Source organism: Flagellimonas aquimarina (assembly GCF_003149745.1).
Lineage (GTDB): Bacteria > Bacteroidota > Bacteroidia > Flavobacteriales > Flavobacteriaceae > Flagellimonas > Flagellimonas aquimarina.
On the sequence record NZ_QGEG01000001.1, the window covers coordinates 922,746 to 1,384,118 of the forward strand.

The 461,373-nt window shown below is 37.5% G+C and carries 419 protein-coding genes and 2 tRNA genes (1 of these 421 cut by a window edge); 194 read left to right on the forward strand and 227 right to left on the reverse strand.

Annotated features, from left to right (window positions below):
- From DKG77_RS04220 to DKG77_RS04245, 6 genes are all read right to left on the reverse strand, one after another.
- Positions 1-753, reverse strand: partial view of a tetratricopeptide repeat protein gene (locus DKG77_RS04220; protein WP_109661429.1) — the 5' portion only. The gene continues 132 nt to the left of window position 1, outside the view; only the first 753 of its 885 coding nucleotides appear in the window; its start codon is at positions 751-753; its stop codon lies off the left edge, out of view.
- Positions 746-1,792, reverse strand: a complete 1,047-nt coding sequence (locus DKG77_RS04225; protein ID WP_109660490.1) for a VWA domain-containing protein — start codon at positions 1,790-1,792, stop codon at positions 746-748. Before DKG77_RS04225 ends, DKG77_RS04220 begins: the two co-directional genes overlap by 8 nt.
- A gap of 9 nt (positions 1,793-1,801) precedes the next feature.
- On the reverse strand, positions 1,802-2,800 hold the full coding sequence (locus tag DKG77_RS04230) for a vWA domain-containing protein (protein WP_109660492.1): 999 nt from the start codon (positions 2,798-2,800) through the stop codon (positions 1,802-1,804).
- The gene (locus DKG77_RS04235; RefSeq protein WP_243414831.1) at positions 2,800-4,458 is read right to left on the reverse strand and encodes a BatD family protein; all 1,659 of its coding nucleotides are present in this window, start codon (positions 4,456-4,458) and stop codon (positions 2,800-2,802) included. The genes DKG77_RS04230 and DKG77_RS04235 overlap by 1 nt, the downstream gene beginning before the upstream one ends.
- Positions 4,458-5,324: a DUF58 domain-containing protein gene (locus DKG77_RS04240; protein WP_109660494.1), complete on the reverse strand. Its 867-nt coding sequence runs from the start codon at positions 5,322-5,324 to the stop codon at positions 4,458-4,460. Before DKG77_RS04240 ends, DKG77_RS04235 begins: the two co-directional genes overlap by 1 nt.
- Before the next feature lie 94 nt (positions 5,325-5,418).
- A complete protein-coding gene (locus DKG77_RS04245) occupies positions 5,419-6,420 on the reverse strand; it encodes an AAA family ATPase (RefSeq protein WP_109660496.1) in 1,002 nt (333 codons plus the stop codon).
- A 158-nt stretch (positions 6,421-6,578) separates the two neighbouring features.
- Between DKG77_RS04245 and DKG77_RS04250 the strand changes: the two genes are divergently transcribed.
- The 3 genes from DKG77_RS04250 to DKG77_RS04260 are packed head-to-tail and all read left to right on the forward strand — an operon-like array spanning position 6,579 to position 9,363.
- Positions 6,579-7,451, forward strand: coding sequence for an aldo/keto reductase (locus tag DKG77_RS04250; RefSeq protein WP_109660498.1), 873 nt, complete (start codon positions 6,579-6,581; stop codon positions 7,449-7,451).
- A gap of 17 nt (positions 7,452-7,468) precedes the next feature.
- The gene (locus DKG77_RS04255; protein WP_109660500.1) at positions 7,469-8,230 is read left to right on the forward strand and encodes an SDR family NAD(P)-dependent oxidoreductase; all 762 of its coding nucleotides are present in this window, start codon (positions 7,469-7,471) and stop codon (positions 8,228-8,230) included.
- Complete coding sequence (locus tag DKG77_RS04260) at positions 8,227-9,363, forward strand: ATP-binding protein (RefSeq protein WP_109660502.1); 1,137 nt, start codon at positions 8,227-8,229, stop codon at positions 9,361-9,363. Before DKG77_RS04255 ends, DKG77_RS04260 begins: the two co-directional genes overlap by 4 nt.
- On the opposite strand, the gene DKG77_RS04265 is transcribed toward DKG77_RS04260, so the two are convergent.
- The 4 genes from DKG77_RS04265 to DKG77_RS04280 form a co-directional block, all read right to left on the reverse strand.
- Positions 9,360-11,288: an amylosucrase gene (locus tag DKG77_RS04265; protein WP_109660504.1), complete on the reverse strand. Its 1,929-nt coding sequence runs from the start codon at positions 11,286-11,288 to the stop codon at positions 9,360-9,362. The two genes, DKG77_RS04260 and DKG77_RS04265, sit on opposite strands and share 4 nt — an antisense overlap.
- Positions 11,289-12,233, reverse strand: coding sequence for a carbohydrate kinase family protein (locus tag DKG77_RS04270; protein WP_109660506.1), 945 nt, complete (start codon positions 12,231-12,233; stop codon positions 11,289-11,291).
- A 47-nt stretch (positions 12,234-12,280) separates the two neighbouring features.
- Positions 12,281-12,694, reverse strand: a complete 414-nt coding sequence (locus tag DKG77_RS04275; protein ID WP_109660508.1) for a hypothetical protein — start codon at positions 12,692-12,694, stop codon at positions 12,281-12,283.
- 100 nt (positions 12,695-12,794) lie between these two features.
- Complete coding sequence (locus DKG77_RS04280) at positions 12,795-16,472, reverse strand: T9SS type A sorting domain-containing protein (RefSeq protein ID WP_109660510.1); 3,678 nt, start codon at positions 16,470-16,472, stop codon at positions 12,795-12,797.
- Positions 16,473-16,667: 195 nt separating this feature from the next.
- Here DKG77_RS04280 and DKG77_RS04285 point away from each other — a divergent pair, with 195 nt between their 5' ends.
- Together DKG77_RS04285 and DKG77_RS04290 are read left to right on the forward strand one after the other, a co-directional pair.
- A complete protein-coding gene (locus DKG77_RS04285; protein WP_109660512.1) occupies positions 16,668-17,393 on the forward strand; it encodes a metallophosphoesterase in 726 nt (241 codons plus the stop codon).
- A 54-nt stretch (positions 17,394-17,447) separates the two neighbouring features.
- Positions 17,448-18,443 carry an acyl-ACP desaturase gene (locus tag DKG77_RS04290; protein WP_109660514.1) on the forward strand — a complete coding sequence of 332 codons (996 nt, stop codon included), beginning with the start codon at positions 17,448-17,450 and terminating at the stop codon, positions 18,441-18,443.
- A 40-nt stretch (positions 18,444-18,483) separates the two neighbouring features.
- Here DKG77_RS04290 and DKG77_RS04295 read toward each other — a convergent pair whose 3' ends face one another.
- From DKG77_RS04295 to DKG77_RS04325, 7 genes are all read right to left on the reverse strand, one after another.
- Positions 18,484-19,047: a hypothetical protein gene (locus tag DKG77_RS04295; protein WP_109660516.1), complete on the reverse strand. Its 564-nt coding sequence runs from the start codon at positions 19,045-19,047 to the stop codon at positions 18,484-18,486.
- A gap of 25 nt (positions 19,048-19,072) precedes the next feature.
- Positions 19,073-19,615, reverse strand: coding sequence for an OmpA family protein (locus DKG77_RS04300; protein ID WP_109660518.1), 543 nt, complete (start codon positions 19,613-19,615; stop codon positions 19,073-19,075).
- Positions 19,616-19,968: 353 nt separating this feature from the next.
- Complete coding sequence (gene amaB, locus DKG77_RS04305) at positions 19,969-21,522, reverse strand: L-piperidine-6-carboxylate dehydrogenase (protein WP_109660520.1); 1,554 nt, start codon at positions 21,520-21,522, stop codon at positions 19,969-19,971.
- 75 nt (positions 21,523-21,597) lie between these two features.
- Positions 21,598-21,969: a DUF1304 domain-containing protein gene (locus DKG77_RS04310; RefSeq protein ID WP_109660523.1), complete on the reverse strand. Its 372-nt coding sequence runs from the start codon at positions 21,967-21,969 to the stop codon at positions 21,598-21,600.
- A gap of 2 nt (positions 21,970-21,971) precedes the next feature.
- Positions 21,972-22,511: a 3-hydroxyanthranilate 3,4-dioxygenase gene (locus DKG77_RS04315; RefSeq protein WP_109660525.1), complete on the reverse strand. Its 540-nt coding sequence runs from the start codon at positions 22,509-22,511 to the stop codon at positions 21,972-21,974.
- A 119-nt stretch (positions 22,512-22,630) separates the two neighbouring features.
- Positions 22,631-23,140, reverse strand: coding sequence for a CAP domain-containing protein (locus DKG77_RS04320; RefSeq protein ID WP_109660527.1), 510 nt, complete (start codon positions 23,138-23,140; stop codon positions 22,631-22,633).
- Between the two features lie 255 nt (positions 23,141-23,395).
- A complete protein-coding gene (locus DKG77_RS04325) occupies positions 23,396-23,902 on the reverse strand; it encodes a CvpA family protein (RefSeq protein WP_109661432.1) in 507 nt (168 codons plus the stop codon).
- A 61-nt stretch (positions 23,903-23,963) separates the two neighbouring features.
- Here DKG77_RS04325 and DKG77_RS04330 point away from each other — a divergent pair, with 61 nt between their 5' ends.
- The 3 genes from DKG77_RS04330 to DKG77_RS04340 all read left to right on the forward strand — a co-directional run bounded on the left by DKG77_RS04330 (position 23,964) and on the right by DKG77_RS04340 (position 26,512).
- Positions 23,964-24,320: a hypothetical protein gene (locus DKG77_RS04330; RefSeq protein ID WP_109660529.1), complete on the forward strand. Its 357-nt coding sequence runs from the start codon at positions 23,964-23,966 to the stop codon at positions 24,318-24,320.
- A gap of 1 nt (position 24,321) precedes the next feature.
- Positions 24,322-24,639, forward strand: coding sequence for an antibiotic biosynthesis monooxygenase family protein (locus tag DKG77_RS04335; RefSeq protein ID WP_109660532.1), 318 nt, complete (start codon positions 24,322-24,324; stop codon positions 24,637-24,639).
- Positions 24,640-24,844: 205 nt separating this feature from the next.
- A complete protein-coding gene (locus DKG77_RS04340) occupies positions 24,845-26,512 on the forward strand; it encodes a glycerol-3-phosphate dehydrogenase/oxidase (protein ID WP_109660534.1) in 1,668 nt (555 codons plus the stop codon).
- Between the two features lie 2 nt (positions 26,513-26,514).
- On the opposite strand, the gene DKG77_RS04345 is transcribed toward DKG77_RS04340, so the two are convergent.
- On the reverse strand, positions 26,515-27,834 hold the full coding sequence (locus tag DKG77_RS04345; protein WP_109660536.1) for a serine aminopeptidase domain-containing protein: 1,320 nt from the start codon (positions 27,832-27,834) through the stop codon (positions 26,515-26,517).
- Between the two features lie 218 nt (positions 27,835-28,052).
- On the opposite strand from DKG77_RS04345, the gene DKG77_RS04350 reads away from it, so the two are divergent.
- Positions 28,053-28,709: a LytR/AlgR family response regulator transcription factor gene (locus tag DKG77_RS04350; protein WP_109660538.1), complete on the forward strand. Its 657-nt coding sequence runs from the start codon at positions 28,053-28,055 to the stop codon at positions 28,707-28,709.
- A 2-nt stretch (positions 28,710-28,711) separates the two neighbouring features.
- On the opposite strand, the gene DKG77_RS04355 is transcribed toward DKG77_RS04350, so the two are convergent.
- Positions 28,712-29,713, reverse strand: a complete 1,002-nt coding sequence (locus tag DKG77_RS04355; protein WP_109660540.1) for an NAD(P)H-dependent glycerol-3-phosphate dehydrogenase — start codon at positions 29,711-29,713, stop codon at positions 28,712-28,714.
- A 123-nt stretch (positions 29,714-29,836) separates the two neighbouring features.
- Between DKG77_RS04355 and DKG77_RS04360 the strand changes: the two genes are divergently transcribed.
- From DKG77_RS04360 to DKG77_RS04370, 3 genes are all read left to right on the forward strand, one after another.
- Entirely contained in the window at positions 29,837-30,760 is a 924-nt protein-coding gene (locus DKG77_RS04360; protein ID WP_109660542.1) for a nicotinic acid mononucleotide adenyltransferase, read from the forward strand.
- Positions 30,761-30,900: 140 nt separating this feature from the next.
- Entirely contained in the window at positions 30,901-31,875 is a 975-nt protein-coding gene (locus DKG77_RS04365) for a phytanoyl-CoA dioxygenase family protein (protein WP_207785434.1), read from the forward strand.
- A 79-nt stretch (positions 31,876-31,954) separates the two neighbouring features.
- Positions 31,955-33,535: a SulP family inorganic anion transporter gene (locus tag DKG77_RS04370; RefSeq protein WP_109660544.1), complete on the forward strand. Its 1,581-nt coding sequence runs from the start codon at positions 31,955-31,957 to the stop codon at positions 33,533-33,535.
- 5 nt (positions 33,536-33,540) lie between these two features.
- Here the strand turns inward: DKG77_RS04370 and DKG77_RS04375 are convergent, their stop codons facing one another.
- The 8 genes from DKG77_RS04375 to DKG77_RS04410 all read right to left on the reverse strand — a co-directional run bounded on the left by DKG77_RS04375 (position 33,541) and on the right by DKG77_RS04410 (position 38,812).
- Positions 33,541-33,819 (reverse strand): hypothetical protein, encoded by a 279-nt coding sequence (locus DKG77_RS04375; protein WP_109660546.1) that lies wholly within the window; start codon positions 33,817-33,819, stop codon positions 33,541-33,543.
- Between the two features lie 59 nt (positions 33,820-33,878).
- On the reverse strand, positions 33,879-34,469 hold the full coding sequence (locus DKG77_RS04380; RefSeq protein ID WP_109660547.1) for a DinB family protein: 591 nt from the start codon (positions 34,467-34,469) through the stop codon (positions 33,879-33,881).
- 9 nt (positions 34,470-34,478) lie between these two features.
- Complete coding sequence (locus DKG77_RS04385) at positions 34,479-34,841, reverse strand: YciI family protein (RefSeq protein WP_109660550.1); 363 nt, start codon at positions 34,839-34,841, stop codon at positions 34,479-34,481.
- A gap of 35 nt (positions 34,842-34,876) precedes the next feature.
- Positions 34,877-35,587: a lipocalin family protein gene (locus DKG77_RS04390; RefSeq protein WP_109660552.1), complete on the reverse strand. Its 711-nt coding sequence runs from the start codon at positions 35,585-35,587 to the stop codon at positions 34,877-34,879.
- Between the two features lie 94 nt (positions 35,588-35,681).
- Positions 35,682-36,173 carry a hypothetical protein gene (locus DKG77_RS04395; RefSeq protein WP_109660554.1) on the reverse strand — a complete coding sequence of 164 codons (492 nt, stop codon included), beginning with the start codon at positions 36,171-36,173 and terminating at the stop codon, positions 35,682-35,684.
- Positions 36,174-36,256: 83 nt separating this feature from the next.
- The gene (locus DKG77_RS04400) at positions 36,257-36,736 is read right to left on the reverse strand and encodes a c-type cytochrome (protein ID WP_109660555.1); all 480 of its coding nucleotides are present in this window, start codon (positions 36,734-36,736) and stop codon (positions 36,257-36,259) included.
- A 115-nt stretch (positions 36,737-36,851) separates the two neighbouring features.
- Positions 36,852-37,811 carry a YheT family hydrolase gene (locus DKG77_RS04405; protein WP_109660557.1) on the reverse strand — a complete coding sequence of 320 codons (960 nt, stop codon included), beginning with the start codon at positions 37,809-37,811 and terminating at the stop codon, positions 36,852-36,854.
- Positions 37,811-38,812: a bestrophin family protein gene (locus tag DKG77_RS04410; protein WP_109660559.1), complete on the reverse strand. Its 1,002-nt coding sequence runs from the start codon at positions 38,810-38,812 to the stop codon at positions 37,811-37,813. The genes DKG77_RS04405 and DKG77_RS04410 overlap by 1 nt, the downstream gene beginning before the upstream one ends.
- Positions 38,813-38,902: 90 nt before the next feature.
- Here DKG77_RS04410 and DKG77_RS04415 point away from each other — a divergent pair, with 90 nt between their 5' ends.
- The gene (locus DKG77_RS04415) at positions 38,903-39,178 is read left to right on the forward strand and encodes a UBP-type zinc finger domain-containing protein (protein WP_109660561.1); all 276 of its coding nucleotides are present in this window, start codon (positions 38,903-38,905) and stop codon (positions 39,176-39,178) included.
- A 3-nt stretch (positions 39,179-39,181) separates the two neighbouring features.
- A complete protein-coding gene (locus tag DKG77_RS04420) occupies positions 39,182-40,837 on the forward strand; it encodes an FAD-dependent oxidoreductase (protein WP_109660563.1) in 1,656 nt (551 codons plus the stop codon).
- A gap of 11 nt (positions 40,838-40,848) precedes the next feature.
- On the opposite strand, the gene DKG77_RS04425 is transcribed toward DKG77_RS04420, so the two are convergent.
- Complete coding sequence (locus DKG77_RS04425) at positions 40,849-41,826, reverse strand: NAD(P)H-dependent flavin oxidoreductase (RefSeq protein WP_109660565.1); 978 nt, start codon at positions 41,824-41,826, stop codon at positions 40,849-40,851.
- Between the two features lie 116 nt (positions 41,827-41,942).
- Between DKG77_RS04425 and DKG77_RS04430 the strand changes: the two genes are divergently transcribed.
- A complete protein-coding gene (locus DKG77_RS04430) occupies positions 41,943-42,416 on the forward strand; it encodes an acyl-CoA thioesterase (protein WP_109660567.1) in 474 nt (157 codons plus the stop codon).
- 7 nt (positions 42,417-42,423) lie between these two features.
- On the opposite strand, the gene DKG77_RS04435 is transcribed toward DKG77_RS04430, so the two are convergent.
- The 5 genes from DKG77_RS04435 to DKG77_RS04455 form a co-directional block, all read right to left on the reverse strand.
- On the reverse strand, positions 42,424-43,089 hold the full coding sequence (locus tag DKG77_RS04435; protein WP_109660569.1) for an SMI1/KNR4 family protein: 666 nt from the start codon (positions 43,087-43,089) through the stop codon (positions 42,424-42,426).
- 113 nt (positions 43,090-43,202) lie between these two features.
- Positions 43,203-44,096, reverse strand: a complete 894-nt coding sequence (locus DKG77_RS04440; RefSeq protein WP_109660571.1) for a DMT family transporter — start codon at positions 44,094-44,096, stop codon at positions 43,203-43,205.
- A complete protein-coding gene (locus DKG77_RS04445) occupies positions 44,093-44,446 on the reverse strand; it encodes an arsenate reductase family protein (protein ID WP_109660573.1) in 354 nt (117 codons plus the stop codon). Before DKG77_RS04445 ends, DKG77_RS04440 begins: the two co-directional genes overlap by 4 nt.
- A gap of 48 nt (positions 44,447-44,494) precedes the next feature.
- Positions 44,495-45,187 carry an aspartate/glutamate racemase family protein gene (locus DKG77_RS04450; protein ID WP_109660575.1) on the reverse strand — a complete coding sequence of 231 codons (693 nt, stop codon included), beginning with the start codon at positions 45,185-45,187 and terminating at the stop codon, positions 44,495-44,497.
- A gap of 210 nt (positions 45,188-45,397) precedes the next feature.
- A complete protein-coding gene (locus DKG77_RS04455) occupies positions 45,398-45,700 on the reverse strand; it encodes an ArsR/SmtB family transcription factor (protein ID WP_109660578.1) in 303 nt (100 codons plus the stop codon).
- A gap of 82 nt (positions 45,701-45,782) precedes the next feature.
- Here DKG77_RS04455 and DKG77_RS04460 point away from each other — a divergent pair, with 82 nt between their 5' ends.
- Positions 45,783-46,250 carry a DinB family protein gene (locus DKG77_RS04460; RefSeq protein ID WP_109660580.1) on the forward strand — a complete coding sequence of 156 codons (468 nt, stop codon included), beginning with the start codon at positions 45,783-45,785 and terminating at the stop codon, positions 46,248-46,250.
- Here DKG77_RS04460 and DKG77_RS04465 read toward each other — a convergent pair.
- A complete protein-coding gene (locus tag DKG77_RS04465; RefSeq protein ID WP_109660582.1) occupies positions 46,247-46,990 on the reverse strand; it encodes a DUF3298 and DUF4163 domain-containing protein in 744 nt (247 codons plus the stop codon). The two genes, DKG77_RS04460 and DKG77_RS04465, sit on opposite strands and share 4 nt — an antisense overlap.
- A gap of 87 nt (positions 46,991-47,077) precedes the next feature.
- Here DKG77_RS04465 and DKG77_RS04470 point away from each other — a divergent pair, with 87 nt between their 5' ends.
- From DKG77_RS04470 to DKG77_RS04485, 4 genes are all read left to right on the forward strand, one after another.
- A complete protein-coding gene (locus DKG77_RS04470; protein WP_109660583.1) occupies positions 47,078-48,232 on the forward strand; it encodes a cystathionine gamma-synthase in 1,155 nt (384 codons plus the stop codon).
- A gap of 106 nt (positions 48,233-48,338) precedes the next feature.
- Positions 48,339-49,682, forward strand: coding sequence for an NADP-specific glutamate dehydrogenase (gene gdhA / locus DKG77_RS04475; RefSeq protein ID WP_109660585.1), 1,344 nt, complete (start codon positions 48,339-48,341; stop codon positions 49,680-49,682).
- A gap of 114 nt (positions 49,683-49,796) precedes the next feature.
- Positions 49,797-50,516 (forward strand): DNA repair protein RecO, encoded by a 720-nt coding sequence (gene recO / locus DKG77_RS04480; protein WP_109660587.1) that lies wholly within the window; start codon positions 49,797-49,799, stop codon positions 50,514-50,516.
- Positions 50,500-52,932: a TonB-dependent receptor gene (locus tag DKG77_RS04485; RefSeq protein WP_109660588.1), complete on the forward strand. Its 2,433-nt coding sequence runs from the start codon at positions 50,500-50,502 to the stop codon at positions 52,930-52,932. Before recO ends, DKG77_RS04485 begins: the two co-directional genes overlap by 17 nt.
- 52 nt (positions 52,933-52,984) lie before the next feature.
- Here DKG77_RS04485 and DKG77_RS04490 read toward each other — a convergent pair whose 3' ends face one another.
- Entirely contained in the window at positions 52,985-53,326 is a 342-nt protein-coding gene (locus DKG77_RS04490) for a hypothetical protein (protein ID WP_133248417.1), read from the reverse strand.
- Positions 53,327-53,508: 182 nt separating this feature from the next.
- Between DKG77_RS04490 and ileS the strand changes: the two genes are divergently transcribed.
- From ileS to DKG77_RS04510, 4 genes are all read left to right on the forward strand, one after another.
- Positions 53,509-56,907: an isoleucine--tRNA ligase gene (gene ileS, locus DKG77_RS04495; protein ID WP_109660592.1), complete on the forward strand. Its 3,399-nt coding sequence runs from the start codon at positions 53,509-53,511 to the stop codon at positions 56,905-56,907.
- Between the two features lie 3 nt (positions 56,908-56,910).
- Positions 56,911-57,294, forward strand: coding sequence for a TraR/DksA family transcriptional regulator (locus tag DKG77_RS04500; protein WP_109660595.1), 384 nt, complete (start codon positions 56,911-56,913; stop codon positions 57,292-57,294).
- A gap of 88 nt (positions 57,295-57,382) precedes the next feature.
- Entirely contained in the window at positions 57,383-57,943 is a 561-nt protein-coding gene (locus tag DKG77_RS04505) for a hypothetical protein (protein WP_243414833.1), read from the forward strand.
- Between the two features lie 33 nt (positions 57,944-57,976).
- The gene (locus DKG77_RS04510; RefSeq protein ID WP_109660599.1) at positions 57,977-58,609 is read left to right on the forward strand and encodes a lipoprotein signal peptidase; all 633 of its coding nucleotides are present in this window, start codon (positions 57,977-57,979) and stop codon (positions 58,607-58,609) included.
- Here the strand turns inward: DKG77_RS04510 and DKG77_RS04515 are convergent.
- Positions 58,606-59,166: a 5-formyltetrahydrofolate cyclo-ligase gene (locus tag DKG77_RS04515; RefSeq protein ID WP_109660601.1), complete on the reverse strand. Its 561-nt coding sequence runs from the start codon at positions 59,164-59,166 to the stop codon at positions 58,606-58,608. The two genes, DKG77_RS04510 and DKG77_RS04515, sit on opposite strands and share 4 nt — an antisense overlap.
- A gap of 564 nt (positions 59,167-59,730) precedes the next feature.
- Between DKG77_RS04515 and uvrC the strand changes: the two genes are divergently transcribed.
- From uvrC to DKG77_RS04560, 8 genes are all read left to right on the forward strand, one after another.
- Positions 59,731-61,521 (forward strand): excinuclease ABC subunit UvrC, encoded by a 1,791-nt coding sequence (uvrC, locus tag DKG77_RS04525; protein WP_109660605.1) that lies wholly within the window; start codon positions 59,731-59,733, stop codon positions 61,519-61,521.
- A 10-nt stretch (positions 61,522-61,531) separates the two neighbouring features.
- Complete coding sequence (locus tag DKG77_RS04530) at positions 61,532-63,796, forward strand: patatin-like phospholipase family protein (RefSeq protein WP_109661436.1); 2,265 nt, start codon at positions 61,532-61,534, stop codon at positions 63,794-63,796.
- Positions 63,797-64,188: 392 nt separating this feature from the next.
- The gene (locus DKG77_RS04535; RefSeq protein ID WP_109660607.1) at positions 64,189-64,968 is read left to right on the forward strand and encodes a DUF3108 domain-containing protein; all 780 of its coding nucleotides are present in this window, start codon (positions 64,189-64,191) and stop codon (positions 64,966-64,968) included.
- A gap of 6 nt (positions 64,969-64,974) precedes the next feature.
- Positions 64,975-65,943, forward strand: a complete 969-nt coding sequence (locus DKG77_RS04540) for a tryptophan 2,3-dioxygenase family protein (protein WP_109660609.1) — start codon at positions 64,975-64,977, stop codon at positions 65,941-65,943.
- A 2-nt stretch (positions 65,944-65,945) separates the two neighbouring features.
- On the forward strand, positions 65,946-67,232 hold the full coding sequence (locus tag DKG77_RS04545; RefSeq protein ID WP_109660611.1) for a M23 family metallopeptidase: 1,287 nt from the start codon (positions 65,946-65,948) through the stop codon (positions 67,230-67,232).
- 1 nt (position 67,233) lies between these two features.
- On the forward strand, positions 67,234-68,871 hold the full coding sequence (pgi, locus tag DKG77_RS04550) for a glucose-6-phosphate isomerase (RefSeq protein ID WP_109660612.1): 1,638 nt from the start codon (positions 67,234-67,236) through the stop codon (positions 68,869-68,871).
- 163 nt (positions 68,872-69,034) lie between these two features.
- Positions 69,035-71,749, forward strand: a complete 2,715-nt coding sequence (locus DKG77_RS04555; RefSeq protein ID WP_109660614.1) for a TonB-dependent receptor — start codon at positions 69,035-69,037, stop codon at positions 71,747-71,749.
- A 92-nt stretch (positions 71,750-71,841) separates the two neighbouring features.
- Positions 71,842-72,279, forward strand: coding sequence for a hypothetical protein (locus tag DKG77_RS04560; protein ID WP_109661438.1), 438 nt, complete (start codon positions 71,842-71,844; stop codon positions 72,277-72,279).
- On the opposite strand, the gene DKG77_RS04565 is transcribed toward DKG77_RS04560, so the two are convergent.
- The gene (locus DKG77_RS04565; RefSeq protein ID WP_109660616.1) at positions 72,276-73,316 is read right to left on the reverse strand and encodes an endonuclease/exonuclease/phosphatase family protein; all 1,041 of its coding nucleotides are present in this window, start codon (positions 73,314-73,316) and stop codon (positions 72,276-72,278) included. The genes DKG77_RS04560 and DKG77_RS04565 overlap by 4 nt on opposite strands.
- 106 nt (positions 73,317-73,422) lie before the next feature.
- Here DKG77_RS04565 and DKG77_RS04570 point away from each other — a divergent pair, with 106 nt between their 5' ends.
- Both DKG77_RS04570 and DKG77_RS04575 read left to right on the forward strand, forming a co-directional pair.
- Complete coding sequence (locus DKG77_RS04570; RefSeq protein ID WP_109660618.1) at positions 73,423-76,161, forward strand: carboxypeptidase-like regulatory domain-containing protein; 2,739 nt, start codon at positions 73,423-73,425, stop codon at positions 76,159-76,161.
- A gap of 9 nt (positions 76,162-76,170) precedes the next feature.
- Positions 76,171-77,532 (forward strand): DUF5689 domain-containing protein, encoded by a 1,362-nt coding sequence (locus DKG77_RS04575; protein ID WP_109660621.1) that lies wholly within the window; start codon positions 76,171-76,173, stop codon positions 77,530-77,532.
- Between the two features lie 12 nt (positions 77,533-77,544).
- On the opposite strand, the gene DKG77_RS04580 is transcribed toward DKG77_RS04575, so the two are convergent.
- Complete coding sequence (locus DKG77_RS04580) at positions 77,545-78,075, reverse strand: lipid-binding SYLF domain-containing protein (RefSeq protein ID WP_109660623.1); 531 nt, start codon at positions 78,073-78,075, stop codon at positions 77,545-77,547.
- A 95-nt stretch (positions 78,076-78,170) separates the two neighbouring features.
- Positions 78,171-78,782, reverse strand: a complete 612-nt coding sequence (locus DKG77_RS04585; RefSeq protein WP_109660625.1) for a DinB family protein — start codon at positions 78,780-78,782, stop codon at positions 78,171-78,173.
- A 331-nt stretch (positions 78,783-79,113) separates the two neighbouring features.
- On the opposite strand from DKG77_RS04585, the gene katG reads away from it, so the two are divergent.
- The 4 genes from katG to DKG77_RS04605 all read left to right on the forward strand — a co-directional run bounded on the left by katG (position 79,114) and on the right by DKG77_RS04605 (position 83,334).
- On the forward strand, positions 79,114-81,333 hold the full coding sequence (gene katG / locus DKG77_RS04590) for a catalase/peroxidase HPI (RefSeq protein WP_109660627.1): 2,220 nt from the start codon (positions 79,114-79,116) through the stop codon (positions 81,331-81,333).
- A 103-nt stretch (positions 81,334-81,436) separates the two neighbouring features.
- A complete protein-coding gene (locus DKG77_RS04595; RefSeq protein ID WP_109660629.1) occupies positions 81,437-81,919 on the forward strand; it encodes an ankyrin repeat domain-containing protein in 483 nt (160 codons plus the stop codon).
- Between the two features lie 9 nt (positions 81,920-81,928).
- Positions 81,929-82,552 (forward strand): NUDIX hydrolase, encoded by a 624-nt coding sequence (locus tag DKG77_RS04600; RefSeq protein ID WP_109660631.1) that lies wholly within the window; start codon positions 81,929-81,931, stop codon positions 82,550-82,552.
- Between the two features lie 5 nt (positions 82,553-82,557).
- Positions 82,558-83,334 carry an amidohydrolase gene (locus DKG77_RS04605; protein WP_109660633.1) on the forward strand — a complete coding sequence of 259 codons (777 nt, stop codon included), beginning with the start codon at positions 82,558-82,560 and terminating at the stop codon, positions 83,332-83,334.
- Here DKG77_RS04605 and DKG77_RS04610 read toward each other — a convergent pair.
- Positions 83,318-84,937 (reverse strand): Ig-like domain-containing domain, encoded by a 1,620-nt coding sequence (locus tag DKG77_RS04610; protein WP_109660635.1) that lies wholly within the window; start codon positions 84,935-84,937, stop codon positions 83,318-83,320. The genes DKG77_RS04605 and DKG77_RS04610 overlap by 17 nt on opposite strands.
- A 71-nt stretch (positions 84,938-85,008) precedes the next feature.
- Positions 85,009-85,698 (reverse strand): ComF family protein, encoded by a 690-nt coding sequence (locus DKG77_RS04615; RefSeq protein WP_243414835.1) that lies wholly within the window; start codon positions 85,696-85,698, stop codon positions 85,009-85,011.
- A gap of 47 nt (positions 85,699-85,745) precedes the next feature.
- Between DKG77_RS04615 and DKG77_RS04620 the strand changes: the two genes are divergently transcribed.
- A complete protein-coding gene (locus tag DKG77_RS04620) occupies positions 85,746-86,642 on the forward strand; it encodes a hypothetical protein (RefSeq protein ID WP_109660640.1) in 897 nt (298 codons plus the stop codon).
- A 36-nt stretch (positions 86,643-86,678) separates the two neighbouring features.
- Positions 86,679-88,220, forward strand: a complete 1,542-nt coding sequence (locus DKG77_RS04625) for a glycine--tRNA ligase (RefSeq protein WP_109660641.1) — start codon at positions 86,679-86,681, stop codon at positions 88,218-88,220.
- Positions 88,221-88,243: 23 nt separating this feature from the next.
- Here DKG77_RS04625 and DKG77_RS04630 read toward each other — a convergent pair whose 3' ends face one another.
- From DKG77_RS04630 to DKG77_RS04670, 9 genes are all read right to left on the reverse strand, one after another.
- On the reverse strand, positions 88,244-89,911 hold the full coding sequence (locus DKG77_RS04630; protein ID WP_109660643.1) for a formate--tetrahydrofolate ligase: 1,668 nt from the start codon (positions 89,909-89,911) through the stop codon (positions 88,244-88,246).
- Between the two features lie 82 nt (positions 89,912-89,993).
- On the reverse strand, positions 89,994-90,518 hold the full coding sequence (locus DKG77_RS04635; RefSeq protein ID WP_109660645.1) for a DUF4442 domain-containing protein: 525 nt from the start codon (positions 90,516-90,518) through the stop codon (positions 89,994-89,996).
- A 9-nt stretch (positions 90,519-90,527) separates the two neighbouring features.
- Positions 90,528-91,124, reverse strand: coding sequence for a DUF1287 domain-containing protein (locus tag DKG77_RS04640; protein WP_109660647.1), 597 nt, complete (start codon positions 91,122-91,124; stop codon positions 90,528-90,530).
- A gap of 20 nt (positions 91,125-91,144) precedes the next feature.
- Entirely contained in the window at positions 91,145-91,573 is a 429-nt protein-coding gene (locus tag DKG77_RS04645) for a DUF1801 domain-containing protein (RefSeq protein WP_109660649.1), read from the reverse strand.
- A gap of 30 nt (positions 91,574-91,603) precedes the next feature.
- The gene (locus tag DKG77_RS04650; protein WP_109660651.1) at positions 91,604-91,996 is read right to left on the reverse strand and encodes a VOC family protein; all 393 of its coding nucleotides are present in this window, start codon (positions 91,994-91,996) and stop codon (positions 91,604-91,606) included.
- Between the two features lie 57 nt (positions 91,997-92,053).
- A complete protein-coding gene (locus DKG77_RS04655) occupies positions 92,054-94,075 on the reverse strand; it encodes a TonB-dependent receptor family protein (RefSeq protein WP_243414837.1) in 2,022 nt (673 codons plus the stop codon).
- Between the two features lie 71 nt (positions 94,076-94,146).
- Positions 94,147-95,253 (reverse strand): Gfo/Idh/MocA family protein, encoded by a 1,107-nt coding sequence (locus DKG77_RS04660; protein WP_109660655.1) that lies wholly within the window; start codon positions 95,251-95,253, stop codon positions 94,147-94,149.
- Positions 95,254-95,296: 43 nt separating this feature from the next.
- Positions 95,297-95,851: a cysteine hydrolase family protein gene (locus DKG77_RS04665; RefSeq protein ID WP_109660657.1), complete on the reverse strand. Its 555-nt coding sequence runs from the start codon at positions 95,849-95,851 to the stop codon at positions 95,297-95,299.
- Between the two features lie 30 nt (positions 95,852-95,881).
- A complete protein-coding gene (locus DKG77_RS04670) occupies positions 95,882-96,400 on the reverse strand; it encodes a hypothetical protein (protein WP_109661440.1) in 519 nt (172 codons plus the stop codon).
- Positions 96,401-96,527: 127 nt separating this feature from the next.
- On the opposite strand from DKG77_RS04670, the gene DKG77_RS04675 reads away from it, so the two are divergent.
- On the forward strand, positions 96,528-97,292 hold the full coding sequence (locus tag DKG77_RS04675) for an exodeoxyribonuclease III (protein ID WP_109661441.1): 765 nt from the start codon (positions 96,528-96,530) through the stop codon (positions 97,290-97,292).
- A 60-nt stretch (positions 97,293-97,352) separates the two neighbouring features.
- Positions 97,353-98,393, forward strand: coding sequence for an aldo/keto reductase (locus tag DKG77_RS04680; protein WP_109660659.1), 1,041 nt, complete (start codon positions 97,353-97,355; stop codon positions 98,391-98,393).
- Here DKG77_RS04680 and DKG77_RS04685 read toward each other — a convergent pair.
- From DKG77_RS04685 to panC, 6 genes are all read right to left on the reverse strand, one after another.
- Positions 98,390-100,564: an outer membrane protein assembly factor BamB family protein gene (locus tag DKG77_RS04685; protein ID WP_243414840.1), complete on the reverse strand. Its 2,175-nt coding sequence runs from the start codon at positions 100,562-100,564 to the stop codon at positions 98,390-98,392. The genes DKG77_RS04680 and DKG77_RS04685 overlap by 4 nt on opposite strands.
- Before the next feature lie 51 nt (positions 100,565-100,615).
- On the reverse strand, positions 100,616-101,974 hold the full coding sequence (radA, locus tag DKG77_RS04690; RefSeq protein ID WP_109660661.1) for a DNA repair protein RadA: 1,359 nt from the start codon (positions 101,972-101,974) through the stop codon (positions 100,616-100,618).
- A gap of 78 nt (positions 101,975-102,052) precedes the next feature.
- Positions 102,053-103,195, reverse strand: a complete 1,143-nt coding sequence (locus DKG77_RS04695) for an alpha/beta hydrolase (protein ID WP_109660663.1) — start codon at positions 103,193-103,195, stop codon at positions 102,053-102,055.
- A gap of 27 nt (positions 103,196-103,222) precedes the next feature.
- A complete protein-coding gene (locus tag DKG77_RS04700; protein ID WP_109660665.1) occupies positions 103,223-104,188 on the reverse strand; it encodes a lysylphosphatidylglycerol synthase transmembrane domain-containing protein in 966 nt (321 codons plus the stop codon).
- Between the two features lie 2 nt (positions 104,189-104,190).
- Positions 104,191-104,541, reverse strand: a complete 351-nt coding sequence (gene panD, locus DKG77_RS04705; protein WP_109660667.1) for an aspartate 1-decarboxylase — start codon at positions 104,539-104,541, stop codon at positions 104,191-104,193.
- Positions 104,542-104,554: 13 nt separating this feature from the next.
- Positions 104,555-105,403: a pantoate--beta-alanine ligase gene (gene panC / locus DKG77_RS04710; RefSeq protein ID WP_109660669.1), complete on the reverse strand. Its 849-nt coding sequence runs from the start codon at positions 105,401-105,403 to the stop codon at positions 104,555-104,557.
- Between the two features lie 102 nt (positions 105,404-105,505).
- Between panC and DKG77_RS04715 the strand changes: the two genes are divergently transcribed.
- The 6 genes from DKG77_RS04715 to DKG77_RS04740 all read left to right on the forward strand — a co-directional run bounded on the left by DKG77_RS04715 (position 105,506) and on the right by DKG77_RS04740 (position 115,092).
- On the forward strand, positions 105,506-106,315 hold the full coding sequence (locus DKG77_RS04715; protein WP_109660671.1) for a glycogen/starch synthase: 810 nt from the start codon (positions 105,506-105,508) through the stop codon (positions 106,313-106,315).
- A 5-nt stretch (positions 106,316-106,320) separates the two neighbouring features.
- Complete coding sequence (locus DKG77_RS04720; RefSeq protein WP_109660673.1) at positions 106,321-108,210, forward strand: DUF4270 family protein; 1,890 nt, start codon at positions 106,321-106,323, stop codon at positions 108,208-108,210.
- Between the two features lie 107 nt (positions 108,211-108,317).
- Entirely contained in the window at positions 108,318-110,165 is a 1,848-nt protein-coding gene (glmS, locus tag DKG77_RS04725; RefSeq protein ID WP_109660674.1) for a glutamine--fructose-6-phosphate transaminase (isomerizing), read from the forward strand.
- Positions 110,166-110,375: 210 nt separating this feature from the next.
- Positions 110,376-113,138 (forward strand): TonB-dependent receptor, encoded by a 2,763-nt coding sequence (locus DKG77_RS04730; RefSeq protein WP_109660677.1) that lies wholly within the window; start codon positions 110,376-110,378, stop codon positions 113,136-113,138.
- Between the two features lie 163 nt (positions 113,139-113,301).
- Positions 113,302-114,810: a F0F1 ATP synthase subunit beta gene (atpD, locus tag DKG77_RS04735; RefSeq protein ID WP_109660679.1), complete on the forward strand. Its 1,509-nt coding sequence runs from the start codon at positions 113,302-113,304 to the stop codon at positions 114,808-114,810.
- Positions 114,811-114,813: 3 nt separating this feature from the next.
- On the forward strand, positions 114,814-115,092 hold the full coding sequence (locus DKG77_RS04740) for a F0F1 ATP synthase subunit delta/epsilon (RefSeq protein WP_109660681.1): 279 nt from the start codon (positions 114,814-114,816) through the stop codon (positions 115,090-115,092).
- 52 nt (positions 115,093-115,144) lie between these two features.
- On the opposite strand, the gene DKG77_RS04745 is transcribed toward DKG77_RS04740, so the two are convergent.
- Entirely contained in the window at positions 115,145-115,675 is a 531-nt protein-coding gene (locus tag DKG77_RS04745; RefSeq protein ID WP_109660683.1) for a GNAT family N-acetyltransferase, read from the reverse strand.
- Positions 115,676-117,472, reverse strand: coding sequence for a M61 family metallopeptidase (locus DKG77_RS04750; RefSeq protein ID WP_109660685.1), 1,797 nt, complete (start codon positions 117,470-117,472; stop codon positions 115,676-115,678).
- A gap of 64 nt (positions 117,473-117,536) precedes the next feature.
- Between DKG77_RS04750 and DKG77_RS04755 the strand changes: the two genes are divergently transcribed.
- The 3 genes from DKG77_RS04755 to bioD are packed head-to-tail and all read left to right on the forward strand — an operon-like array spanning position 117,537 to position 119,694.
- Entirely contained in the window at positions 117,537-118,694 is a 1,158-nt protein-coding gene (locus tag DKG77_RS04755) for an aminotransferase class I/II-fold pyridoxal phosphate-dependent enzyme (RefSeq protein ID WP_109660686.1), read from the forward strand.
- Positions 118,695-118,696: 2 nt separating this feature from the next.
- Positions 118,697-119,080 carry a putative signal transducing protein gene (locus DKG77_RS04760; RefSeq protein ID WP_109660688.1) on the forward strand — a complete coding sequence of 128 codons (384 nt, stop codon included), beginning with the start codon at positions 118,697-118,699 and terminating at the stop codon, positions 119,078-119,080.
- Positions 119,080-119,694, forward strand: coding sequence for a dethiobiotin synthase (bioD, locus tag DKG77_RS04765; protein WP_109660690.1), 615 nt, complete (start codon positions 119,080-119,082; stop codon positions 119,692-119,694). The genes DKG77_RS04760 and bioD overlap by 1 nt, the downstream gene beginning before the upstream one ends.
- Here bioD and DKG77_RS04770 read toward each other — a convergent pair.
- On the reverse strand, positions 119,686-121,170 hold the full coding sequence (locus tag DKG77_RS04770; protein WP_165819346.1) for an ArnT family glycosyltransferase: 1,485 nt from the start codon (positions 121,168-121,170) through the stop codon (positions 119,686-119,688). The genes bioD and DKG77_RS04770 overlap by 9 nt on opposite strands.
- Before the next feature lie 53 nt (positions 121,171-121,223).
- Between DKG77_RS04770 and bioA the strand changes: the two genes are divergently transcribed.
- The 4 genes from bioA to DKG77_RS04790 all read left to right on the forward strand — a co-directional run bounded on the left by bioA (position 121,224) and on the right by DKG77_RS04790 (position 125,820).
- The gene (gene bioA, locus DKG77_RS04775) at positions 121,224-122,519 is read left to right on the forward strand and encodes an adenosylmethionine--8-amino-7-oxononanoate transaminase (protein WP_243414842.1); all 1,296 of its coding nucleotides are present in this window, start codon (positions 121,224-121,226) and stop codon (positions 122,517-122,519) included.
- A gap of 10 nt (positions 122,520-122,529) precedes the next feature.
- Positions 122,530-123,696 (forward strand): beta-ketoacyl synthase N-terminal-like domain-containing protein, encoded by a 1,167-nt coding sequence (locus DKG77_RS04780; RefSeq protein WP_165819347.1) that lies wholly within the window; start codon positions 122,530-122,532, stop codon positions 123,694-123,696.
- An 84-nt stretch (positions 123,697-123,780) separates the two neighbouring features.
- Complete coding sequence (gene bioB / locus DKG77_RS04785; RefSeq protein WP_109660694.1) at positions 123,781-124,881, forward strand: biotin synthase BioB; 1,101 nt, start codon at positions 123,781-123,783, stop codon at positions 124,879-124,881.
- A gap of 60 nt (positions 124,882-124,941) precedes the next feature.
- Entirely contained in the window at positions 124,942-125,820 is an 879-nt protein-coding gene (locus DKG77_RS04790; RefSeq protein ID WP_109660696.1) for a cupin-like domain-containing protein, read from the forward strand.
- A 1-nt stretch (position 125,821) separates the two neighbouring features.
- Here the strand turns inward: DKG77_RS04790 and DKG77_RS04795 are convergent, their stop codons facing one another.
- From DKG77_RS04795 to DKG77_RS04810, 4 genes are all read right to left on the reverse strand, one after another.
- Positions 125,822-126,292, reverse strand: a complete 471-nt coding sequence (locus tag DKG77_RS04795) for a regulatory protein RecX (protein ID WP_109660698.1) — start codon at positions 126,290-126,292, stop codon at positions 125,822-125,824.
- Positions 126,293-126,304: 12 nt separating this feature from the next.
- Positions 126,305-126,562, reverse strand: coding sequence for a hypothetical protein (locus DKG77_RS04800; RefSeq protein ID WP_109660700.1), 258 nt, complete (start codon positions 126,560-126,562; stop codon positions 126,305-126,307).
- Between the two features lie 84 nt (positions 126,563-126,646).
- Complete coding sequence (locus DKG77_RS04805; protein ID WP_109660702.1) at positions 126,647-128,194, reverse strand: Rne/Rng family ribonuclease; 1,548 nt, start codon at positions 128,192-128,194, stop codon at positions 126,647-126,649.
- A 266-nt stretch (positions 128,195-128,460) separates the two neighbouring features.
- Positions 128,461-128,751 carry an HU family DNA-binding protein gene (locus DKG77_RS04810; protein WP_036380395.1) on the reverse strand — a complete coding sequence of 97 codons (291 nt, stop codon included), beginning with the start codon at positions 128,749-128,751 and terminating at the stop codon, positions 128,461-128,463.
- A gap of 123 nt (positions 128,752-128,874) precedes the next feature.
- Here DKG77_RS04810 and mutY point away from each other — a divergent pair, with 123 nt between their 5' ends.
- The 4 genes from mutY to gldD are packed head-to-tail and all read left to right on the forward strand — an operon-like array spanning position 128,875 to position 132,299.
- Complete coding sequence (gene mutY / locus DKG77_RS04815) at positions 128,875-129,912, forward strand: A/G-specific adenine glycosylase (RefSeq protein WP_109660704.1); 1,038 nt, start codon at positions 128,875-128,877, stop codon at positions 129,910-129,912.
- Positions 129,913-129,935: 23 nt separating this feature from the next.
- Positions 129,936-130,397: a single-stranded DNA-binding protein gene (locus DKG77_RS04820; RefSeq protein ID WP_109660706.1), complete on the forward strand. Its 462-nt coding sequence runs from the start codon at positions 129,936-129,938 to the stop codon at positions 130,395-130,397.
- A 26-nt stretch (positions 130,398-130,423) separates the two neighbouring features.
- Positions 130,424-131,752, forward strand: coding sequence for a gliding motility-associated protein GldE (locus tag DKG77_RS04825; protein ID WP_109660708.1), 1,329 nt, complete (start codon positions 130,424-130,426; stop codon positions 131,750-131,752).
- Positions 131,742-132,299: a gliding motility lipoprotein GldD gene (gldD, locus tag DKG77_RS04830; RefSeq protein ID WP_109660710.1), complete on the forward strand. Its 558-nt coding sequence runs from the start codon at positions 131,742-131,744 to the stop codon at positions 132,297-132,299. The genes DKG77_RS04825 and gldD overlap by 11 nt, the downstream gene beginning before the upstream one ends.
- A gap of 2 nt (positions 132,300-132,301) precedes the next feature.
- On the opposite strand, the gene DKG77_RS04835 is transcribed toward gldD, so the two are convergent.
- From DKG77_RS04835 to DKG77_RS04850, 4 genes are all read right to left on the reverse strand, one after another.
- Positions 132,302-132,724, reverse strand: a complete 423-nt coding sequence (locus DKG77_RS04835) for a hypothetical protein (protein ID WP_109660712.1) — start codon at positions 132,722-132,724, stop codon at positions 132,302-132,304.
- A complete protein-coding gene (locus tag DKG77_RS04840; protein ID WP_109660714.1) occupies positions 132,721-133,455 on the reverse strand; it encodes a PepSY domain-containing protein in 735 nt (244 codons plus the stop codon). The genes DKG77_RS04835 and DKG77_RS04840 overlap by 4 nt, the downstream gene beginning before the upstream one ends.
- Before the next feature lie 45 nt (positions 133,456-133,500).
- Complete coding sequence (locus tag DKG77_RS04845; RefSeq protein ID WP_109660716.1) at positions 133,501-134,520, reverse strand: transporter family protein; 1,020 nt, start codon at positions 134,518-134,520, stop codon at positions 133,501-133,503.
- A gap of 84 nt (positions 134,521-134,604) precedes the next feature.
- Positions 134,605-134,979, reverse strand: coding sequence for a hypothetical protein (locus DKG77_RS04850; RefSeq protein WP_243414844.1), 375 nt, complete (start codon positions 134,977-134,979; stop codon positions 134,605-134,607).
- 86 nt (positions 134,980-135,065) lie between these two features.
- On the opposite strand from DKG77_RS04850, the gene DKG77_RS04855 reads away from it, so the two are divergent.
- On the forward strand, positions 135,066-135,971 hold the full coding sequence (locus DKG77_RS04855; protein ID WP_109660719.1) for a DMT family transporter: 906 nt from the start codon (positions 135,066-135,068) through the stop codon (positions 135,969-135,971).
- 7 nt (positions 135,972-135,978) lie between these two features.
- Here DKG77_RS04855 and DKG77_RS04860 read toward each other — a convergent pair whose 3' ends face one another.
- Both DKG77_RS04860 and DKG77_RS04865 read right to left on the reverse strand, forming a co-directional pair.
- Entirely contained in the window at positions 135,979-138,051 is a 2,073-nt protein-coding gene (locus DKG77_RS04860; RefSeq protein WP_109660721.1) for a M16 family metallopeptidase, read from the reverse strand.
- Position 138,052: 1 nt separating this feature from the next.
- Positions 138,053-139,375 carry a M16 family metallopeptidase gene (locus tag DKG77_RS04865; protein ID WP_109660723.1) on the reverse strand — a complete coding sequence of 441 codons (1,323 nt, stop codon included), beginning with the start codon at positions 139,373-139,375 and terminating at the stop codon, positions 138,053-138,055.
- Between the two features lie 180 nt (positions 139,376-139,555).
- Here DKG77_RS04865 and DKG77_RS04870 point away from each other — a divergent pair, with 180 nt between their 5' ends.
- From DKG77_RS04870 to DKG77_RS04890, 5 genes are all read left to right on the forward strand, one after another.
- Positions 139,556-140,002 carry a DUF4199 domain-containing protein gene (locus DKG77_RS04870; protein WP_109660725.1) on the forward strand — a complete coding sequence of 149 codons (447 nt, stop codon included), beginning with the start codon at positions 139,556-139,558 and terminating at the stop codon, positions 140,000-140,002.
- Between the two features lie 103 nt (positions 140,003-140,105).
- A complete protein-coding gene (rplU, locus tag DKG77_RS04875) occupies positions 140,106-140,663 on the forward strand; it encodes a 50S ribosomal protein L21 (protein ID WP_109660727.1) in 558 nt (185 codons plus the stop codon).
- Between the two features lie 24 nt (positions 140,664-140,687).
- Complete coding sequence (rpmA, locus tag DKG77_RS04880; RefSeq protein ID WP_109660729.1) at positions 140,688-140,948, forward strand: 50S ribosomal protein L27; 261 nt, start codon at positions 140,688-140,690, stop codon at positions 140,946-140,948.
- A gap of 183 nt (positions 140,949-141,131) precedes the next feature.
- On the forward strand, positions 141,132-143,945 hold the full coding sequence (locus DKG77_RS04885; RefSeq protein ID WP_109660731.1) for a TonB-dependent receptor: 2,814 nt from the start codon (positions 141,132-141,134) through the stop codon (positions 143,943-143,945).
- Between the two features lie 68 nt (positions 143,946-144,013).
- Positions 144,014-145,024, forward strand: coding sequence for a phytase (locus DKG77_RS04890; protein WP_109660733.1), 1,011 nt, complete (start codon positions 144,014-144,016; stop codon positions 145,022-145,024).
- A gap of 15 nt (positions 145,025-145,039) precedes the next feature.
- Here the strand turns inward: DKG77_RS04890 and DKG77_RS04895 are convergent, their stop codons facing one another.
- From DKG77_RS04895 to DKG77_RS04905, 3 genes are read right to left on the reverse strand one after another with little or no spacing between them, the layout of a single operon-like run.
- Positions 145,040-146,152 (reverse strand): alanine racemase, encoded by a 1,113-nt coding sequence (locus DKG77_RS04895; protein ID WP_109660735.1) that lies wholly within the window; start codon positions 146,150-146,152, stop codon positions 145,040-145,042.
- Positions 146,153-146,185: 33 nt separating this feature from the next.
- The gene (locus DKG77_RS04900) at positions 146,186-146,728 is read right to left on the reverse strand and encodes a DUF1569 domain-containing protein (RefSeq protein WP_109660736.1); all 543 of its coding nucleotides are present in this window, start codon (positions 146,726-146,728) and stop codon (positions 146,186-146,188) included.
- A 12-nt stretch (positions 146,729-146,740) separates the two neighbouring features.
- A complete protein-coding gene (locus DKG77_RS04905) occupies positions 146,741-149,125 on the reverse strand; it encodes a TonB-dependent receptor (protein WP_109660738.1) in 2,385 nt (794 codons plus the stop codon).
- A gap of 233 nt (positions 149,126-149,358) precedes the next feature.
- Here DKG77_RS04905 and DKG77_RS04910 point away from each other — a divergent pair, with 233 nt between their 5' ends.
- Both DKG77_RS04910 and DKG77_RS04915 read left to right on the forward strand, forming a co-directional pair.
- Positions 149,359-150,447 carry a sensor histidine kinase gene (locus tag DKG77_RS04910; RefSeq protein WP_109660740.1) on the forward strand — a complete coding sequence of 363 codons (1,089 nt, stop codon included), beginning with the start codon at positions 149,359-149,361 and terminating at the stop codon, positions 150,445-150,447.
- A gap of 1 nt (position 150,448) precedes the next feature.
- Complete coding sequence (locus DKG77_RS04915) at positions 150,449-151,204, forward strand: LytR/AlgR family response regulator transcription factor (RefSeq protein ID WP_109660742.1); 756 nt, start codon at positions 150,449-150,451, stop codon at positions 151,202-151,204.
- Between the two features lie 66 nt (positions 151,205-151,270).
- Here the strand turns inward: DKG77_RS04915 and DKG77_RS04920 are convergent, their stop codons facing one another.
- The gene (locus tag DKG77_RS04920; RefSeq protein WP_109660744.1) at positions 151,271-152,374 is read right to left on the reverse strand and encodes an SDR family oxidoreductase; all 1,104 of its coding nucleotides are present in this window, start codon (positions 152,372-152,374) and stop codon (positions 151,271-151,273) included.
- Positions 152,375-152,461: 87 nt separating this feature from the next.
- Positions 152,462-153,778, reverse strand: coding sequence for an adenosylhomocysteinase (gene ahcY, locus DKG77_RS04925; protein ID WP_109660745.1), 1,317 nt, complete (start codon positions 153,776-153,778; stop codon positions 152,462-152,464).
- A 73-nt stretch (positions 153,779-153,851) separates the two neighbouring features.
- Here ahcY and DKG77_RS04930 point away from each other — a divergent pair, with 73 nt between their 5' ends.
- From DKG77_RS04930 to DKG77_RS04960, 7 genes are all read left to right on the forward strand, one after another.
- A complete protein-coding gene (locus tag DKG77_RS04930; protein WP_109660746.1) occupies positions 153,852-154,493 on the forward strand; it encodes a 4'-phosphopantetheinyl transferase family protein in 642 nt (213 codons plus the stop codon).
- A 44-nt stretch (positions 154,494-154,537) separates the two neighbouring features.
- Positions 154,538-154,798, forward strand: coding sequence for a YkoF family thiamine/hydroxymethylpyrimidine-binding protein (locus DKG77_RS04935; protein ID WP_109660748.1), 261 nt, complete (start codon positions 154,538-154,540; stop codon positions 154,796-154,798).
- The gene (pnuC, locus tag DKG77_RS04940) at positions 154,782-155,420 is read left to right on the forward strand and encodes a nicotinamide riboside transporter PnuC (protein ID WP_109661450.1); all 639 of its coding nucleotides are present in this window, start codon (positions 154,782-154,784) and stop codon (positions 155,418-155,420) included. The genes DKG77_RS04935 and pnuC overlap by 17 nt, the downstream gene beginning before the upstream one ends.
- Positions 155,375-155,932, forward strand: coding sequence for an AAA family ATPase (locus DKG77_RS04945; RefSeq protein WP_109660750.1), 558 nt, complete (start codon positions 155,375-155,377; stop codon positions 155,930-155,932). The genes pnuC and DKG77_RS04945 overlap by 46 nt, the downstream gene beginning before the upstream one ends.
- Positions 155,933-155,935: 3 nt before the next feature.
- Entirely contained in the window at positions 155,936-157,474 is a 1,539-nt protein-coding gene (locus DKG77_RS04950; RefSeq protein ID WP_109660753.1) for a DUF4301 family protein, read from the forward strand.
- Positions 157,475-158,166: 692 nt separating this feature from the next.
- Positions 158,167-158,472, forward strand: coding sequence for a hypothetical protein (locus DKG77_RS04955; RefSeq protein ID WP_109660755.1), 306 nt, complete (start codon positions 158,167-158,169; stop codon positions 158,470-158,472).
- 136 nt (positions 158,473-158,608) lie between these two features.
- Entirely contained in the window at positions 158,609-159,952 is a 1,344-nt protein-coding gene (locus DKG77_RS04960) for a sigma-54-dependent transcriptional regulator (protein ID WP_109660757.1), read from the forward strand.
- On the opposite strand, the gene DKG77_RS04965 is transcribed toward DKG77_RS04960, so the two are convergent.
- The gene (locus DKG77_RS04965) at positions 159,927-162,395 is read right to left on the reverse strand and encodes a hybrid sensor histidine kinase/response regulator (protein ID WP_109660759.1); all 2,469 of its coding nucleotides are present in this window, start codon (positions 162,393-162,395) and stop codon (positions 159,927-159,929) included. The genes DKG77_RS04960 and DKG77_RS04965 overlap by 26 nt on opposite strands.
- A gap of 284 nt (positions 162,396-162,679) precedes the next feature.
- Here DKG77_RS04965 and DKG77_RS04970 point away from each other — a divergent pair, with 284 nt between their 5' ends.
- Both DKG77_RS04970 and DKG77_RS04975 read left to right on the forward strand, forming a co-directional pair.
- Positions 162,680-164,851 carry a TonB-dependent receptor gene (locus DKG77_RS04970; protein WP_109660761.1) on the forward strand — a complete coding sequence of 724 codons (2,172 nt, stop codon included), beginning with the start codon at positions 162,680-162,682 and terminating at the stop codon, positions 164,849-164,851.
- A 43-nt stretch (positions 164,852-164,894) separates the two neighbouring features.
- Complete coding sequence (locus DKG77_RS04975) at positions 164,895-165,893, forward strand: Gfo/Idh/MocA family protein (protein WP_109660763.1); 999 nt, start codon at positions 164,895-164,897, stop codon at positions 165,891-165,893.
- Between the two features lie 6 nt (positions 165,894-165,899).
- Here the strand turns inward: DKG77_RS04975 and DKG77_RS04980 are convergent, their stop codons facing one another.
- The gene (locus DKG77_RS04980) at positions 165,900-166,337 is read right to left on the reverse strand and encodes a Rieske (2Fe-2S) protein (RefSeq protein WP_109660765.1); all 438 of its coding nucleotides are present in this window, start codon (positions 166,335-166,337) and stop codon (positions 165,900-165,902) included.
- A 187-nt stretch (positions 166,338-166,524) separates the two neighbouring features.
- Between DKG77_RS04980 and greA the strand changes: the two genes are divergently transcribed.
- Both greA and DKG77_RS04990 read left to right on the forward strand, forming a co-directional pair.
- Entirely contained in the window at positions 166,525-167,001 is a 477-nt protein-coding gene (greA, locus tag DKG77_RS04985) for a transcription elongation factor GreA (RefSeq protein ID WP_109660767.1), read from the forward strand.
- Positions 167,002-167,072: 71 nt separating this feature from the next.
- Complete coding sequence (locus DKG77_RS04990) at positions 167,073-167,465, forward strand: HIT family protein (protein WP_109660770.1); 393 nt, start codon at positions 167,073-167,075, stop codon at positions 167,463-167,465.
- Here the strand turns inward: DKG77_RS04990 and DKG77_RS04995 are convergent.
- Positions 167,458-167,808, reverse strand: a complete 351-nt coding sequence (locus DKG77_RS04995; protein WP_109660772.1) for a hypothetical protein — start codon at positions 167,806-167,808, stop codon at positions 167,458-167,460. The genes DKG77_RS04990 and DKG77_RS04995 overlap by 8 nt on opposite strands.
- 6 nt (positions 167,809-167,814) lie before the next feature.
- Positions 167,815-168,963, reverse strand: coding sequence for a sensor histidine kinase (locus DKG77_RS05000; RefSeq protein ID WP_109660774.1), 1,149 nt, complete (start codon positions 168,961-168,963; stop codon positions 167,815-167,817).
- A gap of 125 nt (positions 168,964-169,088) precedes the next feature.
- On the opposite strand from DKG77_RS05000, the gene DKG77_RS05005 reads away from it, so the two are divergent.
- Genes DKG77_RS05005 through aat form a run of 3 tightly spaced genes read left to right on the forward strand, consistent with a single transcriptional unit; the run spans position 169,089 to position 171,563 of the window.
- Complete coding sequence (locus DKG77_RS05005) at positions 169,089-169,466, forward strand: DUF3127 domain-containing protein (RefSeq protein WP_109660776.1); 378 nt, start codon at positions 169,089-169,091, stop codon at positions 169,464-169,466.
- Between the two features lie 6 nt (positions 169,467-169,472).
- Positions 169,473-170,849: a short-chain fatty acid transporter gene (locus DKG77_RS05010; RefSeq protein WP_109660778.1), complete on the forward strand. Its 1,377-nt coding sequence runs from the start codon at positions 169,473-169,475 to the stop codon at positions 170,847-170,849.
- Positions 170,850-170,882: 33 nt separating this feature from the next.
- Positions 170,883-171,563: a leucyl/phenylalanyl-tRNA--protein transferase gene (gene aat, locus DKG77_RS05015; RefSeq protein WP_243414846.1), complete on the forward strand. Its 681-nt coding sequence runs from the start codon at positions 170,883-170,885 to the stop codon at positions 171,561-171,563.
- On the opposite strand, the gene DKG77_RS05020 is transcribed toward aat, so the two are convergent.
- From DKG77_RS05020 to DKG77_RS05050, 7 genes are read right to left on the reverse strand one after another with little or no spacing between them, the layout of a single operon-like run.
- On the reverse strand, positions 171,534-172,217 hold the full coding sequence (locus DKG77_RS05020) for a DUF2490 domain-containing protein (RefSeq protein WP_243414847.1): 684 nt from the start codon (positions 172,215-172,217) through the stop codon (positions 171,534-171,536). The two genes, aat and DKG77_RS05020, sit on opposite strands and share 30 nt — an antisense overlap.
- Complete coding sequence (locus tag DKG77_RS05025; protein ID WP_109660782.1) at positions 172,204-172,791, reverse strand: hypothetical protein; 588 nt, start codon at positions 172,789-172,791, stop codon at positions 172,204-172,206. Before DKG77_RS05025 ends, DKG77_RS05020 begins: the two co-directional genes overlap by 14 nt.
- The gene (locus DKG77_RS05030; RefSeq protein WP_109660784.1) at positions 172,778-173,341 is read right to left on the reverse strand and encodes a DNA-3-methyladenine glycosylase I; all 564 of its coding nucleotides are present in this window, start codon (positions 173,339-173,341) and stop codon (positions 172,778-172,780) included. The genes DKG77_RS05025 and DKG77_RS05030 overlap by 14 nt, the downstream gene beginning before the upstream one ends.
- Positions 173,342-173,395: 54 nt before the next feature.
- The gene (locus DKG77_RS05035; protein WP_133248418.1) at positions 173,396-173,761 is read right to left on the reverse strand and encodes a hypothetical protein; all 366 of its coding nucleotides are present in this window, start codon (positions 173,759-173,761) and stop codon (positions 173,396-173,398) included.
- A gap of 11 nt (positions 173,762-173,772) precedes the next feature.
- Positions 173,773-174,741 (reverse strand): sodium-dependent bicarbonate transport family permease, encoded by a 969-nt coding sequence (locus tag DKG77_RS05040; RefSeq protein ID WP_109660787.1) that lies wholly within the window; start codon positions 174,739-174,741, stop codon positions 173,773-173,775.
- A 6-nt stretch (positions 174,742-174,747) separates the two neighbouring features.
- Complete coding sequence (locus tag DKG77_RS05045) at positions 174,748-175,041, reverse strand: hypothetical protein (protein ID WP_109660789.1); 294 nt, start codon at positions 175,039-175,041, stop codon at positions 174,748-174,750.
- Between the two features lie 11 nt (positions 175,042-175,052).
- Complete coding sequence (locus tag DKG77_RS05050; RefSeq protein ID WP_109660791.1) at positions 175,053-175,298, reverse strand: hypothetical protein; 246 nt, start codon at positions 175,296-175,298, stop codon at positions 175,053-175,055.
- An 82-nt stretch (positions 175,299-175,380) separates the two neighbouring features.
- Between DKG77_RS05050 and DKG77_RS05055 the strand changes: the two genes are divergently transcribed.
- Positions 175,381-176,304, forward strand: coding sequence for a LysR family transcriptional regulator (locus tag DKG77_RS05055; protein WP_109660793.1), 924 nt, complete (start codon positions 175,381-175,383; stop codon positions 176,302-176,304).
- 6 nt (positions 176,305-176,310) lie between these two features.
- On the opposite strand, the gene DKG77_RS05060 is transcribed toward DKG77_RS05055, so the two are convergent.
- From DKG77_RS05060 to DKG77_RS05075, 4 genes are all read right to left on the reverse strand, one after another.
- Positions 176,311-176,655, reverse strand: coding sequence for a hypothetical protein (locus tag DKG77_RS05060; RefSeq protein WP_109660795.1), 345 nt, complete (start codon positions 176,653-176,655; stop codon positions 176,311-176,313).
- 4 nt (positions 176,656-176,659) lie between these two features.
- Positions 176,660-176,974 (reverse strand): hypothetical protein, encoded by a 315-nt coding sequence (locus DKG77_RS05065; protein WP_109660797.1) that lies wholly within the window; start codon positions 176,972-176,974, stop codon positions 176,660-176,662.
- A 77-nt stretch (positions 176,975-177,051) separates the two neighbouring features.
- Positions 177,052-177,411: a dihydroorotase gene (locus tag DKG77_RS05070; RefSeq protein WP_133248419.1), complete on the reverse strand. Its 360-nt coding sequence runs from the start codon at positions 177,409-177,411 to the stop codon at positions 177,052-177,054.
- A 2-nt stretch (positions 177,412-177,413) separates the two neighbouring features.
- Positions 177,414-177,788: a hypothetical protein gene (locus DKG77_RS05075; RefSeq protein ID WP_109660801.1), complete on the reverse strand. Its 375-nt coding sequence runs from the start codon at positions 177,786-177,788 to the stop codon at positions 177,414-177,416.
- Between the two features lie 147 nt (positions 177,789-177,935).
- Between DKG77_RS05075 and DKG77_RS05080 the strand changes: the two genes are divergently transcribed.
- The 6 genes from DKG77_RS05080 (at position 177,936) to DKG77_RS05105 (ending at position 184,699) form a co-directional block, all read left to right on the forward strand.
- On the forward strand, positions 177,936-178,622 hold the full coding sequence (locus DKG77_RS05080; protein ID WP_109660803.1) for a TetR/AcrR family transcriptional regulator: 687 nt from the start codon (positions 177,936-177,938) through the stop codon (positions 178,620-178,622).
- Entirely contained in the window at positions 178,615-180,282 is a 1,668-nt protein-coding gene (locus tag DKG77_RS05085; RefSeq protein WP_109660805.1) for a peptidase domain-containing ABC transporter, read from the forward strand. The genes DKG77_RS05080 and DKG77_RS05085 overlap by 8 nt, the downstream gene beginning before the upstream one ends.
- Positions 180,283-180,289: 7 nt before the next feature.
- On the forward strand, positions 180,290-181,642 hold the full coding sequence (locus DKG77_RS05090; protein WP_109660807.1) for an HlyD family secretion protein: 1,353 nt from the start codon (positions 180,290-180,292) through the stop codon (positions 181,640-181,642).
- Positions 181,626-183,041: a TolC family protein gene (locus DKG77_RS05095; protein WP_109660809.1), complete on the forward strand. Its 1,416-nt coding sequence runs from the start codon at positions 181,626-181,628 to the stop codon at positions 183,039-183,041. Before DKG77_RS05090 ends, DKG77_RS05095 begins: the two co-directional genes overlap by 17 nt.
- Before the next feature lie 49 nt (positions 183,042-183,090).
- Positions 183,091-183,948, forward strand: coding sequence for a YitT family protein (locus DKG77_RS05100; protein WP_109660811.1), 858 nt, complete (start codon positions 183,091-183,093; stop codon positions 183,946-183,948).
- A gap of 118 nt (positions 183,949-184,066) precedes the next feature.
- Positions 184,067-184,699, forward strand: a complete 633-nt coding sequence (locus tag DKG77_RS05105; protein WP_109660813.1) for a thioredoxin family protein — start codon at positions 184,067-184,069, stop codon at positions 184,697-184,699.
- Here the strand turns inward: DKG77_RS05105 and DKG77_RS05110 are convergent.
- The 6 genes from DKG77_RS05110 to DKG77_RS05135 all read right to left on the reverse strand — a co-directional run bounded on the left by DKG77_RS05110 (position 184,682) and on the right by DKG77_RS05135 (position 190,137).
- Positions 184,682-185,401 carry a hypothetical protein gene (locus DKG77_RS05110; RefSeq protein WP_109660815.1) on the reverse strand — a complete coding sequence of 240 codons (720 nt, stop codon included), beginning with the start codon at positions 185,399-185,401 and terminating at the stop codon, positions 184,682-184,684. The genes DKG77_RS05105 and DKG77_RS05110 overlap by 18 nt on opposite strands.
- Before the next feature lie 87 nt (positions 185,402-185,488).
- Positions 185,489-186,175: a tRNA pseudouridine(55) synthase TruB gene (gene truB, locus DKG77_RS05115; protein ID WP_109660817.1), complete on the reverse strand. Its 687-nt coding sequence runs from the start codon at positions 186,173-186,175 to the stop codon at positions 185,489-185,491.
- A 43-nt stretch (positions 186,176-186,218) separates the two neighbouring features.
- Positions 186,219-187,013, reverse strand: a complete 795-nt coding sequence (locus DKG77_RS05120; RefSeq protein ID WP_109660819.1) for an undecaprenyl-diphosphate phosphatase — start codon at positions 187,011-187,013, stop codon at positions 186,219-186,221.
- A 1-nt stretch (position 187,014) separates the two neighbouring features.
- The gene (locus DKG77_RS05125; protein ID WP_109660821.1) at positions 187,015-187,278 is read right to left on the reverse strand and encodes a DUF3098 domain-containing protein; all 264 of its coding nucleotides are present in this window, start codon (positions 187,276-187,278) and stop codon (positions 187,015-187,017) included.
- 9 nt (positions 187,279-187,287) lie between these two features.
- A complete protein-coding gene (locus tag DKG77_RS05130; protein ID WP_109660823.1) occupies positions 187,288-188,166 on the reverse strand; it encodes a cell division protein FtsX in 879 nt (292 codons plus the stop codon).
- 96 nt (positions 188,167-188,262) lie between these two features.
- Positions 188,263-190,137, reverse strand: coding sequence for a T9SS type B sorting domain-containing protein (locus tag DKG77_RS05135; protein WP_133248420.1), 1,875 nt, complete (start codon positions 190,135-190,137; stop codon positions 188,263-188,265).
- 98 nt (positions 190,138-190,235) lie between these two features.
- Here DKG77_RS05135 and leuS point away from each other — a divergent pair, with 98 nt between their 5' ends.
- The 6 genes from leuS (at position 190,236) to DKG77_RS05165 (ending at position 196,458) form a co-directional block, all read left to right on the forward strand.
- Entirely contained in the window at positions 190,236-193,037 is a 2,802-nt protein-coding gene (gene leuS, locus DKG77_RS05140) for a leucine--tRNA ligase (protein WP_109660826.1), read from the forward strand.
- A gap of 79 nt (positions 193,038-193,116) precedes the next feature.
- Positions 193,117-193,371 (forward strand): SemiSWEET family sugar transporter, encoded by a 255-nt coding sequence (locus DKG77_RS05145; RefSeq protein WP_109660828.1) that lies wholly within the window; start codon positions 193,117-193,119, stop codon positions 193,369-193,371.
- A gap of 184 nt (positions 193,372-193,555) precedes the next feature.
- On the forward strand, positions 193,556-194,656 hold the full coding sequence (gene ald, locus DKG77_RS05150; RefSeq protein ID WP_109660830.1) for an alanine dehydrogenase: 1,101 nt from the start codon (positions 193,556-193,558) through the stop codon (positions 194,654-194,656).
- Positions 194,657-194,749: 93 nt separating this feature from the next.
- Entirely contained in the window at positions 194,750-195,445 is a 696-nt protein-coding gene (locus tag DKG77_RS05155; RefSeq protein WP_109660832.1) for a zinc metallopeptidase, read from the forward strand.
- Positions 195,446-195,560: 115 nt separating this feature from the next.
- Positions 195,561-195,929 (forward strand): winged helix-turn-helix transcriptional regulator, encoded by a 369-nt coding sequence (locus DKG77_RS05160; protein WP_109660834.1) that lies wholly within the window; start codon positions 195,561-195,563, stop codon positions 195,927-195,929.
- Positions 195,916-196,458, forward strand: coding sequence for a DinB family protein (locus DKG77_RS05165; RefSeq protein WP_109660836.1), 543 nt, complete (start codon positions 195,916-195,918; stop codon positions 196,456-196,458). Before DKG77_RS05160 ends, DKG77_RS05165 begins: the two co-directional genes overlap by 14 nt.
- Here DKG77_RS05165 and DKG77_RS05170 read toward each other — a convergent pair.
- Together DKG77_RS05170 and DKG77_RS05175 are read right to left on the reverse strand one after the other, a co-directional pair.
- On the reverse strand, positions 196,455-196,925 hold the full coding sequence (locus DKG77_RS05170; protein WP_109660838.1) for an Lrp/AsnC ligand binding domain-containing protein: 471 nt from the start codon (positions 196,923-196,925) through the stop codon (positions 196,455-196,457). The genes DKG77_RS05165 and DKG77_RS05170 overlap by 4 nt on opposite strands.
- Positions 196,926-196,973: 48 nt before the next feature.
- Positions 196,974-198,347, reverse strand: coding sequence for a saccharopine dehydrogenase family protein (locus DKG77_RS05175; protein ID WP_109660840.1), 1,374 nt, complete (start codon positions 198,345-198,347; stop codon positions 196,974-196,976).
- A gap of 79 nt (positions 198,348-198,426) precedes the next feature.
- On the opposite strand from DKG77_RS05175, the gene DKG77_RS05180 reads away from it, so the two are divergent.
- Positions 198,427-198,819, forward strand: coding sequence for a DUF423 domain-containing protein (locus DKG77_RS05180; RefSeq protein WP_109660842.1), 393 nt, complete (start codon positions 198,427-198,429; stop codon positions 198,817-198,819).
- 62 nt (positions 198,820-198,881) lie between these two features.
- The gene (gene pckA, locus DKG77_RS05185; RefSeq protein ID WP_109660844.1) at positions 198,882-200,498 is read left to right on the forward strand and encodes a phosphoenolpyruvate carboxykinase (ATP); all 1,617 of its coding nucleotides are present in this window, start codon (positions 198,882-198,884) and stop codon (positions 200,496-200,498) included.
- A 66-nt stretch (positions 200,499-200,564) separates the two neighbouring features.
- Here pckA and DKG77_RS05190 read toward each other — a convergent pair whose 3' ends face one another.
- From DKG77_RS05190 to DKG77_RS05200, 3 genes are read right to left on the reverse strand one after another with little or no spacing between them, the layout of a single operon-like run.
- Positions 200,565-201,308, reverse strand: a complete 744-nt coding sequence (locus tag DKG77_RS05190) for a uroporphyrinogen-III synthase (RefSeq protein WP_109660846.1) — start codon at positions 201,306-201,308, stop codon at positions 200,565-200,567.
- A gap of 6 nt (positions 201,309-201,314) precedes the next feature.
- Positions 201,315-201,971, reverse strand: coding sequence for a DUF4271 domain-containing protein (locus DKG77_RS05195; RefSeq protein WP_109660847.1), 657 nt, complete (start codon positions 201,969-201,971; stop codon positions 201,315-201,317).
- The gene (locus tag DKG77_RS05200; RefSeq protein WP_109660849.1) at positions 201,968-203,626 is read right to left on the reverse strand and encodes an ArnT family glycosyltransferase; all 1,659 of its coding nucleotides are present in this window, start codon (positions 203,624-203,626) and stop codon (positions 201,968-201,970) included. The genes DKG77_RS05195 and DKG77_RS05200 overlap by 4 nt, the downstream gene beginning before the upstream one ends.
- A 120-nt stretch (positions 203,627-203,746) precedes the next feature.
- Here DKG77_RS05200 and DKG77_RS05205 point away from each other — a divergent pair, with 120 nt between their 5' ends.
- The 3 genes from DKG77_RS05205 to DKG77_RS05215 are packed head-to-tail and all read left to right on the forward strand — an operon-like array spanning position 203,747 to position 206,226.
- The gene (locus tag DKG77_RS05205) at positions 203,747-204,475 is read left to right on the forward strand and encodes a polyprenol monophosphomannose synthase (RefSeq protein ID WP_109660851.1); all 729 of its coding nucleotides are present in this window, start codon (positions 203,747-203,749) and stop codon (positions 204,473-204,475) included.
- A gap of 2 nt (positions 204,476-204,477) precedes the next feature.
- Positions 204,478-205,812 (forward strand): dihydroorotase, encoded by a 1,335-nt coding sequence (locus tag DKG77_RS05210; protein ID WP_109660853.1) that lies wholly within the window; start codon positions 204,478-204,480, stop codon positions 205,810-205,812.
- Positions 205,813-205,815: 3 nt separating this feature from the next.
- Positions 205,816-206,226, forward strand: a complete 411-nt coding sequence (locus tag DKG77_RS05215; RefSeq protein WP_109660854.1) for a DUF4296 domain-containing protein — start codon at positions 205,816-205,818, stop codon at positions 206,224-206,226.
- Between the two features lie 7 nt (positions 206,227-206,233).
- Here DKG77_RS05215 and DKG77_RS05220 read toward each other — a convergent pair whose 3' ends face one another.
- Positions 206,234-207,238, reverse strand: coding sequence for an NAD-dependent epimerase/dehydratase family protein (locus tag DKG77_RS05220; protein WP_109660856.1), 1,005 nt, complete (start codon positions 207,236-207,238; stop codon positions 206,234-206,236).
- A gap of 84 nt (positions 207,239-207,322) precedes the next feature.
- Between DKG77_RS05220 and tyrS the strand changes: the two genes are divergently transcribed.
- Together tyrS and DKG77_RS05230 are read left to right on the forward strand one after the other, a co-directional pair.
- Entirely contained in the window at positions 207,323-208,618 is a 1,296-nt protein-coding gene (gene tyrS, locus DKG77_RS05225) for a tyrosine--tRNA ligase (RefSeq protein WP_109661453.1), read from the forward strand.
- A 57-nt stretch (positions 208,619-208,675) separates the two neighbouring features.
- Entirely contained in the window at positions 208,676-209,062 is a 387-nt protein-coding gene (locus DKG77_RS05230; RefSeq protein WP_109660858.1) for a hypothetical protein, read from the forward strand.
- On the opposite strand, the gene DKG77_RS05235 is transcribed toward DKG77_RS05230, so the two are convergent.
- The 5 genes from DKG77_RS05235 to DKG77_RS05255 all read right to left on the reverse strand — a co-directional run bounded on the left by DKG77_RS05235 (position 209,059) and on the right by DKG77_RS05255 (position 215,086).
- Positions 209,059-210,045 (reverse strand): acyl transferase, encoded by a 987-nt coding sequence (locus DKG77_RS05235; RefSeq protein WP_109660860.1) that lies wholly within the window; start codon positions 210,043-210,045, stop codon positions 209,059-209,061. The two genes, DKG77_RS05230 and DKG77_RS05235, sit on opposite strands and share 4 nt — an antisense overlap.
- Before the next feature lie 69 nt (positions 210,046-210,114).
- On the reverse strand, positions 210,115-210,438 hold the full coding sequence (locus DKG77_RS05240; protein WP_109660862.1) for a T9SS type A sorting domain-containing protein: 324 nt from the start codon (positions 210,436-210,438) through the stop codon (positions 210,115-210,117).
- Positions 210,439-210,578: 140 nt separating this feature from the next.
- Complete coding sequence (locus tag DKG77_RS05245; RefSeq protein WP_109660864.1) at positions 210,579-210,887, reverse strand: T9SS type A sorting domain-containing protein; 309 nt, start codon at positions 210,885-210,887, stop codon at positions 210,579-210,581.
- A gap of 149 nt (positions 210,888-211,036) precedes the next feature.
- A complete protein-coding gene (locus DKG77_RS05250) occupies positions 211,037-212,239 on the reverse strand; it encodes a multidrug transporter (RefSeq protein WP_109660865.1) in 1,203 nt (400 codons plus the stop codon).
- A gap of 21 nt (positions 212,240-212,260) precedes the next feature.
- Positions 212,261-215,086 (reverse strand): TonB-dependent receptor, encoded by a 2,826-nt coding sequence (locus DKG77_RS05255; RefSeq protein WP_109660867.1) that lies wholly within the window; start codon positions 215,084-215,086, stop codon positions 212,261-212,263.
- A 189-nt stretch (positions 215,087-215,275) separates the two neighbouring features.
- Between DKG77_RS05255 and DKG77_RS05260 the strand changes: the two genes are divergently transcribed.
- Both DKG77_RS05260 and DKG77_RS05265 read left to right on the forward strand, forming a co-directional pair.
- Positions 215,276-215,962, forward strand: coding sequence for a response regulator transcription factor (locus DKG77_RS05260; RefSeq protein ID WP_109661455.1), 687 nt, complete (start codon positions 215,276-215,278; stop codon positions 215,960-215,962).
- Positions 215,962-217,017, forward strand: coding sequence for a sensor histidine kinase (locus tag DKG77_RS05265; RefSeq protein WP_109660869.1), 1,056 nt, complete (start codon positions 215,962-215,964; stop codon positions 217,015-217,017). The genes DKG77_RS05260 and DKG77_RS05265 overlap by 1 nt, the downstream gene beginning before the upstream one ends.
- Here DKG77_RS05265 and DKG77_RS05270 read toward each other — a convergent pair.
- Positions 216,942-218,054 carry a glycosyltransferase gene (locus DKG77_RS05270; protein WP_109660871.1) on the reverse strand — a complete coding sequence of 371 codons (1,113 nt, stop codon included), beginning with the start codon at positions 218,052-218,054 and terminating at the stop codon, positions 216,942-216,944. The two genes, DKG77_RS05265 and DKG77_RS05270, sit on opposite strands and share 76 nt — an antisense overlap.
- A gap of 86 nt (positions 218,055-218,140) precedes the next feature.
- Here DKG77_RS05270 and trmB point away from each other — a divergent pair, with 86 nt between their 5' ends.
- The 7 genes from trmB to DKG77_RS05305 all read left to right on the forward strand — a co-directional run bounded on the left by trmB (position 218,141) and on the right by DKG77_RS05305 (position 222,795).
- A complete protein-coding gene (trmB, locus tag DKG77_RS05275) occupies positions 218,141-218,812 on the forward strand; it encodes a tRNA (guanosine(46)-N7)-methyltransferase TrmB (protein ID WP_109660873.1) in 672 nt (223 codons plus the stop codon).
- Complete coding sequence (locus DKG77_RS05280; RefSeq protein ID WP_109660875.1) at positions 218,813-219,442, forward strand: LysE family transporter; 630 nt, start codon at positions 218,813-218,815, stop codon at positions 219,440-219,442. It begins immediately after the preceding gene.
- Positions 219,443-219,781, forward strand: coding sequence for an MGMT family protein (locus DKG77_RS05285; RefSeq protein ID WP_109660877.1), 339 nt, complete (start codon positions 219,443-219,445; stop codon positions 219,779-219,781). It abuts the gene before it with no gap.
- Between the two features lie 119 nt (positions 219,782-219,900).
- The gene (locus DKG77_RS05290) at positions 219,901-221,040 is read left to right on the forward strand and encodes an Mrp/NBP35 family ATP-binding protein (RefSeq protein ID WP_109660879.1); all 1,140 of its coding nucleotides are present in this window, start codon (positions 219,901-219,903) and stop codon (positions 221,038-221,040) included.
- Between the two features lie 2 nt (positions 221,041-221,042).
- Positions 221,043-221,282 carry a NifU family protein gene (locus tag DKG77_RS05295; protein WP_055397955.1) on the forward strand — a complete coding sequence of 80 codons (240 nt, stop codon included), beginning with the start codon at positions 221,043-221,045 and terminating at the stop codon, positions 221,280-221,282.
- A 69-nt stretch (positions 221,283-221,351) separates the two neighbouring features.
- Positions 221,352-222,410 (forward strand): NAD(P)/FAD-dependent oxidoreductase, encoded by a 1,059-nt coding sequence (locus DKG77_RS05300; protein ID WP_109660881.1) that lies wholly within the window; start codon positions 221,352-221,354, stop codon positions 222,408-222,410.
- Between the two features lie 52 nt (positions 222,411-222,462).
- Positions 222,463-222,795, forward strand: a complete 333-nt coding sequence (locus DKG77_RS05305; RefSeq protein WP_109660883.1) for a 2Fe-2S iron-sulfur cluster-binding protein — start codon at positions 222,463-222,465, stop codon at positions 222,793-222,795.
- A 10-nt stretch (positions 222,796-222,805) separates the two neighbouring features.
- Here the strand turns inward: DKG77_RS05305 and DKG77_RS05310 are convergent, their stop codons facing one another.
- The 4 genes from DKG77_RS05310 to DKG77_RS05325 all read right to left on the reverse strand — a co-directional run bounded on the left by DKG77_RS05310 (position 222,806) and on the right by DKG77_RS05325 (position 228,397).
- Complete coding sequence (locus tag DKG77_RS05310; RefSeq protein ID WP_109660885.1) at positions 222,806-224,107, reverse strand: HlyD family secretion protein; 1,302 nt, start codon at positions 224,105-224,107, stop codon at positions 222,806-222,808.
- Positions 224,100-226,316 (reverse strand): peptidase domain-containing ABC transporter, encoded by a 2,217-nt coding sequence (locus DKG77_RS05315; RefSeq protein ID WP_109660887.1) that lies wholly within the window; start codon positions 226,314-226,316, stop codon positions 224,100-224,102. Before DKG77_RS05315 ends, DKG77_RS05310 begins: the two co-directional genes overlap by 8 nt.
- Before the next feature lie 118 nt (positions 226,317-226,434).
- Positions 226,435-226,614, reverse strand: a complete 180-nt coding sequence (locus DKG77_RS05320; protein WP_109660889.1) for a hypothetical protein — start codon at positions 226,612-226,614, stop codon at positions 226,435-226,437.
- A gap of 181 nt (positions 226,615-226,795) precedes the next feature.
- On the reverse strand, positions 226,796-228,397 hold the full coding sequence (locus DKG77_RS05325; protein WP_109660891.1) for a DUF6734 family protein: 1,602 nt from the start codon (positions 228,395-228,397) through the stop codon (positions 226,796-226,798).
- A 92-nt stretch (positions 228,398-228,489) separates the two neighbouring features.
- Here DKG77_RS05325 and DKG77_RS05330 point away from each other — a divergent pair, with 92 nt between their 5' ends.
- Positions 228,490-230,148 (forward strand): thioredoxin domain-containing protein, encoded by a 1,659-nt coding sequence (locus tag DKG77_RS05330; RefSeq protein WP_109660893.1) that lies wholly within the window; start codon positions 228,490-228,492, stop codon positions 230,146-230,148.
- On the opposite strand, the gene DKG77_RS05335 is transcribed toward DKG77_RS05330, so the two are convergent.
- The gene (locus DKG77_RS05335; RefSeq protein ID WP_109660895.1) at positions 230,126-231,865 is read right to left on the reverse strand and encodes an ABC transporter ATP-binding protein; all 1,740 of its coding nucleotides are present in this window, start codon (positions 231,863-231,865) and stop codon (positions 230,126-230,128) included. The two genes, DKG77_RS05330 and DKG77_RS05335, sit on opposite strands and share 23 nt — an antisense overlap.
- Before the next feature lie 41 nt (positions 231,866-231,906).
- Between DKG77_RS05335 and DKG77_RS05340 the strand changes: the two genes are divergently transcribed.
- The 3 genes from DKG77_RS05340 to DKG77_RS05350 are packed head-to-tail and all read left to right on the forward strand — an operon-like array spanning position 231,907 to position 235,492.
- Complete coding sequence (locus DKG77_RS05340; protein ID WP_243414849.1) at positions 231,907-233,046, forward strand: TPM domain-containing protein; 1,140 nt, start codon at positions 231,907-231,909, stop codon at positions 233,044-233,046.
- A gap of 54 nt (positions 233,047-233,100) precedes the next feature.
- Entirely contained in the window at positions 233,101-233,310 is a 210-nt protein-coding gene (locus DKG77_RS05345; RefSeq protein WP_109660897.1) for an alkylphosphonate utilization protein, read from the forward strand.
- A 10-nt stretch (positions 233,311-233,320) separates the two neighbouring features.
- Entirely contained in the window at positions 233,321-235,492 is a 2,172-nt protein-coding gene (locus tag DKG77_RS05350; RefSeq protein WP_109660900.1) for an acylase, read from the forward strand.
- Here DKG77_RS05350 and DKG77_RS05355 read toward each other — a convergent pair whose 3' ends face one another.
- Positions 235,493-236,134, reverse strand: coding sequence for a hypothetical protein (locus DKG77_RS05355; protein ID WP_109661459.1), 642 nt, complete (start codon positions 236,132-236,134; stop codon positions 235,493-235,495).
- 214 nt (positions 236,135-236,348) lie between these two features.
- Positions 236,349-237,245, reverse strand: coding sequence for a metallophosphoesterase (locus DKG77_RS05360; protein WP_109660902.1), 897 nt, complete (start codon positions 237,243-237,245; stop codon positions 236,349-236,351).
- Between the two features lie 115 nt (positions 237,246-237,360).
- Here DKG77_RS05360 and DKG77_RS05365 point away from each other — a divergent pair, with 115 nt between their 5' ends.
- Positions 237,361-239,736: a GAF domain-containing protein gene (locus DKG77_RS05365; protein ID WP_109660904.1), complete on the forward strand. Its 2,376-nt coding sequence runs from the start codon at positions 237,361-237,363 to the stop codon at positions 239,734-239,736.
- Here DKG77_RS05365 and DKG77_RS05370 read toward each other — a convergent pair.
- A complete protein-coding gene (locus DKG77_RS05370) occupies positions 239,733-240,935 on the reverse strand; it encodes a Pycsar system effector family protein (protein WP_109660906.1) in 1,203 nt (400 codons plus the stop codon). The two genes, DKG77_RS05365 and DKG77_RS05370, sit on opposite strands and share 4 nt — an antisense overlap.
- A 54-nt stretch (positions 240,936-240,989) precedes the next feature.
- On the opposite strand from DKG77_RS05370, the gene DKG77_RS05375 reads away from it, so the two are divergent.
- A complete protein-coding gene (locus tag DKG77_RS05375) occupies positions 240,990-244,706 on the forward strand; it encodes a metallophosphoesterase (RefSeq protein WP_109660908.1) in 3,717 nt (1,238 codons plus the stop codon).
- Here the strand turns inward: DKG77_RS05375 and DKG77_RS05380 are convergent.
- Genes DKG77_RS05380 through DKG77_RS05400 form a run of 5 tightly spaced genes read right to left on the reverse strand, consistent with a single transcriptional unit; the run spans position 244,703 to position 254,373 of the window.
- Positions 244,703-245,563, reverse strand: coding sequence for a hypothetical protein (locus DKG77_RS05380; RefSeq protein ID WP_109660910.1), 861 nt, complete (start codon positions 245,561-245,563; stop codon positions 244,703-244,705). The two genes, DKG77_RS05375 and DKG77_RS05380, sit on opposite strands and share 4 nt — an antisense overlap.
- A gap of 5 nt (positions 245,564-245,568) precedes the next feature.
- Entirely contained in the window at positions 245,569-246,459 is an 891-nt protein-coding gene (locus DKG77_RS05385; protein WP_109660912.1) for a GyrI-like domain-containing protein, read from the reverse strand.
- Positions 246,460-246,491: 32 nt separating this feature from the next.
- Positions 246,492-247,820 (reverse strand): vanadium-dependent haloperoxidase, encoded by a 1,329-nt coding sequence (locus DKG77_RS05390; protein WP_109660914.1) that lies wholly within the window; start codon positions 247,818-247,820, stop codon positions 246,492-246,494.
- Positions 247,821-247,832: 12 nt separating this feature from the next.
- Positions 247,833-251,075 (reverse strand): VCBS repeat-containing protein, encoded by a 3,243-nt coding sequence (locus tag DKG77_RS05395; protein ID WP_109660916.1) that lies wholly within the window; start codon positions 251,073-251,075, stop codon positions 247,833-247,835.
- Entirely contained in the window at positions 251,068-254,373 is a 3,306-nt protein-coding gene (locus DKG77_RS05400) for a VCBS repeat-containing protein (protein WP_109660918.1), read from the reverse strand. Before DKG77_RS05400 ends, DKG77_RS05395 begins: the two co-directional genes overlap by 8 nt.
- A gap of 183 nt (positions 254,374-254,556) precedes the next feature.
- Here DKG77_RS05400 and DKG77_RS05405 point away from each other — a divergent pair, with 183 nt between their 5' ends.
- Positions 254,557-256,143: a solute:sodium symporter family transporter gene (locus DKG77_RS05405; RefSeq protein WP_109660920.1), complete on the forward strand. Its 1,587-nt coding sequence runs from the start codon at positions 254,557-254,559 to the stop codon at positions 256,141-256,143.
- Between the two features lie 28 nt (positions 256,144-256,171).
- On the opposite strand, the gene DKG77_RS05410 is transcribed toward DKG77_RS05405, so the two are convergent.
- From DKG77_RS05410 to DKG77_RS05430, 5 genes are all read right to left on the reverse strand, one after another.
- The gene (locus DKG77_RS05410) at positions 256,172-256,639 is read right to left on the reverse strand and encodes a monoheme cytochrome C (RefSeq protein WP_109660922.1); all 468 of its coding nucleotides are present in this window, start codon (positions 256,637-256,639) and stop codon (positions 256,172-256,174) included.
- Between the two features lie 2 nt (positions 256,640-256,641).
- A complete protein-coding gene (locus DKG77_RS05415; protein ID WP_109660924.1) occupies positions 256,642-257,865 on the reverse strand; it encodes a sulfite oxidase in 1,224 nt (407 codons plus the stop codon).
- Between the two features lie 8 nt (positions 257,866-257,873).
- Positions 257,874-259,418 carry an SLC5 family protein gene (locus DKG77_RS05420; RefSeq protein WP_109660927.1) on the reverse strand — a complete coding sequence of 515 codons (1,545 nt, stop codon included), beginning with the start codon at positions 259,416-259,418 and terminating at the stop codon, positions 257,874-257,876.
- Between the two features lie 148 nt (positions 259,419-259,566).
- Positions 259,567-260,724, reverse strand: a complete 1,158-nt coding sequence (locus tag DKG77_RS05425) for an LLM class flavin-dependent oxidoreductase (RefSeq protein WP_109660928.1) — start codon at positions 260,722-260,724, stop codon at positions 259,567-259,569.
- Between the two features lie 21 nt (positions 260,725-260,745).
- Positions 260,746-261,636 (reverse strand): aldo/keto reductase, encoded by an 891-nt coding sequence (locus tag DKG77_RS05430; protein WP_109660930.1) that lies wholly within the window; start codon positions 261,634-261,636, stop codon positions 260,746-260,748.
- A 125-nt stretch (positions 261,637-261,761) separates the two neighbouring features.
- Between DKG77_RS05430 and DKG77_RS05435 the strand changes: the two genes are divergently transcribed.
- Entirely contained in the window at positions 261,762-262,304 is a 543-nt protein-coding gene (locus tag DKG77_RS05435; RefSeq protein WP_109660932.1) for an NADPH-dependent FMN reductase, read from the forward strand.
- Here the strand turns inward: DKG77_RS05435 and DKG77_RS05440 are convergent, their stop codons facing one another.
- From DKG77_RS05440 to DKG77_RS05460, 5 genes are all read right to left on the reverse strand, one after another.
- Complete coding sequence (locus DKG77_RS05440) at positions 262,305-263,303, reverse strand: LacI family DNA-binding transcriptional regulator (protein ID WP_109660933.1); 999 nt, start codon at positions 263,301-263,303, stop codon at positions 262,305-262,307. It abuts the gene before it with no gap.
- 54 nt (positions 263,304-263,357) lie between these two features.
- On the reverse strand, positions 263,358-264,290 hold the full coding sequence (locus DKG77_RS05445) for a YeiH family protein (RefSeq protein WP_109660935.1): 933 nt from the start codon (positions 264,288-264,290) through the stop codon (positions 263,358-263,360).
- Between the two features lie 64 nt (positions 264,291-264,354).
- Positions 264,355-267,690 (reverse strand): VCBS repeat-containing protein, encoded by a 3,336-nt coding sequence (locus DKG77_RS05450; RefSeq protein WP_109660937.1) that lies wholly within the window; start codon positions 267,688-267,690, stop codon positions 264,355-264,357.
- A gap of 223 nt (positions 267,691-267,913) precedes the next feature.
- A complete protein-coding gene (locus DKG77_RS05455) occupies positions 267,914-269,449 on the reverse strand; it encodes a RagB/SusD family nutrient uptake outer membrane protein (RefSeq protein ID WP_109660939.1) in 1,536 nt (511 codons plus the stop codon).
- A 17-nt stretch (positions 269,450-269,466) separates the two neighbouring features.
- A complete protein-coding gene (locus tag DKG77_RS05460; protein ID WP_109660941.1) occupies positions 269,467-272,469 on the reverse strand; it encodes a SusC/RagA family TonB-linked outer membrane protein in 3,003 nt (1,000 codons plus the stop codon).
- Between the two features lie 373 nt (positions 272,470-272,842).
- Here DKG77_RS05460 and DKG77_RS05465 point away from each other — a divergent pair, with 373 nt between their 5' ends.
- From DKG77_RS05465 to DKG77_RS05475, 3 genes are all read left to right on the forward strand, one after another.
- Positions 272,843-273,862, forward strand: a complete 1,020-nt coding sequence (locus DKG77_RS05465; protein ID WP_109660943.1) for a LacI family DNA-binding transcriptional regulator — start codon at positions 272,843-272,845, stop codon at positions 273,860-273,862.
- 62 nt (positions 273,863-273,924) lie between these two features.
- Complete coding sequence (locus DKG77_RS05470; protein ID WP_109660945.1) at positions 273,925-276,228, forward strand: glycoside hydrolase family 65 protein; 2,304 nt, start codon at positions 273,925-273,927, stop codon at positions 276,226-276,228.
- Positions 276,225-278,096: an alpha-amylase family protein gene (locus DKG77_RS05475; protein ID WP_109660947.1), complete on the forward strand. Its 1,872-nt coding sequence runs from the start codon at positions 276,225-276,227 to the stop codon at positions 278,094-278,096. Before DKG77_RS05470 ends, DKG77_RS05475 begins: the two co-directional genes overlap by 4 nt.
- 53 nt (positions 278,097-278,149) lie before the next feature.
- Here the strand turns inward: DKG77_RS05475 and DKG77_RS05480 are convergent, their stop codons facing one another.
- Complete coding sequence (locus DKG77_RS05480) at positions 278,150-278,569, reverse strand: hypothetical protein (protein ID WP_109660949.1); 420 nt, start codon at positions 278,567-278,569, stop codon at positions 278,150-278,152.
- A gap of 186 nt (positions 278,570-278,755) precedes the next feature.
- Between DKG77_RS05480 and DKG77_RS05485 the strand changes: the two genes are divergently transcribed.
- Together DKG77_RS05485 and DKG77_RS05490 are read left to right on the forward strand one after the other, a co-directional pair.
- A complete protein-coding gene (locus tag DKG77_RS05485) occupies positions 278,756-279,508 on the forward strand; it encodes a glycerophosphodiester phosphodiesterase (protein ID WP_243414851.1) in 753 nt (250 codons plus the stop codon).
- Positions 279,508-280,779: a BaiN/RdsA family NAD(P)/FAD-dependent oxidoreductase gene (locus DKG77_RS05490; protein ID WP_109660951.1), complete on the forward strand. Its 1,272-nt coding sequence runs from the start codon at positions 279,508-279,510 to the stop codon at positions 280,777-280,779. Before DKG77_RS05485 ends, DKG77_RS05490 begins: the two co-directional genes overlap by 1 nt.
- Before the next feature lies 1 nt (position 280,780).
- Here DKG77_RS05490 and DKG77_RS05495 read toward each other — a convergent pair whose 3' ends face one another.
- Both DKG77_RS05495 and glpK read right to left on the reverse strand, forming a co-directional pair.
- Entirely contained in the window at positions 280,781-281,509 is a 729-nt protein-coding gene (locus DKG77_RS05495; protein ID WP_109660953.1) for an MIP/aquaporin family protein, read from the reverse strand.
- A 36-nt stretch (positions 281,510-281,545) separates the two neighbouring features.
- Positions 281,546-283,042, reverse strand: a complete 1,497-nt coding sequence (glpK, locus tag DKG77_RS05500) for a glycerol kinase GlpK (protein WP_109660955.1) — start codon at positions 283,040-283,042, stop codon at positions 281,546-281,548.
- A 71-nt stretch (positions 283,043-283,113) separates the two neighbouring features.
- On the opposite strand from glpK, the gene DKG77_RS05505 reads away from it, so the two are divergent.
- The gene (locus DKG77_RS05505) at positions 283,114-283,653 is read left to right on the forward strand and encodes a DUF1697 domain-containing protein (RefSeq protein WP_109660957.1); all 540 of its coding nucleotides are present in this window, start codon (positions 283,114-283,116) and stop codon (positions 283,651-283,653) included.
- Between the two features lie 17 nt (positions 283,654-283,670).
- Here DKG77_RS05505 and DKG77_RS05510 read toward each other — a convergent pair whose 3' ends face one another.
- Complete coding sequence (locus DKG77_RS05510; protein WP_109660959.1) at positions 283,671-284,144, reverse strand: TspO/MBR family protein; 474 nt, start codon at positions 284,142-284,144, stop codon at positions 283,671-283,673.
- A 93-nt stretch (positions 284,145-284,237) separates the two neighbouring features.
- Here DKG77_RS05510 and DKG77_RS05515 point away from each other — a divergent pair, with 93 nt between their 5' ends.
- The 4 genes from DKG77_RS05515 (at position 284,238) to DKG77_RS05530 (ending at position 288,270) form a co-directional block, all read left to right on the forward strand.
- On the forward strand, positions 284,238-285,332 hold the full coding sequence (locus tag DKG77_RS05515; RefSeq protein ID WP_109660961.1) for a diphosphomevalonate decarboxylase: 1,095 nt from the start codon (positions 284,238-284,240) through the stop codon (positions 285,330-285,332).
- Positions 285,333-285,466: 134 nt separating this feature from the next.
- Positions 285,467-286,405, forward strand: coding sequence for a mevalonate kinase family protein (locus DKG77_RS05520; protein ID WP_109660963.1), 939 nt, complete (start codon positions 285,467-285,469; stop codon positions 286,403-286,405).
- 9 nt (positions 286,406-286,414) lie between these two features.
- Positions 286,415-287,320, forward strand: a complete 906-nt coding sequence (locus DKG77_RS05525) for a geranylgeranylglycerol-phosphate geranylgeranyltransferase (RefSeq protein ID WP_109660965.1) — start codon at positions 286,415-286,417, stop codon at positions 287,318-287,320.
- Positions 287,320-288,270, forward strand: a complete 951-nt coding sequence (locus DKG77_RS05530; protein ID WP_109660967.1) for a carbon-nitrogen hydrolase family protein — start codon at positions 287,320-287,322, stop codon at positions 288,268-288,270. The genes DKG77_RS05525 and DKG77_RS05530 overlap by 1 nt, the downstream gene beginning before the upstream one ends.
- Positions 288,271-288,362: 92 nt before the next feature.
- Here the strand turns inward: DKG77_RS05530 and DKG77_RS05535 are convergent, their stop codons facing one another.
- Genes DKG77_RS05535 through DKG77_RS05545 form a run of 3 tightly spaced genes read right to left on the reverse strand, consistent with a single transcriptional unit; the run spans position 288,363 to position 290,382 of the window.
- The gene (locus tag DKG77_RS05535; protein WP_109660969.1) at positions 288,363-288,878 is read right to left on the reverse strand and encodes a cupin domain-containing protein; all 516 of its coding nucleotides are present in this window, start codon (positions 288,876-288,878) and stop codon (positions 288,363-288,365) included.
- A complete protein-coding gene (locus DKG77_RS05540; RefSeq protein WP_109660971.1) occupies positions 288,865-289,494 on the reverse strand; it encodes an FMN-dependent NADH-azoreductase in 630 nt (209 codons plus the stop codon). Before DKG77_RS05540 ends, DKG77_RS05535 begins: the two co-directional genes overlap by 14 nt.
- A 57-nt stretch (positions 289,495-289,551) precedes the next feature.
- Positions 289,552-290,382 carry a sigma-70 family RNA polymerase sigma factor gene (locus tag DKG77_RS05545; protein WP_109660973.1) on the reverse strand — a complete coding sequence of 277 codons (831 nt, stop codon included), beginning with the start codon at positions 290,380-290,382 and terminating at the stop codon, positions 289,552-289,554.
- A gap of 201 nt (positions 290,383-290,583) precedes the next feature.
- Here DKG77_RS05545 and DKG77_RS05550 point away from each other — a divergent pair, with 201 nt between their 5' ends.
- Positions 290,584-291,423 (forward strand): pseudouridine synthase, encoded by an 840-nt coding sequence (locus DKG77_RS05550; protein WP_109660975.1) that lies wholly within the window; start codon positions 290,584-290,586, stop codon positions 291,421-291,423.
- Positions 291,424-291,521: 98 nt separating this feature from the next.
- Here DKG77_RS05550 and DKG77_RS05555 read toward each other — a convergent pair whose 3' ends face one another.
- The 13 genes from DKG77_RS05555 to DKG77_RS05615 form a co-directional block, all read right to left on the reverse strand.
- Positions 291,522-293,618, reverse strand: a complete 2,097-nt coding sequence (locus tag DKG77_RS05555; RefSeq protein WP_109660977.1) for an ATP-binding protein — start codon at positions 293,616-293,618, stop codon at positions 291,522-291,524.
- A 181-nt stretch (positions 293,619-293,799) separates the two neighbouring features.
- Positions 293,800-295,092: an argininosuccinate lyase gene (gene argH / locus DKG77_RS05560; protein WP_109660979.1), complete on the reverse strand. Its 1,293-nt coding sequence runs from the start codon at positions 295,090-295,092 to the stop codon at positions 293,800-293,802.
- Positions 295,089-295,499, reverse strand: coding sequence for an ACT domain-containing protein (locus tag DKG77_RS05565; protein ID WP_109660981.1), 411 nt, complete (start codon positions 295,497-295,499; stop codon positions 295,089-295,091). The genes argH and DKG77_RS05565 overlap by 4 nt, the downstream gene beginning before the upstream one ends.
- A 4-nt stretch (positions 295,500-295,503) precedes the next feature.
- Positions 295,504-296,580 (reverse strand): M20 family metallo-hydrolase, encoded by a 1,077-nt coding sequence (locus DKG77_RS05570; protein ID WP_207785435.1) that lies wholly within the window; start codon positions 296,578-296,580, stop codon positions 295,504-295,506.
- Positions 296,577-297,356, reverse strand: a complete 780-nt coding sequence (argB, locus tag DKG77_RS05575) for an acetylglutamate kinase (RefSeq protein WP_109660983.1) — start codon at positions 297,354-297,356, stop codon at positions 296,577-296,579. The genes DKG77_RS05570 and argB overlap by 4 nt, the downstream gene beginning before the upstream one ends.
- Positions 297,346-298,290 (reverse strand): Rossmann-fold NAD(P)-binding domain-containing protein, encoded by a 945-nt coding sequence (locus DKG77_RS05580; RefSeq protein WP_109660985.1) that lies wholly within the window; start codon positions 298,288-298,290, stop codon positions 297,346-297,348. The genes argB and DKG77_RS05580 overlap by 11 nt, the downstream gene beginning before the upstream one ends.
- Complete coding sequence (locus tag DKG77_RS05585; RefSeq protein WP_109660987.1) at positions 298,290-299,414, reverse strand: aspartate aminotransferase family protein; 1,125 nt, start codon at positions 299,412-299,414, stop codon at positions 298,290-298,292. Before DKG77_RS05585 ends, DKG77_RS05580 begins: the two co-directional genes overlap by 1 nt.
- A 6-nt stretch (positions 299,415-299,420) precedes the next feature.
- On the reverse strand, positions 299,421-300,215 hold the full coding sequence (proC, locus tag DKG77_RS05590; RefSeq protein WP_109660989.1) for a pyrroline-5-carboxylate reductase: 795 nt from the start codon (positions 300,213-300,215) through the stop codon (positions 299,421-299,423).
- A gap of 13 nt (positions 300,216-300,228) precedes the next feature.
- Positions 300,229-301,203 carry an N-acetyl-gamma-glutamyl-phosphate reductase gene (gene argC, locus DKG77_RS05595; protein ID WP_109660991.1) on the reverse strand — a complete coding sequence of 325 codons (975 nt, stop codon included), beginning with the start codon at positions 301,201-301,203 and terminating at the stop codon, positions 300,229-300,231.
- Complete coding sequence (locus DKG77_RS05600; RefSeq protein WP_109660993.1) at positions 301,196-302,386, reverse strand: argininosuccinate synthase; 1,191 nt, start codon at positions 302,384-302,386, stop codon at positions 301,196-301,198. The genes argC and DKG77_RS05600 overlap by 8 nt, the downstream gene beginning before the upstream one ends.
- Positions 302,383-303,009 carry a GNAT family N-acetyltransferase gene (locus DKG77_RS05605; RefSeq protein ID WP_109660994.1) on the reverse strand — a complete coding sequence of 209 codons (627 nt, stop codon included), beginning with the start codon at positions 303,007-303,009 and terminating at the stop codon, positions 302,383-302,385. Before DKG77_RS05605 ends, DKG77_RS05600 begins: the two co-directional genes overlap by 4 nt.
- Positions 303,010-303,226: 217 nt before the next feature.
- Positions 303,227-304,591 (reverse strand): MptA/MptB family glycosyltransferase, encoded by a 1,365-nt coding sequence (locus DKG77_RS05610; protein ID WP_109660996.1) that lies wholly within the window; start codon positions 304,589-304,591, stop codon positions 303,227-303,229.
- Positions 304,592-304,715: 124 nt separating this feature from the next.
- Positions 304,716-305,177: a GyrI-like domain-containing protein gene (locus DKG77_RS05615; RefSeq protein WP_243414853.1), complete on the reverse strand. Its 462-nt coding sequence runs from the start codon at positions 305,175-305,177 to the stop codon at positions 304,716-304,718.
- 204 nt (positions 305,178-305,381) lie between these two features.
- Between DKG77_RS05615 and DKG77_RS05620 the strand changes: the two genes are divergently transcribed.
- Positions 305,382-305,957, forward strand: a complete 576-nt coding sequence (locus DKG77_RS05620) for an outer membrane beta-barrel protein (protein WP_109660998.1) — start codon at positions 305,382-305,384, stop codon at positions 305,955-305,957.
- A gap of 162 nt (positions 305,958-306,119) precedes the next feature.
- On the opposite strand, the gene DKG77_RS05630 is transcribed toward DKG77_RS05620, so the two are convergent.
- From DKG77_RS05630 to DKG77_RS05655, 6 genes are all read right to left on the reverse strand, one after another.
- A complete protein-coding gene (locus DKG77_RS05630) occupies positions 306,120-306,839 on the reverse strand; it encodes a helix-turn-helix transcriptional regulator (protein ID WP_109661002.1) in 720 nt (239 codons plus the stop codon).
- 69 nt (positions 306,840-306,908) lie between these two features.
- Positions 306,909-308,393, reverse strand: a complete 1,485-nt coding sequence (locus DKG77_RS05635) for a cellulose synthase family protein (RefSeq protein WP_109661004.1) — start codon at positions 308,391-308,393, stop codon at positions 306,909-306,911.
- A 1-nt stretch (position 308,394) separates the two neighbouring features.
- A complete protein-coding gene (locus DKG77_RS05640) occupies positions 308,395-309,084 on the reverse strand; it encodes a glycosyltransferase family 2 protein (protein WP_109661006.1) in 690 nt (229 codons plus the stop codon).
- A complete protein-coding gene (locus tag DKG77_RS05645; RefSeq protein WP_109661008.1) occupies positions 309,084-309,566 on the reverse strand; it encodes a toxin-antitoxin system YwqK family antitoxin in 483 nt (160 codons plus the stop codon). Before DKG77_RS05645 ends, DKG77_RS05640 begins: the two co-directional genes overlap by 1 nt.
- A 1-nt stretch (position 309,567) precedes the next feature.
- Positions 309,568-311,172, reverse strand: coding sequence for a 4Fe-4S binding protein (locus tag DKG77_RS05650; protein ID WP_109661010.1), 1,605 nt, complete (start codon positions 311,170-311,172; stop codon positions 309,568-309,570).
- Positions 311,173-311,177: 5 nt separating this feature from the next.
- Positions 311,178-312,527 carry an NAD(P)/FAD-dependent oxidoreductase gene (locus DKG77_RS05655; protein WP_109661012.1) on the reverse strand — a complete coding sequence of 450 codons (1,350 nt, stop codon included), beginning with the start codon at positions 312,525-312,527 and terminating at the stop codon, positions 311,178-311,180.
- Positions 312,528-312,762: 235 nt separating this feature from the next.
- On the opposite strand from DKG77_RS05655, the gene DKG77_RS05660 reads away from it, so the two are divergent.
- From DKG77_RS05660 to DKG77_RS05680, 5 genes are all read left to right on the forward strand, one after another.
- Complete coding sequence (locus DKG77_RS05660; protein ID WP_109661014.1) at positions 312,763-313,485, forward strand: DUF547 domain-containing protein; 723 nt, start codon at positions 312,763-312,765, stop codon at positions 313,483-313,485.
- Between the two features lie 21 nt (positions 313,486-313,506).
- The gene (locus tag DKG77_RS05665) at positions 313,507-314,412 is read left to right on the forward strand and encodes a hypothetical protein (protein WP_109661015.1); all 906 of its coding nucleotides are present in this window, start codon (positions 313,507-313,509) and stop codon (positions 314,410-314,412) included.
- 46 nt (positions 314,413-314,458) lie between these two features.
- Positions 314,459-315,475, forward strand: a complete 1,017-nt coding sequence (locus DKG77_RS05670; protein ID WP_109661017.1) for a glycoside hydrolase family 113 — start codon at positions 314,459-314,461, stop codon at positions 315,473-315,475.
- An 18-nt stretch (positions 315,476-315,493) separates the two neighbouring features.
- Positions 315,494-316,756, forward strand: coding sequence for a POTRA domain-containing protein (locus DKG77_RS05675; protein ID WP_109661019.1), 1,263 nt, complete (start codon positions 315,494-315,496; stop codon positions 316,754-316,756).
- 86 nt (positions 316,757-316,842) lie between these two features.
- Positions 316,843-317,775 carry an N-acetylmuramoyl-L-alanine amidase gene (locus tag DKG77_RS05680; protein ID WP_109661021.1) on the forward strand — a complete coding sequence of 311 codons (933 nt, stop codon included), beginning with the start codon at positions 316,843-316,845 and terminating at the stop codon, positions 317,773-317,775.
- A 3-nt stretch (positions 317,776-317,778) separates the two neighbouring features.
- Here the strand turns inward: DKG77_RS05680 and DKG77_RS05685 are convergent, their stop codons facing one another.
- The 5 genes from DKG77_RS05685 to DKG77_RS05705 all read right to left on the reverse strand — a co-directional run bounded on the left by DKG77_RS05685 (position 317,779) and on the right by DKG77_RS05705 (position 321,428).
- Positions 317,779-318,489 (reverse strand): TIGR04283 family arsenosugar biosynthesis glycosyltransferase, encoded by a 711-nt coding sequence (locus DKG77_RS05685; RefSeq protein ID WP_109661023.1) that lies wholly within the window; start codon positions 318,487-318,489, stop codon positions 317,779-317,781.
- Entirely contained in the window at positions 318,476-319,363 is an 888-nt protein-coding gene (locus DKG77_RS05690) for a DUF547 domain-containing protein (RefSeq protein ID WP_243414855.1), read from the reverse strand. Before DKG77_RS05690 ends, DKG77_RS05685 begins: the two co-directional genes overlap by 14 nt.
- 122 nt (positions 319,364-319,485) lie before the next feature.
- Positions 319,486-320,301: a purine-nucleoside phosphorylase gene (locus tag DKG77_RS05695; RefSeq protein WP_109661025.1), complete on the reverse strand. Its 816-nt coding sequence runs from the start codon at positions 320,299-320,301 to the stop codon at positions 319,486-319,488.
- On the reverse strand, positions 320,294-320,920 hold the full coding sequence (locus DKG77_RS05700) for a TIGR04282 family arsenosugar biosynthesis glycosyltransferase (protein ID WP_109661027.1): 627 nt from the start codon (positions 320,918-320,920) through the stop codon (positions 320,294-320,296). The genes DKG77_RS05695 and DKG77_RS05700 overlap by 8 nt, the downstream gene beginning before the upstream one ends.
- Positions 320,901-321,428, reverse strand: a complete 528-nt coding sequence (locus DKG77_RS05705) for a rhodanese-like domain-containing protein (RefSeq protein WP_109661029.1) — start codon at positions 321,426-321,428, stop codon at positions 320,901-320,903. The genes DKG77_RS05700 and DKG77_RS05705 overlap by 20 nt, the downstream gene beginning before the upstream one ends.
- Positions 321,429-321,516: 88 nt before the next feature.
- Between DKG77_RS05705 and DKG77_RS05710 the strand changes: the two genes are divergently transcribed.
- The 4 genes from DKG77_RS05710 (at position 321,517) to DKG77_RS05730 (ending at position 327,007) form a co-directional block, all read left to right on the forward strand.
- Complete coding sequence (locus tag DKG77_RS05710; RefSeq protein ID WP_109661031.1) at positions 321,517-323,067, forward strand: glycoside hydrolase family 32 protein; 1,551 nt, start codon at positions 321,517-321,519, stop codon at positions 323,065-323,067.
- A gap of 101 nt (positions 323,068-323,168) precedes the next feature.
- A complete protein-coding gene (locus tag DKG77_RS05715; protein ID WP_109661033.1) occupies positions 323,169-324,986 on the forward strand; it encodes a pyruvate kinase in 1,818 nt (605 codons plus the stop codon).
- Between the two features lie 157 nt (positions 324,987-325,143).
- On the forward strand, positions 325,144-326,136 hold the full coding sequence (gene gap, locus DKG77_RS05720; protein WP_109661035.1) for a type I glyceraldehyde-3-phosphate dehydrogenase: 993 nt from the start codon (positions 325,144-325,146) through the stop codon (positions 326,134-326,136).
- Between the two features lie 421 nt (positions 326,137-326,557).
- Positions 326,558-327,007: a hypothetical protein gene (locus DKG77_RS05730; protein ID WP_109661039.1), complete on the forward strand. Its 450-nt coding sequence runs from the start codon at positions 326,558-326,560 to the stop codon at positions 327,005-327,007.
- Between the two features lie 34 nt (positions 327,008-327,041).
- On the opposite strand, the gene DKG77_RS05735 is transcribed toward DKG77_RS05730, so the two are convergent.
- Positions 327,042-327,269 (reverse strand): hypothetical protein, encoded by a 228-nt coding sequence (locus tag DKG77_RS05735; protein WP_109661041.1) that lies wholly within the window; start codon positions 327,267-327,269, stop codon positions 327,042-327,044.
- A 153-nt stretch (positions 327,270-327,422) separates the two neighbouring features.
- Positions 327,423-327,495: transfer RNA gene (locus DKG77_RS05740), tRNA-Phe, on the reverse strand.
- 110 nt (positions 327,496-327,605) lie between these two features.
- On the opposite strand from DKG77_RS05740, the gene DKG77_RS05745 reads away from it, so the two are divergent.
- From DKG77_RS05745 to DKG77_RS05775, 6 genes are all read left to right on the forward strand, one after another.
- Positions 327,606-328,334 carry a type III pantothenate kinase gene (locus DKG77_RS05745; protein ID WP_109661043.1) on the forward strand — a complete coding sequence of 243 codons (729 nt, stop codon included), beginning with the start codon at positions 327,606-327,608 and terminating at the stop codon, positions 328,332-328,334.
- Positions 328,335-329,600 (forward strand): BamG family beta-barrel-assembly machinery protein, encoded by a 1,266-nt coding sequence (locus DKG77_RS05750; RefSeq protein WP_109661044.1) that lies wholly within the window; start codon positions 328,335-328,337, stop codon positions 329,598-329,600.
- Positions 329,601-329,702: 102 nt separating this feature from the next.
- A complete protein-coding gene (locus tag DKG77_RS05755; protein ID WP_109661046.1) occupies positions 329,703-331,073 on the forward strand; it encodes a hypothetical protein in 1,371 nt (456 codons plus the stop codon).
- A gap of 1 nt (position 331,074) precedes the next feature.
- Complete coding sequence (lptC, locus tag DKG77_RS05760) at positions 331,075-331,677, forward strand: LPS export ABC transporter periplasmic protein LptC (protein WP_109661048.1); 603 nt, start codon at positions 331,075-331,077, stop codon at positions 331,675-331,677.
- A 210-nt stretch (positions 331,678-331,887) separates the two neighbouring features.
- Positions 331,888-333,177, forward strand: coding sequence for a hemolysin family protein (locus DKG77_RS05770; protein WP_109661465.1), 1,290 nt, complete (start codon positions 331,888-331,890; stop codon positions 333,175-333,177).
- 84 nt (positions 333,178-333,261) lie between these two features.
- Positions 333,262-335,382, forward strand: coding sequence for a peptidylprolyl isomerase (locus tag DKG77_RS05775; RefSeq protein WP_109661052.1), 2,121 nt, complete (start codon positions 333,262-333,264; stop codon positions 335,380-335,382).
- Between the two features lie 58 nt (positions 335,383-335,440).
- Here the strand turns inward: DKG77_RS05775 and DKG77_RS05780 are convergent, their stop codons facing one another.
- The 6 genes from DKG77_RS05780 to DKG77_RS05805 form a co-directional block, all read right to left on the reverse strand.
- A complete protein-coding gene (locus DKG77_RS05780) occupies positions 335,441-336,016 on the reverse strand; it encodes a GDYXXLXY domain-containing protein (RefSeq protein WP_109661054.1) in 576 nt (191 codons plus the stop codon).
- A complete protein-coding gene (locus DKG77_RS05785) occupies positions 336,006-337,292 on the reverse strand; it encodes a DUF2157 domain-containing protein (RefSeq protein WP_109661056.1) in 1,287 nt (428 codons plus the stop codon). Before DKG77_RS05785 ends, DKG77_RS05780 begins: the two co-directional genes overlap by 11 nt.
- Before the next feature lie 175 nt (positions 337,293-337,467).
- Entirely contained in the window at positions 337,468-338,145 is a 678-nt protein-coding gene (locus tag DKG77_RS05790) for a CPBP family intramembrane glutamic endopeptidase (protein ID WP_109661058.1), read from the reverse strand.
- Between the two features lie 65 nt (positions 338,146-338,210).
- Positions 338,211-339,317, reverse strand: coding sequence for a helix-turn-helix domain-containing protein (locus DKG77_RS05795; protein ID WP_109661060.1), 1,107 nt, complete (start codon positions 339,315-339,317; stop codon positions 338,211-338,213).
- Between the two features lie 75 nt (positions 339,318-339,392).
- Positions 339,393-340,304 (reverse strand): GYDIA family GHMP kinase, encoded by a 912-nt coding sequence (locus DKG77_RS05800; protein ID WP_109661062.1) that lies wholly within the window; start codon positions 340,302-340,304, stop codon positions 339,393-339,395.
- Positions 340,304-341,620 carry a hydroxymethylglutaryl-CoA reductase, degradative gene (locus DKG77_RS05805; protein ID WP_109661064.1) on the reverse strand — a complete coding sequence of 439 codons (1,317 nt, stop codon included), beginning with the start codon at positions 341,618-341,620 and terminating at the stop codon, positions 340,304-340,306. The genes DKG77_RS05800 and DKG77_RS05805 overlap by 1 nt, the downstream gene beginning before the upstream one ends.
- Positions 341,621-341,778: 158 nt before the next feature.
- Between DKG77_RS05805 and DKG77_RS05810 the strand changes: the two genes are divergently transcribed.
- Both DKG77_RS05810 and DKG77_RS05815 read left to right on the forward strand, forming a co-directional pair.
- Positions 341,779-343,938 (forward strand): S9 family peptidase, encoded by a 2,160-nt coding sequence (locus DKG77_RS05810; RefSeq protein ID WP_109661066.1) that lies wholly within the window; start codon positions 341,779-341,781, stop codon positions 343,936-343,938.
- Positions 343,939-343,954: 16 nt separating this feature from the next.
- Positions 343,955-345,487, forward strand: coding sequence for a peptide MFS transporter (locus DKG77_RS05815; protein ID WP_109661068.1), 1,533 nt, complete (start codon positions 343,955-343,957; stop codon positions 345,485-345,487).
- Here DKG77_RS05815 and DKG77_RS05820 read toward each other — a convergent pair.
- From DKG77_RS05820 to surE, 5 genes are read right to left on the reverse strand one after another with little or no spacing between them, the layout of a single operon-like run.
- Positions 345,484-347,508 carry a ComEC/Rec2 family competence protein gene (locus DKG77_RS05820; protein WP_165819348.1) on the reverse strand — a complete coding sequence of 675 codons (2,025 nt, stop codon included), beginning with the start codon at positions 347,506-347,508 and terminating at the stop codon, positions 345,484-345,486. The genes DKG77_RS05815 and DKG77_RS05820 overlap by 4 nt on opposite strands.
- A complete protein-coding gene (locus DKG77_RS05825) occupies positions 347,508-348,053 on the reverse strand; it encodes a C40 family peptidase (RefSeq protein WP_109661070.1) in 546 nt (181 codons plus the stop codon). Before DKG77_RS05825 ends, DKG77_RS05820 begins: the two co-directional genes overlap by 1 nt.
- Before the next feature lie 32 nt (positions 348,054-348,085).
- The gene (gene lpxB / locus DKG77_RS05830) at positions 348,086-349,198 is read right to left on the reverse strand and encodes a lipid-A-disaccharide synthase (RefSeq protein ID WP_109661072.1); all 1,113 of its coding nucleotides are present in this window, start codon (positions 349,196-349,198) and stop codon (positions 348,086-348,088) included.
- 21 nt (positions 349,199-349,219) lie between these two features.
- Entirely contained in the window at positions 349,220-349,504 is a 285-nt protein-coding gene (locus DKG77_RS05835) for a hypothetical protein (RefSeq protein WP_109661074.1), read from the reverse strand.
- Positions 349,494-350,273 carry a 5'/3'-nucleotidase SurE gene (gene surE / locus DKG77_RS05840; RefSeq protein WP_109661075.1) on the reverse strand — a complete coding sequence of 260 codons (780 nt, stop codon included), beginning with the start codon at positions 350,271-350,273 and terminating at the stop codon, positions 349,494-349,496. Before surE ends, DKG77_RS05835 begins: the two co-directional genes overlap by 11 nt.
- Positions 350,274-350,474: 201 nt before the next feature.
- On the opposite strand from surE, the gene DKG77_RS05845 reads away from it, so the two are divergent.
- Entirely contained in the window at positions 350,475-352,670 is a 2,196-nt protein-coding gene (locus tag DKG77_RS05845) for a carboxy terminal-processing peptidase (RefSeq protein WP_109661467.1), read from the forward strand.
- Positions 352,671-352,770: 100 nt separating this feature from the next.
- On the opposite strand, the gene DKG77_RS05850 is transcribed toward DKG77_RS05845, so the two are convergent.
- Positions 352,771-354,039, reverse strand: coding sequence for a DEAD/DEAH box helicase (locus DKG77_RS05850; protein ID WP_109661077.1), 1,269 nt, complete (start codon positions 354,037-354,039; stop codon positions 352,771-352,773).
- Positions 354,040-354,173: 134 nt separating this feature from the next.
- Positions 354,174-354,512, reverse strand: coding sequence for a hypothetical protein (locus tag DKG77_RS16950; protein ID WP_165819349.1), 339 nt, complete (start codon positions 354,510-354,512; stop codon positions 354,174-354,176).
- A 119-nt stretch (positions 354,513-354,631) separates the two neighbouring features.
- On the opposite strand from DKG77_RS16950, the gene DKG77_RS05860 reads away from it, so the two are divergent.
- Positions 354,632-355,432: a DNA/RNA non-specific endonuclease gene (locus tag DKG77_RS05860; RefSeq protein ID WP_109661081.1), complete on the forward strand. Its 801-nt coding sequence runs from the start codon at positions 354,632-354,634 to the stop codon at positions 355,430-355,432.
- Here the strand turns inward: DKG77_RS05860 and rodA are convergent.
- From rodA to DKG77_RS05895, 7 genes are all read right to left on the reverse strand, one after another.
- Positions 355,429-356,712 carry a rod shape-determining protein RodA gene (gene rodA, locus DKG77_RS05865; protein ID WP_109661083.1) on the reverse strand — a complete coding sequence of 428 codons (1,284 nt, stop codon included), beginning with the start codon at positions 356,710-356,712 and terminating at the stop codon, positions 355,429-355,431. The two genes, DKG77_RS05860 and rodA, sit on opposite strands and share 4 nt — an antisense overlap.
- Entirely contained in the window at positions 356,702-358,570 is a 1,869-nt protein-coding gene (locus tag DKG77_RS05870; RefSeq protein ID WP_109661085.1) for a peptidoglycan D,D-transpeptidase FtsI family protein, read from the reverse strand. Before DKG77_RS05870 ends, rodA begins: the two co-directional genes overlap by 11 nt.
- A gap of 56 nt (positions 358,571-358,626) precedes the next feature.
- On the reverse strand, positions 358,627-359,133 hold the full coding sequence (locus DKG77_RS05875) for a rod shape-determining protein MreD (RefSeq protein ID WP_109661087.1): 507 nt from the start codon (positions 359,131-359,133) through the stop codon (positions 358,627-358,629).
- On the reverse strand, positions 359,126-359,941 hold the full coding sequence (mreC, locus tag DKG77_RS05880; RefSeq protein WP_109661089.1) for a rod shape-determining protein MreC: 816 nt from the start codon (positions 359,939-359,941) through the stop codon (positions 359,126-359,128). Before mreC ends, DKG77_RS05875 begins: the two co-directional genes overlap by 8 nt.
- Positions 359,942-360,005: 64 nt before the next feature.
- Positions 360,006-361,034, reverse strand: coding sequence for a rod shape-determining protein (locus tag DKG77_RS05885; protein WP_036380166.1), 1,029 nt, complete (start codon positions 361,032-361,034; stop codon positions 360,006-360,008).
- 55 nt (positions 361,035-361,089) lie between these two features.
- A complete protein-coding gene (gene purH / locus DKG77_RS05890; protein WP_109661091.1) occupies positions 361,090-362,622 on the reverse strand; it encodes a bifunctional phosphoribosylaminoimidazolecarboxamide formyltransferase/IMP cyclohydrolase in 1,533 nt (510 codons plus the stop codon).
- A gap of 92 nt (positions 362,623-362,714) precedes the next feature.
- A complete protein-coding gene (locus DKG77_RS05895; protein WP_109661092.1) occupies positions 362,715-363,167 on the reverse strand; it encodes a GAF domain-containing protein in 453 nt (150 codons plus the stop codon).
- Positions 363,168-363,312: 145 nt separating this feature from the next.
- Here DKG77_RS05895 and DKG77_RS05900 point away from each other — a divergent pair, with 145 nt between their 5' ends.
- The 4 genes from DKG77_RS05900 (at position 363,313) to DKG77_RS05915 (ending at position 367,136) form a co-directional block, all read left to right on the forward strand.
- Positions 363,313-363,723, forward strand: a complete 411-nt coding sequence (locus DKG77_RS05900) for an HYC_CC_PP family protein (protein ID WP_243414857.1) — start codon at positions 363,313-363,315, stop codon at positions 363,721-363,723.
- An 84-nt stretch (positions 363,724-363,807) separates the two neighbouring features.
- Positions 363,808-366,042: a TonB-dependent receptor gene (locus tag DKG77_RS05905; RefSeq protein ID WP_109661469.1), complete on the forward strand. Its 2,235-nt coding sequence runs from the start codon at positions 363,808-363,810 to the stop codon at positions 366,040-366,042.
- Between the two features lie 17 nt (positions 366,043-366,059).
- Complete coding sequence (locus DKG77_RS05910; protein ID WP_109661096.1) at positions 366,060-366,416, forward strand: heavy-metal-associated domain-containing protein; 357 nt, start codon at positions 366,060-366,062, stop codon at positions 366,414-366,416.
- Entirely contained in the window at positions 366,417-367,136 is a 720-nt protein-coding gene (locus tag DKG77_RS05915) for a heavy metal translocating P-type ATPase (protein WP_109661098.1), read from the forward strand.
- Here the strand turns inward: DKG77_RS05915 and DKG77_RS05920 are convergent.
- From DKG77_RS05920 to miaB, 11 genes are all read right to left on the reverse strand, one after another.
- The gene (locus tag DKG77_RS05920) at positions 367,128-369,503 is read right to left on the reverse strand and encodes a TonB-dependent receptor (RefSeq protein ID WP_109661100.1); all 2,376 of its coding nucleotides are present in this window, start codon (positions 369,501-369,503) and stop codon (positions 367,128-367,130) included. The genes DKG77_RS05915 and DKG77_RS05920 overlap by 9 nt on opposite strands.
- Positions 369,504-369,627: 124 nt before the next feature.
- On the reverse strand, positions 369,628-371,118 hold the full coding sequence (locus DKG77_RS05925; RefSeq protein WP_109661102.1) for an alpha-L-fucosidase: 1,491 nt from the start codon (positions 371,116-371,118) through the stop codon (positions 369,628-369,630).
- A 10-nt stretch (positions 371,119-371,128) separates the two neighbouring features.
- On the reverse strand, positions 371,129-373,360 hold the full coding sequence (locus DKG77_RS05930) for a DUF4838 domain-containing protein (protein WP_109661103.1): 2,232 nt from the start codon (positions 373,358-373,360) through the stop codon (positions 371,129-371,131).
- 28 nt (positions 373,361-373,388) lie between these two features.
- Positions 373,389-374,591: a glycoside hydrolase family 18 protein gene (locus DKG77_RS05935; protein WP_109661105.1), complete on the reverse strand. Its 1,203-nt coding sequence runs from the start codon at positions 374,589-374,591 to the stop codon at positions 373,389-373,391.
- Positions 374,592-374,792: 201 nt separating this feature from the next.
- Positions 374,793-376,427, reverse strand: coding sequence for a chaperonin GroEL (groL, locus tag DKG77_RS05940; RefSeq protein WP_109661107.1), 1,635 nt, complete (start codon positions 376,425-376,427; stop codon positions 374,793-374,795).
- Positions 376,428-376,447: 20 nt separating this feature from the next.
- Positions 376,448-376,726 carry a co-chaperone GroES gene (locus tag DKG77_RS05945; protein ID WP_055396737.1) on the reverse strand — a complete coding sequence of 93 codons (279 nt, stop codon included), beginning with the start codon at positions 376,724-376,726 and terminating at the stop codon, positions 376,448-376,450.
- A 147-nt stretch (positions 376,727-376,873) separates the two neighbouring features.
- Positions 376,874-377,242, reverse strand: coding sequence for a preprotein translocase subunit SecG (secG, locus tag DKG77_RS05950; RefSeq protein ID WP_109661108.1), 369 nt, complete (start codon positions 377,240-377,242; stop codon positions 376,874-376,876).
- Between the two features lie 11 nt (positions 377,243-377,253).
- A complete protein-coding gene (locus DKG77_RS05955) occupies positions 377,254-378,144 on the reverse strand; it encodes a hypothetical protein (RefSeq protein ID WP_109661110.1) in 891 nt (296 codons plus the stop codon).
- A 5-nt stretch (positions 378,145-378,149) separates the two neighbouring features.
- On the reverse strand, positions 378,150-378,695 hold the full coding sequence (locus tag DKG77_RS05960; RefSeq protein WP_417935465.1) for an LptE family protein: 546 nt from the start codon (positions 378,693-378,695) through the stop codon (positions 378,150-378,152).
- Positions 378,696-378,698: 3 nt separating this feature from the next.
- Complete coding sequence (locus DKG77_RS05965; RefSeq protein ID WP_109661112.1) at positions 378,699-379,970, reverse strand: sigma-54 interaction domain-containing protein; 1,272 nt, start codon at positions 379,968-379,970, stop codon at positions 378,699-378,701.
- Positions 379,971-379,973: 3 nt separating this feature from the next.
- Positions 379,974-381,437 (reverse strand): tRNA (N6-isopentenyl adenosine(37)-C2)-methylthiotransferase MiaB, encoded by a 1,464-nt coding sequence (miaB, locus tag DKG77_RS05970; protein ID WP_243414860.1) that lies wholly within the window; start codon positions 381,435-381,437, stop codon positions 379,974-379,976.
- A 141-nt stretch (positions 381,438-381,578) separates the two neighbouring features.
- On the opposite strand from miaB, the gene DKG77_RS05975 reads away from it, so the two are divergent.
- The 9 genes from DKG77_RS05975 (at position 381,579) to DKG77_RS06015 (ending at position 392,849) form a co-directional block, all read left to right on the forward strand.
- Positions 381,579-382,832: an LVIVD repeat-containing protein gene (locus DKG77_RS05975; protein ID WP_109661475.1), complete on the forward strand. Its 1,254-nt coding sequence runs from the start codon at positions 381,579-381,581 to the stop codon at positions 382,830-382,832.
- Between the two features lies 1 nt (position 382,833).
- On the forward strand, positions 382,834-383,088 hold the full coding sequence (locus DKG77_RS05980) for a BPTI/Kunitz domain-containing protein (RefSeq protein ID WP_109661114.1): 255 nt from the start codon (positions 382,834-382,836) through the stop codon (positions 383,086-383,088).
- A gap of 145 nt (positions 383,089-383,233) precedes the next feature.
- The gene (gene topA, locus DKG77_RS05985; RefSeq protein WP_109661116.1) at positions 383,234-385,717 is read left to right on the forward strand and encodes a type I DNA topoisomerase; all 2,484 of its coding nucleotides are present in this window, start codon (positions 383,234-383,236) and stop codon (positions 385,715-385,717) included.
- 1 nt (position 385,718) lies between these two features.
- Entirely contained in the window at positions 385,719-386,876 is a 1,158-nt protein-coding gene (locus tag DKG77_RS05990; RefSeq protein ID WP_109661118.1) for a formimidoylglutamase, read from the forward strand.
- Positions 386,877-386,996: 120 nt separating this feature from the next.
- Positions 386,997-388,376 carry a T9SS ring complex lipoprotein PorK/GldK gene (porK, locus tag DKG77_RS05995; RefSeq protein WP_109661120.1) on the forward strand — a complete coding sequence of 460 codons (1,380 nt, stop codon included), beginning with the start codon at positions 386,997-386,999 and terminating at the stop codon, positions 388,374-388,376.
- 80 nt (positions 388,377-388,456) lie between these two features.
- Positions 388,457-389,107: a type IX secretion system motor protein PorL/GldL gene (porL, locus tag DKG77_RS06000; RefSeq protein WP_109661121.1), complete on the forward strand. Its 651-nt coding sequence runs from the start codon at positions 388,457-388,459 to the stop codon at positions 389,105-389,107.
- A gap of 63 nt (positions 389,108-389,170) precedes the next feature.
- Positions 389,171-390,739 carry a type IX secretion system motor protein PorM/GldM gene (gene porM / locus DKG77_RS06005; protein ID WP_109661124.1) on the forward strand — a complete coding sequence of 523 codons (1,569 nt, stop codon included), beginning with the start codon at positions 389,171-389,173 and terminating at the stop codon, positions 390,737-390,739.
- Positions 390,740-390,760: 21 nt separating this feature from the next.
- Positions 390,761-391,663, forward strand: a complete 903-nt coding sequence (porN, locus tag DKG77_RS06010; RefSeq protein ID WP_109661126.1) for a type IX secretion system ring subunit PorN/GldN — start codon at positions 390,761-390,763, stop codon at positions 391,661-391,663.
- Positions 391,664-391,793: 130 nt separating this feature from the next.
- Positions 391,794-392,849 carry an NAD(P)/FAD-dependent oxidoreductase gene (locus DKG77_RS06015; protein WP_109661128.1) on the forward strand — a complete coding sequence of 352 codons (1,056 nt, stop codon included), beginning with the start codon at positions 391,794-391,796 and terminating at the stop codon, positions 392,847-392,849.
- Here the strand turns inward: DKG77_RS06015 and DKG77_RS06020 are convergent.
- Positions 392,837-393,229, reverse strand: coding sequence for a DUF983 domain-containing protein (locus DKG77_RS06020; protein WP_109661477.1), 393 nt, complete (start codon positions 393,227-393,229; stop codon positions 392,837-392,839). The genes DKG77_RS06015 and DKG77_RS06020 overlap by 13 nt on opposite strands.
- Before the next feature lie 65 nt (positions 393,230-393,294).
- Here DKG77_RS06020 and DKG77_RS06025 point away from each other — a divergent pair, with 65 nt between their 5' ends.
- From DKG77_RS06025 to DKG77_RS06055, 7 genes are all read left to right on the forward strand, one after another.
- Positions 393,295-395,205 (forward strand): ABC-F family ATP-binding cassette domain-containing protein, encoded by a 1,911-nt coding sequence (locus tag DKG77_RS06025; RefSeq protein ID WP_109661130.1) that lies wholly within the window; start codon positions 393,295-393,297, stop codon positions 395,203-395,205.
- A 135-nt stretch (positions 395,206-395,340) separates the two neighbouring features.
- Positions 395,341-396,228 carry a leucine-rich repeat domain-containing protein gene (locus DKG77_RS06030; RefSeq protein ID WP_109661132.1) on the forward strand — a complete coding sequence of 296 codons (888 nt, stop codon included), beginning with the start codon at positions 395,341-395,343 and terminating at the stop codon, positions 396,226-396,228.
- Positions 396,229-396,384: 156 nt separating this feature from the next.
- Positions 396,385-397,521 (forward strand): efflux RND transporter periplasmic adaptor subunit, encoded by a 1,137-nt coding sequence (locus DKG77_RS06035; RefSeq protein WP_109661134.1) that lies wholly within the window; start codon positions 396,385-396,387, stop codon positions 397,519-397,521.
- A complete protein-coding gene (locus tag DKG77_RS06040) occupies positions 397,518-400,805 on the forward strand; it encodes an efflux RND transporter permease subunit (RefSeq protein ID WP_109661135.1) in 3,288 nt (1,095 codons plus the stop codon). The genes DKG77_RS06035 and DKG77_RS06040 overlap by 4 nt, the downstream gene beginning before the upstream one ends.
- Complete coding sequence (locus tag DKG77_RS06045) at positions 400,805-402,130, forward strand: TolC family protein (RefSeq protein WP_417935466.1); 1,326 nt, start codon at positions 400,805-400,807, stop codon at positions 402,128-402,130. The genes DKG77_RS06040 and DKG77_RS06045 overlap by 1 nt, the downstream gene beginning before the upstream one ends.
- Before the next feature lie 7 nt (positions 402,131-402,137).
- Positions 402,138-402,320, forward strand: a complete 183-nt coding sequence (locus tag DKG77_RS06050) for a CPXCG motif-containing cysteine-rich protein (protein ID WP_109661140.1) — start codon at positions 402,138-402,140, stop codon at positions 402,318-402,320.
- Positions 402,321-402,359: 39 nt separating this feature from the next.
- Complete coding sequence (locus DKG77_RS06055; protein ID WP_109661142.1) at positions 402,360-403,691, forward strand: MFS transporter; 1,332 nt, start codon at positions 402,360-402,362, stop codon at positions 403,689-403,691.
- A 62-nt stretch (positions 403,692-403,753) separates the two neighbouring features.
- On the opposite strand, the gene DKG77_RS06060 is transcribed toward DKG77_RS06055, so the two are convergent.
- The 4 genes from DKG77_RS06060 to DKG77_RS06075 all read right to left on the reverse strand — a co-directional run bounded on the left by DKG77_RS06060 (position 403,754) and on the right by DKG77_RS06075 (position 407,140).
- Positions 403,754-404,833: an adenylate/guanylate cyclase domain-containing protein gene (locus DKG77_RS06060; protein WP_109661144.1), complete on the reverse strand. Its 1,080-nt coding sequence runs from the start codon at positions 404,831-404,833 to the stop codon at positions 403,754-403,756.
- 113 nt (positions 404,834-404,946) lie between these two features.
- Positions 404,947-405,720, reverse strand: a complete 774-nt coding sequence (locus tag DKG77_RS06065) for a patatin-like phospholipase family protein (RefSeq protein ID WP_109661147.1) — start codon at positions 405,718-405,720, stop codon at positions 404,947-404,949.
- Positions 405,721-405,788: 68 nt separating this feature from the next.
- The gene (locus DKG77_RS06070; protein ID WP_109661148.1) at positions 405,789-406,703 is read right to left on the reverse strand and encodes a L,D-transpeptidase; all 915 of its coding nucleotides are present in this window, start codon (positions 406,701-406,703) and stop codon (positions 405,789-405,791) included.
- Positions 406,704-406,753: 50 nt separating this feature from the next.
- A complete protein-coding gene (locus tag DKG77_RS06075; RefSeq protein ID WP_109661150.1) occupies positions 406,754-407,140 on the reverse strand; it encodes a hypothetical protein in 387 nt (128 codons plus the stop codon).
- 150 nt (positions 407,141-407,290) lie between these two features.
- On the opposite strand from DKG77_RS06075, the gene DKG77_RS06080 reads away from it, so the two are divergent.
- The 3 genes from DKG77_RS06080 to DKG77_RS06090 are packed head-to-tail and all read left to right on the forward strand — an operon-like array spanning position 407,291 to position 409,840.
- Positions 407,291-408,073, forward strand: a complete 783-nt coding sequence (locus tag DKG77_RS06080) for an MlaE family ABC transporter permease (protein ID WP_109661152.1) — start codon at positions 407,291-407,293, stop codon at positions 408,071-408,073.
- Positions 408,073-408,855, forward strand: a complete 783-nt coding sequence (locus DKG77_RS06085; protein WP_109661154.1) for an ABC transporter ATP-binding protein — start codon at positions 408,073-408,075, stop codon at positions 408,853-408,855. The genes DKG77_RS06080 and DKG77_RS06085 overlap by 1 nt, the downstream gene beginning before the upstream one ends.
- 4 nt (positions 408,856-408,859) lie before the next feature.
- Positions 408,860-409,840, forward strand: a complete 981-nt coding sequence (locus DKG77_RS06090) for an MlaD family protein (RefSeq protein ID WP_109661156.1) — start codon at positions 408,860-408,862, stop codon at positions 409,838-409,840.
- Positions 409,841-409,878: 38 nt separating this feature from the next.
- Here the strand turns inward: DKG77_RS06090 and DKG77_RS06095 are convergent, their stop codons facing one another.
- Positions 409,879-410,400: a hypothetical protein gene (locus DKG77_RS06095; protein WP_109661158.1), complete on the reverse strand. Its 522-nt coding sequence runs from the start codon at positions 410,398-410,400 to the stop codon at positions 409,879-409,881.
- Between the two features lie 30 nt (positions 410,401-410,430).
- The gene (locus DKG77_RS06100; protein ID WP_109661479.1) at positions 410,431-410,667 is read right to left on the reverse strand and encodes a hypothetical protein; all 237 of its coding nucleotides are present in this window, start codon (positions 410,665-410,667) and stop codon (positions 410,431-410,433) included.
- Between the two features lie 238 nt (positions 410,668-410,905).
- Here DKG77_RS06100 and DKG77_RS06105 point away from each other — a divergent pair, with 238 nt between their 5' ends.
- From DKG77_RS06105 to DKG77_RS06125, 5 genes are read left to right on the forward strand one after another with little or no spacing between them, the layout of a single operon-like run.
- Positions 410,906-412,090: a bactofilin family protein gene (locus tag DKG77_RS06105; RefSeq protein ID WP_109661159.1), complete on the forward strand. Its 1,185-nt coding sequence runs from the start codon at positions 410,906-410,908 to the stop codon at positions 412,088-412,090.
- Positions 412,087-412,731 carry a dienelactone hydrolase family protein gene (locus DKG77_RS06110; RefSeq protein ID WP_243414861.1) on the forward strand — a complete coding sequence of 215 codons (645 nt, stop codon included), beginning with the start codon at positions 412,087-412,089 and terminating at the stop codon, positions 412,729-412,731. Before DKG77_RS06105 ends, DKG77_RS06110 begins: the two co-directional genes overlap by 4 nt.
- A gap of 19 nt (positions 412,732-412,750) precedes the next feature.
- Positions 412,751-413,383 (forward strand): phosphoribosyltransferase, encoded by a 633-nt coding sequence (locus DKG77_RS06115; protein ID WP_109661161.1) that lies wholly within the window; start codon positions 412,751-412,753, stop codon positions 413,381-413,383.
- A gap of 34 nt (positions 413,384-413,417) precedes the next feature.
- The gene (locus DKG77_RS06120; RefSeq protein WP_109661163.1) at positions 413,418-413,912 is read left to right on the forward strand and encodes an AraC family transcriptional regulator; all 495 of its coding nucleotides are present in this window, start codon (positions 413,418-413,420) and stop codon (positions 413,910-413,912) included.
- 36 nt (positions 413,913-413,948) lie between these two features.
- The gene (locus DKG77_RS06125) at positions 413,949-414,212 is read left to right on the forward strand and encodes a zinc ribbon domain-containing protein (RefSeq protein ID WP_109661165.1); all 264 of its coding nucleotides are present in this window, start codon (positions 413,949-413,951) and stop codon (positions 414,210-414,212) included.
- A gap of 23 nt (positions 414,213-414,235) precedes the next feature.
- Here DKG77_RS06125 and DKG77_RS06130 read toward each other — a convergent pair whose 3' ends face one another.
- The 5 genes from DKG77_RS06130 to DKG77_RS06150 form a co-directional block, all read right to left on the reverse strand.
- A complete protein-coding gene (locus DKG77_RS06130; protein ID WP_109661167.1) occupies positions 414,236-415,687 on the reverse strand; it encodes an RtcB family protein in 1,452 nt (483 codons plus the stop codon).
- 2 nt (positions 415,688-415,689) lie between these two features.
- Positions 415,690-416,103 (reverse strand): archease, encoded by a 414-nt coding sequence (locus DKG77_RS06135; RefSeq protein ID WP_109661169.1) that lies wholly within the window; start codon positions 416,101-416,103, stop codon positions 415,690-415,692.
- A complete protein-coding gene (locus tag DKG77_RS06140) occupies positions 416,100-416,741 on the reverse strand; it encodes a class I SAM-dependent methyltransferase (protein WP_109661171.1) in 642 nt (213 codons plus the stop codon). Before DKG77_RS06140 ends, DKG77_RS06135 begins: the two co-directional genes overlap by 4 nt.
- Positions 416,742-416,915: 174 nt before the next feature.
- A complete protein-coding gene (locus DKG77_RS06145) occupies positions 416,916-417,134 on the reverse strand; it encodes a dodecin family protein (protein ID WP_109661173.1) in 219 nt (72 codons plus the stop codon).
- A 29-nt stretch (positions 417,135-417,163) separates the two neighbouring features.
- The gene (locus DKG77_RS06150) at positions 417,164-417,673 is read right to left on the reverse strand and encodes a nicotinate-nucleotide adenylyltransferase (protein ID WP_109661175.1); all 510 of its coding nucleotides are present in this window, start codon (positions 417,671-417,673) and stop codon (positions 417,164-417,166) included.
- Between the two features lie 256 nt (positions 417,674-417,929).
- Between DKG77_RS06150 and ppsA the strand changes: the two genes are divergently transcribed.
- From ppsA to DKG77_RS06185, 7 genes are all read left to right on the forward strand, one after another.
- On the forward strand, positions 417,930-420,335 hold the full coding sequence (ppsA, locus tag DKG77_RS06155) for a phosphoenolpyruvate synthase (RefSeq protein WP_109661177.1): 2,406 nt from the start codon (positions 417,930-417,932) through the stop codon (positions 420,333-420,335).
- Positions 420,336-420,832: 497 nt separating this feature from the next.
- On the forward strand, positions 420,833-421,432 hold the full coding sequence (locus DKG77_RS06160) for a flavin reductase (RefSeq protein WP_243414863.1): 600 nt from the start codon (positions 420,833-420,835) through the stop codon (positions 421,430-421,432).
- Positions 421,429-422,604 carry a M20 family metallopeptidase gene (locus DKG77_RS06165; protein WP_109661181.1) on the forward strand — a complete coding sequence of 392 codons (1,176 nt, stop codon included), beginning with the start codon at positions 421,429-421,431 and terminating at the stop codon, positions 422,602-422,604. The genes DKG77_RS06160 and DKG77_RS06165 overlap by 4 nt, the downstream gene beginning before the upstream one ends.
- 11 nt (positions 422,605-422,615) lie before the next feature.
- Positions 422,616-423,644 (forward strand): hypothetical protein, encoded by a 1,029-nt coding sequence (locus DKG77_RS06170; RefSeq protein ID WP_109661183.1) that lies wholly within the window; start codon positions 422,616-422,618, stop codon positions 423,642-423,644.
- Positions 423,641-425,356: an adenosylcobalamin-dependent ribonucleoside-diphosphate reductase gene (locus DKG77_RS06175; RefSeq protein ID WP_109661185.1), complete on the forward strand. Its 1,716-nt coding sequence runs from the start codon at positions 423,641-423,643 to the stop codon at positions 425,354-425,356. Before DKG77_RS06170 ends, DKG77_RS06175 begins: the two co-directional genes overlap by 4 nt.
- Before the next feature lie 33 nt (positions 425,357-425,389).
- Positions 425,390-426,064, forward strand: a complete 675-nt coding sequence (locus DKG77_RS06180; RefSeq protein ID WP_109661187.1) for a hypothetical protein — start codon at positions 425,390-425,392, stop codon at positions 426,062-426,064.
- A gap of 133 nt (positions 426,065-426,197) precedes the next feature.
- The gene (locus tag DKG77_RS06185; protein ID WP_109661189.1) at positions 426,198-426,947 is read left to right on the forward strand and encodes a slipin family protein; all 750 of its coding nucleotides are present in this window, start codon (positions 426,198-426,200) and stop codon (positions 426,945-426,947) included.
- A gap of 10 nt (positions 426,948-426,957) precedes the next feature.
- Here the strand turns inward: DKG77_RS06185 and DKG77_RS06190 are convergent, their stop codons facing one another.
- From DKG77_RS06190 to DKG77_RS06215, 6 genes are all read right to left on the reverse strand, one after another.
- A complete protein-coding gene (locus tag DKG77_RS06190) occupies positions 426,958-427,419 on the reverse strand; it encodes a hypothetical protein (protein ID WP_109661191.1) in 462 nt (153 codons plus the stop codon).
- Positions 427,420-427,434: 15 nt separating this feature from the next.
- On the reverse strand, positions 427,435-428,646 hold the full coding sequence (locus DKG77_RS06195; RefSeq protein WP_109661193.1) for a metallophosphoesterase: 1,212 nt from the start codon (positions 428,644-428,646) through the stop codon (positions 427,435-427,437).
- A complete protein-coding gene (locus tag DKG77_RS06200; RefSeq protein ID WP_243414864.1) occupies positions 428,639-429,313 on the reverse strand; it encodes a CDP-alcohol phosphatidyltransferase family protein in 675 nt (224 codons plus the stop codon). Before DKG77_RS06200 ends, DKG77_RS06195 begins: the two co-directional genes overlap by 8 nt.
- 68 nt (positions 429,314-429,381) lie before the next feature.
- Positions 429,382-430,143 (reverse strand): GNAT family N-acetyltransferase, encoded by a 762-nt coding sequence (locus tag DKG77_RS06205; RefSeq protein WP_109661194.1) that lies wholly within the window; start codon positions 430,141-430,143, stop codon positions 429,382-429,384.
- Between the two features lie 10 nt (positions 430,144-430,153).
- On the reverse strand, positions 430,154-430,819 hold the full coding sequence (locus DKG77_RS06210; protein ID WP_109661196.1) for an FMN-binding protein: 666 nt from the start codon (positions 430,817-430,819) through the stop codon (positions 430,154-430,156).
- Positions 430,816-431,781, reverse strand: a complete 966-nt coding sequence (locus DKG77_RS06215; RefSeq protein WP_109661198.1) for a prenyltransferase/squalene oxidase repeat-containing protein — start codon at positions 431,779-431,781, stop codon at positions 430,816-430,818. Before DKG77_RS06215 ends, DKG77_RS06210 begins: the two co-directional genes overlap by 4 nt.
- A gap of 191 nt (positions 431,782-431,972) precedes the next feature.
- Between DKG77_RS06215 and DKG77_RS06220 the strand changes: the two genes are divergently transcribed.
- Positions 431,973-432,605, forward strand: coding sequence for a hypothetical protein (locus tag DKG77_RS06220; RefSeq protein ID WP_109661199.1), 633 nt, complete (start codon positions 431,973-431,975; stop codon positions 432,603-432,605).
- A gap of 17 nt (positions 432,606-432,622) precedes the next feature.
- Here DKG77_RS06220 and deoD read toward each other — a convergent pair whose 3' ends face one another.
- The 4 genes from deoD to DKG77_RS06240 form a co-directional block, all read right to left on the reverse strand.
- Positions 432,623-433,321, reverse strand: coding sequence for a purine-nucleoside phosphorylase (gene deoD / locus DKG77_RS06225; RefSeq protein ID WP_109661201.1), 699 nt, complete (start codon positions 433,319-433,321; stop codon positions 432,623-432,625).
- Positions 433,322-433,336: 15 nt separating this feature from the next.
- The gene (deoC, locus tag DKG77_RS06230; protein WP_109661485.1) at positions 433,337-433,975 is read right to left on the reverse strand and encodes a deoxyribose-phosphate aldolase; all 639 of its coding nucleotides are present in this window, start codon (positions 433,973-433,975) and stop codon (positions 433,337-433,339) included.
- A 19-nt stretch (positions 433,976-433,994) separates the two neighbouring features.
- Positions 433,995-434,399 carry a hypothetical protein gene (locus tag DKG77_RS06235; protein ID WP_109661203.1) on the reverse strand — a complete coding sequence of 135 codons (405 nt, stop codon included), beginning with the start codon at positions 434,397-434,399 and terminating at the stop codon, positions 433,995-433,997.
- Positions 434,400-434,622: 223 nt separating this feature from the next.
- Entirely contained in the window at positions 434,623-435,006 is a 384-nt protein-coding gene (locus DKG77_RS06240; protein WP_109661206.1) for a hypothetical protein, read from the reverse strand.
- 130 nt (positions 435,007-435,136) lie between these two features.
- Here DKG77_RS06240 and DKG77_RS06245 point away from each other — a divergent pair, with 130 nt between their 5' ends.
- Positions 435,137-435,490 carry a carboxymuconolactone decarboxylase family protein gene (locus DKG77_RS06245; RefSeq protein WP_109661208.1) on the forward strand — a complete coding sequence of 118 codons (354 nt, stop codon included), beginning with the start codon at positions 435,137-435,139 and terminating at the stop codon, positions 435,488-435,490.
- Positions 435,483-437,402: an ATP-dependent zinc metalloprotease FtsH gene (gene ftsH / locus DKG77_RS06250; protein ID WP_109661210.1), complete on the forward strand. Its 1,920-nt coding sequence runs from the start codon at positions 435,483-435,485 to the stop codon at positions 437,400-437,402. Before DKG77_RS06245 ends, ftsH begins: the two co-directional genes overlap by 8 nt.
- Positions 437,403-437,524: 122 nt before the next feature.
- On the opposite strand, the gene DKG77_RS06255 is transcribed toward ftsH, so the two are convergent.
- Both DKG77_RS06255 and DKG77_RS06260 read right to left on the reverse strand, forming a co-directional pair.
- Positions 437,525-438,595, reverse strand: a complete 1,071-nt coding sequence (locus DKG77_RS06255) for a response regulator (RefSeq protein ID WP_109661211.1) — start codon at positions 438,593-438,595, stop codon at positions 437,525-437,527.
- Between the two features lie 64 nt (positions 438,596-438,659).
- Positions 438,660-441,242 carry a PAS domain S-box protein gene (locus tag DKG77_RS06260; RefSeq protein ID WP_109661213.1) on the reverse strand — a complete coding sequence of 861 codons (2,583 nt, stop codon included), beginning with the start codon at positions 441,240-441,242 and terminating at the stop codon, positions 438,660-438,662.
- A 435-nt stretch (positions 441,243-441,677) separates the two neighbouring features.
- On the opposite strand from DKG77_RS06260, the gene DKG77_RS06265 reads away from it, so the two are divergent.
- Positions 441,678-442,325 (forward strand): YceI family protein, encoded by a 648-nt coding sequence (locus tag DKG77_RS06265; protein ID WP_109661215.1) that lies wholly within the window; start codon positions 441,678-441,680, stop codon positions 442,323-442,325.
- 260 nt (positions 442,326-442,585) lie between these two features.
- On the opposite strand, the gene DKG77_RS06270 is transcribed toward DKG77_RS06265, so the two are convergent.
- The 3 genes from DKG77_RS06270 to DKG77_RS06280 all read right to left on the reverse strand — a co-directional run bounded on the left by DKG77_RS06270 (position 442,586) and on the right by DKG77_RS06280 (position 444,896).
- Positions 442,586-443,053: an Hsp20/alpha crystallin family protein gene (locus DKG77_RS06270; RefSeq protein WP_109661217.1), complete on the reverse strand. Its 468-nt coding sequence runs from the start codon at positions 443,051-443,053 to the stop codon at positions 442,586-442,588.
- A 218-nt stretch (positions 443,054-443,271) separates the two neighbouring features.
- The gene (locus tag DKG77_RS06275) at positions 443,272-444,144 is read right to left on the reverse strand and encodes a hypothetical protein (protein ID WP_109661219.1); all 873 of its coding nucleotides are present in this window, start codon (positions 444,142-444,144) and stop codon (positions 443,272-443,274) included.
- 23 nt (positions 444,145-444,167) lie between these two features.
- Positions 444,168-444,896, reverse strand: a complete 729-nt coding sequence (locus tag DKG77_RS06280; protein ID WP_165819350.1) for an alpha/beta hydrolase — start codon at positions 444,894-444,896, stop codon at positions 444,168-444,170.
- A 186-nt stretch (positions 444,897-445,082) separates the two neighbouring features.
- Here DKG77_RS06280 and DKG77_RS16885 point away from each other — a divergent pair, with 186 nt between their 5' ends.
- Together DKG77_RS16885 and DKG77_RS06290 are read left to right on the forward strand one after the other, a co-directional pair.
- Positions 445,083-445,409, forward strand: a complete 327-nt coding sequence (locus DKG77_RS16885) for a hypothetical protein (RefSeq protein ID WP_165819351.1) — start codon at positions 445,083-445,085, stop codon at positions 445,407-445,409.
- A gap of 136 nt (positions 445,410-445,545) precedes the next feature.
- Complete coding sequence (locus DKG77_RS06290; RefSeq protein WP_109661224.1) at positions 445,546-446,697, forward strand: helix-turn-helix domain-containing protein; 1,152 nt, start codon at positions 445,546-445,548, stop codon at positions 446,695-446,697.
- A gap of 173 nt (positions 446,698-446,870) precedes the next feature.
- Here the strand turns inward: DKG77_RS06290 and DKG77_RS06295 are convergent, their stop codons facing one another.
- Positions 446,871-447,338 (reverse strand): c-type cytochrome, encoded by a 468-nt coding sequence (locus tag DKG77_RS06295; protein WP_165819352.1) that lies wholly within the window; start codon positions 447,336-447,338, stop codon positions 446,871-446,873.
- A gap of 221 nt (positions 447,339-447,559) precedes the next feature.
- Entirely contained in the window at positions 447,560-448,399 is an 840-nt protein-coding gene (locus tag DKG77_RS06300; RefSeq protein WP_109661487.1) for a universal stress protein, read from the reverse strand.
- Positions 448,400-448,640: 241 nt separating this feature from the next.
- Here DKG77_RS06300 and DKG77_RS06305 point away from each other — a divergent pair, with 241 nt between their 5' ends.
- The gene (locus DKG77_RS06305; RefSeq protein ID WP_207785436.1) at positions 448,641-448,793 is read left to right on the forward strand and encodes a hypothetical protein; all 153 of its coding nucleotides are present in this window, start codon (positions 448,641-448,643) and stop codon (positions 448,791-448,793) included.
- Between the two features lie 268 nt (positions 448,794-449,061).
- On the opposite strand, the gene DKG77_RS06310 is transcribed toward DKG77_RS06305, so the two are convergent.
- A tRNA-Met gene (locus DKG77_RS06310) sits at positions 449,062-449,134 on the reverse strand.
- A gap of 114 nt (positions 449,135-449,248) precedes the next feature.
- Here DKG77_RS06310 and DKG77_RS06315 point away from each other — a divergent pair.
- Entirely contained in the window at positions 449,249-450,616 is a 1,368-nt protein-coding gene (locus DKG77_RS06315; RefSeq protein WP_109661228.1) for an alanine/glycine:cation symporter family protein, read from the forward strand.
- On the forward strand, positions 450,603-451,487 hold the full coding sequence (gene era / locus DKG77_RS06320; RefSeq protein WP_109661230.1) for a GTPase Era: 885 nt from the start codon (positions 450,603-450,605) through the stop codon (positions 451,485-451,487). The genes DKG77_RS06315 and era overlap by 14 nt, the downstream gene beginning before the upstream one ends.
- Positions 451,488-451,511: 24 nt before the next feature.
- Here the strand turns inward: era and DKG77_RS06325 are convergent, their stop codons facing one another.
- A complete protein-coding gene (locus tag DKG77_RS06325; protein WP_109661232.1) occupies positions 451,512-452,006 on the reverse strand; it encodes a GTP-binding protein in 495 nt (164 codons plus the stop codon).
- Between the two features lie 76 nt (positions 452,007-452,082).
- Between DKG77_RS06325 and der the strand changes: the two genes are divergently transcribed.
- The gene (der, locus tag DKG77_RS06330; protein ID WP_109661234.1) at positions 452,083-453,384 is read left to right on the forward strand and encodes a ribosome biogenesis GTPase Der; all 1,302 of its coding nucleotides are present in this window, start codon (positions 452,083-452,085) and stop codon (positions 453,382-453,384) included.
- 4 nt (positions 453,385-453,388) lie between these two features.
- On the opposite strand, the gene pbpC is transcribed toward der, so the two are convergent.
- Together pbpC and DKG77_RS06340 are read right to left on the reverse strand one after the other, a co-directional pair.
- Positions 453,389-455,761 carry a penicillin-binding protein 1C gene (gene pbpC / locus DKG77_RS06335; RefSeq protein WP_109661236.1) on the reverse strand — a complete coding sequence of 791 codons (2,373 nt, stop codon included), beginning with the start codon at positions 455,759-455,761 and terminating at the stop codon, positions 453,389-453,391.
- An 8-nt stretch (positions 455,762-455,769) separates the two neighbouring features.
- Positions 455,770-461,343 carry an alpha-2-macroglobulin family protein gene (locus DKG77_RS06340; protein WP_109661238.1) on the reverse strand — a complete coding sequence of 1,858 codons (5,574 nt, stop codon included), beginning with the start codon at positions 461,341-461,343 and terminating at the stop codon, positions 455,770-455,772.
- Positions 461,344-461,373: the final 30 nt, after the last annotated feature.

Below are 461,373 nucleotides of genomic sequence, written 5' to 3' on the forward strand. Positions count from 1 at the left end.
TCTTGGTTGTTGTTTTTGTTCTTCAGGTTGATCACCTTCATTTGGTTTTTTCTCTTGTTCTTTCTTTTTATCGCCCTCTCCTTCTTTGTTCTCCTCAGGCTTGTTTTCTCCATTATCTCCATCATCGCCTTTATCCTTGTTCTCATCTTCATTCTGTTCTCCTTCATTGTCTTTTTTGTTATCCCCCTCGTCGTTCTGGTCTTTATTCTTGTCCTTTTCGTCCTCTTGGTCCTGCTTATCCTTATTGTCTTGGTTTTGGTCGTTTTTCTGTTCGTCTTGTTGCTTTTTTAGCATTTCTTTAGCCAATGCCAAGTTGTAACGGGTCTCCTCGTCTGAAGGATTATTTCTTAATGCTTCTTTGTAGGCTTCAACCGCTTTTTGGTATTCCTTGTTTTTCATAAAAACATTGCCCATATTATGAAAAGACTTGTGTTTGTCCGGTTTTTCGGAAGCAGTCTCGCCTGCTTGTTTAAAGCGTCCAAAAGCTTCTCCATAACTTTCCCTGTTGTAATAGGCCGTACCTAGATTAAACCGGGCAACGGCATTTTTATCACTCTTGGAAATTGCTCTTCTATAATCAGATTCTGCATTGGTAAAGTCATTTGCAGTTAATTGTTTATTTGCCTCCCAGGTAAGGTTTGTGGATGCTTTAAGGGATTTTTCTGCTTCTTTTACAGCCTGTATCTCATCTTGTGCCTGTGTGCTCAACCCCACTAGTACAAACATGCTAAAAAGTAATCCTGTCTCATTCATTTTCATGCTCATTAAAAAGATTAAGTTTTTTCAACCACTTTGTTTTCCTGTCCAAAAGGAAAATATCCAAAAATAAAAATAAAAGCCCTATGCCTAAGAACCATTGAAATTGGTCCTTATACTCTGCAAATTGCTTGGCCTCAAATTCTTTTTTATCCATTTGGTTCAATTGTTCCTTAATATATTCTACGGCATTTTCCGTATTGGAACCATCTATATATTCTCCATTGCCTTCACTTGCTATTTCTGACAATACGGCTTCGTTAAGTTTTGTAATAACCACTTCACCTTGATTATCTTTTTTTAGGCTTTCAACGACACCATTCCTTTTGATCGGAATTGGCGAGCCTTTTGGTTTTCCAACACCAATGGTAAAAATGCGAATACCATTTTTTGAAGCGTTTTCAACAGCATCAATTGTGGTGCGCTCCGAATGATCTTCTCCATCTGACACAATAAAAAGCACTCTGTTCGTTTGTTCGCTATCATCGTAATAAGTACTTGCCAAGTCTATTGCCGCGTTGATAGCAGTTCCTTGAGAGGAAAGCATGTCGGTATTCATGCTTTGCAAGAACATTTTGGCTGCGCCATAATCTGTGGTGATCGGTAATTGAGGGTAGGCTTGCCCAGCATATGCAATGATACCTATTCGATCACTGGCCAGTTGATTTATGATTTCGGAAATGAGCCTTTTTGCTTTTTCCAATCTATTTGGGGCAATATCCTCTGCCAACATACTTTTGGAAACATCTAAAGCAAAAACAATATCTACGCCTTCACGCTTTACCGTTTCTAGTTTTGTTCCAATTTTAGGGTTTACAAGTCCAATTATCAGGAAAGTTAATCCTAACAAAAGAAGTATCAATTTTAAAGCGGATTTAAAGCTGGACTTATTTGGAGCCAATCTTCTCAATAATTTATAATCCGCAAAATGACGTTGGGTTCTTTTTTTCCAAACTTGAAGAAAGAAAAAAGCCAAAACCATTACCGGGATAATGGCCAGCAAATAAAAATATATTTTTTCGTCAAGTTGAATCATTCTTCCTTTTTAAATAAAGCTTTTAAAAATGGAGTTGCGAAGTCCCCATTCCAACAACAGCAAAGCTCCTGCCAAAAATATCAGTGGCCTAAACTTTTCCTCGTATTTATAATATTTAAATTCTTCGATCTCAGTTTTTTCGAGCTTGTTGATTTCATCATAGATTTCTTCCAACTTTTCATTATCGGTAGCTCTAAAATACTTTCCGCCAGTAGCCTGGGCAATTTCTTTTAGCAATGTTTCATCAATTTCTACTTGGCGCATTCCAAACCTGAAGGTACCATCTCTGTTATATGCCACCGGAGATAATGCATTGCCATTGGTTCCCAAACCTATTGTATATGTTTTTATACCAAATTCCACGGCTAGATCGGCAGCTGTATTTGGTTCAATAAAACCTGAGTTGTTTACACCATCGGTCAAAAGAATAATGACCTTGCTTATGGCTTTGCTTTCTTTTAATCTGTTTACGGATGTCGCCAAGCCCATACCAATTGCTGTTCCATCTTCTAGCTCGCCATAGGTGATTTCCTTTAAAGCTCTTAAAACTATAGATTTGTCGCTTGTTATGGGAGTTTTTGTATAGCTTTCTCCAGCGTAACCTACCAGTCCAATACGATCATTGGGGCGCTGCCCGATAAAATCTCCTGCAACTTCTTTGAGCGCAGAAAGCCTGTCTGGCTTTAAGTCTCTGGCGAGCATACTTGAAGACACATCTATTGCCATAACAATATCAATGCCCTTTGTAGTTTTGGTTCTGGTGGAAATATCTTCTGTTTGAGGTCTTGCCAAAGCTGTAATGATTGCGGCTAGAGCCAATAACCTTATTACAAAGAGCACAGGTTTTAACTTGGAAGCCAAACTACTTACAGAGAACCCTTTTACGCTAGAAATTTTTAGTGATGCAAGTTCATCTTTACGTTTGAAAAAATACCATAGCAAAGCCATTGGAAGCAGGAGGAGCAACCAAAAGAACTGAGGATTTGCAAATTCTATATTTTCAAACATTAGGTCTGGGTTTTTACGTCTAGGTTGCTCAATATTCTACTTACTATTTGTTCGGCATAGTCATCACCGTCTTCCCAAGTTATTATTACCTGTTGCATGAACCCTTTTCCTCCAAAAGAAAGAATGGTATACTTTGCCTTTTTTGATTTGTTGTTAATAGGATTTTTCAAATTTCCAGTGCCAAATGTCTTTAGACCTTGCACACCAGATTTGGTAGTAAACTCTTCTTGTTTGGTAATAATATTTTTCACCCCTAAACTTTCAAATGTGCCAAGGGTTGAACCAATTGCTGCATCAAAGTTGGGCTCTGTCTGTTCTTTATAGGTTACAGAACTGGTAGCTACAGAAAAGATTCCTACATAGCTTCCATAAGCAAAAGTCTGTAATTCCTGAATCAGCTCTTGGGCCTCTGGAGGTAATTCGACATCTTGACGTATTAACACATCTGGTGTTTCAATTTCAATCGGAGGGTACCCATAGGAGCTTGACACCCATTCCCCTTCCAATAATTCTTTTGTAGGATAACCAAAAACAGTGTCTTTAACTTCTTTAAAACCATAATAAGCCACAGAAAGGGCGCCACCAAAAAATAAGATTCCTGCAAAAATAGCTGCAGCCCAATAGATTTTTTTTCGCTGTTTTTTCTTGGCGAGCTCTTCCAAATATTCTTCAGTTTGAAGCAATTCTTCTTCGGTTGGTTCTGGCAGCGCATCATGTGTTTTGACCACTATTTGTTCTACTAGTTTCCTGTCATGCTCAGCAACGGAAGTTGACGGTTTGGATTTAGCAAATTTTACCAAATCTGCCGTCTGCAATATATTCTGAAATTGGCTCAAAGTTTCATCATCAAGCTTTAAATCCCCTGCATCTTTGAGCATTTCTAGCTTGGCAATCAATTGAGCTGTTGTACTTTCAAGAGCTGAAACATTAACATCTTCTTCCAAATAGGAACGTACAATATCCGTTAGCTCCGAATAATATTTTTTGTATTCATCTTGAATTAGATATTTGGAGTTCTCCAGTTTTTTAAGTTCTAACAATGCTCGATCGTAGGGAGGGAGCAATGCTTCCTTTTCTTCTTCTGTCAATGGTTTTTTTCTAATGAAAAACCAGTAGACCAAACCACCAATAATCAATAGGACAAAAAGTGTCAAAAGCACCATCTTCCAGATTTTTGCATAGCTTTTTTCAACTTCGATCAGAGGTTTTATGTCAAACATTTTTTGTTTGGTAGTGTCAACAACAACATCAGCCACCTTTATTTGAAAAGAATCGGTAAAAAAAGGCTGTTCATTTATTGCCACTCTTTGAGGGGGTATAGTGTATGCACCACTGTCAAATTGGGTAAGGGCATAGATGCGTTGGAGGATAACCTTGTTTCTGTTTTTAACGGTATCCATCATTATTGCCTCAACTGTTTCCAAAGGAGAGAATGTCTGCCCCTCAGGAAAATGGACAATATCCGTAGAATCCGTTTCAACGGTAATTTTGTATTTGATCTGTTCTCCTATTTTAATGGAAGTGGTATCTATTTCCGAAGAAACTTTTGATTGGGCAAATGAGGTTTGTGAACATATTAGGGCAATTAGAAAAAAAGTATTCCTAATTCCCGAGTGGCCCCAAATCTTTATGTTTAACTTACTATTTCCCCTTTTCATTACCCCCTTCGTTTAAAATAGCCCAATAATTTTTTTACGTAGCTTTCATCTACTCGGCAGTTGATTACACCACAACCAGATTTGGTAAAGGAATCTTGAAAATAATTTACCTTGTCCTTATGGAATTGACCATACGCGGCTCTCACTTTTTTAGACCTTGTGTTGACCAATTGAAGCGTTCCCGTTTCTGCATCTTGCATCTGCACCATTCCTAAATTTGGAATGGATTCTTCGCGCTCATCAAAAACTCTTATACCTGTTACGTCATGTTTATTGCCAACAATACGTAAAGTATTGTCATACTCGTCGGATATAAAATCGGACAAAACAAAAACGATGGCTTTCTTCTTCATCACGTTGGTGAGGAATTTCAGCGCTTCTGCAATATTTGTCTTACTGCTTTTAGGTTTAAACTCCAATAGCTCTCTTATTATTCGCAAGACATGACTTTTTCCTTTTTTTGGTGGAATGTATAGTTCAACTTCATCTGAAAATAAGATCAACCCTACCTTGTCATTGTTTTGTAAAGCAGAAAAAGCGAGCGTGGCAGAGATTTCTGTGATGACCTCTTTTTTAAATTGATTGGTAGTTCCAAAAAGTTCGGAACCACTTACATCAACCATCAACATCATCGTCAGCTCTCTTTCTTCCTCAAAAACTTTTACATAAGGTTCGTTGTAGCGTGCGGTAACGTTCCAGTCAATGCTTCTAACATCATCTCCAAATTGGTATTGGCGAACTTCGCTAAAGGTCATACCTCTTCCTTTAAAGGTAGAGTGGTATTCCCCACCAAAAATATGGTCGGAAAGACGTCTCGTCTTTATCTCAATTTTTCGTACTTTCTTAAGTAGTTCTTTTGTATCCATCTGTAAGCAAACAGTGTTTAGCTGTCAGTATTTAGTGATGGTAGGTTATTTTTTTGAGGGCGCCACCAATCGAAACTGCCAACTGCTAACTTTTCTAGGGTACTTCTACCTCGTTGACAATCTTGTTTATGATTTCCTCGGAAGTGATATTCTCAGCTTCAGCTTCATAGGTAATTCCAATACGATGCCTTAGCACGTCATGAACGACAGCTCTTACATCTTCCGGAACAACATATCCTCTTCTTTTAATAAATGCATAACATTTGGAGGCATTTGCCAAATTGATGCTTCCCCTTGGGGAGGCACCAAAACTGATAAGGGGTTTTAGATTTTCAAGGTTGTATTTTTCTGGATATCTGGTGGCAAACACCAAATCTAAAATGTATTTTTCTATTTTTTCATCCATGTAAACCTCGCGAACCGCTTTTTGAGCGCTTAAAATTTGTTTTAAGGTCACCACCGGTTTTATGGGTTCATTGGCGCCACTTAGATTTTGACGCATAATAAGTTGTTCTTCGTTAAGCTTTGGATAATCGATTACCGTTTTCAACATAAAACGGTCTACCTGTGCCTCAGGCAAAGGATAGGTTCCTTCTTGTTCAACCGGGTTTTGGGTGGCCATAACCAAAAAAGGCGCATCCAATTTAAAAGTCTCATCCCCAATGGTCACCTGTCTCTCCTGCATAGCTTCTAAAAGTGCCGATTGTACTTTTGCAGGAGCTCTGTTAATCTCATCCGCCAAAACGAAATTGGCAAAAATAGGCCCCTTTTTAATGGAAAAATCATTTTCCTTCATGTTGTAGATCAATGTTCCCACAACATCTGCCGGCAAGAGATCTGGCGTAAACTGGATTCTGCTAAAATCTCCCTTTACTGCTTTCGCCAAGGTATTAATGGCCAATGTTTTTGCTAATCCAGGAACCCCTTCCAAAAGAATATGTCCTTGACCCAAAAGACCAATTAGCAGTCTTTCCACCATATGCCTTTGACCAACAATAGCCTTATTCATCTCAAGCGTAAGCAAGTCAATAAAAGCACTTTCCTTGGCAATTTTTTCATTCACAGCACTAATATCTATAGTAGTGTTTTCTTCCATATTAACTTTTATCGTAATGTGTTAATGTTAGTGTTTTTTCTAAGAAGTGCAAAATGAAAATTAATTTAAAATCCGTCTGTTAATTAATGGTTAAAAAAAACGCGGAAGCCCCAGTTTTGTGAAGTATTTAAGGGTTTAATTTTATACTTTCACTTTATATGCAATATACAGATTATTATTCCAGAATTATAGCAGGGGCTATGACCTGGGGAAGTTGGGGGAAAAAACTTTCAAAAAAAGAGATGATTGATTTAATGCTTCATTGTGTGGATAATGGGCTAACAACTTTTGACCATGCTGATATTTATGGAGATTATGGGACCGAATCTGATTTTGGAAAAGCTTATGCAGAAAGTGGAATAGACAGATCATCCATTCAACTAATTTCTAAATGCGGAATTCAAATGACTTCTGGAAGAGATAATCGGGTGGGGCATTATGAATACAACAAAGATTATATTATTTGGTCTGTAGAAGAGTCCCTGAAAAAGTTAAATACCGAATATTTGGACTTGCTGTTGTTGCATAGGCCAAGTCCTCTTATGGAACCTTTTGAAATTGCGGAGGCAATCAATCATTTATTGGAAAGTGGCAAGATAAAACAGTTTGGGGTGTCTAATTTTACTTCTTCTCAAATAGCAATGCTTGAAAAGGCAATTCCAGTTTTGGGTAACCAAGTGGAGTTTTCATTGTCTCATAATGCTCCAATGTATGATGGCACTTTTGACGATTGTATAGCAAATAGAAGAATGGCCATGGCTTGGAGTCCCTTGGGAAATTTATTCAGAGAGCATAATGAACAAACCAAGAGAATAAAAGGGACAATTACTGTTCTTGCAGAAAAATATAATGTGGACGAGAGTCAGCTTTTATTGGCATGGATTTTAAAGCACCCGGCAAAGGTTCACCCTGTTATAGGCACAAGTAATAAAGATAGGATTGTCCTATCCGCAAAAGCCGCAAAAATAGATTTGGATTTACAAGATTGGTTTATACTTTTAGCTTCAAGTCAAGGGCATCCTGTTCCTTAAAACATGAAATACAGAATATGGAAAATGCACAAACAGTTTTAATTACTGGAGCAACTAGTGGAATAGGTAAGGCAACCGCAGAGTTATTGGCAGAGCATAGATTCAATTTAATTCTTTGCGGTCGTAGACAAGAAAGACTGAATATGCTTCAAGACCATTTAGGAAAGAAAACCAACGTTCACACGCTTAATTTTGATGTAAGAGAGAAAGAAGCCGTGTTCAAGTCCATTCAAAACTTACCAACTTCATTTTCTCAAATAGATATTTTAATTAACAATGCAGGGAATGCACATGGCCTGGATACCATTGATGAAGGAAGTTTGGATGATTGGGATGCCATGTTGGACATAAATGTAAAAGGACTGCTATATGTTTCAAAAGCTGTAGTGCCTAAAATGGTGGAGCGTAGATCTGGCCATATTATTAATATAGGCTCTACCGCAGGAAAGGAAGTGTACCCTAAGGGAAATGTGTATTGCGCAAGCAAACATGCCGTGGATGCCATTAACCAGGGAATGCGGTTAGATCTAAATGCCTATGGGATAAGAGTTGGAGCTATAAATCCAGGACTGGTGGAGACAGAATTTAGCGATGTACGTTTTAAAGGAGATGTGGATAGAGCTGAAAAAGTATACCAAGGGTTTCAAGCCTTAAAACCTCAGGATATTGCAGATATCATACATTTTACCATTACCCGTCCTTACCACGTTAACATTGCAGATTTAGTGGTTATGCCTACTGCACAGGCTAGTAGTACCATAGTGAAGAAGGAGTTATGATTAACAAACGCCTACTGGTTAAGAATCTTTTAGCGCATAATGATGAGAACAGTTTTTATGACAAAAAGAGGTTTATATCAATAGGTGAAAAGGAAGGAAAAGCAAAGTTTTTAAAACATGTTTGTGCGCTAGCGAACAGCAATCCAATAAATAATTCATTCATTGTTATAGGAGTAGAAGATGAGGACAATAAGATAGTTGGGGTGGATTTTTTTGATGACAGCAAGATTCAAAATTTGGTAAATGCCTACTTAGATAATCCCCCTATTATTTCATATGAGAATATACCTTTTCCGCATTTGCCAGAAGGCAAGGTTGTTGGCTTGGTCACTATCAAGTCCAACGGAAAAATCTGTGCGCTTAGAAAAAACATATGGAAGTATTATGGTGGGGCGGTATTCTTCCGAGAGGGTAGTATTAGCCTGCCCAAGGCTTTTGATATTGAGCTAAAGGATATTAATTCTGAGGCAGTTGCAACCATAGAGCAACATGCCAGAAACAATATTGAATTGACCTTGGATGCGGTCATCAATTTTATCAATAGCAGGCATGCAGATCTAACCAGCGATTATAAGGTTTTCAAAGAACAGTTTGTAGTTTGTTGGGCGGGGAACAAGAAAAAAGTCAATAATAAAACCTATTACTCAAGAGTAGATATTGAATTGATCAACGAACAGGTTAAGTTATTTTATTCTGCTTTGGATGAAATTACCATTACTTATGATGATCATTCATTTAGCACGTTGGAATTTGTACAGTTGGGGTTGGGTTCACAACAAAAGTATTACCCTTTGGAACAGATGATCATTACATTTTCTGACAACGGCAAATACACGATTAACAGCGAACTGATTTTTGAACCTCCGCAGTACGATAAAAAGACATTGCACCATGTTTTTAACACCAACAGCTCCTTATTGCAAAAGCTGGAAAAGAAAATTAAATTGAGCAAGACCGAGGAAATAGACCTAACACATTTGCCGGCGACATCCCTTATTTGTTATTTAAATGGATTTGAGGAAGCAAAAGAACAAATGGAACAGGCGCGGCCATTATTGAAAGTTGCAAATGAAAGGGTTTATGGGTCGTTAAAAGAATCACTACGAATTTTAAGAAAGGTAAGGTACAACTAGGATTTTTTTAGCCAGAGAATTTGGTATGGCATTATCTCTAAAAGGCCACTTTTAATCGATATTTTTTTATTGGACACTAAATCTTTTGGTTCTCCCTTGGTAAAATAGCCAAGCTTGAGAATCCAACTTGCTTCTATTACCTGCGGGTTTTCATCAAAATTGCAAATTACCAGCACGCCTTCGATTGAATTGCCCGTACGTTCAAAAACCAAGATATGGTCATTACCGGTATTGTGCAGGGTTAAATTGTTGCTGTCTGCAAAAACAGGGTTTTCTTTCCTGATGGCAATCAATTTTTGCAGTGTTTTGAATATTTTGGACTGAGGAAGTTTTTTGCCATTGAGTTTTGCAATAATATTCCAATCCTGTTTTGGTCTATTTACCCAGCGGCTATCTTCTTTTTTTGCAGTTTCCTCTAAAAAAGAGTAATCGTTTAAAGTGCCTACCTCATCCCCTGCATAGATCATGGGGATTCCACCATAAGCTAGAATAACACCATGGAACATTATAATTTTTGCAATGGCTCCATTAATTGTGGTATTATCTTTTTCATTCAAACCCTTTTCCAACCCTAATAATGATGCCGCACTACCGGTAATTCTGCCATCTCCGGTTTTGGGATTGTACATGAACATTAAACCTACAGCATCCGACCAATCCAACCGTTGGCAATAATAATCTAACAAAAATTTTCGGTGCTGTTGCGGATTCCAACCAATTTCTTCAATAAACTTATTTTCGTACCCTAATCCAATATCATCATGACAGCGAATGTAATTGATCCAAGTACAGTCCTTTGGTTTTGTGGGAACACTGGTAAGACTTTTATAAAGTAAGACTGTTTTTTTTGTAGCAACGGAATTCCATAACAATGCCATTAAAGAAGCATTGTAGGCAACCTCGCATTCGTTCCCTTTCTTTTGATCTTCACCAAAGTATTTAATGATCTGGGTTGGTGCAACAATTGCCTCGGCCAAGAATATAGTTCCTGGGGCAATTACTTGTAAACACATTCGGAACAAAGCAATTAAATTATGTGCTTCTGGCAGGTTTTGGGATATGGTGCCCATTTTTTTCCAAAGAAATGCCAACGCATCAAAACGCACCAAATCCACACCCATATTGGACAATTTCACCAAATGGGTCAACATTTCCATAAAAACCTCTGGATTTGTATAATTTAAATCCCATTGATAGTTGTTGAAAACCGTCATGACCCAATGATCCATTTCAGGAATATAGGTGAAGTTCCCGGGAGAGGTTTCAGGGAAAACTTCTGGCAATGACTTTTCAAACTCTTTTGGTATGGTTTCGTTTTCAAAAGTGTAGTAGTACCCTTGGTATTTTTTATCACCTTTTGCAGCCTTCTTTGCCCAAGTAAACTCATTGGAAGTATGGTTGACCACAAAATCCAGCATTAAGAACATATCTTGCTTTCTAAGCTCCTGTGTTAAGTCAAGAAGGTCTTTTTTAGTACCATATTTTTTGTCCACTTGCAGATAATCGTTAACGGCGTAGCCGCCATCATTTTCTCCCTTGGGGCGAGTGGTAATAGGCATGAGGTGCAAGAAATTCACCCCTAGTTCTTTTAGATAGGGCAGCTTTTTTTTAAGCCCGTTTAAATCTTTGTTGAAATGCTCCACATATAATTGCATACCCACCATTTTTTCCGATTGGTACCAATTGCCCATCTCAAGTCTTCTTAGGTCTTGATTTACTAATTCTGGTGGTCGCAAAGCAAATAGTTTAGGTAAAAGATCCAGCAATCTTGAAAAGTCCTTACCATGTTTCTCCTCTGGATAAACGGAAAAGAATAATTGTTGAATAAGACTTAGGTTAGTGGCCAGTCTAAGTTCAAAAAGAGCTTTTGGGTTCTTTTCTTCAAATTTTGATGAAATCAGTTTATGTAAAGTAGCTTGGTTCATTTAATTTTCAAGCTGTGATTTTGTGGGAAGAGCGACTATGGCTCCATAATTGGTAGTGGTAATGGCGCCCGCTTTATTAGCTTTTTGGACCATTTTAGCAAGTAGTTCATAATCTTCGAAAACGCGATTAAAATTACCTAGGTCCGCTATTTGATATAACAAACAACCTATAAAGGCATCTCCTGCCCCTGTAGTATCTATAGGCTTTACCGCAATACTTGGAATTATCTTTTTTGTATTGTTTGAACTTAACAACGTACCCTCTTTGCCAAGGGTGACCGTTATGATTTTAGTGCCTACCTCATGAAAAAAATCACATGCTTCATTAACATCCTTTTTTCCCGAAAGGAGTAAAGCCTCTTCTAAGCTGAACTTACATAGATGAGATTTTTCAATAAAGGGCATACACTTTTTAATAAACTGCTTTTCGTTTTCTTTCCAAAGGTCACCTCTAAAATTTGGATCAAAGCTGATAAACATTTCTTTGGTGAAAGCATCAAACAAATATTTTCCATATGCTTTTTCCAAGGAGCCCCCAAGAAGTGCTGTTGCAGCCCCTAAGTGTAAAAGATTCCCATGAAAGTCCTTTCTTAAAGATGGGTCATAAGCTAATTCTTTATCTGCACCCCTACTAAATACAAAGTCTCGTTCTCCATCTTCTGCTAAGGAAACAAAGGCAAGTGTAGTAAAGGTCTTGGACCGTTGTGCCAATGAAATATCGACACCCTCTTTTTTGACAGTGCTTAGTAGAAAGCTTCCAAAAGGATCATCTCCTACACAACCTACAAAGACTCCTTTTCCGCCAAGTTTGGCTATTGCACAGGCTACATTTGCGGGTGCGCCACCTGCTTTTTTGGTAAATTGAGTTGCTTTGGAAAGATCATTTCCTTGCTTTTCAGCAACAAAATCTATTAACAGTTCTCCAATGCAGAATACTTTTCTCATTCCTAGTATTGAAAATTAGGTATTCCAATGTAAGGAGAAAAAAAGTTCTATTCCAAAATTTTATGTGCTATTACGGTAAAATATGTAATCGTGGCATCTGGACATAAGCTTTCTTTGGCTTTTGCTTCTAAGGTAATGCCACTTTCCAATTGTCCTGGATCAAAAAGAAAAACAACATCAAGTTTTTGCTCTTTGGAAAGCTTGTTTGTTATGCTGCTACCTGATTCTAGAATGTCCACTACTTCTGCAGCGAAAACATGCTCTTTATTTGAGCCACACACCTCCTTGTTTGTCTCGGTGCTCTCAAGGATTTTAATTCTGAGCATTATCTCATTTGGTCCTAATAGCTGCTGTTCTATAATGGTTTCTTCATTTTGAGTGTTCTCTAAAAGGGATACATCATCTTTTTGATTACATGAATTGCTCAAAAAGAAAAGTATCAACAAAATAAAAGGTTTCATAAGGATTTAACTTTTAAGTATATACGTATGAAATCATTTAGTGGATGTTATAAAAAAAGGCGTGATTAATCACGCCTTTTTAAGTGAATTTTATTGAGTTTTATTTTTTAATTATTTTAAAATTTTCGTTTGTTCTTGATCCTGTGATTTTTACAAAATAAATTCCTGCAGGACTATTAGAAGCATTCCAAATTATAGGTTTGGAGCTACTTGACCCTTCCATTTCAAAAACTTTTTGTCCTACCATATTGAAGATTTGAGCACTTACTTTTTCATCTTCGGTATTTTTAAGGGCAAAATAGAATTCATCAGTTGAAGGATTAGGCCAAACCGCGGTAATCACCTCTGTCTCAACGGTTGCTAAACTTTGAGGGTCCGTTTGGTCAGAAATTCCAGAGGGAGCTATTTCTACAGCGGTATCCCCAGTGGAACCACTATCGACAGTTCCAAAAATCTGAAATATTTGATCCTCAGGAGCACCTCCAAAAACAAGGTTGGTAGGAACCCAATCTACAGCGCCAGTACCAAACAAGTCTGCGGTATCCCTAAATAAATTGCTATTTCCAATTAGCCCTGCCTGTGTAAACCAGAACCACTGTGTTTCGTTTGGAAAGAAATTTAGATTGGCATATACAGAAAGCCAATAGGTTCCAGATTCCAACACCACTTGTTCTGGAAGATCCAAGCCAAGATTTGTATTAGTAGGTGCGGTAACAGGCGCTATTGCACCACTGTCATATACCACAGCTCCTGGGAAACCTCCGTTATCTTCATAAATAACCACAGTTGCACTGGTCAAAGAGGGACTGTTATTTGCCCCGCCAAAAGCTAAAATGCTATTTACGGTCCATTGACTTCCTTCTGGAACAATGAAATCATCTGCTGACTGCAATAACGCTCCACCAAAATCAGGAATCAACTGTGATGGTGTGCTGCTGGTTGAGACATTATTTTGCTCATAAATTGGAAACTCTGTCAGCGTTACTGTAAACCCTTCCGCAACTTGTTCTCTACCAGATGTTGCAATTAAGCCAATGGCTGCGGAACCTTCTGAATCTGGTGCGAAAGACAATGAAATGATATCGCCATCAAGAACTGCTGTCACCAAATCTGGGTTGGAATTGGTAAGCTCAATGGAAATTGGTCTTCCCCTAGAATTAACAAATAGATCTTTTACATTCACTTCTTTGTCTGGACTGTTTAAGGGTAAAACCAAATCAGGAAGCAAATAAGCCGTACTCAATTTTGCTTCTGGCGAGCGTGATGCATAGAACTGGGCGTTATATACACCATTTCCATGCGCGGCCACAGCAACAAACCCGTCTTCTCTTGTTCTAACTTGGGGGACAACAACATTACCAACAATGGCAGGTTCGCGGTACCAGCGTGTGCGATCACCATTTAGGTAAAAAGAGGCATACAGTCCAGTACTTGTTCCGGCAAAATAAATATTGTTGTTTCCACTAATGGCAAACCATCGAACAGATGGGCCGTTCCCTGTACCATCTTTATTTTGCTCTAGGTTACCACTGATGCTTTCCCAAGTATCTCCTCCGTTTTTACTCATAAAAATACTCTTAATGTTGTAGTTGGAGAAAACCGCAAAAACGCGATTGGAATTTGTTGGGTCTACATAAATCTGATTAATGTTACCGGTAGGAAGTCCTTTTCCCGAAGAGATATCCACGGGTACCTGGTCATCTATGTTTGCATTTTCCACCTTAAAGATCATACCACTGGATGTGCCGTAATACAATCTGTTGGCAACTGGGAATTTAGAAATGTCCAAACCTGTGATTAAGGAACCATCAGGGGTGGCCGTTTGTGTTTGTTCTGCCCAGTTTACAGAAGTTGGTGCGTTTGAGAACAAAGGAATTTCATCTAAATTATTATTACGCCACATACGATCGCCCGCGGGCATATACATTATATTGTCATTGATAGGATCAAGAACAAAAGGAGCTACAAAGTCAAATCCACTTGCGCCGGCAGGCTGCACCCTGGTGAAGGACACAAACTCACCAGCTTCATCAAAATTAAAACGAAAGACAACACCAAACTGCGCCGAAACGTATCGGGTAAGGCCGCCATCTGCTATGGCATTGTAAGAACCGTCACCACCAAAATCTTCGACCCATGGATCACTTTTGTTTGTAGAATTAGTGAACCATGTTCCGTTGTCCTGAAAACCAGCAACGATATCCCTGCTATTCCCTTCAGGATCTATAGCAATGGCATATGGCTGGGTAGTAATATAGCTGTTGTTCAATGAAGTCCAGCTAACGGGTTCAGTGGTTATGGATATATCTTCTGTGACTTGCACCCCACCATCATTAGCTGAAATAGCCTTATTTGGATTGGAAGGTAAAAAAACCAAGTTGTGCTGATCTGGATGATGATTTGGGTAGAGTCCAAAACTATCACTGAAAATTGTATAGCCGCCGATCCAGCCTTCAAACCCGGTAGGAGTTGTAAAGCCAGTGGTAGACCTATAAAGATTAGTGCCTCCTAAGAATACCAAGTCGGGATTTGTTGGGTGTACCTTAATTATCATATTATACGCCCCTTGAAGATTTAAGTCTCCAGCAAGTCCTCCAATATTAGTAGGAAGGTTTGCTGTTAAATCCACCCATTGTTCTTCTGGTGTGGCAGCATCTGCTTGATATCTCCAAAGAAATGCCTCACCAGCATTACTTAGGTCATAAGAAAAGAAAAAGACACGATTTTCATCTGAGGGATCATAGGCCATGACCGTTCTTCCAAAAGAAGGGAATAAGCCCGCTGGAGTAATATTGGTCCAAGTGTCTCCATCTTGTGAGGTGTAAAAACCGGCATTTTCGCCTCCAAAAATATCTACAGTACCATATATGGTCCCGTTAGGAGTGATAATAACTTCAGTTTGACTGTCAAATCCACTGGGCAGAACTTCCTCAAAAGATCGCGCTCCATTTTCTGATCGAAACAAGCCATCAAAAGTAGCTGCATAGACATCGCCATTTTTAGGATCTACGGCAATGCTGTTGATCAAATCAAAAGAGGTAATGGAAGTGACATCATTATCAGAAGTATTTCGCATTCTGAACCAACTTCTTCCATTATTATAAGACTTATATATTCCAGAACCTTGATAGAATGCTCCGGGCGCTCCGGCTGAGTTTCCATAACGTTCCCCTGAAGCATAGTACCAAACATTTTGGCGATTCTTTCTTGGGTCCTGAACAATGCCCGTAATACTTGGGTTCTGCCATTTTCTGGTAACCCTTCTCCAGGATTCCCCAGCGTTTGTAGAACGCCAAAGCCCTCCAGAAACGCCACCGGCCAAAATGGTGTTTTCGTTTCTTCTATCAATGGCCAAGGCTCTTGTTCTTCCACCTACATTGGCAGGGCCTCTACCTCTAAAATAGAAAAATCTCTTCTTTGAAGCTTCTCCACCATAGGTTTTTGACATTTGTTGTTGAATGTCCGTTGAGTCAATTTTCCCAGAGAACTCTGCGGCCCTCTCAAGAATGTTTTCCGGAATTGTTTTGGTAAAAGGATCTTGTACCTGTCTAAACTCATATTCCAATCTATCCATGGCACGGTCGCCGACTGCTTTTGGCTTTGCGCCAACAGGGCCTGTTTTACTGTCGTAAAGTTTGGACTTTTTGTAAAGATCGTGCCCTTTTTTGGGGGCATCATCATGAGTTTTTTTCAAGTTTTGTGCTTGAACTCCTGTAAAAATGAAGAGGAAAATGGTAAAAAAAGAAAATAGGGGTTTAGTGCGTAGTCGTTTTTTCATATAGTTGAGATTAAATGAATTAGCCTTTCAATATAACAAAAAATTAAAGTATTGTTAAAATATTCCTACAAGAATCGATGAAATACGCTGTTAACCAAATGCAAATAAGAGTATTAAAGACTTTTGAATCATTCTTAGAGTTGGTTTTTTGATCAAAACCTTTGTTGTTGTGGATAATTGCGTAAAATTTGTGGCATGAGAACTTTGGTAATAGGTGATGTTCATTCAGGCGTAAAAGCGCTGGAGCAACTAATGGATTTGGCTGCGGTTGATCAAGATGACCACCTAATTTTTTTAGGAGACTATGTTGATGGATGGAGCACGGCAGTGGAGACGATAGATTTCTTGATAGCATTAAAAGCCAGCCATAACTGCACCTTTATAAGGGGAAACCATGATGAGCTTTGTAAGGACTGGTTGCTGACCCAGGAAGATAATCCACAATGGTTGGCCCACGGAGGCATAGCAACTAGAAATTCATACATGAGGGCGAAAAGAGATACTTGGGATGCACATCTTAGGTTTTATGATGAGCTACAGAATTATTATCTAGGTTCTGGTAATAGACTATACCTACATGCCGGATATACCAACCTAAAGGGAGTTGAATTTGAATATTTTGACCAATTGTTTTATTGGGATAGAACGCTATGGGAATTGGCGAGAGCACTAAATCCAAAGTTAAAACCTGATGATGACAACTTTCCAAAAAGGTTGACCCACTATAAAGAGATTTTTATTGGGCATACGCCACTGTCAAAAACAGAAACGACTGTACCAAAAAGAGGAGCCAATGTATGGAATGTAGATACGGGCGCAGCATTTATGGGCGCCTTGACCATGATGGATGTAGAAACCAAGCAGTTTTGGCAAAGTGATCCGGTGCATACTTTTTATCCTAGAGAAAAGGGCAGAAACTAACACAATAGCACAGTTTATTGGATTTTAATAAAGACCTTTACCAAAAACTATAGTATGTCATTAAAAAATATTCGGTTAGAGGTTATGCAAGCCATAGAACCAAAAGTACAGGGCTTTATGGATTCGTTTCTTATACCCATAGAAGAGATATGGCAACCGAGTGATTTTTTACCAGATTCTCAGAACGACAATTTCTTTGCGGAGACCGAACAGATTAGAGAGGAAGCAAAAGAATTGGGATATGACTTTTGGGTAACTTTAGTTGCCGATACCATTACAGAAGAAGCCTTGCCCACATATGAATCTTGGTTGATGGATGTTGAAGGGATAGACCAACATAGCGGTAAGGAAAATGGTTGGAGCAAATGGGTGAGGGCTTGGACAGCAGAGGAAAACAGACATGGAGATGTACTGAACAAGTATCTGTACCTATCTGGACGGGTTAATATGAGAGAGGTTGAAATTACCACCCAACATTTAATATCTGACGGTTTTGATATAGGCACAGATAGGGATCCATACAAGAACTTTGTTTATACCACATTTCAAGAGTTGGCCACCAATATTTCCCATAAAAGAGTCGGTAAGATGGCACGTCAAAAAGGAAATGGTTTACTGAGCAAAATGTGCAATATAATTGCAGGGGATGAGATGCGGCACCATTTGGCCTATCGGGAATTTGTGAAGACAATTATGGGACAGGACCCTAATGGAATAATAGAAGCTTTCGCCGATATGATGAAGAAGAAGATTGTAATGCCAGCACACTTTTTAAGGGAATCTGGAGAAAGCATAGGAACTGCCTTTGAGCAATTTTCGGATTGTGCCCAGCGTCTTGGCGTATATACAGCTCAGGATTACATTGAAATTTTAAAGAAATTAAACGATTACTGGGAAGTAGGAAATATAAGAGGACTTTCTGAACAAGCCGAAAAGGCCCGTGAGTATTTAATGAAACTTCCGGAAAGACTTCAAAGAATCTCTGAGCGAATGCAGTTTAGCCAGGACCAATATAAGTTCAAATGGGTCCAAGCAAATGGGATGTTATAAAAAAAGGCCAATTGGCCTTTTTTTTGTCTAGAAGACTAAATCAGAATTTCCCTGCCTTATGCTTTATCTGCCATTTGGATAAATCCTTCCATTGACCTTCATATGCCATTTTTGCTTGCATGGGCCATGATGCAGGATCATGGATTCTATATCTGCTCCCTCCAGAATTAAGTACTTCTTGGCATTTAATAGTGGAAGCTTCAGATAGTGCTTTCCAAGTTTTAATTCCGAAGTTATGAAACAACCCTTCAATTTTAGGGCCAATACCTTCAACTATTTTTAGGTCATCTTGTTTTATTCTTTTGCCCATGGCCGCTTTTGCAGCTGTCATATCAAATATCATGGCCACAGGTGCATTTGTATCCAAAGAAGCTGCAGGTATAGCTGCTTCTTTTTGGCCGCCCGCATTCGAAAGCTTTTTGTTACATGCGGCAAGATCAGCCTTTAGTTTTGCATTTTCCGTTTCTAGTTTATTGGTATCTGAAGAGGTGTCAATAACGGAGACATCCTTGCTTTTTCCAATAAGATAACCTAGAACTCCCGAAATGATTCCGACCAATGCTGGAATAATCCAGCACCATATATTTAGATTTTCAAAATTCATTTTCTATTATTTTATAGTTAAGTATTTAGTTTACGATTGAAGGCTCCTCCACTGTTGTTGAAATATTGTAGGCAATAGGTCCCCAGAAAACTCCTTTGTTGGGAATCATATCTTCTTTTAGCTTTCCCATCGTATTGATTTGTTCAGATGGAATGCCATTAAGCACTAAATGGTTTTTAACAGAATGGGCCCTTGCCAATCCCAAAGTGGAAAAAGAAGAATGGTTTTCTTCTTTATCTGAATAAAAACCAGTAAGATCAATTGTTTTCTGATTGTTGGAGCTTAAATAATCTTTAAGGCTGAAAATGCCATTTTTTAGTTCACCTGAAATTGGCATTAAAAAGGATGGACTAGATTCGTTGAAGTTAAAATTTTCATTTGCTTCAAATGAATAATCGCCATCGTTAACCAAAAAAGGATAAGTTGGAAGTGTTGTTATTGATTGTGGGGTTATAGCTGCTTCTTGATTGCTGGCAATCCTACATTCACTGCAAAGATCCACGTAGAGAAATGTTCCAATAATGACGACAGCAAGTATCCCCAGTAAATAGGCGGTCTTTCTTGTCATTAGTAAATGATTTTAGTGATTAGAACAGCAAAGTATTAAAAAAATGCTAAAATAAATGGTTTAACTTAAAGAATCTGAGAGGATTAGAACGTAGGGCGTATAAAATGGCAAGGATTTTAAAAACAGAAGATGTACCAAAAAATGCCAATCATACACTTTTTAAGACCAATGATAATATAGCGGTTAATATGTAAAAGAAATATTCTGAACTTAGATAAATATTAGGTAAGAAACCCTATTTCTCCCGACAAAGTTCCGGCACTGAAATGGGGTTTAATTTAAGTTTGAGTTAGTTAAGTTGGTTTTAAAGACCGCCAATTCTAAGTTCATCGGGAATGGCGGCCTTTTCTTTTTTACAAGTCAAATTTTATACCTTGAGCCAGAGGTAATTCTGTAGTATAGTTAATTGTATTGGTCTGTCTACGCATATAGATTTTCCATGCATCTGAGCCACTTTCGCGACCACCGCCCGTCTCTTTTTCTCCTCCAAAGGCCCCACCTATTTCAGCACCTGATGTTCCAATATTTACATTAGCAATACCACAATCACTACCCCAAGCAGATAGAAAACGCTCAGCCTCACGAAGATTGTTTGTCATTATAGCTGAGGAAAGACCTTGGACCACACCATTTTGAATGGCAATGGCATTTTCAACATCTCCAGAATATTTTAATAAATATAATACAGGGGCAAAAGTCTCATGTTGTACAATTTCGAAATTATTCTGAGCTTCAGCGATGGCAGGTTTTACATAACAACCACTTTCGTAGCCTTCACCTTCTAGAACCCCTCCTTCTACAATAATTTTCCCTCCTTCAGCGACTACTTTCTCCAATGCTTTCTTATACATGGAGACAGCATCAGTATCGATTAAAGGACCAACATGATTGTTTTCATCTAAAGGATTTCCAATTCGCAACTGTTTGTAGGCAGCTACAACAGCATCTTTAACTTTATCATAGATTGAATCATGAATAATTAACCTTCTTGTTGAGGTACATCGCTGTCCTGCTGTTCCCACAGCACCAAAAACAGCACCAATAACGGTCATTTTAATATCAGCATCTGGAGTAACAATAATGGCGTTGTTGCCTCCAAGCTCCAACAAGGATTTTCCTAACCTTGCCGCCACTGCTTGAGCAACTATTTTTCCCATACGAATAGACCCAGTGGCAGATACCAAAGGAATTCTATTGTCTTGGGTCATCATTTCACCAACTTTGTAATCCCCATTTATTAGACATGAAATGCCTTCTGGCAAATTATTTGCCTTAAAGACTTCAGCAGCTATATTTTGGCAGGCAATACCGCACATAGGAGTTTTTTCAGATGGCTTCCAAACACATACGTCACCACAAATCCAAGCTAGGGCCGTGTTCCAAGCCCAAACGGCAACAGGGAAATTGAAAGCGGAAATAATGCCTACCACTCCTAAAGAATGATACTGTTCGTACATTCTATGTCCTGGGCGTTCCGAATGCATGGTCAATCCATGTAATTGTCTTGATAGACCTACTGCAAAATCACAGATATCTATCATTTCTTGAACTTCGCCCAATCCTTCCTGATAAGACTTTCCCATTTCATAGGATACCAGTTTGCCCAACGGTTCCTTAAGCTCTCGTAATTTTTCGCCAAACTGTCTTACGATTTCTCCTCTTTGAGGAGCGGGCATCATGCGCCATTCTTTGAATGACGAAGTAGCGGTTTCCATCACTTTTTCATAATCTGATGGAGACGTGGTTTTTACCTTCCCAATAAGGGCTCCGTCCACGGGAGAAAAAGAAGATATTACCTCACCCGAGCCAAAGTTTTTTGACCCAGTGGACGTACCTTCATTTATTTCCGTTAACCCAAGTTGTTTTAGGGCTTCATTTATTCCAAAAGCAGTTGCAATTTTTGACATTTATAACTTTTTATACGTGTATTGTTATATTTTTCAAAACTACGAATAATCCTGATGTGGTCAAGCGAAGATTTCCTAAAGGAAATAATGTAATAAGAGGAATGTAATTCCAAGTAGTGCAGGAAGTGCTTGGACTGTGAATATTTTTTTTGATGCTGTTGCTGCACCATAGATTCCGGCAATTGCCACACAGCCAAGAAAAAAAAGCGAGACATAAACCTGCCATGATGAATCCTGTATGAGCAGGGACCAAACAAGCCCCGCTGCTAAAAACCCATTATAAAGACCTTGGTTTGCTGCTAAGGTCTTAGTGGGTTCAAACAAATCTTCTGGAAAACTGCGGAATACTTTCTTGGCTTTGGTGGTCCAGGCAAACATCTCTAACCATAAAAAGTAAAAATGTAGGATGGCTACCACTACTATAATAAATTTTGCTGCTAGTAACATAATTAATCTTTTGCTATAAATCGTTCATCAACTGGCATAATTGTTCCACAATTATTGCAAGTGCGCAATTCTTCGGAACTATAAAAGTGCTTAAAATGACTTAAAAAATCTTTCTCAATATCATGTAGTGTAAAATAAGCTTCATACAGCTTGTGGTTGCAGTTGTCACAAAACCACAATAAGCCATCATCCACGTTCATATCCGCTCTTTTTCGCTCCACCACTAAACCAATAGATCCTTCATGCCGCACTGGTGAATGTGGTACTTTAGCTGGGTGCAGGTACATATCGCCCGGACCCAGTTTCATGGTCTTTTTTTGTCTATCCTCTTGAATATGAATTTCAATGTTTCCTTCAAGTTGGTAAAAAAGCTCTTCGGTCTCGTTATAATGATAATCTTTACGGGCATTGGGGCCTGCAACAATCATCACTATATAGTCTCCCGCATCTTTATATAAATTTCTGTTGCCTACCGGGGGTTTTAGAGAGTCCCGGTTTTCTTCTATCCATTTGTTAAGATTAAAAGGTGCCTGAATAGCCATTGCAAAGATTTTAGGAAAGGTATAAAAAACCTTTATTGGAACATAGGGTTTAACAAAAAAGACCTGCGCAGCGCGCAGGTCTTTACCAAATACAATATCTAAAATCTAATAAAACAGTCTTATTCCACTTTCATGAAAATCTGTGTAAAGTAAGGTCTGCCATCTTTATCCAATGTAATACTTAATGTGGTGTGGGTGTATCCTCCTTCAATGGCTTCTTTATGGGAGGCACTCTCTATCCAACCATCAAATACTAACTGTGCGGTTGTATAGTACCTTGCAACATTCTCTCCTACATCTACGGCTCCTGTTTCCAGGGCTATTTTTGAGGCTCTGGATTGAAAATTGTCATGACTAAGTTTTTTCTGTGCGATCATATAATTGTTATGCTCTTCTGCGTATTGATAAGATGTACTGTTAGATTGTAATTTACTTGCTCCTATTGATACTCTGTAATCATTAATCAAGCCAAGTACCTCTGTTTCCATTTCTGATGGATTAATAACGGCCTTTTCGTTTTCCAGAAGGGCCTCTTCAAATTTTTCTTCTTCAACAGAAGATGTTTTACTGCACATGCTTAATATCACCACAGATATTGCAACTAAAAAAGTGTAATATATTTTTTTCATTTCCGGGGGCAATAGTAGAGATGTGTTCTATGCATCTCAAGTGTTCTAGAGGCTAAACTAGAGGGCAGGAGCTCTGATGCCATAAAATCTCCATGTGATTGCTAATTAATCCGATGACTTGTAGAATTTGGCAAAATATACTGCTTTTTGACACCTTGGTAATTCCCATTTATCGGAAAAAAGGCACCTTTTGTATGAAGAAGTGATATGATCTAAATGAACAGAAATACCATTTTATGAATGGAGGAACCAAACTTAAATTTCATCAGATTGATTTTCTTTTTCCTGCAGTACTAGAGCAAAAACAAAAGCGCCAATTTCCTTTACAGGTTCGTAAAAAATGGATTCTTTTTTTGTGTCCTCGTTGATAAAGTTTAAGGAAGAAGTAAGTCGGTCAAAGAATACAAGCAGTGCGCCAATGATTATGGCAACTTTTAAGGCCCCAAAAACGCCTCCGGCAATTTTGTTCAAAAGCCCGAGCATGGCAAAGTCAGCTATTTTGGTCAAGAATTTCCCTGCAAAATGTACCAACAGGACAATCCCAAAAAAAGTAACCAGAAAAGCAGTGATTTTCAAATATCGTTCACTCCAATTCATGTTCTCCGCCAGATAATCTGAGGTGATGTAAGAAAAATGTATGGCTCCGTAAATACCAGCTATTAAAGCCACAAGAGATGCTATTTCTACAAAAAGCCCATTTTTAAGGCCTTTATATAGGCCCCAAACCAAAAGTATCCCTATAACAATATCCAAGAAGCTCATAAATGGATTTTTAACAAATATAGGATATTGATTTGTACCTTTGAGCTTCCTAAAAAAGCACATGTCTAGAGACGAAAAACTTAAGGAACGTTGGGAACTGCTGGTAGAAAAACTATCGAGTCAATTTGCAGATGGAGACCCTTTAGAAATAGATGGTATTATCTATTTGGTCGGGGTACAGGAATTAGGAAATTTTCATAGAAGCTTTAAAAAAGATGAAAAGGTCAATTTAATGCATATTGCCATTTGTAGATTGTTGGAACCATATGGCTATTATGATTTTGATTTTTTTGATGATGATGGTTGGCCACATTATAAAATTAAGGAGCAATTACCTCCTTTAAAAGCGGGAGAGCAATCAGTTTTAATGAAAGAAGCTTTGGTAAACTACTTTATAGAAAAACAATATATATACTAAAATGGAACTTCAAAAACCATATTACGCGGTAATTTTTACAAGTACCAGAACAGAGGGAGATAATGGTTATGGACAGATGGCTGATGAAATGGAAAGCCTGGCAAGGCAACAACCGGGTTTTTTAGATGTTGAAAGTGCAAGGGACGGACTTGGAATTACCATTAGTTACTGGGAAAGCCTGGAAGCTATAGCCAATTGGAAAGCAAATATGGACCATAGGGTTGCACAGAGAAATGGAATTAAGGAATGGTATTCTTGGTACAAGGTTAGAGTATGTTTGGTAGAACGTGAGTATGATTTTGATCGGAACAAAAAGTAGTGCCGTGGGGTTACTTTGATTTCCGCCTAAAGTAAATTTTGAAAGCAACTTATAAAAGGTTTTTGGCTTTAGTTTAAAGTTGAGTTTTTAGAAAAAGAATATGGGTCTGTCAACCAGATTTAATGTAAACTTAATCATACCAATGATGTAAACGTTTACATTTTTATGTAATTTTGATGTTTGCCCTTAATTAATTGCGAAACGTATGAAAGAGAACATTAAATTTTCAAACTTAGACAGGAAACACACGATTCAAGAGGTTACCAAGGAAACGTTTGATTTAGTTGTTATTGGGGGTGGAATTACTGGAGGTGGAATTGCATTGGATGCGGCTTCTAGAGGAATGAAGGTAGCCCTATTGGAAAAAGGAGATTTTGCTTCAGGCACAAGTAGTAAATCAACCAAATTGATTCATGGTGGTCTTAGATATCTAAAGCAGTTTGATTTTTGGTTGGTGAAGGAAGTAGGTTCAGAAAGGGCAATAGTGCACAAACTAGCACCTCATTTAGTACTTCCTGAAAAAATGTTGTTACCATTAATTGAAGGAGGGTCTTATGGTAAATGGCTAACTTCCATTGGGCTAAAAGTATATGATATTCTTGCCCAAGTTACAGGAGATGACAAAAGACAGATGCTGGAAAAAAAAGAGGCGATGAAACTGGAGCCTCTTTTGCCTAAAAAGATATTGAACGGTGCCGGATATTACGCAGAGTATAGAACGGACGATGCCAGACTGACCATGGAAAATATAAAGACCAGTTTACAGTATGGCGCCAAAGCCTTGAACTATGCCAAGGTCATCGATTTTATTTATAAAGATGAAAAGGTAGCAGGGGTAAAAGCAAAGGATGAGGTTTCTGGTGATGAGTTCACAATAAAATCAAAGTATGTAATTAGTGCCGCAGGTCCTTGGGTAGATGAATTGCGCAGTGTGAACAATTCTAAAAAAGGAAAGCGTCTTCATTTGACCAAAGGAGTTCATTTAGTTTTTCCAAGAGAAAAACTCCCGGTAAAGCAATCTGTGTATTTTGATGTTCCTGATGGCCGAATGATGTTTGCCATACCAAGAGGAAAAATAACTTATGTTGGTACTACAGATACCAATTTCAACTTAGATAAGGATAATATCAAAACCGATTTGGCAGATGCGATCTATTTAATTTCCGCGGTCAATAATATGTTTCCAAATATTAATTTGGAGATGGAAGATATTATTTCTTCATGGGCCGGGCTGCGCCCGTTGATACACGAAGAAGGAAAATCTGCATCGGAACTATCCAGAAAGGATGAAATCTTTACTTCAGATACGGGGCTCTTCAGCATTGCTGGCGGTAAGTTGACAGGATATCGTAAAATGGCGGAACGTGTTGTCAACAGGATTGCCAAGAAAATGGAGGAAGATGATGGCACTAAAATACCAGAATGTACCACGGATAAGATTCCACTTTGCGGAAGCGATTTTAAAAAATACAAGCACGTTAAAAAGTACATTGATGAAATCTTTGAACGCATTAAAAAAGATGGTTTCACTGAGTATGACGCTTGGTATTTGGTAACCAACTATGGAAAACAAACTGAGACTGTTTTAGAGAACTATTCCGCACTTCGAAACAAAGACGTTTATCTTAGAATGATTCGTGCCGAAGTACAGTTTGCCATAGCCCATGAAATGGTCTTGAACCCAATGGATTTCTTTATTAGAAGAACGGGGAGACTGTATTTTGATATTGACAGTATCAGAAAGTATATGGAACCTATCCAGGAAGAATTCAAAAAAGCATTTGGATATAGTGAGGAACAACTTCAATCTTTTAAAGAAAAGATGGACGAAGAACTAGAATCGCACTCCAATTTTTCATTGGAGCGCGTTTAATGTTATAGCCCGGTCATTTCTTGCGCCCAACCAATAATTAGGTTGATGGTGCCCTCGTCCCACTTACCTTCTTCTCCTTCAAAAGAGTTTTTTGGACTTTCATGTATTGTGTTCCAGTGATCCAAACCAGGATACTCGTGCAATACATGATCTTGATGTCCATTTCTTTCCAAGACCTCAATTATCATTTTATTGTCAAAAGAAGACATAATCCAATCGTAGGTCCCCCTTAAAATTCTTACCGGGACATTTAATTTTTCCCATTGCCCAGCTAAATTAATGTCTTGTAACTGTTGGTAGTATTGAACAGGTCTTCCATACATATGGGCCGCAGAATGGTAATTGTATTCCGCAAGCGCGGGATATTCGTTGACCACTTCTTGGTAGGTTTTCTTTTGAATCAACATACCGTAATAAAGAGGAATATAGTATTTGTTCATTTTTTCAACGATTTGGGATTCGTTATTTCCCTGAAACTGGAGGATACGCCGTTCAATTTCTAGCATATGCTCGTACCATGTTTTAAAAAATGTACCATCTGAGATTACTCCTGCAAGGTTAAATTCGTTCGCCAAGAGAGGTGCTAAAGCACTTCCCATACTGGAACCATAAACAACGATTTTGGATGTATCCACATAGGGTTTCGTTTTCAAGTTTTTAATGGCCGCTCTATACCCTTCAAGGTCAGTTAAAAAATCAGATTGGCCACAATCACCTTCGCTATCCCCAACACCGGGTTTTTCTATTCTCATAACTACCATCCCAGATTTTCCCACCAAATCTTTTATGGTCTGTACCCAATTTCCTTTTCTGCCAGGATATGTCTCAATACTGGAGCAGCTCAATCCCCCGATTAAGACTATCGCTGGTTGTTTGCCTTTCTTTGTAGGCTTGGTAATAATTGTTCTTTGTGTAATCCCATACGTACTTGTTACCTCCTCATAAAAAGTGTCGAGTCCGTTATGCCTTTCTTTTTCCAACGGATTAAACCGAACCATTGCCTCAACGGTTCTCGCATTCCTAAGTGCTTTTATTTTTGTGGAACTATTTCCCCGAAGCCCATAGGAGACTTCGGTCCAAATCTCGTCATTCGCGACTAAAATATCGTTTACTTCAATGATAATGTCATTGGGTAAAAAACCGGCTTTTTTAAGGGGGCTGTTCTGGTTTATTTCTGTAATTGTTGCTCCCGGCCGTATTCCATCCGGAGCTTTTATCTTGGCCTCCCAAGAACTCCTTCGTCCTAAGATTTGGCCTTCTAAACTGAAAACCGTTAAAAGTGTAAGAATAATGATAAGAAATAACTTGTTTTTTGATTTCATGAAGATGATTTAAGTTTTCTTTAAAATTAGATTGCCTATTTTTAGGTAAAGGAGAATTTATACGTAGCTAGTGGTATTTTATGCCAATTGGAGCTTAGTCATGATTTTGAAGTTTTGAATTTGTGAAATCAACAACTAATTTTTATCTGCTTAACTCGAGGATTGCCACCCATGTTGTTTTTTGGGTACTGTATTATCTGTTGTTTAGCTTGATATGGGTGAGTGAAGAAGGATATTTGGCCTCTTTTTATTTGGAGTTCATTCTACTGCCCATTAGAATTTTGGCTGTGTACCTTACCATTTACTTCCTTCTACCGCGGTATTTGTTAAAACGGAAATTCACCGAATTTTTTGTGGGATATGGCATTACTGTAATATTGGGAGGAATCTTTCAGCGGGTCTTTATCCATCTATTTTATGAAGAACTGTTATTGAATGATTCCAGTTCAGGGTTGTTCAGTATAATGATGTTGGTACGTGCCATAATTTTGATCAACACTACTGTGCTATTGATATTGGGGGTGAAACTATTTCAACTTTGGGCAATTGAACATGAAAAAAATCAAAACCTAGAAAGTGACATTTTAGAGATTCGTTCCAATCGAAAAACACATCGGGTACCTTTAAGGAACATACTTTTTGTGGAAGGTTTGGGGAACTATGTGACCTATCACCTAGAGGATAAATCAAAAATTACCAGTTATGGGAGTATAAAGGGGACACTACAACAACTTCCAGATAATTTTCGACGTGTGCACAAATCGTACATCGTTAATAAGCTACATATAAAATCGTACGACGCCATGTCTATTGATATTCAGGACAATAACATTCCTAGAGGAAAAAGCATTGCGGATGAGGTATTGCTCAACTAGATCTAATCTAGTTTTTCCGTCAATTTTTTAAAGATTTTTTTTGGGTTTTTTTCTTGATATAGAATTTGGTAAACGGCATTGATGATGGGCATTTTGGACTTCTTTTCACGCTTTTCATTCAGTAAATAAGCGCTTTTGGTCGCGTAATACCCTTCGGCCACCATATTCATTTCCATCATGGCACTTTTTACGGTATACCCCTTGCCAACCATGTTCCCAAACATACGATTGCGGCTAAAAGTAGAATAGCCAGTTACCAGTAGATCACCCAAATATGCAGAGTTGTTAATATTACGTTTCATTTTGTACACTCCATCTATAAAACGTTTCATTTCACGAATGGCGTTGCTCATCAATACACTTTGAAAATTATCCCCATATCCCAAACCATGAGCAATACCTGCAGCAATGGCGTAAATATTTTTCAACATAGCAGCATACTCGGTGCCAATAATATCATCCGAAATTTTTGTTCTTATGTAATGGCTTTTTAGTTCATCGGCTACCAATTCAGCCTTGGATTCATCTGCGCATGCAATAGTAAGGTAGGACAAACGTTCCAAGGCAACTTCCTCCGCATGACAAGGACCTGTAACAACTCCTATATTTTTAAATGGAATTTGATACTGCTCGTGAAAATGTTCTCCAACAATCAATCCGCTTTCAGGAACAATTCCCTTAATGGCTGAGAAAAGTATTTTGTCGGATAGGGAAATTGTAAGATTCCTAAGCTCACTTTCTAAAAAGGCAGAAGGAATGGCGAAAATGAGAATATCTGAAGATGCAACTATGGTATCTATTGAATTGCTTAAATGAAGCTTTGAAACATTAAACTCTACAGAACTGAGATAGTTTGGATTGTTGCCTTCATTTTTTAAATGTTCAATGGCAGATTCACTTCGCATGTACCAAGAAACAGTATCTAAATTTTCAGAAAGCATCTTTACGATCGCTGTTCCCCAACTACCACCTCCCAATACACCAAATCTGAGTTTTTTGCCCATTTATTAAAATTAGATTGCAAAGCTAAACAATCTTATAATTAGAACATAATATTCTGATTATGAGTAAATTATAATTTATGGCATGATGCTTGGTTTACAATGGTAGAATCAAAAACCTGAATTATGAAGATTGGAAAACTACTATTTGGAATTTTATTTATAGGCCTTTTGGCCAGTTCTTGTTACACAGAAGTCGTATTTGAAGATGACTTTATTGAAGAATCGCCTTTTAATACCGCTTTGGTGTTAGAATCGTTCGATTTGTGGTACGTAGATGTTAATGCAACAAGGGGTAACGGAGAGGTGCCTTTTTTACAACGCGCATTTACAATTTCTTTTGAGAGAGGAATTATCTACGCCAATAACAATATTGTAGGAATAGGTAAAACAGGAAATGGATTGGGCATTGATGTTGGATCCTATGGAACATTAAATGGAGTTGTAGAAATTGATCATGATGTGGACGGACTTTGGTTGCTAGATGTTTATGCTGTGAACAACAATACGCTGGAACTCTATGATTCCCGTTCCGATACTTCCTATATCCTTAAAGGATATCAGCGATCCAATTTTGACTACGATTTGGTTTTCTATGACAACATCAATTATTTTTTGCAAGAGTACGAAGCATGGGAAAAGACTTTTACTAGTGAAGTAGGAGCATTAAATGAATTTGATGATGAAAACTTTCTTCAGTTTCTATCAGGAAATAATGATACATTTTTTAGGTCTTCGGTAGATGGTATAGGAACCCCCATTGTTAATTTGGTATGGGATTATGAAGGGGATTATGAAGTGTTTGATGTTGCCAATGATGCCACACTAAAAACTTTAACACTGGATTATGACTTCTTGGGCAATGATTATTTTGAGCTCTACGTTATTAATGATAGTACTATTGAGTTGTATCATGTGTCCAGTGGAACGGTATACGAATTTACGGGAAGAGGGTACAAACAATATTTAAAGTCGAACGGCAATGTTGGCAAAAAACGTTCAAAAGTTAAAAATTCCATAATGAACGTTACTCGACAAAGAAAAATGTAAGGAACAATAGTAGTGTTCGACTACGTATACAAGTTTTTTGGTTGGTTATTTAGTTAAGAATCGCCTCAAGCATCTCAGCTTGGGGCGGTTCTTTTTTTGTTAGGATAGTACGTACCCAGATATTTTGTAATTTACTGGTTATGAACACTGAGGAACAAAATTTGGAAATGGCCAACAAGGCCCACGAAAAGATTCCTGGCAATCCGTCCACAGCAACCAGCAGCAGTCAAAAATTAAATGATAGATCTAATGGAAAGAAACTTAGGGTGCTTTCAGAAGAGGATTGGGAATTTTGGATACATAATGGATACATTGTGGTAAAAAATGCTGTGCCAATTGAACAAGTAAAAGCAACAGCAGACTTTTTATGGGAATTTGATGAAAAGGACCCTGATAATCCTGAAACGTGGTACGCACCCCCTCGTGCCGAAATGAAAATGAAAGAACTAACGGGAACCGGAATGGTGGAGGTCTATAACCACCAACATTTATGGAACAATAGACAAATACAAAAAGTATATGATGCTTTTGTGGACGTTTGGGGGACCGAAAAACTTTGGGTTACTATTGACAGGGCAAACTTGAATTTCCCGTTGCAACCTGGGGTAGATAAAAAAGGGTTTATCCATTGGGATTATGACCCAGAAACCAAACCCCAAAATGTTCAGGGCGTACTTGCACTGGCAGATCAAACAGATGAGAATATGGGAGGTTTTCAATGCATACCATGGTTGTATCGTAATTATGACACATGGAAATTGACCCAACCTGAAGACAGGGACCATTTTCAACCCGATTTAAAAGGCTTGGAAGACAAAATTGTAAAAGTGAAAATGGAGGCTGGGGATTTGTTGATATTTAACAGTACCGAACCTCATGGAATTAGACCTAACAAATCTGGCAACAAGGTAAGAATCGCCCAATACATCTCTATGATGCCAGCTGAAGAAAACAATGAAGAATTACGTCAATGGCGAATTAACTCATGGAAAAATAGAATTGCTCCAGAAGGGTATGCGTTTCCAGGAGATCCAAGAAACTGGGAAAGGAACAAGTATGAAACTGCAAAATTAACCACACTGGGAGAGAAGTTATTGGGCCTAAAAAACTGGTAAGATCATCAAATCCCTAAAAATGAACCTACATATGGTGGGTTAAGGTATTAGTGGTATTTTTGCCCGCTTAAATCATTAGATGAAAAAGTATCTTAACCTTTTTGATTTTTCCCAGAAAGTTAACTACAGAACAGAAGTACTATCAGGACTGACCGTGGCCTTGGCCTTGGTTCCTGAGGCCATTGCCTTTGCATTGATTCCTGGTTTTTCACCATTGACGGGATTGTACGCGGCCTTTGTTTTGGCTTTGGTAACTTCAATTCTTGGAGGTCGCCCTGGAATGATATCAGGAGCTACGGGCGCCGTAGCGGTGATTTTTGTTGGATTGATTTTAGAACTAAAACGAACTTTTCCAGGTATAGAGCCCACAACCATATTAAATTATGTATTTGCCACCGTTATTATAGCCGGCGTCATTCAAATTTTGGCGGGATTGCTTCGGTTGGGAAAATTCATTCGCCTTGTTCCCCATCCAGTAATGTTCGGATTTGTAAACGGTTTGGCCATCATCATTTTTATGGCTCAGTTCCCTAACTTTTATCAGAAAGGAACGGATGAGTTGCTTACAGGCGTTTCATTATATACCATGTTAGGCTTAACACTGTTGACCATGCTCATTATTTGGGGCTTTCCAAAATTGACAAAAGCCGTTCCTTCATCTCTTTTAGCAATTGTAGTGGTTTCTGCACTAGTTATTGGTTTTGGAATTGATACGCTTACTGTTGCGGACACTATGCAAGAAGGAGAAAGTATCAAGGGAGGATTTCCTCCCATATCCATTCCAAACATTCCCATGACCTGGGATACTTTCTTAATCATAATTCCATACGCAGGGATTGTAGCTGGAGTAGGACTTATTGAAAGTTTATTGACGCTAAATATTATTGATGAAATTACAGAAACACGTGGTAGCGGAAATAAGGAGTGTGTTGCTCAGGGTACTGCCAACATTCTATCTGGGTTCTTATCTGGAATGGGAGGTTGTGCCATGATAGGCCAGAGTTTGATCAACACCTCTTCGGGAGCAAGAGCAAGACTTTCAGGAATTACTGCGGCAGTTATGCTCCTGGTGTTTATCATGTTTGGCAGCAGCCTAATTGAGCAGTTGCCAATGGCAGCTTTGGTAGGGTTAATGTTCATGGTGGCCATTGGAACTTTTGAATGGGCCAGTTTCAAAACTTTTAGAAAAATGCCAAATTCGGACGTTATCGTAATGGTTTTGGTAACCTTGATTACTGCCATTACGCATAACCTTGCAGTTGCTGTTTTATTGGGAGTAATTATATCTGCATTGGCATATTCATGGGAAAACGCAAAACGAATACGTGCAAGAAAATATATTGATGAAGATGGAGTAAAACACTATGAAATCTATGGACCGTTGTTTTTTGGATCTACGACGTTGTTTGCTGAAAAATTTGATATACAGACCGACCCAAATGAGGTAATTATAGATTTTCAGGAAAGTCGTGTTGCGGATATGTCAGGAATTGAAGCACTTAATAAAATTACAGAACGCTATGCAAAAGCAGGTAAAAAGGTTCATCTAAGACACCTGAGTAAAGACTGTATACGTTTATTAAAAAATGCACGGGACATTATTGAAGTCAATGTTCTTGAAGATCCAACGTACAAGGTGGTGGTAGATAAGATTGATTAGCAAGCTTAGCTTGAAAAAAACAAATACCCTGCAAAAATTAAAAGACATAAGATAAAAAAGGCAGCCAAGTAATTCCTTATTTCCTGTAATCTATCTTTTTTGGCTTGCCCAATGATTTTATCTCTGATTTTTTGTTGTTCAAAAGGGGTACGTTCTTTAAAATGAAGTTTGGTTTCACCCGCGTAGCCTATATATGCTTCTCTGATTTCTTTAAAAGTTCGTTTTTTTTTGAGTAAAGCCCTGTTTGCTTTTACCACCTTCATAGGTTGTCCCGAATATCCCATATAACCCTTTTAGTTATGGGTAGCGGAAAATAGAGTTTTGTTACAGAACCCTTAGCTCTTTAATTGGTTCTAAGTCTACCGTTAAAAACACTCACGTTTGGATTGATGGGGTTCCCCGAAGCCCTTCGCAACAATGTTATTTGTCCTGCATGATAGATACAATCCGATAACATTCCATTGATCATATTCCAATAGGGGAAAGGAGTTTGTTTCTCACCACGCTGAAAAATGACCTTAAAATTTTCAAAATCAGCGGCGCTTTTACCGGCCATAGCTTGGCTCGCCGCATGGAGGTTTTTTAGCGTCCCGCTGCGTAAATCTTCATAGGTGAGCGCAGAAATATCCATGGGTCTAACATTGGGTTTGGACTCAGGGGCATTCATGATCATTTCAGACATGCCATAAATATGTTGAAGGGTTTCAAAAATTGTTCTACCCTCTTCAGAAGCTTTATAATCCAGATCTTTTTGTCCTAGTCCCTCTGTTGCCCAATAATAACGAAAGCCAAGCCCATCAATCATTCTGGCAACTACATTTCCAGGGCCATAATCGTCGGGATATTCTGGAATTTCATGATAGGGAAGTTCTTCTTGTTGTGCTTGCATCTGTAACGTCAAAATAAGAATAGGAAGTAAAATATATATTTTCATAAATTAAAATTATTCAATACACCCTTTATAAAAAGCATTAAAAGGATAAACAGTCACATTAAATAGTTTTTTTTGAAGTGCGATGTCCTGATAAAGAATCGTTTGGGCAGCTTCTAAATTATCCGCCTTCAAAATTAACATTCCGGTATCGCTATAACGAGCGCCTAAAACAATATGTTTTTCCTTTCGCAATTTTGATAAAAACCCTGAATGTTCTTCAAAGTATAGCTGTTCGCTAGGCTGTTTTTCCATGTCCCAGCTTTCGCCCAAAGTATAAAGGGCAATGAAATTAGGTTTTACAGATTCATCTTCTTGTGAAAATATGAGGAAAGGGACGCATAGGATCAAAGAGAATATCAGTGCTGCTTTCATTTTTACATTTTCTTAAAGAGAAGTAAAGATAACCATTATTGATTTCGGATGCTCCAAACTTCATAAAGTGGATCACCCTTGCTACTAAACCCGGAATGGTGCCAATCATCATCCTTTACTTCAAAACCAAATTGAAGGCTTGCTCCCACCCGAGAATTGTCCCGCGAGAAAAACTCTATATTTTCTGTGTATTTACCATCAATGGTAGTATAGGTGCCGCCGCCTGTTGCCATAAATTGTTTGGTTTCTGTATTGTAAGCAATCCACTGAAACCTTGTGCCAGAAAGTATTTTCATGGTTTTACGTGGTTGGTCCGTATTTCTGGTTCTGAATTCCCCATTGCGTTTACGACCAGACATTAGCCAGGCACCGGACAATGCGCCAGGGCCATTGTTGTCAATTCTGGTCCAAACTTTGTCCATTCCTTCTATTTTCAAGGTATTTTCAGAAAGTTCAATATCAAAAGACACTTGAGAGCCAACACGATCAGGGGTTTTGGAATCAAATTCCACAGTTTCGGTAATAGTAGTGCCGTTCAAAGACCAACTGCCGCCATTAGTGCTTATGAAAGCTCCCGTGTTCATATTATACCATGTAGATACTTGGTGTTTTTCAGAAAAGACAACTACGTTTTTTAGTTGGCCGCCTGAAGTGGACTCCGTGTTCTCCCAGGCACCCAATAACGTTTGTGCTTGTAAAGAAAAACAAAGAAGACAAATCAATAGTGCTAGTGCATACTTTTTCATGAGTTTAGTTTTAGTACCAATATCCACTAAGGTATTTCTTTTTTAAATTATTAGGAATGAAGTAGAGGGTCATAGTAATGCTGATAAAAGAATACTAAACAAGGTTAAAAAAGAGACTCATGGTTTCTTCTTCCGCCAATGCATACCATTTTAGTATCAATTCCTCGAAACTGTCATTAATTTTCTTTAAACGTTCTTGGGTTAGCATTTCTGGAAAGGCCAAGTCATTTTGCTTTAACATCCCCTTTAATTGATTAATGAAATCAGAACCTATGTTTTTTTGAAAATGATCAATCAACAATAAATTTGCTATATGCTCTGTTTGCAATGACTCCGCAGGGAGGTTTTTAGAAATCAATGCTTGGGGGCGTTGTTCCAACGGCAGTGCAAAATCTTGGATATTATATCCCTTGGCAAGTAATCCGTAAAATGCATTTGTAAAGCCCAACTCAGTTTCTATTGCAAAATGGGCAAGGTCATGTAACTCAAAATCCATTTGCAATTTGTCCCATGTTCTAGTTCCATCTGACCTAATACAGGTAAGTGTACTTTGCTTATCCCTATATTTTTTAAACTGAATGATCATGACTTGATAAAGTTATCGACATAAAAAAATGCTGTTATACCTATTAAAAGGAACAACAGCATTTTTCTATGCTATATCTTTATTTAGAGTGTGCGCAGATACTCCACCAAATCCCGAGCTTCTGCCTCAGTTAGATTTTGGTTAAGCATAATAGCATTGTTGTATTCCTTTAATAAAGCTTTTGCAATTGGGTCTTCCCGCAACATCTCATCAGGGTTCATGATCATGTTCATTACCCATTCTGGACTTCGGCGCTCAAAAACACCTTCCATGGCAGGACCGATCATACGCTGATCTACCATATGGCAAGCAACACAAATAGCATTGAACTTAGCCTCGCCACGAGCGGCCATTTCTGTATCTATATCATCGGGGAAATCAATATTTTTAATGGGGCCAATGCCTTTGTTATTCAAATCCACAGGCACTCCTTCACTTTCCTGTGTTTTTTTGTCTTGAGATTTGGTACGGCTTACTTCAAAACCATCCTTCTTTTCTTCTTTTTTTCCGCCGCAGCTTGCTATAAAAGCACCCAATGCCAATAACAGGAGTATTTTTCTCATCTTATTAATTTCAGTTGTAGTTTGTTGAATTTTGAACCACTAAGATAGTTAATTAGGGCATAACATTTTTCTCATTTTTGTTATTCCCTGCTTAGGATTATGTATGGATTCAATTTTAGTTCGAGGTAAAAAACTCAAAGGCCCTTCTTTCCGTATAGGTAATATTGTTTTTGCCCCAAAACCCAACATGACCTCCATATTTAGGAACTTCTAGATATAGATTGGGATTGTTTTCAGCTTCAAGGTAAGGATAGCATTCAGCGCCTAAAAAAGAATCGTCTTTTGCATTAATGATTAAACTTGGAACCGTAATATTTGATAAAACTTGAAGCGAACTACATTTTCTATAATAATCCAGGGCGTCTTTAAAACCATGAGCTCTGCTGGTGTAGATATCATCAAAATCCTTAAGTGTTTCAATGGCCTTTATATCAACATCAGGAATAAGTTCAGGGAACAAATGTTGCTTTTGTCTAAGCTTGGCTAAAAGATGTTTTTTAAATCGCTTAGCGTACAATATGTTCCTCGAAGTCAACAATTGCTCACAGGAACTATGCAAATTACAAGGAACCGAAACTGCAACAGCAGCTTTAATTTCTGTTGGAACTTGGTTTGTTTCCCCTAAATATTTGAGCAGCAAGTTTCCGCCCAAACTAAAACCCTTTAAATAGATTTCTGAATAATCTTTGGTTCTTATGATGTGGTTTAAAACTTCACTAAGATCCTCCGTTGCACCAGAATGATAAGATTTGTACAGAATATTGGGTTCTCCACTGCATCCACGATAGTTAATTGCACAAGTATCAAAACCATGCTTATTAAAGAGCTTGGCACTCCCTGTTATATAGGGTCGTTGTGCATCTCCCTCAAGGCCGTGGAGAAGAATGGCCAGTTTTTGCGTTGGGGTTTTGGTTAAACTCCAATCTAGATCTAAAAAATCCCCATCTGAAAGCTCAAGTCTTTTTCTTTTTTGAACAACCCCGGTCACCTTTCTAATAAGACCTGCATAGATGGTGGAGATATGTCCATTCCTAAAAAAAAAAGGGGGTTTGTACGAGCTAGAAACTAAGGGCATTAATACAAAATGTTGTGTTGTGGCTTCACCTTTTCTGGCAGGTTTTTCTCATCAAGCATATCTCTTAGATCAATCTCTATGGTCTTGCACAAAGCAGTCATCGGGACATCGTTAATGCGGCCTTCAAATGGGTCTTCGCTATTGCTTCCAACCTTATCCATAGTAATAAACATCCATGAGATTAAAACTGAAAAGAAAATCATCAATACAATATACCACCAGTTATGACCTACCTCTATTTCTTTTAATTGGGTTTCAAAAACATTAAGAAGCCCAAAAGGTAGCAGAAGAATAAAAATCCAGGTAAACAAGGTGCTAAAATGCGCATATTGCCTTGGGAAAGGGGTGTTTTTTATACGTTCACATTTTCCTTGAAGATTGTACATCTCCTCTAAACTACTATGAAAAACTTGCTTGTCAAATTCTGTTATTTTTCCTTCTTGCAATAATTTTTTCAAGTGTAGTCCTTGTTTCTTTATAAGGTGTGTGGCAACATTTTTTCTGTTTTCCAAACCGTCTACTTCTTCGGGGGACAAAAACATATCCATCCCACTACAAACAGGGTTTCTTTCACCATGTCTATCAAATAAACGTTCAACCGCTCTATTTTCTTTGATTGAAAAGCTTGTAGGCTGTCTTAGTTGAATTCGAAGCGCATTGATCCATGCAAGGTGCCTATAGATTAGTGTAATTTGGGCGTTTCGGTCATTTTCCACAAAGCTCAATACATTGTTGGCCCATGTTCTCGAATAGTTGACAATACCGCCCCAAATTTTTCTTCCTTCCCAAAAACGATCATAACTCTGGCTGTTTTTAAAGCCAATATAAAAAGCAACCGCTATACCGATAACGGAGAGAGGTTGAAAGGGGATGTCAATATGTTTCCAGTTTAAAAAATGGTATAGATAAAAAATGATTCCTGCATAAACAGTGAAGAAGATGAGGTTTTTCCAGGCATACCTTATAATAATACCCCAGCTAATATTTCTTTTAATGTACATGGCAATTGATTAAGTACTAAAAATACTTAAATCTTTGATATTTGTCTTTTGCTTAAAATTTGAAAGGGAAGTTTGTCGTATTTTTAAGTTATGGGGTTACGCCAAAAAAAATGTGAACATCTTGAGGCTATTTCAGAAGTGAAAAAAGCAAATGGATATGAATGTGAAGAATGTATAAAAACTGGTGATACATGGGTGCATTTACGCACCTGTCAAGAATGTGGAACAACCTTGTGTTGTGATAGCTCGCCTAACAAACACGCTAGTGAACATTTCAGTTCGCACGGCCATCCCGTCGTTAGCTCCGCAGAACCTAACGAAAATTGGATGTGGTGCTATGTCCATAAAACAATTGCTAAATACTAAAAGATGAAAGATCCCCGTTTTCCAGAGCTTACCCAAAGACAAATATCAATTTTAAAAACATATGGAGAAGTAGAAAATCACCTATCAGAGACAAAAATATTTACTCTTGGAGATTTACAGTATGATTTTTTTGTGGTACTTGAAGGGGAGGTTTCTATTGAAGATCCATACAATGATAACGCAATTATCGTAGCACATAAAAAGAATGAATTTACGGGAGACAGTGGTATGCTTTCTAACCGTGGCGCGCAGTTTCATGCCGTTACCAAAGGAGACACCAGTGTGCTGCGGATTGCTCCAAAAGAATTAAAGGAAGCCATAGCTAGACATAGTGATATTAGTGATGTGTTATTAAATGCATTTTTGCTTCGCCAAGAAACCGTATTGACCGAGTTCACAGGTGGAATAAAACTAGTAGGTTCCGGCAATTCAAAAGAAACATATGCAATCAGGGATTTCATGGATAAAAACCATATCTGGTATAACTTTTTAGATGTTGATGTATCGGAATCTGCCCTTGAACTTTTAGAGAACTTTAATCTTTCTAAAGAAGACTTACCTTTTTTGATCAATAGTGAGGCCAAAGTGTGTCCAAATCCTTCTTTGGAGCAATTGGCACGTTACTCAGGGGTCTTGATGGATTTTGAGGATAAAGTGTTCGATCTTTTGGTAATAGGCGCAGGGCCTGCAGGGTTGGCAGGAAGTGTTTATGCCGCTTCAGAAGGGTTAAGTGTGGTCACTATTGATAGCAAGGCTCCTGGCGGACAAGCAGGCAAGAGTTCAAAAATTGAAAATTATTTAGGTTTCCCCACAGGGATTTCCGGTAATGATTTGGCCAATAGGGCCTATGTGCAAGCTCAAAAATTTGGATGCAACATTTCTATTCCGCATAAAGCGGAAAAGATTGAGCATACAGGGAATCATTTTATTCTTTATGCGACCAATGATAAAACCATAAAGACGAAGGCCATTATGGCTGCAACGGGGGCAAATTACCGTAGCTTGCCAATTGGTAATATTGAAAAGTATGAAGGAAGTGGAGTGTATTATTCTGCTACAGGAATGAACGCATCAGCCTGTAAAAATGAGTTGGTAGGGGTAGTTGGTGGAGGAAACTCAGCAGGACAGGCGGCATTGTTTCTTGCAATCCATGCCAAAGAAGTACATGTAGTATTAAGAGGGGGTGATTTGGGAGCAAAGATGAGCGACTATTTGGTACAGCGCATTGAAGCAGCGGAAAATATATTTGTGCATTTACACACACAAGTCACGGAACTATATGGGCAATATCACCTAGAATCATTGGTCTTAGAAAATAAAGCGGGGGTAAAAACATCAAAAAACATTACAAATCTGTTCACTTTTATTGGCGCCAGACCGTGCACGGAATGGCTACAAGGATTGGTTGCTACAGATGCAAAAGGTTTCATATGTACGGGTCCAGGGATAAAACAAGAAGAACTATACAAATGTTCTATTTATACCAATAGAGAGCCTCAATCATTGGAAACCAGTATTCCTGGCTTTTTTGCCGTTGGCGATGTAAGAAAAGGCTCTGTAAAACGTGTTGCATCTGCAGTAGGAGAAGGATCAATGTGCGTGAGTCAGGTTCATCAATTTCTGGCAGATTTGAAGAATACGGAAACGGTTGAAACCTAACTTTGCTGTTCTTATTCCTTCGGATAAGTTTCCAAGAGTTTCGCTTGTTCCTCGATAGCCGTTTTAAATTCAGACTTTAAAGTGTTAACCAGTTCAGAAACAGGCATTACATTTTCAATTGTGGTTACCCCTTGGCCAGCAGACCAAATTGTTTTCCATGCCTTGGCTTCGGTGTCCAATTCCTTTCCAAAATCAATTTTATGGTCCTTTTTAAGATCCTCCTGGGTAATACCGGCGGCTTGAAGGCTTGGTGCCAAAAAGTTGGCATGCACTCCAGAAATGGCTGCAGTATAAACCACATCACTTGCTCCGGCATCAATTATCATTTTTCGATATTCTTCTGGTGCTTTACTTTCTTCAGAGTTTATAAAACGTGTTCCCATATAGGCCAGGTCCGCACCCATTTGCATAGCAGAAGCTATGTCTCTTCCAGTACTAATGCAACCTGAAAGAAGTATGGTTTTTTTGAAGATTTTTTTCACTTCGGCAATCAAACTTATCGGGTTGATGTTGCCTGCATGACCTCCTGCTCCCGCCGCTACAAGAATGAGCCCATCAACACCGGCTTCGGAAGCTTTTTCGGCATGTCTTTTTTTGATGATATCATGAAAGACCAAACCACCATAGCTATGAATGGCATCTACAACTTGGCTTACAGCCCCCAGTGAGGTAATGACCAACGGAACTTTGTGTTTTACACAAAGCATAACATCTGCCTGCAGCCTAGGGTTTGTGGGATGAACTATGAGATTAACCCCAAATGGGGCTGGCTTTTTACCAGTTTCTTCTTCAAACTGTTTTAACTCAGATTTTATTTGAATGAGCCATTCTTCAAAACCTTCACTTGTACGTTGGTTAAGTGCAGGAAAAGTCCCTACAATTCCGTTTTTACAACACTCGATAACCAATTTTGGTCCTGAGATAAGGAACATAGGAGCCGCAACGGCTGGTAGAGAAAGGTCTTTGATGAATTCGGCTTTTTGGCTCATGGGTTTTGTGTTAAAGTATCTTTAAAAATAAGATTATTTATAGCGTCTTATTGGAATCAGTTTTTAAAACTATGGTAATTTTACAATTATTATGCATGCATAACAAAATACTGACTATGTTTTTTAAAGAATTTGAGATACGATGGAGCGATCTGGATGCAAATAGACATTTGGCCAATTCAGCATACATCAATTTTATGAGTCATACCAGAATGGCATATCTTGGTCAACTTGGGTTTAACCAAAAATCTATGGCACAGTACAATATTGGCCCAGTAGTCTTTTACGAACACATGTACTATTTTAAAGAGGTCTTTCCAGGAAAACCGATAAAAGTGTCCCTTGGTTTTAAAGGAATGAGTGAGGATGGAATGTTCTTTGAATTTCAACACGACTTTTATGATGCCAATGGTAAGAATTTTGCCCGTTGTGAAATGATGGGAGCTTGGATGAATTTAAAAGAACGTAGTTTGACCGCCTTGCCACAAGTGTTTTTAGATGCTTTTGATAAAATGGAAAAAGCAGAAGATTTTAAAACTTTAACAAAAGCTGATACTCGAAAGTTTTTCAAGATTCCGGAGGATTTGTAAATTTTTTTCAGTTTTTCTTTGCATAGCCAAACCAGCTTGGGGAAACGGTGATTAGCTTTCCAGAGATAACTTCATCGAGCCATCTTTCATACCAGTCCAGGAAATTCTTTTCATGGGCAAATTTTGGTGCTTGTTCCGCAGACATTTCAAGGTTTACCACTTTACCCTTGTACATCCCGTTCAAAACAAGAGCGTGCAAATAGGAACACCCTTGAAATCCAATTGGAAGGATTCCACTATAGATTTTTCCAATTGCGCTGTAATAATCGTTATCGGAAATATTTTCGTCGAAAAAAATATTGGTCATGTTTTCCCAGTATTTATTGGTAACAGTGGGTTTTAGGACGCAAGGTTCCTTGAGATATTTCTCAGGATTGCCATAAATTAGATCGTCTACATTTTCTCCAAAAGGATAGATCCCATAAAAGGGGCCCGCCCCAGAGTTTTTATAGGATGTTCCACCATTTCCAACTTGCAATACAAAGGCCCTGTAACAACTTGGGAGCTGAATGGAATATTCTTTTTCAAAAAACTCAACTTGAGCTAAACTTACCGGGGAGTAGATTTCATATCTATGGCCGCCGGCACCAAATACTTTTAAATCAGCATCGACTTGTTTGGCTTGAGTCAGCTTTTTTTTGATGCTGTCTATTTGTTTGGAGAAATTGGTCATTGTACTTTAAAGAAGAATGAAAATACAATCAAGCAGGCTATTTTTATGACCTCAATTGATGAATGGCTTCAACAAAACCATTAAACCTCATGTGGGGTACATAAAAATAGAACTCAAGGATTTGGCTTAGGCTTTTTACTGGCTAGATAAACACCCAATAATACCATTGCAGTAGCCATTATTTTGACCAAGGTAAGATGGTCTTTTCCGGAAAATAAAGCAAACAGTATTCCAAATAGTGGTTGTACATATACAAAGGCGCCCACGGTTGAGGCCTTTAATTCTGTAAGTGCAAATACGTTAAAAAGGTAGGTCATAAAAGTGGTGCCAATAACAACAAAGGCAATAGACCCATAGGCCCACATTGGAATAGTAGACCATTCTATCTCCATAAATTCGGGCAAGGTTATAGGAAAATTAATGATTACCGCAATGGTAAACAACCACTTCATCAATGTAAATGGATGGTATTTTTCAATCAACTTTTTTACAACAATAAGGTAAGCGCCATAAGATGTTGCATTTACTATAAAAAGAAAATTCCCTAGGGGAATATTGGGAGCATCTTGTCGTATTTCTGCTCCAAAAAGTATTAAGGCTATTGCCCCAATAAACCCCAAGAATATACCAAGTCCCTTGTTCAAGGTGATTTTTTCATTTAGAAAAAATGCAGAAAGAATTACAACGATAATTGGGGTGATGGTTACTAAAACTGCACTATTTATGGGCGTTGACAGTTGTAGGCCTTTAAAAAACGCCAGCATATTGATGACCATTCCCAAAATGGCGCAAACCAATATTCTGCCCCAGTCTTTTTTTTGAATTTTTTCTTTTGGTCCTAAAAATGAAATGCCCCAAAATAGGATGGCAGCACCTACCACGCGCAGCATTATAAATCCAAAAGGCCCCACATAATGGGGCATAACACCCTTAGCAATAGTATGGTTGATCCCATAAATGGTAGTGGCACCTATGGCCGCCAAAATTGCTAGCGTTCTTTTGCTCATGAATGAAGTGCCTCTTTAGCAGCCTGTACTACCTTTTTGGAATTCCCAATGAAGATTTCACCGTCAATAAGAACCACTGGTCTTTTTAAGAAAGTATAATGTTCCAGAATGAGATTTTTATAATCCTCTTCAATGAGCTGTTGTTCGTGCAGTCCTTTTTGACGATACAGCATGGCTCTTTTGCTAAATAAAGATTCATAGCTCCCAGACATGTTTTTCATTTCTTCTAGGTGTTCCGCAGTCATTGGTTCCGTTTTTATCTCTTGTAACCAGACTCCATCCAGGGGCTCCAATTCTTTTAAAATACGTTGGCAGGTAGAGCAACTGCCCAAATGATAAATCTTTTTCATTCTAAAAATTCTTAGGTCATTAAGAATTCAAAATTCGTTTATTTAACATTAAGAAAGCGCAAAATCAACAGCTTTTTGAGCATGTATTTTTGTGGTGTCAAATGTTGGAGTGGCCACCTCATTATCAGCTATTAGCAGTGGCAGTTCTGTGCAGCCTAAAATTACACCTTCGGCGCCTTCAGCTTCTAGTTTTTTTATGATTCCCAAGCAAACTTCTTTGGATTCTGGCTTAAAAATTCCTTTGACAAGCTCATCATAAATGATCGAGTGAAGAATATCCATATCCTCATTATTTGGAACCAAAATTTCTAGCCCATATTCTTCTTTAAGTATTTTGGTGTAGAAATCTTTTTCCATTGTGAACTTTGTTCCCAATAAAGCCACTTTCTTTATCCCAGTTTTGGCGATTGCCTCTCCGGTTGCGTTGGCAATATGTAGAAACGGGACATTGGTAGCGTCAGTAATGGCATCACTTACCAGATGTATGGTATTGGTACAAAGAATTACCAAATCTGAGCCGGCTTTTTCCAATGTTTTTGCATGAAGAGCCATAATGTTTCCAATTTGGTCCCAGTTGCTTGAGAAAGAGTAACGCTCAATCTCATCAAAATCCACAGAGGAGAGCAAGCTCTTGGCGGAATGGGACCCTCCTAACTTTTCCCTTACCATTTCATTTATATGTTGGTAATATACTTTTGAGGACTCCCAACTCATTCCTCCTATTAAGCCAATGGTTTTCATTATTTTGTTTTTTGACGATTTTACTTTGTTCTTGATAAATACTCAGCTCCTTCAATTTTAAAGGAGCGTAAAAATTTTACAATTCTTTTTGAAAGGGCGTCGCGCAGATTCTCATGCGTTATGTGCTCATTAATTGTATTGCAATCTAGACAGTTTTCCATATTGGTCAAATTTAGATTTCGCTAAATATCGATTTGTTTATCAAAAAAATTATAAACTTGTTTTTAAAGCTTCAATGTATGTTTTGATTACCGATTCATTTCTTCTATAATAGGTCCATTTTCCATGTCTGGTAGGAATTACCAAACCAGCATTTTGCATGGAGTTTAAGTATGTGGATATTGTGGATTGCGATAAACCAGTTTTATCCTGAATAAACCCTACGCATACACCATCGTCAAAATGGTCAATGTCTTGATGCGGCGGAAAATTTAATTCTGGGTTTTTTAACCATTTCAGAATATTAACCCTAGTTTTATTTGATAATACCTTGCTTATTTCAACAATGTCCATGCAACAAATGTAATATAAATATTTACATATCTAAATAAATAGATATGTTTTAACAAAACTTTGATTTCTTCTTATTTACAAAATGGAAAAACTACTAGATATTGCACTTAAAAACAGAAAGATTCTTCAATATTATTTGCTAAAAACACAGAAAGAAGACTTATTTAAGGTTCCTAAAGGGTTCAACAACAATATTTGGTGGAATATTGCACATGTTGTGGTTACTCCACAATTATTGGTTTATAACCTAAGCGGGTTGGATTTTACTATTGAGGAGGAATTGATCAACAAATACCGGAAAGGCACTTTTCCAGAAGGAAAACCCTCTGCAGAAGAAGTGGAAAAGATTACTGAGTATCTTTTTAGTACACTAGAAACAATTAAGGAAGATTATAAACAAGGAAAGTTTAACAATTACAAGGAATACATGACCTCACCTAAAGTTGTATTGCAAAGTGTGCAAGATGCCCTCTCTTTTAACGTATTTCATGAAGGCTTGCATTTAGGGGCGATTCTTGCGTTAAAAAAGGCATTGGCCACAGAAAACTAAGGCTTTACAATGCGTTTTAAATATTTGTTCACCTCTTTATAGGGCAAAGCCAGGATTTTTGGGCCATCTGCATAAGAAGCCACCTCATACTGGTTATAGATCAGTTGAATACCATCTTTGGTATACCCAATATTTTCCGCTAAATGAAAGGTATCACCGTCAAACATAAATCCAGTGGAGTTGATGTTCTCATCTTGTGGAACGTCCTCTTGGATCCTGAATTTGGTCTCGGCAAACTTTTGAAAACCTTCAATATCTTCAAAAAGTTCCCAATTTTCCAGCTCGATGCCTTTTCTTTTATCAAAATTCAATAAAGCTGTGGAACCATACCCGTGTGCTCCGCCTGTAAATGTGTATGCATTAAAGACCAACGTAAGTATATTGTCATCTTCATAAACAACCTCGCTGTTTACTTCCGCTTCCCAACCTACCGTCTCATCAGGGAATTTGGTTTTTAGTTCTTTAAAACTATTGGTAAAAGAGATAATGGCATCATCTACCTTGTCAATTTCCTGTTCTTCATCAAAAGAGAGCAAAGCAATAAGTTCTTCTTCCAAAGCATTGTTGATAGCTCTGGCTACTGCAGTTTCATCCAGTGCTTTTGGGATGTTGATTTCAATTTTTGGACATTCTTTACAATCAGTACCAGTTAGTTGAATAGGTTCAAAAGTAAGTTTAGCTTCATTTTCGCAACCAATGGTGAGCAGTAAAACAAGGAGTAGGTAAAATGGCTTTTTCATCAAAGTGAGGTTTTAGGGTCATCAAAAATAACACATCATTGATTACTCCAAAAGATAACAATACATTTGTATGCAGATTAAGACAAAATGAGCAAAAAAGACTTAAAATTCAACAGTAAAACCATTCATGGTGGTCAGCATCCAGACAAAGCGTATGGAGCGGTAATGCCACCAATTTATCAAACTTCTACCTATGCCCAGACAACACCTGGAGGGCATCAAGGATTTGAATATTCAAGAAGTGCCAATCCGACCAGGACTGCATTGGAGAATGCGTTAGCCAGTATTGAAAATGGGGTTTATGGGCTTGCGTTCGCCAGTGGACTCTCTGCTATGGATGCCGTAATAAAGTTATTGAATCCAGGGGATGAGGTGGTTTCTACCAACGATTTATATGGTGGGAGTTATCGCTTGTTCAAACAGATTTTTGAAAAATATGGAATCACCTTCCATTTTGTTGGAATGCAAAGCATTGACGCTATTGAGGAACATATCAACAGCAATACAAAGCTCATTTGGGTTGAGACACCAACCAACCCAATGATGAACGTGATTGATGTTAAAGCAGTATCTAAGCTTGCCAAGAAACATAATTTGCTGTTGGCAGTGGACAATACATTTGCCACGCCGTATTTACAAAGGCCATTGGATTTAGGGGTGGATATTGTAATGCATTCAGCCACCAAATATTTAGGAGGACACAGTGATGTTGTAGTTGGCGCATTGGTTGTAAAGGACAAGGAGTTGGCAGATAAGCTCTACTTTATTCAAAATGCCAGCGGGGCTGTCTGCGGACCAATGGACAGTTTTTTAACGCTTAGAGGCATAAAGACACTTCACGTTCGAATGCAAAGGCATTGTGAAAACGGTAAAGCGATTGCTGAATATTTGGCAAAGCACCCAAGAATAGAAAAGGTATACTGGCCAGGGTTTCAAACACATCCAAACCATGAAGTAGCCAAAAGTCAAATGGATGACTTTGGAGGAATGATTTCTTTTGTTCCTTCGGGAAGCAATTATGAAGAAGCAATTAAAATAGTTGAGAAATTACAAATTTTCACCCTTGCCGAATCTTTAGGAGGGGTGGAGAGTTTGGCAGGGCATCCTGCCAGCATGACCCATGCGAGTATTCCAAAGGAAGAGCGCGAAAAAAGTGGCGTTGTAGATTCTTTAATTAGGCTAAGCGTTGGGATTGAGGACGCAGATGATTTAATAGCAGACTTGGAACAAGCTATAGGATAGCTATTTTTGCAAAATTTTTAAAAAAAGCCTATTTGAATTATGTAAATAGTATAATTTTGCCGTCAAATTCCTAATTCATTAAAAACAACGTATAGTAATCCGTTTTATGGAAGCAAAAATTAAAGCATTTATGGATGAGGTGAAGGCCAGAAATGGTCATGAACCAGAATTCATCCAAGCGGTACAGGAGGTAGCAGAGACCGTTATCCCGTACATTGTAAAGCATGATATCTATCATGGAAAAAATATCCTTTTAAGAATGGTAGAGCCAGAACGATTGATTTCTTTTCGTGTGGCTTGGGTTGATGATGAGGGAGAAATCCATGTAAACAGAGGGTATCGAGTTCAGATGAATTCTGCAATAGGACCTTATAAAGGTGGGCTTAGATTTCACCGAACGGTAAATGCCAGTGTTCTAAAATTCTTGGCGTTTGAACAGGTTTTTAAAAATAGCTTGACTACTCTGCCAATGGGTGGAGGTAAAGGAGGTTCAGATTTTGATCCCAAAGGTAAATCCGATGATGAAGTCATGCGTTTTTGCCATGCTTTTATGTTGGAACTTAACAGACATATTGGCCCTAACACAGATGTTCCAGCAGGAGATATCGGTGTTGGTGCTCGTGAGATAGGGTTCCTTTTTGGCATGTACAAAAAAATACGCAACGAGTTTACCGGCGTATTGACAGGAAAGGGTCGTTCTTGGGGAGGATCACTGATTCGACCTGAAGCAACAGGATATGGCACCGTTTATTTTGCTGACAGCATGTTAAAAATAAAAGGAGAGTCTTTTAAAAGCAAAAAAGTTGTGATTTCCGGTTCTGGTAATGTAGCACAATACGCTGCGGAAAAAGTTCTTCAGCTAGGCGGAAAGGTATTGACACTATCGGATTCTGGAGGTTACATATATGATAAGGATGGCATAGATGCTGACAAACTAGCCTTTGTAATGGACTTAAAAAATAACCAAAGAGGAAGAATTTCGGAATATGCCGATAAGTATTCTTCTGCTGAATTCCATAAAGGAAAAACACCTTGGGAGGTTACTTGTGATGTAGCATTACCTTGTGCAACGCAGAACGAGTTAAATGGAGATGACGCTGCGGTTTTAATAAAAAACGATTGTATTGCAGTTGCAGAAGGAGCTAATATGCCTTCTACACCGGAAGCCATTCATGCTTTCCATGAAGCTAAAATACTATTTGCCCCAGGTAAAGCTTCAAATGCAGGTGGTGTTGCCACTTCTGGTCTGGAGATGTCACAAAATTCCCTCCGTATTAGTTGGACACGTGAAGAAGTAGATGACAGGCTAAAAGGAATTATGGAAGATATTCATGATTCTTGTATTGAATACGGAAAAGAAGCCGATGGATACTGTAACTATGTTAAAGGAGCCAATATTGCTGGTTTCGTAAAAGTAGCGGATGCAATGTTAGCTCAGGGAGTTATTTAAAAACTAACTCAGAATTAAAATATAAGTGGGCGGTTGAATGACAATCGCCCACTTTTTTTATTTTCACCCAAAACAAATAATCAAACTCATAGAGTTCTACATTAACCAATAAAGATGCAAGTAAACACTAAGGCAATAATCCTTTCTTCTTTAAAATATGGAGATACTAGCCTTATCGTTAAAGCATTTACAGAATCTGATGGATTAAAATCATACTTGTTAAAAGGCGTTTTAACTTCAAAAAAAGGAAAACTAAAAGCAGCTTACTTTCTTCCGTTAATGCAATTGGAGCTTGTGGCCACTCACAGAAACAAAGGGAGCTTAGAGCGTATTAGAGAAGTTAGGGTAAATGTTCCCTACAAGAGCTTGCACACAGATATTGTAAAAAACAGTATGGTGCTTTTTTTGGCCGAAATGTTGAGCAATAGCATTCAGGAACAAGAACAGAACAAGGGGCTCTTCAATTATTTGGAATATGCTTTATACTGGTTGGATGCACATAGTTCTATTTCCAATTTTCACCTCCTTTTTTTACTCAATCTCACAAAATATTTAGGGTTTTACCCTGATACCTCTTTTCAAAATGCACCGTATTTTGATCTTTTAGAAGGAAGTTTTTGCTCAGCCCCCAGTCTTAATCCACTTATACAGGGTGAAAATTTAGCAGGCTTCAAACGCGTCTTGGGCATAAATTTTGATGCACTTCAGACAATACAAATGAACAAACACCAAAGGCAAGAACTTTTAAAAATGGTTATTCTGTATTTTGAATTACATTTGCAGGGATTCAGAAAGCCCAAGTCCTTAGCGGTTTTAAATGCAGTTTTTGAGTAATATGCGCAGCACAGGTTTCGCCCTCCTTTTTTTATTTACTTCCTTCACTGTTTTCAGCCAAGAGATTACAGTTTTGGATGCTGATTCAGGAAATCCTGTGGCCAACATTGCAATCTACAATAGAGATAAATCTAGAACAGCGATCTCGGATTTTAATGGAAAAAGTGATTTAGGAGTTTTTTCTAAAAACGAGCGGATTACCTTTCGACATATTAGTTATGAGGTTTACAATACGACCAAAGCTCAGATAAATAAAAAAGGGAACCGGGTATACTTAACATTAAAACTTGAAGAATTACAAGAGGTTGTAATGTCTGTTTCCAAATGGGAGCAGCAAAAAAAAGATATTCCTCAAAAAATAGAGTCGATTGATGCTCGGACGATTTCATTTATTAATCCGCAAACCTCTGCAGATGTATTGCAGAATAGCGGAAAGGTATTTGTTCAAAAAAGTCAATTGGGTGGAGGCAGTCCTATGATAAGGGGTTTTGCAACAAACAGGGTATTACTGTCTGTAGATGGAGTACGCATGAACAATGCTATTTTTAGAGGGGGTAACATACAAAATGTTATTTCTGTAGACCCTTTCACAATTAAAAACACAGAGGTTATCTTTGGTCCAGGTTCCGTTATATATGGAAGCGATGCCATAGGAGGTGTAATGAACTTTTTTACCCAGAAACCTAGGTTTTCTTTTACGGACAGTCTTACGTTTTCTGGTAACGTAAATTACAGGTATGCTTCTGCAAACAACGAAAATACCGCCCATGTAGATTTCAACTTAGGTCAACAGAAATGGGCTTCTTATACCAGTTTTACATATAATGATTTCGATGATTTGGTGATGGGAGAGCATGGACCAGATGAATATTTGAGAAATAGTTTTGTTGCCAGGGAAAATGGAACGGACGTCTTGGTGAACAACGATAATCCTAGAAAGCAGATTACTTCAGGATATGACCAAATCAATTTTCTTCAGAAGTTTACTTACAAACCCAACAATACCTGGAACTATGATTTAGGTCTATATTATTCGGAAACTTCAGATTTTTCAAGATACGATAGATTGGTAAGGCCCAACAGTGAAGGAGATGGGCTTCGTTCTGCTGAATGGTTTTATGGACCACAAAAATGGTTCATGGCAAATTTTCAATTAACCAAAAAGGGAAAGAACAAGTTTTATGATGGGGTTAAATTAACAACGGCCTATCAACGTTTTGTAGAAAGTAGAAACGATAGGGATTTTCAAGAAGTTGATCGGTTTACGACTAAAGAAAAGGTTGATGCATTATCAATCAATCTTGATTTTGAGAATAAAAAAATTGGGGATTTAAGATTGTACTATGGTGCGGAATATATTTTCAACAAGGTAAATTCAGAAGGAAGTCAAGAAAATATTGAAACCAATATAGTCTCTAGAGCGGCATCCAGGTACCCCAATGGCGCCACCTGGCAAACATTTGCTGGTTATATTAATGGGGAGTACAAATTAAAACCTAATTTCACATTACTGTCCGGCGCCCGTTACAGCCAAGTTTGGGTAGATGCACAATTTGATACAACATTTTTCCCTTTTCCTTTTGATGAAGCTGACCTAATTACTGGTGCTTTTACGGGGAGCGCAGGATTTAGTTGGTTCCCAAAAGCAGATTTGCAGATTACCTTAAATGGTTCAACGGGTTTTAGAGCTCCTAACATTGATGATATTGGAAAAGTATTTGATTCTGAACCCGGTTCTGTGGTGGTACCTAACCCAGACTTAGAGCCAGAATATGCCTATAATGCCGAAATGGGCATAAGAAAGAATTTTAAGGATAAATTGGTTTTAAAAGGAGCGGCATTTTACAGTTATTTGGTAGATGCTTTGGTAAGAAGGGATTTTGAGTTTAATGGACAAACGGAAATTCTATACAATGGAGAATTAAGCAATGTGCAGGCTATTCAAAATGCGGCAAAAGCTTATGTCTATGGTTTTGAATTGGGGTTGGAAGCTTTTCTAACTGAAAACTGGTCGCTTACATCAAACCTAACCCTTACAGAAGGTACTGAAGAAGATGATAATGGGACAGACTCGCCTGCCAGACACGTGGCACCAACTTTTGGTGATTTCCATGTGGTTTGGCAAAATCAAAAATTGAAAGCGGACGTATTTCTTAATTATAATGGTGAAATCAGCTATGATGATTTAGCTCTATCAGAAAGAAGCAAAGAATTTATATATGCTATTGATGAAAACGGAAACCCTTTTTCACCTTCTTGGTATACATTGAATTTTAGATCTCAATATCAAATATCAAATGCTTTGAAAACAACCATGAGTTTGGAAAATATAACCAACCAGCGTTATAGAACCTATTCTTCTGGTATTGTAGCCCCGGGCATCAACCTTATTTTGGGATTGGGGTATACGTTTTAAAACAAAAAGGCTTGGAATTCACCAAGCCCTTTTTTGATAAAACACAAGGAGATTAATGATCTAATTTTTCCTTGGTATCTTCTGCTACTTTCTTAAGGTCTTCCGCAGTCTCATTTGCAGCATCTTTCATGTCTTCACCCATTTCTTTGGCTTTGTCCATGGCGTCTTCACCTACTTTTTTAATACTGTCCAAAGCTTGTTCTCCAGACTCTTTCATGTCTTCACCAGCTTCTTTCAGAGAATCAGCGGCATCTTTTAAATCATCGCCAGCTTCCTCAAGAGATTCTTTGGCCTCTTCCGTAGCCTCTTTGGCTTTGTCCGCAGCTTCCTTACATGATACCATTGTAGACATCGACAAAGACAGCGCTACGATTGCAATCAGTACTTTTTTCATTATAAATATGGTTTAGTGTTAATTGTGGAAAGATATGGATTTTGAAGGAAAAGGAGAATTATGAGATATCATATTTAGGTTAAGCACATTAAGGAAATTTAAATACCCAATTTGGAGGCTAATAATTCCATCTAAATTTATAATTTTGCAAACTTGGAATTCTTGAAGAAGTAGCAGAAAATATGAAGTTTGCGGAATATAAAGGATTGGATTTGCCTAGAGTGTCAGAAGAGGTTTTGCATTTTTGGAAAAACAACCAAATTTTTGAAAAAAGCGTTTCCACTAGAGAAGGGAAAGAAAGCTACGTGTTTTACGAAGGGCCTCCTTCTGCTAACGGGATGCCCGGAATCCACCATGTAATGGCGCGTACCATTAAGGATATTTTTCCTAGGTACAAGACCATGAAAGGATTTCAAGTGAAAAGAAAGGCCGGATGGGATACCCACGGATTGCCCATTGAGATTGGCGTTGAGAAAGAACTGGGAATTACCAAGGAAGATATTGGTAAAAAGATTTCAGTTGAAGAGTATAATGCGGCCTGTAAAAAGGCGGTCATGCGTTACACGGATGTCTGGAATGAAATGACCGAAAAAATAGGGTATTGGGTAGATATGGACGACCCATACATTACCTACAAACCCAAATACATGGAATCTGTTTGGTGGTTGCTTAAACAGATTTATGATAAAGGCCTTATCTATAAAGGTTATACCATACAGCCCTACTCCCCAAAAGCGGGAACAGGGTTAAGTTCTCATGAGCTCAATCAACCTGGAACGTATCAAGACGTAACAGATACTACGGTTACGGCACAGTTTAAGGCCGTTGAAAATACATTGCCTGAGTTTTTAAAAAGGTTTGACCATTTACATTTATTGGCCTGGACAACTACTCCTTGGACACTTCCAAGTAATACGGCACTAACGGTTGGTGCTAAAATTGATTATGTGGTAGTGGCTACGTACAATCAATATACTTTTGAACCCACCCACGTAATCCTTGCTAAAAATTTGGTAGGGAAACAGTTTGGAGGAAAATTTGAGGAAACGGATGATATTTCAGTGCTTTCCAGTTTTTCTAAAGAAAATAAGAAGATACCATTCTTAGTCGCAGCAGAATGCAAAGGGAAAGAATTACTAGGAATCCAATACGAGCAATTGCTTCCATATGCCCAGCCCTATCAAAATCCAGAAAATGCTTTTAGGGTCATTACAGGGGATTTTGTAACCACAGAAGACGGTACAGGGATTGTCCATACGGCGCCTACCTTTGGTGCGGATGATGCCATGGTAGCAAAACAAGCTAAACCGGAGGTACCGCCAATGCTGGTATTGGATGAAAACAACAATCCTGTCCCTTTAGTGGATTTGCAAGGAAGATTTAGACCCGAGCTTGGTGAGTTTGCCGGCAAGTATGTAAAGAATGAATATTATGCAGATGATAAGGTTCCGGAAAAGTCCGTGGATGTTGAAATTGCCATCAAACTAAAAGAAGAGAACAAAGCCTTTAAGGTAGAGAAGTATGTTCACAGTTACCCAAATTGCTGGCGTACGGACAAGCCGATATTATATTACCCCCTAGATTCGTGGTTCATCAAGGTTACGGATGTTAAAGACCGTATGTTCGAGTTGAACCAAAGCATCAACTGGAAACCAAAAGCCACAGGAGAAGGTCGTTTTGGAAATTGGTTGGCCAATGCCAACGATTGGAACCTTTCCCGTTCTCGTTATTGGGGGATACCGTTACCTATTTGGCGTACCGAAGATGGTAAGGAAGAGCTGATGATAGGATCAGTGGCCGAGCTAAAAGCGGAAATGGCTAAAGCTTTGAAAGCAGGTGTACTTGAAAAAGACGTTTTTGAGGATTTTGCGGTAGGGGACATGAGCGAATCCAACTACGACAAAATAGATTTGCATAAGAATATTGTAGACCAGATAACATTGGTATCTCCATCAGGAAAACCCATGAAAAGAGAATCAGATTTAATCGATGTTTGGTTTGACAGTGGGTCTATGCCATATGCGCAATGGCACTATCCTTTTGAAAATGGGAGCTTAATCGATGATGGAGTAGCATTCCCAGCTAACTTTATTGCCGAAGGAGTAGACCAAACAAGAGGTTGGTTCTATACCCTACATGCCATAGCAACAATGGTTTTTGATACTGTTTCTTATAAAAATGTAGTTTCAAATGGCTTGGTATTGGATAAGGATGGCAAGAAAATGTCCAAGCGTTTAGGGAATGCTGTTGATCCATTTAAAGTGCTTCCAGAACATGGAGCGGACGCCACACGTTGGTATATGATCTCCAATGCTAACCCATGGGACAATTTAAAGTTTGATATAGAAGGTATTGTTGAGGTGAAACGAAAGTTCTTTGGAACACTCTACAACACCTATTCTTTCTTTGGTTTATATGCCAACATTGATGAATTTGATTATGCAGAGGCGGATATTGCATTAAAAGATAGACCAGAAATAGACCAATGGATTTTATCAGAATTGCATTCACTGATTCAAAAAGTGGATGAAGCCTATGGAGATTATGAGGCTACGAAAGCAGCACGAATGATTTCTGACTTTGTGCAGGAAAATTTGAGCAACTGGTATGTAAGATTATGCAGAAGGCGGTTCTGGAAGGGAGACTATCAGCAGGATAAAATCTCTGCCTATCAAACCTTATACACGTGCTTGTCCACCGTTGCAAAATTATCAGCACCAATAGCACCTTTCTTCATGGACCGGTTGTACAAAGATTTGGATGCAACTACCAAAAAAGACGGTTTTGAAAGTGTTCATTTGTCAGATTTCCCAGTGTCTGATGAAAATATGATCAATAAGAAATTGGAGCGTAAAATGCAATTGGCGCAAAAAGTTTCATCTTTGGTTTTATCCATTCGTCAAAAGGAAAAAATCAAAGTTCGTCAGCCGCTTCAAAAAATAATGATCCCTATTTCAGATAATGAACAGAAAGCGGATATTGAAGCAGTTTCTGAGTTGATAAGATCAGAGGTAAACGTAAAAGAGATTGAACTGCTGGATGATGCTTCTGGAATTTTGGTGAAACAAATCAAACCAAATTTTAAGGTTTTAGGGCCAAGATTTGGGAAAGATATGAAAGCTATTGCTGCTGCTGTAAACATGTTAGAGCAAGATGATATCCAAAAAATTGAGCGGGAAGGCGAATTAATGCTTGTTTTAGAAAATAAAAGTATTATTTTACAGTTAACTGATGTGGACATCAGCTCGCAAGATATTGAAGGTTGGTTGGTAGCAAGTTCTGGTTCTTTAACGGTTGCTTTGGATGTGACCATAGATGAGAACTTAAGAAAAGAGGGTATTGCAAGGGAGTTGGTCAATCGAATTCAAAATCTTAGAAAAGAATCTGGATTTGAGGTTACAGATAGAATAGATATTAAAATATTGAAAGATGGTTTTGTGGAAAATGCCGTTTCCAGTAATGAAGAATACATTAAAACGGAAACTTTGACCGCAGAACTGAATTTTGAGGAAAAATTAGATGAAGGTATAGCTATTGCCTTTGATGAAGTAAATACAAAATTGTTTATCCAAAAACATTAGAACATGGCACAAGATTTAAAAGTAAGATACTCGGATAAAGATCTAAAAGAATTTAGAACATTAATAGAAGAAAAAATAGATAAGGCCAATAAGCACTTGGAATTGCTTAAAAGCTCGTATATGAATGACGGGAACAACGGTACGGACGATACTTCGCCAACATTCAAAGCTTTTGAGGAAGGTTCTGCTACCATGAGCAAAGAGGCCAATACTCAATTGGCAATCCGTCAGGAAAAGTTCATTAGAGATTTAAAGAACGCTTTGCTAAGAATTGAGAACAAGACGTATGGAATTTGTCGCGTAACAGGAAAGCTGATTAACAAGGAGCGACTAAAGCTGGTTCCCCACGCTACCCTAAGCATTGAGGCAAAAAATATGCAGAAATAATAAAAACGCCGTAAGGCGTTTTTTGTTTATGCGAACCTTGTTCTTTATTTTATGCTTCTTTTTCCTATTGAATCTACATGGCCAAAAATTGGTAAAGAAGGCTTTTGTAAATTCAAGAACGGAGTCCATTCAAATAGATTCTCAATATTGTTATCTAGTTAACCTCGGTACAGCCAAGACCAATGAAGTAAGGGTTGAGGCAGATATCGAGGGGGAGTATTCCAAAGATTTGTTGATTACAATAGAAGATAAGGGAACAACCGTTTTAATAAGTGCAGGGTTTCAACCAAACTTTATAAACCCAAACGATAAACTTAGTGCTCACAAAGTTATCTCCATTAGACTTAACATAATTCTTCCAGAGGACAGAAATGTTTTTGTTTATGGAACAAATAGCAACATCTTAGTGGAAGGAAGATACAAGAGTTTAAAAGTGAAGCTGTCCGATGGAAGATGCACTCTGGACAATGTTCTTGGAAAGGTTGGGGTAACCACTCAAAAAGGAGATATTTTGCTAACTGCAGAAAAAGGAAATATAATTACCGAAAGTGCTTATGGCAAAGTGGAAAAAGAGACTATTCCGCAAGGCCAGAACCAATATGTTCTAAAGAGCATTGAAGGGAACATCCATCTTAAGAAAACAAAATAATATCCATACTTTTGCGCAATCTGTTTTAAAGAAATGAATATAAAGAAGTCCCTCATAATCATCATATTAGTACTGGTTGTTGACCAGATAAGCAAAATCTATATTAAGACAAATTTCGTTTATGAGCAATCAGAGGAAATATTCTCATGGTTCAAGATTTACTTCATAGAAAATTCAGGAGCAGCCTGGGGCACAAAACTTAGTGATTTTCTACCCATTTCAGAATCCACAGGGAAGCTGATATTGACGATTTTCAGGCTTTTTGCCATCTTTGGCATAGGTTACTGGCTTTGGGATATTATTAAAAAGCAATCTCCTAAAACTTTAATTTTGGCCGTTTCGCTCATTTTTGCCGGAGCTTTAGGAAATATTATAGACTCTGTTTTTTATGGGGTTATTTTTGATGATAGTTTTAATCATGTGGCTACATTGTTTTCTGATGAACCTTACGGGAAGATTTTTCACGGAAGAGTGGTCGACATGCTTTATTTTCCTTTAATAGATACTACTTGGCCAGAATGGGTTCCTTCCGTTGGCGGGAAAAGTTTTCGTTTTTTTGAGCCTGTTTTCAATATAGCTGATACTGCAATCAGCACAGGAGTGGGCATATTGATAGTATTTAATAAAAAAGCTTTTCCAAAACAGGAGAAACAAGCTAAGGATTAAAATTTGTAAACCTTTTTTGGGGTAACGCAATAGTCCAACCCAACGTCATTTTCATGTATATCACTTATGCTATTCTCTGCTTCAAAAAGGGACAATCCAATTTTTATTGTTCCAGTTTTGCACTTGTTTAAGAAGGTATCATAATAGCCTTTGCCATAACCAACACGGTTCCCTTTTTCATCAAAAGCTAAAAGAGGTAAAAAGACAACATCTATTTGATTTTCTGGGATTTTGATTCCTTCAACAGGTTCTGGAATATGCCATTTATTTTTCTTAAAAACCGTATTATCTGTCAGCAGATAGTTTTCCATTGAATTTTCTCCATTGACCTTAGGAACAACAACATTTTTGTCCTTTCCTTGAAGAAGCGTAATAATTGGGAGCGTATCAATTTCTTTATTCTCTTCTATACTTAGAAAAATATGGAAACAAAAAAAATCCCAAATAGGGATTTGAAGTACATGATTTGCTAGAATAATACTATAATCAGAGATTTTGGAGTTTGTTATCTCCGCTCTCAGGTTTTTATATTTTTTTCTTAGTTCATGTTTCAACATCTAGTGTTGAAAATTTTGGGGTGGCGTTTTGGGGAAACCTATTTTTTATTCTCTGGTCGAAACAGAAAAAAAGATTTTGAAAAAAAGCATCAAAATCAAATACATTCCCAAAACAATAACATAGTTCTCCATAGAATTGTATTTATATGGTTAAATGTAAGTAAAAGAATTGGAAATTCACCATGAAATACATCTTTTGCCGATGAAATGCATCTTTTTTAGTAACGTTTTAACATATGATAATTGTTTTTATGATTCTATTTTAATTTTAACTTGTTGAAGTTAAGGCAAGTAAGTATCATTTTCACTAAAAAATCATTAAATGTTAAATCGACATAAAACTCATTTATTAATCTTTTATACGAATTTGAAAGGTTAATTCTTTACGAAGCATGTACTTTTCTTACAAATTCTAGAGGTAAAGATGAATTTTACCAGTCTTGCCTTTTTTGGCCAAGACCCACTAAAAAAAGATTAAGGGAAAAAAGGGATAGGTCAATTTTAACAAAAAAGGACTATTATTAAAACTTACTTTTGTTAAGGAGTCAATTTTTCGGAAATTTTATGCCCAACCCATCTTCTATAAGTGTTCAAATAAGCGTTCTGCCAAACGACCCGGGTGTATATCAGTTCTATGATGTGGAGGATAAGATTCTTTATGTTGGAAAGGCTAAAAACCTCAAGAAACGGGTAGCTTCATATTTCAATAAAAAACAAGAATACGGTAAGACCAGGGTTTTGGTAAAAAAAATTCATTCCGTTAAGCATATTGTTGTTGCAACGGAATCGGATGCACTCCTTTTGGAGAACAACCTAATTAAAAAACTTCGGCCCAGATACAATGTTTTACTAAAAGATGATAAGTCCTACCCTTGGATATGCATCAAAAATGAACGTTTTCCAAGAGTTTTTCCCACACGTAAGTTAATAAAAGACGGGTCTGAATATTATGGGCCATATACCAGCATGAAGACCGTGAGGACATTGCTGGATTTGGTCAAGAGCTTGTATCCATTGCGAACTTGTAACTATGACCTTTCCGAAGAAAAGATTCTGGCCGGTAAATACAAGGTATGTCTAGAATATCATTTGGGAAATTGCCTGGGTCCGTGCGAAGGCTTACAAGAAGAGGAAGAATACAAAAGGCAGATAGAAGACATTAGGGAAATCATAAAAGGCAATTTTAAAAGTTCACTGCAATTTTTCAAATTGCAAATGAAAGAATTGGCCGGGGATATGGAGTTTGAAAAAGCTCAAAGAATAAAGGATAAGATAGAAATCCTAGAGAACTACCAGGCAAAATCCACAGTGGTCAATCCAAAAATCAACAATGTGGATGTGTTTACCATTATTTCTGATGAGACCCATGCCTATGTTAACTTTTTGCAGCTGTCCCATGGTTCCATTATAAGATCACATACGCTAGAAATAAAAAAGAAATTGGAAGAGACCGATGAAGAATTGCTGCAATTGGCCATTACAGAAATTCGACAACGGTTCAGCTCCCAGTCAAAAGAGATTTATTTGCAGTTTCCGGTGGTGGTAGAAGAAAACATCAAGGTTACATTGCCAAAATTGGGAGATAAACGACGCATTCTGGAGCTTTCTGAACGCAATGCACGTTTTTTTAGACAGGACAGATTCAAACAAATTAAAATTACAGACCCAGATAGGCATACCAAAAGAATCATGGCCCAGATGAAAGGGGATTTACGACTTTCTGAAGAACCTACACACATAGAATGTTTTGATAACTCCAACATTCAAGGTAGTAACCCTGTTGCGGCTTGTGTGGTCTTTAAAAAGGGTAAGCCCTCCAAAAAAGACTATCGGCATTTTAATATTAAGACGGTTGAGGGGCCAGATGATTTTGCAAGCATGGAGGAGGTCGTTTTTAGAAGATATAAGAGACTTCTGGCAGAGGCTGAACCGTTGCCACAGCTTATTGTTATTGATGGAGGAAAGGGCCAGCTTTCATCCTCCCTTAAAAGTTTGGATATATTAGGGTTAAGGGGAAAAATTGCTATTATAGGGATTGCCAAAAGATTGGAAGAAATTTATTTTCCAGAAGACCCCATTCCTCTTTATTTAGATAAAAAGTCTGAAACTTTAAAAATAATTCAGCAACTTAGGAACGAGGCCCACAGATTTGGTATAATGCACCATAGAAATAAAAGAAGCAAGGGAGCAATTGATTCCGAGTTGGAAAATATTGAGGGAATAGGTAAAAAAACGGCGGAAGAATTATTGAAAAATTTTAAATCGGTGAAAAGAATTAAAGAAGCAAGCATAGATAGTCTTGCTGAAACCATTGGTATGGCAAAAGCAAAAAAAATCTATAAATCCTTTCATTAGCAAAGAGAATATGAAAAACCTTATAGCTGCAATATGGCTTGTTTTTTTTGGTGTTTTTGGAATGGCCCAAACTACAACCACTACAGACTCACCAAAGGTTGGGCTCGTGCTCAGTGGTGGTGGCGCAAAAGGATTGGCCCATATTGGCGCGCTTAAGGTAATTGATGAAGCTGGCGTTAAAATAGATTACATAGGGGGCACAAGCATGGGAGCTATTGTTGGCGCGCTATATGCATCTGGGTATTCTGCCAATGAATTGGATTCTATTTTTAAGGCAACGGATTTTTCCAAGTTGATTCAGGACAATGTGCCAAGAGGAGCTAAAACTTTTTATGAGAAAGACGATTCTGAACGGTATGCCTTAGGACTTCCATTTACAAATTTTAATGTATCCTTTCCAGAAGCAATTTCAGGTGGTCAGAACATCTATAATGAACTGGTAAGGCTTCTTTTTCACGTAAAGGACATTCAGGATTTTAAAAGATTGCCTATTCCATTTTTGTGTATTGCCACCAATGTGGAAACCGGGGAAGAAGTATTATTGGATGATGGTTACCTTCCAGAGGCAATTATGGCCAGCGGAACATTCCCCTCTTTGTTTGAACCATCAGAAATTGATGGTGAAATTTTAATAGACGGCGGAGTAGTTAATAACTATCCCATTGAGCATGTAAGAGCGATGGGGACCGATTTAATAATAGGGGTAGATGTTCAACATGGTTTGGCAACAAGAGAGGCCCTGTCATCAGCAACAGAGATACTTCTTCAGATCAATAATTACAGGACGGTTAAAGATATGAAGGAGAAAGTTGAGAAAACGGACATCTATATAAGGCCAGATATAGATGATTTTTCTGTTATCGATTTTGACCGTTCAACAGAGATTGTGGAAAATGGCGAAATAGCTGCATATGCCAAAATCAACAACTTAAAAGAAATTTCCCAAAAACAAAATCTTGTTCCTAGCAATAAAAATAGAATCAGTGTAAAAGACAGTTTAACGGTAAATCGTTTGATTATCAAAGGGAACGATCGCTACACTAGGGGTTATATAAAAGGTAAGCTAAGATTTAACCTGGCAGAAAGGATTTCATTTGAGAAACTAAAACAAGGGATCAACAACTTATCCGCTTCTGGGAATTTTAAGACCATCAGATATGAACTCATATCTAATGGATTGGGAACAGATTTAATTTTAAAACTAAAAGAGGACCCAACAAAGATGTTCATTAAAATGTCCGCTCATTATGATGACTTATATAAAAGTGCTGCACTGATCAACCTCACCAAAAAGAACTTTTTACTTAAAGATGACGTTGCCTCATTTGATTTCATTCTTGGAGATCATATTAGATATAACATGGAGTACTATCTAGATAAAGGCCTTTATTGGAGTTTTGGCGTTAATTCCAAGTTCACGGATTTTGACCATGAAATAGACTTTGGATTGATTCGCTCAAATTTCGATGTGATTGACGATCCAAATATTAGACAAGTAAGTTTGGATATAACAGATTTAACAAACCAAGCCTATCTGCAAACAGTTTTGCAAGAAGAATTTGCAATCACCTTAGGTGTTGAACATAAGCTTTTGCGTTACAGTACACGTACCTTAAATCAACTCTCAGATATAAATGATACTGCTTTTGTTCCGACGGCAGATGAGAGAACATACTTTGAAAACTCAAATTATTTTAGCGCGTATGGCAAGATTACTTTAGACACGTACGATGATAAATATTTTCCCACAAAAGGAGTTCTTTTTGACAGCGACTTTCATTTGTATTTGTTTTCCTCGGATTTTAATGAAAACTTTAAAGAATTCTCAATTGCAAAAGCAAGGCTTGGTACGGCACTTCCCTTGTTCCATAACGTAACCCTTAATTTGGAGACAGAAGGAGGTTTTAAACTGGGAACCTCTGGGGTCACTTCCTTTGATTTTGTTCTTGGTGGCTTTGGGAATGATTTTGTAAACAATTTCACTCCTTTTTTCGGATACGACTTTTTAAGCCTGCCAGGGAACAGTTATGTAAAGGCATATGGTAGACTGGATTATGAGTTTGCTCCTAAGAACCATGTGCTGTTTTCCGCCAATTTTGCTAATGTGGATGATGATTTGTTTCGAACAGGAGAATGGTTTACCGAACCCAGTTTTTCCGGTTATGGAATAGGTTATGGCTATGAGTCTTTTTTGGGGCCAATCCAGATTTATTATTCTTGGACACCAGAAATAGATAACAGTAATTTCTTTTTCAGTGTAGGATATTGGTTTTAAAAAATCTGAAAATCTTTTTGTAGGACAAATTTGGAACTTGAGCATATGCCAACAAATGGCTAAAATGTTTTGAAAGTCTTCTTTTTTCTTAACAATATGCCAAATATTTACTGCGTTCCCAGAATTTTGGAAAAAGATAGTTAAAGTCCGTTAAAAACTTATTTTCCTACAAAACCTTGATGTATCTTTACCAGACATAAGGGGTGGTTCCCTTATAACTTTAAGTATTGGTTTTTCATAATTTAAAGTTTGGTTGGTTATTTAGGAAAAGCCCAGTTTAAAGACTGGGCTTTTTTTATTTATAATATTTTGGAACAAGTTTTGTTTATGTAATTGTAAACTGATCCACTTGAAAAGGGATTTTAGTAATTTTATACTAACTATAAAGGACCATGAAAAAGATTTTAATCATTTTTTCATTCTTACTTGTAATGCCGCTAACAGCGCAAAAAAAGCATAGTGCTTTTAAATCTGGAGAGTGGTTAAAGTTTCGTATCCATTATGGTTTCCTTAATGCCAGCTATGCAACTTTGAACCTTAGCACAGATAAAATCGATAGTATTCCGGTATACCATGTTGTAGGTAGGGGTAAGACGACTGGATTTGCAAGCATCTTTTTTAAGGTAGATGACACCTATGAAAGTTATTTTGGAAGAAATGATGGCAAGCCCTACAGGTTTATTCGAAAAATAAATGAAGGAGGTTATACCAAGGATATAGAAATTGACTTTTATTATGATCAGGAGAAGGCAATTTTAAAAGACAACAAAAACGGAAAGGAGTTTGACATTCCTGTGCATGATGAGGTACAAGATTTGCTGTCCGCCTCTTACTATTTTAGAAATCGTTATGGACTTGAAGAGTTTGAAATTGGCCAATCACTTGATATGGACATGTTGTTTGATGACGATGGCGTTTACAAGTTTAAACTAAAGTTTTTGGGAAAAGAAGTGATACGGACCAAGTTTGGGAAAGTAGAATGTCTTAAATTTAGACCCGTGGTTCAATCAGGGCGTGTTTTCAAAGAAAAAGAGAGTCTTACACTTTGGGTTTCCAATGATTTGAACAAAATTCCCGTAAGGATAAAAGCCGATCTTGCCGTTGGGTCATTAAAGGCAGATTTGGATGGCTACAATGGCCTAAGAAACCAATTTAAAATAATAATGAGATAGTATTGAATGAAGAATGATGAGCGAATTGAGTCCCAAATCAATAAGCTTGAAGAAAAGTTTAAAAACTCTGGCCAAGACTTAAGTTCTTATCTTGACGGACTCCTCTACCAAAGGTACCTTACATATTGGGACTATATCCATTTAGATACCTTACTTAGTATTCAAGTACCGCGTACACATTTCCCAGATGAGGAAATTTTTATCATGTACCATCAGATTACCGAGCTCTACTTTAAACTGATCTTACATGAGCAAAAGCAAATAGTTGAAGATAAATCTCAAGATGTTAGATTTTTTATAGAAAAGGTCAGCAGGGTCAACAGTTATTTTAAGGCACTCATTTCATCTTTTAGTATTATGATCAAAGGGATGGAACGAGAACAGTTTTTGCGTTACCGTATGGCACTCCTTCCGGCAAGTGGATTTCAATCTGCTCAATATAGGATGATTGAGATATATGCAACCCCATTGGAGAATTTGGTTCACCACACCGAACGCGAATCCTTTTCTGCAAAAGATAGCATTGAAGAACTTTTTGACCATATTTATTGGAAAAAAGGCGCGACCGATTCCATCACCGGAGAAAAAACGCTTACCCTTAAACAATTTGAATTCCGCTATACACCAAGATTGTTAAGAATCTCAAATCAAGTTAAAACGAGTAGTATCTATCATAAATACCTTCAACTTCCCACAGAACTCAAAAAGAATGAGGAATTGATCAAGTCATTAAGGGATTTAGATGTAAATGCAAATGTCAACTGGCCTTTAGTGCATATGGGTTCCGCATACAGATATTTAGCCAAAGAAAACAAAGAAGTTGATGCCACTGGAGGAACAAATTGGAAGAACTATTTACCGCCAAGTTTTCAAAAAATAATATTTTTCCCAACTTTGCATTCAGAAGATGAGAAAGATACATGGGGGAAACAATGGGTGGACCATATATTTAATCCATCAAATAACGAAGTTTAAGAATGCAGAAATTTATTGGGGCAATATTGACACTGCTGATTTTAGTGTCTTGTAAAGAAGAGAAGGTCTTGGTTCAAGAACTAGAACAAGAAGACCCTGTAGAGAAGCCAATTGTAAAACAATTTGGTTTTAATTTAGAAGAATTTAAGGTGGTTCAAGATACCATCAGGTATGGGGATAGTTTTGGAGAACTCATGCTGAAAAATAAAGTGGATTATCCCAAAATTGCAACAGTTTCCCAAAATTTTAAAGATACGTTTGACGTAAGAAAAATTATGGTTGGCAAGCCATATTTAATTTTAAAATCTAGAGATACTTCAGAAATAGCAGAAGTGTTTATTTATCAAAACGATAGGATCAATTACACAGTAGTGGATTTACGGGACAGTGTACAGGCATATAAAAGCAGAAAGAAAGTAAAATATGTTCAGCGAGAAGCTTCAGGAATAATAGAAACATCTTTGTCCGAAGCAATTTTAGATCAAGGGATAGATTACAATGTAACACTCAATCTTTCAGAAATTTATGCATGGACAATAGATTTCTTTAGGCTTGAAAAAGGCGATAAGTTTAAGGTCATATATAAAGAAAGATACATTAATGATTCTATCTATGCCGGAGCGGAGCCAATTGAAGCGGCTCTTTTTGAACATAAAGGCAAACCCGTATACGCTTTTCCCTATGTTGCAGATTCCCTAAAACAGATTACTGATTATTTTGATGATGAAGCCAATAATCTAAGAAGTACTTTCTTAAGGGCTCCAATAAAATTTGGTTACAGACTGTCATCCAGATATAATCTAAAACGCAGGATCGCTTACTACGGAAACAGAGTAAGACCCCATAAAGGAACAGATTATGCCTCGCCAGTAGGAACACCTATTATTGCAACGGCAGATGGCACGGTTACAGAATCCACCAGAAGGGGTGGGAATGGAAAATACGTTAAGATTAGACACAATGGCACCTATAGTACCCAGTATTTGCATATGAAAAAGCAAAAGGTGAAAAGAGGTGAATTTGTTAGACAAGGAGATGTTATTGGATGGGTCGGAATGACGGGCAACACAGGTGGCCCCCATGTTTGTTATCGATTTTGGAAAAATGGAAGACAGGTTGACCCGCTACGTGAAAAATTACCGGCAGCCGAGCCTATAGCGGATTCTTTAAGAACAGCCTATACAGATTATATAACGCCGATAAAATGGCAATTGGATTGTATAGAGTATGCCCTGCCCACCCCAGAACCAGAACCAGAAGAAGAAAAGCTAGTAACACTTAACCCATAAGATGGCATTACCCAAAACCAACCCCACCACCACAAAAGCTTGGAAAAAACTTACAGACCATTTTGAAAAAATAAAGACCGAACATTTAAGGGAAATGTTCGCTGCCGATGAAGCACGTGGAAAAAAATTCACTTTGCTCTGGAATGATTTTCTGGTTGATTATTCAAAAAATAGGATTACTGAAGAAACACTACAATTACTGTTGGAGCTAGCGGATGAAGTAGGATTAAAAGATGCCATTACATCCTATTTTGAAGGTGAATTGATTAACCAAACAGAAGGACGAGCAGTATTGCATACCGCTTTAAGAGCAAAAAAGCAAGACAAGATTTATGTTGACGGGAAGAATATTGTCGCCGAAGTTTATGAAGTAAAAGAAAAGATAAAAGCTTTTTCCAATTCCGTAATTTCAGGGGATAAAAGGGGATATACCAATAAGGCCTTTACAGATATTGTGAACATTGGAATCGGCGGTTCAGACCTAGGGCCGGTAATGATCACAGAATCTCTTAAATTCTATAAAAACCATTTAAAAACACACTTTGTAAGCAATATAGATGGTGATCATGTTCATGAAATATTAAAAGAATTGGACCCAGAAACAACTTTGTTTGTTGTTGTTTCCAAAACCTTTACCACGCAAGAAACACTGAGCAATGCCCTCACCATTAAAAAATGGTTTTTAAACCATGGCTCAGAAAAGGATATAGCAACACACTTTGCAGCGGTTTCTACAAATACCCAAAAAATTAAGGAGTTTGGAATTGCTGACGACAATGTATTCCCTATGTGGGATTGGGTTGGAGGACGTTTTTCATTGTGGAGTGCAGTGGGGCTTTCTATTTCACTATCCGTAGGATTTAAGAATTTTGATTCACTGTTATCCGGAGCAAACGAAATGGACTCTCATTTTAAAGAAACCCCATTTTCAGAAAACATTCCTGTTATTCTGGCTTTGCTAAGTGTCTGGTACAATAACTTTTTTAATGCAGAAACTGAAGCTATAATTCCTTATACCCAATATCTAAATCGTTTTTCAGCCTATTTGCAGCAAGGCATTATGGAGAGTAACGGTAAGAGCATGGATAGAGTCGGGAATAGAACTAACTATGAAACAGGAACCATTATATGGGGAGAACCTGGCACAAATTCGCAACACGCTTTTTTTCAATTAATACATCAAGGCACTAAACTTATCCCAACAGATTTTATAGGATTTAAAGAGTCCCTTCACGGAGAGGTTGATCACCACAATAAGCTTATGGCCAATTTCTTTGCACAAACAGAAGCCTTAATGAACGGTAAGAGAGCGGCTGAAGTAAAAAGTGAACTAGAAGCACAAGACATATCCCAAGAAGAATTACAAAGACTTTTACCATTCAAAATATTTGAAGGGAATAAGCCTACCAATACTATTTTAATCCAAAAGCTAGACCCAAAAAGTCTAGGGTCTTTGGTCGCATTATATGAACATAAGATTTTTGTTCAAGGAATAATTTGGAATATTTTCAGCTATGATCAATGGGGTGTTGAACTGGGTAAGCAACTTGCCAAAAATATACTCCATGATATTGAAAGTTCAGAAATTGGCAAACATGATAGCTCAACTTTGAGCCTTTTGCATTTTTTTAAGAAATGATTTAAGTTTTCATAAAACTACATCTTAGGTCAACTTACTGTTAACCAATTGTTTATGTTCAATTAAGAATAATTCACCATATATTTTTTAACATTAAATTAACATAACAAACGTTAAAAAAAAAGACTTTTGCAGTGCTATTCAAATAATAAACACTGTTAAAATGAAAAAAATCTATTTATTGATTGCGGCCCTTTTCGTGTCCACAATTATGTTTTCTCAAGGAACGATTACTGGTAAAGTTGTAGATGGAGAATTAGGCGGTCCACTTCCAGGAGCTAGCGTAATGCTTCAAGGCACTGAAAATGGAGCATCAACAGACTTTGATGGAAATTTCACTCTAGAAGTTTCCGAAAACTCAGGTACTTTGGTTATTTCCTATATAGGATTTATTTCCAAAAATGTATCGTTTACCTCTGCTGGGAGTGTAGGTACAATTTCTTTGGAACCAGATGCTGAAGAACTTGAGGGTGTTATCGTAACCGGAATCTTGGATATTGCCAAGGATAGGGAAACACCGGTAGCGGTCTCGACCATTAGAGCTGCTGAGATTCAAGAGAAATTAGGGTCTCAAGAATTACCAGAAGTATTAAAATCTACACCATCTATTTATGCCACTAAGACTGGTGGCGGATTTGGAGATGGTAGAATTAATGTAAGAGGGTTCGACTCTCAGAATACAGCTATTATGATTAACGGTATTCCCGTTAATGATATGGAAAATGGTAGAGTATTCTGGAGTAACTGGGCAGGACTTGGTGATGTTACTACTGCTATGCAAGTACAAAGGGGACTTGGTTCTTCAAAATTGGCGATTAGCTCGGTAGGTGGAACCATAAATATTATTACTAAATCAACTGAACAAGTAGAAGGTGGTTCAGTTCGTTTTGGAGGTGGTAACGATGGTTACATGAAAATGACTGCATCATATAACACTGGCAAAAGCGAGAATGGGTTTGCAGCTTCTATATTATTGGGAAGAACAGACGGAGACGGATACATTCAAGGAACTAAATTCGAAGGCTATAACTACTTCATAGGATTGGGATATGAGCCCAATGATAAAAATAGCTTTCAATTTGTATTGACAGGAGCTCCTCAAGTGCATAACCAAAGAACCTCTAGTTTCTTTAATGTAGCAACTATAGAAGATCACCTACAATATGGAGCAAGGTATAACTTTAACGGAGGTACCTTAAACGGAGAAGAGTTTGGATGGAGAAGAAATTTCTACCACAAACCAATAGCATCTCTTAACTGGGATCATAAGTTCAATGATAAAACTACATTGTCCACATCTGCATACGCTTCTTTTGGTAGAGGTGGTGGAACAGGAGATATAGGAGTTGGTCCAAATTTTGGTTTTGCCAGCTCAAGCAGGTATAGAATACCAGAAACAGGACAAGTTGATTATGATTTGATTTCAAGGTTTAACAGTGGAGAAGCTGTTACATTTTATAACGGTGATAATGGAGGAAACCCTAGACAATTAGCACCAACAAATGGTGAGCAAATTGTTACCAGCTTTGGAGATGGAATCATAAGAAGAGCTTCTATGAACTCCCATAACTGGTTTGGTCTTATTGCCAACCTTCATACTAATATTAATGACCAATGGAGCTGGGATGCAGGGATAGATGCTAGGTCATATAAAGGAATCCACTACAGAAGAGTGGACAACCTTTTGGGAGCTGATGGTTATTTTGATGATGATGATATCAACAATCCTGATCATACCGTAAGACAAGATGGTGTAATTGAATCGGATTTTGGTTCTATAGTCAACATCTTTAAAGATATTGATGCAGAGGAAAAAATTGATTACTATAATGATGGTATAGTAAGATGGTTAGGTGCTTTTGGACAATTGGAATATACAGATGGTGTGGTTTCGGCATTCTTACAAGGAGGAGTTTCGCAACAAGGCTTTAAAAGAATCGACTACTTTAATTACTTGGATTCTGACCCATTACAGGAAACAGACTTTGAAAATCTGTTGGGAGGAAATATTAAAGGTGGTGCTAATTTCAACTTAAATGAAGCCCATAATGTTTTCTTTAACGCAGGGTACTATTCTAAACAACCATTGTTTGATGCGGTTTACCTTAATTTTGATAATGTACTAAATCCAGATTTGACCAATGAAAAAATACTAGGTCTTGAAGCTGGTTATGGTATTAATCTTGGCGACTTTAGAGCCAAAATAAACATATACAGAACTTCTTGGAAGGATAGGTTTGAATCACTGAATATTGAAACACCTCTTGGAGATGAGGGTAGAGCAAACATTAATGGTGTTGAGCAAATCCATTCTGGATTTGAATTGGAAGCAGATTACAGAGCGTCTGATATAGTTCAGTTTAGAGGAATGTTATCCATAGGAAACTGGGAATATGGTGGTAACGCTACTGGTGTTGCCTTGGATGACGATAGAAATGTAATTGACCCAGAGGTTACTTTGTATTTGGATGATGTAAAGGTTGGAGATGCTGCTCAGTTTACTACCAATTTGGAAATGATAGTTAGACCGATTAACAACCTAAAACTAAGTACAACTTTATATTCTGCTTCACGATTGTTCGCACAGATCAATGCTGAAGATTTTGACTCTCCTGATAATCAAGGTTCGTTGAGATTGCCAAGCTACAGCCTATTGGATTTTGGAGCTTACTACAAGTTTAGCTTTGGTCAGAAAAAAGATTTCATAAGCATTGCTGCGAATGTAAATAACCTTTTTGATACAGAGTACATTGCGGAATCTTTGACGAATAATTTTGCAGATGGTAATACTAATACTTTTAGGGGATTAGATACTAGTAACAAAGTATTCTTTGGATTTGGAAGAACTTGGAATGTAAGCATGATATACAATTTCTAAATTCATGTTTTCAGTATAACATAAAAAAACCCTGCCAAACGGCGGGGTTTTTTATGTTCAAAATCCTTACATTTAAGCTTCAAACTATTCTTATGGAAATTCTACAAAACGTTCACTCATATCTTGCCTATGTGGTTTTGGCAATGTTAATTCTTGCAGTTTTTAATGCCCTTGCGGGGTGGTTGGGAAAGAAAGAGTTTACTATGGAAAAAGATTTAAGAGTGAGTCTTTTTACCTTGATATTGAGTCATATCCAACTTATACTTGGTCTCATTGTGTACTTTGTTTCGGACAATGGGTTAAAAGCCATTCAAACGTTGGGCATGGGTGGTTTAAATGCAGCTGCACGCCTATTGGCCTTGGAGCATCCTCTGATCAATATTATCGCAATCGCTTTGATTACCATAGGCTGGTCTAGGCATAAGAAAAAGACAGATGATATTGCTAAGTTTAAAAGTATCGCCATCTTTTACGGCTTGGGACTATTGCTGATTTTAAGTCGTATTCCTTGGGGACAGTGGTTTAATTAAAAATTTCTTTCTTTCAGTAAAAATAGATACACGGGAAAATGGTCGCTGTACCCACCAATATAATTGGTTCCTGAATATGTTCTAAGGGGATATCCTTTAAATCTTCCTTTGCTTGTTTTCATGTATGAGGGAGAATAGATACCGGCTTTCCAGAAAGAATATTCTTGTGTACTCTTGTTCACCAAGTTGGGGGTCATAAAAAATTGGTCAAAAAGATTCCACTTATCTCTATAGGCCAATGATCCGTATCCTTTTTTAAATAGCTTTTCCATTGGGTTAAAGAGTCTTAAACTGTCCTCTTGATTTTCTTTGCCTCTAGTGTTCAGTATTCTTTTTAAACTATCATCTCTTGGGTCGTCATTAAGGTCTCCCATACTAATGATTTTAGCGTTCCAATTTAATCTTTGTATGGAGTCAATAATACGTTTGTTCAAAAGAGCAGCTCTAATTCTGTTGGGTTTGCTTTTGGTAGCCCCACCTCTTCTGGAAGGCCAATGGTTTACAATAAAATAAAAGGCCTCATTATCCATTATCCCTCCTACTACAAGTTGGTCCCTAGTATAAATTCTTTGGGACATATCATCGAACAAAAGCAATCTATGGCTTTTAAAAGAAGTTGGTAAATAGACTGTTTTTTTAAAGAGGAAGGCCACATCAATACCCCGCTTGTCAGGAGAATCAAAATGGACAATCCCATAATCATGGTCTATTAAGTTGGGATGATGAATAAGATCTTGAAGAACACTTTTGTTTTCGACCTCACACAATCCAATTATGTCAGGAGAGGTCCTAGAGGTCTCCTCGCCTATTTTTGAAAGAACAAGTGAGATATTTTCAATTTTCTTTTTGTATTTATCTTGAGTCCAATGATAACTGCCATTTGGAGTGTGATCATCGTCAAAAATTAAAGAATCGTTTGTGGTGTCAAAAAGGTTTTCAACATTGTAAAATGAGACAGTTCTTACCGTATAGGTTTTTTGGGAATGAATGGTGAACGAAACACAAGTAAGGGCGATCAGGGAAAATAAAAGTTGCATGTAGGTTTTGATTTTAATTCGAAAATAATTAAGATTGTTTGTTTTTCGCACAAAAAAGAAAGACAATAACCCCGCCCCTTATTAATTAACCTACTATAGCTAGCCTATGAGAACAGTTGTGTTCTTGCTAGTGCTCTGCTGTGCAGCACAACTGTATGGTCAAAGCACTATTGTTTCTGGAAGTGTAAAAGAAAAGGGAACAAAAAGCCCAATTCAAAAAGCCATTGTTTCTGTAGATGGTTTTTCTACAGAATCTTTTACTGATCCCAAGGGCCATTTTGCAATTGATATTCCGCAAGTTGGAGAATACATTCTAAAAGTTACTGCCCTAGATTTTATTCCTAAAAGTTTTGCTATCTCTTTGAATGGCGAGAACATAGATTTAGGAGATGTATTTTTGGAGAAAGACATCGTCCGGGAAAATACTGATAATCTCATTGTATTAACAGATGGCGAACTTGCTGACGATAAGGAGACTGTAACTGGATCATCTGGAATCTTACAATCCAGTAGGGACATATTCCTTAATAGAGCGGCGTTTGATTTTGGACAGGCGTTCTTTAAAGTAAGAGGATATGACTCAAGTAATGGTTCAGTTTTACTCAATGGTATTCCTACAAATAAATTTTATGATGGAAGACCCCAATGGAATAATTGGGGAGGCTTAAATGATGTGATTCGCAATCAAGAGTTCACCAATAGCTTATCCATTAATACGTATACTTTTGGTGGAATTCTAGGGAATACGAATATTGATGCCAGACCTTCCGGATTAAGACCGGGCATTAGGCTTTCAGGCTCAATGTCAAATCGTTCATATAGAAGCCGCCTAATGGCAACGTATAGTTCGGGATTACAAAAAAACGGATTGGCCTATACATTCTCATCTTCAAGAAGGTGGTCCAATACCGGTTATGTGGATGGGACTTTATACGACGCCTATTCTTTCTTTGGCTCATTGGAGTATAAGTTGAATAAAAAAAATAGCTTGGTGTTGACTTCAATTTTGGCCAGAAATAGAAGGGGGCGTTCTGCAGCCATAACTGAAGAGGTCTTTGATTTGGTTGGAAATCAATACAATCCTTATTGGGGCAATCAAGACGGAGAGATAAGAAATTCAAGGGAACGCGAGATTTTTGAACCCTTGTTTATATTGAATCATTTTTTGCAGTCTAAAAAAATGATCTGGACATCGGGAATCTGTTACCAGCTTGGAACCAACACTCGCAGTCGGTTAGGGTATTATAATGCCCCCAACCCTGACCCAACCTATTATAGGTATCTCCCAAGCTATTATATTAATAGTGGAACAGGGGCAAATTTTAATAACGCCTCTTTGGCAAAAGAAGGCTTTTTAAACAACCCGCAAATTCAATGGGGCGAATTATATAACGCCAACACTAACTCGTTTAACCAAGAGAAAGCAGCTTATCTGCTTTATGATGATGTGGTTGATAACAAAGAAATTACATTTTCAAGCTCCATGAATTACAACATAAATGAAAATATTCAACTGGGCTTTGGAGGTTATTTAAAAATGCTGTCTTCGAAAAGTTTTGCTGAGATTCAAGATTTACTGGGAGCCAGTTTTCATGAAGACGTTGATTCTTTCTCGGATACGCTGAATGATGTCAATGGAAGTCCTACCAAAACTAAAGGAGAAAAGTTCAATTATCATTATGGAATAGAGGCTTCCAAGATGGTTGGTTTTGGCCAATTGGAAGTAAACCTTAAAAGCTGGAGTGGTTTTCTTTCTGGCTCTTTTTCAAGTTTTGGCGCTCAACGGAATGGATTATTTCTGAATGAACGTTTTTTAGAAAATTCCTTTGGTAATAGCGAACGTGTATCGTTGTCCAGTTTAGGACTTAAGTCCGGGGCGACCTATTTCTTTTCAGGAAGACATTGGTTAAGCGTGGGCGGAGCTCTTCTAAACAAGCCTCCAACGCTTCAAAATACATTTATCAACCCTAGGGAAAACAATGATATAGTTCCAGAAATTCAAACCGAAAAAATTACAACGATAGATTTAAGCTATTTTGTTCGCTTGCCTGATTTAACAGGAAGAGTAAGTGCTTTCTATACTCGATTTATGAATAGTACTGATGTCAATTTCTTTTTTGTCAACTCAGGAGTGGGATCCGATTTTGTCCAAGAAATCATCACGGCGCTGGATAAATTGCATAAGGGGATAGAATTCGGACTGGAATATCAAGCTTCAGCAGCTGTAAAAATATCATTGGTTGGAAACCTTGGGGAATATAGATACGCTAGTGATCCTTCTGTGCAGATAAACTTTGACACAGCAGGTGACGAAGAGGATTTAATCGACCCTGCCGGCAATATAGATTTAGGCGTTGCCAAGCTAAAAGATTTAAAAATGGCTCAGGGGCCTCAAACAGCTTTTGCGTTGGGAGTAGAATACAGAAGCCCAAAATATTGGTGGATTGGGGCAACAACAAATTATCTTACCAATAATTATATAAATATTTCCACCATTACCCGCACAGAAAGCTTCTTACTGGACCCTGATACAGGGGAGCGCTTTTCAGAGGCTACTGATGAAAACATTGCCCACATTTTAAAACAGCGAAAACTGGAAGACATTTACCTGCTCAACCTTGTAGGAGGAAAATCATGGATTGTCAATAAAAAATACATAAGCGCATTTGTGAGTATAAATAATGCTTTTGATCAAATCTTTAGGACTGGAGGATATGAACAAAGTAGAAATGGAAATTATGGACAGCTAAAGCAAGATAATCTAAGTGGGACACCCTCTTTTGCCCCTAAATATTGGTATGGTTACGGAAGAACCTATTTTTTGAATTTGGCAATAAGTTTTTAATAAGGGACAATGGTTATAAAAATAATGTATAGAGTGGTTTTCTTGAGTTTCTTGTTTCTCTCCTGTGTAAAGGATGGGAATTTTAATGATATACCAAGAGCATGCATCAATGATCTGGAAGTCAATGCCACTTTCGTGGAGGTGCAAGCTTTGTTTGAAGAAGAGACGATTCAAATTAAGGAGGATTGGGTAATTGAAGGATATGTGATTTCATCGGACAGAGCGGGAAATTTTTTTGGAGTACTTCATTTGCAGGACCATCCCACAAATCCAACACATGGTTTTCAAGTAGAGATAGATTTAAGGGATTCTTATTTGTTTTTTGAACCGGGAAGCAAGGTTTTAATAAAACTAAAAGGACTGTACTTGGGCAGAAGTGGTGAAACGTACAAGTTGGGCGGAACATTCACGGCATTTGGAAATACCTCTGTAGGAAGGTTACCTGTTTTAAAAATTTCAGAGCATATCTTTTTGTCTTGTGATAGCAGCGATCAGTTGAAGCCGGTTTTAGGACAATTTGATGATTTGGAAAAATTAAGAACAAATACTTTGGTGAAATTTGAAGAAATGGAGGTGATTGAAGAAGAGTTGGGGAGTGTTTTTGCAGTTGCTACGGAGGAAACAACACGAACAATTCAAGATTGTAGTGAATTCACTATTGCTTTGGTGAACAGTGGCTTTTCAGATTTTCAAGAGCAAACCTTGCCAGATGGAAATGGAACTATTACTGGAGTCTTACTAAAAAATGGGGACGAGTTGAAATTGATTATTCGAGATTTGGAAGATATAGAATTCACCAATGACCGTTGCCCAGAGGTAATAACAGAATTCACGTCAACAGAGATTTTTATTTCGGAATTGGCAGATCCAGATAACAATACAGGTGCACGTTTTGTGGAGTTGTACAATTCAAGTACTGAGCCTTTGGATTTGAATGGATGGACGTTACGTCGCTATACTAATGATAAAACAGAAATTAGCTCCACAATAGATCTATCTGGCTTTATTGTTGATGCCGAAAGTACATTGGTAATATCACCCAATTCAACTGAATTTGAGACGGTGTATGGTTTTGCTCCAAATTTAGGAGTGTCTACCAACAGTCCTGCAGATTCCAACGGAGATGACAACCTAGAATTGGTAGATCCATTTGGAACTGTGATTGATGTTTTTGGAATTATTGGTGAAGATGGCTCTAACACCAATCATGAGTTTGAAGATGGTAGAGCCTTACGTAATGCAAATGTTACAGAAGGAAATCCCAACTATACTTTTGAAGAATGGAGTGTTTTTAATGATACCGGCGATGCCGGAACAACGAACCAACCACAAAATGCACCAGAAGATTTTTCGCCTGGGGTAAGGAATTGAGCTATATGAAATTTAAAAAGGCTTATAGCTAAATTTCTGTCCACCAACAGAAGCATCAGCCATTAAACCTGCCTTTGGCAAAGCAAAGACAGCAACTCCATCCTTATATTTTGCGTTAAAGGCAATCCCAGATTTTAAAGCTACAGCAGAAGTTTCTGCAGCAAAGGCAAACTTGCCTTCCTTAAAACGTTCAAGATCTACTTGAGTCTCAAAAAAGATAATCTCAATAATGGCCTGTCCACCTGCTTGCAATCCAATATTCAGTTTTTTTAGCCCAGCCATTCCTACACTTTGGCCACCTTCATACACAACGCCATTGCCAGAGGCCCCACCTATAATAAAGCCACCTTTGCCCACATTTGGGAAAAGTACATAGCCTGCAGAGTTCTCAAAAAAGCGTTCAAGCCCTGCATCCGCTTTCAAAAGTGTTTTTTTGGCTTTTTTGGCATCGGTCATTATTTTTCTATCCTTCTTGTTCTGGGCATTTGCACCTACCGTAATCAATAGTACAGCAATTACTGCAAGAGACTTAAGTACTTTCATTTTAAACTTTTAAAGTATATAGAATGTAAAATTAAAAAAATAGGCCGCTTCTAATGCAGAAGCGGCCTATTTTTGGGTTTATCTTAAGAACTATGCTATTTTCCTTTAGGAAAAAGTTTATGTGCCATTATCTCTTCCATTTGCTTGACATGACGCTCTGTATGGCCGGCCATAAAGATTACAACCTGTAATCCATCTACGGTTCCAAAAGGAAGGTCATTGCAATAACGATTTCTAAGGTCATCTTCTGTAGTTTTTATGTAATTGATATGCTCTTCTCTTTTATCCATAAACACCTTAACAGTAGCTTCATGCGAACCAAATTTGCCACTTGGTTCAAAGGACTCAGCTGTTTTCACTTTATTACTGCGATCTACAATTACTCCCATAAGCTGATCATCTTTAAATTTCAAAGAATCCTTCAACGCAGGATTTGGTCCAGCGGCAACTGTTTTTTGGATTAACCCACCAAAAGCGTTTTCAGAAATGGCAAGATGCTCTACGCACCCTGATATTGACCAAGCTTCTTCTTCTGGTGTAAAATTTAGTTGTTCTTCCGTAAGCCCTTTAAGAACTTTGGCCATATGATCACGTGTTTCCATCAAATGTTTAGTAGCCAATTTGCGATCATCATCAGTAAGCTTTAAAGTGTCTGTGCTAAAGCTAAAAAGCAATAGGGCAACCATTGGTAAAATCAGTTTTTTCATGTGTGATAGGATTTAAATTTAATTATGGGTTTATAGTGTTGTAATTTATAGACGGTTAAAGTTAAGCGAATTGGACATGTTTGAAAAGTATTTTACCAAAAGACAAACAGGTACAAAAGACCAAATATACAGCATATTTATACCATCGTAAGGGGCATATGCGCCAAATGGAAGCGTAGTTTGTGCTAAAACAGTATGTATAGAGCAATTTTAAGACATAGATAATACCTATATTTTAATAGTATTTTAATATGAATTGCTTATAATGCGAGCAGCTGTTTTCTTAATTTTATAAGGGCTAAAAAAATCATATTTAAACAACGATACTATCATGAGTAAAAATGAAACAAAATCATCAAATGGAGCAAGTGGGTGCCCATTTATGGGAGGAGCTTTAAACCAAAGTGCAGGAGGAGGCACAACAAACCGTGATTGGTGGCCAAACCAGTTGAAGTTGAACATTCTTCGTCAAAATTCTTCATTGTCCAACCCTATGGAAGAGGACTTTAACTATGCTGAAGAGTTTAAGAAGGTTGACTTAAAAGCGGTAAAACAAGATTTATACGATTTAATGACCACTTCACAAGATTGGTGGCCCGCAGATTATGGACATTATGGACCCTTCTTTATCCGTATGGCTTGGCATAGTGCAGGTACATATCGTATTCAGGATGGTCGTGGAGGTGCGGGCTCAGGTTCACAACGTTTTGCACCATTAAACAGCTGGCCAGATAATGGAAACTTGGACAAGGCACGTTTGCTACTATGGCCTATTAAACAGAAGTACGGAAAAAAACTTTCTTGGGCAGATCTAATGATTCTTGCTGGTAACTGTGCGTTAGAATCTATGGGCTTTAAGACCTTTGGTTTTGGCGGTGGTCGTGAAGATATATGGGAACCAGAACAAGATATATATTGGGGTTCTGAAACAGAATGGCTGGGAGATGATAAACGCTATTCTGGAGATAGAGAACTGGAAAATCCTCTAGGAGCTTCCCACATGGGTCTTATTTATGTAAATCCTGAAGGTCCCGGAGGACAACCTGACCCAATAGGTTCTGGGTATGATATTAGAGAAACCTTTGGCCGAATGGCAATGAATGATGAAGAAACAGTAGCCTTGACAGCTGGGGGTCATACCTTTGGAAAAGCCCATGGCGCTGCAGACCCAAATAAATATGTAGGAGCGGAACCTGCAGGTGCTCCTATTGAAGAAATGAGTATGGGTTGGAAGAATTCCTATGGTACGGGTGTTTTGGATGATACCATTACAAGTGGATTGGAAGGTGCATGGACACCAAATCCAATTAAATGGGACCACGACTATTTTGAGGTGTTATTGAACTATGACTGGGAATTGACAAAAAGCCCTGCGGGCGCCCACCAATGGACCCCAACAGCAGAATCAAAGGCAAGAATGGCACCTAGAGCAGGTGATGCTTCCAAGGAACAGCCACTTATGATGACTACTGCAGATATGGCAATGAAGATGGACCCTGCTTATCTGGAAATCTCTAAGCGTTTTCATAAGAACCCAAAAGAATTTGAAGATGCATTTGCACGCGCATGGTTTAAATTGACACACCGTGATATGGGCCCTATAGAACGTTACTTGGGGTCAGAAGTACCCTCGGAAGAATTAATTTGGCAAGACCCTGTTCCTGCAGTTACCCATGAATTGGTTAATGATGCCGATATCACCTCATTGAAGGCTAATATATTGGCTTCTGGACTTTCTGTGTCTGAATTGGTGTCCACTGCTTGGGCATCAGCTTCAACATTTCGTGGATCAGATAAGAGAGGTGGAGCCAATGGTGGACGAATTCGTCTTTCACCACAGAAGGATTGGGAAGTAAACAATCCAAAGCAATTGGCTAAAGTTTTAGATACTCTTGAAAGAATTCAAAAAGAGTTTAATGATACTTCAGGTAAAGAGGTCTCCATTGCAGACTTGATTGTTCTAGGTGGATCTGCAGGTATTGAACAAGCGGCTAAAAATGCGGGTGAAGACATAACTGTACCTTTTACTCCTGGTAGGGGAGACTCTTCACAAGAACAAACAGATGTTGATTCTTTTGAAGCATTGAGGCCATTAGCTGACGGATTTAGAAACTATATTACACCCAACCATGCCACATCTGCAGAAGAATTATTGGTAGATAGGGCACAATTACTAACGCTAACAGCACCAGAAATGACTGTTCTTGTTGGAGGGCTGAGAGTGCTGGATGTAAATCATAATCAATCTCAACATGGTGTTTTCACAAAACGCGCTGGATCATTAACAAATGACTTTTTTGTCAACGTACTTGATTTAAGTACAAAGTGGGAATCAACATCAGATGCGGAAAATGTATTTGCTGGTCGTAATCGTGCTACAGGAGAGGTGAAATGGGCCGGTACCCGTGCGGACCTTATATTTGGTTCTAACACCGAACTTAGAGCTATTGCCGAAGTTTATGCGTCGGATGATTCTAAGGAAAGATTCCTAAAGGATTTTGTTGCTGCGTGGACTAAGGTGATGAACTTAGATCGCTTTGATTTGGCTTAGCTTCAAATAGTATTGCAAGAAGAATAGAAAAAGAAAATTAATACATAAGACTGCCATAACCACTTACGGTTATGGCAGTTTTTTTTATACCTTTCCGTTACAAATGAATAATAAAGAAGACTTTTTCAATCAAATAAGAAATGGCAATGTTGCCGCGGTTGAAAAACTGTTGGAATCTAATATGGAATTGCTGGAATCTACAGATGAAAGAGGTTCTACTCCATTGATTCTGTGCACATATTATGAGCATGAAAAAATTGCTGAACTATTGCTGGAAAAAGGCGCAAAGATTGATTCAAAAGACAGCTCTGGTAATACAGCATTGATGGGCGTATGCTTTAAAGGGTTTACTAGTATAGCAAAATTATTGATAGGGGCAGGAGCCAATGTTAATCAAACCAATGCCATGGGTGCAACGTGTTTGATCTACGCCGCTACATTTAATAGAATTGAGATTGCCCAATTGCTCATAGAAAATGGCGTGGATACTTCAACAAAAGATGCTAGGGGAAATACCGCTTTAGATCATGCCAAAATGCAAGGCATAAAGCCACTAATAGAGCTGCTAGAAGCTAAAGGCTTATAAATATATTTAATGGATTCAAAAGAACAGCTCAACCTTGTTAAACGAATAAAGGCCATCTCCGAAACAGGTTTAGTATATGCCACAGACCTGTACGCTCGTGAACGGTATGAGGAACTAAAAGAAATTAGCCTAAAGCTTATGGCCTATATGGCAGATTCCCCTATGGATGTTATAAAGGACTTTTTTATGCCAGAAGAAGATTATCCCACCCCTAAAGTTGATGTTAGGGGTTTTGTTTTGAACGATAGGGATGAAATTTTAATGGCCAAAGAAAGCGTTGATAGTAAATGGACCATTCCTGGAGGTTGGGCAGATATTGGCAGCACGCCTTCCGAAATTGCAGTGAAGGAAATTGAGGAAGAGACAGGAGTAAAGACAGACGTGGTAAGGTTGTTGGCTGTTTACGACAAGCAGGTGCACCCGCATCCTCCAGAACCCTATTATATTTATAAGCTTATATTTCTATGCCGAATGAAAGGTGGAGAGTTAAAAGCTGGTTTTGATATGCTAGGAGCTGATTTTTTTCCCATTGAAGACCTTCCTGAGCTTTCAGAGGAAAGAATTTTAGAGAGCCAAGTGAAGCATTTGTTCCAATTGACCAAATCTTCCAAACCTGATGTATATTTTGATTAAAACAAATGGTACAACAACTCAACATAGCACTTGTACAATCCCACTTGCTTTGGGAAAACCCACAGGCGAATAGAGAGGTTTTTTCAAAAAAAATTAGCTCCATCCAAAAAAATGTAGATCTAATTGTTCTGCCAGAAATGTTCTCTACGGGGTTTACCATGAGTCCGGAAAACATTAAAGTATCAGAAGGAGAGAACACGGTAAAATGGATGCTACAACAGGCAAAAATGAATGATGTAGCTATAATTGGAAGCATAGCTTTCAAAGAAAATAACAGATACTTTAACAGGCTATTTTTTGTTTACCCAAATGGCGAATACAAAAGCTATGACAAAAAACATACGTTTACTTTGGCAGGTGAGGATAAGGTTTACAGAGCAGGTAACAACAAATTAATTGTTGATTACAATGGCTATAAAATCTGCCCTTTGATTTGTTACGACCTTCGGTTTCCAGTATGGGCCAGAAATGTAGAGGACTATGACATACTCGTTTATGTTGCCAATTGGCCAAAACCTCGCGTTACTGCTTGGGACACCTTGTTAAAGGCTAGAGCCATTGAAAATATGTGTTATTGCATAGGTGTAAACAGAATTGGATTAGACGGATTAGGTTATGAGTACTCTGGGCATTCCGCGGTTTATGATGTTTTAGGAAATCAAATGGTATACTCGGACAAAGAAGAAATTCTGTATGCGGTCTTGGATAAAGATCATATTGATTCAACTAGAAACAAATTAAAGTTCTTACAAGACCGTGATCAATTTAATCTGTCACAATAAAGGTTTGTTCCAACTCCCAGTTAGCCCTTACATCGATAACATCTGGATAATAACTCACCTTTTCAGGTTGTATTTTTTCTAGATAGTCTCCGGTATCCCAAATACCATTTCCATTATCGTCAAAAACAACACGAATCATATACTTTCCGGGATCTAAATTATTAAATTCAAAAGTTTTGGGGACGGTTGCTAGAAGTTCGCGCTGCGTTTCTCCTTGTTCGTTGGTCAATTGCACAATCAAGGGATAGCTTACATCACCGCTAACGCTTAACCGAAGGTTACCGTAGTCAGCATAACTGCCAGTTGAGAAATTATAATCCAAAGTGTCACTTACCATACCAAAAAAGTCTGTTACAGCTCCAGGTAAAAAAGCAAGACGATATCGCTGATTGGGCTCAATATCAAAATCAAAATCAAACTTGTTATTTATGGAGTCCAGGGTATATGTATAAGGCGCCAATAAAGAGTCGTTGACCACTAATCCAACAAGTGTGGTATCCAAACTAATTACTGGAGTGTTACCGAGAACACTAAAAGCATCTTCAAAATTAAATTTGCCTCTAACACTAGAATTAAGTGTTATAGAATCTAGGGGTAGTTTACGGGTTTTAACGGTAAAAGTGTCAATTCTTTCCAGCTTTTCATTGCTAACTTGGAAAATAATTGAATCCAAATCTGTTGGAGTAAGCCAATAATGGAGCGTATCCTTTTCCCTGTCCTTAAGTAATACTGTTTTAACAGAATCTGGCAAATTGGTCAAAGTCTCAATCTTAATATCCCTATAGTCTCCTTGGAACCCAAACAAGATATGGTTTTTGGCTACATAACTAGGAACGGATATGTTGTAGCCCGGTTTCTCAAGAAATAGATTCAACAGATAAATGGAATCTGTTGGTATAGTGATTGTATCTTGTAAAAAACCAATTTTATCTTGCCTTTGATCAAAGATGTTATTTTTATTTAGGTCTTTTATTCCAACCATGACATATTGACCTGCCTTTAGGTTTTTAAGCTCAAAAAATGGAAGGCTATCCAGTGTATTTGTAATATAGTTAGGTGGGCTTTTGTAAATGGTAGAATCTGTATAGGCAGTATCCAGCTCATACAACATTACACTAATAAATTGATCTGCCTTACGGTTAAACGCATCTTTTACCGCTCCAGAAACGGATAAGGAATCAATGTAAGCGCCTGTTGAAAAAACATAGGTTAAAAAACTATTGGGGTTTCCTTCGTTGTTATCAACAATGCTTTGACCAAAATTAAGGGTATATGTAGTGTTTTCTTTTAGGGTGTCTTTAAGAATAACCTCTATGTACTTGCTTGCGCCACCCAAAGGTCTAATCTCAGGAATGTTCTTCAATGGGGGTGATACAATAAGCTGATTCTGAACGTCTTCCAATTTTATGAATTCATCAAAATACAGACGTATTTTTTTGGCCTTAAAGTTGGTGGTAAAATTATCTGGCTCGGTACGCAAGAGCTCTGGTGGGGTCTTATCTTCTGGTCCTCCCGTTGGATTTCCCCTTTTAGCACACTGCCAAAGTGCCAAACCTATTAGGGCAAGAAAGATAAAGCTTAGTAGTTTTTTTAGGTATTGCATGTTAAAAACTAGTCTGGAACAAAGAAACAACTAATTTAAAAATTGAAAACAAGCATTAATAAAATTTAACCTCATGGAACTACAGCAATGCTGAGAACGGAAATATCAATATTTCCAATTTGATGAAGTTTTTTTGCACAAGCCTCAATAGTGGCCCCTGTTGTGATAACATCATCAACCAATAAAATATGTTTACACTTTAATTTACAAGAAGGGGTGAGTAGGAAAACCTCTTTTGTATTATCCCAACGTAATTGCCTGTCTTTTTTTGTTTGTGTTTTTGTATTAATGATTTTGGTGAGTACATCACCTCTATATTCTGCATTGATGGATGCTGCAATAGTTTTGGCAAATAAAGCAACTTGATTGTATCCTCGTTTTTTTATTTTTTTAGGATGTGAAGGAACCGGAACTACGATATCAATGTTTTGAAGTGCTTTCTCATTTTGCAATATTGCTCCATACCAATCTCCAAAAAATGCCCCTATTTGTTCCTGATTGTTATATTTTAAATGATGCAACAGGTTTTTTACGATGCCATTTTTGGCAAAAAACACGAAAGAAGCCGCTTTTTTTATAGGAATTCTCCCATAAAATATAAGGTCTACCTTGTTCTCATGTGTAAAATTGTAATCGGTAAGAGGTAATTCATGTCGACAAACGGCACACAAAATGCTTTCTCCTCTGGATAATTGTGCATTACAACCAAAACAGACCAATGGCAATAGGATGTTGTTAATATCGTTTAGTATCTTAGCCAACCTTTTTATATTCAAATCTTATACGTGTTATAGTAGTTTATTAACCCATGGATGCCCAGGATAACAATTTCAACTACAAGATTATTTTTGCAGCACTCGTTGCTGTAATTGTGGGTATTTTAATAGCCTTCTACTACAGTTATGCGCAGTCCAAAAATCAAATGTCTTTTTTAGAGCAGGAAAAATCTCTTTTAGTGAAGGATTTAACACTCATGAAGGCAGAGGTAGATCGATTGTCCGGACTCAATGAGGTCAATGATATTGAGTTGCAAACTTCAAGATTCAAGGTACAACAATTATTAGATTCCGTTGGACGTTTGAATTTCAGCATTACTAAATTAAAAGAGACTCGTAAAGAGCTTCGTATGCTAGAAATTAAGTTTGATAGTCTGAAACTAAAAAATAATTTCCTTAGGTACAACAATAGCCTTTTAGCCAGCAGGTTTGAAGAAACTCGAAAGCAGTTGGAAGATGCAAGGGGAAGGGCAAGCAATATGGAACAAGCAGAGTCTTTATTGAGAGAAACCAATAAAGAACTTAGCAGAGAGTTAAGAATTAAAAGTTACCTAAAATTGCGAGATGCAGAGGGTAGCGGCTTTAGATTAAGAGCAGGAAGACCATTAAAAACAAACAAAGCATCAACTATTGAAAAACTGAGAGGTTGTGTTACTATTTTGAGCGATGCAAATGAGGATGGAGATGTAAAAGTACTATACCTTCAATTTTTGGACCCCAATATGGCCGTTGTAGAAGACAATGCAAGTACGATTTCAGTTAGTGGGAATACCTACAGCAAAAAAGTAGAAGTCATTTATACAGGGAAAGAGATTAGCGTTTGTGATGCGATTACTGTTCCAGAAGCATCTCTTCAAGAAGGAATTTATACCCTTAATGTTTTTGAGGATGAAAGACTTCTTGCTTCTACAGAATTTCAGTTGAAATAAATCACTTCTTTTAGGGTAAAATTCTATTTTTGCCCAATGGCAAATCAGGAAGACATTTTTAAGAAAGTTATCTCTCATGCAAAGGAATATGGATATGTGTTCCAATCCAGTGAGATTTATGATGGACTCAGTGCAGTATATGACTATGCGCAAAATGGAGCTGAGCTAAAGAAGAATATTAGAGAATATTGGTGGCAAGCCATGGTTCAGCTCAATGACAACATTGTTGGGATCGATGCCGCCATTTTTATGCACCCTACCACATGGAAGGCATCTGGGCACGTAGACGCTTTCAATGATCCACTAATAGATAACAAAGATTCTAAAAAAAGATATCGCGCGGATGTTTTGGTTGAAGATTATGTAGCCAAGATAGAAGCTAAAATAGATAAGGAAGTTGCCAAAGCGGCCAAGCGCTTTGGAGACAGTTTTGACAAAAAGCAGTTTTTAGAAACCAACCAACGCGTTGTTGATTACAAAAATAAAGGAGATGGAATTCTAAAACGTTTGGGCAAATCTTTGGAAAATGAGGATTTGGCTGATGTAAAGGCTTTAATTGAGGAACTGGAAATTGCATGTCCGCTTTCAGGTTCTAAAAACTGGACAGATGTAAAGCAATTTAATTTAATGTTCGGTACTAAGTTGGGCGCTTCAGCAGATAGTGCAATGGACTTGTACTTGAGGCCCGAAACAGCTCAAGGCATTTTCGTAAACTTTCTGAATGTGCAGAAAACAGGCCGAATGAAGATTCCATTTGGAATAGCCCAAACAGGTAAGGCGTTCCGTAATGAGATTGTTGCACGGCAGTTCATTTTCCGCATGCGGGAGTTTGAACAGATGGAAATGCAATACTTCATTAAACCGGGCACGCAACAGGAATGGTATGAAAAATGGAAGGAAAAGCGAATGAACTGGCACCTGTCATTGGGTATGGGAGAAGATAATTATCGTTTTCATGACCATGAAAAGTTAGCGCATTATGCAGATGCTGCTGCTGATATTGAATTTAAATTTCCTTTTGGATTCAAAGAGTTGGAAGGGATTCATTCCCGAACAGACTTTGATCTAAGTCAGCATGAAAAATTTTCAGGAAAAAAACTTCAATATTTTGACCCCGAAGAAAACAAAAGTTATGTCCCCTATGTATTGGAAACTTCAATAGGGTTGGATCGAATGTTTTTGGCGGTATTTTCCAATTCATTGCAAGAAGAAGAACTGGAAAACGGAACAACAAGAACAGTGCTAAAACTCCCAGCAGTATTGGCGCCGACCAAAGCTGCGATTCTTCCTCTTTTAAAACGAGACGGACTACCAGAAGTTGCTCACAAACTTGTGGATGAACTCAAGTGGGATTTTAATGTGGTCTATGATGAAAAAGATGCGGTGGGGCGTCGTTACCGTCGTCAAGATGCTGCGGGAACTCCATTCTGTATTACTGTAGATCATCAAACTTTAGAGGATGATACCGTCACTATTCGCCATAGAGATACTATGGAGCAACAGCGTGTTGCGCTCTCTAAGGTAAAAGAAATCATCACAAAAGAGGTTGATATGCGTTATTGGTTACAGCGGATTTGATTCGGGTATTTTGATTACTGAGATTAAAACAATCCAGTAATTTCTCCATCATCGTTAACATCAATACCTTCTGATGAGGGTTGTGCCGGTAAGCCAGGCATTCGCATAATATCTCCTGTAATTGGAACCAAAAAACCGGCCCCTACGGCAATTTCAATTTCTCTTACCGTGATAATGAAATCTTTTGGTCGTCCTAATAATTTGGGGTTATCTGACAACGATTTCTGGGTCTTTGCAATACAGACAGGTAAATGATTTAGACCTAAATTGGAAATTTTCCTCAAATGTGCCTTCGCTTTAGAAGTATAATCCACATGTTCTGCGCCATAGATTTCGGTGGCAATTGTGGCAATTTTGTCCATAACACTGGAGTTCCAATCATACAAAGGTTTAAAGTCTGAAGCCTTGGATTCAACCACATCAATAACATGTTGTGCCAATTCTTCGGCACCTTCGCCACCTTTGGCCCAAACTTCGGCCAAAGCCACCCGAATACCTTTGGATGCTGCCAATTCTTTAATTACCTCTATTTCAGCGTCCGTGTCGGTGATAAACTTGTTAATGGCTATTACCGGCACAATATTAAATTTGGCAATATTCTCTAGATGTTTTTCCAGATTGGGAAGCCCCTTTTTAAGTGCTTCGACATTAGGTTCTGTCAACGATTTGATATCAGCTCCACCATGATATTTAAGAGCACGTATGGTGGCTGTAAGTACCACAACTTTAGGTTTTAACCCGGCACTTTGACATTTAATATCAAAGAATTTTTCAGCCCCAAGATCAAAACCAAAACCAGCTTCGGTAACCGTATATTCGGAATGGGACATCCCCATTCTTGTGGCGATCACAGAGTTGGTTCCCTGGGCAATATTGGCAAATGGACCGCCATGGATAATTGCTGGGTTCCCTTCTATGGTCTGCACCAAATTGGGCTTAATAGCATCTTTGAGCAATGCGGTCATTGCGCCTTCGGCCTTTAGGTCTTTGGCATAAATGGGAGTTTTATCAAATGTATAGCCAATGAAAATGTTACCTAAACGCTCTTTTAAATCCCTTAGGTTTTCAGCTAAACAAAGAATTGCCATAATTTCAGATGCGGCGGTAATATCAAAACCTGTTTCTCTGGGAACTCCTGAAGTTGTGCCTCCCAATCCCACAATAATATGCCGTAAAGAACGATCATTCATATCCATAACGCGCTTCCAGCCAATAGTTCTTGGGTCTAGGCGCAATGACCTTGTCTTACTCTGAATGTTATTGTCAATTACAGCGGACAAGAGGTTATGGGCCTTTTCAATGGCAGCAAAATCTCCTGTAAAGTGGAGATTAATATCTTCCATGGGGAGTACCTGTGAATATCCGCCTCCTGTGGCACCGCCTTTTATACCAAAGACAGGACCTAAAGAAGGTTCCCGTAAAACCACAGTGGTCTTTTTGTTTAATCTATTTAGACCTTCAGTCAGTCCAATGGACATGGTGGTTTTTCCTTCTCCTGCAGGAGTTGGAGAAATGGCGGAAACTAGAATAAGGTGACTTTTGTCCGCACTCTTTCTGTCGATTGCCTGTAAGGGTAACTTAGCTTTGTACTTTCCATACATTTCAATACCGTCAGGATCTACTCCAAATTTTTTTGCAATTGTTGAAATGGGTTGAAGTTTGATGCCTTTGGCAATTTGCAGATCGTTCATTGAAAGGTGTTTTGAATTAATTCCGTAGGCCTAAAAAGCGCTACGTTTTATAACATACAATATACTATAATCAAGCGATTATTTAATCTTGTTTTTTTCTCCTTTTCTTTTTAAAATAGGTTTTGTCCGCTATGTATATGGTTTTCTTTACCTGACAGTACACTATGGTTTGATCCTTATTGGTGAGCGAAGTAGTTTTAAGGATTTCCATTTCATTGTTACTGGCAATGCAAGTTTTGATTTCGTCCAATTCTTCAAGAGTGTAAGTGAAGCAGGCATAGAGATTTTCCTTTGCAGGACGTTTAAAGAATACTTCGGCGGATTTATCCCAAACCACAAAGTCTGTACCTAACAAATTGATTAATTGTACCATGGGAATTGGATCAACCGCAGAAAACATGCTGCCACCAAAAATGGAATTGACATAGTTTCTATTCTTATAAGTTATAGGGAGTTTTATAGTGATATTCAATAAATCTTCAGAAACATGGATTATTCTTCCTGTACTTCTGCGATACATTGGGGACAGGTTAAAACCATATTTAAAGAGTTTATGTTTCTTTATGAACTTGGTTCCTAATTCTGCTAAATTTTGATAGAGTGACATCTTGATGGTCTAATTAGTAGGTTGAACACTTGCAAAGCGATAATGACCGATAATCTTAAAATCAAAAAGGATATCTTCCAAGACTTGGCCATGTCCAATATTATTAACGACCAAGTTCCTTTTATTATCGCTCGATTTTTTATCCACAACAATGCCAATATGGGTAATAGCTCCCCGTAGATTCCAACACACCACATCTCCAGGCAGATAATCCTTTGCATCAATAGAAATTGATTTTTCCGAACCTTGACGTTTAAAATAAGTCATTAGATTTGGAACACGACGATGATCTATGTTTTTATCTGTACCAGTTAGCCCCCAAATCTTGGGATAAACACCAAAATTTGCCTTCATGTCCTCATGGACCAGTTGTTGTAGGTCGATTCCAATTTTTCTATAAGCTCTAATTACAACATCAGTACAGACACCTTTTCCACTTGGTACATCTCCGTTAGGGTAATCAATGGAAAAGTAGCTAGGGTCATAAGTTACATCTTGTTTTATGAGCTCTAAAGCGGCATTGGATAGATCTAGTTTACCGACTACCGTTTGGGACCAGATAAAATTGAAGATCAAGAAAACTAGTATAAAAAGTGTCTTTCTCATTTGTGTTTTGTGATGATCAACTATAATCCGAGGAGTGGTAAATGCTTTATACTATGGTAGGTCAATGCAGCTTTGATGCATTGTTTTAGCTCTACTTTTGGCAGCTCATCATGCAGTTGAAAAACAATGGCACGGTTTTTTTCAAAAGTAAAAAGGTCTTTAAATACGGTTTTAAAAGAGGGCACCAATTTACTAGTACATTTAAAATAGAGCGCATATTGGTTTGGCGCTTTGGATTTCCAGTCCATGCGCAGAGTACTCCCTTTTTTGGTAAGGTAACTTGGCTCGCCCCATTTTAAGGTTTCCTCTAAAGCTTCGATTTCACTTGTTTCTGTTGCTACTTCCAAAACCAATTGCCTAAGGGCTGCCATTTTCTCCCTGACCAAATCGGGATAATGACTAAAAACCCCTTCAACTTCTGGGTTTGTTTGTACTTGTATGGCGTTCATTTGTTTTGTGGGTACAGTTTTTTACATGTTTTAACCTTGGGTTTTACTTTCAATCCGCCAAGGGGGATTTAGTCTATTTTCTCCAGCATGGTATAAGATGATTTGATTTCCATCAACATCCTTTAATCTTGCTTCTCGCCAAAGCCAGGGTCTGTCGCTGGGCGGCTCGTTAAAAGCTATACCTTTTTTAGTGAGTTCGGCTACATATTCATCTAAATTGTCGCACTCAAAATAGACAGAAATACCATCACCTTTGGGTAATTCTTCCACCAAATGTACAGAAAAAGTGGCTTGCCCAACTGGACACTGAAACCGTGCATAATGTGGTAGGGCTTTTACAATTGATATTAAACCCAATTTTTCATAAAAGGAGATTGATTTTGACAAATCCAATGAGGGAACTGTTACTTGATTAAGATTCATTGTATTCTTTTTAAATGAAAAGTAGCGCTATTAAGTATAGTGAAAATGTGGCCGAATTTAGAAAAGATACCCAACTCTAACCCCTCCATAAAAATTTCTGTCATTACCTGGGTAAAAATAACGTGGAAGAGCACCCCCAAAACCAACAGCATTGATCAATACACTCTGGGCATAATTGGCATCAAACAAATTGTTTGCCCCAACATTTAATCCAAGAGAAAAATGAGGAGATAGTGCAGCTTGGTATGCGAGTTTAGCATTAAAGATGTTAAAAGAGTCACTATCCAAGGTGTTGGCATCTGTAAGCGGAATCTTGTCCACAAACTGGTGGGTCAAATTCAGTTGTAAGCCATTGGTATGGAGCAAGTCTACCCCAGAACTGATTCTATTTTTAGGTACTCCCGTTAAGGGGTTTCCGGAAAAATCGTTTTCACCATCTACAAAATCAACAAAACTATGGTCACTTAGGGTATAACTCAAATAGGGGGAGAGTACCATCTTTGGTGAAAGCCTATGTGCATATTTGATGTCCATCTCTATGCCTTGATGTCGAGTCTCACCAGCATTTCTGCCAATAAACTGATCTTCGCCCGTCCTTTGAGCCACTAACAAATTATTAATGTTCATCCTAAACGCCGTAATATTAATTGAGAACTTCTTTTTTAAAAGAGCTACATAGGCACCCAACTCATAATTAGTTCCAGTTTCTTGAGCAATATCTGGATTGATTACACCATCTGGGGTCAAGGTTTCTTCTAAACTTGGATTGGAAAAACCTCGGCTTATATTGGCATACAGTTTTCCATTTGCAAATAAGTATTGCAGTCCCAAACTGGGCAAAAGAATAGTATTGAAGTCACGTTCGGCAGAAGTATTTTCTGCTCCTTGATTGAACAGGTCTTGGAAATTATAGTTTGTATTGTTAAGGTTTAATCCTATTTGAGCTGAAAGCATGGGGGAAAGGGTATAGGTAAGCGTACCAAAAAGATTGAGTTGTCTTCTAAACTCACGATTTCTACTTAATCGCTCACCCTGTAAACTTCCGTTTCCATTATTATCACGAAACAGGTTTTGAAAAGTGCCCCAATGGTATTCATCTTTATAAAGTTCCCCACCAAAGGTGTATTGGGCATTGCCCAAATTTCCTTCAAATTGGCTACGCAGTCCAAAACCGTTGGTGAACTCATCCAGAATATTAAATGGTCTAGGTTCATAATGGTCTAAATAGGAATAAAATATGCTGGTAGTATTCTTTAGGTTCTGACCAAATTCATAGGAGTAGGATATTCCTGCCAAAGTATACTTATTTGCTTCAAAACCTTGTGCTGCCAACCAATTGCCAGCAGCTCGGGTTGGATCTTCATCAAAATCAGTTTGGTTAAGGGAACTGGGTATCTGTGCGGTGTAATCTATATAGTTGATCAACAGCCCCAAACTGCTTTTGGAGTTCATTTTTAAGTTGGTATTCAATAAAAGTCCATCACGATCAAAACTGTTGTTTTGTCTATACCCATTGGTCTCAAAATGATTGTAACTAAAGGTTAAATCAAGATTTTGATTAGAATGTTGAAAGGAAAGATTCTCTTTTAACATGCCATAAGAGCCTATAGTAAAATTATTGGCCAGTTTGGTTTCATCACCTTGAGGATTTTTGGTGTCCAGTAAAATGGTTCCACCCAAATTGGCTCCAAAGGATGTGGCTTTGGGTCCTTTAATGACTTCAATAGCTCCAAGGTTTTCAAAATCGAAAGCTTCGATTGTGGATGACCCCGTACCATTGGTTACAGGAATACCATTGAAGTATAACCTAAGCTTATCTGTTCCGAAGGGAGTACGAGCACCCACACCTCTGATAGTAATGCGATTCGTATTCAATGCTCCAGAGAGAATATAAACTCCAGCCACCTGATTCATGGCAGAAGCAATATCTATTGGATTGAATTTTTCAAAAGTAGTAGGGCCAATAGCAGAAGAAGCGGTAATTCCCGTTGCTTTTTTAGCAATTACATCTTCAATGAGAACAATTTCATCCAATTGTGTAATAGAATCTTTTTTGTTCTCCTGAGCAACAAGTTGCATGGTAAACAGTAATATTAAAATTGAAAAAGGCCCTTTCATATAACTTATGGGATAATGTTTAAAAGAAGAAGTTATTTTTTTAATCTAATTGTTTTTCCTTTTTTGGCGCTTTCTCTTGCGGCATCCAAAATTTCCATCACCACCATATTGTTTTCCAAAGAAGAGAGATTGTTGGGCGGAAGTGTAATTTTATTTTTTACCACTGCGGCTAAAACGGAAAAAGGATCGTTCATTGGAGCTTGTCTTTCTTCAAGGGTGAATTGCTCTTCGTTGTAACCATCATATCCTTCGGCCATGCGAATACGCAGTGCATTGCGGTTATCAGCATAAATAGCTCCGGTTAATCCATAAATTTCCATGTCTTTTCTTCCCATGGGCCAGTTCCAAGAAGGCTCTAAAATTGCTTGAGAATCGTCATATGTTAGAATAATGGTCGCATCATCATCTACTTTAGGGTTATTTTGGACCTGTAGTTGTTGGGTTACGGCTGTGACCGTGTTTGGTTTTTCCCCTTTTTTGAGCCAGGTCATTAAGTTAGCGCCATAGCACCCAAAATCCATGATAGCTCCTCCTCCGTTATCTTTTGGGTCCAGCAACCAATCCAAGAATTCACTATTGATTCCTAATTTGGCAGGTCCACGATGGCCATCTCTCACAATGACCTTTCTTAAATCCCCAACTTTTCCTTGGTCCAATAATTCTTTTGCTCTATGATTAGTGGGATACCAAGTGGTTTCATAGTTGGTAAGTAAATGAATGTTATGTTTTTCGGCAAGAGCCTTCATTTGCTTGGCATGTTGTAAACTTACCGCCAATGGCTTTTCCACCATTACATGAATACCTTTTGGAGCACAGGTTTTTACCACTTCTAGATGATCATAGATGGTTCCAAAAGCAGTAACCGCCTCTGGTTTTGTAGCGGCTACCATTTCTTCTAAAGTGTTATAGACCAAATCCATGGAATAGCCATATTGTTTTGAGTAACGTTCTGCCAAATCTCGGTTAGGCTCAACCATTCCCACAATTTCGATATCACCAATATCTTCCCTACCCAAAATCCAATGCACATGGGTATGAGTAAGACCAGCAACGCCAATTTTAAGGGGCTTTTCTTGAGCTAGATTATTGGAGACATTCATAATGAAACAAAAAGTGAAAACAATCGCATAACGAAGCATAAAATGATGTTTGGATAACAGAAATAAATTATAAAAATAGCGACTAATTATCTAGTTCCTTCAAAAAGGATGCGGTATCCTTTATTGTTGCAAATTCATCTTTAAGATTGGTCAATGCAATATTGTGAATTACGTCTGCACTATATTGTTCTCCTGCAACGCCAATTTTATTGAAAGAAGCAGTGGCATCAGAAATCAAAGTAGTATTAAAGCCCAGATTGGATGCCATTCGGGTTGAGGTAGAAACACAGTGTTCCGTTGTTAGGCCCACAATGACCACATCTGTAATTTTTCTCTCTTTTAGTTGGGATTCCAAATCTGTACCGATAAAAGCACTGTTTACATTTTTCTTTATGACGGGTTCACCTTCCTTAGGCTTCACAAGGGGGTTGAAAGTATTTCCTTTTTTAGTTGGATGTAAAGGGGATTCCGAATTTGTGGAACAATGTTGAATATGAAATCTAGGCCAATTTTTTGCTCGGAAAGCTTTCAAAATTTTTTTACAATTGGTTTCTGCTTGTGGATTGCTGCGTTCTTCTCCGTAATAATCCACTTCTTGTAAACCTAGTTGAATATCAATTAATAATAAGGCTGTCATCAATTAAAAGTTAGGCTTTAAAATTAAGGATTAAAACCTGAAGCCCACTGATAATCCAGCCCGGTACATAAATGTATCCTGAAAATCTTCGGGGTTGACATTTCTACCAAACCCACCATGAATTTCTAAGGTGAATTTTTCACTTCGGGTTGCCCACTTGTTCCCCAAGCCCAGACCCAATGCTACTGTACTATACTCGTTATCCCTGAATGCCAAAGGATCTCTTGCTTCATTGTCTTCACCAGTGTAATATAGGCCAAAGGCTTCAGCAAAAAAACCACTACGGGGTTGGTAGCCAAAATAAGCTCTAAAGTTTGCTCCAATTCCAAAATCCCCATTATAGTCCGTGGCATCATTATCAAAATAAACCGTTCCTCCAAAACTAGTGTCTTCACTTAGATAGTATTCGTAAGAACCTTCTACGGTGCTGGTGGCTATAAAAAGCCCGGCATTAAACTTTATCTCATTGTTGTTGCTAAATGTTGGGTAAGCCTGAGCAGCTATAAAGCAACTGGAAAGTAAAAGGCCCAAAAACAATAATTTTTTCATGACAACAGTATTAAATCCAACAAGAATAATCAATTAGCGTTCCAAAAATCAAATTTAAAACATGTCGGTCAGATAGTTCAATTTTAAAGAGCGGAACACAATGGTTATTTTTAGAAAAATTTTAGTGATGAAGATTGTATCATATAATGTAAATGGAATTAGAGCAGCTTTGAACAAAGGGTTTATAGACTGGTTACAAGCTGTGGGTCCAGATGTGGTTTGCTTACAGGAAACCAAAGCCATGAAAGAACAGGTAGATGTGTCTTTGTTTGAGGCTGCGGGCTACAAACATCATTATTGGTTCAGTGCACAGAAAAAAGGATACAGTGGGGTAGCATTACTTTGCAAGGAGGAACCTGATCATGTGGAATACGGTACGGGAATAGATTATATGGATTTTGAAGGGCGAAATGTGAGAGCGGATTTTGGGGATTTATCGGTTATGAGCATGTATCTTCCATCCGGCACCAACATGGACCGTTTGGAGTTTAAGCTCACCTATATGGCAGATTTTCAAAAGTATGCGGATACGATTCGCAAAAAAAATCCTAACTTAATTGTCTGCGGAGATTACAACATTTGCCATGAAGCGATTGATATTCATGATCCTGTTCGCAACAAAAATGTATCGGGGTTTTTACCTGTGGAACGAGAATGGATAGGCAATTTTATGGATAGTGGTTTTATTGACAGTTTTAGGCATTTCAACAAAGACCCACATAATTATACTTGGTGGAGTTATAGGGCAAATTCTAGGGCCAATAACAAGGGCTGGCGTTTGGATTATGGAATGGTAAGTTCTTCCCTAGAAGATAGACTCAAGCGCTCGGTAATACTTTCTGATGCAAAGCATAGCGATCATTGCCCAATCCTTTTAGAAGTAGAAAAATAACATTTGTTTAAACTGAAAAAGTATGGATTGAGTACTTTTGCCAGTCTTAAAAATTGCTAAATGAAATACACTAGACTTCCACATACCGATATTAAGGTGAGTAAAATCTGTTTGGGAACCATGACATGGGGAAGACAGAATACCGAGGTTGAAGGTCATGAGCAAATGGATTATGCTCTTGAACAAGGAATTAACTTCTTCGATACTGCTGAACTTTATCCCGTGCCCGCTAAAAAAGAGCTCTATGCGGTAACCGAAGAGTTTATTGGAAATTGGTTTAAAAAGACAGGAAACAGGGAAAAGGTGGTCTTGGCATCAAAAATTGCCGGAAGAGGTGATTACACCAAATTTATCAGAACAACTGGATTTAGCAAAGAATCTATCATTAAGGCCGTTGAAGGAAGCCTAGAAAGATTACAAACAGATTATATAGATCTTTATCAGCTGCATTGGCCAGAGCGGAACACCAACTATTTTGGTCAAAGAGGGTATAATGCCCACGCCTTGGATGGATGGGAAGATAATATCCACCAAATTTTGGAAACCTTACGAGATTTGATTTCTGAAGGGAAAATTAGGCATGTTGGCATTTCCAATGAAACCCCATGGGGAGCGATGCGATTTTTAGAAGAAAGCAAGGTGCATAGAAGTTTGCCAAGAATGTTGACCATACAAAACCCATATAATCTGCTAAACCGACTTTTTGAAGTTGGGCTTTCTGAGGTTTCAATGCGTGAAAATATTGGGTTGTTGCCATATTCACCCCTTGGCTTTGGAGTTTTGAGCGGAAAATATTTGGGAGGCAACAAACCTAGAAAAGGAAGAGTAACGCTTTTCCCCAATTATAACAGATATAGTGGCGACACTTCAAATTTAGCAACCGAAAAGTACAACCAATTGGCCATAGACAATGGGCTGAGCCTTGCGCAAATGGCTTTGGCTTTTGTAAATTCGAGACCTTTTGTGACCAGTAATATAATTGGTGCAACAACAATGGAGCAGTTGAAGGAAAACATTGGGAGTATAGATGTGGAACTTTCAGATGAGATCTTAAAAGGAATTGAGGATATCCATAATGAAATTCCAAATCCAGCGCCTTAATTCATCTGCTCTAAGGCATACGCTCTGTATTCGTCTCCAGAGTGGGTTCCCATTTTACCGCCTCCACATGCGATGACCAAATATTGTCTGCCATCAACCTCATATGTGGCTGGAGTGGCATAACCCCCTGCAGGTAAATTATCTTGCCATAACAAGGTTCCTGTTTTCATGTTAAAAGCACGAATTTTTTCATCTTTTGTGGCTGCAATAAACAAAACCCCTCCTTCGGTTATTACGGGGCCACCATAATTTTCGATTCCAGAAACAGGAACGTTAGGGTCATTTAGTTTTTTTTCATGGCCCAAAGGAACTTTCCAAAGGTATTCCCCAGTGTTTAGGTCTATGGCATTTAATGTTCCCCAAGGCGGTTTAACCACTGGAAACCCTCTATCATCCTTAAAGCGCCCGAACCCAGAGAGGGCGTAAGGAACATCTAAGATTATTTTATCTGCTCTGTGGTCTGTTTCTTTTTCGAGCTTGGTTAAAAAATGGGTTATTTCATTTATTTCTTCTTCCGCAAGGTTCGGCATTGCCGGCATGGCACCTTTCCCGGTTAATATGATCGTTTTAATGGAATCAATGCTTAATCTCAGTTTTACATTTTTAAGTTCTGGAATTCCGGTCAATCCTTGAAGTTCTCCCCCGTGGCAGCGCGCGCAATGTATTTGTGTTAGCGATTCGCCTAAACTCTGTTGGTTTTTGCCATTGGGACCAAGAGCTTTCATCTTTATAATCCACGCCATTTCATTTGAATTCACATACATAACACCGGTAGTAGGGTCCAAAGCGGCACCTCCCCATTCAGCACCTCCATCTGCGCCGGGATACAGGACTACTCCAGTTGTATCAATGGGAATAAATTGGCCTTGTGACGTGATTGAGTTGAATTTTTCCAGTACAGTGGGAGCATCGTATTTTTCGGTCTTGTCCACCAAATCGTCCACAAAAGCTTTTCTGTTAGGATCATATAAATTATCTGCAGTAAGAATTTGCCTTGCAAAAGGTTTTGGTTTAAGTGGCAAAGGTTGTGTCGCAAAAGCTTGTTCTCTAATCAATTTTGAACTAGGATATTTTTTTTCTTCAATGGGGAATAGTGGCTTTCCTGTTAATCGATTAAATACAAATACATGCCCACTTTTTGTTACTTGAGCTGCGGCAGGAATATCTTTTCCATCTCTTTTTATGGTGAATAAATTGGGAGGTGCAGGTAAATCTCTATCCCACATATCATGATGTACCATTTGAAAGTGCCAAATTCGCTCACCCGTTTTTGCATTTAGTGCCAACAAGGAATTGGCAAACAGGTTTGATCCAGTGCGATCGCCCCCATACCAATCAAATGCCGCAGATCCGGTGGGAATATAGACAATCCCTCTTTCCGTATCCATTGCCATTCCAGCCCAGCTATTGGCTCCCCCAACAGTTTTATAAGCATCTTTGGGCCATGTTTCGTAACCAAATTCATCAGGTTGGGGTATGGTATGAAATGTCCATTCAATTTCTCCGGTTAGGACATTGTATGCTCTTATGTGCCCTGGGGAAGAACCAGGACCTTCACCAACTCTAGTTCCCTGAATCAATAGATTTTTATAGATAGCCCCTGGTGTGTTTGAAACTACAGATAATTGTTCAGGATTCCTTCCAAGACCCTCCCTTAAATCAATACTACCCTTATTTCCGAAGGAGGAAATAGGCCTGCCATTTTCAATATCTATTGCAAACAACTTGAAACCAGAAGTAAAAAAAATGCGGCTTTTTTCGTCTTTTTCAGATTTCCAAAAAACCAGACCTCTATTAACCCCTAAACCAGAATTGTCTTTTGATGAAGCATTGAACCTCCAAATTTCCTTACCTGTTCCCGCATTAATGGCAAACAATTCAATAGCTGCGTTTACCCCATAAAGAACTTCATCGACAATTAGTGGATTGGTTTGAATTTGAGTGGTCCTGCCTTCTTGTATGCCTCCACTTTTATATTTCCAAACCAACTGAAGGTCATTTACATTGAGAGTATCAATTTCATTTAAGGTTGAGTAGTGCGATCTTTCAGGATCACCAAGATAATGTTGCCAAGTATTGTGGTATTCCTTGTTACTTGGATGATCGGAAGTTTTGGCACAATTGATAAAAATTATACCGATTAAAATGAAGCAATAGGGCGAAACTTTCACAAAGATGGTTTTCTAAATATAAAAAGATAAGATTTAGAAAACTAGTTGGTATTAGAATAGTGAACTGACCACGTCTTCAATTTTGGATACAAGTTGCACCTGAATGGAAGTGTTTTTAAGGCCAATTTTATTGCTTTTGGAAACGTAGATTTTGGTAAAGCCCAGTTTTTCAGCTTCTAGAATGCGTTGGTCTACTCGCTGTACAGGTCTTATTTCTCCCGCCAAGCCTACTTCTGCAGCAAAGCATGTCCCTTTTTCAATAGGGATATCAGCATTGCTTGATAAAATTGCAGCTAAAACGGCGAGATCAATAGCTGGGTCGTCAACAGAAATTCCTCCGGTAATATTTAGAAAAACATCCTTTGCAGCTAATTTGAAGCCTGCTCTTTTTTCAAGAACTGCCAAAAGCATGTTCAATCGTTTGGCGTTGAACCCTGTTGCAGAACGTTGTGGAGTGCCGTAAACGGCGGTACTTACCAAGGCTTGGATTTCTATTAGCAAAGGCCTCATTCCTTCGACTGTGGCAGCAATTGCAGTTCCGCTTAAGTCCTCTTCATTTTTTGAAATGAGTACTTCGGATGGATTATTTACCTCTCGCAGCCCGCTTCCTTGCATTTCGTAAATACCCAGTTCTGCCGTGGAACCAAACCTGTTTTTAAGCGAACGAAGAATCCGGTATACGTAATTGCGATCACCTTCAAACTGAAGTACCGTATCTACCATATGCTCCAATATTTTAGGCCCTGCTATTGTGCCGTCTTTAGTAATATGACCTACCAAAATCACTGGAGTACTGCTTTCCTTGGCAAATTTGATAAGCTCTGCCGTGCTTTCCCTTATTTGTGAAATACTTCCGGCCGCTGACTCAATGTAATCAGTATGCAGCGTTTGGATAGAGTCAATAACAACTATATCTGGTTCTAAGGCAGCTATTTGTTGAAATATGTTCTGTGTTTTGGTTTCAGTAAGGATAAAACAATTTTCGCTATTGGGATGAATGCGGTCTGCGCGCATTTTTATTTGCTTCTGACTTTCCTCGCCAGACACATATAGGGTTTTGTATGCTAACTTAAGTGCTATTTGAAGGAGTAAGGTGCTTTTTCCAATGCCAGGCTCACCTCCAAGTAAGGTTAAAGAACCGGGTACAAGTCCTCCGCCCAAAACCCGATTGAATTCCTGGTCTTGGGTATCTAGCCTAGTTTCCTTTTCATTGGTTATTTCGGAGATCCGCAAAGGTGTTGCGGCCTTCTTTGCTGAACTAGAACTGCTTTTCCAGCCTTTTTTCTCATCTTTTTGCACTACTTCTTCCACAATGGTGTTCCATTGTTTGCAAGATGAACATTGGCCAATCCATTTAGGATATTGAGAACCACAATTTTGACAAAAGAAAGCTGTTTTGGTTTTAGCCATTAACCTTTTTGGTTTTGGCTAAAGATATTGATTTTGATGGATTGTTTGTAGAATACCTATTGCTAAAAACTGATGAATTTAGTAACCAAAGTCCGCCTTAAGGGCGTCTATTTTTTCAAGTGCCATATCCTTGGTCAAGAAATCAATTTCTTCCATTTGAAATGCTTTTTCAAATGTCTTGAATGCTTTTTTGGGTTCACCCAATTCCTCGTAGTATTCTCCTTCAAAATAGAATCCGAGCATGGTGTCCGGGAATTGTTTTTTGCAAAGCTCTGCCAATGGTTTTAAGGATTCCACATCTTCTTTTTTCAAACATGCAGCATAAATTGCCATGATGTCATTAAGTTCTACTGGTTTTTTAAAGCCCAGGAGATTTTCAATCATATTGTACCTGTCTTCCAGATACTTGAAAACTGGCTCATTGGAAGTAAGAATTTCAGTTTTATATTCCTTGGGGCTTATGGGTCTAAATATTTTGAAAACGTTATCAAAAGCCTTACTTATACCATATGCAGCAATAGAGACATGGTCGGCGTTGTTATATTCATCAAAAAAGTAATGCAGTGTTTCCTTATCTATTGATTTGATTGCGTTGTTCATTTGAAGTATTCGCTGCCTATCCTCTGTTTTTTCTTTTTCTAAAATGATATTGTAAAAAATCTCTTGGTTCAGATCGGATAGACGTGAGGGAACTCTGCTTTCCATTTCTGTTGCCAAGACAGGTGAAATAGATAGGTAAGAGTTAAAAAGTGATTTGTCCTTAAAAAGGAAGTAGTTGCCAAAGTTTGCGGTTATGTCATAACCGGCAAACATTTTAAACGGGGCAATGTTATAATTTGTTTCTAGATAGGGGATTAGTTCTGTTCCAAGAAATTCATAAAATTTCGCACCTTTTTCGGTAGGCAGGCCAGTGGTCTGTTCAAAATCACAATCCTCCCAACGGATATCATTCTCGGCCTGGTCAACACCAACAATAATGGCTTCTGGCATTCTATGGTGTCTGCTGTAAAATTTAGCGTTGGCCACGACAATATCAAAAAGATACTCAGCATCCAAGACAACGATCAATGGATATTTTTTCTCTTCGGAATAGTCTTCTGGAAAATAATAGGACACCCCTCTTCTTTCTTGAAGCTTGAAGGATTCAAAAATCTCTTTTTTTACCTGTGCGCCAAGATTAAAACATAGTAGGCCTATTAATAGAAATAGACATCTTTTCATTTGGTCAAGTTTTAAAGTGGTAGGGGTTTACCGATTTCTATTCAATAACGGTAACACAATAAAGGATATTGTGCCAAAAACAACCACCATAAGTGTTTGGGCCGTCCACATAATCCAGCCATAGGCATCTCCAGAAGTTTTACTTACCCCATATACGGATAGTGCTGCGGTGACAACTATTGGAAAAAGCCCTAATCCGCCATTTGTTGCCGCCATGGCAAACGCGCCTGCAACAAATGCTACAAGAAACGCCCCCAGTGGAAGATTGGTGGTTTCTGGGACGGTAAATTTAATGACCCAAAACATGCTGATATAACATGCCCAAATAAAGAAGGTGTGAAAGATAAAAGCGCCCTTATTCTTCATTTTAAAAATACTAAGAACACCATCTAAAAGACCGTTAAGAAACGTTTTGACCTTAATGGCAAATTTTGAAGTTGATTTTTTAATAAGACGTATAGCGATGTAAAGTCCAATTACTCCAACTAGTAATAGCAACAAAGAACCTACAAGTCCTATCCCATTTTCTTGAAGAATTCCCAATATGACATCTGTTTGAAAAAGAAGGGCTGCCGCAATAACCAACAAGAGCATTATTACATCAATGATTCTTTCGGTGACAATGGTGCCAAAGCCTTTTTCAAAGGGTACATTTTCATAAGTGTTTAAAGCAGTAGCCCTTAAAAACTCACCAGATCTAAGAACTAAGGTATTAGCAAAATAGCTTATTAAGATAATAAGGACGTTATTAATAAGTTTTGGTTTATGTCCTAGGGGAGCTAAAAGATAGTTCCAACGAATTGCCCTGGAAATATGGCTAAGAATGCCGATAAATATTGATAAAAAAACCCAAACCAGGTTTGCGTTTTGGATAGATTCAAGAATCTTCCCCCGGTCCTCTGGTGAGGTGGAGGAAAAGGAGTAAAAAACAAGCCCCGCTCCAATAAGGATTGGAATCGCTATTTTAAGAATTTTTTTTAGAGAACTGCTCAAAATTAGTTCAAAAGGTTGGTCTCTTCGTTCGGGAAAACCAATGCTGGATTAAACGCTTTTGCTTCTTCAATACCCATCCACGCATAGGTTATAAGTATTAACACATCACCTACGGCAACTTTGCGAGCAGCAGCACCATTCAGGGTAAGTTCACCTGACCCTCTAGGTCCGGGAATGGCATAAGTCTCTAATCGTTCACCGTTATTATTGTTCACAATTTGCACTTTTTCGCCCCTAACAATGTTGGCTGCATCCATTACATCTTCGTCAATGGTTATACTGCCAATATAATTAAGGTCTGCTCCGGTAACTTTTACCCTGTGAATTTTGGATTTTACAACTTGTACTTGCATAGCGCAAAATTAATTAATTCAATCTTAGATTGTCTATTAAGCGAACACCATTTGCGTAAACGGCTATGAACGCCCTATATTTTGTGTTTGCCTGTTTTTTAAGTATTGGAGTAAGTGTGTCTTCATCAGCAATTTCAAAATACTCCAACTTTAAAAAAGCATTTTTCTCAAACTGGGCCTTAACCCATTCCAAAATGTTATATGCACTTTCCGTGCCAAATTTGGTCTTGGCAGTTAGTAGTACATTGTATATAAAACTTGCTTCTTGCCTTACCTTTTTTGATAAGCGCTCGTTACGAGAACTCATTGCCAATCCGTTGGGTTCACGCTCTATTGGGCAACCAATAATTTGATATGGTAGTTTTTTGGATTCCACCATTTTTTTTATGATCTGTAACTGTTGAAAATCTTTCTCTCCAAAATAGGCCCTATTTGGAGAAACAGTCTTAAGAAATAATTCTACTATGGTTCCAACACCATCAAAGTGCCCCTCTCTAAACTCACCTTCCATGACCTTATCTAATCCATCAAATTGATAGGCCTGCGATTTTATGTTATTTCCGTAAATTTCATCAGCGGAAGGAGAGAAAACAACAATCTGTTGTGAAACACTACTTAGTAAATCAAGATCTTGCTCTATTTTTTTTGGATATTTCTCCAGATCATCCTTTTTGTCAAACTGTGTTGGATTCACGAAAATGCTTACCACAACCAAATCATTCTCCGCAAGAGCTGTTTTTACAAGCGAAATATGACCTTGATGTAAAGCGCCCATTGTAGGGACTAAACCAATGGTACGTTTTTCGGCAATTTCTTTTTGTAAGAAAGAGGTTAGTTCCTTTTTTTGGTCAAATACACGCATAGAGTAGTTCAAAAGCGTGCAAAAATACTATAAATACTGCTAATCAGCATAATTTTTGTATTTTTGCAGCTACGTTTTTCAGATAAGAAAAAGAAAGTGTTTATGAATGGTAAAAAGATATTGTTTGTATCTTCCGAATTAGTGCCTTACCTCCCAGAGAATCCAGTTTCCTTAATGTCTTACGAAGCACCAAGAATGGTCAACAGTAACGGGGGTCAGATACGTATTTTTATGCCTAGATATGGCAACATTAATGAAAGAAGACATCAATTACATGAGGTGATTCGTTTGTCAGGAATGAATTTGGTTATCAATGATATGGATATGCCCCTTATTATAAAAGTGGCATCAATTCCAAAGGAACGGATACAAGTTTATTTTATTGACAACGAAGAATACTTTAAAAGAAAAGCAACTTTTGAGGATGCTGATGGAAACCTGTTTCCAGACAATGACGAGCGAGCAATTTTCTTTGCAAAAGGAGTGGTTGAAACTGTTAAAAAGTTAAATTGGTCCCCAGACATTATACATGTTCATGGATGGATGGCATCATTACTTCCATTATATCTTAGAAAGTATTATGCTGATGAACCCTTGTTTGCAGACAGTAAAATTGTGACATCTGTTTATGATAAAGGTTATGATGGAGAGTTGGATAATGAAATGATGAATAAGATAGCTTTTGATGGTATTCCAAAGGAAAATATTTCTTCACTTTCCGCACCCGACTATAATAATTTGTTAAAAGTTGCAGTAGATTATTCTGATGCGGTTATTTTAGCCTCGGAGGAGATTTCCGATGACCTGAAGAATCATATTGCAAATCTTTCCAAACCGGTACTGCCCTACGTTTCTCTTCAAGAGGCGGAGGATGCATACACAAATTTCTATAAAACAGAAGTTTTAAAATAAGTTGCATGAAATTTTTTAGGATTGTTAAAGTTTCAGCTTTGGTTGGGGCCTTGTTTGTAGTAGCGACTTCTTGTGAAGAAGAACAATTGGGTACTATTGGAGAAGGAGTGGTAGCGGGAGAACCATTTACAACAGGTAAAGAGGTATTTGATGTTTTTGCCTTTAATAAAGGAGTAACAGCGGTACAGACCAATCGCTTGCCCTTATATCAATTAGGAACATATAACGACCCTGTTTATGGAAGTAGGACAGGTAGTATTATATCGCAAATAACCTTTGCGGCAGGACAACCAAACCCAACATTTGGAGATTCCTCCCAGGCTACTGAAGATGGTGCTGACACAGACGATGTTGATTCCACTATCCCAGAAAACGAAACGGTTACAGAGGTCTATTTGTTTTTGCCTTTTCAACGTGCAAGCGCTACGTTTAGGGACGCTGATGGTGATGGGGTTGATGATCAATTTGATGCTGATCCCGCTGACCCTAGTTCAGATACTGATGGAGATGGAGTAACGGACAATGATGAGCGTATCATAGGATCTAATCCTTTAGATGACTCTGAAGATGGTACTGAGGATGATTTTGTTCCCAATACCTTTCCAAAAAGGTTTGATTTGGACAGTATTTATGGTTTACCAACACCTGCAAATTCCATGGACCCCATAATAGAAGGGTCTGTTAAATTAAAGGTTTTCCGCTCTACATTTTTTCTTAGAGATTTAGATCCTAACGCAAATTTTGAAGAGGCTCAACAGTATTTTTCTAATCAGGACTTTTCAAGTTTTGTATCTGACGTGTTTTTTGATTCAGATGTAAATGAAGAGGGAGCGATTGAATTTAGCAATGAAGAAATGTTGGTTTTTTCAGAGGATGATCCAGAAACGGAAGATGTTGATGAATCTCTGCAGGTTGAAACTAGACTCAATCCAGGTCTGCGTATTCCATTGAACACCGCATTTTTCCAAGAGATTTTGGATAAAGAAGGACAGTCGGAATTACTTAGCCAAGCAAATTTTAATGACTATTTCAGGGGAATCCACATTTCTGGAACAGATATGGAAGAGCTAATGTTTTTGTTGGATCTATCACAGGCGAACATTACAATTACGTACAATTTTCAAGATTATAACGCAACAGAGGAAGAGGTGGAAACCGTGGAAAGGGATTATGTTCTAAACCTTCTTTTAAACAATAATGGAGCGCTTATCGGCAATGCTGTAAATACATTAACAGATAATCCTTTTCCTGCAGAAATAACCAATGCTTTGGGCAATGGCGAAAATGCTTCAAGAATATATGTGAAAGGAGGCCCTGGCGCAATAGCCGAGATAAGGCTTTTTGGAGAGGATGAGGACAGTCAAGTTCGAGGGCAAAACTTTATCGATGAGATAAAAGCTAATAATTGGATCATTAATGAGGCCAACTTGGTTTTTTATGTAGATAATGAAGCTTTTTCTGGAATGGATGGTGAAGAGCCTATAAGACTGTACCTATATAATGAGGAAACAAGCCAACCTATTTATAATGCTCTGACAGAAAATCGTACCACTGACGATTTTACCAATGAGTCTTTACGTACCTTTTTAAACTATGATGGAATCCTTGAAAAGGAAAGTGGGAAAGGTGTAAAATATACGATAAGAATAACTGATCATATCAACAATATTATCATAAGGGACTCTACAAATGCCAAATTGGCCTTAACGGTAACTTCCAATATTTTTATAGCCAACGTAACCGAAGCAATGGGTATGGATATAGGAGAGGAGTTGAACATGCCAATTATGTCGACGGTAAATCCATTGGGAACCGTTCTTTTTGGAAGTGAAGTAGAAGATTCGAACATGGATAAAAAATTAAAACTCGAAATTCTATATACCGAAGCCAATTAGATAAATACCTTTTAAAGAGTTTTTTGGTTATACAGCATATAGAATTGCTAACTTTCCCCCATAGATTTTAACTTTGCGTTTTTAAATTAATTTTTTAAGATTTTTTTATGTGTGGAATAGTTGGATATATTGGTCATAGGGATGCTTATCCCATAATAATGAAAGGCTTGCAACGACTGGAATATCGTGGTTACGATAGCGCGGGGATTGTTTTATATGACGGCGAGAACACACACCTCTCCAAGACAAAAGGAAAAGTTGATGACCTTAGAAAGAAATCTGAAGCTACAATTTCCATAAACGGAAAGTTAGGCCTTGGACATACCAGGTGGGCAACACATGGTGTTCCAAACGATATAAATTCCCACCCCCATTATTCAAGTTCTGGTGATTTGGTTATTATTCACAATGGAATTATAGAGAATTACGAGTCCATAAAAAAAGCACTTATAGCCCGCGGATATTCTTTTGAGTCCGATACAGATACGGAGGTTCTGGTGAACCTTATTGAAGAAATCAAGAAGAAAGAAGGGGTTAAACTTGGTAAAGCGGTGCAGATAGCACTTAACCAAGTAGTTGGTGCCTATGCAATTGCGGTGTTCGATAAGAATAAACCAGATGAAATAGTGGTTGCCAAATTGGGTAGCCCTTTAGCTATAGGAATTGGTGAAAATGAATACTTTATTGCTTCGGATGCTTCTCCATTTATAGAGTTCACAAACAATGCGGTGTATTTAGAGGATGAAGAAATGGCCATAATCCGTATTGGGAAGGAAATTAAATTGCGAAAAATCAAGGATGATGCAATTGCTTATCCTAACATTCTGGAACTTCAAATGAATCTTGAAGAGATAGAAAAAGGAGGCTACGATCATTTTATGCTTAAGGAGATCTATGAACAGCCAAGGGCGATTTTGGACACGTATAGAGGAAGACTTTTGGCAGACCAAGGTATCGTTAAGATGGCGGGGATTGACCAAAATCTTGAAAAATTCTTAAATGCTAATAGAATAATAATTGTTGCTTGCGGTACTTCATGGCATGCTGGATTGGTTGCAGAGTACATTTTTGAAGACTTGGCAAGAATTCCTGTTGAGGTGGAATACGCTTCGGAGTTCCGTTATAGAAATCCCGTCATAACAGAAAACGACATTTTAATAGCAATATCACAATCAGGAGAAACCGCTGATACTTTGGCGGCCATTAAACTGGCAAAAGAAAAAGGAGCCTTTGTTTTTGGGGTTTGTAATGTAGTAGGGTCCTCTATAGCAAGAGAAACACACGCTGGAGCTTATACACATGCTGGGCCGGAAATTGGAGTAGCTTCTACAAAAGCTTTTACAACACAAATTACAGTGCTTACTCTAATTGCCTTGAAACTAGCTAATGAAAAAGGAATCTTTTCAGAATCTAAATACCATGAATTTCTAACCGAATTGGAAAGTATTCCAGCGAAGGTGGAAAGAACATTGCAATCTAACGAAATCGTAGAACAGATTTCAGAAATATATAAAGACTCTACTAATTGTCTGTATCTAGGTAGAGGGTACAATTTCCCAGTAGCATTAGAAGGAGCTTTAAAACTTAAAGAAATTAGTTACATCCATGCAGAAGGATATCCTGCGGCAGAAATGAAGCACGGTCCAATTGCTTTGATCGATGAACAAATGCCGGTAATTGTTATTGCTACCAAAAAAGGACATTACGAAAAAGTGGTTAGCAATATTCAGGAAATAAAATCAAGGAGCGGTAAAATCATAGCGATAGTTACAGAAGGAGATAAAACTGTTAAGGAATTGGCGGACCATGTGGTTGAAGTCCCTGAGACCTCAGAAAGTCTTACGCCCTTGCTTACAACAATACCATTGCAATTGCTATCCTATCATATAGCCGTAATGAGAGGTTGTAACGTGGATCAGCCCAGAAATTTAGCAAAATCGGTTACTGTAGAGTAACTTTATAAAATCATAAAAATGTAATAAAGGCACTGGTTACAGCGCCTTTTTTTGTTAAAAACGTAGTCAAAACATGTTTTTTTTAGCAAAAAAGTATTATGCATGCATAATTTTTTTCAATTTTGTAGAAATCAAATGAAAAAAAATGTATCTTCCCCCTCCAATACTTAACAGATACTTAATAACTAATTTAACTCTAATTCAAAGCTAATGAGAAGACTAATAATCATTTCCCTCATGCTGTTTGGTGTTATCTCTTATGCGCAGACAACAGTACAGGGAACGGTAGTTGATGAAAACAATGAACCTATTCCGGGAGCCAATGTAGTGTTGGTTGGAAAGGCTGAAGGAACTACTACAGATTTCGATGGAAACTTCACTTTTAATACCTCGGAACAACCCCCTTTTTCACTCCGTTTTACGAGTATAGGATTTTCAGACTTAATACTGCAGGTCACCTCTAATAATCAGACGCTTTCTGTAACGTTAAGTGAGGCATCAACGCTTTTGGATGAAATTGTAATCTCAGCCTCAAGAACTCCAGAACGTATTTTTGAATCCCCTGTTTCGGTTGAAAGATTTGGGTTAAAGGAAATCAAGAATACAACGGCTGAATCCTTCTATGGTGGTTTACAAAACTTAAAAGGAGTTGATATCAATACCAACAGTTTAACGTTCCAATCCATAAACACTAGAGGGTTTGCCACATTTGCCAACAACAGATTTTTGCAACTTGTAGATGGTATGGACAACTCTGCACCAGGACTAAACTTTGTTTTAGGGAACTTGGTTGGTATGTCTGAACTGGAAGTACAAAGTGTAGAGATTCTTCCAGGAGCTTCATCTGCATTATATGGTGCAGGTGCGTTCAATGGTATCTTGTTCATGCAAAGTAAAAGTCCTTTTGATTTTCAAGGGATTAGCGCTTATGGAAAAACAGGTCTAACATCACAGGATGCTGCAGGAGATAACAACTACTATGATTTTGGGATTAGAGTGGCCCATGCGTTTAGCGACAAACTGGCTGTAAAAGCAAATTTATCTTTTTTAAAAGGTGAGGATTGGCATGCAGTAAACACTACAGATTTAGGAAATCTTGGAGCAGATAGAACTGATCCAAATTATAATGGTCTTAATATTTATGGGGATGAGGTAACTACATTATTGAACTTTGATGCAGCAGCTGGATTGCCAACTGGAACTGTTGGTGCGGCCAATGTTTCCAGAACAGGTTACGCAGAAAGCGATTTGGTGGATTATGACGCACAAAGTGTGAAAACAGATTTCTCTATTTTTTACAGACCTTTTGCTAACGATTTTGAGATTATCTATAATGGTCGTGTGGGTCGTGGTAACACGATTTATCAAGGAGCAAATAGGTATTCTGTAAAAAACTTTATTCTTCAGCAACATAAAATTGAATTCAGAAATAAGAATTTCTTCCTTAGAGGATATATCACAACAGAAAACTCTGGTGATTCCTATGACACGCGTTTTACAGCTATTAATGTAAACAGAAGATGGAAAGGAGATACACAGTGGTTCACAGAATATGCCCAAACCTACATACCCACTTTCTTAGGAGGTATACAACAAGGAGGTCTTTCAAGGGAACAGGCTTCGACCGCAGCACATGCGGCGGCAAGACAAGCAGCAGATACAGGTAGGTTGGTGCCAGGTACTCCAGGGTTTCAAAGTGCTTTTAATTCTGTTACTACAGATGGGGATTTAACTACTGGATCTAAATTTATAGATAATACTAAATTCCGCCATGCAAACGGAAACTACAATTTAGCACACCTCATAGATGATTGGGCGGATGTTCAAATAGGTGGCTCTTTTAGAGAATACGAGCTAAATTCAGGAGGCACTATATTTACGGATTCTGATGGGCCAATTAAGTACAATGAATATGGTGCATATGCGCAACTTCAAAAGAAGTTTTTCGATGATAGATTTAAGTTTACCGGTTCTGCTCGTTACGATAAAAACGAGTTTTTCGATGGCTTTTTGTCACCAAGACTTTCTTTAGCCTATACAGCTGGTGAACGAAGAAATCACAACTTTAGAGTTTCTGCGCAGCAAGGATTTAGGAATCCTACAACCCAAGATTTGTTTATTGGGTTAAATGCTGGGTCGGCAATTTTGGTAGGATCTGCACCATCCAATTTAGATAAAGACGTAAGAACATTTGATGTTAGCCAAAGTGGTCAAGACTTAATTGGACAAGAAACGGTTGATATTGTTGGCAGGGCTGCTTACGAAAATGCATACTCGCTAAGTTCAGTTTTAGCAGGAGCACCTGAAGCAGTTAATACGTCTATAATTGAGCCTGAAGAGATTACTGCTTTTGAGGCGGGATATAGGGGGCAAATTGGAAAATTCACAATAGATTTAAGCGGTTATTATAATAGGTATAAAAACTTTATTGCCAATGTAACGGTATTTGTTCCATTTTATGGTACAGCCGGTGATGGTGGATTATCATTGTTAGCTTTACAAAACGGCGATAGACAAGCTTATCAAACGTATACAAACTCTGAAAGCGATATCAATTCTTATGGTGGAACTATTGGGGTGGATACCAAGGTCTTGGGGAATTTTGACCTAGGGGTTAATTATACCTATGCTGAATTGGATTTTGATGAAGCCAGATTTCCTGATTTCAGAACCAACTTTAATACGCCAAAGCATAAAGTGAAGGCTTCTTTTGGAAACACAGCACTTTTTGAAAACTTTGGGTTTAATGTAAATTATAGATGGAGCGATAGTTTCTTTTGGGAAGCATCTTTCGCAGATGGAGATGTTCCGGCATATACCGTGTTGGATGCTCAAATCAACTATTCCGTTCCAAGCATAAAATCAGTTTTCAAAGCAGGAGGGTCCAACCTTCTTGGGGATGAATATTTTCAAGCAGTTGGAACAGGTAACATAGGATCTATCTACTATGTTTCTTGGACAATCAACCCTTAGTAAACAACTTTAAAATACATTAAAAGGCACTGAGAAAATCAGTGCCTTTTTTGTTGCTAAAAAAAGGGATTATAAGTTTCACATTAAAAATGGAAAAGTATATCTTTGCAGCCGGAAAAAAAGCAGTTTTTTCCTTCGTATTCAATTAAAAATAAACACAGTAATGTCTAAAGTTACAGGTAAGGTTGCACAAATTATAGGCCCGGTCATTGACGTTGAGTTTGAGTCGGGAACAGAAATCCCAAAGATTTATGATTCTCTAGAGATCAATAAAGCTGATGGTTCCAAGTTGGTACTGGAGGTTCAATCTCATGTTGGTGAAAATACGGTTCGTACCATTTCTATGGATTCAACGGATGGTTTAAGTAGAGGAGTTGAGGCCCATGCCACTGGTAATGCAATTCAAATGCCAATAGGAGAGGATGTTTACGGACGTCTTTTCAACGTAATTGGAGATGCTATTGATGGTTTGGAAAATTTACCAAAAACAGGGGACAATGGACTTCCAATTCACAGAGAAGCTCCAAAATTTGAAGAATTATCCACTTCTACTGAAGTACTCTTCACAGGGATCAAAGTAATCGATTTGATAGAACCTTATGCAAAAGGCGGTAAAATTGGATTGTTTGGTGGTGCCGGTGTTGGTAAAACGGTATTGATTCAGGAATTGATCAACAATATTGCAAAAGGACACGGTGGATTGTCTGTATTTGCTGGTGTAGGGGAAAGAACAAGAGAAGGAAACGATTTACTTCGTGAGATGTTGGAATCAGGGATTATAAAATATGGCGATGATTTCTTACACTCTATGGAAGAAGGTGGATGGGACTTATCCAAAGTAGATAAAAAGGCAATGAAAGAGTCTAAAGCGACTTTCGTTTTTGGACAGATGAATGAGCCTCCTGGAGCACGTGCCCGTGTTGCATTATCCGGACTTACAATTGCTGAATACTTCCGTGATGGTGCTGGAGATGGTCAAGGAAAAGATGTACTTTTCTTCGTAGATAACATTTTCCGTTTTACACAAGCAGGTTCAGAGGTATCTGCACTTCTTGGAAGGATGCCTTCTGCGGTAGGATACCAACCAACTTTGGCAACTGAGATGGGTGCGATGCAAGAAAGAATTACATCAACGAAAAGAGGTTCCATTACATCTGTACAGGCGGTATACGTTCCTGCGGATGATTTAACGGATCCAGCTCCTGCTACAACCTTTGCTCACTTAGATGCGACTACGGTACTTTCTCGTAAAATTGCTGAGCTAGGTATTTATCCTGCGGTTGATCCTTTGGATTCCACTTCAAGGATTTTGACACCAGAAATTTTAGGAAAAGAGCATTACGAATGTGCGCAACGCGTAAAAGAGTTATTGCAACGATATAAAGAGCTTCAGGATATTATTGCCATTCTTGGTATGGAAGAACTTTCAGAAGAGGATAAATTGGCTGTAGGTAGAGCAAGGCGTGTACAACGTTTCTTATCTCAACCTTTCCATGTTGCAGAGCAATTTACCGGTATCCCTGGGGTATTGGTAGATATTAAGGATACCATTAAAGGATTTAATATGATTATGGATGGTGAATTGGACCACTTGCCAGAATCTGCCTTTAACCTAAAAGGAAGTATCCAAGATGCTATAGAAGCAGGAGAAAAAATGTTAGCTGAAGCTTAAGATATGTATTTAGAAATAGTATCACCAGAAGCTACGTTATTTGCAGGTGAGGTAACCTCGGTTACCGTACCCGGGATAAATGGCGAATTTCAAATGTTGGAGAATCACGCACCTATTGTTTCCTTGCTTCAAGAAGGAGATGTTAAGGTTCAGGGAGATATTACCATTGATGAAGATTTTCAAAATAAATTTTCCAAAGGTTCAAATGGTGAGACTGTTCTCTCTATCACTAGCGGAACTATTGAAATGAAAGACAATAAGGCAATCGTCTTGGCGGATTAAGCTATACAGAAAAATAAGGATAAAAAAGGCCGCTCATTTGAGCGGCCTTTTTTTATGTTAATAGAATAAGATGCCAATCCTTTCCTTCAGAAGAGTACTTTTTTAATTCGGTGAACCCAACTGCTTTATGAGCATTTAAAGAACGCTGGTTCTTAGCATCAACCTCGGTAATTATGCCGTCAAAACCTTCCGGAAGGTTTTCTTTCATGGTTTTGTATAAACCCCTAAAGATACCTTGCCCTCGATACTCTTTTGCCACACAAATTTGACCCATGACCATATGGTTTTGGTTGTTTTGCACCATCTTGTCGATTTCATGGAACATGGGTTTTAAAACTTCAATGGAATGAGCAAACTGAGGATGCATACATAGTGCATATCCAACTACGTTTCCTTCGTCTACAGCAATTATGTGAGGACATTTAGCATGCATTTCTTTTAGAACATCCAGCGAATGTTCTACAGTTAAAAAACCTTCTTGTTCTTTTTCCTCCATGCTCAATTTATTGGGAAGGTTGAGTTGCTGTAGCGAAAGAATTTCTTCAAGCTGAGCAAGCGTTGACGTTTGTTCGTAGACAATCATCTATTCAGTTTTAAGCCACTCTTTTCGTTTTTTCAACATGTCTGCGGTAGGTACTTGGTCTACATCTTCCATTAAACGGATTGAATAACCAGGATGCGGCTCAGGAATCAAAGTAGTGGTTTTTGCATTTCCAAACCGAGAAAAGCTAACCTTCAGAGAATCACCTATATTGAACTGTTCAAGATAATCAGCAATTTTCTGCCCTTCTGAAAAAGGAATGTTGTTGATGTTCAAAATCACATCTCCTTTATCTAATTGGGCTTTGTAAGCCGGACTTCCGATTTTTGGATTTCTTCTAATGCGTGCCCCGTTACCATCTTCATTTATGGAGAGCGAAAAACCAAAATAAGGATTGTCGTTACTTTGTTGAAGCGTTACACCCACAGATTGAAAAAGTGCATTATAATTTGGCATGTTGCTTTTATAGATGTAGTTGTTAAAAAAGGCATCCCCTAAAGCTTTACCCGCATATTGGTTCAAAACCGCATGAAGATTGTCTATGGTGTATGGAATTTCCTTTTTCCCATATTGTTGCCAGACCATTTTCATATAATCATCAAGGTTCAGATTGTTTTGTCTTAATGACAAATCTAATGCCAGGCCCAAAACACTTCCATAGGAGTAATACGAAATAAAGGTATTCTCTCTATTTACAGGATCCACGGAAGTAGCTGCATCTACAAAAGGGGCTTGAAAACTCATTTCTATTGGATTAAAAAATTGCCTCGCTGGCGAATTCCACACGTAGTTGAACCTTCCCGCTAGACCTTCTACATACTCTTTTGTAGATATAAGTCCGGCTCTGCATAAGATTAGATTGGTATAATAACTTGTAAAACCTTCTGCAAACCAGAGTTCACCACTCATGTTCGCCGCTTCAAAATCAAAAGGCTCCAAAGTTTTAGGTCGTATTCTTTCAACATTCCATGCATGAAAAAACTCATGAGACACCGTTCCAATATTCCGGGCCATTCCACCGTTTGCCAAACTGCGGGTGCTCGTTAAAATGGTGGAATTCCTATGCTCCATACCATCCCCGGAAGCATTGGGAATATAACAGGCCAAAAAAGTATAGGTATCATAGTCAAAGTCTGGAAGTTCGCCATAGACCTCTTTTTCAGCTAGAACCACTTTCTTTACTTTTTCAAAATAGGTATCGGCTTCTGCTTCAGTTCCATTATGGTGTAGAACGAGCTGAATTTTTTTTGAATCCAACTGAAAAGACTTCATGGTAAAATCACTTATCTCAGTTGGGCTATCCATAAAATAATACAGGTTTGGAGCCCAATAAGTTGTTCCCGAAACCATTGGCAACTGGGTTGCAACTTTCCAGTTAAGGTCTTCTCTTACTTTAAAAGTGACTTCAATTTTACGCTCGTGCAGTTTTGGGGCATATATGAACGTTGCGGGAATATTTAGATGAGCATGGGTCTCATCAACTTGCGAATAGGTGCCGTCGCCTCTGTTTGCAAAGAGTGTATACTCAATTTTTACAGAACCATCGTGTCCACTTATATCCCATTCATATGGGTTGGGCCTATTAACCTTTAAGAGATTGCCTTTACTGTCCATGGCTTTAAACCCATATACATTTTTTGCAAATTCATGTAGCGCGTATCTACCGGGAGAGGTTCTGCTCATAAGCACTGAAAGGGTGTCCATGTCCAAATTGGAAAATATAGCTTGGACAGACGCTTCATGATGAACGGCATTCTCAAATGAAATTTCGTAAGTGTTGATTTGAGCTACTGTTATCATAGTAGAAAGCAACACAAAAAAAGTAAAATAGGTCCTCATTGAATAAAAGGTTTGTAAGAGACTAAAAGTACTATTTAAAAATAGTAAATGCTAAATTTGTACCATGGAGAAACTGCCAGAAAAGCTGCAATCAAAACTATCAGAAAGGTTGAAAAATGGCTCAATGCGCAGCCTAAAACAGGATGGTGGCTTGATTGATTTTTCTTCAAATGATTATTTAGGGCTTGCTAGGAAAAAGACAATACTTGAAGCGGTCGAAACAATTCTCAAGGAAAACGATCTTAAGAAAAATGGAGCCACGGGGTCTAGATTGCTCACAGGAAATCATATTTTATATAAAGATCTTGAGCATTTTTTAGCAGTGTGCCATAATTCAAAATCGGCCCTGGTCTTCAACTCCGGGTATGATGCCAATGTTGGATTCTTTTCTTCTGTTCCGCAACGTGTAGATGTGATTTTTTACGACGAATTGGTACATGCGAGTATTAGGGATGGCATTAAAATGAGCAATGCAAAGAACCATAAGTTCAAGCATAACGACTTGGACAATTTAAAAGATAAAATAGAAGCCTTACTTCCGGTGGAGTCGAGAAATACCGAATCGGAAATTTATGTTGTTACCGAATCTGTTTTTTCCATGGATGGTGATACACCAGATTTATTGGCACTATCAGATTTTTGTGCTAAAAACGGGTGTCACTTGATTGTTGATGAAGCGCATGCAACAGGAATTTTTGGTGATGGAAATGATTTGGTTTGTCAGCTGGGACTAGAGGAAAACATTTTTGCAAGAGTCATCACTTTTGGCAAAGCATTGGGTAGCCATGGGGCGGCCATTTTGGGTAGCGCAGGTTTAAAAACCTATTTGGTAAATTTTGCTCGAAGCCTAATCTATACCACTGCACTTTCACCACATACGGTGGCTTCAGTTTTAGCTTCATATCAATATTTAAAAACGTCTGGCAAAGAAGATAGATTACGGTTAAAAGAAAACATTAAGTACTTCAAGGAGCAACTTCAGCACTTAAAACTAGATACTTATTTTATTGAAAGTGAGTCAGCGATTCATTCATTGTTAATTCCCGGAAATGAAAAGATAATGCAGTTGTCCCAAAATTTACAAGATGGGGGGTTTGACGTAAAACCAATTCTTTCTCCCACTGTAAAAATAGGGCGGGAACGATTGCGTTTTTGCTTACATTCATACAATACAAAAGAAGAAATATCGCGAGCTTTGTCAATAATAAGAAATCTTTTATAATAATGGCACAAGAATTTCATACACTTGGCTCTTTTGAGTTTCCCGCAGATGTGCAAATCATTAAAGGAAGGCTGGAGGCCGAGGGTATTCCTGTTTTTTTAAGAGATGAGAACACCATTAACTCGGATCCGCTGATTAGTGGTGCAATTGGTGGTGTAAAATTACAAGTTTACAATACGGATAAGGAAAGGGCAAAGAAAATATATGATGAGGTTCGTAGCTACGCCACAGATAATGATGGCAATCTAATTGTTTGTCCAAATTGTAAAGCAACTAAGTCTGAGACCTACTATTCTAGAAACAGTATCTTTTATAAACTGTTTCCCTTTTTTGAGCCTAAAAAGTATAAATGTGCTCAATGTAATTTTATTACCAAACCGCAATAATGAAACTTTTTATAACAGGGATATCCACTGATGTTGGAAAAACCATCGCATCTGCCATAATAGTAGAAGCACTTCAAGCAGATTATTGGAAACCGGTGCAAGCCGGTGATTTGGAGTATTCTGATAGTGATAGAGTTGAAGGGTTGATTTCCAACGGCAAGACAAGAATCCATAAAAACAGCTATGCATTGAATACCCCAATGAGTCCACATGCTGCTGCGGAAATAGATGGAATCACTATTGGAATTGATAAAATCAAGGAGCCTAAGACCAAAAATCTGCTTGTTATTGAAGGTGCAGGCGGGTTACTGGTGCCACTAAATGATTCTGATACCGTGTTTGATTTGATTAAGCCAGATTATAAGGTAATTGTAGTATCCAGACATTATTTGGGGAGTATCAACCATTCGCTTTTAACAATAGAGAAACTTCAAGAGAGAAATCTAAAGATTGGGATTATTTTCAGCGGAGATGAACATCCAACCACTGAAAGCATTATTCTAAAGAAAACCAGTGTTACTTTTCTTGGACGTATTAATGAGGAAGAGGTTTTTAATAAGAAGGTCGTTAAAAAATATGCGTCACAATTTAAATCTGCTCTAGATTCATTCTAATCTTTGGTATATTAGTCCTCCTTCTATTGTTTTAACCAAGGCATAATTGTTTTCTAGATAAACATCTATGTAAGAGTTAAAATCCTCTAATTTTTTATCAAAGATTTTCTTGCCTTTTCGAGCCACTATTGTTTTAGGTTGAACCACTTCTAAAATATAGCGCAATTCTTCCATTCCTGTTTTTCGTGGATTCTTCATAAACGGAAAAAGTTCATCTCTGGTTATGCTACTAGGGTGGGTAGATGCTTTTGTAGGGGGTGTTTCGTTTAGAACCCAATATCCAATATGGTATTCGGTAAAAAATATATTTTTGGTCTCTATTTCATTTTCAACAATATATCTTGGAACATCAATCCCTTCACCGTTAAAAAAAGTGCCTTTTTCCATTTTGTTCGAAACAACATTTACATATTCCAGATAAGCCTCCATTGGAAGCAACACTAAAAGAACAACAACAATCCCATTGTACTTTTTATTAATTATTGGAAACCTGCTTACGGCCATACCGACCGGAACAATAATAAAGGGATATAATTGAATTAGATAATGTCCATTTACTTTGCCCGCTTGCATGAACGAGAGCAAAATACCAATAGTAATCACAGTTAAGAGTTGTAATTGTTTAGATCTAGAGTCAATTAGTTTTAAAGCAAACCCTGTGTATAAAAGGCCTAGAATAATAAAAACAAAGGGAAGCGTTTTAAGAAAAGAATGTTGTTTTGACCCTGAATAGGCCAATGGAGCTTCAAAAATTGATTGCCACCAGATTGTAATATCACCTTGTAAATAGTAGGGAATTGCAGTAGAGACAACGAGCAGTACAAATGCCACACCCATGACAAAAAGCCTTTGAAAACCATGCCATAACTGTTTTTCATGAAATGCTTTCCAAATAAAATAAACTCCTATCGCAAGTAGCGCATAAGCCATGTTAAGTTTAGACATCACGGATAATCCAAAAAGAATTCCAGTAAAAAAATACCAAGCAAGATGTTGTTTGGAAAGTAAAATATAAACGCCTAAAACAAAGAACATAGTGCAAATATGCTCAGACATTACTCCTTGCAAACTTCCAAACAAGCTTTGTAAAAACACACAAAATACCGCAGACCAAAAACTAACTTTCTTAGAAGTGATCTTGGTTCCGATCTTGTATGTAAACAGAGCGGTTATAACAACTAGAACAACTCCTGCCAGGCGAATGGCTATAAAGCTTTTTCCGAAAACCGAAATGACCACTGCAAAGAACAAAAATGTAATTGGAGGTTTTAGGTCCCAAAGTTTAGTATATGGCAAAAAGCCATCCACCCATGATTGGGCCATTATAATGAACGTACTTTCATCCCGATCAATATAATCCCTAAAAAAGAATGGAAACCGAATAACCAACGCAACTAAAAAAAGAATTAAAAAAACCGTTTTCCAATTAAGGTTTTTGTAGTTGGAAGCATGAAATAAGGAGGCGGTTATAAGCACTTTAAGGATTAAGTTTTTTGTGTTTTAATTACCATCTTTGCAAGATAGATAAATTGAAGCGTTTGACTAATCCCGTGGTATTGGAAAAATTATCAGATAGAGACAAAAAACACCTCTGGCACCCATTGACCCAGCATAAGGTCCATTCCAATATGTTGGCAATTTCCAAAGCCAAGGGTGCAGTTTTGTTCGATGAAGATGGAAAGGAATATATAGATGGCATTTCCTCATGGTACACGGCCATGTATGGGCACTGTCACCCTTATATTTTGGAAAAAGTTGGGGCACAAATGCAGCAATTGGATCAGGTTGTATTTAGCGGTTTCACCCATGAGCCTGCTGTGAAACTTTCAGAAGAATTGATTAAGATCCTTCCGGAAAACCAAGAAAAACTCTTCTTTTCTGATAATGGTTCCACAGCAACAGAAATAGGAATAAAAATGGCCCTACAATACCATTTTAACAAGGGTGAAAAACGAAATGTACTGTTAGCATTTGAGGAAGGATTTCATGGCGACACTTTTGGTGCAATGTCCGTTTCTGGGTTATCGGTTTATAATGGTCCTTTCAAAGATTTTTTTATTGAGGTGGAACGAATTCCAGTACCTACAATGGAAAATATTGAAGGTATAGTAAGGCAATTGCAAGTCCGCTTAGAAAAAAACAATGTGGCCGGATTTATTTATGAACCCTTGGTTCAAGGAGCGGCAGCGATGAAAATGCACTGCGCAGAGGGACTTGGTCAGATATTGGCATTATTGAAAGAGCACAATGTGCTGACCATAGCAGATGAGGTCATGACGGGATTTGGTAAAACGGGCAAATACTTTGCTTCTGATTACATACAGACCAAGCCAGATATTATTTGTCTTTCTAAGGCACTGACCGCAGGATTGGTACCTATGGGACTTACTACTTGCACCGAAAATGTGTATAATGCATTTTATAGTGATGACATTGCAAAAGGACTGTTCCATGGTCATACATACACTGCAAATCCCTTGGCTTGTGCGGCAGCACTGGCAGCATTGGAATTGCTCAAGACAGATGAGATTCAGGGTAATATTCAAAACATTATCCAATGGCACAACAAGTTTGATGATGAGATTAAAAGCCATCCAAAAGTGGCCTCTACCAGACAATTAGGTGTTATTTATGCTTTGGATTTAAATGTAAAAATGGAACGTTACGGCAATTTAAGAGACAAGCTCTTCAAACATTTTATGGATAACGGAGTTTTTCTTCGCCCGTTGGGAAACACCATTTATATTCTGGCTCCCTTTATTACAACAAAATCGCAAATGAATCGTATTTACGGCACTATCAAGTCCGCAATAGAAATGGTGTAACCGGGTTAAAATGTTGAAAGAACCAATTTCCATAACGGCTATATCCTCCATTTCTTCGCTTGGGAATTCCCTAGAGGAAATTTGGAATTCTTATTTGAATGATAATCACTACCTATCACAAGTAAACATTGGGAAACAAAGTGTTTGGGGGTCAATACTGCCAAACAAAGTAAAATCGGAAATTGAAAACCTTAGGCAGTCAGATACCAAGTATAAGGATTTGGATGACTCTGCCCTTTTTGCTATTTATACCGCAAGGAATGCAGTTGATGCTGCCGGTTGGAGTGGCAATACTGATTTTGGAATCAACATTGGTTCATCTCGAGGAGCTACCTCCCTTTTTGAAAAGTATCATGAAGAGTTTCTAAGAGAAGGCAAGTCATCCACTTTGTCTTCACCAACCACAACTTTGGGTAATATTTCATCTTGGGTAGCGCATGATTTAAAATCTAAAGGCCCAGATATTTCTCATTCCATTACATGCTCTACGGCATTACACGCCCTTTTAAATGGTGTTGCTTGGATTCAGAGTGGTATGACGGACAAGTTTTTGATTGGAGGAAGCGAGGCTCCCTTAACGCCTTTTACCATTGCGCAAATGCAGGCGCTAAAAATCTATTCAAAATCTGTAGACAAGTATCCATGTAAGGCCTTGGATTTGAAGAAAAAACAAAACACTATGGTTTTGGGAGAAGGTTCGGCCATGGCTTGTTTAGAAAAGGGAGAAAAGCAAAATGCAGTTGCCTTGATTGAGGGAATTGGGTATGCAACTGAGCCTTTGGAGCATAACGTTTCTATTTCAACAGATGCGCGATGCTTTCAACAGTCTATGAAGATGGCTTTGGGAGATTTAAATCCAGATGAGGTAGATGCTATAGTGATGCATGCACCAGGAACGGTTAAGGGTGATTTATCTGAGTTTAAGGCGATAGAAAAAGTTTTTTGTAACAAAACACCTTTTTTAACTACCAATAAGTGGAAAGTAGGTCATACTTTTGGAGCCTCTGGGATGTTAAGTGTCGAAATGGCAATTTTAATGTTACACCACCAACAAGTAATAAAAGTCCCAAGTATAGCCTATAATACCATACCCAAAACTATACAAAGAGTACTAATAAATGCCGTGGGTTTTGGTGGAAATGCGGTAAGCGTTCTCTTAAGGAAACCTAATCTATAATAATCTTACCAGTTACTTAAAACCAAACTTCCTTGTTCTTTATTCTTGAATATGCTGTATTTTTGAATTAGAAATTTATGCAGTATGAGCACAATCAAACATAACTGGACAAAAGAGGAAATTCTTCAAATTTATAATAAGCCATTAATGGAGTTGCTTTATGAAGCGGCAACAACACATAGGCAATATCATGACCCAAACACGGTGCAGGTTTCTACATTGCTTTCCATAAAAACTGGAGGTTGTCCTGAAGACTGCGGCTATTGTCCGCAGGCAGCTCGTTACCACACAGATATCAAAGGAAATGATTTAATGACTGTAACGCAGGTAAAGGCACAGGCTTTACGTGCAAAAGAATCTGGCAGTTCCAGAGTTTGTATGGGTGCCGCATGGAGAAATGTAAAGGATGGTCCAGAATTTGACCAGGTCTTAGAAATGGTGCGTACCATTAACAAATTGGATATGGAGGTCTGCTGTACCCTAGGAATGATTACAGAGAATCAGGCGAAAAGATTGGCAGAGGCTGGGTTATATGCCTATAATCATAACTTGGACACCTCTGAGGATTATTATAAAGACGTAATTTCTACTCGAGCTTTTGAAGACCGTCTGGAAACCATAGATAATGTAAGAAAGAGCAATGTTACTGTCTGCAGCGGAGGAATCATAGGAATGGGAGAACAATTGGAAGACCGAGCTGGAATGTTGGTGGCCCTTGCCTCTTTAAACCCACAGCCAGAATCCGTACCAATAAATGCGTTGGTTGCTGTTGAAGGTACGCCTATGGAAGATATGGAACCTATATCTATCTGGGAAATGGTAAGAATGGTGGCAACTACAAGAATTGTAATTCCGGAGACTCAAGTTAGGTTATCTGCAGGACGAACAGAAATGAGCAGAGAAGGACAAGCGATGTGCTTTTTTGCAGGAGCTAATTCCATATTTGCTGGGGATAAATTGCTTACTACGCCAAACCCTGATGTGAATGAGGACATGGAAATGTTCAAGCTTCTAGGATTGAATCCACAAAAACCCTTTACTAAGATTTCACAACCTAAAACAGTTGAAGCTTCAGATTCTGAGTATGAAACATTAGACGAAAAACCCAAATGGACTCGCCCTGGACATACAATCGAACGTAATGAAAAGGCTAAACAAAAGTCAAACTTAGTTTCCAAGGAATAAGGTTTCAAACATCATTTGAAAACCTTTTATTAATTTAGTTGTTTCAAAATATGTGAAATTTTGGAGCTTAACCTTGAACAAATTCCCAGAGAACAAACACTTTCAAAGAAAGAGTTCATCAGAAAGTACTTTAGACCGCAAAAACCTGTGGTAATAGAGAACTTTGTTGACGATTGGCCAGCATATTCCAAATGGAACTTGGATTATATCAAGGAAGTTGCAGGGGAAAAAATTGTTCCGCTCTATGACGACAGGCCTGTAAAACATGATGAGGGTTTTAACGAACCTCATGCTAGAATGAGGATGGGGGACTACATTGAACTTCTAAAAAACGAGTCTACCAAATACCGTATTTTTCTTTGGAATGTTTTAAAGGAAGTTCCCCAATTGCAAAAGGACTTTACATATCCTAACTTCGGACTAAGATTAATGAAAGGATTGCCAATGCTGTTTTTTGGCGGCAGTGATTCCCATACGTTTATGCACTATGATATTGATTTGGCCAACATCTTCCATTTTCATTTTGAAGGAAAGAAACAATGTATTCTTTTTCCACAATCAGAAACCAAATTCCTTTATAAGATTCCGCACTCCTTAATTACCAGAGAGGACATAGATTTTGCGAAACCAGATTTAAAAAAATGGCCAGCATTAAAAAATGCCAAAGGCCATGTAACACAATTGGAGCATGGTAATGTGCTCTATATACCAGAAGGTTATTGGCATCATATGAAGTATATTACGCCAGGATTTTCATTGAGCTTAAGGGCAATTGCCAGAAGGCCCAAAAATTTTGGGAAAGCAGTATACAATCTTCTTTTTATGCGTCATTTTGATAATCTAATGAGACGACTAAAAGGACAAGAATGGATTGATTGGAAGAATGAAAAGGCAATAGAGCGAACACATAGCTTGTTATTTCAAGAATTGGGTCCTTAGGTTAGACAAGTTCCTTCAGCTTTGCATAGACCAAATTACTTTCCCAACCTCTGTAGAGTAGATAATCAGCCAGTTTTTTCTTTTTCTTCTGAACGTTGGATTCGTGGATTTGAGCTAACCTTTTTGTGGCAAGCTCATCTAGGGTCTTGTGATAATCCTCTTCTTCTATTTCTGCCAGGGCACTTTTAATATTGAATTTTGATACTTGACGCAGCTTTAGTTCATTTACAATACGATTTTTGCCCCATTTTTTAATGGTGAACTTCCCTCTGGCAAAACTCTTTGCAAAACGCTCTTCGTTTAAGTAATTCTCTTGAATAAGGTGTGTGGTAATTTGATCTATAGCTTCAGGAATCATGCGCATGCCCTTTAGTTTTGCAATGACTTCTTTATGGCAACGCTCTTGGTAGGCACAATAACTCTCAAGTTTTCTGGTAGCTTCAGCAAGGCTATATGCTTTATGGCTGATCATAGGGACAAAGAGTTATAAATTTTTACGGTAATCCAGTTCGGCCTGCATCAACTTGGCTTGTTTCAAATTAATGATAACAATGATAGCAGAACCTGCAGTAACCATTAAAAGAGGAAGTGCAGAACTATCCTTTTTGAAAAGAAAGAGATATAGCACTGTTAGCAATACCAAAATAGAGGTCCCGATCAGCATTCCTGCAATTACTTTGATGGTTTTTATATTTTGTCTTAACTGTTCGGACGATTGTGACTTTATTTTTTCATTCTTCATTTTAGGATATGCTATCTCTTCAAATTTTTGTTTTCAATATACTAAAAACAAAAAAAGCGACCCTATTGCTAGAGTCGCTTTGTATTATCTAATTGTTTTGCCGTCCTTGTCTTTAAAACGGTATTCAAGGTATGTGTAGGCATCTCTAGGTTGAATTTTAACCCATTTCTTATATTCTAAGAACCACTTATAACGTGGAGATGGAAATCCTTTGGTCAGGTAAGCGGCAATAAAAGGATGTATATTCAAAATAATACCATTATCCTTTTGCTTACCCTTCATGATTCGCTCTAAATCAACATTGATTTTGTCTATTAAGACAATTGGAGCTTCAACTTCGGTTCCTGTACCATTTGGATTTTCCTCACTTGTCTTGATATTCATTTCTGGACGAACCCTTTGTCTGGTAATTTGCACCAAACCAAATTTACTTGGGGGCAAGATTTTGTGCTTTGCCCTATCATCCTTCATTTCATCTCTTAGGTGATCAAATAATTTTCTTCTGTGGTCACCTTTGACCATATCAATGAAATCAACTACGATAATACCGCCCATATCGCGAAGGCGAAGCTGTCTTGCAATTTCTGACGCTGCAGAAAGATTTACTTCCAGTGCGGTATCCTCTTGGTTTTTAGCCTTATTGGAACGGTTACCACTGTTAACATCAATCACATGAAGTGCTTCTGTATGTTCAATTACAAGGTAAGCTCCTCGGCTCATAGAAGCCGTTCGGCCAAATGAAGTCTTTATTTGACGGTCAATTCCAAATTTTTCAAAAATTGGAGATGCGCCAGAATAATGTTTTACAATTGACTCCTTTTGGGGTGCGATTTCATGTAAATAATCTTTGATTTGATTATAAAGTGTCTCATCATCAACATGAATTCCGGTAAAGGAATCGTTGAAAACATCTCTTAGTATGGAAGAAGCTCTGTTTAGCTCTATCAATACTTTGGATGGATGAGGTGCTTTTTGCAGTCTCCTGCACATTTTCATCCATTTGGATGATAAATTCTGAAGATCCTTGTCCAGTTCTGCAACTTTTTTGCCTTCTGCAACGGTACGTATAATAACGCCAAATCCTTTTGGCTTAATACTCTTTACAAGTCGTATTAACCTATCTTTTTCTTCTTTGCTCCCTATTTTTTGTGATACGGAAACACGATCAGAAAATGGAACCATAACCAAATAACGCCCTGCTAAGGAAAGTTCTGAGCTTATTCGTGGTCCCTTGGTGGAAATGGGTTCTTTTACAATTTGTACCAATAATGACTGATTGGCCTTAATAACATCGTTAATACTGCCATTCTTGTCTATATCTTTTTCAAATGGAAAGTCTTTAAGGGAATAGTCTTTTAGTTTTCCCGTTCTAACTTTTTTTATGAATTGCAACATAGATGATAATTGCGGACCTAGGTCATGATAGTGCAGGAACGCATCCTTTTCATAACCTACATTTACGAATGCCGCATTTAGACCGGTAACGGGCTTTCTTATCTTAGCTAAGAAAATATCCCCTACGGAAAAATTGTTGTCATCCTCATCTTTGTGTAATTCTATAAGCCTTCCATCTTTTAGTAAGGCAAAATCGACTGCTTCTGGGCTAGATCTAACAATTAATTCTCTATTCACCTGAATCGATTTTTATTTATCCTGCAATGTTTACGGGATAAATGATTAAACAATATGTAGAATCGGTTTTTTCAAACCGATTGAAATTCTTTTTTGAATCTCTATGTCAAAGAACGTATGTGCGTAAAATGAAAAAGTAGTTGTAACAACTACTTTTTCTTGTGTCGGTTAGCTCTCCTGCGCTTTTTGCGCTTATGGGTAGCTACCTTATGTCTTTTTCTTTTTTTACCACTCGGCATATGGCTCTTCCTTTAATGTTAGTTATATTATTTTACTTGAACGTTGCTTTTTACGCCTTCAACAAAAACTTTTGCTGGTTTAAAGGCAGGGATATTATGTGCAGGAATTTTAATAGTAGTGTTCTTAGAAATGTTTCTACCTGTTTTTTCCGCTCTAGTCTTAATGATAAAGCTTCCGAAACCTCTTAAATAAACATTATCACCATTCTCCAAGGACGATTTAACCTCCTCCATAAAAGATTCTACCGTTGCTTGTACGTCTCCTTTTTCAATACCTAGTTTTTCTGAGATTCTAGTTACAATATCTGCTTTCGTCATTTCGTATTATTATTTTCTTATTTTTTTAGGCTTGCAAATATAAAAATTAAAATTAATCTTTTGTTTAAACCCTTTAATTTTAAGTATATAAACTGCTACATTTAACCATTAGTATTTACCTACATGTCTTTTTCCCAAAAAATCTTGAAATGGTACGGCCAGAATAAGCGTGAACTTCCGTGGAGGGCAACCAAGGATCCATACAAGATTTGGCTTTCGGAAATCATGCTGCAACAAACACGTGTTGCCCAAGGAATGCCATATTACCACAAGTTTCTAGAAGCATTCCCCACTGTCTATGACCTTGCAAATGCCAAAGAAGAGAAAGTTTTGAAACTTTGGCAAGGGTTGGGATATTATTCTAGGGCCAGAAACCTTCATGCCACGGCAAAAATTGTGATTGATAAATATGAGGGTAAGTTTCCCAGCACATATAAAGAGCTAAAAGGACTTAAAGGGGTTGGGGATTATACCGCCAGTGCTATCGCCTCTATATGTTTTAATGTGCCAGAACCTGTTGTGGATGGTAATGTATATCGTGTGCTGTCTAGGTATTTTGGAGTGGATTTACCTATAAATAGTCCAAAAGGAGTTCAGTATTTCAAGCAATTGGCAAGAGATGTAATGAATACAGAGAATATTAGGGATTACAATCAAGGCATTATGGAGTTTGGAGCTATACAATGCGCCCCAAAAAAGCCGTACTGTTTGTTATGTCCTTTAAATGATGGTTGTGTGGCCCTAAAAGAAAATAAAATTGGCGGTCTACCGGTAAAACTTAAAAAGACAAAGGTAAAAGACCGATATTTTAACTATTTGGTTATTTTGGACAAGGATAAATGCACTTTGTTAGAGCAAAGGCACGGAAAGGGGATATGGCAAAACCTCTATCAATTTCCTTTATTGGAATCGGAGTATGTTTTGGAAATAGATGAATTGCAAGAGCAAATAGCTCAACAATCCGCGTTACCCAGTTTGCAAACCATTAAATTGTTTAATGAAAAAGAGATAGTTCACAAACTATCTCACCAAAATTTACATACAAGGTTTTGGATTTTGGAAGCAAGGGACGCAATTAAGGATGGAATTTCATGGGAGCAAGTTCACACTTTTCCTGTTCCCGTTTTGATTGCAGAGTTCATCAAAATATTTAAAATTTAGTACTTTTGATTAATTAAAAAGTTATGAGCGGAACATTAAATAAAGTGATGCTAATTGGGCATTTGGGAGACGAAGTGAAAATTCATTATTTTGAAGGGGGCAATTGTATTGCAAGATTTCCTTTGGCCACTAATGAGACCTACACCAATAGACAAACCGGAGAGAAAGTAACCAATACAGATTGGCATAATATTGTCGTAAGAAATAAAGCTGCTGAAATATGCGAAAAGTACCTGAGCAAAGGAGATAAGGTGTATTTGGAAGGCAGGTTGAAGAATAGACAATGGCAAGGTGAAGATGGTAATACCAGATATACCACTGAAGTACACGTTCAGGATTTTACGTTTTTATCCACCAAAAAGGAGAGTATGGCTAGTACACAGCAGCCTCAGTCCTCAGGAGCGGTGGCGCAAAACGAGCCCATAAAGCCTACGGAGCCTGAACCGGTTAATGAAACCGAACAGGATGATGACCTACCATTCTAGAGAAATAAGTTTAAAACAGTATACATTTGGATCCTGAGCCCTATTGTTTGGCGTTTTTCTTAACCACCTTTAGCGGTATCTTCACAATAAAAGTGATTGTACTTTTACTTCTTTTAGGATGTTCCGCGCTAATATCTGGTGCTGAAGTGGCACTGTTTGGTCTCTCCCAGACAGATTTAAACGAACTGGAAGAAACAGACACCTCACGAGGGAAACTTATAGTCCAGTTGTTGAACAAGCCAAAAAAACTCTTGGCAACTATTTTGATTACCAATAATGCCATCAATATTGGAATAGTTTTATTGTTCAGTTCAATCGGGAACACCATTTTTTCAGAAATAAATCAAACCCTTTTTGGAGTGGTTTCCGTACGTTTCCTTTTAGAAGTCATCGTAGCTACATTTCTAATTTTAATGTTTGGAGAGATTTTGCCAAAAATCTATGCAAACAGAAATAAAATTCAGTTTTCGCATTTTATGTCGATTCCCTTAAAAATCCTAAATACGCTATGTGCGCCGTTAGGTTCGCCTATGAGTTCCGCTACCGTCTTTTTGCAGGAGAAACTTGGAAAGCAGAAATCCAATTTAAGTGTAGATCATTTATCCCAAGCGCTGGAGCTCGCATCGGAAGGAGATACTACAAAAGAGGAACAGAAGATTTTAGAAGGAATCGTAACTTTCGGAAACACGGATACCAAACAGGTCATGCGTCCTCGGATTGATATTTTTGCATTGAACGAGGAAATGAAGTTTCTAGAAGTACTTCAAGAAATTAAAAAGAATGGTTATTCCAGGATTCCGGTTTTTGCAGAGAATATGGATAATGTCTTGGGGGTTCTTTATGTGAAGGATTTGCTGCCATACATAGACAGGAAGAATTTTAATTGGATGTCCTTGATTCGCGAGCCCTACTTTGTTCCAGAAAATAAGAAGTTGGATGATCTTTTGTTAGAATTCCAAGAGAAAAAGAATCATTTGGCTGTTGTTGTTGATGAATATGGGGGAACATCTGGTATAGTAACGTTGGAAGATATCATTGAAGAGATCGTTGGGGATATTAGCGATGAGTTTGATGATGAGGACTTGGTTTACTCCAAGTTAGATGATCATAATTATGTCTTTGATGGAAAAACTACGCTAAAAGATTTTTATCGGGTGGTCAAGATTGAAGATGAAGAAGATTTTGAAGGAAAAAAGGGAGAATCAGAAACTATTGCAGGATTTGTCTTAGAGATTTCTGGGAGCTTTCCAAAACGGGGGGAAAAAGTATTGTTTAAAGAATATCAATTCATTGTAGAAAGTTTAGATAAGAAAAGGTTGAAACGCTTAAAAGTTACATTGCCGCATGAAGCATAATTGGATTTTAATCATAGTTGTTCTTGCTCTTTTTGTAAGTTGTAAAGACGAAGTTTTGCCTAAGCCCAAAGCTATGTTGCGCTTGGATTATCCAAATGCGGAGTACAAAGATTTGCCTGCTGACTGTTCATACACTTTTGATCTAAATACTCTATCAGAGGTAAAAGAAAATAAAGACTGCTCCTTGGTTTTGGATTACCCTATGATGAAGGGGTCGATCTATATTACCTATAAACCGGTAAAAGACAATCTTAACACCTTGCTAACAGATGCTCAAAAACTCTCTTACGAGCATGTGGTAAAAGCTGATAATATTGTAGAACAACCTTTTGTAAATTCCAGCGACGGAGTTTACGGAATGTTCTATGAAGTTAGTGGTAATGCGGCATCCCAGTCACAGTTTTATGTCACGGACAGTATAAACCATTTTGTAACTGGGTCGCTTTATTTTTATGCAAAACCTAATTATGATTCTATTCTTCCTGCTGCGTTTTACATGCAAAAGGATGTAAGAAGGATAATGGAAACCTTACGTTGGAAAAAATAGCATTATTCCTCTTTTAATAGGGTTTCTGCTTTTTCAATACTGGAATTAATCTGCTCTCTAAGTGCCTTTACCTTGGCCTCTTCTTCATTTAACCATACTTGTTTTTCCTCTGAAAGTTCTTTTCCATCCAAGATTTCCTCAGAATCAAAACGGTTTCCAAATGCCATCATCCAGTCCATCATATTGGTGTTGGCCGCTTGAAGGTCTTTCATGGCCGATTCATATTGACGTCCAGTTTCTGTGGTATCAACTTTGCTCTTGAGCTCACCGACCAGTTTACCCAACTTCCCCATTTTGGGCATAACCTCATCATGAATGGCCATTACTTGCTGCATTTGGGTTGGCCCTTCAGTAATGTTCTTTTTCTCTTTACATGCCGAAAAGAGAAACATAGCAATAAATATAGGTAGCAGAGATTTTTTCATTTTGTTCTTTTTTTATTGTTAATTCTAGATGTAAAAATATATAAACTAAATCCAGATAGGATAGTGAAAAGGCCAAACAAAGCAAAAGCTCTCAACAAAACATTGTTAAAATTGTCACGACCTTCATAATCCATGGTATGTAGCATCCAAAAGAAATCAAAAATGCGCCATTTATTGCTTCTAAAGGTCTGTACATTGCCGTATTCTGGTGAAACATATACGGTTGTATTGGCAGGCTCATCAAAAGTAATGGCATAGGCAGGTAAAGGCCTTCCCCGGTATTCGTGATGCTTTCCGCTATCATTAAGGTATTCAACTGTTTCTACGGGCGCAGAAACTATCAGTTTATCCTTGGCAACGGCAATACTTTCTTCTTTAGTCAATGGTTCTTGCCACGCTCCATTTTGGGCATCAAAAAGCAGTACTGATTTAAGTTGGTCTTTAAGGAACACTACTCTATAGGTGGGTCTCTGTAAAATAGAGACCACTTCTATGGAAATAATACTGTCTTGCCCATCAAAATGCTTCATGAACATGGATGGTGACACTAATGTATTGGAAGTGGAAAACGATTGTTCTTCACTTTTAAGATGTTCACCCCTAATTTCTTCAATATTGGTCCAACTAAAATACAGCCCTCCCAAAGTCCACAATAAAAATTGAATTCCCAATACAACGCCGAGATAGCGATGCCATTTTCTGTTGAGGCGTATAAATTCTCGTTTGGTCATAGTTTTAAATTACCTGGGACACATTGCGCCCCAGGAGTTTTTTTATTAGAAAGAATATTGCGTTCCAAAAGTCACGGTCTCCTTGGCCTTCAACTGAATGCCATTTAAATCCTGATAAAGGGGATACCCAAATTCAAATCCCAACCTTAGGGTTTTAAGTGCCCCTTTTGAAATATAGGTATTTATGCCAACACCGGAGTTTATATAGGTGCCGCCAGAGTTATTAGTATCTGCTGTAATGACCATCATAGGGTTTAGATTTGGGTCCGCACCTTCAATTTCCCCAACAATTAGCCCTTCAAGCCTAGCTGAAACACTAAACCAGTTATTTGCTTTGATCGCAAACCAATTGTTTAGACTATATCTATTGCCATAGCGGTACTCTCTATCATTTTCCCCAAATCGGAATATCCCTCTTATTTGGCTACCCCAAGAAATAGATTCATTTTGACCTAAATAAGTTAATACCAAATTAGGGTCGAACGTACCACTACCTACTTGCATGGGGTAGGGCAATTCAGTTTCATTAGGAGAAGAGGCTGGGGTAACATCGCTCTCCGTCACACTGCCAGTAGGGATTGAAAGTCCAACTTGACCATGAAGCGTTTGCTGATTTTTATTGAAAAATTTGTACAACAAGGCAAGCTGAACATCTCCAAGACCACTGGATTCTGTATTGAAAGTGCCACCCATACGCGTAATATGGTCCATTTCCATTGATAGGTAATTGAACATGGCCATTAAGGTGATTTTGTCACTTGGGGCAAACATGGCTCCTAACATATGCATGTTCATGGGCATGCTTGTAGGGGTAACCATGTAATCGGACAAGGCGTCATCAAAAGAGGCATCCTCGCCACCTTGCTTGAGTTCATCCATGTTCATATACATATAGCGGTAGGAAAACATCCATTCCCCTTTTCCGTGCATATGATCTCCCATAACAGAAATGGGGGCATGGCCATCTGGTCTTCCTGCTGACCATTGTTGAGATTCATCATTGGTTTGTTGTGCATAAAATGCGGTTGAGGCCATCAATAAAATGGCCGATATATATTTTTTCATCGGTTTTTGGTATTGAAATTATAGGGGGTTCGCTTATAACGAATGTTATAATACCTCCTTAAAATAAATTTGTGCTAGTGTATTTTAAGAAAGAATGCTTGGCGGATGAAAACTATAAGCACAATACAGAAAAGCATAACCGTTGGAATAATCAAAGTGATTTTGATCTGGGACTGTAGCTGGTTTTTTGGAATTGTAAAACATTAAATCAACAAAGCCAATGGGATATTCTTCCAACATGATTTTTGGAAGGCCTTGTTTTTTTTCTTCATTCTGTTCAGAAAGTTGCTGCATAAGGTAACATTTACCATTACATTGCAACTCTACTTTGTCTTTATTGATGCACAGAAACTCCGCTATATAATCTTCATAGATAACGTACTCCAACATTGGTGCAATAGGGCGTACCATGGCCATTAGATAGAGCAATACAAAACAATATGCGATTGAGTGTTTCAACTATGTTTCTTGCGTACTGCAAAATTAGATCATAAAGTGTAAAAAGTCTTAAAATTAGGCGGACTTTTGCATCTTAAAATTGAAATGTGAACGAACACAAAAAGAAGTGGATTTATTTGATCGTACTGTCCATAATCTGGGGGACATCCTATATTTTGATTAAAAAAGGGCTTGAAGGTTTTAATCCTATTCAACTTGGTTCTGTTCGTATTGTTTTGGCGGCACTCTTTTTATTCATGGTCGGATTTAAATCCCTAAGGACTATTTCAAAAAAAGAATGGTTTTGGGTTGGTGTTTCTGGAGTTGTTGGAAGCTTTATCCCTATGTTTTTGTTCGCCTTTGCCGAAACCGAAATTGATAGCAGCATAGCATCAATATTAAATTCGTTGGTGCCACTTTTCACTCTATTTATTGGACTGTTCGTTTTTGGAGTGGGGTTTACCAGAAATCAATTGTTAGGGGTTGTAATTGGATTATTGGGAGCTGCGTTTTTAATCTTTTTTGGAACAGAAGTAAATCCTGACCAAAACTATTGGTATTCCGGGTTTGTTATAATTGCAACTATTTGTTATGCGAGCAATGCAAATATTATAAAGAACAAGTTACAAGATGTATCTCCTATGGGAATTGCAGCTGGGAATTTTGCCGTGATTTTAGTGCCAGGTATTGTCATTCTTTTGTTCTCTGGATTTTTGGACGAAGATGTGATTGCAGGACCATATTTTTTTAGCTCATTGGGCTACATAGTAATATTATGTATAATGGGGACATGTGTTGCCAAAGTGATGTTTAATAGACTAGTTCAGATTTCTACGGCAGTGTTTTCTGTTTCCGTTACATATTTAATCCCCATAGTAGGCATTTTTTGGGGTGTTTTGGATGAAGAAAAGTTCACGCTATCACAATTATTTGCAGCCCTGGTAATTTTGTTGGGCGTCTACTTGGTAAATAAAAAGAAGGCGCCGCAAAGGACGCCTTCTTTTAAAAGATGATTTGATTTTATTCGAAATCAGATGCAGTTACACCTGCATTGACCTTGATTTCTTTTACCACAAACTCAAAGTTTTGAGGTCCCATGGTCTGAGACAGTTTGAAGGGGAACTTGATACCAGAAACCTCCTTATAGTCATCAAACTCTACAGTATTTGACATTTGCTGCCCCTGTACTTCTTCAATACTGATTTCTTGCAGCTTAAGACCGGTTTCTACATCGTAGAATGAAGATTTTTTATCTGTTATCTTAAGCTTATATGCTTTTTTATCACCTATTGGTTCAATACCTTCTAAAGTAATATTACCAGCTGCTAAGTAGTTCAATTCTGGGAAGGCTGCGGATTCTTCTTTTATCCTTTCAATTTCTTCATCAGAGAGATCTTTGCGCTGCCCTTGAGCAACCATGTAGCCACTATCACCATCCAAAACCTGCTTTTGCATAGAGTTCCCCATGACTTTTATGTCTTGCATAAATTGGTCTTTGGATGTTTTCTTCATTTCCAACTCCAATTTCATCCCTTGCATTTCTGCTTCGGCTAACATTGCATATGAGTCTACCCCCTCCAATTTTTCTTTTCCACCTATTGCTTCCATATACTTTTCCAAAATAGCTTCTGCCGTTATCCCTTCAGGAATTGCAGAACTGTAATCTGGTTTTTCAGTTTTGGTCGCATACTTGTCATAAAACAGAACAGGTACTTTTTTGTTATTGAAGGTCACTTTTTCAAGATTTTCCAATACTTCACTTCCTTTTCCTGTTACTACGATTCGAGCATTTGTAGTTGAAAAATATTTTTGAGCAGCCTTCTGTACATCAGCCACGGTTACGGCATCAATTCTTTCTAAGTAGGTTTTGTAAAAGTCCTTGGGCAAATCTTCTGTTTCAATGTTCAACGCATAATTGGCGATGGTTTCTGGCTTTTCCAAAGCCATGACAAAGCTCCCGGAATATTTAGCTTTTGCATTAATGAGTTCTTCTTCTGTTACAGGTTCTTTTACGATTCTATCTAGCTCACTTAGAATTTGAACCACGGAGCTGTCGGTTACCATATTTCTCACCTGCGCATAGGCATTAAATCGCATAGGGCTATACTTATTGTCCCTAATACCAGAGTAAGAGCCATAGGTATATCCCTTATCCTCTCTTAGGTTTTTAAATAACCTAGCTTGAGAACCTCCTCCCAATATTCTATTGGCCAAAAGGGCATTTAAATAATCCTCGTCCTTCATTTTCAATTCTGTGATGTTTTGCACGGCAACTTCAGACTGTACAGAATTAGGGACATCAACAAAATTGATTTGATTGTATTGTGCATCCATGGGCTTAGAATAGCTAAAAGAAGGTGGAACCGCCTTTGACCAAGGAGTGAAATTTGTAGTAACTAATTCCTTTACATTTTCAAAATCTACATCTCCAATAATCACCAAATAGGCATTTGCAGGCACAAAATATGATCTATAATATTGTTCCACATCCAACAATGTTACATTGTTTACCGTTTCTTCGGATGTGATTTCTCCAAATGGATGGTTTTTTCCATAGGCCAATGCCAGTTGTACTCTTGTTGCGATGGCAGAAACATCTTTTTCTTCTGATTTTAAGCCCGTAATGATCCTGTCCTTTTCTTTATTGAACTCCTCTTGGGTAAAATTGGGATTTAGTGCGGCATCCGTCATAAGTTCTAGAATTCTAGGAAAATATTTGGAAAGACAACTTGCGGATGCGCTTTGGTCTCCAATGGTTATTGAAGCTCCTAAAAAATCAACTTCTTCATAAAAATCATCTTTGGGAATGGACTTAGATCCCTTGCCCAACAGACTTGATGTTAAATCTGAAACACCTGCCTTGTCTCCTTGTAAAATAGGAGGGTTATCTATGGTCAGCTGAATGGAAACCCTTGGGAGCTTATGGTTTTCAACAACCATCACTTTGAGTCCGTTATTTAGTTCAAAGCGGGCGGGTTCCTGTAAATTTATTTCTGGAGCGGGCCCTGGTTTAGGTTGTGTGCTCCTATCAATTTGGGCATACGATGCTGTAATAAAAAGGGACAGCAAGGAAAAAACTATATACTTTTTCATCTTAATTTGCTTCTTTTTGTTCTGGTAAATACTCTAGTTCTACTCTCTGGTTTACCTTCAAATATTTTTTGGCAACTTCCATTATCTCTTCACGGGTGATGGAACGATATATATCAATCTCTGTATTGATAAGGTTGGTGTTATCACGTAACATATAATTTTCTGCAAGAGAGTTTGCCACTCCCGCAATGCTGCTGTTGGCATTTACAAAGTTGTTTTCAAATTTGTTCTGAAGCTTCTGATAATCTTTTTCTGAAATCAGTTCTGATTGTACTTTTAGAATCTCCTCATCTATTTCTTTCTTGATATCTTGAATTGAATTTTCTCCCACGGGTAAACCGCCAACAACATATGAGCTATAATCTTCAGCGTCAATGGGCACCGAAAATATTTGAAGCGCTATTTTTTTCTCGTCCACTAATTTTTTATACAATTTGGAACTTTCACCATCACTTAAATAAGTGGAAATCATATTGATTACATAGGAATCCCTTTCTGCTTGCCCAGGAGTCCTATAAGCAAGTAAAATTGCCGGAATCTGAATATTGGGATCATGGTATTTTGCTTTTATGGTAGTGGTAATTGGATCTTCAACAACAGTGTTTCTTTTTATATCTGCACCTCTTGGGATTGGTCCAAAATAGTCGGAGACCATTTTTTTTGTTTTTTCTGTATCTATATCTCCTGCTATGACCAAAACGGCATTGTTTGGAACATAATAGACTTTATTAAAATTCTTAAAATCATCAAGACTTGCACTTGCCAAATGATCTAAAGAACCTATTACTCCCCAACGGTATGGATGCTTGGTGTATAGATTTTTAAGAAGTTCATCAAAAAAAGCACCATAAGGAGAATTATCAACTCTAAGCCTTCTTTCTTCCTGGACCACTTCTTTTTGCGTGTCCACCCCAATTTGCCCTATTATAGGGTGCATTAATCGCTCCGATTCTAACCATAGCCCCGTTTCAAGACTGTTGGAAGGAAATGTTTCATAGTAATATGTACGGTCAAGGAATGTGTTGGCATTACCACTTCCTCCATTTGAGGAGACTATTTTATCCCACTCTCCTCTTTCTATGTTTTTTGTTCCCTCGAACAAAAGATGCTCAAAAAAATGTGCAAATCCGGTTTTACTTGGGTCTTCGTCTTTAGATCCAACATGGTACATTACTGCGGTGGTAACAACGGGTGCGGCATTGTCTTGATGCAAGATTATATGGAGTCCGTTATCTAGATCATACTCTTCAAAAGCAACCTCCTGAGCTGTAAGAAAGTTACCAACTGCGAGCACGAAAAACGCAGAGAATAAGTGTCTTTTCATAATAGTGAATTTTGTATTGATGTAATAAATAGGATTAGACTAGCTTTTTAGATTGATGTTACGCTAAATATAGGATAAAATTTAAAAGACACATACAATATCAGGCAAGTGTTTAACAAGAAATTGTAGTATAATTCGCGAACATTCAGTAAATTAAACATCCACCAAAAATTTAACGAGATGAAAAATCTAACACTCCCTATTCGTTTTGGAATCGTTACCAGTGCATGTTTGATGGCCTATTTTTTAATATTATCCCTTTTAGGGAAGCATACCAACGTGTTTTTTAGTTTGTTAAATGGTGTTATCACCGGTTTTGGGATTTATGAAACTATTAAGTATACCAAGTTAAAACTGGGAAAGGGTTTTTCTTATGGGAAAGGCTTTACAGCTGGGATTACGACAGGATTTGTGGCCACATTGCTTTTTACTATTTTCTTTGCCCTTTATTCCACAGAATTGAACTCCAGTTTTTTAAAAGAACTCTCTGAGGTCTGGGCAAAGGATTATGCCAATTTTCAGGGAATAGTTTTCTTTACTGTTGCCATAATGGGTTTTGCAACCACTCTGGTCTTGACGTTGTCTTTTATGCAGCTTTTTAAAACCTCCAATAATCCAAAAAAATAATGTGTCAAAAGGTTGAATATTACTTGTGAATTAAGGATTTAGCAGTATATTTGCACCCGCTAATTTTGATAAAGCGCAAGTAAATTAATCTAATTAACGCATTATGTACGCAATTGTAGAGATGGCAGGGCAGCAGTTTAAAGTTGCAAAAGACCAAAAAGTGTACGTTCACCGTTTGCAGACAGAAGAAGGTAAAAAAGTAACTTTTGACAAAGTTCTTCTTTTGGATGACGGAGGTAACGTTACTGTTGGCGCCCCAGTCATAGAAGGTGCGGCCGTTGAGGCCAAAGTAGTAAAACACCTCAAAGGTGATAAAGTAATTGTCTTTAAAAAGAAAAGGCGTAAAGGATACCGTGTAAAAAACGGGCATAGACAATCTTTAACAGAGATTGTTGTTGAAGGGATTGTTGCAAAAGGAGCTAAAAAAGCTGCCCCTGCAAAAGCCAAAGCTGAAAAGCCAGCTCCGCAAGCCAAAAAAGCTGTAGCTGCTAAAACAGAGGCACCTAAGAAGGAGGCTCCAAAGAAAACTGCACCAAAAAAGGCAGTTGAAGATTTGAGCGGTAAAACGGTGGCAGAGTTGAAGGAAATGGCAAAAGCAAAAGGCGTTACAGGTATTTCTTCAATGAAAAAAGCTGATTTGATAGAAGCTTTAAACAAATAGATTAAGAACTAAAAATTATATATCATGGCACATAAGAAAGGTGTAGGTAGTTCAAAAAACGGTAGAGAATCAGAATCGAAACGCTTAGGCGTTAAGATTTTTGGTGGACAGGCTGCTGTTGCTGGTAACATCATTGTTAGACAACGTGGTACTAAGCACAATCCTGGAGAGAATGTTTATGCAGGAAAAGACCATACATTGCACGCCAGAGTTGATGGTGTAGTAAAATTTGAAAAGAAAGTTGGTGGAAAATCATATGTTTCCATTGAGCCGTTTGAAGCTTAATACTTTAGGCGCTAAAATTTTTAAAACCCTTACTGTACAGTGAGGGTTTTTTGTTATCTGATTGTTAAGTCATTCTAAAACACCTTCAAAATGATACTAAATATGACTTATTCTTAAAAATTAGCTAACCTCTTTTTTTAAGCAGAATAATTTCTTTGTGGTCTAAAATCAACCACTTAGAAAATGAAAAAATATTTGCAGTTTTTTATCTTAGTTTTTGTCCCTTTATCCCTTTTTGCTCAAACAGGAAATATTCAGGGAACCATATCAGATGATAATGGAATATATGTGCCAGGAGCAAATGTGATGATTCCATCCTTATCAAAAGGGGCTATTACGGATTTTGACGGTAAATTTACTCTTGTTAATATTCCAGAAGGGAACCATACCATTAAAATTTCATATTTAGGTTACGCATCTATTGAACAAGAGGTAACGGTAACTGCCGATCAGACAACGGTAATTGCCATAACCATAAGTCCAAAAAGTCTTGAATTGGATGAGGTTCAAGTAACCGCATATGGATTGAGCGGCCAGGCTAAAGCCTTGAATGCCCAGAAAACCAATTTAAACATTACCAATGTGGTTTCTACAGATCAAATTGGAAAATTTCCGGACGCCAATATAGGTGATGCGGTAAAACGTATTCCTGGGATTACCATGCAAGTGGATCAAGGAGAAGCAAGAAACATTATTATCCGCGGTCTAGCTCCTCAATTAAACTCAGTTACCCTTAATGGGAGTCGTATTCCTTCAGCGGAAGGAGACAATAGAAATGTACAGATGGATTTAATTCCTTCAGATATGATTCAAACCATAGAAGTGAACAAGGCCATTACCCCGGACATGGATGCAGATGCTTTAGGTGGTTCTGTAAACTTGATTACTCGTTCATCGCCACAAAGTTTCAGGCTTTCAGCTACTTTGGGTTCTGGTCTAAGTTTTATTAACGATGAACCTATTTACAATGGTGGATTCTTATTGGGTGACCGTTCAAAAAACGGCAAATTCGGCTGGATGTTGGCCGCATCATATAACAATGTTGATTTTGGATCTGACAATGTTGAGGCCGAATGGGTAAACGAAGCTGAAAGCCCTTTGACCGAGGAAGATATTGAAGTAGATCCATTTGTTGAGGAATCAGATATAAGAACTTATTTGGTTCAACGTATCCGAAGAAGTTTTTCAGCAAATATGGACTATGCCTTTGATGCCAACAACACCGTTTTCCTAAAAACCATGTACAATTGGCGTGACGATAGGGAAAATAGATTTCGACTACGGTTTAGGAGTATAGAACCTGTATTTGCAGATGGCACCGAAAATATTGTTGGATATGAAGGTGAGATACGCAGACAAACCAAAGGGGGCATACCGGGAGGACGTATTAAAAATACAAGATTGGAAGATCAACGTATGCAGAATTATAGTCTGGGAGGTAATCATTTATTTGGCAACCTAAAAATGGATTGGATGGCTTCTTATGCCAAGGCTTCCGAAGAACGCCCAAATGAACGCTATGTAGAGTACGAAATTGGAGATGCCATTGGAATTTCGGCAGATCTTGCTAACCCTCGGTATCCTTCATTTAGAGCTGCGAATGCTTCAGATGCAGCCTTGTCCAATTTTGAGCTGAAAGAATTTACTGAAGAAAATCAGTTTACTGAAGAAAAAGATTTTAATGCCTTTTTAAACTTTGAACTACCTGCAGATATTTTTGGTGCAGGAGAAGGGTCTGTAAAATTTGGAGGCAGATTCAGGTCAAAAAACAAGGAAAGGAACAACAACTTTTTTGAATCCGAACCATTAAGTAATGAGTTTGCCACTTTAGCAGATGTGCAGACCAGAGATTTTACGAACAGTGATTTCTTGGCTGGCAGTCAATATGCTGCTGGACAATTTGTTTCTCCTGAATTTTTAGGAGATTTAAATTTCTCTGATGGTTCCAGGTTTGAAACCACCCCGATTCAAGATGAATTTTTGGCAGGAAACTTCGATGTAGAAGAAAAAGTTTATGCGGGTTATCTTATGGCTAACCAAAAGCTTGCTGAGAATTTTTCTGTACTTGCAGGGGTAAGGGTAGAGAATACAAAAATTAGTAGTTTGGGTAACGAAGTCATTTTTGACGAGGAAGGAGATTTTGATAGCTTCAATCAAATTAGGGATGAAAGTTCTTATACAAATGTTTTGCCAGGGGTGCATTTGAAATACAATCCAAGTAATAACACCGTATTGCGTTTTGCATGGACAAATACCATTGCAAGACCCAATTATGTCGACCTTGTGCCTTTTAGAAACATAATCAATGAAGATGAGGAGGTGCAAACAGGTAATGCGGAACTAGACCCTACACGTTCCATGAATTTTGATTTTATGACAGAGCACTACTTTGAATCGGTAGGAATAATCTCCGGAGGAGTTTTTTATAAGGATATTGAAGATTTCATTTACACTTCTCTATCAGAAGATACAGATACAGGTTTCGATTTGTTCCAGCCCTTAAATGGAGATAGTGCATCAATTTTTGGAGCTGAATTGGCGTTTCAAAGACAATTGGATTTCCTTCCGGGGTTTGCAAAAAATCTTAGCATCTATCTGAACTATACATTTCTTACTTCCTCAACTGATGGTATCCGAAATGGAGATGAAGTTCGAGAGGAAATAGATTTGCCAGGTACCGCTCCAAACATGTTTAATGGCTCTTTGGGTTATGCTGATAAAAAATTCAATTTACGTTTGTCAGTTAACTATTCAGATGCTTACATTGATGAGTTGGGCGGGAATGATTTTGAAGACAGGTATTATGATAAGCAGATTTTTGTTGATTTAAACGCATCGTTTATCATCAATAAGAACTTACGTATTTATGCAGATTTAAACAATATTACCAACCAGCCGCTGCGTTATTATCAAGGGGTAAAGGAACGCACTCAGCAGATTGAGTTTTATGAGAAAAGATTGACTTTTGGATTAAAATATGACTTATTCAAAAAATAATATTTAGAACAATAATGTATAAAGCCACTTCTAGTAGGTGGCTTTTCTACTATTTTTAATTCATCCAAATGAAGCACATATCTACATACTTAGTATTGGCACTATTGACGATTTCTTGCAATCAAAGTAAATTACCACCAATAGCGCCTGATGTTATTACAGAAACTACTTTGAATGATACTGATGATCCTGCAATATGGATCAACCCTAAAGATGCATCAAAAAGTATAGTTTTTGGAACTGACAAGGAAACAAATGGAGCCGTTTACGCTTTTGATTTGGATGGAAAGATCATTGAAGAAAAAACCATCAGAAATCTTCAGCGACCCAACAACGTAGATGTGGAATATGGATTTCAATTGAATGATTCTGTTGCAGTTGATATTTTGGCTTTTACAGAGCGGGAAAAACAGCAAATCAGATTATTCTCAGTACCGGATATGAAACCTTTGGATGGAGGGGGTTTTCCTGTTTTTGAAGATGAAGACGTTTTTGAGCAAAAACTGCCTATGGGAATAGGCCTTTACAAATCGCCCTTGGATACGTCTATTTATGCAATAGTAGGACGAAAAACAGGGCCAAGCGATAATTATTTGTATCAATATAAATTAGTAGTGGATAGTAGTGAAGTTAAGATTGATTTGGTAAGAAAATTTGGAAAGTTCAGTGGGGAAAAGGAAATAGAGGCCATTGCAGTGGATGATGAAATGGGTTTTGTGTATTATTCGGATGAAGGGGTTTGCATAAGAAAATATCATGCAGAACCCAAAAAGGGAAATGAGGAGCTATCATGTTTTGGTACAGAACACTTTTTAAGAGATATTGAAGGCATTGCCATTGCCACATACCCAAATGAAGAAGGTTTTATAATTGTCTCCGATCAGCAAAGAGGACAGTTCAATATTTTTTCTAGAAAACGGAATGCATTCATAAAAGCCGTTAATTTAACCACACTTGAAACGGATGGTTGCGAAGTAGTTACGGTTCCATTGAACGATACCTTTCCCAATGGGCTTTTTGCAGCTATGAACGATGAAAAGAACTTTTACTTTTACGATTTAGAAAAGGTTTTAGAGTAAGGTCGTATAGACGAATTAAAAGTTTAAGGTTCTTTTTCTAGCGGTAATTTCCCAGGCCGCTACTTTTACTCCATCCTTGATTACAGATACTTCATCATGTAAATTTATTGTAGGACATATGTGGTATGGAATGCCATAAAGCACATCTCCAATTTTTAAATCATTCCAGTTATTAACTTTGAGAACACCATGCTCTTCGCTTTGCGAGAGGAGTTCGTATTTATCAATGTTTAGGAATTTCACGCGTTTGTCAATAGGATTTTCTGGAGCTACTGATTTATGACCTAAATCTAACGTAACTATACCTTCCGTAGGTTTTGAAATAATTCTAGTCACCAATAACGCGGCATATTTAAAGTTTTGTTCTGTCAATTTTTCGCTATAGCCCCAATCCCATAGAACACAGGTTCCTGGGCTGGTTATTCGTTCTTTTTGCAATAGATGGGTTGTAAATGAAGGGGTTCCGCCACATATCATTTTCGCTGTGGGAAAGTCCTTTTTTAAGGTATTGAAATAGGCTGTCACCTCTTCCAGGCCAGTTTCTATTTTTCCACTCCGAGCAGAAAAATCCTGATCTCTTAAATGTCCATCATACACATGAAGCCCTTTAAATGTAAGCCCTTTGCATTCTGGAACAAAAGCCATAAGCTCATCTAAGTCCAGGCCAACTTTGATTCCTGAACGATTCATACCGTTGTTGATGTCAATATAAAAACTGAGATTAAACCCTTTCTCAAGGGCTTTTTCATTCAAAAGACTGGCAGTTTCCAATGAATCTATAATTGTAGAGAAATCAGTTTTAGGAAAATGAACTATCAAAGAAAGATAGCGGTCTACTTTTGGGCCAACCAGTTGATGAGCTATTAAAACAGATTTAGCACCAGCTTCTGCCGCTATTTCAGCTTCGGAAATGGTAGATGCCTTAAAATTAGAGATTCCCGCAACTAATAGCATATCTAAAACCTCTGGCATTTTATTGGTTTTGACATGGGGCATCAACCGTTGCGTTTCGCCGTTGACCAAAGAAATCATCTCCTGTATATTGTAACTCAAATGATTTTGGTAAACTGCAATCGATGGCGAATCTACCGTTTCAATATTTTGAATTTTAAACCAGTTACCTGTCATTTATTGATGGTTTTCTACGAAGAAAACCCTTTTTTATCTATTCTCTAATATGTCCTTTATAATTTTTAAATGGTGTTGCGTATGTATTTTGAGAAAACGTTTTGCCTGTCCTTTATCAATAACATTGAAATAGGGATGTTTAAAATGAGCTTTTTCTTTTAACAATTCAATCTTTTTTAAATTTTCCCTGGCTTCTTCAATTTGAAGATAAAGACTATCCGTAACAATCACTTTAGGTGGCATCACCGATTTTGGAGACTGCGCAACTCCCCTTGGAATAATGCCGGTAGTAAAAACAAATACTCTGGATAAACTAAAATTGAGTCTATATTCATCTGGATTGGAGTTCTCCAAAGCTTCGCAAACTTTACTGATGGTTCTAAGGCTATGATCCAAATGCCAGGCCACGTCCACTTCTGATATTTTTTCATTGAACATATCCCTTTTAGGAATATATGTTACAATTTCTGAAAACTGTTCATCCAAAAAGTCAGTGCCCGATTCCGTATTTCTAATCAAAACTATAACTGTTAAAATAACACTTAAAGCTAGTAAAATAACACTGATTCTCTTCATTGTTTAGATTTTTTAGAATTGAAATTTGTATCCAAAATCAGGAAAGAAACCTATCTGATCCACTTGGTCAATATTATTGGTCAGGCGGTTATAGCGCCTTACAAATATATTTTCATTGGCCGTTACATTTTGTAGGTCAAAATAAAACTGATGGGACTTCTTTTTGTTTTTACTATTGATTTTGACCCCAAATTTAACATCCCATCTAAAGTAGGAATCATATTGCTGGCTAAAGGCCAGGTCTTCTTGTAGGATTTCAAAGCCAGCTTGCTGCGAAGCGGCCAAATCAACAGGAGTAAAATACCTGCCACCAGATGTTGTCAAACGTGTATCCAAGAACCAAACATTTTTTCCGGAAGGTCCTGTTTTAAATTCCTTTCCCGCCAACATATTTACAACATACCCATTGTTAAAAGGTGTATTGCGCTGAATACCATCACTGCCTTCATATTTACTTTCAAAGAAGGAACTTGTTAATAAGCCATAGTATCCTTTGCTGAAGAATTTTTCTAGTGTGAGCTCAATACCTTGATTAAATCCAGTACCGTCATTCACCAAGGATACGCGATCATTATCAAAACCAAAGTCAGCTCCTTCAGTTAAGGTGGAGTAACTAGAAGGAAAGGGTTCTACAGCGGCTTTGTCAATATCTTGGTAATATATTTCCACTTTACCACGCCAGCTATTGGCCAATCTTACATCATATCCCAAAACAAAATGGCTACTCTGTACAAAGTCTAAATCTCTATTGGTCTGCCTAATTTCTCCATTTATGTTTTCATTCAAAAACAACAAGGGTAACGGTACGGATTGATTATGGAGGCCGTATCCAAGGTTTAAAGTGTGATTAGGAAGGAAGTTGTAGTTGAGTGCTGCCCTTGGTTCCAAAACAAATTGTTTGTTTAGGGTGCTATATTGAGTATGTAAGCCTGCATTTAAAGTAAATTTTTTGGTTAATCTAAACTGCCCCTGCACATAAGGTTGGAGAATGCTCACATTTTCATCTATATCCCTAAAATTAACCAAATCAGGGTCTCCATCTCCATTATTATCTGCTTGTTCGTTCCTATCCAATAACAAGCTTTGTATATTAAAATGTTCCAATAACAAGCCTGTTCGGAAAGTAAATTTGTTGTTTATCTTAGAGTTGAAAAGTGTGGATAAAGTGAATCTTGTTTCTGTATTATCTGCTTCGGTGTATCTGATCAATCGTTCTTGTGAAGTGTCCTTTTCAATAAAACGGTCTACTTTAAAATCGTTGCCCGAGTATGATGCTGAGGCAACAGTCCTTAGAAAAGAATTAGAGCTTAAACTTAGATTGTACTTAAACCCCAGCACTCCAAATCTGGACTCAACAAAGGTGTTTTCATCCTCGGCAGCGAACAAATCATCTGGATCTATATCATCCCCCAAAAATTCAATATCTGAAGTGCCAAGAATTCCAAAAAAAGAAAGGTTCCCAGAATTTACCTTTCCAAAGTCAATATTAAAGGAGACATCGTTGTAGTTGGGAGTGGCCGCCGTTCCTCCGGCTCCAATCCCCAAAAGCCCCACAAGAGAATATCTGGCCGCCACTAAAAAAGAGCCCTTGTTTTGCCCCAATGGACCTTCGGCCATAGCTTCAACCCCGGTAAAGATTCCAGTTTGCAGGGTATATTCATAATCATCTGCGTTTCCTTTTCTAAAACCCAGATCAAAAACACCTCCAATGGCATTTCCATATTCCGCAGGGAATGCGGAAGTGATAAAATCAGAATTTTTTAGAAGATTTGGATTAAGAGCGGAAACAGGGCCACCTGTTGTACCTAGAGTTGAGTAATGGTTTGGACTTGGAATGGGAATACCTTCTAAACGCCAAAGCAATCCGGCTGGGGAATTACCTCGGATAACAATATCATTTCTACTATCGTCCGGCGCTGAAACCCCGGCAAAATTAGCTGCCAACCTTCCCACATCACTTCTGCCTCCTGAGAATCTGGTTACTTCTTCCACGCCAAATTGTCTTGCAGAAACGGTTGCCAATTTATTAAGTGGCTTGTCCTTGTTGGTTTCGTTGGTTAAAATAACCTCATCCAATTGATTAAAGGTCTCTAAAAGTTGTACTGTAATAAACACATCTTTACCTGTTGTTACATCAACATTTGGAATGGTGGTGCTTTCAAATCCAATAAAGCTTACCTGAATCGCTTGTCTTCCTATTGGAACATCGGTAATAATAAATCTTCCGTCAAAATCCGTTATTACACCTGTTGCCGTATCCATATTTAATAGTTCAATGGTGGCTCCTTGCAAGGGGCTTTCAGACTGTTTGTCTAGCACTATTCCCTTAATGACACCTGTTTGCGAAATACCAATTGCCGAACAAAGGAAAGTGCATGCTAAAATGAGTTTTTTCATGATGTGTTTATTTGATTTTTCTCGAATTTGAGATTAAGAGTTGATAAAAAAGAGAAGGAACTATTGGGCTGTTCTTTTGTAAATTGAAGTGTTAGCTCATCTGTTGAATGTAAAAACCCCATAGGTTAATGGCCATATGCAGTTAAATGGCGATTAAATGCAGTTTAAATCCTTTTTTGGCAATTCAATGATAGGTAGCATAGTCATTTTAGAGTCTTATGTATCTTTAGCAAATGGCAATTGAGATATTCAAAAATGCTGGATTAAAGAAATTTTTGTTTAGATGGATGGTGGTCAACGTGGTTTATTTTTTGATTAAAACCACCGTTAATCATGAAGTGGAAGAACTACATACTTTTTTTGCGCCAACTAGTCTTTTTTACTATAGTACCGCCTTTTTATTTTTTATGGTTACTTGGGAGTTCAATGACTGGTTGATAAAAAAGGAGCGTGAACGGGGAAAACTGAACTTAAAAAACAGTGTTAAAATTTTTGGGCAGACTATGGCTTTGTTATTGCCATTGAGTGCAGTTATTTATTATTTGGCCCTGTTTCACTTTAGAGATACCATAGGTATTCATTGCGAGGATCCAGTTGCAGAATTTATGAGTGATTTTCTCAGGGCTGGATTAATTGGCTCAACGGTGGTCATGGTAAATCTTTTCTATTTTTCTATGAAACAAAAGGAGGAAATGGAAGAACAGATGGAGCATTTAAAAAAGGAAATGTTGGCTTCAAAATATTCTTCCCTAAAAAGTCAGATAAGCCCGCATTTCCTATTCAATAGTTTAAACACACTAACTTCCTTAATGTACGAGGATAGGGATTTAGCTTCTGATTTTGTAACTAGATTGGCATCTAGTTATCGCTATATTTTGGATAATAAAGAAGAAGATTTGGTTAGTTTGCAAAAGGAATTGAATTTTTTGGATGCCTATGTGTTTATGATGGAGGTGAGACATAAAAACGCGGTTGTGATAAAAGCGGATATAAAGGTTTCTCCAGAACAGTTTCAGATACCCACCCTTACTTTACAGATGTTAATTGAAAATGCCTTAAAACATAATTTATATTCCAAAGAAAAACCATTACAAATTTCAATTACTTCCATAGAAAACAATGCTTTGGCAATTAAAAACAATCTTAGAAAACGAGTGTTGAAGCATGAGACAACAAGACTAGGATTGGAAAATATTAAAAAAAGGTATTCATACTATACCAATAAATTGGTATTGATCAGAGAGGAAGAAGATTACTTTGAAGTAATTGTTCCGCTTTTGAGTAAAGAAATTACAAAGACAAACCTTGTAGCCGTATCATAAAATGAAAGCAGTAATTGTTGAAGACGAAGAATTTGCTTCCAAGCGATTGGCAAAATTGGTGGGAGAACTGGCGCCAGAAATAGATGTGGTTACTAGTTTAAATTCTGTTGAGAGTGGCGTAGAGTGGTTTAAAAAGAATGATCGCCCTGATTTGATTTTTTTAGATATCCAACTCAATGATGGCTATGGATTTGACATTTTAGATGATATTTCTGATCACCCCCCTGTTATATTTACCACGGCCTATAATGAGTTTGCAATCAGAGGGTTCAAATACAACGGAGTGGACTATTTATTAAAACCCATTGTAAAAACCGATTTAAAAACAGCTCTTGAAAAATTTAAAAAAAATGTTACGAGAAACGGGCATACTTCTACAGATAACCTAGAACATTTAAAACAACTTTTTCATAAGGAATACAAGCACAGGTTTATGGTAAAGGTTGGAAATCAGTTTAGATCTTTCAATGTGGAGGATATAGCATATTTTAAATCGAATGAAGGGTTGATCTGTCTACAGACGCATAACGGACAATCCTATCCCATTGAGTATACCATTGATCAATTGGAAAATATTTTAAATCCCATCCACTTTTTTAGAATCAATCGCAAGTTTATGGTCTCTGTAAAAGCGGTTGTTGAAATTCACAGTTATTTTAATAGTCGATTACTTTTAAAATTACTGCCCAAAGAAGAAGAGCAGATCATTGTTTCAAGGGAGCGCACTACAAATTTTAAACGTTGGTTGGATATGTGACAATACCTGCACTAAATGCTCTAAAGCAACAGCCATTTCCTTTTGGAACGAATCATTTGCGAAGACCTACCACCTTTGATTTCGAAATCCATTGGTCTTGGCAAATTCCACAGTAGATACCAAATAATCCTCTAAATTGTACTTGGGTATAGGTAGAATACTTTCTAACAAGCTAGTATCCCATTCATAGGGCTTTGAAGTTAAATAAGGGGTTAGGTGAATGCCAATGGTCTCATAGTAAAATTGCTCTAAAGAGCTTTCAAATTCTGAGGCAGTATCCATTAACTCTTGGGTGAGTCTAAAATTTTTAAAATTGACCGTCTCTAGGATTTTGGCGATACCGTTAAAAATATTTGTGCCTTCAGAATTGACAATATTGAGTTGTTCAACATCTGTGTCAAATACTTTGGTGATAACCTTTGCAGCATAATCTGTTGGAATAATGTTAAGCTTACTGTCAATGTTTGCCTGTATCCTAACGGAATCTATCGAGGTATTTCGGTAAAAGAACTTGGCAAAAAGGTAGAACACCATGTATTTTGAAATAAAGAAACTTGGTTTGTCCAATATGTTTCCGCCCAAGACACTAGGTCTTAATATTTGAATGGGAATATTGGATGCTGCTCCTGCTTTCACTATAAATTTTTCCGCTGCATGTTTTGAAGCTTCATAATAGTTCCGATAATCATTTTGCTCCGTATTCACATAATTATCATTTAGAATTCCGCCTAATTTTCCAATAGAAAAAGCAGTGCTGATATAGATGAATTTTGCAAGATATGGGGCGTAAACTTTGAATATGTCTTGAGTAAAGGTTAGATTCTCTTTAAAAATCTCTTCCTTGCTTTCTGGGTCTATGGATAGGTTTACATAACCCGCTGAATGTATAAAATGGTATTTTTTGTTTTTTTGAAGAAAAGTATGTGGCTCAAGGATGCATTCAGCTCCAACAACCTTGATTTTATCGGTTATTTCGGTTTTATGTTTGTGAATAAATTCAGAAACAACATTGCTCTCCAGCATTTTGTAGATCCTTTCCTCTGGTGAGGTCAAGTTCTTTTTACGAACGATTAGGTATATCTTTTCCAAAGACTCAAATCTGCTTTCAAGCAAAGAGAAGAGTATTTGTGACCCCAATGTTCCGGTAGCGCCTGTTAAGATAATGTTCATGATATAATCGTTGCTGCGGTAAATATCGCAAAAATAAACCCTTGCGGTTGTGCAAGGGTTTTATTCTTGAATTTATTCTAAAAAAGACTAGTATCTGTAATATTCAGGTTTATACGGACCTTCAACAGTTACGCCAATGTATTCTGCCTGATCTTCTTTAAGTTCTGTGAGCTCAGCACCTAACCTTTCCAAATGCAGTTTGGCAACTTTTTCATCCAAATGCTTTGGAAGCATATAGACATCATTTTCATACTTGTCACTATTATTCCACAGTTCAATTTGAGCTAAGGTTTGATTGGTGAATGAGTTACTCATTACAAAACTAGGATGCCCAGTCGCACAACCAAGGTTTACCAACCTGCCTTCAGCCAAAATGATGATATCCTTGCCTTCAATAGTATATTTATCTACTTGAGGTTTAATTTCATCTTTGGTATGGCCATATTGACCATTTAACCATGCCATATCTATTTCATTGTCAAAATGCCCTATGTTACAAACAATGGCTTTGTCCTTTAAAGCACGGAAGTGTTCTTCGCGGATAATATCCTTATTTCCTGTTGTAGTAATAACAATATCTGCTTTGCCAACAACGGTTTCCAATCTTTTCACTTCATAGCCATCCATACATGCTTGCAATGCACAGATAGGGTCAATTTCAGTCACGGTCACAATTGCACCAGCACCTCTAAAAGAAGCAGCAGTTCCTTTGCCAACATCACCATAACCGGCAACAACAACCTTTTTTCCAGCTAGCATGGTATCGGTAGCACGGCGAATGGCATCTACTGCACTTTCTTTACAGCCGTACTTATTATCAAACTTGGATTTGGTAACAGAGTCATTTACATTGATGGCGGGCATGGGCAACGTTCCATTTTTTACTCTTTCGTACAAACGGTGCACCCCTGTAGTAGTTTCCTCAGAAAGCCCTTTGATTGCTACTGCCAACTCGGGGTATTGATCTAGGACCATATTTGTCAAATCTCCACCATCATCCAAAATCATATTCAACGGCTGTCTGTCTTCACCAAAGAACAAAGTTTGCTCAATACACCAATCAAACTCTTCTTCGTTCATTCCTTTCCATGCATAGACCGGAATTCCTGCGGCAGCAATTGCGGCTGCGGCGTGGTCTTGAGTGGAGAAAATGTTACAAGAGCTCCAGGTAACATCCGCACCCAATTCAACCAAAGTTTCAATTAAAACGGCAGTTTGTATTGTCATGTGCAAACAACCAGCAATTCTGGTGCCTTTTAGGGGCTGTTCATTCTTGTACTCCTTTCGCAATGCCATAAGACCGGGCATTTCCGCTTCAGCAAGTTCAATTTCTTTTCGTCCCCAATCCGCTAGGGAAATATCCTTGACCTTAAATGGTACGTAAGGAATTGTTTTAGTGCTCATATCTTTTTATTGATTTACTTTTGTAGCTTCGCTTTAATAGTCAGCAAAGGTACAAATTACTTAACTTTCAGTCGTGCCCATTTACAAAACAATAACAGTTTCGCCCACTACATCCGTATACATTTGGAAGGTTACCGAACCTGAAGAAGAATTATCTGAAGGGATTGTGCTAACACCACATTGTCAAAACCGAATGGACGGCATGAAATCTGAAGCCCACAGACGGGCATTTTTGAGCATTAGACATCTTTTGGCGATTACAGGTTATACAGATAGTGATTTGTTTTATGATGGGGCAGGTAAGCCCCATTTAAAAGATGGCAATCATATTTCAATAACCCACTCTCATAATTTTACAGGTATTATTGTTAGCCAAACGGATGAGGTAGGAATCGATATTGAGATGCAACGAGATAAAATCCTTCGAATTGCACATAAGTTTACACCAATACAGGAGTATAGAACTTTGGCCAATACAGATGCCATAATTAGAAAATTGACCATGGTTTGGGGCGCCAAAGAATCTCTTTATAAGATTTATGCCCAAAAAGGACTTAGCTTTTTACGACATATAGATGTTATGGATTTTACATTTGATGACAGTAGGACGGTGGCAGAGATTTTGTACAAAGGGAAAAAATCTCATTATGATGTGGAGTTTTTGGAGTTTGAAGGATTTACATGTGCTTACGCGCTTAAATTAATGGGGAGTTGACAGTTTGCTTTTTGTAGCTTTGCCCATGAAAATTTTGCTAACCCATGAAGATATCTGCTGAACTTACATTGACTCCTCTTCAGGATAACTTTGAACCTCCAATCATAGATTTTATCAAAAAATTACGGGAATCTGAGCTTACCGTTTTGGAAAACCCATTGAGCACTCAGGTCTATGGTGATTATGATAAAGTGATGGAATTGCTTCAAAAGGAGATAAAGCAAAGTTTTGAAAATATAGAACATGTGGTATTGAGCATGAAGATTGTAAAATCGGACAGAAGCCAGTATGAGCCACATTTTTGATTTTTTCCTAGATGCTTATCGCAATAAGGAAACCTATGTGATCATCCTAGAGGCAATAGTTTTTGTTACGGGAATTGCAAGTGTGTGGTATGCAAAACAGGAAAACATATTGGTATATCCAACCGGGTTGATAGCCACAATAATTTCTGTGTATCTTTTATTGAAGGATGACCTCTATGGCGATATGATGATGAATTTCTACTTTTCCCTAATGAGTATTTATGGTTGGTGGAATTGGTCAAGAAAAAAGAACGATGAAAAGATCGTCAAAATTTCCAGAACAAATACTAAAGAAAAAGTCATTGGTTTTGGGTTGTTTTTATTGACTATGGCCATCACATATGCAGTATATAAAACTTCTGGAATAGCCATTGAAAGCTCAAATTACATTGACATTTTCACTTCGGGGCTATTTTTTACGGGGATGTGGTATATGGCAAAAAAGAAAATTGAAAATTGGACACTTTGGATCGTAGCAGACATAATTACAGTTCCCTTATATGCCTATAGAGGTTGGGGGATGTTATCATTACAATATTTTATTTTCACCATTTTGGCAATACAAGCGTATTTTTTATGGAAAAAAAGCTTGGGCAAGAGCCCTCAGACCTTGTTAAAGTAGTCCTTTTTGGCCCTGAATCTACAGGGAAAACGACCATTTCGCAGCAACTGGCCAGACATTACAATACGGTTTGGGTGCCGGAGTATGCACGCGAATATTTGCAAAACAAATGGAACAATGAACGTAAAACATGTGAGCCCCATGATCTTCTTCCAATTGCCGAAGGGCAAATTCGATTAGAAAATGAACTAACAAAAAAAGCCACTGATTTGCTTATTTGTGATACTGATTTGTTAGAAACAAAAGTATATTCTGAAGCATATTATATTGGACATTGCGACCCAATTCTAGAAAAGTATGCTTTGCAGAATACATACAACCTGTATTTTTTGACTTATATAGATACTCCATGGGAAGCAGATGATTTGAGAGATAAGCCTAATGAGCGAGAACAAATGTTTGCTTATTTTAAAGAAACCTTGGAGAAATATGATAGGAATTTTGTTATTTTAAAGGGAGATAAGGCACAACGACTTTCAACCGCAATCGAACACATTGATAAACTCCTCTAAAATATGATCGACTTAAGTCAAAGAGATTTAGAACAGCTAGAAAAAAAAGGAATTTCCAAAGAAAAAGTGTTCAACCAAATTGAAACATTTAAAGAAGGAATTCCATTTGTAAAGCTGGTTAGGGCAGCCGTTGTCTCAGATGGAATTTTAAGGTTTTCGGAAGAGGAACAGGTAGATTTGGTTCAATATTTTGAAGATTCCCGTGGAACATTGGATCTTCTAAAATTTGTGCCTGCATCTGGAGCGGCATCCCGCATGTTCAAGGCCATGTTCAATTTTTTGGAGGTTTATGATTCTTCAAAAGAAACACTTGCTGAATATATTGATCGGACTGGGGATAAAGCGGTAAAACAGCTTTCGGAAAAAATGACCAGCTTGCCTTTTTATGAGTTGATAATGGATAGGATTAAAGACAAGGGTGCCAACAAAGATGAGGAAGTGTATTTGTTTGTGAAAGAAATGCTAGTGGCAGATGGCCTAAATTATGGCTTCTACCCCAAAGGTCTTTTGCCTTTCCATAAATATGGTTCTACTAGAGTAACTCCTTTTCAAGAGCACCTAAAGGAAGCCGCACTATATGCAAAAACAGATGGAAACGCCAATCTTCATTTTACCATATCAGAACAACACGATGAAATGTTCAAAAAAGAACATGTAGAAGTTAGCCCAAAAGTTTCCAAAGCTACCGATACCGTATTCAGGATTTCTTACTCCAATCAGAAACCATCCACGGATACAATAGCTGTGGATATGGAGAATAAGCCTTTTAAGAATAGTGATGGTTCAATTCTTTTTAGACCGGGAGGGCATGGTGCATTGATTGAAAACCTGAATGACCAAGATGCAGATGTTATTTTCATCAAGAACATTGATAATGTTGTAGTTGACAAGAATTTGGAAACCGTTGCAAATAGCAAAAAAATGTTGGCGGGGGTATTGTTAAAAGCTCAATCCAAAGCGTTTGAATATGCCAAGGCACTTAATAATGAGAATATTTCTTCAGCTCAAATTGAGACGATAAAAAGGTTTCTGGAGAAAGAATTAAATGTACGTTTTTCAGAAAATCATGACCAAATGAGTTTTGAAGAGCAGGTTTCGGCCCTAAAAGATAAAATTAATCGTCCAATTAGAGTATGCGGAATGGTTAAAAATGAAGGTGAGCCAGGTGGAGGTCCATTCTGGGTAAGCGATACGAATGCAAATGTTTCGCTCCAAATAATAGAATCTGCACAAATAGATATGAATAATGAGCAGCAAGCTGCCACGTTAAAGAATTCAACCCACTTTAATCCCGTAGATTTAATATGTGGAGTAAGGAATCATAAAGGGGAAAAGTACAAGCTTTTGGACTTTGTTGATCCAAAACAAGGTTTTATAACAGGTAAAACCCAAGAGGGAAAAGAGTTAAAAGCATTGGAACTTCCGGGACTTTGGAATGGCGCCATGGCTTTTTGGAACACCATTTTTGTAGAAGTGCCATTAGTGACCTTCAATCCGGTAAAAACGGTAAATGACCTTTTAAAATCAACCCATCAAGCTTAGAAAAAGATAATAAACTTAAAAAAAGACCGCGATCGCGGTCTTTTTTTTGTTTTTAATGTGACCAAACTATTATAAACGTGTCTTAATTATAGATACGAAAACAGAATAGTATGGTAAAGGCAGAATTTAAGGTTTTACTAAAAAGATACAAGGCATATCTAGGCGTGGTTGCCTAGATTATTTTGGTTGGTTGATTTGGTTGAAGGTCGTACATAGTGCGACCTTTTTTTGTGACCTAATTCAAATGAATGTGTCCAATTAATAGAAATCAGAAATAATGCTCTATAAAATAGTATTGGTTATAAGTATTCTGTCCTTTATACTATCCATTTTTTTAGTGGCATCCTATTTGAATAAAGAATATAGAGGAAGGAAAAGAAAATAATTTGGATGGTGCTATGCGAACACTAACCGTGCGTTGTCCATTCCCGCCAATATCATTTTAAATCTTATCTCCATAGAAGGGGTTTAAGATATTGGCAAAATTGAAAAGGCTGCTTAGGCAGCCTTTTTTGTATAAAAAATATACATTCAGAATAACTCCTTACCCACAATTACACAGTGACACATAATTACATTGGTTTTTAATTATCTGATTATAAAGTAGTTAAAATGATTCCTGTGCTATTTTGAATGCTGGCACTGGATTTTCATATAGATAATCAAGTTTAATTTTTAAAATACAATATATCATGAGAAAATTGATTTTTGCAACTGTTTTATCTTTTGTTGGTTTAACAGCTAGTGCCCAAGAAGAAACTGCTGAACTACAAGCAGACGAAACTACAGTAGTAAGTACAGCACAGGATTTTGAAGAAATAAGTGTTTCTGACCTTCCTGAGGCTATTGCAGCTGCTGTTGCAAAAGATTATCCAACAGCCACTGTTAATAAAGCTTATAAAAATGAATCAAATCAATTCAAATTGGAATTGTCATTGGAAGATGGTACTTCTGGCACTTTATATGCAGATTCCGAAGGGAATTGGATAGAGATTTAGTACAAATTTGATTAATCGTGTTAGGTTAGTTTGGTTAAGGAGAGGTCCGCATTGGTGGGCCTCTCCTTTTTATGATAATTTTACAATGCGGTTGAAGTCCCATCCTAGTTCAGTATCGTATATTAGATACTGAGATATGCCCAAAATCTTAATCATTGAGGATGATACCGCTTTTTGTCAAATGCTTCAAAAGTTTTTGATCAAGCATGACTTTGACATTTCCACAAGCTTTACCATTCAAGAGGCCAAAGAGAAACTAAAGACCTCTTTTTTTGATGTAATACTGTCAGATGTAAGACTTCCTGAAGGTGATGGAGTTGCACTACTTTCAGCAATAAAAACAGATTCTCCCAAAACCCAAGTTATATTAATGACAGGCTATGCCGAGGTGAAAACTGCGGTAAGTGCCATAAAAAAAGGGGCGTTTGATTATATTGCTAAACCCTTTACCCCTGAAAACATACTAGCGGTAATCAAGAATGCACTGAATACCAAAACACAGAAAACAGCAGAACTTTCAGAATCAGAAAAGAAAAGGTATACCAAAAACAACAGATCAAATATGATTGTTGGTACCGGAGAAGGTTCTCGAAAGTTACAGCAGTACATAGATTTGGTTGCGCCTACCAACATGTCGGTTTTAATAACTGGGGAGAGTGGCACGGGGAAAGAGGTCACCGCCAAAGCTATTCATGATAAGAGTAAGCGAAAAAATGAAAATTTTGTTGCTGTGGATTGTGGTGCCATACCAAAAGAGATAGCGGCAAGTGAGTTCTTTGGACACCTAAGGGGAAGTTTTACGGGAGCGGTTGAGGATAAAGTAGGTCATTTTGAGGCAGCAAAAGGAGGTACACTTTTTTTAGATGAAATAGGGAATCTATCCTATGAAAATCAAATACAGCTGCTTAGGGCGCTTCAAGAGCGAAAAATTAAACGCGTTGGCAGTACAAAAGAGATTATCGTAGACATAAGAATAATTACAGCTACAAATGAAGATTTATTAAACGCTGTAAGGGAAGGTACTTTTAGAGAAGATCTTTATCATAGGTTAAATGAGTTTTCTATTGAAATACCCTCACTGCAAGAACGGGGCGAGGATTTATTAATCTTTGCCAACTATTTTTTAGATAGAGCAAACGAAGAGCTAGGCAAGAATGTAATAAGCTTTTCAGATGAGGTCAAGCATACTTTGCAAAACTATTCGTGGCCAGGTAATCTTAGGGAGTTAAAAAATGTGATAAAGCGAGCTGTGCTTTTTTCAGATGGAGATGTAGTAATGTCAAGTTCAATTCCTAAAAAAATGGAGAAATCTTCAGAGATGGAATCAGAATCTAAATTTTCTAAATCCAACTATGAGAAAGAAAAAATCCTGAGTGCTTTGAAGCAGACCAACTTTAACAAGAGTAAGGCTGCCAAACTTTTACAGATAACGAGAAAAACACTTTATAATAAGATCAATCAATATCAACTGGAAGTGTAGTTAAAAATGAACGTATAGCTTCTTCCAAATTTGAAATGGAGAGTTTTAACTTTTCTAAATCCTGAACGGTTTTCTTTTGCATGCAATCATCTGACATATGCTCAAACTTTTCAAGTATTGGGATTATGCCATCTACTTTTAACTGTCGGAACATAGGAAGCATTTTATGCGAAATGGACTTGACTCCATCATAATTTCTATTTTCAATAGCAATGGAAAGTAAATTCATATTATTCACTGTATTTTCAAGAAAACTATCCAAAACCTCATGTATTCCTTGAGAACTGTCTAAAAAGGAGGAGATTGTTTCTACACTGAACAATTTGGAATTTGACTTTTGTGTGGTGTTTAGAATAGGATGTCCAAAAGGATAAGGTTTGGAAGAATTTAGAGTGCTGCTTAGTGCATCTAAAAGGGTCATACGAGAAAAGGGTTTTTGAATTACTTCAGAGAAGCCAGCTTCTGTATAAACACTTTTGTCTAAATCTTTTTGGCCTGTCATAGCAATTATAGGTTGGTTTTTGTAGTGGCTGTAATTTCCGTTTTGTAAATTTTTAATAACCTCAAACCCATCAATCGTAGGCATTTGTATATCGGTTAAAACAATGTCATATTGAAAATCACCTATGTTGTCTAAATCTTCAAAACTTGAAAAGGCTCTTGTGGTGATCGCATGCATTTGGCATACTTCTCCTAATAACCCCAATAGCGTTTCGTCATCGTCAAAAATCAGTAGGGATAAATTGTGTTTAAAGCTACTTTGTTTGGGTTTGTCAAAAGGAATTTCAGTGTTCGAAAACTCCAGGGGTAACGAAAGTGTAAAAACACTTCCTTCATTTTCTTTGCTTTCTAGATGTAAAGTGGCCTCTAGAAGCTGTGCCAATTTTTTGGAAATGGTCAAACCCAAACCATAGCCCCCATATTTTTTTTCAATAGAATCACCAGCTTGCGTAAACTCTTTAAAGATGAGTTCTTGTTTTTCTTGCTCAATACCAATGCCCGTATCAATGACCATAATATCAATAAATGGTTCGCCGGCGATTTCTTTAGTAATGGCTTTTACCTTCACATAACCACTATGGGTGAATTTAAAGGCATTGCCTAGGAGGTTGGTTAGTATTTGACGTACTCTAAACGGGTCTCCAACAATGGGAATTCCCAATTCTTCTGCAATTTCCAACTTAAGTTCAATATTTTTTTTATGATGGACTTCTTGAAAGTTGGAAGCCGTTTCTAAAACAAGATGAGAGAGTACATAGGGAACCTTTTCCACTTGAATTCTACCTGCTTCCAACTTCGAAAAATCTAAAAGGTCGTTGACCAAGTCATCAACATATTTTGAAGCAGACTTTACATTTTTTAGATATTGCAACTGTTTGCCATCCAATTTGCTGTGTTCCATAAGTTCTGTATACCCACTAATGGTATTTAAAGGGGTTCTTAGATCATGACTAACAGTGGAAATCAATTGCTCCCTGCTCTTCAAAAGGGATTCAGAGTATTTCTTTTCTTTTTCTAACTGCTGGCGGTATTGCTGTACCTTCCAAAAATCTTTTGTGATTAAGAAAGTGAAAAGACAAACAAAAAGAAAACCTATAATTACTGCTGCCACGGTTAATTGCGTTCCTGTTTTTAAAACCTTCTGCTTATTTAAATTGTCTTGGTAGGCACTCATTATAATTTCTTGTTCAAAAGCTGAAATCATACTCCTGAGCTTTTGGGAAAGCTCTAGATCCGCTTTGTAAATTTGAAGCTCTTTCTCAATTAAGGAACGTTCTATTTTGGCGTTTTTCGTCTTGGCCTGCTCTAATATGGACTTGGATAGTTGCAATACGGAATCTATACCTGCATTGGTTTGGTCTTCTCCTGGGTCCTTGGGAATATTTTTGTTAAGGATTGCTACATATTCTCTAATGGATTTCTGGACTTCAGGTGAAAGCTGCTCAAAATTGGGGACAAAAGTTTCCGGAGTAATTCTTCCCAAATCCACCTCCATTTTGTTGAATTTTTTCAACAAAGAGTCAATGGGAGCACTATTCTCATTTTTAACCTTTAGTTTTCGTAACTCGGCGTTGTTGTAAACTTTTTGTTGCAACAACTTTTGAACACTATCCAATTTAACTACCTGATTGCCATTTGTTGTCAAAAGCTTTAAACTATCTATAGAGTTGAATATGGAGTCTACTTTTTGAGCATAAGCTTTTAGATTGCTCCTTTTCTTGCTCTGCAAAGCCAGTTTGGATAAGTTTTCTGCTTCATAAATATCTGTGAGCAATGAATTTGTCTTCAATAACTTGATATTATCCTCTTCTTTGTTTTGAGAAGCATTGTAGTTTTTGAATTCAGAATAAATGAAAACTGAGGCTAAGAGGGCCACGATACCTAAAACCAAATAACTCGAAATTATTTTTAAGGTAAATCTTCGTTTAGATGTGGGGTACATACAAAGTGTTATTCCCAATACATACGAAATGAGGCATTAGAAAGATTGTTGCAAAAAGTTAATTAACATGTTTTTTTTCTATGAAAAATGAATTTGAGGAACTACATTTGCCCCATCTCAAAGGGGTGCTTTTTTAAAGGCTGAGATTATACCCAATGAACCTGGGCGGGTAATGCTGCCAAGGGAATGCGCATAGCGCATCTTGGAATTTCCATGTTTCTTTTGAAACAAAAATCAATTTTTAACAAGAATAATGGCCCCTTTTATTCGTAACATTTTTACGGATGAAAACTTTATTCACAACTATGGCCCTTTGCGGGCTGGCACTTGTTGGCAGTGCCCAAGAAAAACCAATAGATTCTTTAGAAGGGAAAAAAATTGTGCTGGACGAAGTATTGGTCCAAGCTATTAGGGTAACAAAAGAATTTCCAATTACTTTTTCCAACTTGGACAAGGAAGCAATTGCTCCAAGAAATCTAGGGCAAGACATTCCAATTTTAATGAACTTTTTACCTGCAGTGGTGACTACATCTGATGCTGGGGCGGGAATTGGCTATACGGGCATCCGTGTTAGAGGCAGCGATGCAACTAGGGTAAATGTGACCATCAATGGTGTTCCTTATAATGATGCAGAATCACAGGGTACTTTTTGGGTGAACATGCCCGATTTTGCTTCATCAACAGAAAGCCTTCAATTGCAGCGAGGAGTTGGTACATCCACAAATGGAGCTGGAGCTTTTGGAGCAAGCTTAAATTTACTCACAGATGCTTTTGTAGAGGAGGCCTATGGTAGAGTGTCTTCCTCTATTGGAAGTTTTAATACCTTAAGGAATAACCTAAAGTTTAGTACTGGCCTCCTTAATGACCATGTTGAAATTTCTGGAAGGTTATCAAGAATTACTTCTGATGGATATATAGATAGGGCAAGCTCAAAACTAGATGCTTATTTTCTACAGGGAACCTATAAAGATGACAATACTTTGGTAAAAGCATTGCTTTTTGGAGGTCATGAGATTACCTATCAGTCGTGGTTTGGAATAGATGCGGAAACATTAAGAACGGACCGTACTTTTAACCCTGCCGGAATATATACGGACGAAAATGGGAATACACAATTCTATGACAGAGAAGAGGACAACTACAAACAAGATCATTTTCAATTGCACTGGAATGAAAGCATAAGTCCTTCATGGAGTTCTAACATTGCCTTTCATTACACAAGAGGAAGGGGTTATTTTGAGCAGTTTAGAGAAGATGATGATTTTGCAACCTATGGTTTTGAGCCCCTAACGATTAATGGAGAAGCAGTAAATACTACAGATTTGATTAGAAGAAGGTGGTTGGATAATGATTTTTATGGAACGGTCCTCTCCTTAAATCACAAGAAGGAAAATCTAGATTTAATTATTGGTGGTGGTTATAATGTGTACAAAGGGGACCACTTTGGAGAAGTTATCTGGGCACGTTTTGCTGGCAATAGCAATATTAGAGATCGTTATTATGATGACAACTCCACTAAAACTGATTTTAACAGCTATGTAAAGGCCAACTATAAACTAGATAGTAAATGGTCCATATTTGGAGATTTACAATATAGGGGAGTAAGCTATGAGGCCAATGGAGAAGATACGGGATTGGTCGATGATACATTCAATTTTTTCAACCCAAAAGCTGGGATCACTTTTAATTTGAACCAAGGCAACAACTTCTATTTTTCATATGCTGTGGCCAATAGGGAACCCAATAGAAATGATTATGAGAACGGAAATCCCAAACCTGAACGTTTAAACGATTTTGAACTGGGCTGGCGATATGTTTCCCCAGATTTTCAACTTAACACCAATATGTATTACATGCGCTACAAGGACCAATTAGTGCTCACGGGAGAGTTAAATGACGTAGGAGCGCCGCTGCGTGCCAATGTAGGGGATAGCTATCGACTAGGCTTGGAGATAGATGCAAATATTAAATTAGGAAACAAGTTTGCGGTACAGCCAAACATTGCTCTAAGTGATAACAGAAATATCGATTTTGTTTTCCAAAGAGATGGGGAGCTTGAGGATTTGGGAAATACGCACATTGCATATTCGCCCAATATAGTGGCAGGAAACATCCTTTCTTTCATGCCTAACGAAAACCTGCAATTATCCTTACTGTCAAAATTTGTTGGCAAGCAGTATATGGGCAATATTGATTCTGAAACTTCCGTTCTGGAAAGTTATTCGCAAACAGATTTTAATGTGCAATATATTATTGAAACGAACTCCTTTGTAAAGAGTATAGTACTTTCTGCTTTGGTCAATAACATTTTTGATGAGGACATAGTTTCAAACGGATATTTTTTCACTTTTGATGATGATTTTTCAAATCCAGGTTCTATTAGTACAGTAGAAGGTGCTGGATTTTATCCTCAGGCCGGTATAAACTTTATATTGGGAGCAACCGTTAATTTCTAGCACGGGCCATTGCCGTTTTAAGGGATTCTGTATTTTTATGATCATGACAGAATCCCTTACTTCTTTTAAAAAACTTCCTATACGTTGGGGAGTTATAGGTTGCGGAAATGTTACCGAGAAAAAGAGCGTTCCGGCTTATCAAATGACAGAAGGCTTTCTGGTGAATATGGTCATGAGGCGTGATGCTGAGAAAGTGGAAGATTACGCCAGAAGACATGGAGTTCCAAATTGGACGACCAATGCAAAAGAAGTAATAGAAAATCCAAATATTGATGCCATTTATATTGCAACACCTCCAGATACGCATAGATTTTATGCACTTCAAGTGGCCGCAGCAGGAAAACTATGTTGCATAGAAAAACCAATGGCTCCAAATTACCAACAAAGTTTGGCCATTTATGAGGCGTTCAGAATAAAAAATTTGCCTCTTTTCATCTCATATTATCGCCGCTCCCTTCCTAGATTTAACAAAATAAAGGAATGGATAGATCAGAATCTAATAGGAGAGATCAGACATATTCATTGGCAAAAGACAAAACCACCCAGCGATATAGATTTAAGTGGGAAGTATAATTGGAGAACCGACAAAAACATTGCTCCTGGTGGTTATTTTGATGATTTGGCAAGTCATGGATTGGACTTGTTTACGTATCTCTTAGGAGATATTGAAGAAGCCAATGGAATTGCTTTAAACCAACAGGGCTTGTATACTGCATTTGATGCAGTAACTGGAGCTTGGCTTCATGATGGTGGAATTACTGGAGAGGGCAATTGGAATTTTGGAACTTACCACCGTATTGATAAAGTTCAAATATTTGGTTCTCAAGGGAAAATAAGTTTTTCTGTTTTTGATGAAAGTCCAATTGAATTGGAGAACGCATTAGGACATCAGGAAATGAATATTCCCCATCCCGAACATATTCAGCAATTTCATGTGGAAAATATAAAAGATCATCTTTTAGGAAAGGCCGTACATCCTTCTTTAGGGAACGCCGGACTGCACACCAGTTGGATTATGGACAAAATATTAGGAACTCACTAATTACAACTAATTGGAAATTGTTATGGTATTTCCACTTTGTGTTGCCCTGTAGAAAAGTAAATCATAATAGCGGTTACCATCATCGGGTCTGTCTAGTTGTTGTCCGGTAAAAAGACTATAGGTGTAATTTTCGCACGAACAAATAACATTTTGCCCATCAATGGTCATTGTGGAACAAGCATTGGGTGCATGATTGGGACAACTAGCTTCAAAAGCAAAAAAGGTATCCAAGCCAGATTTTATAACAAAGGCCCCGCGAGTTCCCACGCCGTTATTTCCAACAAAAACTGGGTTGCCTATGGTATTTAATCCACTATAAAGAGGAAGATTCAGATTTAAGTCAAACCTAAAACTAACTTCTTGAAGAAAGGGATTCCTGTTAGTACTGTCAGAATCACAAGAAATAGCAAAAATCAATAAGATACAGCCCCAGAAGTGCCTCATAGTGTAGATTTGAAAACGTTATCTGAGCAAATTTGGGCAAAAAATACGTATATTTGCGTTAAATCCTCGCTAAAAACCTATGCCAGTCATAGAGCCAGTTGGGGATTTTTTGTATTTGTAGCCATAAAGTGCATTGGGAAAATAATTCTATTTTCTTCAGTGTTCTCTTGTATTAAAATATGACGATATGAGTAAAGTATCTTATTATACAGCCGAAGGATTAAAAAAATTAAGAGAAGAATTAAATTACCTGAAGGATGTGGAAAGGCCTAAGGCCTCACAGGCTATTGGAGAGGCTAGAGATAAAGGGGATTTGTCCGAAAATGCTGAGTACGATGCTGCAAAAGAAGCACAGGGTCTTTTAGAGATGAAAATTTCCAAAATGGAAGAGACCCTTGCTAACGCCAGATTAATTGATGAATCACAATTAGATACCTCAAAAGTATTGGTTTTATCAACTGTAAAATTAAAAAACCAGACCAATGGCATGGAGATGAAATATACTCTCGTGGCAGAGAGTGAGGCCGACCTCAAAACAGGTAAGATTTCTGTAACTTCACCTATTGGGAAAGGCTTATTGGGGAAATCTGTTGGTGATGTGGCGGAGATTACCGTGCCCAACGGAACGTTAAAGTTTGATATTTTGGAGATTACACGCGATTAGGAGGTGCTATAATTCTTATATTTAATCTCGTTCCTAACGGGATTTTTGTTCAAAACCAAACCAAACCAAGCATGCCCAGTATTTTCACCAAAATCATTAGTGGAGAGATTCCCTGTTATAAGATAGCCGAGGACTCAGATAACTTTGCTTTTCTCGATATTAATCCAAATTCAAAAGGACACACACTCTGTGTTCCTAAAAAAGAAGTGGACAAACTATTGGATTTGGATGAAGAATCATATAACAAGCTGATGTTATTCTCCAGAAAAGTTGGAAAAGCCATTGAAGCGGCCATTTCTTGTAAGCGTGTGGGAATGACCGTTATAGGTTTGGAGGTCCCACATGTTCATGTACATCTAATTCCATTGCATAGCATGAAAAATGTAACTTTTGCACATAAAGAGAGTATGGGCCCCGAAGAATTTGAATCTATTGCAGAAAAAATAAGAAACTACATTAAATAAAACCTTCCATATAAAAATAAATAGCTGCTCCACCCAATCCTAAGATAAGTATTAGTAAAACAAAGAAAAGCGTGGTAAACCTCACTGAAGTCCTATCCGGGGCCACTAATTTATTATAATACTCAAATACCCTTTCAATATCCGGAGTCCAGTTTACAGGGTAAATTATGGAATAACATTTCTTACATTTTATCTCATGGGTTACCTGATCTGTAGTCCTATGAAAAAATGGATTGTAAGTATGTCTCTGGTAAAAGGTGAGCTTAAGCTCCTGGTTAAAGCACTCAGGACAGTTATTGGTAATTTCGGCTTCTTTTATTGCAATTTGTTTTTCCTTTGCCATGACTCATTAAACATTTGCTTTAAGGGAAATTTGCATGATTGTTCCTTCTTTACTTGACGAAAGTACTTTAATTTTTCCTTTATGGTACTCTTCCACAATTCTTTTTACCAATGAAAGCCCAAGCCCCCAACCTCTCTTTTTTGAGGTTACTCCTGGACTAAAAATAGTTTGAAAATCACTTTTTGGAATACCATGTCCCGTATCTGATACCAAAATATTGACAAATTGTCCTTTTTTCTCGATCTCTATAGTAATGTTTCCCCTCCCTTTCATGGCATCAATTCCATTTTTCACAAGATTTTCAATACTCCAATTAAACAAAGGAGGGTTAAGAAGAACAGGTAATTCATCAATACTGGATGTAAAAGAAAAATGGATGAGTTTGGAACTTCTTCGTTTTAAATATTCATAGGCTTTTTCAGTTTCCGAAACGATATCGTGTACTTCCAGATCTGGAATAGACCCTATCTTGGAAAAACGGTCCGTAATGGTCTCTAACCGCTTAATGTCCTTTGCAATCTCTTTCGTTATGTCTGTGTTAATGTTTTCAGATTTCAATAGTTCGTTCCAACCCAATAGTGATGTTAAGGGAGTTCCTATTTGATGCGCTGTTTCTTTCGCCATTCCTGCCCAAAGCTTGTTTTGTTCTGATGCTTTGTTGGTTTTAAAGAAAAAGAAAATAACTGCTCCAAAAAGAAAGATGATCAAAAGCAAGGCCAAAGGGTAATACTTCAGTTTGTTCAGAACTTCAGAATTTCCATAATAGAGTGTTTCCAAAAGTTCCCCTTCTTGAATAATGTGTATGGGTTCGTTCTCGCTTTCAAACTGTCTTATTTTTTTTTGAATGTAAACACTGTCGGTTGCTTTTTCCTCAGCAATGTTGTGTGTTTTTATGGAACCTTCCTCATTTACCAAAATCATGGGGGTAGAGGTATTGTTGCCCATAACCTTTAAGGTCAAGTTCCCCAATTCTTGGTCTACGGAAGATTGAATAAGTTCTAACTGTGCCGTTGCCCAGATTTCCATTTTTAAACGCTCTTCTTCCTTAAAATTTTTAAAGAAACTATTGGTGTTCCAAAGAATAAGGCTCACAATAACGAATGCCGAGATCAATAGGATGATGTTGGAGGTCTTCTTTTTGGGGTTGAAGTTCATTTTTTGGTACAATTGTGATTAAAGATAGCGGAAAATGTAAAAATATGTTGATACTTCGTTGTTGTGGATGGTTTTTATTAGGGTTCATTTTATGTATTTTTGATGCTTATTGAAAAGTAGCATAGATGGAAGTCCAAGGAAAAATTAAAATGATTGATGAAACCAAAACCTACGGTAACAATGGTTTCAGAAAAAGAGAATTAGTGGTTACTACAGAGGAGCAATACCCTCAGCATATTTTAGTGGAATTTGTGCAAGATAAGTGCGATTTGCTCAACAATTACAGTGTTGGCCAAATGGTAAAAGTAAGCATAAACTTAAGGGGCAGAGAGTGGGTAAATCCGCAGGGAGAAACCAAATATTTTAACTCCATCCAAGGTTGGCGAATTGAAAACCTACAGGAAGAAACAAGCGGCGAAAATATGCCGCCGGTTCCACCAATGGAAGCTTTTGAACCTGCAGATAACCTTAAAGAGGAAGATCACGACGATTTGCCATTCTAGCGGGCTTTGGGGCTTACCAAGGCAATAGAACATGTATTTAGAAGGTATTTGCCTTCCCCATTTACAATTGCGGTACTTCTTACAATACTGACTATTGTACTGGCCTTTATTTTTACTGAAAACACTTCTGATAAAAATCATTTAGCAGTTATTCTTTCCCATTGGGAAAATGGAATATGGAACAATGGTCTTTTGGTCTTCGCCTACCAAATGATGCTCATTTTAGTTCTGGGCCATGTGTTGGTGTTGAGCAGACCCATGGAGCGATTGATTCTGGGCATTACCAAATTTGTAAATAACACCTCCAATGCAGCTTTATTGGTGGCGTTGCCAACAATGTTGGTCTCCTTTTTTAATTGGGGACTAGGGCTCATTTTTGGTGCCATTTTGGCTAGAAAAGTTGGGGAATATGCCCAGGCCAACAATATACCCATCAATTACCCTTTAATTGGCGCATCTGGTTATGTGGGCTTAATGGTTTGGCATGGAGGAATAAGTGGATCGGCTCCAATAAAAGTTTCGGAAGCAGGACACTTAAAAAGCTTATTGGAGGGGATTTCCAATGTTGATCTCTTGGAGCAATTGCCCGAAACTATTTCTACCTCGCTTACGGTATTTAGTCATTGGAATCTTGTTCTATTTGTTGTTGTAGCTTTGTCCATTGCCATTACGGTGTATTATTTAGGGAAAAGAGTAAGCCCTGGTAATGTTGATTTAAAAGAGTACAAATTTAAATCTGTAGAGAAGGAAAATCTAGTAGGAGCGGAAAGATTGGATTACTCAAAAATAGCAGCTACATGCTTTGGAGCTTTAATTTTAGTTGCTTTTTTACTTCAATATTTACCGGCCCTCAAAGCCCTTAATATCACTCCAAATATGCTCAACTTCTTTATGTTGGGCCTGGCAATTATCCTCCACGGAAGTTTTAAGAGTTTTTTGGTGGCAGTGGAAGAGGCCATTGGTGACACTGCAGGAATTCTTATTCAATTTCCATTATATTTTGGAATTATGGGAATTATGGGTGGCAGCGGAATGATCAATGATATTTCAGATTTTTTTGTGTCAATAAGCACTACTACAACCTTACCCATTTTCACTTTTTTAAGCGCAGGTCTTGTAAATATTTTTGTTCCAAGTGGTGGTGGTCAATGGGCCGTGCAAGGACCACTGGTATTGGAATCTGCTATGCAGTTGGGCGTTCCATTGCCAAAAGCGGTTATGGCCTTGGCCTACGGGGATCAGGTAACAAATATGTTGCAACCTTTTTGGGCTTTGCCACTCTTGGGAATTACAAAATTAAAGGCCAAGGAGATTTTACCATACACCCTCATTTTTATGTTGATAGGAAGTCTTGTTTATATAAGTGGACTTCTTATTTTGTAAGCGTTTTTCCGTAGTTTTATTAAAAATTGCATCTTGGAAAAAGACTCAAAAAACCTTCCTTTGTTTTTTTTAGGAGATAGGTTGGAATTTCCTCCTGTTGAGGCTGCCAATGAGGACGGTCTTCTGGCTGTGGGAGGGGATTTATCTCCTGAACGTCTGCTTTTGGCTTATAAAAGTGGGATTTTTCCATGGTTTAACGAAGATGCTTTGATTTTATGGTGGAGCCCTGATCCAAGAATGGTTCTTTTTCCAAACAAAATCAAAATCTCAAAAAGTATGAGAAAAGTACTGCGTAACGATCAATTTAGGTTAACGCAAAACACTTGTTTTGAGGAAGTATTGGATAATTGTGCAAAAGTCCAACGCAAGGGGCAAGAAGGAACATGGATTACTCCAAAAATGAAATTGGCATACCTAGATCTTTTTGAGAAAGGCTTTGCCAAATCTTTTGAGGTATGGGAAGGTGATGTTTTAGTTGGAGGTCTTTATGGAGTGGATTTGGGACATGTTTTCTGTGGAGAAAGTATGTTCAGTGCAAAACCAAATGCTTCTAAGTTTGCATTTATTAAAATGGTTCAGGAATGTGAGGAAAATGGCTATAAGCTAATTGATTGCCAAGTGCATACAGAACATCTGGAGAGTTTAGGGGCAGAAGAGATTTCAAGGGACTTTTTCATGAAAATTTTACAGGATCAATTGTACACTGGTCAATAGGAAAAAAATATTTTGAGGAAAAGTTGAAGTGTAATCTTCCACGCGATATTCTATTCCAGCTTGAATTTTTAACCCATCTTGAACGCGCCACCCCAATTGACTACTGACCCTAGTGTCATATTGTGGCAAATTACCTTTTGCAACACTCAATAAGTTTTCAAATCCGCCAACAAAATAAGGTTCCCCAATGTTTAATTTTTCACCTTTAAGTGGAAAATCAACTGCAAAACGATATCGGAATCTGTGTATGGTCAAAGCTTTTGTAATACGCTGCTCTGTTCGGAATCTATGTCCAAACCTTACCACAAGAGGTCTTTTTGTAAAGTTGAACTGCTGGGTTAACCTAACTTCATCACCCTTATCTTCAAAAATATTTCGAAACCGATATTGCACACCAAAGGCCAAACTTTGGTTATCAGTAAGGTTGAATTTGGAAAAATGTACGATATCAATTTGCCTGGCATCATATCCAAAACCTCCATTTTTAATAAGATAGGCCCTATGTGCCAATGAAAAATTATGGGAATAGGTATTGGATACTTTATAATTGACTGCAGCCTGTGGTTGCCAAAATGCAGTAAGGTTATCTTGCGCTTTTAGAGATGATATCCACACAAAACAAATGAGGAATAAAAACCATTTAGTACAGGACATGATCATAAGTTGACGATAGTGATTTACGTAGATTTAGAAATTCACCATCTGCATTAAAAAGAGCCTCATAGGTTTGATAGCCTTCACTATCCTTAGAAGTAAAAACAATTTCATAATTAATATAGGGTAATATGAGGTTTTGAAAAGCCTGCTTTATAACTTTCTCCGGATGTATGTTACCTACGGGGTATTGTTGTTGAATTTTTACAACACGTACTTTTTGAAAATTCTTTTTAAAATAATTATTGATGATGTCCCAACTATCATCTGGAATATCATTTTCCTTGATTTTAAATTCCACATCTTCGAGTTCCCCCTGTTCATCAAATTCAATGCTATAATGCAACCGGGCTTTTTTAAACTTTACTTCAAAGCTCTTTTTAATGCTATCAATTTCTTTGTAAAAGCGAATCCTTTTTGATGATACAAGTTGCTCAGAAACAAGTTCATAGGCATTGGAAGGAAAATCTGTTTTAGATATTCTGAACTCTTGCTCAAATTTATTCTGAGACCAAAGAGAGAAGAACGGAAGTAAAAAAAATAGAGTTTTCAATATGTACTTAAACTTCGTCATACCTAAAACAACTTACCTCGTGATCATTCACCATTCCCGTAGCCTGCATTTGGGCATAGATTACCGTACTTCCAACAAATTTAAATCCACGCTTTTTTAAATCCTTGCTAATGGCGTCAGAAAGTGGTGTGGTCGCGGGCCCTTCTTTGTAGTTCTGAAGCTTGTTTTTAATGGGTTTTCCATCAACAAAACCCCAAATATATGAGCTAAAACTGCCAAATTCTTTTTGGATTTCCATAAAAGCGCGGGCATTGGAAATTGTGGCATTCACTTTTAATTTATTTCTGATGATCCCTGGATTATCCAGAAGTTCATCAACCTTATCTTGGTCATACTTGGCAATTTTCCGATAGTCAAAATTATCAAAAGCCTTTCTAAAATTCTCTCTTTTTTTCAGTACCGTAATCCAGCTCAAACCTGCTTGGAATGTTTCTAAAATCAAAAACTCAAAAAGCGTTGCATCATCTTTAACGGGAACCCCCCATTCCTTGTCATGGTACTCTTCGTAGAGTGAATCACCTTCGCACCAACCACAGCGTTGTTTATTCATCAATAAGATTTTATCTAAAGATAAAGGAAATTGTGTTTTCCGTTCAGTCCTAATTTAAACTGGAATGAGCTCTTTGGCAACAATGGCTTGGTCAAGATTTACAAACAGCCTGCTTTGTCCTCTGTAAAAATCATTTTTGTCCTTTCTTTCCAAAATCACTTTTTGAACTGCATTGGACAATTCCAATATTCCAATGATTACAACTGTTTGGTTGATTATTTTATGAGCGGGAATAATTAGTTCTGAGTCCTGGGCACCGTCATTCAGAGAATCGTTAAGATAGAGATAAGACCTATTTGCCGGCTCTCCAATTTTGAATATGGCGCCTAGCTTTACTTCATAGTTTTTATGGTAGGGTTTGATGGAGGTTTCATCAGCTTTGTGGTTTGGAAAAATAACAGGGCGTTCTTTCTTTTTCATTTGCCATGACTTTATGGTTGAAAACATTGTATGATAAAAAGGTAAAGTGGCATCCCGAGTGTAATATTAAAGGGAAAGGTGAATGCCAATGCCATTGGCACATATAGGCTTGGATTAGCCTTTGGGGCGGCTATACGCATTGCGGCAGGTACGGCAATGTAGGATGCACTAGCTGCCAAAATGGAGAACAAAAATCGGTTTCCTACGCTTTCCGTTATAAATTGGCTGAACCATGCCACAAAGCAGCCATTGATTACCGGTAGACCAATTGAAAAGATAAGGGCAAACCAGCCCTTTTTAATAAAATCATTAAGCTTTTTTCCGCTCGTAATACCCATATCTAAAAGAAATACTGCTAGAAAGCCTTTAAAAATATCTGTAGTAAATGGTTTAATACCCTCAGCTTGGTGCTCATTGGCCAAAAAACCAATGGCCAAACTACCCAAAATCAATAGTACACTACCATTTGTTACGGAGTGATGCAGGACTTTTTTAAAGTTGCTTTTCTTTTCCTTGTCTCTTTTAAAGAAGGCCATCAACAGTACTCCAATTATAATAGAAGGTGCTTCCATCAATGCCATGACCGCAACCATATGCCCGCCAAAGTCTATGTTTTCAATCTCTAGAAAAGAAATTGCGGTCACAAATGTGACCGCACTTACTGAGCCATAAGCTGCCGCTATTGCGCCAGAGTTTTCAACGCTAAATTTTCTTCTAAGAATGAAATAGGCAAAAACCGGCACCGAAATAGCCAAGAAAATGCCAAATAACAGGGACCATATTATCTCCATGTTAAATTCACTGTGGGAGAGTTCCAGCCCTCCCTTAAACCCTATTGCAAAAAGCAGGTACAATGAAATAAACTTTGAAGAATTCTGCGGGATTTCAAGATCGCTCTTTAATTGAACGGCGATGATGCCGAGAAAGAAAAATAATAAAGCGGGGTTGGTTAAGTTGTCAATAAGAAGGTGTAAGTCCATTTAGTTTTACTCTTCCAAAGAGATTTTAAGAATACCATCTATACGAAGTCTTTTCCCTTCGCTTCTTAAGCTATTGATGAATTCATTTGCAATAACTTTTTCTCTTTCCAGTTCAGCTATTCTTTCATCTGGATATTTGGTGTTGGCATCTCTGTCCCCCTCGCACCATGACAGACGCTGAAGCTTATGAAAGTTAATTTTCTGATTTAATAAGGATGTAATGACATCGCATGCTTCAGATGGGGTAAAGCTGCCATCAACCAATTGTATTTTTTGTTTTGTCTCGATTAAAGTTTCCATTTTTCTTGTTTTTAAATTGTTTTGGATTTTTTTGTTTGTCTCTTTCCAATGATATTAATGGACAGTAGACCGAATACGATTGACATTGAGATGCTCAGCCACCCAAAGAATAGAAAATCATTTAGGGCAGAAAGTATTAGAATGCTACCGAACATAAACCCCATTAAGGCGTAGTATATCGGATAGAATTTTTCTGCATCTTTTGTCTTGGCCTTTTTGGCCAAAAATTTTTGTGAATGTGAAAGTTTGTACAGCATGGTTTTTATTTTGATGCAAAGTTGAAATATTATAATCATATATTTTTATTTATATTTATTATGAAACGCATAAATATTATTTATGAACTATACATTGCATCAGCTTCAGATTTTTTTAAAAATTGCTGAAAAACAGAGTATTACAAAGGCTTCCGAAGAGCTTTATTTAACCCAGCCTGCGGTATCTATTCAATTAAAAAATTTTCAATCCCAGTTTCCAATTCCGCTCACAGAAATAGTTGGGAGGAAATTGTTTGTCACCGATTTTGGAAGAGAAATTGCTCATTCAGCAGAAAGAATTTTGAATGAGGTAGAGGGCATAAATTATAAAATGCAATCTTTTAGAGGAAAATTGGCCGGACGACTAAAGATATCTGTGGTCTCCACCGGAAAATATGTAATGCCATACTTTTTATCCGGTTTTATGAAATCCAATACAGGAGTGGATTTAATAATGGACGTTACCAATAAGGCTAGAGTTGTTGAAGGTCTTGAAAACAATGAGGTTGATTTTGCTCTTGTATCCGTATTGCCAGATCATTTGAAGCTTAATAAGATAGATTTAATGAAGAACGTCCTGTATTTGGTTGGCAATCCCAATTATTTTGAGAAGATTTTGCTCTCTAAAAGTATGTTTGTAAAAGATACTCCGCTAATATTTAGAGAGCAGGGCTCTGCCACCAGATTGGCTATGGAAAGCTATTTAAAAGGGAGACAGATCCAAGTTGGAAAACGTATTGAGCTTACCTCCAATGAAGCTGTAAAACAAGCGGTAATGGCTGGGTTAGGATGTTCTGTTATGCCTTTAATTGGAATAAAAAATGAGCTGGGCAATGGAGATTTGAACATATATCCTAAAAAGGGATTACCAATTCAAACTACATGGAACTTGGTTTGGCTAAAGTCTAAAAAACTGTCTCCGGTGGCTTCATCTTTTTTAGATTACCTGGGAAAAGAGAAAGAAAGAATTATTCATGAAGATTTTAGCTGGTACGAAAAATACTAAGACAAATTACGATGCTTTGGTAATTTCAATGGTACTATGAATTTTTAATTGTTCTCCCTGGGATTGGGCATCTAAAATAATTTCTGTCATCCTGCCTTTGGCCTGCTTAAGGTAGTTTATCCTGTTTTCAGAATTTAATGAATCTATCTTATTGGTATCTTTTAAATTTAAAAGTTGAACGGTGTGGAACTTGATTTTGTCATTGAGTAAGGACAAAAGCACTTCTGCTGCATCCGCTGGGGCAAAATTCCCTTCAATTAAGAGAAAGGATTCTACATTGTCAGTTTGCGAGTTTGATGACTTTTTGTTTTGTGAATTGGAGCGATAAAAAGGTCGTAACAATTTTTTCATTCAATCAAACTTTTTGGGTTTTGGTCTGCAGTTCAAGATTCTGATGTTCATCCATATAAATTATGGGCATAGCATAGGTAAGGGGAGGGTTCTTCGCAAATCTCTTCTTAATGGTTTTATTTATTGTGTTAAAGAGCAATGCTTTGGTTGTGCCCATTACCAAGGTCTGTTCAAAACTTTTCTCTTCTCCATTTTTTTTGGGTTTGTAAAGGGTCTTGTGCGAAAGAAATGGATTGAGCATTAATTTTTCATCAATCAGAAAATCAACTATTTCATTTGCCTGTTTAGGAGAATCGCATATAATATGTATTAAAACCATAAGGAATAATTAGGTTGCTATTTGAGGGTAAAACAGCTCTGAGAAAACAGAATCCGTTGGCAAAACAGCTCTTTTTTCTATTGATCATATACTTCCATTTCACCAATGTTGATTGCGGTATTGAGTTCTGCGGTCAATGTTCTGTAGGCTTTAAAAAACTTTTTTCCGTTAGACCTTTTAAATGTAATCATAGGGTTGTCCTTGCCTGATATTTTGGTAATTGTGACAATGGAATTATTCAAAGTTGAAACATTGGGAATACCACCACGCTTGATAATGAAATTTTTGCGAGGTACGTTAATACTTTGATAGGATAAACTTGCCGGCTTAACGATCATGAGTTGGTCGCCAACCTTTACCTTATCAGAAAAGTCTTCTTGTGCACTTAAAGTACATACAAATAGAGAGAGGGTAAATAATAACATGAGATACTTCATAACTACATAGATGAATTGTTTTTAGTTTTTTCTCTTACCAAAATGGCCTTTATGGTGGGCTTGTAGCCGTAGAAATTTCTTCCATCTTCTCTTCTTAAAACTACCTGTGTGGTTCCATCTGGCATAACATCCATTTGGTCAATTACCACAATATTTCCATGAAAATTCATGGTAAGCCCAAATCCAGAAGAAGAATTTAAATGGTTGTCCACAAGCACAATATCGGCATAAGGAATCTCCAGCAACATTCCTTTTTCAAAATCACCTCTACTTTCCGTAAAATGCTTGAAGTTAATTTGATGTGATTTGGTCTGAGCAGTAATTTGAAGTCCCGAAAGAGTTAAAAAACATACATAAAATAGAATCTGTGCCTTCATAAGTTCCAATTTTTGGCATAGCCATCAATATAAAGATAAGATTAATCCTCTATAAAAAAGCATTACTATTGTTAATAAGTAGTTAAACTATCATATATTAATAGTAATACTGTTATATTTGTTGAAAATCTATAACAGCTTTTATTTATGGAAAGATTAATGCAGTCAATTCGAATCGGAATCAATGACAAGATATATGTAAAAGACCCTGAATCATCGGATTTGGGAAAAAGAATCATAGAACAGAGCATTTTGATGATTGATGAAATGGGCTTTGAAAGTTTTACATTCAGAAAACTGGGAGAGCGCATCAAATCTAATGAAAGTTCCATTTATAGATATTTTGAAAATAAGCATAAACTTCTCCTCTATTTGGCTTCATGGTACTGGGGCTGGTTAGAATATAAAATGGTATTCGCAACAAACGGAATTACCGATCGGAGCGAGAAACTGAGAAAAGCAATAGAGATTCTTACTCAAACAGTGGAGCAGGATGTCTCTTTTTCTCATATAAACGAGGTGTTGCTAAGTAAGATTGTTATTAATGAATATTCCAAATCATACCTTACTAAAGAGGTGGACCAAGAGAATAAAGATGGTTATTTTATAATATACAAAAGGCTGGTAAACAGACTATATGAAATGATTGTGTCACTAGACGGCAGTTATCCTTACCCATCTAGTCTGGCGAGTACGATTTTGGAGGGAAGTTTGCATCAATACTTTCTAAAGGAGCACTTTCCCATGTTGACAGATTGTAACCAAACCACAACCCCAACACAATACTTTATAGACTTGGTCTTTAGAGTCGTTAAACCTACCAAAAATGCCTAAAACCATTCTTACTGCTTGGCAGCGCCTAATGGGCATGCTTGCATTAGATAAAAAAGACATATTTCAAGTATTTTATTATGCCATATTTGCCGGTATAGTGAATCTTTCCCTGCCTTTGGGGATTCAGGCCATTATTAACCTAATACAAGGTGCGCAGGTAAGCACATCGTGGGTGGTTTTGGTAGTTTTGGTAACTCTGGGAGTTGCCTTTGCTGGAGCGTTGCAGCTAATGCAGATACGTATTATTGAAAACGTACAGCAAAAGATTTTTACAAGAGCTTCATTCGAATTCGCTTATAGATTTCCAAAGATAAAAATGAGCGAGTTAAGGAACTATTACCCGCCAGAACTGGCAAACCGTTTTTTTGATACACTGACGGTGCAAAAAGGACTTTCAAAGATCTTAATAGATTTTCCGGCGGCGTTGTTACAGATAGTATTTGGGTTATTACTACTGTCATTCTATCATCCTTTCTTCATTATTTATGGTCTACTTCTGTTGTTGCTCATATATGTTGTTTTTAAGTTCACCGCTCAACGTGGTTTAGAAACTAGTCTGGATGAGTCCAAAAACAAGTATAAAGTGGCCCATTGGATTCAAGAAATAGCAAGGTCCATTATCAGTTTCAAGCTCTCTGGCGGCACAACGCATGGCATTGATAAAAACGACACTTTAGTGACCAATTATTTAGAAGCCCGGGAAAGTCATTTTAAAATTTTAGTGCTTCAGTTTATCCAAATGATCGGGTTTAAGGTTTTGGTAACCGCCGGACTTCTATTGATTGGAGGACTGCTTGTACTCAATCAAGAAATGAACATAGGACAGTTTGTGGCGGCGGAAATTATTATTCTTTTGGTCATTAGTTCTGTTGAAAAAATGATTTTGGGACTAGAGACTTTTTATGATCTACTAACCTCTTTAGAGAAGTTGGGGCAAGTTGTAGATAAAGAACTAGAACCACAAGATGGTGAAAAACCTTTTGCAGATAATGAGGGATTTGTGGTTGAGCTTTCGGATGTTTCTTATAACGTTCCTGATAGGGACAAAAAGATCATTGATGATGTATCACTTTCTATAACGCCCACTTGTACTATTCTTTTACAAGGATCAAGTGGTTCTGGAAAATCAACCTTGCTAAGGTTAATTGCAGGTATTTTGGAGCCAGACCAAGGAAAAATATTTGTGAACGAGGTAGCGCTCCAAGGGGTCAACCTTAACTACTACCGGTCTCATCTGGGAAAATCGTTGAGTGAAGAATCGCCGTTTGAGGGATCACTGCTTAACAACATAACATTTGGAAATAAGGATATATCCCAAGAAGAAGTGTATTGGGCATTGGAGAAAACAGGGTTGACCCAATTTGTAAAGGAACAACCACATGGATTAAAAACAATTTTATATCCTGAAGGAAAGCAAATACCCTATACAATTTCCAAGAAAATTGTTTTGGCTCGTAGCATAGTTACAAGGCCTAAGCTCTTAATCCTAAAAGACCCATTGGATCAATTTCCAGAAAATGAAGCTACAGAGATCATGGACTTTTTAACAGATGACTCTAATGGATGGGCTTTGGTCATAGTAAGTTCCAATCCTAAATGGATAGAACGTTGTGGACGCATTATTACTATGGAAAATGGAAAATTGATTAACGAAAGATAGAAAGACCATGCTGAATATATCACCAAACAAGTTAAACGAAAAGGTTGACATTAGCGAATACAAGGCGGTTAAGAAAGTCTTCTATAGAACGCATTACAAACACTTTAATAGGTTTTTGGCTGCTTTTTTTGTGATAGCATTCATTATCCTTTTCCTGCCATGGACACAAAACATAACGGGAAAAGGCTATTTAACAACATTACGACCTGATCAACGTCCACAGACTATTCAATCGCCAATTCCCGGCAGAATTGAAAAATGGTATGTTAGTGAAGGAGATTATGTAAAGAAAGGAGACACCATTCTCTTTATCTCTGAGGTTAAAAGTGAATATTTTGACCCAAAACTGGTAGAGCGTACAGGACAGCAAATCAAGGCCAAGTCAATGGCGGTGACATCTTATGAGGGAAAAGTGCAAGCACTCAACACACAAATTGGGGCTTTGTCAAATGAGCGTGGATTAAAACTGGAACAATCCAAAAACAAATTACTTCAGTCTAGGTTAAAAGTCCAGAGTGACAGTATTGATTTGGAGGCTGCAAAAACAAATATTTCCATTGCGCAGCGCCAATATGACCGTGTAGTTCAACTTCAGCAAGAAGGACTAAAAGCCGTCACAGATGTTGAAGAAAAACGTTTAAAATTACAGGAAACCCAGGCCAAGTTAATTTCACAAGAAAACAAATTGTTGGCAAGTAAGAACAATGTCATAAATGCTCAGGTAGAAATAAGTAGAGTGCGGGCGGAGTATACAGACAAGATTTCTAAGGCCCAAAGTGATATGTTTACAGCACAGTCAAATCAATTTGATTCTGAGGCACAGGTTACCAAATTGGAGAATTCATACACCAATTATGAAATGCGTAATGACATGCTTTACATTAAAGCCCCTCAAAGTGGGTTTATCAACAAAGCAATACAATCTGGCATTGGAGAGACATTTAAGGAAGGAGATAGATTGGTGGGCATTATGCCATCAGAATATGATATGGCAGTGGAAACATTTGTAGAACCTATAGACTTACCGCTGCTTCATATTGGTGAAAAGGTCCGTATACAGTTTGATGGCTGGCCTGCTATTGTTTTTAGTGGTTGGCCCAATGTTTCCTTTGGAACCTTTGGAGGAGAGGTAGTGGCCATAGAAACTTTTATAAGCAATAATGGAAAGTATAGAATTCTGTTGGCCCCAGATAAAGAAGATCAGCCGTGGCCAAAAGACATACGGGTAGGCTCTGGTGCCAATACCATGGCCTTGTTAGAAGATGTTCCTATTTGGTTTGAGCTATGGAGACAGTTAAATGGTTTCCCGCCAAATTATTATCAACCTGAAAACAAAGTAGTCGATGTTAAAAAGAAATAAGCAAGGAATCCAGGTATGGATACTTTTCTTTCTATTCACTTTTTGGGTTCAAGCGCAACAAGACTCTATCATTCTCAATTTTAATGAGTATTTGGGCTATGTAAAAAAGTACCATCCCGTTGCTAAGCAAGCACAGCTTACCATTGCTATGGGACAGGCCAATTTAATGAAAGCCAGAGGAGGCTTTGATCCAAAAATAGAAGTGGATTATGATAGAAAGGACCTTAAAGGAACAGAATATTGGGATAGGTTGAACACAACCTTTAAAGTTCCTACTTGGTTTGGAATAGAATTGAAGGGAAACTTTGAGCAAAACCAGGGAGACTTCCTAAATCCTGATGAGACAGTTCCTGAAGATGGCTTGTACAGCGCAGGGGTGTCTATGTCCTTGGGTGAAGGCTTTTGGATAAATGAAAGAATGGCAACCCTTAAAAAGGCGAAATATTTTAGAGAACAATCCAAAGCTGACCAAGATTTGTTTGTGAACCAAGTATTGTATAAGGCTTCTTTGGCCTATTTTGATTGGTTAAGAGCTTACAAAGATGCTGTGATTTTTGAAGATTTTCTTCAAAATGCTGAAACAAGATTTCAAGGAGTTAAACAAAGTGCTCAAGCCGGAGATATAGCAGTTATAGACACCGTTGAAGCCAAGATTGCAGTTCAAAACAGAGCCTTGAGTTTGGAACAGGCCAAAGTTAGACTAATGAAAAAATCTTTGGAACTTTCAAATTTTTTATGGATTAATGATGTGCCTGTAGAATTACAGCCGGAAGTAATTCCAGATGAAAATGTAGAGAGCGAGATTGACGTTACCTTAGAGATTATGGGTAAACCTTTGGATAGTTTTACACTTGAAAATCACCCTAAGCTAAGGTCTTTGGAGTATAAGATTGATGGTTTGGTTGTGGATAAGCGATTGAAAGCAAATAAGTTGCTGCCGGTATTGGATGTCCAATACAATTTCTTGACAGAATCACCAGACCAAATAAACTCTTTGGACATTGACAATTTCAAGGGTGGAGTAAGTTTTCGGTTCCCTTTGTTCCTAAGAAAAGAAAGAGGGGATTTAAAATTGGCAAAGTTTAAACTACAAGATGCACAATTTGAGCGGGACAATGCACAGATAGAAATTCAGAACAAGGTCGTTGCTATATATCGTGAGCTAGACTCGTACACTGCACAGAACCAATTGATCGCAAATATTGTTACAGATTACAATACCCTGTTGAATGCTGAAGAGCGGAAATTTAGTTTTGGTGAGAGTTCGTTGTTTTTAATTAATTCGAGAGAAGGAAAGCTCATCGATGCTGCCCTAAAACAGAATGAAGTACAGAACAAGTTTTTTTATACCAAAGCAAGACTGTTTAAGAGTCTGGCCATCAACCCAGAAATCTTGTAAACAAAAAATCTAAGAGTGAAATAGTTTTCATGACCATAATAAGCCAAGAATGAAGATACCTCCAATTTTAAAAGACCTATTTTTCATTTTAACCGGAATCTTTTCTGCGGCATTTGGTTTGGAAAGCTTCTTGTTGCCCAATAGATTTATTGATGGTGGCGCTACAGGAATTTCATTATTGGTAACAGAGGTAACCGCCGTTCCATTATGGGTTTTGATTATTTTGGTCAACATTCCATTTTTATTCTTGGGATATCGTGTATTGGGCAGGCAATTTACCATAAAGGCCATTCTTGCAATTTTAGGACTTGCTTTGGTATTGGTATTTATTCAATTTCCAGAAGTAACCCAAGACAAGTTGTTGGTTGCCGTTTTTGGCGGTTTCTTTTTGGGTGCGGGAATAGGTCTTTCCATTAGGGGAGGGAGCGTTCTTGATGGCACCGAGGTTTTGGCCATTTTTTTAAGCAGAAAGCTAGGAACAAAAATAGGGGATGTGATCATTATGATCAATATCCTGATTTTTTTGGCTGCGGCATATTTATTGTCAATTGAAGCGGCTTTGTACTCTATGTTAACCTATTTGGCAGCCTCAAGAACTTTGGATTTTGTACTTGAGGGTATTGAAGAGTATACCGGCGTGACCATTATATCTGAAAAAAGCGAGGAAATAAGAGTGATGATTACAGAGAAACTGGGTAGAGGATTAACTATTTATAAAGCAAGTGGGGGCTATGGAAAGAAAGGGGAACATAATGAATATGATGTAATCTACACTGTGGTCACAAGATTAGAGATTAGAAAGTTGAACATTGAGCTCAATAAAATAGATGCAAACGCTTTTGTGGTCATGAATAGTATAAATGACACCAAGGGGGGCATGGTAAAGAAAAGGTTGTTAAACCAATAAAGTTCATCCCCATTTTTCCAACTAATTAGGTTTTGTAAGTTTTCGGTTAGGAATACAACAAATGATAAAAGTCAGCTCTTATAGAGTTTTTGAGACTTAATTTTGGAAAAAGTATCACATGGAAGTAATTGAGGAAAATATACAGAAAGAACGTTTGGAACTTGTTCAAAAAGGTATTTCAAATGGGATGGATTATAGAGAATATAGAGATTTAGTGCATCTTTTGGCCAAAAATAGACAGACCACTGGTGTAGATCAATTGGAATCACTCATCAATTATACGGAACTGAATGATCGCCGTATGAATAGATGGGACAAGACGTTAAAAATTCCAGTAGAAATTGAAGAAAGGATTTCCAGGGTAAATTCTAAACTTACCTTTTTGGTACTGAGTGAAAGCTGGTGTGGTGATGCTTCTCCAAGTTTGCCTGTTATGAACAGGATTACAGAACTAAACCCAAATATTGAGTTCAAGATTGTATTACGGGATGAAAACTTGGATTTAATGGATAAGTTCTTGACCAATGGTAGTCGTTCTATTCCCAAATTGATCGTTATGGACAGGGCTAACGAAGAAATAGTGAATGATTGGGGTCCAAGATCAAGTACTGCCACAGAAATGGTCGAAGCCTATAAAAAAGAACACGGTACACTTACCTCTGAATTTAAGCAAGACCTTCAAGTCTGGTACAATAAAGATAAGGGACAGAATATTTTAGAGGATTTGGTTGCACTACTTCCTTTGGAATAGGTAAGTAATCGTTCCTATTTGGGAGGCTTTGGAATCTGGACTAAATCTTGCTTTTAATGCATAGGCAATAGCATTGTCTACCAAGCAACCGTTACTTGTTCCAGAACTCTGATCATTGTAATCTGCCTCGGTAACATATCCTGAAGCATCCACTTTTATATTGATGACCACTTTTCCTCCTTCAATGCAAGTATAGATTGGTGGTGGCAACGAATATGCATTTCTGTCAATTAAAGAATAAGAAATAGAAGTGCGCTTGTCTTTTAGGTTATTGGTGAACTCTTCTTTTTGAGCTTCACGTTCACCCAGCAATTGTTTTTTCTCTTGCCTTTTTTGTGCTAACTCCTTAAGATGGTCGGCGTACTCACTATCAGAACCGGAAAAGTCACTTTGATCGCTGTTCAAGGCGCGCTCTTCCAGAATTTCCTCAAGCGTTTTTAGCGGTTCAGGATTGCCAACAGAAGGCTTTGCGGTTTCATTAAAGGCCATATGGCTTTTAATGGGGTCATTATTGGCCAGTTCCTCCATTCGTTCCTCTTCCTCTCTCAATAACTCTTCAATGTCCTCATCAGCCAAACTCATTTCAATAACATATTCTTCCTCTTGTACGCCTCCCAGATGAATGTTGTATAGTAACAACACGATCAGTGACATAGAGAAAAAAGTTATTAAGAATGATAACTGGTTTCTGTTTAGGTTCATGGTGATATAATAACCGCTTTTTTCTAAAATTATTTTATTCCAATGATTATGCCTAATCTATTTTTTAAAAAGTATTTAACTTTTAAGTCATAGATTTTCCTTGAAAACCGTTGGGGTGACCGCATTAATTACGTTGAAATCACCTATTTTGGTTCTTCGGAGCTCGGATAAATAGGCTCCAGATTGCAGGGATTTGCCAAAATCATGTGCCAAAGACCTTATGTATGTTCCTTTGCTGCAAACAACCCTAAAATGGATTTTTGGCAATTGTACCTGGGTAATTTCAAATTCAAAGATTTCTATTTTTCTGGACTTAACCTCCACTTTGATTCCTTCCCGCGCAAACTCATATAACCGTTTACCATCTTTTTTTAAGGCCGAAAATATTGGAGGCACTTGTTCAATTTCACCAAGAAATTGTTTTGTGGCAGACAGAATAAGCTCTTCGGTAATATGTTTTGTTGGAAATTTCTGGTCAACATCTGTTTCCATATCAAAAGAAGGGGTGGTTGCTCCCAAGGTAAAACTGCCAGTGTATTCCTTGACCTGCCCCTGCAATTCGGGAATTTTTTTTGTGAATTTACCGGTACAGATTATCAATAGTCCAGTAGCCAGTGGATCTAGTGTACCAGCATGTCCTATTTTAATTTTTTTTAAGTCGAATTTCTTTCTAATACCCCACTTTAAAGCATTGACCGCTTGGAATGAGCTCCATTCCAGTGGCTTATCAATTAACAGAATTTGTCCGTTTAAAAAGTCCTCTTTGGTTTTCAAGCAGGAGTGAATTTAGGTTAAACCAACATTTTTAAAAGGAGAGTTACCCCCAGATGCTCCAAGCAATTGCGACTAGACCAACAATCAGGCAATAAATGGCAAAATAGGTAAGCTTGCTTTGTCTCACAATTTTTAACATCCAAGTACAAGCTGCAAGTCCAGCAACAAAGGCAGCTATAAATCCAGCTCCCATTGCAACGGTTTCATCGCCAACAAAATTAATATCCCCACTAAGAATGTCTTTTGCCACTTTGCCTATGATTAGCGGAACTACCATTAAAAAGGAAAAACGTGCAGACTTTGTCTTGTCAATTCCCAATAATACAGCAGTTGAAATTGTTGCACCACTTCTTGAAATACCAGGTAGCATGGCTACGGCCTGTGCCATACCAATAACAAATGCGCTTCTGTAAGAAACACCCTTATCAGTAGTTTTTGCCAAATCTGCCAAATACAACAGAACAGCAGTAATAATAAGCATAATACCTACAATGATAATTGCGCCGTCAAAAAACACTTCCATAAAATCCTCAAGGAAAAAACCTATCAGCGCTGCGGGAATCATGGAAATGATAATTTTCAATGAAAATTGTGTCTGTTCATTCCAATTAAACTGAAAAAGTCCTTTTATAATATCCCAAACATCCTTTCTAAAAACTACGATGGTGCTTAAGGCAGTTGCAAAATGTAAAACCACAGTGAACAAAAGACTTTCCTCTGGTAATGCATTGCTTCCTAAAATGGCCTTGCCCAATTCCAAATGCCCACTTGATGATACAGGTAAAAATTCGGTCAACCCTTGAATGATTCCAAGGATGATAGCGTCTATAATCTCCAAACTATTTTTTGTTTTTGTTAGGATTCAACAAAATGGCATATACCTGAATGCCAAGACCGATAAGAACTAAAGTAGGCGCCAAACGGATTCTTCTAAAACTATATATGTCTGGATTAAAAACATTTGGGTCGTCACTGCCGCCGCCAGTCATTAAAATAAACCCTAGTGCAATAAAGGCCAACCCTATAAAAAGAAAAAGATAATTTCTTTTTTGAAATATAAATTGGGGGGTTGGTTTTTGTGCGTTCTTATTTTTCTTACTCATGCTGTAAAGTTAATAATAAAGATCATCAGTCCTTAAATTCAAAAAACGTTGAGTGGCAATATGGGTGCTCGCCCAAGAAATAATGACTCCAAGACCAAAAACTGCAATAAACAACACTATTAAAACAACAAGGTCTTGGAACAAGTTGAGTTCTGGGAAATTTGTATTTACATAGTAAAGCACAATAGCTAGAGCAATTAATGCAAGCGTTGCTCCCAACATTCCCAATTTTATGTTTGTCCAGATAAATGGTCTTCGGATAAATGTTTTGGTAGCCCCAACCATCTGCATGGTTTTAATAATAAATCGCTTGGAATAGATGGAAAGCCGTATGGAACTATTGATCAGCAACACAGCTATCAATGTAAAAGCGGCACTTGCAAAAAGAATCCATAGACTTATTTTTTTCACATTATCGTTTAGTAATGAGATAAGCGGTTTATCATAGCTAACTTCTTCAACATAGGTTTTGGCAGAAATGCCATTTGCAATTTCCTCAATCTGTTCCGGAGATACAAAGTCTGCTTTAAGGTTGACATCGATGGCATTTTTAAGTGGATTATAACCCAAAAACTCAATAAAGTTTTCACCTATATCCTCGCTATACTGTTCTGCTGCATCTTCTTTGGATACATAATCGGCGGATTTGGTATAATCTGCCATTGCCAAACTTTTTTGCAATTGTTCAATTTCCACCGGTTTTGCATTATCCTTTAAGAAGACAGAAATGGTTATCTGTTCTTTAAAATGATCAGCAAGTTTTTTAGTGTTCAAAACCAAAAGTCCCAAAACCCCTAGTAGGAAAAGCACCAAGGCAATGCTTAACACCACAGAAAAATAGGAGGAAATCAGCTTTCTTCGTTGATATCGTTCAATATATTGACTCATAAAGGAAAATCAGTACGTAAAAATAGAAAAGTATGAATTAACAATTGTATAATTCTGGACTATTGAATTGTTTTAACTTCTAATTATGGGTCAAAATCAACGTTTGAGCGTAAAATGCCCTTTGAACAAACTGCTCCCAACTTTTACAGTGTACCAATAATCGGATGCAGGTAGAGGTCTGCTATCAAAAGTACCGTCCCAAGAATAGTCTTTCTCTTTGGATTGTGCTATAAGTCTTAAGTTTCGGTCAAAGATGTTAATTTCATAGTCGTCGGTGACTTGAATTCCTTCTGGGATAAAACGATCATTTATACCATCACCATTTGGGGTAAAAAACCGGGGTATTACCAAATGGACGAATGGAAATCGAAGCACACCGCAAAAGTTCTTCTGTCTTATGTAAGCAACGTATGCTCCTCCCAAAAGATTTTGAAAATTAGGACTTTCCTGATAAACGATGCCATCAAGGGAGTATTCAAAATCACCCCCAATTTGGGTAAGAATGGTCAAATCTCTGTGATCAGAAACTATCCTATCAACTATGGGCTTGTCAATTTGAGAAACTGCAATCACCTTTGTGGTGCTACAGCCCTTGCTGTCGGTTACCGTTACCGTATATTCTCCTGGCAGAGTGACAGTTATTTCCTGAGTGTTTTCCATAGTGCTCCAAGAATAGAGGGAATTGGGTAAATCTGCCGATAAGACCACTGATTCCCCTTCGCATAGAATCAACGCTTCATTTTCTAAGATGGGCAAATCATTATAAAAAATGCTTACCGCCGTCCTAGAGTCGGATCTACAACCTGCTACTTCGGATACCGCTTCTGCGTAATAGGTGCCATTGATAGTAGTTTCATAAAACGGGCTGCCAGTCTGTAAAAGGGTCCCCCCAACTGGGGCGTCATACCAATTTGTTGTAATACCGTTTGGAGTGGAAACGGATACTCCTCCAACAACATCCTCACAAAGCGAAACCTCTCCCAAAGAAGTTGGTGGCATAGGTCTCTCTTCAATAATGACTTCAAAAACATCAGATACCGCACTACAATTTAAATTGGAAAGGTTAATAGGGTCTTCTGCTACCTTTACTCGATATAATGTTGTGCTAGAAATTAAAGGTGATGTCAGGCTTTGAGCGGTTTCACCAACAATATCGTTCCAAGTTGTACCATCCGTGCTTTCTTGCCATTGATAGGCATGAGTGCTGTAAATGGAAAAATCGGGTGTTGCGTTAAGATCAACTGATATAGGAACATTTTCTTCGCATACGGCAATACCTGTATTATCTAAAGTATCGGCAAGGGTTATTCTATCGCCACAGGCCCTAAAAACAATGTCATCGATGGCCAGGTCATTACCGCAGCCACCTATCCCATTGTTGAGCATTTTCAAAATAACCGAAGTCTGGCCAGGTAATGTTTGAAAAACCAAGGCGTATTGTTCCCATATTGCCGTGGACTTGCTAAAAATATTTCCAGTGTTTCCAGTTGCCAATAAATTTGTATCAGTATTGTCCCAAATCTGAAACCTTACATTTATTGGAATGCCATTGCCACTGCAGCCGGTACTTGGCAGAAGGTTTATCAACCAAGATGAAAACTCATATGAAGTATTTTCGCATAGCCCGTTGATGGTTCTTCTGAAAAACTCTCCTGATGTAAAACTTGCATTTACAATAAAAGCTTTGCCATTTGTATCACCAGGGGTATGGTCATTTGTGTTAAACCAATCAAAAAAACTAGTTCTGCTGGATATGGTATAATTTCCATCAACAGGTTCCAAAGGACCTCCATTTACATAGTTGTATGTAGTTGCTCCTGCCGGCAATGGAGGGCCGTCTTGTAACCCTGCCCCAAAAGTTTCCGTAAAAATTGGGTCTCCAGAATTACCACTGCAAAAACCCAATTGAGCCTTTGACTTTTGAAGAAAAAGCACTGAAAATAGTAAAGAAAAGAGTAAGTGGTTTCGCAATGAGGCCTTGTAATGTTGGTTTTGAATAGGCTTGCTTAATCTTTTCCGCTTTAATGGATTAAACCTATTTTTGCCAAATTAAAGAAGTAAGATATAAAATGAACTACAATTTCCAGGAAATTGAGGCCAAATGGCAAAAGTATTGGGCAAACAACCAAACGTTTAAAGCGTCCAATAATTCCGATAGACCTAAGTTCTATGCACTTTCTATGTTCCCTTACCCTTCGGGAGCTGGATTGCATGTTGGACATCCACTAGGTTATATCGCTACAGATATCTATGCTCGCTACAAAAAACATAAGGGATTCAACGTATTGCACCCAATGGGATACGATTCTTTTGGTTTACCTGCGGAACAGTATGCTATTCAAACAGGGCAACATCCTGCAATTACTACAGAAACTAATATAAAAAGATATAGAGAGCAACTAGACCAACTTGGTTTTTCATTTGATTGGAGTCGTGAAGTGCGAACCTCTGACCCCAAGTATTACAAATGGACACAATGGGTTTTTATCCAATTGTTTAGTTCATGGTACAATAAGAACACAGATAAAGCTGAAGCTATAACCGATTTGATTTCCATTTTTGAAAAAGAAGGAAATTCAAAAGTACATGCAGCTTCTGATGATGATATTGCGGTTTTTAGTGCAGAAGATTGGAATAGTTTCTCTGAGAAAACCAAACAAGAGTTACTTTTAAAATATAGATTGACATATTTGGCAGACACAGAAGTAAACTGGTGTCCCGCATTGGGGACCGTTTTGGCCAATGATGAAATTGTCAATGGAGTTTCAGAGCGGGGTGGTCATCCTGTTATCCGAAAGAAAATGACACAATGGAGCATGCGAATTACAGCCTATGCCCAGCGTTTATTGGATGGTTTGGATACTATTGATTGGCCTCAACCGCTAAAAGATTCGCAGACAAATTGGATTGGGCGCTCGGAAGGTGCTCAGGCAGAATTCAAAGTGCAAAATTCAGAATCTGTTATTTCTGTTTTCACCACTAGGCCAGATACCATTTTTGGAGTAAGCTTTATGACCTTGGCGCCAGAACATGAGTTGGTTGATCAAATTACCACGCCGGAACAAAAAGCTGAGGTTGGTGCATATGTGGAAGCTACGGCCAAACGTTCCGAACGTGATCGAATGGCTGATGTAAAAACAATTTCAGGTGCCTTTACCGGAGCTTATGCAGAACATCCATTTACAAAGGAGCCCATTCCTATTTGGATTGGGGATTATGTTTTGGCAGGATACGGAACAGGGGCTGTAATGTCTGTTCCCTGTGGTGATCAGCGGGATTATGATTTTGCTAAGCACTTTAATATTCCCATTCCCAATATTTTTGAGGGAATTGATATTTCTGAAGAAGCATTTGCCGATAAAGAAAAAACGATTATTGCCAATTCTGATTTCTTAAATGGATTGCCCTATAAAAAAGCAGTAAAGCGTGCTATTTTCGAATTGGAAAAACTAGGACAAGGCAAAGGAAAAATAAATTACCGTTTGCGGGACGCTGTTTTTAGTCGTCAGAGGTATTGGGGAGAACCCTTTCCGGTGTATTATGTGGATGGAATGCCACAAATGATTGCAAATGAGCATTTACCTTTGGAACTACCCGAGGTTGAAAAATACCTTCCTACGGAAACTGGGGAACCACCTTTAGGGAATGCAACTGTTTGGGCATGGGACACCGAACAATGTACAGTGGTGAATAATGAATTGATCAATCACAAAACGGTGTTTCCTTTGGAATTGAATACCATGCCAGGTTGGGCGGGCAGCTCTCAATATTTTAACCGGTATATGGATGCTCACAATAGTGAGGCTATTTATTCTCAAGAAGCTATTGATTATTGGGAAGATGTGGATTTGTATATAGGTGGAAGTGAGCATGCAACAGGGCACCTGTTGTACTCTCGTTTTTGGCAGAAGTTTTTGTTTGATGTGGGTGTGGCCCCAAAAGAGGAATTTGCCAAAAAATTGATCAATCAAGGGATGATTACGGGGACTAGTGCTTTTGTTTTTAAGGAGCTGGATTCAAATAAATTGTTTTCAAAAGGACAAAAGGAAGGAAAAAATGTTATTCCTATTCACGCAGATGTTTCATTGGTCAATGCTTCAGATGAATTGGATATTGAAGCCTTTAAGAAGTGGCAACCTGAGTATAAAGATGCAGAATTCATTCTTGAAGATGGAAAATATATTGTAGGCCGAGAAATCGAAAAAATGTCCAAGTCTAAATACAATGTAGTCAACCCAGATGCCATTTGTCAGGAATATGGCGCTGATTCCCTTCGTTTATATGAAATGTTCCTTGGACCTTTGGAGCAATCCAAACCTTGGAACACGGCAGGTATAACAGGGGTTCATTCTTTCCTTAAAAAATTATGGAAGTTATATACTACTGTTGATGAAAGCGCAGAACCTTCAGCAGAAAACTTAAAAACGCTGCACAAGACCATCAAAAAAGTAGAAGAGGATATTGAGCATTTCTCTTTTAATACTTCAGTATCTACCTTTATGATCTGTGTAAATGAATTAACGGCTCAAAAGTGTACAAGCAAAGCAATTTTAGAGCCGTTGGCCATATTGGTTTCTCCATATGCACCTCACATTGCCGAGGAGCTTTGGGAAAGATTAGGTCATTCAACATCTATTGCAGAGGTACCGTTCCCCAAGTTTGAAGAAAAGTATTTGGTGGAGAGCAGCAAAGAATACCCTATTTCGTTTAACGGTAAAATGCGTTTTACTATGGAATTGCCATTGGATATGGGCAAGGAAGATATTGAAGCGGCCGTTATGGCAAATGAAAAGACTCAGGCACAATTGCAGGGGCGTACACCAAAAAAGGTGATTGTGGTTCCCGGGAAGATTGTAAATATTGTAGGGTAGTTTACCCTTTTCTCTAGAGAGAAAAGTAGATTCATTTGATGAAACTTTATGTTTCTGTAATTGATATAGATAACTCGTTATGGAATTAATTGAAATCATTGGTCTTGTAGCGGCCACATTGACTACTACGGCATTTGTGCCACAAGTTTATAAAGCATTAAAGCACAAATCCACAGCAGATGTGTCGCTTACCATGTATATTGTTCTTCTTGCGGGGCTTATCCTTTGGGTGGTTTATGGGGTTCATCATAACAGTTTGGCAATTATTTTGGCTAACGTGGTTACAGGAGGTCTGGCACTCGCCATGCTAATTCTAAAACTTATACATAAATAGCAACTTAAGCTATGGGGTGTGTTATGTGAAAAATATTTATATTTTGAAACATACCCCTATTTTTAAGGGGTATTTTTTGCAAAAAACATGTTTTACATCTACAGACCCCTATTTTTTATCGATTTTATTTTCAATTTTGTATTTTTTGTGACAACTTTGAGTTATTAACAAAAAACAATACAAAATGATTGTAGGAGTGCCTAAAGAAATCAAGAACAACGAAAGTCGAGTTGGAATGACTCCAGCAGGGGTTTTTGAATTGATAAAGAATGACCATACCGTTTATGTGCAGTCTGGGGCTGGGGAAAAGAGCGGCTTTTTCAATCAGGATTATCAACAGGCCGGGGCCACTATTTTGGATACAATAGGTCAAGTTTATGCCCTAAGTGATATGATAGTGAAGGTTAAAGAGCCCATAGCAGAAGAGTATGACCTTATTCAAAAAGGACAGATAGTATTCACCTATTTTCATTTTGCATCTAGCGAGGCCCTTACCAAAGCAATGATAGCAAGTAAATCCATTTGCATCGCTTATGAAACAGTGGAAGATAAGGAAGGCACATTACCACTTTTAACACCAATGTCAGAGGTGGCAGGACGCATGGCCATTCAACAAGGTGCAAAGTATTTGGAAAAACCTGCTAAGGGAAGAGGTGTGCTTCTTGGAGGAGTCCCAGGAGTGGCACCAGGAAGAGTTTTGGTTTTGGGAGCGGGTACCGTAGGAATTCAAGCTGCAAAAATGGCAGCTGGCTTGGGTGCTCATGTTACCATTTTAGACATTAATATGAAGCGCCTCAGATATGTGAACGATGTAATGCCGAGTCACGTGGTGACCGAATTTTCTAGTGAATTCAATATTAGAAAACTAATAAAGACCCATGATTTAATTGTTGGTGGTGTACTACTAAAAGGCGCAAAAGCACCTAACCTAATCACAAGGGACATGCTAAAGGAAATGCGACCCGGGACAGTCATTGTTGATGTGGCCGTGGATCAAGGGGGATGTGTAGAAACTACAAAGGCCACCACTCATGAAGATCCTGTATATATTATTGATGATGTGGTGCACTATTGTGTGGCAAATATGCCTGGGGCAGTCCCATACACCTCTACAGTTGCTTTAACGAACGTAACGCTTCCATATGTATTAAAGTTGGCCAATATGGGATGGCGCAGTGCATGTAATTTAGATAAGTCTCTTGCTAAAGGATTGAATATTGTCGATGGTGAGGTAGTATATGAAGGAATAACTGAGGCCTTTAATTGGGAGCCTGTACTCGCATAACATAACATTTTGTCAGTATAATAGCCCTGCCCAACCATGGCGGGGTTTTTGCTTTATTGTTGGTATATTTATATCAATTAAAACACAGAAACTATGATGACATATTATATATTAATAGGGGGAATTGCTTTGATCAGTTGGTTGGTGAGTAGCCGATTGAAGAGCAAGTTCAAAAAATATTCAAAGGTTCATTTGCGTAATGGGATGAGTGGCGCAGAAATTGCCCAAAAAATGTTGGATGACCATGGTATTAGAGATGTAAAAGTAATTTCCACAGCAGGAATGCTTACCGATCATTACAATCCAAAGAACAAAACCGTGAATTTGAGTGAAGGAGTTTATAGTCAGCGCAATGCTTCTGCTGCTGCGGTGGCAGCTCATGAAGTAGGACATGCGGTGCAACACGCCCAAGCTTATGAGTGGTTAACAATGCGATCTAAATTGGTGCCCATAGTAAGCGTTACTTCTGGCATGTCCACTTGGATTGTTTTTGGTGGTTTAATGTTGGGTGCAGCTGCAGGCGTAGGCTTTGGGTTTTACATTGCCGTAGCAGGATTGATTATGATGGGGTTTGCCACACTATTTAGCTTTATTACACTACCTGTAGAATATGATGCCAGTAACCGTGCGCTAGCATGGTTAAAGCAGAAAAACATGGTTAGCCAACAAGAATATGCTGGAGCCGAAGATGCATTAAAATGGGCTGCCAGAACTTATTTGGTGGCAGCTTTAGGTGCTTTGGCCTCATTGGTCTATTGGGCTTTCCAGATTTTTGGAGGAAGAGATTAAACCAATTTCCGTAACATGAAAAACCTGCTTGGAGCAATTCAAGCAGGTTTTTTTATGGCTTTATTGGTTAAGAAAATACTTTTTCCGTAGTATTGCTACATAAAATGTAGCAATCATGATTTTACCTAAACCTGGAGTTGCTGTAAGAGGATCTAAAACCGGACAGCCTGTAATGGCCCTTCTTGACCTGCTAGGGAGAAGTTGGGCAATGGGCATTATATGGCATTTAAACGAAGGTCCTAGTACTTTTAGAAGACTGCAGCAATATTGCGAGTCAATTTCCCCAACAACGCTCAATAAAAGACTAAAAGAGCTTGTGCATGCACATTTGATTGTGCGGACCAAAGATGGTTATTCCCTTTCAGAATATGGTAAACAGCTTTTTGAATTGTTGGAACCAATGGGATTTTGGGCAAGACATACATGGGCTTCGTGCTTTAACGAAGAGAGTGAAACTAATACTGTTTGTAATGAGAAAAATTAAAAAACCTTTGGTTGGCGAGTATCCAGAATACTCTCATGTTTATCTGGATTTGATGGAAGATGATGACAGGGTCTTGGAACACCTTTGGAATAATTTTATTGAAATTAAAAAGTTTATAATGGCTCTTCCAGATGAAAAGCTGAAATATCGTTATGCAGAAAACAAATGGACCATAAAGGAAATATTGGTCCATCTGATTGATGACGAGCGAATTTTTGCCTATCGCGCACTGAGGTACGCCAGAAATGATGATACACCCTTGCACGGCTTTGATCAAGACTTGTATGCTAAATGTTCCAACGCTAACGAGCGCAGTCTAGAAAATATTTTTGAAGAATATGAGTGGGTAAGAAGATCTACCATATCCCTTTTTCAAAATTTACCTGAGGACAGTTTAACTAGAGGAGGTGAAGGAATTGACTTTGATGGGAGCGTTATAAACAAAAGAACAGTCAGAGGCTTGGCCTACCACATAGCTGGGCATGAACTTCGTCATTTCAATATTATAAAAGCGCGATATCTTTCCTAAATAGAAATTTGACGATCTATCTGTTGATTTAATGAAATGAAGGTTTCGGTTCTGGAAACCCCGTCTATTTGCTGAATTTTTTTGTTCAACACCATCATTAAATGCTCATTGTCCTTGCATAAAACTTTAATAAGTATAGACCAGTTACCTGTTGTATAATGACATTCCAATACTTCGGGAATTTTTTCCAATTCTTTCACCGCTTGTGGGTTTGCCATGGCCTTATCCAGAAAAATACCAATATAAGCCATGGTTGTATAGCCTAGAACTTTTGGATTGATGATGAATTTTGACCCCGACAGTAATCCCGAGTTTTCCAATTTCCTTAACCGTTGATGAATTGCAGCTCCAGAAATACCTATATTTCTTGCAATCTCTAGAATAGGTCTTCGAGCATCTTCCATCAAGTATCTTAGTATTTTTTTATCTATACCATCGATTTTGACAGAATTGTTAGTGGTTTTCATTGATGTGATTCAAAATTGTAGTTAAAGATACCTAAAAGTGGTAAAATATTAACTTCCAATAGAATCAGGATTATACCCTAAATATGGCACTTCATATTCTCTAAAGTTAATTCCGTAAGATTTTAGCTCTGAAAGTATAGGGCCGTAAACTTCCTTGCTAATAGGAATTTGTACTCCTGGAGTGGTAATCTTTTTATTAAGGATTTGTAGAGTCGCCATTGCAACTGGTAACCCAACAGTTTTGGACATTGCTGTATAGGTTTGATTTTCTCCCAGAACAACCATATTTGCATCTATTTGTTTTTTCTTGCCATCAATCTCGTAGCCAAACTTATGGTACATAACAATCATGTCCTTTTCATCCTTTTCCAGCGTCCAACTGTCTTCAAGTATATATTGCAGCATTTGAGCAGGGGTGGCATTCTTGAGCGGAATCGTTTTAGAATCATCAAAAAGATTCAGTTCCATTAATTTGCCCCAACGAATATCATCTTGGTCAATTTTTAAGTAATGCCGTAGCTTTAATTCAACCGAATCTGTTGGAGAATAAGGTAAAAATTGATTTACAAATTGGCGGTAAGACATTCCTTCAGAATTTTCAATAACATAGCTGTCGTCAGTCATTCCGAGGATCACGAACATTTGCCATGCTTTTGAAAAGCCTACCCTGCGCATGGTTCCGCGATATAAGGTAAGACTGTCTTGAAGGCCATATGCTTCCCTATATTTTAAAGAATCCCTATTGGGATATACTTCAAAACTGCCATACCCTTCAATGTCCAAAAGTTCAGTTCGCCGAAAAAGTTTTTGATAGGGAATGTATTTATAAGCACCTTCCTGTATAAATTTAGCCGCTCCACCTTGTCCTGCAACTACTACATTCCTAGGGTTCCAGGTAAATTTATAACTCCATAGGTTAGAATCATGTTCAGGTGCGACCAAGCCGCCTGTAAAAGACTCAAAAAGCAATATTTTCCCACCTTTATCACGAATGCGATCAATTACTTCCATTGCACTCATATGGTCAATACCGGGATCAAGACCAATTTCATTCATAAAGACAAGGCCATTTTTTTTAGCGTCATTGTCCAATTCCTGAATTTCGTTACTTACATAAGATGCGGTAACAAGATGCTTTTTAAAATGAATACAATCTTCGGCTATTTTAATATGCAATCTTGGGGGTAACATTGAAACCACAATAGATGCAGAATCTATTGCTTTTCTTCTATCCTCATCATTAAAAATATCCAATGTAATGATACTACAGTTTTGGTGTGAAGCAATATCTTGTGGAATATTTTCAGGATGAAGATCGCCAATAACCAAATGCAGGTTTTCCTCCCTAGATTTTTTTAGAAGATAATCTAATAGGTATGAGGTGGATTTTCCTGCTCCCAGAACCAAAATAGTGCGGACCATAGGTTTTATTTACTTTTGATTAAAACGAATACTAAGGTATCAAATTGTTATATTTTTAAAAATACAGACCCATTAAGTTATGAACAAAACAATTTTTTCTACTGGGATATTGCTAGGATTCTTAGCTGTTCTCTTAGGTGCATTTGGCGCGCATGGCCTAGAAAAACTAGTTGGGCCAGAGTCCGTTGATACTTTTGAAACAGGAGTTAGATATCAAATGTACCATGCTCTATTCCTATTGATTCTGGGAATTTGGAATGGACCTACAACAAGACAGAAAAAGACGGTATTCCTATTGGTCTTAGTTGGTGTCCTTCTTTTTTCTTTTTCAATCTATTTATTGGCCATCAATAGTTTAGTTGCCATGGATTTTAAAAGAATAGCATTTTTAACTCCTATCGGAGGAACATTGCTGCTTATTGGATGGTTTTTTCTTGGATTCTACACGTTAACCATGAAAACATTTAAATAAACAATTATTAGGTTGTAAAAGGTATATTTTTCTAGCTTTGTGCCAACTAAAAAAACTTTAAAATGAATGCATTTATCCCAGCAACGAAAACGATTTCGTTAGAGCCATATGGAATACTGCACAATAACGTACACTATCAACTCTCTTCAAAAGAACTTCATGATTTGACCATCGATAAAGATATGGGCAGGGAGGCTTCATCCGGTTCCTTGGCAGTGAATACTGGAGAATTCACCGGAAGATCTCCCATGGATCGTTTCATTGTAAAAGATGCAATTACTGAAGATAAAGTTTGGTGGGGAAATATTAATATTCCCTTTGATAGTGAAAAGTTTGATAAACTCTACGATAAGGTAATAGCTTATCTAAATGAAAAAGAATTGTTTGTTCGCGATTGTTACGCTTGCGCAGAAGATGCCTATAAGCTTAATATTAGGGTTGTTAATGAGTATTCATGGTCCAATATGTTTGCGTACAACATGTTTTTAAGACCTACAGAAAAAGAACTTGAAGCCTTTGACCCGGAGTGGACAGTAATCAATGCTCCTGGTTTCATGGCCGATGCTGAGGTCGATGGCACCAGGCAACACAATTTTGCAATTCTTAATTTTTCAAGAAAAATTGCATTAGTTGGCGGTACTGGGTATACAGGTGAAATAAAAAAGGGAATTTTTTCCGCCTTAAACTTCATTCTCCCGGTATTTAAAAATACTTTGCCAATGCATTGTTCGGCAAATGTTGGGGAAGAGGGTGATACGGCAATTTTCTTTGGCTTATCAGGAACAGGAAAGACAACGCTTTCTACGGATCCAAACCGTAAACTAATTGGTGATGATGAGCATGGATGGACCGCGGACAATACCGTTTTTAATTTTGAAGGAGGATGCTATGCAAAGGTGATAGATCTTTCTAAGGAAAACGAACCTGAAATTTATGGGGCCATAAAACAAGGTGCTATTTTGGAAAATGTAATTATGGATGATAAGGGTGTCGTTGACTTTTCAGACACTTCTATTACACAAAATACCAGGGTTAGTTATCCAATATATCACATTGATAATATTCAACAACCTTCTATAGGTAAAAATGTAAAGAATATTTTCTTTCTAACAGCTGATGCTTTTGGTGTTCTTCCTCCAATATCCAAGCTTACACCTGCTCAAGCTGCTTACCACTTTATTTCTGGTTATACGGCCAAAGTTGCTGGTACAGAGGCTGGAGTTGTAGAACCGCAACCATCATTTTCTGCATGTTTTGGAGCTCCTTTCATGCCTTTGCACCCAGCCAAATATGCAGAGATGTTAAGTAAAAAAATGAAAGAATCCGGAGTTGATGTATGGTTGATCAATACTGGATGGACCGGGGGCCCTTATGGGGTAGGGACCAGAATGAAGTTAAAGTATACCAGAGCTATGATCAGTGCTGCCCTAAATGGAGAACTGGGGCTTTACAACTACGATAACTATCATATACACTCTGTTTTTGGAGTTGCACAGCCAAGGGAGTGCCCTGGAGTTCCAACAAAAGTTTTAAGTCCAAGAGCTACTTGGAACAATGATGAGGCATACTATAAGACAGCTTTTAAACTTACGAATGCTTTTAGAGAGAACTTTAAGAAGTTTGAAGAATATGCTAGTGAAGAAATTAGGCGTGGGGGACCACAACGATATGCTTTTTAAAATAACAAAGGCCCGATCATTTGATCGGGCCTTTGTTATTTAATATTATATTGGATAACAACCAACTTATTTGTTTACACTGGTTATGTATTTCTGAAGAGCCATTGTCATAGATGGTGTCTCAGGAGTGGGAGCTTGTATATCAATACGAAGTCCAGCATCTGCCGCAGCCTTTACAGTGCTATTTCCAAACACAGCTATACGGGTCCCATTTTGTTCAAAATCTGGAAAGTTTTTTAGCAAGGATTCAATTCCCGAAGGACTAAAGAATACTAAAACGTCATAGGTTACTTCTCTAAGATCAGATAGGTCGCTAATAACCGTTTTGTAAAAAATGCCTCGCTTCCAATCTACTTTAAGTTCATCCAAAATTTGCGGAACTGTAACTTTGAGCGTATCAGACGATGGTAATAAGAATTTTTCATCCTTATATTTTTTTATGAGGGGAACCAGTTCATTGAACATTCGTTTTCCTACATAAATTTTACGTTTTCTATAAACCACATATTTTTGCAAATAATAAGCAACCGCTTCAGATTGGCAAAAATACTTCATGCTGTCTGGCACTTTAAAACGCATTTCTTCTGCAATCCTAAAGAAGTGATCTACAGAGTTTCTGCTTGTAAGAATGATAGCGGTAAAATTGTTTAAATCAATTTTTTGCTGCCTTACAGTTTTTGCTTCTACTCCCTCTACATGAATAAAAGGTCTAAAATCCACCTTTACTTTTTCTTTTTCAATCAATCGCGAGTAAGGAGAATTTTCTATTTTGGGTTCTGGTTGAGAAACCAAAATTGTTTTTACTTTCATAAGCTTTCAATCTTTTAGATAGCTTCCAACTAACACTAAGGGTGCAATTTCGAGTGCGCAAAGGTACAAAATAAAATAGAAAAAATAGGGAATTATAGCTTTTTGATGGTTCTTCAATAGCCTTGTCAGTCCAATGACATTAATGGAAATAATTAAGATGATAGCGGAAGAAATTACAATCTTCGAGTCCTTTAGAATATAAATAAGAACAATGTTGCTGATGAACATTACCAAACTACTATAGTTGAGGTAGGATATTTTGTTAAACAATAATTCGGAAATCAACCCTTGGGTATTAAAAACAAACCCTTGTGCAAATTGAAGTAGCATTTTTACAATTTGAAACAGAAGCAACCCCGCTATCAATAAAAAGAAAGAGGTCGGATTATTTTCGCTCGGCAATGTAAAAAACACTTTCAGAATCAAAAATAGGAACAACGAGAAGTTGATCAGCTGGAATATGGTCAATAAAATATGAAACCAGCTGAGAAGACGTCCCTTTTTGTTATAAAGCACAACGTACCTGTTGTTAAAGGGCAATATCATGAAGTTCAAGAATTTATTTTTGAAAAGATACTTTCCCAGAGCGAGCACAACCATACTAAAAAACAGAACAAGCGTTATCCAATCTATGGATTCAATAGTTTTATAAACGGGGTTCATTCTTCTAGTTTTATAGGTTTACCATTTAGTCCGGGCAAGAGGTCATTTTCGGCTATACCTACTCTAAAATACCCAGGATTTTCCATTTTGGTCTTAGGCAGTTCAAAGTGGAAAAATACTGTGTCCTTGGATTTTAGAACCGTTTCATTGTTTTTCAGGCCATTGACCTGCAAAGGAGCCAATTCTTTGACCTGTTTGTACTTGTTGGAATAGGCCACCGTATATTTAAGGTTTTCAAGCGGAATATCAAATTCATATGCGTTGTAAACTTTTAATACATATGGAGATTTTTCATGAGGCTCTTCAACAATACATTGCAATTTACGATAAGACTGAAAGTCATTCATGAAAACCCCATAGAACAGCGTACCGTCAGGATATGAATAGGTAATATCGCCACTTGTTCTGTATTTTGAAACATACAGAATTCTTTCATTTCTAACCCTTTCTTCAGAATCATCAATGGAATACTGGTTTTTTCTGTACATATGATTGTTAAGGGAAAATGCTGGGTTGCCCGAGTAAAACTCATACATGGGGGCACTGCGATATGAATTTTCAAATACTATTGGAACATCTCCTGCTTTTGAATTTAGTTCAGATACCCATTGCTTATTGCCATGCGTTTCAAAAAGTAGGGGCAACAAATCTGCATGCACCAACCAAACCCTAGCATAGAGGAGAATCACCATACTAACAATACCAATGCCGTACATCCATTTTCTGCTCTTGGCATTTTCAATAAGATGGTTAAAAGCTAGAACAGCCATGGGAATAGAGATAATGATGATCCATTGCGTTTGTACTCTTCTATTGAAACTAGAGATGAAAAAGAAAATTATGACTCCGTAGGTGAGATATAGAAGGGCTTTGGTGAATTTATTAATGGATCTGGCTTTGATCAACGATAGGTATACCCAATAAAAAAGCAGACCAAAAATGGCAACAAGATTTACAAAATAGCCCAAGGTGAACTTGGTAAACGAATATGCCTGATTGGGGCGTTCGTAAAGATGGTACTTAATGGATACAAAGTCATTTTGATAAAGCCATAAAAAGTGCGGGCCATAACAAACCAATGCCACAGCAACAGCTAGCCATGCATGTTTGTCTTTGATTAGTTTTAAATTGGAGAGAAATACGAACAAAATCACCAAGACCGCATGATATTTACTGTACATCAAAGCTGCCATTACCATTCCCATAAAAACTGATACCCAAATAGAGGGCTTGTTCAGAAACCATTTGTAAAGCAGTAAAAATAGAGCTGTAAAGAACAGCAAGGGAGTATCCGGAAGCGTCAAGAACCCATATGCATTCATTAGGGTCATTGAAAATAGAAGAAGAAAGAAGTGGCTTACATACTCTTTCTTCTTAGGATTGTCTATTAACTCCCATAGAATTAAATAGGTGCCAACAGAAAGCACACAACTCATAAAACGAACCCCCAACTCTCCATCAAACAAAAAACTACTTAGCTTAATTAAAAAAGCGACCATTGGTGGATGGTCAAAATAGCCCCAATCCAAGTTCTGTGCATAATACCAATAGTACGCCTCATCATAAATAAGTTCCGTAAAATAACTTTGGATAAGGTTAAGAACAAAAAGAACTGCCAGAAGAATAAGAAAAAGCCTGGGAAACTTTTGAAACATTAAATGGAGTTTAGATGGTTCAAAGTTACAAATATTGATCAACAAGATAGCTAGTAATACACACCACAACTTGTAAACGCAAATTATAAAACGTTATTTTTGCGGTCTAATCTTATGTGAATGGCAGACGGTTTAGTTATAATACCGACCTTCAATGAAATTGAAAACATTGAAGCTATAATAAAAACTGTTTTCGACCTAAAGAAAGATTTTCATGTTCTTGTGGTCGATGATAATTCACCCGATGGCACAGCTCAAAACGTTAAGAAACTGCAAGAACAATTTCCTGAACGTCTTTTCCTTGAGGTGCGCAAGGAAAAATCAGGTTTGGGAACTGCTTACATTCACGGATTTAAATGGGCTCTAGAAAGGAACTACGATTATATATTTGAAATGGATGCTGATTTTTCTCATCGTCCAGCAGATTTGTCCCGATTGCACAGGGCTTGTTTAAATGGAGCAGATGTGGCAGTTGGCTCTAGGTATAAAAAAGGGGTAAACGTAGTAAACTGGCCTCTTTACAGAATACTACTGTCTTATGGCGCATCGTTTTATGTAAAGATTATTACAGGGATGCAGGTTCATGATCCAACGGCTGGTTTTGTTTGCTATAAAAAGGAAGTTTTGGAAAATATAAATTTGGATGCAGTTAGATTTATTGGCTATGCATTTCAAATTGAAATGAAGTATAGAGCGTACCTCAAAAAGTACAAAATTGAAGAAGTTTCCATCATTTTCACGGATAGGGTAAATGGAAAATCGAAAATGAATTCGTCAATAATTAGAGAAGCCATTTTTGGCGTAATTGCTATGAAGTTTAGAAGTATATTTTTCAAAAAGAATTTTTAAAAATGTTAAGAACCCTACTAAAAAACACCAAAGTTGTTAATGAGAATAGCATTTTTGAAACTGATGTACTTCTTGATGGAGATTTTATAGCTCGTATTGATGCCAATATTACAGCTGACAATGCTGAGGTCATCGATTTGAACGGAGATTATTTGTTACCAGGCGTAATCGATGATCAAGTACATTTTAGGGAGCCCGGACTCACGCACAAAGGAACTATTGCCACTGAAAGTAGAGCTGCCCTTGCTGGAGGCATTACTACTTTTATGGAACAGCCAAATACCAACCCGCAGACCACCACCATAGAAAAACTAGAGGAAAAATTCTCTATTGCTGGAAGAGATGCCTATGCAAATTATTCCTTTCTTTTTGGTGGAACCAATGATAATCTTGAAGAGCTAAAAAGACTGGATAAAAATGCTTGTTCAGGAGTGAAATTGTTCTTAGGGTCTTCAACTGGTAATATGTTGGTGGATGATGAAGCCGTTTTGGAAAATATTTTCAGAAATACAGAAATGGTAATTTCCACACACTGTGAAGATGAAGGGACCATTAGGGCAAATATGGCCAAATACCAAAAAATATATGGTGATGCTATTCCTATAGCACTGCATCCTATTATCAGGAGTGAAGAGGCTTGTTATCTTTCTTCTTCCAAGGCCATTGCATTGGCAAAAAAAACAGGTGCTAGATTGCACGTGTTTCACCTCTCTACAGGTATTGAGACAGAGTTGTTTACAAACGCAATTCCTTTAGAAGAGAAGAAGATTACCTCAGAAGTATGTATTCATCACTTGTGGTTTTCTGATGAAGATTATGCAGAAAAGGGAACATTGATCAAATGGAACCCTGCCGTAAAGACCACAACCGACCGAGAAAAGCTCTGGGAAGCACTATTGGATGATAGAATAGATGTGATAGCAACAGACCACGCACCACATACTATTGAAGAAAAAGACAATCTATACACAAAGGCACCTTCTGGTGGACCGTTAGTGCAACATGCACTATTGGCCATGCTTCAAAAAGAGAAAGAGGGTAAAATTGGTTTTGAGAAGTTAGTGGAAAAAATGTGCCACAATCCGGCAAAACTTTTTGATATTGATAGGAGAGGTTTTATACGAGAAGGATATTATGCAGATTTGGTTCAAGTAAATAGAGATTCCCAAAATGTGGTTAAAAAATCCAATATTCTTTATAAATGTGGGTGGTCTCCATTTGAAGGTACTACTTTTGAGTCAAAAGTAGTGCGTACATTTATCAATGGTCATTTAGGATATGAAAATGGAAGTTTTTCCTCTGAGAAAAAAGCCAAGAGACTTACATTTAATAGATAGCAAATGAGAAAGGTTATTGCGTTGTTTTTTTTGGCTCTCTTTTTCTCTTGTGGTAAAAAGATAATCGAGAAACCGGAAAATCTCATCCCACAGGAAAAAATGGTCGAGATTCTGCATGATTTGGCAATATTGAATTCAACCAAATCGTCTTTTAGCCATATCATCGAAAACAGAGGGATCAAGGTAATGGATTTCCTTTATGAAAAACATCGGATAGACAGCGCTCAATTTTCCCAAAGTGATTTATACTACGCCTCTGTACCTTTGGAGTATCAAGCTATATATGAAAAAGTGGAAATGAAATTGGATACAAGAAAGGCCACACTGGAAAATGCAACCAAAAAAAGAAATGATAGTGCTAAGAAAGCACTGGAAAAACGAAAGGATTCCATGATTAAGCCAAAAATTGATTAAGTATACCTCATTTTTGGTTTTTAAATTTTTCACAACAAAAATCAATAATACTTTCTAGGTTCTCAAACTCAAAAGAAACGGTCTTTTTTATTTTTTCACTGCTGTATTTTTCGACTTTATACAATCCTTTGGTCATATTTTTAGTGAGCCTTCTCCTTTTTCCCAATAGTTTGTTTCGCAGCCAATCCCATCTCCAAAAAAACTCTAAAGCCAAGAAAGACACTTTTTTGGTAGGTGCTTTAACACCAAGTTTTGGCGCTATTTTTTGGAATAGTTGCTGGTAAGATAAATTCTCGTTTACAAGAATAAATCGTTCCTTTTCCACTTCAGAATCCATAAGGTTCACCATGGCATGGGTTACATCAGAAACAGTTACAAAACCTGTTCCGCCAGGAAGAAAGGACTTTTTGACCTTAGAGGCATATGTAAAGAAAGTGCCGCTTCCAGATTTCCAAAATCCAGGACCAATAACCACCCCAGGATTAACAATAACCACCGCCAGTCCTTCCTGTGAACCTCTCCAGACTTCCAGTTCAGCGTCATGTTTTGTTAGTCCGTAAACAGAGACATTCATATCGTTCCATTCATTATCCTCTGTTACTTCTTTAGCTTTGGTGCTCGAACCTATTGCGGCAATGGAACTTACATAACAAAGTTTTTTGATGTTATGTTCCAAACAGATGTTGACAACATTGGCAGTGCCTTCAATATTGGTTTTGACCAATGCATTGTAATCATTTGGGTCGAAAGAAATCAGGGCAGCGCAATGGTAAACATATTCAACATCCTGAAATAGTTCATGTAGTGAAGTGATATCGGTAATATCTGCCTTTACCCATGTTATTTCTTCCAGCAAGTCTGAAGGATTGTCCACATAGTACCCGAAAATTTTGGAAACGCGGTTTATGGAGTTCTGATTTCTATAACTGGCCCTGACTTTTTTTCCATTTTTAACCAAATGAAATAACAAGTGTGAACCTATCAAACCAGTACCTCCGGTAACTAAAATCATATAGTAAAAGTACCTATTTGCAATGGATTTATTCAAGGATGTAAGAACTTCATTTTATATTTGCACCTATTCTAAAATACTATGATGGTAAAGAACTTTGTTCAAGAATTACAGTGGAGAGGTATGGTGCATGATATTATGCCGGGTGCAGAGGAACACCTTATGGAGGAAATGCAAGCCGCTTATGTGGGGATTGACCCAACTGCGGACTCATTGCATATTGGACATTTGGTAAGTGTAATGATGTTGAGACATTTTCAATTGGCCGGTCATAAACCCTTTGCTCTTGTAGGTGGCGCAACGGGTATGATTGGTGATCCATCGGGTAAGTCGGCAGAACGTAATTTATTGGATGAAAAAACACTTCGCCATAATCAAGAGGCACTAAAATCCCAATTAGCAAGGTTTTTAGATTTTGAAAGTGATGAAGAGAATGCAGCCGTTTTGGTGAACAACTATGACTGGATGAAGGATTTCTCTTTTCTTGATTTTATAAGGGATGTTGGTAAACATATTACCGTCAACTACATGATGGCAAAGGATTCCGTTAAGAAAAGGCTTTCCTCAGACGCCAAAGAAGGAATGTCCTTTACAGAATTCACCTATCAATTGGTTCAAGGTTATGATTTTCTTTACCTATATCAAAATCACAATTGCACCCTCCAAATGGGAGGAAGCGATCAATGGGGAAATATAACTACCGGTACGGAACTTATCAGAAGAATTGGAGGCGGAAAAGGGTTTGCCCTTACCTGCCCTTTGATTACTAAAGCTGATGGAACTAAATTTGGTAAAACCGAAGGTGGAAATGTTTGGTTGGATGCCGAAAGGACCTCGCCATATAAATTTTATCAGTATTGGCTGAATACTTCTGATGGAGATGCAGAGAAATACATTAAGATTTTTACTTTTTTAAGTAAGGAAGAAATTGAAGATTTGGTCGCCAAACATAAAGATGAACCTCATCTTAGAGCACTTCAAAAGCGATTGGCAGAAGAGATAACCACGAAGGTACATTCCAAGGCCGATTTGGAAAATGCTATAAAAGCAAGCAATATACTTTTTGGAAAATCCACTTCTGAAGATTTAAAGGAACTTGATGAAAAGACATTTTTGGATGTTTTTGAAGGAGTTCCTCAAGCAAAGATTTCAATAGATGAGGTAAGTGCCGGCCTGGACATGATTGGGGCTCTGGCAGCAAAAACAGGTTTTCTTGCATCAAACGGCGAAGCAAGAAGAGAGTTGAAACAGAATTCCATTTCAGTAAACAAGCAAAAGGTAAAAGAAGACTTTCTAATCACAACTGCTGATTTAATCAACAACAAATTTGTGTTGCTCCAACGTGGTAAGAAAAGTTATTTTGTATTGGTGGTAAGCTAATTAGCGCAACGTTTTATCATCTAGCGCGTCTAAAAATTGTACTAAATCATTTAGAAAATGAAGAAAGCTGGTTTTTTGGCGATCATAGTTTTATTTCATTTGAGCTGCTCTGGAGATGATGACAACGTCTCAGATGTTGCCCTTAATGGGGAATGGATTTTAAATAGGGCGAGTTGTTTTTGCTTCTTTGAAGAAGATTTTGACTTTAGTGGTCATACATTAACCTTTAATAGTATTGAAGAAGAGGTTGTGGTGAAAAATTCGGACACCAGTTTTTTCATCACTCAGGCAGGGACGTATTCATTTGCCAATAATGGAACTGTTCTAGATATTGATGGAAGAAAATATACCTATAGAATTGAAGGGAATACGATGGTTTTGACCTTTGTGGACAACCCCAATATTGCTGATGACGAAATTGCCTTGTTCTACACAAAAGGCTAGAGTGCCATTAAATTGCATCCCCTAATATCAGAATTGTCAAAACGTCCAAGGATTTCAAAGGTATTGTCTTCGTAGACCTTTCCTAAATCTTGCGTTGCGATAAAAGAGCAAGAATTTATATTGGCTAAATCAATAATGTTTATTCCACCGGTTTTACCAAAAGGTTGAATGGAAAGGGGGTCTTCTGTATCCCGAGGTATCACTTTCATCCATGGTGGGGTTTTAAATAGGCCATCACCTTTGGAATAGGCCTGTGACAATAACTCCGTCATTCCATATTCTGAATGAACTTTAGATACCCCAAAAGCATTCTTGAGAATATTATGCAGTTCAGCCCTAATCAATTCTTGTCGTCTGCCTTTCATTCCTCCTGTTTCCATAATCATGGCATGTTCCAGTTTAATGGGAAATTGTTCCGCTAAATCCATAAGAGCAAAGGAAACACCAATTAATAGTGTCCTGGTTTTTGTTTCTTCAAGCTGTCCTAGTTTTTCATGCAGGTTGTTTAAATCATGCAAATAAAAACCGCTTTTAGAATGTTTTGATTTGTCTAAAAGGTCATTTACCATATAGACCAGAGAAGAACCTTTCCTTTCTAAATATGAGGGCAGTAAACCAATTATACAATAATCCTCTACAGGGCCGTAAAATGTATTAAAACCTTTTAGATAGCTCTGTTCATATATGCTCAAATCGGACACAAAATGTTTGCTGGTAGCACTTTTGGTGGTTCCACTACTTTCAAAAACAATTTCAGGTTTTTTAGTTGACGAACTTACTTTGTGTGTTTTGAAGAACTCTATGGGAAGAAAGGGGATTTCTAAACTATTGAATACGGTAGAAGGAGATTTTCCTAAGTGCTTGCAATATGTCTGGTATACAGTGTTGTTTTTAAACTGAAACTGAAAGACTTCAATTGCCAGAGACTCAAATTCAGTTTGTGTTGATATAGAAAAGATTTGTTGAATTTTTGAGCTGTCCATTAGGAAACAAAAGTACCCAAAAATAAAAAAGCCCTTCTCTGGGGAAGGGCTTTTTTTGAGCGCATTTTTCTATTTTATGACCAGTTTTCTAGTCATTGTTTTTTTCTGTTCGGTTACTTGCAGTACGTAGACTCCTGGAACCAATCTTGAGATGTTTAGTGTGTTGGTGGAGATTCTATCTGTAAGTACAACATCTCCAAAAACATCATAAATCTTTATCTGCTTGCTTCCATTGGAAGCAGTCGTAATATATACTTCCTCGCCATATACGGGATTAGGGTACATTTTAAAACCTTGTAGTTCTTGTGCCTGCTCAGTATTTACACTGACCAGCTCTTGACCGAAAGTGAATAGGGGTAATGCCATAATGAGAACAAAGTAGATTTTCTTCATAAATGCTGATTTGGGAAATAAGCAATATAAAAGTATGCAAACTTGCTAAAAAGGGCTACAAAATGTTGTGAAACAAAGAATTATGTAGGTAAAGGTGAAAAAGAAGGTATTTTGGCGATGAAATGCACAAAATAGGGAAATTACTTGATTATTAGCTTTCTGGTAGCAACTCTATTGTTTTCAAAAACCCTTAGAATATATACACCCTTGTCCAGACTGGAAAGATTCAATTCTCTGCCTATGATCGTCGTTTGCAATACTTGGGTTCCCAATACATCAAAGATTAAGATTTGCTTTGGTGCATTTTTGGTAGTCTCTATATAGATTTTACCCTGAGTAACTGGATTTGGATACAACTTAAACCCGTCTATATCCGCTCCGGCTTGGGATTCTTGTGAAAATCCAAGGGAACAAATAAAAAAGAAGAAGACGAGGTAAAGGTGCTTCATAAAGTATTGGTTACAAAGGGTATGCCACAAATATAGAAAATTTGACCGCCGATATAGAAGTGCTTTAGGAAAAAACCCACGTTTTTCGATGAAGTGCATAAAAAAAGCCCCGCATTTCGGGGCTTTTTATAATCTAATTCTTTTTTTGTTTAGTTAATACCTACGGTCCATCCAGCACCCCAGGTAGCAATATCTGTACCTGTACCGTTGCCAACACCAGATATTACATCAGCCTCATTGAATACGGCACCAGTATCGTTTTTCAAAGTAACGGTAACATTGTTGAAAGTTACATCAACAATATTTAGCAAATCATCCAATACTCCTTGACCAGTTGGATTGTCTCCGGCATCACCATCAAGATCAAAACCTTCAGCGTAGTTGTTGATAACAACATTTGTAAAAGTACCTTGAGTACCAGCTCTTAATCTTATGGCCTCATCATCGTCATCAGTGCCATCGCCAACAACAGTTACATTTGTAACAGTAGGTGCGGAAAAATAGCCACCTTCATTGCTAAAATCTGTATTATAACCATCGCACTCGAAAGCTTTATCATGTGAATTTCCATGTTGAACATAAACATCTGTAAGCGTTCCAATAAATCCTTCAGTCCAATCAATGGAATCATCTTCTGCATTGACAACAACTAAGTGACTTGCATTTACGGTTCCCCCAAAGAATTCGAAACCGTCATCAGACCCTTCAAAAATTTGAACGAAATCTATAGTTGTTCCACTACCAACGCCATAAACGGATAAACCATTTAGCTCGGCGTTTCCATCAATGGCACCACCTGCATATTCGATTCTTACGTATTCTACGTTTCCAGAATTATCTGTCGGAGTGTTTCCTCCAAAGGCAAGAGCTCCAACTTCTGATGTTGCTATATCTTCAGATCCATCAGGAGTAGAATTAATGGGTGCTCTTCCACAAAGCACCAATCCTCCCCAGTCACCTGAAGAAGGAGATGTAGCATTTGATGTAAGCACAATAGGATTGCTAGAAGTACCTACAGCGTTAATCCTTGCTCCTTGCTGAATGGCAATATAAGCGTTAACACCAATTGGTTCAGCTCTTACTGTCATACCTGCAGGGATTGTTAAAGTAGTGCCACTTGCCATTAATACAGGACCGGTAACAACGTAATCAATTGCAGAATCTAATGTAAGGTCTGCGGTATACAATCCGTTAAGATTAACGGTAGTATCGGCTGGTGGTTCTTCACCACCTGAATTGTTGTTTGTTGTTGTGATGCTATTATCATTAATAACGATGTCTGAGGTATCGTCGCTCTCACAAGCAATGAATAAAGCAGCGGCTATACCTAAAAATAAAAACTTGTTTTTCATTTGTTCTTAGTTTAAAAAATATTAAAATTTATATTTGAGGGTTAGCCCAACGTTAACCCCAAGGTTATACTCTCTTATGGTAATATCTCCAATTCCAGTGCCCTCTCTAACAAAAGAGATATCTGGATCTAGAATGTTTTTGGCTGTAAGATTTGCTTCAAAGTGTTCTCCAAAAGAATTCTTCCAAACAAAATTCAATGTGGGAACAGCCTTTTCCACAATGTTTCCAAGACTACCTGATCCTAATGAGAAAATTCGATCAGAGAAGTATGAGAAAGCTACAGTTGCCTTTGGTTTGTAGTTTCCAAATACAGGGCTGTAGTTTACATCTGCATTTATAATAAAAGGGGATGCACCTTCCAGCTCTTCGGAAGTGCGATCAAATGTTGTTCCAAATGTATTTTCAGTACCCCCTGGAATATCCTTAAGATCCTGATCGGTATTTGTATATGCTGCATTTAGGCCAACGGATACCAAGGCATTGTCATCTGCATCCATTAATAGGTTTTTTCTTATCTCTAATTCAACGCCAAATACATCTGCTTGCTCTCCTGTTCTAAAATAGCGCTGTGTTCCAGTGGCATCCGCAGCGACAACTCGGTTTACTGGATCTTTGATTGTTTTTGCAAAGGCAGCTATTGAAATTATTTCACCACGCTCTAAAAACCATTCGTATTTTATGTCGTAGTTGAAAATGTCTGAATAGGTTGGTCCATTTCCGTCTAAGCCGCCCAATAGATCTGGGTTACCACCTATACGCTGTGTTACAGACTCATAAACAAATGGTGCAACCTCCTTGAATTCTGGAAAAGAAGCTGTTTTGCTAAATCCGAATCTAAGGTTGGAATCATCATTTATGGCGTAGCGAACATTTAAGCTTGGCAGAAAGATATTTTCATAAACATCTCTGAACCCTGGGTCTGTGGCACTAATGTTAATTACATCGTACTCTACTTTTTGGCTAAAGGATTCTACCCTGATTCCGGGGATAACACTAATTTTTTCATTTAATTCAAGTTCGGCAGTTCCATAAACTGCATGAACATTTAGATTACCCTTATATGTGTTTTCTGGAAGACCGGGTCTGTTTCTATTTCCAATATCATTGTTTATGGGATTTAGTACTAATAAATCCCATAATCCCTCGCCATTGGGTATATTGATGTTATTGACATCAAAGATTGTATTGAAATTGTTGACATCAGTTATTGGGGTATTGTCTCTATCTTGAATTTCATAACCGTATCGAATACTGTTAAATCTTCTTTCTTTTCTACGACCGTTATATCCAAAATTGAACTTTACTTTTTCAGAAACTTGATACCCTAAATTGAGGAAGCTGTTAAGTTCGTCATCTTCAATACTTTGAAAAAACCTCTGATTGTCAAAAGGAATGTTTGTATAAAAAACGGGATTGGTATTTGCATCATTGTCCAAAGACAATTGGTAGTTTTCCAAGGTGATACGCTTTCTATCCGGTTCATCAGAAAACACCTTATTGAAACCTGTACCCCAATCCAGAGACAACTTTTCGTTAAAGACATGCTGACCTGTCAATTGGTTCACAAAAATCATGTCTTGGTTAAACTGAACGTTCATTACATAAAACCCTTCATCCGTGGTAAGAATGGCATCTCTATTTGTTCCCAATCCATTAACTCCGTAAAAGCCTACAGCATCAGTAGAACTGTTAATGAAGAGTGAACTGTACTTTACTTTGTTTTCATTGTTGATTTTGTATGTGATGTTACCCAAGGCTGTAGTTGTGGTCTTATAAGCGTACTCTTGTACATTTGGGAAATCTACTTTTAATACATTGGTAAAATCCCTTGCAGGTCCTTCTCGCAGTTCGTAACCATTGCCAAAGCTGGCGGCACCAAAAAAGCTTAGTCTAGAATCACCATCGTTAAAATTAAAAGAGTAACCCCCTTCAATAGCACCAGAAATATTGACTGGGTGCCATGATTCTTGTGGGTCAACACCATGAGATAGAACAATTGCGAACGGATCATTGTCATAACGGTTATAAAACCCGAAATCACTTGGACCTTCACTTCTTACAAAATCTTCACCGGAAGCATTGCTGTTTATTCCAGAGCCAAGAGAAATTTCAAAATACCCATCGCCAGTATATTCTTTTGAATCAACATTTACGTTACCAGCAGCAAAATCTCCATAAAAAGTAGGACTGTACGCTTTGCTTACGGAAACATTTTCAATAATGCTAGAAGAGAAAAGATCAAGGTTAATATTCTTTTTGTTTACATCATTGGAAGGAAGGGAAAGACCATTCATTGTAGTATTTTGGTAACGATCCCCAAGGCCTCGGACATAAACATTACTTGAGCCTTGTTGTTTGGAAATACCAGAAATTTGAGCTACAGCTGCAGCAGCATCGTCTATGCCTTTGAGTGTTAACGCTTCCGCACTAATTGCTTCTTGAATTACAAGTGCGTTTTTCTGTTGAAGCAACAAAGCTACTTCTGAATCTTTTCTTGCTGAGGTGGTTACTACCACCTCATCTAAACCAACACTACTGGCGCCAAGACCGGTATTTACCTCCGTTACCTTATCGGCTTCAACCAACACATTGGGAACCTCAAGCGTTTCATATCCTAAAAAACTTATAACCAAAGTATACGTTCCAGGTTCAACATCGGAAATTTCGTATATACCATCAAAATCCGAAGTTGTTCCCATTGTAGTTCCTTTTATTAGAACGTTGGCAAAAGGAAGTGGGTCATCATTAAGTTCTTTATCAGTCAACTTACCCACAATACTGCCGTTCTCTTGAGCAATACTAGCAAGGGTGAATAAGGAAAAGACGAATATTAAATAAGTTTTCATATGGTATTCTGTTGGATTAGAATTTGGAGGCAAAGAACGATACAGGGTGTAAAAGCGATGTTAGGGGCGGGTTAAGTGTTTATTGAGAAACTGTTACAATAACGTTATGACATTAAATCAATGTTAAGCATTGATGAGGTTATAGTATTATCTTTACATTTGGGCGATCAACTCAAAAAATACCATCCCATGAAAACAAAGGACATTAAGATTCTACTTGTTGATGATGAACCTGATATTCTGGAAATTGTAAGCTATAATCTTTCTTCTGAAGGGTACGAAGTTTTTACTGCCAAGAATGGAGTGGAAGGCGTGGCAAAGGCAAAAAAGAAAACTCCTCATCTAATTATATTGGATGTTATGATGCCAGAAATGGATGGCATAGAAGCATGCGAAATCATTAGGAGCACTCCTGGTCTTGAGAATACCATTATTACATTTCTTACGGCCCGTGGGGAAGACTATTCGCAAGTTGCGGGTTTTGATGCCGGTGCGGATGATTATATCACCAAACCTATTAAGCCAAAAGTATTGGTGAGCAAAGTAAAAGCCTTACTCAGAAGATTAAAAGAAGAAAAGGCCGATGTTGAGGATATCGTAAAGGTCGGCAACATTGTAATTAATAGAGAAGAGTACAAAATTGTCAACAATGGCGAGGAGATTGTGCTTCCAAGAAAGGAATTTGAACTTTTATCATTGTTGACCTCCAAACCAAACAAGGTATTTAAAAGAGAAGTGATTTTAGATAAGGTATGGGGTAATGAAGTGGTTGTTGGAGGTAGGACCATTGATGTCCATATTAGAAAACTACGTGAAAAAATAGGAGACGATCACTTTAAAACTGTAAAAGGTGTGGGCTATAAGTTTGTCTTGTAATGGCTATTAGATTAAGGAAATCTTATAAGTTTGCCATAAGGTCATCCCTCCTTATTACTATTTTTCTTGCAGGATTATTTACAGCCTTTCTCATTTATAAAGAGCAGATGGACTGGTCGTTTATTGTTCTGTTTGCACTTGCTTGTTTTGTTGTCTCATTTACCATACTCCAGATTAGGGTAGAACGATTCATCTACAGGCGTGTTAAAAAGATATATGATGATGTCTCGCTATTGGAATCTTCAACATTCTCGTCAAAACCTGTTACCACAGATATGAAAACCTTGACACAGGAAATTGAAAAATTTGCTGAGGACAGGAAGATTGAGATAGATACCTTAAAAATTCGTGAAGAATACAGAAAAGACTTCTTAGGAAATGTATCCCATGAGCTTAAGACACCTCTTTTTACCGTGCAAGGTTATATTTTAACCTTGTTAGATGGTGCCATGAATGACAAAAAGATTAGGGAAAAATACTTAGAGCGAGCCAATAAGGGAGTAGAAAGATTGATTTATATTGTAAAGGACCTTGACCTAATTACAAAGCTAGAGGTAGGAGGCCTTAAGTTGGATAGAGAGGATTTTGACATTATTGAACTCATTCAAAATGTGTTTGATCTTTTAGAAATGAGAGCTGCAAAAAAAGAAATCAGTCTTACTTTTGATATGGAATATATTAACCCAATATATGTAAATGCTGATAGAGAGAAAATACAACAAGTGGTCAGCAATTTGCTTGTAAATTCCATTAAATACGGCCATCAAAATGGAACAACAGAGGTAAGCGTCGAGAATCTTATTAAAAACAAGGTTATTATTAGGGTTACGGACAATGGAGAGGGAATACCCAAAGAACATATTCCAAGATTGTTTGAACGTTTTTATAGGATAGATCAAAGCGGTAGTCGAAAAGAGGGAGGTTCAGGACTAGGACTTTCCATTGTAAAACACATCATAGAGGCTCATGATGAAAAAATCTATGTTGAAAGTGAGGAAGATGTAGGTTCTGAGTTTTCGTTTACTTTAGAAAAAAGCGAAAATAAGTTAGCGTAGTCAATATCAGATTCAAATTGCCTTAACCCTTTAAAGGTTTCCATCCTTTGCAAATCCTCAAACTTAAAATCACTTTGATTGCTATAGGGAACTAGATTCTGTTTTTGCAAACGTTTTGCAAGATACTCCTGTTCATATTGTCCTGGTGTTGGAATAAAAAATGCCCTTTTTTCCAATTTGGCCAAATCCATTACAGTAGTGTACCCTGAACGGCAAAGTACCTGTGCGCTTTGGTTCAAAGCAGTTTGCAACTCCTTGGATTGCATAAAATTGTATATAGCAATGCAGCCTTTCTGTGTTTTATGCTGCTTAATGTGTTGCCTTTTTTCAATTTTGCCTTTTACAAATAGTATTTTTCCTTCGTATTGCTGTAATTCCTCTAAAAGCTTTTCCTCTAAAATGGTGCGTTGCGGTTCTGGTCCAGAAAGCAGTACCATTAAGTCATACTTCTTTTCGGCGGTTGTTTTTTCAAACCTACTTAGGGGTCCTAAATACTTAATGTTGATCTTAGACTTTTTCAAATGCCCCAATTTGCCGGTAAGATTGGGTTTTTCCTTAACATCGGGCACCCAGCAAGCATCAAATTTTTTAATGATTTTTTGATGCGCCTGGGAACTCATCCATGTTGTATTCCCTGAAAGAACGTTAAGTTGATGCGTAATAAAAACGCAAGGCACTTTTTTGTAAAATACACCTAAACGGTTATCAGAAATAATACCATCTAATTGGTGTTCCTTGACCAGCTGTTTTATAGTTTTTTTCTCCTTGTTCATTGCCTTTAATACTTTAGGAGAATCCCATAGGATCTTAATTTTAAAATTCTTGGCCTTTTTGGCATAAGTAATTTTGTAAGAAGGCAATTTAAATGAAGGAAGGCCTGGAAATTCTTTTTTTAAAAGAGAAAGTGCAACACCGTCTGATGCTATGTAAGGCTGGTGACCGTGGGCCAAAAGAGCATTTATAATTGGGATGCATCTTGTGGCATGGCCCAATCCCCAATTTAATGGGGCAACCAAAATGCGTTTGGAATTTTGCATAACAACAAAAAAACAAAATCAAAATTGCTTTTGGATTTCCTTAGTTTTGCCAAAACATTAAATTTTTGCACATTAAGAAAAATTAGGTGGGAAGCAAGAACAAACTTAAAAGATTTAAGGAGAACGAAACTTTTTCAAATGTAATTCAGCCCCAGAGAGAAAAGGTTTTGGAAGGGTTCGAATATAAAGGAAATTGGTCATCTTTTTTTAAAAATGAAAATTCCATTGTTTTGGAGTTGGGTTGCGGTAAAGGAGAGTATACAGTTGGTCTCGCACAGAGGAATTTGGATAAAAATTTTATTGGGATTGATATTAAGGGAGCTAGGTTTTGGAAAGGTGCAAAATCTGCCCAAGAAACTCAACTAAACAACGTAGCATTTGTACGCGCCCAAATTGAACTTGTAGATTGCCTTTTTGGACCTAATGAAGTAGATGAGATTTGGATTACGTTCCCCGATCCTCAAATAAAGTACAAACGTACCAAGCACCGTTTGACCAATCCTGTGTTCCTTGAGAAATATAAGTACATCTTAAAACCAGACGGAATTATCAATTTAAAGACAGATAGTGAATTCATGCATGGATATACTCTTGGTCTTCTGCAAGGGATGGGTTGTGAAATTTTGTATTCCAATCATGATGTATATAAAAATGAAGGAAGTCCAGAAGAAGTTTTAGAAATTCAAACTTTTTACGAAAATCAGTATCTTGAGAAGGGAAAACCAATCACCTATATCCAATTTAGGATTAATAACTAGATGACACACCTGCTTATTCTTTTTTGCGCTACTTTTTTGGCAGCCTTTGTAGCTTCTGCCCCGCCTGGCTTATTAAATGTTAATGCAGCTAAAACAAGTGTTGAAAAAGGCAAGAGCAACGGGATTATTTTTGGCATGGGAGTGGCCGTAATGGTGATTTTTCAAACCTACATATCCGTAAGAATTGCAAAGTATCTTTCAAGAAATCCCGAAGTCATCGGGATGCTTTTGCAAATTGCTCTGGTCGTATTTACTATTCTGGCGATTTTTTTCTTTTTAAAAGGAAAAAAACAAGACGACCATCCTATTGACTTTGAGCAGGGAAAGAAACGCAGCAGCTTCACCAAGGGACTTTTTTTAGCTGCCATTAACCTCTTAACAATACCTTATTACAGTGGGTTAAATTCGGTGTTTCATGCTCAGGGATTAATGAATTATGAGGTTATTGATGAGGTTATTTTCATTTTGGCTGCCGGTTTAGGCACTTTTTTGGTGATGTATCTATATGCCTTTTATTTTAATAAGATGGAGCGGAAGACCAATCGTTTTTCTAAAAACTCCAACTATATTTTGAGCGGTCTAATGCTTGTTTTATTGATGGTTACGTTAATAAAAATTTTCTACCAATAAATGGAAGAAATCAACTTTTTTGATAAAGTATATGAGGTGGCAAAACAAATCCCATTTGGCAAGGTTACATCCTATGGGGCTATAGCAAAATACTTGGGGGCAGCCCGCAGTGCACGAATGGTGGGTTGGGCCATGAACAACTCGGCAGCAAAGGATGTTCCGGCTCACCGGGTCGTAAATAGAATGGGCATGCTTACGGGAAAACATCATTTTGATGGAACAAACCTTATGCAACAACTTCTAGAAAACGAAGGTATAGTTGTACGGGATAACCAAATAGTAGATTTTCAAAAGCACTTTTGGGACCCAGGAAAGGAATTTAAATCAGAAATGGAGTAACATAAACTCTTGTTATTCCACCATCTTCATTTTCAATATTCAAACTTCAATATCTAACTCCCAAGCTGTATCTTTGTAATTTAGAATCAGTTTAAACGACTGCAATTAAAATAGGATTAATGAAGCTGAACAAAGCAGACATTCTTAAGGCATTAGAAAACATTTCAGCCCCAGGCGAAGGCCAAAATATTGTAGAAAGTGGTGCAGTTACCAACATACAGGTATTTGGAGATGAAGTTGAGGTAGATGTTACCATAAAGAACCCTAGTCTTCAAGCTAGAAAGAAAACAGAAGTGGAGATCTTAAAGATCATCCATAGAGAGGTTTATGAAAAAGCTAAGATCAAAATCAACCTTAAGGTTGATGCACCTTCAAAACCTAAAGTAAACCAGATTAAAGGAAACCCAATACCTGGCATTCAAAATATCATAGCCGTAGCCTCTGGTAAAGGCGGCGTAGGAAAATCAACAGTTACGGCCAACTTGGCAGTTACCTTGGCTAAAATGGGCTTTAAGGTAGGGCTTTTAGATACGGATATTTACGGGCCATCTATGCCCATAATGTTTGATGTTGCTTTGGAAAAACCACTATCGATCAATGTGGACGGAAAGGCAAAGATGAAACCTGTTGAAAACTATGGGGTTAAACTACTGTCCATAGGGTTTTTTACACAACCTAACCAAGCGGTAATTTGGCGAGGTCCTATGGCTTCTAAAGCCTTAAATCAAATGATTTTTGATGCACATTGGGGAGAACTTGACTTTCTTTTGTTAGACTTACCTCCAGGAACGGGAGACATTCATCTAAGCATTATGCAATCATTACCAGTGACCGGAGCTGTAGTTGTGAGCACTCCGCAAGAGATTGCCTTGGCAGATGCTAGAAAGGGAGTTGCTATGTTTCAACAAGAAGCCATAAGTGTTCCTGTGCTGGGCATTGTTGAAAACATGGCATATTTTACACCAGAAGAACTGCCTAACAACAAATACCATATCTTTGGAAAAGATGGTGCCAAAAATTTGGCTGAGGATTTGGATACGCCGTTTTTAGGAGAGATTCCTTTGGTACAGAGCATACGAGAAGCGGGCGATGTAGGTAGGCCAGCTGCAATGCAGACAGCTACACCTATAGAAGAGGCTTTTGAAGAACTTACTAAAAATGTTGTTCAAGAGTTGGTAAGGAGAAATACAGATTTGCCACCGACCGAAGCAATAAAGATTACCACAATGGCAGGATGTGCCGCGGTTAAAAAGAAATGATCATGACATCAGAAGAGATAAAAACCAACGTTGAGAAAGCCTTAGATGAAATTCGTCCATTCTTACAAAGTGATGGAGGGGACATTTCATTGATTTCCATAGATAACGATAGTTCTGTAAAAGTTAAACTTGAGGGGAACTGTATTGGTTGCAGCGTAAATCAAATGACTTTGAAAAGTGGAGTGGAAATGACCATTAAAAAGTATGTTCCCCAGATTGAAGAAGTTATCAATGTTAGCTAGTCTGACAAAAATCATAAATCCTTCCTAGAACAAATATTAAGTTGCGCAGATATCTAAAAACGATTCTGAATGATTAAAACCGATATACTGATAATTGGAGCTGGCCCTACGGGTCTTTTTGCTGTTTTTGAGGCGGGCTTGTTACAATTAAAATGCCATCTAATAGATGCCTTGCCGCAACCTGGAGGACAATGTGCAGAAATATATCCCAAAAAGCCAATTTATGATATTCCTGGTTTTCCAGAAGTTTTAGCTGGAGAACTGGTAGATAATTTAATGGAGCAGATAAAACCATTTCAACCGGGATTTACGTTGGGAGAACGCGCGGAGAAGATTAAAAAATTGGGAGATGGCTCTTTTGTGGTCACTACGAACAAAGGAACCCAGCATCAGGCACCCATTATTGCCATTGCCGGAGGTTTGGGCAGTTTTGAACCAAGAAAACCATTACTGGAAAATTTACCCAAATTTGAGGATAAAGGAGTTGCTTATATGATTAAGGAACCCGAAGTATACCGAGATAAAAAAGTTTTGATAGCTGGTGGCGGGGATTCTGCCTTGGATTGGTCTATTTTTCTCGCAGACATAGCTTCGGAAGTCACCTTGGTTCATAGACGAAATGAATTTCGTGGAGCTTTGGACTCTGTAGAAAAAGTACAACAACTAAAAAATCAAGGAAGAATCAATTTAATTACACCATCTGAAGTAATAGGATTGCATGGTGATGAAAAATTGGAGAGAGTTTCCATCAAAAGAACCGATACTTCTGAAGAAATCCATTTAGAAGTGGACAATTTCATTCCCCTCTTTGGACTTTCACCTAAATTAGGGCCAATAGCAGATTGGGGCTTGGAAATTGAAAAAAACGCAATAAAAGTGGACAATACGTTGGACTATCAGACCAACATTCCCGGAATCTATGCCATTGGCGATGTGAACACATATCCAGGAAAATTAAAATTGATTTTATGCGGTTTTCATGAAGCCACCTTAATGTGCCAGAGTGCATATCAGCGCATTTTCCCAGATAAAAAATATGTAATGAAATATACCACGGTGGGTGGTGTAACTGGTTTTGATGGAAGTAAAAAGGAAGCGCCAAAAGCTGTAGTTAAATCCATTGATTAAGAAATAATTTATTTTATGTTATGCTGAGCACGTTGAGGCAGACAAATAGGGTATGAGCGATATAAAAATTAAGATTGTAGATCGGGATGGGGTATTGCATGAAGTTGATGCGCCAACGGATATGAACATGAACTTGATGGAGGTTGTTCGTTCCTATGAATTGGCTCCAGAGGGAACCATTGGAATTTGTGGTGGAATGGCCATGTGTGCTTCGTGCCAATGTTATATTAAGTCTGATCATTTGCTTCCTGAAAAATCAGATGATGAAGAGGCTATGCTAGCAGAAGCTTTTTTTGTGGAAGATAACAGCCGCTTAGGATGCCAAATCCATATGCAGGACAATTTGGATGGACTAGAAGTGGAACTGGCTCCAGAAGAACAATAGTTAGCGTATTCTAATTATATTTTAATACTTCGTTAAATTTGTAGAATAGCTTTTGGGCAATACTGACATCTTCTGTTATTATTTCTGCATTGCCAATAAGCTCTTGATTAAATTTTAAATTTTGCCCATAAGAAGTCTTCATTCTGTTTGGCAAAGAAATGTATACAAAGTAGTTTCCATCTGTATTGGGTGAGATAGATATGCTTTCAACAATACCTACTAACATGCCATATTGCTGGTAAGGAAAATTATTTAATTTAATAAGGACTTTTTGCCCTACGGCTACCCTTCCTGCATTTTGGGAGGTTATGATAGATTTTCCAATAAGACCGGTATCATTTGTGGGAAGAATGGAAAAAACTACTTCTCCTGTATTCACCTGTTGGTTGATGCCCCAAAATTGTTGAAAGCTTACAACACCATTGATTGATGAGGAAAGTGTATAATTATGTTCCCAATCGCGAACTGATTTTTTTAGTGCATTATATGATTGGGACAAATTTATTAGATACCGTGTACTTTCCTCCCTTTCATCTACTTCAGTGCTTTTAAATGCTTGGTTGGAAGAGGCTATGGCCTCTCGCATTTGAGAAATTGTAATGGCCATGGCACTTATGTTTTTTTGCATTTGGATGAACTCCAGTTCTTTGGTTTCATACTCTTTTTGCGAGATGACCCCCTTTGTAAAAAGCTCTTTATGTCTCTCAAAATCCGTTTGAAAAAGAACATACTCTTTTTCAAGTAATTGCTTTTGTTTAACTTGGTTTACCAGCCTTATCTTCACCTCTGCCAAAGATTGCTTAGTACCTTCTAGTTTGTAAGTGTAGGGCTCTAGGTCTTTCAATAGCGAATAATCAACATAACTTTTTTCAAAATTTATGTAGGCAACTTCTACATCGCCAAGTGCTAAATTGGTTGTTTTTTCCATAGGGAAGTAAAAATTACTTAAACTAAAATTTAGCGTGTCCAGAATGCTTTTTAGAAGTAAGACATCTTCATAGTTCGAAGTATTTTTAAGAATCACCAGTTTTTGACCGGATTGAACGGTATCTCTGTTCTCTATAAAAATAGTGTCTATTTGCCCAGAATATCTTGCGATGAGTTTTTCAGTGGGCCTTTTAGTGGTGACAATGACATTTGCAGAAACGTATTCTGGATATTTGATAAGGAAAGAGAGGGTTAGAATAATACATGTGAATAAAAAAATTAAGGTAATGCCCCATCTAACAATCCATGATGGCGGATTGGTCAGAATTTCCTGAACCTCTTCAGATCTTAGGTTTATTGGTGTTTGACTTTTATTTTCAGGCATTTTGTTCTCCTTCCGTTTGCAGTTTTTCAAGCGCTAATTGATTCTTGACCAAACTATAGTAGATACCTTTCATTTTAATGAGATGATGATGGTTCCCTATTTCTTTAATTTTTCCGCTATCCAATACAACTATCTGATCAGCGTTCATTACAGTACTGAGCCTATGGGCAATTATAATGGCCGTTTTATTTTTAAAAAACGTACTTAGGTTTTTCATGATGACCAGCTCGTTTTTTGCATCAAGAGCTGATGTTGCCTCATCAAAAAATAGAAGATCCGGGTTTTTATACATTGCACGTGCAATAAAAATCCGTTGTTTTTGACCGGTGCTTATACCAATGCCTTCATTACCTATTTTGGTATTATAACCTAGGGGCAATGATTCAACAAAGTCATGGATGTTAGCAAGTTTTACGCATTCTATTAGTCTTTCTTGATCAACAGTATCGACCCCTACGGCAATGTTAAAAGCAATGGTGTCATTAAATATATATCCTTCTTGCATGACAACTCCACAACTGGATCTCCATGCTTTATGTGAGATGGATTCTAGATTATGATCCCCATATTTTATTCTACCGCTACTAGGTTCATAAAATTTTAGCAAAACTTTCAGCAATGTGGTTTTTCCGCTTCCACTAGCACCAACAATGGCAGTGGTTTTATTTGCAGGTATTGTTAAAGAAAGTTCTTTGAGCACATTTTCATCATTACCTAAATACCTAAAGGATATTTTGTTCAAGACTATGTCTTGATTGGTGTTGATATTCGTTATTAGTTGTTTTTCTTTGTTTTCTTCGTCTTTCTTATCGTGTATTTCTCCTAAACGTTCCAAGCTTATTTTGGCATCTTGGGCCGCCCTTATGAATTCAACCAATTGGGTTATGGGGCCATTTAACTGGCCAATAATGTACTGTATGGATAGCATCATCCCCAGTGTAATAGAACCTTCAATGACTAAAATGGCGGAAGTGAACGTTATGAAAATATTTTTTGCCTCATTGATAAATGATGAACCCACTCCCTGGGTTTGCTCTAAGGCTAAGTTTTGAATGTTAACCTTAAATAACCTTGCTTGAACAAACTCCCAAGACCAACGCTTTTGCTTTTCGGCATTGTTCATTTTGATCTCTTGCATACCACTGATCAATTCAATGACTGTGCTTTGTTCTTGACTTAGCTGTGAAAAGCGCCTATGATCCAATTCTTTCCTGCGTTTTAAAAAGAAAAGAATCCAAATTATATATAAGAGACTTCCAAAGGTGAAAATCAAAAAAATGGAAATGTTGTAGTAAATGAGCACTGCCCCAAAAACAAATAAATTGGCCATGGAAAATAATGTGTTCAGAGTAGAACCAGTAAGTAAGTTTTCTATTCTACTATGATCTTGAATACGCTGCATAATATCACCTGTCATCCGAGTATCAAAATACGCTATGGGTAGGTTCATTAGTTTTATAAAGAAATCCGATACCAATGAAATATTGATTCTAGTGCTTAAATGCAACAATATCCAACTACGGAAAATGTCTACGCTTGAACGACCAATGAAGAGCATTATTTGGGCAAAAAGAATGATGTAAATAAAATCAACATCTTGGTTTTGTATACCAATATCAACAATACTTTGGGTTAAAAATGGCACTATAAGTTGAAGAATACTTCCTACAAGTAACCCAACACATAACTGAAGAATTAGGCTTTTATATTTAAATAGATATCTATAAAGGAACAGAAAAGATGTTTTGTCCGTGCTCTCCCATTTTTGCTTGTTAAACTTTGGAGTAACTTCTAATAACAAGATTATCCCTTCTTTGGTTTGGTCGTTTGCATTATTGCCGATCCAATGGGATATAAATTCGTCTTTAGTGTAGGTTATGAGTCCATATGAAGGGTCAGATATATAAACGATATCTTTTTGGATTTTGTAAACCACTACAAAATGGCTTTTATTCCAATGGACTATTAAAGGTAATGGAGCTTGCTTTAGTTTTTCATAATTGGTTTTAAGTGCCAATGATTTAAATCCTATGGCTTCTGCAGCTTCACTTAGTTTAAGCAAATTACTTCCTCCCCTAGTGGTTTCGGAAAGGAATCTTATTTCTTTTAATGAAATTAATTTCTGGTAATGTTTTGCAATAATTCGCAGACAAGTAGGGCCGCAATCTTTTTCATCGGGCTGTTTGTAGAAGGGAAATTCTTTTTTCAAAAAATTCTTAGTGTTCAGGATACGGGAAACGAATTATGGGGTATTGTAAAAACAGTTGATGCATAGCCAAATAAAAGGGGGCTTAAAACATAAGCTCCCCCTTTTGTGATTTGATAATCTAATAGCAATAATTAACTGTGCTGCCTTGTGCAGCTGCACAATAAGTGGCAGCCATAGAACATGAAGGAAAATTGTAAACAACTTGACTCCAAGAAGCATTACATAATAAAGTAGCGCCACCAGTAACTTTTTTTTGCTCGTTTTTTGATAATTCCGAACCTAAATTCAACTTTTTCATGATATAAGAGTTTAAGGATTAATAACTTAAATGTAAGAAAAATATTACAGAACATGATAGCGCCTGATAACAATTAACATTAATTTGATAATTAAACAGATTTCTAACATTTTATAAAAGACTCTCTTTAGGATTGATTAAAGAGTTGTTTGGTTTGTGAGTTGAGCGTTGTGGCTATTCGTTAAGAAATGGATAGTATATTTTCAAAGGCGAATCGTTTTAGAATGTCAAAAATTAGCTGTTGATATTTCGGGTTTTTAACGTCGATATCTTCTTCAAAATGGGTTTTCGCATAATTTAAAATGTTTAAAGCAGATTTAGGAGCTTGCAAATATTCGATCAGTATGGCGCCTAAATTGTCATGGAATGACTCGTGTATTAATAAATTGAGTAAATCAAAACTTAAGGTAACCACATAAGATGTTTCAGGATCATGCTCTATAATATCCTTGAAGTTATCTTCGTTCAAAAGACTCCAATTTCTCTCTAACTTTAAGAATTTAACCTCTTCTTTTAAAGCGAAGATTTTCTCGGTCCAATTGGAGTCCATGGAAAAGGAAGATATTTTTTTATAGTGTCTTGATTCCACATTATATAGATCATCCTTTTCGATTTTGTTGAGTAAGTGCTCAAAACAAGATACTCGGTTCAGTTCCAAAGTGAATATTTCTTTTAGCGAATATGGGACATCATTTGCTTCAATTCGTGATAAGAGTTCTTTTGGGTTATCTATTTTTTCGTGGGCGTATGGTTTAAGACAAAAAAGGGTACGTATAAAATTGTCGCTGAAACTACCTTTTAGCTTATTTATGTTTTTGATATTTTTTCCGCCTTTACCTAAAAGAGAATCCTGTAGGCTTTTCTTGTCTTTAATTTCTATATGATTGTAAAACTTAAGATTGAGTTCAATATTCTTGCTCCTATATAGGTTCAATATGCTATAATAGGTTTCCGGAAATTCCAATTGTAGCCTTCTAGCTAAATGATTCATTACGTAAGAGATCTGCTTGCACCCACCTACCGGATGAATCATGGGGACGTTAGGGACATCAGCAAACCTCCAATAATCTAAATACAAAGGGTGGTCCACTGGTTCAGGAAGATAATATGAAGTTGTTATACCTTCTTGCTCCGCTAAATAAAACAATGATATTTGCTCTATAAGCATATTAAGGCGGCCAGTATTAACATTGTGTAAACAGTTTGCATTTTTACCGATTATTTCTTCCGCCTGTTTACAGTATCTTTTAATGAAAGAAATGTTGGTTCCTCCAAAAATTCCTGCATTGCTAGAGAAAATATCTTCCTTAATGTTAACATTTTTTAGGTGAGGAGGTACAAATTCGAAATGTTCTTCCATTTCATCCAGAATCTCTTTGTTATAAGGAAGATTTATTTCAGGATTGGATGCAATCAGTTCTGATTGCATTAGGGATTTGGGTAAAGGGTTCCATAAAAATATATCGCCATCAATGTGTAAAAAAGGCTCCTCTTGAATGCTGTAGGTTTTAATTTTAGCTAAAGCAAAAAGCTGGTGGTTGATTTTAAAGTCACTATTAAAAATTATATGGACCTTGGTATAGGGCAGTTGCAATTGATCTACCAGAATAATTTTTCCAACTTCATCCGTATACAGCTCTATTTCGTCGTAATATCTTCGTAATAGCAAAACGTTAAGTGCCCAAGACATCCAATTGTATTCAGGGAAACTCCATCCTGCATTTAAAGATAAAGGTTCTTCATTTTGACTGGAATTACTCCAAAAGGTTTGTATTAGTCTCATTAATAGCGAATTTTGAAGGAATATTATATTTAGGAAAAATAGTACATTTAGATAAGTATTAGGACTACATTTTTATTTTTTGAAGCTGGAATATGGAATTTTATGAAATAGCATATGACTTTTTAAAGACTGCAAAAGTTGCTATCAGTAAAAACTATTTAAGGGAACGCCTTGAATCGCACTCCCATTATCCATCATTAAACTCATTCACAGATTTGCTTGATGAATTGGGGGTTGAAAATTCTGCCATACGAATAGAACAAAAAAAAAGGTGGAAAGAATTAAATCTTCCAATCTTGGTGCACACGCTTTCAAAAAATGGAATACAAGATTTTCAGGTTATCAAGAAAACTTCAGAGGTTGTTTCAGAAAAAGACTTTTTGGATAGCTGGACCGGAATAGTTTTGCTCATAGGGAATAATAAAAAGATAGTCCATGATGAACATGATAAACAAAAATTTAAGGAAGGGTTACAAGTAAAGACCACATATGTTGTTTTTGGGATATTGGTTTTCTTATTGCTCATCAATCAAGTGTACTCATTTGATCCTGCGTTTTTTACACATTTTTTACTTGCATTGGCTGGGTTAATAACCTCAGGCGTAATAATAGCATACGATTTGGGAGTGAAAACCAATGTTTCTGAGATGTTTTGTAGTACAGAGTCCTCAGGATGTTCGGCCGTGTTGAATTCAAGATTAGGGAAATTTGGGAGTGGTATAGGATTGGCTGATATAGCTGCGATTTTTTTTGGAGGCCTAGTCTTTTATCTATCTTTTTCAGGTGGCTTTAATATTGAGGTCAATATGCTGTTTCTAGGTATAATTCAGTCATTGGCGTTTTTATTTACATTTTTATCACTAGGATATCAATGGCGATTAGGATCATGGTGCAAACTTTGCTTGTTGACTACTTTGATTATTTGGCTACAAACAATTAATCTTTCCTTTTTTATATATAATTCGCCCTCTTTTTTTTCTTTTGATAGTTTCGTTTTAGTAAGGCCTTCAATTTTATTTGCAATCTGTTTGGGCATTGCAGCAAGCTGGATGATATTAAAACCAATTCTTATTTCAAGCAAGAGGGGCTTGAGTCAGAAAATTAGAATTAGAAAATGGAGACAAGACCCACACTGGTTTGATGCATTATTGCCTTTGCACAAGCAAGTAGATGATAGAATTTGGAATCGAGAAATTTATTACGGCAACCCTTCAGGAGTGTTACAATTTCTAATACTAAGCAGCCCTTTTTGTGAGTATTGTGCCAAAGCACACAAGGAGTTAGAACAGATTCTTGCAGAGCACCCTGAAGATATAGGAGTTAGAACAAGATTACTGGCACAATCATCAAATACTCCAAGTGATGATTATAACGCAGTTTTTAAAATTCTTAATGTATATGAAGAGTTAGTTTGGAGTAAAGGCTTAAATCATGAAAGTAACAAAATGAAACAAATAGTGGATGATTGGTATGCGGACCAAAATCCAAGTACTTGGTTAGAAAAATATGATTTAAAAGTTACGCATGATGATGTTGTTGAAGAGATCATGGCCAAAACCAGAGAATGGAAGGATAACATGAAAATATCCAATGTTCCGGCGTTTTTTATAAATGGTCATGAGATGCCCAATCCACATACGTTCAAAGACCTGTTTTTGTTTGTATCCGATTACATAGAAATATTAAAAAGTAAAGCGACAGAAAGTCAATTTAAACTTTCAAGACATGCTAAATCCTTGCCTGATACGTAAATAGGTTATAATATCTTCCTTGGGAAGCGATTAATTCGTCATGAGTACCCTGCTCTGCAATGTTACCATTTTCAATTACCAAAATTTGATTGGCCTTTCTAATCGTACTTAAACGGTGGGCAATGACAAAAGTGGTTCTACCTTTGGTAAGTTCGGCCAAACTTTTTTGAATCAATGCTTCGGACTCGGTATCAAGACTAGATGTGGCTTCATCTAAAATAAGAATCTTTGGATCGGCCAAAACAGCCCGCGCAATGGCAATTCGTTGTCGTTGTCCACCTGAGAGCTTAACTCCACGTTCTCCAATTAAAGTGTCTAGGCCCTCATCAAATCTGTCCGTGAATTCGTTGACGTAGGCTGCCTTCACTGCTTGTTGCAATTGTTCTTCAGAAGCTTTAGGTCTTGGAAAAAGGATATTTTCCCTAATGGTGCCTTCAAACAGGAAGTCATCCTGTAACACAACACCTAAGTGTTGCCTAAAGCTATTTAAATTTACTTTGGACAAATCTTGTTTGTCAATGGTAATGGTTCCAGAAATTGGATTTAAAAAACTGGCTGCCAAACCAGCTATGGTAGATTTCCCTGACCCAGAACTTCCCACTAATGCAATAACTTCTCCAGGCTTGACCTTAAAGCTTATATTGTGTAATACCTCCTCATCTTCTTCATAAGAAAAAGATACATTGTCAAAGGTTATATCCCCATTTACAGAGTCCAATTGAATAGTTCGATTTTTTTCATTTGCTTCGGAGGTTTCGTTCATTAATTCTTCGGTACGGTCCAAACCGGCCAACGCTTCAGTTAGTTGGCTTCCAATATTGCTCATTTGAACAATGGGAGCGACCATTAATGCCAAAAGAAATGTAAACTCAAAATACTGACCGGTGGTGAGTTCTCCCTGCATCATTTTATAACCTCCAAACCCCATCATTATCCCAGTAGTGGCCAGTCCCAAAAGGAAGGTGGACGAACTTGTCATTACTGCAGTGGCGGTTAGGCTCTTTTTCACATTTTTGTATAAACGTTCTACTCCTGTTTCAAAGACCTTTCCTTCTTGAACTTCGGCATTAAAACCCTTAATTACGCGAATCCCGCTTAACGTTTCGGTAAGACGTCCTTTTACTTCAGCATTTATTTTTCCGCGCTCTCTAAAAACAGGACGGATAACTTTAAAAGCCTTCAATGCAATTACAGCAAATAGAATAAGGGGAATAAAGGTCAGCAAAGTCATGCTGGGGCTTATGCGCAATAATAAAATCAAAGAAACAATAGCTGTTATGGAACCTCCTACCAACTGAACCAAGCCCGTTCCTATTAAATTGCGAACACCTTCAACATCACTCATAATCCTTGATACCAAAGCCCCGGATTTAGTGTTGTCAAAAAAACGAATAGGCAAGGATAACACCTGTTTTTGAACCTGTGCCCTTAATTCTGATATCATAAATTGCGCCTGAATACTTAAGACCTTCGTCAAAAGAAAGGACATTACCGCTTGTACTAAAAATGCAAAAATGACCACCGAAACGAGGATTTTTAGTAAATCATAATTTTTGGTCGGTACAATATCATCAAGAAAATATCTTAATGAGATTGGAGCCACAAAACTTGCGGCCTTACTAATAACAATTAACAGCAATCCAATAAGAACCAGATTTCTTCTAGGCCAAATAATGGTCTTAAAAGCTGTTAAAATGCTAACTTTTTTTTCTGCCATATGTAATTCTTCAAAAGAGCCTGCAAGTTACTTGAAATTATATGGACATAAAATGGTGGAGGGTAAAGATCAATTCATATGAAAAGACTGCACAACATACATTATATTTAAATGTTTTTAGTGACTATAACATGGATAAAAAAACACCTTTTTATTTTTTGTTCTTGATTTCCACATACTGTTTTGCGCAACAGAACTACCTTGATTTAAGAGAAATTGTAACCGATAGCGCAAAGATATTTACAGTACAAGAATTGGAAGGGCTACAAACCAAGCTCACCAATTTTGAAGAAGAAACCACCAATCAGTTGGTTGTGCTTACCATTAAAGAACTGGGTTTTGAAACGATTGAGGAATACGCCAATAGAACCTTCAACAAAAATAAATTGGGTCAAAAAGGAAAAGACAATGGTATACTTATCCTATTTGCCCTAAACGACAGGAAAGTTAGGATTGAGGTTGGTTATGGCTTGGAACCTTATATAACAGACGCAGTTGCTTCCAATATAATAAGCAAAACCATGATTCCGCAGTTTAAGGAGTCCAACTATTTTGAGGGTATAAATCTGGCCACAGATCAGCTCGTCGAATTTCTTAACAATCCTAAAGCCCTAGAGGAGTTCAAAAATGAAGTAGATGCACACGAAAACCAGATAAATTGGGTGGTTAAGCTTATCATTGCCGTTTTCCTTTCTGTGTTCATTGCGGCCGGCGGATTTATTTTCTTTAAAGCATATTCTGGTTTAATTGAAATTTTTAGGGGAATTCTGGTTGGTAAGTTAGGTCTGCTGCAAGGCATATTCATGATGGTTTTTAGTTTGATTCAAATCCTTTTTTCATCTGTTTTTATTCTAATGCCCTTGTTCTTCGCTTCAATGGTTTTTGGCCTTGTTACGGATATGGACAACATCGAGAGCGTGTTTGAACATACTCAATGGATCTACTATATTTTGATAAGCTTTTTTGGGATCACTATTTTAATCGCTGTATTTAAAATTCTTTTAAAGGGGAAAGAAGATTTTGGCTTTTCACTTTACAAAAACGATAGGAACTATATGCGCAAAACGTTCTCATCTTCGGGCAGTCATTCTTTTGGTTCAAGCTCCGGGGGAAGTAGTTCGGGAGGATTTTCCGGAGGTGGCGGAAGTTCTGGTGGGGGCGGTGCAAGTGGAAGTTGGTAAATGCATTAGTAATTCAATGGTATTTCATTTATTTTCACGGTGTAAAGAATCAATATGGATACAAAGGACAGTAACGGGAACCTACTTGAGGATGGAGATAATGTACACGTTACCAAAGATTTAAAGATAAAAGGAATGTCCAAAACCCTTAAAAGGGGTAATGTGATAAAGAACATTAGACTAACAGGGAACCCTCAAGAAGTGGAATGCAGAGTGGGTAAGGCCCAAATTGTATTAAAGACCCAATTCTTGAAAAAAGCTTAAAAATTTTGTAATGAGAACAGTAGCGTTATTGGTTTTTTTAATAATGGTTTCTTGTGGACAAAAGCCACAGACCGAAGTCGAAGAATGGCAAGCTCATGCTGAAAATATTACGATTATCCGTGATGATTTCGGGGTGCCGCATATTTATGGTAAAACGGATGCAGATGCAGTGTTTGGGTTGTTATATGCTCAATGTGAAGATGATTTTAATCGTGTAGAGCAAAACTATATTTGGGCAACTGGTAGATTGGCAGAGGTTGAAGGTGAAGAAGCATTGTACAGTGATTTGCGCGCCCAACTTTTTATGAGTCAAGAAGAAGCAATGGCCAATTACGAAAAAAGCCCTGAGTGGCTAAAGGAATTGTGTGATGCCTTTGCAGATGGTATCAATTATTATCTACATATGCACCCTGAGGTAAAACCAAGACTATTAAGCAGATTTGAGCCGTGGATGCCCATGTATTTTAGTGAAGGTTCCATTGGTGGTGATATTGAGCGCATTCGAACAAGCAAGATAAAGGCGTTCTACGAAAGTGGAATGGAGATTCCAGAGATGGAAGAATTGAAATTAAAAAAGGAAGAGGAGATGGCAGAGCCTCAAGGATCTAATGGGATTGCCATTTCAGGAAAATTGACAGCATCTGGCAATGCCATGTTATTGATAAACCCACATACGTCATTTTATTTTAGAGGTGAGGTACATGTAGTTTCTGAAGAAGGGTTGAACGCTTACGGCGCGGTAACTTGGGGGCAGTTTTTTGTGTATCAAGGCTTTAATGAAAAGACCGGATGGATGCATACTTCAACTTATACAGATGTGATGGATGAGTTCAAGGAAACCATAGTGAAAAACGATGATAAGTTGTTTTATCAATATGGTGAAGAACTAAGGCCTGTTAAAACATCGGAAGTAACATTAAAATATAAAGAGGGTGATGCAGTCAAGGAAAATACCTTTCCAATGTACCACACCCATCACGGACCAATAACTCATGCAGTAGATAAGCAATGGACAGCGTCTGCGATGATGTGGGAACCGGTAAAAGCATTGGAGCAATCATATATCCGTACCAAGAAAAATGGCTATAATGGATTTAGAGAAATGATGGATATCCGTACCAACTCTTCCAACAATACGGTCTATGCAGATGCCGAAGGTAATATTGCCTATTTCCATGGAAACTTTATTCCAAAAAGAGATACTATTTTCAATTACAGAGAACCGGTTGATGGAAGCAATCCTAAAACTGATTGGCAGGGTTTGCATTCGGTGGACGAGAACATTCTGGTATTGAACCCTGAAAACGGTTGGATTCAGAATTGTAATTCCACACCATATACATCTGCTTTGGAATTCAGTCCAAAGAAAGAGGATTATCCAAATTATATGTCCATAGATAGAGAGAACTTTAGAGGGGTACATGCCATTGGTCTATTAAAAGGTAAAAGTGGCTTTACTTTGAACAGCTTGATTGAACTTGGGCATGACCCGTACTTACCTGCTTTTGAAGCTTTGATTCCTGGATTGATTGAGGCGTACTATGACCATCATGACAGAAATCCAAAATTGCAGAGCCCCATAGATACTTTAGCAGATTGGGATTTTAAGACCTCAAAAGAATCTATTGCAATGACTTTGGCACATTATTATGGAACTAAAAGTTATCAAAAAGCAGATAGGCCAGAAGGGATGACCCCAATGCAATTGATTGAATATTGGGGAAGTGAATCCCCTCAAAACGAAAAACTGGCACTTTTTGAAGAGGTAATTGACCAATTGCAAGCAGATTTTGGAACATGGAAAATGCCTTGGGGAGAGGTTCATCGTTACCAAAGGTTAAATGGAGATATTCGTCAACCTTTTGATGATGCCAAACCCAGTATTCCAATTGGTTTTGCCAGTGGGCGATGGGGAGCCTTGGCCGCCTATGGTGCTCGTTATAATAATAACACTAAGAAGATTTATGGAACTCGAGGTAACAGTTTTGTGGCTGCAGTTGAGTTTGGAGAAAAAGTAAAGGCAAAAACGATTTTAGCTGGTGGTCAAAGTGGGAATCCAAGTTCCCCACATTTTGATGATCAAATACAAATGTATGCGAAGGTTAACTGGAAAGATGCAGCGTACTATAAGGAAGATGTGCTAAAAAGAGCGGTAAAAACTTATAAGCCTGGGGGGGAATAATTATTCCTCCTCTTTAATTACAATAAGGCTTGCTTTGGATCCTGTAGAAAGATTCCATCTGTTATTATGAATTACTTGTCCTTTTTCATCGGCAATTACAACTTGTGCCGTATTAGGACCTGATGATCCTTGGTTGAGCGCTTCAAAATCAAGACGGTTAAAGCCTTTTATCAAATCAATATTAATTCCTTTGAAAGAACCTGATAGCAAAATATTATGTTCTACAACCTCTCCATTGAGGTATATTTTAACTCGATCACCATCTACATATTCATGATCTCTGCAAACCACACCAATAAACTTTGCTGTAGTTTTTAAATCTCCTAAATATTGATCGCCAAAATGTTCTTTAGAACCTTTTTTTTCTTTTTCTCCCACTTTTGGATCAATGACCAAGTCATGGCCGGCTTGCAACAACTCCTTATCTGGCAACATTTTTACTCCGGGCTTGTTGTTTTTGGAAGTTAAATTCTCATCAATAACAGAAGGTATACGCAATGAGGTGCCCTGATTAGCAGGCTTTATATCCAGATTGTTTCGTTCCCCAACCTTAAGAGGGCGGGTGGTGGGGATATCCCCCTGCGCTTGCAGTGTAGTGACCCCCAAAACAAAACTGGCAAGTAGAAAAACAAGTTTTTTCATAGCAACTTGGTCGATACGTTGCTTTAAAGTTAACAAATACCTTGCCATCTTGGTGGTAAAAGGAAGTTAAATCGTTAATCTACGATCATTCCATTTTTTGGTATAACAAAGAGAATTGGTCATATATAAAATGACAAGAATAATGGGCGTAACATTAAGTGGAGCAAAGATAGCACGTAACAGAAGCTTTTTTATTCATGGGTCGCTTCTAGAGTTAGTTGTCTATATAATCCACTAGTTTTTCAGGGCCTTCCAATAGTATTCTTACTATTTGAAGTGTACCATCTGGTTTTGTGGCTATCTGCCATTTTATCAAAGAAATATTACCGCCTTCAATTTCTATTCCAGTAATACTTCTGGGGTGCACACAACTACCATCATTAAAAAAAGGAATTTGCCCTGGTTCAGGAAAACGCGGACGATGCGTGTGTCCTGCAATTGTAATCCTTAAGTTGTTTTTTAAAATCCACCGTTTAATGCGCCTTTCAATCCTAATAAGCTCTTTGTAATTTTTTGCTGGACTTGTAGGATCGGCAATGCCAACAACCTGCAAAGGTTTCCATAAGACCCGAACCAAAAAACGGCCAATACGCCAACAAACGTAGTTCCACCAATCTGCTTGGTGGCCATGGGTGCAGAACAGTTCTTGTTGTGTTTCTTTGTGTTTAAGAATTAAAGCTTCATGGTAGGTTATGCCTTCAAAGAGCTCTTTGTCAGAATCGTCTATAGGTTCAAAATAACTGGATAAATGTTTGTCAACATATGACTTATCTCTATATACCATATCATGGTTGCCCCATAACATGTACAACCTGTTTTCCAGATGAAACTGTCTTAATAGTTGAAAAACATTCTTATGTGCTTCAAATATGGATTCAAAACTGATATTTTCCCAAAGCTCATCTCCATCACCAAGCTCGCAATAGTTAAAACCTTCTCTATAGTAATGGTTCAATGCATGAAAATAGATGTTTCGGTTGTTGGCAAAATCATCAGCAAAACTATTATCTCCTCTATGGCAGTCGCTAAAAAGAATAAATTTGTCTCTATCATCAAAAGGAATGATTTTGGCATTTTGATAAGCACGGTCTAACCTTGTATAGGAGGACATTCAGGAAATTTTACTAAATATCCAAAAAATGTGGACAAATCCATAAAGATTCCCTTAACAACTGTGCATTTTTTCTTTTTGTAACTTTACAGGCTAAACCTCGACTAACTGGTGTATGACGGAGAATTACAATGCTGAAAGCCCTATGTTGCAATTTGTAAGTTTCAATAAGCTATTGGAACATTATGACGAGCAGCTGAAAAGCAAGGATAAATATCTTGCGGACAGGGCAAAATATGTTTTGGAAGCCCAAGCTTCTTTTCCAGAGTTAAGGGAGGGCTTTAATGATGTTGCGTTATTAGAGAAACACAAGGATATTATTAGCATTATTCTTGCGGATACTTTTTCTCCAGTTTTGACGAAGAATGAAATTAAAACTGCATCTACGCCTTTTGAAAATATAGTTTTCAATTCGTCGGAACGTTTTCAGAATATTTTGAAAAATGCAGGAGAAGGATTTGAATTGGAAATCCGCAATCTTCCCATGGATATCAATTATATCATGAAATGTACCGTGGTGCTAAATTTTTACTATGGGTTTAAAATGGACTTTAAACGCCCATTGTTTTATGATATTCCAGATACAAACGGTGTTATGCGACACTATAGAATTCTGTACAATGCAGATTTTATGGAAATAATACCAACGGAAAATTCTAAAGAGCTTAGCCAAGAAGATGTTGATGAACTGTTGGAGAATTTTGATAATGTGGATTTATGGAAAGAGAAAATTCCACCAAACAGTTTTATATCCAAAGGCTTTGTGATTTCCAATATGTTTGATGTTACCGCCGAACATTCTATTTCTGAAATAAAGTCGACACTAATTGGCAGTAATAAAAGAGGGACGGAAAACTTTATGGAAAGTTTTCAAGACACTTTTAGATCACTTTTTAACCTTAAAAAAATTAAAGTTGGCTTTGCTGGTTATGACTGTAACGCAAATCGATTTCTAAAAATATACGGGAAAGGAATAGAAAGCTATATCCTAAAAGGTAAAGAAATGGAATCTTGCGATGATATGCTTTGTGGATATTCCCATGGCAAATTGTTTGATGACAATACCTACTTCGCTATTTCCAATGTTGAAAAGTATTTTGAAAAATCCGGAGGCACCCAACAGCCTTACAAGAATTTACATGAACAAGGAATAAAAAGTGCCATACTTGCCCCTATTGCGGATAATGGCAACCTTTTAGGTGTGTTGGAGCTGGTATCGTATAAGGTAAACGAGTTGAACAGTGTAAATGCAAATAAGTTAGATGATGTAATGCCATATATCGTCTCTGCCGTATTAAGATCCATTGAAGAAGAGGAAAACCTTGTAGATGCTATTATCCAACATGAGTGCACAACGGTTCACTCATCTGTTTATTGGAAATTTCAAGAGGAGGCAAAACGTTTTATGGCCGATGAACTTGTTGGGAATAGACCAATTTTTAAGGAAATTGTTTTCAAAGACGTATACCCACTATATGGCCAAATAGATATCAAGGATTCCTCAAAGGAGCGCAATCTTTCAATTCAGAGAGATTTGATGATACAGCTTTCTGAAATCAATGGTGTCCTGCAAGAAGCCATTAAAAAATATGAGCTTCCCATTTATGAGGAATTGATGTTTAGGGTAAACACCTATCTAGAGGAAGTTAAAGAAGCACTTTATACCCATACTGAACAGGCAATCTTTGATTTTGTAAAAGAAGAAATTGTGCCTGTGTTTTTACATTTAAAAAAGGAAGATAAGGAACTAAAGCATTTCATTGATGTTTATGAGGCACAGATAGACCCTGCCACTGAGTCTTATTATGACCATAGGCGTAATTATGATGATAGTGTAATGGAAGCCAATTTGCAATTAGCATCTTTATTGGATGAAAAACAGCTGGACGCCCAAAAAATGTTTCCACATTATTTTGAACGCTATAAAACGGATGGGGTGGAGCACAACATGTACATTGGCAGTTCTATAGCCAATGACAGGAATTTTGATCAACTTTATCTAAGTAATTTAAGGTTGTGGCAGCTTCAGGTTATGTGCGATATGGAGAACAAATATTACGCGTTAAAACCTAAACTACCAGTTAAACTGGATGTAGCCTCTTTGATTTTGGTCTATAGTACTTCTTTGGCGATTCGTTTTAGAATGGATGAAAAAAGATTTGATGTAGATGGCACTTACAATGCCAGATACGAAATTATTAAAAAACGTATAGACAAATCTTATATTAAAGGAACAAACGAAAGATTGACCCAAAAAGGTAAGTTGGCCATTGTATATTCCCAAAGAAAAGATGAAAAGGAATATATGCGCTATATAAAGTTTTTAAAAGCAAAAGGTTACTTCACCAATAATATAGAAATTGTAGAGCTAGAAGGGCTTCAAGGGGTTACGGGACTCAAAGCAATTAGAGCCGAAATTTTGTACACAAAGGATACAAAATCTGAACGCACATATACCTATGAGGATTTAATGGAAGAGCTAAAATCCTAGTTCAGAGATGCAAGATTTTCTGGTTGACCAAAAAAGTGAAATGCCAATCCAAATGCGATTACGGATATCACAATTCCAATAATAAAAATGGTATAGGTCAATCGTAAGATTTTGTATTTTCTGTTGAGAACGAGCCCAAGAAAATACAGATCCTTGGTGAGCGAAGAATAAATGTATTCCTTGTCTTTGACCAATTCTTGAATGGCCCATTCATAGTCCTTTAAACTCATTTTATGAAAGTTGCCAAAAAACAGCAGGTTTACCTTTTTATCGGCCACATCCTGTTTGGTAAACTCCCCACTGGTTACATTGGGCCTTGTGGCTAAAACCGCCAATATCATAGAGACAACGCTAAAAGTGATAAAAATAGCTGTAGGGTATATTAAATAGGTATTTGAAGGATTATCTAGTTTAGGTATAAGATTAGATAGAGCAACTGAAATAATAATGGCATTTACAGACAATAGGATATTGGCTTTGGTATCGGCAATGTCACTTAATGTCAAATGGTTTTTAAGGGTAACCCTAAAAAGTGTTTGAATACCGCGATCGGGACTTTCACTTTTATACTTAGCCTTCAAGGCTTCCTTCTTGGCAATTTCCTTTTCGGTCTTTTTTTCCTTGATCAATTGTTTTAGGTTGCGCTGTTTTGCCTCATCCCAATTTTCTTTAGCGTAATCTGTATAAAACTGATGCTCGTTTCGGAACATCTTTATGTTTTCATCTCGCCACTCTTTGTTTGAATATGTGGCAACTCCCAATTCCTGTAATTCTTCTTTTAAATAGTCGGTTGTTTCCCAATAACTTTTTTGGGCAAAATGTGAAGCATCTGCATCTCTTATGATTTCTTGATGAAGAGTTTTTGGCTCATGGTATCTTTTTGTTGCCATGATACAAGCACAAATCTGTTCAATACCTGTTGGATCGTAATCGTTCTCTTTAAGAAATGCCGTGGCTATTTTGCAACTTGCTTCTTCATGGTTTTCAATACTTTTGGTGTAACCAGTATCATGAAACCAAGCGGCCAATAGGAGCTTTTCACTTTCCAAATCCTCAAGATTATAAAAATTGAGTAATTCTTTAGTACTTTTAACTACACGCTGGGTATGGCGCAAATTGTGGTATAAAAAATTTGGATCAAGTTTATTTTCCAAGATTTCTGATACAAAACGTTCAGCTTTTTCAACAATTTCCGACATATACAGTACTTTGAATTCTCCAAAATACGAAATTTTGGAAATAACCTCAGTCGTATGAAAAAACATTACTTACTTATACTTTTATTGACCATTGTATCTAGTTGTGCCACTTATGAGGCAAAGTACGCCGTACCGTTCAATGACAATAAAACTTTGAATGCTAAAGAAGTTGAGCACACCTTTTATTTAATTGGTGATGCAGGTAAATCACCAGTGGGTGATTTAAATCCGGCACTTAAAATATTTAAATCCAAATTACAAGAAGCAAATCAGAATAGTACAACCATTTTTTTAGGGGATAATATTTATCCAGCGGGCTTTCCCAGCAAAAAAGATGATCCATCTGGTCATGAGTTGGCAAAAAATCATTTGGATGCACAATTGAGCACAGTAAAAGAATTCAAGGGAAAAACAGTTTTTATTCCTGGCAATCACGATTGGTATAGCAAAGGGCTAGAAGGATTGGAAAGAGAGGAAAAATATATTCAAAAAGCTTTGGATAGCAAGAAGGTGTTTTTTCCGGACAATGGGTGCCCTATAGAAAAAATCAAAGTAAGTGAAAATATAGTGGTAATCGCTATTGACACCGAATGGTATTTGACCAATTGGGACAAGCACCCAACCATGAACGATGATTGTGAAATAAAGGACAGAGGAAGATTTTTTGAAGAATTGGAGGGGCTTATCAAAAAAAATGTGGATAAAACCACCATAATTGCAATGCATCATCCGGCATTTACCTATGGTTCCCATGGCGGACAGTTTTCATTCAAAGAACATATTTTTCCTGTTGGGGGTAATGTGCCAATCCCTTTTTTGGGAACGTTGGGTAATCTGCTAAGAAAAACCTCTGGCGCTTCAATTACAGATTTGCAAAACAAGATGTACAATCAATTGAAGAACCGCTTGGTAACCTTGGCACAATATTCTGAAAAAGTAATTTTTGCTTCAGGACATGAACATACGCTTCAATATATAGTTGAGGAAAACACACCTCAGATAGTTAGTGGGTCTGGAGCAAATAAGGGTTATACCCGTCTACTCAACGGAAGTAAATTTTCTACAGGTCAAATGGGTTATGCTATTTTAAAAGTGTATAAAGATGGTTCTTCTGAAGTGGAATTTTATGGTATTGGAGCTAGTGGGACTGAAGAATTATTATATAGTTCAGAAGTGTTGACTTCAAATAAAAAGAAAGTGGCCAAGAATTATAGTGATACTTTTCCTGCTGAGATGGAGGCATCTATTTATTCCGATGAAGAGATAGATAAAACAGGTTTCCATAAATGGCTTTGGGGTGACCGTTATAGAAAATACTATGCTACCAAAGTAAAAGCGCCAACAGTGCGCTTAGATACCTTGTTCGGCGGACTCAGTGTCGTAAGAAAAGGTGGGGGAAATCAATCTAACTCATTAAGGCTTGAACATAAAGATGGCAGGCAGTTTGTAATGCGAGCACTTAGAAAAAGTGCAGAACGCTATTTACAGGCCATTGCTTTTCAGGAACAGTACATTATTGGGGATTTTGAGGACTCTTTTACAGAAAGACTGTTAATGGATTTTTATACAGGGGCTCACCCATATGCTCCATTTGCACTGGGACCACTTTCAGATGCTGTGGGCATATATCATACAAATCCCAAATTATACTATATACCCAAGCAAAATGCACTTGGAGATTACAATTCGGATTTTGGCGGGGAGCTTTATATGATTGAAGAACATGTTTCTGAAGGGCATGGAGCACTAGCAAGTTTTGGTTACTCAAATAAGATTGAAAGCACCTATAATTTAATCAACAAGTTGCGTGAAGATGAAGAGTATAGTATTGATAAAAAAGAGTATGTAAAAGCACGTTTGTTTGATATGCTGATTGGTGATTGGGATCGTCATGTGGATCAATGGAGGTGGGTAGAGTTTAAAGATGAAGACGGAAATAAGGTTTTTAGGCCATTTCCAAGAGATAGGGACCAAGCTTTTTCAATTTGGGGAGATGGTGCGTTGATGTCGTTTGCGTCAAGAACTGTACCCTCCTTGCGAATTTTTGAAGGATTCAATGAAGAAATACGCAGTGTAAAAGGGTTTAATTCATCACCAAGAACTTTCGCCTTGGATATGGCGCTGCTTTCAGAAACAGATATGGATTTGTGGATAGCACAAGCAAAGCTGATTCAGGAAAAAATAGATGAATCGGTAATTGATGATTCGTTCTCCGCTTTTCCTAAAGAAGTTAATGATGAGACGGTTTCCAATTTTAAGGCCATATTATTAAAAAGAAAGCAAAATCTTATAAATACAGCACAAGAATACTTTAGGGTAATTAACAAATATAGCGTTGTTACCGGCACGGACAAGGATGACCATTTCGTAATTAGTTCATTGGAAAATGGAAGTTTGGATGTTAAAGGATATCGAATAAAAAACGGAAAGAAAAAAGATTTGTTTTTTGAAAAAACATATTCCCCGGAATTTACCAAAGAAGTTTGGGTATATGGGTTGGATGACGACGATATTTTTGAGGTGAACACAAAGTCTTCTAAAGTAAAAGTCAGAATTGTAGGAGGACAAAACAATGATGTATATAAGATAGCTGAGAAGTCTAAAAAAGTACACACCTATGACTTTAAAGCAAAAAAGAACACCTATGATGAGGCATTTGGGGGTGTAGTTCATGAAATAAATGACTATGATACCAACACGTACGAATTTTTAAAAGTAAAGGCCAGCAACAATCAACTGTTGCCATCTCTAGGGTTTAATCCAGATGATGGGTTTAGAATTGGTTTGACCGATACCTACACTTTTAATGGGTTTAGACAAAATCCTTTTACACAACAACACACGTTTAATGCAGCCTTTTACTTTGCTACAAATGGATTTGATTTTGGTTATAATGGAGAGTTTGCAAATGTTTTTGAAAATGTAAATTTAGAATTGAACGCAAGGTTTACCAGTCCTAATTTTACAATCAATTTCTTTGGATTTGGAAATGAGACCGAAAACAATGATGATGATGAACCCTTGGGCCTAGATTTCAATAGGGTTAGATTAAGAACTCTAAAATTTGCTCCTTCATTGGTTTGGCGCGGATATTTAGGTTCTAAAGTAAGGTTGGGTGTTTCCTACGAGGACATAGAGGTGGAAGAAACAGAAGATAGATTCATTAATCAATTTTACGTTCAGAACGGCGAGGAGAACGAGCAAAGTTTCTTTGGAGTGGATGCAGAATATAGTTACTCCAATACGGACAATGAAGCTTTTCCAACAATGGGAATGAGTTTTTCTTTGCATGGAGGGTATAAGACCAATTTAAACGATTCTGGTAGGGCGTTTGGGTTTATAGTGCCCAGCTTATCCATAGATCATAAAATCTGCTCTGATGGTAGATTGGTTTTGGCCACAAAGATTAAGGGACACTTTAATATTGGAGATGATTTTGAGTTTTATCAAGGCGCCAGTATTGGCGCAAATGATGGGTTAAGAGGATTCCGTTTCCAACGATTTACAGGAAAAACCGCCTATTATCAAAACACAGATTTGCGGTACAGTTTTAGAAAGCGCCAAACTGGAGTGTTACCTGTTACCCCTGGCATTTTTGGAGGATTTGATTATGGAAGAGTTTGGTTTCCTGGAGATTCTTCAGACAAATGGCATAATTCTTATGGGGGAGGCTTTTTTGTAAACGGTGCGGATATTCTGTCCGCTAACTTCGGATTTTTTAATAGTTCGGATGGTCCACGATTTGCTTTTGGAGTAGGATTTGGTTTCTAATCAATCAGATAAGAATACAGGTTCCTTCCCTTAGTCTTGGATTGTTCATCCGCTATCAACAATGTTCTGTTGTCCACAAAGCAGATAGACTCTTGCTGTGTTCTATGCTTTACATCTATGGTGCGGAGAGAGCCTTTTGTAAAATCATCCGAGCTAAAATCGGTAAACAACCATATAAAACCAGAACCTAATAATACTACCTTTTTTCCATCAGGAGAGATATCTGCCCCCGTAATAGAGCAGAATTGCGGGTCTTTGCAGGCAGTAAATTCCCCTATCAGCGTTGCTTGGTGAGAGCCTATGACAGCTGGAACTTTATAAATTAACGCTTTTCCGGTATATGGCCTTGTTCTGTTTTTTGTGATGAGATATAAGAAGTTATCCTTGTAAAAAAATGCTTCACAATCAAACATCAATTTTGATTTCTTTGGCGGGAATTTCTCTTGCTGGGGGTACTCAAAGGTTATTTTTTCCGCTTTTATTTTATTGCCGGTTTGGTTATCGGGATTTGGTAATTTATAGATTGAAAGATTTTTTCGTTCGTTTGCGTTGTTTCCAAAATTGCCTATGTATAAATTGCCTTTTTCATCTTTGGCCAAATCTTCCCAATCATGATTTTTTGCATTTTCAACTTTGAGCTTCTTTACCAGATTGCCCTTAAGGTTAATTGCATAGATGTGATCTTTGTTTCCATTGTCCTCTATTACCCAGGCTATGGAATCATTGACAGAGGCAATACCAGAAACCTCGTTGAGTTTTGATGGAAGTTTTCCTAAATAAGTTAAATCCCCGTAGTAGGGTTTTTGAGCACATCCTTGAAGGAAGACCAATATTAAGAAAACGGTTACTTTATTCATTGTGGCTATTTAATTGGCATGAATATTTCAGCTTTCCATTTCAGTTCATCTCCTCCCATGCTTGGGTTGTCATAAAAGATTTCCACAGGTGTATTGGCCACTTCAATGTTGTGTTTTTCTGCATACTTTAAAAGCAGGTACCAAGCCCTGTCTGAAGTTATATAATTTCCATTATATATTGCCTTTAAAGCTTTTGACCCTTTAAATTCCTTGTACTTTATTTCATCGTTCAGCGGTAAAGAATCTGATTCTATGACCGGATAGCAAAAATTGTACTCGATACTATCATTTTCCATATCCCATTTTGTTATTTCTACAAATGGGGTGCCTTCGGCCGCAATGTTATAGTTATCTACAAACCCACTTAGAAATGGAAATTCTCGCATCATTTCAAAGGCCTTTTCAGATTGCGAACCCTTAACGGTAAGATATGCGCAGAAAGTAGATTTTAACTCATCTTCACCAACTATGCTCACCCTAAATTTTTTAATATGATCGTTAAGGTATTGATTAAAGCTGATAAGATTTTTTTTAGATCTTTTTTCCAATACTGTTGAGGTAAATGGAATCATGACTTTGTTCATGAAGCTGTTGTTTAAGTCCGTAACTTTTACCTTAACCTTTGAAGTAGAGTCTGTGACAGGAATGATTTCCCAATTATAGTTGATTATGGAGTCATTGAATTTCAGTTGTTGTTCAAGATTTAATAGTCCATCCTGTTTTATTGGAATATTGGATTGCATTCGTTTATCCCAACTTTTTATGGTTTGATTAATTGCGCCAGGAAAAGTATTGGCCGTAAACGTTATTTGATAATCATTGGGTTTTACAAAAAGGTACCATCCTAGAACAACAATTACCATTGCAGTTACTAACAAAGAAATTTTTTGTTTCATTAGTATTCTAATTGTATTGAGGAGTTAAAGAATTATTTAGTCATTTTAAGTTTGTCCATAACAAATCTGCCCAAATCACGTCCTTGTTTTACTCCAACATTCACTGCTTTTCTGTAGTGAATTCCACCATACATTCTGCTTATGGCAGCTTCGTCTGCTGCTTGTTTAAAGGAAGTGAACGAACGAACGGGAAGTCCGTAAGGAACCTCGGTATCGTCATCAAAAGCAAAATCATCTCCAAAAATATCGGTGAGAGCAACTGCGGCTGCACCAGATACCACGCTGTGTCCGCTGGTATATTCAGGAAATGGAGGTGTTTGTAAAATAGGGACCCAATTTTCATCTATGTGCTCATTGATGAGTGTTTCTGGTCGTACTAGATTACTTCTGTATTTTTCATCCCAGCAGCTTATGAAAGCATCCATCATGGCAATCGAAGCTTTGGTATAGGCATAAACAGTTTTGCCCACATCAGCATTGGATTTTCTACTGGCAATTTTTGTTATGCCGATCCAGTGCGCTCCTGGAGTAATTTTTTTGGTTGCAAACATTAAATGACCCCTAGTGACGGATACATAAGGATTACAGTCCCAAAATTGAGCGATCTCAACTTCTTCTGAATCATCGCCAGCAGTGGTTATTTGATTGCTAATGTCGTATACTTCCTTTAGTTCTTTGAAGAAGTCAGAATCTTCTTCCATAGAAAATGGAGGAGGTGGAGTGGGCTTAAACTGACTCGCAGAGTCTATGACCAAAGGGCGTATTTTGTTCCAGTGGGGTTCAATTCCGGCCATGTAAGCTGGTGGAGTTGGTTGCCATCTTGATGGATTGTCCGTATTAACCGTAAACTTGGGCATGGTACGGGTCTGACTGTAATTATCTTCGTTCATCCATGTTGCAATATGCTCAGCAACTTCTAGGCCGTAGGATTTTGAGTTATTGAATTCCTCAGCATTTTTTCCTTCCCAAATGGAGTACAGACTGTCTCTGTAAACTTCGATTCTATCTTCAGAAAAAATAAGACGCTTACTTAGCTCTATATGTGCAATTAAAGCGGCCAATTCATGATTAATAGCTTCACCTCCTTTTGGAGTTGGAATTGCTTTTAAACCTCTAACCTGATTGGCCAAAGACAGGTATTCATTTTCTTGTAATGCCAAAATCTCAAAAGCGGCTATGTTTGGATAAGCAAATATTCTACTTGCCACAGGTGGAGAAAAAATATCATGTATCATTACCTCTGTTACCTTGTCAACTGAGCCATGAAAATCTTCAGGGGTAATAGTGATTGGTTGACTTTCTTTTGTACAAGAAAAAAGAAAAGCTGTAAATAGAAGTAGTAAGCTGATTTGTCCTTTCATCATTAAATAGTTTTATTTCTGTACCCTATATATTTGGGCTTTGTCATTATTAAGCGTTACTAAAAGATAGGTTTCTTTATTGGTTGTGATTATGTCTAGGTTCCTTATTGATTTCTGAGCAAGGTCCAAGCCCAGTTTATCACCCAAAATTATATCATTTTCATTAGTTATCAATGCTCCTGGGAAAGAATCGAATCTTCCTTGAAAAGGTGTAACCCCAAAGTAGTTTCCTGCGACTAAAACCTCGTTTTTGGAATCACCATCAAAATCATGGGATAAGAAGGATTTTATAGGCGATACCTGTAACTCTGCTTTGAAGGGCACAAAAGTGAATTTGTTATCTATATTCTTTAAATAACCAGAGCGCAGCTCATGAACTTCCAAGATTTTTGCTTTGTTAAGAATTGTCTTGTCAAAAAGTTGTTCCATGGTTTTCCCTGCAAAATCTTTATAGGCATTGAATTTTTTTCGGAGAAAAACTAATTGTCCAGATAATTCGTCTAGACCCAAAATAGGATAATATTCACCATTTTTATGAGTGGCAATGATTGTTTCGGTGCTTCCATTTTCATCAAAATCTGAAAAGAACATTTTCATCGGGGTCACTTCCGACGCGCTAAACTTTGAGTTTGACCCCCAATTACCAAGCAAGTAATCCATATCTCCATCTGAATCAATATCAAAGGGTTCAATGGTTTGCCAGAGACCTTTTAAAGGACTATCCAAAAGGTCAACTTCGTTAAAACTCCCGTTGGAATTTTTATAGAACCTAGGAGCCATCCATCCTCCTATTAAGATTAGATCACTAAGTCCGTCATTGTCAAAATCAGTCCAAACAGCATCCGTGATCATTCCGGCACTTTGCAATTGGGCATTTTCCATAATTGAAAAATCACCACCTTCATTTATGAGCATGTATGAATTGGGAATTTCTCCAAACTTAGATGTAACAGTATTACTGCCTACAAAAAGGTCTAAATCTCCGTCGTTATCAAAATCATTGGCTTTTACAACAGATGTATTTTCAAAGAAATCTGGTAGATTGGATTTTACATAAGATGTGTCGGTTTTAATAAAATAGCTATCTAGCAAAGGCTTGGCCTTTCCAGAGAAATCTGCGCCTCCTGAACCTAAAAACACGTCGTTTTTTCCGTCTCCGTTAAAATCCTTTATTAGTGCAACCACATCTTCCTTAACCGAGTCCTTTTGTAGCTCAGGAAATGTTTGCTCCACAAATGATGTATCCTGTTGGACATAGATCTTGGAAGGAAAGAATTTTGCTCCACCAAAAAATATATCTTCTTTTCCATCTCCATTCAAATCTCCTATGGCAGTGGCCGGACCTAAATCAGATACACGGTAAGGAATGAGCTTCTCTCTATTAAAGTCGATATGATTGTCCTCTATATGTGTAAAATCTACACCTAAATTATCATCTATTTTTTTGAAAAGCATTTTAGGTTCAATCGACTTGTAGCTAAAAGGTTTTGTGTTCTCTGGCCTTACTTGTAGAGTTTGATTGGTCGCGATGTCTACAAGAGTTTGATATGACTTATCTGGCCAAACAATTTTTAGCGAATCAACTTTTTGGGTATTCCCGTACCCAAAGTGTATAAGAGGTTCTGAGCTTGACTGAAACCCTCGACTGGTGTAGAGTTCTTTGTATTGAAGAGTACCCTTGTGATACGAATAAACTTTTGTTCCAATACCAAAGAGATTCTTTTCTCTAAATGTGAGTCGAATTTTTAGGTAGTTCGCACTTGTATTGGTCTTATTTACATAAATAGTGGCAGGTGCATTTATGTTATTGGCAACTAAATCCAGATCTCCATCGTTATCTAAATCTCCATAAGCGGTAGCTCCTGATATTAAAGTGTCTTTGGTAATCCAATTATCAGATTTATTTTCAAACTGGAGATTTGCACTTCCCTTAAAAACTGCATTAGGTAATGCCCCGGAAGGCATCATGTTAAGTGCTTCTTGATCTACGAGTTTTGTATTGTCCAGTTTCTTTTGGATCTGTTCGTTGGAAATAAAACGGATATAGTCCAAATCATTTGGACGTTTTGGAATTCCGTTGGAAACAAATAAATCCTGTTCCCCATCCTGGTCATAATCGCTAAATAGAGCACTCCAGCTCCAATCTGTGGCTGCAACTCCACTAAGTAATGCAGTCTCAAGATAATTACCGCCATGTTGGTTTACATAAAGCATATTTCTTGTAAACTGATAATGATACCCATAGCGCTCGGTCCTAAGTCGTTGAACTTGTATATTATCATCTCCTTCTGAAGATTTCAATGGAATTTCATCTTCAGGAAGCATATCTAAAGAGATTAGATCTGGCAAACCATCATGATTTATATCTGCAACATCACTTCCCATAGAGAATCTACTGGTATGTCCAAAGTGTTTTCTAAGACTTTCGGTAAACGTCCCATCACCATTATTTAAATAGTAATAATCGTCTTCATGAAAGTCATTCCCTATATAAAGGTCTGGATAACCATCTAAGTTAAAGTCGGAAACAGCTATGCCCAATCCATATCCATTTATTCCGCCATAAATTCCAGCTTCCTCACTGACCTCTGTAAATTTTCCGCCATCGTTTCTAAGCAGTTTGTCTCCTGTTTCAAAATTCCTTGTATAACGTAAATCTACTCTGCCAAATGACTCTTGGGTATGTACTGCATGGTTTAATAGATAAAGGTCCAAATCTCCATCAAGGTCGTAGTCCAAAAAAGCTCCAGAGGAACTATACGAGTCAAAATCCAATCCATATTTAGCGGCGCTTTCTGTAAAGGTGTTGTCCCCATTATTTATGAACAGTTCATTGTGACCCTCAAATCCATTAATGCCAACTACAGCGCACACATAAATATCTAAAAAACCATCCCCGTTTACATCTCCCATTATTGTACCGGTATTCCACGAACTCTTTCCTTGAATACCTGCGGTTTCTGATATATCTTCAAATTTTAAATCACCTTTGTTCAAATACAATGCGTTTTTCACTTGGTTTCCTGAAAAGAAAATATCCTGCAGGCCATCATTGTTGATATCCCCAATGGCTGTCCCCCCGCCATTATAAAAGTAGAGATAGTCCAAAATGTTCAAATCGTCTGATTCTGTAAGGGTATTGGAAAAGGAAACCCCAGTATCTTTGGCAGATGGGTTTGAGAAAAGCTCACCTTCTTTTTTTCCACAACCTAAAACAAATAGGAAGAGGAGAGATAAAGAAATGTATTTATTCATTTTGAGTTTTTTCTAAAAACAAAGGGGCGGAATTGTTAATCCCAATTATATAATATACCCTCTGGTTAATGATTATTTTTTTGATGCTCCTAGCTGGACCGGATATGTTAACTCCTACGTTTTTTGCCCATTGAAAACCGTTTTCTGCAAAACGCAAAAGTATGCCATGTGATGCATCCATCCTACCTAGTTGAGTGCTAATTTCATAGTTGTTGCCAACGGCAAGAATATCTTTATGGCCATCATTGTCAAAGTCATCCGCAACCATATCATTGATTGTTGAAACCTGTGCCATAATGGGTAGTTCAATTTTTTTGAATGTATTATCTCCAGTGTTTTCAAAATAACAGCTAGAAAGCTCATAAACCTTTTTCTGCTGTGCGTTTTTAAGATTCTTGGAACCAAATAGATCTTCCACAGAGGCTTTTGCAAAACTTTCATAAGAAAGGAACTTCTTATTTAAAAAGGGCATTTGTTTTACCAGTTCATCTTTGGAAGTGAACGGTGTTTCTTTTTCATTATAGAAATAGGTGACCAAAGGTTCTATAGAACCATTACTGTCAAAATCATAATTGTAAAGTGTAATCGGTTTTTTTATGGATGCTGTTAGTTTACTGTTGTTCCCCCAATTTCCTGCCACCAAATCCAAATCCCCATCGTTGTCAAAATCCTCGGCAACGATTGAATTCCAAAAACCATGGGTTTTATCCAATCCATTGTTTAAAACCAATTCCATTTTTTCACCATCGTTCATAAAAATTGAAATCGGCATCCAATCACCAACCGCAATAAGGTCTTTGAACCCGTTTCCATCCAAATCTGACCAAATTATATCTTTGACATTGCCTATGGTTTTAAGGTCAGGACAAATACTGGCGGTAACATCTTTAAAAACACCGTTTCCAGTATTTTTAAATAAATACTGTGTTGCAGTAGTTCCAAATTGCTGAGGTACTTGATCAGAAGTAATGCTAATGTCCGTATGGCCATCCCCATCAAAATCCACTGCGGCAACTTTAGAGGCATTTAGCTCCACTCCTTCAAATGCTTTGGAATCTTTTACATATGTACCATTTTGATTTAGGTAAAGCCTTGGTTGTATTCTATTAGAAGATTTAAACTCATTGCCTGCGCTTACTACCACCAAGTCTTGAAAACCATTTCCATTGGCATCAAAAAAAACATGCGAAATGTCTTCATTAAATGCATCTTCTGAAAAAACGTCTTCTTGTTCTTCAATAAATGAGCCATCAATAGTCTGAACAAAGAGTTTAGAGGGTTGAGCTTTTGCTCCAGAAATAAAAATATCTTGCAGGTCATCGTTATTTACATCTGCGACTGAGATTGAAGGCCCTTCATTTGTATTGGCAAAAAGTGCTAAGGGCGCCAGGTCAAAATCATAAGTGGGCTGTTCTTTATGAACAAAAGAAACTACGCTGTCCTTTTGTTCAAAAAACAAAGGTTGAGCCCCATTTCCTTTAGCATAAAAGTTGCCTTTTGCATTCTTTTCCAAAACATCTAGTCCACCTGAGTTAACTGATTTGAATTTTTGGTATTTTCCGCTGGGCCAAATAATGGTAAGAGAATCTAAAATTGAATCCTTGCCTATTCCTAAATGGAGCGTATTGGGAACAGCAGATAAATACCCCCTGCTCACAAAATTCTCTAGGGTTAATGTTTCGTTATTGGTATGTGCAATTAGCTTGACGCCTATACCGAACTTATTTTTTTTGCCTCCTTTTAAGGTTACTTTAATTGAGTTGTGATTTGGTTTTGAATTAAGGGTGTTTTCTAGAATATAAGCTTCATCATTAACATTGTTCACTACTAAGTCTAGGTCGCCATCATTGTCTAAATCAGCGTAGGCACATCCATTACTATATGAATTCTCTTTGATGGACCACGAATCGGTAACATCTTGAAAAGTGAGGTCGCCCTTATTTTTAAAGAAATAGTTAGGAACCTTTTTTTCTGGCAGTTCTTTGATGAAGGCCATTTCCTTTTCAGACATGCCCTCTTTAATTTGCTTTTGAATCTTATCATTCGCAATAAAGCTGATAAAGTCCATGTCATTGGTTGCACCTTTTATGCCATTGGAAATGAAAACATCTTTATGACCATCGTTGTCAAAATCAGCAAAAAGGGATCCCCATGACCACTCGGATGCAGAAATACCGCTCAAATTTGCAATTTCACTAAAGTTTGTATTTCCAAGATTAAGGTGTAGCGTATTTTGCATGTATTGTGGGGCAAAACCGTTCTTCAAATATTGTTGATATACAGGGAATGCATATTCCAATCCAGAAGTTTTATAGGTCTCTAAATTCTCCGGTAACATATCCAAAGAAATGATATCTGTTAATCCATCATTGTTAATGTCCGCAATATCATTGCCCATAGAGAAATGAGAAGTGTGGCCTAACTTGGTCTGGTCTTGAGAAATAACCTCTATAAAAGCCCCGTTCTTTTGGTTGATATAGAGATAGTCGTTTTCAAAAAAGTCGTTGCCCACATAAATATCTGGGTAACCATCATTGTTAACATCACTAACCCCTAAACCAAGACCATATCCAATACCGCCTTGAAAAATACCGGCTTCTTTTGAAACATCAACGAAGCTTCCATTGTCATTTCTATATAAAACATCACCAGAAAGAGAATCTATTTGCTTTCTCTTTACTCCTTTTCCATATGATCTATTTGGATTGACTGAATGATTGAGCAAATACATATCCAAATCTCCATCAACGTCGTAATCAAAAAATGCTGCTTGTGTTGAGAATCCTGAGAAGTCAAGATTGTATTTTGATGCTTCTTCTTTAAAGCTAGGCACTCCTTTGTCATCGATTCCTTGATTGACATAGAGTAGATTCTTTCCTTTTATTTTTTTGAAGTTTCCAACCTTACATATATAAATGTCTAATAATCCATCATTGTTAATGTCAACGTGGGTTACACCTGTTGTCCATCCATTGCTGTTGTTAATACCGGCCGTTTTGGTAACTTCTTCAAATTTAAAACCGCCTTTGTTTATGTAAAGCTTGTCCGCATTTTGGTTTGAGGTAAAATACAAATCTACTAGGCCATCATTGTTAAAATCCCCGGCAGCAACTCCTGCACCGTTATAGTAGTACAGATAGGTAAGAATATTGAGTTCTGGAGTATCCTTAAGCTCGTTTTTAAATGCAATGCCCGTATGTGCAGAAGTTCTTTTTTTAAAAAAGCTCTCCGTATGGTTTTTAGAACAACCACCGCCCAGTAAAATAACACTAAAGAAAATCCAGTAGATTCTTCCCATTTTATCAAAATAGGGGGTAAGATAACCATTCCCTTAGTAACAAAGAAAGCCGAATTAGTTAATGTTTTATAGAAATTTATGTAACATATTTTAATGATTATATGGTATCTTATATTAGTAATTGTTGTTTTGACAAATAATCCAATATATTTATAAGCTATAAACAAACTGAACTAATTTAATATGTTGGGAATATTGTCTTTTCTAGGCTTCACTCTTTTGGTTGGGGTGATAGCATACTTAGCAACACGAAAAACGGATGAACGTTCTTCAGATGGATATTTTTTGGGAGGACGTAGCCTAACCGCAGGAGTAATTGCTGGGTCCTTATTGCTTACTAATTTATCAACAGAACAGATAGTTGGGCTTAATGGCCAGGCGTATTCAGAAGGAATTTTAGTAATGGCATGGGAAACTTTGGCTGCCATTGCAATGGTCGTCACCGCTGTATTTCTTTTGCCAAGGTATCTTAAAAGTGGTCTCACTACAGTACCGCAATTTTTGAAAGATAGATATGATACTACAACAAAGACAATAACTTCTGTTTTGTTTCTAACCGGATATGTGGTGGTGCTTTTGCCCATTATTCTTTACTCTGGTTCTTTGGCAATAAGTACAATGTTTGACGTGCCCACTTTATTGGGAGTATCGGACAGTACGGCATTAAAAATATGTATTTGGGGAATTGGAATTATTGGCTCTATTTATGCAGTTTTTGGAGGGCTAAAAGCGGTAGCGGTATCAGACAGTATTAATGCAATTGGACTACTTATTGGTGGTATTTTAATCCCAATATTTGGACTATATGCAATAGGCGATGGAAGTGTATTTGCAGGGATAGATATTTTGTATGATGAAAATCCTGAAAAGTTTAATTCTATAGGGGATTCCTCTGCTTCGGTGCCCTTTGCAACTATTTTTACTGGAATGATGTTGGTACAATTGTTTTATTGGGGAACAAACCAGCAGATAATACAACGGGCATTAGGCGCAAAAAATTTAAAAGAGGGCCAAAAAGGTCTTTTGTTAGGGTCTTTTATTAAGATTCTGGGACCGCTTATTGTTGTTTTGCCAGGAATTGTCGCCTATCATATGTTTCAAGGAAGTCTGGAGGTTCCAGATCAAGCGTACCCCGCGTTGGTGAATAAGGTTTTGCCAGATTACTTAATAGGCTTTTTTGCGGCAGTTTTGTTCGGTGCTATTTTGAGTTCTTTTAACAGTGTTCTTAATAGTTCTGTAACCCTTTTTGGAATTGATATTTACAAAGAGCATATTAACAAAGAGGCACCAGAACTTACAGTGGTTAAATACGGAAAGATATTTGGAATTGTTTTGGCCTTGGCCGCCATGTTCATAGCACCATTGATTGCTAATGCCGGAAGTCTTTTTGCCTATTTGCAGGAAGTAAACGGTATATATAGCATTCCTATTCTTACGATTATTGTGGTGGGTTATCTTACCAAAAAGGTGCCTGCAATAGCCGCTAAAATTGGTATTGTTTCGGGTTCATTGCTATATATACTAAGTCAGTTTATTCTAAAACCTTTTGTGTTTGGTGAAGATAACTACCCTCACTTTCTTCATGTGATGGCAATACTTTTCGTTTTGAATATTTTGATTATGCTGTTGATTGGAAAACTTTATCCAAGAGAGGAGCCTTATGTGCAAAAATATACGGAACAGGTGGATATTCAGCCTTTTAAATATGTAAAAGAGGTTGGTATTGGAATATGTGTAGTAGTAATAGGAATCTATATCTATTTTGCATAAAGGGGATAGGATATTAAAAGGGAACAGCCTAGTCTTTTAGTGAATACCATTCAACATTGGTCAACACTTCCCTACGGCCTTTTTTCTGTGGGGCATAATTAATTGCTAGGTAATTGACAATAGCCTCTTCTTGATTACCCAGGTCCCATAAATTCTGGGTTTCCTGCATCCAACGAATAGTGGCTATCCAGCCTTCTTTGGTCATCCTATTTTGTGTGACCAGTTTGGCAGAATGGCAATTGGTACAATTCTGAATCACCTCTGCGAGTCCTTCTTCATCCACAAATCCTGTCTCCATATGAATCCCATTTTCAATTTTCCCCTCAACTTGTGGTATGGCTATTATTTCAGTTTCTTCAGGTTTATTGTGGAGAATAGAAGGATTCAAAGCCACATAAATAAATGCAAAAACAGCAATGCCAATTAAACCAAAAGCTATAATAAGCTTATGGTAAAGCCTGCGCACTTGTTGTTTGAATTTATTTTCGTGGGACATTGCTAAATCACCTTAATTGCAATTCTATGACAGGCATTGTTTAGATATCCTTTTGGATTCCAACCGGGCAACAGCATGGGTTGGCCATTGCCTTGAGAGTCAGTGGCCCTTGCCCAAACTTCATAATATCCTTTTTTTGGGAAATCGCTAATTTTTGCTGAGAAATGTTGCCATGCTAACCGGTTTACCGGTTTTTCAATTGTGCAGTTATTCCAAGTAGAACCAAAATCTACCGAATACTCCATCTTAGAAACTTCCAACTCACCTGCCCAAGCATGACCTCTAATGTTCAAGGATTGTCCCTCTTTGATCATAGCTCCAGACTTTGGGTAGGTAATCAATGACTTTACCGGCATAGATTCAATAATGCACATATCTTCATCGGCAACTTTTTCACCCGGAGCAACAGGTTCGCACGGCACACGGTAAGAAGTCCCGGTCATTTTGGCACCATCATGTTCCTTGTTCCTAACACTAATTCCATTTACCCACTTTCCAGATGTAGATGCTGGCCAACCACCTGAAACCAATCTTAAGGGATACCCATGAGCCAGCGGAATATCTTCACCATTCATTTGAAATGCAAGGAGTGTTTCATCTTGCTGGGCCTTAGCAATAGGAACGCCTCTAGAAATAGGTTCTTTTTCAGGATTCCTGCTCAAATGAATATCTGCAGCGTGATAGCCAATATATACTGCATCGCTTTTAAGCCCAACATCTTCCAATACATCCTTTAGCCGAACTCCGGTCCAATTGGCACAAGATACAGCGCCAATGGTCCATTGATTGCCCTTTGCTGGGGGATTGAATTCACTGCGTCCATTTCCACCACATTCTAGAGTTAATTGGTAGGTGTATTGTTGAAATTTGGTCTTTAATTCTGATAAGGAGTAGGTTTTTGGTTTTTTAACCGATTCCCCATCAATTGTCAAAGACCAGTTATTTACATCTATATTTTCTGGGATAAGGCCATTGTTCCTTATAAACATAAATTTATTTGGCGTGATCTTATCATCCAAGAGATGGGCTTTCGCTTCAATGTTCCATGGTTTTGTATTAAGAACCGTCATATCAGAATCCTTTTTAAACAATTTAAAAGGATCTGGGTCTTGAAGTGCCAATGGAGTGTAACCTAATGGGACCTCATGTCCAAAGACGATTTCGGCTCCAAGAATAGTACTAAAAGTACCTAAGGCTCCTTTACTAATGAAACTTCGTCTTTTCATTATCTACTTTAGTGAAATATGATATGTAATGCAATTAATGATAAAGCCATTCCAATACCAGCTTTGGCTAGCATGGGCGAAGCTGGTTCAGGCTTTAATTTATCTTTAATAAATCCAGTTCTAGACCCTAGCCAAACAATTGCAAATCCAATTAAAATAACCCACATGGCTCTAACAAAATAGTTCATGTCCGGGAAATATTCTAAAAAGAAGAACTGCAAAGGAACCGTGGCAGCAAAACCAAACAGCGCAACCCTGTGCTTAGGAAAGGCAAGGAACGCAGCGGCACTAATTAAGACCACAATACCACAATTAATAAAATACCTTAATTGATTAAGTGTATGTGTAAACGCAGCGCCTGGATCTTGAAATTTTAAATATAACAGTACGACACCGATAATAGAACCAGAAATAAAAGCTATTAATATGGCATTTTTTCCAGATCTAACCACCTGTTGGTCAGATGCTTTTTTATTCACATATACTTTGTAAATATCTATGGACCATAAGGTTGCCAAAGAGTTGAATGTAGAATCCACAGTACTCATCAATGAGGCAAACAAGGCGCACAAAATAAGACCTTTAACTCCTACTGGAAGGTAAGTGTTCACCAAATATGGAAAAGCAGCGTCTGGTTCTGGCAATCCATTTTCCCCTAAAATACCAACCAAGGCAATTCCTGGTAGAATAATAATGGCCGCCATAAAATACTTCATAAGCCCTCCAACCATTAATCCAATCTGAACATCTTTTAAACTTTTAGCAGCCAATGAGCGCTGAACAACGGATTGGTTTGCACACCAATAATTGATATTTAATAGGAAAGCTCCAAATATATGTGTCCATGGTAGCGTATCATGATCTGCCGGTAAGTGCAAATGCATCAAGTCACCTGTCTTAGTGTATAATTCGGACCAGCCTCCAAGATGATGTATTGCAATGAACAATACTACCACACCACCTGTCAAAAGAATTGCAAATTGAATAACATCTGTTCTAACTACAGCCGCCAATCCTCCAAAGTAAGTATAGGTTGCAGAGAAAAGCCCTAAGAAAACAATCAGTATTGCTATTCTCATTAATCTATCTTGATGTATAAAAGATAGGAAATCTCCAAAGACCAAATCTACCGAGTAAGCCCCCCAGAACAATGCAGCACCCAATGTAATAGTGGAGAACAAAAGAATATTGGAAGCTGAATACAACAAGGCAACTGTGCTGCCCAGTCTTGTTTTAATAAATTGGGTTATTGTTATGATCTTTTCCCTTAAATACATGGGAACAAAGATGAAAGCTGCCAATAACAGCCCTTGTATTGCATTGATTTCAAAATTTGCTTGTGCTAACCCATACAAATAGGCAGAACCCATAAAACCAAGGAATTGATACCCTTGGACATTGGTGGCAATAGTTGAGAACGCAATTGAAGGCCAACGCAGATTTCTTCCGCTTAGAAAGTATTCCTCTGTAGTAGCTTCTTTTGAAGTTCTTCCTGTAATCGCCGTAACGAATACAATAATAAAATAAGCACTGACAATTAGTAAATCGATCATAGACTATGTAATTAGGTAAGTTAATCCCATAGCACAAGAATCCAAGTTGTAATCTAACATAATTGGTTTGGTATTAGTGGTTGGTTATGGAATAGTTCTTAATTATGTAATATACTATTTTGTTTCTAAAATCAGCACTTAGAGCCTGTTAAATACGCACTCCGGCGCCTAAAGGACTCATTGGTTCTTCTTCTGATACTTTTCCTTGTGCCACCGGCATGGAAAATGTCTTTAAACGTGGCAAGACCAATTTGGCAAATCGCTCACATTCTTCCTTATGTGGATATCCCGAGAAGATAAATGCCCTAATCCCCATATCCATGTAACGATTGAGTTTTGCTACAATTTGATCAGGATTTCCAACAAGTGCAGCCCCGCATCCAGAACGCCCTCTACCTATTCCTGTCCACATATTTGGTTCTACATAACCATCATCTTCAGCAATTTCGCGCATTTCTGCCTGTCTACTAACACCATACGATTTTGCATCCAGAGCTCTTTCTCGCATTTCTTTTCCTTGTTCTACGCCTAATTTTGAAACAATACTGTCCGCGTATTCCCTTGCTTCTTCCTCGGTTTCTCGAACAACTACATGAACCCTAAGTCCAAAATCTACTTTTCTACCATAACTGGCAGCTTTGGCGCTCATGTTTTTCATTAATTTTCTTAGATTCCCTTCGGTTTCTGGCCACATTAGATAAACGTCGCAATGCTCGGCACATAGGTCTACCGCTGCTGGGGAATACCCGCCAAAATAAAGTAAAGGCCCACCATTTTGATAAGGTTTAACAGGATCAGATGATAGTTTCATGTTATAGAATTGACCTTTGTGGTCAATCTCGTCTTGTGTCCACCCTTGTTTAAGGATCTCTATAACTTCTCTTGATCTTTGATAACGGTCTTCAGAAGACATTTCTTCGCCAGGAAGAGGAGAAGAGATAATATTGATAACAAATCGACCTTTAAGAATATGGTCGATAGTCGCCAACGTTCTTCCCAACATTGGAGGGTGAATTTCCCCACAACGCACAGCAGCCAATAAATTGATTTGCTTTGTCATAGGGCCAACAGCTGCAACAAAAGGCAGAGTATCCTGCCCAACCTGATATGAAGAGGGACATAAAATATTTCTGAACCCGTTTTTGTCCGCAGTCAATAATATTTCAGATGTATTTTCAAATGTACTTTTGTGGTCCATGCTACGCTCGCCCAAATAGCGATCATCACCGTTGCAAATTGGAGCAAACCATGATACTTCTGCTCCTTCTAAATGTGGAGACCTAATTTCTATTTTGGAATTTTCCATTTCTCTTTCTTTATATTTTGTTTAATCTATTTCTCTTCCTAAGGCGGATTCCCAGAGCATATACCATTCTTCATGAGTCAATGATATATCCAATGCTTTATGTGCTGCCTGGATACGTTCAAGTTTTGAAGTTCCCAATACCGGAACTATACCTGCAGGATGCTTTCTAAGCCAAGCATAAAGAATCTGATCTGTTGCTGCGTTATATTTTTTCGCTAATACAGCTAAGATTTTTTGAATGTTCTTGATTTTACTGTCCTTACTATCTTTAAAAAGCACCCCCCCACCCAATGGAGACCAAGCAGATGGGATTACCTTAAGTTTTTGACACTGATCCAAAGTGCCATCTTCAAAAGCGTTTCGTTGTAAAAGTGAAATTTCAACTTGATTGGTAACTAATGGAGTCAATGAGTTTAGCAATTCAAATTGCGAAGGTGAAAAATTTGAAACACCAAATGCCAATACTTTACCCTCCTTTTTCAATTTTGAAAATACCTCAGCTATTTCATGAGGGTCAAAGAGGTAATCTGGTCTATGCATCAGCATTACATCTATATAATCCGTTTGTAAACTGGTCAATGATTTCTCTACGGATGCTTCTATATGACTTGCAGTTAAATCATATGACTTTATTTTATGCTCAGGTCGATTCCCAGAAATCAACTTTATTCCACACTTGGTGGTAATCCGCATTTTTTTCCTTAGATCTTTTCTGGATTTTAGTACACTGCCAAAATCTTCTTCAGTGGTGTAATGTCCATAAATGTCCGCGTGGTCAAAATCAACAAGGCCTAAATCCAAGCACCCTTCAATGAAGTGTTCATATTCGGATGTGGAAAGATTACTTCCCCATGACCCCAGTCGCATTGTGCCGATTATATATGGCGAAATACTGTCTTTTGTCAGTTTCATGTACATTTAATGATAGCTGTTAATGGCCAAATTTAAATAAATTAATGATAAATGTAAACGTTTACATTATAAAAATTCATAATTTTACCCCATAAATATTAAGTTTAATTTCTTTTGTCATATAAATGATTACAATTATCTCAGGATCCAATAGAAAAAACAACAAAACCTTGCACTTTGCGAAATACGCTTTTGAAAAACTTCGGTTAGAAGCAGAGGGCCAAGTAAGATTTTTGGATTTGTCAGAACTTGAAGGAAATGTTGTTTATGAAAACATGTACAAAGATTCTGATCAGCCCAAATTGATTCAGCACATTCAGGATACTTATTTCATACCATCCACTAAATTTTGGTTTTTTATTCCAGAATATAATGGTAGTTACCCAGGTATTGTAAAGTTGCTTTTGGATGCAATGTCCGTTAGGGAATACAAGTCGAGCTTTGCAGATAAAAAAGCTTGTATTACGGGAATAGCGTCAGGAAGAGCTGGTAATTTAAGAGGAATGGATCATTTGGCAGAAGTATTGAACCATTTGGGAATTCATGTTCATCCAAATAAAAACCCTATTTCCTCTATTTTTAAGTTATTGAATGCTGAAGATAACTCGCTCAACCAAGATACCGAGGAAACTATTCAGAAACAGGTCCGTCAGATTTTGGAATTTTAACTAGCTGGTAGAATCACGTACTATTAATCTTGGCAATAGTACCTTGGTTTGAGGGTTAATATTTTTATCCTGTAGATTTTTAATTGCCAAATTGGCGGCCAATTCTCCCATTTGCGAGCATTCCTGATCTATTGTACTAATTTTTGGCTCGGTTAAATTGGTGAAATCAGCATTGCCAAAAGCAATAAGCTTAACCTGCTCTGGAACAGATACGTCTAATGTTTTAAGAAGATTTAGAGCATGCAGTCCAATTTCATCACCAAATGCAAAAACCCCATCGATGTTTGAATTGGCATCAAATGTTTTTTGAAGTATGCCTATATCATTTTGTACATCTGCATTTAGCTCAATAATGGAATATTTAATGTTTTTATGCCTGCTTTTTAAAATAGCATCAATAAACCCTTTTCGCCTTTTGTCAAAAATTGAAACTTTAGGGTCGCCTGCAATATGAACAAGGTTTCGGCAACCTTGATCAATCAAGTGCTCCGTTGCTAAAATTGCGCCCCTATGATCATCTAAGGTTACAGAGTTTATGTGCTCCAGGTTAGGAACTCTATCAAAAAAGATTACCGGTACTTTGCTATCCAATATTTTTTGAACAAGAGAAAAGTCTGTTGTTTCCTTAGAAATGGAAATTAGTATACCTTCAACTTTTAGCTTTAAAAAAGAATTTAAAGCTTCATTTTCTTTTTCTTGTGATTCATGGGATTGCGAAATAATGATATTGTACCCAGAGTCACTGACAATTTTCTCTATGCCATTAATAATTCCACTGAAAAAGAAGTTGTTCACCTCTGGCACAATAACACCGAGGATTTTGCTTTTTCCACTACGCAGTGCGGCTGCCATGATATTGGGTTGGTAATCCAATTCTTCGGCAGCTCTAAGTACTTTTTCCCTTGTTTTTGGGGATACCAGATGACTTTCATTGAAAACTCGTGAAACAGTAGCTAATGATAGTCCTGTAATTTTGGCGATTTCTTTTATTCCGGCCATATAAATCAACCATTAAGATTGTTCATCATCTTTTTGATAGAATGATCAAAAAGATTAGATGTAATTTAAAACATAAAGTAAGGATACAACACCCAAAACTATCCAAGTAAAAATACCAACAATTAAAATATTGAAACCAAGTTTTTTAAGTTGTGCAATATTAATTTGCAGACCAATTAGGAAAAGTGTAAAAATCAGTGCTTTTCTAGCAACCCAAACAATGTGCTCACTGAAAAGTTCCGCTGATGGGATGTATGAATTGATGAGCATAGCCCCGATAAAACCAAAAATAAACCATGGAAAGGTAAACTTCTCTTTAGAATTTGAACCAAAGGAGATAATCAAAACCAAAGGTATTATCCATAAAGTTCTTACTAGTTTTGTAGTGGTGGCGACATTTAACGCCATTTCTCCGTACACTTCAGCAGCACCCACAACTGAACTTGTATCGTGAATTGCAATGGCGCTCCAAGTTCCAAATTGCACTTGGCTTAGTTCAAAATAATGACCTATATAGGGAAAAATAAACAACGCTATTGCGTTAAGTAAAAATACTATGGCTAGTGAAATTGAGGTTTGGGACGAATCCGCCTTTAGGCTTGGACTAACGGCAGCAATTGCACTACCTCCGCAAATTGCGGTACCTGAGGCTACTAATATGGTCGTAATTCTCTCTGATTTGAGAATTTTTCCTACTGCAAATGCAATTATAAAAGTACAGACAATGGTTATAAGAGTAATGAAAAAGCTATTGGAACCTACTTCGATGGCCTGTTTCATATGAATACCAAAACCTAAACCTACAACAGATAATTGCAACAAGGTTTTTTGAAACTTCTTGCTGTTTTGAACAATATCTTGGTCAGCAATTTTGAAGATTCCACAGATCATACCAACGGCCAAAGCCAAAGCAGGGGATATAAACCCTAAAAGGGTTCCCACCAGCACTAGGGCAACTAATATGTATGTGACTGTTTTTGAAAGCATTCTGAACGAACGCAAAACTACAAATAAAAATGAAAACGTTTACATTTTATTTATATACTTCAAACTACCTATTGTAGCTATAAATTTTCGGTTTGTCATTATTGATGCCTACAAAAAGAAACTCTTTACCTTTAGCGTCCTTAAAAGGAAGAAGATGCTTGATTTCACCTTTTACATAAAACCCAGATTCATTATATGGTAACCATTTGAAATCACCATTTTCTTCTGAAAGCAAGACGCTACCGTAGCTAGCGTCGAGTCTACTGTATTGTGGTTTAAAATCATAATTGTTACCTCCTAATATAATATCAACTCTACCATCGTTATTAACATCTGTGCAATTGATGTCGCATACACATGAAAATTGGGTCTCTTTTGGCAAGCGTTTTATCTTAAAATTTCCATTTCCATCATTCAAGGCTATTATACTTTCTGTGGTATTCACCTCTTTTAAAATAGAACTTTTTAGAATATCAGGATCAAGAAGCTCATCAATGCTCTTTGTGGCATAATCTGAAAATTTGAGATTTTGTTTCTTTAGGGAAACGAGTTGGTTGGTGAGTTCTCGTTTCATAGAAATAGGAACATCTCTATTTTCAACACTTCTTGTCACTATTTGTTCAATAGTTCCGTTGTTATCAAAATCGTTGATGAATATTTTGGACGGAGCTTCGTTTGTACCACTATACACCGAATTACTTCCTTGGTTACCAAGTATCAAATCAATATCTCCATCATTATCCAAGTCTTTAGGATAAACTGTATTCCACCAGCCAAGTAAACTGTCCAATGAATTGGCTAAAGGACTAAGTCTTCTTCCATTGTTCTTGAAAATTTTGGGCGACCCCCAATCAGTGGTTAGAATAAGGTCTTTTTTTGAATCTCCATCAATGTCTGCCCATTCAGCATCTGTAAGCATTCCAACATTTTTTAAATGAAAAGCCTTACTTTCTGTTACATCAGAAAAGTTTCCGTCGCCATCATTTTGTAACAGCAAATGTTCAGGGTTTACCCCATAAATACCGGGAACACTTCTACTCCCAATAAATAGGTCCTGGTCACCGTCTGAATCAAAATCATATGGTGCTATTACCGAGATGTTGGTATTAAGGCTTTTCAAATTATTTGGCCCTTTTGAGAAATTTCCTTTTCCGTCGTTTATATAAATCCTATTCATATAATTTTTGGCATCACTTGGGATATTGCCCCCAGAACCAACAACCAAATCCATATCGCCATCCCCTTCAATATCCAAGAATGCAGAGGCAGTATCTTCAAAAAGGCGGTCGGCTCTAAACACATCTTGTACATAAGCCGGTTTAAGTACTCCATTGCCGGAATGTAAATAGATTTTTGCTGGATTTCCTTTTGCACCTCCAATAAACACGTCTTCATTTCCATCATTATTAATATCAGCTATAGCAATCGTTGGGCCTTCTTGCGAGAGCATTTTTGAGATTAAGCCTTCATAATCAAAATCTATATGCTTGTCCTCTATATGAGATGTAATTTGTGTGCCTATTTCATTTAAAAAGGGCTGTTTGTTTTCTAGATTATTTCGAAACTTGGATGTGGCATCTATTTGTTTTAGGATTAAAGTAGTATTTGCGTTAACGTTCTTAAGAACCTGCATCATGTCATTTGGCCATATTACCCTTAGAGAATCTATCTGTGCGTTCTGTCCAAGGCCTATTGTCATTTCATAAGCAACGGAAGACTGAAAACCTCTTGAGGGAATTAGCTCTTGTCTAAGGATTTCATTGCCCGTAAAAAGCTCTACAATACTTCCAACGCCAAAGGTGTTGGGAGCATCTCCTTTCAATGTCACTTTTAGGTGATTGTTTGAGTTCTTTTCCGCGTTGTTTTTGTAAACAAAAAGCTCTTGATTAACGTTATTCACAATAATGTCCAAATCTCCATCATTATCCAAATCTCCATATGCTGCTCCATTGGAAAAACTGGGTGTATTTAGTCCCCAGTCTTCAGAAGAATTTGAAAAAGTCAAATCTCCATTGTTTTTAAATGCATAGTTTGGAATAGGGGTAGATGGCATAGCATTGATTACTTCATTTTTTTGATCTTTGTTTCCATAAACGGCCGTTTGTTGCCTTGTAACATCTTCAAAAAAGTCAATAAAGTCCTGATTGGTCAAATCATGATAAATACCGTTACATACATAGATGTCCCGATAGCCATCATTATCCATATCAAACAACAAAGCACCCCAACTCCAGTCCGTTCCAGAAACCCCACTGTAATTTGCAATTTCTGAAAAGGACCCTCCTTGGTTTAGTTGAAGGGTATTCTGCATATATTGGTAGTAGTAATCATTTTGAAGCTTACGTTGATGGGTATCAAAAGTTTCAAAAGTGGTTGTGTTTTTGAGGCGCTCATCTCCTTCTGGAAGCATGTCCGTGACAAAAATATCTGATTTCCCATCATTGTTTACATCTGCCATATCCGCACCCATTGAGAAAAGGCTGAGATGGTTGGCCCAATCTTTTATGCTCTCTTTAAAAGTCCCATCTTGATTATTGATGTATAAATAATCATGTTCAAAGAAATCGTTTGAAACATATATATCTGGATAAAGGTCATTGTTTATGTCACCAATGGTAACCCCCAGGCCAAAACCAACAAGGCTTCCATAGATATTTGCTTCTTCACTGACATTTGTGAATATTCCATTGTCATTTCTAAAAAGTTTATCGCCCCCACCTTTTATCTCTTCAATCACGTTCCAGTCTTCTGCTCGTAAATCACGTTTGTTTTCATACCCCAAACTCGCAACAGGTATAAAGCTGTTATTGAGCATGTATACATCAAGGTCCCCATCTTTATCATAATCAAAAAATGCAGCATGGGTGGTAAACCCACTATCAGCTAAATTGTAGTGTTCTGCTTTTTCTGTAAAGGATAAGTCGCCATTATTAATGAAGAGCTCATTCTTTTGATCATCCCCTTTAATATTCCCTGCATTGCACACATAAATATCGAGTAAACCATCTGCATTGATATCGACCAAAACAACTCCGGTGGACCAAGCTTTGGTGCCAGAAACTCCCGCGGAATCAGTGATATCCTGAAAAGTAAAATCACCTTTATTAAGAAAGAGCTTGTTTTTTTTTCGGTTGGCGGTCAAATAAATATCTGGAAAGCCATCATTATTGATGTCTCCTATGGCCACACCACCTCCGTTATAAAAATTACGGTACAGGAAAATATTAAAATCCTCTTCGTTTTCAATAGTGTTGATAAACGATATTCCTGTTTGAGTGCTATCCAAAGCTGTGAAAAGATAATTGCTGGAACCAACATTTTCTTTCGTATTCTTTTTTGAACAGGAAATAGAGGTTAAAATGATAAGGAATAGAAAATAACCGGAAAGTCTATTTAGCATCAGATTTAGTATAAGTTTGAATGTTTCAGTGTTGTTATTATACCGTTTAAAGTTTACGGTTAAGAAGAAATCTAAATATAATATATACTGCTTCGAATGTAATTAATTAGCGTTGATTTTCATAATGGTTGGCTGATATTAACTATTATTAATGCTAAAAAAAGAATAAAAAAAGAGGGCAGTTTATATGCCCTCTTTTAAAATTAAATATATTGATAAACTACTAGTAACCTTCGTTCTGCACTAAATTTGGGTTGGTAGCAATTGCTGTAGATGGAATAGGATACTTATTCCTAAAATCATCTTGTACAGTCTTGAGCTCCCAAGTGCCTGAAAAAGCACCAAACCGTACTTGATCCTGACGCCTCCAATTTTCAGCATTAAGCTCTCTCATACGAATGTCCAACATATCATCTAAAGAAACAGAACCCAATGCGGCTGCATTTGCTCTTAACCTGATGTTGTTAATATCAACCAAAGCGGTATTTGGTGAACCACTTCCTCCACGCAAGGTAGCTTCGGCACGCATTAAAACGGCATCTGAAAGCCTAAAAAAGACTTGGGTATTTGAAGGAGTTGGCAATCCATTAGCACCTCTTTGAGGGTATTTTGTAACCCTAAGCCCAGTTCTTTCATTGTTTACCTCTAAACTTTGTAAAAGTTCATTTTCATAAACCAAGGGGTTGCCTTGACGGTCAAAAAACTGTTCACCATCACCAGTTAGTTGCTGACCTCTAAGGTATCCTACAGAAACTCCATTTACTTCAGGACCTGGGAGTCCAATTCTAGCATCTTCTGCTGGATCTTCTGTACCAAACAAACGGAAATTCTCCGTTAAGGTCACGAAACCGTTCCAGCCAGTTTGATTAGGGTGCAACATATTGAAAACCCTATTTCCTGAAAAGGTATCCAATGCCCAAATAACTTCTGAATTCCCTACGGACAAATCCCAAATATCAAAATAACCGTTAGGGCCAGTACCCGGATCCAGTTCAAAACCTAAATCTTCTATAGCGTTGACATCGGCAATTACTGAATTCATATCTCCTGGGGTTCCTGTAAAGGCTTCACCATTCAACTGTAGCTTGGCACGTAGCATTCTTGCCATTGCTTCACCAGCTTGAAAAATATCACCATCAGGACCATGACTTGATAAATTACCACTAGAAAGGGCAGTATTAATATCATCAAGGATAAAAGCGAATGCAGCTGATGCATCCAATACTTCTGGAAACACATCGACTCCATCATTTACTCCTCTAAAGGGTACTTGACCAAACCAATCTAAAATCCAGAACATATTAAAAGCTCTTAAAACACGTGCTTCGGCAGCAATACCAGCCGGTGCAGCTGATGCAGGGTCCAATAACTGTGTAGCAGCTAAAACTTGTGCGTTTCTATTGTTCCAAGCATTTAAAACATAGTTGTGTTGGGCGTCCCAAGTGTGATTGTGAAGGGTTCTCCATATACCATTATCACTCCAGTCAACACCACGAGTCAATACAGCGATTCCATCTGCACTTACTTCCATCAGGGCATATTCATTTGCCTGATCGCCCATGTTTTCAATGTTATTATAAAGTGCTTCCAAAGAGTTGGTTGGACTGGAAACACCTCCAAAGGTCCCTTCTTCCGATTCAATTGATACTGAGTCGCCGAAGTTGGGCTCCAGATCTGTACATGCTTGTCCAAGTACTAAAGCGCTAGCAACGCCAAAATACTGAACAAGTTTTTTACTAAACATTTTTTTTCTCATCATTTTGAATTTTTTTTATATTAAAAGCTTGCATTAAAGCCTAATGAAATAGTTGTTGGTCTAGGAAATGCTGTCAAGTCTATACCTAAAGAAGGTACATTATTTAGTTGCCTGTTAACTGAAACCTCCGGATCTTGTCCGCTATAATCTGTAATTACAAAAAGGTTTTGAGCATTGGCAAAAACTCTTAAACTACTAAAGATACTATTTTCAGATAATGGGAAATTGTGCCCTATAGTAACATTTTGTAATCTTAGGAACGATCCGTCTTCCAAGAAACGAGTGGAAACTTCAGCTGGATTAAACGGATTTTCTACTCCTATGAAAGGAAGTACATCTGCAGTAACATTTCTACCTTGAGAAAGGTTACCAATGGTAAAGAATGCATTTCGGTTGTTGCTATAGATAGATTGACCGAATTGCCCATTGAAGAAGATGCTTAAATCCCAATTCTTATATCTGAAATTCTGAGTTATACCCATTGTAATATCCGGCAATGCACTTTCGCCAACAAAAACTTGGGCACCATCATTTGCAAAGATATTACCGCCATTTTCATCAAGTCCTTGGAATTCCCTTGTGAAAAAGCTAAATAGCGGTTGTCCATTGGCAATACGTTGTGCAAAAGCACCTGTTAAACCTGGACCATTAATTTGCCCTGTATCAATCGGAGGACCATCATAGTTTTCAATAACATTATCGTTGTACCCCATGTTGAAATTAAAGTCCCAAGTGAAATCTTCTGTTTCAACCGGAATCACGTTCAAATTAAGTTCAGCCCCGTTATTCTTAATATCTCCATCAATGTTTTGAAAAAAGAAAGGCTGTACTGCCGGTTGGGCACTCTGGATTTGTAAAAGAAAATCAGTGGTCGTTTTGTTATAGTATTCTACAGAACCGGTAATTCTACTATCCAAAAATGCAAAATCGATACCTATGTTAATCTGCTCGGTCTCTTCCCATTTCAAATCAGGATTGTCAAAGGTTACGATTCCAGCAGACGCAGGAGTAAATACACCTCCATTATTAATGCCTCCAGCATTGGGTCTACCACTACCACCAGGAGGGTTTTCTCCAAATCGTTCACGTTGGGTAAACTGGTTTGACCCAACTCCTTCTTGGTTACCTACAACCCCATAGGCTGCTCTTAGTTTAAATCTGTCGAAAAACTCTGGAAACCAGTCTTCTTCTGACATTGTCCAAGCAGCACCAATTGCACCAAATGTTCCATATTTATTGTTGCCACCAAAACGTGAGGAACCATCAATTCTTACGGTACCAGAAAAGTTAAATTTGCCGTCCATTGAGTAATTTCCCCTTGCAAAGAAAGACTGTAATTCATCACGAGTTAAAGATGAGTTGAGAGCAAAAGTTTGAGCAGCTGCAATATTGTTGACCATTTGGAAAAGATCGTTGGTTCTGAATGCTGCGGCCTCTACAAAAATGGTCTCAGCAACGAATTCTTGGTATGAATGCCCAATAGTGGCAGACAATATATCATCACCAAACTCTTTGTTAAAACTAAAATATGATTCCCATGTGCTGTTGGTCAAATCAATTTCATTTAAAACGGCTCTACCTACACCCAAGGTTGAAGCAGAATTAAACAGTGGTGAAATAGCAGAGTAAGCAGAAGAAGAAGATTTATCTAGACCAATCGATGTTTTAAAACTGATGTTATCTGAAAACCTGTACTCTGCACTTAAATTAATTAAAGCTCTTAAGGTACTGGATGCGTTTCTGGATAATTCCAAAACGGCCACTGGATTTCTTGTCTCAAAAGTGGGCTGGTTAAAGGATCCGTCAGTGTTTAGAATCGGTCGTGTTGGATTAAAGGCCCAAACTGTAGAAAGCAAATCTCCCCTTGCATTTGGACTATCTGTAATTGGAGGTCTTTGGGCCTCTATGTTTGAGATAGTTGCTTGGGTTGACAATGTTAGTTTATCATCAAAGAATCGTTGAGTTGCATTAATACGCGCAGTGAGTCTATCAAAAGTACTATCCTCTACTTCACCTTCTTGGTCCTGATACCCGAAAGACATCCTGTAACTACCATTTTCTCCACTTGATCCATAAGAAAGATTATAGTTTTGAGTGAAGGAAGTTCTATAAATTTCATCCTGATAATCGTTTCTGGCTCCAAAATCCTGTCCCGTTGCACCCAAATCTGATTGAGCTTGCAAAAATTGATCTACAGACAGCAGATCTAATTGATTTGGAATATATCCTATAGAATATGTGGATGAGAATTCAAGAATTCCTTTTTGCGATCGCCCACCTTTGGTAGTTATGAGGACTACACCATTAGCTCCACGAGAACCATAAATAGCGGTTGCCGAAGCATCTTTAAGAATGTCAATACTTGCGATATCATTCGGATTTAAAAAACTTAATGGATCAAGTGCTGCTGCATCACCAAAAGGGTTTGTTCCTCCTCCTGTTCCAGCAGATGTACTAGCTCCACTCAATGGAATACCATCGACCACATATAAAGGGTTGTTATTGGCTCGTACAGAGGCAGTACCCCTAATTCTAACATTTACCGCGGCACCGGGCTCACCCGTGGTGGCTGAAATCTGTACACCAGCCGTTTTACCTTGGATCAATTGTTGTGGGTTTACAATTACACCCTTGTTAAATTCTTCGGCCTTTACACTTTCAACAGCACCAACAGAAGTTCGTTTTGTTTGTGTACCATAACCTACTACAACAACTTCATCCAATTCGTTGGCATCTTCCTGTAAAACAACATTGATTGTTGTCTGTCCATTTACAGCAATCTCTTGCGAAGAGAAACCAATGTAACTAAAAACGATAACTGCATCAGCAGCAACGTCATTTATGGTATAGTTACCGTCAAAATCAGTCTGCGTACCATTGGTTGTTCCTTTGACAACAACACTAGCTCCTGGTAAGGGACCGTTTGCATCTGAAACAGTACCAGACACTGTCTGAGCCTTCGCTATACCAAAGCACACAAATGCCCCCAATAACAAAAAGCTTTTAAGTAGCGTAATCTTCATAAATAATTAATTTTAAGTTTAGTTAATTTTAATTCAAGTGTTAAACATATATAAAAAAAATGTTAATCGAAATTTAAGTATAATGCAAGATCAAACGAAAACGGTTTCGTGTTAATAACTTTGAAATTGTGAAAGGTTGACAAAACTAAAAGAGTTAATTTATTTAAATCACAATATAATCATCTGGATTTGATGAAATTCACAATATATGGACTAATATACTATTTTTATTTTTTAGGCAACGTTAACTTCGTTATAAGAGTTTTTTATAAACTTTAAGAATGTTTTTGTTAAAAAGATTCATTTGAATAGCTTGCTTGTCTTTATTGAGTAATTTCCAAAGCCGAATTAACTAGATAAATCTTCAATATACTTGAAAGCAAAGATTACATTAAAGGATATCGCCAGAGAACTTGAAGTTTCTATTTCCACTGTTTCCAAAGCTTTGAAGAACAGTGAAGAAATTAGTAGGGATACAAAAGAAAAAATTCAAGCGTTTGCCAAACTTTACAATTATAAACCTAACAATATTGCAATAAGTCTTAAAAACAAAAGGACTAAAAACATTGGGGTTGTTATTCCTGCAATTGTGCATCACTTTTTTACCACAGTGATTAGGGGAATAGAAAAATATGCTAATGCCAAGGGCTACAATGTTATTGTATGTCTGTCAGAAGAATCCTTTGACAAAGAAGTCATAAATATGGAAATGCTGGCAAATGGCAGTATTGATGGTTTTATCATGTCCCTATCTTCAGAAACACAACAAAAAGAGGACTACAACCATTTAAAGGAAGTTACGGAGCAAGGAATACCTGTGGTGCTCTTTGATCGCATTACAAACGAGGTTGATTGTGATAAAGTAATTATTGATGATCAGTTGGGGGCATACTTGGCCACTAAGAAATTAATAGGGCAAGGAAGAAAAAAAATAGCACTGATCACAACAGATGATTATTTGAGTGTAAGTAAAGCAAGGACGGAAGGTTATAGAAAAGCACTTTCTGAAAGTGACCTTGATGTAGATGAATCTAGAATACTTAAACTATCATCAATGGAAATGGATGAGAAGAGCATTGGAGATTTTTTTGATGCAAATGAAGTGGATGCCGTCCTTTGTGTAAATGAGATATTCACTGTCTTTAGCATGCGTTTGGTCCAAGAAAAAGGACTTAGCATTCCCGAAGACATATCATTTATTGGCTTCACAGATGGATTGCTTTCCAAATATGCAAACCCCAGCCTAACTGTAGTTGCCCAGCATGGTGAAAAAATGGGCGAGATTTCTGCACAAATGTTGATAGATAAGGTAGAAAGTGAAAATGAGGAAGAAACATTCCACACTAAAATTTTGGAGCCTACCCTTGTGGTCAGAGATTCCACAATTAATTAAATTTGTTGAACCCTCTTTCCAGAGGACAGTTAATATTACTTACCAAGCATTACTTTAAATCAATGAATCAGGATTATATAAAATCGGACCTTTGGTCCATTATAGAAGAAGGTTTTGATGTGGAACAGGTCAAATCTTCCGAAAGTCTTTTTAGTCTGGGCAATGGGGCAATGGGGCAGCGTGCCAATTTTGAAGAAGAATACTCAGGAGAGACTTTTCAGGGAAGTTATATAGCAGGGGTGTACTATCCAGATAAGACCAGAGTGGGATGGTGGAAAAATGGATACCCAGAATATTTTGCCAAAGTTCTTAATGCGCCAAATTGGATAGGTGTAAATGTTTTTATAGATGAAATTTCTCTCGATTTAAATACGTGTAAAAACGTTTCCAATTTCAGAAGAGAACTTAACATGAAAGAAGGTTGGTACCAAAGGAGCTTTCAGGCTGAGCTGTCTAACACTATTGAGTTAAAGGTTAACATTACCCGTTTTTTGAGTTTGGAACTTGATGAGGTTGGAGCAATAAAAATGGAGTTGGAGTTGATGAATTCCAATGCAATGGTTAAGCTCGTGCCTTATTTGGATAGTGGGATTACCAATGAAGACAGCAACTGGGACGATAAATTTTGGAATACCACGAGGGTCGATAGCAAAAGTAATAGAGCTTACATAGAGGCCCATACAATGAAAACCAATTTTGCAACTTGCACCTTTATGCATGCAAATGCCGAATTCGATGGAGTTTCAATATCTCCTAAATTGGAAAAGAAAACAGATACTTTCATCGGACTTGAATTTGAAAAAAATGTTTCTAAAGGAGAAAGGATTTCTCTCACAAAGTTCGGGGGATACACCGTTTCTAGAAATCATGAAGCTTCACAACTAGTAGATGTGGCCAATGTGGTCATGGATCGGGCAACTACCATGGGTTATGACGCCCTTTTGGAAAAACAAAAAGAAGCTTGGGCCAACATTTGGAAAATGAGCGATATCACAATAGAAGGTGATGTAAAAGCACAACAAGGCATTCGCTTTAATATTTTTCAGTTAAACCAGACTTATTTAGGAAAAGATTCCCGATTGAACATTGGGCCAAAAGGATTTACGGGAGAGAAGTATGGCGGAAGCACTTATTGGGATACAGAAGCATACTGTTTACCGTTTTATATGGCCACCAAAAATCAAGAAGTGGCATGGAGTTTATTGGAGTATCGTTACAACCATCTGGAAAAAGCCATTGAGAATGCCCAAAAATTGGGCTTCACCAATGGAGCTGCGCTTTACCCCATGGTTACCATGAATGGAGAAGAATGCCATAACGAATGGGAAATCACCTTTGAGGAAATCCATAGAAATGGGGCTATTTCCTATGCCATATTCAACTACCATAGATTTACGGGAGACTACAGCTATATTCCTAAGATGGGATTGGAAGTTTTAATTGGTATCGCAAGATTTTGGCATCAACGCGTTAATTTTTCTCAAGATAAGCAGAAGTATGTGATGCTGGGTATTACAGGTCCCAATGAATATGAAAATAATGTCAATAACAACTGGTACACTAATTATTTAGCAAAATGGTGTATTGAATATGCTTTGGAACAGCTTAAAATAGTTGATGATCAGTATCCAAAAGACTATGATCGAGTGGTTTCTAAAACTAGCCTAACTTCTTCTGAAACGGAAGATTGGGCCAAGGTTGCCAGCAATATGTATTTTCCTTATTCTGAAAAACATGAGGTATTCTTGCAACAAGATGGCTTCTTAGATAAAGATTTGATTAAGGTCGAGGATTTGGATAAATCTGATAGACCTATCAATCAAAAGTGGAGTTGGGACCGAATTTTACGGTCTCCATATATAAAGCAAGCAGATGTACTACAGGGATTCTATTTTTTTGAGGATCACTTTAGCAAGCAATCCTTAGAAAAACATTTTGACTTTTATGAACCATTTACAGTTCATGAGTCTTCCCTATCACCTTGTGTACATAGTATACAGGCAGCCAAACTAGGCAGAATGGAGCAAGCTTACACCTTTTATCTAAGAACTTCAAGGCTAGACTTGGACGATTATAACAAAGAAGTGGAAGAAGGCCTGCACATAACATCTATGGCAGGGACTTGGATGAGCATTGTAGAAGGGTTTGGAGGTATGCGCGTGCTAAACGATATGCCTCATTTTACACCGCAGATACCAGCACAATGGAAATCGTATTCTTTCAAGGTAAATTTCAGGAACCAAATTATTACCGTTACAATTTCAGAAAAACAAGCAAGTTTTGAAATAACGGGAGACAAGAACTTAACAATCCAGGTAAATGATAAGCCATTGGTATTGACTCCTGGAAAAAGTGTTCAGGCATGAAAAGGAATCTCTACATTACCTTTTTGGTAATTATTGGGATGTTGCATTCATGCGAGCAGAAGGCCGAAAAAAAAACAGTTGAACCAACAATGAAAAAGAAAGCTGTAGTCTATCAGGTATTTACCCGACTATTTGGAAATACAAACACCACCAATAAACCATGGGGCACCCTTAAAGAAAACGGGGTTGGTAAGTTTGCTGATTTTACAGACAAAGCACTGTCCGAAATTAAGGATTTGGGTATAACGCACATTTGGTATACCGGAGTTCCCCATCATGCACTGATCAATGATTATACCGCTTACGGAATATCAAATGATGACCCAGATGTTGTCAAAGGTCGTGCAGGATCCCCTTATGCTGTTAAAGATTATTATAATGTGAACCCAGATTTGGCAGTTGACCCATCTAAAAGATTGGAAGAGTTTAAGGCATTGATTCAAAGAACGCACAAGGCAAAAATGAAGGTCATTATTGATATTGTTCCCAATCATGTGGCCAGAAATTATGAAGGGTTGACCAACCCCAATGGAGTTTCGGATTTTGGAGCAAACGATAATGTTTCAGTGGAATACGATGTAAATAACAATTTCTATTATATCCCTGAGACAGAGTTCAAAGTTCCGGAATGGCAAGATGGATATCTTCCGCTCAATGGAGAACAAAATAGACTTTCAGATTCTAAGTTTAAAGAACGCCCTGCAAAATGGACTGGAAACGGTTCTCGATTGGCGCAACCTCATGTTAATGATTGGTACGAGACCGTAAAGGTAAACTACGGTATAAGACCAGATGGCATAAAGGATTTTGAAGACCTTCCAGAAGGTTTTGATTTGAGGGATTATAAAGCCCATTTTGAATTTTGGAACAACAAAACAATTCCTGATTCTTGGAACAAGTTTAAAGATATTGCGTTGTACTGGCTGGACTTTGGAGTAGACGGTTTCCGTTTTGACATGGCTGAAATGGTGCCAGTGGAGTTTTGGAGCTATTTAAACTCCAATATTAAAATGAAAAATCCGGAAGCTTTTTTATTGGCCGAAGTATATAACCCGCAGCTTTATAGAGACTATATCCATAAAGGGAAAATGGACTATTTATATGATAAGGTTGAGCTCTACGATAGTATAAAGCACATCATGAAAGGGTATGGCTGGACAGATCATATTCCTGTTGTCCAAAAAGGAATGGCAGATATAGAGCACCATATGCTTCATTTTTTGGAAAACCATGATGAACAGCGTATTGCCAGTCCAGATTTTGCAGGAAATGCTGAGCTTGCAAAACCAGCTATGGTAGTTTCGGCTACCCTAAGTACATCACCTACCATGATTTATTTTGGCCAAGAAGTAGGAGAGTCTGGAGCCGAGGGTGCTGGCTTTGGTAAACCTACGCGTACTTCAATTTTTGATTATATAGGAGTTCCCAGCCATCAAAGGTGGATGAACAATAAAAAATTTGATGGCGGTCAATTGACCCAGGATGAGCTAAAACTCCGAGATTTTTACAAACGCTTGTTGAACTTTACAATTGGCAGTGATGCCTTGATGGGAGAATATCAAGAAATCCATTTTTTCAATAAGGACCATACGGAGAATTATGACCATAGGGTACTGTCATATGTTAGATGGTCCAATGATGAAAAACTGATAGTGATATCCAACTTTGATGTTGAAGAAAGCTATGCTTTTGAGTTGAAAATCCCAGAAGATGTTATTGCTAAATGGAATTTAGAGAATCAAGCATATGAGTTAAAAGAAGAACTCTATGGAAAAATCAATAAAACCCTTTTTGTAAAAAATGGATTAGGAAAATTGGAGATAGAGCTTCAGCCTCTAGAGTCCTTTATTTTTTCGGTAAAAGAATAAAAAAAAGCGGATTGCATAGCAATCCGCTCAAGTTCAAGGTCGGTTAATTTTCCTTAAGCTTTAGGCGCAGTTTTTTGATAAACAAGCGCAATTACGGTACCTACGATTCCATAGAAAATAACTTCTACGATTCCGTTGACCAAGGTTCCTGTCATATCGGAAGCCCCTATAACCGCATAATTAAGCAAGCCAATACCAAACCCGGTAAAGGCACCTATCCATGCGCCATATTGAAAACCTTCCTTAGCACTATGGTGCCCTCTGGCCCATTTGCTATAAACAGAACTTAAAACAAAAGCAATAATGACATTGCTTCCTGCAATAAGCCCCATGTTCATCTCTTCATTCATAACGTCTTTGAGAGCATGGGCCTCAAAAAAATCGGCTAGCAAAAACTCCCAAATACCATATCCTAACAAAAACATTGTTACGAAAGCGGCAAGTGTCGCTAATAAATTAGATTTTGAAAACATGTTAGTTTTTTTATTGGTTAATAATATGATAAAAGTATTAAATAAATTTTAACAAATTGATAAAAATTTATGCTATAAAATAGGAATATTTCCAATTATATGCGTTTTGGCCGTTATTTTTGCATCAATTTTATATCTGCCAATCTCATTTTCAAGTTGTATTTTTAGCGGTAAAAACAAATCAAAATGAAAAAAAGCTTACCATTGGCATTGATTGCTGTTTTTTTATTTAATAGTTGTAGCATGATAGATTCTAAACCGTTGGTTATTGGTCATAGAGGGGCTATGGGACATGAAACCGAAAATACATTGGCATCAGTTCAAAAAGCTATGGATTTAGGGGTGGATATGATCGAGATAGATGTATTTCAAATACATAGCGGGGAAACCGTGGTATTTCATGATGAGCGTGTGGAGAGACTTTCAAACAGTGGTGGTAAAATAGAAGATTATAACATAGTTGACCTTAAGCAACTTATCTTAGATGGAAACCACAAAATACCAATGTTGCAGGATGTGCTTAAGTTGATTAACAACCAAGTTGCATTAAACATTGAACTTAAAGGGAGCAATACTGCACTTAGGGTGGATTTCATTACAAGTGTGTACATAAGGGATAGGGGCTGGTCTCCTGAAAATATTATAATCTCAAGTTTTAAATGGGACGAGTTGAGAAAAATGCGGGAACTTAATAAAGATGTTCAAATTGCTGTTTTAACAGAAGGGGACCCTTTAGAGGCAATTTCTGTGGCAAAAGAATTAAATGCAATTGCGATAAATCCCAATTATAAAACATTGAATGAAGATAATACGGAAAAAATTCATGAAGCAGGATTTAAGATCTACACATGGACGGTAAACGAACCTGAAGACATTCAAAAAATGATGGATTATGGAGTGGACGGAATTATCACAAATTATCCCGAACGGGTAAATTAATGTATGATGTCATTATTGTTGGTGGAGGTGCTGCGGGATTTTATGCTTCGATTCAAATTGCCGAACATGCCCCACAATTAAAAATCGCCATTTTTGAAAGGGGTAAAACCGTACTTTCTAAGGTAAAGGTTTCTGGAGGTGGTCGTTGTAATGTTACGCACGGGGAGTTTTCTGCACATGATTTGGTCACCAATTACCCCAGAGGTCAAAAAGAACTGTTGGGTCCCTTTCATACCTATGCTCCAGGGGATGTAATGTCCTTTTTTGAGGAAAGAAGGGTTCCATTAAAAATAGAAGCGGACGGAAGGGTTTTTCCGCAAAGTAATTCTTCACAGACCATTATTGATTGTCTTGTTGGCGAAGCAGAGCGCTTAGGCATCAAGGTTCTTAAAAATAGTGCTGTAAAACAATTCAACAAAAACGAAAATGGAGAAGGGTGGCAGATAACAACAATGAACAAGCATTATCAATGTAAAAAAATGTTGCTAGCAACAGGTAGCAATCCAAAAATTTGGAGACAGTTGGAAGCATTGGGGCACACGATTGTTCCTCCTGTTCCATCTTTGTTCACTTTTAACATTAATGATGAAAGAATAGCTGGAATTCAGGGAATAAGTACCTATGCAACTGCAGAAGTTCCACCAAAAAAAATCTTTTCATCTAAGATCGGAGTCAAATTAAGAAGTATTCCAAAGGAAGAACCTGTCCTTCGGTCCGAAGGGCCGGTTTTAATAACACATTGGGGATTGAGCGGTCCTGCCATTTTAAAACTCTCGGCATGGGGGGCCAATATTTTACATGATTATCATTATGTGTTTAGAGTAAATATTAACTGGACTCCGGAATATACCACGGGTTCAATGGAACTGTTGTTAAGAGAAATAAAAGAAGTTGAAGCAAAGAAAACTGTTTTGCGGACCAACGCGGTGGATATTCCCAGAAGACTTTGGACAAATCTTGTAAAAGCTTCAGGAATTGAAAAAGATTTGAAATGGGCGGACCTCACCAAGGAAAAGCTTCAAAATTTAGCAGAGCAACTAACCGCATGCTCGTTTAGGGTAGAGGGGAAAAGTACGTTTAAAGAAGAATTTGTAACTGCTGGAGGAGTGGATTTAAAGGAAATCAACTTTAAAACGTTTGGTAGTAAAATACATCCAAATCTTTATTTTGCCGGTGAAATAATCAATGTGGATGCCATAACGGGAGGCTTCAATTTTCAAAATGCTTGGACAGGTGCTTACATAGCGGCAAAGGCTATTGCTTTAGAATGATTTATTGTAAAAACATAGCAATTCCGGCAGCCAAAGCACCGCCCAAAATTGGACCTACAACAGGAATCCAAGAATATCCCCAACCATGCGAGCCTTTGTTTTTAATAGGAACTAAAGCATGGACTATTCGTGGTCCAAGGTCGCGAGCAGGATTAATGGCATAACCAGTGGTGCCCCCCAAAGACAAGCCAATTCCCCATACGATCAGCGCAACTGGCAAAGCACCCAAAGATCCCAAACCAATAATGGTATTGTCTTTTGTAGCAACGGCATCAGTAAAATATAACACGGCAAATACCAATACAAAAGTTCCCAAAACTTCCGTTAGAAGATTTAAAAAAGTATTGGGAATGGCAGGAGCATTGCAAAAAACACCTCTTTTACTATTTCCATCTTCCGTAGCATCAAAATGGTCTTTGTTCATTAACCAAACAAAGAAGGCTCCAAGCATGGCGCCAATAAACTGGGCTATAATGTAGTTGGGCACATCGTAAATAGAAAATTCCCCCGCCAATGCCAATCCAATGGTAACCGCAGGGTTTAGGTGAGCTCCGCTATGGGGTCCTGCAACAACAACACCAGTGTATACGGCAAATGCCCACCCTGTTGTAATCACTATCCAGCCAGAGCCACTTCCGTAGGTTTTTTGTAACGAAACGTTTGCATTTACGCCACAACCCAATAAAATCAATAGAAATGTGCCAACAATCTCGGAGATAAAAGGAGTCATAATAAGTCTTGGTTAAAGGTTATTAGTCGCTGCAATCTAGGATTTTCCTGTCCAATATTCCAGTGCTTTAATGGCTTTGTACCATCCTTGAATGCCTTCTTCAATGGGTTTCCTTTCTGTAGATGGGTTAAAGTGAACATCGGTTTGCCATATATCCTGAATTTCCTCAGGGCTTTCCCAATAACCAACTGCCAATCCTGCTAGGTAAGCGGCACCCATAACCGTGGTTTCCACAATTTTTGGGCGAACTGTGATCGTGTTCAGGACATCAGACTGAAATTGCATGAGCATATTGTTTACGGTTGCACCTCCATCAACCCTTAACTCTTTAATGGAAATTCCAGAATCGGCTTCCATAGCTTTTAAAATGTCCATAGTCTGGTATGCAATGGATTCCAATGCCGCCCTTGCAATATGGGCATCAGTGCTTCCTCTGGTCAACCCAAAAATAGTTCCCTGGGCGTACTGGTTCCAATGTGGTGCGCCCAATCCAGCAAATGCGGGAACAAAATAGACACCTTCGGAACTATCAACCGAACTGGCCAGTTGCTCCACCTCAGAAGAAGTTTTTATAATTTTCAAACTATCCCGTAACCACTGTACAACAGCTCCAGCAATGAAGATACTTCCTTCTAATGCATAGGTAGTTTTTCCATTTATTTTCCATGCTACGGTTGTAAGCAGATTGTTTTTGGAAACAATGGGTTTTTCTCCAATGTTCATAAGCATAAAACAGCCTGTGCCATAGGTGTTTTTCACCATACCTTGTTTGGTGCACATTTGACCAAACAATGCCGCTTGCTGATCACCTGCAATACCCGCAATTGGAATTTTGGCAGCGAAAAAATTTGGGCTTGTATGACCATAAACCTCACTGGATTGTTTTACTTCCGGTAACATACTTTTTGGAATGGTTAAAAGCTCCAAAAGTTCATCATCCCAATCCATAGTGTTGATGTTGAATATTAAGGAACGGCAAGCGTTGGTTACGTCGGTAATATGAAGCTTTCCTTCTGTCATCTTCCAAATAAGCCAGGTATCAATAGTTCCCAGCACTAAATCACCTGCTTCTGCTTTTTCTCTGGCTCCTTCCACATTGTCCAGAATCCATTTCACCTTTGTGCCAGAGAAGTAGGAATCTATGACCAAGCCTGTTTTTTCGCGGATCATTTCAGACTTTCCTTGACTTTTAAGTTCATCACAGTATCCAGAGGTTCGTTTGTCTTGCCAAACAATTGCATTGTAAACAGGTTCACCGGTATTTCTGTCCCAAACCACAACGGTCTCACGCTGATTTGTAATTCCTATGGCAGCCAATTGTTCACCTTTTAGCCCTTTTTTGCTTACGGCTTCGGCAGCCATTCCAGCTTGGGTCGCCCAAATTTCATTGGCGTCATGCTCTACCCATCCTGGTTTTGGGAAGATTTGTGTGAACTCTTTTTGTGCTACAGAGATTATAGCTCCCTTTTTATCAAAAACTACGGCTCTAGAACTTGTTGTGCCTTGATCTAAGGCAAGGATATATTGATTCATTTAGTTTAATTTAATGCGTTTGAATTTACTAAAATAAATCGGAGTAGTTTTATTCGTCAAGATTATAAATTATGAAAACATATATAGCACTCTTGAGGGGAATTAATGTAAGCGGCCAAAAGAAAATTAAAATGGTCGATTTAAAGCAGACTCTGGAAAACAGTGGACTACAAAATGTAAAAACCTATATTCAAAGTGGGAATATTGTTTTTGATAGCGAGACTACTGAAACTGATATCCTTCAAGATACTATTTATGATGCAATTTTAAACGATTTTACTTTTGAAGTGCCAGTGTTAGTTAAAACGAGCGATCAAATGGAACAGATTTTGGCTGCAAACCCTTTTGCGGATGAAGTGGAAACCAACAGACTGTACTTTGTGCTGCTAAAAAAACCTCCATCTCAAAGCTTGGTGGATGAGTTTAGCCAGTTAAATTTTGTGAACGAGGACTTTAAAGTAACCAATGCATGTGTTTATTTGTGCTGTAAAAAAGGATACGGGAATGCCAAGCTCAACAACAATCTTGTAGAAAGAAAGATAAAAGTACAAGCCACAACACGTAATTTAAAGACGATGCAAAAGTTGGTTGAGATGACAAAAGAAGCTTAGACATCCAATCGGAAAAATCAATTCAATTCCCAGATTTTATAGTTAAGCAGGGAAGCAAAGAGAACCCACATTAAATAAGGGATTAGCAAAAAGGCGGCTGTTTTACTTACTACCTTGAACCATTTTATCGTCAAAATAATTAGAGTCAAGAGAAGAAGGATCACCAGTAGAGCCCAAGAAGGACTTTTGAACCCAAAGAAAACAATGCTCCAAAGCGCATTAAAAAGAAGTTGAAAACCAAAGTGATAAAGAGCAGTCTTTACCCAGATATGATGAAAACCTTTAGACCAAACTATTCCGGCGGCAATACCCATTAAGATATAAAGTGATGTCCATACAGGTGCAAAAATCCAATTGGGAGGATTAAAATTTGGCTTGTTCAAGGTCAGATACCAATCATTCACAGAACTCTGTGTAGCAAAGCTGGATAAAAAACCTATAAGCAGGCAAACGGTAATAGCAATTAGGATGTAAACAACCTTTTTCTTCATGATTGGCACAATTCCCCCTAAAATAAGAATTTATTTGTACCCATATTCCTTCAAGCGCCTTGCATCTTTTATATTTGTCCAAATATTTTTCTAATGACAGAAAAAGACTTTCTTCCCAACGCGTATGCTAATTTGCCAGCAAGAGGAAAAGTAAAATGGAAAGCCCCCAGTAATATTGCTTTGGTAAAGTATTGGGGAAAAAGAGCAAATCAAATTCCGGCCAATCCTTCCATCAGTTTTACATTGGATGCCTGTGCAACCACAACATCTGTTGAGTACACTAAAAAGGAGGATATTTCACAATTCTCTTTTGATTTGTTTTTTGAAGGAAAGCCCAAAGAAGATTTCAAACCCAAGATCCTAACCTTTTTTGAGCGAATAGAAGAATACTTGCCGTTCCTAAAAAAATATCACTTTATAATTGAAACCTCCAACTCCTTTCCTCATAGCAGTGGCATTGCTTCGTCTGCTAGCGGAATGGCAGCTTTGGCACTATGTTTAGTGGACATTGAGAAAAGTATAGATAAAGGTATTACGGATACTTTTTTCTTGAAAAAAGCATCTTTTTTAGCACGTTTGGGTTCAGGAAGTGCATGTAGAAGTGTTAAAGGTGATCTGGTCCAATGGGGAGAGCACAAGGGTATTGCTGAAAGCTCCAATCTATATGGGGTTGACTACCCCTTTAGAGTTAATCCCGTTTTTAAAAACTTTCATGATAGTATTTTGTTAGTGCACAAGGGGCAAAAACAGGTCAGTAGTACTGTGGGCCATAATTTAATGCATGACCATCCTTATGCTGAAAGGCGCTTCGCGCAGGCACATGATAATTTGGATAAACTTAAAAAAGTGTTTGAATCTGGTGATTTGGAGGAATTTGTCAATATTGTTGAAAGTGAGGCTTTAACCTTACATGCCATGATGATGACCAGCATGCCTTACTTTGTTTTAATGAAACCAGATACGTTGCAAATCATCAATAAAATCTGGAATTTTAGGGAAGAAACCAATGTGCCCATTTGCTTTACATTGGATGCAGGCGCAAATGTACATGTGTTATATCCAGAATCGGTAAAGGAGAAAGTAACCCAATTTATTCAGGATGAATTGGTTGCGCATTGTGAGAATGGTCATTATATTTGCGACCGAATTGGGAGCGGAGCAAAAAAATTAATTGTTCATGAGGAGTAATTAAGAATGATGAACGACGTTAATTAAAGTCGATTGACGTTTTAAAGTAAGGAATAGCTATTTAAAACAAATATTGTTTATCTTTAAAACGCTTTGCATTAAACAAAATTGGATTTATATCTTTGTATCAATCAATGAAAGGACCCTTATTTTATTCTAAAATTCTACTTTTTGGTGAGTATGGGATTATTAAAGATTCCAAAGGACTTTCTATTCCTTATAATTTTTTCAAAGGGGCTCTAAAGACAGATGAAAACCCATCTGATTTGGCTCAAAAATCAAATGAAAGTTTAACGGCATACGTTCATTACCTTTCAAAATTGGAAAGAGAAGAACAAGGTCTTGTTTCTTTTGATTTGGAAACCTTGGCCAATGATGTGGAAAGAGGAATGTATTTTGATAGTTCTATTCCCCAAGGTTACGGCATTGGAAGCAGTGGGGCTTTGGTGGCGGCTATTTATGATAAATATGCCACTGATAAAATAACGGTTCTCGAGAATCTGACCCGTGAAAAATTACTGAGACTAAAAGAGATTTTTGGAAAGATGGAATCGTTCTTTCACGGTAAATCTTCAGGACTTGATCCATTGAACAGTTATCTAAGTCTGCCAATCCTTATTAATTCCAAGGATAATATAGAATCCACTAGCATTCCTTCACAGAATATAGAAGGCAAAGGAGCGGTTTTTTTATTGGATAGTGGAATTACAGGAGAGACAGCACCTATGGTACAGATTTTCATGGAAAAAATGAAACAAGAAGGATTTCGTAGTATGATCAAAAATCAGTTCATTAAGCATACAGACGCTTGTGTAGAGGATTTTTTGAACGGAAATATGAAATCACTTTTTGGAAACCTAAAACAACTTTCCAATGTTGTGTTTGATAATTTCAAACCCATGATTCCATCTAAATTTCACAAACTTTGGCAACAAGGTATAGAGACCAATGATTACTATCTAAAGCTATGTGGATCTGGCGGTGGAGGCTATATTTTGGGCTTTACGCAAGATTTTGATAAAGCTAAGAAAGCCCTCAAAGGACACAATTTGGAAGTGGTCTACAACTTCTAAAACAATCAAATGCTTAATAGAAAAAATAAACTCCTGCTGTTTAAGCTATTGAGTTTGTTTTCCGTTGTCAGAGGTTATAACATTCTGGTTATTACACTGGCTCAATATTTAGCATCAATTTATATCCTTGCTCCAAATTTACCGTTAAGGACAGTAGTCTTGGACATCAATCTTTTTCTTATTGTCACGGCTTCCGCTTTGGTAATTGCAAGTGGATATATCATCAATAATTTTTACGATGCGGAAAAGGACTTGATCAATAAACCAACTAAGACCATGTTGGATAGACTTGTAAGCCAGCGGTTCAAGCTTACAACGTATTTCATTCTTAATTTTTTGGCTGTTCTTGCGGCAAGTTATATTTCGTTTAGGGCCGTAATGTTTTTTTCGTCCTACATTTTTGGGATTTGGTTGTACTCGCACAAATTAAAACGTGTTCCCTTTATAGGTAACTTGGTTTCGTCCTCTCTGGCAATAACCCCGTTTTTTGTTGTTTTTGTGTATTACGGAAACTTTGAGACGGTAATTTTTGTTCATGCCCTTTTTCTGTTTTTGCTGATTTTAGCGCGTGAAATGATCAAGGATCTAGAGAATATGGCGGGAGATATGGCCCAAAACTACAGAACAATACCAATAATCTACGGCGCCAAGGTTTCAAAAGCACTTATCGGGTTATTGATTATTTTAACTTTGGTCCCCTCACTTTTATTGATCAACACTTTTGATGTTGGTTATATGTATGTATATTTTTTGGCCTGCATTGTACTCTTGGGGCTTTTTATCATTTTGTTATGGAAGGCCACGGGTAAAAAGCATTATGTTTGGTTGCACAATATTCTAAAATTCATCATTGTCGCCGGTGTTTTTAGTATTTTATTAATTGATGTTGATTTGGTTTTAAATCGAATTTTATAATGGAAAACCTGTTGAAAGTGGCAATGGCACAGATTGCCCCAGTTTGGTTGAACAAACAAGCAACCATAGAAAAAATTGAAAATGCAATACAAGAAGCGGCAAAGGAAAAAGCGGAACTGATTGTTTTTGGCGAGGCTTTCTTACCCGGATATCCCTTTTGGCTGGCTCATACGGAAGGAGCAGCTTGGGACTTGAAAGTCAATAAGGAATTACATGCCCATTATACCAGAAATTCAATTCAGATTGAAGAAGGCGAATTGGATACAATTTGCAAATTGGCCAAAGAAAATGGGATGGCAATATATTTGGGTATGATGGAGCGGGCCAAAGATCGTGGCGGTCATAGCTTATATTGTTCTTTGGTGTATATAGATCAAAAAGGAGAGATAAAATCCGTACACAGAAAGTTACAGCCTACCTATGACGAGCGCCTTACTTGGGCTCCCGGCGATGGCCATGGACTAAAAGTGCATCCATTAAAACAATTCACGGTCGGGGGGCTTAACTGTTGGGAGAATTGGATGCCTTTACCACGTGCAGCCTTATATGGCCAAGGAGAAAATTTACACGTAGCCGTATGGCCGGGAGGGCTGCATAATACCAAAGACATTACCAGGTTCGTTGCTCGGGAGTCTAGGAGTTTTGTGATTTCGGTTTCTTCGTTGATGAACACTTCCAACTTTCCCAAAGACACTCCGCATTTGGATAAAATCTTGGAAAAAGCACCAGAGGTGCTTGCCGATGGAGGTTCCGCTATTGCGGGCCCAGATGGGGAATGGATTGTTGAACCAGTTGTGAATTCTGAAGGATTGATCTACCAGACCCTGGATTTTAATCGAGTTTATGAAGAAAGACAAAATTTTGATCCTGTTGGACATTACTCTAGGCCAGACGTAACCAAATTATATGTAAATAGAGAAAGACAATCCACTGTAGACTTCAAAGATTAGTTTTAGGGTCGTGGCCTGATCATACATATAAAAACGACCCTAATTAATGACCAAGGCCGCTTTTATATATATGCATTGCTATCTTTAGTCTTTTATTCTCTTATAGGTATCATGTTGGAAATATCCACAGGAAAGCTGTCATATTTATTATATAGTTTTAAATATTTTTCTGGGTCAATGGGAACTTCATTTAACGTTTCGTGCAAACCTTTAAAGAATCCTTCCCGCTTTTGAGAAGGGTTGAAAATTAATGTCAGTTTTACGGTTTCATTAGTGTCGTTTTTAAATCCATGAGGCGTAAATCTGGGAATATATGCAACAGTTCCTGGTTCAGCTTGATATTCTTTGTCTGCAACTTGCATGGTTAAAACGCCTTCGTTCACAATAAAAGTTTCATCCATAAATCTATGGTAGTGTAATTTTGCGCCTATAGCCATGGGGGGCAAAGAGATTTCATAAATACCCAATTGATCATTGGACATTTTACTGGTGACTTTAAATGTTATTGAAATAGTGTTTAGCTCAAGTTTTTCTCCTTCATTTGGTTTGATGATGGTTGCATTATCTTTTAAGTCGTCTTCAAAGTAATTTTCTTTAATTGTATTCATTGCTTAGTTTTTTGAATGATTGGTTGATACTGTTTTGTAATACGAGTTTATTTTGTTCCACTATGCTGCGGTCACCTGTGCCTTCCAATGAAAACAGTTCTTTGGTCTTTATTCCCATATGTCCCAAAATTGCCTGAAGGTATGGTTCTTGAAAATCGTACTGCTCCATTGGCGAACCTTTATAGGTGCCTCCTTTTGCGGTTATCAGATAAGCTATTTTCTTTTCCAGCAAACCGTAATAACCACCTTCATTGATATTGAAAGTATGTCCAATCCTTACAATTTGGTCCAAATATGCTTTTAGGTTAGAAGGAATGTTCAAATTGTACAAAGGACTATTGATTAAGATTTCATCAGCAGATTTTAATTCTGCAATTAGTTCATCCGATAGAGCAGTGGCTTTTTTATGTTCTTGAGTCATGGACTCAACCGGAGTATAAAATCCCTCAATAGTGTTGTTTTGAATATGAGGTAATTGTTGTTTTGCAAGGTCTCTGCGAATAACTGCTCCTTCAGGGTTTGCTTTTATCCAGTTTCTCTCAAAGTGATCCGCTAGCTCCCTAGAGTGAGAACCAGTAATCCTGGAGCTGCAATCTATTCGTAATAATGTTTTCATCTATTGATGTTTTAAATTCAATAGAATGACAAAACGGAAAGAAAAAACGTGACGGATTTATAGAAAAAGGGATTTTAGTTTATTTGGGTCAACTATAGAGTAGATGCTTTTGATTTTCATTCCTTCCAATTCAAAAACTTGGCAATTATATAAAAGTTCATTTTGATAATATAAGATTGCAGGTTGATGATTTACAGAACTGATTCTAAATTTAAGTCCGGTTAAAAAGGCCCTATATACATATAATAACAATTTGGAAGTGTTGGTTATCCCCGTTGTCAGCTCCCTTACTACTTTAATGTTTTTACCGCCATCGGCAGCCAATAGAATATCTTCCGACAGCAGTTTTTCCAGAGCGGTAATGTCTCCATTTTTTATTGCATGGATGTAATGCTCTATAGGTTCAATGTTTTGCGCATGATTGTTAAGATTGCCTGTCTTATGGTTTGCCATCTTTGCTTTTGCCCTGCTTAACAGTTTTCTGGAGTTTTCGATTGTGAAACCAATGGTTTCTGCAATTTCTTTGTGAGAATAGTCAAAAGCTTCTTTTAAAATGAAGACAGCTCGCTCTTTTGCCGTTAGCTTTTCAAGAAGAACAAGCATTGAGTAGGACAATATCTCTTCTTTGTTAATGTTTTCGTCTGCATTTTCTGTTGAAAATGGTTCAGGTAGGTATACGTTGTTTGTTGTGAATTTATCTCTCTTCTTTCTTAGATTAATAGATTGGTTGATTACCGATTTGATTAAATACCCAAACTCATTTTCAATGTGCTCCTTATCTATGGAAAGGTATTTTACCAGAATATCTTGAACAGCATCTTTTGCATCTTCGGATGAGCCAATAATATTATAGGCGTAGGGGAATAATTTGTTTTGATAATTTTTCAAACCTGGTATTTATGTTATGTGGGTATGACAATTTGAATAATAAAAACGTGACATTTTGATTGAAATTGGTGATTAGGACATGAACTTTTTTTTGCACAACGCATACTTGAAGTTCGGAAATTTTATCAAGCCTGCCCAAGGATTACCAATCTGTATTTTTAGGCAATAGAAAACACTACCTTTGCAAAAAATTAATGACTGATGGCGAAATCAGACTATAACAGAGACCGAAAATCTTCCAACAGAGCAGGAGGGGACAACAAGAGAAAGCAGTTTTCCAAAGGAAAACCACCCAGAAAGAAAACTACACCACAAAAACCATCCAATCCAGATGAGATTAGATTAAACAGGTATGTGGCCAATGCGGGCGTATGTTCCAGAAGGGAAGCAGATACCTATATTGCCGCAGGGAGTGTTTCGGTCAATGGCAAGGTGATATCAGAAATGGGCTATAAGGTTAAACGAACAGATGACGTTCGTTTTGATGGCCGAAAACTGAACCCAGAAAAGAAAGAATATATTCTACTTAACAAACCCAAAAACTTTATCACCACCACAAATGATGAAAAGGGAAGGCGTACGGTAATGGAACTCATTTCCAGCGCTTCCAAATCCCGTTTGTTGCCCGTTGGGCGTTTAGACAGAAATACCACGGGACTTCTACTCTTTACAAATGATGGGGATATGACCAAAAAGTTGACCCACCCCACACATGGCGTTCGCAAAATCTACCATGCACACTTGGACAAAAACCTAACGCTAGCAGATTTGCGCAAGATAGAAGAAGGATTGGAACTCGAGGATGGAACTGTACGAGTGGATGACATCAGTTATATTCAAGGAGCACCTAAAAGAGAAATAGGAATTGAGATCCATAGTGGACGCAACCGCATTGTCCGCCGTATTTTTGAGCATTTAGGCTATACCGTGACCAAGTTGGACCGGGTTATTTTTGCGGGCTTGACCAAAAAAGATTTGCCACGCGGCCATTGGCGTCCTTTAACAGAACAAGAGGTCATTAATTTGGGGATGATCAAGTAATTTTAAGGGGAAGATTTTCCGGATTTCACTTATCGTTGTATGGTGTCGTAGCATCCCGCAGGGTGCTATGCACTATACCCATTGTTGGGGTGTTGTTTTTATTTCTTTTCTTCTTCAATTTCTGGTTCAGTTATCTCTGGAACTTCAAATATCATGGGAACATTTGATTTTAAAGCTTTTCCCGCTGCAATTGCCTGTCTAAACTTGAGGTTTGGAAGAACGCTTGCAATACCTTGACCAAAATAGTTCGAGAGGAATTCACTACTGGTTTTGTCAAATTCCTGAAATGATATAATTGTATTGCATTGAGTTAGTACAGTTTTTGAAACATTGGCTGTCCTTTGAGCAATTACCATTAAACCAACATCATATTTACGTCCTTGTAATGCAATTTGAGCAATACTGTTAAGTAAAGACTGTGAGGATTTGTCTGCTATGCCAACAAAATTCCATTCTGGAATTACTGTATGTGCTTCTTCAAGTACTATGCAAACTTTGTGTCCAAAGCACTTTTGAGACTTTGCTATTACGAACAAAGCTTTAAATAGCTGTCTAGTATACTCCAAAATACTTGCAGTATTGGAAACATCAGGAAGTTCAAAAATGCTAATTCTAGAATCATCGGTTTTTAAAAAGGTTTCTAGAGCATGATTTAAAGTTGACTTAATAAACTCGTCTGCCTTCTTTAATTTTTCCTTATCCTGCTGATTTCCGAACTTTTCTAATTCGTTTGAGACCCATTCAAATGTTTTGTAGAGTTCATCATCCTTGTCTTCCGCAACAATTTTTGCTGGAGTTAAGTCTGCAAATTTTCCTTTGTATTCTCCTGTAAAATCAATGCAGATAACTTTGATTGTCTCATCCTTTAAATACTCTCTAATAAGATTACGGGCAAATATTGATTTACCTGTACCTGTCACTCCAAGAACTGCTGTATGGTGCGTAAGGGCCAACTCCTTATCTATTATTACTGGGAAATTGGTATTAGGGATATGTCCAATCTGGAATTCTGTATCAGCTATTGCAACATCCTGAATTTTTGAAGAAATATAGACAGGAGAGTTTATTTCAGGAACCCATCCAAACTGTTCGAACCTTACTTTTTCATGATTCCAAGTTCCTAATTGTATTGCTTCTCCAACTATTAAACCTGTTTCATTTTTGTTTTCTAGTTGCTCAATTCTAGTTATTCCTTCTACAATTTGATAATAAACAGAGGTGCCTTTAACTCTAACTTCTAAAAGTTGGCCATCTTCAACAGAGGCCTTGGAATTATAAACGAATTTGATTTTTTGAATTGAAGAGTTTTCGGTAATTATACCTACAAATGTTTCTAGATATTCATTCTCTGGAACATCAGAGATTTTGTAAATGATATCGTCAGTATGCCCTTTAAGTATAGGCTTATTTTCAAAAATTTTATTGATTTCAGCAGTCGTTAAAACCTTTATCCATTGTTGTTCATTTAGCAGATAAGTGTCTAAGATTATGCCTTTTCTAACTTGACGAGTATCATCAATAGAGTAAACAAACTCAACAAAATCGAAGAGCTTAATTGTCTGTTTTCGTTCTGAAAATAATTTGACAAGAAAAGTGTTTTTTGATTGAACACCCAAGATTGAACCGAGCGCATTTTCTTGTTTTTCTGATTCTTTTGGTTCAAATAGATTATTGAAGATAACTGCAATTGCTGGAATGTTGAGTATCATGAAAATAACCCAATACAATAGCAAAGCGTTAAATCCGTCACTTCCTAATCCAAATTGATTTAATGCTCCCCAAAGAAAGAAAGCCGAGAATAGTGTTTGAGGTTTTCCTATTTCTCTATTTACTCTTGAAAAAAATTGTATCCATTTATTCTCTTGAGTTAAAGGATTATTTCTCACCCACATTAATATGTAGCTACTCAGGGCTAGATACAAGGTTATTCCAAGGAAAAGCCAAAAGACCCAATTCCTATTTTCTTCAGAAATTAATAGGAGAGATATTCCTGCGGTAACGGCATTTATAAAAATACTTGAGTCCTTCGAAAAATGAGGTTGGTCAATTAAGGAAAGTAATATTAAAAGTAAAAATCCCGAAGTGAACCAAAAGTCATTGAGTAAGAAATCAAAATCATGCGTAACGAATCTTCCTACTCCAATTAAAAGAAGTAAAGAGAGTCCGAGAAATATGAGCCTTGTTCTCTTATTCATTTTTTTGTGTCTTTAGTCAATGCACCCCAACTATAAAGGATATGAAATCGTTGATAATGATTTATATCCATCAGATAAGTGAAGTTAGCGAATTTTAGTTTTAAATACCTTCTTGAATTAACAGAAACCCCTTACAAATAAATTATTATAAAAGAAAGTTAGATGGTACCCGCCGAACAAATCATTGTTGCCAATCCAGAGCTGTTTCCATTTTTTTCTTGATCCCTTCCAAACACAAATTCCCCAAACTGCCCTCATGGGAATGTTTTACATTTTTTTTGGGCTTAAAGGTTCCTGCTTCAATTTCTGCCCCCATTTTTTTGTAGGCATCTCTAAATGGCATGCCGTTGGTAACCATTTCGTTTAACGTGTCTACACTAAAAAGATAATCGTATTTGGGGTCGTCTAAAATAGTGGTGTTGACCTTTATTTCCTTTAAGCTAAAATGCATCAGTTCCAAACACGCCTTTATATCTTGAATGGCAGGAACGATCACTTCCTTGACCAATTGCAGGTCACGATGATATCCACTGGGCAAATTATTGGTAATCAAGGTCAATTGATTGGGTACCGCTTGGATTTTGTTGCATTTGGCCCGTATGAGTTCAAAAACATCCGGGTTCTTTTTATGGGGCATAATGCTACTGCCGGTGGTCAACTCATCCGGAAAAGAGATGAAATCAAAATTCTGGCTCATGTACAAACAGATGTCCATTGCTAATTTTGACAATGTTGAGGCTACACTGGAAATCCCAAAGGCGGTGGCTTTTTCTACTTTTCCACGCCCCATTTGGGCTGCCACCACATTGTATTTCAAGGTTTCAAAACCCATTGCCGATGAGGTGAAAGTTCTGTCTATAGGAAAGGAACTACCGTAGCCAGCAGCACTGCCCAAGGGGTTTTGGTCAGCTATTTTGTATGCGGCATGTATAAAATAAAGGTCATCAATTAGGCTTTCCGCGTATGCCGAAAACCAAAGTCCAAAAGAAGATGGCATGGCAATCTGTAAATGGGTATAGCCAGGAAGCAAAACGGATTGGTGTTTTTCTGCCAAATTCAATAACAGATCAAAGAGGATTCTAACTTCACTTTTGATTTCCGTCAATTCATTTTTAAGGTATAGTTGCATCGCCACCAACACTTGATCGTTTCTAGAACGTGCCGTATGGATTTTCTTTCCTGTATCGCCCAGTTTTTCAATGAGCAAAAATTCTATTTTGGAATGCATGTCCTCAAAGTCATCTTCAATGGTGAACAATCCATCTTCAATACTGTTTGCGATTTTATCCAACTCTGTTACCAAGCTATCGGCCTCATCTGTGGTAATCAACCCCACGTTGCCAAGCATTTTGGCGTGCGCTTGCGAAGCAATGACATCATATTTTGCCAAGAGCAAATCCAGTTGCCTGTCGTTACCGACCGTAAAATGGTCAATTTTTTTGTCTGTACTGAATCCTTTGTCCCAGAGTTTCATAGTTTCAATTTAGTGGTATGTGTCAATTTTAGTAAAACGTCCATGGCTTTCTTCGCATCTAGCTTGTCTATAAAGATGTGGTCATGATAATATGCGGCAACTACATTACAACTGATTTGTTTTTCTGCCAGAGCATTTGAAACTGCAGCGGTGAGCCCAACGGATTGCAAAGAAGAATGAACCATTAGGGTAATACATGAGGCAATATAGTCGTAATTGAGATGTAGCTTATCCGCATTTTCCTTTTTTAAAATGAGGGTGATTCCTTCTTTTTCTTTAAAAGTACCGTGAACGACGGTCAGGTCTATTTGAAAAGATTCTGGCACACTGACAAAAACGTAGCTTTCTTCATGAAGAACGGGTTTCATTTTAGATAAAATTGCGACTAGATTTGTTTCTCCTGACATTGAACTACGAATTAATTAGAAACCCTCTTAAAATTTTGATGTACAAGTCTATTCCTTCCCCAATTTCGTTCACATAAATGAATTCATTGGCAGAGTGTGACCTGGTGCTATCTCCTGGCCCCAATTTTACAGATTGGCAACTTAAAGCGGCCTGGTCTGATAGTGTAGGGGAGCCATAGGTTTTTCTTCCCAATGCAATACCGCTTTTCACTAAATCATGTTCAGGGTCTATGGCGGAAGAGTTTAATCGTAACGAACGAGGCGTCATTGTACAAGGCGCTTCATTTTGTAGGATATTGGCAATTTCTTGATTGGAATAACAATCATTGACGCGTACATCTACCACCAAATCTACTTGTGCAGGTACCACATTATGTTGATTTCCCGCATTGATTTGGGTCACCGTTAGTTTCACCTCGCCCAAAGCATCAGAAATCTTTTCAAAAGAATAATCTTTAAACCAATCAAGGACTTTAATGGTATTGTATATAGAATTGTTGGTATTAGGATGTGCTGCATGAGATGGGGTGCCCTCTACAACGGCATCAAAAACAATGAGGCCTTTTTCGGCTATGGCCAAATCCATTAAGGTGGGCTCTCCCACAACGGCAACATCAATTTTAGGAAGAATGGGCAATAATGCTGTTAAGCTCTTTTCACCGGCATCTTCTTCTTCGGCAGTAGCTGCCATGATGATATTATGCGTCAAATGTTCTTGCTCATAAAAATGTACAAAAGTGGCCAAAAGAGAAACTAGGCAACCTCCAGCATCATTACTGCCCAAGCCAAACAATTTTCCGTCTTCAATATGCGGACTAAAAGGGTTCTTGGTGTATGCACTATTGGGTTTTACGGTATCATGATGGGAGTTTAAGAGCAAGGTGGGCTTGTTTTCATCAAAGTGCTTGTTAAAGGCATATATGTTGTTAAATTGTCTTTGGGTTTTAACACCAAAGCTCGACAACCATTCTGTAATTGCTTGTGCGGTTTGATCTTCTTCCCCAGAAAAAGAAGGGGTGGCAATCAGTTGCTGAAGCAGCTCGATAGCTCTTTTGGTCAATATTTCTTGATTGATGTTCATAAGGTCAATGTGGTGAAATTTGTAGTTGTTCCTTGAAGCATGGTACTATCTCCGATACAGACTTGCTTTACATTCTTTTGAAGCGCTTGGAAGCAATTGTGCATTTTTGGAAGCATCCCATCCGCTATTACTCCATCTGCTAAAAGCTCATTGTATTTTTTGGAATCTATATGTTCAATTACCGAGTTTTCGTCATCAATGTTTTGCAATACACCTTGCTTTTCAAAACAATAATATAAGGTAGTTTCAAATTGGGTTGACATGCCAGAAGCTAATTCAGCTGCTATTGTATCTGCATTGGTATTGAACAGCTGTCCTTTGCCATCATGACTCAACGCACAGAAAACAGGTGTAAATTCTGCGTTTAATAAACTGGAAATGTTGTTTGAGTTTACAGCATCCACATCTCCAACAAGGCCAAAATCAATTTCTTTGACAGGTCTTTTATGTGCCACAATTGAATTTCCGTCTGCCCCGCTCATTCCAATGGCATTGCAATTAAGGGCTTGAAGCTGTGCAACTATTTTTTTGCTCACCAACCCACCATAGACCATGATCGCAACATCTAGACTTTGCGCATCCGTTATTCTGCGACCGTTTGTCATTTTGGCTTCGATACCTAGCTTATTGCCAATCTCAGTCGCTTTTTTGCCGCCGCCATGGACCAAAATTTTGAGTCCGTCCATATTGGAAAACAATTCCAACAAATATGAAAGCCCTTGTTCATCTTCAATAATATTGCCTCCTATTTTTACAATGGATAATTTAGTTTTCATGGTTCTCCAATATTTTTTTCAAGACCAGTTGCGCTGCAAAGGTTCTATTGTTTGCTTGCTCTATTACCAGGGATTGGTTTTTGTCCAAAACAGCATCTTCAACCACAACATTTCTGCGAACAGGAAGGCAGTGCATAAATTTAGCGTGACCCAATTTTTTTTCTGTCATCATCCAGTTGGTATTCTGATGCAGAACTTGCCCATAGTCTTCATAACTGCTCCAGTTCTTTACATAAATAAAATCTGCATTTTCCAAGGCCGTCTCTTGATCATATTCAATTTGGCAGCCATTGGTGATTTCTGGATTTAACTCATATCCTTTGGGATGTGTAATGATGAAATCGGCTTCTTGTTTTTTCATCATCTGCACAAATGAATTGGCTACTGCATGTGGCAAAGCTTTTGGATGGGGCGCCCATGATAAAACCACTTTAGGCTTTGATTTGGTTTTATGCTCGGCCAGGGTAATGGCATCTGCAAGGGCCTGTAATGGGTGGGCCACCGAGCTTTCCATATTCACTATTGGGATAGATGCATGTTTTGCAAAGCCGGTTAGCACCTCTTCCGCTTCATCCGTTATCTTATCTTCTAATTTGGCAAACGCCCTTATGGCAACAATATCGCAGAACTGAGAAACTACCCTGGCAGCTTCTTTAATATGTTCAGAGGTTCCCTGGTTCATCATGGTTCCATCTTCATATTCCAAGGCCCAACCCTCGCTGCCAAAATTCATGATCATGACTTCCATTCCCAAATACATTGCCGCTTTTTGGGTGCTCAATCGTGTTCTAAGGCTATTATTAAAAAATAGTAAACAGATTGTTTTTTGTTTGCCCAAATGTTGAAACCCATAGGGACTTTTTTTCAATGCTATTGCTTCATCAACCCAATTGGGAAGAGAATCAATATCGTTTATGGATAGGTAATGTTTCATTATAATTCTTTTTTTAGGGCTTCAAAGAATAAATCAATATGCGTTTTAGTAATGTTCAGGGCCGGTAAAAACCGGAGCAATTGCTTGTTTTTTGCCCCACCGGTAAAAACATGCTGATTGTAGATCAACTTTTTCCTTAAATCGGCAACCTCAAAGTTAAATTCAAGCCCCAACATTAACCCTCTCCCCTTTATTTTTTTTATCTGTGGAATTTCTAATGCTTTTTCTTTGAAATAGATTTCCAAAGCCTCTGCATTTTTAATCAAACCTTCTTTTTTCAATACTTCCAAAACGGCCATGGTAGCCGCACATGCCAAATGATTGCCTCCAAAAGTAGTTCCTAAAAGCCCATAACTTGCTTTGATAGTTTTATGGATTAAAACACCGCCAACAGGAAAACCATTCCCCATTCCTTTTGCTATGGTAATGATATCTGGTTGAACAGTATGATGCTGAAATGCAAAAAACTTACCACTTCGACCAAAACCGGATTGTACTTCGTCCGCAATTAAAACAACGCCATTTTCTTTACATTTTTCTGCAATAAATTGATAGAATTCTGTTGTAGGTTCATCCAACCCCCCAACGCCTTGAATTGCCTCTAAAATTACTGCACAGTATGCATTTGAAGTAATTGCATTTTCAAATCCTTTGAAGTCATTTAATGAAAGAAAAGTTACTTGTTGTTGCTTGTTTATTGGGGCAATTATATTGGGATTGTCCGTTGTGGCCACTGCAGCGGAGGTTCTGCCATGAAAACTATTGTTAAATGCGATGACTTTGGATTTTCCAGTTTTAAAGGAAGCCATTTTCAGTGCATTTTCATTGGCTTCTGCGCCAGAATTGCACATAAAAAGATTATAGTCTTCGCATTCAGAAGCTACTCCTAATTTAGTGGCAAGTTCTTGTTGCAAGGGGTTTTGAACAGAGTTGCTATAAAATCCGATATTATCCAACTGCTCTTTAAGTCGGTTTACGTAATGTGGATGCGAATGTCCTATAGAAATCACAGCGTGCCCGCCATAAAAATCAAGATATTTTTGGCCCTTGTTATCTATTACCTCAATACCTTTTGCAGATACTGGAGTAACATCATAAAGTGGGTATACATCAAATAGCTCCATAATTTTTTACCCTTTTTTGATGTGGCTTATTTTTTCAAATGAGGCAACAATTCCTCTGATCAAAGAAGAACTTAAGCCTTGGTGCTCCATTTCATTAAGTCCCTCAATGGTACAGCCTTTTGGAGTTGTAACCCTATCAATTTCTTCTTCGGGATGACTACCGGACTCTATTAAAAGACTTGCAGCGCCGTTGCATGTGTGCATGGCCAATTCTTGAGCCTCCTTGGCATCAAAGCCAAGTTGAATTGCCCCTTGTGTGGTTGCCCGAATCAAGCGCATCCAAAACGCAATACCGCTAGCACATATTACAGTGGCTGCTTGCATCTGGTCCTCTGGAATTTCCAAGGTATGACCCATTCTGTTGAAAATGGCTTTGGCCAAATCGATTCGTTTCTTTCCAAGTTCATTGGTGCACAGGCAGGTCATGGAATTACCCACAGAAATTGCAGTGTTGGGCATGCTTCGAATAATATACCTTTCTGACCCTATAATTTCTTCAATTTTGGAAATACTAAAGCCGGTTATGGTGCTAATGATGACGTGCTTTTCGGTCAATAAATCTTTAACCTGCTCTAAAATTGCAGCAAAATGGCCCGGTTGTACCGCAAAAATTAAAACATCTGATTTTTTTACAGCTTCTTGATTGTCAGAAGTGACGGTCACGTTGCCATACTTTTCAAAATCCTTGATTTCTGTAGTATTTCTTTTGGTAAGATACATGGTGGTGGCGCCATTGCTATGCAAAACTCCTTTTGCGACTGCCAATCCTAAATTTCCTGCTCCTATTATTGCTATTTTCATTTTGATTTTCTTTTTAAAATACCCCTGCTTTCAATCGCAATCCAAGACTTTCATCAAAACCAAACATTAAATTCATGTTCTGAACGGCTTGCCCAGATGCCCCTTTTATTAGGTTGTCAATGGCAGATGTTATTAATAATTGGTCCTGGTGCTTATGTAAATGAATATGGCATTGATTGGTATTCACCACTTGTTTTAAATGAATGGGTTCTTCTGATATATGAGTAAAAACTGCGTTTGAATAAAATGTAGAATATTTTTTTTTTGCTTCATCCAACGAACCTTCAAACTTGGTGTAAGCCGTGGCTAAAATACCTCTTGTAAAATTTCCTCTATTGGGCAAAAAGAACAGTTTACCAATTGGGTTTCCAAAAGAATCTAAACTCTCACCAATTTCCCCTAAATGTTGATGGGTAAAAGGTTTGTACCAGGAAACATTGTTATTTCGCCAGCTAAAGTGTGATGTGGACGATAAGCCTACTCCTGCGCCAGTACTGCCGGTTACTGCATTTATATGAACGTCATTAGGCAATAACTCTGCTTTTGCCAAGGGCAACAGCGCCAATTGAATTGCCGTTGCAAAGCACCCCGGATTGGCTATATTTTCAGATTTTTTTATTTCCTCCCTATTCAGTTCTGGCAATCCATAGATAAACACTTTTTTGCTTAAGGCATTATCTTTTTGTAATCTAAAATCATTGCTCAAATCTATGATTCTAGTGTTGGCGGCAAAGTTGTTTTCTTCCAAGAACTTTGTTGAATTGCCATGGCCAAGACATAAAAAAACTAAGTCAACTTTGGGATTTACTTCTCCCGTAAATTTTAAATCGGTCAATCCCAATAGATCTTGGTGGGCGGAGCTAACCAATTTTCCTGCACGCGTAGTGCTATAGATAAAATCAATATCGGCTTCTGGATGATTCAATAGAATTCTGATCAATTCTCCGCCAGTATACCCTGAGCCTCCTATTATTCCTGTCTTAATCATTGCTTTGATTTACATGGTTCGCAATTTTTCCGGAATTGGAAAGTATTTTAATAAACCCTTTTGCATCATTGGCGGTCCAACCTTTGTTCATTTCACCATAACTTCCAAAAGAGGCATTCATTAAATCATTTTTGGAAGAGATTCCATTCAATTCAAATCGGTAAGGATGCAGTGTTACAAAAACATCACCAGTAACATTTTTTTGAGTGTCTTCTAGAAATACTTCAATATTCCTCATTACTTCGTCCAGATAATTTCCTTCATGCAGCAACATGCCATAAAAATTCCCCAGCTGTTCTTTTTGATATTGCTGCCACTTGCTTAAAGTGTGTTTTTCAAGTAAATGATGCGCTTTAATTATGATAAGTGGTGCAGCGGCCTCAAAGCCCACTCTTCCTTTAATTCCAATAATCGTGTCTCCCACATGAATGTCTCTGCCAATGGCATATTTTGCAGCTATTTCTGAGAGTTTTTCAATATTCTCAACGGGAGTTGCGCTTTCACCATCAATAGCGGTAAGTTCACCTTTTTTAAAACTAAGCTTGAGCTCCTTTGAAAATTCTTTTTCCAATTGACTTGGGTACGCCGTTTCGGGCAATGGTAAATGCGAGGTTAACGTTTCATCACCTCCAACAGAGGTGCCCCATAATCCTCGATTGATGGAGTATTTTGCTTTTTCCCACGGATAATCAACTCCATTTTTTTGTAAATAAGCAATTTCAGCTTCTCTTGATAGTTTATTATCTCTGATTGGAGTGATTATTTCAATTTCTGGAGCTATGATTTGAAAAATCATATCAAATCTTACCTGATCGTTTCCTGCGCCTGTGCTGCCATGGGCTATATAGTTTGCTCCAATTTTTTTAGCGTGATTTACAATTTCTATGGCTTGAACAATACGTTCCGCACTTACCGAAAGAGGATAGGTGTTGTTCTTGAGAACATTTCCAAAGACAAGGTACTTTACCACTTTTTCGTAAAAATTGGAAATGGCATTTATAGAAGTATAGGATGTAGCACCTAGATCCAGTGCTTTTTGCTGTATGCTTGTAATTTCCGCTTTGGAAAAACCACCTGTGTTCACACTTACAGCATTGACTTCAAATCCTTCTTCTTTTGATAAATATTTTGCGCAGTAGGATGTATCTAACCCTCCGCTATAGGCTAAAACTAGTTTTTTCATTTTGCTTTCTTTTTTAGAAAGAGGTTTTCCTTAATTCGTTTCAATCTTTGAAACGCTTTGCCATTAAGTCTTTTCGGTTCAGTCTTTGATTCAGTTTTTGATGTGTTTGGATTGTAAAGCATTCCGGTGCACAGGCACATGTTTCGCTCCGTCCTGGTAAGGATGTCAAAGTTCTTGCAGGTCTGGCAACCTTTCCAAAACTCTGGGTCATCTGTAAGTTCTGAAAATGTAACAGGTTTGTACCCTAGTTCATAATTCATTTTCATTACTGCCAAACCGGTTGTGATTCCAAAGATTTTGGCATCAGGGAATTTTTGTTTGGAAAGCTCAAAAATTGCTTTTTTAATTTGTTTGGCCAATCCTTGTTTTCTGTAGTCTGGGTGTACGATCAAACCGGAGTTTGCAACAAAGTTTTTGTTTCCCCAGACTTCAATGTAACAGAATCCAGCGAACTTTTCACCGTCCAACGCAATTACCGCATTGGCATTCTCTAGACGTTTTATAATATATTCTGGCGTACGTTGTGCAATACCGGTACCACGGACTTTTGCCGATTCTGTGATGGTATCGCTAATGATTTGAGCGTATTTAAAATGTGACTCGTTAGCAACTATAATTTCCATTGCTACTTTGTTTTTAACTAATAAATAATTGAAATCTGTTTGAGGTATTGCGGAAATGGACTCACCTATTTCCAGGGATATAGTGCACCCTTACGGGCGACGACGTGGAGAGAATGGACGCACTGGAGCAAAGCTGCTCAAGATGAATAATATGTATTGTTGTCCTTTCATTATGGGTTAAAAGTACAAATTAATTCCAGTTGGCATAGAAAAGGAGTTATTTTTTAAAGAAATGTAACTTTTTTTCTCCTTTACCTATTAATTCATAAATAAGGAACCCAAAGACTAGAATATACTCAATTGCCAACAACCACAAATTTTCAATATAATCGGGATTTGAATAGGCATAATAGCTCAAAATGGCGGCAAAAGACCAAACAATGGCGTACTGATATCTGGTAAACATGCTTAGCACCAGTAAAAAAACAATATACCAAGGATGCACAGTGCTCGATAGAAAGTAATAGCTAGAAAGTACAATCAACATTGAGGTGATTAGGACATTGTAATTCTGGTTTTTTCTAAAAAGGGCAATCAGTACTGTTCCAATGATTACGGAGATGGCAATGACTTTACCGTAGACTTTAATTAGTTCCCAAGGCTTGGCGTCAAAATAATTAACGGCCACCTTTTTTATGGCATTATATATTCCGGCATTAAACTCAAAGTTGGAGAACCAAAGCCCTACGGTTTCTGAATAGTTGTTGACAAACACCTGAGAATAAAAGGGAAGCAATAGAATGAGACATGTAGCTCCAACCAAAATATAAAACAAGGTACTTTTCTTAAAACCAAAGTATTTTAAAAAAAGGGGCAAAAATAAAATCGGCACCAGTTTTACCATAATGGAAAGGGCGTATACGGGAGCTCCCCAAACCCATTTGTTGCAGGCAATTAGATATAATGACCAAACAAAGAAAAATAGCATTACCCCTTCAAAATGCAAATTTCCCGTTAATTCAATAATGACCAGTGGATTTAGAAAATACCAAAAAGCCATATGATTTGATTTGTTGAGGTTTTGGAGCAACTTCCTTCCAAAATAGAGTATACCAATATCTGCAAAAATGATGGTAAGCCTCATTACAATTATAGACCCCAGAATGCTTCCCCCTCCCAGTAAAGTGGCAATGGTAAATATGAGTTGATTTATAGGGGGGTAATTACTGAAGTGCTTGGCGCTTAAATCGCCCATGCCAGCAAACAGTTCGTGTGCATGTGCAATAGGCAGTTCCTCTTGAAGTATGAGTTGGTTTGGTAAGTGGATATAAGGGTTGATACCATTTTTAATCAGTTCCCCATCCCAAATAAACCGATAAAAATCTTGAGAAAGGTTTGGTTCTACAAAGAGAAAAACCAAACGAAATAGAATTCCAGTGACCAATAAGAACTTAAAGTTCCATTTTTCAAATTGGATCAACTTATAGTAAAAGAAAAAAAGAGCGGTAAAAAGCCCTAGCAGTTTTAGGAAATCCTGACGGTCTAAATCAAAAGCAAAAACAGCATAAAATAGCGTACAGGCTAAAACTATGATAATAGCGTAGGCATGAAGCTTCCAAAATTTTATAATTTGATGCGGCATTGTAAACGAACGGCTCTTGTGCCTGCAAAGAATACAAAATTTTACTTGATTAAAAACATTTGAATGTTATAATAACCCGCTGCGCATTTAAAAACTTAAAAACAGCGGGTCGTATTTGTTGTTTTTATTCTGTTGCAATAAGTATTTCAGCTTCACCATCGGTAGGGTTTATTGCTTTCTCGCCATACACCTCTATGTCCGTGGTATATGTTCTTTTTAACTCGGTATTCCAGATATCCATCCAAGTATTGATCACTGCATCTTTGGTTAGGTCTCCTTTGGCAACAAATTGCGTGTAGTTGGCAGCAGGAACCATTTTTACCGTCATATCTTCTGGTATATTGTCTAGATTGGATACGTTGCAACCTATAACTATGGTATAAGGTTTTGTATGATCCCCTTCATAATCGGTGTAAAGTGCGTAAAGGGTTTCATCCGTTTTATTTGGAATTCGGTTCAATGTATTTTCGGACATGAATTTTTCCCAAAGTTGTGGAATGTCCTTTTCAGCTTTCCCTTTGTTATTAGATGTTCTGGCAGAAATACCAACGATAGTCAATGCGTCTTTTTTTGTGATTGTCATCATGATAAATTTAAGATTTACACAAAAATATTGGCAGGTTATGACAAGGGTGTGTCAGGGGTGTTTGGAATTCGTCAAGTCATATCCATTAAGTATTAATTTGCCTTAATTTTTTAAGCCATAATCTAAGAACTTTACTTGTTAAACAATACGCTTCTTTTAAAAGAAGCATATCTGAATTATTAGGCAAAATTAAAAATTAAAAAAATGAAAAGAATTCTCATCTTATTATCCATCATTTCATTTACCGCTACTTTTTCTCAAAAAAAGAATTTTAGCTTAGAAATAGGTTATCCCTTAGAGCTGTCAGACGGGAATCCAACAGGATTAAGTGGAGTTATAAATTCAAAGATAAAGTACAGGTTTTGGGATGCGGAATCATTCAGGATCGGTACTTCTTATTCAATCGATTTATTGACAGGAGACTTAATTTTTCAAAATGAAAAGGAATCATTTATATCCCATCATTTCAATTTATTTGGAGAAGTTCCATTGAATTCGACTAAAAAATTACTTTCCTCATTAGGAGTTGGATATTCTGTGCATAGTTATTTCATAACTACAAATATCTACAGTGAATCGGGTCCGGTGATTTCTGAAACTGAAAAGAGTAATGTTGGAGGATTCAATATAAATTTTGGTGGAACCTATGACATTTTCAAGAATTTCTTCGTCCAAGGAAATTTTCAATTTATCAGATTATATGTAGAGAGTTTTATAATTGAAGAAAAGAATGGTTTTAATACAAATCGATTGAAATTTGGGGTTGGATACAGATTTTAAAAAGTTGCCAAACAAACGCTATAATTAATAGTGGCATTTTCGGCAATTTGGATCCTATAAGCCGTATACGGCTGGATTTGCCACAGCAGGAAATTTAACGATTTCCAACACCTCCCCAAATTATAGCCTTGAGTAATAGGTATCATCAAAATAAATTTCTTTTTAATTTTCTGAATCGGAATAATTCTCATTGTATTTTTCATACGACTTATAATACTCTTTCAGTGTCATGTTGTGCGATTCAAACTTTTCCAATGTGTTGGTGATATTTTGAATGTGATCTATTCTAAATACCCTAAAAGCCTTTCTGAGCCTGCAATATGCAATGAGCAACCAGTTTTCTTGGGTGCTGTACAAAGCAAAGGGCTCTATGTTTCTATTGGAACGTTTTTTATCCAAGGACAGGTATTCCATATTCAAAACTTCAAAATTTGTAATGGAAGATTGAATGCGCATTAAGTAATTACTGGTCTTTTGGTTGGAATAGTTATTGCTAAAATAGATTCGCTCGGTTAGTAGACTTACCTTTTCTTTTTGGGAACCTTTTAAAAGTGCTTTAATTTTTAGAATGGCCTCTGTGTAATTTTGTACAAAAGAAGTGTCTTTGTTTTTAAGGATCAATTGTTCTGCGGTAACAAGCGCATTTGCTTCATCTTCGGTAAACATTACAGGGGGTAATTTATAACCCTCCATCATGCTATACCCTTTCCCTTCTTCTGTAACCACAGGGACCCCAGATTTTTCCAGGGTACGAATGTCCCTGTAAATGGTTCTAATGCTAACGTTATGCTTTTCTGCAAGCATTTTTGCGGTAACAATTCTTGAGGATTGCAATTGAGTTAGAATAGCCGTAAGTCTTGAAAGTCTTGGTTTTTCTTCCACACTGAGATATTTTTAATTCTAAAATCCGAGAAGATTCCAAAAATAAAATTAATAAAGAAGAAAATAGAATTAGGCTTTAGCGGTAAGTGATTTAAAAAACACAAACCCGAATCCTAAGAACAACATTAAATGAAATGGGAACAGTCCGTAATCATTTAATGGAACCGCACTGTACATTCCAAAAAGAAAATAGACCATCAAAGCAAATTCCAAAATCATGTTTGGAGATAGTTTCTTGGCTAGATACTTGTTGCCTTTCCAGCTATCTGTTAAACTGTTAATGTTGAATTTTGGAGTGCGCACAAACTCACTTCTCTTGCCCATATGTCCTTCCAATACCGCAACAGAGTTGTGTAAGGAGAAGCCCAAAGCAACAGAGAAAAAGGTAAAGAACAGTTTTATGTAGTCTATAAAATTATCAAAACCACTGCCTTGTATGCTTTTGTACGTAAACCAGTAGCAGATGAACAGAATAATGGTACTTACAATGAAGAAACTTGTAACTTCAAAAATCCAACCTAAGTGACCATAACTGTTTTTTATGTAAAGCATGGGAATACTTAAAAGAGCTACGATAAAAACGCAAAGGAACATGGAGCTATTTAGCAAATGCATTACACCATGGAACTTTGTTTTAAAAGGTATATTTTTGGCAGTGATAACGCTCCAAACAGTTTTTCTAAAGTTTTCGGCACCACCTTTGTTCCAACGGAACTGTTGTGAGCGGGCAGCACTTATTACAACAGGAAGCTCTGCTGGTGTCTCCACATCTTCCAAATATTTAAACTTCCAATTTTTTAATTGGGCACGGTAGCTCAAATCCAAATCTTCGGTCAACGTATCCCCTTCCCAGTTACCTGCATCCAAAATGCATTCTTTTCTCCAAATTCCCGCTGTTCCGTTAAAATTGATGAAATGTCCTTTTGAATTTCTTCCTACCTGCTCTAGTGTAAAATGCGCATCCAAAGCAAATGCTTGAATTCTGGTTAGGGTAGAATAGTCTCTATTAATATGTCCCCATCTGGTTTGAACAACACCAATTTCTTCATCCTTAAAATAGGGAACGGTCTTTTTTAACCAATCGCTTTCTGGAAGAAAATCTGCGTCAAAAATGGCCACAAATTCTCCTTTTGCAATTACCAAACCTTCTTTAAGAGCACCTGCTTTGTACCCTTGGCGGTTCTCTCTTCGGATATGCGTTATGTCCAGACCGGTTTTTTGGAGGTCTTTTACCCTTTGGGCTGTTTCAATTACAGTATCATCTGTAGAATCATCCAAAACTTGGATTTCCAGTTTACTTTTTGGATATTCTATTTTTGATATGTTTTCCAACAGGCGTTCCATGACATATTCCTCATTATAAATGGGAAGCTGTATGGTAACAAATGGAATTTCTTTAGGATCTAAGAGGTTGAACTTAGGAGCTTCTTCATTTCTTCTTTTGTTGCTTAAATAGTTGACCAAAAGATTTAACTGCGCCAAACTATAGCAGAAAATTAGAACTAAGGCTGTACTGTAAATAGCGATGATAATAAAAGCGATCGTAAGTCCCATATTATTTTAAACTGTATTTAAAAATCCAACCTAGAATTTTTATGCCTGCAAATATAGCACCTTTTACGGTTCCTGAAACTTTTGAGACACCTATTCTCTTTTTATAACGCACTGGTACTTCGGTATATGCTAATTTTTTACGTAAAGCTTTTAACTGCATCTCTACCGTCCAGCCATACGTTTTGTCCTGCATTTCCAATTCTTTGAGCTTTTCGTATTTAATCGCTCTAAAAGGGCCTAAGTCCGTAAATTTTGCCCTAAAAAACAACCGCATTAAAAAAGTAGCTAATTCATTGCCAAAGATTTGCGGAAAGGTCATTGATCCCGCTTCGCGTAGTTCTTTTTTTCGTGCACCTATGACAAAATCCATGTTCTGGTTTAAGATTGGGGCTACTATTTTATCCAGCTCTTCTGGATAGTCAGAATAGTCTCCGTCAATAAATACGATGATATCCGGTGCTTTGGATTGTTTGTCGATATAATCCATCCCCTTTAAACAGGCAAAACCATAGCCTCTTTGGTTTTCGGTTAATACCGTTGCACCTGCTTTTTGTGCATTTTCAATGGTATCGTCTGTAGAACCATTGTTGACCACAATAATTTCAGAAACTGATTTTGGCAATTCTGATACCACCTTTCCTATGGAATCTCCCTCGTTTACTGCGGGAATTATAACTTTAATATCTGCCATTACTTTAAATCGGATAAGTTATTTTCCTTTTTAAAGCCGCTAAAACTAAACCATTCTTTTATTTTTTTTCCGTTTTTATATTTTTCAGCGGATTTTAATTCCTCATCCATGTATTTAAGGCAGTATCCATTTTTGATGCCATTTTTTAATTGACATTTATGGTCCACTTTCTCATTTTCATCATAAAAAAGCCACCACTTTACCTTTTTGCCATTTTTCAAATGGCCTTCCATTTCCAGTTTCCCGTTTTTATCATGAAAATACCAATAGCCTTCACGAACGTTCATTTTATAATGCCCCTGTTCCATAATGTTGCCATTGGAGAAGAAATATTTCCAGAACTCTTCCTTGGAATCGCCAACCTTCCAACCTTGGGCCTTTAGGGTTCCATTATCGTAATACTCACGCCTGTATTCCTTTTTTGATATATCACTTATGCCAAAGCAAAGCAGTAGAAAGCCAAGAACAATAAATCGTATCATCTTATTTTTTGTTCACCAATGTCATCAAATCAACATCGTTCCCCAACAATACTTGGTTGCTGTCTATACGGCCTTGTAAGGGTCCGTTTTCCAATTTTAATACCCCTCTTGGGCATACGGCAGAACAAATTCCGCATCCTACGCAGCTAGAGCGAACTATGTTCTCTCCTTTTTGGGCATATGCGCGAACATCGATTCCCATTTCACAGTAAGTAGAACAATTACCACATGAAATACATTGTCCGCCGTTTGTGGTAATTCTGAATTTTGAAAACAATCGTTGCTGAAAACCTAGAATGGCCGCCATTGGACACCCAAAACGACACCAAACACGATTCCCAAAAATTGGATAGAAACCTGTACCTATTACACCAGAGAAAATGCTTCCTATTAAAAAAGAATATGATTTGCGCAGCGTTTCTGATTTAAACAAAAACACTTGGCCATCACCACTAAAAAAATGGAATCCAATTAAAGCAAGGATAATGACCAGATAGCCAACGGCTCCATATTTTGCATCTTTTTGAAATTGCTCTCTTTTAAAGATCATTACCAGAGCAAAAACAGAGGTCAACAAAACCCCTACACCTATCAAGAAAGTGCTCTTGGTCAACCAATATTTGCTGGTATCATTACCTAAATAGGAATAAATGACAGCAGTGGTCATTAAGGTTACAAAAACAACAACACTGTGCACTACCCATCGCTCAATTTTCCAGGCCTTTACGGTCTTATCGCTCAATTGACGGAAAGAATCTCCTGCAGTTTCTGCCAGTCCACCACAACCACATACCCATGAACAGTACCAACGTTTGCCATATTTATATGTAAGTATTGGACTGATAACAAAAATTGAAAGTATTCCGAAAATCAAAAGCCCAAAACCGATATCACCAGAACTCAAAAAACCTTTAATGCGATACCCTTCAAAATTGTAATAATTTAAAGGCCACATATTTTTAAGGTCATAATAAGGCAGGCTACCCCCATTAAGGACAGAACTTCCATTCAATCTTGCCATCAATTCAGGAATTATGAACGCGAATGCCGTTTGAAAAAACATGACACTCATAGTGCGTATTCTTTCATATCTATTATGGCGGTACTTCCACATAAACTTAATCCCGAAAGCAAGTATTGCAACCGTATATAACGTTCCGTAAACAAACCATTGGCTTGCCGGGTTGCCACTTAACGCCCTGCTTAGGGGATCAAATAAGCCAATAACTCCTGTATTGTCTCCTTTTTGAACAAGGCCCAGATATTCTGGATAGAAATAAAGAATAATGTAAAATGAGGTTAAGGAAATACCAGCGATCCATCCCCAAAAGCCTTTGCTCGAAATTGATTTGAACCAAACACCATCATTTTTAATTCCAGGCTCCTTTTTGGAGTACATATCCCAAGAGAACCAAATGGTGCCTGTAGTAATGGCAGCCAAAGAAATACTAAGCCAAAGTGCTTTGTTCGGGAAATTAACATTGAAAGCAGCCAGCAAAATAATTGCCAAACCAGATAAACCTATGAGGGTGGCAATTTTTTGGTTTCTACTTAGTTCTTTTGGTGGTTGACCAGTTAAGGCCATGCTTCTGTCGTAAGTGCTCATTTGGTCTAGTTGATTTGAAAGATTCTTTTTAAACTCTTCTTTTTTGTTTTTATGGATTTCTGGAAATCCGCATTGTATTTGGAAACAATCTCAGTTTCGTAGTTCTTATAGAACTCAGGATCAAAATTGGCATCTATAAGGTGTTCCATAACATAATCAACATCTTTTTCTTGATTTAGCCACCTGTCAAAAATTTCATGACGCATACGTATGCCAAAGGTGTTAATGCCTAAAAATTGATTGTTTTCCTTATTAAAAGCTATTGTAATGCATACTTTTTCTTCAGGGTGCCTCCAATGAAAGTGTTCTTCATAATCCTTCATTCCTCTTTCGGAAAAGACCCAACCATAGGTTTGATATTCAATATCCAAAAACTTTGCGGAGTTGAACCAATGTCCCGGTTTGTATTCCAGTTGATTGCCGCAAATGGTCTGGGCAACTGTTTCGCCCATCATTCTTCCGGTATACCAGACAGCTTCAATAGGCCTTCTATTTCCAATGGCTTCATGCTGTTCTGCACAATCGCCAATGGCATAAATATCTTCCACATTGGTCTCTAAAAAACGGTTGACTTTTACTCCACGGCCCAATTCAATTCCGGAACCTTTTAAAAAGTCAACATTTGGCGTAACCCCAGCGGTAAGTCCAACCATATTGCAAGGAAGCTCTTCTCCGGTTTCAGCTATTATGACTGATTTGACCTTGCCATTTTCATCGGCTACGATTTCCTTTAGATTTGTTCCAAGGCGTAAATCGATATGATGCTCTAGAATGTGCTCATTTATCAATTGTGATTCCCCGCTAGGAAGAACCCCGTTCCAAAAACTATCTTCCCTTACTAAAAAGGTTACAGGAATATCCCTGCTCCTTAGCATTTCTGCAAGTTCAATACCAATTAAACCACCACCAACAATTACCGCTCTTTTACATACCTCCTTATTGGGGGCATTTACCTCCAAAAGGTCTAAATCTTGTTTTGAATAGAGTCCTTGCGCCCCATGTAAATCTTGGCCTGGCCACCCAAACTTGTTGGGCTTGGAGCCTGTTGCTATTATTAGTTTGTCATAGTTTATGGCTCTGGACCCATCGACCAACAATTGCTTTTCCTTTGGATCTACTTGTGTCACGTACCCTCTTACCAATTCAATCCTGTTTTTCTCCCAGAACCAATTCTCGTAGGGCTGAATATGGTCAAACTTCATATGCCCCATATAAACATACATTAAGGCAGTTCTTGAAAAGAAATAATCCGTTTCACCAGAAATAATAATGATTCTTTTGTCTGAAAGTTTTCGGATATGTCTTGCTGCAGAAACTCCTGCAATACCATTTCCGATAATAACAATGTTCTCCATGAGATTGTTTTGGTTGTGGCTAATGTGTCGTCCTTAAATATAGGAACTTAACACGAGCTCTTAATTTAGAAAGAATTTAAATTTTAAAGGTTACCGTAAGGTTCTTGCGCAAATTCGAACGCCTAAGTATTTGATTCATAAAGTCTTAAATAAATCATAAAATGTTAAAAACACTGTATGTTAAAAAAAAGGGATGCGACAGAAGCTGCAGTTTAATCAACTAAAAATTTAAAAGATGATATCAAATAAAACACTGACCACTTTTTTATTCGCGATTACCTTTCAGATAGGACTTGCACAAAACACCCCTGAGTTTTTCAGCAAGGCAGATTCTTTTTTTAAAACCTATGTGAAAAACGGGAGAGTTGCATACAAAGACATAAAAGCAAATCCGGAGGGTTTAAACGAGCTTTTGAGTTTGGCAAAAGGAATTTCCCTTTCAAAAAGTGATACAAAGACATATCAAGCCTTTTGGATAAATGGATACAATTTATCTGTAATAAAAGGAATTGTAGATAATTACCCAATAAAGTCCCCCTTAGATAAAGCTGGCTTTTTTGATAAGGTAACATATGACATAGGAGGAGAGCACATCACCTTAAATGATATTGAAAATAAGCTGCTTAGAGCAAATTTTCCTAAGGAGGCCAGATTTCATTTTGTACTTGTCTGTGCAGGGTTAGGCTGTCCACCAATAATAAGCAATGCCTATTTGCCAAACACCTTGGATGCCCAGTTACAGGAACAAACAGAATTGTCTTTGAACGATTCAAATTTTATTAGGCTCAAAGGCAAAAAGGTGAATCTCTCCCAGATTTTTGAATGGTACAACAAAGATTTTACCCAAGAAGGAAAAAGCTTGGTGGATTTTGTGAACCAATACAGAAAAGAAAAAATAGACTCCAACACCAAAGTGGGATACTACCCCTACGACTGGACATTGAACGAAACCAAATAAAAATTTTATACAACAACAATCATGAAAAATTTTAAAAATCATATACTGTTTTCAGGAATTCTTATGTGCTCTTTTATAGGGTTTTCACAAAATGACACGGATAACCAGAGTAGGAGCAACATTCAACAGTATACCCCATCAAAACTAATAGGAAAAGGACAATGGGACCTTAAATGGTTCAACAATCTTTACACTCAAACGGAGAGTACGTTTTCTGATGGAACAGAACCTAGACAAACGTTTTTTACCTCTACTTTAGAAGTTTATACAGGGGTTGGGTCAAACAAAAGATGGAATGTTGGAGCTATTTTCGAATTCCGTTCCAATGTAGTTGCAGACCGCAGCGCTTTGGACGTTTTTAAGTTTGATGGCGAAACAGGAACTGCACGTTCAGGACTCACATCTTTTGCTCCATCTGTAAAATTTGTGCCATTTGCATCATTAAGTAACTTCTCAATTCAAAGTTCGTTGTTCATTCCTTTAGTGGATAACGAAACAGAAGACTTCTTGCCTGTAAATGGTAACGGAGGAGTATTTCTGGACCAAAATGGGTTTATATGGCAAAATAGGTTTTTCTATGATTACACTTTTCCAGGAGATAAATGGCAATTATTTACAGAGTTGAATACGGAATTGAGTTTTGGCGACAAGGAAGAAAGCTTTGCCAATAACAGCTTAAACTTAACGCCAGGAGTATTTCTTAGCTATTTTCCAAGCTCTAAGTTTACAGTCTTGGCTTTGGCACAACATTCTCAGCGGATTGATTTAGGGAACGATTTTGCACAAGATTTCACTGCTTTGGGAGGTGGTGTAAAATATCAATTGACCCAAGCATTAAATATTGAAGGGCTTTACACCAATTTTGTAAGAGGTAGTAATACAGGTCTTGGAGAAACATTTAACATAGGATTACGGGCTATTTTTTAAAGACTAAGCCTTAAAAGGTTATTTTAGGAGTCTTAATTTTTTAACTATGAAAAGATTAGGGCTCCTTTGCTTATGTCTACTCCAGTTTTCATGCAATAGTCAAAACGTTGAAAAAATAAACGGGGTTAGTTTTGTTGGTTCCAGAGATGAGGTCAGGCAGGTTCATGTAGACCCTGTTCTTGAAGTAAATGCTAATTACGCTGCGGTAATGCCTTTTGGTTTTGCTAGAAATCTAAATTCACCAAATATCATTTTTGATACAGAAAGACAATGGTTTGGAGAAACAAAACGTGGTGCAAGACAGTACATTGAACTGCTTCAGAAAAATGGAGTTAAGATTATGCTCAAACCGCAAATTTGGATATGGAGGGGAGAGTTTACAGGAGATATGACAATGAAATCTGAAGAAGATTGGAAAATTCTTGAAGAATCTTACAGTAAATTCATTTTGACTTATGCAGAGCTGGCAGAAGAAACAAATACTGAAATTTATTGCATTGGCACTGAGTTGGATGAATTTGTAAAAAATAGACCGGCATACTGGCAAGCTTTAGTGGATCAAGTGAGAAGTATTTACAAAGGAAAACTTACATATGCCGCCAATTGGGACGAATATGTAAGAACACCTTTTTGGCAAAAATTGGACTATATAGGAGTGGATGCATATTTTCCGTTGTCCGAGGAGCGTTACCCTACATTGGAGGAATTGAAGTCTGGATGGCAGCGTTGGAAATCTAAATTAGTTGATTTATCTAAGAAAAATAAAAGACCAATCCTTTTCACAGAGTTTGGGTATCGTAGCATGGATTATACAGCTAAAAAACCGTGGTTGGTTGATAGAAATCAGATGGATGTGAATCTTGATGCGCAAGCTGATGCAACGCAAGCGGTTTTTGAAGAATTTTGGAAGGAAGATTGGTTTGCTGGAGGGTTTGTTTGGAAGTGGTTTATCAATCATGATGTTTCTGGAGGAGAAGAAGACAATAGATTTACTCCACAAAATAAACCTGCTGAGTCTGTAATTCGTAAACACTATACAACTTTGCAGGAATCCAAATTCTAATTTATCGTATAACTCACCATGATGCGTATTGCCCTTGCTTTTTTTCTTGTGCTAGTTGTGGGCATGGCATACGGTCAAAACGAAGTTGTTGACGTAAAGGTCCAGGGAAATAAAAGAACCAAAACTTCCTTCATAAAAAAAATCACAAAACTTAAGGCAGGAATGAAATTGGATTCTTCACTTATTGAAGAAGACATTTACAGGTTAAAAAGACTGCCATCGGTATCTCATGCTTATTTTCAAGTTTTTCCTGCTAACACTGAAGGTGATTATAATGTGTTTTATGGTATAGAAGAGAATTTTACATTGATTCCTTTTGCTAGCGTGTATACTTCCAATAATGATGAATTTGCCTTTAGAATTGGATTACAGGAATTCAATGTTTTTGGCAATAACATTACTTTGGGCGGGTTTTATCAAAGAGATGTTTTTAATTCCATCGGGGCACATCTTAGAGCCCCATATCTATTCAGCAATAAATTGGGACTTGCACTAAGTTATCAAGACTTAACCACTCAAGAGCCAGTTTTCTTAGATGCCGGAACTGCAGATTATAAATACAACAATGAGTCTTTTGAAGTTCTTGGGCTTTATGAGATAAATTTTAAACATCGATTGGAGTTTGGAATCAATTTTTTTACAGAGGATTACCGCTATCTTTTTGGAAGCACAGACCCAGATGTTCCGCAGGCGTTAAACGTAAACAAGCACTTGTTCAAGTTTATTTATAATTATGACGCAATAAAATACTACTATCAATATTTATCTGGATTTAAGAGTACGCTCAATCTTCAATATGTAAATAGCGCCAATGAACAATTGCCGGAGTTCGTGATAGGCTTTAATGATTTCACCTATTTTTTTAGGGTAGGTCAAAAAGGAAATTGGGCAAATAGATTGCGTTTAGGGCTTTCCAGTAATTTGGATACTCCATTTGCTCCATTTGCTGTAGACAACAATTTAAACATTCGTGGAGTTGGAAACACTATTGACAGAGGCACGGCCGCTATAGTTCTAAACACGGAGTATAGGCACACGCTTATGGACAAGGATTGGTTTGTTCTACAGAGCAACATTTTTGTTGATGGTGGTACATGGAGAAATCCCGGCGGAGATTTTAGCGACTTTGGAGATGATCAAAATTTAAGGGTTTATCCCGGAATTGGGGTCAGATTTATCCATAAGAAGATTTTTAATGCAATTTTTAGAATAGACTATGGTCATGGCGTCACCAATGGGGCTTCCAAGGGAATAGTTTTTGGAATTGGGCAATATTTTTAATTATTTATAATGTATTTCATCGATGATTTTTGCATTTCATCGATTTTTACCATATTTGCAAAGCACCTCAGCAACAAGAAACAACTATGAAGTTAATACCAGCATTTTTGCTGTGGCTAGGCATGTCTTTTATGCTTTTTGCACAGGATAATTATTATACAGTTACTGCAGAAAAGGGTGACGGAATTTTTTCCATACTTAGAAAACAAGGCCTAGATCCTGTTAAGTATTACGAAGCATTCATCACATTAAACACCAAAGACATTAAGGATGGAAGCATGTTGCATGTAGGAAGGGAATATAGGATTCCGAAGGCCCCGGACTCTTTTAAAAATACTGGAGTGCGGGTGCAAGTGGCTGAAGGGACTGAAAACCCTATTTTTGATACTGAACTTGCCAAAATGTCCCATAAGAGTAGTGCACTCAAGGACGCTGTGTATTATTTGATAGCCGAAGACCAGACCAAGAAAGAAAACAAATTTGTTAGTGATATTACAAAGAGTTTGGCGGCAGATCTAATGGTTCATGGCGCAACAGTTTTTATTATAGAAAATAAGGACGCAAAGATTGCCAATAGTAGTTCTTTGACAGGAGTGGAAAAAATGGGCTGGTATGTTGAAACCATAAACAAACGTTACCTGCAAAATACTGGAAAGTACCAAAGACTACTCATTATAAGAGCCAATGGCATAATTAAGAACGGAAACATAGATGTGGCTGTGTACCATCATAACAAAAGCGAAAAAGGGCAGCGTTTTGCTCAAAACATCCAGAATGTTTTTAAAGAGAACAGCATTTCAAATCGTTCTTATCAAGACATCAACATGATTTTTAAAGACAAGAACAGTCTCTATTTGGCTAAAAACACCTTACCTGCAGTAAGTTTGCTAACTATAGATGGCGGCTCTAAAACCAGTGGAAAGGATGGAATTCAGGTACATTCAGATAAAAAATCCTTTGCAAGTTTGATTACTAGCGGAATTTTAAAGGACTACGCTGATTTAGAAATAGAAAACTAGCTTTTATGGGTTCAAGATATGTTTTGAATAGTATTGAAAAAGCTCATCTGGTCCAGCTCCAAGATAGTTTTTTAGGTGAATCATTGCAAAATGGAACTGCACTCTTATCCATCCTATTTCCCGGTATTTTCTGGCTGAAGTGATCACATGGTCAGGAAGAATTTTAAACTTGGTCTGCCCATAAAGTCTTTTTATAAATTCTGTGTCTTCGTAAATTAAGTATTCCTCATTGAACCCTTCAGTTTTATTAAATAAACCATTTTGAATAAATAGGGACTGATCGCCTCCCCTGCATAATGTATGGTTTATTCTTGATAGCCATGCAAAAGTTCGTAAAATCGGATTTTTGGTATCAAACTGCATTCTAAAACACCCCGATTGATGGCCTTGCTCAATAGCTTCAAGGATAAATCTGTCAAAGCCTTTAGGGGGATAGGTATCTGCATGTAGAAAGTAAAGAATTTCTCCAGAAGCATGTTCAGCGCCTAAATTCATTTGTCTGGCGCGGCCTTTTTTGGAATGAACTACTGTTGTTCCATATTGCAAGGCAATACTGATGGTTTTGTCCGTGCTTCCACCGTCAATGCAAATCACCTCCAAAACATTTTTTGTAGTACTATTGAGTTTTAGGTGTTTCAGTAATTTGCCTAAATAAGCTTCCTCATTAAATACGGGAATAAGAATGCTTATTGTTTTGGATTTATTTTGCTTCATTTAAGCTCCAATCATAGTCCAAGTATTCAACTTTTGCGTCTTTGCTTGTTGGATTGTCCAAGTAGGTATTGATATATTCCAACAATGAGGTATTGCTTGTAAAATCGTTTTTGTACCACCTAAATATTTTTGAAAGCTGGGCAGTACCATTTTCAAACCGATTTCGTTTTTTGTCATTTACAAAATCTATAGTGGCCTTAGAAAGTAGCCTTTCCAAGTTTTGTTCGGTAAAAGCTGAGTTAAGAAGTTTTGGGCATGAATAAGAAGCGCAGTTGATGGCAAAATGGATTCTTGGTTCATTCATTTTGCGCAATATTTTATGTTCAATATCATTTAAGGAAGTAACCTTTTCGTTTATTGAAATCCATTCCTTCTTCCATCTATTGGGAATATCCTTGATGCTTTTGATAGGGTAGTTGTCAACAATCAACTTTACTGTTGCCGCATTGTAAAGGTTAATATAGAATGCCAATTTTTCATTCTTGCTCCAAGTAGCAGATGGTGCATTCTGCGACAATAGTTTTAAATATGCCTCTAAACTGGCAACATCCTTTTTAAATCCAGCATAGTCAACATTGCCGTCATCATCCACAAATTTTTTCAATAGATCGTTCCAGGTGCTATGGTCCAATACTAAAATTTTGGGCGTTTCTTCCTCAGTTTTGGCCTTAATTTTTATTGTCGATGTCTTTGGAGCACCAACTATTTCAGAAGTGTCTTTGGATATGCTGACAGGCTTGGTTGTTTTATTTACGGATTGAACAGTTTCCTTAGTTGCAATAACTGCAATGGTCTTCTCATCTGAATGTATCTTTCCGCTTCCACCACATGACACAAGTAATACTCCAAAAACTAAATTTAGAATGATATTCACGAACAATTCTTTTTAAGGGCAACTAAAAATACCTTTAAAGAAGTCAGAAAAAATAGCTCAACCTTTCAATTCTGTTGATTTTTTTTTAAATGTAACCTACACAATGAAGAACAGAACGCTATTTAAATAACCTTGATCAGTTCTTTAAACAATTGTATCATTTTTGGCTCCGTATTGCCAGCTATCTCAATAATTTCCTGAATATTAACTGGTTTTAGATTGTCTGGATCGCACTCGTCCGTTAAAACCGAAACGGCTACAATGGGAAGCCTTAAATGGTTTGCAACAATAACTTCTGGAACAGTGCTCATACCTACTGCATCTGCCCCTAGAATTTTTAACATACGGTATTCTGCTTTTGTTTCTAGTTGTGGGCCAACCACAGATGCATAAACACCTTTTTGGAGGGAGATACCTTCTTTTTCGGCAATGGATTCAATTTTATTTCGCATGTCCGCATCATAGGGCTCGCTCATATCCACAAAACGATCACCAAATTCAGCCACATTTTTAAAAGCAAGCGGTGACCCGCCCTGAAGATTAATGTGGTCTTCAATCAACATAATTTCTCCCTTTTTATAGTTGAGGTTAATGGCACCTGCAGCATTGGAGACAAATAGAGTTTTAATTCCCAATTGGTGCATTACACGAATTGGATAGGTAACATCCAAGAAATCATAGCCTTCGTATAAATGAAAACGTCCTTGCATAACCACTACTTTCTTGTTGGCTATGGTGCCATAAATCAATTTTCCGGTATGAAACTCAACCGTGGCCAAAGGAAAATAGGGGATATGATTATAATGTGCTTCAATGGAATCTTCGATTTCATTTACTAATTGCCCCAATCCCGTGCCAAGTACAATACCAATTTCTGGAGCTTCAAAGCCCTTCTTTTTTAAATATTCAACTGATTCTTCAAGCTGTTTTTTAGTCATTGTCCATATGTTTTAAATAAGGTTGGAAAGCTTCAATATCTTTTATATCCTCATAAAGGTCAACATCATTTTTGGCTTCCAAACAAAGGTAATTTTCAGTTTTTAAGTCTTCTAAGGTGCGTGTCAACACTGTTTCTGTTCCCCACTCCTTGTTTTCAAATAGTTCGTTTTTAAATTTGGTCATCCCTAAAAGGTAATAGCCGCCATCTTCCGCGGGCCCTATTACATAATCATGGTCATCAAGCTTTGCAAATGCCCTTTCGATATCCTCTTGGGAAAGGTCGTGCATATCGCTGCCAATAATAATAATTTTTTCAAAACCTGATACAAATCCATCTTGAAAAGCATTCCTCATTCTAATGCCTAAGTCTATGCCGTTTTGAAGCTTCTTGTCATAAATACTGTTATCCCATACATCATCTTCCCAAATGGTATTGGAATAGAATACTTGTTTTTCAGCTTTTAACCCTTTGGTAAATGATACTGTATGTTCAAGTAAGAACTTATATATCTCTAACGCTGCCTTATCGCCAACTTTCGCTGCTAATCTTGTTTTACACTTTCCGAGCTCGGGATTACGTGTAAATATTAAAAGTAGGTTACTGTTCTTTTTGCCCAATAGTTTCTTTTTTGGATTGATATATTTTTTCTGCGTTTGTCAACAGACTGCCCCAGTACTTACTATAAGCGTGAACTTTTTGAGTTTCCATGTTATCTGTATCATAAACCGGATACCCCTTGTTTTTCCATTCAAAAATTCCACCATAAAGGTTTTTGACATTGGTATATCCTGCTTTCTCTAATTTTTCGCCTATGTCTTCAGATCTTACTCCAATGGAACAGTATACGACCAGCAGAGCTTCTTTGTTGGGAACTAGTTTCAGAACCCTTGCAATTTCAAAGGTTTCATACCCTATCCAAATGGCATTTTTTAAATGGCTGATTTCAAATTCTTCCTTTTCTCTTGCATCTAGCAAAAGGCTTTTTCCCATATCGTTTAACTTTTCTACAGAAACATATTCAATGGTGTTGTTGTTGAAATTTTCCAGTATTTCAGAAATAAAGGTTTGTGCGTATGAAGAGGTGATGGAAACTAGTAGGAATAAAAGATTTAAGGTGATTCTCATTAATAATAAATAAGAACCAAAGATAGCGTTTTGGGTTTTTGATAAATATTATTTGCTATCTTAATCTTCAAATCTATATTTTACCTCCATGCAAAAAACAGTATCATTTTTCTTTCTGTTCTTGCTGCTTATCTCATGTAAAAACAATACCCAAGAAAAAGAAGTTGCTCAAGAGAAAAAAAGCAAAGTTTACGCGGAACAATACCGACCACAGTTTCACTTTTCACCACCAGAAAAGTGGATGAACGATCCAAATGGGTTGGTCTACAATGAAGGAACATATCACCTTTTCTATCAATATTATCCAGACGATATTGTTTGGGGTCCTATGCATTGGGGGCATGCCATAAGCAAGGATATGGTGCATTGGGAGCACAAACCTATTGCACTTTTTCCGGATGAGCACGGACTTATTTTTTCTGGCAGCGCAGTAGTGGATAAAGAAAACACTTCAGGGTTTGGTGCAGATACAGAAGTTCCACTAGTTGCCATTTTTACATATCACTCTATGGAAGGAGAAAAGGCAGGAGAAAAGGATTTTCAAACTCAGGGAATTGCTTATAGTTTGGACAATGGGGAGACATGGGTTAAGTATGAAGGAAATCCTGTAATTGGCAATAAAGGAATTAAAGATTTTAGGGACCCCAAAGTTTTTTGGCATGAGGAGTCGCAAAACTGGATTTTGGCTTTAGTGGCAGGGGACCATGCTAAATTTTATAAATCCAGTGATTTAAAAGACTGGAAATACCTGAGTGATTTTGGAAAAGGACAAGGGGCACATGGAGGTGTTTGGGAATGTCCAGATTTATTTCCTTTAAAAGTTGAAGGGTCAGATGAGGAAAAATGGGTTTTGATCATAAGTATTAATCCAGGGGCGCCAAATGGAGGAAGCGGCACGCAGTACTTTATTGGGGAATTTGATGGCAAAAAATTCACCTCGGATCAAAAAGAGGCAAAATGGTTGGATTTTGGCACCGATAATTATGCAGGGGTTACCTATAACAATGCACCCAATGAGGAAAGAATCTTTATAGGTTGGATGAGCAATTGGGATTACGCTAGGAATACGCCAACTAAAAAGTGGCGGAGCGCCATGACGGTGCCACGGAGATTGTCGCTTAGAAAGATGGAGGGCGATTATATGTTAGTAAATTACCCTTTGGAGCAAGTTGATAAATTAACATCTGATGTTTTGGAAAGTGGCATTAATGTTCCTGCAGGTGTTTCGAAAACTCTAAATGTAAATGGATTAAATCAATCCCAGTTAAATTTTACAACAGAATCCAAAGATTTTAAACTGGTTTTTACAAATCATTTAAACGAGACTTTGGCGTTTACCATGGACTCTAAAAACAATGCTATTATATTAGATAGAATGAACTCGGGAAAAACGGGTTTTCAATCTGAATTTGGCAATAAGAAACACCATATGCCCACTGGTAACCTTGGTAACGCATCCTATGAAGTAAAGGTTTTGTTGGACTGGTCGTCTATAGAAATTTTTGTGGATAACGGGTTATATGTAATGACTGATCAAGTTTTCCCTACAGAGCCATATGATAAATTGATCATTGAAAATTTAGATAACAAATCAGCCATTAAAAATGTGCTTATAAAGCGAATGGAATCAGTGTGGTAAATGTATTAAAGCCCTGATTGTTGTAAAACCATATTCCTTTGATTTTTATCAGCTTTTTTATGTGTTTTCGTTCAGAACTTTATGGTTTTAATTATTATTAAATGAATAACCCTTCCAGACACCTTAGTGATATAGCACAGGAAATTGATCAAATAACAGATGAAATAGAACTGCAGGAGAAGGAGAATGCGGAAATGCTCAAAGAAGTATGCCATGAATATGAAGAAAGTGCTAAAAACCTACTGCACTATGGAACTTTTAGAAGCTTTGATGTAAGGGAAATGCAAGAAAGGCTTAAGCATTTGGGACTTACACGCTTGGCAAATGCGGAAGGTAATATATTGGGAAGCCTGCTAAATGCCAGAAATGTAATCAATAACTTAAGTTTGAACGTTTCAAGAAAGAGCAATCGTAAGCACTTGTCCATTGGCCAAGGAAATACTCTTTTGAAAAAACATGCAGATAATCTTTTTGGGAATAGAAAAGAGAATAGAAGGGTTAGGATAATGGTAACCCAACCTACCGAAGCCGCTTACAGTTACGATATGGTCTTAAAAATGGTTCAAAATGGTATGGATTGCGCCAGAATAAATTGCGCTCATGATGAGCCAGAAGTTTGGAAGGGAATCATAGATAATGTAAAAAAGGCCGCCACCCAATGCGGGACTACCGTAAGAATAGCAATGGACCTTGCAGGTCCAAAAGTAAGAACAGGTGAGCTGGCGTTTGGGCCCAGGGTGAAAAAGTTTAAACCAAAACGTACTGTGTCAGGAGCTATGATAGCCCCGGCTGTTATATGGTTCGTCTCTAGTCTTAAAAAGAATCTAGAACCAAACGAAGTCCCTATATCAAAAGATTGGTTAGAAAAACTGATTTTGGGAGATGTACTTACTTTAAAAGATACAAGGGGGAAGTCTCGTAAATTAAGAGTAGTTGAAATTAAAGAAGGCAAAGTGCAGCTTACCTGTAATAAAACAGTATATATTGGTGCTTATGCTAAATTACGGCCAAGAAGGACTGGTCTGGAAGAAAGCATGGTGGGCGAAATACCTTTTGTAGAACAGTTCATTACTTTGAAAGTTGGGGACATATTGAGAATATCCAAGAAAGGAGAAGGAATTTTACCCAAGCTTGACCATGAGGGTAGTTTAATTGAACCCGGGAGAATATCCTGTATTCCCGGCACGGTGATTTCAATTGTAAAGGAAAAAGAACCAATTTTATTTGATGATGGAAAAATTGAAGGAATCATAGAAGAAGTACATGATGATTTTTTCGAAGTAAAAATTGTGATGGCCAAGGAAAACGGCTCAAAGCTAAAGGCGGAGAAAGGGATTAACTTCCCTACCTTGGATTTAGGGATAAGTGGCTTAACGAACAAGGACAAAGTTGATTTGAAGTTTGTGGCAAAACATGCGGATATCGTTAATTATTCCTATATCAACAGTGAAGCAGATGTGAAGGAATTGTTGAAAGAAATGAAGCGTTTGCATATAAAGGATAAGGTTAGTGTAATCTTAAAAATAGAAACACGCTTGGCATTTAGAAACTTAATAGGAATACTTCTGACAGCAATGAGTACCAAGTACATTGGAGTTATGATAGCCAGAGGAGACCTTGCTCTAGAAGTGGGATGGAAAAATATGAGCATGGTACAACAGGAAGTTTTATCATTTTGTAGCGCGGCCCATATACCAGTGGTCTGGGCCACTCAGGTGTTGGAAAGTTTGGCGAAAAATGGATTTCCTTCTCGTTCAGAGATAACAGATACAGCCTCGTCCGTGAGAGCAGAGTGTGTAATGCTTAACAAAGGGCCATATATTAATGAAGCCATTGTTCTACTAGATGAGATTCTATATGATATGGAACGCTTGCAGGAAAAGAAGGAAGGAATGTCACCAAAAATTGAATGGTTATAGTATCATAAGACTGGCAAGTCCCTAAATACAGCTATTTAATTCCTTATCCATTTGATTGGTTTTATCATTCTTACAGACAGACTTCTATTTGTAATTTATAAGGTAGTTTTCAGACTAACAAAACCAGTAAAACAAGTAATAACTTAAGAACATTAAAATGAGAATAGGAATAAACGGAATGGGTCGCATTGGCAGGGCTGCTTTAAAGGTAATCGGCGAAACTCCTGGATTGGAAGTCGTGGCCGTTAATGATATAGTTTCAATAGAGAATACTGCATATTTATTAAAGTATGATACAGTTTATGGAGTGTATGAGAAAGAAGTTTCTCATGAGCCAGAGGCGTTGACTGTTGATGGACAAAAAATACATTACAGTTCAATAAGAAATCCAGAAGAATTGCCTTGGAAAGAACATCAAGTGGATTTGGTAATTGAAAGCACAGGTGTTTTTACTACTGGGGAAGATGCGGAGCGCCATTTAAAAGCTGGTGCAAAAACAGTTATAATTTCTGCGCCAACAAAAAGCACAGATACTCCAACTGTAGTACATGGTGTAAACTCCCAAGACGGGAATACCAGTGTTTTCTCATGTGCCAGTTGTACAACAAACAACATAAGTCCTGTGGTTGAGATATTAGGAAGAAGGATAGGTATCAAAAAAGCAATTATGACCACCGTCCATGCTTACACAGCTTCACAAGGAACGGTAGATGCTCCTTCAAAAAAGAATTTTAGAATGGGCAGGGCAGGTGCTCAAAACCTGATTCCAACAACTACTGGTGCGGCTATTGCAACTACCAAGGCGTTGCCGGCTTATGCAGGAAAATTTGATGGCGTTGCAATACGTGTTCCGGTTCCCATAGGGTCTATCTCAGATTTGACCTTTGTAACAGAACGCACAGTTACACAAGAGGAAGTAAATAAAATTCTTGAGGAAGAGGCAAAAACGGAACGTTATGCCAATGTTTTGGACACTACAAATGAACCTATTGTGTCCTCGGATATTATTAAAAGTCCATATGCTTCAACAGTAGACCTAGCAATGACCCGAGTTGTGGATGGGGATTTGCTAAAAGTTATGACTTGGTATGACAATGAGTGGGGGTTTACAAATCAGATGGTACGCCAAATTTTGGAAATTAAAGGATAAAGCTCTGTTATTTATTAAAAAAAGGTTCGCCAATAGCATGGTGAACCTTTTTTATGTTAATGTATGTAGTGATAGAGGCAATTAATGAATGTGCACACTGAACAAGCAATCACAAAAAACCAAAAAATATAGCCAACTTTTTCTTCTATAGTGTTCATTTAAAATATGTTTGTTCTTGGTTGAGGTTTTGATATATATTTCGAAATTAAAGAAATAGATTCCCAAAAGTTTTACATTTTCATCTGTTGCAGGGAAAAAGATGTAATTGGTAAAAATTACTTTGTGAATTGCAAAACCATGCTTAGAAGGAACCAGCTTCAATAAATTTATATCGGTCAAGGTGATATAATTATGATATCAATTTGGCCCAGTACAAAATAATAAGTAACCAGAGCTTAATTTTGTATTTAAACAAAATGTTATGGACTATCGGGATATTGATCAGAATATTGCAGGTAAGATGCGTAAATGGGGGTTGCCCGCTTTACGTATTTCATTTGCGATCATATTTTTTTGGTTCGGAATTTTAAAGCCATTTGGCCTATCAGCAGCAACTGAACTTTTGATAGCAACCGTAGCTTGGCTTCCTTTTGGAGAATCAGGTACTTGGCTTCTAGTAATAGGATGGTGGGAGGTTGTTATAGGAATAACCTTTCTTTTTAGGAAAACAACTAAAATTGCAATTGCCTTATTGCTTCTTCAGATGATCGGAACTTTTATGCCTCTGGTTTTTTTGCCCGAAGTTACGTTTCAAAACGGGAACTATCTTTTGCCCACACTGGAAGGTCAATACATAATTAAAAATGTAATGATTATATCCGCAGCATTGATTGTTGGAGGGACTTTTTATAAGTTAAAAAGGCATACGTAATCCATTGTGCATGGTAACAAAATGGAAATTTAAACTATACTAAAGGTGTTCCTTTTAAACGTTTTTCAATTTTACGCTTCTTCTCTGTAAGGGTTTTCATAACATCCATTAGATTGGAGTCCTTAGTTTCCTTATAGATTTCATTAATGGAAAGTATAAGCTGTTTAGCCTCTCTTGAAGCTGCTACCCTGTCGCTGGTGGACATATGACTCAAAGTTCTGCCTTCAAACTCTTTTGCCTTTTCTAATAAGTCTTCAGTCATTTTTATTTAAAGTTAATCTAGATTGGCTAAATATAAGGGTTAGTTTCATATTTTATGCCTATATAGCTATTCGATTTTTATATTTATGAAATTATTAAGAATACTACTACATCTTAAAAAACAAAAAAACCGGCAAATTTGCCGGTTTTTTTGTGGTACCTCCAGGAATCGAACCAGGGACACACGGATTTTCAGTCCGTTGCTCTACCAACTGAGCTAAGGTACCTTTAAAAGCCTTTTGCAAAGGCGGGTGCAAATATAATTTCAAAATTATGATATACAAACAAAAACTTAAAAAAAGGCAGTGGTTTTTTTTCAATTCTCCATCTTTGCACTATGAACCTTGTGATTGACATTGGAAATACGCTTATAAAGTATGCTGTTTTTGAAAACAACAGAATTTTGTTTGATCAAAACTCAGAGTCAGGATTGTTTCTGTCCAAAATCAAGGAACTTTTTGAGCTTTATCCAAAAATTGACCATACTCTAATTTCTTCTGTTGGATCCCTAGAGGGAAAGGAAAAGGATATAGTGTCTTTGTTCTGCAAGGTTCATGTACTTACAAGCAACTCCAAAGTCCCGTTTAAAAACAGCTATGCTACTCCTCAAACTTTAGGTGTAGACCGTATGGCGGTGGCGACGGCAGCTTTTTATGAAAACCCAAGAGGGAACACCTTAGTGATAGATGCAGGTACATGCATAACTTATGACATGGTAAACGATTCTGGCGAATATGTTGGAGGTGCTATATCTCCTGGGGTTCAAATGAGATATAAAGCAATGCACAATCAAACTGCCGGACTACCATTACTAAAACCTGACGAGATTTTCGACTTCATTGGGAACTCTACCAAAACATGCATGCATAGCGGTGTGATAAATGGAATTTCATTAGAAATTGATGGGGCAATAAGCCAGTACCGTTCCCGCTTTCAAGATTTAACAGTTATTTTAACAGGCGGGGACTCGCATTTTTTTGCCAAACGGCTAAAAAATACCATATTTGCGAATTCTAAATTTCTCTTGGAGGGGCTAAACTACTTGCTGGAATACAACAAACGCTAGATGGTTAAGAAATTTTTGATTGCTTTTTTTTGCATAGCTAGTTATGGCATTTTTGCGCAAAACGGTACAATATCACCATATTCATATTTTGGAATAGGAGACCTAAGAAACAACGGTACTGTAGAAAACCAGATGATGGGAGGGCTAGGTATGTATGGAGACAGTATTCATATAAACCTTACGAATCCAGCTGCGTATTCAAAATTAAAACTAACGACTTATACAGCTGGTATTTCGCATACCGCTTTCAGTTTAAAAAGTTTTACCGAAGAGGAGAATGTTGGTGTAACAAATCTGGATTATTTAGCTATTGCCTTTCCCGTGGCCAAAAACGTTGGGGTAGGTTTTGGATTAATGCCATTTTCATCCGTTGGTTATAACCTGACAAGTGAAACTACCAATACCAGTCAAGAAACGGTTACCAATGTATTTGCAGGGGAGGGCGGTTTAAACCGGGCCTACCTGTCCGTTGGTTTTCAACCGATGAAAGATTTGAGTATAGGAGCCACAGTGAACTTTAATTTTGGGAGACTGGAATATCAAAGAATACAGAGTGTTGAAAATGTGCAATTCGGCACACTGGATAGACGGGAATCCCGAATTAATGGATATGATTTTAACTATGCCGCTAATTATACCCCAACTATAAAGGATAAGTATACGCTATATACTTCCCTTATGGTGAACACTCAAGTCAATTTAACTTCAGAAAACACAGAACGTCTTGGTTCTTTTTCTTTGGTTAATGGACAAGAGATCGAGGTTATCGATGTTGATTTGGAGGCAAACAATCTAAGGAACACAGAGCTTAAGATACCCACCATAACAACTTTAGGATTAGGTTTTGGTGAGGAAAAAAAGTGGTTCATTGGCGGGGAATACAGCTTTCAAAAATTCAGCGATTTTGAAAATGCATTTTTAGGATTGGAAAATGTAACCTATAACGATGCCAACAGTATGGTTTTAGGAGGTTTCTTCATTCCTGACTATCGTTCGCTTTCTAGCTATTTTAAAAGGATTACCTATAGGGCAGGATTGCGGTATGATGTTACAGGGCTTGAAGTAAACAATAAGGAGATAAATAATTTTGGCATAACTTTTGGATTTGGGTTACCGTTGGGCAATTCGTTCTCTAATTTAAACATTGGTTTTGAAGCGGGAAGAAGGGGCACAACAGATGCAAACCTTATCGAAGAAAGTTACTTCAAATTTAATGTTGGATTATCTTTAAACGATAAATGGTTTATTAAAAGAAGAATAAATTAATGGGAATTTTTATGAAAATTCAGTAAATAACTGCTGATATTAATTCCATTAAGATGATTTTTTCATGAAAATTTGTACATTAACCACTTTAAAATTAGTAAGATGAAGAAGAAACACTACTTAACGATGATAGCGGTCCTTATGTCGATGGGATTAAGTATGGCACAAGCACAAAATCCAGAGTGCATGACCAATCTTTCCATTTACGCAGAACACGCAAAAGTTAAAAATTACGATGCTGCCTACGAACCATGGAAAATGGTTTACGAAAGTTGCCCTGATATTAACAAGGCAAATTTCTCATATGGAGAAAAAATCCTATCTCATAAAATCAAAAATTCCTCCGGAGCTGACAAGGACGGATATATTCAGGATTTAATGTCTCTATATGACAATAGTTTAAAATATTTTCCTCAAAAATTCAGTAAAGCCGGTGTTGCGATCGATAAAGCTCTTTTGTCCTATGACAATAAAATGGCATCAGACGATCAATTGTACGATATGTTGGGGACAGCTTTCCAAGGGGACAAGAAAAACTTCAAAAACCCTAAGGCACTTTATCTATATTTCTCAACCTTGGTAGATCTTCATAAATCTAGTAAGAAAGAACTTCAAGAGGTGTTTGATGTTTATGATGATGTAACAGAGAAAGTTGAAGATGAGAACAAAAAGTTAACAGCTATTGTTACAAGGTTACTTCCTAAAGATTCTTTGGGAACATTAACATCAAAAGAGAAAAGACAACTTAAGGCGGCTACCACAAATTCAAAATCTTATGGTAAAATTGCCGGGAGTATAGATTCTAAGTTAGGTGACTTGGCTAATTGTGAAAACCTAATACCTCTTTACGAAAAGAATTATGAAGCTAAGAAGGGAGATGTAAACTGGGTAAAGCGAGCAGTAGGTAGAATGTTCTCTAAAGATTGTACGGACGATCCTATGTTTAGAAAATTGTTTGAAGCCCAATTGGCTTTAGATCCTTCTGCAGATGCTTATATGTATGGAGGTGTTTTAAAACAAAAATCTGGAGACACTAAAGGTGCAATCGCAGACTTTAACAAAGCAGTGGAGCTGGAAACAGATGCATATAGAAAATCCAATATCCTATATAAAATTGCCACTACTGTAAGAAGAAGCAGTAAATCACAGGCAAGAAGCTACGCACTTAAAGCTATAAATGCAAACTCATCAAACGGAAAAGCCTATTTGTTGATTGCCAATTTATATGCAGGTAGCGCAAATGCTTGTGGAACAACAGCATTTGAGAAAAGAGCTATATACTGGAAGGCTGCTGAAATGGCTAGAAAGGCCGGAAGAGTTGACCCATCCCTTAGCGGACGTGCCAGCAAGACAGCTGCAAGCTACTCAGCAAAGGCTCCAACCAAAGAAATGATATTTAGTTCAGGTAAGGCTGGTCAAAGAATTTCATTTAATTGTTGGGTGGGAGGTAGCGTTACGGTACCTAACTTATAGAGTGAAAAATATTTCAATATATAATTTAAAGTGTCTTGCCACGGTTTTTACCGTGGCAATCCTTTTTATGGGCTGTGGGGACAATTATGAAAGAGTAGGTGAAGAAGCGGTCAAGCCTATTTTTCCGCAGGGAGTCGCTCAAAACTTTACACTTACTTATACAGAAACCGAAAAGGAAATGAGCAGTGAAGATTTGACCGGTTCTAAGATAATAGCCATTCTTACCAGTCCGATCACGGAAGATTTTGACAATCAAAACTTTAAGTTTCGTACCTTTCCTAAAGGACTTAAGGTGGATTTTTTTGACGAGAAAAATCAGAAAAGCGTTATTACCGCTGATTATGGCATTGTTTACTCGCAAACGAACTTAATAGACCTGCAAGGCAACGTTGTCATAGAAAGTCATGATGGGAAAAAACTGGAAACTCCTCAACTGTTTTATGATAGAACCAATAACTGGATTTTTACAGAGGAGGTCTTTACCTACACAAACCCAGAAGATGGTACGGTAATGGACGGAGAAGGAATGGATTTCAATAAGGACTTTAGTTTCTTCAATGCGCACAAAACCTATGGTCTTATGACCATTAAAGAAAAAGATTAACATGATAAAGTTTTTAAGGTATACAGAGTATTTATATTTGGCTGTAGCGGTTATTTCAGTTTATAAGATTGCCACATTGTGGAGTGTGAACCCCAAGGAAACCTACATTTTTATATTTTTTGCGGTAGTTTCCATCGGCATGTTTCTTTTTAGGAGAAAATATCGTCAACGTTTTGAACAACGAAAAAAGAATAAGCAACAATAGTGTTATTGGATTCTTCTATAATCATCATAATTCTTTCATTGCTATTTTCGGCATTCTTTTCTGGAATGGAAATTGCCTTTATTTCTGCCAACAGAATTCATATTGAAATTGAAAAAAAGCAGGAGGGATTCTTTGCTAAGATACTAACGTGGCTTACAGAGAAACCATCCAAGTTCATTGCAACCATGCTTATCGGTAATAATATTGCACTGGTTATTTACGGATTTTTCATGGGTGATGTGTTAATGGAGTGGTTTAAAAAACTTGTTCCTACTTCCTACGAATTTTTAAACGCTCTGCTTACAGATTTCAGTCTACTTTCTCAAACAGTTATTTCTACTTTAATAATCTTGGTGACGGCTGAGTTCTTGCCAAAGGTTCTTTTTCAAATATATTCCAACACACTTTTAAAGGTATTTGCTGTTCCAGCATACTTTTTTTATCTATTATTCTCGCTCATTTCTTGGTTTGTAATTAAGATTTCAGATTTTGTGCTTCGTGTTTTCTTCAAGACAGAGGGAGATGAAGTTCAATTTGCGTTTACAAAACTGGAATTAGGAGATTACATTACGGAACAAATGGAAACCGTTGAAGAAGAAGATGAAGTGGACTCGGAGATTCAAATATTTCAGAACGCCTTGGAGTTTTCTGCAGTTAAAGCACGCGAAGTAATGGTGCCAAGAACTGAAATTACAGCGGTAGAAATAGATGAGACCCCTAAAAACCTAGCTAAATTGTTTTCAGAAACGGGTTATTCCAAAATATTGATTTACAAAGAAAGCATAGATGAGATTATTGGGTATGTACATTCATATGAGCTCTTTAAAAAACCCAAAACGATTAAAAATATTCTACTGCCAGTAGAGTTTGTCCCAGAAACCATGCTGATTCAAGATATACTTAATGTGCTTACCAAGAAACGCAAAAGTATTGCAGTGGTTTTAGATGAGTACGGCGGAACTTCCGGTATAATGACGGTCGAAGATATTGTTGAAGAGCTGTTTGGGGAAATTGAGGATGAACATGACTCCACGGACCTTTATGAAGAGCAGTTAAGTGAGAATGTATTTAAGTTTTCTGCCCGTCTAGAAGTAGACTATATTAATGAAAACTACAAATTAGAGTTGGAAGAAAGTGATGAGTATGAAACCCTGGGCGGATTGATCATGAACGAAACAGGTGAAATACCAGAACAGGATTCAGAGATAAAGATTGATAATTTTTTATTTCATATTCTAGAAGTGTCCAATACCAAAATAGACTTGGTTACCGTGCATGTTCTTGCTGAAGATTAACAACTTCCATTCTTTTTTTAGCTTTCCTAATTGAAAAGAAAATGGTATTTTCGCCCACTGAAATTATAGAAAACAAGCAGTAAAATGGCAATATTAGAGAATATTAGAAAACGAACAACAGTGCTAATTTTGATTATTGGTCTGGCGTTGTTTGCATTTGTAATATCGGGAGTCTTTACCAGCAATGACTTTGCAGGAACCAAAGTAGGCTCTTCAGTAGCGGAAGTAAATGGTGATGATATATCCATTGACGATTTTAGAAAAGAAGTTGAGAACGCTTCAAGAAGATTTGGCCCAAGTCTTTCCTCTACGCAGCTGGTAAATAGAGTATATGACCAGGAAATTAGAAAGGCCATCTTAGGACAGCAGTTCGAAGACCTTGGAATTGATGTTGAGAGCGATCAGATTATAGAATTTGTAAAAACGTCCGGATATGCTCAAGTACCAGATTTTCAAGATGAAAATGGCTTTTTCAATGCTGAGGTTTTCAAAAGTGCAATTGCAGACTGGAAAGTAAACGATCCTTTGCGTTATGATGCTTGGTTACAAGATGAGAAAACCATAATTCAATCCGCTAAAGAACGTTTGTATTTTAACCTAATAAAAGGAGGCGTTGGCGCTACACTTTCAGAAGGCGCATTCGATTATAAAATGGCCAATGAAAAGGTAGATGTTCAGTATGTTCGTGTACCATACACATCAATTGCAGATAGTACTATACAAGTTTCTAAAAACGAGATACAAGCATACATAGATCAGCACAAAGAAGATTTTAAACAAGAAAAAGCAAGGGATATTCGTTTTGTGTACTTTGAGGAAAAAGCTTCGGGTGAAGATGAAAATGCCATAGAAGAGGCGGTTACTGCCCTTTTAAATGATACTGTGGAGTATTCTGAGGAAAATGATGCTACAGATACCATTGCCGGTTTTAGAAACACTACTGATATGGCAGCTTTCTTGGACAGAAATTCAGATGCCAAGTTTGATACCATATTTAAGGCTAAAAAAGATTTGCCTTCTTCAGTTGCAGATACATTGATTGCTTTGAACGTAGGTGAGATTTACGGACCATACCGTGATGGGAATTTCTTCAAGGTTTCCAAAATGATGGATAGAAAGTCCAACGGAACCGTGAAGGCAAGTCATATACTTTTTACATACGAAGGCGCTGAAAGAGCTAATCCAAGTATTACCAGAACTAAGGAAGAGGCGGAAGCAAAAGCCAAAGAGATATTGGCAGAGGCAAAAAAAGAAGACGCCGTATTCACCACCTTGGCAAGGGATAACTCAGATGGACCCTCTGCGCCAAGAGGAGGGGACTTAGGGTATTTTCAAGAAGGTGTTATGGCAGATGAGTTTAATGACTTTTGTTTTGCAAATGAAGTAGGTACAGTAGGTTTGGTAGAGACCCAATTTGGATTTCATATCATCAAAGTAGATGATAAACAGGACATTGTACAAGTGGCAACACTTTCTAGAGAGATTGAGCCGTCTGAAGAAACCATCAATACCTTGTTTACAGATGCAACAAAGTTTGAAATGTCGGTAACGGATGCAGAGCCTGAAGATTTTGGAGATATAGCAAAAGAAGGCAGTTATACTATTAGACCTGTTAATAAGGTTAAGGAGATGGACGAGAACCTTCCTGGACTCTCAGCACAGCGAGGCATTGTACAATGGGCATTTAATGATGATACCAAAGTAGGTGACATCAAAAGGTTTAACATTAACAATGGTTATGCTGTTGTACAGCTTACAAAAAAGTACAAGGAAGGCCTTATGACTCCAGAAGATGCTTCCGCGATCGCATTGCCAAGAATTAGAAAAGAACAGAAGGCAGCACAAATTATTAGTGCTAATCAAGGCAAGGCAATGGATGTATTGGCAAAAGACAATAATGTAACAGTTTCTAACGCGTCTTCATTAACAATGAAGTCACCGACAATTCCTGGAGCAGGAAGAGAACCGCTAGTTGTAGGTACTGCTTTTGCCTTAGACCAAGATGCTACTTCTACATTGATTCAGGGTGAGACTGGCGTATTTTTATTAAAAGTCATAAAAAAGGAGGAAGCTCCTAAAATTGAAAATTTTAGCACATATGCCAATACAATTAAGAACAACGCTGCAAATGGTGTTAACTTAGGAGTGTACAATGCCCTAAAAGAAGGTGCCGAGATAGAAGATAAACGTTCTACGTTCTATTAATTCTCAAATAGAGATTAGATATATAAAAGCCCCATTATGGGGCTTTTTTTTATAAGGTTCAATGTTCTTGTTGCGCTTTTACCAATTCTCTAATGGGAATGCCATCAATTAAAACATCTTTCAATACCGCATCTCCATTTTTCACATTTACCAAAGCATAAGTTGTTTTAGTAGTGTCACTTTGGGATGCTCTATAGGTAAGTTCAGCATCATACGCTTTGGACTCTTCCATATAAAATCTGTCAAACGGATAATTTACGGTCAATTCGGTAGTTTCAAAAGAAGTTATAAATCCCACTTCCGCTTTGACAAAATCTTCATTTTGGCCCCGTTTTTCTTTTGAAATAGATTTTATTTTAGCAAAACCATCTATATCTTCTGTAATGGAAACATAAATTGTCTCTCCACGGACCCAATCGTGTTCGTGAGGAATTTTCACTGTATTGTTGTCATAATTCAAAACAATATATTTTCCTCTAAATGGGTCGCTGGGGTCAATGGGTGCAGTTTTAAACTTATACTCTACCCCATTATCCAATACATCTTCTTTGTCCCATATCATTTTGGTTGGCACGTATAGCTGTGCCAATGCAACAAGAACGAACAGGGGAAACAATATTTTTTTATTCTTCATTTACTTTTCTTTTTTTGAGCATCCAGTAATTTGAAGCAAAGAACCCAATGCCAATAGCAACAAATAAGATTCCTCGTGTAACAAAACTCAGATCTGTATCAAAAAACCTGCAAGCAATTAAAATCGTAATTATGATGAGACCGTAGTTTAACAGGCCCAGATGGTTTTGTTTGGCACCTTCCCTAATTGACAATAGCCCTAGGGCGAAAACGTAAAAATTGATTAGGACAACAGCAATTGGAAGAGATAATCCTATGAAAAATGCCACAATAAAGAGAATAAACATTGGTGCTAAAGGTTTAATGTCGCTCCAGGATCTATTTCTTTTATAGAAATATAGAAGCACTCCAGCAAGTATTGAAATTATGGCCGAAACAAGAAATTCAGGCGTTGAAAGCATCTCACTGAACAGGAAGTCTTTTCTTCTCAAATCTTCCCAAAAACCATCAAAACTGAGTATAAAAAGTAATATAAGGGATCCAAGGGATCCAATTGTCGTATAACCGTTGTTCCTTGTTTTTTGTTGGCTAAAAAAGTCTAGATTCCCTATTATATAAAACAGCCCAAACAAGCTAAAATAACCTATGAACATTAGCTCTTCTGCTGTATTCGCCAATGTTCCAAGAACTATTGTTAAAGACAAAGGAACCAACCAATTATGAAAAACCATAAAATTGCTTTTTGGGCTTTTCTTGTACAATAGGTAATAGAAGGGTAAGATGGCCAAAAGCAACAACCAGTAGAGGTATGATTCTGATGAGGGGTAGGACCAGTAACTTGTTTCACAAGCATAGTAGGTTATCCCCATTAAAAAAAGCAAAGAAGCTACAGAAGACCTCATAATGTATGCTATGGGAAGACAAATCAGCATCCATGTCAACAAAAAGGAGCTCAAGTCTCCAGATATATTGTAAATCTGACTTACCAGAGATATGCAGGCTCCAACTCCAAAAAACAAAAGGGTGCTACCGCTTTCTCTCCAAGCCACGCTATCTTGTTTTTTTATTAAAACATATCCGCAGATAATCTGAGCGGCCACTAGTGGTAAAAAGGCAAAGAATGTCTTAGTGTTTTTAGAGAGCTCGTCCCAATTGTGTGCTATGATTAGGATAACCCCAAGGCCAACTAAAATTGCCCCTAATATTCCGAAGACAACAAAAAGCCGATTGGTAGATGAACTGCCTTTGTTTTTATAATAGTTTTTAATGTCATCGGCTGTTTCTTCTGTTATGATATCAGCCTTTACAAGGTTTGGTAAATCCTTAAGAATGCTCATTTCTCTGCTTAGTTTTACCAGCTAGTCACAATCGCTAAAAAATACTATGTATAGTTCAGTTAGAGTATTAGCTTATTTAATGGAAATATAGTAAAACTGTGGAACAATGGCTAGCAGGCAATTACATCAATGAAATTGCACTTTCCAAATAGGTATACCTGCACAACATTGTTGTCTAAAGCTCGGAAATAAAAAGTGGAAGAATCACATTGGGTACTAAATCCACCAAGAAATGTGCAATTATGTTAGCTTTTAAATCTCGTTTTTTCCAATATGAAAACGCTAGAATTCCACCTATTATAAAGGAAATTATTATTCCGGCAGCACCTTGAGAATAGTGTAACAATGCAAAGATTACCAATGGAATAAGAAAATAGGCATACCAGCTTCCAGTCCATTTTTCAATACGCTCCATGACATAGCCCCTGTAACATATTTCTTCAACCACACCTGCCCGCAAAACGACCAGTGTCCATGCCCAAAGTGAAACTGATTTGTATTTACCACCTTCATCTCCGCCAACAGGAATCCCTGCCAAACTTAAGACCCAAGCTAAAAATATGAGTACAGCACAGGAAATCAGGGTTAAAGCTAGAGCCAAAAGTATAGATTTGCCCCAATGTTTACCGTGAAGACCAATAGAGGCCAATGTTTGCTTTTCACCTTTGTAGATCAGTAGTATAAGAACGGTGGTAATTGCAAAGACCAATAGCTCTTTTACAACAATGAACTTATCCGTGTACATTTCAGGTGCAAGTTCTCCGGCAATATAAATAACCAATGGGGGTCCAAAAAGTGCAATTAGCAATCCTAGTATTGTAATGCGAGGTATAGATTTTAATGCTTTCATCATTGTTGTTTTTTGACCAAAACTAAATCGTAAGATGAACGCGTTCGACCTTTATCAGGAAGTAGTACTTATTTATTTAAATTTTTAAATTCAGAGGGTGTAATGCCATTTGCTCTTTTAAATGCCTTGCTAAAAGCTGATTTTGTATTAAAACCACTATCATAGGCAATGCCCAAAAGAGAAAAGTTTTTATATGCGGGATTATTGATCTTATGCTTTACTTCCTCAACACGGTAAGAATTGATGAAATGGAAAAAGTTTGTTTGGTATTTTTCATTTATCACCTGGGATAATTGTTTTTGATGGATGTCCAACATACTGGCTAATTTTAAAATTGATAAATGGCCATCCAAAAAGGGTTTTTCTGTTTTCATTAATTCCACAAGTCTTTTTTGTATTTGCAGAGCTTCTTCATTGGTCACTGTAGAGTTTTTGTACTTCTTGGTTTGTTGCAGCTGATCTGAAGGATAGATTATTTTCCGCTGTATTGCGTGAAACAATAAATAGAATGGAAGCAAAGCCATACTAGCATAAAAAAGATAGGCCTTGGATTCAATTGAGAAAATAGAAAGTATATCACTTAAAATAATACTCAATACAATTAATATAGAGATAAACAACAGTGCATATAGGACGACCTGTAACCACTTAAAATCGATGCCTTCAAGGTAGGAGAATGATTTTGGAATGGTGCTTTGATAACGACGCAAGGTCAAAGAAGAAACTATTATGTAGGTTAAAAACATAGCATGTATTGAAATCTCTAAAAAAAGTAGAATTGGATTTGGATCATAGAAAATTGCTTTTATTTCCTCATAACTTAAATTCGGGTTTTCAATTTTTAGAAGGTAAAAAAGGTAGGCTGTGAAGAATAGATAGGGGGCAAAATGTAGCAGGTGCTTCATTTTTAAAGTTGGTTTCTCTGAAATTGATGTAATGACGTAGAGATAAATCATAGGCCCATGTAAAAATATAAGTGTGGCATCAAAACCAAAAAGGTAAGGCCTTGATTGGTATAGCCCTTCCAAAGTTGCTAGAACCCCACCTAGGTTTAAAGCCAGTATAAACATCCATATAGACAGAATACGGCTGGGTAATGAAGCCTTTCGCTGAAAAAGTAGAACCAGTGCAAAAAATATGGCCTGGACAATACCTAAAATGAGTAAACTACTCATAATGAAGAGTTAGGGTTAAAAAATTTAATTTATATACAATTAATTTAACTACAAGTTTTGAAATAATAATCCAGATCAAAGAACCATTTCTGAAAAGGAGAAAATGACTTCAAATCCTTTGGATTTAAAATAGCTGGGTGTTTTTTCGTTTCCAGTGACCATGATGAAATCTCCACCCCATGCTCCTAAACTCTTCATGCTTCCTATATAGTCTGGAAAAAGTTTAGATTTTATGGTTTGCATACCCAACACGTCAGATAAGATTTCTTCATGTTCCTGCATCAAAGATTCGAAAGCTGAGAGTGACGAAGAAGTAGCCATTTTTTTTGTGATGGCAGAAATGTCTTCAAGTAGGTTTTCTATATTGGACTGTTGTTGACGATATGCGGCAATAGCGGTCTTGCTACTTTGTTTTTGGTTGAGATAAACAAAGTAGATTGAATTTTTAAAGGATGGGTCAAAGGATACTTCTTCAACTTTAGGAACATCGTTCTCCAATTGATAGAAAATAGGTCTGCTATGTTGCGCACAGGCAATATCATAACCACTGCCTCCAAAGGCCTTCCGTAATAATTGATAAGCATCTACTTGAGCCCATTGTGCAATGTTGTTTATGAGCGTTGAGGAAGTTCCCAGTCCCCATAATCTAGGAAACGTTAAATGTGTTTCAACATTGAACCCATTGGTACTATGTAAAAATTTTGGGTTTTGAAATTTGGCTTCGGATAATAAATTGGTCAGTGTTTTAGCGACTGTATTTTCAGAAGCGGAAATTATTTCTAGATTTTCCAACTTAAAGCTTCCGCTAAACCAAATGCTGCCTTTTTCGTCAAAACTTGTCCATTCTAACAATCCTTCAGAATTGGAAGAGGTCACTTTTAAAGATTGTCCATATTTAGTAGGTACGGCCAGCCCAAGTGCACCATCTAAAATGGCATACTCTCCAGAGAGCAATAATTTCCCGTTGCTGTAGTATTCCTGTTGCATTATTTGGACTGAATCTTTTCCAAAGCTTCTTTCACCGAAGCATTGGTAACCGTATTGTCCTTAAAGTAATCCACAAGCTGCAATTTTTCACTTTCTGTAGCTCCCATTTGATTGAGCATGTTCAACAAGTGCATTTTCATATGTCCTTTTTGGATACCTGTGGTAACCAAGGAACGAACCGCTGCAAAGTTTTGTGCTAACCCAGCTACGGCAACAATCTGCATTAATTCTTTAGCAGTTGGATTTTGAAGAATCTCCAAAGCTAGTTTTACCAAAGGGTGAAGCGAGGTCAATCCGCCAACAGTACCTAAAGCCAATGGAATTTCAATCCAAAACTTAAAGGTATCACCTTCAATGCTTGCATGCGTTAAACTAGAATAGTTGCCATCTTTGGCAGCATAGGCATGAACTCCGGCTTCTACAGCTCTAAAGTCGTTTCCGGTGGCTAGCACAACGGCATCAACACCGTTCATAATACCTTTATTATGGGTAACTGCCCTATATGGCTCAGCCTGTGCTATGGCCACAGCTTGTAACATTTTTTGGGCAAATTCCTCTGAAGGAACATTATCCCCATTTAATTCTTGAATTGGACAACTCACTTCTGCCCTTACCAAACAATTGGGCACATAATTGGATAGGATGCCCATTATAACCTCAATGGCTTTTTCATCTTCTGTGAAATCATGATAAGAACTTGCCTTTTCCTTTAATGTTTTGGCAAATTGTTCCAAACAAGAATTAATAAAGTTGGCACCCATTGCATCAAGGGTCTCAAAAGTGCAGTGTAACTGATGATACCCATCAATTTTGTCGCTTAAATCCCTAAGCTGAATATCATTAATGCCCCCTCCACGTTTTTCCATGCTTTTGGTGATGGAAGCAGTATTGCTGTAAAGTTCAGACTTTATTTCATTAAAAAATTGTCTCAATTTTTCAGTTCTTCCGCTAAATATAAAATGGACCTGACCTACTTTTTCCGTACCTAGTATTTCCGTTTTAAAACCTCCTCGGCTTAACCAAAACTTTGCAGCTTTGCTTGCTGCAGCCACCACAGAACTTTCCTCAATGGCCATGGGAATGGCATATAACTTGTCGTTGATCAAAAAATTGGGGGCAATTGCAAAAGGCAGGTAATAATTGGAAATAGTATTTTCTATAAACTCATCATGTAGCTTTTGAATTGCTGAATCAGTATTCCAATACCGCTCCAGTAACTGTTTTGATTTTTCTGGGTTCTGGGTGTAATTAGCTGCTATCCAATCGATTTTTTCACTTTTGGAAAGTTTGGAAAATCCTTCAACAGGAGTGTTCATAGTGCTTGGTTAAAGGGTTCAAATATAAGGATAATGCAACTTTTGGACTTTGTGGCTGAGGTATTCAGGTCCAATTCTTGTTACAATTGTAACACTAAAGTTTAGATTTTAAATAAATATTAGTAAACTTGATAGTTTTTAATCAATTTTTAACTTCAATGAGGAAACCATTTCTCCTATTCCTGTTCGTTTTCGGATTTTTAACCTTCTCGATAGCCCAAAAGAAAAAAATAACCCTAGAAGAAATTTGGGGGGGTGAATTTAGAACCGAGTACATGGATGTACTCAGGTCCATGAAAAATGGAAAACAATACACCATTCTAAATTTTAATCGTTCACCAAGGTCCAGTAGCTTGGATAAATACGATTATGAAACTCAAGAAAAAGTAGAAACCATAGTAACCTCCTCAAATGAGGTACCTTTCTTCAGCTCTTATACATTTAGTGAAGACGAGTCTAAAATTGTTTTGGCTACGGAAATAGAGCCAATTTTTAGACATTCGCGGTTGGGAATTTATTATGTGTATGATGTAGCCACCAAAAATATTACAAAGGTTTCTGATACTAAGGTTCAGGAACCTTTGTTGTCTCCGGACGGTTCTAGTGTTGCATATGTTTTGGATAACAATCTTTTTGTTCTTGATATTGCTTCTAAGACAACAAAACAGATTACTGTAGATGGTAAAAAAGGCAGTATTATCAATGGAGTAACAGATTGGGTGTACGAAGAAGAATTTGCATTTGTTCGTGCATTTGAGTGGAACAGCAATGGGACCAAAATTGCTTTTCTCCGTTTTGATGAAACCAATGTGCCTCTTTATGCAATGGATGTATATGGGCAGAATCTGTATCCGTTCCAACAAGAGTTTAAATATCCAAAGGCAGGTGAAGAAAATGCAAAAGTATCCTTACATATGTATGATGTGGCTTCTGGTATAACTTCAAATGTAGATTTAGGAGAAGTGCAATATGTGCCAAGGATAAAATGGATGAACGATCCAAGTTATTTAAGTGTGCAAACCATAAACCGCCATCAAAATCATTTAAAATTGCATGCGGTCAACGCAACGGACAATTCCGTTTCTGTATTACTAGAAGAAAAAGATGATGCCTATGTGGACATTACGGATAACTTGACCTTTTTGGCTGATGATAGTTTTATATGGACAAGTGAAATGGATGGTTACAATCACATTTATTTATATGGTAGAGATGGAAAGCTTAAAAATCAAATCACCAAAGGGGAATGGGAAGTAACCAATTATTATGGTTATGACAAAAAAGCCAATAAGATATATTATCAATCCGTGGAAAACGGTTCTATTAATAGAGATGTGTACAGCATCAGCAGCACTGGGAAAAATAAAAAGCGTCTGACTTTAAGAGAAGGAACCAACGCTGCAGATTTTAGTGCGGACTATACCTATTTCATAAACACATTTTCAAGTGCCATAATGCCTTATGAGTTTACATTGCACAAAGCATCCAATGGGAAAAAACTGAAGGATATCAAAAACAACTCGGTCCTGGACAACAAATTAGAGGGTTACGAATTGTCTCCGAAAGAGTTCTCCACCATAAACATCAACGGGAATGATTTAAACATGTATATGGTTAAACCTGCCAATTTTGATGAAAGTAAAAAATACCCGCTTCTTATGTTCCAGTATAGTGGTCCAGGCTCTCAGCAAGTGGCCAACCGTTGGTTTGGCAGCAATGACTATTGGCATCAAATGTTGGCATCTGAAGGGTATATTGTTGCCTGTGTAGATGGACGAGGAACGGGATTAAAAGGGCGTGATTTTAAAAAGGTCACCTATATGAATTTGGTGAAACATGAAACGGAAGATCAAATTGCCGCAGCTAAAAAGTTAAGCAACCTTCCTTACATTGATGAAAACCGCACTGGGATTTGGGGATGGAGTTATGGAGGCCATATGAGTACAAACTGTCTCTTAAAGGGGAATGATACATTTGAAATGGCCATTGCAGTGGCTCCGGTAACTTCTTGGCGTTTTTATGACACCATCTATACGGAGCGTTTTATGCGCACGCCGGCAGAAAACCCTGGAGGATATGATGATAATTCACCTTTTAATTATCCTGAGCTTTTAAAGGGAAAGTATTTATTGGTGCATGGCTCTGGAGATGACAATGTGCATGTACAGAACTCCATGCGTATGATTGAAGCTCTAGTGCAGGCCAACAAGGACTTTGAATGGGCAATTTACCCAGACAAGAACCATGGGATTTATGGCGGAAACACAAGACTTCATTTGTTTTCCAAAATGACCAAGTTCGTAAAAGAAAATTTGTAACCAAACTCATTAATATATGTCAGATATTGTAAAACCAGCTAGCGAAAAGGAACTTTTTGGGCACCCCCAAGGTCTTTTCTATCTATTTTTTGCTGAACTGTGGGAGCGCTTTAGTTTTTATGGAATGCGAGCACTGCTCACATTGTACATGGTCAATGTTATATTTGAAGCCTTGTCCAATAGAGATTATGCAGCGGCAGCGGTTTACGCTTCTTATGGGTCATTGGTTTATGCCTCTACCGTAATAGGAGGAAAGATTTCAGATTCTATTTTGGGAATGCGTTCTTCTATTTTCTTGGGTGGTATTTTAATGGCTCTTGGACATTTTGTACTAGCCATTGAACATAATACCGCTTTCTTTTTGGCATTGGCATTTATCATTGTTGGGAATGGCTTTTTTAAACCGAACATATCAACCTTTGTGGGTACGCTTTATAAAGATGGAGACCCAAGAAAAGATTCAGGGTTTACTATTTTTTACATGGGTATTAATATTGGAGGGTTTATTTCTCCGTTGCTATGCGGATGGTTAGGACAGGCTTATGGTTGGCATTATGGCTTTGGTTTGGCAGGAATAGGAATGCTTACCGGATTACTATTCTTTTGGAGCGGCATTAAAAAGAATGTTTTTGGGGATGGTGGCAAACCACCAAGTGTTGAAGTCTATGAGAAAAAAGTTATGGGAATTCCTCAAAAGCACCTCATACCGATTATTGCATTTTTATCGGCACCATTAATAGCTTACCTATTGTATTCATATAAATCATTAGGAGGTGAAGGTAGTTTTTTAGAAGACCAAAACATTGTCAACGTGCTGTTTAAGCTAATTGCAGTTGCCATTTTAATATATATGGGGATGGTTATGGTCAAGTGTACCGTAGATGAGCGCAAAAAGCTCTTCATGGCGTTATTGATTACATTTTTCATGACCATTTTTTGGGGCTTCCATGAACTGCATGGTAGTGTAATAACATTATTTGCCGCTAGAAATGTGAATTTATCACTTATTAATGCAAGCCAAACAAATGCACTGAACTCTATGTTCATCTTTATTTTGGCCATACCAATTTCCTTGGTTTGGACGTATTTGGCAAAAAAGAAATTAAATCCAAGAACACCATATAAGTTTGGAATGGGTCTGGTTTTGGCAGGCTTAAGTTTCTACGTAGTATCATTAAGCGGCGGAGCAGCGGATGAAAATGGAATGGTGCCATTCTCGTATTTACTTTGGTTGTATTTTATACTATCTGTAGGTGAATTGTTTATGTCACCTGTTGGACTTTCAAAGATTACAGATCTGTCTCCAAAACGAATTGTCGCTTTTATGATGGGGGTTTGGTTCTTGTCATCTGCCTTTGCGTTTCAAGTAGTCGGATTTATTTCTAAACAATTGGCTATTGAAAGCACAGACAGCAACGTTGGTGGTTTGGATACGCTTAACGTGTATTTAGATGGTTTTCGTTTAATCGCAATCTATGCTTTAGTCGCTGGAGCAGTTGTTTTACTATTTGGACCTTTAATGAAACGCTTAATGGGCAATGTCCATTAATGTTCGTTAAAATTGAAATAATAATGTCCCTTTTCACCAGTACTGTGAAAAGGGATTTCTTTTTTTAAGCAAGTTTGTTTCCAACGTTTAACATAGCTTTTGTAGTTATTGCCATCTGCAATGACCATCTTAGGATTAATGGAATCTATTACTCTTTCCAGATGAATCTTTGGGGATTGTGTGAGCAATATATAGTCCTGATTTTTTACTTGTGGATATATACCAAGACTATCCATAACAAATAGTTTTTTTTCGCCAACATTGAAATTGTTTTCTACCGTATGATAGGAAACGGATTGAATTCGTTCAGCTGTTTTGTAATCATTTATCAAAGAACCAATATTGATGCTGTCTGACGCATAAAGGCTTAAAGATGTTCCTTTTTGATGCAATACCATTGTGTTTTTTGATTTATGTAACAATACAAACGCCTCTTTCCTCTGTGTATTAATTTGATTCCAGATACTCCACCCTTGCAATGTTATGATTCCTATGAAGAGCGCAGTAATATTTTTCAGTTTTGGTTTGGAAACAAATACTACCAGTGAAAAGATAACTAGATAGCTCAAGACCAATTGAAAGGCATCAAAAGGAATGTCCTTTATGATGAAACCTTCTTGTTTGGCTATCCAATTGATAGTGTTGTTCATGGTTTTGATAACCGTATTGTAACTGATAGTCAAAAAACTGGGAAGGGCATCAAAAATGGATAAGAGAATAACTAAAATCCCTATTCCAAGAATCAACCCTAAAAAAGGAATAATCAGAAGATTTGATATAAAAAAAAGCGCTGGAAATTGATGGAAATAAAAAAGACTAATCGGTAAAACACCTAATTGAGCCGCGATACTTACAGACAACAATTGCCATGTTTTTCTAACAATTATGTTTTCGGGGAACCAGAACCGTTGAAGCTTGGGATATATCCAAACAATGGAGAAAACTGCGGCATAACTCATTTGAAACCCCACTTGGAATAAAAACAAGGGCTTTATCAGCAAAATAAAGAACATGGATAGCGCAATGATATTGAATGAGTTGGTAGGCCTATTCAAATAAATGGCATAGGCCAAAAAAGAGAACATGGTTACAGCTCTTACAATTGAAGGGGAAAGACCAGCTACAAATGCATAGGCCCATAAGAGCAAGATAATTGATATCAACTTTATGGTTTTACCTTTTGGAAACCGTTCCAAAGGGGATAGTAAAAATTGAAACAGAAACAATAGAATACCTACATGAAGCCCAGAAACAGCCAAAATATGAACGGCGCCGGCATTTTTGTAATTGTTATAGGTGCCTTCAGAAATATCATCTCGTTTGCCTAACAGCAGTGCCTGAATTACAGCTAACTCATCTTTTCCAAAGTCTTCATTCTTTAGCTTTGATATAATATGTTCCCTAAAATTTGAAGCAAGGCCAAAAATGGTCCTCTTGGGATTTTCTTTTAACACTACAAGATTGTAATCCGTTTGAATTTGATGGTACACCCCTTGCTTTCTTAAATAATCTTTGTATTCGAATTGATATGGGTTCAATGGGGGTTTAATTGTCTCTACATTGGAAAAGACCATAAATTCATCATCAACTTTTAATTGGTTCATCAACGAATCCATGGGAAAACTTAGGACTACTTTTCCTATACTTTTTTTATTTTCAAAAGAAATGACCTTGGCAAAATATCGGTGAGTGTATTTATTTGGTTTTAGCACCTCTGTAACCTTAAGTTCCCATTGTTTGAGACCAGATAGCTCTTTGTTGGAATAATGATGGGGTAGGTCTTTGGATTTGGATAAGGTTATGATACAAACACCGAGCAACATTGTAATTAGTGCGGTGATCAATCCAAAAAAAGGAAATCCGTCCCGTGGTTGTTTCTTGTTGAACCAAAGCAAACAAAGAAATAGGGCTAGCAACCCAAAAAACAAAATGTATGGGCCAATTTCAAAATAAAAACCAATGATAATACCGGTTATAAGGTATACTGTTAGTTTAATGGAAATAAAATTAAAAAGGTGCATTATAGAATTCGCATCGCTTTTACAAAGGCATAATTCCAATATCCCTCTCTAAGGGATGATACAATAACACCTCTTGAGGTGGAGGAGTGTATAAACTTTATGTCATTCCCTTTTACGTCGACTACCAGTCCTACATGGTTAATACGCTTTCCTTTTTTACTGGTTTTAAAAAAAAGAAGATCTCCTTTTTGTACTTGGCCAACTTTTATGCGTTTACCTTCCTCTGCCATTTGGTAAGAGGTTCTTGGGAACGTAATGTTATTTTCTCTTAAGGAAACATACAAAAGGCCAGAACAGTCCATTCCTTTTTTGGTGGTGCCGCCAAATTTGTATCGGGTACCGGAAAAAGTCATTGCTGTGGCAATGACATCTTCGGCTTTTGAATGTTTCCTTTTCTCTTTTTTAGGTTTTTCCAGTGGCACAGTTTCTTCAGGAGACCCTGCAATGGAAATCGTTCTTGGAGCACGATAGGTTCTTTTTTTCTTGGCAGATCCACAACCAAAAAAAATTAAAAAGGAAAGAAAATAGAGGGTTCTTTTTAACATCCAAGAATAGCTTTTCTTCTTGGATGCTAAATCTAAGCATTTTCGATGATTAATTTTGCCGCCAATTGACTGGCGCCTTTTCCACCCAATTTGGACTTAAGTGATTCATAGTCTTCCAAAATGCGATTTCTGTCCTTTCCTGCAATAATCTTGGTGAGTTCCTCTTTAAGTTTTTCTGAAGTTAATTCGCTCTGAATCAGTTCTTTTACAACTTCTTTGTCCATAATTAAATTGACCAGCGAAATATATTCTAAGGTGATGATACGCTTTGCAATTTGATAGGAAATCCAGTTGCCTTTGTAGCACACCACTTGAGGGATGCCAAAAAGTGCTGTTTCCAAAGTTGCCGTCCCACTGGTTACTAAAGCGGCATGGGAGTGCTTTAACAGCGTATAGGTTTTATTAGATACATACCCCACAGTACTTTGATTTAAAAAGGAACTATAAAAGTCATCTGGTAAGCTGGGAGCACCTGCAATGACAAATTGATAATTTGGAAAATCATCTTTTACAGAAAGCATCACCTTTAGCATTTTTTGTACTTCTTGTTTTCTACTTCCTGGCAGCAATGCAATGATAGGTTTTTGTTGCTCTAAACCATGTTCTTTTCTAAATGAGGCTTCATCAATAATCTGTGTATTTTCTATTGCATCAATAAGCGGATGACCAACAAAGTTTACAGGATAGTTATGTTTCTTTTCGTAAAAATCCTTCTCAAAAGGAAGAATGACGTACATATTGTCAATATCACGTTTTATCTTTTCAATCCTACTTTCACGTGACGCCCAAATTTGTGGTGAAATATAATAATTGGTCTTAAATCCCTTTTTTTTGGCCCATTTGGCTATGCGAAGATTGAAACCGGAAAAATCAATAAAAATGATTAGGTCAGGATTAAACTTTTGAATGTCCTCTTTGCAAAAAGAGATGTTTTTAAAAATAGTGGGAATGTTCTTTAGAACCTCTAAGAAACCCATAAAGGCCATGTCCTTATAGTGCTTGGCCAATTCCCCGCCAGCTTCTTGCATTAAGTCTCCGCCCCAACAACGAATCTCGGAAGCTTCATCCTTTTTCTTGATGGCTTTAATAAGATTGGAACCGTGCAGGTCTCCAGAGGCTTCACCAGCTATTATGTAGTACTTCATTAATAAAGTTCAAACTCTAAACTAAAAAATCTTATAATATAGAATTACCAATGCGGTAATTAGGGTTGCTATCATTACCCCTCTTGCCCTATAGTCCCTTTTTAAACGTAGGAACCCAAAGAAAGCGATTAGGTTTAAAATAGCCCCTAAGGCCAATAAACTACCCACATGACCCTGCCTTACCGCTGCTTGGTAGGTCTCAGATATGCTTAAATCTGAAAAAATTAAAATATATAGCAATGTGCCAAAGGTATTTGCAATGATTCCCACCACAAAACCAATTAAAACTTCTTTCCTATTTTTCATTTAAACTCCAATTATTTACTTGTGGAATTGTATGGTGAGCTGTAAGGTCAAATTGGGTTGGAACCACGGAAACATACCCTTGGGCCAACGCCCATTCATCGGTATCCTCACCTTTATCCAACAATTCAAACTCTCCGGTCAGCCAATAATAGTCCTTTCCGGTAGGGCTTACACGCTTATCAAATTTCTCTTTCCAGTTAGCTCTTGCCTGTCTGCAAACCTTTATGCCATTGGGTTCTTCATCTGTTTTAGGAATATTTACATTGAGCACTATTCCTTTTGGAATACCATGAATCAATGCTTGGGTAACTATGGTTTTTATGGATTTGGCAGCATGACTAAAATTAGCCTCCCAGGAATAATCGCAAAGTGAAAAACCAACTGCAGGTATTCCTTCAATGCCTGCTTCAATCGCTGCACTCATGGTTCCAGAATAAATTACGTTTATTGATGCGTTGGAACCATGATTTATGCCACTAACACAGATGTCAGGTTTTCTATCCAATATTTCTTGCAGTGCCAATTTTACACAATCTGCTGGCGTGCCACTGCAACTGTATTCTGCAGGAGCGCCTTTTTCCTGGTCAATTATGACTTTTTTTGAATATAGCGTATTGTCTATAGTTATTGCGTGCCCCATACCAGATTGTGGACTGTCAGGGGCTACAACAATGACCTCTCCAATTTCCTTCATTATCCGTATTAGTTCTCTAAGTCCTGGGGCAGTTATCCCATCATCGTTGGTAACTAGGATGAGTGGTTTTTTCATTTTGCATAATTATTGGCATAAAAATACGTTTTTCATTATGATATGAAGCTTTGAGCGTTTAACAAAAAATTAAAACCCCTGCACCAAACTGGCACGGTTTTTTCTGTATCTTAGGGAATTCATATCAATTGAAACGGAGGATGACGTAATGAAGATTTGGCAAAAGTGCCAAATAAATTCGCTCCCAATAAAAACCCATTTATGAAAAAGAATTTCACCTTGGCGCTTTTGGTAATTCTTGTTGCCGTAGCCTCATGTAGTTTTACAAATAAATCTTTTGAAAATGATGACAAGGACAAGCTGTTATTAGATTTAATAACTTATGTCTTGGAACGTGGTCATTATGAGCCCAAGGATTTAAACGATAATTTTTCTACAAATGTATTTGATGATTTTATAGATGTCTTGGACCCTACAAAAAGATACTTTTTGGCCAGTGATATCAGAGAATTTGAAAAATATAGATTTCAGATTGATGACGAAATCAAAAATACGGATATCACGTTCTTCAACATTGTTTACCAACGTTTAATGAAACGAATGGATGAAGCTCAGGATATTTATGATGAGGTACTTTCACAGCCATTTGACTATACTATTGAAGAAACCATTAATATTGACTATAAGGATCAGGAATTTGCATCAAACAAAAAGCAACTTAAGGAACGTTGGAGAAAACAACTCAAATATAATACACTTGGAGTTTTTGATAATAAGATAGACAACAAACTTACAGAGAATCTTGCTGCAATTGGTGAAGGAGGGGATATTGCTTCCACTAACATAAACTTGAACCTAAAAAATCCCAACGGAACTTTAAAAGATATTACCATCGATGAGATTGAAGTTGCTTCTAGGGAAAATACAAAGAGCACTTTAGACGAATTTTTCGACTTCATTGATGACTTGGAACGTAAAGATTGGTTTGTGCAATATATCAACACCATTGTAGATGAATTTGATCCACATACGTTCTATTTTGCACCAGATGACAAGGAAAAATTTGATATTGGAATGTCTGGTAAGTTTGAAGGTATTGGTGCTAGACTTCAGAAAAAACCTGAAGGAGCTAGAATCATGGAAATTATTTCTGGAGGCCCCGTTTGGAGAGACCAAAGTTTGGAAGTTGGTGATGAAATATTAAAAGTTGGGCAATCAGGAGAAGAGCCAATAGATATTGTGGGCATGCGATTGGATGATGCCATTAAATTGATAAAAGGCCCAAAAGGAACCGTGGTTGATTTAACAGTAAGAAGGGCAGATGGGACTATTGAAGAAGTTTCCATAAAGAGAGATGTTGTATTGCTAGAGGAATCCTATGCTAAATCTGCAACTGTCAAAAGTGAAGAAAATAAATATGGACTCATCAATCTACCAAAGTTTTATGTGGATTTTGAAGATTACACAGAGCGTAACGCAGCAACAGATGTTGCCAAAGAGGTTGAGCGACTAAAACAAGAAGGTGTTGAAGGTATTGTGTTAGACTTAAGAGATAATGGAGGAGGATCCTTGAAAACGGTAGTGGAGATGGCTGGCTTGTTTATCAAAGACGGTCCAATTGTCCAAGTTCGTTCTTCAGGTCAAAGAAAAGAAGTACATGAAGATAAAGATGAACGTATTCAGTGGGATGGCCCATTGGTTATCTTAGTTAACGAGTTATCAGCTTCAGCATCTGAAATTTTGGCAGCTGCTATGCAAGACTATAAGCGAGCTGTTGTTATCGGTAGCAAGCAAACATTTGGTAAAGGAACCGTTCAGAATGTAATTCCTTTAGATAATATAGTAAGAAGCAATGAGCACGGAGATTTAGGTGCCATTAAGCTTACCACACAGAAATTCTATAGAATCAACGGAGGTTCCACACAGTTAGAAGGTGTTAAGAGTGATATTGTGGTGCCTGACAGATATAGCTATATAGATTTAGGAGAAAGAGACCAGGAAAATCCATTGGGTTGGGACAAAATAACCCCTGCCGAGTATAAGATTTGGGATGGTTACATTGATTTTGAGACCACTGTTGCCAATAGCAAAAAGCGAATGGAAGGCAACGAGCAAATTAAGTTGATAGAAGATAACGCCAAATGGCTAAAGGAACAACAGGATGAGACGATAGTTTCTTTAAGTTATGACGCGTACAAAAAAAGGGAAGAACAAGCTAAAAAACGTTCTGATCAATTTAAGAGCCTTAGAGAATACGATTCAAAGTTGACATTTGAATCTTTAAAATATGAAACAGAGTTGTTTACACAGGATTCTGTGCTAAGAGAAAAAAGAGATAGATGGCACAAGAATTTGGCAAAAGACATCTATGTTGAAGAAGCTGTAAATGTACTTAGAGACTTGCAGTTAAACAATATCAAGAACAGCGAAAGAAAGCTGGCAAGCGTAAAAGGATAAACGGTTTTCTGATAAAAAAAATAAAGCCGACTACTTTATAGGAGTCGGCTTTTTTATGGTATAACTTGAATGCTGTGAAGAAAAACTAGTTTGGCAGTACTTATCTTTTCTTTCTTCGGAAACCTGGATTTTGAGACCCTCTCTTTTTATTACGATTGGCAAAAAACTCTTGTTTCTTACGTTGCTTTTCCTTCTGTAACGCCTTTTTTTCAGTAGCGTTCATGGGTTTATCGGTTTGCGGAAAGGGATTGTCGCCAACCACTTCTATATTTTTTTTAATGAGTTTTTCAATATCCCTTATGTACACATTTTCTTCTGGTTCACAGATTGAAATAGAGGTGCCTTCTTCGCCTGCACGTCCACAACGCCCAATTCTATGAACATACGTTTCAGGTTCATTGGGTATATCGTAGTTGATTACGTAGCGGAGCTTATCTATGTCTATACCACGCGCAGCAATATCTGTGGCCACCAATACTCTAATCTTATCATCTTTAAATTCTTTTAGCGCCCTTTGTCTCTGGTTTTGAGACTTATCACCATGGATGGCCGCACATTCAATTTTTTTCTTCCGTAGATTACGTACAATGCGGTCTGCCCCATGTTTGGTTCTAGAAAAAAGTAATACCTGCTCCAACTTGGGGTCCTCAAGAATATGCAATAGCAATTTACTTTTGTCTTCTTTATTGGTGGTGTATAAATACTGCTGAATCGTTTCCGCTGTAGAAGAAACAGGATTGACGGATACCTTCTTTGGGTTGATCAATATTTGTTGCGATAGAGTCAAAATATTTTTGGGCATAGTGGCCGAGAAAAATAAGGACTGCCTTTGTTTGGGTAATTTGGCCAAAACCTTTTTAATGTCATGTATAAAACCCATATCCAACATACGGTCAGCCTCGTCCAAGACAAAATATTTAACGTCCTGCAAAGAGATATATCCTTGGTTCATCAAATCGATTAAGCGTCCAGGAGTGGCAATTAAAACATCTACACCCTGTCTTAAGACATTGGTTTGGGATCTTTGATTGACACCTCCAAAAATGACCGTATTTGTGATAGTGGTGTATTTACCATAAGCGGAAAAGCTTTCTCCAATTTGTATGGCAAGTTCACGCGTAGGGGTAATCACCAGTGTTGAAATCCTTCGTTTACCATTTTGGTTTTGCTGATTATTCACCAAATGCTGAAGAATGGGAATGGCAAAAGCCGCGGTTTTTCCTGTTCCGGTCTGTGCACTGCCCAACACATCTTCTTTGTTTAAAACCAATGGGATGGATTTGGCCTGAATAGAAGTAGGCTCTGTATAGTTTTCATCCCTTAATGCTTTTAGTATGGAAGGAATTAATTTTAAATCTTGGAATGTCATGTTGTTTTTTAAGGGATTACCGTGGTAGGCGCACAATTAGGTTTGAAAACCAGACCGGTTTTTGATAAGGGTCAAAGGTAAGTGAATACATGGGTTTCCTTTAAGAAATCTAAGAGCAATTAGTTAATCATCTTTTAGGGTGAAGTGCTTTTATCCATTTTTTCAAAAACGTAATCTTTTTTCCAAATAAAAATTAGACTTGCAATCACATTGAATACCACAAGAAATATTGTCCAATTAGTTTTTTTTTCTTTAGGTAGGTTTTTGTACGTCCAAAGGCGATAAATCAAAATCCCAATTTGCAACAGAGTAAGTCCATTTACAATTGGGGCTTGATATTGAAAGTCTACAAGATTGTTAGAAATCCATTTTAAAAAATCAATGCTCCAAAAGGAAATCATATACGCAATTCCAACTATTGACGGAATTGACAGTAAAGTTTTGAAAAATACGTTCATTTCATTCTTGGACATGCTTCCTGGTCAATGCACTTTTAATGTGCACAACAGGTGTACATGTTAACTAACCAATATAAGAATATGTGGACAATGATTATATATTTCTTAAACTTGGAAAAGAAAGATGTAGTTAAATGAAAAACAAAACCATTTATACCCTACTCTTTATTGTTTGTGTGGTGGGTTTCTGGGTATTTGAGAATTTTTATACCCCAGATACGTATTCAAACCCAAGTAGTAAGGCAGGTGCTGTAATTGTAGACACAGGGTTTTTACCCGGTTCAACCACCGGAGCTATTGTGAGTCATGAGTATTTTATGCTTTCTTATAACGAGCCTTATGAGCAAGCAGAATGGGTTGCCTATGAACTTAAAAAAAGTCATTTAACACAAGATGATAGAAGGAGGCCCTATTTTATTGAAGACCCAAAAGTAAAAACCAAATCTGCAGACTGGAGAAACTATAAAGGCTCTGGTTATGATAGAGGTCATCTTTGTCCTGCTGGGGACAGGCGATTTTCGGAATACGCGTACAACGAAACTTTTTATACGAGCAATATAAGCCCACAAGACAGGGAATTCAATGCCGGTGTATGGAACAGATTGGAACAGCAGGTGCGTTATTGGTGCAAAAAATACGGGGACCTAGTAGTAATCACTGGAGGTATTTTGGAAAAAGGATTGGAAGAAATTGGGGATGAAGATGTGGATGTTCCAGATGAATTCTATAAAGTGGTATTCAAAAAAAATGGAGATTCTATAGACGTTCTTTGCTTTTTAATGCCAAATAAAGAAAGCAAGGCCGAATTGGACAGTTTTTTAGTTTCCATTGATGAATTGGAAAGAATAACTTCCATCGATTTCTTTGAAAACAAACCTAAAGCTTGGCAGGAAAAAGTGGAAGAAAAAGTCAATGTTTCTGGTTGGCGGTTTTAAATACCATCCTTTAAACGATTGGAATCTAGCTTTAAAAAAATAAAGAGTAGCATCGTAAAGAATATTAATCCAGAACCTCCATAACTAAAAAATGGCAATGGAACACCAATTGTGGGGAGCAACCCGATCACCATTCCAATATTTATAAAATAATGAATGAGCAATATGGAAATGACCCCATAACCAAACATCCTGCTAAAATCATTCTTCTGTCTTTCCGCAATGTAAATCAACCGTAAAAAGAAAAAGGTAAAAAGTAGAATTACGGTAACCGTTCCCATAAAGCCCCATTCTTCTCCTACAGAACTAAAAATATAATCTGTATGTTGTTCAGGTACAAAATCTCCTTTGGTTCGGGTGCCTTCCAAAAAACCTTTTCCAAAGAACCCACCAGATTCTATTGCCTTTTCAGATTGATAGGTATTGTAACCAATGGTTTTTCTAATTTCTTCTAATTTCTTCTCGTCCTTTTCTAAACTAAGCCATAACGCAAAACGATCGCGGTGCCTTTGTTCAAAAACATTGTCGTAAACAAAGCGGACTGACAGTGAGAATAGAACAGAAGCTATAATGATTCCTACCAACGGTAAAATGGGAATCTTTGTTGATTTTCGTTTAAAAATAAATATCAAGATAGTCAGAATTACCAGGCCTATGGCTACCCAGACCGTTCCAAACATCAATGTGGTTGCAAACAAAATAACAATGGTCAACAATATCCCTAAATAGTACAATGGAAACCCTTCTCTAAAGAGCACAAAAAATAGAGAAAAGTAAATGAGAGAGCTTCCGGGGTCAGGTTGGGGCAAAATAAGAAGTGCTGGTAACAAAATGATCAATAGAGCGTATAATTGATGCTTTCTATTCTTTATATCTGTCTGAATATCACTTAAATATTTAGCCAACGCTAGCGCTGTGGCAACCTTGGCCAACTCAGATGGTTGTAAATTAAAGAATCCCAAATCATACCAAGATGTGGCTCCGGCAATGGTTTTTCCGAATACGAACAGCCCAAGCAGCAAGAACATTGATATAATGTAGAAGATTGATGCAAAACGCTCAAAAAAGTTTGTTTCAATAAATAGGACAAAAACAACTCCTATAAGGGCCAATCCTATAAAGAACAGTTGTTTACCATAAAGGGTAGAAAAATCAAAAATTGAAGCATTGGGATCACTTAATGTAGTGGAATAAATATTGATCCAACCAATAAATACCAAAAATGCGTAAAGAAAAACCGTAAGCCAATCTATTCTTCCAAAAAGCCCCTTACCAGACATATTCATTTATCTTGAAAGGTTCTCCACTATACGGCTTTGCATATTCGTGTTCCAATGTTTTTTCTAGCATCCGTTTTTCCAAATCTTTTCTGGTGATTTCACCTTTTATGTACTTCTCAATTAGCAAAGAAGCAATGTGTCCAGCGTATCGAGAACCATAATACCCGTTTTCAATATAAACGGCTAAAGCGATTTTAGGGTTTTCAACGGGAGCAAAAGCTACAAATACGGAATGATCTGTAAGTTGCATACGTTCTCCATTGACGCGCACAAAATTTTCAACAGTACCGGTTTTTCCAGCTATTTCAATTCCGGGTATTTGTACCCATCGCCCGGTTCCATATTTATAGACATTGGCCATACCTTTAATAACCGGTTCAAAATGTTCCTTATCTATGGTAGTTTGGTGGGGTTCGGTATACTTGGGGTCAATTGCGCCTGTATTCCCTATCTTTTTAATGATATGAGGGGTGTAAAAGTACCCTCTATTTGCAATTGCGGCGGTCATATTGGCCAGTTGTAAGGGCGTTGCTGCTACTTCACCTTGACCTATGGCATTTGAAATGATTGTTGAAGAAGCCCAACTTCCATTGCCATACCATTTGTCATAAAAAGCTTTGCCTGGAATTCTACCTGGTCTTCCTGTTGGAATATCTGTACCTAAATAACCCCCAAGTCCAAAGCTCTTCATGTGTTTTTCCCAAACATCCATACCTTCATCGGTAGTTGGGTATTTTTCATATATTTTTCTGAACGTACCAGCAAAATAGGCATTGCAGGATTGGTAGATGCCCGAGTTCATATCACGAACACCACCACCGCAATGGCATCCTTTCTTTTGGCTACCAACATAAAATCCATTATAACACCTAAACTTTGTACTTGGGTCTATAACACCTTCTTGCAAGGCTACCAACGCGTTCATTGTTTTAAAAGGGGAGCCTGGTGATGGCTCTGCCAATATAGAACGATCCCAAGTGGGTTTAGAAATAGTGTCGTAATGCAGTTTGCTATAATTTTTGGATCGCTTTCTACCAACCAACAATGCCGGGTCATAGGTTGGTCCAGATATCATGGTCAGAATTTCTCCGGACTTGGGGTCTATGGCCACAATTCCTCCTCTTTTACCGTTCATCAACCTTTCCCCGTACTCCTGTAGTTTTTTGTCCAGGGTTATATGAATCTCTTTCCCCTGCTCGGGCAGTGTGTCCAACTTTCCACTTTTGTAAGGCCCTATATCTCTATTAAAACGATCTTTTTGTATAAACTTGACACCTTTTCGTCCCCTTAGAATTTCTTCGTATTGTTTTTCAATCCCTGTGCGCCCTTTTAGTTCTCCCGCTACATAATAAGGGTTGTTTTGTAAATCTCTTTCGTTTACTTCACTAATGTATCCCAATACATTTGCTGCACTATTTGTGGTATAATAGCGCAAAGACCTTTTCTGAATATAAAAACCGACGTAATGCCTCATCTTTTCTTGGAGTCTTGCATAATCTTCTTTGGAAAGTTGAGGTACAAGGACAGATGGGAGCCTTGGGGAATATATTCTTGCCCTCCTAAGCTTCTCAATAAATGCAGGTTTATCAATCCCAAGGAGATTACAGAATTCCAGAGTGTCTAATGGCTTAACCTCTCGAGGTATGAACATAACGTCATACGCAGGTTGGTTACCCACCATAAGTTCCCCGTTTCTGTCGTATACATAACCTCTCTCGGGGTAATCGTAAATGGCTTTAATGGCTGGATCTTCCAAGGTCTGGTCTGGAGAGAAACTAAAAAGTTGTAAGTAGGAAAGTCTACCTATAAAGGTGAACCCTATCATGACAATAATGGAAGATAACAGCAGTTTTTTCATAGACAATAAAATTAGACGAGCCTAGTCTTATGTATTTCAACGAAATAGTAGTCTTTTTATTCGCTTTGTGGGCTAAAAAGTGAACTAAACAGCGTACATAAAATCAAAGTTACAACTCCAGTCGCAAATACCTTTTTCAAAATTAACAGGAAGTGGGATATACTTAAGATTTCCAATGAAAAGAAAACAACTTGATGTATCAATACCAATAGACCCAAAAAAGTGATGCGCTGTACTTTGGTGGTATTCTTAAAACTGAAGTTTTGAAATTCATAATTTACCCCAAAACAAAAGCGCATGATTACTGGTCTTATATAGGCTACGGTCAATGAAGCAATGGCATGCAAAGCCATAGAATCTGAAAAAATATCAATTACAAACCCTAGAAAAAAAGCGGTCAACATAAAAACGGCCCTATTTCCTTTTATGGGATACCAGTAAAGAAAAATAACATAGACCAAAGGATTTATAAATCCCAGAAAGTTCAAAGTATTAAAAATTAGTACCTGGGTAAGGACAAGCAATATAAAACGAAAACCATTTATGATCAAGCTATTATTCATCTGTAGTTCTTGCTTCCAATTCTTTAATTTCTTCCTTGTTCATGTTCTTTATGAGATAAACATTTTTAACGTTGGCCATGTCGTTGAACAGTTCTACATCAATATTATAAAAACTTCTGGATGCATTTAGATCGTATTTTCTTATAACACCAATAGGAATATTTTCAGGAAAGATGCTTGACATTGCCCCTGTAACAATGGTGTCACCCACTACCAAAGGAACCAATCTGGGAATATCTACAAGTTGTACAACATTGTAATCCTGTACATCCCAAATTAATGAACCAAAGTAATTGGTGTTCTTTATTTTAGCGTTGATATTTGATTTTGTATTCAGTACGCTCTGTACAGTAGCAAATTTGGAAGAAGTGTTTTCAACAATCCCCAAAATTCCTTTAGTAGTGATTACACCCATATCTTGCTCTATGCCATGGATTTTTCCTTTGTCTATGGTTAGGTAATTTCTTGGAGAGGAAAAGCTATTTTTTATGAGGTTGGCAGTGATGACCTCATAGTCTTTAAAAATACTGTCCTTCTCTTGAACAGATTCTTTGGAAGGATTAAAAAGTAATTTCCGCAATTGTTCATTCTCTTCAACTAGTCTGTTGTTTTCCTGACGCAGTCCAAAATATGAAGAAATATTGGCGGCAGAGCCATAAACATTGCCCATTATCCATTTTGAAGAATTGAAGAATTTAGATTGATGATAGGAGTGGGTTCTAATGGTTAATGCCAGGGAAATAACCATAAGAAAGCCATAAAGAAATGCATTTCTGTAACTTAGAATAAAATTGATGATGCGCTGCATGCAATCGTATCATTAGGAAAGTTAATAAACTTTCAAAAGGTCTTTAAACAGTATAAAAACCAAATTACTTTATCAATATACTTTTATAGCGCTCTAAATTTTTGAGTGCTATACCTGTACCCCTTACTACCGCTCTTAACGGGTCTTCTGCAATGTAGACAGGTAAATCTGTTTTTTGTGAAAGCCTTCTGTCCAATCCTCTTAGCATAGATCCCCCGCCAGCTAAGTAAATACCGGTATTGTATATATCTGCAGCCAACTCTGGAGGCGTTTGCGACAATGTTTCCATTACTGCATCCTCTACCCTCAAAATACTTTTATCAAGTGCTTTGGCAATTTCCCGGTATGAAACCTGCACTTGTTTTGGTTTTCCGGTCAATAGATCTCTTCCTTGGATTGATTTATCATCTGGAGGGGACTTTAGATCCTCTGTTGCGGAACCAATTTCAATTTTTATTGCCTCTGCTGTACTTTCACCAACATATAAATTGTGTTGTGTTCTCATGTAATAGATGATATCATTGGTGAAAACATCACCTGCAATCTTTACTGATTTGTCACAAACAATTCCGCCAAGTGCGATCACTGCTATTTCTGTGGTACCACCACCTATATCCACAATCATGTTTCCTTTGGGCTGCATAATATCCAGTCCAATACCAATGGCAGCTGCCATGGGCTCATGAATTAAATAAACTTCCTTGCCATTTACCCTTTCCGCTGATTCTCTTACCGCTCGCATTTCCACTTCAGTAATTCCAGAAGGAATGCAAATGACCATTCTAAGGGCTGGTGGAAACCATTTTTTCTTTAATGCCGGAATATTTTTGATGAACATATTGATCATCTTTTCCGAAGCATCAAAGTCCGCGATTACCCCGTCTTTTAGAGGTCGTATGGTCTTGATGTTTTCATGGGTCTTTCCCTGCATCATATTGGCTTCCCTGCCAACTGCTATGATTTTACCTGAGACTCGGTCCCTGGCAACAATGGACGGGCTGTCAACTACTACTTTGTCTAAATGAATTATCAGGGTGTTTGCAGTACCAAGGTCAATGGCAATTTCCTCAGTCATGAAATCAAAAAATCCCATAAAAAGTGTCGGTTTTTTGGATTAAAAGTAAATTTTATCGGCTAAAGTACTAAAATTAATGCTTAAAATGTCTAGTGCCAGTCATTACCATGGCCAGTCCATTTTCATTACAATAATCTATGCTCAATTGGTCTTTTATTGAACCTCCAGGCTGAATCACACTTTTTACACCAGCTTTGTCGGCAATTTCAACACAATCTGGAAAAGGAAAAAAGGCATCACTGGCCATTACGGCACCATCCAATTCAAAATTAAAGGACTTGGCTTTGTTAATTGCCTGGTTCAATGCATCCACTCTTGAAGTCTGTCCTGTGCCACTGGCACAAAGTTGTTTGTTTTTTGCCAAGACAATGGTATTGCTCTTGGTATGCTTACAAAGTTTAGAAGCAAATATTAAATCTTCAATTTCCTCAGAAGAAGGTTTTTTGTCCGTTACAGGGGTCAAACCATCGGCTGTGTCTGTTTTAAAGTCTTTGTCCTGAACCAAAACCCCGTTAAGACATGTTCTAACTAAAGTATCTGGCAAGGCCACTTCGTTTTGAATGAGTATTATTCTGTTCTTTTTGCCTTTAAGGATTTCTAAGGCATCCGCAGAGTAACTTGGAGCTATTACTACTTCACAGAACAATTTATGAATCTCTTCAGCAGTTGAAGCATCAATTTCAACGTTAGAAATAAGAATACCTCCAAAAGCAGAGACTGGATCGCCTGCTAAAGCATCAACATATGCTTGTCTTATGGTATCTCTTGTTGCCAGACCGCAGGCATTGTTATGTTTTAAAATAGCGAAAGTGGGCGCGTCATTTTTAAACTCTCCCATTAAATTTACTGCGGCATCCACATCCAAAAGATTGTTGTACGACAACTCCTTGCCATGCAACTTGGTGAACATGGCTTCAAAATCTCCAAAGAAAAACCCTTTTTGATGTGGGTTTTCACCGTAGCGAAGCACTTGTCCATTTTGTTCGCTTATCTTCAATACAGCTTCATCATGATTTTGATTGAAGTAATTGAATATAGCAGTATCATAATGAGAAGAGACATTGAATGCTTTGGAAGCAAAGCGTTTGCGGTCTTCAAGAGTTGTTGTGCCATTTCCTTCGGAAATAACTTTCAGAAAACCTTCATAGTCTTCCATGGAGGAAACACACAGCACGTCCTTAAAGTTTTTGGCAGCAGCACGTATCAACGATATGCCACCTATGTCTATCTTCTCAATAATATCTTGTTCGGGTGCCCCACTGGCAACGGTTTTTTCAAAAGGATATAAATCTACAATGACAATGTCCAGTTGAGGAATTTCAAATTCTTCCATTTGGGCAATATCGCTGTCATTGTCCTGTCTATTTAAAATTCCGCCAAAGACCTTGGGGTGCAATGTTTTTACACGCCCTCCCAAAATAGAAGGGTAGCTGGTTACATCTTCGACCGGAACTACGTTTATCCCCAAATCCCGTATAAATTTTTCAGTGCCACCTGTGGAATACAAGGTTACTCCAAGTTCGTCTAGTTTTTTAACAATGGGTTCCAGTCCGTCTTTGTGAAAAACTGAAATAAGTGCGGCAGAAGCTTTTTTGGCAGTGTTCATTTTGTGTCTTAAAAATCAATTTCTTAAGCACACAAAAGTAAATTTTTTGTTACTAAAAAGTTAGAAGGGTTATCAACAAAATGGCACTAGTTTTAAAGAATTTCAGCCACTTTTTCATTTACAAATTCCAAAAAGCGCTCATCTTCTTCAGTGAATGGGTCAGGGGTATTGGAATCTATATCGATTTGGCCTATGTTTTTGCCATCCTTGAACAAAGGGATAACAATCTCAGACTTAACGGTAATACTGCAGGCAATGTAATTGTCTTGAGCAGCAACATCTGGTACAACAAAATTCTCATTGCTAACGGCTACTTGGCCACAAATACCTTTTCCAAATGGAATAATGGTATGATCCGTAGGTTCACCCACATAAGGACCAAGTTTCAATTCATCCTTATCACCATTTTTAAAATAGAACCCTACCCAATTATAATATGTTATTGAATCTTTCAACAATTGGCAAACCTCTGTTAAACGGTTTTCCACGCTTTTTTCTTTTTCTTTTAGGATAGAAGTTATTTTGGGTTTTAGGGATGACAACATGAAATTATTTTTTACAAATTTATTTTAATTGAAGGTTTTTTGTCTACTAAAAAGAGCAAAAATTACACAATAAGGTAGCCTAAAGTTTAGTTAATGAAAAGGGCCTAAAATCGTTTAAAGTGAAATAAATCGTAATTTTGCTCTTGTGAAAACAGTTTTTCATCATACCATTTCAATATTGCTCGCCGTACTGGTCTTGCTATCTACCGTTTCTTGGACAGTGGACAAACATTTTTGCATGGGCAGGGTAATGGATATTTCTCTGTTTGTTGATGCCGAGGAATGCGGTATGGAAGTAGCAATGGCTGCAATGGAGGATAAGGTGATGGAAAATCATTGCTGTGATGACGAGTCCTTTACTTTTACAGGACAGGATGATTTAAAGCTTTCATTGTACGATCTAGAAATAGAGCACCAAGATTTTCTGGTAGCTTTTACATATTCTTACCTTAATTTATTTGTTCCGGTTGATAAGCTTCCGGTTCCTAACGAAAAATACCCACCACCTCTTTTGGTCAAGGACATAACTGTTCTGGACCAAGTCTTTTTGATTTGATGTTTTTGAATTTTTGAAATGAAGTCCTTAATGGACTACAATGGACACATGCCATTGTGTCAAGTACAAATTCAATACATACAAATGAAAAATATTTTAATACTAATTTTTTGCCTTCCAATGCTCGTAGGTGCCCAAAAGAAAATTCAGGGAATGGTCATGGAAGCAAATGCCGAAAATAAACATATAGGACTCGGTGGAGCTAATATCTATTGGCTAAATTCTCAAACAGGTACCATTACCAAAAATGATGGAACTTTCAGTATACCTTACCTTAAGGACAATAACAAACTGGTTATAAGCTTTGTTGGTTTTAAAACAGATACCTTAACTATTGATGAACCCAAAATGGTGCATCATTGGTTGCAACCTTCCAATCAATTGGATGAGGTTGTGGTGCAAAAGGAAAGAGATGCAGTGCAAAAGACCTTTTTTGCCGCACAAAATGTAGTTACGGTGAATAGTGCCGAACTTTTAAAGGCAGCTTGTTGTAATCTATCAGAAAGTTTTGAAACCAATCCGGCAATAGATGTCAATTTCAATGATGCCCTTACTGGTACCAAACAGATTCAAATGCTAGGGCTTACCAGTCCATATCTATTGATTACCCAAGAAAACATTCCAATGGTGAGGGGAGCATCTCAAACTTACGGACTAACTTTTACCCCTGGTACTTGGGTAGAAAGCATTCAGATTACCAAAGGCGCCGGTAGTGTAGTAAATGGATATGAAAGTATTTCAGGTCAAATTAACACCGAATTACAAAAGCCCCTGACCGACAGTCCTATTTTTGTTAATGGATATGGAAATTTAAATGGGCGTTTGGAATTGAACACGCATTTAAACACCAAATTGTCTGATAAATGGAGTACCGGGCTGTTTATACATGGGAATAGGAGGGATATTGAAGTGGATAATAATGATGATGGATTTTTAGATACTCCTTTGGCCAACCAAATCAATATCATGAACCGATGGCAGTATCAAAATCCAGAAAAAGGATGGGTTAGCTTCTTTAACGTTAGATTCTTAAATGATGAAAAACAGGTGGGAGAGACCAACTTTAATCCGGATACAGACCGATTTACAACCAACGCTTGGGGTAGCGAGATTGACACAAAAAGGGTTGATGGTTCAGTAAAATTAGGGTATGTTTTTCCAGAATTGCCATTTCAAAGTTTTGGCTTTCAAGCCTCATATAGCAATCATCAACAAGATTCTTATTATGGCTTCAATGTTTACGACATTGACCATGAAAGTATCTATTCAAACTTTTTGTTCAATTCAATTATTGGTAATACAAAGAGTAAATTTAAAACTGGATTGACCTTTGCCTATGATGGGTATGATGAATTGGTAAACAACCAGAATTTTGAAAGAGTGGACAGGTCTGTTGGTGCTTTTTTTGAATACAGTTATACCAATTTGGAGAAAGTAAGTTTAACGGCTGGCCTGAGGTTAGATTCTCATAACAGATTGGGAACATTTTTTACACCTCGATTCCATATTCGATATACGCCATGGGAGAAAGCTAGTATAAGAGGATCTTTTGGTTTGGGAAGAAGAGCAGCAAATATTTTTGCTGAGAACCAAAGGTTGTTTGCTTCGGCAAGAACTATTCAGCTTAATGGCAATGGCGGTGATATTTATGGTTTTGATGCAGAAAAGGCAATGAATTTTGGCATAAGCTTTTTACGGGGGTTTACATGGTTAGAAAGACCAGGGAACTTTTCTGTGGACTTTTATAGAACCGATTTTGACAATCAAATTGTAGTTGACTGGGAAAACCCGGGAGAAGTCAGTTTTTCAAACTTGGAAGGAAAGAGTTTCGCCAACAGTCTACAGGTAGAACTCAACCATGAAGTGTTGCCCAACTTGGAAGTGAGGACCGCGTATAAATTTTATGATGTAAAAACGGATTTTCAGACAGGGCTTTTACAAAAACCATTACAGGCTCGCCATAGGTATTTTGCCAATGTTGGTTACAATACGCCAGAAACAGAGAATGGGGGTCAATGGCGTTTTGACTATACGCTGCATGCTTTGGGAGAACAACGCTTGCCAAATACTTCTTCAAACCCTGTAAATTTTCAACTTGGCGATTTTGCGGAAGGTTATAGCCTAATGAACGCACAAATCACTAAAGTGTTTTCAAAAAAGTTTGAGGTGTATGTGGGAGGTGAGAATTTAACTAATTTTAGACAAGGCACCCCAGTTTTGGGAGCAGAAGACCCATTTGGTACAAATTTTGACACAACAATTATATACGCTCCCATTTTTGGAAGAATGCTGTATGCAGGCTTTAGGTTTAAATCATAACAATTAAAAATAATAAAATGAAGAACATAGTATTGCTTATAACGTGCGTGTTGATTTCCACAATTAGTTTTGCACAAGACAAGAATAAAAAAGTGGTTTTTGAGGTAGACGGTAAATGTGAAATGTGTAAAATGAGAATAGAAAAAGCTGCTTTAGATGTTACTGGGGTAAAGTATGCCATTTGGGATATTCCGTCGCACCATTTGTCTTTGGTTGTGGATGAAAGAAAGACCGACCCTATGAAGGTTAAAACTGCGTTGGTTAATGCAGGTCATGATACTAAAGAGCTTAAGGCAACTAAAGAAGCCTATGATAAAATTCACCCTTGTTGTAAATACCGTGAGGATAATTCCGACGATAGCGATAAACATTAAATGGAACAAACATATTCAATTATAGGAATGACCTGCGAAGGTTGTGCTGCTTCGATTTCCAATAAGCTTTCTAAAACCAAGGGGGTTAAAGGGGTCAAAGTAAGCTTAGAAGATGCAAAAGCAAGAATTCTCTCAAGACATCACCTTTCAACTACAGCATTACAGGCTGCTTTGGGAGGTAAATATGTTATAGAGGAAGAACATTCTGTTATGCCGGTCGACGCTGTTGAGGAAAAGTCGAAATGGGCGCAATTGAAGCCTTTGTTCTTGATTTTTGCCTATCTGTTTGGAGCTTCTGTTCTAATGCATTTTAAAAGTTGGGATACAGGTGAAGCAATGCTCGATTTTATGGGCTTGTTCTACATTGTATTTAGCTTTTTTAAATTCTTGGACTTAAAAGGTTTTCCAGAAAGCTTTGCAATGTACGATCCTTTGGCAAAACTTATTCCAGCCTACGGGTGGCTATATCCTTTTATAGAATTGGGACTGGGATTACTCTTTTTAATGCGATTAAAAATAACCTTTGCGTTAATTGTAACTGTTGTTATTTTAGGTATTACCACGATAGGAGTTACTAAAACTTTATTGGACAAAAAAAGCATTCGCTGTGCCTGCTTGGGCACAGCGCTAAAGTTGCCAATGACGGAAGCAACGTTTATTGAAAATGCCATTATGTTGGTCATGGCATTTTGGATGCTGCTTGAAACAGGACTAGTTTAAAGAAATTTCGTGGGTTTGAGATAAGAGAGAGCCATCCTCTGCCATACCTTCTATAAACAGCTTGACCGCGGGGAGTTTGTCATCAGGAATCGTTAATATCGTTTCTCCTTTGTTATTTGTTGATAGTTGAGGTTCCCAATGAACAATACCAAAGTCAATAAAGTTCTGATTTATGGGAGATGTATATTTTGGTCTATAGAACTCTTTACTTTTGGTAAAGCTATTCTCGACCAATTTCTCTGCAAAACGAGATGTACTAAGTCTAGCAGAAGGACCCTCTTTTCTGTAAATCCGGATTACTCCTCCGGTAGCATTGATATCAGCAGCCATGCCATCAGTTTCAAAATAGACTTCGTCAATCTGGTTTAAAGGAATATTGAGCAGTTGTGTAGGGTCAAGAACAGGGATATCATTCTCGTAAACCCTAACAGGCCCTAGGATAGGTTTCATATTAGTGATCAAAACCTCTCCGTCTCCTCTTGGATTAACGATTACTCTGAACCCATTTCGAGCAATCAAATCTGTAAGGAGTGGACTCCTTCTTAATTCCTTCTCATCAATCTTGACCCCTCTAAAGGATGAGTCTATCAAAGAGGATTTTCTCGTTAGTTGATTTTCGATTTTTTCTTCGGTAAGAACAACTTCATCCAATGTTATTAAATCCTCGGGTTGTATTAAAAAAACATTCTGATGTGCGTTGTTCTTACTTGGCGAATTGAAGTTAAAAGACAAGCTGTTACGTTTTAAAAGGGCAATAGAATCTTCGATTGAGTTGAATCCAACAAAGTCAAGATCCAAGTTAGGTTTTCTTAGGCCTCCTCTTTTCTTTTTAATAGAAAATTTCATTGCATCCCCATTTTCCAATAATAAATCGGTGACTGCAAAATTTATTGAATCTTTCAATTCTAGAAATAACATAGGAGTTATACTATTTTGAACAAGAGCGAGGACTTCCCCTTTTCTCATTTTAGAATTTACTTGGCCAACAGCTTTTATGCCAAATTCAAACGGATGGTCAATCTTTGGTATTTCCTCAAAGATCATATCCCAATTGTAACGACTCCAACCCTGTGTCAATAAAATTAGGTCCAATTCATACTCCTTAATCCTTGTGATTTCCGTAAAGTATCTAGCAGGGTTTTCCACAACGGATTTCAAATATGGTTGCAAAAGAAAATCTGAAATAATACTCGTATTTGAATTGTTTGCAATGCTAGTAATTGGAAGTGCTGATACACTCAAGGACATTGGTGTATTGTTCTTGGAAAAGACATTGATTTTTATAGAAATGGAGTCTTTTTTTTTCTTAAAAGGTTTATTGAGTGAAGCGGTTGCAAGATTGGTTTTGTGGTAATTGAAGATAAGCCGTTCTGAAATAGGCTCTAGGTCCTTATTGAAAAGCGTTATGATATTGGTTCCTGGTAAAAGCTTGTGTTTGTCAATTTTTATTGTTTTAGAAATGCTATCTAAGTTAAATGAATTCAGTTTCATAAGGCCATCTCTATGAATAGCAAGATGAAAGATATCTCTTGAAACACCCTTCAAGGTTTCTAGGTTGGTGTTTAAAGAAACAACAAGCTTATCATCAATTATGTTGTTAATAGCCATAGCTATACCTCTAGGTTTTATTGGGGGTAACGATTTTTCTAAAACCTGCCCATCTTTAGAATTCAGTTTTAATCTGTAAGTTTTATTTGGTTGAATCCTCAATTTAAATCTTCCAACACCATAGCGGTTTGTATAAAAACTGGTAACAACGCTATTTTCATTGTCTAAAACCTCTGCTTTGTCTATTTGGATACCCTTGCCATTTTCATTTGTTAACCGAACACCAACCATATTGTCAGTGTTAGATATTAAATGCCCACCTTCTGGAAGTATTTGAAGATCAAAGGTGGTTGTAGTATTTAATTTAGGTATTATGGTCTTATTTATAATGTTTATTTTATGGACAAAATGGTCATCTTCTTCAAAATTTTTCATCCAGGTTGTTCCCCCTTTAATGTAATAGGTTCCTGAGGTAAACGTTGAATCGATGGTGAAACTACCATGGCCAACCCCTTTTTCCATTAGAAAAAGCTCTTTTTTTACTTGTTTACCTTTTCTATCATACAAACCACAGTAAAGATTTGTTGTACCAAAAGAAGGCTCATTGGACTTTTTGTTATAGGCATAAGCAGTCCACCAAACCTCTTCACCTACAAAAAAAGTGGTCTTATTTAAGTGTAAGTATACAGTTTCTCTAACATGCTTAAAGTATTTACTGTAATCTTCTTGAAGTTGTTTTTTGTTGGTGTCTTGAGTAAAGCTTGAAAAAGAACTTAAAAAGCAAATTATGAGTAATATAAGGCGGCAAAAAGACTTCATTTGATTTTTTCTTTAAGATACGAAAAAACAAAATCCGCTTTTTTTCATCCAATAATATTTTAGCACTTTTAACAGAACTAAAGATTTGGATATTATGGGATGTTCCTTAAAAACTTTACTTGAGTTATTTCAATTTTATCACAAACGCTTTTGTTTCTAAAAGCTTTGGTTTTAGGTCATTGGGGATTTTGATTGTCAACCCATCTTTAGATGATGTGCATTTTAATCTTGTATTAAAACCAAGGAGTTCTGCTCTAACATTTTTTTGAGGAATGTGGGCTGAAAATTTTATCTCAGAAGGCAGGCTGTCTTGATTTTTTTCCACTAAATAAATAAGATAAATGGAGCCATCAGGTTTAGAGGTAATGCAGATATTATCAAACTTATAGGGAGCCATGGACCTAGTACCATATATAGCTTCGTTGTTTACATCCATCCAATCCCCAATCTCTTGGAGTAATTTATAAGCGCCTTGGTCCCATTCCCCTTCTGGGCTTGGAGCAATGTTCAACAACAAATTGCCTCCTTTTGCTACAATATCTACCAGCGTATGCACAGCTTCACGACCAGACATATACTCTGCATTAAAAGAATATGACCATGAGCCACCAGCAATAATACATGACTCCCATGGATACGGCAATGGTTTTTCCGGAACTCTGTTTTCTGGAGTTAAATAATTTTGGTTGATACCGTGAACAGCGCGATCTACAACAATCAAACCGGGTTGCTTAGCTCTGGCCTTTTTGACCAATGCATCCATTTTAATGTCTTGATTGATGATTCTATGTTTTAGATAGCCATTTTCATTGTTCTGTAATTGTTGGTCATACCAGCTGGTTATAGCAGATTTAGGAGTTTTGGCAACCCAACCACCATCCATCCAAAGAATATCCACTTTGCCATAGTCCGTAAGCAATTCTAAAATTTGGTTATGCGTAAAATCAACAAATTCCTGCCATTTTTTTGGATTGGCTTCGGGCTCATAATTTACATTGCGGTCTCTAGGAGGATAATAAGGATCCCAATAAGAGGGTTCGTGCCAGTCTGGTTTTGAAAAATAAGCCCCTGCCCAAAACCCTTGTGCTCTAAAAGAATTAAAAATCTCCTTTGTTATATTCGCTTTGGGGTGTGTAGAAAAAGGAGTTTCAGAATCTGTTATTTTGTAATCCGTATATTTTGAATCGAACATGGAAAAACCATCGTGATGTTTTGTTGTAAAAACCACATATTTCATTCCTGCGTTCTTTGCAGCAGTTGCCCATTTGTCCGGATTGAACTTTGTGGGATTGAATGTTTTCTTTAAATCCTCATATTCTTTTTTGTACGTAAAATAATCTTGGGGATTGGATCCTTGTTTTCGCTCGCACCATCCGTATTCTTCAGGACAAAGTGACCATGATTCTACAATTCCCCATTGACTATAGGTCCCCCAGTGCATTAATAATCCAAATTTTAGATCTTGCCATTGTTCCAGCTTCTTCAGTACTAATGGGTCTGTTTCAGGAACGTAGCGTTCATCTTCATAAACTGCTTGTGAGAAACTATTTTGATTTATTAAAACCAAGCAAGTTAGAATAGAGATAAAGAAAGGTAAATTGAAGCTCCTTTTCATTGTTGAATTTTTAGTTGATTATAATTTCATCGGCAAAAACCCAGGACGGAAGACCAGCGGCATGGTGCCAATAGGGGGTCTCAGTATTTTTTGCGCTTACTTTTAGGTATCGAACCTTTCTAGGTTCAAAGGTCAAATCAAAACGTTTGATATCATTTACCTTGCTTGTTTTTTGCAAGGGAGCAGGATTCTTTATGTCCCCCAATGGTGTAAAACTTCTATTGTCAATAGATGCAGAATAGCTTACATAAGAAGGAAGGAAGACCACGTGATTGGTTACCTGTAAAAAAGCTAAGGACACTGTACTTATGTTTTGAGATTCTCCCAAATCAACTATCACTTCCATATCATTACCTTCGTACCCGAGCCAATTTGCATAGAAACTACTGCCACCCAATGCTGCATCTGTTAATATTAAAGGGTCTTCATTGGCATATTTTTTTGGCTTTGTCAACGTAACAACTTTTTTGCCTTTAGCCTTATTTGGTTTTTGTGCGATTTTTAGGGCTGACATATAATTAGAAGCATATTCGTTCACAGTAAAACCCATTTCATTCACCAAGGTGATGTTGTTTTTTCTGGCAGTATTGATAAAGTTGTCCAGTAGGGAAGCAACCATGGGGTTGATTGTTTTTTTGGATTCTTGATTATCTACCAATAAACTATATTCTGTAGTTATGTTTTTTCTGCAAGCTTCTAAAATTGCATAATCAATGCCAAGGCGCGCCATTTTAACCCTTTCCATTACTTCAGGTTTATGAGCCACCGCTTTTTCTGCTTCATCGAACAGTTGTGCATATTCTTTGAGTAATTCTGGTTTTAAATAAGATGAAAAAGCTTCTGAAGGATCTCCATAGAGAAAGAGAAAAAAATCATTGTCCTCTTGAATTTTGGTATGTATTAAATCGATGTATTTTTTTATAAAAGGCCCTGCTTCCTGATAATATCCTGTTGTAAACTCTTTTAGTAGCTCATCAATATCCAAATCGGGGTTCCAGAGCAGTTTTGAAGTTACATAAGAACGTAATTCAAAGAGTTCACTAGGGTTATGACTATGCTGCTCAAAAACCCATTTGGCATTGTTGTTCCTGAACAACTGAATGTTGGGTTGCAAAGTATATATGTTTGGGAACGGAGCTAGGAAATTTGTAAACTGCGTAGTATAGTCCCAAATACGAATGTTGTTGGTAAGTCTTCCCCATCCAATAAGATCGCTTGCAAAATCCGTACACTTTTCTGATATAGGTGCACTGCGGTCACATTCTATGGAACATAGGGTAATCAATACATTAGATTCTGGACGTGTTTTAGGAGGTTTACGAGTATATTGATAAGCCAAGGTAGAAATGGTTTTATCTGGAAAGGACTTGGCCACTTGGTTTACAAAACGAATCATTGTTCCAGAGGGACTTCCTTCGGTTTTATCAATTTTACTGCAATTGTTGCATTGACAATGTTGTTGATTGTCATCCTGACTTACCGAAATCACTGAGGCTGTTGGAGTTTTTTTAAAAAGCGATGCAACAGAATCCTTGACTATTTGCAACACTTTTTCATTGGTAAGACAAAGTTGGGTAGGCAGCCTTTTTTCTCCTCTTAAGGCATAGTATTCAGGATTGGATTCGTAGAATTTCTCTTCGGGCACAAACCTATGGAAGGTATGTACTTTGGCTTCCGGCACATATTTTGGGAATGCTTCATGCGTGACCTTCTGCTGATCTGCAAATTCATGGTTTTCATAAAATAGTTTGGAATGTACGGTTCTGGTTGTTATCTCTGGGCTATAGCTGAAATCAATTGGGTCAATCGAGATGATTTTGGATAGCGGTATTTCTTCGACTCCTGGAGCATACCATTTACAGCCCAAATAATTGCCCAAAAATTCAAAAACCGCATTTTTCACTGCCTCATCAGAGCCGCCATAAATAAAGATATTGTCATTTTCTGTCTTGATTCTTATTTCGTGTGGCGGTAAATCCTCTTCCTTGATATTTCCGACATAAATGTTTTGCTTATCTGTGGTCTGCGAACTTTTGTCTACAATATTCAATTTCACATTACCTACCTTATTGATGTATTTCTTTAAGGTTTCTGCAGAACTATGTTGCTCTTGCGAAGCATTGTCAGTCAAAACGATTTCATAATCAGATTTCCCATTATAAACAATGGTAACCTGATTTTTAGAGCAGGAACACAAAAATAGCAATAGGGAACAAAGGATTATGAGTGTGTCTTTTTTCATTGGTTATTTGGAATGAAAGGGTAAGTAACTACCTAGATTCAGTTTTCACGGAGGCATCATACATAGCTTTTAGAAGACTGCTTTTTTCTTTGGTATCATTTCCAAGTTGCCAGAACATTATGCCGCCCAATTTCTTTTTTAATGCATACTCTGTTTTTAATCTAACAGAGACCGAATCATCATAACTTATAAAAATACTATCCTTTGCACTATAGATGTAGGGTGCTTTTGCAATGGAATCCCAATATCTTGTATAGTTTTCGCTAGCTTCAAACTCTTTTCTAATTTGGCTATAACCACTCCAGCCAATATGGGCACCTTTGTTTAACTGGTAAAGTCCATCGTTCATAGGTGGAACGCCTTTCCATGCTCTGCCATAAAAGGCCGCGCCTATAACAAGTTGTTGGGGTTTGACGCCATTTTCCATGCAAAAGTCAATGATTTTTTCTGCTGATCTTGGGCCGTAATCGCGACCGCGACCTTTCTGGGATTTCCCATAATTTTCAATAAATTCAGCTGCAGGGGTACCTTTTATATCTTCTTCCTTAATATGCCCCAAGGCTGTATGATGTCCGGTAAATGGCGAATTTCCACCTACCTGATCATAAGTCATTACATTCATAAAGTCAACATGCTTCATGACTTCAATAATCTCAATATTTTTGTAATAGGGTTTCCATCCGGCAGATGCAAACGTTAGAATCTGATCTCTATCTAATGTATTGAGAGCTTCGCGCAATTCCTTCATTAATAAGGTGAAATTTTGCTTGTCTTCTGGTCTTGCTCCAGTGTTGGCAGCTGGTATGGCAGGGTACTCCCAATCAATATCAAGCCCATCAAGCTGGTATTCCCTGTTGAAATCAACTACACTTTGTACAAACTTTTTTCGATTTTCTGCAGTATGGGCCATGTCTGAAAAACCGTCAGCACCCCATCCTCCGCAAGCTATCATTACCTTTAAATGTGGATGCTTTTTGCGTTGAGCAACCAACTCTTCAAGTTTTTTGCCGTTTTCCTCGTGTCTAAACTTCATTTCACCATCAATTACATTGGTAAAGGAGAAGATGATATGTGTTAATTGTTCTAAAGGAAGTTGATCTGGGTTATAGTTTTTTTCTGGAACATAATATCCCATAACCGCAATTGAATCTTCTTTTCTTTTTTGGTTGTTTACAAATGAAACAATCAAGAATACAACAAGGAGGGTAGTGAAGAGTTTAATGTATTTCATGTGAAAGGGATTTTGTAATCAAAAATTAGTGAATTAACTCCCTTTGCTCTAAACTATTAGACAGAAAACATTTGAGAAAGCACGGACGACGGATTTAGGACCAAAAACCCATTAAGATGCGTCACTTCAAATTAACTCAACAAAAAACCGCTCCAAAATTTGGAGCGGTTCTTTTAAAAATATTAGAATTCCTAAAAAGGATTACATCATACCTGGCATTCCGCCACCACCACCCATTGGAGGCATAGCTGGAGCATCTTCTTTAATATCTGTCAATGCACATTCCGTGGTCAATATCATTCCAGCAACAGAAGCTGCATTTTCTAAAGCAACACGAGTTACTTTAGTGGGATCTATGATGCCTGCTTTCATCATTTCAACATATTTGTCAGATTTGGCATCAAAACCAAAATCTCCTTTACCTTCCATAACTTTAGCGACAACAACAGAACCTTCACCACCTGCGTTTTCAACAATGGTACGTAATGGAGATTCAATGGCTCTAGCAACAATTTGCAGTCCGGTTTCTTCATCAGCGTTTAGTGCATCTACTTTAGAAAGAACAGATTTTGCTCTTACCAATGCAACACCACCACCAGCAACAATACCTTCTTCAACTGCAGCTCTTGTGGCATGCAAAGCATCATCCACACGATCCTTCTTTTCTTTCATTTCTACTTCTGAAGCAGCACCAACATAAAGTACGGCAACACCGCCAGCTAATTTTGCTAGACGTTCTTGTAGTTTTTCCTTGTCGTAGTCCGAGGTAGTAGTCTCGATTTGAGCCTTTATTTGGTTGACACGGGTTTTAATGTTTTTAGCAACACCAGCACCATTAACAATTGTGGTATTGTCTTTGTCAATAGTTACTCTTTCGGTAGTACCCAACATATCAATAGTTGCAGTCTCTAAAGAGAAACCTCTTTCTTCAGAAATAACAGTTCCATTGGTTAGAATAGCAATGTCCTCTAACATAGCTTTTCTTCTGTCACCAAAACCTGGAGCTTTTACGGCAGCAATTTTTAGAGAACCTCTTAGCTTGTTTACAACCAAAGTTGCCAATGCTTCACCATCAACATCTTCAGCAATAATTAATAAAGGTTTTCCAGATTGTGCTACGGGCTCCAATACTGGCAATAAATCCTTCATTGAAGAGATTTTCTTATCGAACAAAAGAATATATGGATTGTCCAAATCGGCAATCATTTTCTCTGAGTCTGTAACAAAATATGGGGAAAGGTACCCTCTGTCAAACTGCATTCCTTCAACAACGTCAACGTAAGTGTCCGTTCCCTTTGCTTCTTCTACTGTGATAACGCCTTCTTTACCAACTTTTCCAAAAGCTTGGGCAATCAAATCGCCAATCGTTCCGTCGTTGTTTGCAGAAATGGCTGCTACTTGCTTAATTTTTTCTGATGAATCTCCAACTTTTTTAGATTGCTTGGATAGGTTCTCCACAATTGACTCTACAGCTTTGTCTATACCTCTTTTTAAATCCATTGGGTTAGCACCTGCTGCAACATTTTTAAGGCCTTCTTTTACAATTGCCTGGGCAAGAACGGTTGCAGTAGTAGTTCCATCACCAGCTAAGTCGTTAGTTTTAGAAGCGACTTCTTTTACCATTTGAGCACCCATGTTTTCCAGGGCATTCTCTAATTCAATTTCTTTTGCAACGGTAACACCATCTTTGGTTACTTGTGGAGCACCAAATGATTTACTTATGATAACGTTTCTTCCCTTAGGGCCTAAGGTAACTTTTACAGCATTGGCCAAGGCATCTACACCTTTTTTTAGGCCGTCACGTGCATCTATATCAAACTTAATATCTTTTGCCATTTTCTTTAGTTGATTTTTAATTAAACAATTGCTAAAATGTCGCTTTCACGCATCATCAAATAATCTGAGCCATCTAATTTTAACTCGGTACCGGCATATTTGCCGTAAAGAACTGTATCTCCTACCTTAACAGTGATTGCTTCATCTTTAGTTCCTGGGCCAACAGCTACTACTTTTCCTTTTTGCGGTTTTTCTTTTGCAGTGTCTGGGATAATGATGCCAGAAGCTGTTTTTGTTTCAGCCTCAACAGGTTCAATAAGAACTCTGTCAGCCAATGGTTTGATGTTAACTTTAGCCATATTATTATTTTTTAGGTATTTGTTTTAAAAATTCTGGAAACTTTGGACAGAAATTATGCCATTGCAAAAAAACTGACATTATTAGAAAACAAAAATGCCAGCTTGTCATTGAAGCTGGCATTTTGTATTTATTTTGTCATTTAATATTTAATTAATCGTATCCGTTGGATTGCTATTGTCAGTTGCCGGAACTTGTTCTGGCACTTCCTCGGGAACAGTTTCAGGAATGGTGTTCTCAATATCATCACCTTGTAATAATTTGGAATCTGCCTGACTGTAATTTCCCTTAAGGGAAACATTGGAAAGCAGGATTAGCACAATCAATAATGATGCAAGGGTCCAGGTACTTTTATCCAAAAAGTCTCCGGTTTTCTTAACACCACCCACAACTTGATTTCCACTGCCTCCAAAAGAGGAAGATAATCCGCCTCCTTTAGGATTTTGTACCATAATGACCAAAATCAATAATAGGCACACTATAATTATTAATATTAAAAAAATCGCAAACGTACTCATTGTCTCTGTTCTTATTCGTTTTCTTTCTGCAGCTTCTTCACCGCCCGAATTTGGTCTGCAAAGAAACCATTTTTTTCTGGATATTTCAAACTCAATATTTTAAAGGCCTGAATAGCTTTTTTATACTTTTTTTGCTCTAAGTATACTTTGGCCAAAGTCTCTGTCATCAACTCGTTTTTATCCATTTTTGTGGATTCTTTTATGTTGACTTTTGACTTTAAATTGTCATTTGGGGTTATTTTCGGCTTATTCTCTATAAACTTGTCCAGCAGGTCAAATTTCTTCTTTTTTTCTAGTTCTTCGTCTACTGTGTTCACGGTTGTTTCATCAGAATTTTTGGAAGCCAGCTGCAACCACTCCGTGAAAGAATGTTTCTCATTTTTTGTGAAAGGAATGGGCTTCCCCAACTCCAAATTTGCCTCGGAAACAGGTTTTTCTGTTTCCTTGGTTGAAGAATCCTCAGTTTTAGTTTTTTTAGACTTAAAAAGTGCTGGATTCAATATTTGCTCAGCGTCTTGAATATTTTGTGGCAGCGCACTTTCCTCAGATTCTCCCAGTATGATTTCTGTATCTGGATTGGGTTCAATCTCTTCTGATATTGCTTTTTTATCTTCTAGTTTTGTTGCTCTCCCCGCAATGGTATCCGCAATATTGTTTTGAACAAATTCCTTGGAAGTAATAAAATCGAAAAGGACGTCCCTGTCAGCTGTATGGGCAGCTGTTACTTTTAATGCGTTGTTGTATTTGTAACTATCAAGATTTTTTAGCCCTTTTAAATGCAAAGCTCTGGCAGCTTGAAAATAGGGATATTCTTCAATAATATCTTCCAGTTCCCTTGTTTGTTTTGGGGATAGGATGGTATTTGATTTTTGAAGAATCTGTATAAAATCTGATACATTCATATTTACTACCAATTACCTAAAGAGGCATTAAAGATATCTTGTGTAATACGTTCAAAAATCTCTTCGTGTGCAGCGCTCTGAACAGAATTTAAAGCGGCAGCGGCATCAAAATCGAAAAAGAAAGAAAAACGACGTTCAAAATCTGCATCTTCCTTTGTTTTGTTAAAGAACCTTACGTTTACGCTCATGGTAAGTCTGTTCTGTGCAGTTAATTGATCTGAGGTTGCTGTCATGGGGGTAACTCTGTACTCCACAATTTCTCCTTCGTAAAGCAAATCTCCGTTACTGCCTGTAAGAGACAAGCTGGTAAGATTATTGATCAAGTCCTGAAGCGCCAAAGTAAAATCTCTATCCAGTCCAGGTTCAATAGTGGAACTGGGACTTTGATCGGCATAATTCTGGAAGAAATTTACTTGAAAACTCTGTGCTGTGCCTATATCTGCACCAGAAAAGTTGTAGGCTCCACAACCATAAAAGCTCAAGGCCAATGCAAAGAGTCCAACTTTTAGACTGTTTTTACTTACCAATATTTTCATATAGTTCAATCCCATAATCTACAAATCGTACTGCTTAATTTTTCTGTATAATGTTCGTTCTGAAATTCCTAGTTCTGAAGCAGCAGCTTTTCGTTTGCCACGATTGCGTTCCAGGGATTTTTTAATCAGCTCAATTTCCTTTTCCTGTAAAGATAGAGTTTCTTCTTCTTGAATCTCTTCCGCAAAATGATAACGATCTTCCTGTGTTTGAGCAGCTGTTGCGGTTGTTTCAACAACGGGTTCTGGTAAATGCAAAACTTCAGCTACGTTGTCTTGTGGTTGTTGAATTGCCTCTTCCTCATTTCCATAGATTTTACGGATCAAGGTCTCATTCTCCTCTTGTACTTTTTCGGAGTCATTATTTTTTAATAACTCCAAAGTGAGTTTTTTTAAATCATTAAGATCTCCCTTCATATCAAACAAAACTTTGTAAAGAATTTCCCGTTCATTGCTGAAATCGCTTTCCTTTTTTGTCTGGCCTATGACCGCGGGTAAATTGGTATTGCTGGAACTGGGTAAATAAGCATTTAACGTTACAGCTGAGATTGTCCTGTTTTTTTCCAACACAGAAACTTGCTCCGCAATATTTCGCAATTGTCTAATGTTTCCGGGCCATCTGTATTTTACAAGTAATTGAATTGCTTGTTCTTCTAACCTAATTGTTGGCATTTTGTACTTCTGACCAAAATCAGAAGCAAATTTCCTAAAAAGCAAATGAATGTCTTCCCGGCGTTCTCTCAGTGGAGGAATGTTGATTTCTACAGTGCTTAATCTGTAATACAAATCTTCTCTGAACTTTTCTTTTTCAATTGCTTCAAACATGCTGATGTTGGTAGCTGCAACAATCCTGACATCTGTTTTTTGTACTTGTGAAGAGCCAACTTTTAAGAATTCCCCGTTTTCCAAAACTCTAAGTAACCTCACTTGGGTGGTCAATGGTAGTTCTCCTACTTCATCTAAAAAAATAGTACCACCATCCGCTACCTCAAAATATCCCCTACGGGTTTGCGTAGCACCGGTAAATGCCCCTTTTTCATGCCCAAAAAGTTCACTGTCAATAGTTCCTTCTGGAATAGCACCACAGTTTACGGCAATATATTTGGCATGTTTACGGTGAGAAAGGGAATGTATGATTTTAGGAATAGCCTCTTTGCCTACACCACTTTCTCCGGTTACCAAAACCGAAATATCTGTAGGCGCTACTTGTATAGCTTTTTCTATTGCACGATTTAGCTTAATATCGTTGCCAATAAGCTCAAAACGTTGTTTTATGGATTGAACACCTTCCATACTTTAATTATTCTTTGAATACCCAACAGCTTCACCAATAAGTGTAGCGGAGGTGCATTCATTTATTTTTACGTGAACAAAATCGCCCACTTTATAATTTTCCTTTGGAAAAACCACAACTGTATTTTGCGAATTCCGCCCCATCCAATGGGCATCAGATTTTTTTGAGACCCCTTCGATCAGAACTTCTTCAGTTTTGCCCATATGCTGTTGGGTTCTAAAGAAGCTGTGTTTTCGTTGAATTTCTATTATTTCCTGTAGACGCCTTTTCTTTGTTTGCTCAGGAATATCATCGTCTAACTTTCTTGCAGCCATGGTGCCTGGTCTTTCGGAATAAGCGAACATAAACCCGTAATCGTATTTTACATATTCCATTAAGCTTAGAGTATCTTGATGGTCCTCTTCTGTTTCAGTTGGAAAACCAGCAATCATATCTTGGCTTATTGCACAATCTGGAATAATTTTTCGAATGTTATCAATCAATTTAAAATATTCTTCTCTTGTGTGCAGGCGGTTCATGGCCTTTAAAATACGATTACTGCCGCTTTGTACAGGTAAATGGATATAATCGCAAATGTTCTCATATTTTGCCATGGATTCAATAACATCCAAGGTCATATCCTGTGGATTGGAGGTGGAAAAACGAATCCTCATTTTTGGTTGGGCTCTAGCTACCAGTTCCAAAAGGTTGGCAAAATTTACTGAGACCGCCTTTTGCATTTCTGAAGCTTTTTCAAAATCTTTTTTCAGCCCTCCCCCATACCAAAGGTAACTGTCCACATTTTGCCCTAATAGCGTAACTTCTTTGAAGCCTCTTTCCCAGAGATCATTCACTTCTTCTAAAATAGATTTAGGATCACGGCTTCGTTCGCGTCCACGGGTAAAGGGAACCACACAAAAGGTGCACATATTATCGCAACCACGGGTAATGGAAACAAAAGCGGTAACGCCATTGGAGTTTAAACGAACAGGAGCAACGTCACCATAGGTTTCATCTTTTGAAAGAATAACGTTTACGGCGTTTCTTCCCTCATTAATTTCTTGGATGAGGTTGGGCAGATCCTTATAGGCGTCTGGCCCTACTACCATGTCTACAATCTTTTCCTCTTCAAGGAATTTACTCTTTAAACGTTCCGCCATGCAGCCAAGCACGCCGACTTTCATTCCGGGGTTTGTCTTTTTTACTGCATTGAACTTTTCTAAACGTTTTCTTATGGTCAATTCAGCTTTCTCCCTAATAGAACAGGTGTTAACCAAAACCAAATCTGCTTCCTCTAATTTTTGAGTGGTATTAAAACCTTCTTTTGCCAAGATTGAGGCAACAATCTCACTATCGGAAAAATTCATCTGGCAACCATAACTTTCTATATAGAGTTTTCTGGTGTTTTTTTCGTTTTTTTCCAAAGTCAGCGAGTTGCCTTGCTGGCTTTCATCAATAATTTTTTCTATGCCCTCGTTTTTGATCATTTCTGTTAGAATGGGCTGCAAAGATAATGCTTATTCCATTTTAGTGACAATTTGGCAGTTAAATTTTATGCAAAAGAAAACGCAACTTTGTTTAAGACTTTCTATCTATTAGATGTTATTTCACCAAAAAACTTAAACAATATGAAAAAGGAAGTTCTTTTAATTTTATCATTGATCGCAATGGTATTTGTATCATGTGATAGCAATGATGACAATGACGGTTATGGCGATTATTTGGTGGCCAGGCCATTGGTCATCAGCAAAGCTGAATTTGCCAATAGTGTTGATATTATCGCACCTCGCCCAATAGATGAATCTGGTAAAATTTATACTTATCAAGATTACATTTTTATCAATGACAAGTACAAAGGGGTACATGTTATTGATAACAGCAATCCCCTACAACCAAGAAAAGTTTCATTCATTAAAATACCTGGGAACGTTGATATTTCTGTAAAAGATGATTTTTTGTTTGCTGATAGTATGATGGATTTGGTGGTCTTGGATATATCTAATATTGATGCAATACAGCAGGTTAATAGATTGGAAAGTGTACTCTACAACAATATTTTCTTTCCATTTGAAGCTGACATTGTTGAGTACGAAGATTATGACTACGAAACAGAAATGTTGGTTGGTTGGGAGACCGTTACAGAGCGTAGATTGACAGAAGAGGTTGAACAAAATGCAGGGAGAGGCATCTTTTTTGAAGATATGGCATTGAACGAAGCTACAGATGGAGGTACTGGAGAAGGTGGTTCCCTTGCCAGGTTTAAAATTGTGGATGAGTATTTGTATGCTGTAGATAGCCACAACATAAATGTGTTCAATATTTCTGATTTGGAGAACCCGGAGGATTTGGAAGACGTATATGCTGGATTTGATATTGAAACAATCTTTAATCGCGGAAACCATTTGTTTTTAGGGAGCATGAGAGGTATGTACATCTATGATATTTCCTCACCGGCAACACCAACTTTTGTTTCGGAATTTCAACATGGTACTGCATGTGACCCCGTTGTGGTGGATGGGGATTATGCATATGTGACCTTGAGAGGGGGGAATGAATGCGGTGCTTTGGAAAGTGGTTTGTTCATTGTGGATATTTCGAATATCGAGGACCCAAAGCTAGCTGTGGATTATCCTATGGACGAACCTTACGGTTTGGGTATAAGGGATGAAAAGCTGTTTGTTTGCGATGGAAGCTCGGGCTTAAAAGTGTATGACAAAACAGATGTTGAGGATATAAAAATGTTAAACCATTTTAAAGATATTGTTACGTTTGATGTTATTCCCCTAGAAAGTCATTTAATAATGGTTGGTGACGAGATCTTGTACCAATATGAATATTTAGATGATGAAATAAAGCTGATCAGCCAAATAGGACTTAATTAATATGTTTGGGACAATATTTAAAAGTGCTCTTGGTATAGTTTTAATCACAATGCTATTGATTTCCTGTTCGGATGATGATAATGAAATACCGTTGGCCTGTCAGCTAGAACCGGATCCAGGCGACTGTCTAGCTGCAATTCCCAGATACTATTTTGACAAAGAGGAGCAAAAATGCAAAGAATTCATATGGGGAGGTTGTAATGGGGTCGTACCTTTTGAAACCATGGAAGCCTGCCGGGAGTGTGAAAACAACTGATCTCCGAACTGAATACAATCAATAAAGATTTGTAGAATAACCCAATGAAATATCTCGCTAAAAGCGGGATATTTTTTTTATATAAGTTTTTCAAAAAATTCAAAATCGAAAAATTCATATACTTTTGTTACCCAAAACCCATTGCATGCCAAAGAATTTAGTTATTGTTGAGTCCCCAGCAAAAGCAAAAACCATAGAACGTTTTTTAGGAAAAGATTACCAAGTAGAATCAAGTTTTGGACATATTGCGGATCTTCCATCCAAAGAACTTGGTGTAGATGTGGAGAACGATTTTAAGCCAAAATATACAGTAGATAAGGAAAAGAAAGCCTTGGTCAAAAAATTGAAAGATTTGGCCAAAAAAGCAGATACTATTTGGTTGGCCAGTGATGAAGACCGAGAGGGAGAGGCCATATCTTGGCATTTGGCCGAGGAGTTGGGGTTGGAGAAAAGCAGAACTAAACGTATTGTCTTCAATTCAATAACAAAATCCGCAATCCAGAAAGCAATTGAGAACCCAAGGGAAATCAATTACAATTTAGTAAATGCACAACAGGCAAGAAGAGTTTTAGATAGATTGGTTGGTTATGAGTTGTCGCCTGTGCTCTGGAAAAAAATAAAACCGGGACTATCTGCTGGCAGGGTTCAATCTGTCGCGGTAAGGTTAATAGTAGAAAGAGAGAGGGAAATAGAGGTGTTTAAGCCAGAGGCCTCTTTTAGGATAAAAGCAGAGTTTAAAACAATCAATGGGAATGTTTTTTCCGCTAAACTGAATAAGACTTTTACAACGAAGGAGGCTGCGGAAGCATTTTTAAAACAGAACATTGGTTGTAATTTTTCTGTTGGAAATCTAGATAAAAAACCAGCAAAAAAATCTCCTGCCGCACCTTTTACCACTTCTACGCTTCAACAAGAAGCTTCAAGAAAATTGTATTTCTCTGTTGGCAGAACCATGCAGGTAGCGCAGCGTTTGTATGAAGCCGGTCTTATTACCTACATGAGGACGGACAGTGTTAATCTGTCAAACGAAGCATTGAATGCAGCTAAAGATGCAATTATTCAAAACTACGGGGAGTCATACAGTAAAGTGAGAAATTTTACTGGAAAATCCAAAGGTGCTCAGGAAGCTCACGAAGCGGTACGCCCAACGGATATGAAATTACAATCCCCACAAATAGAAAGAGACCAGGCCAAACTCTATGAACTTATATGGAAACGTACTTTGGCTTCGCAGATGAGCGATGCGGAGTTGGAAAGGACCACCGTAAAAATTAAAGCAAGTTCACATAAAGAAGAGTTCACTGCAAATGGAGAGGTGATCAAGTTTGATGGTTTCCTTAAAGTTTATTTAGAAGGAACAGATGAAGAAGACAAGACAGAAGAGCAGGAAGGAATGTTGCCGGCCATGAGCGTGGGCGAAGTTTTACAAAATAATTTTATTACTGCAACTGAACGTTTTTCAAGACCACCATATCGCTACACAGAAGCTTCATTGGTCAAGAAGTTGGAAGAACTGGGCATAGGGAGACCATCAACGTATGCCCCAACAATTTCAACAATACAAAACCGAGGCTATGCGGAAAAGGGAACTGTGGAGGGGAAAGAACGAAATTATGTGCAGTTAGTTTTGGAATCGGATAAGCTTGTGGAAAAGAACTTGTCCGAAATGGTCGGTTCTGATAAAGGTAAATTGGTTCCTACAGATATTGGAATGATTGTAAATGACTTCTTGGTCAATCATTTTACAACCATTTTGGATTATAATTTTACAGCGAAGGTTGAAGAAAATTTTGATGAGATTGCTTCCGGAGATGAAGATTGGCAGAAAATGATGAAGGATTTTTACAAAGATTTTCATCCTAAGGTTTTAGATGTTGAGGAAAATGCAGAACGTGCAAGCGGTGAACGTGTATTGGGTACAGATCCTAAATCTGGACGGCAGGTGGCAGTCAGATTGGGTCGCTTTGGACCTATGGTGCAAATAGGAACCGTTGACGAAGAAGAAAAACCACTATTTGCAAGCTTGTTACCAGAGCAGTCTATTACAACAATAACTTTTGAAGAAGCGATGGAGCTTTTTCAATTGCCAAGAAAGTTGGGGGAATATGCAGGTGAAGCAGTTGAAGCTAGTGTAGGAAGATTTGGCCCTTACGTTAGGTTTGGCAAAAAATTTATTTCCTTGGCTCCCGGTGAAAGTGCATTTGACGTAGACATGGATCGTGCCATTGAGCTAATAAAGGAAAAAGAAAAAGCGGATGCCCCCATAGCAAATTACGAAGGAAAAGAAGTTACCAAAGGAAAAGGTAGATTTGGACCATTTATTAAGTGGGATGGCATGTTTATCAATATAAATAAGAAATACGATTTTGATAATCTTTCCCAAGCTGATATTATTGAGCTTATTGAGGCAAAGAAAATAAAGGAAGCCGAAAAACTGATTCAGGAATGGCCAACAGAGAAAATTCGAATTGAAAAGGCAAGATGGGGAAGGCATAATATTATTAAAGGAAGACTTAAGGTTGAGCTGTCCAAAGATGTAGATGCAACCAAAATTTCTTTGGAAGAGGCGCAAGCACTATTAGAAAAGAAAGCACCTAAGAAAAAAACCAAAGCAAAGGCTAAGAAGTAATATGGCATTCGATTTTTTGGTTCCTATTAAGGATAGGGTACTAGCATTCTCAGAATTATTGCCTCCGCAGGCATTGGGTAAAAACATCTTTAAACATACCGAGAAAAAAGGACTGCCCGTTTTCGCCAACGCCACGGTAGCTATTTTTGGCGTCTTGGAATCTAGAAATGGATTCGAAAAGAAACCGGAAAGATTGAATATAGATGAAATACGTATTCAGTTGTACCGCTTAATGTCCGGTAATTGGAATTCCACAATACTGGATATTGGGGATATTGAAGAAGGGGATACGGTAGAGGACACCTATTTTGTGGTCAAAGAAGTTGTAGCCGGTCTTTTGGAAGAAAATATTATACCTATTATAATAGGTGCAACACAAGACATTACTTTTCCCACTTACAGAGCCTTTGACAATATTAGGGATATGGTCAATCTGGTATCCATAGATAGCCGTTTTGACTTTGGCGAAGATGAAGAGCTTATCTCTTCTCATTCTTACATGAGTAAAATTATTACGGACAAACCCAACAATCTGTTCAATTTTTCCAATATAGGCTACCAAAGTTATTTTAATGCCCAAGAAGAAATCGATTTAATGGAGCGCCTTTTCTTTGACGCATATCGATTGGGAGATATAGCGGCTAATATAGAATTGGCAGAACCGGTATTAAGAAGTTCCCATATTGTTAGTTTAGACTTGCGTGCAATTCGTGCCAGCGAAATGGGTTCCTTCAACAACTTTTCCCCAAATGGTTTTACCGGCAGGGAGATTTGTGCAATTGCTAGATACGCAGGTATTAGTGATAAAGTATCATTGTTTGGTATTTATGAAGGAGAGAATTCCTCCCAAGCATTTCAAATGATAGCGCAAATCATCTGGTACTTCATAGAAGGGATTAGTTTTAGAATAAAAGAATTTCCAAGTTCCAAAAGCGAGGACTTTACAAAGTTTACTGTCCCTACAGATACAGAAGAATTAGTATTCTACAAAAGCCATATAACAGAACGTTGGTGGGTGGAGGTGCCATCAATTTTACCTGAACATACTAAAACAAATTCAGTGGCGTTATTACCTTGCACCGAGGAAGACTATCTGGATGCTTGCAACCAGAAGATTCCCGAAAGGTGGTTCAAGGCCTATAGGAAGGGCTTTAACTAAACAAATTAAATTTTAAGCATTAATTGTTTTTACACAATAATTTATTCAAAAAACAGTTTTGAGAATAATGAATTTGTGTTATACAGTTTATAATCTTAAATCGAAAATTTAACCTAAAGTATGAGAAAGCTATTCTTTTCATCTCTAGCACTTGTTTTTTTACTTAGCAGTTGCGGTTCAAAATCAAAGTCAAAAGGTGAACTAGTTGGAGCCCAAGGAAAAAAGTGGTATCCAGAGAAACCCTACGGAATGGAACTGATTCCCCGCGGCTCCTTTGTAATGGGTAAAGCTGAAGAGGATCAGGCGAAAGTATTGAACGCTCCCACAAGAACAGTTACCGTACGTTCTTTCTACATGGATGATACGGAAATCACTAATAGTGAGTACCGACAGTTTGTGGAGTGGGTAAAAGATTCCATTACAAGAACCAAATTGGCCATTCTTGCCGATGAACTGGGTATTAGCCCAGAAGATGAAGGTATTGGAGAGTATGCTTTTAAAGATACTGACACGACCAAAATCTCAGTTTATGACAAATATATGCTAGATAACTATGCTGGTTTAGGTGAAACCGGTTATGAGGGAAGAGCATTGAATACCGATGTTGATTTGGTATGGGATACATCAGAATACCCAGATGAATACTATGCTGAGGTCATGGATTCATTGTACATTCCAGAAGAGGAAAGTTACAATGGATTAAGAACCATCGATGTTACTCAGTTAAAATACAAGTACAATTGGATGGATATTGAATCTGCTGCCCGTGCAAAAACAGGTAGAAGAAAAGATTTCATCAAGAAAGAGGAATTGGAAATCTATCCAGATACTACTGTTTGGATCCGAGATTTTGAATACTCCTATAACGAACCTATGCACAATGACTATTTTTGGCATGATGCCTATAGCGATTATCCTGTTGTTGGGGTAAACTGGCAACAAGCAAAGGCATTTTGTTCTTGGAGGACCAAGTTTAAAAATGATGACCAAAAAAGTAGAGGAAAGCAGTTTGTTAACCAATTTAGATTACCTACCGAGGCAGAATGGGAATATGCAGCTAGAGGAGGTATTGAAGGAGGTACATACCCTTGGGGAGGACCTTATGTAATTAGTGATACAGGTTGTTTTATGGCTAATTTTAAGCCTCAACGTGGAGATTATGCCGCAGATGCCGCATTGTACACCGTAGAAGCAAAATCTTACGAGCCAAACGAGTATAATCTATACAATATGGCGGGTAATGTATCTGAATGGACAAGTTCCAGTTTTGATCAAGGCGCCTATGAATATCTGTCTACCATGAATCCAAATATTGGATCAGGGCAGAATAAGAGAAAGGTGATTAGAGGTGGATCTTGGAAAGATGTTGCTTACTTCTTGCAAGTAAGTACCAGAGATTATGAATATCAGGATTCCGCGAGAAGCTACATTGGTTTCCGTACCGTTCAAGATTATATGGGCGAAGAGGATTCTACAAAAGGACAAGGACTTCCAAACTAATTACAATAAATTAAACGAGAGAACATTATATAAACCAGTAACCAAATACTTATTTATATAACTTAATTAAAACTAGAATTATGGCACAGTCAAAATCAACAAAAAAGCTGTTTAACATGGCCTACGGGCTTGGAGCATCAGTAGTAATTATTGGTGCATTATTTAAAATCCTTCACTGGGAATTTGGACCACTGACCGGTGGATTGCTTCTTGCAGTAGGACTTATTACAGAAGCATTAATCTTTGCTATTAGTGCATTTGAACCAGTGGATGATGAGTACGATTGGTCTTTGGTTTACCCAGAATTGAACAATGGTCAAACTAAAGGAAACAAGAATGATGCTAAGCAAGCTAAAGAGGCAGAAGGTCTTCTTTCAAGAAAACTGGATGATCTTTTAAAAGAAGCTAATATCGATTCTGAACTTTTCACAAGTTTAGGAGATAGCATCAAGAATTTTGAAGGCGCTGCTAAAGGTATTGCTCCAACTACAGATGCTATTCAGCATACTAAAAAGTATTCTGAAGAATTGTCTCATGCTGCTGCTCAAATGGAATCTTTGAACAGCTTGTACAAAGTACAGTTGGAAAGCGCGAGCAGACAAGCTTCTATTAACGAGGAAGTAGTACAGAATGCTGGTGCATTAAAAGATCAAATGGAATCTTTGGCAACAAACCTTTCTTCATTAAATGGAGTATATGGTGGAATGCTAACCGCTATGAGCAAAAACTAATTAGGGATTTGATTGATATACCAAACCCAGATCAAATTAATTATTAATTCTAATTAGAAAAACATGGCAGGAGGAAAACAAACACCACGTCAGAAGATGATCAACCTTATGTATTTGATCTTCATCGCGATGTTGGCCTTAAATATGAGCAAGGAAGTTCTTGCAGCGTTCGGTATAATGAACGAAAAGCTTCAGACTTCCAATGAAAAGACTGCAGAAAGTAACGATAACTTTTTAGCAAGTCTTGAAACAAAAGCGTCTGAAGATGCTGAGAAATATGGTGAATTATATCAAAATGCCCAAAAGATAAAAAGCTTATCCCAAGAGTATTTTGATTACTTGGAGTCTCTTAAAAAAGGTATGACCGAAAAACTTGAAGATCCCAAAGATTATGCAAGAATGGACAACTCTGATTATTTAGATCAGAAACTTTTCCAAGGAGATAACCTATCTAAGGACGGTAAAGAATTCATGAAAAGAATTAATGATTACCGTACCCAAGTAGCAGCTATTGCACCTGCAGCTTTGAAAGAAGCCGTAAAAACAAGGTTTGCTATCGGAGATGGCAAAAAAGATGATGGTAAAGTTGAAAAGAGAGATGGTACACGTCAAGATTGGATCAACTATCATTATGAAGGGTATCCTTTAGTGGCTTCTTTGGCTAAATTGACATCACTACAAGCAGATGTTAAGGCAACTGAAGAAGATGCTTTGAAATCAATGTTGGAAGGTGAACTTACAAATCAAGTTTCACTGACAAACTTTGCTACTTCATTGCTTGCATCTAAATCTGCTTTCTACAACGGAGATAAGTACGATGGTAAGATCATTATCAGTAAAACAGATAAAACATCAACACCAGTAAAAGCTGAGTTGACTTTGGACGGTAGAAAACTGACTGAAGGAAAAGACTACAAGTTAGAAGCTGGTGGTGTTCAAATGTTGATTGGTGCCGGTAACCCTGGTGACCATGATATTGTGGGTACAATGTACTTTATGCAAGATGGTGAAGAAATTCCTGTAGAAGTTAAAAACTCTTTTGCTACAATTTCTAAGCCTAATGCTGCGGTAATCGCTGCCGATAAGATGAATGTGGTATACCGTGGGGTTGCTAACCCTATGACCATATCTATTCCTGGTATTCCAGATAACAAAGTTTCTGCATCTGCTCCTGGACTTTCCAAGAGAAGTGGAAGCAAGTATGTTATGAACCCAGGTAAAGGTAGAGAAGTAACTATTAGTGCTTCTGGTATTTTACCTGATGGCCAAAGGATTAGTACACCTGCAACATTCCGTATCAAGGATATTCCAAGACCAGGAGGTACTGTTCGTGGAGAAGCAGGAAGTGCTAAAATGCCTAGGAAAAACCTAGAAATATCTACTGTTGGAGCTATGTTGGAAGACTTTGATTTTGACTTGAATCTTGCTGTAAGCGGATTTAAATTTAAAGTGCCAGGTCAACCTACAATAGTTGTAAATGGAAACAAATTGAATGCTAGAGCTAAATCTGCTTTGAGAAGAGCTAAAAGAGGTGAAGCTGTTCAGATATTCGATATCAAAGCATTCATTACAAATAACAAGAGTTACAAGTTGAAGAAAGTTTCTCCTGTTGTAGTGGAGCTTACAAACTAAAAAGTATACATACAGATAATCATGAATTGGAAAAATGCATTTTTAATTGGAGCTTTAAGCTTACTGCCCATTTCAATAATGGCACAGGCAAACATTTTGAATGCCAAGCTGCCAGAAGAAATTGGGAAAAAGACTGAAGCTCAAATAGAGCAGGACAATGACGCACCCTTGGATTATGGATATACAGATGATAGAGATATCCTTTGGTCCAAAACCATATGGGAGGTAATTGACCTAGACGAGCGTGTTAACTTTCCATTGTACTACCCAACCGATACTATTGGTATTGGAGCGGACAGAAGGTCTTTGTACCATGTTTTGATGAAGAACATCAAAAATGGAAACCTGACTGAAGTATATACGGACTCTTACTTTACTGAAAAGCGAAAGTTTGAGGATTTAAGCGCTACATTGAGCAAAGTGGATACCACGGACCTTGGATACGAGCAAATCAATGCAGGAGAAGAACTTTCTCCTGAATTTATCAACCAGAGAGATTTGACTGCTGCTGATATTGAAGAGTATCGTATAAAAGGAATATGGTATTTTGATAAACGTCAAGGAGAACTGAAGTACCGCTTACTAGGTATTGCACCAGTAGCTCCAGATGTAAACTTTGTGGATGATGAGTCTGTAGATCCAGGTGAGAACAAAGTTGAGTTGTTCTGGGTATGGTACCCGGCAGCAAGACAGGTTCTGCATGAAGCCAAGGTCTATAATCAACGTAATTCTGCACGCCCCATAACTTTTGATATGCTGTTGAACGCAAGGCGTTTTAATGCAGTGATCTATAAGGAGGACAATGTCCACGGGGATCGTGAAATTGACGATTACGTTTTCGACAATGCACTGTTCCAGTTATTGGAGTCCAAAAGGATCAAGGAAGTTATCCGTGATCGTGAGCAGGACATGTGGGCTTACTAAGCCTTAATGATTAAATTTTCCAATTCAATTCATATAGACGCCGCACTTTTGTGCGGCGTTTTTTATTTTTCCTCATTAGCCATTTCAGAGAGAGCCAAGAAATCCAATTCAGGATGTTTACTTTTGCCAAATGTTGGATTATGTAATAGTTGGTCTTGGTTTGGCCGGAATCTCATTTTGCGAAATTCTGGAAAAAGAAGGCAAATCCTTTAAGGTAATTTCAGATGATTCTCAACAGGCTTCCCTAGTAGCTGGTGGACTTTATAATCCAGTTATCTTAAAAAGATTCACCATGGCTTGGAACGCCAAGGAACAAATGGATTTAGCCTTGCCATTTTATAAAGGCTTAGAACAAAAATTGGGAGTAAAGCTGGATTACACCATTCCAGTGCTGCGCAGATTTGCATCTATAGAAGAACAAAATGTCTGGTTTGAGGCAGCGGACCGCCCAGGACTTGATCACTTCCTATCTACCACCATTTTAGAAAACAAAAATAAAAGTATAGATGCCCCATTTGGTTTTGGTGAAGTAAAACATACAGGACGAATAGATACCAAGACATTGCTTACATTTTATTCAGAATATCTAGTTAAGCAAGGACTTTTGGTTAAAGAACCATTCGATTTTTCTTGTTTAGAGACATTTGAAGGGCACATTTCTTATAAAACAGTTAAAGCAAGGCAAATTGTTTTTGCTTGCGGCTATGGGCTTAAAAACAATCCTTTTTTCAATTATTTACCGCTAAATGGTACCAAAGGTGAGCTGTTGACCATAAAAGCTCCACAATACAAAGAGAAACATGTAATTAAATCTTCGGTTTTTACTATTCCCCTTCAAGGCGATGTTTACAGAGTGGGAGCAACGTATAAATGGAAAGATAAAACCAATCTACCTACAGAAGACTCCAAAAATGAACTTTTAGAAAAACTGAAGACTTTTTTAAAGTGCGATTTCGAAATTGTTGAACATGTTGCCGGAATTAGACCAACTGTAGTGGACAGAAGGCCATTGGTGGGTGAGCACCCTGAACGTAAAAACCTATATGTATTAAATGGTTTTGGTTCCAGAGGTGTGCTTATAGCACCAGATGTTTCAAAACGGCTTTACAACAAAATTGAAAAGAGTACGGCACTTGATCCAGAAATAGATATCCAAAGGTTTACAAAAAAGTACTACTCCAATTGACCCTTAATGGACTTGGGCTCATACTTAATAAAAAAGTTGATCCAGATATTTCGGGACAAACGGATAATAAAGGGCATAAAAACAATCATGGTAAGCACTATGGCGATAAAGGTGTTTACGAGAGAGGCCCCAATAAATAAAAACGCTATTACAAAAGCAGCAACAGCAAAAGCAATACCCACTCCATAACTTACGTACATGGAACCATAAAAGAACGAGGGTTCAATTTTATATTTGGTGCCGCAATGTGAACAGCGTTCATGCATCTTAAAAATCTGGGAAATAGCATATGGATTATTATTGATATACATGCTCTCTTCATGACATTTGGGACAACTTCCTGTTAAAATACTGTAGAGTTTGTTTCCTTTTTTTAACATTTGCAGCAATTTTGCATAAAAATACGGATTCACCCACATTTGTTTTGTAATTCAGGTCACATAAAATGCTAAACATTCATAACCTTTCTGTCGCTTTTGGAGGCGAATATCTTTTTGAGGAAATAGCCTTTCGGTTAAACGGTGGGGACAGGGTTGGCCTAATTGGAAAAAATGGAGCCGGTAAATCCACTCTACTAAAACTACTTTCTAAAGAAATGGATCCAGACTCTGGGACCATTGCTATGGAAAAAGATATTAAAATAGGGTTTTTAAAGCAGGATATCGATTTTGAACAAGGCAGAACGGTATTGGAAGAATCTTATCAGGCATTTTTTGAGCTTAAATCTTTAGAGGTCAAACTAGATGAGATAAATCAAGAACTGGCAGAAAGAACTGATTATGAAAGTGATGCCTACAATCAATTAATGATTGATTTGACCGACGTCACCCATCGGTATGAGATTCTTGGAGGTTATAACTATCAAGGAGAGACAGAAAAGGTTTTGTTGGGATTAGGTTTCAAGAGAGACGACTTTAACAAAGCCACTGATACCTTTTCTGGTGGTTGGCGTATGCGAATTGAGTTGGCAAAACTATTGCTCCAGAGCAACGATGTTCTGCTTTTGGATGAACCTACTAACCATTTGGATATTGAATCCATTATTTGGTTGGAGCAATTTCTCAATAACTACCCAGGTGCTGTAGTAATCGTTTCGCACGATAAAATGTTTTTGGATAATGTAACCAACAGAACCATAGAGATTTCTCTTGGGAGAATTTATGATTACAACAAGCCTTATTCTAAATTTCTAATACTTAGAAAAGAAATTAAAGAACAACAGTTAAGTGCCCAAAAGAACCAAGAGAAACAAATACAACAGACCGAAAAACTAATCGAAAAGTTTAGAGCTAAAGCCAGTAAAGCCTCTATGGCCCAATCCCTAATAAAAAAATTGGACAAGATTGATCGCATTGAAGTAGATGAGGACGACAATAGCTCCATGAATGTAAAGTTTCCTGTTTCTGTGACTCCGGGCAAAGTAGTTGCCGAACTTGAAAATCTATCCAAGAATTATGGAGAAAAGCAAGTTTTAGAACATATTGACCTTTTAGTGGAACGGAGCAGTAAAACAGCCTTTGTTGGTCAAAATGGACAAGGAAAAACCACATTGGCAAAAATAATGGTGGGCGAACTGGACTATACAGGAGGACTTAAGATTGGACACAACGTACAGATTGGTTATTTTGCTCAAAACCAAGCCGAATATCTAGATGGTAAAAAGACGGTGCTAGATACCATGATAGATGCTGCAAATGAAAGCAACCGCGGTAAAGTAAGAGATATTTTGGGCTCTTTTTTATTTCGGGGAGATGAGGTGGAAAAATATGTTAAGGTTTTGTCCGGTGGGGAACGTAACCGCTTGGCATTGGCCAAAATGCTATTGCAGCCCTTTAATGTGCTGGTGATGGATGAGCCCACGAACCATTTGGATATAAAATCCAAGAACGTTCTTAAAAAAGCATTACAAAATTTTGAAGGAACATTGATTTTGGTTTCTCATGACCGAGACTTTCTTCAAGGACTAACAGACCGGGTTTATGAGTTTAAAGATGGCAACATCAAAGAGTATTTAGGGGACATTGATTTTTATTTGGAACAGCGAAAGGCTGAAGATTTCAGAAAGATTGAAAAGGGTGAAAAGAAAGTTATAGTTGAAAAGGTACAGCTCAAAGAGAATGACTATCAAACCCAAAAGAAACTAAAATCCTTAAAGAATAGGCTAAGTAGTGTGGAAAAGAAAATTTCGCAACTGGAAAAGGATATTGCGGAAATCGATCACAATATGTTATTGGACTATGATACAACCATAGCGGCCCCAGGTTTTTTTGATGACTATCAGGGAAAAAAGGACCTTTTGGAATCCTTAATGGAGGATTGGGAAAAATTGTCCAATGAACTAGAAGTATTGGGCTAGAAGCTACTAAAAATAATCGCTCACCACGCTTTTCGCCTCTTTTACAACATATTTCTCTTGATTCACCTATTTAATTTGTAGGTATTTTCCTTCTATTCGTAATTTGTAGGTAAATTCTTATGAATTGAATTTTCTATGACTAGACTAACCACATTCTTCTTATTGCTTTTTTTTGTGACCAACCATGTCTTTTCCAGTGTTGAAGTTTCACAAAAGGAAAAAAGCGCGCTCATTGACCTTTTTATTAGTACAAATGGTGAAGAATGGAGTGCTTCGTGGGACTTAAATAAACCCGTACATACCTGGAAAGGTGTTGAGCTCAAGGATAATCATGTGGTGGGTATCAATCTATTCAGAAACAATTTAGAAGGTGTTCTTCCAGAAAGTCTTGGAAAACTAAAATACCTTACCCATTTGAACCTTGCTTTTAACAGTATAACCGGAGTTCTGCCAAAGGATATTGTCAAACTTAAAAATCTAAAAGTACTTCGTTTGGAAATGAATCGAATAAAAGGTTCATTGCCATTGGGAATAGGACAACTTCAGGAGCTTCAGGTGTTTTCAATGTTCAATAATTTTTTAAGCGGATCAATACCATCAACTTTCGGAGAGTTAAAGAACTTAAGAGAACTTAATTTATCCAGCAACAACCTTAAAGGACTAATTCCCAATTCCATAGGAAATTTGACCAAGTTAGAGGCATTGGGGCTTTTTGAAAACAATTTGGAAGGGTCGATTCCAGAGGAAATGGGAAAACTTGGTGAACTACGAGAATTGGTACTTGCTAACAACCAACTGGGCGGAGAGATTCCTTCAGAATTTGGACAATTGGCCAGCTTAAAAATACTTCAGCTTCAAAACAATAGATTCAATTCTTATAAAGGTCTAAGAGAGATGGATACAAAACAGTTTTTGGTTTTTGATACTGATGAAAAAACATTAAATCCAAAATTCAATGAAATTCAACTGCAACGCACACGAATGGCGGATACAAAATTTGAAGATGTTGACGAGAATGAGTAGTTAGTTATACTTTAGTTTGTTTGGTTTGGGGATGCAGGCGTGTATCCCCTTTTTTTGTTTAGAAAAACAAAGTTTTCCATAAACAATTTATGAAATATTTAACCATACAACGCTAATGAAGCGAATAGTTTTGCAAAAGACTAATTCATCCTACGCATGCGCAAGCTAATTATTTCCGCCGTTTTTGGCGGACTCATTATTTTTGGATCCTTATATTTTGCAGGATTGATTGCAGGAAGCAAAGACAGTAAAAGGCCAAAACCAGAAAAAGTTATTAAAACCGTTTTTGTTGATACCGTTAAAAATACAGTCATTCCAATTGTTGTTCCTGCTAATGGAAATCTAAAGGCAAAGAGGAGAGTAGAGCTGTTTTCTGAGGTGCAGGGCGTTTTTAGATCTGGAAGTAAATTGTTCAGAACAGGGCAAGAATACAATGCGGGGCAAACACTTATTCGTATAGATGCAAATGAGTATTATGCCAGCGTGCAATCTGCAAAAAGCAATTTGTACAATTTGCTTACCTCAATAATGCCAGATTTGCGGTTAGACTATCCAGAAATATACCCTAAATGGCAGGAGTACTTAAACGGTTTTGACCTTAATGGTACAACACCAAAATTACCCGAAATGACTTCTGAAAAGGAAAAGTTCTTTATTTCAGGTAGAGGGATAATATCAAATTATTACAACGTAAAAAATTTAGAGCAGCGACTCTCCAAATACAATATTACCGCGCCGTTTAAAGGCGTCTTGACTGATGCATTGGTTACAGAAGGTACCTTAGTGAGGGTAGGACAGAAATTAGGGGAATATATCAACATAGGAGTTTATGAATTAGAAGTTTCAATAAGTAAAACCTATGGAGATTTCTTAAAGGTTGGTAAAAAAGTGGCACTTTCCAATTTAAATAAGACCAAGGAATATATGGGAGAGGTTACTAGGGTAAATGGCAGGGTTGATCAGAACTCCCAGACTATAACCGTTTTTATTGAGGTCAGCGGTGATAACCTAAAAGAAGGCCAATATCTCGAAGCCAATTTACAGGCCAAGGAAGAGCCAAATGCAATTGAAATAGATCGTTCGTTGCTATTGGAAAACAATCAAATCTTTGTGGTCAGGGACTCTATCCTAGAGCTTATTGACGTAAACCCCGTTTACTTTACGGATAAGAAGGTGGTTTTGAAAAACGTTCCCGATAGTGAGGTTATTATTGCCAAGGCATTGACTGGGGCTTATGCAGGAATGCTGGTTAAAGTATTTGATGAGGACAAACCAAAAAAGGCCAAATCGTGAGGAAAGTAATATCTTATTTTATTAAGTACCATGTTGCCGTAAATGTAATAATTATTGCATTTTTCATTTTCGGTATTGTTGGAGCATTGTCATTAAAATCTTCATTTTTTCCGCTTACAGAATCCAAAAATGTTTTAATCACTATTGCCTATCCAGGAGCATCCCCACAAGAAGTTGAAGAAGGAATCGTATTAAAAATTGAGGATAACCTCAAGGGACTTCAGGGAGTGGAAAGAGTAACCTCTACTTCTAGAGAGAATAGTGGAACCATCAATGTGGAGATAGAGAAGGGCAGGGATATTGATTTTATGTTGTTGGAAGTCAAAAATGCCGTGGACCGTGTTCCCACATTTCCAACAGGGATGGAGCCTTTGGTGGTTTCAAAATTGGAGCCGGTTAGGCCTACTATAAGTTTTGCAGTTAGTGGACAAAACATTTCATTGAAAACCTTAAAGCAAATAGGAAGGCAAATAGAGAACGATTTAAGGGCTATTGACGGCATTTCTCAAATTACGATTTCTGGTTATCCAGATGAAGAGATTGAAATAGCGGTGGATGAAAATAGACTGCTTGCATATAACCTGTCTTTTAATGAAGTTGCGCAAGCGGTATCCAATGCTAATATTTTGGTTACAGGTGGTAATATTAAGACAAACACAGAGGAATATTTGATTAGGGCAAATAACCGCTCTTATTATGGAGACGAGCTTTCAAATGTTGTGGTGCGCGCAGATGCATCAGGCCGTGCCATACGGTTAAAGGATGTTGCAATTATTAGGGATCGTTTTTCAGAAACACCCAATGCAGCTTATTACAATGGGGATTTATCCGTTAATGTTACGGTAACAAGTACAAATACGGAAGATTTAATAGGCTCCGCAGAAAAAGTAAAGGAATACATTGCAGATTTCAATCAGAAATACACCAATGTTCAATTGGATGTTGTTCGAGATTTATCCAAAACCTTGACGCAACGAACAGATTTGCTTACTGAGAATGCCATTATAGGAATGATTTTGGTACTCGTTTTCCTCTCTTTATTTTTAAATACCAGATTGGCCTTTTGGGTAGCCTTTGGTTTACCGATTGCGTTTTTGGGAATGTTTGTTTTTGCACCAATGCTTAATGTAACAATCAACGTATTGTCCCTGTTTGGGATGATTATCGTAATTGGTATCCTTGTGGATGATGGTATTGTAATAGCAGAAAACATTTATCAGCATCATGAAAAGGGAAAGACCCCTGTCCAAGCAGCTATAGATGGGACTATGGAAGTTATTCCACCCATCCTTTCTGCAATTATAACCACCATACTGGCCTTTTCCATTTTCTTGTTTTTGGATGGTCGAGTGGGTGATTTCTTTAGTGAGGTTTCCGTAATTGTAATTCTGACCTTGGTCGTTTCACTGGTAGAGGCACTGATTATCCTACCTGCTCATTTAGCGCATTCAAAAGCCCTTCAACCACAAAAGAAAGGCCCTAAAACAGGTATAGCAAAAGTGTTTTCCAAACTTCGTATCATAAACAAATTAGGAGATGATGCAATGGTGTGGATGCGTGATAAAATGTATAGCCCGGCTTTACGTTTTGCCTTGGATTACAAACTATTGACTTTTGCAATATTCTTTATGGCACTGACTTTAACCTTTGGGTCTATTGGAGGAGGTATTATTAGAACTTCGTTCTTCCCGAGAATTGCAAGCGATAGGATAGCGGTGGAGTTGTTAATGCCCAATGGTGCCAATGAGAAGGTTACCGATTCAATAATTAGCATGATCCAGGATAAAGCGCAAATAGTAAACGAAGAGCTTACAGATAAATATTTGCTAGGTACTGATAAGATGCTTTTTGAAAACATGCTAAAAAATGTTGGCCCTGGCTCTTCTTCCGCTACTTTGGTAATCAATCTACTTCCAGGAGAGGAGCGTCCAGATGCAATTAGGGCAGATATGGTAACCAGTAGACTAAGGGAATTAGTTGGGCCAGTTATTGGAGCAGAAAGCCTTATTTATGGATCAGGAGGTAATTTTGGAGGCGATCCAGTTTCAGTTTCGCTCTTAGGAAATAATATTCAAGAACTAAAGGCGGCAAAATCTGAACTAAAAACGGCCTTATTGAATAATTCACTTTTAAAAGATGTGGCTGATAATGATCCTGCAGGAATTAAAGAAATAAGATTAGAGCTCAAGGAAAATGCATATTTATTGGGCTTGGACCTACGTACTGTAATGAATCAGGTAAGAGCAGGCTTTTTTGGTGCTCAAGCACAGCGCTTTCAGAGAGGACAGGATGAGATTCGTGTTTGGGTACGCTATGATCGAGAAAATAGATCTTCTATTGCAGATTTGGATGACATGCGGATTGTGGCTCCCAGTGGAGAAAGAATTCCTTTATCGGAAATAGCCACCTACTCAATTGAAAGGGGAGATGTAGCCATAAACCATCTGGATGGTCAAAGAGAAATTCAAGTTTCATCAGATATTAAGGATTTGCAAACAACAAGTGGGACAGATGCCATGACATGGGTGCGAACAGAGGTTATGCCAGATATCCTATCCAAATATCCTTCCATTACTCCTTCATATGAAGGTCAGAACAGGGAAGCAAATAAACTGCTTGATTCACTGACGTTCGTTGGTCTAACGGTGCTCTTCCTCATTTTTGTGACCATAGCATTTACCTTCAGAAGCTTTAGTCAACCATTATTGCTTATACTTTTGGTGCCATTTAGTTTAACAGCTGTTGCTTGGGGACATTGGATACATGGTTTTCCCATCAATATTCTCTCCATGCTTGGAATTATTGCATTGATAGGTATCATGGTCAACGACGGTCTTGTGTTAATGGGAAAGTTCAATATCAATCTGCGGAATGGACTTAATTTTAATGAAGCACTTTATGAAGCTGGGCGCTCAAGGTTTAGGGCAATATTCCTAACATCTGTTACTACAATAGCTGGTTTGGCACCTCTATTATTGGAAAAGAGTAGGCAAGCTCAATTTCTTAAGCCAATGGCCATTGCCATTGCCTATGGAATTGGTTTTGCCACTGTACTTACATTGTTGATGTTACCTTTGTTTCTTTCATTTGGGAATAATGTAAAAGTCCTTGCCAAAAGATTATGGACAGGCGAAATGGTATCAAAAGAAGAAGTAGAGCGGGCAATTAAGGAACAGAATGAAGAACAACATATGCTGGAAGAAGGAATGCCACAACTCAATGGAAGTATAAACCATACAGAACCTAAAGAAGACACTCCAAAAGTTTTAGAAGGAACAACATGATTAAAAGTATATTTTCGGCATTACCTCTTTTTTTATTTGTTTTTATAAGTACAGCAGAAGCTCAAGAGAGAGTACTTTCCAAAGAAGAGGCCATCGATTTAACATTGGAGAATAATCTGGGCATTCAAGTTGCGCGAAACACACAAAAAATTGATGATAACAATGCCGGTATCTTAAACTCTGGATATTTGCCCACGGTTACCGCCAATGCAGGTGGAAGTATTGATAAGCAAAACACTGAAGGTCAGCTTGCAAGTGGAGATACGCGTACAGCGGATGGAGCAGAAACAAGACGCTACAATGCTTCTGTAGATGTAAACTATACCTTATTTGATGGATTAAACAGGTACTACAGCTATAAGAGTTTTAAAGAGCGTTCTCAGCAATCGGAATTAGAAGTAAGGCAGACTATTGAGAATACCATTTTGCAGCTCTTTGCCGTGTATTATGAAGCGGCTCGCTTAACAGAGAACACTAAAAACTTGGAACAGGCCTTGGGAATTTCAAAAGACAGGTTAAAACGAGCGCGATATCAATTTGAATACGGACAGAACACAGGGTTGGATGTATTGAATGCTGAAGTGGATATTAATACGGATAGCATCAATCTTTTGAACTCCAGACAACAATTGAGGAATACAATGCGTGACCTAAACCTTGTGTTGAATCAAGATCTTTCTTCTCAGTTTCTTGCAGATACCACGGTTAATTTTGTGCCAGGTCTTCAAATGGAAAATATGCACAATGAGGCCAAATCAAACAATATCCGACTTCAATTGGTGGAAAAGGACATGAACATTACCATGTACAATGTAAAAGCAGCAAAAAGTGTTTTTCTACCTACAATTGGTTTAACGGGTACTTACGGTTGGAATGAATCAAGCAACAATAGTCCACTTGCATTTTTAATCCAAAATACATCAACTGGTGTTACGGGTGCTGTAAATCTTTCATGGAATCTTTTTGATGGAGGTAGAGGTATTACCGGCATCAAGAATGTGAAAATTGGTTATGAAAATCAAGAATTGCTCAAGAAACAAATAGAGCTGGAAGTGGAGCGTGATATTCGAAATGCATGGGACAGTTATACAAATGCGCTATATGTACTGGAAGTACAAGAAAAGAATTTACAGACCAATCAAAACAACTTCAACCGGACGGATGAACGCTATAAATTGGGACAGGTCACCTCTATAGAATTTAGGCAGGCACAATTGAATTTATTGAATGCAGAGTTAGCGCAAAGTCAAGCCAAATACAGTGCTAAATTGGCCGAGCTGCAAATGCTCCAAATAAGTGGTCAATTGCTGAATGTGGATTTTTAGTTGAAATATGTTCGAACATTTTTTTCAATGCCCATATTGTTGGGAAGAGATTTCTTTTCTTTTGGATACCTCGGTATCACGCCAGAACTATGTTGAAGACTGCGAGGTATGCTGTAATCCTATTGAAGCAAATACGGCTTTTGAAAACCAGGAATTGATACATTTTGAAGCTAGGGAATTGGGGCAATAATTTGTTTACCTTTAAATACAACCTATTCCTATTTCATTTATGAAGCTTTCAAAGCTTATAGCACCTAAGATTTTCCCGATTTTACTTGTAAATTTTATTGGTATTCTGGGGTATAGTATTGTAATTCCTATTCTCATTTTTATAGTGACGGATATGGGAGGAAATGGTTTTATCTATGGGATTTTGGGAGCTACATATCCCTTCTTTCAATTCATTGGCGCTCCTATATTGGGAAGGCTTTCAGATAAGATTGGAAGAAAAAAAGTGTTGGTTGTCAGTCAGCTGGGAACATTCATTGCATGGACGCTATTTTTGTTGGCCTTTATCCTTCCTAAAACAGAACTTTGGTCTCAAAACACAACGTTTACAGGCGGTTACATCATGACCCTGCCTTTGGCGATTATTTTTTTAGCTCGAGTTTTTGATGGTTTTACCGGCGGCAATGTATCCGTCGCCAATGCATATTTATCCGATATTTCCACTGATGAGGATAGAAACTCAAATTTTGGAAAGATGGGTGCCTCTACAAGTTTAGGGTTTGTATTGGGACCAGCTTTTGCTGGGGTTTTGGCTTCTACGGTACTTGGAGAAGTATTGCCACTGATTTTGGCGGCACTGATTTCCCTCATAGCAATTTTTGTAATAAATACCCAGTTAAAAGAGAGTGTGCCTTGCGTTGTAAACACTGGAAAAGTGCGGTTAAGGGCTTTACGCAGATTTTTTCAAGTAGAGCATAAGAACTGTTATCAAGAAGGGGAAATACAGGCCAATCCCGAAAAAACAGGATTTAAGAGGATATTGAAAGAACCCGGTATTCCACTCTTGTATATAGTCTATTTTCTAACTTTTTTGGGCTTTAGTCTCTTTTATGCAGGGCTCCCAATATATGCCAATACTATTTTGGAATGGTCATCCACGGAACTGGGTATTTTTCTTGCGTATTCCAGTTTAATTATGGTTGTGGTTCAAGGCCCGGTTTTAACAAGATTGCAAGGAAAAGTGACCAACGAAAGGTTGATACTTATTGGGTCGTTCATTTTAGCTTCATCCTTTTTACTTTTGTCTTTTCAAAGTTTAATGATCATTTATTTGGCCAACACCCTGTTATCTATTGGCAATGGTTTAATGTGGCCAAGTTTTATGGCGCTATTATCCAAAACAGGAAACTCTAACATGCAAGGGGCCATACAAGGATATGGCAATAGCATGGGGAGTATTGCTAGTATGTTTGGTCTTATTTTAGGGGGTGTTTTGTTTGAATTTTTATCAACTACAGTTTTTGCTATTGGCGGAATAATCTTTTTGATTATCACAGTATTGATGGGTTTCAATTTTGTCCAGGGGCGAAAACAGGTGCAGCTAACCACTTAGCGCTTAAAAAAATATTGCAAGCCTCGGCAAGAAAATTTTAGGCAATTTAGTATTTGGGATTATCATGTCATTTGAATGGTATGGATTTTAACCTCTTTATGCTTTCCTTTTAGCAGAACTTTGCCCAAAGACTTTGAAGAAAAAATGCCACCTACTTTTAAATCTTTTAATAATTCCTCAGAAATCAATATGTGAACATTGTGTTTGTTGCATTCCCCTTGAATTCTGGCGGAGGTATTGATTACATCGCCATGGTAGGCCAGTTCCTTCTTTACAATGCCTACCTCGGCAACCATTAAGACACCCCCATGGAGCCCTGCCTTAAATTCGGGAATTACTCCATACTTTTCCAAGTAGTATTCAGACTTTTCCCATTTTTGTTGTTGAAAGGCAAAGAACAAGCCCACGCAGTTGTTGTTTGCCAATCCTTTTTTATAAGGCCAAGACAATACGGCTTCATCCCCTACATATTGATAAATTTCTGCATCATATTTTGGAACTACGTTGTTGAGGTCATAAAAACAATCTTGAATGAGTTGACTGTACTTAAAATGTCCCAATTGTTCAGCTATTGTTGTCGAATCTTTTAAGTCTAGGAACATAAATATTCGTTTTTCTTCCTTTGGGTTCTTGTATTTCCCGAGCAGCATTTTTAGAAAAACACCCTTCCCAAATTTTTCAACAGCAATCTTGATGAACGCAAAAACCAAAGATAATAGGACCACATAAAGCAGAATTGCCCAAAAAGTTTTATTGGTTCGCCACCAGCCTATTTCATTGTTAATGTTAATCTGGCCAAGTTCGGAAAAAATTTCCAATACAAGGGTGAAAACAAGGATAGTGGAAATAAAATATGTAATTGTTTTAATTATTAAACTAAGCCCAAGGGATACTTTCTTTGAACCAAATCTTTCAAAAATAAAATCGATGGTGGCATATAAAAATCCAATGGCAAGACCTGTAAAAACATGATGTAGAACTATGGTTGACGTGTGCAATTGAGCAAAGTCTCCTGTTACTGAAAATCCTTCGTCATCGCGTATGCCAAAATATCGGAACACCCCAAATAACCCCATCGCTAATGACCAAAATAAAAGAGACTTCCAAAGTACGTTGAAAAAATGTTGAAGGTTTCTGTTCACGGAATTTCATTAAAATATTGTCCTTGTAATTTACCTTATTTAGGACACTTTATGAAGTAAGAACAAAAATTATTGAGAATAGCGGCAAAGGGGATTGGGTTATGGATATTTGGCTAAACCGGATACTCTGTTGATTCTTTCTTTAACTCATGTATTGCACAAGTATAGCCCAGATTGAAGAAATCTTCAAGATGATTTGAATTGAAAATGTTGTATTGTGACAGTTCTTCTGGTTGAACGACCAATTTGCAATGGTGAAATTTAGCTTCTGAATCTTGATGTAACCTCAAATGAAAAGCTCGGTTAATTACCTGGTATACCGATTTGAATTTTTTAATGTTTACCGTTGTTACCGGGCTTACTTCAACACCATAAATTTGATGACACCCATTTAATGGTTTTACTGGAAAGTTATCCATGACGCCACCATCGGCATAAAGCCCTTCTCCAATGGTGACAGGCGTAAAAATACCTGGAAAAGATACTGAAGCCAAAATGGATAGGGTTAAACTTCCATTTTCAAAGACTTCTGCCCTTCCTTTTACCAGATTAGTAGCGGTTACGTACAATTTTTTGCTCAAGCCGTCGAAAGAGTCATGAGGCAAGTACTCCATTAAAATATCTTTGAAGGATGCTGTATTGATCAATCCTGGTTTTCTAAGCGCATATCTTGAAAAGCCAAAAAGTTTTATTTTTTTAAAAAAACCTAAAATATCAATAGGTGAGTAATCAGCAGCATAAAGGGCTCCTACCAATGCCCCTGCGCTAGAACCTGAAATACTATCTGGGAAAATACTGAATTCCTCAAACGCCTTAATGGCTCCTGCTTGGGCAGCTCCCCTGTAACCTCCACCTGAAAGTACCAAACCTATTGCCCTGTTTTCCATTTCAATATTATTCAATATTAATCTATAATATGGCAGACCTGGCTGTTAATATGACACACAGCCGGGGTTCATTTAAAATATCCATAAACGTCGTCTAGTAATATCTCATTTCCTTTTTCATCGATGGTTTTTGTATCATATCGTATGTGCACTTTTGTGCCTACTGGGGCATAATAGTATATAAACCATGCATCACCTTCCTTTGTACCTATACAACCATTGGAATACGCTTTGCCCAAGGTAATTGGATTAGTGGTAGGATGTATCATCTGTCCATTCCTAATACCATTAATTTCTGTTTCAATCCATGGTATAAGGGGCATGAGCGTTATTCTTTCGTCATCTCTTTTGGTGAGATAAAACCTTTTTCCATCTGAAGGATTATAGTAGGCTGGATTTCTTACATGACGAACAATTTCACCTAACCCATGAATAGTTCTCAGATTGGTTATACGGTCTCCCATTGCCAAGTATTTACTTTGGTTTTGGCCAACTCTAATCGGAAATAGATACAGAAGGGTGGAATCTTGATAAATCCTAAGTTTGAATTCTGGAATATTAATGTCTATCACCGTATTTTTAAAAGAATTGAGCAATGATGAAGCTTCGGTGGAGTCTGGAATCTTTAAGGATTGCCCTTTTTTTAAAACCATCAATTTCTTTTGGTCATATACAAAAGAATCCTTTTTGATCATTTTATAGTAATCCGTATTGGCCAATGTATCTATAATAGATGGATTTAACCTTACCAAGATATGTTCGGTAAGCTTATAGTTGACCAGAGAATCATACTTGATCACCAAAGAATCCAAAAACTCAAAGTAGTCCTCTACTTTTACATCCTTTGGCACAAGAACTGTCGTGGAAACGGAACTTCTTCCGATTGAATCGGTTTTGGCCCTCTGTTCTAAGCGTTGAGAAGAGGCACATATGGCACTATGGGAATACATAAGAACAAACAGGATAAAGAGCGGTAATCTCATGGAAATTAAAAGTTTAATTGTTTAAACCTTAGATCTGTAAAAATCGATGGTCACATATATTTAGACAGAAACTTGAAAAACCGCTTTTTTAAATCATTGTAAATATCACGTTGAGTTTCGATTTGTTCCCTAAATTTCGAATGTTGTTTAAAATGTACTCGATCTATTGCGTTCTCGTTAGCCTCAAAATGTTTTGAGATATTGAGTTCGTGCGCGTGAATGTTCTCTTTAAACTCATCTATTTTGTTTTTATGGATATTAAAATGATTTTGAAATTGATCCAACTTTGCCAGCACTTGGTGATCTGTCCATCTTATGACCAATTCATCTAGCCTGTTTTGGAAAGATTTGAGCTCGTCTTTCCAAAAAGCAAGTTCCTTGTTCCACTGCTGATGTTCAAAATGTAGATCTGAATTATATATAGGTTTTGTTTCCATTATTTTTACCTTATTTGTTGATATCCAAGGTAGTTATTAGGTCGTTTCAGGTAAATGACCTAGATCAGTATAGTCATGATATTGGTCATTCTTAAAATTCAACTCAAGCTTTACATTTGGCAGTAAATCATTTCTTTAAAAGCGAGAAGCATGGGACATATACCAAAAGCAGCTTTGCAAATGAGGAAGTTTTTTATCGAAATTGGAGAGCTATCCTATTTTGCGGGACGCTTTTTTAAGGTAGGTATTAGACCTCCCTTTGAGTTTAAGGAATTTTTAAGGCAGTGCTATAATATGGGCAATCGCTCTCTTGTGTTGGTGCTGGTCACTGGGTTTATTATTGGACTGGTACTCACCTTGCAATCTAGACCCACCCTTATTGAATTTGGTGCAGTTTCGTGGATGCCCAATATGGTTGGAATATCTATTGTACGAGAGTTGGGCCCTGTAATTACTGCCTTGGTATGTGCCGGACGCATAGCATCCGGAATTGGTGCAGAACTCGGGTCAATGAGAGTAACGGAGCAAATAGATGCTATGGAGGTTTCTGGTACCAATCCTTTTAAATATTTAGTTGTTACCAGAATCATGGCAACTACATTAATGTTGCCACTTTTGGTGATTTTAGGTGATGCAGTTGCCCTTTACGGATCGGCGCTGGTAGAGAACTTTAAAGGCAATGTCTCCTTTCAACTTTATTTTAACACTGTTTTTGATGCACTGTCTTATGGGGATTTAATCCCTGCGACCATAAAATCTTTCTTTTTTGGATTTGCCATTGGTTTAGTGGGATGTTATAAAGGATATTATAGCAAAAAGGGAACTGCAGGAGTAGGTACGGCAGCAAATACAGCGGTTGTTTTTACTTCCATGCTTCTTTTTGTTATTGACTTTGTAGCTGTCTTTATATCGGATATTTTTTATGAATTGTAATGATAATGGAAAAAGAAATAGCAGTTGGCCCTGAGTCAGTCAAAGAAAAGAAAGTCATTATAGATATTAAGGGACTTTACAAAAGCTTTGGAGAAAACCATGTGCTCAACGGATTCAACATGAAACTTTATGAGGGCGAAAATTTGGTGGTTATGGGAAAATCGGGTTCAGGAAAGTCCGTAATGATCAAATGTCTTGTGGGTTTGATGGAGCCGGATAAGGGTTATGTCTCAGTTATGGAGCATGATATTTCCACTTTGGACCAAGAGTCGTTAGATGTATTAAGAGCGGATATTGGGTTTCTTTTTCAAGGGAGCGCTTTATATGACTCCATGACCGTAAGGGAAAACCTAGAATTTCCTATGAGAAGACATAGAAAGAAGTTGGGAGATATCGAGGATACAACTCCCTTTGTTATGGAAGCCCTAGAAAGTGTGGGTTTAGAACACACTATGGAACTAATGCCCGCAGAACTTTCAGGCGGTATGAAAAGAAGGGTGGCCTTGGCCCGAGCAATCATATTGCGACCAAAAATCATCTTTTATGATGAACCTACCAGCGGTTTGGACCCAATAACTTCTAAAGAAATCATAGAGTTAATGCGGAGCATCCAAAAAAAATACGGTACATCTTCGTTGATCATTACGCACGATGTGGACTGTGCGAGGGTAATTTCAGAACGTATTATTCTGCTTGTGGACGGTGTTAACTATGCCGAAGGCAGCTATCATGAACTTATAAAGTCAAAAGATGCCAAAGTACAGGCATTTTTCAAAAAATAATAAAATGGAAAAAACAACAGTGGAAAAAATAAGATTGGGGGTCTTTGTTATCCTAGGGACCATTTTATTGGTTCTTGGGGCTTATCTTATTGGCAATAGACAAAACCTCTTTGGCAGTACATTCAATATCAATGCAGTTTTCAAGAATGTGAACGGATTACAAAAAGGTAACAATGTTCGTTATTCAGGTATAGACATTGGTACTGTAAATGGGATAAAAATGTTTAACGATACGACAATAGTCGTCAATATGATCATTCAAGAGAAAATGTTACAACATATTCGCAAGAATGCAATCGCAACGATAGGTTCGGATGGCCTTGTGGGGAGTATGATAGTCAATATTGTTCCCGGTAAAGGGATTGGGCTTCCAATCGCATCAGGGGATGAAATTGAATCGTATAGTAGAATTGGTGCCGAGGACATGCTGAGCACCCTAAATGTAACCAATGAAAATGCCGCACTCTTAACAGCCGACTTGCTCCAAGTAACGGAATCTCTTAAAAACGGGAAAGGTACTTTGGGTAGATTGCTCAACGATACTATAATGTCAAAAGATTTGCACCAGACCGTTGTAAACCTAAAAAACATGAGCTCCGAAGCCAACACAGCACTAAAAGAGTTGAATGAAATAATTACACATATCAATTTTGAGGAAAGTGTTGCCAATGTCTTGATAAGTGATTCTCTTTCTGGACAACAAATGAAAACAATAATGACGAACTTGGAGTTGTCTAGCAACAAGATTGCCTCAATTTCCAATTCATTGGATAGCCTTTCTTTAAATCTTTCCAAGGGAAAAGGAACTGTTAATTACTTAGCAACAGATACCATTTTGGTTAATCAATTGGAAAGCACTATGAAAAACATTGAGGAAGGTACCAAACGTTTTAATGAAAACATGGAAGCCTTAAAACACAATTTTCTTACAAGAAGGTATTTTAAAAAACTAAAAAAAGAGGAAGCAAAAACCAAAAATGATTAATTCCTATCTGAACGGGCACCTATATTGTCCCGCGGTTTTCAATTATCTTTTGGTCTTAGAATTTGCTCCAATTCTGATATTATTTTCTCGGTATAGGCTGGAACATTTTCCAAAATAGATTCTCCTGTTATGGCATCGATCTCCTCTATCTTAGATGATCCTTCCCCAGAAGTGGTCAAAACCACAATTTTGTTTTTCTGCTCTATTTTAAGCTTGTCAACAAATGAGCCTACTGCCATTGGAGGTTTCCAATTTTCCCAAGTATGCATTAAAACCATTGCGTCATAGTCGTCCAAATTAACTTTTGCCAATCCAGAGACATCAATTATTCTTATAAATAAAGAATCAGATTCAAAGTGATTTATAATTCCAAAGGTGATACTATCCTTAAATGCACTTCCTTGAGTTGCAATTACAAGACTGCGATTAAGTTCAGGCCGGTTTACGGTTCGTTCCATAACCATTTCCATAGCATATTTGTTTTTGTACCAAGTTCCCAATACAAGTAACAGTCCAATAATAATTAATAAAACAAATAGTACTTTTTTCCACCATTTCATCTTCTGTGTTTTTAACTAGATTAATTCTTACTATGAATGAGATTTACCCAATATTTTGTTGGTCTGGTGTGTTTCCAAATAATGTTCCAATAATTGTTTTAAACTATCCATATACTCTTTCATGATTTCCTTGTCTATGTTTGGGTGGTCCAATGACGGAATGGTCATAGGGTTTTCATCCAAGAATCTATACAATTCCGGGTATTCTGTCTCAATGTGATTTGTCAGCAACATTATTTCGCTCAATAGTTCTTGCATTGTTTTCATAACTATATTTTTTTCAGATATAGCACTCCCGCTAATTAGCACAACTTTTTGATGTCCAAAACCTATCTAAAACCAACCAGTTGTTCAAAAAATATTTGTGCTAAAATTAGGTTTAATAAAATTTTATGAAAATGACCTAAATCAACTGACCCTATATTTTTTAAGGGCTGACCCAGATCATTTCAAAATTTCTTCATTCAGGGTTACTTTGATGTTAAAATCAAAAAATATGTGACAAATGAAAACATTCGTACTTTTTATCGCAGTAGTGTTCCCCATATTGGCCTTAGGTCAATTTGAATCGGATAAGACCATTACCCTCTCAAAAAACATGCAAGATGATGTTTATCTCGCGGCAGAAACTGTTACGATAAACGCAACCGTAGCTGGTGATGTGGTCGCAGCTGGAGGTAAGCTCATTGTAAAGGACACCGTTCAACAAGATTTGATTGTGGCAGCAGGAGAAATATTGGTAAAAGGATATGTCAAAGATGATATTCGTGCCTCTGGTGGAACAATTACCCTTGACAATGTTGTGGGTGACGATGTCATTGTCTTTGGTGGTGAAATATCAATTACGGAGGAAACCGTGATTCATGGTAATCTAATCAGCTTTTCAGGTACGGTAGACCTAGATGGAGAAGTAAAAGGTATGGTAAAAGCATCTGGTGGAGAGTTGAACATCAATGGAAAAATCGAAGAAGGAGCAGAACTGTATGGTGGAGAGATCAAAGTTAATGGAGAGGTTAGGGGAAATTCCAAAATAGTAGCAGAAGAAATTGAAATTGGTGACAACGCAAAATTTTATGGAGATGTTGAATATTGGACTGAAGATGGGGAAGTAGATTTTGGGAATTCCCTTGTCAACGCACAAGCAGTATTTAATGAAGAGTTGATGAAAGATCGGAATGAATTTTCTTGGAAAGCGTTGGGTATAGCAACGCTCGGTTTTTGGATTTTTTACGTACTGTCCGCTTTTTTAGTGCTGTTGTTGCTCAACTGGGCATTCAAAAAAGTATTTGTAAAATCAGTGGGCCGTTTGGATAACGATTTCTGGAAAAGCTTTGGATATGGGCTTATTTATTTGTTCGGATTGCCCTTGTTAATTGTTTTTACCCTTGTAATCATTGTGGGGATTCCCATAAGTTTATTTTTACTCTCTCTATACCTTTTTAGTATTTTATTTGGGCATTTGGTAGCAGCGCTATTGATAGTGCACTATTGGGCCCATAGGAAAAATAAATCATGGGGTTTTTGGTCTATTGTCTTTATAGCACTGGGTACTGCAATTGTACTAAGGTTGTTGACACTCATACCGTTTATCGGATTGCTAATCTCAATAACTCTTTTGGCAGTTGCCTATGGTGTGTTGGCCTTGACTTTAATTCAAAAAAAGAAAATCATAAAAATTGCTGAGTCATGATGTCCTTAAAAGAGTTGAACATTCCGGTTAAGATAAGATTGGATGGGATTTCATTACCTGGTGTCCTGACGATTCCAGAAAATGCCACCGGGATAGTGATTTTTTCCCACGGAAGCGGCAGTAGCAGATTTAGCCCAAGAAACAATTATGTTGCCCGTATCCTAAATGAAGAAGGTTTGGCAACCTTGCTTTTTGACCTATTGACTGAAGAAGAGGATAGAAATTATGAGAATAGATTCAATATTGATTTGCTGACATTACGTTTGATAGATGTTACCCAATGGATACAAGCGTATAGCAAGACTGAAAATTTGCCCATTGGATATTTTGGAGCTAGTACAGGGAGTGCCTCTGCGTTAAAGGCTGCAGCTTTTTATGATAAAGACGTTAAAGCTGTTGTTTCTCGGGGTGGTAGACCAGATTTGGCAATACTGCAACTACAAAAGGTAACGGCACCAACACTTCTGTTGGTTGGAGGTTGGGACCAAGAGGTAATAATACTTAATGAGAAGGCCTACCAAAAATTAGAATGCCACAAAAAGTTGGAAATAATACCAGAAGCCTCTCATTTGTTCCAAGAGCCCGGTAAATTAAAAGAGGTTGCAAGGCATACGGCAAACTGGTTCATCAAATGGTTGTGAACCATAAAAAGGAGACAAAATGTTTGAAGACAGAACAGATGCTGGTATACAATTATCACAGGCCCTAATTCAATTTAAGAAAGAAGATGTTGTGGTATTGGCCATACCCAGAGGCGGATTGCCATTGGGTAGTATAGTCGCAAAAAAGTTGCAAGCGCCCTTGGATGTTGTACTCACTAAAAAAATTGGTCATCCGTACCATCGGGAGTATGCCATTGGAGCTGTAAGTCTGGAAAATATGATATTGAGTAATGCTGTTGGCGTTACAAAAAACTACATAGAAGAGGAAGCACAAAGAATAAGGCAAAAACTAAGAAAACGCCAAAACCAGTATTATAAAAACAGAATGCCAGAAAATTTGAAAAATAAGATAGTGATCATTGTGGATGATGGAATTGCAACTGGCAATACCATATTGGTGACCGCAGAACTGGTCAAGAAACAGCAACCTAAAAAAATTGTGATTGCAGTTCCAGTAGCGTCAAAATCGGCAATTAAAAAAATAAAGTCATCAGGTAACGTTGATGAGGTAATCTGCCTGCAAACTCCTTTCAATTTTAAAGCGGTAGGGCAGTTTTATTTAGAGTTTCATCAAGTTTCGGATAAAGAAGCAATTCAATTGTTGGAAGAAAGTTATGTGAATGGTATATAACATGCAGAATGTATAACAAAAAAAGTCTAATTTAATGAAGACACCAATATCAACATCAAAAATAAAAGTAAAGACATTGCCCAAACGCACTCTGGCCTATGTAAGCAATGTTGGCCGCTATAAAGGTGATAGCGCACTTTTTGAGAAACTATTTACTAAAGTAAGAGATTGGGCCGAGCCAAAGGAATTACTGGCCAGTCCAAAGACTGAAGCCATTAGCGTATATCTTGACGACCCTGATTTAGTTCCTGAAGAAAAACAGACTATACGTGTTGGGTTTACCGTTCCAGAGGGGACCAAACCTGAAGATGAAATACAACTAATGGAACTGCCTAAGGCCGAATACCTTGTTGCTTCCTTTGAAATTCTTCCTACCGAATATGAAGAAGCATGGCAGGAGATAATGGGTTTTATCCAATCAGAAAAATTGAAGCTTGCACAATTAATGTATGAATCGTATAAAAATGACCCTAGAACGCATCCGGAGGGAAAACATATAGTGGATATCTGCATTGCAATCGAAAGCTAGAACAGACCATACCCATCCAATTAAAACTCATAAAAAATGAAAAAATATAAAAATTGCCAAAGCTGTGGAATGCCACTTAAGAAAGACCCAGAAAAAGGAGGCACAAACGCAGACGGTACAAAAAATCAAATGTATTGCAGCTATTGTTATGGGAATGGAGTTTTTACCCAACCGGATTTTACGGTAGATCAAATGAAAAAGTTTTGTAAAGAAAAAATGAAGGAACAAGGGTTTCCCGGGTTTTTAGCAAGTTTTTTTGTTTCTGGTCTACCAAGACTGGAGCGTTGGAAAAACAAATAGTGCCAACCAAAGAAAGAGCAAGCTTAGCCCTTAACAACAACTAGGGGCTTGATTTTTGCGACTTTTTTTGCAATTCCGGAGATGTTAACCGTATCAACAACGCTGTTTACATCTTTATAGGCTATGGGTGCTTCTTCCGCAATGCCCTTAAATGAACCAGCTTCTATAAAAATACCCCTTTCTCTAAGTTGTTCTTTAAGAACGGGTGCATTTACTTGTTTTTTAGCAGCTGTTCTTGATAATCTCCTTCCTGCTCCATGACAGCAGGATCCAAAGGTAATGTCATAACTTTTTGTGGTACCGGCCAGAACATAAGAGCAGGTCCCCATACTGCCTGGAATTATTACAGGCTGGCCAACAGCAATATATGCATCTGGAAGCTCTTCAAAATTAGGCCCAAATGCCCTTGTTGCACCTTTTCTATGTACAATTACTCTTTCGTTTTTTCCATTTATGACATGGTCTTCAACCTTCGCTATATTATGGGCAACATCGTACATAAGTCTTAATTGCCCTTTTTCCTTGCCAAAAAGGGTTTCCCAGGCATTTCTAACCTCCCATGAAATGATTTGCCTGTTGCACCATGCATAATTGGCGGCAGCGCACATGGCCTTGAAATAATTTTGCCCTTCTTCAGAATTGAATGGTACACAGGCCAACTCTCTATCTGGAAGTTTTATGCCATATTTCTGCATTGCATTTATCATGATTCTGATATAATCGGTTGCCACCTGGTGTCCTAGACCACGTGATCCAGTATGAATCATCACCACGATTTGATTTTTATGAAGCCCATAGGCTTTGGCACTTTCGTTATCATAAATTTCTTCAACAACGTCAACCTCTACAAAATGATTGCCGGAGCCAATGGTCCCCAACTGGTCGGTTCCCCTATTTTTGGCCATTTGGGAAACGCAGCTTGGATCTGCCCAAGCTAACCTTCCCTTGCTTTCAATGTATGCAAGGTCATCTTTATGGCCATAACCTTGTTTAACGCCCCATTCAGCACCGCGGTGGAGTACTTCATCCATTTGCTCCGAAAAAACGCGTATTTGACCACCTTTGCCCATTCCGGAAGGTATTTTGGCGTATAATTCTTTTCCTAAAGCCTCAAGATCTTCTTTTATGTCTTTCATTTTCAGTGATGAAGTCAACAAGCGCACGCCACAGTTAATGTCATAGCCAATGCCGCCTGGAGAAATTGCCCCATCTGGATAAGAGGTGGCAGCAACCCCTCCAATGGGAAAACCGTAACCTTCATGCACATCTGGCATTACCAATGAGGCTTTCCTAATACCAGGAAGTGTTGCTACATTGACCAATTGATTAAGAGATCTATCTTCAATGATATCATCCAGGATTTGTTCTGAAGCAAGGATTCTTGCCGGCACCAACATATCTTTTCTAAAAGATGTAGGTATTTCCCAAAGGTAATCTGTAAGTTTTTCTATATGTTCCTTTGTTACCTTTTGCATAATCAGAGATCGAAAATGATACATGTTTCCAAGTTTCCATCTTCGTTTCTGTGAATATATGCTTCATGGTAGGTTATTCCTTTTATATCTTCATCAAAATTACCAAACCAAGTCCCATACAGCTGTGCTACAAGCTTAGTATCTGAAATATAGCAAAAGTATACGCCACAATAAATGGATTTCTGGACATTGGTAAGTGCCAAAACCTCAGATAGGAAATCAATTAATAAGTTGGTTCTATTGGCCGAAGTGATTTCTATGGTCATTTGGCTATCAAATCGGTTTACTTTGCCGCAAAACCCTTCTTTAAGGATATCGTTCATCCCCTTTAAACCGTTCTTAAACAATTCTTTAAGGCTGGCTCCCTCAACTTTAAGGGCTACATCGGCGGTATGTGAAAGATATTCATAAATCATTTTTTCAATGCCTTTACCACTACAAAAGAGCCCTCTCCAAAGCCTTTTTTAGGAAGTTGTATTTCATTTATCTCGTTTAATTTTCCAAAGAGGGTTTGGTTAAATGCCAATTCTTTGAATCCTTTTTCGTTCAGCATTTTCTCAATACGCCCAACAGGATAGAAATGGGCATTTCTATAAAAGGTACTATGCCCTCTTTTTTCTTCATACTGTTTTGCAATTTCCTGGTCCTTGTCCAAAAAACCAATGATTATCGCTCCATTGGTCTTAAGAACCCTATGGGCTTCTGATATTGCCTTACCAATGCTACTGAAGTGACAAATGGTAACAAAAAGAACAAAATCAAAAGTTAAATCTGCATACGGTAATCTTTCCGCGGTGCCTTTCAATACTTCAATACCCCGTTTTTTTGCCTTTTGCGCCATTGCGGAAGAAGGTTCTATACCTTCTTTGATGCCCAAGGGTTCAGAAAACCTTCCTGTTCCCAGACCCACTTCTATTCCTCGAATGTTTTCTGGTAATTTTTGAAGTTGTTCTTTGATTGCCTGTATCTCGGACATATATACTTTGGGGTATTTGTCATACCAAGACTCATATTCATCAACGTTATTCTCAAATATTTTTTTTGAACGTACCATAATTGTATTTAATCAACAAATAATAAAGCGGCAAACAGCATAACTGTTCCAAAAGAAGAATAATGCTGCTGGTATTGTGTTATTTAGGTTGGTTTCCTAAAAGAGGGCATTCCCTTGGCGGGGTTATTAGGACACTACATTCATTTAGGTACCTAGGGAATGCCTACTCCAATTTTAAGCTGTGGAGGGTTCATCAAGAATGCCAAAACATACTTTGGCATTTACACGATACTCTTCAATTTGGTTGTTGTTTACCGTAACCTGCATATCTTTTATATATACAGATTTAATGTCCTTTACGGTTTTTGATGCTTCAGTAATGATGTTCTGAACAGCATCTTCAAAGCTCTCAGTGGAGTTTCCCAAAATTTCTATGACCTTTAAAACTGACATGGCTGTTTTTTTAAGATTAACAAATTGGATTATAAAAATTTTCCATTTTCATCCGTTTTCACTCGTACAACTTTATCACCGTTGACTAGTTTCAATTTATATTTTTTGGTCACACTTTTGTCTTCATGATAGTTGACCAAATAAACATCTTTGGTAATGGTCCAGCCAGGAAATCTTTCATAAACAGATTCTTTAACCGACCTTGGGAGATTTACGTCTTTAAACTTTTCAGCTGTTCTTAAAAGCTTACCATCTTTATCATAAGCAGCCAGTATTCTTCCTTCAGGTATGTAGAAATTAACCTGGTAAAGATCATAGTCATCTTGATAATACTCAGAATTTTTCAAATCGAAAGCAGCTACTTTTCTTTCTAGCAGTTCTACAGGAATTGAAGCAACTTCTTTTGTGTTCACATTGGTCAGATATTTATAGTTTGTCGCATATACTATGACCTCGGAAAGCTCTTCTGTTTTAATGATTTGGGCATACGATTGGGCGGTTAGTCCAATAATAAATAAACCAAGCAATAATTTTTTCATGATATTATTTTTTAATTAAAAACTAGATTAATTAATGAACATAAGCTTGTCCATTTTCCTTAAAAGTATCTCGTATGTCCCTCGTGCCAAATGACTTGGGTCAGTCAGGATTTTAAGACGGAAGCCATCAAAAAAACTGAACTCTGATATTTGAATTAATGATTAAGGTCATTCCATCATAGAAAGGGTACCGCTAATTTTGGGATGTAGCCAAAATGAGATGACGAAACCACCATTGGCAATCTGATTCAAAAAAATGAGTAGTCTTATTAAAGAATTTAAGGAGTTGGGAATCAATGATATTCCTTTTGTTGGAGGTAAAAATGCTTCTTTGGGTGAAATGTACAATCAACTTACTTCCAAAGGAGTTCGGGTTCCTAATGGCTTTGCAACAACCTCTAGGGCCTTTTGGGATTTTTTGGATGAGAATTCCCTTAGAAAACCTTTGGAAGAGGTATTGGCCCAATTGGATGTAAGAAAATATTCAAACTTGGGAATGGTCGGAAAAAGAGCCCGTAAACTCATACTGGATGCAGAACTATCCGCTGAACTCACCAAGGAGATTATTGAAGCCTATCAAAACTTATGCGGACAAGCTCAATGCGCTGTTGCGGTAAGGAGCAGTGCCACGGCTGAAGACCTTCCCACTGCCAGTTTTGCAGGACAACATGATACTTTTTTAAATATTGAAGGACAAGCACCCCTACTGGAAGCAGTCAAGAAGTGCTTTGCTTCCCTTTACACAGACAGGGCAATAAAATACAGGGATGACAAAGGTTTTGAGCACAGCGATGTTGCCCTGTCTGTAGGCGTTCAGAAAATGGTGCGGGCGGATAAGGGATGCTCAGGGGTCGGTTTTACCATAGAACCGGAATCTGGTTTTGAGAATATTATACTCTTGTCCGGAGTTTGGGGGTTAGGGGAAAATATTGTCCAGGGCACTATAAACCCTGATGAGTTTTATGTATTCAAACCTACACTAGAGCAGGACAAATACCCAATTGTCCAAAAGAAAATGGGAGATAAGAAATTGACCATGGTCTATTCACAATCTAAGGATGGAGCATCAACGAAAAATATAACCACCCCCCTCTCAAAACAACGGCAATTTATACTTACTAACAATGAGGTTATCCAGCTTGCCAAATGGTCCTTGTTGATAGAGAAACATTATAAAGGCCCTATGGACATTGAATGGGCAAAAGATGGGGTTACCAACGAGCTGTTTATCATTCAGGCCCGTCCAGAAACGGTTCATCATACAAGAAACAAAAATTTTCTACTGGAATATACCTTACTTGAGAAGGGAGAAATACTGACCAGCGGAAATGCTGTAGGAGCCAAAATAAAGATGGGAGCAGCTAAGCTTTTAAAATCTCCAAGAGAAGCTTCTATGTTGGATAAACATCATATCATAGTTACGGATACTATAAATCCAGATTGGGATCCTTTGCTAAAACAAGTAGGAGGAATTGTCACCAACAAAGGAGGTAGAACAAGTCATGCGGCCATTGTGGCTCGTGAACTTGGTGTTCCTGCCATAGTTGGCTGTGGCAATGCCACCAGTAAGATCATAGATGGAGAGGTAATTACATTATCATGTGCCCAAGGAAAAATGGGTTATGTCTACAAAGGAAAATTACCGTTTAAAACGAGAGAAATTGATTTTTCCAACATAAAAATGCCAAAGACAGAGGCAAAGTTAATTTTGGCCGATCCAGAAAATGCGTTCCGTCTTTCTTTCTATCCCAATTCTGGAGTTGGGCTATTGCGAATGGAATTTATCATAACCCATTCCGTAAAAGTGCATCCCATGGCATTATTAAAATTTGACAATGTCAAACATCCTGAAGACATCAATGCTATTAATGAACTTACCCAAAATTACAAGGATAAGAAAGAATACTTTATCGACCATCTATCACAAGGAATTGCAATGATCGCGGCAAGCTTTTATCCCAAAGAGGTTATTGTGCGCTTGAGTGATTTTAAGACCAATGAATATGCTAATCTTATAGGTGGACGGGACTTTGAACCAGAAGAGGAAAATCCCATGCTAGGTTTCAGGGGAGCTGCCAGATACTACAGCGATTTGTACAAGGGAGCGTTTGCTCTGGAGTGTGCTGCTATTAAAAAGGTTCGCGAGAGCATGGGTTTGGATAACCTTAAGGTAATGGTACCTTTTTGCAGAACCTTGGAAGAAGGAAAAAAAGTTGTGGGTTTAATGGCAGAAAACGGATTAAAACGTGGAGAAAAAGGATTGGAAATCTATACTATGGTAGAAATACCCAGCAATGTAATCTTAGCAGAGGAATTTGCAAAAATCTTTGATGGATTTTCTATTGGTTCCAATGACCTTACACAACTCACTCTGGGAATAGATCGGGACTCTGAACTTATGGGCAATCTTTTTGATGAAAATAATCTTGCGTCCAAACGTATGATAGCCATGGCCATTAAAAAGGCAAACAAAACAGGCACAAAAATTGGGCTTTGTGGACAGGCACCGAGTGATTTTCCGGAGTTTGCCTCTTTCTTGGTCAGAACGGGAATAGATAGTATTTCTTTTAATCCAGATGCACTTTTGCAAGGTATAGAGAACATCAATATGGCGGAAAAAGGTTTGATGAAACTTAAATCGACTTCAAATCAAAGTTTTTAAATCAGTTTTTTGAACTATTGAAACAAGGAAAAACAAGTGCAAAGGAACAATATGAAGAAAAAAAAGAAAAAAATGTATCCAACTGACCTAGGTCAGTTCACACCTTGGTTGGGTGTTGTACTTTAGCCAAACGATTAATGAAAGTATAGTTTTTTGAAAAATATTGATTTATGATGTTGCAAAGCAAAGTAAATCATAGTGAAGGATTCAGCGTGATTGATATGTCAAAATTGACCCCTAGATTATTTTAGCAATAAAATGGCTTAAGGATTGATTGAAAGCATGACTTGAACAAGAAGAATTCATAGGAAGCAGGAGGCCTTTGGTTTCCTGCTTCTGGTTATACCAATCTCTAATTGGTTTATGATACGCTAAAAATCATTTCACCCTTTTACAAAAGCATTTGAAGCACATAGATATTGAATGATATTCATCATTTTAGAATCTCCTGTTCCTTTCTACATTTATTCAATTCCTTACCATCAAGTATGAAGGCAATGCAGCACCTTTTTCAATCTTTGGACACGAGTGTTCCCATTTGGGACAGCACTTTTATGGTAGCCCCTTTGGTTCTTATCGGAACCAAGGAAGCAGATAACTATGACATGGCGCCCAAACATATGGCGGGCCCTGTAGGGTTTGACAACTACTTTGGATTTGTTTGCACACCAAAGCACGCCACGTACCACAACGTTTTAAAAACCAAATTTTTTACCGTTAGTTTTCCACTGCCAGACACCATTGTTGCAACCTCCCTTGCCGCTTCACAAAGGGATACGGTAATTTCTAAATATAAAAATGTTCTAAAAGCCCTGCCGCTGGAGAAAGCACAGACTATGGATGCCATGTTCTTAAAAGATTCTTATTTGCGTCTGGAGTGCGAATTGTTCAAGGTCATTGATGGGTTTGGTGAGAACAGTATTATAACCGGAAAAATAAAAGTAGCACAAGTGCTTGATGAATATAGGAGAATCTCCGAGAGGGATGAACAGGATCAATTAGTTAAAGACCCACTTTTTGTCTATATCTCACCTGGAAGATTTGCCAAAATCACCAAGACCTATAATTTTCCATTTCCCAAAGACTTTAAGAGATGACATCCAAGACCGAGCTAAACGCCAAAGAAATATTGGATTATTTTAAGGTGAACCAAAAAAAAATGATCAGTTTTTTGGAACGGTTGGTTGTTCATGAATCTCCTTCTGGCAATCATGACTCCCAAGTAAAAATTCTCAAATTAATTGGTGGAGAACTGAAAAAATTAGGATTCCATGTAATGTATTTTCCAGGAAAGCAAACCGGGGGACATTTATATGCTAGACCTCAAAACAGATTTAAGGACAAGCCTTTACAATTGATTGTTGGGCATTGCGATACTGTATGGGAGATGGACACGCTGTCAACAATGCCGATTAGAGAAAAAAATGGAAGAATGACCGGCCCTGGCATATATGATATGAAGGCAGGGCTGACGCAATTAGTCTTTTCGCTTAAGGCAATAAAAGAACTGGGATTGTCCATTTCATTGGAGCCGATAATTATCATCAACTCCGATGAGGAAATTGGAAGCAGGGAATCCACACAAACAATTTCCCGCATCGCCAAAATCACAAAAAGGGCCTTTGTACTGGAACCCCCATTGGGTTTGGATGGAAAATTAAAAACAGCCAGAAAAGGTGTTGGAAGGTTCACCATAACCGTTAAGGGAAAAGCAGCACACGCCGGATTGGATCCAGAAAAGGGAATCAATGCCATTGTAGAACTTTCAAATGTTGTCCAGCAATTGTATGCTATGAATGATTTTGAAAACGGAATCACTGTAAATGTAGGTATGATCCAAGGTGGAATCTCTGCCAATGTGGTTGCCCCGGAAAGTAAGGCCGTCATAGATGTCAGGGTTTTAAATCAAGCGGATGGTGATAAAATCACTGAACAGATTTACGCATTAAGACCATCTATGCCAGATGTGGAACTATACATTGATGGAGGTATTGGCAGGCCTCCTCTTGAGCGCACAGAACGCAATCGGTTGTTATGGCAACTTGCAAAAACAAAAGGGGCATTATTGGGGTTGAAGCTAGAAGAAGGTATTGCTGGTGGCGGGTCTGATGGCAATACAACAAGTATGTACACGGCCACTTTAGATGGATTGGGAACCACCGGGGATGGCGCCCACGCTGTCCATGAGTTCATCTTCTTAAATGAGTTGCCGGTAAGAACTGCACTGTTGACTCTTCTTCTGTTGGCAAAAGCAATTAATTCAAATTAAAGAACAGTACTATGAATCATAAATATATCTATACATCCTTAACTCGAATTTCTGACTTGGCCGAGAAAGATTTTACATTTAAAAAAATAGAGCGCGATAAATGGAAGACTGGGGACTATGTGGCATGCAAAATAATAAATGCCGGCGGTGAAAGTCTAAAACTGGAACTTCCCAATGGAAGAATGCGAGGGGTTATTGCCGGGGAATCACTTATTGGAGCTTTAGGTGAACGTTTTGCTACACTGGAAGCTACAGGTAGTTGGAGAAACGTGACGGATGATTTAAAGATGAGCGTCTTGACCGGTGCAGGTCTGTTGGGAAAACTAACTTCAAAATCGATTTTTATTCCCAAGATGATAAGGGTGTTGTATACAGGCCATGCTTTCAGGAGAGAGGAAAAAGTGACTATGGATAGTTTTGTAAAACCTATAGGAACAGTTCCTTTTGATACTCCGGTAATTCTTTTTGTGGGGACATCCATGTCCGCTGGAAAAACTACATCTGCCCGTATAGTGACCAATCTATTCAAACAAGCGGGGTACAACGTGGTTGGTGCAAAACTTACAGGAGCAGGGCGTTTTAAAGATATTCTTGCTTTTAAGGATGTTGGCGCGGATAAAGTATTGGATTTTGTTGACGTTGGGCTTCCATCTTCTATCTGCCCCAAAGAAACATATCAAACTAAATTGGAGCAAATGCTTAGTAGAATTGCTATTGAAAAAGCAGATGTTGCTATAATAGAAATTGGGGCCTCTCCCCTTGAACCCTACAATGGAGACAGTGCTATTGAGAGGATTAGAGAACATATTCAATGTACCATTTTAAGTGCATCTGACCCATATGCCGTATATGGACTCATGAAGGCATTTAATATCACACCTGATATCGTGACCGGAATAGCTTCTAATACGCTGGCAGGAATACAAATGGTGGAAAAGCTCTGCGGAGTAAGGGCACTAAATTTGATAGATTCTACTACGACAAAAAAGTTAAAAAAAATATTAACAGCCACTACGGGGTTCTCACTTAAACCAAAATGAGACTTACTAAAAATGCTACACAGATTCTAAACGCCAGATATCTTAAAAAAGATATTAATGGGAAAATAGTTGAAACTCCAAACGCGCTTTTTAGAAGAGTGGCAAAACACATTTCAAATATTGAAGAAATCAATAGAAAGGAGTGGGAAAACACCTTTTATAAAGTTATGGTAAATCTTGAGTTTCTACCAAATTCGCCGACTTTAATGAATGCAGGCTTGCCCAATGGACAGTTAAGCGCATGTTTTGTCCTGCCTGTTAAAGATAGCTTGAATAGCATTTTTACCACCCTTAAGAATGCTGCATTGATTCATCAAAGTGGAGGTGGAACGGGATATAATTTTTCCAAACTTAGGCCTAAGGGTGATGTGGTCACTTCATCAGGTGGAACTTCATCAGGTCCTATTGCTTTTATGAAAATATATGATGCCGCAACAGAATATGTGAAGCAGGGAGGGAAAAGAAGGGGGGCAAACATGGGTATTTTAAATGTGGAGCATCCAGATATTGAAGATTTCATCAAATCAAAATCGGATAATGTTAGTTTAAGGAATTTTAATATTTCTATCGGTATATCAGATAGATTTATGCGCGCAGTGCAATTAAATAATGATTGGGAACTCATCAATCCAAGAAACCATACCGTTCATAAAACGGTAAGGGCTTCTGATATTTGGCAAACTATTGTTGAAGCAGCTTGGAAAACTGGAGATCCTGGGCTTATTTTTTTGGATACCATCAATAAGGCCAATCCCATTCCAAAACAAGGTGGAATTCAAACCACAAATCCATGTGGGGAAGTACCCCTCTTGGACCATGAAAGTTGTAATCTAGGATCCTTGAATTTGATAAAAATGGTTAAAACTTTAGATGGAAAGTGGAAAGTGGATTGGGATAAGCTAGAACAAACTATTGCCACTACTATACGGCTTTTGGACAATGTAATCTCAGCAAACCATTATCTATTGCCCCAAGTAAAATCCAAAACCACCAAAAACCGCAAAGTAGGGCTTGGTGTTATGGGCTGGGCAGAAATGTTGATTATGTTGGGGTTGCCTTACGCCTCGGACGAAGCAGTGCAATTGGGAGAAAAACTAATGGCATTTATTCAGTCTAAAAGCTATGATGCTTCAAATGCACTGGCCAAAGAACGTGGAACCTTTCCTAATTGGAATGAGAGTATTTATGCAACGGAAAAACGCATGCGGAATGCTACATGCAATAGTATTGCCCCCACCGGGAGTATCTCGGTTATTGCCAATACATCTTATTCCATAGAACCACTTTACGCATTGGCTTATAAAAGAGTGGGAATTTTAGAAAATGAAACACAGATGGAAATTAATCCTGTGTTTTTAGAAAAGATGGGACTACTTGGACTTTGGACAGAAGAACTCAAGTTCGAAGTAATGAAAACTGGAAGCATTCAGCAGGCGAAATCCGTTCCAAAAAAAATAAGGAAATTGTTTGAAACAAGCCTTGAAATCCCATGGAAATGGCATTTGTTGCATCAGAGGGCATTTCAAAGATATACAGACAATGCAGTTTCCAAAACCATTAATCTTCTGGAAAAAACCACCAAACAGGAAATTTCAAAGATTTATTTCACCGCATGGGAATATGGTTTAAAGGGAATTACAATATATAGAAATGGTAGTAAACCAAATCAAGTCCTACAAACCTGTAATTTGAACAAGGATGACGTTTGTTAGACAGCTTTTTATAAATGGTCCCATAGTTACAAGATGAGATTTGAAAGAAACACAGGGAGAATAGTTTTTCTATTTAGTTTAACGGGCATTTTTGTGTTTGTTATTTTATATGTCCTTGCAGCATTTAGATACCCTGGAGGTTCGTATGCGGACCCTTTGTATAATGGGTTCAGTTTTTGGAACAATTACCTGTGCGATTTGCTGGACACGTATACTATAGGCGGACAACTAAATGCAGCGCGCATTTATGCTCGTTTGGCTCTATTGATATTGTGTGTCAGCCTAATCATACTTTGGTTTCACTTGCCCAAACTATTTCCATTCAAAAACAACAACCAACTTTTAATGCGTACTTCTGGGATAGCTGCTTTGGTGGTCATCTTGTTCTTGGCGGCAGGAAATCATGATGTTGTTGTCCGTATAGCCGGAGTATTTGGGTTTATCGCTTTTATATCAGCTTTTATTGAACTGTACAGGGCAAAGTTTTACTTTCTTTTAATACTGGGAATTTTTTGCTTGGTAATCTTTTTTATCAATTACTACATCTACGAGACAGGTATTTATATCGGAATGCTTCCCGTAATTCAAAAGGTGACCTTTGTAAGTTTTATATGTTGGTTTTTGATGCTGAATATTGCGTTGTACCAAAGATTAAAATCAAAAACTGGGAATAATGTGATTGAAGGTCAAAATCATTCTGGTGGGTGATATCTTAATACATACATAAATAAGCTGTTTGTAATTGATTTTTAATGACTTAGTTCTTTTTTTACTCAATTAATTTGCGTAAATTATAGAGATACGTCTTTGCATAAGATTTAGAACTTAAATATAAAAAATCATGAACCCACTGTTGTTGTTATTCATCATTTTAGGCATAATTCTGCTAGCTGGAATCCGAATCGTTTTTGAATATAAAAGAGCGCTAAAATTTCGTTTTGGAAAGTATGTGAAAACCTTACAACCTGGTTTTAGATGGGTCATTCCCATAGTTGAGACTATCCAAATAGTTGATATTCGTGTTATCACCATTAATGTGGTATCCCAAGAGGTAATGACTGAGGATAACGTACCCTGTAGCATTGATGGGGTAGTCTTTTTTAAAATAAAAGACCCTGAAAAAGCCGTATTGGAAGTAGAGGAATATTCATTTGCCATTACACAACTTTCGCAGGCAGCACTAAGGGATGTTTGTGGTAAGGTAGAGTTGGATACCATTTTGTCCAAGCGAGAGGAAATGGGGAAGAACATTAAGACCATTGTGGAACTGGAAACACAGGAATGGGGTATTGAAATCATCGATGTAAAAATCAAGGATATCCAATTGCCAGAAAATATGAGGAGGATGATGGCCAATCAGGCGGAAGCCGAAAGATCTAGAAGGGCACGAATTATTTTGGCTGAAGCTGAAAATCAAGCTGCTGGAAAATTGCTTGAGGCGGGTAAGTTGATAGATCAATCACCTTCGGCAATTAAGTTGAGGCTTTATCAGACGTTGTCGAATATAGCGGCTGAAAAAAATTCAACAATTCTTTTTCCCTTTCCAGAGGAAGTGTTGCCAAGAGATTCAAAAAAAAAGGTTGAAAATTGAGTTGTAGAACTCATCTTGTGGTGTAAATTTTATAATCTTTTTTTGTGCTTGGAAGATGGGTAAATACTATTATACATATCCCAAGTACAGAATAGAGAAAGTGAAGTACATCAAATCCAATTTTAAAGATGAGTTGCGAATTAATCCAAAGTACGAGTATTATTCCAATGTAATATGAAAATGCCCAAGCCCAGTGGTATTCTTTATAAGGATTTAGCTTTTCCAACCATTTTATCTTTGGTTTTTTAATCAATCCATAAAAAGTAAGTGCCGGAAATAAACCGAGCACAATGAACAAAAACAATCCTGGGATCAAATAATTGGAAAAAGGTGATTGCTCCAAAAGGTATAAGGGGATGCCCATACCACCACCACTAGGATCAATAATCATACTGAATCCAGATGGAATGGCTCCCACGAACTGGAAAAGAACAAGAAAAATAAGAATATAGCTTGAAATTGATTTTTTCATGGTTTTTTCTTTTTATCAAACAAGATTGATGCAGGTGATTTCTGGACGCATGCCCAATCTGCCGGGGAATCCAAGCCAACCCAAACCTCGGTTAACATAGAGGTATTGATTATTCTCCTTATAGGTGCCGGCCCAATGCTCATATTTATATTTTATTGGACTCCATTTTTTGTTTTTTAGATTTATCCCTACCTGCATACCATGGGTATGGCCAGAAAGCGTAAGGGCAACATCGGTGCTTTTTACCACTTCCTCTTTCCAGTGCGTTGGGTCATGGGAAAGCAATATCTTAAAGGGAATATCAAATGTATTTCTTAATGCCATCTGTAAATCGCCATATTGTTTAAAAGGAGGAGTTCCCCAGTTTTCCACCCCAACAATGGCAATCTTTTCTTTTTCTCTTTCAACTATTTCCGTCTCGTTCAGCAAAAGTTTAAATCCAATATCGTTATGGAATTTTTTGATTGCTTCAAAATTGGCTTCTTTTGCTTCAATTGATTCCCATTGGTCATAATCACCATAATCATGGTTTCCCAAAATAGAGTACTTTCCTGTTTTAGCTGATAATTGTTTGAAAGTGGATTCCCATCCCCTCAATTCCCAAGCAGAATTGTTGACCAAGTCGCCGGTAAAAAAAATAAAATCGGGTTCCAAACGGTTGATCAACACAACGGCCCTGTCAAAAACGTGATAGCGACCATTAAAACTCCCTAGATGGATATCAGATATTTGAACGATGCGCAATCCCTTAAATTTTTGCGGCAGTATATCAAATTCTATTTCAACATGATGAACCTTAAACCTATATAAAGACCTAAAAACACCATATATAATCACAGAGAAAGGAAAAACACCTGAAAATAGACCAACCAAGGGTATTACAACCAAGGACTCACTTTCAGAAAAAACATAATTGGTGAAATGGAGTGAGGAAATAACAATTACAAAAATAAATTTCGGAACGAAGGACGATACTGTAAGGCCATATAATGAGGATATAAGCAAATACCTTCGTTTCTGGGAAATGCTTTCCAGTCGTATCTTTAAGGTTAAGATTGCCACAAGCAAACCAACGGTAAAGAACCAAAAAAGCACGTTGATCAAGCTCTTAAAGAAAGGGGAGGCGATAAGCTGTGTAATGGATTGAAGCCAGTAAAAAGCAAGTATATCAACAAGGAGTATTGCTAGACAAAGTAAGAAAATAGCAAAAAAAGAGTATCTACGCATCGTTTGGTCTAGTCATTTGGTTTTGCCCATATTTGCTGAGTCTTCGCTTGTCCTTTACTGCCCAGTATATTCCTTTTACACCTGCAACCCAATTCTTGTACATGAAAATCAAGATAATCTCCTCCACTGTTTCCAATACACCCAATACAATCATAAAATAAAATAGCCAATAGACTGGTTCAAAAAATAAGAGCCAAAGAATAAATGTTCCTTGCACAATGGCAGACAGTTTGGCAAGGTAGGTGTGAAACGCAGTGGGTTTTCCATATTTTTTAAGGGCAATACCCATTTGCACCAAATAGGGAATAAAAGCAATCAATATTAAAACCAGATTTTTTATAATAAAATCCGGTTCAAAAAAAACAAGACCAATTAAACCAATTACCAAGGTAACCTGATCCCCAATAGAGTCTATCTGGGATCCTCGTGCACTTGTTATCTCAAGAGTTCTTGCAATAAATCCATCAATAGCATCTGTAAGGTAACTCACCAATAAAAACCAAGAAAACAATTCCCGCTCGCCAAGCCATATCAGCACCAAAAGAAAAGGTGCTGTGGCAATACGATAAAATGAAAACCAATCGGCGATATTGTACTTTTTGAATACTGTCATAGGTATGGCACTATTAGCATCTTTTGATGCGGTTCCAATCAAATACTGGTTCATAGAAGCTTTCGACCTTTTGAATATGGTTTGTTGAAATATCGAAATGGATGATGGACACCATGTTCCGGCTATTTTTTTAATTCCTTTTTGAGAATGTTTCTAAAACGGGTAGCACTCAAGTAATGATCTTCCAATAATCTCCCATTGTGCAAGAGATTGAACACGCCATACCCAGATGGGGCATTTTTTGCTTCTTGCGCGGTTTCAATTTTCTGCACTTTCAGGTCAATGTCAAAGTCCATTGCGGTATTTAAAAGTGCTTCTACAGATTTTTCATGCCAGGGGCATTGGTCTGCATACAATAAATGCCAACCTTCGTATTTTTTTTGCTGAAGTGTCCAGTCCAATAGTCTAGGGTCTGCAGATGGGTGCCACTGTTTTGAAAGGAATTCAAATCGGCCTCTTTTGTCAACTTGTGTAAACCCATTTTTTTCAAAAATACTTTTATTGGCTATCCAGGTACCTTTGCTTGTCATAACGCAAAGGCCATGTTTTTTCATTGCCTTGGCTTCTTTTTCAACTTCATTTATAAGCATGGATCCGTGTGCTTTGTTCCGGTCACTCTTGGAATAAACAACGATACAGTGAATAAATATAAAACCATCTGCATCAATGGGACGCCAGGCATATTCTGCTGGAACATATTCTATAAACCCAATCATTTTATCGTCGGCATTCTTTAAAATTTTCATTCGCAACCCCTCTTTGTACCTTTTTGCGAACCATTTTCGCTTGCTCTCAAATCCCGGATTGCTAATATCTCTGACACAAAAGAGCGTTTCCTTTGTTACGTTTTTGGGTGTTACTTCCACTATTTGTAATTGACTCATTATACTTCGTTTATTTTTTAAGATAGTTCCTGTGTTTTTTTAGACCATCATTAACCATTTTAATGGTGGCGGCACTTGTGGTTGTGGCACCAGATATGCCATCTATTGCCGTATTGCCCTTTACAACAGTCTTGCCTGCCTGATTTAATGCAAAGGTGTTGGCTTCAAAATCTATTTTGGCTCCTACAAATTGATTCTCAAAAGATGAAAACGATATTCCGTCCCCATAGCCTTCAGATTCCGCTTTATGATCAAATTCAATTTTTTTGATTTCCAGAGTGGTTCTATCCACTAGCAGTTTTCCCCATATAGTTCCACCGTATCCTTTTTCAAGTGCTAAAAGCACGGTGTAGTCGGTGTTTTTTATTTCAAATATGGGAAGAGCATTAGATTCCCCTGATTTTAGTGTTCTCCTATAAAGTGAAACTGCTTCTTCCATAGATATGGATTCCATCATTCCTTCTTTATCGATTGATCTAAAATGAACCAAAGTATTTACATTAGTAGAGTCTGTTAAGGAAATATCCGCAAATAGGGCTATTTCCCTTATTATTGGAGATAATTTAATAACCTCTTTCTCTTTTTTTATTTCTTGCTTTGGTGTTACAACATCGGTTTTTTGCTTGCAGCTCCAAAGAAGTGGAACCAAAACCAAGAATACAAGTTTTCTTTTCATAGCTCTTGAAGAATTTTTAGGTTTTCAAATTTGTTAATATCGATTCCGAAATGCTTTAATGCTCTCATGGCCCTTAACGTATTCCATCGGCTGGGTTTACCTGCCTTTTCCATCTCAAAGTGTATTTGTCCGGGATACTTTGCCTGAACATTCCAGGTACCATCTTTGTTTTGTTTTTTTAATAAAACCTGCATGGCAGCTTGCATTCGGTCGTCCCATGGAAATTGTGCATATTGGAAATAGTCTAAGGCACTGAGGATATCATATCGCCAGCGTCTTGGGTAAGACAGTTTCAAAAAATCTTTGTTGATGATTTTTCCAGTCCTGTCCGATAGATATAGCTGATGATGCAGAATAAATTCTTGTGAGGATCGGATAGCTTTTTTGACATCTCCCAACCTATACGTATATCCATTATATCCGTATTCTGTAAGACCTTCCAGCACAGAAAGCGTGGTGTGGAGCGAACTGTGTTTTGCGCCCGAACGATTGGACCGGCAGTTGAAGCCACCATCTGGCATTATTTGGTTCAAGATACAGTTGACCACCGGCTTTAAATCGTTTTCATTTGTTTTGAAATATGATGCATAGTTCAAAAACATGCCATTGATGCATAAGTCACTTAATCTGTTTTTGCCAATAGGTAAAATACCCCCATCATTTGCCTGTTCATTTTTAAGAATGATTTTTAGGGTTTTTTGAATGGCTGCATTGCTTTGTGCAATACATAGGTTCCTTAAATCAACCAGTGTATAATGTGTTGATGTCCATTTGGGGTGGTAAAATTTGCTTCCCCAATGCCCATTGGAATTACGTTTGGACAAAAATTTGGTTCCCCAACCTTCAAATGCAATCCTACGTCTAAGGTCTTCACATTCCATGTTCAAAAGGTCGCGATGTACCTGATATTGTATGGATATATCACCTTCTAAAAGCCATGCTATGATTTCTTGATTGTTCATTTTTTCATGGTTGACAGCCCTCTTATCTTATTAGTTGCTTAAACAGTTTTACTAAAATATATGTGAAGGGGTCATATTGAAATGATAACGGTCATCCTAGCGAAAATTAAATAAAAAACAAGGTTTTTAAGTGATACAGGTCATTGTAGGCAGATGGCGCAAAAAATACCTTTAAATAAAAATAGAATACCATGAGAAATACAGTTTTTTTGGTTGGTTTTCTCCTATTGGTCTCCTGTTCAAGTACACAGTTTGTAGACAGTTGGAAGAATCGTGAGATTGCCTCTTTCAATCCGCAAAAATTACTTGTTGTTGGTATAACAGATAACCTGACCGCGCGGAAAATCTTTGAAGAAAAACTACAAAAGTCCCTAATACAACGTGGTATAAATGCCCATGTAAGTACTAGGGTAATTGATGAGTCCTTTGTTGATTCTAAAAGGAGTGAACAGGAGATTGAGGCAATGACCCAAGAACTAATGAACGATGGTTTTGATTCAGTAATTGTTACAGCGGTGAAAGGGGTAGACGACAAAACACAATATAGCTCAGACTATTATACGTTGGGCTATAGGTGGTATAGGTTTGGCGGTTATTGGTATACCTATCAAGATGTATATTACACACCAGGGTATTACACCAATTACAAAGTATACCATGTAGAGACCGCTATCTATAATCTAAAAAAAGGTGATGCTCGGTCTTTGGTATGGGTAGGTTCTTTTGACATTGTAAATCCACAAGATATTACTTCTACAGTGGATGATTACGTAGCAAGGATAATTAAGCAAATGGACCGGGAAAACTTAATAAACAAACTTTAAAGCACACATTATTTTGGCTAAGAGGCGGCCAAGGCAATTTCCACCATTTTGTTAAAAGAAGTTTCCCTTTCCAAAGCGGTTAGCCGTTCACCTGAGACCAAAGAATCTGAAATGGTCAATACGGTCAATGCTTTAACATTATATTTAGCGGCAATGGTATAAAGTCCGGCAGTTTCCATTTCTACACAAAGAATGCCATATTGAGCCCATAATTTGTATTCTTCTGGATTGTCTTCATAAAACTCATCTGATGAAAGCACATTGCCGGCTTTTATTGGAATTCCTCTTTCTTGGGCATAGTTTACTGCTTTAATAAAGAGGTCGAAATCGGCCGTTGGAGAATAATCAGAATTGATAAACCTTGAATTGTTCATGCCAGAGGTGGTTGAGGCCGCCATTGCCAATACAACATCGTTCAATTTTACATCTTTTTGATACGAACCAGCCGAGCCAACGCGAATAATATTTTTAACCCCATAATCTTTAATGAGTTCGTGAAAATAAATCATGGCAGAAGGCATGCCCATACCACTTCCTTGTACTGAAACTCTTTTACCATTATAATGCCCTGTATATCCCAACATGCCCCTAACTTTATTGTAACAAAAGGGGTTTTCAAAAAAAGTTTCTGCTATCCATTTGGCGCGCAAGGGATCTCCCGGCATTAATACAGTTTCTGCAATTTCTCCTTTTTTGGCTTCTATATGTATGCTCATCCAAGAACTTTAGGTTTATAATAGTAATGATGGACCTGAGGAAGTACCTATACGAGACACACCAAGATCTATATATTTTAATGCACTTTCTTTATTCTTAATTCCACCAGATGCTTTTATCTTAACCTTGTCACCTATTATTTTTTTTATAAGTATAACATCTTCGTACGTGGCTCCTCCTTTTCCAAATCCGGTAGAGGTTTTTACAAATTCCGCACCAGAATCCATAACAATTTTACAGGCAGTTTCCTTTTCTTTATCTGTAAGGAAACAAGTTTCTATAATTACTTTTAAAACTGTATTGCCAATGGCTTTTTTCACCTTTTTAATATCGTTTTCAACAAATTCGCCTAAGCCAGATTTTAAATAACCTATGTTGATGACCATATCAATTTCGTCTGCTCCATTACTTATGCATTCTTTAGCTTCAAAAACTTTGGCCTCAGTGGTCATGGCTCCCAAGGGAAACCCAACTACTGCTGCCAATTTAACAGGACTTCCATTAAGTTCATTTTTTGCCAAAGCAATGTGGCAACCATGCACGCAAACCGCATAGAGTTCATATTTGATGGCATCAGCACAAAGTTTTTTAATTTCGGCAATTGTAGCTGTTGGCTTCAATAAGGTATGGTCAATATAATCCTCTAAGTGCATATATTCCGTTTGGGTAGCATTAACTGTCAAATAGCAGCTTTAGCTTATAAATGATAAGCATTTCAGACTTGTTTTTTCCTGCAAAAGAATTTGCTATAGCCTCAGCCGTATCTAAAATTAACGCTTTTAATTTGGGAGTAAACTTTTTAGGGTGCTCTTTATAGAAACCCTTGAATTCATCAAAGTAATCACTGCCGTCTTTTTCTTCGCCCTGTAACCAATCAAAAACAATCTCTATCTGGTACGCCGAATCTGTTTCAAATTCATCTTCAAAATCATCAATATCCAACCAGTACTGTCGAACATATTTTCTCAGTCGTTTTACTTCTACCGGTCTAACTTTTTTATCGGTCATGGCCACCGCATAGAAGAGTTTGCCCAGGTTTTGGTAATATTCATTACCAATTCTCTCAGAATTTAACATTTTGAACTAGTTTAACTATTCAAAAATAGCCTTATTGGATTTGTCTTTTTATGACAAAAATCAATTATTGGATATATTGAGGGGCAACCAATTCTGGTTGGCAAATACTTGGCGATGTTGCTATAGGATATATAATTCTTTCCCTTCTTTTCTTGTACACTAAATCCAGAAAGTGCCGGAACCATTATAGTTAGTGCTCATTTTAACTAAATAAGGTTTTAAATTAGTTGCTCCTTCTCCGTACACCTGTATTGCTTCGCCCTCTATTGGAATTATTTTCTTCGTGATAGCGTCTAATATTATCCCCGTGATAGTCCCTTATCCGTTCATACCTAGATCTTCTCAGGTTATAGCTACGGTAACGCGGCGGTAATACATTTCGTCTTACCCATATACCACCATCAAGATAAATGTAGGTTCTGGCCGACAAATCATAATAGATGCTGAATTCTGGAAAAAAGACATATCTAACGGTTTCTATTCTGTTCGGGTAAAACCAAGGGGGCGGCGGGTCTGACAATCTGTGCGATACAATAACAGGGCCGCAACTTTGTAACAGTGCGGCTAATGCAAAAAATGCCACCGTGGATAAAATGAATTTTTTCATCACAAATTATTTTATTGAACAAAGTAATGGATTCGGCATCCCCAAGTAAATGACCTATATCATTCCATGGCGCTATGCTTTGGAATAGATTTATAACAAATAAGGTGTAAGAGGAATTTAAAGTGTTATTATGATAAAAGATCATTCAAAACGGTATCATGAGTTAACTCGGTTGATGGAAGAACTCGGAAGCGCCATACCCGATACGATGGGAGCTTTTGGCAAGCTTCACAAATCTGGAATTGAAACAGGAGCGCTCACCACAAAAATCAAAGAACTTATTGCTTTGGGCATTGCCATTACCGTAAGATGTGATGGTTGTATAGCCTTTCATGTACATGACGCCTTACAATCTGGTGCCACCAATGAAGAAATCACAGAGACGATAGGCGTTGCGGTCCTTATGGGCGGTGGTCCTGCTGTTGTGTATGGTTGTGAGGCATTGGAAGCACTCCATCAATTTTCAGTTTTACAAAATGGCTAAAGAGACAAAAGAAACAGAGAGCAAAAGAACAAATGGGCGTATAAATCCATATTGGTTCTATTTGTTCTTTGTTTTCTTCATTTTTATCACCTATTTCTTCAACGCGTCCCAAAGCACAAAAGAAATTGGATGGTTAGAATTTGATGAGGCAATGCTTCGACAGGGCGATGTGGCCAAAATAATTGTCGTAAACAAAGAATTTGCCGAAATCTATATTAAAAAAGACCGCCTTAGTCTTGAGCGACACAAGGATTTAACATCGCGTGTCGGGTTTTCAGAACTTAGCCCGCACTACAAGATACAACTGGGTTCTGTTCAAAGTTTTGAGGATAAACTGACTAAAGCACAGGAAGGTTTTCTACCAGAAGACAAAATTGATGTGCGTTATGTTACACGAACTAGTTGGTCCAATATCCTTTCTTGGCTTTTTCCTATTTTTTTATTGGTTCTGTTTTGGATGTTTATACTTAGACGGATGGGGGGAGGACAGGGAGGAGGTGCCTCTCTTTTCAATTTCGGGAAATCTACAGCCAAACTCATGGGACAGGATTCTAAAAGTAAAACCACCTTTGAAGATGTAGCTGGATTGAAAGAAGCCAAGATTGAAGTAATGGAGATCGTTGACTTTTTGAAAAATCCTGACCATTACACAAAGTTAGGAGCAAAAATTCCGAAAGGGGTCATGTTCGTGGGGCCACCGGGCACTGGAAAAACCTTAATGGCCAAAGCAGTGGCCGGAGAAGCCAAAGTTCCTTTTTTCTCACTGTCTGGATCAGAGTTTGTAGAAATGTTTGTGGGTGTAGGGGCATCAAGGGTCAGAGATCTTTTTAAAAAAGCAAAGGAAAAGGCACCCAGTATTATTTTTATTGATGAAATAGATGCAGTGGGGCGTTCCAGAAATAAAGTCAACGTATTTCAGTCCAACGATGAAAGGGAAAACACTTTAAATCAGTTGTTGGCAGAACTGGATGGGTTTGGAGAAAATACAGGAGTAATTGTTTTAGCGGCTACAAATAGGCCAGATGTGTTGGATAAGGCCTTACTGCGACCTGGTAGATTTGACCGTCACATTTATTTGGAACTGCCAAACAAAGAAGAAAGAAAGGAGATTTTTAAGGTTCATCTGCGTCCTATAAAAAAAGCGGATGACATTGAAATTGAACTCTTGGCCTCCTTAACTCCGGGATTCTCTGGAGCTGACATTGCCAATATTTGTAATGAAGCTGCATTGATAGCAGCACGAAAGAAAAAAGACTTGGTTGAAAAAGTGGATTTTATTGAGGCACGCGACCGTGTAGTGGGTGGTTTGGAAAGGAGAAGCAGGATTTTGTCATCAAAAGAAAAGAAAATTATTGCGTACCATGAGGCCGGTCACGCGGTTGCCAGTTGGTATTTAAAAAATGTAGATTCCCTCATGAAAGTATCCATAATCCCTAGAGGAAAGTCTTTAGGGGCAGCATGGTATCTACCGGAAGAACACCAACTCATTACCAAGGCTCAATTTATGGATCAAATGTGTGCATTGTTGGGTGGTCGTGCAGCAGAAGATGTTGTCTACAATGAAATATCCACAGGGGCTTTGGATGATTTGGAAAAAGTGACCAAACAAGCTTATGGAATGGTCGCTTATTATGGCCTAGATAAAGAAATAGGACCAATGAGCTTTTATGATTCAACGGGTCGGGACGAACGATTTTTAGGCAAGCCATATGGAGAAAATATGGCCAAACTTATAGATAAAGAGGTTCAAGATTTGATTTTTACCATGTATGAAAAGACCAAAGGCCTACTGCGAGAACATCGTGCAGAATTGGAAAAACTTGCACAACTCTTGCTTGAAAAGGAAGTGGCCGAAAGGGAAGATTTAGAACGTATTATGGGAAAAAGGGACCAAGCTCCTCAATCTGTTTAAAATGCGATTCTTTTGTTGCGCCATATCTTGATTTACATCTAACAGTAAAAACATAGTTGACTTTTGTAAATGATTTAACGCTTGTTCCTTTATACAAGTTACCTTTTGATTTTTGTTTTGTACTATCCAAAATCGGCAATCTGTCTCAATCCATTTTCATCGAGCAAGACCAACTTTTTTTTCACCCCAAGTCCAACAAGCCCCTGTCTTTTAAACTCAGAGAGAGCCCGTATTGCAGTTTCGGTTGCGGTTCCTATCATTCCGGCAAAGTCTTCCCTGGGAATATTTATGCCTTGGTGCATGGCATCCTCCATCATTCCTTTTTCAGAAAGCTCCAATAACACTTTTGCCGCACGTTGTTTTACAGATGCAAATGCCATATCCATCAATTGTTCTTGAAGGTGGACCATATCATTTGAGATCAGGTCCAAAAACTTGTTGGATATCACTTTGTTTCCATAGACCAATTTTGTAAAATCCTCTTTTGGTATGCTCAACACTTCTGCATATTCAATAACGGAGGCCGTTTCTAAATAAGTGCCGCAATTATTTAGAATAGAAAGCTGTCCTACAAAATCTCCTTCTCCATAAATACCTGAGACCAGTTCTTTTCCACCTTCGGTGACCTTAAATACTTTTACATTGCCTTTTTGTATAAAATATAAATGGTTTGCCGTTTCTCCTTCCTGATATATTTCCTCTCTGTCTTGAAACTCCTGTAGCTCCCTGTTTTTTGATAAAAGCTCCATGCCAAGATACTCGGATGCTTCCTTAAAAAAAGTGTTGATTCCCATTGCATTTTTTGAGAATTTTTGCTTTAAAAAATCACTCTTTCTAAGCCGCATATCCAGTGCATCCAAAAGTTCCTTTTCTTCAAAAGGTTTAATAAGATAATCATCCGCACCGCAGGACATTCCCATTCTTACATCTTTTATATCACTTTTGGCCGTTAAAAAAACGAATGGTATGCTCGCTGTTATGCTATCTTGGCCCAGGGTTTCAAGAACAGTATATCCGTCTACTTCTGGCATCATTATATCACATAAAATAATGTCGGGTAAAAATTGCCGAGCTTTTTCAATGCCTATGGCACCATTCTTGGCAGTAGATACATTGTAATCTGCAAATTCAAGAATAGCCGCCGTGTTCTCAAGAACATCTTTGTTGTCTTCGATTAACAGTACTTTTCTCATCTTTTATATTTTGGTTATTGTCTTACATATTTTGGTTAGAGACATAGGTAGACATTTGAATAGCCTATTCAGTTTCTGATTCATTGTTCCTTATTGCATTGGGGAAATCAACTCTGAAGGTGCTCCCTTGATTTTGTTCACTTTTAAAACTGATGGTACCGCCCAGAAGCTCTGTGTATTGTTTTACAATATGTAACCCTAGTCCAGTACCTTGAATATCTAAGCTGTTTTTAGCCCTAAAGAAACGTTGAAATAAATTTTTCTGTTCTTCTTTTGGTATACCAATCCCTTGGTCAATGACTTCTATATATACTGAATGTTTACCTTGAATTATTTTTAATATGATATGTTGATTTTCGTTTGAATATTTGACTGCATTGCCAAGTAAATTGCTAAGAATATGGCGCATTAGTTTTGGGTCTAGATAAACTTGGATTTCTGGGGTTTTATGAATTATTTCAAAAGTTTGTCCCGTCTTCTTGTTCATTTCAACCTCTGCCCACAGGAATTTTGAAAACCTTACTAGGTCGAACCGCTCCATGTGAGCTACAATGGCCCCTTCCTCAAGTTTGCTCAAAGAGAGGAAATCGTTAAGAATGACAACTAAATTTTGCACATTCGATTTGATTTGTTTGGTATGCCGCAAACGTATTTCTCCTTTATCAGGGGTGTTCTGCTTTTCAATTAAGGTGGCGGATGAGAGAATAATACTAAGAGGTGTTCTAAACTCATGGGAGGCCGTAGAAATAAAACGGGATTTTAATTCATTGAGCTCTTGCTCTTTCTTTAACGCCATTTGTATTTTATGCTCCGCTTTTTTCCTATCAGAAATGTCATTGAACACCATGAGAGCATGCGTTATACCGTTACCGTTTCCTTGCAAAGGGGTGGTGTTTACAACAAAGCTCACTCCTCTATATTTCGTTTCAAAGCTTAAATGCTCTCCATTAAGGGTAGCACTTATGTAATCTTTAAAAATGGCTTTCCGCCTTTTAGAAAAATTCTTGATATCATCTATATTAATTTTTTCAAAGTGTGTTTTTTGCTGTCTTACACGCTCCAATGCTGTGCCTTCCATATAAATGATTTCCATGGTATCATTCACCAAAAGGATAACCCCTTTGGGAAAGTTTTTGGCAATTGCCGAGAACAGTGCCTCACTGGTCTTTGCCCTTTCTTCTGCTATTTTTGTTTCGTAAATCTGATCTGCGAGATTGGTATTGGATTCTTCCAGCTTCTTTACTGTTGCCCTAAGATCGGTGGTACGATTCTCAACTGTTTTTTCAAGCTTTTGCGTGTACGTTTCCAGTTGTCTCTGGCTGTGTTGTAAAGCTTCTCGTATGACATATTGTTCCAGAGCCAAACTTGCTAATTGTGTAGTATCTTTTATAAGGCCTTCTTCAATTACAGTGGGTACTTTGCTATTTTTTTGATAGACTGCCAAAACACCTAAAACTTCTCCTGAAGATGTGAGCAATGGATATGACCAGCAGGCTTTAAGGTTATGTTCTGCCAGATAGCTTTCGAAACCATGCCAAGAGGGGTCGGATAACATGTTTTCTACAATTACCTCTTGTTTTAAATGACCCGCGATACCACAAGAACATGATTTGGGACTCATTATGACCCCATTGAGCGCATCTCTGAAATCTTTAGGGAAGTTTGGTGCCGAAAGAACTCCTAGTTTACTTGAATCCTTATTGAATTTCCATATGGCAACAATGGAGTCTTGGATGTCCTCTTCTAAGATTTTAACGATGTTTAAAGCAATTTGGTTAAGTGAACTGTTTTTAATGATCATTTCTAAGACCAATCTTTTCCGGTCTTTTAACTTTTCTTCATTTTTCCGATCGGTTATGTCGTTTTGAACTGCGATAAAATGTGTTAATTCTTCTTTTTTGTTTCTTACAGGAGTAATGGCAAGCTCATTCCAAAAAAGCGAACCATCTTTTTTGTAATTACGAAGGACGACCTTACAAGAACTTCCATTTTTTAAAGCATTTCTCATAACCTCAATACCTTCTTGATCTTTATCATCGCTTTGTAAGAAGTCACAATTTTTACCCATAACCTCTTGTTTTTTATAGCCTGTGATTGTTTCAAAGGCTTCATTCACATAGATAATAGGAAAACGGGTTACTTTGGCGTCTGCGATTATAATGCCCTTACCTGCAGCATTCAAGGCTCTGTTCCTTGTCTTTAGAATGTCCTCGGCTTCTTTTTGACTGGTGATGTTTTCTATAAAACCTTCCAAGTGATTGAGTTTGCCGTCTTGATCAGGCACTCCAATACCATGTTCACTTACCCAGTGGACTTTGTTATTGGTACATATAACTCTATAGTTTAAATGAAACTGTTGTTTTGTTGCGAGTGCCTCTTGTATTTTATTCCATATTTCCTCCCTATCATCTTCATGGATTAGATCGCCCCAACTAATGCCGTTGGGGCCATAAAACTGATCTGAGGTATAACCAGTAAGCTCATAACAGCCATTACTAATAAACTCCATGGTCCATTTTTTGTCATTGCGACATCTGTATACGATTCCTGGTAGATTGCCTACAAGTGTCCTGAGTTTTCTGTCACTTTCAAATAGGGTCTTGTTTCCATTTCCATTTTTCGATGTGTTTGAATCCGCACTGTTCATTTTTATGGTTTTAGGTTATCTGGTATTTTTAAATCAAAATCAGTATTGCTGTAAGTAATATTGGTCGATTTAAATTGTGATCACAATTTGGTATGGTAGAAAATGAATCTGCAAATGTGATAATACCATTTCATGATCTTTTCAATCCTTGGGGGTCAAGAAAAGCTTACACTTTTGAAGTTTGGTTGGTATCTGTTGGAATACTTAATATAATAAATTCCTAAAAAATTTATTACTCCCAAATATATGAGGTATTGTCCTAGACTAAACTGATTAATATCAACTTTTGTTTAGTCCAACTCGAATGATGAAGATCATTCTGGGCGTTCATTCTGAAAGCTAACTTTGAATAAGTCCGTAAACCTTGTTTTGTTATTGTAAGTAGTGTTCAATTGATGAAACACATTAATAAATGGACAATTAAAAAAAGAAAAAATGAAAGCACTCAAATTTTTAAGTGTGTTGCTAATGATTTTGACAATAAACTCATGTAACACAAGAGGTAAAAAAGAAGAAAAAACCAAAACCGGGGCTGAATTGACAGAAAAAAAAGGAGTCTACTCCATTGACACTGCAGGTGCCGTTTTACAATGGACAGCTTATAAATTTACGGATAAAGTGGCCGTAAATGGCACTTTTGACAGTTTTGAGCTACATATTGAAAACAGGAATACCTCCTTAATAGAAGAACTTCTTCAAGGAGCTGTAATAAATATCAATATCAATTCAGTTAATTCTGGCGAAACTATAAGAGATACAAAATTAAGGACCTATTTTTTTGATGTTTTTGGAACCGATACAATTAAGGGAGAAATAAAAACTACACTTGAAAGCAAAGGAGAAATGATTTTGGAAATGAATGCGATTGCCAATCAGATTGGCTATACATATAAGATGAAAAATGATACTGTATTCTTAAGTTCGGCTATTAATTTATCTCATTGGGAAGGCGAGGAAGCCATGATTTCACTCAACCAAGAATGTTACGAACTACATATGGGTGCGGATGGTATTTCAAAATTGTGGCCAAATGTGGATATCACAATCAAGCTGCCTCTTGAAACAAGGCCGCATGCCGATTAATTATTGGCTTAGATAAATAGAGTTATTCAAAATCGTAAGGATAAATACCAAATGTTTTCTCCAATGTGAAAGCAGCAAAGAAGCCTTTGAAAAGCTCACCAACCACAAATGAAAACCAAAAGAATTTCAAATAATTTACAATATGATTAGATAGAAATGAAAAGCTGAACACCCTCTTGCTTAAACCTATTTAGTGTGAAACTATATTTAGATTCCTGGCAAGATGGTGTTTTTAAAAACTACTTTTTCAAAAGAGACTTTTAAGTGACTTGGATAACTTTAGGTTTTTGTTTTTTTGCTTCCTCTTTTTTGGCAAGATTAAAACTAAGGATACCGTCTTCGTAATGCGCTTTGATTTCCTCTTCTTTTACACTTTCAGGAAGCTGTAGCGAACGATTGAATGAATCGTAGCTGAACTCTCTTCTGGTATAGTTTTCTTCCTTTTCCTCTTCTGAACTTGATTTTTCCGCAGAAATATTGATGCACCCATCTTCAATGGTAACTTCAAAGTCTTTTTTGGCAAAGCCGGGGGCAGCTAATTCAATTTCAAAAGTATCATCGGTTTCTTTGATATTTAAAGCAGGTTCTACGGTTTTTCCATTCCAAAACCGACCTTTTGTAAAATCATCTCCCCAAAAGCGATTGTCGAAAAAATCATCCATATCAAAAAAATTGGGTCGGGCAAGACTTCCAAACGGTCTTCTTCTTCTAAATTTTACTAGTGACATAGTTCTTTGTTTTTAAGGTTAAACATTCTTGTACCCCCGAAATTAGTAACCTAGAAAGACCCTTCAAATGATGTGCGTCAGTCAACAGATAATGGGCTTTTATTTCTAAGCCTTTACTAAAGGTTCGCTTTACAAGGCCCTTAGAAAACACTTAATGGTCTTGTAAATAAAATGTAGGAGAATCAATAAAGTATCTTCTCTGTATAAGTGTAGAAAAATTATTTGGACAAGACCCTTATTTCCTTATCGGTAATATCTTTTGAATCAAAAATGATAGATTCAAATATCATTTCATGAATTAGTCCTTTTTTGGTTGGAAGATATCCAAGTTTATGTCTAAAGGGAATAGTAACACCATTAACTTCGTTAAAATCATCAAACACTACAAATCCGCTCGCACCTAGCGAGACTACTCTTACCGTATATTGAACTAGTTCTAAAATTTTTGTTTCCTTGTTTATCCAAAAAATATATTGATCAAACTCAGTGTTCGCTTCACCAGATTTCCAAGTACCATAAACTAAATGATATGTTTTGCCGTCCATAACTCTATCTTCTATATAGTTTACTAATGGTATTTTATTTATCCAATAGGGCAGTTGTATAAAATACTCTTTGCCAACTAAAGCCGGAATCATATTGGCATCATCAATAACACTCAATTCTTGATTTATTCTTTTGTATGGGATGTTGTTGTCAATTCCCCAGATTTCATCTGCCCCTGGCCCATTTAATAATTTCACTCTTGAAAAACCTAGCTGAAATGCATAAAAGTCGTGTCTTACTTTCTGGTTTTCCAAAGGCCAGTTGTTATAGGCCTTTAGTTGCTCAAGTGCAGGAGACCAATCGTCATTATAAATTGCTGTTATGGTTTTAACACTTGAAACTCTATCCCATCCATGTGCCTTAAAACACAGATCAAGTATTTCTTGTCCTTTTTTCTCCCTCTCTGAATGTCCGGTTACAAAATCTCCCTCTTTTTTTATGATTTCTGGCCTAATATCAACTAAATCATCTATTGATTGTCCTTTTAAACTTAACTGAACAAGAATAATTGCCAAAAAGCAGAACGTTTTAACTCCTAATCTCATAATGTTATTTTTTAACTCTTAGATTAATCCATTCCAAATAAATACTTAATCCCTCTGTGAAAGGCACTATTAAAAGCTGTTACATGCCCCTCATCCGCCAATATTTCTGGGTTAATCAAAAAACCAACAGACTTTAGCTCGGATGTCAGTTTTTTCCAAGGTTTCACCATTGTCTCTTGATTTTCTTGTGACCCGACCGACCAATACATAGGTAATCCTTTATTGGTATCTGAAAAAACGGGTAAACTTGAGCCAAACCACCACAATGATGGACTTGCTATTAGGTATTTGTTGAAGTAAGGTTCTTTTTTACTTGCTACATATGTTGCAAAAAGTCCACTTAAGGAGTACCCAACTAAGGTTTCATCATTTTTATTTGCTCGGTAGTTGTCATTGATATATTTTTTGACGCAATCTTCCAGAAAGTTTAAAAAATTATCGGCCCCGCCAGAGTTCTCAATGCCAGAAATTCCTGTGAATTTTTCAATTTGGACTTCAGGCCACTTTGTTGGTGTAAGATCTCTTAATCTATTACTATGAATGTTTTCAAAACCTTCCTTATAGGCTAATCCGACCAAAATCACTTCAGGAATTTCTCGACCAAAGGACATTAATACTCTGGAATTATAGACTATCCCAAAAGTAAGGTCACCATCCATTGTATAAATTACAGGATATGTTTTATCAGAATTAAGATATTCGGCAGGCAAACTAATGTATACTGAATATTCTGCCCCATAGTTAGATTTCATTTCAATTTTAGAGGTTAAGGGCAAGGAAACTTCATGTAACGTTTGACATATAGCCTTTGAATTACCAAGTATTAGTACTAGAAGCAAGCAGTATTTTAGGGGTTTCATTGTTTTGATGTTCTTAAGGATTTGGTATAGATTATTACTCCTTTAGTTTGGAATATTGCGAATAACAATACCAGCATATTGGAAATTAGTATTAAGATAAAACCACCAGAACTTAGATTTTTCGCAAATGAAAGGTTGCCTATTTCAAGAATGACATATAAAAAATCTAGAAGGATTATTATCCAGACCAATATTCTGGATATTTTTTTTCTATATGCTGCAATTAGTACTACTGACCCAAAAATGATCATTTGGAGTGCAAAATTTAAGGGCTTGCCCCTTGCCATCTCAGAAATTGCAGTTACCGAGTTAGCAAACATTAATGTTAACAAGGCCATTGACAAAGAAAAAAAGCCATTAACCTTTAATGCAGCTCTAAGAATAAAAGTATTTTCCATCATATAAATTTTTGACTGCTCCTAATGTATGTCAAACAATTTTTTAGAATGTGTCTATAAGTTTAGGATGACGCATTAGTGAATACTAAATTGGTATTGTGAGAAAGGACAATGTTTAATTTGTAATTTTATTCGCCAAGCTTATGGAAGGTTTATTTAATATAGAATTTGATTTTTGGGCGGTGATTCTTCTTTTTGGTTCCTTTCAAGGGGTATTTTTAGCAGGAATGCTGCTTACTGGAAGGCAAAAGGGTAAGTCAATTTTTTTCTTGGCCTTGCTAATTCTGATCGTGGCAACAAATTTGTTCAACTACCTATTGCTACATACAAATCTCTACACTTTTGTTCCGCATTTAGTACATGTTTCAACACCCTTCTTGATGTTGCTTGGGCCTTGTTATTATTTTTATATTAAATCAATATTGGAGCGGAAAATCAAACTACAAACCAGAGATCTTTTACACTTTGCCCCCTTTTTGTTAGGTGCCCTTTTCTTTGCTCCATTTTACCTTCTCAATAGTTTGGAAAAAACGGAATTGCTAACATATCAACTAAGCTTTCTTAAAGCTGAACTTACGCCAGAAGTGGCGATATTTTTATTAGCTCAAATAGTTGTGAGTTTTGGTTATATCTACTACTCAATTAGAATGCTCAAAAAGCTAAAGGAGAGAAACAAAATAAGGTCTTTCGAAAATAAATATCATTGGCTAATTAAATTTAGCAGGGCCTTTTTGATATTCTGGAGTGTGGACTTTCTTGGAGTTGTTTGGTATTTCGTTCAAGGTGAAATAGATAGGCGAGTGTATTATATTACGATGTTATGTTGTGCCGTAGCTATTAATATGATTGTACTATTCTTTTATAGAAATAGCAAAGTTTTTTTACAGGTTTTTTTGAACAATGAAAATTCAAAGTATGAAACCTCCAAAGTCAGTAACTCAGATCTACAAAAACATCTTATCGAATTGGTTTCCTATATGGAATCAGAACGACCATATTTAGATGCGGGCCTTTCTTTACAAAAACTTTCGGATCACTTGAAGAAACCTAAGTACTTAATTTCTCAAATTTTAAATATAGAGTTGGGAAAAAGCTTCTATGAATTTATTAATGAGTATAGGTTCAATGAAGTGAAGCATAGATTAAAGGACCCAAAATATCGGGATTTGACAATTTTGGCAATAGCTTATGATTCTGGGTTTAACAATAAAAACACCTTTAATAAAGTCTTTAAAAAGCAAGCTGGAATTACTCCTTCCGAGTACATTCAGAACAATTTAAAGGTGAAATCTTAAAAAATGTATTCCTGGCATTTATAAGATGTGTCTTCCGCTGAAGGTTAAAAGAACTGAATAATTCATCAGTGTAATTTTTGGCGTACTTGTGTGCCTAGGTGTCGTACTTTTATTTGAAACAAAACGATATTGCCACAGGTTCCCTCAGACTTTTTTATACAATCCTAAACTGGTCAATAATAAGGATAGTAATCAGTTGATGGTATTGTTACTTTATATTCTGTTTGAAGAAAAGTAACTAAATCGATGAGTTCCTGTACGGTCATAACTTCATTGTAATTCTTCATCTTTGAAAGACCTCTTTCGGTGGTGGTTTTTTGTTTGTAGCTCTGTGCGATTTTGTGTGAAGGATTTATAACTGAAGTGACCAGGTCTCCATATGATTTCTCTTTAGGAACTTCACCACCAAGATGTATTTTAAGACTATCGCTTCCTCCTTTCCACTCGATTTCAGAAATACTATGACATGTATTACAGTCCAACCTTTTATAGGTGGCTTTTCCTTCTTCAATATCGCCTGCAGGTAATGCAAATCCACGCCCTTGCTGATTGCAACTGCTTATGAACAAGCTCCCACATAATAAGATGAAGATCAGTAAATAGTTCGACAGATCACACAAAGGTTTGTTTTTACCAGACATAAGTTGTTGTTTTAAATTAAAGCTTTGATTTACCATTATTATAATTGATCAAAACAAACTTAGCGTCTATAAAGAACAAAGAAAATGACTTACATCAACAAGTGTATTTAATCAATATGCGTATACTATATGAACAAATAGTTGCACCAATTACTTAGTAGAAAGCAGAAGTACCACAACAGGCTTGTAGGGTAAGAAGTTTAATGACTTTGACCTTAAGCTTACTCATGTAATACCAAAAAAGGTGTTTCTATATGGTAGCTGATATTTTTTACAGTGGGTTTAATCAATATTTTTTGTAAAAAGCTTCTATCTTTTGTTACCATGACAATCATATCAATAGCCCTGCTTTCAACAAAACACTGCACGGCCTCGTCCACTTCAGCTTTTGACAAGGTGTAGAAACTATGTTCAAGATCGTTTAAAGAATCGTTTAAAAACCTTTTGTTCGAAGTCTGTTCGTCATCAAGATTTTTTCCTTTTTCCAGGACATTCAATATACTCAGAGACGTATTGTTCAAGGTTGTCACTTCTTTTAGAGTGTCTAACATCTTATGATTGAATGCCACCTTAAAATCTGTAACAAAAGTGATTTCCCTAGGTTTTTTATAGGTGGCATTTTCAGGAACCGCCAATAACGGACAATCAACTTTTGAGAGGACGGCTGCGGTATTACTTCCCACAATGATTTTCTTAAGGCCAGAAGCACCTTTCGTACCCATAACAATCAGCTCAATTTTATAGTTTGAAACCATTTTTTTCACTGTACCCACAAAAGAACCGTATACTACATTTGTTACAAACTTGTGCTTACTATTGGGTAAAGACTTTTCTATTCTTTTCAATAGATACTGCAAATCAGCTTCACTTTGCTCGAGAATACTTTTCCTTAATTTTTCTTGGTTTGCACGAACAGAAGTCTTTGCACCCGTGTATGAAGGCAATAGGTTGATGGTGAGGAGATAAAAGGTGCATTCGATATTTTTGAACATGGATAGTGCATACCGTATCGCGTTCCAAGAATTATCAGAGAAATCGGTGAGCATTAAAATATGTTTCATATCTGTTTGCATTTCGTTTATTATCCTTAAAATTAAATGGTGAAAATTAAGTGGCACATGATTTTGGTCATAACCGTATTTTACTCAACGTCCTACATTTTCATCCAAAGTGAAAAAGAGGTGCTGTGAGAGTTATAGCTGAGATACGAGAACTTAATTCTCAAACTACCAACAAATAAGGCCTTTCAAATCTTTAAATAGTCATGATAGTTGAATAGGTGACTTTGATCAATCACATAAAATGGACCTTTTACAGGATTACTTTGTAAAAGACTTTTATGAAATTACTATCCCTTCAGATTCCATTGCCAGAACCATTACATTTGCTATAGAACAACCTTCTGATGTGGACGCAAGTCAAATAGTAATCCGTCCTTCGGTTCAAGATTTCTAAACTATTTAAGAAAGCAGTGTCTTTTAAAAGCTTCATTTTACTTACGTACTGTATACGCTTTTGTATGTGGATTTTACGGATAGACAATGCTGTAATTTGAGAGAAAAGATATATGGAATTTTTATCTGTTGGTAAGAGTTCATCGTTCCAAATGAAGGTCGTGGAGTTGTATAAGTCAATAAGAGTTGAAGGGAAGTAGGGCGACTCTTAATCTTAATAAAAAAACGCTGATTTTAAGTTTATATCACTTAAAATCAGCGTTTTGTAGTAGCGGGGACTGGACTCGAACCAGCGACCTTCGGGTTATGAGCCCGACGAGCTACCTACTGCTCTACCCCGCGATGTGGACGGCAAAGATACAACGGTTTTTCACTTATTTCCAAATTAAAACTAATATTCACCAAAACGTTTCATGCAAGTCCAGCTTAAAATCCATAAATTCGAGTTTTTACTATATGAAAGATTTTAATGATTTTTTGTCCGCAATGCTTCCATATACAGAGTGGGCCATGCTTATTCTCTTAATTGGTGGCGGATTGTTCCTTGTTTTTCAATCTAGATTTTTGCCATATCGCTATTTCGGTCATGCTATTGCCATTACCGCGGGCAAGCATGATAAAGAAGGGGCAAAAGGTGATGTAAGCCATCTTCAAGCGCTATCCGCTGCTGTAGCGGCAACCGTTGGCCTTGGGAATATTTCTGGAGTTGCCATCGCCATTTATATGGGAGGTCCTGGGGTTGTTTTCTGGATCTGGGTAACAGCACTAATAGGAATGTGTATAAAATTTTATTCTTGTAGCCTTTCCATTATGTATAGAGGAACCGACTCTGAAGGCAAGCTTCAAGGAGGACCAATGTTTTACATTACAAAAGGTATAGGCAAAAAAGCAAAGCCATTGGCCACATTTTTCTGTATTGCCGGACTTTTTGGTTTTTTGGGAGTGTTTACTGCAAATCAGTTTACGCAAACCTTTATGAATGTAGTGAAGCCGAATGAAAATTTGGCCATGTTGGGAGATTTCAACTGGAAATTGATTGTAGGGATTACCTTAGCGATTATAACATCATTTGTAATTTTTGGTGGACTCAAAAAAATTGCCAAAGTTGCCTCAACCATAGTACCGTTCATGGTGTTGATATATTTTGTTGCGGTTGTGGTGGTTATGGCCACCAATGCGAATGAAGTATGGCCTTCCTTAAAATTAATCGTTGTTGAGGCTTTTGATTTTGACACCATGGTAAAAGGTGGTTTTTGGGGCTTGGTGATACTGGGGGTCCGTAGGGCCATGTTCTCAAACGAGGCTGGGTTAGGTAGTGCCCCAATGTATCATGGTCAATCCAAAACAGATGAACCTGTGCAAGAAGGGTTGGTTGCAATGCTTGGGCCTTTTATTGATACTATTATTGTATGCACTTTAACAGCAATAGTCATTATTTTGAGTGGAGCCTATTTAGAAGCTGAAAGCAATGGAATATTGATGACTCTGATTGCTTTCAAAAAATCTTTATTTGGTTTTGGCGACGTTTTATTGATGATTATCGTTTCTGCATTTGCACTATCCACCTTATTCACCTATTCCTATTATGGGGTAAAATGCCTTTCCTTTTTAACCAATGCTAAAATTGGGAAATACTACAACTGGTATTTTGTGGCTACGATTGTGTTTGCAGCCGTGGCGTCGGTAGATTTGGTCATTAATTTGATAGATTTGGCCTATGCGCTTATGGTAATTCCAAATATGATTGCCGTACTTTATCTATCCCCTAGGGTTAACTTGGCTGCTAAAAGTTACTTTTCAAAAATGAAGCATGAAAAAGCATAGATCAGGTTTTGTAAATATAATTGGCAACCCTAATGTGGGAAAATCCACTTTGATGAATGCTTTTGTGGGCGAAAAACTCTCGATTATAACGTCCAAAGCCCAAACGACGAGACATCGTATTTTAGGAATTGTCAATGGGGATGATTTTCAGGTCATTCTTTCAGATACGCCCGGAATCATAAAACCAGCGTATGAGTTGCAAAGCTCCATGATGGATTTTGTAAAATCCGCTTTCGAGGATGCCGATGTTCTATTGTATATGGTAGAGATAGGAGAAAAGGCTTTAAAGGATGAGGTTTTCTTCAAAAAGATCCAAAACAGCAAGATACCGGTCTTATTGCTTCTTAATAAAATAGATACCTCGGAACAACAAGTGTTGGAAGAGCAAATACAGCACTGGCAAGAATTACTTCCAAAGGCAGAAATACATCCAATATCCGCTTTGGAAAACTTCAATGTAAAGGAGGTCTTTGAGCGTATTTTGGAACTGTTGCCAGAGGCACCACCATATTATCCTAAAGATCAATTAACAGATAAGCCGGAGCGGTTTTTTGTGAACGAGACCATTCGAGAAAAAATATTGATGCACTACAAAAAAGAAATTCCCTATGCTGTAGAGATAGAGACGGAAGAATTTTTTGAAGACCCCGACATTATTAGGATTCGTTCTGTGATAATGGTTGAGCGGGATACACAAAAAGGCATAATTATAGGCCATAAAGGCAGTGCTCTAAAAAGAGTTGGGATAGAAGCACGAAAAGACTTGGAAAAATTCTTTGATAAGCAGGTTCATATTGAACTCTATGTTAAGGTAAATAAAAATTGGCGCAGCAATTCGCGTCAACTTAAACGTTTTGGTTACAATAATTAAATAAGGTTCAGCAATTCTATCGTTTTATAAAGTTGAAATTAAATCCTTCAAATAGGTTTTTAACTGCTCCATTTGAGGTTTTCCTTTGGACTTCCCCATTCGTCCAAAAGCATAAAGGACAAACCAGATGAGTGTTAAAAATATCATGCCAGCAACCCAAAAAGTGATATCATGTCCAAGAGAATAGTTGGAGTAAGCAAAGACAGACAGAATAATAAATATGGTTCCTATCCCAAAATGTAAGAACATGAAAAAGGTCCAAAGTGTTGGGTTGGGACCAAAAACACCATGTATTTTACTTATTCCTTTTTCAAATGAAGTTAGCTCTAAATGAAGCTGTGGAGACCAAAATGTGGTGTCCTTTTTATTAAAGCGTATATAGATGTGTTCATCCATACGTTTTACTATAAATGGATCTTTTGCACTTTTATCAAAAAGAGCCGTTAATCTTTCAATATTGGCATCCAATGATATCTCAAAACGGGGACGCAATACAATCTCATTGGTAAAATCACTCATAACTAATTGAAATTGATTAAAAAAGGTATCATTTTTTCTTCATAAATAGTGGTATTTTTGCCAAAATTTAATGCAGATGAGCGCTATTGTAGCTATTGTGGGAAGGCCCAATGTTGGAAAATCAACTTTTTTTAATCGATTGATTCAGCGTCGTGAAGCTATCGTGGATGCCGTAAGCGGCGTTACACGTGATCGCCATTACGGAAAAAGTGATTGGAATGGGAAGGAGTTTTCAGTAATAGATACGGGAGGGTATGTACTTGGAAGTGATGATATCTTTGAACAAGAAATAGATAAACAGGTGGAACTTGCCATAGAAGAAGCAGATGCTATTGTTTTTATGGTTGATGTGGAATCTGGGGTTACAGGAATGGATGAAGACGTTTCTAAGTTGCTTAGAAGAGCGAATAAACCTGTTTTTCTAGCAGTAAACAAAGTTGATAACGCCCAAAGAGAAGCAGATGCGGTCGAGTTTTACGCATTGGGCCTTGGGGATTACTATACCTTGTCGAGCATAAATGGCAGTGGAACGGGGGAGTTGTTGGATGCACTGGTCAAGGAACTGCCTGAAGTTCAAGTAGAAGAAAGTGAATTACCAAGATTTGCAGTTGTGGGAAGACCCAATGCTGGAAAGTCATCCTTTATTAATGCGCTTATTGGAGAAGATCGTTATATAGTTACTGATATTGCAGGAACTACCCGAGACAGTATAGACACCAAGTATGATAGATTTGGTTTTGAATTTAATTTGGTCGATACCGCAGGAATCCGTAGAAAGGCAAAGGTCAAAGAAGATCTGGAGTTCTATTCTGTAATGCGTTCCGTTAGAGCAATTGAGCATTGTGATGTTTGTATCCTATTGGTAGATGCTACACGCGGGTTTGATGGACAAGTACAGAACATTTTTTGGTTGGCACAACGAAATAATAAAGGTGTTGTTATTTTGGTGAACAAATGGGATTTGGTTGAAAAAGAAACGAATTCTGTTAAGGAATACACGCAAAAAATTAAAAAGGCAATAGAGCCATTTGATGATGTGCCGATTCTTTTCATCTCAGTATTGACCAAACAACGAATTTTTAAAGCAATTGAAACTGCCGTGGATGTCTATAAAAATCGTTCAAAAAAGATTGTCACTAGAAAGTTGAACGATATTATGTTGCCGATAATTGAAAAGACATCTCCACCTGCTTACAAGGGTAAATATGTAAAAATAAAGTTCTGTACCCAGCTACCAACACCTTATCCCCAGTTTGCTTTTTTCTGTAACCTACCGCAGTACGTGCGCGAGCCCTACAAACGGTTTTTAGAAAATAAATTGAGAGAGAATTTTGATTTTAGTGGGGTGCCAATTACAATTTTCATGAGAAAGAAGTAAGAAGCTAATTCTCAGATGCCTGTTTTATAGATATTTTTTGTTTAATGCGATTACCTTGATCATCAACTACGGTCAATAAATATGACCCAGATTTAGCTTGGTAAATGAGCTCATGAAAGCTTTCCGTAGTACCAATATAGGTTTCGTCCAAATACCAATAAACAGTACTATCTGCTCTTTGGTGCGCCAGCTTGAATATGATTTCAGTGATACTGTTACCTAAGTCTTTTGGTAACAAAACCTCTTCATTTTTCTTTGGATAGATAAACTCCATCAATTGTGATTCTGAAATGGAACAACCATGTAAATAGGCAGGTAAGGCGTTGTAATTTGGATTTGAAGAGGAATAATAATATTCTACCACCGGTGGAAGTACAAACCAATTTTTGGCTATCATATTCTCTAGTTGGTAACACTCAGAATTTACCCTAAATCTTTCTGAAGCATCTAAAAATATTTGCCTATGGTAAGGGCATTGCTTGCTTTTTGTTCCGTTAATTGGCAGTAATTCCCTTCTTGTTGTATTGCAAAATGCAGAGGCTAAATGCCCGCTTTGAGAACAGATTTCCAGCTCAACCAAATCATCAAAAGGTTGTTGAAACCAACCGCTGTTCGGTAATATATCAAGAATGTCAAAAAGAATGGGAGCTGCCGCAGTAATTCCTGTTAACCCTGGCCTTCCCTCACCATCTGCATTTCCTGCCCAAACACCAATTGCATATTTTGGCGTTACACCAATAGCCCAAGCATCTTTAAAACCAAAACTAGTCCCTGTTTTCCATGCAATATGTTTTGAAGAATCAAAAAACTGCCAATTTTCATCACCTTCCGGTCTATTTACCTCTTGTAATGACTTGAAGGTATGGTAAAGTGAGCCTGCACTTAAAATAGGAGCTTCAAACTGTTGTTCACCAAAATCCATTTCGTTTTTGAACAGATAATTTGGTTCAACAAATTCATTTGCCCGATAGGTACTCGAATTGGATTCAAAATAATTTAAAGTTGAAGCGGCAGAGGCATAGGTTTTGGTAAGATCCCATAATGAACTTTCAGCCCCTCCTAAAATTAATGCCAAACCATAGTGTCCAGCTGATTTGTTCACAGACTTCAAATTCATTTTATGTAGCTTATTGTAAAATTTTTGAAGCCCATATTGACGTAACAACCTTACTGCCGGTATATTTAACGAACGGGAAAGGGCCCTGCCAGCCGGTACGGCACCGGAATGTTTTTTATTGAAGTTCTTTGGATTGTAACCATTTATTACCGTAGGAATATCTTTTACCAGAGTATTTGGCAATAATTGGCCTTCATGCATGAGCGAAGCAAAAAGGAAAGGTTTTAATGTACTGCCGGTACTTCTGTTTTTGGTAATAATATCTACATAACTGCCATGAGCTTTTGCAGAAGGAGAGTTGCCAACATAACTTAGAACATTTCGTGTCTCTATATCTAATACTAAAATGGCAAGGTTATGGATTTCATTGTATTTTAACCGATGGTGGTGGCGTTCCGCCACGTTATTAGCTCGGTGCTGCAAATGCCTATTGATAGAAGTTTGTATTCGTTTATTTTTATGCTCTTTCTTAATACGCTCCGTAAGATGTGGTGCTATATTGGGCAGGGCAATGGGTTTTTGGGGTAAAGGTTCAGCTATGGCCAGTTCATAAGTGGTTTCATCAATATGATTTTCATACAATAATTTTTTAAGCAACCGATTACGTTTTTTTAGGAGTAATTGCTCGTTTCTACCTGGAAAAATTAAAGATGGAGCATTGGGCAAAACGGCCAAAGTAGCGGATTGTCCCCAACTTAATTCTTGCGCGGGAATTCCAAAATAACGCCATGAAGCTGTTTCCAGACCTACCACATTGCCACCATAGGGAGTATGTGTAGCATACAGTTTTAAAATTTCATCTTTTGAATAACGCAATTCCAATCTTGTGGCCATGAAAATTTCAATACATTTTTCAAAATAGCTACGGCTCCTGTTTTTTCTGCTCAAACGAACAACTTGCTGCGTAATGGTACTCCCCCCTCTGCGTGTATCCTTGGTAAGATTATGTTTTATGGCATTAAAAATAGAGATTGGATTGAAACCTGAGTGTTGGTAGAAATACTCATCTTCAAATAAGAGGATACTTTGTTTAAAACGCTCTGGAACCGAATCCATTTCTGGAAAACGCCATTGACCGTCATCGGCAATTCGTGCGCCAATCAATACGTTGTCAGAACTGGTTACTACGGTAGAAGTTGGTTCCTTAAATAGTTGCTTGGGCAAACAGAAAAGCCAAAACAAGAAAATAATGAGAACAACCGAAAATTTAATTCGGTGTTTCAGTACAATTTTCTTTAAAGCCAATAAAAAAACCTTCATTTACAACATCATCGTGACACTTTAATCCATTTACCTTTATTGCGAGCATAGCTAGTATTGTCGTACATGGCTTCAACTTGGGACCCGGGCAGATAGTAATAACCCAAAAAGGAAGCATTTAGTTTTACGGTAAAAGTTTTTGTCTTTTTTGCGCCCAAATCAAAATAGAAATTAGTCCTATCATCACGGGTATCAATGTAGTCAGCCTTGCTTGAATTTTGCTCGCTTCCACCAGCATAAGATGTATTTACAATTTCCCATCCGCTCGGAACAATCTGGGTCAATGCCAGGTTATCATAATAGTCATTGGTAGTATTGAAAACGGTCAATTGTGCTTGCAATTCCGTTCCTTGTCTCAGTTCAGATACATCGATGCTATTTCCAACAGCATCTAGATACTTCACGGTTAGGTTTAGATTTTGTTGTTGTGACAATTCTTGCCCTACTGGCAGTTTACCTGATTGGGTAAGTGTGGCATAAATGGTATTGCCCTGATTGTTTTTAACCTGTATCTCACCCGTTGTGGATGAAATAGTGATACTCCGTTGTGCAATGGCTCTATCTGTTTTTACTACTACCTCTTTTCCATTACTGGTATACATTAAATCAATGGACTTGCCACCATTTCTTGCCACCATTTTAGCCATGGACAATAAGGCAAACGCAGTTTCTTGAGTGCTGTACCATCTTTGGGAAGATAGATTTTTTGCAAGCGAAATGGCCAACTCCCTTTGTTGGGAATCTCCAAGTATGACCATGGTTTCTAAAGCCATAGCCCTATTCCTGAAAACTGAACCATAAGTTCTGTAATTATAAGAATTAGGCCTAAAGTCAATATTAGCAGTTTGGGCAAGCTCTATGGCAACTTCTTTTTTACCCACTAATGCATAGGCAGCTGCTAGCCTCCATTTGGCTTCGTTACTTAGGTTTATGGATTCCCGTAATCTGTTCATGGCCGCCAATTCTGGTTGCTGGGCCAAAGCCAAGGTATACAGACGATACGCTTGGGCAATATCGTTGTTGTAACTCGTACTTTGATTACTCCATTGGCGAGCTGTATTTTTTTGATAACGCAGCCAATTGCTCAAAAATGTCAATGGCAGTTGATAGCCTTTTTGTTTGGCCTCCAACATAAAATGACCTGCATAGGATGTACCCCAATCATCTGCCCTTCCATATCCAGACCAATAGCTTAAACCTCCATTCGGTACTTGAAAATCATTAAGTCTCCTAATAGCAGCTTTTATATTTTTCTGGATTTCTTTTTTCTTGTCAAAAGTGATATCAAGAACTTCTGCCAAAAACAATTGCGGAAAAGCTGCGGATGTGGTTTGCTCAACACAGCCATGGGGATATCGCAACAAGTACTCCATTCTTTTTGAGAAATCCATAGGCGGGAGGGTAGAGAATTCAACAAATGCTGAGTTGGTTCCAGATGTTCCAAAAGTTTCAAAAGAAATGGTCTCTAATTCATTTTCACTTATGGTGTATAGCGTACTTTTAGTGGTAATAGGATTCGGGTTTTCAACATCAATTTCTGTATCATGGCTTGCTCTTTCTCCGTTACCAGATGCCGTAACCTTTATGGTTTGAAATGATTTTGTTGGATTTACCTTAAAATCAAAATTCACAATTTGCTCACCAACAGTATTAAATGTGATATTTTTTGATGTGGGACCAATAGGCTCCAAAGCTTTTCCTGCATCTATTGAAACTTTTACGTTTTTAACCTTTTTCTCCATTGCAAAAACCGTAACCGGAACGGTTACTTTTTCACCAGGAGACAATTTCCTGGGTATTGAGGTCAATACCATTAACGGTTTTCTTACTGGAGTAGCTTTTTCTGTGCTACCATAGGCACTATTCTTGTCCCCTGCTACGACCATGGTGCGCACGGAGCCTACATAATTGGGCATGTTAATCGTGTGTGATGCTTTTTCACCACCTTTTAAGGTAAACGGGCCTAAATACGTGACTACAGGTTTAAACCGTTGCGCTTTTCTGTTTTTTGCACCTTCACCAATTCCGCCACCGCCAATCTCGTAAATGTTGTCCACACTTATGGAATAAGCACCCATGACATCATCGAAAATATCAAAAGTCTTTACTCCCAAAGCTTGCCTTGCGTAAAATGATGAATGAATATCAGGAGTTTTAAACCTGGTTAAATCCAGTAATCCTTCATCAACAATTGCCAAGGAATAGGTTATGGGTTTTTTATTGGCTTCTGATACGGTCACTTTAAAGGGCTTTTCTGGCTCCAAAACTTCTGGCATTTTGAGCTCCGGTTTTAGAAAAGTTGATGGATTTTCGACCAATAGCGGGACAACACCGTACAAACGAATGGGCAAATCATTGGCTATTTGTCCATGTGGTTGTAATAATGATATATTGATGTAGGCATTAGGAGCCATATCTGCTGTAATTGGTATGGTTGCCTTGGTCTCTTTTGCTGAGGTCTCTATCCACTGTTGCAATAAAACTTCAGAGCCATTTTCAATGCTCAGCAATGCTCTTCCACCTAAATCTGAAGGAAAAGTAACTATTGCTTGATCTCCAAGAGTGTACTTTTCCTTATCAGAAGAAAATATCAAAATCTTTGAGCTTTCTGTATCATTGGATGCTGGTCTTCTCCACCAGTTTTTGTAGAAATAGGCAGTACGCCCAGTGGCATGACCAGACGCTTCATCTATAACACGGATAAGGAACCGTCCACCATCATCATCAGGAACGTTTACTTTAAAATTAGCTTTTCCATCAGCTCCTGTGGTAACGGACAATTCTTTAAATGGGCGATGAATGGTTGCATTTTCATAACGGGAAAGATTGTCGTAACCTCTATTCCACCACCATCGCCATTCTATCTTGTATACTTTGACCTTCAATTTGCGATTACCAGCAGCGTTACCATCAGCATTTACGGAGATTACATCAAATGTTGTATCCTCATCAGTTAAAAATGAACCGTATTGTTTTGCCTTTGGAGAACGTAGACCTACAAAATGTGTAAAAGGCGCTAATTTTTTGGAGAAAACATCAATAGAGAAATCTCCACCACCCTCAAACACTTTGGTGGTAAAAGTGGCTTGCAACATACCGGGAGCATTACCGTTGGCATTGATTTTTCTGTCAATATTCAGAAAACCCTCTCCATCTAGTTTGGACGAAATAAATTGGAGCTCCGTTTCATTAAAAGTTCTCACGGGATCCTGAAAAATGAACCCTTTATGGTTGGGAAACGCGTTGGACGCTTGTTGTAATTTAGCGTTGATATCAATTTTTAAGTTTCGAGCTGGTGCACCATGCAACCACTGTACCATGGCTTTTCCTTTGTTGTTCTTGTTAGCTTTTAAAACATCATCTTCAAATGCAAAATCCACCTTTAGTCTATTGGGTTTAACCGTAGCAATTTTTAGGCTTTTGTTGAATTGTGCCCCCCCAACAATGATTTTGGCATACCAAGTTCCTGTGGGCGAGGTAGCTTTTGTTGGGATGGGGAAGTAATAAAAATCCCCTTCTTTTTTGGCATATAATCCATCGGTGACAGGTATGCTGCCATCTTTAAGTACATTTCTTTGCACTAATTTTCCGCGTGCATCGCTGACTTCTATGGTTACAGGGTGGCCTGCGGGCAATGGATTTGCTTTATCATCCAAGACAAAGGTCAAATGAACGGTATCACCGGGGCGATGTACGCCTCTTTCCGTATAGATAAAACCTTGTAGGCCACTTTGTAATTCTTGGCCAGAGACATCAAACTTGCTTAATGAAAGTGCATTGCCATCTGCAAGTTTTGCATAGGCAAAATTGCCGCTATTTTTTGCTACTGCAAATGCTACTGTTGCTTCCCCATCATAAATTCCAAATCCAGAAGCATCTGTTGTTAGTTCAGCGAGCTGCTGTTGTTGAAAATTGTATAACTTGATGCTTGTATTTGCTTCTGGTTTTGTGGTTAAAAGGTTTGTTGTGGCAAAATGGTATGAACGATTGTTCCCTTTTTTTACAATAAGCCCTAAATCACTGCCCAAAAGATTAGTGGTTGCAACTCTATCTGGATTGTAATATGCTTGGTGACATGGGTTGTCCTGTTCTTCCCAATTGTAATTGTAGTTTCTCCAATAGTAAATCTCATTGTCCCAATAGCGTTCTTCCAAAGCTTCTTCGCTTAAATCTTGTGAATCGAAATTATTTGAAGCATAACTTTCTATTTGATCATCCGAATTTATGGTATCAGTACATTCATAAGATGTATGTTCTTTTTTAAAACTGAATTCTATTCTGTACAGGGATCCTGGATTCACTTTTATCAATTCTGATAGGTCAAGGGCATGCGCTTTCCAAAAACTCATGTCATCATCTTTAGTTTCTATCAGCGGTATTACCTTGTATGCGATTCTTCGGCCAACGGGTCTAAGGTCAGAGTTATATTGCTGTGTAAGATTATTGTTTTGAAGGTATTGTAACATGTTCTTCTCAAAAACCTGAATAACCCGAACTTCAACAGCAGAAAGATTTACGGTTTCAAAATAGATTGGTGTTGATGTTGCGTTTGGTAGAATTGTACCTTTTGAAATTAAGCGCACATTTGGTTTTAATTGCTCAAAAGAAACCAATTCAGAAAAAGACTTTTTTAATGTGTATCCATACTCACTTTTAATGCCTTCAAATGCATTTACCCGCACCTGGCCCATAATTCTGTTTGAAGGATAGACTTTCAAAATATTCCCGTTTATTTCATAACGCAAACTTTGAGCGCCTTCTATGGTGACCAACCCATTTAGATTTTGGTTTTGTTTTAAAGGGTCAGAAAAGTTAAGTGTTAAAGCAGCGTTAGGTGCAGTTGAGGTTTTGGTATCTATTACGATGAATTTGTTCAATCCTGGGATAGTGTACTTTTCAGAATCTCTATTATCAATGCCTAGGTCTTTGCCATCCCAACTAATGGTTAGCTCACTATCATTGGTTTTACGCGGAATACTATCAATTTTGAAGGTGAAATACCTAGCATCCTCACTTATATTGTCCCATTTTACTGAAATCTTTTTATCGCTTTGTAGAACAGAGAGTATGCTGTTTATTTTTTTAGCATTCAGAATATCCGATGCTTCTAAAGTGCCCGTTACATATTGCCAATTTTTACTATAGGACTGAAGATTCCCCAGATTGATTTTAAAATTTGGAGTAATAGTTTTAAAACTAAATGTGTAGTTTTTGAAGTCACGTTCTATATTTTCAAAAAGCCTGCCTAGTGAAAGGTCAACAACGTATTCCGTATTGGGTTTTAAATATTCTGAAGGATGAAAAGTTAGCTCCCTTCCGTTTTCAATAGCTAGCTTACCTTCTACTTTAGGCGTTATTTTTAGGTATTCTGACGGGAGTTCTTGAGCAAGCTCAAATTGACCTAACTGTTGTGCCAATACTATGGTAATTGGAGTGGAGATACTTTGATTTCCGTTGGTATGATAACTAATATAATCCTTGAATTTAAATAGGTTATCCGTATCAGTAGAGCCTTGCTTTTTTTTACAGGAAACAAACAAAATAAATATGGAAATAAGAAGAACTCGAACAAAACGTGACATGCCGAAAAGGTATAAATTAATACTATTGGT

Coding starts and splice junctions, on each gene's coding strand:
- DKG77_RS04225 (WP_109660490.1), bottom strand. CDS start 1,792: ATGATTCAACTTGACGAAAAAATATATTTTTATTTGCTGGCCATTATC.
- DKG77_RS04230 (WP_109660492.1), bottom strand. CDS start 2,800: ATGTTTGAAAATATAGAATTTGCAAATCCTCAGTTCTTTTGGTTGCTC.
- DKG77_RS04235 (WP_243414831.1), bottom strand. CDS start 4,458: ATGAAAAGGGGAAATAGTAAGTTAAACATAAAGATTTGGGGCCACTCG.
- DKG77_RS04240 (WP_109660494.1), bottom strand. CDS start 5,324: ATGGATACAAAAGAACTACTTAAGAAAGTACGAAAAATTGAGATAAAG.
- DKG77_RS04245 (WP_109660496.1), bottom strand. CDS start 6,420: ATGGAAGAAAACACTACTATAGATATTAGTGCTGTGAATGAAAAAATT.
- DKG77_RS04250 (WP_109660498.1), top strand. CDS start 6,579: ATGCAATATACAGATTATTATTCCAGAATTATAGCAGGGGCTATGACC.
- DKG77_RS04255 (WP_109660500.1), top strand. CDS start 7,469: ATGGAAAATGCACAAACAGTTTTAATTACTGGAGCAACTAGTGGAATA.
- DKG77_RS04260 (WP_109660502.1), top strand. CDS start 8,227: ATGATTAACAAACGCCTACTGGTTAAGAATCTTTTAGCGCATAATGAT.
- DKG77_RS04265 (WP_109660504.1), bottom strand. CDS start 11,288: ATGAACCAAGCTACTTTACATAAACTGATTTCATCAAAATTTGAAGAA.
- DKG77_RS04270 (WP_109660506.1), bottom strand. CDS start 12,233: ATGAGAAAAGTATTCTGCATTGGAGAACTGTTAATAGATTTTGTTGCT.
- DKG77_RS04275 (WP_109660508.1), bottom strand. CDS start 12,694: ATGAAACCTTTTATTTTGTTGATACTTTTCTTTTTGAGCAATTCATGT.
- DKG77_RS04280 (WP_109660510.1), bottom strand. CDS start 16,472: ATGAAAAAACGACTACGCACTAAACCCCTATTTTCTTTTTTTACCATT.
- DKG77_RS04285 (WP_109660512.1), top strand. CDS start 16,668: ATGAGAACTTTGGTAATAGGTGATGTTCATTCAGGCGTAAAAGCGCTG.
- DKG77_RS04290 (WP_109660514.1), top strand. CDS start 17,448: ATGTCATTAAAAAATATTCGGTTAGAGGTTATGCAAGCCATAGAACCA.
- DKG77_RS04295 (WP_109660516.1), bottom strand. CDS start 19,047: ATGAATTTTGAAAATCTAAATATATGGTGCTGGATTATTCCAGCATTG.
- DKG77_RS04300 (WP_109660518.1), bottom strand. CDS start 19,615: ATGACAAGAAAGACCGCCTATTTACTGGGGATACTTGCTGTCGTCATT.
- amaB (WP_109660520.1), bottom strand. CDS start 21,522: ATGTCAAAAATTGCAACTGCTTTTGGAATAAATGAAGCCCTAAAACAA.
- DKG77_RS04310 (WP_109660523.1), bottom strand. CDS start 21,969: ATGTTACTAGCAGCAAAATTTATTATAGTAGTGGTAGCCATCCTACAT.
- DKG77_RS04315 (WP_109660525.1), bottom strand. CDS start 22,511: ATGGCTATTCAGGCACCTTTTAATCTTAACAAATGGATAGAAGAAAAC.
- DKG77_RS04320 (WP_109660527.1), bottom strand. CDS start 23,140: ATGAAAAAAATATATTACACTTTTTTAGTTGCAATATCTGTGGTGATA.
- DKG77_RS04325 (WP_109661432.1), bottom strand. CDS start 23,902: ATGAGCTTCTTGGATATTGTTATAGGGATACTTTTGGTTTGGGGCCTA.
- DKG77_RS04330 (WP_109660529.1), top strand. CDS start 23,964: ATGTCTAGAGACGAAAAACTTAAGGAACGTTGGGAACTGCTGGTAGAA.
- DKG77_RS04335 (WP_109660532.1), top strand. CDS start 24,322: ATGGAACTTCAAAAACCATATTACGCGGTAATTTTTACAAGTACCAGA.
- DKG77_RS04340 (WP_109660534.1), top strand. CDS start 24,845: ATGAAAGAGAACATTAAATTTTCAAACTTAGACAGGAAACACACGATT.
- DKG77_RS04345 (WP_109660536.1), bottom strand. CDS start 27,834: ATGAAATCAAAAAACAAGTTATTTCTTATCATTATTCTTACACTTTTA.
- DKG77_RS04355 (WP_109660540.1), bottom strand. CDS start 29,713: ATGGGCAAAAAACTCAGATTTGGTGTATTGGGAGGTGGTAGTTGGGGA.
- DKG77_RS04360 (WP_109660542.1), top strand. CDS start 29,837: ATGAAGATTGGAAAACTACTATTTGGAATTTTATTTATAGGCCTTTTG.
- DKG77_RS04365 (WP_207785434.1), top strand. CDS start 30,901: ATGAACACTGAGGAACAAAATTTGGAAATGGCCAACAAGGCCCACGAA.
- DKG77_RS04370 (WP_109660544.1), top strand. CDS start 31,955: ATGAAAAAGTATCTTAACCTTTTTGATTTTTCCCAGAAAGTTAACTAC.
- DKG77_RS04375 (WP_109660546.1), bottom strand. CDS start 33,819: ATGGGATATTCGGGACAACCTATGAAGGTGGTAAAAGCAAACAGGGCT.
- DKG77_RS04380 (WP_109660547.1), bottom strand. CDS start 34,469: ATGAAAATATATATTTTACTTCCTATTCTTATTTTGACGTTACAGATG.
- DKG77_RS04385 (WP_109660550.1), bottom strand. CDS start 34,841: ATGAAAGCAGCACTGATATTCTCTTTGATCCTATGCGTCCCTTTCCTC.
- DKG77_RS04390 (WP_109660552.1), bottom strand. CDS start 35,587: ATGAAAAAGTATGCACTAGCACTATTGATTTGTCTTCTTTGTTTTTCT.
- DKG77_RS04395 (WP_109660554.1), bottom strand. CDS start 36,173: ATGATCATTCAGTTTAAAAAATATAGGGATAAGCAAAGTACACTTACC.
- DKG77_RS04400 (WP_109660555.1), bottom strand. CDS start 36,736: ATGAGAAAAATACTCCTGTTATTGGCATTGGGTGCTTTTATAGCAAGC.
- DKG77_RS04405 (WP_109660557.1), bottom strand. CDS start 37,811: ATGCCCTTAGTTTCTAGCTCGTACAAACCCCCTTTTTTTTTTAGGAAT.
- DKG77_RS04410 (WP_109660559.1), bottom strand. CDS start 38,812: ATGTACATTAAAAGAAATATTAGCTGGGGTATTATTATAAGGTATGCC.
- DKG77_RS04415 (WP_109660561.1), top strand. CDS start 38,903: ATGGGGTTACGCCAAAAAAAATGTGAACATCTTGAGGCTATTTCAGAA.
- DKG77_RS04420 (WP_109660563.1), top strand. CDS start 39,182: ATGAAAGATCCCCGTTTTCCAGAGCTTACCCAAAGACAAATATCAATT.
- DKG77_RS04425 (WP_109660565.1), bottom strand. CDS start 41,826: ATGAGCCAAAAAGCCGAATTCATCAAAGACCTTTCTCTACCAGCCGTT.
- DKG77_RS04430 (WP_109660567.1), top strand. CDS start 41,943: ATGTTTTTTAAAGAATTTGAGATACGATGGAGCGATCTGGATGCAAAT.
- DKG77_RS04435 (WP_109660569.1), bottom strand. CDS start 43,089: ATGACCAATTTCTCCAAACAAATAGACAGCATCAAAAAAAAGCTGACT.
- DKG77_RS04440 (WP_109660571.1), bottom strand. CDS start 44,096: ATGAGCAAAAGAACGCTAGCAATTTTGGCGGCCATAGGTGCCACTACC.
- DKG77_RS04445 (WP_109660573.1), bottom strand. CDS start 44,446: ATGAAAAAGATTTATCATTTGGGCAGTTGCTCTACCTGCCAACGTATT.
- DKG77_RS04450 (WP_109660575.1), bottom strand. CDS start 45,187: ATGAAAACCATTGGCTTAATAGGAGGAATGAGTTGGGAGTCCTCAAAA.
- DKG77_RS04455 (WP_109660578.1), bottom strand. CDS start 45,700: ATGGACATTGTTGAAATAAGCAAGGTATTATCAAATAAAACTAGGGTT.
- DKG77_RS04460 (WP_109660580.1), top strand. CDS start 45,783: ATGGAAAAACTACTAGATATTGCACTTAAAAACAGAAAGATTCTTCAA.
- DKG77_RS04465 (WP_109660582.1), bottom strand. CDS start 46,990: ATGAAAAAGCCATTTTACCTACTCCTTGTTTTACTGCTCACCATTGGT.
- DKG77_RS04470 (WP_109660583.1), top strand. CDS start 47,078: ATGAGCAAAAAAGACTTAAAATTCAACAGTAAAACCATTCATGGTGGT.
- gdhA (WP_109660585.1), top strand. CDS start 48,339: ATGGAAGCAAAAATTAAAGCATTTATGGATGAGGTGAAGGCCAGAAAT.
- recO (WP_109660587.1), top strand. CDS start 49,797: ATGCAAGTAAACACTAAGGCAATAATCCTTTCTTCTTTAAAATATGGA.
- DKG77_RS04485 (WP_109660588.1), top strand. CDS start 50,500: ATGCAGTTTTTGAGTAATATGCGCAGCACAGGTTTCGCCCTCCTTTTT.
- DKG77_RS04490 (WP_133248417.1), bottom strand. CDS start 53,326: ATGAAAAAAGTACTGATTGCAATCGTAGCGCTGTCTTTGTCGATGTCT.
- ileS (WP_109660592.1), top strand. CDS start 53,509: ATGAAGTTTGCGGAATATAAAGGATTGGATTTGCCTAGAGTGTCAGAA.
- DKG77_RS04500 (WP_109660595.1), top strand. CDS start 56,911: ATGGCACAAGATTTAAAAGTAAGATACTCGGATAAAGATCTAAAAGAA.
- DKG77_RS04510 (WP_109660599.1), top strand. CDS start 57,977: ATGAATATAAAGAAGTCCCTCATAATCATCATATTAGTACTGGTTGTT.
- DKG77_RS04515 (WP_109660601.1), bottom strand. CDS start 59,166: ATGTTGAAACATGAACTAAGAAAAAAATATAAAAACCTGAGAGCGGAG.
- uvrC (WP_109660605.1), top strand. CDS start 59,731: ATGCCCAACCCATCTTCTATAAGTGTTCAAATAAGCGTTCTGCCAAAC.
- DKG77_RS04530 (WP_109661436.1), top strand. CDS start 61,532: ATGAAAAACCTTATAGCTGCAATATGGCTTGTTTTTTTTGGTGTTTTT.
- DKG77_RS04535 (WP_109660607.1), top strand. CDS start 64,189: ATGAAAAAGATTTTAATCATTTTTTCATTCTTACTTGTAATGCCGCTA.
- DKG77_RS04540 (WP_109660609.1), top strand. CDS start 64,975: ATGAAGAATGATGAGCGAATTGAGTCCCAAATCAATAAGCTTGAAGAA.
- DKG77_RS04545 (WP_109660611.1), top strand. CDS start 65,946: ATGCAGAAATTTATTGGGGCAATATTGACACTGCTGATTTTAGTGTCT.
- pgi (WP_109660612.1), top strand. CDS start 67,234: ATGGCATTACCCAAAACCAACCCCACCACCACAAAAGCTTGGAAAAAA.
- DKG77_RS04555 (WP_109660614.1), top strand. CDS start 69,035: ATGAAAAAAATCTATTTATTGATTGCGGCCCTTTTCGTGTCCACAATT.
- DKG77_RS04560 (WP_109661438.1), top strand. CDS start 71,842: ATGGAAATTCTACAAAACGTTCACTCATATCTTGCCTATGTGGTTTTG.
- DKG77_RS04565 (WP_109660616.1), bottom strand. CDS start 73,316: ATGCAACTTTTATTTTCCCTGATCGCCCTTACTTGTGTTTCGTTCACC.
- DKG77_RS04570 (WP_109660618.1), top strand. CDS start 73,423: ATGAGAACAGTTGTGTTCTTGCTAGTGCTCTGCTGTGCAGCACAACTG.
- DKG77_RS04575 (WP_109660621.1), top strand. CDS start 76,171: ATGGTTATAAAAATAATGTATAGAGTGGTTTTCTTGAGTTTCTTGTTT.
- DKG77_RS04580 (WP_109660623.1), bottom strand. CDS start 78,075: ATGAAAGTACTTAAGTCTCTTGCAGTAATTGCTGTACTATTGATTACG.
- DKG77_RS04585 (WP_109660625.1), bottom strand. CDS start 78,782: ATGAAAAAACTGATTTTACCAATGGTTGCCCTATTGCTTTTTAGCTTT.
- katG (WP_109660627.1), top strand. CDS start 79,114: ATGAGTAAAAATGAAACAAAATCATCAAATGGAGCAAGTGGGTGCCCA.
- DKG77_RS04595 (WP_109660629.1), top strand. CDS start 81,437: ATGAATAATAAAGAAGACTTTTTCAATCAAATAAGAAATGGCAATGTT.
- DKG77_RS04600 (WP_109660631.1), top strand. CDS start 81,929: ATGGATTCAAAAGAACAGCTCAACCTTGTTAAACGAATAAAGGCCATC.
- DKG77_RS04605 (WP_109660633.1), top strand. CDS start 82,558: ATGGTACAACAACTCAACATAGCACTTGTACAATCCCACTTGCTTTGG.
- DKG77_RS04610 (WP_109660635.1), bottom strand. CDS start 84,937: ATGCAATACCTAAAAAAACTACTAAGCTTTATCTTTCTTGCCCTAATA.
- DKG77_RS04620 (WP_109660640.1), top strand. CDS start 85,746: ATGGATGCCCAGGATAACAATTTCAACTACAAGATTATTTTTGCAGCA.
- DKG77_RS04625 (WP_109660641.1), top strand. CDS start 86,679: ATGGCAAATCAGGAAGACATTTTTAAGAAAGTTATCTCTCATGCAAAG.
- DKG77_RS04630 (WP_109660643.1), bottom strand. CDS start 89,911: ATGAACGATCTGCAAATTGCCAAAGGCATCAAACTTCAACCCATTTCA.
- DKG77_RS04635 (WP_109660645.1), bottom strand. CDS start 90,518: ATGTCACTCTATCAAAATTTAGCAGAATTAGGAACCAAGTTCATAAAG.
- DKG77_RS04640 (WP_109660647.1), bottom strand. CDS start 91,124: ATGAGAAAGACACTTTTTATACTAGTTTTCTTGATCTTCAATTTTATC.
- DKG77_RS04645 (WP_109660649.1), bottom strand. CDS start 91,573: ATGAACGCCATACAAGTACAAACAAACCCAGAAGTTGAAGGGGTTTTT.
- DKG77_RS04650 (WP_109660651.1), bottom strand. CDS start 91,996: ATGAATCTTAATCAAGTAACAGTTCCCTCATTGGATTTGTCAAAATCA.
- DKG77_RS04655 (WP_243414837.1), bottom strand. CDS start 94,075: ATGCAACTTGTTGCTCAGGAGAACAAAAAAGATTCTATTACACAATTG.
- DKG77_RS04660 (WP_109660655.1), bottom strand. CDS start 95,253: ATGCTTCGTTATGCGATTGTTTTCACTTTTTGTTTCATTATGAATGTC.
- DKG77_RS04665 (WP_109660657.1), bottom strand. CDS start 95,851: ATGACAGCCTTATTATTAATTGATATTCAACTAGGTTTACAAGAAGTG.
- DKG77_RS04670 (WP_109661440.1), bottom strand. CDS start 96,400: ATGAAAAAATTATTGTTTTTGGGCCTTTTACTTTCCAGTTGCTTTATA.
- DKG77_RS04675 (WP_109661441.1), top strand. CDS start 96,528: ATGAAGATTGTATCATATAATGTAAATGGAATTAGAGCAGCTTTGAAC.
- DKG77_RS04680 (WP_109660659.1), top strand. CDS start 97,353: ATGAAATACACTAGACTTCCACATACCGATATTAAGGTGAGTAAAATC.
- radA (WP_109660661.1), bottom strand. CDS start 101,974: ATGGCTAAAACCAAAACAGCTTTCTTTTGTCAAAATTGTGGTTCTCAA.
- DKG77_RS04695 (WP_109660663.1), bottom strand. CDS start 103,195: ATGAAAAGATGTCTATTTCTATTAATAGGCCTACTATGTTTTAATCTT.
- panD (WP_109660667.1), bottom strand. CDS start 104,541: ATGCAAGTACAAGTTGTAAAATCCAAAATTCACAGGGTAAAAGTTACC.
- panC (WP_109660669.1), bottom strand. CDS start 105,403: ATGCGTGTATTTGACCAAAAAAAGGAACTAACCTCTTTCTTACAAAAA.
- DKG77_RS04715 (WP_109660671.1), top strand. CDS start 105,506: ATGAATGGTAAAAAGATATTGTTTGTATCTTCCGAATTAGTGCCTTAC.
- DKG77_RS04720 (WP_109660673.1), top strand. CDS start 106,321: ATGAAATTTTTTAGGATTGTTAAAGTTTCAGCTTTGGTTGGGGCCTTG.
- glmS (WP_109660674.1), top strand. CDS start 108,318: ATGTGTGGAATAGTTGGATATATTGGTCATAGGGATGCTTATCCCATA.
- DKG77_RS04730 (WP_109660677.1), top strand. CDS start 110,376: ATGAGAAGACTAATAATCATTTCCCTCATGCTGTTTGGTGTTATCTCT.
- atpD (WP_109660679.1), top strand. CDS start 113,302: ATGTCTAAAGTTACAGGTAAGGTTGCACAAATTATAGGCCCGGTCATT.
- DKG77_RS04740 (WP_109660681.1), top strand. CDS start 114,814: ATGTATTTAGAAATAGTATCACCAGAAGCTACGTTATTTGCAGGTGAG.
- DKG77_RS04745 (WP_109660683.1), bottom strand. CDS start 115,675: ATGATTGTCTACGAACAAACGTCAACGCTTGCTCAGCTTGAAGAAATT.
- DKG77_RS04750 (WP_109660685.1), bottom strand. CDS start 117,472: ATGAGGACCTATTTTACTTTTTTTGTGTTGCTTTCTACTATGATAACA.
- DKG77_RS04755 (WP_109660686.1), top strand. CDS start 117,537: ATGGAGAAACTGCCAGAAAAGCTGCAATCAAAACTATCAGAAAGGTTG.
- DKG77_RS04760 (WP_109660688.1), top strand. CDS start 118,697: ATGGCACAAGAATTTCATACACTTGGCTCTTTTGAGTTTCCCGCAGAT.
- bioD (WP_109660690.1), top strand. CDS start 119,080: ATGAAACTTTTTATAACAGGGATATCCACTGATGTTGGAAAAACCATC.
- DKG77_RS04780 (WP_165819347.1), top strand. CDS start 122,530: ATGTTGAAAGAACCAATTTCCATAACGGCTATATCCTCCATTTCTTCG.
- bioB (WP_109660694.1), top strand. CDS start 123,781: ATGAGCACAATCAAACATAACTGGACAAAAGAGGAAATTCTTCAAATT.
- DKG77_RS04795 (WP_109660698.1), bottom strand. CDS start 126,292: ATGATCAGCCATAAAGCATATAGCCTTGCTGAAGCTACCAGAAAACTT.
- DKG77_RS04800 (WP_109660700.1), bottom strand. CDS start 126,562: ATGAAGAATGAAAAAATAAAGTCACAATCGTCCGAACAGTTAAGACAA.
- DKG77_RS04810 (WP_036380395.1), bottom strand. CDS start 128,751: ATGACGAAAGCAGATATTGTAACTAGAATCTCAGAAAAACTAGGTATT.
- mutY (WP_109660704.1), top strand. CDS start 128,875: ATGTCTTTTTCCCAAAAAATCTTGAAATGGTACGGCCAGAATAAGCGT.
- DKG77_RS04820 (WP_109660706.1), top strand. CDS start 129,936: ATGAGCGGAACATTAAATAAAGTGATGCTAATTGGGCATTTGGGAGAC.
- gldD (WP_109660710.1), top strand. CDS start 131,742: ATGAAGCATAATTGGATTTTAATCATAGTTGTTCTTGCTCTTTTTGTA.
- DKG77_RS04835 (WP_109660712.1), bottom strand. CDS start 132,724: ATGAAAAAATCTCTGCTACCTATATTTATTGCTATGTTTCTCTTTTCG.
- DKG77_RS04840 (WP_109660714.1), bottom strand. CDS start 133,455: ATGACCAAACGAGAATTTATACGCCTCAACAGAAAATGGCATCGCTAT.
- DKG77_RS04845 (WP_109660716.1), bottom strand. CDS start 134,520: ATGAAAAAATATATATCGGCCATTTTATTGATGGCCTCAACCGCATTT.
- DKG77_RS04860 (WP_109660721.1), bottom strand. CDS start 138,051: ATGAAAAAGTATATAGTTTTTTCCTTGCTGTCCCTTTTTATTACAGCA.
- DKG77_RS04865 (WP_109660723.1), bottom strand. CDS start 139,375: ATGAAAAGACACTTATTCTCTGCGTTTTTCGTGCTCGCAGTTGGTAAC.
- DKG77_RS04870 (WP_109660725.1), top strand. CDS start 139,556: ATGAAAAATCTAACACTCCCTATTCGTTTTGGAATCGTTACCAGTGCA.
- rplU (WP_109660727.1), top strand. CDS start 140,106: ATGTACGCAATTGTAGAGATGGCAGGGCAGCAGTTTAAAGTTGCAAAA.
- rpmA (WP_109660729.1), top strand. CDS start 140,688: ATGGCACATAAGAAAGGTGTAGGTAGTTCAAAAAACGGTAGAGAATCA.
- DKG77_RS04885 (WP_109660731.1), top strand. CDS start 141,132: ATGAAAAAATATTTGCAGTTTTTTATCTTAGTTTTTGTCCCTTTATCC.
- DKG77_RS04890 (WP_109660733.1), top strand. CDS start 144,014: ATGAAGCACATATCTACATACTTAGTATTGGCACTATTGACGATTTCT.
- DKG77_RS04895 (WP_109660735.1), bottom strand. CDS start 146,152: ATGACAGGTAACTGGTTTAAAATTCAAAATATTGAAACGGTAGATTCG.
- DKG77_RS04900 (WP_109660736.1), bottom strand. CDS start 146,728: ATGAAGAGAATCAGTGTTATTTTACTAGCTTTAAGTGTTATTTTAACA.
- DKG77_RS04905 (WP_109660738.1), bottom strand. CDS start 149,125: ATGAAAAAACTCATTTTAGCATGCACTTTCCTTTGTTCGGCAATTGGT.
- DKG77_RS04910 (WP_109660740.1), top strand. CDS start 149,359: ATGGCAATTGAGATATTCAAAAATGCTGGATTAAAGAAATTTTTGTTT.
- DKG77_RS04915 (WP_109660742.1), top strand. CDS start 150,449: ATGAAAGCAGTAATTGTTGAAGACGAAGAATTTGCTTCCAAGCGATTG.
- DKG77_RS04920 (WP_109660744.1), bottom strand. CDS start 152,374: ATGAACATTATCTTAACAGGCGCTACCGGAACATTGGGGTCACAAATA.
- ahcY (WP_109660745.1), bottom strand. CDS start 153,778: ATGAGCACTAAAACAATTCCTTACGTACCATTTAAGGTCAAGGATATT.
- DKG77_RS04935 (WP_109660748.1), top strand. CDS start 154,538: ATGAAGATATCTGCTGAACTTACATTGACTCCTCTTCAGGATAACTTT.
- pnuC (WP_109661450.1), top strand. CDS start 154,782: ATGAGCCACATTTTTGATTTTTTCCTAGATGCTTATCGCAATAAGGAA.
- DKG77_RS04945 (WP_109660750.1), top strand. CDS start 155,375: ATGGAAAAAAAGCTTGGGCAAGAGCCCTCAGACCTTGTTAAAGTAGTC.
- DKG77_RS04950 (WP_109660753.1), top strand. CDS start 155,936: ATGATCGACTTAAGTCAAAGAGATTTAGAACAGCTAGAAAAAAAAGGA.
- DKG77_RS04955 (WP_109660755.1), top strand. CDS start 158,167: ATGAGAAAATTGATTTTTGCAACTGTTTTATCTTTTGTTGGTTTAACA.
- DKG77_RS04960 (WP_109660757.1), top strand. CDS start 158,609: ATGCCCAAAATCTTAATCATTGAGGATGATACCGCTTTTTGTCAAATG.
- DKG77_RS04965 (WP_109660759.1), bottom strand. CDS start 162,395: ATGTACCCCACATCTAAACGAAGATTTACCTTAAAAATAATTTCGAGT.
- DKG77_RS04970 (WP_109660761.1), top strand. CDS start 162,680: ATGAAAACTTTATTCACAACTATGGCCCTTTGCGGGCTGGCACTTGTT.
- DKG77_RS04975 (WP_109660763.1), top strand. CDS start 164,895: ATGACAGAATCCCTTACTTCTTTTAAAAAACTTCCTATACGTTGGGGA.
- DKG77_RS04980 (WP_109660765.1), bottom strand. CDS start 166,337: ATGAGGCACTTCTGGGGCTGTATCTTATTGATTTTTGCTATTTCTTGT.
- greA (WP_109660767.1), top strand. CDS start 166,525: ATGAGTAAAGTATCTTATTATACAGCCGAAGGATTAAAAAAATTAAGA.
- DKG77_RS04990 (WP_109660770.1), top strand. CDS start 167,073: ATGCCCAGTATTTTCACCAAAATCATTAGTGGAGAGATTCCCTGTTAT.
- DKG77_RS04995 (WP_109660772.1), bottom strand. CDS start 167,808: ATGGCAAAGGAAAAACAAATTGCAATAAAAGAAGCCGAAATTACCAAT.
- DKG77_RS05000 (WP_109660774.1), bottom strand. CDS start 168,963: ATGAACTTCAACCCCAAAAAGAAGACCTCCAACATCATCCTATTGATC.
- DKG77_RS05005 (WP_109660776.1), top strand. CDS start 169,089: ATGGAAGTCCAAGGAAAAATTAAAATGATTGATGAAACCAAAACCTAC.
- DKG77_RS05020 (WP_243414847.1), bottom strand. CDS start 172,217: ATGTCCTGTACTAAATGGTTTTTATTCCTCATTTGTTTTGTGTGGATA.
- DKG77_RS05025 (WP_109660782.1), bottom strand. CDS start 172,791: ATGACGAAGTTTAAGTACATATTGAAAACTCTATTTTTTTTACTTCCG.
- DKG77_RS05030 (WP_109660784.1), bottom strand. CDS start 173,341: ATGAATAAACAACGCTGTGGTTGGTGCGAAGGTGATTCACTCTACGAA.
- DKG77_RS05035 (WP_133248418.1), bottom strand. CDS start 173,761: ATGAAAAAGAAAGAACGCCCTGTTATTTTTCCAAACCACAAAGCTGAT.
- DKG77_RS05040 (WP_109660787.1), bottom strand. CDS start 174,741: ATGGACTTACACCTTCTTATTGACAACTTAACCAACCCCGCTTTATTA.
- DKG77_RS05045 (WP_109660789.1), bottom strand. CDS start 175,041: ATGGAAACTTTAATCGAGACAAAACAAAAAATACAATTGGTTGATGGC.
- DKG77_RS05050 (WP_109660791.1), bottom strand. CDS start 175,298: ATGCTGTACAAACTTTCACATTCACAAAAATTTTTGGCCAAAAAGGCC.
- DKG77_RS05055 (WP_109660793.1), top strand. CDS start 175,381: ATGAACTATACATTGCATCAGCTTCAGATTTTTTTAAAAATTGCTGAA.
- DKG77_RS05060 (WP_109660795.1), bottom strand. CDS start 176,655: ATGAAAAAATTGTTACGACCTTTTTATCGCTCCAATTCACAAAACAAA.
- DKG77_RS05065 (WP_109660797.1), bottom strand. CDS start 176,974: ATGGTTTTAATACATATTATATGCGATTCTCCTAAACAGGCAAATGAA.
- DKG77_RS05070 (WP_133248419.1), bottom strand. CDS start 177,411: ATGAAGTATCTCATGTTATTATTTACCCTCTCTCTATTTGTATGTACT.
- DKG77_RS05075 (WP_109660801.1), bottom strand. CDS start 177,788: ATGAAGGCACAGATTCTATTTTATGTATGTTTTTTAACTCTTTCGGGA.
- DKG77_RS05080 (WP_109660803.1), top strand. CDS start 177,936: ATGGAAAGATTAATGCAGTCAATTCGAATCGGAATCAATGACAAGATA.
- DKG77_RS05085 (WP_109660805.1), top strand. CDS start 178,615: ATGCCTAAAACCATTCTTACTGCTTGGCAGCGCCTAATGGGCATGCTT.
- DKG77_RS05090 (WP_109660807.1), top strand. CDS start 180,290: ATGCTGAATATATCACCAAACAAGTTAAACGAAAAGGTTGACATTAGC.
- DKG77_RS05095 (WP_109660809.1), top strand. CDS start 181,626: ATGTTAAAAAGAAATAAGCAAGGAATCCAGGTATGGATACTTTTCTTT.
- DKG77_RS05100 (WP_109660811.1), top strand. CDS start 183,091: ATGAAGATACCTCCAATTTTAAAAGACCTATTTTTCATTTTAACCGGA.
- DKG77_RS05105 (WP_109660813.1), top strand. CDS start 184,067: ATGGAAGTAATTGAGGAAAATATACAGAAAGAACGTTTGGAACTTGTT.
- DKG77_RS05110 (WP_109660815.1), bottom strand. CDS start 185,401: ATGAACCTAAACAGAAACCAGTTATCATTCTTAATAACTTTTTTCTCT.
- DKG77_RS05125 (WP_109660821.1), bottom strand. CDS start 187,278: ATGAGTAAGAAAAATAAGAACGCACAAAAACCAACCCCCCAATTTATA.
- DKG77_RS05130 (WP_109660823.1), bottom strand. CDS start 188,166: ATGAGTCAATATATTGAACGATATCAACGAAGAAAGCTGATTTCCTCC.
- leuS (WP_109660826.1), top strand. CDS start 190,236: ATGAACTACAATTTCCAGGAAATTGAGGCCAAATGGCAAAAGTATTGG.
- DKG77_RS05145 (WP_109660828.1), top strand. CDS start 193,117: ATGGAATTAATTGAAATCATTGGTCTTGTAGCGGCCACATTGACTACT.
- ald (WP_109660830.1), top strand. CDS start 193,556: ATGATTGTAGGAGTGCCTAAAGAAATCAAGAACAACGAAAGTCGAGTT.
- DKG77_RS05155 (WP_109660832.1), top strand. CDS start 194,750: ATGATGACATATTATATATTAATAGGGGGAATTGCTTTGATCAGTTGG.
- DKG77_RS05160 (WP_109660834.1), top strand. CDS start 195,561: ATGATTTTACCTAAACCTGGAGTTGCTGTAAGAGGATCTAAAACCGGA.
- DKG77_RS05165 (WP_109660836.1), top strand. CDS start 195,916: ATGAGAAAAATTAAAAAACCTTTGGTTGGCGAGTATCCAGAATACTCT.
- DKG77_RS05170 (WP_109660838.1), bottom strand. CDS start 196,925: ATGAAAACCACTAACAATTCTGTCAAAATCGATGGTATAGATAAAAAA.
- DKG77_RS05175 (WP_109660840.1), bottom strand. CDS start 198,347: ATGGTCCGCACTATTTTGGTTCTGGGAGCAGGAAAATCCACCTCATAC.
- DKG77_RS05180 (WP_109660842.1), top strand. CDS start 198,427: ATGAACAAAACAATTTTTTCTACTGGGATATTGCTAGGATTCTTAGCT.
- pckA (WP_109660844.1), top strand. CDS start 198,882: ATGAATGCATTTATCCCAGCAACGAAAACGATTTCGTTAGAGCCATAT.
- DKG77_RS05190 (WP_109660846.1), bottom strand. CDS start 201,308: ATGAAAGTAAAAACAATTTTGGTTTCTCAACCAGAACCCAAAATAGAA.
- DKG77_RS05195 (WP_109660847.1), bottom strand. CDS start 201,971: ATGAACCCCGTTTATAAAACTATTGAATCCATAGATTGGATAACGCTT.
- DKG77_RS05200 (WP_109660849.1), bottom strand. CDS start 203,626: ATGTTTCAAAAGTTTCCCAGGCTTTTTCTTATTCTTCTGGCAGTTCTT.
- DKG77_RS05205 (WP_109660851.1), top strand. CDS start 203,747: ATGGCAGACGGTTTAGTTATAATACCGACCTTCAATGAAATTGAAAAC.
- DKG77_RS05210 (WP_109660853.1), top strand. CDS start 204,478: ATGTTAAGAACCCTACTAAAAAACACCAAAGTTGTTAATGAGAATAGC.
- DKG77_RS05215 (WP_109660854.1), top strand. CDS start 205,816: ATGAGAAAGGTTATTGCGTTGTTTTTTTTGGCTCTCTTTTTCTCTTGT.
- DKG77_RS05220 (WP_109660856.1), bottom strand. CDS start 207,238: ATGATTTTAGTTACCGGAGGTACTGGTTTGATAGGTTCACACTTGTTA.
- tyrS (WP_109661453.1), top strand. CDS start 207,323: ATGGTAAAGAACTTTGTTCAAGAATTACAGTGGAGAGGTATGGTGCAT.
- DKG77_RS05230 (WP_109660858.1), top strand. CDS start 208,676: ATGAAGAAAGCTGGTTTTTTGGCGATCATAGTTTTATTTCATTTGAGC.
- DKG77_RS05235 (WP_109660860.1), bottom strand. CDS start 210,045: ATGGACAGCTCAAAAATTCAACAAATCTTTTCTATATCAACACAAACT.
- DKG77_RS05240 (WP_109660862.1), bottom strand. CDS start 210,438: ATGAAGAAAATCTACTTTGTTCTCATTATGGCATTACCCCTATTCACT.
- DKG77_RS05245 (WP_109660864.1), bottom strand. CDS start 210,887: ATGAAGCACCTTTACCTCGTCTTCTTCTTTTTTATTTGTTCCCTTGGA.
- DKG77_RS05250 (WP_109660865.1), bottom strand. CDS start 212,239: ATGAAAAACAAGTTTTTATTTTTAGGTATAGCCGCTGCTTTATTCATT.
- DKG77_RS05255 (WP_109660867.1), bottom strand. CDS start 215,086: ATGAAAACTTATTTAATATTCGTCTTTTCCTTATTCACCCTTGCTAGT.
- DKG77_RS05260 (WP_109661455.1), top strand. CDS start 215,276: ATGAAAACAAAGGACATTAAGATTCTACTTGTTGATGATGAACCTGAT.
- DKG77_RS05265 (WP_109660869.1), top strand. CDS start 215,962: ATGGCTATTAGATTAAGGAAATCTTATAAGTTTGCCATAAGGTCATCC.
- DKG77_RS05270 (WP_109660871.1), bottom strand. CDS start 218,054: ATGCAAAATTCCAAACGCATTTTGGTTGCCCCATTAAATTGGGGATTG.
- DKG77_RS05280 (WP_109660875.1), top strand. CDS start 218,813: ATGACACACCTGCTTATTCTTTTTTGCGCTACTTTTTTGGCAGCCTTT.
- DKG77_RS05285 (WP_109660877.1), top strand. CDS start 219,443: ATGGAAGAAATCAACTTTTTTGATAAAGTATATGAGGTGGCAAAACAA.
- DKG77_RS05290 (WP_109660879.1), top strand. CDS start 219,901: ATGAAGCTGAACAAAGCAGACATTCTTAAGGCATTAGAAAACATTTCA.
- DKG77_RS05295 (WP_055397955.1), top strand. CDS start 221,043: ATGACATCAGAAGAGATAAAAACCAACGTTGAGAAAGCCTTAGATGAA.
- DKG77_RS05300 (WP_109660881.1), top strand. CDS start 221,352: ATGATTAAAACCGATATACTGATAATTGGAGCTGGCCCTACGGGTCTT.
- DKG77_RS05305 (WP_109660883.1), top strand. CDS start 222,463: ATGAGCGATATAAAAATTAAGATTGTAGATCGGGATGGGGTATTGCAT.
- DKG77_RS05310 (WP_109660885.1), bottom strand. CDS start 224,107: ATGCCTGAAAATAAAAGTCAAACACCAATAAACCTAAGATCTGAAGAG.
- DKG77_RS05320 (WP_109660889.1), bottom strand. CDS start 226,614: ATGAAAAAGTTGAATTTAGGTTCGGAATTATCAAAAAACGAGCAAAAA.
- DKG77_RS05325 (WP_109660891.1), bottom strand. CDS start 228,397: ATGAGACTAATACAAACCTTTTGGAGTAATTCCAGTCAAAATGAAGAA.
- DKG77_RS05330 (WP_109660893.1), top strand. CDS start 228,490: ATGGAATTTTATGAAATAGCATATGACTTTTTAAAGACTGCAAAAGTT.
- DKG77_RS05335 (WP_109660895.1), bottom strand. CDS start 231,865: ATGGCAGAAAAAAAAGTTAGCATTTTAACAGCTTTTAAGACCATTATT.
- DKG77_RS05340 (WP_243414849.1), top strand. CDS start 231,907: ATGGACATAAAATGGTGGAGGGTAAAGATCAATTCATATGAAAAGACT.
- DKG77_RS05345 (WP_109660897.1), top strand. CDS start 233,101: ATGGATACAAAGGACAGTAACGGGAACCTACTTGAGGATGGAGATAAT.
- DKG77_RS05350 (WP_109660900.1), top strand. CDS start 233,321: ATGAGAACAGTAGCGTTATTGGTTTTTTTAATAATGGTTTCTTGTGGA.
- DKG77_RS05355 (WP_109661459.1), bottom strand. CDS start 236,134: ATGAAAAAACTTGTTTTTCTACTTGCCAGTTTTGTTTTGGGGGTCACT.
- DKG77_RS05360 (WP_109660902.1), bottom strand. CDS start 237,245: ATGTCCTCCTATACAAGGTTAGACCGTGCTTATCAAAATGCCAAAATC.
- DKG77_RS05365 (WP_109660904.1), top strand. CDS start 237,361: ATGACGGAGAATTACAATGCTGAAAGCCCTATGTTGCAATTTGTAAGT.
- DKG77_RS05370 (WP_109660906.1), bottom strand. CDS start 240,935: ATGTCGGAAATTGTTGAAAAAGCTGAACGTTTTGTATCAGAAATCTTG.
- DKG77_RS05375 (WP_109660908.1), top strand. CDS start 240,990: ATGAAAAAACATTACTTACTTATACTTTTATTGACCATTGTATCTAGT.
- DKG77_RS05380 (WP_109660910.1), bottom strand. CDS start 245,563: ATGAATAAAGTAACCGTTTTCTTAATATTGGTCTTCCTTCAAGGATGT.
- DKG77_RS05385 (WP_109660912.1), bottom strand. CDS start 246,459: ATGAAACAAAAAATTTCTTTGTTAGTAACTGCAATGGTAATTGTTGTT.
- DKG77_RS05390 (WP_109660914.1), bottom strand. CDS start 247,820: ATGAAAGGACAAATCAGCTTACTACTTCTATTTACAGCTTTTCTTTTT.
- DKG77_RS05395 (WP_109660916.1), bottom strand. CDS start 251,075: ATGAATAAATACATTTCTTTATCTCTCCTCTTCCTATTTGTTTTAGGT.
- DKG77_RS05400 (WP_109660918.1), bottom strand. CDS start 254,373: ATGGGAAGAATCTACTGGATTTTCTTTAGTGTTATTTTACTGGGCGGT.
- DKG77_RS05405 (WP_109660920.1), top strand. CDS start 254,557: ATGTTGGGAATATTGTCTTTTCTAGGCTTCACTCTTTTGGTTGGGGTG.
- DKG77_RS05410 (WP_109660922.1), bottom strand. CDS start 256,639: ATGTCCCACGAAAATAAATTCAAACAACAAGTGCGCAGGCTTTACCAT.
- DKG77_RS05415 (WP_109660924.1), bottom strand. CDS start 257,865: ATGAAAAGACGAAGTTTCATTAGTAAAGGAGCCTTAGGTACTTTTAGT.
- DKG77_RS05420 (WP_109660927.1), bottom strand. CDS start 259,418: ATGATCGATTTACTAATTGTCAGTGCTTATTTTATTATTGTATTCGTT.
- DKG77_RS05425 (WP_109660928.1), bottom strand. CDS start 260,724: ATGGAAAATTCCAAAATAGAAATTAGGTCTCCACATTTAGAAGGAGCA.
- DKG77_RS05430 (WP_109660930.1), bottom strand. CDS start 261,636: ATGAAACTGACAAAAGACAGTATTTCGCCATATATAATCGGCACAATG.
- DKG77_RS05435 (WP_109660932.1), top strand. CDS start 261,762: ATGATTACAATTATCTCAGGATCCAATAGAAAAAACAACAAAACCTTG.
- DKG77_RS05440 (WP_109660933.1), bottom strand. CDS start 263,303: ATGGCCGGAATAAAAGAAATCGCCAAAATTACAGGACTATCATTAGCT.
- DKG77_RS05445 (WP_109660935.1), bottom strand. CDS start 264,290: ATGCTTTCAAAAACAGTCACATACATATTAGTTGCCCTAGTGCTGGTG.
- DKG77_RS05450 (WP_109660937.1), bottom strand. CDS start 267,690: ATGCTAAATAGACTTTCCGGTTATTTTCTATTCCTTATCATTTTAACC.
- DKG77_RS05455 (WP_109660939.1), bottom strand. CDS start 269,449: ATGATGAGAAAAAAAATGTTTAGTAAAAAACTTGTTCAGTATTTTGGC.
- DKG77_RS05460 (WP_109660941.1), bottom strand. CDS start 272,469: ATGAAGATTACGCTACTTAAAAGCTTTTTGTTATTGGGGGCATTTGTG.
- DKG77_RS05470 (WP_109660945.1), top strand. CDS start 273,925: ATGAATCAGGATTATATAAAATCGGACCTTTGGTCCATTATAGAAGAA.
- DKG77_RS05475 (WP_109660947.1), top strand. CDS start 276,225: ATGAAAAGGAATCTCTACATTACCTTTTTGGTAATTATTGGGATGTTG.
- DKG77_RS05480 (WP_109660949.1), bottom strand. CDS start 278,569: ATGTTTTCAAAATCTAATTTATTAGCGACACTTGCCGCTTTCGTAACA.
- DKG77_RS05485 (WP_243414851.1), top strand. CDS start 278,756: ATGAAAAAAAGCTTACCATTGGCATTGATTGCTGTTTTTTTATTTAAT.
- DKG77_RS05490 (WP_109660951.1), top strand. CDS start 279,508: ATGTATGATGTCATTATTGTTGGTGGAGGTGCTGCGGGATTTTATGCT.
- DKG77_RS05495 (WP_109660953.1), bottom strand. CDS start 281,509: ATGACTCCTTTTATCTCCGAGATTGTTGGCACATTTCTATTGATTTTA.
- glpK (WP_109660955.1), bottom strand. CDS start 283,042: ATGAATCAATATATCCTTGCCTTAGATCAAGGCACAACAAGTTCTAGA.
- DKG77_RS05505 (WP_109660957.1), top strand. CDS start 283,114: ATGAAAACATATATAGCACTCTTGAGGGGAATTAATGTAAGCGGCCAA.
- DKG77_RS05510 (WP_109660959.1), bottom strand. CDS start 284,144: ATGAAGAAAAAGGTTGTTTACATCCTAATTGCTATTACCGTTTGCCTG.
- DKG77_RS05515 (WP_109660961.1), top strand. CDS start 284,238: ATGACAGAAAAAGACTTTCTTCCCAACGCGTATGCTAATTTGCCAGCA.
- DKG77_RS05520 (WP_109660963.1), top strand. CDS start 285,467: ATGAAAGGACCCTTATTTTATTCTAAAATTCTACTTTTTGGTGAGTAT.
- DKG77_RS05525 (WP_109660965.1), top strand. CDS start 286,415: ATGCTTAATAGAAAAAATAAACTCCTGCTGTTTAAGCTATTGAGTTTG.
- DKG77_RS05530 (WP_109660967.1), top strand. CDS start 287,320: ATGGAAAACCTGTTGAAAGTGGCAATGGCACAGATTGCCCCAGTTTGG.
- DKG77_RS05535 (WP_109660969.1), bottom strand. CDS start 288,878: ATGAATACAATTAAAGAAAATTACTTTGAAGACGACTTAAAAGATAAT.
- DKG77_RS05540 (WP_109660971.1), bottom strand. CDS start 289,494: ATGAAAACATTATTACGAATAGATTGCAGCTCCAGGATTACTGGTTCT.
- DKG77_RS05550 (WP_109660975.1), top strand. CDS start 290,584: ATGGCGAAATCAGACTATAACAGAGACCGAAAATCTTCCAACAGAGCA.
- DKG77_RS05555 (WP_109660977.1), bottom strand. CDS start 293,618: ATGAATAAGAGAACAAGGCTCATATTTCTCGGACTCTCTTTACTTCTT.
- argH (WP_109660979.1), bottom strand. CDS start 295,092: ATGAAACTCTGGGACAAAGGATTCAGTACAGACAAAAAAATTGACCAT.
- DKG77_RS05565 (WP_109660981.1), bottom strand. CDS start 295,499: ATGTCAGGAGAAACAAATCTAGTCGCAATTTTATCTAAAATGAAACCC.
- DKG77_RS05570 (WP_207785435.1), bottom strand. CDS start 296,580: ATGAACATCAATCAAGAAATATTGACCAAAAGAGCTATCGAGCTGCTT.
- argB (WP_109660983.1), bottom strand. CDS start 297,356: ATGAAAACTAAATTATCCATTGTAAAAATAGGAGGCAATATTATTGAA.
- DKG77_RS05580 (WP_109660985.1), bottom strand. CDS start 298,290: ATGAAACATTACCTATCCATAAACGATATTGATTCTCTTCCCAATTGG.
- DKG77_RS05585 (WP_109660987.1), bottom strand. CDS start 299,414: ATGGAGCTATTTGATGTATACCCACTTTATGATGTTACTCCAGTATCT.
- proC (WP_109660989.1), bottom strand. CDS start 300,215: ATGAAAATAGCAATAATAGGAGCAGGAAATTTAGGATTGGCAGTCGCA.
- argC (WP_109660991.1), bottom strand. CDS start 301,203: ATGATTAAGACAGGAATAATAGGAGGCTCAGGGTATACTGGCGGAGAA.
- DKG77_RS05600 (WP_109660993.1), bottom strand. CDS start 302,386: ATGAAAAAACTAGTTTTAGCCTATAGCGGAGGGTTAGATACATCCTAC.
- DKG77_RS05605 (WP_109660994.1), bottom strand. CDS start 303,009: ATGGAAATTATAGTTGCTAACGAGTCACATTTTAAATACGCTCAAATC.
- DKG77_RS05610 (WP_109660996.1), bottom strand. CDS start 304,591: ATGCCGCATCAAATTATAAAATTTTGGAAGCTTCATGCCTACGCTATT.
- DKG77_RS05615 (WP_243414853.1), bottom strand. CDS start 305,177: ATGATGACAATCACAAAAAAAGACGCATTGACTATCGTTGGTATTTCT.
- DKG77_RS05620 (WP_109660998.1), top strand. CDS start 305,382: ATGAAAAGAATTCTCATCTTATTATCCATCATTTCATTTACCGCTACT.
- DKG77_RS05635 (WP_109661004.1), bottom strand. CDS start 308,393: ATGGGACTTACGATCGCTTTTATTATCATCGCTATTTACAGTACAGCC.
- DKG77_RS05640 (WP_109661006.1), bottom strand. CDS start 309,084: ATGGCAGATATTAAAGTTATAATTCCCGCAGTAAACGAGGGAGATTCC.
- DKG77_RS05645 (WP_109661008.1), bottom strand. CDS start 309,566: ATGATACGATTTATTGTTCTTGGCTTTCTACTGCTTTGCTTTGGCATA.
- DKG77_RS05650 (WP_109661010.1), bottom strand. CDS start 311,172: ATGAGCACTTACGACAGAAGCATGGCCTTAACTGGTCAACCACCAAAA.
- DKG77_RS05655 (WP_109661012.1), bottom strand. CDS start 312,527: ATGGAGAACATTGTTATTATCGGAAATGGTATTGCAGGAGTTTCTGCA.
- DKG77_RS05660 (WP_109661014.1), top strand. CDS start 312,763: ATGATATCAAATAAAACACTGACCACTTTTTTATTCGCGATTACCTTT.
- DKG77_RS05665 (WP_109661015.1), top strand. CDS start 313,507: ATGAAAAATTTTAAAAATCATATACTGTTTTCAGGAATTCTTATGTGC.
- DKG77_RS05670 (WP_109661017.1), top strand. CDS start 314,459: ATGAAAAGATTAGGGCTCCTTTGCTTATGTCTACTCCAGTTTTCATGC.
- DKG77_RS05675 (WP_109661019.1), top strand. CDS start 315,494: ATGATGCGTATTGCCCTTGCTTTTTTTCTTGTGCTAGTTGTGGGCATG.
- DKG77_RS05680 (WP_109661021.1), top strand. CDS start 316,843: ATGAAGTTAATACCAGCATTTTTGCTGTGGCTAGGCATGTCTTTTATG.
- DKG77_RS05685 (WP_109661023.1), bottom strand. CDS start 318,489: ATGAAGCAAAATAAATCCAAAACAATAAGCATTCTTATTCCCGTATTT.
- DKG77_RS05695 (WP_109661025.1), bottom strand. CDS start 320,301: ATGACTAAAAAACAGCTTGAAGAATCAGTTGAATATTTAAAAAAGAAG.
- DKG77_RS05705 (WP_109661029.1), bottom strand. CDS start 321,428: ATGAGAATCACCTTAAATCTTTTATTCCTACTAGTTTCCATCACCTCT.
- DKG77_RS05710 (WP_109661031.1), top strand. CDS start 321,517: ATGCAAAAAACAGTATCATTTTTCTTTCTGTTCTTGCTGCTTATCTCA.
- DKG77_RS05715 (WP_109661033.1), top strand. CDS start 323,169: ATGAATAACCCTTCCAGACACCTTAGTGATATAGCACAGGAAATTGAT.
- gap (WP_109661035.1), top strand. CDS start 325,144: ATGAGAATAGGAATAAACGGAATGGGTCGCATTGGCAGGGCTGCTTTA.
- DKG77_RS05730 (WP_109661039.1), top strand. CDS start 326,558: ATGGACTATCGGGATATTGATCAGAATATTGCAGGTAAGATGCGTAAA.
- DKG77_RS05735 (WP_109661041.1), bottom strand. CDS start 327,269: ATGACTGAAGACTTATTAGAAAAGGCAAAAGAGTTTGAAGGCAGAACT.
- DKG77_RS05745 (WP_109661043.1), top strand. CDS start 327,606: ATGAACCTTGTGATTGACATTGGAAATACGCTTATAAAGTATGCTGTT.
- DKG77_RS05750 (WP_109661044.1), top strand. CDS start 328,335: ATGGTTAAGAAATTTTTGATTGCTTTTTTTTGCATAGCTAGTTATGGC.
- DKG77_RS05755 (WP_109661046.1), top strand. CDS start 329,703: ATGAAGAAGAAACACTACTTAACGATGATAGCGGTCCTTATGTCGATG.
- DKG77_RS05775 (WP_109661052.1), top strand. CDS start 333,262: ATGGCAATATTAGAGAATATTAGAAAACGAACAACAGTGCTAATTTTG.
- DKG77_RS05780 (WP_109661054.1), bottom strand. CDS start 336,016: ATGAAGAATAAAAAAATATTGTTTCCCCTGTTCGTTCTTGTTGCATTG.
- DKG77_RS05785 (WP_109661056.1), bottom strand. CDS start 337,292: ATGAGCATTCTTAAGGATTTACCAAACCTTGTAAAGGCTGATATCATA.
- DKG77_RS05790 (WP_109661058.1), bottom strand. CDS start 338,145: ATGATGAAAGCATTAAAATCTATACCTCGCATTACAATACTAGGATTG.
- DKG77_RS05795 (WP_109661060.1), bottom strand. CDS start 339,317: ATGAGTAGTTTACTCATTTTAGGTATTGTCCAGGCCATATTTTTTGCA.
- DKG77_RS05800 (WP_109661062.1), bottom strand. CDS start 340,304: ATGCAACAGGAATACTACAGCAACGGGAAATTATTGCTCTCTGGAGAG.
- DKG77_RS05805 (WP_109661064.1), bottom strand. CDS start 341,620: ATGAACACTCCTGTTGAAGGATTTTCCAAACTTTCCAAAAGTGAAAAA.
- DKG77_RS05810 (WP_109661066.1), top strand. CDS start 341,779: ATGAGGAAACCATTTCTCCTATTCCTGTTCGTTTTCGGATTTTTAACC.
- DKG77_RS05815 (WP_109661068.1), top strand. CDS start 343,955: ATGTCAGATATTGTAAAACCAGCTAGCGAAAAGGAACTTTTTGGGCAC.
- DKG77_RS05820 (WP_165819348.1), bottom strand. CDS start 347,508: ATGCACCTTTTTAATTTTATTTCCATTAAACTAACAGTATACCTTATA.
- DKG77_RS05825 (WP_109661070.1), bottom strand. CDS start 348,053: ATGTTAAAAAGAACCCTCTATTTTCTTTCCTTTTTAATTTTTTTTGGT.
- lpxB (WP_109661072.1), bottom strand. CDS start 349,198: ATGAAGTACTACATAATAGCTGGTGAAGCCTCTGGAGACCTGCACGGT.
- DKG77_RS05835 (WP_109661074.1), bottom strand. CDS start 349,504: ATGAAAAATAGGAAAGAAGTTTTAATTGGTTTTGTGGTGGGAATCATT.
- surE (WP_109661075.1), bottom strand. CDS start 350,273: ATGAAAAAACCACTCATCCTAGTTACCAACGATGATGGGATAACTGCC.
- DKG77_RS05845 (WP_109661467.1), top strand. CDS start 350,475: ATGAAAAAGAATTTCACCTTGGCGCTTTTGGTAATTCTTGTTGCCGTA.
- DKG77_RS05850 (WP_109661077.1), bottom strand. CDS start 354,039: ATGACATTCCAAGATTTAAAATTAATTCCTTCCATACTAAAAGCATTA.
- DKG77_RS16950 (WP_165819349.1), bottom strand. CDS start 354,512: ATGTCCAAGAATGAAATGAACGTATTTTTCAAAACTTTACTGTCAATT.
- DKG77_RS05860 (WP_109661081.1), top strand. CDS start 354,632: ATGAAAAACAAAACCATTTATACCCTACTCTTTATTGTTTGTGTGGTG.
- rodA (WP_109661083.1), bottom strand. CDS start 356,712: ATGTCTGGTAAGGGGCTTTTTGGAAGAATAGATTGGCTTACGGTTTTT.
- DKG77_RS05870 (WP_109661085.1), bottom strand. CDS start 358,570: ATGAAAAAACTGCTGTTATCTTCCATTATTGTCATGATAGGGTTCACC.
- DKG77_RS05875 (WP_109661087.1), bottom strand. CDS start 359,133: ATGAATAATAGCTTGATCATAAATGGTTTTCGTTTTATATTGCTTGTC.
- mreC (WP_109661089.1), bottom strand. CDS start 359,941: ATGCAGCGCATCATCAATTTTATTCTAAGTTACAGAAATGCATTTCTT.
- DKG77_RS05885 (WP_036380166.1), bottom strand. CDS start 361,034: ATGGGATTTTTTGATTTCATGACTGAGGAAATTGCCATTGACCTTGGT.
- purH (WP_109661091.1), bottom strand. CDS start 362,622: ATGAACACTGCCAAAAAAGCTTCTGCCGCACTTATTTCAGTTTTTCAC.
- DKG77_RS05895 (WP_109661092.1), bottom strand. CDS start 363,167: ATGTTGTCATCCCTAAAACCCAAAATAACTTCTATCCTAAAAGAAAAA.
- DKG77_RS05905 (WP_109661469.1), top strand. CDS start 363,808: ATGAAAAATATTTTAATACTAATTTTTTGCCTTCCAATGCTCGTAGGT.
- DKG77_RS05910 (WP_109661096.1), top strand. CDS start 366,060: ATGAAGAACATAGTATTGCTTATAACGTGCGTGTTGATTTCCACAATT.
- DKG77_RS05915 (WP_109661098.1), top strand. CDS start 366,417: ATGGAACAAACATATTCAATTATAGGAATGACCTGCGAAGGTTGTGCT.
- DKG77_RS05920 (WP_109661100.1), bottom strand. CDS start 369,503: ATGAAGTCTTTTTGCCGCCTTATATTACTCATAATTTGCTTTTTAAGT.
- DKG77_RS05925 (WP_109661102.1), bottom strand. CDS start 371,118: ATGAAAAGGAGCTTCAATTTACCTTTCTTTATCTCTATTCTAACTTGC.
- DKG77_RS05930 (WP_109661103.1), bottom strand. CDS start 373,360: ATGAAAAAAGACACACTCATAATCCTTTGTTCCCTATTGCTATTTTTG.
- DKG77_RS05935 (WP_109661105.1), bottom strand. CDS start 374,591: ATGAAATACATTAAACTCTTCACTACCCTCCTTGTTGTATTCTTGATT.
- groL (WP_109661107.1), bottom strand. CDS start 376,427: ATGGCAAAAGATATTAAGTTTGATATAGATGCACGTGACGGCCTAAAA.
- DKG77_RS05945 (WP_055396737.1), bottom strand. CDS start 376,726: ATGGCTAAAGTTAACATCAAACCATTGGCTGACAGAGTTCTTATTGAA.
- secG (WP_109661108.1), bottom strand. CDS start 377,242: ATGAGTACGTTTGCGATTTTTTTAATATTAATAATTATAGTGTGCCTA.
- DKG77_RS05955 (WP_109661110.1), bottom strand. CDS start 378,144: ATGAATGTATCAGATTTTATACAGATTCTTCAAAAATCAAATACCATC.
- DKG77_RS05960 (WP_417935465.1), bottom strand. CDS start 378,695: ATGGGATTGAACTATATGAAAATATTGGTAAGTAAAAACAGTCTAAAA.
- DKG77_RS05965 (WP_109661112.1), bottom strand. CDS start 379,970: ATGGAAGGTGTTCAATCCATAAAACAACGTTTTGAGCTTATTGGCAAC.
- miaB (WP_243414860.1), bottom strand. CDS start 381,437: ATGATCAAAAACGAGGGCATAGAAAAAATTATTGATGAAAGCCAGCAA.
- DKG77_RS05975 (WP_109661475.1), top strand. CDS start 381,579: ATGAAAAAGGAAGTTCTTTTAATTTTATCATTGATCGCAATGGTATTT.
- DKG77_RS05980 (WP_109661114.1), top strand. CDS start 382,834: ATGTTTGGGACAATATTTAAAAGTGCTCTTGGTATAGTTTTAATCACA.
- topA (WP_109661116.1), top strand. CDS start 383,234: ATGCCAAAGAATTTAGTTATTGTTGAGTCCCCAGCAAAAGCAAAAACC.
- DKG77_RS05990 (WP_109661118.1), top strand. CDS start 385,719: ATGGCATTCGATTTTTTGGTTCCTATTAAGGATAGGGTACTAGCATTC.
- porK (WP_109661120.1), top strand. CDS start 386,997: ATGAGAAAGCTATTCTTTTCATCTCTAGCACTTGTTTTTTTACTTAGC.
- porL (WP_109661121.1), top strand. CDS start 388,457: ATGGCACAGTCAAAATCAACAAAAAAGCTGTTTAACATGGCCTACGGG.
- porM (WP_109661124.1), top strand. CDS start 389,171: ATGGCAGGAGGAAAACAAACACCACGTCAGAAGATGATCAACCTTATG.
- porN (WP_109661126.1), top strand. CDS start 390,761: ATGAATTGGAAAAATGCATTTTTAATTGGAGCTTTAAGCTTACTGCCC.
- DKG77_RS06015 (WP_109661128.1), top strand. CDS start 391,794: ATGTTGGATTATGTAATAGTTGGTCTTGGTTTGGCCGGAATCTCATTT.
- DKG77_RS06020 (WP_109661477.1), bottom strand. CDS start 393,229: ATGTTAAAAAAAGGAAACAAACTCTACAGTATTTTAACAGGAAGTTGT.
- DKG77_RS06025 (WP_109661130.1), top strand. CDS start 393,295: ATGCTAAACATTCATAACCTTTCTGTCGCTTTTGGAGGCGAATATCTT.
- DKG77_RS06030 (WP_109661132.1), top strand. CDS start 395,341: ATGACTAGACTAACCACATTCTTCTTATTGCTTTTTTTTGTGACCAAC.
- DKG77_RS06035 (WP_109661134.1), top strand. CDS start 396,385: ATGCGCAAGCTAATTATTTCCGCCGTTTTTGGCGGACTCATTATTTTT.
- DKG77_RS06050 (WP_109661140.1), top strand. CDS start 402,138: ATGTTCGAACATTTTTTTCAATGCCCATATTGTTGGGAAGAGATTTCT.
- DKG77_RS06055 (WP_109661142.1), top strand. CDS start 402,360: ATGAAGCTTTCAAAGCTTATAGCACCTAAGATTTTCCCGATTTTACTT.
- DKG77_RS06065 (WP_109661147.1), bottom strand. CDS start 405,720: ATGGAAAACAGGGCAATAGGTTTGGTACTTTCAGGTGGAGGTTACAGG.
- DKG77_RS06070 (WP_109661148.1), bottom strand. CDS start 406,703: ATGAGATTACCGCTCTTTATCCTGTTTGTTCTTATGTATTCCCATAGT.
- DKG77_RS06075 (WP_109661150.1), bottom strand. CDS start 407,140: ATGGAAACAAAACCTATATATAATTCAGATCTACATTTTGAACATCAG.
- DKG77_RS06080 (WP_109661152.1), top strand. CDS start 407,291: ATGGGACATATACCAAAAGCAGCTTTGCAAATGAGGAAGTTTTTTATC.
- DKG77_RS06085 (WP_109661154.1), top strand. CDS start 408,073: ATGATAATGGAAAAAGAAATAGCAGTTGGCCCTGAGTCAGTCAAAGAA.
- DKG77_RS06090 (WP_109661156.1), top strand. CDS start 408,860: ATGGAAAAAACAACAGTGGAAAAAATAAGATTGGGGGTCTTTGTTATC.
- DKG77_RS06095 (WP_109661158.1), bottom strand. CDS start 410,400: ATGAAATGGTGGAAAAAAGTACTATTTGTTTTATTAATTATTATTGGA.
- DKG77_RS06100 (WP_109661479.1), bottom strand. CDS start 410,667: ATGAAAACAATGCAAGAACTATTGAGCGAAATAATGTTGCTGACAAAT.
- DKG77_RS06105 (WP_109661159.1), top strand. CDS start 410,906: ATGAAAACATTCGTACTTTTTATCGCAGTAGTGTTCCCCATATTGGCC.
- DKG77_RS06110 (WP_243414861.1), top strand. CDS start 412,087: ATGATGTCCTTAAAAGAGTTGAACATTCCGGTTAAGATAAGATTGGAT.
- DKG77_RS06115 (WP_109661161.1), top strand. CDS start 412,751: ATGTTTGAAGACAGAACAGATGCTGGTATACAATTATCACAGGCCCTA.
- DKG77_RS06120 (WP_109661163.1), top strand. CDS start 413,418: ATGAAGACACCAATATCAACATCAAAAATAAAAGTAAAGACATTGCCC.
- DKG77_RS06125 (WP_109661165.1), top strand. CDS start 413,949: ATGAAAAAATATAAAAATTGCCAAAGCTGTGGAATGCCACTTAAGAAA.
- DKG77_RS06130 (WP_109661167.1), bottom strand. CDS start 415,687: ATGCAAAAGGTAACAAAGGAACATATAGAAAAACTTACAGATTACCTT.
- DKG77_RS06135 (WP_109661169.1), bottom strand. CDS start 416,103: ATGATTTATGAATATCTTTCACATACCGCCGATGTAGCCCTTAAAGTT.
- DKG77_RS06140 (WP_109661171.1), bottom strand. CDS start 416,741: ATGGTACGTTCAAAAAAAATATTTGAGAATAACGTTGATGAATATGAG.
- DKG77_RS06145 (WP_109661173.1), bottom strand. CDS start 417,134: ATGTCAGTTTTAAAGGTCATAGAAATTTTGGGAAACTCCACTGAGAGC.
- DKG77_RS06150 (WP_109661175.1), bottom strand. CDS start 417,673: ATGAAAAAATTATTGCTTGGTTTATTTATTATTGGACTAACCGCCCAA.
- ppsA (WP_109661177.1), top strand. CDS start 417,930: ATGAGTAGTCTTATTAAAGAATTTAAGGAGTTGGGAATCAATGATATT.
- DKG77_RS06160 (WP_243414863.1), top strand. CDS start 420,833: ATGCAGCACCTTTTTCAATCTTTGGACACGAGTGTTCCCATTTGGGAC.
- DKG77_RS06165 (WP_109661181.1), top strand. CDS start 421,429: ATGACATCCAAGACCGAGCTAAACGCCAAAGAAATATTGGATTATTTT.
- DKG77_RS06170 (WP_109661183.1), top strand. CDS start 422,616: ATGAATCATAAATATATCTATACATCCTTAACTCGAATTTCTGACTTG.
- DKG77_RS06175 (WP_109661185.1), top strand. CDS start 423,641: ATGAGACTTACTAAAAATGCTACACAGATTCTAAACGCCAGATATCTT.
- DKG77_RS06180 (WP_109661187.1), top strand. CDS start 425,390: ATGAGATTTGAAAGAAACACAGGGAGAATAGTTTTTCTATTTAGTTTA.
- DKG77_RS06185 (WP_109661189.1), top strand. CDS start 426,198: ATGAACCCACTGTTGTTGTTATTCATCATTTTAGGCATAATTCTGCTA.
- DKG77_RS06190 (WP_109661191.1), bottom strand. CDS start 427,419: ATGAAAAAATCAATTTCAAGCTATATTCTTATTTTTCTTGTTCTTTTC.
- DKG77_RS06195 (WP_109661193.1), bottom strand. CDS start 428,646: ATGCGTAGATACTCTTTTTTTGCTATTTTCTTACTTTGTCTAGCAATA.
- DKG77_RS06200 (WP_243414864.1), bottom strand. CDS start 429,313: ATGAACCAGTATTTGATTGGAACCGCATCAAAAGATGCTAATAGTGCC.
- DKG77_RS06205 (WP_109661194.1), bottom strand. CDS start 430,143: ATGAGTCAATTACAAATAGTGGAAGTAACACCCAAAAACGTAACAAAG.
- DKG77_RS06210 (WP_109661196.1), bottom strand. CDS start 430,819: ATGAAAAGAAAACTTGTATTCTTGGTTTTGGTTCCACTTCTTTGGAGC.
- DKG77_RS06215 (WP_109661198.1), bottom strand. CDS start 431,781: ATGAACAATCAAGAAATCATAGCATGGCTTTTAGAAGGTGATATATCC.
- DKG77_RS06220 (WP_109661199.1), top strand. CDS start 431,973: ATGAGAAATACAGTTTTTTTGGTTGGTTTTCTCCTATTGGTCTCCTGT.
- deoD (WP_109661201.1), bottom strand. CDS start 433,321: ATGAGCATACATATAGAAGCCAAAAAAGGAGAAATTGCAGAAACTGTA.
- deoC (WP_109661485.1), bottom strand. CDS start 433,975: ATGCACTTAGAGGATTATATTGACCATACCTTATTGAAGCCAACAGCT.
- DKG77_RS06235 (WP_109661203.1), bottom strand. CDS start 434,399: ATGTTAAATTCTGAGAGAATTGGTAATGAATATTACCAAAACCTGGGC.
- DKG77_RS06240 (WP_109661206.1), bottom strand. CDS start 435,006: ATGAAAAAATTCATTTTATCCACGGTGGCATTTTTTGCATTAGCCGCA.
- DKG77_RS06245 (WP_109661208.1), top strand. CDS start 435,137: ATGATAAAAGATCATTCAAAACGGTATCATGAGTTAACTCGGTTGATG.
- ftsH (WP_109661210.1), top strand. CDS start 435,483: ATGGCTAAAGAGACAAAAGAAACAGAGAGCAAAAGAACAAATGGGCGT.
- DKG77_RS06255 (WP_109661211.1), bottom strand. CDS start 438,595: ATGAGAAAAGTACTGTTAATCGAAGACAACAAAGATGTTCTTGAGAAC.
- DKG77_RS06260 (WP_109661213.1), bottom strand. CDS start 441,242: ATGAACAGTGCGGATTCAAACACATCGAAAAATGGAAATGGAAACAAG.
- DKG77_RS06265 (WP_109661215.1), top strand. CDS start 441,678: ATGAAAGCACTCAAATTTTTAAGTGTGTTGCTAATGATTTTGACAATA.
- DKG77_RS06270 (WP_109661217.1), bottom strand. CDS start 443,053: ATGTCACTAGTAAAATTTAGAAGAAGAAGACCGTTTGGAAGTCTTGCC.
- DKG77_RS06275 (WP_109661219.1), bottom strand. CDS start 444,144: ATGAGATTAGGAGTTAAAACGTTCTGCTTTTTGGCAATTATTCTTGTT.
- DKG77_RS06280 (WP_165819350.1), bottom strand. CDS start 444,896: ATGAAATCTAACTATGGGGCAGAATATTCAGTATACATTAGTTTGCCT.
- DKG77_RS06290 (WP_109661224.1), top strand. CDS start 445,546: ATGGAAGGTTTATTTAATATAGAATTTGATTTTTGGGCGGTGATTCTT.
- DKG77_RS06295 (WP_165819352.1), bottom strand. CDS start 447,338: ATGTCTGGTAAAAACAAACCTTTGTGTGATCTGTCGAACTATTTACTG.
- DKG77_RS06300 (WP_109661487.1), bottom strand. CDS start 448,399: ATGAAACATATTTTAATGCTCACCGATTTCTCTGATAATTCTTGGAAC.
- DKG77_RS06305 (WP_207785436.1), top strand. CDS start 448,641: ATGGACCTTTTACAGGATTACTTTGTAAAAGACTTTTATGAAATTACT.
- DKG77_RS06315 (WP_109661228.1), top strand. CDS start 449,249: ATGAAAGATTTTAATGATTTTTTGTCCGCAATGCTTCCATATACAGAG.
- era (WP_109661230.1), top strand. CDS start 450,603: ATGAAAAAGCATAGATCAGGTTTTGTAAATATAATTGGCAACCCTAAT.
- DKG77_RS06325 (WP_109661232.1), bottom strand. CDS start 452,006: ATGAGTGATTTTACCAATGAGATTGTATTGCGTCCCCGTTTTGAGATA.
- der (WP_109661234.1), top strand. CDS start 452,083: ATGAGCGCTATTGTAGCTATTGTGGGAAGGCCCAATGTTGGAAAATCA.
- pbpC (WP_109661236.1), bottom strand. CDS start 455,761: ATGAAGGTTTTTTTATTGGCTTTAAAGAAAATTGTACTGAAACACCGA.
- DKG77_RS06340 (WP_109661238.1), bottom strand. CDS start 461,343: ATGTCACGTTTTGTTCGAGTTCTTCTTATTTCCATATTTATTTTGTTT.